This window comes from Dyella sp. OK584 (assembly GCF_057787755.1).
This window is the reverse complement of the sequence record NZ_CM173542.1, coordinates 3380052-3841424: the sequence shown is the minus strand read 5'-3', so window position 1 is coordinate 3841424 and position 461373 is coordinate 3380052. Positions and strand designations below refer to the sequence as shown.

395 protein-coding genes, 15 tRNA genes and 2 pseudogenes (2 of these 412 running past the window's edge) are annotated in these 461373 nt (G+C 62.1%); 236 read left to right on the top strand and 176 right to left on the bottom strand.

Translation table 11 applies throughout. The features are described 5' to 3' along the window. A protein-coding gene (locus AC3CBN_RS17310; protein ID WP_488636758.1) for a glycosyltransferase family 4 protein crosses the window boundary here: on the bottom strand, positions 1–516 show its start. Its footprint begins 645 nt before the window's first position; 516 of the gene's 1161 nt are visible here — the first part of the coding sequence; its start codon is at positions 514–516; the stop codon falls past the left edge of the window. A 168-nt stretch (positions 517–684) separates the two neighbouring features. On the opposite strand from AC3CBN_RS17310, the gene AC3CBN_RS17305 reads away from it, so the two are divergent. Then, positions 685–1119, top strand: coding sequence for a DUF4399 domain-containing protein (locus AC3CBN_RS17305; RefSeq protein WP_488634230.1), 435 nt, complete (start codon positions 685–687; stop codon positions 1117–1119). Between the two features lie 24 nt (positions 1120–1143). Here AC3CBN_RS17305 and AC3CBN_RS17300 read toward each other — a convergent pair whose 3' ends face one another. Further along, positions 1144–1932 carry a transporter gene (locus AC3CBN_RS17300; protein WP_488634229.1) on the bottom strand — a complete coding sequence of 263 codons (789 nt, stop codon included), beginning with the start codon at positions 1930–1932 and terminating at the stop codon, positions 1144–1146. 56 nt (positions 1933–1988) lie between these two features. Between AC3CBN_RS17300 and gltX the strand changes: the two genes are divergently transcribed. From gltX to AC3CBN_RS17270, 6 genes are all read left to right on the top strand, one after another. Continuing rightward, complete coding sequence (gene gltX / locus AC3CBN_RS17295; protein ID WP_488634228.1) at positions 1989–3389, top strand: glutamate--tRNA ligase; 1401 nt, start codon at positions 1989–1991, stop codon at positions 3387–3389. A 35-nt stretch (positions 3390–3424) separates the two neighbouring features. Then, complete coding sequence (locus AC3CBN_RS17290; protein ID WP_488634227.1) at positions 3425–3709, top strand: hypothetical protein; 285 nt, start codon at positions 3425–3427, stop codon at positions 3707–3709. A 22-nt stretch (positions 3710–3731) separates the two neighbouring features. Continuing rightward, positions 3732–4241, top strand: coding sequence for a transcriptional repressor (locus AC3CBN_RS17285; RefSeq protein WP_488634226.1), 510 nt, complete (start codon positions 3732–3734; stop codon positions 4239–4241). Positions 4242–4453: 212 nt separating this feature from the next. Next, positions 4454–4861 (top strand): MerC domain-containing protein, encoded by a 408-nt coding sequence (locus AC3CBN_RS17280; protein WP_488634225.1) that lies wholly within the window; start codon positions 4454–4456, stop codon positions 4859–4861. 54 nt (positions 4862–4915) lie between these two features. Further along, positions 4916–5896: a cation diffusion facilitator family transporter gene (locus AC3CBN_RS17275; protein WP_488634224.1), complete on the top strand. Its 981-nt coding sequence runs from the start codon at positions 4916–4918 to the stop codon at positions 5894–5896. Positions 5897–5964: 68 nt separating this feature from the next. Continuing rightward, positions 5965–6126, top strand: a complete 162-nt coding sequence (locus tag AC3CBN_RS17270; RefSeq protein ID WP_488634223.1) for a 30S ribosomal protein THX — start codon at positions 5965–5967, stop codon at positions 6124–6126. Between the two features lie 65 nt (positions 6127–6191). Here AC3CBN_RS17270 and hutI read toward each other — a convergent pair whose 3' ends face one another. From hutI to AC3CBN_RS17255, 3 genes are read right to left on the bottom strand one after another with little or no spacing between them, the layout of a single operon-like run. Next, the gene (gene hutI / locus AC3CBN_RS17265; protein WP_488634222.1) at positions 6192–7427 is read right to left on the bottom strand and encodes an imidazolonepropionase; all 1236 of its coding nucleotides are present in this window, start codon (positions 7425–7427) and stop codon (positions 6192–6194) included. Continuing rightward, positions 7424–8920, bottom strand: a complete 1497-nt coding sequence (locus tag AC3CBN_RS17260) for a chloride channel protein (protein ID WP_488634221.1) — start codon at positions 8918–8920, stop codon at positions 7424–7426. Before AC3CBN_RS17260 ends, hutI begins: the two co-directional genes overlap by 4 nt. Continuing rightward, positions 8917–10491: a GNAT family N-acetyltransferase gene (locus tag AC3CBN_RS17255; RefSeq protein ID WP_488634220.1), complete on the bottom strand. Its 1575-nt coding sequence runs from the start codon at positions 10489–10491 to the stop codon at positions 8917–8919. Before AC3CBN_RS17255 ends, AC3CBN_RS17260 begins: the two co-directional genes overlap by 4 nt. An 82-nt stretch (positions 10492–10573) precedes the next feature. On the opposite strand from AC3CBN_RS17255, the gene AC3CBN_RS17250 reads away from it, so the two are divergent. Next, entirely contained in the window at positions 10574–11941 is a 1368-nt protein-coding gene (locus AC3CBN_RS17250; RefSeq protein ID WP_488634219.1) for a formimidoylglutamate deiminase, read from the top strand. Positions 11942–12070: 129 nt separating this feature from the next. Then, complete coding sequence (locus AC3CBN_RS17245) at positions 12071–12241, top strand: hypothetical protein (protein ID WP_488634218.1); 171 nt, start codon at positions 12071–12073, stop codon at positions 12239–12241. A 51-nt stretch (positions 12242–12292) separates the two neighbouring features. Here the strand turns inward: AC3CBN_RS17245 and AC3CBN_RS17240 are convergent, their stop codons facing one another. Further along, complete coding sequence (locus tag AC3CBN_RS17240; protein ID WP_488634217.1) at positions 12293–13225, bottom strand: LysR family transcriptional regulator; 933 nt, start codon at positions 13223–13225, stop codon at positions 12293–12295. A gap of 101 nt (positions 13226–13326) precedes the next feature. Here AC3CBN_RS17240 and AC3CBN_RS17235 point away from each other — a divergent pair, with 101 nt between their 5' ends. Then, positions 13327–14442, top strand: coding sequence for an aldo/keto reductase (locus tag AC3CBN_RS17235; RefSeq protein ID WP_488634216.1), 1116 nt, complete (start codon positions 13327–13329; stop codon positions 14440–14442). Between the two features lie 93 nt (positions 14443–14535). Here AC3CBN_RS17235 and AC3CBN_RS17230 read toward each other — a convergent pair whose 3' ends face one another. Further along, entirely contained in the window at positions 14536–15042 is a 507-nt protein-coding gene (locus tag AC3CBN_RS17230; protein WP_488634215.1) for a Spy/CpxP family protein refolding chaperone, read from the bottom strand. Between the two features lie 157 nt (positions 15043–15199). On the opposite strand from AC3CBN_RS17230, the gene AC3CBN_RS17225 reads away from it, so the two are divergent. From AC3CBN_RS17225 to AC3CBN_RS17205, 5 genes are all read left to right on the top strand, one after another. Then, on the top strand, positions 15200–15886 hold the full coding sequence (locus AC3CBN_RS17225) for a response regulator (RefSeq protein ID WP_488634214.1): 687 nt from the start codon (positions 15200–15202) through the stop codon (positions 15884–15886). Continuing rightward, positions 15883–17250, top strand: coding sequence for a sensor histidine kinase (locus AC3CBN_RS17220; RefSeq protein ID WP_488634213.1), 1368 nt, complete (start codon positions 15883–15885; stop codon positions 17248–17250). The genes AC3CBN_RS17225 and AC3CBN_RS17220 overlap by 4 nt, the downstream gene beginning before the upstream one ends. A 161-nt stretch (positions 17251–17411) precedes the next feature. Continuing rightward, a complete protein-coding gene (locus tag AC3CBN_RS17215; RefSeq protein WP_488634212.1) occupies positions 17412–18398 on the top strand; it encodes a multidrug resistance efflux transporter family protein in 987 nt (328 codons plus the stop codon). 157 nt (positions 18399–18555) lie between these two features. Beyond that, a complete protein-coding gene (locus AC3CBN_RS17210) occupies positions 18556–21561 on the top strand; it encodes a glycoside hydrolase domain-containing protein (protein ID WP_488634211.1) in 3006 nt (1001 codons plus the stop codon). Positions 21562–21568: 7 nt separating this feature from the next. Further along, a complete protein-coding gene (locus tag AC3CBN_RS17205) occupies positions 21569–22597 on the top strand; it encodes an alpha/beta hydrolase (protein WP_488634210.1) in 1029 nt (342 codons plus the stop codon). Positions 22598–22825: 228 nt separating this feature from the next. Here the strand turns inward: AC3CBN_RS17205 and AC3CBN_RS17200 are convergent, their stop codons facing one another. Continuing rightward, positions 22826–23734 (bottom strand): hypothetical protein, encoded by a 909-nt coding sequence (locus tag AC3CBN_RS17200; RefSeq protein ID WP_488634209.1) that lies wholly within the window; start codon positions 23732–23734, stop codon positions 22826–22828. A gap of 13 nt (positions 23735–23747) precedes the next feature. Beyond that, a complete protein-coding gene (locus AC3CBN_RS17195; RefSeq protein ID WP_488634208.1) occupies positions 23748–25439 on the bottom strand; it encodes a sensor domain-containing diguanylate cyclase in 1692 nt (563 codons plus the stop codon). Positions 25440–25686: 247 nt separating this feature from the next. Here AC3CBN_RS17195 and AC3CBN_RS17190 point away from each other — a divergent pair, with 247 nt between their 5' ends. Next, entirely contained in the window at positions 25687–26985 is a 1299-nt protein-coding gene (locus AC3CBN_RS17190) for an MFS transporter (RefSeq protein WP_488634207.1), read from the top strand. Positions 26986–27106: 121 nt separating this feature from the next. Here the strand turns inward: AC3CBN_RS17190 and AC3CBN_RS17185 are convergent, their stop codons facing one another. Further along, positions 27107–28390, bottom strand: coding sequence for an alkaline phosphatase family protein (locus AC3CBN_RS17185; protein ID WP_488634206.1), 1284 nt, complete (start codon positions 28388–28390; stop codon positions 27107–27109). 48 nt (positions 28391–28438) lie between these two features. Between AC3CBN_RS17185 and AC3CBN_RS17180 the strand changes: the two genes are divergently transcribed. Next, positions 28439–28792, top strand: a complete 354-nt coding sequence (locus AC3CBN_RS17180) for a hypothetical protein (RefSeq protein WP_488634205.1) — start codon at positions 28439–28441, stop codon at positions 28790–28792. Positions 28793–28800: 8 nt separating this feature from the next. On the opposite strand, the gene AC3CBN_RS17175 is transcribed toward AC3CBN_RS17180, so the two are convergent. The 3 genes from AC3CBN_RS17175 to AC3CBN_RS17165 form a co-directional block, all read right to left on the bottom strand. Further along, positions 28801–29328 carry a methylated-DNA--[protein]-cysteine S-methyltransferase gene (locus tag AC3CBN_RS17175; protein WP_488634204.1) on the bottom strand — a complete coding sequence of 176 codons (528 nt, stop codon included), beginning with the start codon at positions 29326–29328 and terminating at the stop codon, positions 28801–28803. Then, complete coding sequence (locus AC3CBN_RS17170; protein ID WP_488634203.1) at positions 29328–30842, bottom strand: DNA-3-methyladenine glycosylase 2 family protein; 1515 nt, start codon at positions 30840–30842, stop codon at positions 29328–29330. The genes AC3CBN_RS17175 and AC3CBN_RS17170 overlap by 1 nt, the downstream gene beginning before the upstream one ends. A gap of 82 nt (positions 30843–30924) precedes the next feature. Continuing rightward, positions 30925–31563, bottom strand: coding sequence for a hypothetical protein (locus AC3CBN_RS17165; protein WP_488634202.1), 639 nt, complete (start codon positions 31561–31563; stop codon positions 30925–30927). Between the two features lie 237 nt (positions 31564–31800). On the opposite strand from AC3CBN_RS17165, the gene hutU reads away from it, so the two are divergent. From hutU to AC3CBN_RS17135, 6 genes are all read left to right on the top strand, one after another. Then, complete coding sequence (gene hutU / locus AC3CBN_RS17160; RefSeq protein WP_488634201.1) at positions 31801–33471, top strand: urocanate hydratase; 1671 nt, start codon at positions 31801–31803, stop codon at positions 33469–33471. A gap of 141 nt (positions 33472–33612) precedes the next feature. Continuing rightward, entirely contained in the window at positions 33613–34635 is a 1023-nt protein-coding gene (gene bla / locus AC3CBN_RS17155) for a class A beta-lactamase (protein WP_488634200.1), read from the top strand. 70 nt (positions 34636–34705) lie between these two features. Continuing rightward, positions 34706–35092 carry an MAPEG family protein gene (locus AC3CBN_RS17150; RefSeq protein WP_488634199.1) on the top strand — a complete coding sequence of 129 codons (387 nt, stop codon included), beginning with the start codon at positions 34706–34708 and terminating at the stop codon, positions 35090–35092. Positions 35093–35225: 133 nt separating this feature from the next. Then, complete coding sequence (locus AC3CBN_RS17145; RefSeq protein WP_488634198.1) at positions 35226–36557, top strand: aminotransferase class V-fold PLP-dependent enzyme; 1332 nt, start codon at positions 35226–35228, stop codon at positions 36555–36557. 375 nt (positions 36558–36932) lie between these two features. Beyond that, positions 36933–37706 (top strand): iron-containing redox enzyme family protein, encoded by a 774-nt coding sequence (locus AC3CBN_RS17140; protein ID WP_488634197.1) that lies wholly within the window; start codon positions 36933–36935, stop codon positions 37704–37706. Positions 37707–37777: 71 nt separating this feature from the next. After that, positions 37778–40525: a putative bifunctional diguanylate cyclase/phosphodiesterase gene (locus AC3CBN_RS17135; protein ID WP_488634196.1), complete on the top strand. Its 2748-nt coding sequence runs from the start codon at positions 37778–37780 to the stop codon at positions 40523–40525. A 58-nt stretch (positions 40526–40583) separates the two neighbouring features. Here AC3CBN_RS17135 and msrA read toward each other — a convergent pair whose 3' ends face one another. After that, positions 40584–41291 (bottom strand): peptide-methionine (S)-S-oxide reductase MsrA, encoded by a 708-nt coding sequence (gene msrA / locus AC3CBN_RS17130; RefSeq protein WP_488634195.1) that lies wholly within the window; start codon positions 41289–41291, stop codon positions 40584–40586. A 184-nt stretch (positions 41292–41475) separates the two neighbouring features. Here msrA and AC3CBN_RS17125 point away from each other — a divergent pair, with 184 nt between their 5' ends. Continuing rightward, on the top strand, positions 41476–42300 hold the full coding sequence (locus tag AC3CBN_RS17125) for an arylamine N-acetyltransferase family protein (RefSeq protein ID WP_488634194.1): 825 nt from the start codon (positions 41476–41478) through the stop codon (positions 42298–42300). A 3-nt stretch (positions 42301–42303) separates the two neighbouring features. Here the strand turns inward: AC3CBN_RS17125 and AC3CBN_RS17120 are convergent, their stop codons facing one another. From AC3CBN_RS17120 to AC3CBN_RS17095, 6 genes are all read right to left on the bottom strand, one after another. After that, on the bottom strand, positions 42304–42525 hold the full coding sequence (locus tag AC3CBN_RS17120; RefSeq protein WP_488634193.1) for an RNA-binding S4 domain-containing protein: 222 nt from the start codon (positions 42523–42525) through the stop codon (positions 42304–42306). A gap of 3 nt (positions 42526–42528) precedes the next feature. Next, positions 42529–42963: a barstar family protein gene (locus tag AC3CBN_RS17115; RefSeq protein ID WP_488634192.1), complete on the bottom strand. Its 435-nt coding sequence runs from the start codon at positions 42961–42963 to the stop codon at positions 42529–42531. Next, positions 42960–43415, bottom strand: coding sequence for a guanyl-specific ribonuclease (locus AC3CBN_RS17110; protein ID WP_488634191.1), 456 nt, complete (start codon positions 43413–43415; stop codon positions 42960–42962). Before AC3CBN_RS17110 ends, AC3CBN_RS17115 begins: the two co-directional genes overlap by 4 nt. A 63-nt stretch (positions 43416–43478) precedes the next feature. Continuing rightward, positions 43479–44336 (bottom strand): DUF72 domain-containing protein, encoded by an 858-nt coding sequence (locus AC3CBN_RS17105; RefSeq protein WP_488634190.1) that lies wholly within the window; start codon positions 44334–44336, stop codon positions 43479–43481. A 721-nt stretch (positions 44337–45057) separates the two neighbouring features. Beyond that, entirely contained in the window at positions 45058–45873 is an 816-nt protein-coding gene (locus tag AC3CBN_RS17100; protein ID WP_488634189.1) for a helix-turn-helix domain-containing protein, read from the bottom strand. 49 nt (positions 45874–45922) lie between these two features. After that, entirely contained in the window at positions 45923–48361 is a 2439-nt protein-coding gene (locus tag AC3CBN_RS17095; RefSeq protein ID WP_488634188.1) for a DUF3772 domain-containing protein, read from the bottom strand. Positions 48362–48447: 86 nt separating this feature from the next. On the opposite strand from AC3CBN_RS17095, the gene nfi reads away from it, so the two are divergent. Further along, the gene (gene nfi, locus AC3CBN_RS17090; protein ID WP_488634187.1) at positions 48448–49149 is read left to right on the top strand and encodes a deoxyribonuclease V; all 702 of its coding nucleotides are present in this window, start codon (positions 48448–48450) and stop codon (positions 49147–49149) included. Positions 49150–49219: 70 nt separating this feature from the next. Here the strand turns inward: nfi and AC3CBN_RS17085 are convergent, their stop codons facing one another. Together AC3CBN_RS17085 and AC3CBN_RS17080 are read right to left on the bottom strand one after the other, a co-directional pair. Next, positions 49220–49609 (bottom strand): Fur family transcriptional regulator, encoded by a 390-nt coding sequence (locus AC3CBN_RS17085; RefSeq protein WP_488634186.1) that lies wholly within the window; start codon positions 49607–49609, stop codon positions 49220–49222. Continuing rightward, positions 49602–50243, bottom strand: coding sequence for a PadR family transcriptional regulator (locus tag AC3CBN_RS17080; protein ID WP_488634185.1), 642 nt, complete (start codon positions 50241–50243; stop codon positions 49602–49604). The genes AC3CBN_RS17085 and AC3CBN_RS17080 overlap by 8 nt, the downstream gene beginning before the upstream one ends. Positions 50244–50525: 282 nt before the next feature. Here AC3CBN_RS17080 and AC3CBN_RS17075 point away from each other — a divergent pair, with 282 nt between their 5' ends. Together AC3CBN_RS17075 and AC3CBN_RS17070 are read left to right on the top strand one after the other, a co-directional pair. Then, entirely contained in the window at positions 50526–52382 is a 1857-nt protein-coding gene (locus AC3CBN_RS17075) for an ABC transporter ATP-binding protein (protein WP_488636757.1), read from the top strand. Between the two features lie 92 nt (positions 52383–52474). Continuing rightward, positions 52475–53014 (top strand): DUF6496 domain-containing protein, encoded by a 540-nt coding sequence (locus AC3CBN_RS17070; protein ID WP_488634184.1) that lies wholly within the window; start codon positions 52475–52477, stop codon positions 53012–53014. A gap of 11 nt (positions 53015–53025) precedes the next feature. On the opposite strand, the gene AC3CBN_RS17065 is transcribed toward AC3CBN_RS17070, so the two are convergent. The 5 genes from AC3CBN_RS17065 to AC3CBN_RS17045 form a co-directional block, all read right to left on the bottom strand. Next, positions 53026–54189 carry a thiolase family protein gene (locus AC3CBN_RS17065; protein WP_488634183.1) on the bottom strand — a complete coding sequence of 388 codons (1164 nt, stop codon included), beginning with the start codon at positions 54187–54189 and terminating at the stop codon, positions 53026–53028. 44 nt (positions 54190–54233) lie between these two features. Beyond that, complete coding sequence (locus AC3CBN_RS17060) at positions 54234–54683, bottom strand: PaaI family thioesterase (protein ID WP_488634182.1); 450 nt, start codon at positions 54681–54683, stop codon at positions 54234–54236. Next, positions 54680–55279: a TetR/AcrR family transcriptional regulator gene (locus tag AC3CBN_RS17055; protein ID WP_488634181.1), complete on the bottom strand. Its 600-nt coding sequence runs from the start codon at positions 55277–55279 to the stop codon at positions 54680–54682. The genes AC3CBN_RS17060 and AC3CBN_RS17055 overlap by 4 nt, the downstream gene beginning before the upstream one ends. A gap of 204 nt (positions 55280–55483) precedes the next feature. After that, positions 55484–55876: a hypothetical protein gene (locus tag AC3CBN_RS17050; RefSeq protein WP_488634180.1), complete on the bottom strand. Its 393-nt coding sequence runs from the start codon at positions 55874–55876 to the stop codon at positions 55484–55486. Between the two features lie 47 nt (positions 55877–55923). After that, complete coding sequence (locus AC3CBN_RS17045) at positions 55924–56532, bottom strand: TetR/AcrR family transcriptional regulator (RefSeq protein ID WP_488634179.1); 609 nt, start codon at positions 56530–56532, stop codon at positions 55924–55926. A 151-nt stretch (positions 56533–56683) separates the two neighbouring features. Here AC3CBN_RS17045 and AC3CBN_RS17040 point away from each other — a divergent pair, with 151 nt between their 5' ends. From AC3CBN_RS17040 to AC3CBN_RS17030, 3 genes are read left to right on the top strand one after another with little or no spacing between them, the layout of a single operon-like run. Continuing rightward, positions 56684–57820, top strand: a complete 1137-nt coding sequence (locus tag AC3CBN_RS17040) for an efflux RND transporter periplasmic adaptor subunit (protein ID WP_488634178.1) — start codon at positions 56684–56686, stop codon at positions 57818–57820. After that, a complete protein-coding gene (locus AC3CBN_RS17035; RefSeq protein ID WP_488634177.1) occupies positions 57817–60987 on the top strand; it encodes an efflux RND transporter permease subunit in 3171 nt (1056 codons plus the stop codon). Before AC3CBN_RS17040 ends, AC3CBN_RS17035 begins: the two co-directional genes overlap by 4 nt. After that, positions 60984–62456, top strand: a complete 1473-nt coding sequence (locus AC3CBN_RS17030; protein ID WP_488634176.1) for an efflux transporter outer membrane subunit — start codon at positions 60984–60986, stop codon at positions 62454–62456. The genes AC3CBN_RS17035 and AC3CBN_RS17030 overlap by 4 nt, the downstream gene beginning before the upstream one ends. A 114-nt stretch (positions 62457–62570) precedes the next feature. Here AC3CBN_RS17030 and AC3CBN_RS17025 read toward each other — a convergent pair whose 3' ends face one another. The 9 genes from AC3CBN_RS17025 to AC3CBN_RS16985 all read right to left on the bottom strand — a co-directional run bounded on the left by AC3CBN_RS17025 (position 62571) and on the right by AC3CBN_RS16985 (position 73573). Further along, positions 62571–63185, bottom strand: coding sequence for a cytochrome b (locus tag AC3CBN_RS17025; RefSeq protein ID WP_488634175.1), 615 nt, complete (start codon positions 63183–63185; stop codon positions 62571–62573). Next, complete coding sequence (locus tag AC3CBN_RS17020) at positions 63185–64273, bottom strand: catalase family peroxidase (protein ID WP_488634174.1); 1089 nt, start codon at positions 64271–64273, stop codon at positions 63185–63187. The genes AC3CBN_RS17025 and AC3CBN_RS17020 overlap by 1 nt, the downstream gene beginning before the upstream one ends. Before the next feature lie 252 nt (positions 64274–64525). Then, a complete protein-coding gene (locus AC3CBN_RS17015; protein ID WP_488634173.1) occupies positions 64526–66130 on the bottom strand; it encodes an ArnT family glycosyltransferase in 1605 nt (534 codons plus the stop codon). Between the two features lies 1 nt (position 66131). Beyond that, positions 66132–67703, bottom strand: a complete 1572-nt coding sequence (locus tag AC3CBN_RS17010) for an ArnT family glycosyltransferase (RefSeq protein WP_488636756.1) — start codon at positions 67701–67703, stop codon at positions 66132–66134. Positions 67704–67849: 146 nt separating this feature from the next. Further along, positions 67850–69694 (bottom strand): ArnT family glycosyltransferase, encoded by a 1845-nt coding sequence (locus AC3CBN_RS17005; RefSeq protein ID WP_488634172.1) that lies wholly within the window; start codon positions 69692–69694, stop codon positions 67850–67852. Next, a complete protein-coding gene (locus AC3CBN_RS17000; protein ID WP_488634171.1) occupies positions 69691–70692 on the bottom strand; it encodes a glycosyltransferase family 9 protein in 1002 nt (333 codons plus the stop codon). Before AC3CBN_RS17000 ends, AC3CBN_RS17005 begins: the two co-directional genes overlap by 4 nt. Positions 70693–70897: 205 nt before the next feature. Next, on the bottom strand, positions 70898–71701 hold the full coding sequence (locus AC3CBN_RS16995) for an SDR family oxidoreductase (protein ID WP_488634170.1): 804 nt from the start codon (positions 71699–71701) through the stop codon (positions 70898–70900). A gap of 263 nt (positions 71702–71964) precedes the next feature. Further along, entirely contained in the window at positions 71965–72465 is a 501-nt protein-coding gene (locus AC3CBN_RS16990) for a type 2 periplasmic-binding domain-containing protein (protein WP_488634169.1), read from the bottom strand. Position 72466: 1 nt separating this feature from the next. Beyond that, positions 72467–73573: a hypothetical protein gene (locus AC3CBN_RS16985; RefSeq protein WP_488634168.1), complete on the bottom strand. Its 1107-nt coding sequence runs from the start codon at positions 73571–73573 to the stop codon at positions 72467–72469. A gap of 213 nt (positions 73574–73786) precedes the next feature. Between AC3CBN_RS16985 and AC3CBN_RS16980 the strand changes: the two genes are divergently transcribed. From AC3CBN_RS16980 to AC3CBN_RS16885, 20 genes are all read left to right on the top strand, one after another. Next, positions 73787–75550, top strand: coding sequence for a sensor histidine kinase (locus AC3CBN_RS16980; protein ID WP_488634167.1), 1764 nt, complete (start codon positions 73787–73789; stop codon positions 75548–75550). Continuing rightward, a complete protein-coding gene (locus AC3CBN_RS16975) occupies positions 75550–76920 on the top strand; it encodes a sigma-54-dependent transcriptional regulator (protein ID WP_488634166.1) in 1371 nt (456 codons plus the stop codon). Before AC3CBN_RS16980 ends, AC3CBN_RS16975 begins: the two co-directional genes overlap by 1 nt. A 418-nt stretch (positions 76921–77338) precedes the next feature. Then, positions 77339–79678, top strand: a complete 2340-nt coding sequence (locus AC3CBN_RS16970) for a GH92 family glycosyl hydrolase (protein WP_488634165.1) — start codon at positions 77339–77341, stop codon at positions 79676–79678. 194 nt (positions 79679–79872) lie between these two features. Further along, positions 79873–83169 (top strand): GH92 family glycosyl hydrolase, encoded by a 3297-nt coding sequence (locus tag AC3CBN_RS16965; RefSeq protein ID WP_488634164.1) that lies wholly within the window; start codon positions 79873–79875, stop codon positions 83167–83169. A gap of 156 nt (positions 83170–83325) precedes the next feature. Continuing rightward, complete coding sequence (locus tag AC3CBN_RS16960) at positions 83326–86142, top strand: TonB-dependent receptor plug domain-containing protein (protein ID WP_488634163.1); 2817 nt, start codon at positions 83326–83328, stop codon at positions 86140–86142. A 116-nt stretch (positions 86143–86258) separates the two neighbouring features. Further along, on the top strand, positions 86259–86663 hold the full coding sequence (locus AC3CBN_RS16955; protein ID WP_488634162.1) for a MerR family transcriptional regulator: 405 nt from the start codon (positions 86259–86261) through the stop codon (positions 86661–86663). A 170-nt stretch (positions 86664–86833) separates the two neighbouring features. Then, on the top strand, positions 86834–89098 hold the full coding sequence (locus AC3CBN_RS16950; protein WP_488634161.1) for a heavy metal translocating P-type ATPase: 2265 nt from the start codon (positions 86834–86836) through the stop codon (positions 89096–89098). A gap of 97 nt (positions 89099–89195) precedes the next feature. Continuing rightward, complete coding sequence (locus AC3CBN_RS16945) at positions 89196–89354, top strand: hypothetical protein (RefSeq protein ID WP_488634160.1); 159 nt, start codon at positions 89196–89198, stop codon at positions 89352–89354. A 190-nt stretch (positions 89355–89544) separates the two neighbouring features. Further along, complete coding sequence (locus AC3CBN_RS16940) at positions 89545–89952, top strand: ketosteroid isomerase-related protein (protein WP_488634159.1); 408 nt, start codon at positions 89545–89547, stop codon at positions 89950–89952. Positions 89953–89955: 3 nt separating this feature from the next. Continuing rightward, positions 89956–90552 carry a GNAT family N-acetyltransferase gene (locus AC3CBN_RS16935; protein WP_488634158.1) on the top strand — a complete coding sequence of 199 codons (597 nt, stop codon included), beginning with the start codon at positions 89956–89958 and terminating at the stop codon, positions 90550–90552. Between the two features lie 20 nt (positions 90553–90572). Continuing rightward, entirely contained in the window at positions 90573–91868 is a 1296-nt protein-coding gene (folC, locus tag AC3CBN_RS16930) for a bifunctional tetrahydrofolate synthase/dihydrofolate synthase (protein ID WP_488634157.1), read from the top strand. Positions 91869–91928: 60 nt separating this feature from the next. Next, entirely contained in the window at positions 91929–93035 is a 1107-nt protein-coding gene (locus tag AC3CBN_RS16925; protein WP_488634156.1) for an SPOR domain-containing protein, read from the top strand. A gap of 28 nt (positions 93036–93063) precedes the next feature. Beyond that, entirely contained in the window at positions 93064–93669 is a 606-nt protein-coding gene (locus AC3CBN_RS16920; RefSeq protein WP_488634155.1) for a CvpA family protein, read from the top strand. A gap of 16 nt (positions 93670–93685) precedes the next feature. Beyond that, positions 93686–95161, top strand: coding sequence for an amidophosphoribosyltransferase (purF, locus tag AC3CBN_RS16915; protein WP_488634154.1), 1476 nt, complete (start codon positions 93686–93688; stop codon positions 95159–95161). A 67-nt stretch (positions 95162–95228) separates the two neighbouring features. Then, a complete protein-coding gene (locus AC3CBN_RS16910; RefSeq protein WP_488634153.1) occupies positions 95229–96041 on the top strand; it encodes a ferritin-like domain-containing protein in 813 nt (270 codons plus the stop codon). 92 nt (positions 96042–96133) lie between these two features. Continuing rightward, on the top strand, positions 96134–96883 hold the full coding sequence (locus tag AC3CBN_RS16905) for a VOC family protein (RefSeq protein WP_488634152.1): 750 nt from the start codon (positions 96134–96136) through the stop codon (positions 96881–96883). Positions 96884–97234: 351 nt separating this feature from the next. After that, the gene (locus tag AC3CBN_RS16900; RefSeq protein WP_488634151.1) at positions 97235–98071 is read left to right on the top strand and encodes a DUF2092 domain-containing protein; all 837 of its coding nucleotides are present in this window, start codon (positions 97235–97237) and stop codon (positions 98069–98071) included. Beyond that, positions 98061–98573, top strand: a complete 513-nt coding sequence (locus AC3CBN_RS16895) for a hypothetical protein (protein ID WP_488634150.1) — start codon at positions 98061–98063, stop codon at positions 98571–98573. The genes AC3CBN_RS16900 and AC3CBN_RS16895 overlap by 11 nt, the downstream gene beginning before the upstream one ends. A 185-nt stretch (positions 98574–98758) precedes the next feature. Further along, positions 98759–99460, top strand: coding sequence for an alpha/beta hydrolase (locus AC3CBN_RS16890; RefSeq protein ID WP_488634149.1), 702 nt, complete (start codon positions 98759–98761; stop codon positions 99458–99460). 77 nt (positions 99461–99537) lie between these two features. Then, positions 99538–101265 carry a SulP family inorganic anion transporter gene (locus AC3CBN_RS16885; RefSeq protein WP_488634148.1) on the top strand — a complete coding sequence of 576 codons (1728 nt, stop codon included), beginning with the start codon at positions 99538–99540 and terminating at the stop codon, positions 101263–101265. Positions 101266–101417: 152 nt separating this feature from the next. Here AC3CBN_RS16885 and AC3CBN_RS16880 read toward each other — a convergent pair whose 3' ends face one another. The 7 genes from AC3CBN_RS16880 to potE form a co-directional block, all read right to left on the bottom strand. Continuing rightward, a complete protein-coding gene (locus AC3CBN_RS16880; RefSeq protein ID WP_488634147.1) occupies positions 101418–102716 on the bottom strand; it encodes an amino acid permease in 1299 nt (432 codons plus the stop codon). A gap of 41 nt (positions 102717–102757) precedes the next feature. Continuing rightward, the gene (gene adiC, locus AC3CBN_RS16875; protein WP_488634146.1) at positions 102758–104104 is read right to left on the bottom strand and encodes an arginine/agmatine antiporter; all 1347 of its coding nucleotides are present in this window, start codon (positions 104102–104104) and stop codon (positions 102758–102760) included. 30 nt (positions 104105–104134) lie between these two features. Then, a complete protein-coding gene (locus AC3CBN_RS16870) occupies positions 104135–106468 on the bottom strand; it encodes an Orn/Lys/Arg family decarboxylase (RefSeq protein WP_488634145.1) in 2334 nt (777 codons plus the stop codon). A gap of 237 nt (positions 106469–106705) precedes the next feature. Beyond that, on the bottom strand, positions 106706–109021 hold the full coding sequence (locus tag AC3CBN_RS16865; RefSeq protein WP_488634144.1) for an Orn/Lys/Arg family decarboxylase: 2316 nt from the start codon (positions 109019–109021) through the stop codon (positions 106706–106708). Between the two features lie 200 nt (positions 109022–109221). After that, positions 109222–110721, bottom strand: coding sequence for a DcaP family trimeric outer membrane transporter (locus AC3CBN_RS16860; protein WP_488634143.1), 1500 nt, complete (start codon positions 110719–110721; stop codon positions 109222–109224). Positions 110722–110778: 57 nt separating this feature from the next. Beyond that, complete coding sequence (locus AC3CBN_RS16855; RefSeq protein WP_488634142.1) at positions 110779–111726, bottom strand: amino acid ABC transporter substrate-binding protein; 948 nt, start codon at positions 111724–111726, stop codon at positions 110779–110781. A 36-nt stretch (positions 111727–111762) separates the two neighbouring features. Continuing rightward, entirely contained in the window at positions 111763–113094 is a 1332-nt protein-coding gene (potE, locus tag AC3CBN_RS16850; protein WP_488634141.1) for a putrescine-ornithine antiporter, read from the bottom strand. Positions 113095–113719: 625 nt separating this feature from the next. Here potE and AC3CBN_RS16845 point away from each other — a divergent pair. Genes AC3CBN_RS16845 through AC3CBN_RS16835 form a run of 3 tightly spaced genes read left to right on the top strand, consistent with a single transcriptional unit; the run spans position 113720 to position 119890 of the window. After that, positions 113720–115252 (top strand): efflux RND transporter periplasmic adaptor subunit, encoded by a 1533-nt coding sequence (locus AC3CBN_RS16845; RefSeq protein ID WP_488634140.1) that lies wholly within the window; start codon positions 113720–113722, stop codon positions 115250–115252. After that, entirely contained in the window at positions 115249–118434 is a 3186-nt protein-coding gene (locus AC3CBN_RS16840; RefSeq protein WP_488634139.1) for an efflux RND transporter permease subunit, read from the top strand. Before AC3CBN_RS16845 ends, AC3CBN_RS16840 begins: the two co-directional genes overlap by 4 nt. A 1-nt stretch (position 118435) precedes the next feature. Beyond that, positions 118436–119890 (top strand): efflux transporter outer membrane subunit, encoded by a 1455-nt coding sequence (locus tag AC3CBN_RS16835; protein WP_488634138.1) that lies wholly within the window; start codon positions 118436–118438, stop codon positions 119888–119890. 45 nt (positions 119891–119935) lie between these two features. Here AC3CBN_RS16835 and AC3CBN_RS16830 read toward each other — a convergent pair whose 3' ends face one another. Continuing rightward, positions 119936–120694, bottom strand: a complete 759-nt coding sequence (locus AC3CBN_RS16830; RefSeq protein ID WP_488634137.1) for a hypothetical protein — start codon at positions 120692–120694, stop codon at positions 119936–119938. Between the two features lie 498 nt (positions 120695–121192). On the opposite strand from AC3CBN_RS16830, the gene AC3CBN_RS16825 reads away from it, so the two are divergent. Together AC3CBN_RS16825 and AC3CBN_RS16820 are read left to right on the top strand one after the other, a co-directional pair. Further along, positions 121193–121357, top strand: a complete 165-nt coding sequence (locus tag AC3CBN_RS16825) for a hypothetical protein (protein WP_488634136.1) — start codon at positions 121193–121195, stop codon at positions 121355–121357. Further along, positions 121354–121710, top strand: coding sequence for a hypothetical protein (locus AC3CBN_RS16820; RefSeq protein ID WP_488634135.1), 357 nt, complete (start codon positions 121354–121356; stop codon positions 121708–121710). Before AC3CBN_RS16825 ends, AC3CBN_RS16820 begins: the two co-directional genes overlap by 4 nt. Before the next feature lie 390 nt (positions 121711–122100). Here the strand turns inward: AC3CBN_RS16820 and AC3CBN_RS16815 are convergent. Continuing rightward, positions 122101–122177 (bottom strand) — tRNA-Pro (locus AC3CBN_RS16815). Positions 122178–122379: 202 nt separating this feature from the next. Between AC3CBN_RS16815 and hisS the strand changes: the two genes are divergently transcribed. Both hisS and AC3CBN_RS16805 read left to right on the top strand, forming a co-directional pair. Beyond that, positions 122380–123762, top strand: coding sequence for a histidine--tRNA ligase (hisS, locus tag AC3CBN_RS16810; protein WP_488634134.1), 1383 nt, complete (start codon positions 122380–122382; stop codon positions 123760–123762). Between the two features lie 92 nt (positions 123763–123854). After that, a complete protein-coding gene (locus AC3CBN_RS16805; protein WP_488634133.1) occupies positions 123855–125750 on the top strand; it encodes an HAL/PAL/TAL family ammonia-lyase in 1896 nt (631 codons plus the stop codon). Positions 125751–125870: 120 nt separating this feature from the next. Here the strand turns inward: AC3CBN_RS16805 and AC3CBN_RS16800 are convergent, their stop codons facing one another. After that, positions 125871–126494, bottom strand: coding sequence for a DUF998 domain-containing protein (locus AC3CBN_RS16800; RefSeq protein WP_488634132.1), 624 nt, complete (start codon positions 126492–126494; stop codon positions 125871–125873). Positions 126495–126725: 231 nt separating this feature from the next. On the opposite strand from AC3CBN_RS16800, the gene AC3CBN_RS16795 reads away from it, so the two are divergent. The 14 genes from AC3CBN_RS16795 (at position 126726) to AC3CBN_RS16730 (ending at position 139936) form a co-directional block, all read left to right on the top strand. Continuing rightward, positions 126726–127061 (top strand): YerC/YecD family TrpR-related protein, encoded by a 336-nt coding sequence (locus AC3CBN_RS16795; RefSeq protein WP_488634131.1) that lies wholly within the window; start codon positions 126726–126728, stop codon positions 127059–127061. Then, positions 127058–127951 carry an ATP phosphoribosyltransferase gene (gene hisG, locus AC3CBN_RS16790; RefSeq protein WP_488634130.1) on the top strand — a complete coding sequence of 298 codons (894 nt, stop codon included), beginning with the start codon at positions 127058–127060 and terminating at the stop codon, positions 127949–127951. The genes AC3CBN_RS16795 and hisG overlap by 4 nt, the downstream gene beginning before the upstream one ends. 28 nt (positions 127952–127979) lie before the next feature. Continuing rightward, the gene (gene hisD / locus AC3CBN_RS16785) at positions 127980–129287 is read left to right on the top strand and encodes a histidinol dehydrogenase (RefSeq protein ID WP_488634129.1); all 1308 of its coding nucleotides are present in this window, start codon (positions 127980–127982) and stop codon (positions 129285–129287) included. Next, on the top strand, positions 129284–130390 hold the full coding sequence (gene hisC, locus AC3CBN_RS16780) for a histidinol-phosphate transaminase (RefSeq protein WP_488634128.1): 1107 nt from the start codon (positions 129284–129286) through the stop codon (positions 130388–130390). The genes hisD and hisC overlap by 4 nt, the downstream gene beginning before the upstream one ends. Next, complete coding sequence (gene hisB / locus AC3CBN_RS16775) at positions 130387–131451, top strand: bifunctional histidinol-phosphatase/imidazoleglycerol-phosphate dehydratase HisB (protein WP_488634127.1); 1065 nt, start codon at positions 130387–130389, stop codon at positions 131449–131451. Before hisC ends, hisB begins: the two co-directional genes overlap by 4 nt. Further along, positions 131451–132041: an imidazole glycerol phosphate synthase subunit HisH gene (hisH, locus tag AC3CBN_RS16770; protein ID WP_488634126.1), complete on the top strand. Its 591-nt coding sequence runs from the start codon at positions 131451–131453 to the stop codon at positions 132039–132041. Before hisB ends, hisH begins: the two co-directional genes overlap by 1 nt. Further along, complete coding sequence (gene hisA, locus AC3CBN_RS16765) at positions 132038–132766, top strand: 1-(5-phosphoribosyl)-5-[(5-phosphoribosylamino)methylideneamino]imidazole-4-carboxamide isomerase (protein WP_488634125.1); 729 nt, start codon at positions 132038–132040, stop codon at positions 132764–132766. Before hisH ends, hisA begins: the two co-directional genes overlap by 4 nt. Then, positions 132760–133530: an imidazole glycerol phosphate synthase subunit HisF gene (gene hisF, locus AC3CBN_RS16760; RefSeq protein WP_488634124.1), complete on the top strand. Its 771-nt coding sequence runs from the start codon at positions 132760–132762 to the stop codon at positions 133528–133530. Before hisA ends, hisF begins: the two co-directional genes overlap by 7 nt. A gap of 74 nt (positions 133531–133604) precedes the next feature. Then, positions 133605–134237, top strand: a complete 633-nt coding sequence (gene hisIE, locus AC3CBN_RS16755) for a bifunctional phosphoribosyl-AMP cyclohydrolase/phosphoribosyl-ATP diphosphatase HisIE (protein ID WP_488634123.1) — start codon at positions 133605–133607, stop codon at positions 134235–134237. Positions 134238–134587: 350 nt separating this feature from the next. After that, a complete protein-coding gene (locus tag AC3CBN_RS16750; RefSeq protein ID WP_488634122.1) occupies positions 134588–135991 on the top strand; it encodes an FAD/NAD(P)-binding protein in 1404 nt (467 codons plus the stop codon). A 126-nt stretch (positions 135992–136117) separates the two neighbouring features. After that, positions 136118–137119, top strand: coding sequence for a sulfate ABC transporter substrate-binding protein (locus AC3CBN_RS16745; protein WP_488634121.1), 1002 nt, complete (start codon positions 136118–136120; stop codon positions 137117–137119). 4 nt (positions 137120–137123) lie between these two features. Beyond that, a complete protein-coding gene (gene cysT, locus AC3CBN_RS16740; protein WP_488634120.1) occupies positions 137124–137948 on the top strand; it encodes a sulfate ABC transporter permease subunit CysT in 825 nt (274 codons plus the stop codon). Beyond that, a complete protein-coding gene (gene cysW, locus AC3CBN_RS16735) occupies positions 137945–138808 on the top strand; it encodes a sulfate ABC transporter permease subunit CysW (protein ID WP_488634119.1) in 864 nt (287 codons plus the stop codon). Before cysT ends, cysW begins: the two co-directional genes overlap by 4 nt. A 9-nt stretch (positions 138809–138817) precedes the next feature. Next, a complete protein-coding gene (locus AC3CBN_RS16730) occupies positions 138818–139936 on the top strand; it encodes a sulfate/molybdate ABC transporter ATP-binding protein (protein ID WP_488634118.1) in 1119 nt (372 codons plus the stop codon). 10 nt (positions 139937–139946) lie between these two features. On the opposite strand, the gene AC3CBN_RS16725 is transcribed toward AC3CBN_RS16730, so the two are convergent. From AC3CBN_RS16725 to AC3CBN_RS16710, 4 genes are all read right to left on the bottom strand, one after another. Further along, complete coding sequence (locus AC3CBN_RS16725; RefSeq protein ID WP_488634117.1) at positions 139947–140978, bottom strand: C13 family peptidase; 1032 nt, start codon at positions 140976–140978, stop codon at positions 139947–139949. 18 nt (positions 140979–140996) lie between these two features. After that, on the bottom strand, positions 140997–141683 hold the full coding sequence (mtnC, locus tag AC3CBN_RS16720; RefSeq protein ID WP_488634116.1) for an acireductone synthase: 687 nt from the start codon (positions 141681–141683) through the stop codon (positions 140997–140999). Between the two features lie 251 nt (positions 141684–141934). Beyond that, the gene (locus AC3CBN_RS16715; protein WP_488634115.1) at positions 141935–142501 is read right to left on the bottom strand and encodes a 1,2-dihydroxy-3-keto-5-methylthiopentene dioxygenase; all 567 of its coding nucleotides are present in this window, start codon (positions 142499–142501) and stop codon (positions 141935–141937) included. After that, positions 142498–143145 (bottom strand): methylthioribulose 1-phosphate dehydratase, encoded by a 648-nt coding sequence (locus AC3CBN_RS16710; RefSeq protein WP_488634114.1) that lies wholly within the window; start codon positions 143143–143145, stop codon positions 142498–142500. The genes AC3CBN_RS16715 and AC3CBN_RS16710 overlap by 4 nt, the downstream gene beginning before the upstream one ends. A 166-nt stretch (positions 143146–143311) precedes the next feature. Between AC3CBN_RS16710 and AC3CBN_RS16705 the strand changes: the two genes are divergently transcribed. Next, a complete protein-coding gene (locus AC3CBN_RS16705) occupies positions 143312–143644 on the top strand; it encodes a high-potential iron-sulfur protein (RefSeq protein ID WP_488634113.1) in 333 nt (110 codons plus the stop codon). 470 nt (positions 143645–144114) lie between these two features. On the opposite strand, the gene AC3CBN_RS16700 is transcribed toward AC3CBN_RS16705, so the two are convergent. Both AC3CBN_RS16700 and AC3CBN_RS16695 read right to left on the bottom strand, forming a co-directional pair. Then, a complete protein-coding gene (locus AC3CBN_RS16700; protein WP_488634112.1) occupies positions 144115–145563 on the bottom strand; it encodes an amino acid permease in 1449 nt (482 codons plus the stop codon). An 85-nt stretch (positions 145564–145648) separates the two neighbouring features. Continuing rightward, positions 145649–147142 carry an amino acid permease gene (locus AC3CBN_RS16695; protein ID WP_488634111.1) on the bottom strand — a complete coding sequence of 498 codons (1494 nt, stop codon included), beginning with the start codon at positions 147140–147142 and terminating at the stop codon, positions 145649–145651. A gap of 253 nt (positions 147143–147395) precedes the next feature. Here AC3CBN_RS16695 and AC3CBN_RS16690 point away from each other — a divergent pair, with 253 nt between their 5' ends. Further along, the gene (locus AC3CBN_RS16690) at positions 147396–147929 is read left to right on the top strand and encodes an NUDIX hydrolase (RefSeq protein ID WP_488634110.1); all 534 of its coding nucleotides are present in this window, start codon (positions 147396–147398) and stop codon (positions 147927–147929) included. Positions 147930–148028: 99 nt separating this feature from the next. Here AC3CBN_RS16690 and AC3CBN_RS16685 read toward each other — a convergent pair whose 3' ends face one another. The 4 genes from AC3CBN_RS16685 to AC3CBN_RS16670 all read right to left on the bottom strand — a co-directional run bounded on the left by AC3CBN_RS16685 (position 148029) and on the right by AC3CBN_RS16670 (position 153758). After that, on the bottom strand, positions 148029–148550 hold the full coding sequence (locus AC3CBN_RS16685) for a 3-hydroxyanthranilate 3,4-dioxygenase (protein ID WP_488634109.1): 522 nt from the start codon (positions 148548–148550) through the stop codon (positions 148029–148031). Positions 148551–148613: 63 nt separating this feature from the next. Next, the gene (locus AC3CBN_RS16680; RefSeq protein ID WP_488634108.1) at positions 148614–149684 is read right to left on the bottom strand and encodes a PLP-dependent cysteine synthase family protein; all 1071 of its coding nucleotides are present in this window, start codon (positions 149682–149684) and stop codon (positions 148614–148616) included. A 218-nt stretch (positions 149685–149902) separates the two neighbouring features. Beyond that, on the bottom strand, positions 149903–151792 hold the full coding sequence (gene parE, locus AC3CBN_RS16675; protein ID WP_488634107.1) for a DNA topoisomerase IV subunit B: 1890 nt from the start codon (positions 151790–151792) through the stop codon (positions 149903–149905). A 166-nt stretch (positions 151793–151958) separates the two neighbouring features. Next, on the bottom strand, positions 151959–153758 hold the full coding sequence (locus AC3CBN_RS16670; RefSeq protein ID WP_488634106.1) for an aminopeptidase P family protein: 1800 nt from the start codon (positions 153756–153758) through the stop codon (positions 151959–151961). 226 nt (positions 153759–153984) lie between these two features. On the opposite strand from AC3CBN_RS16670, the gene cyoA reads away from it, so the two are divergent. From cyoA to truD, 12 genes are all read left to right on the top strand, one after another. Next, complete coding sequence (gene cyoA, locus AC3CBN_RS16665; protein WP_488634105.1) at positions 153985–154929, top strand: ubiquinol oxidase subunit II; 945 nt, start codon at positions 153985–153987, stop codon at positions 154927–154929. Positions 154930–154932: 3 nt separating this feature from the next. Next, positions 154933–156957 (top strand): cytochrome o ubiquinol oxidase subunit I, encoded by a 2025-nt coding sequence (cyoB, locus tag AC3CBN_RS16660; protein ID WP_488634104.1) that lies wholly within the window; start codon positions 154933–154935, stop codon positions 156955–156957. Positions 156958–156960: 3 nt separating this feature from the next. Beyond that, positions 156961–157599 (top strand): cytochrome o ubiquinol oxidase subunit III, encoded by a 639-nt coding sequence (gene cyoC / locus AC3CBN_RS16655; protein WP_488634103.1) that lies wholly within the window; start codon positions 156961–156963, stop codon positions 157597–157599. Further along, positions 157599–157976, top strand: coding sequence for a cytochrome o ubiquinol oxidase subunit IV (gene cyoD, locus AC3CBN_RS16650; protein ID WP_488634102.1), 378 nt, complete (start codon positions 157599–157601; stop codon positions 157974–157976). The genes cyoC and cyoD overlap by 1 nt, the downstream gene beginning before the upstream one ends. Positions 157977–158289: 313 nt before the next feature. Beyond that, positions 158290–159960 carry a CTP synthase gene (pyrG, locus tag AC3CBN_RS16645; protein ID WP_488634101.1) on the top strand — a complete coding sequence of 557 codons (1671 nt, stop codon included), beginning with the start codon at positions 158290–158292 and terminating at the stop codon, positions 159958–159960. Further along, positions 159957–160790: a 3-deoxy-8-phosphooctulonate synthase gene (gene kdsA, locus AC3CBN_RS16640; protein WP_488634100.1), complete on the top strand. Its 834-nt coding sequence runs from the start codon at positions 159957–159959 to the stop codon at positions 160788–160790. Before pyrG ends, kdsA begins: the two co-directional genes overlap by 4 nt. A gap of 93 nt (positions 160791–160883) precedes the next feature. Then, positions 160884–162197: a phosphopyruvate hydratase gene (gene eno / locus AC3CBN_RS16635; protein ID WP_488634099.1), complete on the top strand. Its 1314-nt coding sequence runs from the start codon at positions 160884–160886 to the stop codon at positions 162195–162197. A 19-nt stretch (positions 162198–162216) separates the two neighbouring features. Beyond that, positions 162217–162543 (top strand): cell division protein FtsB, encoded by a 327-nt coding sequence (ftsB, locus tag AC3CBN_RS16630; protein ID WP_488634098.1) that lies wholly within the window; start codon positions 162217–162219, stop codon positions 162541–162543. Continuing rightward, positions 162540–163232: a 2-C-methyl-D-erythritol 4-phosphate cytidylyltransferase gene (gene ispD, locus AC3CBN_RS16625; protein WP_488634097.1), complete on the top strand. Its 693-nt coding sequence runs from the start codon at positions 162540–162542 to the stop codon at positions 163230–163232. The genes ftsB and ispD overlap by 4 nt, the downstream gene beginning before the upstream one ends. Positions 163233–163247: 15 nt before the next feature. After that, entirely contained in the window at positions 163248–163721 is a 474-nt protein-coding gene (gene ispF / locus AC3CBN_RS16620; protein WP_488636755.1) for a 2-C-methyl-D-erythritol 2,4-cyclodiphosphate synthase, read from the top strand. After that, positions 163718–165136: a magnesium transporter gene (gene mgtE, locus AC3CBN_RS16615; RefSeq protein WP_488634096.1), complete on the top strand. Its 1419-nt coding sequence runs from the start codon at positions 163718–163720 to the stop codon at positions 165134–165136. Before ispF ends, mgtE begins: the two co-directional genes overlap by 4 nt. Before the next feature lie 56 nt (positions 165137–165192). Then, positions 165193–166209: a tRNA pseudouridine(13) synthase TruD gene (truD, locus tag AC3CBN_RS16610; protein ID WP_488634095.1), complete on the top strand. Its 1017-nt coding sequence runs from the start codon at positions 165193–165195 to the stop codon at positions 166207–166209. A 156-nt stretch (positions 166210–166365) separates the two neighbouring features. Here the strand turns inward: truD and AC3CBN_RS16605 are convergent, their stop codons facing one another. Continuing rightward, positions 166366–166911, bottom strand: coding sequence for a Smr/MutS family protein (locus AC3CBN_RS16605; protein ID WP_488634094.1), 546 nt, complete (start codon positions 166909–166911; stop codon positions 166366–166368). Between the two features lie 169 nt (positions 166912–167080). On the opposite strand from AC3CBN_RS16605, the gene surE reads away from it, so the two are divergent. From surE to AC3CBN_RS16585, 4 genes are all read left to right on the top strand, one after another. Then, entirely contained in the window at positions 167081–167872 is a 792-nt protein-coding gene (gene surE, locus AC3CBN_RS16600; protein ID WP_488634093.1) for a 5'/3'-nucleotidase SurE, read from the top strand. A gap of 4 nt (positions 167873–167876) precedes the next feature. Next, positions 167877–168557 (top strand): protein-L-isoaspartate(D-aspartate) O-methyltransferase, encoded by a 681-nt coding sequence (locus AC3CBN_RS16595; RefSeq protein WP_488634092.1) that lies wholly within the window; start codon positions 167877–167879, stop codon positions 168555–168557. 29 nt (positions 168558–168586) lie between these two features. Next, entirely contained in the window at positions 168587–169195 is a 609-nt protein-coding gene (locus AC3CBN_RS16590; RefSeq protein WP_488634091.1) for a YqaA family protein, read from the top strand. A gap of 65 nt (positions 169196–169260) precedes the next feature. After that, positions 169261–170235 carry a peptidoglycan DD-metalloendopeptidase family protein gene (locus AC3CBN_RS16585; protein ID WP_488636754.1) on the top strand — a complete coding sequence of 325 codons (975 nt, stop codon included), beginning with the start codon at positions 169261–169263 and terminating at the stop codon, positions 170233–170235. A gap of 174 nt (positions 170236–170409) precedes the next feature. Here AC3CBN_RS16585 and AC3CBN_RS16580 read toward each other — a convergent pair whose 3' ends face one another. Both AC3CBN_RS16580 and yhbY read right to left on the bottom strand, forming a co-directional pair. Continuing rightward, positions 170410–170787, bottom strand: coding sequence for an Mth938-like domain-containing protein (locus AC3CBN_RS16580; protein WP_488634090.1), 378 nt, complete (start codon positions 170785–170787; stop codon positions 170410–170412). Between the two features lie 11 nt (positions 170788–170798). Further along, positions 170799–171095 (bottom strand): ribosome assembly RNA-binding protein YhbY, encoded by a 297-nt coding sequence (yhbY, locus tag AC3CBN_RS16575; RefSeq protein WP_488634089.1) that lies wholly within the window; start codon positions 171093–171095, stop codon positions 170799–170801. Between the two features lie 85 nt (positions 171096–171180). On the opposite strand from yhbY, the gene rlmE reads away from it, so the two are divergent. After that, entirely contained in the window at positions 171181–171831 is a 651-nt protein-coding gene (rlmE, locus tag AC3CBN_RS16570; protein ID WP_488634088.1) for a 23S rRNA (uridine(2552)-2'-O)-methyltransferase RlmE, read from the top strand. Beyond that, positions 171828–173777 (top strand): ATP-dependent zinc metalloprotease FtsH, encoded by a 1950-nt coding sequence (gene ftsH / locus AC3CBN_RS16565; protein WP_488634087.1) that lies wholly within the window; start codon positions 171828–171830, stop codon positions 173775–173777. The genes rlmE and ftsH overlap by 4 nt, the downstream gene beginning before the upstream one ends. A 10-nt stretch (positions 173778–173787) precedes the next feature. Here the strand turns inward: ftsH and AC3CBN_RS16560 are convergent, their stop codons facing one another. After that, positions 173788–174081, bottom strand: a complete 294-nt coding sequence (locus AC3CBN_RS16560) for a hypothetical protein (protein ID WP_488634086.1) — start codon at positions 174079–174081, stop codon at positions 173788–173790. Between the two features lie 82 nt (positions 174082–174163). Between AC3CBN_RS16560 and AC3CBN_RS16555 the strand changes: the two genes are divergently transcribed. The 6 genes from AC3CBN_RS16555 (at position 174164) to AC3CBN_RS16530 (ending at position 176083) form a co-directional block, all read left to right on the top strand. Further along, a tRNA-Arg gene (locus tag AC3CBN_RS16555) sits at positions 174164–174240 on the top strand. A 172-nt stretch (positions 174241–174412) separates the two neighbouring features. Then, positions 174413–174489: transfer RNA gene (locus AC3CBN_RS16550), tRNA-Pro, on the top strand. Between the two features lie 27 nt (positions 174490–174516). Beyond that, positions 174517–174593 (top strand) — tRNA-Arg (locus AC3CBN_RS16545). Between the two features lie 14 nt (positions 174594–174607). After that, positions 174608–174684: transfer RNA gene (locus AC3CBN_RS16540), tRNA-His, on the top strand. Positions 174685–174714: 30 nt separating this feature from the next. Further along, a tRNA-Lys gene (locus AC3CBN_RS16535) sits at positions 174715–174790 on the top strand. 534 nt (positions 174791–175324) lie between these two features. Continuing rightward, positions 175325–176083, top strand: a complete 759-nt coding sequence (locus AC3CBN_RS16530) for a methyltransferase, TIGR04325 family (protein ID WP_488634085.1) — start codon at positions 175325–175327, stop codon at positions 176081–176083. Positions 176084–176175: 92 nt separating this feature from the next. On the opposite strand, the gene AC3CBN_RS16525 is transcribed toward AC3CBN_RS16530, so the two are convergent. Next, positions 176176–177186, bottom strand: a complete 1011-nt coding sequence (locus AC3CBN_RS16525) for a JmjC domain-containing protein (RefSeq protein WP_488634084.1) — start codon at positions 177184–177186, stop codon at positions 176176–176178. Between the two features lie 344 nt (positions 177187–177530). Between AC3CBN_RS16525 and AC3CBN_RS16520 the strand changes: the two genes are divergently transcribed. From AC3CBN_RS16520 to AC3CBN_RS16475, 10 genes are all read left to right on the top strand, one after another. Then, complete coding sequence (locus AC3CBN_RS16520) at positions 177531–178151, top strand: XrtA/PEP-CTERM system exopolysaccharide export protein (protein ID WP_488634083.1); 621 nt, start codon at positions 177531–177533, stop codon at positions 178149–178151. 42 nt (positions 178152–178193) lie between these two features. Next, the gene (locus AC3CBN_RS16515) at positions 178194–179738 is read left to right on the top strand and encodes an XrtA system polysaccharide chain length determinant (RefSeq protein ID WP_488634082.1); all 1545 of its coding nucleotides are present in this window, start codon (positions 178194–178196) and stop codon (positions 179736–179738) included. 2 nt (positions 179739–179740) lie between these two features. Beyond that, positions 179741–180520, top strand: a complete 780-nt coding sequence (locus tag AC3CBN_RS16510) for a P-loop NTPase family protein (protein WP_488634081.1) — start codon at positions 179741–179743, stop codon at positions 180518–180520. A 116-nt stretch (positions 180521–180636) separates the two neighbouring features. Next, on the top strand, positions 180637–181977 hold the full coding sequence (locus tag AC3CBN_RS16505) for an outer membrane beta-barrel protein (protein WP_488634080.1): 1341 nt from the start codon (positions 180637–180639) through the stop codon (positions 181975–181977). Continuing rightward, positions 181974–182759: an alpha/beta fold hydrolase gene (locus AC3CBN_RS16500; RefSeq protein WP_488634079.1), complete on the top strand. Its 786-nt coding sequence runs from the start codon at positions 181974–181976 to the stop codon at positions 182757–182759. The genes AC3CBN_RS16505 and AC3CBN_RS16500 overlap by 4 nt, the downstream gene beginning before the upstream one ends. After that, positions 182752–183579 (top strand): alpha/beta hydrolase family protein, encoded by an 828-nt coding sequence (locus AC3CBN_RS16495; protein WP_488634078.1) that lies wholly within the window; start codon positions 182752–182754, stop codon positions 183577–183579. Before AC3CBN_RS16500 ends, AC3CBN_RS16495 begins: the two co-directional genes overlap by 8 nt. Before the next feature lie 2 nt (positions 183580–183581). Then, positions 183582–184577, top strand: coding sequence for a UDP-glucose 4-epimerase GalE (galE, locus tag AC3CBN_RS16490; RefSeq protein ID WP_488634077.1), 996 nt, complete (start codon positions 183582–183584; stop codon positions 184575–184577). Beyond that, entirely contained in the window at positions 184567–186309 is a 1743-nt protein-coding gene (locus AC3CBN_RS16485; RefSeq protein WP_488634076.1) for a hypothetical protein, read from the top strand. Before galE ends, AC3CBN_RS16485 begins: the two co-directional genes overlap by 11 nt. Then, complete coding sequence (locus AC3CBN_RS16480; RefSeq protein WP_488634075.1) at positions 186306–187871, top strand: oligosaccharide flippase family protein; 1566 nt, start codon at positions 186306–186308, stop codon at positions 187869–187871. The genes AC3CBN_RS16485 and AC3CBN_RS16480 overlap by 4 nt, the downstream gene beginning before the upstream one ends. Continuing rightward, the gene (locus AC3CBN_RS16475) at positions 187868–189019 is read left to right on the top strand and encodes a GNAT family N-acetyltransferase (RefSeq protein WP_488634074.1); all 1152 of its coding nucleotides are present in this window, start codon (positions 187868–187870) and stop codon (positions 189017–189019) included. Before AC3CBN_RS16480 ends, AC3CBN_RS16475 begins: the two co-directional genes overlap by 4 nt. A gap of 75 nt (positions 189020–189094) precedes the next feature. Here AC3CBN_RS16475 and AC3CBN_RS16470 read toward each other — a convergent pair whose 3' ends face one another. Together AC3CBN_RS16470 and AC3CBN_RS16465 are read right to left on the bottom strand one after the other, a co-directional pair. Then, on the bottom strand, positions 189095–189304 hold the full coding sequence (locus AC3CBN_RS16470) for a dodecin (protein WP_488634073.1): 210 nt from the start codon (positions 189302–189304) through the stop codon (positions 189095–189097). 539 nt (positions 189305–189843) lie between these two features. Beyond that, positions 189844–190272 carry a hypothetical protein gene (locus AC3CBN_RS16465; protein ID WP_488634072.1) on the bottom strand — a complete coding sequence of 143 codons (429 nt, stop codon included), beginning with the start codon at positions 190270–190272 and terminating at the stop codon, positions 189844–189846. 529 nt (positions 190273–190801) lie between these two features. On the opposite strand from AC3CBN_RS16465, the gene AC3CBN_RS16460 reads away from it, so the two are divergent. Next, the gene (locus AC3CBN_RS16460; RefSeq protein ID WP_488634071.1) at positions 190802–191344 is read left to right on the top strand and encodes a cytochrome P460 family protein; all 543 of its coding nucleotides are present in this window, start codon (positions 190802–190804) and stop codon (positions 191342–191344) included. Positions 191345–191528: 184 nt separating this feature from the next. On the opposite strand, the gene AC3CBN_RS16455 is transcribed toward AC3CBN_RS16460, so the two are convergent. The 3 genes from AC3CBN_RS16455 to AC3CBN_RS16445 are packed head-to-tail and all read right to left on the bottom strand — an operon-like array spanning position 191529 to position 193982. Then, positions 191529–192446, bottom strand: a complete 918-nt coding sequence (locus tag AC3CBN_RS16455) for an NmrA family NAD(P)-binding protein (protein ID WP_488634070.1) — start codon at positions 192444–192446, stop codon at positions 191529–191531. A 30-nt stretch (positions 192447–192476) separates the two neighbouring features. Continuing rightward, on the bottom strand, positions 192477–193454 hold the full coding sequence (locus tag AC3CBN_RS16450; RefSeq protein WP_488634069.1) for a carbon-nitrogen hydrolase family protein: 978 nt from the start codon (positions 193452–193454) through the stop codon (positions 192477–192479). Between the two features lie 54 nt (positions 193455–193508). After that, positions 193509–193982 carry a MarR family winged helix-turn-helix transcriptional regulator gene (locus AC3CBN_RS16445; protein ID WP_488634068.1) on the bottom strand — a complete coding sequence of 158 codons (474 nt, stop codon included), beginning with the start codon at positions 193980–193982 and terminating at the stop codon, positions 193509–193511. Positions 193983–194140: 158 nt separating this feature from the next. On the opposite strand from AC3CBN_RS16445, the gene AC3CBN_RS16440 reads away from it, so the two are divergent. Then, the gene (locus tag AC3CBN_RS16440; RefSeq protein WP_488634067.1) at positions 194141–194614 is read left to right on the top strand and encodes a hypothetical protein; all 474 of its coding nucleotides are present in this window, start codon (positions 194141–194143) and stop codon (positions 194612–194614) included. 238 nt (positions 194615–194852) lie between these two features. On the opposite strand, the gene AC3CBN_RS16435 is transcribed toward AC3CBN_RS16440, so the two are convergent. Then, positions 194853–196178, bottom strand: coding sequence for a glycoside hydrolase family 2 (locus AC3CBN_RS16435; RefSeq protein WP_488634066.1), 1326 nt, complete (start codon positions 196176–196178; stop codon positions 194853–194855). A 353-nt stretch (positions 196179–196531) separates the two neighbouring features. Between AC3CBN_RS16435 and AC3CBN_RS16430 the strand changes: the two genes are divergently transcribed. From AC3CBN_RS16430 to AC3CBN_RS16400, 7 genes are all read left to right on the top strand, one after another. Continuing rightward, on the top strand, positions 196532–196888 hold the full coding sequence (locus AC3CBN_RS16430) for a DUF1428 domain-containing protein (RefSeq protein WP_488634065.1): 357 nt from the start codon (positions 196532–196534) through the stop codon (positions 196886–196888). Between the two features lie 341 nt (positions 196889–197229). Next, positions 197230–197541 carry a hypothetical protein gene (locus AC3CBN_RS16425; protein WP_488634064.1) on the top strand — a complete coding sequence of 104 codons (312 nt, stop codon included), beginning with the start codon at positions 197230–197232 and terminating at the stop codon, positions 197539–197541. Positions 197542–197753: 212 nt separating this feature from the next. Beyond that, a complete protein-coding gene (locus AC3CBN_RS16420; RefSeq protein WP_488634063.1) occupies positions 197754–198044 on the top strand; it encodes a hypothetical protein in 291 nt (96 codons plus the stop codon). A gap of 84 nt (positions 198045–198128) precedes the next feature. Further along, complete coding sequence (locus AC3CBN_RS16415; protein ID WP_488634062.1) at positions 198129–198494, top strand: hypothetical protein; 366 nt, start codon at positions 198129–198131, stop codon at positions 198492–198494. Positions 198495–198534: 40 nt separating this feature from the next. Further along, a complete protein-coding gene (locus AC3CBN_RS16410; protein ID WP_488634061.1) occupies positions 198535–200394 on the top strand; it encodes an aspartyl protease family protein in 1860 nt (619 codons plus the stop codon). 507 nt (positions 200395–200901) lie between these two features. Next, positions 200902–202056, top strand: coding sequence for a trypsin-like serine peptidase (locus tag AC3CBN_RS16405; protein WP_488634060.1), 1155 nt, complete (start codon positions 200902–200904; stop codon positions 202054–202056). 278 nt (positions 202057–202334) lie between these two features. Further along, on the top strand, positions 202335–202976 hold the full coding sequence (locus tag AC3CBN_RS16400) for an HD domain-containing protein (protein WP_488634059.1): 642 nt from the start codon (positions 202335–202337) through the stop codon (positions 202974–202976). 334 nt (positions 202977–203310) lie between these two features. On the opposite strand, the gene AC3CBN_RS16395 is transcribed toward AC3CBN_RS16400, so the two are convergent. The 5 genes from AC3CBN_RS16395 to AC3CBN_RS16375 all read right to left on the bottom strand — a co-directional run bounded on the left by AC3CBN_RS16395 (position 203311) and on the right by AC3CBN_RS16375 (position 206495). Continuing rightward, positions 203311–204012: an alpha/beta hydrolase gene (locus tag AC3CBN_RS16395; protein WP_488634058.1), complete on the bottom strand. Its 702-nt coding sequence runs from the start codon at positions 204010–204012 to the stop codon at positions 203311–203313. A gap of 190 nt (positions 204013–204202) precedes the next feature. Next, positions 204203–204601 (bottom strand): DoxX family protein, encoded by a 399-nt coding sequence (locus AC3CBN_RS16390; RefSeq protein WP_488634057.1) that lies wholly within the window; start codon positions 204599–204601, stop codon positions 204203–204205. Between the two features lie 10 nt (positions 204602–204611). After that, the gene (locus AC3CBN_RS16385) at positions 204612–205097 is read right to left on the bottom strand and encodes a YybH family protein (RefSeq protein ID WP_488634056.1); all 486 of its coding nucleotides are present in this window, start codon (positions 205095–205097) and stop codon (positions 204612–204614) included. A gap of 23 nt (positions 205098–205120) precedes the next feature. Continuing rightward, positions 205121–206107: a zinc-binding dehydrogenase gene (locus tag AC3CBN_RS16380; protein WP_488634055.1), complete on the bottom strand. Its 987-nt coding sequence runs from the start codon at positions 206105–206107 to the stop codon at positions 205121–205123. A 10-nt stretch (positions 206108–206117) separates the two neighbouring features. Next, positions 206118–206495: a YybH family protein gene (locus tag AC3CBN_RS16375; RefSeq protein ID WP_488634054.1), complete on the bottom strand. Its 378-nt coding sequence runs from the start codon at positions 206493–206495 to the stop codon at positions 206118–206120. A gap of 119 nt (positions 206496–206614) precedes the next feature. Between AC3CBN_RS16375 and AC3CBN_RS16370 the strand changes: the two genes are divergently transcribed. Continuing rightward, positions 206615–207508, top strand: a complete 894-nt coding sequence (locus AC3CBN_RS16370) for a LysR family transcriptional regulator (protein WP_488634053.1) — start codon at positions 206615–206617, stop codon at positions 207506–207508. Between the two features lie 200 nt (positions 207509–207708). Next, positions 207709–207954: a hypothetical protein gene (locus AC3CBN_RS16365; RefSeq protein WP_488634052.1), complete on the top strand. Its 246-nt coding sequence runs from the start codon at positions 207709–207711 to the stop codon at positions 207952–207954. Positions 207955–208038: 84 nt separating this feature from the next. Here the strand turns inward: AC3CBN_RS16365 and AC3CBN_RS16360 are convergent, their stop codons facing one another. Continuing rightward, the gene (locus AC3CBN_RS16360; RefSeq protein WP_488634051.1) at positions 208039–208887 is read right to left on the bottom strand and encodes a helix-turn-helix domain-containing protein; all 849 of its coding nucleotides are present in this window, start codon (positions 208885–208887) and stop codon (positions 208039–208041) included. 144 nt (positions 208888–209031) lie between these two features. Beyond that, complete coding sequence (locus AC3CBN_RS16355; RefSeq protein WP_488634050.1) at positions 209032–209583, bottom strand: carboxymuconolactone decarboxylase family protein; 552 nt, start codon at positions 209581–209583, stop codon at positions 209032–209034. Between the two features lie 327 nt (positions 209584–209910). Here AC3CBN_RS16355 and AC3CBN_RS16350 point away from each other — a divergent pair, with 327 nt between their 5' ends. After that, positions 209911–210384: a nuclear transport factor 2 family protein gene (locus AC3CBN_RS16350; protein ID WP_488634049.1), complete on the top strand. Its 474-nt coding sequence runs from the start codon at positions 209911–209913 to the stop codon at positions 210382–210384. A gap of 111 nt (positions 210385–210495) precedes the next feature. Here the strand turns inward: AC3CBN_RS16350 and AC3CBN_RS16345 are convergent, their stop codons facing one another. Next, positions 210496–211494, bottom strand: a complete 999-nt coding sequence (locus AC3CBN_RS16345; protein ID WP_488634048.1) for a VOC family protein — start codon at positions 211492–211494, stop codon at positions 210496–210498. Positions 211495–211757: 263 nt separating this feature from the next. After that, positions 211758–212705, bottom strand: coding sequence for a GlxA family transcriptional regulator (locus AC3CBN_RS16340; RefSeq protein WP_488634047.1), 948 nt, complete (start codon positions 212703–212705; stop codon positions 211758–211760). Between the two features lie 383 nt (positions 212706–213088). Here AC3CBN_RS16340 and AC3CBN_RS16335 point away from each other — a divergent pair, with 383 nt between their 5' ends. The 3 genes from AC3CBN_RS16335 (at position 213089) to AC3CBN_RS16325 (ending at position 216971) form a co-directional block, all read left to right on the top strand. Continuing rightward, positions 213089–213616 carry a hypothetical protein gene (locus AC3CBN_RS16335; RefSeq protein ID WP_488634046.1) on the top strand — a complete coding sequence of 176 codons (528 nt, stop codon included), beginning with the start codon at positions 213089–213091 and terminating at the stop codon, positions 213614–213616. Between the two features lie 211 nt (positions 213617–213827). Next, the gene (locus tag AC3CBN_RS16330) at positions 213828–216086 is read left to right on the top strand and encodes a winged helix-turn-helix domain-containing protein (protein ID WP_488634045.1); all 2259 of its coding nucleotides are present in this window, start codon (positions 213828–213830) and stop codon (positions 216084–216086) included. 261 nt (positions 216087–216347) lie between these two features. After that, positions 216348–216971: a dihydrofolate reductase family protein gene (locus tag AC3CBN_RS16325; protein ID WP_488634044.1), complete on the top strand. Its 624-nt coding sequence runs from the start codon at positions 216348–216350 to the stop codon at positions 216969–216971. A gap of 174 nt (positions 216972–217145) precedes the next feature. On the opposite strand, the gene AC3CBN_RS16320 is transcribed toward AC3CBN_RS16325, so the two are convergent. From AC3CBN_RS16320 to AC3CBN_RS16250, 15 genes are all read right to left on the bottom strand, one after another. Continuing rightward, a complete protein-coding gene (locus tag AC3CBN_RS16320) occupies positions 217146–217979 on the bottom strand; it encodes a polysaccharide deacetylase family protein (protein WP_488634043.1) in 834 nt (277 codons plus the stop codon). After that, the gene (locus AC3CBN_RS16315; RefSeq protein WP_488634042.1) at positions 217922–218710 is read right to left on the bottom strand and encodes a formyltransferase family protein; all 789 of its coding nucleotides are present in this window, start codon (positions 218708–218710) and stop codon (positions 217922–217924) included. Before AC3CBN_RS16315 ends, AC3CBN_RS16320 begins: the two co-directional genes overlap by 58 nt. Positions 218711–218713: 3 nt before the next feature. Next, the gene (locus AC3CBN_RS16310) at positions 218714–219877 is read right to left on the bottom strand and encodes a hypothetical protein (RefSeq protein WP_488634041.1); all 1164 of its coding nucleotides are present in this window, start codon (positions 219875–219877) and stop codon (positions 218714–218716) included. Beyond that, complete coding sequence (locus tag AC3CBN_RS16305; RefSeq protein ID WP_488634040.1) at positions 219862–221043, bottom strand: glycosyltransferase family 4 protein; 1182 nt, start codon at positions 221041–221043, stop codon at positions 219862–219864. Before AC3CBN_RS16305 ends, AC3CBN_RS16310 begins: the two co-directional genes overlap by 16 nt. Continuing rightward, on the bottom strand, positions 221040–221681 hold the full coding sequence (locus AC3CBN_RS16300) for a polysaccharide deacetylase family protein (RefSeq protein ID WP_488634039.1): 642 nt from the start codon (positions 221679–221681) through the stop codon (positions 221040–221042). The genes AC3CBN_RS16305 and AC3CBN_RS16300 overlap by 4 nt, the downstream gene beginning before the upstream one ends. Then, positions 221678–222856: a glycosyltransferase family 4 protein gene (locus AC3CBN_RS16295; protein WP_488634038.1), complete on the bottom strand. Its 1179-nt coding sequence runs from the start codon at positions 222854–222856 to the stop codon at positions 221678–221680. Before AC3CBN_RS16295 ends, AC3CBN_RS16300 begins: the two co-directional genes overlap by 4 nt. Further along, positions 222838–223971, bottom strand: a complete 1134-nt coding sequence (locus AC3CBN_RS16290) for a glycosyltransferase (RefSeq protein ID WP_488634037.1) — start codon at positions 223969–223971, stop codon at positions 222838–222840. The genes AC3CBN_RS16295 and AC3CBN_RS16290 overlap by 19 nt, the downstream gene beginning before the upstream one ends. Beyond that, positions 223968–225356: a phenylacetate--CoA ligase family protein gene (locus tag AC3CBN_RS16285; protein WP_488634036.1), complete on the bottom strand. Its 1389-nt coding sequence runs from the start codon at positions 225354–225356 to the stop codon at positions 223968–223970. Before AC3CBN_RS16285 ends, AC3CBN_RS16290 begins: the two co-directional genes overlap by 4 nt. Next, positions 225353–226615 (bottom strand): O-antigen ligase family protein, encoded by a 1263-nt coding sequence (locus tag AC3CBN_RS16280; protein WP_488634035.1) that lies wholly within the window; start codon positions 226613–226615, stop codon positions 225353–225355. Before AC3CBN_RS16280 ends, AC3CBN_RS16285 begins: the two co-directional genes overlap by 4 nt. Then, positions 226603–227703, bottom strand: a complete 1101-nt coding sequence (locus AC3CBN_RS16275) for a polysaccharide deacetylase family protein (protein WP_488634034.1) — start codon at positions 227701–227703, stop codon at positions 226603–226605. Before AC3CBN_RS16275 ends, AC3CBN_RS16280 begins: the two co-directional genes overlap by 13 nt. Continuing rightward, positions 227697–228827, bottom strand: a complete 1131-nt coding sequence (locus tag AC3CBN_RS16270) for a glycosyltransferase family 2 protein (RefSeq protein WP_488634033.1) — start codon at positions 228825–228827, stop codon at positions 227697–227699. Before AC3CBN_RS16270 ends, AC3CBN_RS16275 begins: the two co-directional genes overlap by 7 nt. A 30-nt stretch (positions 228828–228857) precedes the next feature. Next, complete coding sequence (locus tag AC3CBN_RS16265; RefSeq protein ID WP_488634032.1) at positions 228858–235280, bottom strand: amino acid adenylation domain-containing protein; 6423 nt, start codon at positions 235278–235280, stop codon at positions 228858–228860. Then, on the bottom strand, positions 235277–242548 hold the full coding sequence (locus tag AC3CBN_RS16260) for a hybrid non-ribosomal peptide synthetase/type I polyketide synthase (RefSeq protein WP_488634031.1): 7272 nt from the start codon (positions 242546–242548) through the stop codon (positions 235277–235279). Before AC3CBN_RS16260 ends, AC3CBN_RS16265 begins: the two co-directional genes overlap by 4 nt. Positions 242549–242592: 44 nt before the next feature. Next, positions 242593–243081, bottom strand: coding sequence for a hypothetical protein (locus AC3CBN_RS16255; RefSeq protein WP_488634030.1), 489 nt, complete (start codon positions 243079–243081; stop codon positions 242593–242595). Between the two features lie 246 nt (positions 243082–243327). Further along, positions 243328–244155, bottom strand: coding sequence for a hypothetical protein (locus AC3CBN_RS16250; protein ID WP_488634029.1), 828 nt, complete (start codon positions 244153–244155; stop codon positions 243328–243330). A gap of 89 nt (positions 244156–244244) precedes the next feature. Between AC3CBN_RS16250 and AC3CBN_RS16245 the strand changes: the two genes are divergently transcribed. Next, on the top strand, positions 244245–244901 hold the full coding sequence (locus AC3CBN_RS16245; RefSeq protein ID WP_488634028.1) for a hypothetical protein: 657 nt from the start codon (positions 244245–244247) through the stop codon (positions 244899–244901). On the opposite strand, the gene AC3CBN_RS16240 is transcribed toward AC3CBN_RS16245, so the two are convergent. From AC3CBN_RS16240 to tviB, 5 genes are all read right to left on the bottom strand, one after another. Beyond that, the gene (locus tag AC3CBN_RS16240; protein WP_488634027.1) at positions 244898–246298 is read right to left on the bottom strand and encodes a TIGR03013 family XrtA/PEP-CTERM system glycosyltransferase; all 1401 of its coding nucleotides are present in this window, start codon (positions 246296–246298) and stop codon (positions 244898–244900) included. The two genes, AC3CBN_RS16245 and AC3CBN_RS16240, sit on opposite strands and share 4 nt — an antisense overlap. A gap of 176 nt (positions 246299–246474) precedes the next feature. Next, the gene (locus AC3CBN_RS16235) at positions 246475–247248 is read right to left on the bottom strand and encodes a 4'-phosphopantetheinyl transferase family protein (RefSeq protein WP_488634026.1); all 774 of its coding nucleotides are present in this window, start codon (positions 247246–247248) and stop codon (positions 246475–246477) included. Between the two features lie 6 nt (positions 247249–247254). Next, positions 247255–248925, bottom strand: coding sequence for a GMC oxidoreductase (locus tag AC3CBN_RS16230; RefSeq protein WP_488634025.1), 1671 nt, complete (start codon positions 248923–248925; stop codon positions 247255–247257). A 104-nt stretch (positions 248926–249029) separates the two neighbouring features. Next, entirely contained in the window at positions 249030–250040 is a 1011-nt protein-coding gene (locus AC3CBN_RS16225; protein ID WP_488634024.1) for an NAD-dependent epimerase, read from the bottom strand. Between the two features lie 16 nt (positions 250041–250056). Next, the gene (gene tviB, locus AC3CBN_RS16220) at positions 250057–251334 is read right to left on the bottom strand and encodes a Vi polysaccharide biosynthesis UDP-N-acetylglucosamine C-6 dehydrogenase TviB (protein WP_488634023.1); all 1278 of its coding nucleotides are present in this window, start codon (positions 251332–251334) and stop codon (positions 250057–250059) included. Positions 251335–251910: 576 nt separating this feature from the next. Between tviB and AC3CBN_RS16215 the strand changes: the two genes are divergently transcribed. The 3 genes from AC3CBN_RS16215 to AC3CBN_RS16205 are packed head-to-tail and all read left to right on the top strand — an operon-like array spanning position 251911 to position 255677. Continuing rightward, on the top strand, positions 251911–254214 hold the full coding sequence (locus tag AC3CBN_RS16215) for a TonB-dependent receptor (RefSeq protein ID WP_488634022.1): 2304 nt from the start codon (positions 251911–251913) through the stop codon (positions 254212–254214). 57 nt (positions 254215–254271) lie between these two features. Then, entirely contained in the window at positions 254272–254958 is a 687-nt protein-coding gene (locus AC3CBN_RS16210; protein WP_488634021.1) for a Fe2+-dependent dioxygenase, read from the top strand. Continuing rightward, a complete protein-coding gene (locus tag AC3CBN_RS16205; RefSeq protein ID WP_488634020.1) occupies positions 254955–255677 on the top strand; it encodes a tetratricopeptide repeat protein in 723 nt (240 codons plus the stop codon). The genes AC3CBN_RS16210 and AC3CBN_RS16205 overlap by 4 nt, the downstream gene beginning before the upstream one ends. A gap of 67 nt (positions 255678–255744) precedes the next feature. On the opposite strand, the gene AC3CBN_RS16200 is transcribed toward AC3CBN_RS16205, so the two are convergent. The 8 genes from AC3CBN_RS16200 to rnd form a co-directional block, all read right to left on the bottom strand. Beyond that, positions 255745–256383, bottom strand: a complete 639-nt coding sequence (locus AC3CBN_RS16200; RefSeq protein WP_488634019.1) for a DUF2076 family protein — start codon at positions 256381–256383, stop codon at positions 255745–255747. A 251-nt stretch (positions 256384–256634) separates the two neighbouring features. Beyond that, on the bottom strand, positions 256635–257015 hold the full coding sequence (locus AC3CBN_RS16195; RefSeq protein WP_488634018.1) for a potassium channel family protein: 381 nt from the start codon (positions 257013–257015) through the stop codon (positions 256635–256637). 92 nt (positions 257016–257107) lie between these two features. Beyond that, positions 257108–258142, bottom strand: coding sequence for a DUF2955 domain-containing protein (locus AC3CBN_RS16190; RefSeq protein WP_488634017.1), 1035 nt, complete (start codon positions 258140–258142; stop codon positions 257108–257110). Further along, on the bottom strand, positions 258142–259182 hold the full coding sequence (locus AC3CBN_RS16185; RefSeq protein ID WP_488634016.1) for an HlyD family secretion protein: 1041 nt from the start codon (positions 259180–259182) through the stop codon (positions 258142–258144). The genes AC3CBN_RS16190 and AC3CBN_RS16185 overlap by 1 nt, the downstream gene beginning before the upstream one ends. 77 nt (positions 259183–259259) lie before the next feature. Continuing rightward, positions 259260–260807, bottom strand: a complete 1548-nt coding sequence (locus AC3CBN_RS16180; RefSeq protein WP_488634015.1) for a TolC family protein — start codon at positions 260805–260807, stop codon at positions 259260–259262. 18 nt (positions 260808–260825) lie between these two features. Then, entirely contained in the window at positions 260826–261929 is a 1104-nt protein-coding gene (locus AC3CBN_RS16175; RefSeq protein WP_488634014.1) for an AI-2E family transporter, read from the bottom strand. A 723-nt stretch (positions 261930–262652) separates the two neighbouring features. Further along, positions 262653–262728: transfer RNA gene (locus AC3CBN_RS16170), tRNA-Ala, on the bottom strand. 63 nt (positions 262729–262791) lie between these two features. Next, positions 262792–263910 carry a ribonuclease D gene (gene rnd / locus AC3CBN_RS16165; protein ID WP_488634013.1) on the bottom strand — a complete coding sequence of 373 codons (1119 nt, stop codon included), beginning with the start codon at positions 263908–263910 and terminating at the stop codon, positions 262792–262794. A 105-nt stretch (positions 263911–264015) separates the two neighbouring features. Here rnd and AC3CBN_RS16160 point away from each other — a divergent pair, with 105 nt between their 5' ends. The 10 genes from AC3CBN_RS16160 (at position 264016) to AC3CBN_RS16115 (ending at position 275181) form a co-directional block, all read left to right on the top strand. Beyond that, on the top strand, positions 264016–265959 hold the full coding sequence (locus tag AC3CBN_RS16160; RefSeq protein WP_488634012.1) for an SUMF1/EgtB/PvdO family nonheme iron enzyme: 1944 nt from the start codon (positions 264016–264018) through the stop codon (positions 265957–265959). 231 nt (positions 265960–266190) lie between these two features. Then, positions 266191–266275 (top strand) — tRNA-Leu (locus AC3CBN_RS16155). 82 nt (positions 266276–266357) lie between these two features. Then, a complete protein-coding gene (gene tig, locus AC3CBN_RS16150) occupies positions 266358–267650 on the top strand; it encodes a trigger factor (RefSeq protein ID WP_488634011.1) in 1293 nt (430 codons plus the stop codon). Positions 267651–267687: 37 nt separating this feature from the next. Continuing rightward, positions 267688–268317: an ATP-dependent Clp endopeptidase proteolytic subunit ClpP gene (gene clpP, locus AC3CBN_RS16145; RefSeq protein ID WP_488634010.1), complete on the top strand. Its 630-nt coding sequence runs from the start codon at positions 267688–267690 to the stop codon at positions 268315–268317. A gap of 106 nt (positions 268318–268423) precedes the next feature. Then, a complete protein-coding gene (gene clpX, locus AC3CBN_RS16140) occupies positions 268424–269719 on the top strand; it encodes an ATP-dependent Clp protease ATP-binding subunit ClpX (protein WP_488634009.1) in 1296 nt (431 codons plus the stop codon). A gap of 179 nt (positions 269720–269898) precedes the next feature. Further along, entirely contained in the window at positions 269899–272406 is a 2508-nt protein-coding gene (gene lon, locus AC3CBN_RS16135) for an endopeptidase La (RefSeq protein ID WP_488634008.1), read from the top strand. A gap of 327 nt (positions 272407–272733) precedes the next feature. Continuing rightward, the gene (locus AC3CBN_RS16130) at positions 272734–273006 is read left to right on the top strand and encodes an HU family DNA-binding protein (protein WP_019465590.1); all 273 of its coding nucleotides are present in this window, start codon (positions 272734–272736) and stop codon (positions 273004–273006) included. A gap of 20 nt (positions 273007–273026) precedes the next feature. Beyond that, a tRNA-Val gene (locus AC3CBN_RS16125) sits at positions 273027–273101 on the top strand. Between the two features lie 9 nt (positions 273102–273110). Further along, positions 273111–273187, top strand: a tRNA-Asp gene (locus tag AC3CBN_RS16120). Between the two features lie 89 nt (positions 273188–273276). Continuing rightward, positions 273277–275181: a SurA N-terminal domain-containing protein gene (locus AC3CBN_RS16115; protein WP_488634007.1), complete on the top strand. Its 1905-nt coding sequence runs from the start codon at positions 273277–273279 to the stop codon at positions 275179–275181. A gap of 68 nt (positions 275182–275249) precedes the next feature. Here AC3CBN_RS16115 and AC3CBN_RS16110 read toward each other — a convergent pair whose 3' ends face one another. The 4 genes from AC3CBN_RS16110 to gloB all read right to left on the bottom strand — a co-directional run bounded on the left by AC3CBN_RS16110 (position 275250) and on the right by gloB (position 277658). Beyond that, positions 275250–275405, bottom strand: coding sequence for an SDR family oxidoreductase (locus tag AC3CBN_RS16110; protein WP_488634006.1), 156 nt, complete (start codon positions 275403–275405; stop codon positions 275250–275252). After that, a complete protein-coding gene (locus tag AC3CBN_RS16105; RefSeq protein ID WP_488634005.1) occupies positions 275347–275523 on the bottom strand; it encodes an SDR family oxidoreductase in 177 nt (58 codons plus the stop codon). The genes AC3CBN_RS16110 and AC3CBN_RS16105 overlap by 59 nt, the downstream gene beginning before the upstream one ends. 126 nt (positions 275524–275649) lie before the next feature. Beyond that, entirely contained in the window at positions 275650–276897 is a 1248-nt protein-coding gene (locus AC3CBN_RS16100; protein ID WP_488634004.1) for a LysM peptidoglycan-binding domain-containing protein, read from the bottom strand. After that, positions 276894–277658: a hydroxyacylglutathione hydrolase gene (gene gloB, locus AC3CBN_RS16095; RefSeq protein ID WP_488634003.1), complete on the bottom strand. Its 765-nt coding sequence runs from the start codon at positions 277656–277658 to the stop codon at positions 276894–276896. The genes AC3CBN_RS16100 and gloB overlap by 4 nt, the downstream gene beginning before the upstream one ends. A 225-nt stretch (positions 277659–277883) precedes the next feature. On the opposite strand from gloB, the gene AC3CBN_RS16090 reads away from it, so the two are divergent. From AC3CBN_RS16090 to dnaQ, 3 genes are read left to right on the top strand one after another with little or no spacing between them, the layout of a single operon-like run. Further along, positions 277884–278567, top strand: coding sequence for a class I SAM-dependent methyltransferase (locus AC3CBN_RS16090; protein ID WP_488634002.1), 684 nt, complete (start codon positions 277884–277886; stop codon positions 278565–278567). 24 nt (positions 278568–278591) lie between these two features. Further along, on the top strand, positions 278592–279035 hold the full coding sequence (gene rnhA / locus AC3CBN_RS16085) for a ribonuclease HI (RefSeq protein WP_488634001.1): 444 nt from the start codon (positions 278592–278594) through the stop codon (positions 279033–279035). After that, positions 279032–279754, top strand: a complete 723-nt coding sequence (dnaQ, locus tag AC3CBN_RS16080; RefSeq protein WP_488634000.1) for a DNA polymerase III subunit epsilon — start codon at positions 279032–279034, stop codon at positions 279752–279754. The genes rnhA and dnaQ overlap by 4 nt, the downstream gene beginning before the upstream one ends. 12 nt (positions 279755–279766) lie before the next feature. Here dnaQ and AC3CBN_RS16075 read toward each other — a convergent pair whose 3' ends face one another. Beyond that, positions 279767–280468 carry a PP2C family protein-serine/threonine phosphatase gene (locus tag AC3CBN_RS16075; RefSeq protein ID WP_488633999.1) on the bottom strand — a complete coding sequence of 234 codons (702 nt, stop codon included), beginning with the start codon at positions 280466–280468 and terminating at the stop codon, positions 279767–279769. Positions 280469–281401: 933 nt separating this feature from the next. Next, positions 281402–283033 carry a phosphoethanolamine transferase gene (locus AC3CBN_RS16070; RefSeq protein ID WP_488633998.1) on the bottom strand — a complete coding sequence of 544 codons (1632 nt, stop codon included), beginning with the start codon at positions 283031–283033 and terminating at the stop codon, positions 281402–281404. Positions 283034–283231: 198 nt separating this feature from the next. Between AC3CBN_RS16070 and AC3CBN_RS16065 the strand changes: the two genes are divergently transcribed. After that, a protein-coding gene (locus AC3CBN_RS16065; RefSeq protein WP_488633476.1) for an IS3 family transposase occupies positions 283232–284340 on the top strand; the annotation gives its coding sequence in 2 pieces (ribosomal slippage) (positions 283232–283484 and positions 283484–284340; 1110 coding nt in all). Between the two features lie 985 nt (positions 284341–285325). Here the strand turns inward: AC3CBN_RS16065 and AC3CBN_RS16060 are convergent. After that, a complete protein-coding gene (locus tag AC3CBN_RS16060; RefSeq protein WP_488633997.1) occupies positions 285326–295171 on the bottom strand; it encodes a two-partner secretion domain-containing protein in 9846 nt (3281 codons plus the stop codon). Between the two features lie 60 nt (positions 295172–295231). Next, positions 295232–296878 (bottom strand): ShlB/FhaC/HecB family hemolysin secretion/activation protein, encoded by a 1647-nt coding sequence (locus AC3CBN_RS16055; RefSeq protein ID WP_488633996.1) that lies wholly within the window; start codon positions 296876–296878, stop codon positions 295232–295234. A 526-nt stretch (positions 296879–297404) separates the two neighbouring features. On the opposite strand from AC3CBN_RS16055, the gene AC3CBN_RS16050 reads away from it, so the two are divergent. Then, entirely contained in the window at positions 297405–297803 is a 399-nt protein-coding gene (locus AC3CBN_RS16050; RefSeq protein ID WP_488633995.1) for a hypothetical protein, read from the top strand. Positions 297804–297929: 126 nt separating this feature from the next. Here AC3CBN_RS16050 and AC3CBN_RS16045 read toward each other — a convergent pair. From AC3CBN_RS16045 to ppsA, 3 genes are all read right to left on the bottom strand, one after another. Then, positions 297930–298019 (bottom strand) — tRNA-Ser (locus AC3CBN_RS16045). Positions 298020–298090: 71 nt separating this feature from the next. After that, the gene (gene lepB / locus AC3CBN_RS16040; protein ID WP_488633994.1) at positions 298091–298765 is read right to left on the bottom strand and encodes a signal peptidase I; all 675 of its coding nucleotides are present in this window, start codon (positions 298763–298765) and stop codon (positions 298091–298093) included. Between the two features lie 145 nt (positions 298766–298910). Further along, entirely contained in the window at positions 298911–301283 is a 2373-nt protein-coding gene (gene ppsA, locus AC3CBN_RS16035) for a phosphoenolpyruvate synthase (protein ID WP_488633993.1), read from the bottom strand. A gap of 234 nt (positions 301284–301517) precedes the next feature. Here ppsA and ppsR point away from each other — a divergent pair, with 234 nt between their 5' ends. Both ppsR and AC3CBN_RS16025 read left to right on the top strand, forming a co-directional pair. After that, positions 301518–302333, top strand: a complete 816-nt coding sequence (ppsR, locus tag AC3CBN_RS16030) for a posphoenolpyruvate synthetase regulatory kinase/phosphorylase PpsR (protein ID WP_488633992.1) — start codon at positions 301518–301520, stop codon at positions 302331–302333. A 16-nt stretch (positions 302334–302349) separates the two neighbouring features. Further along, positions 302350–302826, top strand: coding sequence for a DUF1249 domain-containing protein (locus tag AC3CBN_RS16025; protein WP_488633991.1), 477 nt, complete (start codon positions 302350–302352; stop codon positions 302824–302826). A 152-nt stretch (positions 302827–302978) separates the two neighbouring features. On the opposite strand, the gene AC3CBN_RS16020 is transcribed toward AC3CBN_RS16025, so the two are convergent. The 3 genes from AC3CBN_RS16020 to AC3CBN_RS16010 all read right to left on the bottom strand — a co-directional run bounded on the left by AC3CBN_RS16020 (position 302979) and on the right by AC3CBN_RS16010 (position 303254). After that, positions 302979–303055 (bottom strand) — tRNA-Asp (locus tag AC3CBN_RS16020). Between the two features lie 36 nt (positions 303056–303091). After that, a tRNA-Glu gene (locus AC3CBN_RS16015) sits at positions 303092–303167 on the bottom strand. Positions 303168–303178: 11 nt separating this feature from the next. Next, positions 303179–303254, bottom strand: a tRNA-Ala gene (locus AC3CBN_RS16010). Positions 303255–303495: 241 nt separating this feature from the next. Here AC3CBN_RS16010 and AC3CBN_RS16005 point away from each other — a divergent pair. The 5 genes from AC3CBN_RS16005 (at position 303496) to AC3CBN_RS15985 (ending at position 308648) form a co-directional block, all read left to right on the top strand. Next, complete coding sequence (locus AC3CBN_RS16005) at positions 303496–305265, top strand: cation:proton antiporter (RefSeq protein WP_488633990.1); 1770 nt, start codon at positions 303496–303498, stop codon at positions 305263–305265. Between the two features lie 224 nt (positions 305266–305489). Next, the gene (locus tag AC3CBN_RS16000) at positions 305490–306260 is read left to right on the top strand and encodes an FKBP-type peptidyl-prolyl cis-trans isomerase (RefSeq protein WP_488633989.1); all 771 of its coding nucleotides are present in this window, start codon (positions 305490–305492) and stop codon (positions 306258–306260) included. Between the two features lie 182 nt (positions 306261–306442). Beyond that, positions 306443–307780 (top strand): UDP-glucose dehydrogenase family protein, encoded by a 1338-nt coding sequence (locus AC3CBN_RS15995; protein ID WP_488633988.1) that lies wholly within the window; start codon positions 306443–306445, stop codon positions 307778–307780. Positions 307781–307785: 5 nt separating this feature from the next. Next, a complete protein-coding gene (locus tag AC3CBN_RS15990; RefSeq protein ID WP_488633987.1) occupies positions 307786–308004 on the top strand; it encodes a SlyX family protein in 219 nt (72 codons plus the stop codon). Between the two features lie 44 nt (positions 308005–308048). Continuing rightward, on the top strand, positions 308049–308648 hold the full coding sequence (locus tag AC3CBN_RS15985) for a DUF2058 domain-containing protein (RefSeq protein WP_488633986.1): 600 nt from the start codon (positions 308049–308051) through the stop codon (positions 308646–308648). An 81-nt stretch (positions 308649–308729) separates the two neighbouring features. Here AC3CBN_RS15985 and AC3CBN_RS15980 read toward each other — a convergent pair whose 3' ends face one another. Further along, on the bottom strand, positions 308730–310829 hold the full coding sequence (locus AC3CBN_RS15980; protein ID WP_488636753.1) for a 3-hydroxyacyl-CoA dehydrogenase NAD-binding domain-containing protein: 2100 nt from the start codon (positions 310827–310829) through the stop codon (positions 308730–308732). 204 nt (positions 310830–311033) lie between these two features. Here AC3CBN_RS15980 and AC3CBN_RS15975 point away from each other — a divergent pair, with 204 nt between their 5' ends. The 11 genes from AC3CBN_RS15975 (at position 311034) to recO (ending at position 323236) form a co-directional block, all read left to right on the top strand. After that, positions 311034–311528, top strand: coding sequence for a hypothetical protein (locus tag AC3CBN_RS15975; RefSeq protein ID WP_488633985.1), 495 nt, complete (start codon positions 311034–311036; stop codon positions 311526–311528). Position 311529: 1 nt separating this feature from the next. Further along, positions 311530–314085: a putative bifunctional diguanylate cyclase/phosphodiesterase gene (locus AC3CBN_RS15970; RefSeq protein ID WP_488633984.1), complete on the top strand. Its 2556-nt coding sequence runs from the start codon at positions 311530–311532 to the stop codon at positions 314083–314085. 285 nt (positions 314086–314370) lie between these two features. After that, the gene (gene rpoE / locus AC3CBN_RS15965; protein WP_488633983.1) at positions 314371–314967 is read left to right on the top strand and encodes an RNA polymerase sigma factor RpoE; all 597 of its coding nucleotides are present in this window, start codon (positions 314371–314373) and stop codon (positions 314965–314967) included. Then, positions 314964–315614, top strand: coding sequence for a sigma-E factor negative regulatory protein (locus tag AC3CBN_RS15960; RefSeq protein ID WP_488633982.1), 651 nt, complete (start codon positions 314964–314966; stop codon positions 315612–315614). Before rpoE ends, AC3CBN_RS15960 begins: the two co-directional genes overlap by 4 nt. 113 nt (positions 315615–315727) lie before the next feature. Beyond that, entirely contained in the window at positions 315728–317212 is a 1485-nt protein-coding gene (locus AC3CBN_RS15955) for a DegQ family serine endoprotease (RefSeq protein WP_488633981.1), read from the top strand. 187 nt (positions 317213–317399) lie between these two features. Then, positions 317400–319190 carry a translation elongation factor 4 gene (lepA, locus tag AC3CBN_RS15950; protein ID WP_488633980.1) on the top strand — a complete coding sequence of 597 codons (1791 nt, stop codon included), beginning with the start codon at positions 317400–317402 and terminating at the stop codon, positions 319188–319190. A gap of 50 nt (positions 319191–319240) precedes the next feature. Beyond that, complete coding sequence (gene lepB, locus AC3CBN_RS15945; RefSeq protein WP_488633979.1) at positions 319241–320143, top strand: signal peptidase I; 903 nt, start codon at positions 319241–319243, stop codon at positions 320141–320143. A 146-nt stretch (positions 320144–320289) separates the two neighbouring features. Further along, entirely contained in the window at positions 320290–320670 is a 381-nt protein-coding gene (locus tag AC3CBN_RS15940; protein WP_488633978.1) for a DUF4845 domain-containing protein, read from the top strand. 15 nt (positions 320671–320685) lie between these two features. Beyond that, complete coding sequence (gene rnc / locus AC3CBN_RS15935) at positions 320686–321342, top strand: ribonuclease III (protein WP_488633977.1); 657 nt, start codon at positions 320686–320688, stop codon at positions 321340–321342. A gap of 168 nt (positions 321343–321510) precedes the next feature. Continuing rightward, positions 321511–322452 (top strand): GTPase Era, encoded by a 942-nt coding sequence (gene era / locus AC3CBN_RS15930; protein WP_488633976.1) that lies wholly within the window; start codon positions 321511–321513, stop codon positions 322450–322452. A 73-nt stretch (positions 322453–322525) separates the two neighbouring features. Continuing rightward, positions 322526–323236, top strand: a complete 711-nt coding sequence (gene recO, locus AC3CBN_RS15925; RefSeq protein WP_488633975.1) for a DNA repair protein RecO — start codon at positions 322526–322528, stop codon at positions 323234–323236. Between the two features lie 75 nt (positions 323237–323311). Here recO and AC3CBN_RS15920 read toward each other — a convergent pair whose 3' ends face one another. Continuing rightward, positions 323312–324064, bottom strand: a complete 753-nt coding sequence (locus tag AC3CBN_RS15920) for a response regulator (protein WP_488633974.1) — start codon at positions 324062–324064, stop codon at positions 323312–323314. A gap of 44 nt (positions 324065–324108) precedes the next feature. On the opposite strand from AC3CBN_RS15920, the gene AC3CBN_RS15915 reads away from it, so the two are divergent. From AC3CBN_RS15915 to AC3CBN_RS15865, 11 genes are all read left to right on the top strand, one after another. Further along, on the top strand, positions 324109–326130 hold the full coding sequence (locus AC3CBN_RS15915; RefSeq protein WP_488633973.1) for a hypothetical protein: 2022 nt from the start codon (positions 324109–324111) through the stop codon (positions 326128–326130). Positions 326131–326174: 44 nt separating this feature from the next. Next, positions 326175–326780 (top strand): YdbL family probable chaperone protein, encoded by a 606-nt coding sequence (locus AC3CBN_RS15910; RefSeq protein ID WP_488633972.1) that lies wholly within the window; start codon positions 326175–326177, stop codon positions 326778–326780. Between the two features lie 90 nt (positions 326781–326870). Beyond that, positions 326871–328184 carry a 23S rRNA (uracil(1939)-C(5))-methyltransferase RlmD gene (gene rlmD / locus AC3CBN_RS15905; protein WP_488633971.1) on the top strand — a complete coding sequence of 438 codons (1314 nt, stop codon included), beginning with the start codon at positions 326871–326873 and terminating at the stop codon, positions 328182–328184. An 80-nt stretch (positions 328185–328264) separates the two neighbouring features. Further along, positions 328265–328792: a CYTH domain-containing protein gene (locus tag AC3CBN_RS15900; RefSeq protein ID WP_488633970.1), complete on the top strand. Its 528-nt coding sequence runs from the start codon at positions 328265–328267 to the stop codon at positions 328790–328792. Further along, complete coding sequence (gene nagZ, locus AC3CBN_RS15895) at positions 328786–329808, top strand: beta-N-acetylhexosaminidase (RefSeq protein ID WP_488633969.1); 1023 nt, start codon at positions 328786–328788, stop codon at positions 329806–329808. Before AC3CBN_RS15900 ends, nagZ begins: the two co-directional genes overlap by 7 nt. Further along, positions 329805–330353 (top strand): hypoxanthine-guanine phosphoribosyltransferase, encoded by a 549-nt coding sequence (locus tag AC3CBN_RS15890; RefSeq protein ID WP_488633968.1) that lies wholly within the window; start codon positions 329805–329807, stop codon positions 330351–330353. The genes nagZ and AC3CBN_RS15890 overlap by 4 nt, the downstream gene beginning before the upstream one ends. A gap of 27 nt (positions 330354–330380) precedes the next feature. Further along, positions 330381–330941: an NADPH-dependent FMN reductase gene (locus AC3CBN_RS15885; RefSeq protein ID WP_488633967.1), complete on the top strand. Its 561-nt coding sequence runs from the start codon at positions 330381–330383 to the stop codon at positions 330939–330941. A 20-nt stretch (positions 330942–330961) separates the two neighbouring features. Then, positions 330962–331705 (top strand): S-methyl-5'-thioinosine phosphorylase, encoded by a 744-nt coding sequence (locus tag AC3CBN_RS15880; RefSeq protein ID WP_488633966.1) that lies wholly within the window; start codon positions 330962–330964, stop codon positions 331703–331705. 160 nt (positions 331706–331865) lie between these two features. After that, the gene (locus tag AC3CBN_RS15875; protein ID WP_026633225.1) at positions 331866–332072 is read left to right on the top strand and encodes a cold-shock protein; all 207 of its coding nucleotides are present in this window, start codon (positions 331866–331868) and stop codon (positions 332070–332072) included. A gap of 104 nt (positions 332073–332176) precedes the next feature. Then, positions 332177–333196, top strand: coding sequence for a glycosylasparaginase (locus AC3CBN_RS15870; RefSeq protein ID WP_488633965.1), 1020 nt, complete (start codon positions 332177–332179; stop codon positions 333194–333196). Position 333197: 1 nt separating this feature from the next. Further along, positions 333198–333929 carry a copper homeostasis protein CutC gene (locus AC3CBN_RS15865; RefSeq protein ID WP_488633964.1) on the top strand — a complete coding sequence of 244 codons (732 nt, stop codon included), beginning with the start codon at positions 333198–333200 and terminating at the stop codon, positions 333927–333929. Positions 333930–333974: 45 nt separating this feature from the next. Here the strand turns inward: AC3CBN_RS15865 and AC3CBN_RS15860 are convergent, their stop codons facing one another. The 5 genes from AC3CBN_RS15860 to AC3CBN_RS15840 form a co-directional block, all read right to left on the bottom strand. Then, positions 333975–335744, bottom strand: a complete 1770-nt coding sequence (locus tag AC3CBN_RS15860; RefSeq protein ID WP_488633963.1) for an ABC transporter transmembrane domain-containing protein — start codon at positions 335742–335744, stop codon at positions 333975–333977. 69 nt (positions 335745–335813) lie between these two features. After that, positions 335814–336410, bottom strand: a complete 597-nt coding sequence (locus tag AC3CBN_RS15855; protein ID WP_488633962.1) for an IMPACT family protein — start codon at positions 336408–336410, stop codon at positions 335814–335816. Beyond that, positions 336403–337233, bottom strand: a complete 831-nt coding sequence (locus tag AC3CBN_RS15850; RefSeq protein WP_488633961.1) for a hypothetical protein — start codon at positions 337231–337233, stop codon at positions 336403–336405. The genes AC3CBN_RS15855 and AC3CBN_RS15850 overlap by 8 nt, the downstream gene beginning before the upstream one ends. Further along, a complete protein-coding gene (locus AC3CBN_RS15845; protein WP_488636752.1) occupies positions 337230–337784 on the bottom strand; it encodes an RNA polymerase sigma factor in 555 nt (184 codons plus the stop codon). Before AC3CBN_RS15845 ends, AC3CBN_RS15850 begins: the two co-directional genes overlap by 4 nt. A 258-nt stretch (positions 337785–338042) precedes the next feature. Beyond that, positions 338043–339476, bottom strand: a complete 1434-nt coding sequence (locus tag AC3CBN_RS15840; RefSeq protein WP_488633960.1) for a lipase family protein — start codon at positions 339474–339476, stop codon at positions 338043–338045. Positions 339477–339620: 144 nt separating this feature from the next. Between AC3CBN_RS15840 and AC3CBN_RS15835 the strand changes: the two genes are divergently transcribed. Beyond that, the gene (locus AC3CBN_RS15835) at positions 339621–340376 is read left to right on the top strand and encodes a YdcF family protein (RefSeq protein ID WP_488633959.1); all 756 of its coding nucleotides are present in this window, start codon (positions 339621–339623) and stop codon (positions 340374–340376) included. 175 nt (positions 340377–340551) lie between these two features. Beyond that, positions 340552–342315 carry a chloride channel protein gene (locus AC3CBN_RS15830; protein ID WP_488636751.1) on the top strand — a complete coding sequence of 588 codons (1764 nt, stop codon included), beginning with the start codon at positions 340552–340554 and terminating at the stop codon, positions 342313–342315. A 23-nt stretch (positions 342316–342338) separates the two neighbouring features. Here the strand turns inward: AC3CBN_RS15830 and AC3CBN_RS15825 are convergent, their stop codons facing one another. After that, on the bottom strand, positions 342339–343400 hold the full coding sequence (locus AC3CBN_RS15825) for an NAD(P)-dependent alcohol dehydrogenase (protein WP_488633958.1): 1062 nt from the start codon (positions 343398–343400) through the stop codon (positions 342339–342341). Positions 343401–343576: 176 nt separating this feature from the next. Here AC3CBN_RS15825 and AC3CBN_RS15820 point away from each other — a divergent pair, with 176 nt between their 5' ends. From AC3CBN_RS15820 to AC3CBN_RS15810, 3 genes are all read left to right on the top strand, one after another. Then, a complete protein-coding gene (locus AC3CBN_RS15820; protein WP_488633957.1) occupies positions 343577–344515 on the top strand; it encodes an AraC family transcriptional regulator in 939 nt (312 codons plus the stop codon). A 169-nt stretch (positions 344516–344684) separates the two neighbouring features. Beyond that, a complete protein-coding gene (locus tag AC3CBN_RS15815) occupies positions 344685–345275 on the top strand; it encodes a hypothetical protein (RefSeq protein ID WP_488633956.1) in 591 nt (196 codons plus the stop codon). A 285-nt stretch (positions 345276–345560) separates the two neighbouring features. Continuing rightward, a complete protein-coding gene (locus AC3CBN_RS15810) occupies positions 345561–347123 on the top strand; it encodes a S10 family peptidase (protein WP_488633955.1) in 1563 nt (520 codons plus the stop codon). 77 nt (positions 347124–347200) lie between these two features. On the opposite strand, the gene AC3CBN_RS15805 is transcribed toward AC3CBN_RS15810, so the two are convergent. The 6 genes from AC3CBN_RS15805 to AC3CBN_RS15780 all read right to left on the bottom strand — a co-directional run bounded on the left by AC3CBN_RS15805 (position 347201) and on the right by AC3CBN_RS15780 (position 354289). Continuing rightward, on the bottom strand, positions 347201–348229 hold the full coding sequence (locus AC3CBN_RS15805; RefSeq protein WP_488633954.1) for a TraB/GumN family protein: 1029 nt from the start codon (positions 348227–348229) through the stop codon (positions 347201–347203). 178 nt (positions 348230–348407) lie between these two features. Beyond that, positions 348408–349049 (bottom strand): hypothetical protein, encoded by a 642-nt coding sequence (locus tag AC3CBN_RS15800; RefSeq protein ID WP_488633953.1) that lies wholly within the window; start codon positions 349047–349049, stop codon positions 348408–348410. Between the two features lie 239 nt (positions 349050–349288). Next, positions 349289–350719, bottom strand: a complete 1431-nt coding sequence (locus AC3CBN_RS15795) for an aldehyde dehydrogenase family protein (RefSeq protein WP_488633952.1) — start codon at positions 350717–350719, stop codon at positions 349289–349291. Between the two features lie 15 nt (positions 350720–350734). Further along, entirely contained in the window at positions 350735–351124 is a 390-nt protein-coding gene (locus AC3CBN_RS15790) for a thiamine pyrophosphate-binding protein (protein WP_488633951.1), read from the bottom strand. A 177-nt stretch (positions 351125–351301) separates the two neighbouring features. Next, positions 351302–352696, bottom strand: a complete 1395-nt coding sequence (gene xseA / locus AC3CBN_RS15785; RefSeq protein WP_488633950.1) for an exodeoxyribonuclease VII large subunit — start codon at positions 352694–352696, stop codon at positions 351302–351304. Positions 352697–352816: 120 nt separating this feature from the next. Beyond that, the gene (locus AC3CBN_RS15780) at positions 352817–354289 is read right to left on the bottom strand and encodes a phospholipase D-like domain-containing protein (protein ID WP_488633949.1); all 1473 of its coding nucleotides are present in this window, start codon (positions 354287–354289) and stop codon (positions 352817–352819) included. 103 nt (positions 354290–354392) lie between these two features. On the opposite strand from AC3CBN_RS15780, the gene AC3CBN_RS15775 reads away from it, so the two are divergent. After that, positions 354393–356375 carry an acetyl-CoA hydrolase/transferase C-terminal domain-containing protein gene (locus AC3CBN_RS15775; RefSeq protein ID WP_488633948.1) on the top strand — a complete coding sequence of 661 codons (1983 nt, stop codon included), beginning with the start codon at positions 354393–354395 and terminating at the stop codon, positions 356373–356375. A 16-nt stretch (positions 356376–356391) separates the two neighbouring features. Further along, entirely contained in the window at positions 356392–356742 is a 351-nt protein-coding gene (locus AC3CBN_RS15770) for a GFA family protein (RefSeq protein WP_488633947.1), read from the top strand. Positions 356743–356750: 8 nt separating this feature from the next. Here AC3CBN_RS15770 and AC3CBN_RS15765 read toward each other — a convergent pair whose 3' ends face one another. Further along, positions 356751–357491 (bottom strand): helix-turn-helix domain-containing protein, encoded by a 741-nt coding sequence (locus tag AC3CBN_RS15765; protein ID WP_488633946.1) that lies wholly within the window; start codon positions 357489–357491, stop codon positions 356751–356753. Positions 357492–357689: 198 nt separating this feature from the next. Between AC3CBN_RS15765 and ispG the strand changes: the two genes are divergently transcribed. The 5 genes from ispG (at position 357690) to AC3CBN_RS15740 (ending at position 361094) form a co-directional block, all read left to right on the top strand. Then, positions 357690–358946: a flavodoxin-dependent (E)-4-hydroxy-3-methylbut-2-enyl-diphosphate synthase gene (gene ispG / locus AC3CBN_RS15760; protein ID WP_488633945.1), complete on the top strand. Its 1257-nt coding sequence runs from the start codon at positions 357690–357692 to the stop codon at positions 358944–358946. A gap of 9 nt (positions 358947–358955) precedes the next feature. Further along, positions 358956–359630, top strand: coding sequence for a class I SAM-dependent methyltransferase (locus AC3CBN_RS15755; protein WP_488633944.1), 675 nt, complete (start codon positions 358956–358958; stop codon positions 359628–359630). A gap of 11 nt (positions 359631–359641) precedes the next feature. Further along, positions 359642–359935, top strand: coding sequence for a DUF1905 domain-containing protein (locus AC3CBN_RS15750; protein WP_488633943.1), 294 nt, complete (start codon positions 359642–359644; stop codon positions 359933–359935). Positions 359936–360045: 110 nt separating this feature from the next. Beyond that, entirely contained in the window at positions 360046–360864 is an 819-nt protein-coding gene (locus AC3CBN_RS15745; protein ID WP_488633942.1) for an HD-GYP domain-containing protein, read from the top strand. Next, a complete protein-coding gene (locus AC3CBN_RS15740; protein ID WP_488633941.1) occupies positions 360861–361094 on the top strand; it encodes a hypothetical protein in 234 nt (77 codons plus the stop codon). Before AC3CBN_RS15745 ends, AC3CBN_RS15740 begins: the two co-directional genes overlap by 4 nt. 2 nt (positions 361095–361096) lie before the next feature. Here the strand turns inward: AC3CBN_RS15740 and AC3CBN_RS15735 are convergent, their stop codons facing one another. Next, a complete protein-coding gene (locus AC3CBN_RS15735; protein ID WP_488633940.1) occupies positions 361097–362056 on the bottom strand; it encodes a GlxA family transcriptional regulator in 960 nt (319 codons plus the stop codon). 113 nt (positions 362057–362169) lie between these two features. Here AC3CBN_RS15735 and AC3CBN_RS15730 point away from each other — a divergent pair, with 113 nt between their 5' ends. Continuing rightward, positions 362170–362808: a cysteine hydrolase family protein gene (locus tag AC3CBN_RS15730; RefSeq protein WP_488633939.1), complete on the top strand. Its 639-nt coding sequence runs from the start codon at positions 362170–362172 to the stop codon at positions 362806–362808. On the opposite strand, the gene aat is transcribed toward AC3CBN_RS15730, so the two are convergent. The 3 genes from aat to trxB are packed head-to-tail and all read right to left on the bottom strand — an operon-like array spanning position 362794 to position 365692. Next, positions 362794–363525, bottom strand: a complete 732-nt coding sequence (gene aat / locus AC3CBN_RS15725; RefSeq protein ID WP_488633938.1) for a leucyl/phenylalanyl-tRNA--protein transferase — start codon at positions 363523–363525, stop codon at positions 362794–362796. The genes AC3CBN_RS15730 and aat overlap by 15 nt on opposite strands. 6 nt (positions 363526–363531) lie before the next feature. Beyond that, entirely contained in the window at positions 363532–364674 is a 1143-nt protein-coding gene (locus AC3CBN_RS15720) for a GNAT family N-acetyltransferase (RefSeq protein WP_488633937.1), read from the bottom strand. Between the two features lie 52 nt (positions 364675–364726). After that, positions 364727–365692, bottom strand: coding sequence for a thioredoxin-disulfide reductase (gene trxB, locus AC3CBN_RS15715; protein ID WP_488633936.1), 966 nt, complete (start codon positions 365690–365692; stop codon positions 364727–364729). Positions 365693–366153: 461 nt separating this feature from the next. Between trxB and ald the strand changes: the two genes are divergently transcribed. The 4 genes from ald to AC3CBN_RS15695 all read left to right on the top strand — a co-directional run bounded on the left by ald (position 366154) and on the right by AC3CBN_RS15695 (position 371172). Continuing rightward, positions 366154–367218 (top strand): alanine dehydrogenase, encoded by a 1065-nt coding sequence (gene ald, locus AC3CBN_RS15710; protein WP_488633935.1) that lies wholly within the window; start codon positions 366154–366156, stop codon positions 367216–367218. Positions 367219–367306: 88 nt separating this feature from the next. Next, a complete protein-coding gene (locus AC3CBN_RS15705) occupies positions 367307–369634 on the top strand; it encodes a DNA translocase FtsK (protein ID WP_488633934.1) in 2328 nt (775 codons plus the stop codon). Between the two features lie 198 nt (positions 369635–369832). Next, the gene (lolA, locus tag AC3CBN_RS15700; protein ID WP_488633933.1) at positions 369833–370495 is read left to right on the top strand and encodes an outer membrane lipoprotein periplasmic chaperone LolA; all 663 of its coding nucleotides are present in this window, start codon (positions 369833–369835) and stop codon (positions 370493–370495) included. A gap of 8 nt (positions 370496–370503) precedes the next feature. Beyond that, positions 370504–371172, top strand: a complete 669-nt coding sequence (locus AC3CBN_RS15695; protein ID WP_488633932.1) for a YoaK family protein — start codon at positions 370504–370506, stop codon at positions 371170–371172. Between the two features lie 12 nt (positions 371173–371184). Here AC3CBN_RS15695 and AC3CBN_RS15690 read toward each other — a convergent pair whose 3' ends face one another. Then, a complete protein-coding gene (locus AC3CBN_RS15690; RefSeq protein ID WP_488633931.1) occupies positions 371185–374178 on the bottom strand; it encodes a ligand-binding sensor domain-containing diguanylate cyclase in 2994 nt (997 codons plus the stop codon). 360 nt (positions 374179–374538) lie between these two features. Here AC3CBN_RS15690 and AC3CBN_RS15685 point away from each other — a divergent pair, with 360 nt between their 5' ends. The 7 genes from AC3CBN_RS15685 to AC3CBN_RS15655 all read left to right on the top strand — a co-directional run bounded on the left by AC3CBN_RS15685 (position 374539) and on the right by AC3CBN_RS15655 (position 380155). Further along, the gene (locus AC3CBN_RS15685; protein ID WP_488633930.1) at positions 374539–375876 is read left to right on the top strand and encodes a replication-associated recombination protein A; all 1338 of its coding nucleotides are present in this window, start codon (positions 374539–374541) and stop codon (positions 375874–375876) included. Between the two features lie 61 nt (positions 375877–375937). Beyond that, positions 375938–376567, top strand: coding sequence for a DsbA family protein (locus AC3CBN_RS15680; RefSeq protein ID WP_488633929.1), 630 nt, complete (start codon positions 375938–375940; stop codon positions 376565–376567). Between the two features lie 84 nt (positions 376568–376651). Continuing rightward, positions 376652–377230, top strand: a complete 579-nt coding sequence (locus tag AC3CBN_RS15675) for a hypothetical protein (protein ID WP_488633928.1) — start codon at positions 376652–376654, stop codon at positions 377228–377230. Between the two features lie 210 nt (positions 377231–377440). Continuing rightward, positions 377441–378721, top strand: a complete 1281-nt coding sequence (gene serS, locus AC3CBN_RS15670) for a serine--tRNA ligase (protein ID WP_488633927.1) — start codon at positions 377441–377443, stop codon at positions 378719–378721. A 13-nt stretch (positions 378722–378734) separates the two neighbouring features. Then, positions 378735–379094, top strand: coding sequence for an LrgA (locus AC3CBN_RS15665; protein ID WP_488633926.1), 360 nt, complete (start codon positions 378735–378737; stop codon positions 379092–379094). Positions 379095–379344: 250 nt separating this feature from the next. Further along, a tRNA-Ser gene (locus AC3CBN_RS15660) sits at positions 379345–379434 on the top strand. A 79-nt stretch (positions 379435–379513) separates the two neighbouring features. Beyond that, positions 379514–380155 carry a DUF6988 family protein gene (locus tag AC3CBN_RS15655; protein WP_488633925.1) on the top strand — a complete coding sequence of 214 codons (642 nt, stop codon included), beginning with the start codon at positions 379514–379516 and terminating at the stop codon, positions 380153–380155. A gap of 67 nt (positions 380156–380222) precedes the next feature. On the opposite strand, the gene AC3CBN_RS15650 is transcribed toward AC3CBN_RS15655, so the two are convergent. After that, complete coding sequence (locus AC3CBN_RS15650; RefSeq protein ID WP_488633924.1) at positions 380223–380870, bottom strand: hypothetical protein; 648 nt, start codon at positions 380868–380870, stop codon at positions 380223–380225. 354 nt (positions 380871–381224) lie between these two features. On the opposite strand from AC3CBN_RS15650, the gene AC3CBN_RS15645 reads away from it, so the two are divergent. The 3 genes from AC3CBN_RS15645 (at position 381225) to AC3CBN_RS15635 (ending at position 383922) form a co-directional block, all read left to right on the top strand. Continuing rightward, positions 381225–381515, top strand: a complete 291-nt coding sequence (locus tag AC3CBN_RS15645) for a hypothetical protein (RefSeq protein WP_488633923.1) — start codon at positions 381225–381227, stop codon at positions 381513–381515. A 443-nt stretch (positions 381516–381958) separates the two neighbouring features. Continuing rightward, the gene (locus AC3CBN_RS15640) at positions 381959–383425 is read left to right on the top strand and encodes a DUF2252 domain-containing protein (RefSeq protein WP_488633922.1); all 1467 of its coding nucleotides are present in this window, start codon (positions 381959–381961) and stop codon (positions 383423–383425) included. Positions 383426–383553: 128 nt separating this feature from the next. Further along, a complete protein-coding gene (locus AC3CBN_RS15635; RefSeq protein ID WP_488633921.1) occupies positions 383554–383922 on the top strand; it encodes a DUF2946 domain-containing protein in 369 nt (122 codons plus the stop codon). A 54-nt stretch (positions 383923–383976) separates the two neighbouring features. Here AC3CBN_RS15635 and AC3CBN_RS15630 read toward each other — a convergent pair whose 3' ends face one another. After that, positions 383977–384102, bottom strand: a complete 126-nt coding sequence (locus AC3CBN_RS15630) for a hypothetical protein (RefSeq protein ID WP_488633920.1) — start codon at positions 384100–384102, stop codon at positions 383977–383979. Between the two features lie 4 nt (positions 384103–384106). Here AC3CBN_RS15630 and AC3CBN_RS15625 point away from each other — a divergent pair, with 4 nt between their 5' ends. Beyond that, positions 384107–386404 (top strand): TonB-dependent receptor, encoded by a 2298-nt coding sequence (locus AC3CBN_RS15625; RefSeq protein ID WP_488633919.1) that lies wholly within the window; start codon positions 384107–384109, stop codon positions 386402–386404. A 102-nt stretch (positions 386405–386506) separates the two neighbouring features. Here the strand turns inward: AC3CBN_RS15625 and AC3CBN_RS15620 are convergent, their stop codons facing one another. From AC3CBN_RS15620 to AC3CBN_RS15610, 3 genes are all read right to left on the bottom strand, one after another. After that, positions 386507–387364, bottom strand: a complete 858-nt coding sequence (locus AC3CBN_RS15620) for a universal stress protein (RefSeq protein WP_488633918.1) — start codon at positions 387362–387364, stop codon at positions 386507–386509. Then, positions 387361–387957 (bottom strand): GNAT family N-acetyltransferase, encoded by a 597-nt coding sequence (locus tag AC3CBN_RS15615; protein ID WP_488633917.1) that lies wholly within the window; start codon positions 387955–387957, stop codon positions 387361–387363. Before AC3CBN_RS15615 ends, AC3CBN_RS15620 begins: the two co-directional genes overlap by 4 nt. 149 nt (positions 387958–388106) lie before the next feature. Further along, complete coding sequence (locus AC3CBN_RS15610) at positions 388107–388544, bottom strand: universal stress protein (protein WP_488633916.1); 438 nt, start codon at positions 388542–388544, stop codon at positions 388107–388109. Between the two features lie 232 nt (positions 388545–388776). Here AC3CBN_RS15610 and AC3CBN_RS15605 point away from each other — a divergent pair, with 232 nt between their 5' ends. Next, entirely contained in the window at positions 388777–389211 is a 435-nt protein-coding gene (locus AC3CBN_RS15605) for a universal stress protein (protein ID WP_488633915.1), read from the top strand. 20 nt (positions 389212–389231) lie between these two features. Here AC3CBN_RS15605 and AC3CBN_RS15600 read toward each other — a convergent pair whose 3' ends face one another. After that, complete coding sequence (locus AC3CBN_RS15600) at positions 389232–389459, bottom strand: hypothetical protein (protein WP_488633914.1); 228 nt, start codon at positions 389457–389459, stop codon at positions 389232–389234. A 124-nt stretch (positions 389460–389583) separates the two neighbouring features. Between AC3CBN_RS15600 and AC3CBN_RS15595 the strand changes: the two genes are divergently transcribed. Continuing rightward, a complete protein-coding gene (locus AC3CBN_RS15595; protein WP_488633913.1) occupies positions 389584–389814 on the top strand; it encodes a hypothetical protein in 231 nt (76 codons plus the stop codon). Here AC3CBN_RS15595 and AC3CBN_RS15590 read toward each other — a convergent pair. The 4 genes from AC3CBN_RS15590 to AC3CBN_RS15575 all read right to left on the bottom strand — a co-directional run bounded on the left by AC3CBN_RS15590 (position 389811) and on the right by AC3CBN_RS15575 (position 392623). Beyond that, positions 389811–390896, bottom strand: coding sequence for an NAD(P)H-quinone oxidoreductase (locus AC3CBN_RS15590; protein ID WP_488633912.1), 1086 nt, complete (start codon positions 390894–390896; stop codon positions 389811–389813). The two genes, AC3CBN_RS15595 and AC3CBN_RS15590, sit on opposite strands and share 4 nt — an antisense overlap. Positions 390897–391005: 109 nt before the next feature. Further along, the gene (locus tag AC3CBN_RS15585; RefSeq protein WP_488633911.1) at positions 391006–392112 is read right to left on the bottom strand and encodes a FecR family protein; all 1107 of its coding nucleotides are present in this window, start codon (positions 392110–392112) and stop codon (positions 391006–391008) included. Continuing rightward, positions 392105–392182 carry a hypothetical protein gene (locus tag AC3CBN_RS15580; protein WP_488636750.1) on the bottom strand — a complete coding sequence of 26 codons (78 nt, stop codon included), beginning with the start codon at positions 392180–392182 and terminating at the stop codon, positions 392105–392107. The genes AC3CBN_RS15585 and AC3CBN_RS15580 overlap by 8 nt, the downstream gene beginning before the upstream one ends. A gap of 42 nt (positions 392183–392224) precedes the next feature. After that, entirely contained in the window at positions 392225–392623 is a 399-nt protein-coding gene (locus AC3CBN_RS15575) for an RNA polymerase sigma factor (RefSeq protein ID WP_488633910.1), read from the bottom strand. 316 nt (positions 392624–392939) lie between these two features. On the opposite strand from AC3CBN_RS15575, the gene AC3CBN_RS15570 reads away from it, so the two are divergent. Further along, a complete protein-coding gene (locus AC3CBN_RS15570) occupies positions 392940–393407 on the top strand; it encodes a hypothetical protein (RefSeq protein WP_488633909.1) in 468 nt (155 codons plus the stop codon). 29 nt (positions 393408–393436) lie between these two features. Here the strand turns inward: AC3CBN_RS15570 and AC3CBN_RS15565 are convergent, their stop codons facing one another. Both AC3CBN_RS15565 and AC3CBN_RS15560 read right to left on the bottom strand, forming a co-directional pair. Next, positions 393437–395089: an MASE1 domain-containing protein gene (locus tag AC3CBN_RS15565; RefSeq protein ID WP_488633908.1), complete on the bottom strand. Its 1653-nt coding sequence runs from the start codon at positions 395087–395089 to the stop codon at positions 393437–393439. A 344-nt stretch (positions 395090–395433) separates the two neighbouring features. Then, positions 395434–395835 (bottom strand): OsmC family protein, encoded by a 402-nt coding sequence (locus tag AC3CBN_RS15560; RefSeq protein WP_488633907.1) that lies wholly within the window; start codon positions 395833–395835, stop codon positions 395434–395436. A 352-nt stretch (positions 395836–396187) separates the two neighbouring features. On the opposite strand from AC3CBN_RS15560, the gene AC3CBN_RS15555 reads away from it, so the two are divergent. The 3 genes from AC3CBN_RS15555 to pgm all read left to right on the top strand — a co-directional run bounded on the left by AC3CBN_RS15555 (position 396188) and on the right by pgm (position 399910). Beyond that, positions 396188–397681 (top strand): efflux transporter outer membrane subunit, encoded by a 1494-nt coding sequence (locus AC3CBN_RS15555; RefSeq protein WP_488633906.1) that lies wholly within the window; start codon positions 396188–396190, stop codon positions 397679–397681. Between the two features lie 173 nt (positions 397682–397854). Then, positions 397855–398121, top strand: coding sequence for a DksA/TraR family C4-type zinc finger protein (locus AC3CBN_RS15550; protein ID WP_488633905.1), 267 nt, complete (start codon positions 397855–397857; stop codon positions 398119–398121). Positions 398122–398257: 136 nt separating this feature from the next. After that, positions 398258–399910 (top strand): phosphoglucomutase (alpha-D-glucose-1,6-bisphosphate-dependent), encoded by a 1653-nt coding sequence (pgm, locus tag AC3CBN_RS15545; RefSeq protein ID WP_488633904.1) that lies wholly within the window; start codon positions 398258–398260, stop codon positions 399908–399910. A gap of 51 nt (positions 399911–399961) precedes the next feature. Here the strand turns inward: pgm and AC3CBN_RS15540 are convergent, their stop codons facing one another. From AC3CBN_RS15540 to AC3CBN_RS15500, 9 genes are all read right to left on the bottom strand, one after another. Next, positions 399962–400987 carry an aldo/keto reductase gene (locus AC3CBN_RS15540; protein WP_488633903.1) on the bottom strand — a complete coding sequence of 342 codons (1026 nt, stop codon included), beginning with the start codon at positions 400985–400987 and terminating at the stop codon, positions 399962–399964. Positions 400988–401163: 176 nt separating this feature from the next. Continuing rightward, the gene (gene folE2 / locus AC3CBN_RS15535; RefSeq protein WP_488636749.1) at positions 401164–402078 is read right to left on the bottom strand and encodes a GTP cyclohydrolase FolE2; all 915 of its coding nucleotides are present in this window, start codon (positions 402076–402078) and stop codon (positions 401164–401166) included. A gap of 83 nt (positions 402079–402161) precedes the next feature. Further along, complete coding sequence (locus tag AC3CBN_RS15530) at positions 402162–403463, bottom strand: S8 family serine peptidase (protein WP_488633902.1); 1302 nt, start codon at positions 403461–403463, stop codon at positions 402162–402164. Beyond that, entirely contained in the window at positions 403460–404095 is a 636-nt protein-coding gene (locus AC3CBN_RS15525) for a zf-HC2 domain-containing protein (protein WP_488633901.1), read from the bottom strand. The genes AC3CBN_RS15530 and AC3CBN_RS15525 overlap by 4 nt, the downstream gene beginning before the upstream one ends. Beyond that, positions 404092–404673, bottom strand: coding sequence for an RNA polymerase sigma factor (locus AC3CBN_RS15520; RefSeq protein ID WP_488633900.1), 582 nt, complete (start codon positions 404671–404673; stop codon positions 404092–404094). The genes AC3CBN_RS15525 and AC3CBN_RS15520 overlap by 4 nt, the downstream gene beginning before the upstream one ends. 76 nt (positions 404674–404749) lie before the next feature. After that, the gene (locus AC3CBN_RS15515) at positions 404750–405526 is read right to left on the bottom strand and encodes a TorF family putative porin (protein ID WP_488633899.1); all 777 of its coding nucleotides are present in this window, start codon (positions 405524–405526) and stop codon (positions 404750–404752) included. A 105-nt stretch (positions 405527–405631) separates the two neighbouring features. Beyond that, on the bottom strand, positions 405632–406030 hold the full coding sequence (locus AC3CBN_RS15510) for a c-type cytochrome (protein WP_488633898.1): 399 nt from the start codon (positions 406028–406030) through the stop codon (positions 405632–405634). Between the two features lie 23 nt (positions 406031–406053). Beyond that, complete coding sequence (locus AC3CBN_RS15505) at positions 406054–407439, bottom strand: cytochrome C (protein ID WP_488633897.1); 1386 nt, start codon at positions 407437–407439, stop codon at positions 406054–406056. Between the two features lie 51 nt (positions 407440–407490). After that, positions 407491–407991 (bottom strand): cytochrome b, encoded by a 501-nt coding sequence (locus AC3CBN_RS15500; RefSeq protein WP_488633896.1) that lies wholly within the window; start codon positions 407989–407991, stop codon positions 407491–407493. 417 nt (positions 407992–408408) lie between these two features. Here AC3CBN_RS15500 and AC3CBN_RS15495 point away from each other — a divergent pair, with 417 nt between their 5' ends. From AC3CBN_RS15495 to AC3CBN_RS15425, 15 genes are all read left to right on the top strand, one after another. Continuing rightward, positions 408409–408846, top strand: coding sequence for a sugar 3,4-ketoisomerase (locus tag AC3CBN_RS15495; RefSeq protein WP_488636748.1), 438 nt, complete (start codon positions 408409–408411; stop codon positions 408844–408846). Then, positions 408831–409496: an acetyltransferase gene (locus tag AC3CBN_RS15490; protein ID WP_488633895.1), complete on the top strand. Its 666-nt coding sequence runs from the start codon at positions 408831–408833 to the stop codon at positions 409494–409496. Before AC3CBN_RS15495 ends, AC3CBN_RS15490 begins: the two co-directional genes overlap by 16 nt. A 7-nt stretch (positions 409497–409503) precedes the next feature. Further along, positions 409504–410457, top strand: coding sequence for a glycoside hydrolase family protein (locus tag AC3CBN_RS15485; protein ID WP_488633894.1), 954 nt, complete (start codon positions 409504–409506; stop codon positions 410455–410457). Next, positions 410444–411376, top strand: coding sequence for a GNAT family N-acetyltransferase (locus AC3CBN_RS15480; protein WP_488633893.1), 933 nt, complete (start codon positions 410444–410446; stop codon positions 411374–411376). Before AC3CBN_RS15485 ends, AC3CBN_RS15480 begins: the two co-directional genes overlap by 14 nt. Then, entirely contained in the window at positions 411376–412488 is a 1113-nt protein-coding gene (locus AC3CBN_RS15475; RefSeq protein WP_488633892.1) for a DegT/DnrJ/EryC1/StrS family aminotransferase, read from the top strand. Before AC3CBN_RS15480 ends, AC3CBN_RS15475 begins: the two co-directional genes overlap by 1 nt. Then, positions 412485–413735: an O-antigen translocase gene (locus AC3CBN_RS15470; RefSeq protein ID WP_488633891.1), complete on the top strand. Its 1251-nt coding sequence runs from the start codon at positions 412485–412487 to the stop codon at positions 413733–413735. The genes AC3CBN_RS15475 and AC3CBN_RS15470 overlap by 4 nt, the downstream gene beginning before the upstream one ends. Positions 413736–413737: 2 nt before the next feature. Then, on the top strand, positions 413738–414685 hold the full coding sequence (locus AC3CBN_RS15465; RefSeq protein ID WP_488633890.1) for a glycosyltransferase family 2 protein: 948 nt from the start codon (positions 413738–413740) through the stop codon (positions 414683–414685). Then, positions 414682–415872, top strand: coding sequence for a hypothetical protein (locus tag AC3CBN_RS15460; RefSeq protein ID WP_488633889.1), 1191 nt, complete (start codon positions 414682–414684; stop codon positions 415870–415872). Before AC3CBN_RS15465 ends, AC3CBN_RS15460 begins: the two co-directional genes overlap by 4 nt. Continuing rightward, entirely contained in the window at positions 415796–416707 is a 912-nt protein-coding gene (locus AC3CBN_RS15455) for a Wzz/FepE/Etk N-terminal domain-containing protein (RefSeq protein ID WP_488633888.1), read from the top strand. The genes AC3CBN_RS15460 and AC3CBN_RS15455 overlap by 77 nt, the downstream gene beginning before the upstream one ends. A 260-nt stretch (positions 416708–416967) precedes the next feature. Then, the gene (locus tag AC3CBN_RS15450) at positions 416968–417771 is read left to right on the top strand and encodes a class I SAM-dependent methyltransferase (protein ID WP_488633887.1); all 804 of its coding nucleotides are present in this window, start codon (positions 416968–416970) and stop codon (positions 417769–417771) included. Between the two features lie 3 nt (positions 417772–417774). Next, the gene (locus AC3CBN_RS15445) at positions 417775–419004 is read left to right on the top strand and encodes an amidohydrolase family protein (protein WP_488633886.1); all 1230 of its coding nucleotides are present in this window, start codon (positions 417775–417777) and stop codon (positions 419002–419004) included. Beyond that, entirely contained in the window at positions 419004–419702 is a 699-nt protein-coding gene (locus tag AC3CBN_RS15440) for a class I SAM-dependent methyltransferase (protein WP_488633885.1), read from the top strand. The genes AC3CBN_RS15445 and AC3CBN_RS15440 overlap by 1 nt, the downstream gene beginning before the upstream one ends. 26 nt (positions 419703–419728) lie before the next feature. Next, positions 419729–421240, top strand: coding sequence for a B12-binding domain-containing radical SAM protein (locus AC3CBN_RS15435; protein WP_488633884.1), 1512 nt, complete (start codon positions 419729–419731; stop codon positions 421238–421240). 58 nt (positions 421241–421298) lie between these two features. Then, positions 421299–422381 (top strand): glycosyltransferase family 4 protein, encoded by a 1083-nt coding sequence (locus AC3CBN_RS15430; protein ID WP_488636747.1) that lies wholly within the window; start codon positions 421299–421301, stop codon positions 422379–422381. Beyond that, entirely contained in the window at positions 422378–423502 is a 1125-nt protein-coding gene (locus AC3CBN_RS15425) for a glycosyltransferase family 4 protein (protein ID WP_488633883.1), read from the top strand. The genes AC3CBN_RS15430 and AC3CBN_RS15425 overlap by 4 nt, the downstream gene beginning before the upstream one ends. Here AC3CBN_RS15425 and AC3CBN_RS15420 read toward each other — a convergent pair. Both AC3CBN_RS15420 and AC3CBN_RS15415 read right to left on the bottom strand, forming a co-directional pair. After that, entirely contained in the window at positions 423499–424722 is a 1224-nt protein-coding gene (locus AC3CBN_RS15420; protein ID WP_488633882.1) for a nucleotidyltransferase family protein, read from the bottom strand. The genes AC3CBN_RS15425 and AC3CBN_RS15420 overlap by 4 nt on opposite strands. 7 nt (positions 424723–424729) lie before the next feature. Continuing rightward, positions 424730–426220: a B12-binding domain-containing radical SAM protein gene (locus AC3CBN_RS15415; protein WP_488633881.1), complete on the bottom strand. Its 1491-nt coding sequence runs from the start codon at positions 426218–426220 to the stop codon at positions 424730–424732. 202 nt (positions 426221–426422) lie between these two features. On the opposite strand from AC3CBN_RS15415, the gene AC3CBN_RS15410 reads away from it, so the two are divergent. The 3 genes from AC3CBN_RS15410 to AC3CBN_RS15400 all read left to right on the top strand — a co-directional run bounded on the left by AC3CBN_RS15410 (position 426423) and on the right by AC3CBN_RS15400 (position 430837). Then, positions 426423–427445 (top strand): phosphoenolpyruvate carboxykinase (ATP), encoded by a 1023-nt coding sequence (locus AC3CBN_RS15410; protein ID WP_488633880.1) that lies wholly within the window; start codon positions 426423–426425, stop codon positions 427443–427445. Positions 427446–427613: 168 nt separating this feature from the next. Beyond that, positions 427614–429362: an ATP-binding cassette domain-containing protein gene (locus AC3CBN_RS15405; protein WP_488633879.1), complete on the top strand. Its 1749-nt coding sequence runs from the start codon at positions 427614–427616 to the stop codon at positions 429360–429362. Between the two features lie 95 nt (positions 429363–429457). Beyond that, on the top strand, positions 429458–430837 hold the full coding sequence (locus AC3CBN_RS15400; RefSeq protein WP_488633878.1) for an FAD-containing oxidoreductase: 1380 nt from the start codon (positions 429458–429460) through the stop codon (positions 430835–430837). A gap of 165 nt (positions 430838–431002) precedes the next feature. Here the strand turns inward: AC3CBN_RS15400 and AC3CBN_RS15395 are convergent, their stop codons facing one another. The 5 genes from AC3CBN_RS15395 to AC3CBN_RS15375 form a co-directional block, all read right to left on the bottom strand. Beyond that, positions 431003–431491, bottom strand: coding sequence for a CYTH domain-containing protein (locus AC3CBN_RS15395; RefSeq protein ID WP_488633877.1), 489 nt, complete (start codon positions 431489–431491; stop codon positions 431003–431005). A gap of 42 nt (positions 431492–431533) precedes the next feature. Continuing rightward, positions 431534–432274 (bottom strand): nuclear transport factor 2 family protein, encoded by a 741-nt coding sequence (locus AC3CBN_RS15390; RefSeq protein ID WP_488633876.1) that lies wholly within the window; start codon positions 432272–432274, stop codon positions 431534–431536. Then, positions 432271–433002 carry a helix-turn-helix domain-containing protein gene (locus tag AC3CBN_RS15385; RefSeq protein ID WP_488633875.1) on the bottom strand — a complete coding sequence of 244 codons (732 nt, stop codon included), beginning with the start codon at positions 433000–433002 and terminating at the stop codon, positions 432271–432273. The genes AC3CBN_RS15390 and AC3CBN_RS15385 overlap by 4 nt, the downstream gene beginning before the upstream one ends. A gap of 45 nt (positions 433003–433047) precedes the next feature. Then, positions 433048–435120, bottom strand: coding sequence for an alkaline phosphatase D family protein (locus AC3CBN_RS15380; RefSeq protein ID WP_488633874.1), 2073 nt, complete (start codon positions 435118–435120; stop codon positions 433048–433050). Between the two features lie 290 nt (positions 435121–435410). Further along, complete coding sequence (locus AC3CBN_RS15375; protein WP_488633873.1) at positions 435411–435929, bottom strand: tetratricopeptide repeat protein; 519 nt, start codon at positions 435927–435929, stop codon at positions 435411–435413. A 361-nt stretch (positions 435930–436290) separates the two neighbouring features. On the opposite strand from AC3CBN_RS15375, the gene AC3CBN_RS15370 reads away from it, so the two are divergent. Continuing rightward, positions 436291–436806: an SRPBCC family protein gene (locus AC3CBN_RS15370; protein ID WP_488633872.1), complete on the top strand. Its 516-nt coding sequence runs from the start codon at positions 436291–436293 to the stop codon at positions 436804–436806. A gap of 110 nt (positions 436807–436916) precedes the next feature. Next, complete coding sequence (locus tag AC3CBN_RS15365; protein WP_488633871.1) at positions 436917–437444, top strand: GrpB family protein; 528 nt, start codon at positions 436917–436919, stop codon at positions 437442–437444. A 164-nt stretch (positions 437445–437608) separates the two neighbouring features. Here the strand turns inward: AC3CBN_RS15365 and AC3CBN_RS15360 are convergent, their stop codons facing one another. Together AC3CBN_RS15360 and AC3CBN_RS15355 are read right to left on the bottom strand one after the other, a co-directional pair. Then, the gene (locus AC3CBN_RS15360) at positions 437609–438403 is read right to left on the bottom strand and encodes a LytR/AlgR family response regulator transcription factor (protein WP_488633870.1); all 795 of its coding nucleotides are present in this window, start codon (positions 438401–438403) and stop codon (positions 437609–437611) included. Then, on the bottom strand, positions 438400–439434 hold the full coding sequence (locus tag AC3CBN_RS15355; protein WP_488633869.1) for a sensor histidine kinase: 1035 nt from the start codon (positions 439432–439434) through the stop codon (positions 438400–438402). Before AC3CBN_RS15355 ends, AC3CBN_RS15360 begins: the two co-directional genes overlap by 4 nt. 282 nt (positions 439435–439716) lie before the next feature. On the opposite strand from AC3CBN_RS15355, the gene AC3CBN_RS15350 reads away from it, so the two are divergent. From AC3CBN_RS15350 to AC3CBN_RS15325, 6 genes are all read left to right on the top strand, one after another. Beyond that, complete coding sequence (locus tag AC3CBN_RS15350) at positions 439717–440160, top strand: hypothetical protein (RefSeq protein WP_488633868.1); 444 nt, start codon at positions 439717–439719, stop codon at positions 440158–440160. A 43-nt stretch (positions 440161–440203) separates the two neighbouring features. Beyond that, positions 440204–441193, top strand: coding sequence for an alpha/beta hydrolase family protein (locus AC3CBN_RS15345; protein WP_488633867.1), 990 nt, complete (start codon positions 440204–440206; stop codon positions 441191–441193). Between the two features lie 4 nt (positions 441194–441197). Then, complete coding sequence (locus AC3CBN_RS15340; protein ID WP_488633866.1) at positions 441198–442148, top strand: phosphotransferase; 951 nt, start codon at positions 441198–441200, stop codon at positions 442146–442148. Positions 442149–442649: 501 nt separating this feature from the next. After that, the gene (locus tag AC3CBN_RS15335) at positions 442650–443282 is read left to right on the top strand and encodes a DUF2268 domain-containing putative Zn-dependent protease (RefSeq protein WP_488633865.1); all 633 of its coding nucleotides are present in this window, start codon (positions 442650–442652) and stop codon (positions 443280–443282) included. Positions 443283–443447: 165 nt separating this feature from the next. Further along, complete coding sequence (locus AC3CBN_RS15330) at positions 443448–443864, top strand: helix-turn-helix domain-containing protein (RefSeq protein WP_488636746.1); 417 nt, start codon at positions 443448–443450, stop codon at positions 443862–443864. Between the two features lie 461 nt (positions 443865–444325). Next, positions 444326–445099: an alpha/beta hydrolase gene (locus tag AC3CBN_RS15325; RefSeq protein WP_488633864.1), complete on the top strand. Its 774-nt coding sequence runs from the start codon at positions 444326–444328 to the stop codon at positions 445097–445099. 352 nt (positions 445100–445451) lie between these two features. Here AC3CBN_RS15325 and AC3CBN_RS15320 read toward each other — a convergent pair whose 3' ends face one another. Further along, positions 445452–446852, bottom strand: a complete 1401-nt coding sequence (locus AC3CBN_RS15320) for a heavy metal sensor histidine kinase (RefSeq protein WP_488633863.1) — start codon at positions 446850–446852, stop codon at positions 445452–445454. Further along, positions 446852–447532, bottom strand: a complete 681-nt coding sequence (locus AC3CBN_RS15315; protein WP_488633862.1) for a heavy metal response regulator transcription factor — start codon at positions 447530–447532, stop codon at positions 446852–446854. The genes AC3CBN_RS15320 and AC3CBN_RS15315 overlap by 1 nt, the downstream gene beginning before the upstream one ends. Before the next feature lie 211 nt (positions 447533–447743). Here AC3CBN_RS15315 and AC3CBN_RS15310 point away from each other — a divergent pair, with 211 nt between their 5' ends. The 6 genes and pseudogenes from AC3CBN_RS15310 (at position 447744) to AC3CBN_RS15285 (ending at position 455975) form a co-directional block, all read left to right on the top strand. After that, positions 447744–450959: an efflux RND transporter permease subunit gene (locus AC3CBN_RS15310; protein WP_488633861.1), complete on the top strand. Its 3216-nt coding sequence runs from the start codon at positions 447744–447746 to the stop codon at positions 450957–450959. After that, positions 450886–452136 carry an efflux RND transporter periplasmic adaptor subunit gene (locus AC3CBN_RS15305; RefSeq protein WP_488633860.1) on the top strand — a complete coding sequence of 417 codons (1251 nt, stop codon included), beginning with the start codon at positions 450886–450888 and terminating at the stop codon, positions 452134–452136. The genes AC3CBN_RS15310 and AC3CBN_RS15305 overlap by 74 nt, the downstream gene beginning before the upstream one ends. Positions 452137–452155: 19 nt before the next feature. Then, on the top strand, positions 452156–453640 hold the full coding sequence (locus AC3CBN_RS15300) for an efflux transporter outer membrane subunit (protein WP_488633859.1): 1485 nt from the start codon (positions 452156–452158) through the stop codon (positions 453638–453640). A gap of 336 nt (positions 453641–453976) precedes the next feature. Then, positions 453977–454168: pseudogene (locus AC3CBN_RS15295) on the top strand (hypothetical protein); the annotation flags it as partial. Between the two features lie 544 nt (positions 454169–454712). Continuing rightward, positions 454713–455087 (top strand): annotated as a pseudogene (locus AC3CBN_RS15290) (PAS domain S-box protein); the annotation flags it as partial. A gap of 21 nt (positions 455088–455108) precedes the next feature. Then, positions 455109–455975 carry a sensor histidine kinase gene (locus AC3CBN_RS15285; RefSeq protein WP_488636745.1) on the top strand — a complete coding sequence of 289 codons (867 nt, stop codon included), beginning with the start codon at positions 455109–455111 and terminating at the stop codon, positions 455973–455975. Between the two features lie 369 nt (positions 455976–456344). Here AC3CBN_RS15285 and AC3CBN_RS15280 read toward each other — a convergent pair whose 3' ends face one another. The 6 genes from AC3CBN_RS15280 to AC3CBN_RS15255 form a co-directional block, all read right to left on the bottom strand. Further along, positions 456345–457262, bottom strand: coding sequence for an MBL fold metallo-hydrolase (locus AC3CBN_RS15280; RefSeq protein WP_488633858.1), 918 nt, complete (start codon positions 457260–457262; stop codon positions 456345–456347). Between the two features lie 777 nt (positions 457263–458039). Continuing rightward, positions 458040–459065, bottom strand: coding sequence for an alpha/beta hydrolase (locus AC3CBN_RS15275; RefSeq protein ID WP_488633857.1), 1026 nt, complete (start codon positions 459063–459065; stop codon positions 458040–458042). 829 nt (positions 459066–459894) lie between these two features. Then, positions 459895–460389 (bottom strand): Ohr family peroxiredoxin, encoded by a 495-nt coding sequence (locus tag AC3CBN_RS15270; protein ID WP_488633856.1) that lies wholly within the window; start codon positions 460387–460389, stop codon positions 459895–459897. A gap of 42 nt (positions 460390–460431) precedes the next feature. Further along, positions 460432–460575 carry a hypothetical protein gene (locus tag AC3CBN_RS15265; protein WP_488633855.1) on the bottom strand — a complete coding sequence of 48 codons (144 nt, stop codon included), beginning with the start codon at positions 460573–460575 and terminating at the stop codon, positions 460432–460434. Positions 460576–460684: 109 nt separating this feature from the next. Then, on the bottom strand, positions 460685–461302 hold the full coding sequence (locus tag AC3CBN_RS15260) for a glutathione S-transferase family protein (RefSeq protein WP_488633854.1): 618 nt from the start codon (positions 461300–461302) through the stop codon (positions 460685–460687). Then, positions 461299–461373 carry the 3' end of an SDR family oxidoreductase gene (locus tag AC3CBN_RS15255; RefSeq protein WP_488633853.1) on the bottom strand. 696 nt of this gene lie beyond the right edge of the window, so only the last 75 of its 771 coding nucleotides appear in the window; its start codon lies off the right edge, out of view — the gene reads right to left on this strand; its stop codon occupies positions 461299–461301. The genes AC3CBN_RS15260 and AC3CBN_RS15255 overlap by 4 nt, the downstream gene beginning before the upstream one ends.

Here is a 461373-nt window from a genome sequence, read left to right as displayed (position 1 = left end):
CAGGCGCGCGGTGTCGACGCCAAGCGCCGCCAGCTCATTGGCGAGCGCATCGGTGGGCACCAGCGTGGCCGCCGCACGACGATGGAAGCGGCGGAGATAGTTGCGCACGATCGGTGTGAGAAAGCCCACGCCGTAATGATCGGCATAGGTATCGAAACGCGTGTGGAAGCCAGTGGCGGTGGGAATGCCAAGCCGCTTGGCGGTGCGCACGGCAGACCAGCCCAGTGGGCCTTCGGTGGCGACGTAAATGGCGTCGGGGCGCAATCGCTTCCAGCGCTCACGCAGTGCGCCTCCGGCGGGAAGGCCGAAGCGCAGGCCGGGGTAACGTGGCAACGATGCACCGCGCACTTGGAGAGTGACGATGCCCGGTTCGTCTTCGAAAGGTTGCAGCTGACGTGGACGAATCAGGTCTACCGTGTGCCCCTGCGACGCCAGACCGGCGGCGAGGCTGTGCACGGTCAGTGCCACGCCGTTGATTTCGGGTGGATAGGTTTCGCTGACAATGCCGATGCGCACTTGAAGATACCGTTGGCTGGCCCGGAGCAGGTTCTGCTCTGGGCGTTGCGGAGGCATGGCGTGTGTGTGACGCCTGCATGACGATGGTCACGGGCTTTTCTAGCGATCGACGCCGTCTTCTCTTTTCGCAGGTACACTGATTGGACCTGTCACCGTGGAGACACGTCGATGAAACGCATGCTGCTTGCACTCGCGCTGGCCACTATCACCGGCAGCGCTTTTGCCGCCGATGCACCTACGCTGCCGGTGACGAAGGCGCCCGCTGGTGCCGAGGTCTACATCATTTCGCCGAGGGACGGCGCCACCGTGGGTCAGGAAGTCACCGTGGTGTTCGGCCTTAAGGGTATGGGTGTAGCGCCGGCCGGTACGAAGAAGGAAGGCACCGGACATCACCACCTTCTGGTGGATGTGAAGGAGCTGCCCGTAGCCGGCCAGCCGATTCCGAAGGACGAAACGCACCTGCATTTCGGCAACGGCCAGACCGAAACCACAATCAAGCTCGCGCCAGGGCCGCACACCCTGCAGCTGGAGCTGGGTGACGAGAACCACATTCCGTTCGAGCCGGCGGTGGTGTCGAAGAAGATCACTGTCAACGTGAAGTGACAGGCGGACGCCGGTCCCGCGGGATCAGTGGCCGAAGAAGACGGAGACGCCCAGGCTGGCCATCCACTGCTGGGCGTGTCCACTGATGCGGTGGCGCACGCCCCCATCGAGTTGCACGCGTGGGTTGAGCATCCATGCCAAACCGGCGCCCGCTACGGTGCCGTTGCCCGCATCGGATTCATGCACCAGCGCCGCTTCGATATAGCCCGTCAGCGTGCCGCTCATTGCGTGGTTTTCGTTGAACGCAACCGTGGTCTGGTCGTGACCGCCGGTGCGCACATCCTCCAGATAGGCGCCGACGACGTCGGCCTTGCTCACCTGCCAGTTCAGGTCTGCGCCAAGCAGGTACTGGCGTTGGTCGCTGCGGATATTCCGGGCGCCATCGGTGAATTCCACGCTGCCGAGCAGCCCCCAGGTGAATGTGGCATCGCGCGGGCTGGGCGCGTACTTGAGCCCCAGGATGGTGTCGCCGTGGCCGTGACTCCAGTCGTCCACGCCAGCGCCGCTCTCATGTAACGCGTTGTAGGGCGAGGTGCCTAGCTGCGCTTCGAACGGTCCGCCGATGCCGAGCCGGATGAGGCTGTCGGTGGTGTATTGCGATTGCGTGATGCCTGCTTGCCGATCGCGCGTCCAGGTCGGTAGCCCCTGTTCGACGGTGATGTCGCCTGCCGCCAGCACCTGGGGCGTGAAGCCTAGGCCGGGCCGGTCATAGCCCGGGTTGTCCGCATGCGCGGGCAGGGCGGCCGTGAAGCAGGCCAACGCCATGAAAACCCGGCCCATCCGGGACGTCATGTCGACAATGGATCGGCGCATGGCGCTGTATCGGCTAAAATCGCTCACTTTCCTCAAGCCCCTGTCGAAACCTTCCCATGACCGTTCGCACCCGTTTCGCCCCCAGCCCCACCGGTTTCCTGCATATCGGCGGTGCCCGTACGGCGCTGTATTGCTGGCTGGAAGCACGCCGTCGCGGCGGTCAATTTGCGCTGCGCATAGAGGATACCGATCGCGAGCGCTCCACGGACGAAGCGGTGCAAGCGATTCTCGACGGCATGCGGTGGCTGGGGCTCGTCCATGACGAAGGCCCGATCTACCAGACCACTCGCCTGGAGCGTTACAAGCAGGTCGCCGATGAACTGCTCAGGGCGGGCAAGGCCTACTACGCCTACGAGAGCAAGGACGAGATCGAGTCCATGCGCAACGAGGCAATGGCCAAGGGCGAGAAGCCTCGTTACAACGGCTATTACCGCGACCGCAACGAACCGTATCGCGACGACCCGAACCGCGTGATCCGCTTCAAGAATCCGAGCGAAGGTTCGGTCGTGTTCGACGACAAGGTGAAGGGCCGGGTGGAGTGGAGCAACGCCGAGCTTGACGATCTGGTGATCTTCCGCTCCGACGGCTGGCCCACCTACAACTTCGCCGTGGTGGTCGATGACATCGACATGGGCATTACCGAGGTCATTCGAGGCGACGACCACGTCAACAACACGCCGCGCCAGATCAACATCTATCACGCACTCGGCGCACCGGTGCCAGAGTTCGCGCACCTGCCGATGATCCTTGGTCCCGATGGCCAGAAGCTCAGCAAGCGACACGGCGCGGTGAGCGTCATGCAATACCGCGACGACGGTTTTCTGCCGCACGCATTGCTCAATTATCTGGTGCGCCTGGGTTGGTCACATGGCGATCAGGAAATCTTCTCCGAAGAGGAGATGATTCGTCTGTTCGACATTGGCGACGTCAACAAGGCGGCGTCGCGTTTCGATGTGACCAAGCTTTCGTGGCTCAATCAGCACTACCTCAAGACCGAAGAGCCCGCGGCCATCGCGCCGGAATTCGAGTGGCATCTCGCGCAGGCAGGCATCGATTTCAGCAAGGGCCCCAAGCCCGCCGACGTGATCGTCGCGTTGCGTGATCGCGTGCAGACGCTGAAGGAAATGGCTGAGCGCGCGAAGATCTGGTACGGCCCTATCCTGGAGTGGGACGACAAGGCTGTCGCCAAACATCTGAAGAACGATTCTGCCGTAGCGGTGCTGGAAGCAGCCAAGTCGCTATTGGCCGCTACCGAGTGGACGCCCGAGGCGATCCATCAGGTGATCGAACAGGTCGCGGCCAAGCTTGAGCTGGGCATGGGCAAGATCGCCCAGCCGCTGCGTGTGGCGATGACCGGCACCCAGGTGTCGCCGTCGATCGAGCACACGATATTCCTCGCGGGTCGCGAGGAAGCGCTCAAGCGTGTCGACGACGCCATCGCGAAAGCCCAGGGCTGATCGTGGTGACCACGCGCGGTTTCCACTGATCCGGCATGGACGAGCTGCTCGCCAAAGCCACACAGGGCGTCGACCCCGATGCACCGGATGCCTTCCTGCGCATTTTCCTGAACCTGATGGGGATAGTGCCGTGGGCCGCGCTGTTCTGGTGGAGCGTGGTCTTCATCGTGGTGGGCGCCCTGATTGGCTGGTGGCGCGGGCGCACCGTCGAGGGCATCGTGTGGGCGGCTGTGCTTGGGCCAATTGGCTGGTTCGTGGTGTTGATGCGGCCACGCCCCAAGCTCAAACCCATGCCGCCTCCGCTGCCGAGGCGGCGCTGAAGAGGCGCTTGGGCGGGGGTGTATGATGGATGTCGAGGTGAACCCGTTGGCCCAGACCGTTCCGAGCAAGCCGCATGCGCATCACCACCATCACGACGACGCCCAGAGCTTCGTGCGTGCGGTGGAGCATGCCAGTGAGGAACGCGGCTTGCGCCTCACGCCGTTGCGCAAGGAAGTGCTGGAACTCGTCGCAGCCGCCGGCAAGCCGGTGAAGGCCTATGACTTGCTCGACCAGCTGCGCGAGCGCCACGGTAATGCGGCGCCGCCTACCGTGTACCGCGCGCTCGATTTTCTGCTTGAGCACGGTTTCATCCACAAACTGGAATCCATCAACGCCTTTGTCTCCTGCCATCATCCGGCGGAGGCGCATCAGGTGCCGTTTCTCATCTGCGACAACTGCTCCAGCGCGCAGGAAGTGTGCGACGAGCGCGTGGCCGAGCTGATCGAAGCCCAGGCCAAAGCCTTCGGTTTCCGCCCGCAGGCGCAGACGCTGGAAGTTCACGGGCTCTGCAAGAACTGCCGCAAGGGTTGATTCGCCAATCGCTGTCATCGTGCCGGGGGCCTATCGCGCCCGGCGCAGCCGTGCCCGCGAGACGCCGCCAGGTTCCGTTGGCGAGGCCACTGTGCATGAGTCACTTGGCCCGATGCTGACGCTGGGCGAGGGGTGGCGTTACAAAGCGTTATAATGTAACGTATACGTACCCGGTAAGGCCCGGGACTCTCGCCAGGCGCTCGGTTGAATCGATGGATTCCACGCAAGTGAACAAATCCCGCAGGTGGTTCCTCGCCGACCGCATTGGCGCGATGGCTTCGTTCCTGTGCGCCATCCACTGCGCGGCGCTGCCGTTCGTGCTCGCGCTGTTGCCGATGATTGGACTGGAATTCCTGGCCGATCATCGCTTCGAGCGGGGTTTCGTGCTGTTTGCCAGTGCGCTGGCGCTGGTCACCCTGATCAGTGCCTACCGGCATCATCGCCAGCAGCTACCGCTGTTGCTCGCTCTGCCGGGGCTTGCTCTGCTGGTTACCGGCGTGACTTTTGCCGAGAACTACTCCATTGCACTGCACAGCATGCTGGTGACTTGCGGCGGTCTGCTGGTGGCGGCGGCGCATTTCATCAACCTGCGCAAGCATCGGGCTGCCCATGCGCATTGACGGCACCGTGTGCCGTGATTGTGTAACGGACCCCTCGATTCCTAGCATTTGCGCATGAATACGGCACGCGCGCATACCCACGACCATCACGATCATGACCAGGCACACGGTCATGCCCATGGTCACGACCACAGTCATAATCACGGCGGTATCAGCGGGCGTGAGCGCAAGTTGATCTTCGCGTTCGTACTCACCACGCTGATGATGCTGGTGGAGATGGTGGGCGGTTTCTGGTCGGGTTCGCTCGCACTGGTGGCTGACGCCGGCCACATGCTGATCGACGCACTGGCGCTGCTGCTGGCTGTCGTTGGTGCCTGGTTCGCCAGGCGGCCGGCGGATGCTAGGCGCAGCTACGGCTATGGGCGCCTGGAGGTGCTCGCAGGCTTCGTCAATGCGCTTACGCAGTTCGCGCTAGTGGCCTTCATTGCCTATGAGGCAGTGACGCGGCTGTTCAATCCCACGCACATCCTCTCGGGCATGATGCTGGTGGTGGCGGTGATCGGCCTGGTGGTGAACCTGCTGGTGCTGCGCACTTTGCACGGTCATGCGCATGACGACGTGAACCTCGCAGGCGCCACGTTGCACGTGTTGGGCGACCTGCTCGGTTCAGTGGCGGCGGTAGTCGCAGCGCTGCTGGTGCGCTGGCAGGGCTGGAACTGGGCTGACCCGGTGCTTTCGCTGCTGGTGTCGCTACTGATCCTCAACAGCGCATGGCGGCTGCTGCGTCGTTCCGCACATATCCTGCTGGAGGGTGTGCCCGAAGGGATGAACACCAGTGATGTCGCGGAGGCGCTGCGACTGGCGGATCCGTCCATTCGCGACATTCATCACCTGCACGTGTGGCAGCTCGCGTCTGGTTCGCGCATGGCGACGCTGCATGCCGAGCTGCACGATGACAACCACAGCACCGTAGCGATCAGTGCGATCAACCTCATGCTTGCCGAGCGCTTCGGTGTCCAGCATGTGACGGTGCAGATCGACACCGGGGACTGTCCCGATCACCAGCGTGACTGTGCCGGTCACGGTCACCGCTGACTATTGCGCTTTGCATGGCCGCTGTTACGATGATCGGCCGTACATCCTAACGAATCAAGGAGTTCCCCATGGGCAAGGGCGATCGCAAGACCCGTCGTGGCAAGACTTACCGTGGCAGCTATGGCAACACCCGCGCGCACTCGCTGCAGCCGGCTGTGGCCGGTGCCAAGGCGACCGTGACCAAGCCGGTTGCCGCCAAGAAGGCCGCTCCCAAGAAGAAGTCGGCCTGAGCCAGATTGGCTAGCAAAAACCCCCGCTCAGGCGGGGGTTTTTTTATGGGCGCTCGTCGTGCCGTTCACGGATCCGGCAACAGCAATTCGCCGCCCAGGAAGATGTCGCGCAGCACGTGACTGCCACCGATCCAGTAGCACAGCTCCGCCGGGTCGCGCACGTTCCACACGGCGAGGTCGGCGCGCTGGCCCACCGCAAGTGTGCCGCGGTCGGACAAGCCGAGCGCCTTGGCGGCATTCACCGTTACGCCACGCAGCGCTTCTTCGGGAGTGAGGCGGAATAGCGTGCACGCCATGCCCGCCGCGAGACGCAGCGAGAGCAGGGGCGAGGTGCCGGGATTGCAGTCGGTGGCCACTGCCATGGGCACATGGTGGTCGCGCAGCCCTGCGATGGGCGGCAGCTTCGTTTCGCGTAATGCGTAGAACGCACCCGGTAGCAGTACGGCCACTGTGCCCGCTTGCGCCATTGCGCGAATGCCGCTGTCGCTCAGATGTTCCAGGTGATCGGCGGAAAGTCCATGGAACGAGGCAACCAGGGCCGCGCCATCGAGATCGGACAGTTGCTCCGCGTGCAATTTCACCGGCAGCCCGAGCTGCGTTGCACGTTCGAATACACGGCGCGTTTCCGCCAGCGTGAAGCCAATGTTCTCGCAGAACGCATCGACGGCATCCACGAGCCCCTCGCCAGCCAGCGCCGGCAGCATGTCGTCACAGACCAGCGCCACATAGCTCTCGCGGGCTTCGCGGTATTCCGGCGGCAGCGCATGCAGGCCCAGGAAAGTGGTACGCACGGTGAGGCCAAGTGCTTTGCCGAGGCGGCGTGCAACGCGAAGCATGCGTCGCTCGGTATCGAGGTCGAGACCGTAGCCCGATTTGATCTCGAGAGTGGTGACGCCATCGGCCAGTAGTGCATGCGCACGCGGCAATGCCTGAGCGAACAGTGCGTCTTCGCTGGCCTCGCGAGTGGCCTTCACGGTGGAGACGATGCCGCCGCCTGCGCGAGCGATCTCCTCATAGCTTGCGCCGTTGAGACGCAGGTCGAACTCATGCGCGCGGTTGCCGCCGAATACCAGATGGGTGTGGCAATCGATCAGGCCGGGCGTGATCAGCGCGCCGTTGAGATAATCCACGCGTGCGGCCAGCTCCTCGGCATCGCTGGGCAATTCGCTTTGCAAACCGACCCAGCTGATGCGCCCTTGATGCAGCGCGATGGCGCCTTTCCTGATCAGACCGTACCGTGCATCGCCGGCAAACGTTGCCAGCGTGGCGTCAAGCAGCAAGTGGTCCCAACGGTGGGTCATGTCGGTTCGCGTTCGGATGAGGTGGGTGGCGTGTCGCTGGATTGCGCCTGCTCAGGCGGCAATGGCGTGGCCGGATCCTCGGCCATCGGCGCCAACGGTGATTCGCCCGCTTCGGCATCGTCCTGCGCTTCGGCGGCGCGCCTGGCAAGCTCGTGCTCGTAACCTTCGATCAGTTTGTCGGCGAGCGCCCGATACACCGGTTTGCGCGACAGGATGGATGAAGCCGCGCGCGCCAGCAGGCACGTAGCCATGATCGGCAGCACCATTTGCTGGTTGGCGGTCAGTTCCATCGAGATCACGGTGGCAGTAAGCGGTGCCTGCGTGACGCCGGAAAGATAGGCAGCCATGCCGAGCAGCGCCACGGCGGACGGATCGACACCGGGCAACACTGCGCTGAGATTGCTGCCCAGGCCCGCACCGACCGCCAGCGCCGGTGAAAAGATGCCGCCCGGAATGCCTGCCCAATACGAGGCGATGTTGCCGAAGAACTTGAGCGCGCCGAAGGTTGTCACCGTACCGGCATGACCTTCCAGGATCTCCTTGGCCTGGGCGTAGCCGGTGCCGTAGAGACCGGTATGGGTAAGCTGGCTTAGCAACACCAGCGCGAGGCCGCACGCTGCGGCGAAAATCACCGGCTGGCGTGCGCGAAGACGCCCAACGACGCCGCGCAACCCGTGATCACTGGGCTGGATCAGCCGCGCGAACCATCCGCCGGCGAGACCGCACACGATGCCCGTGGCGAGCACCGCCCACCAGGCCTTGCCCAGTGGCAGGCCGATATCGAATTGGCCGAAGTAAGCATAATTGCCAAGGATGCCCAGCGACACGACGCCAGAGACGATCACCGCGGTAAGCAGGGTGCCGCTCATGCGGTGTTCGAACGCGCCGCTCATTTCCTCGATGGCGAACACCACGCCGGCCAGCGGTGTGTTGAACGCAGCAGCAAGACCCGCAGCAGAACCGGCCAGAATGAAACGGCCGGCAGCAGCCGGCTCGGCGAAACCGAAGCGGCGGCCGAGCGAATAGAGCAAGCCCGCACCCACGTGCACGGTCGGGCCCTCGCGTCCCACCGATGCGCCGCCGAGCAATGCTGCCAGCGTCAACGCCATCTTGCCGATGGCGACGCGCAGCGACAGCAGGCTACGCCGGAAATCCTCGTCTTCCACCTTGAGTGCGGCGATGGCCTGCGGAATGCCGGAGCCACGTGTGGGCTTGAGCACACCCTGGGTGAGCCAGGCGAGCAGGGCGAAGGTGGTGGGCGTGATCAGGAAGGCCCAGAAACGGTTACGTGTCACCACGCCATGAAAGATGCCGAATGCATAGTCAGCTGCTTGAGCAAAGCCAACCGCTGCCAGGCCGACCAGTACGGCGCCGCTCCAGAACAGGATGCGGCGTCGCCATTCAACAGGCGAGAAAAGCTCGGAATCGGTCAGGCGCTGCAGTCGTCCCTGTGTCGTGGCGGCTTCCCCGCCGTTCTCATCACCCGCGCTCACGACTTAGCCTCGGATTTGCGGGTCCAGCGCGTCTCATACAGATCGAAGCGACGATCCTTGAGATTCTGCACCGCACCCGCGTTGCGCGCGCGGGCAAGGCTTTCCAGGTGGAGATCGGCAAACAGCACGGTTTCGATGTTCGGCGTGGAGTCCGCGGCGATGCCGTCGCGTGCGAAGGGAAAGTCGCTTGGCGTAAGAATGCAGCTCTGTCCGTACTGGATGTCGAAGTTGTTGACGCCCGGGAGATTGCCCACGTTGCCCGACAACACCACGTAGCACTGATTCTCAATGGCACGTGCCTGCGAGCAATAGCGCACGCGCAGGTAACCCTCGCGCACATCGGTGCAGAACGGCACAAACAGGATCAGCGCGCCCTGGTCGGTGAGATGGCGTGCGACTTCGGGGAATTCGGAGTCGTAGCAGATCATCACGCCGACGGGGCCACAGTCGGTCTGGATCGTCGCCGCGCTATCGCCGCCGGTGATGTTCCACACGGTGCGCTCGCTCGGTGTCGGATGGATCTTCTCCTGCTCGTGGATGGAGCCGTCACGCAGGCACACGTAGCAAACGTTGTGGATGTCACCGTTGGCCTGCTCGGTTGGATGCGAACCGGCGATGATGTTGATGTTGTAGTTCACTGCCAGACGGCTGAAGAGTTCCTTCACCTGCGGCGTGTACTGGCTGAGCTTGCGAATCGAGTCGACTGGCGACAGTTCCTCGTTCTCGATCGACAACAATTGCAGTGTGATCAGTTCGGGGAAGGTGACGAAATCCGCGCTGTAGTCGGCAGCGATATCGGTAAAGTATTGGACCTGGGTGGCGAATTCTTCGAACGAACGGATACGACGCTGCAGGTATTGCACCGAGGCGACGCGCACCATGTCGGGCAGGCGCTGGGTCGAGGGAATCGACGGGATATCCGGTTGGTTCAGCAGTTGCGGATTGCGCCACACCAAATGCGCCGCGTAGCCCAGCGACTCGTAGTCGGAAGGCACGTAGCCACGCAGCAGGCCGACGACCTCAAAGTCATTGCTCAGCTGGAAGCTCAGCGTGAGATCGCGCCGCTTGCCTTCCACCACGGCCTGCACGTAAGCATCGGCGCTGCCATAGCGGTGCAGGTTGCGCGCAAGGCCGGGAATGCGCCCACCGAACACGATGCCGCGCAGCTTGAGGTCGGTGCACAGGCGCTTGCGAGCCTGGTACAGACGCTGGCCGATGCGCATGTTGCGGTAGTCCGGATGCACCACCACTTCCATGCCGTACAGCCAATTGCCGTCGCGGCGGTGACGCGAGCCCATGCCGCCGCCAGTGATCTGCATCCAGGTATGCGGTGCTAGTGCGGTGGCTTCGTCCATGCGGAAGGTGGCGCAATAGCCCACGATCTTCCCTTCGTATTCGACCACGAACTGACCTTCGGGGAAGTGCGTCTGCTGCGAGCGCAGCATTTCCGCCGAATGACCCCACTCGGCGGTGTAGACACGAGCGGTGAGTTCAACCAGTGCCGGCACATCTGCAGGCTTGGCCTGGCGCACCAGCAGCTTCGGGGTGTGTTCCAGGGTCTTCTTGGCCATCGGTACATTATGCAGCAGCGAACTGAACGACGCGGCCCAGCAGGCCGGTTACACTCGCGGGGATCATTCACGGAGCAGGCTGATGGGCGCCACCATTCCGAGCAAATACCTTGCGGATCGTCTCTGGACGGCACAAGGATGGATTCAGGACGCCGGTTTGCTGATCGATGATCGAGGTCACGTCACAGGCGTTTCCACGGGTGAAGGCGAGCGGCTGGGGCGCTGGGTGCTGCCGGGTATGCCGAACCTGCATTCGCATGCATTCCAGCGTGCGATGGCGGGGCTGGCCGAACGCAAGGGCAAGAGCGACGACAGCTTCTGGACCTGGCGCGAAACCATGTATGCGTTTGCGGCCACGATCGGCCCAGAGGAGCTGCAGGCCATCGCCACGCAGCTCTACGTGGAGATGCTCAAGAGCGGCTACACGCAGGTCTGCGAATTCCACTATCTGCATCATCAGCCTGACGGGACACCGTATGCGCAGTCGGAGGCGATGTCGCTGGCGCTGATCGAGGCGGCGCGCGAGGCGGGCATCGCGCTTACGTTGCTGCCGGTGCTCTACATGAGCGGAGGTTTCGATGGCCGTCCGCTGACGCCACGCCAGCGCCGCTTCGGCCACGATGTGCCCTCGTATCTGCGCTTGCTGGAAGCGCTGCGCGCGCATGAGAACGACGGTCTGCGCGTAGGTATCGCATTGCATTCGCTGCGAGCGGTACCGGAAGACGCCATGCGCGAAGTGTTGGCGAGCGAGGCGGCAAAGAGTGGCCCCATTCACATCCATATCGCCGAGCAGATTGGCGAGGTGCAGGATTGTCTCGCCACTCGTGGCGCACGGCCCGTGGAATGGTTGTTCGACCACGCCGATGTCGATGCGCGATGGACTCTTGTGCACGCCACGCATCTGAACGCGCAGGAGATCTCGCAGCTCGCGCGCAGCGGCGCGGTGGCGGGCCTGTGTCCTACCACCGAGGCCAACCTCGGCGATGGCCTGTTCCCTTTGGCTGACTATCTCGATGCAGGCGGCACGCTTGGCGTGGGTTCCGATTCGCACATTTCGGTATCGCCGGTGGAAGAGTTGCGCTGGCTCGAATACGGTCAGCGACTGTCGACGCGCCATCGCAATATCGCTGCGCGCCATCAGGGCGACAGCGTGGGTGAGACGTTGTGGCCCGCCGCACTGCGTGGCGGTGCGCGCGCGTCGGCTCTGCCGATCGGAGAGCTTCGCAGCGGTGCACGCGCGGACCTGTTGGTGCTCGACGATCGCGCACCCTTGCTCGCCGCGCGCGATGAACACTCCGTGATCGACAGCTTCCTGTTCGCGGGCAATGCGCCGCTGGTGCGCGACGTGATGGTGGGCGGCGAATGGATGGTGCGCGGTTTTACACACCGCGACGAGGACCGCATCGCCGCGCGCTATCGCGCGACCATGGGGCGCCTTTCACAGCGCTGATACACCGTTAAGCGAGGCCTGAATGGCGACTGCGAATGGCTGAACCGCAGCCATCGCTTTCGCGTTGTCTCGTCATCTCGTTCGCGCGGCCGACGTTCTCCGGGTCAAACCCCAACCAAGGAGAGCGTCATGCGTCGACTCATGCTGATCAGTCTCGGCCTCGCCGTCATGTTCAGCGCGAGCCTGTCACTCACCGGCTGCGTGGTGGTGGCGCCGCGACCGCATTACGCGGCTCGCGTATGGGTGCCCGGTTACTGGGCGCCAGGTAGTGTCTACGTATCCGGCCATTGGCGCGGATGATGCGTTTCGCCAAGCCCATGTGGCGCGCGCGGACGGGTTGTTCGTGCGCGCCTACGTGGGGGCGTTCGGCTGCGTGCTCGCGATATGGCTGCGCAAATGTTCGATGAACACGCGCAGCTTGGGTGGCACCTGCAGCCGACTAGGGTAGTAAAGATAGAAACCGTCAAAGGGCGGCAGCCATTCATCGAGCACGGTTTCCAGCTGGCCTGAGGCGATAGCCGCGCGCACCGAGGGTTCCACCATGTGCGTAAGGCCAAGGCCGTCGATCGCGGCGCGGATGGCCATGGCCGGTTCGTTGGTGGTCAACGGACCATCCACGTCCAGCTCGAACCATTGGCCCTTGGAGGTGCCAGTGGAGTGAGCGAATTCCCAGCGATAGATCGCGCCGCTGTTGAAACGAAAGCGGATGCACTCATGCGAGGCCAGGTCGCGCGGATGCTTCGGCTTGCCGTGCGCGGTGAAGTACGCAGGCGATCCCACTACGACCGCTCGCTGCGGCCCGCCGAGCGGCACAGCCACCATGTCGCGGGCTAGCCGCTCGCCGAGTCGGATGCCGGCATCGAAACCCTCGGTGACGAGATCGGTCAGGCGATTTTCCACCTGGATATCCACCTTCAGTTCCGGCCACGCGCGCATGAACTCGGCCAGCGTAGGTGCGATCAGGTGGTCGAGCACCATCTGCGGCACTGCGATGCGCAGCGTGCCGGCGGGGCGGTCGCCGTGTTGACGCAGTGCCTCGATGGCGTCATCAATCGCGCCGAGCGCCGGAGTGATGCGCTCGAGAAACGCGCGGCCCGCCTCAGTGAGGCCAACGCGGCGCGTGGTCCGGTGCAGCAGCCGCACGCCGACATGGGTCTCGAGCTGGCGCAGCGTCTGGCTCAGCGCGGAAGCGGTGACCTCCAGCTCGGCGGCGGCGCGGGTGAAGCTCCCGTGGCGGGCGATGAGCTGGAAGGCGCGCAGCGCAGCGGTGTCGTCGGTTGCCATTGTTTAGATGTTCTTAATAAAGCATGTAAACGATGGCTATTTTTCCGCGTAATCGCAAGGCCCAGACTGGCGCCATTCCCTGATGAGCCAAGGAGATCGCCATGTCGCTCGACTCGTATTACACCCTCGGCCGTTCCGGCCTGCGCGTCAGCCGTCTCGCCCTGGGCACGATGACCTTTGGTGACAACTGGGGCTGGGGCGCGGCGGAAGAGACGGCGCGCGCCATGTTCGACCGTTATCTCGACGCCGGCGGCAATTTCATTGATACCGCCGACCTCTACACCGATGGCGCCAGCGAGGAACTGCTGGGCCAATTCGTGGCAGATGCGGGCGTGCGCGACCGCGTCGTGCTGTCCACCAAATTCAGCTACAACGCGCAGCCCGGCAACCCGAATGCGGGTGGTAATGGCCGCAAGAACATCCTGCGCGCGGTGGAAGGCTCGCTGCGCCGGCTGCGCACCGACTACATCGATCTGTACTTGCTGCACACCTGGGATCGCATTACGCCGGCCGAAGAAGTGGTGCGCACGCTCGACGACCTGGTGTGTGCCGGCAAGATCCGCTACGCGGGCCTTTCCGACGTGCCAGCCTGGTATGCATCGCGCGCGCAGACGTTTGCCCAGGCGCATGCGCTGTCGCCGCTGGTCAACCTGCAGCTGGAATACTCGCTGATCGAGCGCAACCTCGAACACGAGTTCGCGCCGATGGCGCTCGAGTTGGGCATGGGCATCACGGCGTGGAGTCCGCTGGGCATGGGCCTGTTGTCGGGCAAGTACAAGCTCAGCGCAACGGGCGGGGCGGGCGAGGGTCGTCTGGCCAAAGTGTCAGGCCTGCCAGGCTTTGATCGCTTCACCGAACGTAACTGGCGCATCGTCAGCACGCTGGAAGCGGTGGCCAAGGCGCTGGGCAAACCGATGGCGCAGGTGGCGCTCAACTGGGTAGCGACACAGCCGGCCGTGGCGTCGGTGATCGTGGGTGCGACCAAGCTGGCGCAACTGGACGACAACCTTGCGGCGTTGTCGTTCGAGATTCCCGCCGATCAGCGTGCGCGCCTGAACGAGGCGAGCGCACTGGAAACGCCGTTTCCGTACTGGTTCTTCGGTGATGCGCAACAGACGCGTCTGCATGGCGGCGTCAACGTAGGCAGCAAGCCAGCCGGTTATGCGCCGCCGATTTACGTGAAGGCGCAGGCAGCGGGCGACTTCAAGGCGGATTGAGGAAAAAGAAACGGCGCCAGCATGCAGGCTGGCGCCGATGTTGTTGGCGCGGCGGGGGCGCGCCGCTTCCTTGCTGTTATGACGTCGTCCGGATTACTGCGCTGAAGACGAGCCCGACACCGGGTGCTGCGCCTTGAACTGCTCCCACTGCTGCTGACGCGCCTGGCGCTCTGCCTTCATCGAGGCCAGCTGGGCCTGCTGGCTCGCGTTCAGCACGGCGTAGATCTGCGCCCGGATTGCAGCGCGCTGCTGCACGCGGGCCTGGGTCGCAGCGCCCTCAGCCTGGGCCAGGTTGGCCGCGGCGGTCTGGTAGCCGGACGCATTCGGTGCCATCTGTTCGAAAGCTTCGCGCTGCTGGTGCAGGGCTTCGCGCTGCGGCTTGTTCTGGGTGCGGGTGTTCTGCAGGATCTGCTTGATGCTGGCCTTCTGCGCATCGCTCAGGTTGAGCTTGGCATAGGCGGCCATCAGGTCATGGCCATGACCGCGACCATGCCAACCAGCCTGAGGGGCGCCGTCCTGACCGGCGGCGACAGCAATGGCGAATGGGGCGAGGGCCATAGCCGACGCGAGAGCCAGGGCGAGGGTGACGTTCTTGCGCATGGGTATTTCCTTTGCCGTTGGAATGGACAGTGGGGGTGATGTCCATTTGACGACGGCGCTACGTATATGTTCTTTGCCGGAAGGTAAAGAAGCGTAAAGCCTGTGGAGCTCAGGTTTTTACGCGGATTCAATGGGCGCGGAGACAACCGACAACGCCATGCCAAGAATTCTCATAGTCGACGACGATCGTGCCCTGTGCAGCCTGCTGGCGGATTACCTGCAGCGCGAGGGTTTCGTGGTGGATGTCGCCCATGACAGCGAAAGCGGCCTTGCCCAGCTGCACAACCAGGCGACGCGACCTGACCTGCTGATCCTTGATGTGATGATGCCCGGGCGCGATGGGCTGGATACCTTGCGCGAGCTGCGCCTGAAGCATCGGCTGCCGGTCATCATGCTTTCCGCCAGGGGCGAACCGGTCGACCGCGTGATCGGCCTGGAGCTGGGCGCGGACGATTACCTCACCAAGCCTTGCCTTCCCCGAGAACTGCTCGCCCGTGTGCGCGCGCAACTGCGACGCAACACGCCAGTGGCGGCGGGACCGATGCAGGTGGGTATGTTGCGATTGGAGCCCGGTGAGCGGCGCGCGTATGTCGACGAGCAGGAACTTTCGCTCACCGGTGCGGAATTCATGCTGCTATTGGCGCTGGCGCAGCGATCGGGCGAACTGGTGGACAAGGCGACGTTGACGCGCATGGCGCTCGGACGCGAGCTGGAACGTTTCGACCGAAGCATCGACGTACATGTGAGCCGACTGCGTCACAAGCTGGCCGAAGCGTCGGCGCAATCGCCGCGCATCGAGTCCGTGCGTGGCGCCGGTTACAGCCTCGTAGCGGGGGCAGCGTGAGTCCATTCAAGAGTTCGCTCTACTGGCGATTGCTGATCAGCTTCTGCGCGGCGAACCTGCTGGCGCTGATTGTCGGCGGCTTTCTCACGCAGCGCTTCATCGAGTACAGCACCGCGGTGGAGATCAACTGGGCGGCGCTCGCGCAAGGTGCGGACCAGGCCTATGAAAGCGGTGGCATTGCCGCGCTGGCCGAATGGTCGCAGAAACAGCGACGCGAAGGCATCGAAGCCACGCTGTTCGAGCAGGGCCAGCCGCTGATGCCAATTCGCCTGCCGAGCTCCGTGCGAGGGCAGCTGCAAACCTGGCTGGATGAAAAGCGCGACGTGGTGCTGCAGCCCTGGCCGAATCTTTACGTGGCCGTGCAGCTGGTGCGTGATGAAGACGGCCAGACGCGGCAATTGGTAGCGTTGAGCCGCACGCATTCACGACTGCGCCCGCAGACGCGCCAGACCATTTTTCTGGCGATCCAGGGCGTACTGTCGCTGCTGTTCATCGGCCTGGTGGGTTGGTGGGTGGCACGCAGCGTTGCGCGCCCGGTGGAGGCCATTAGTCAGGCCACGCGACGCATGGCGTCCGGTGAGCTGTCGTCGCGAGTTGGTGAGGAAGGACGTCGCGCGCACGGCGAACTCGCGCAGTTGGCGATTGATTTCGACGCCATGGCCGAACGAATCGAGGCGCTGGTGGCGCATGACCGCAGCGTGTTGCAGGACCTGTCACACGAACTGCGCTCACCGCTGGCGCGATTGCATCTGATCCTCGACCTGGCGCAACGCAGTACGGATACGAGAGAGGCAGCGCGCTATTTCCGGCAGGCTGAGCAGGAGATCACGCGGCTGGACCATATGACCGGGGAAATGCTGGCGTTGTCGCGCCTGGAGGGTGGCATTCCCGGTGTGAACCGTGAGCCGGTCGAGGTAGTGGACCTGCTGCGCGAGTGCGTGCGACGCGCCGAAGTGGAAGCAACGGCTCGCGGCATTGTCATGACGCTTTCCGTCGGCGCGCCGATCACGGTGTCCGGTAGCGAGCTGTTGCTGGAACGGGCCTTCGAAAACCTGATCGGCAATGCGATCAAGTTCAGCCCGAAGGGTGAGCGAGTGGAGCTTTCCGCAAAGGCCGACTCAGGAAAATTCGAGTTGTCCATACGCGATCATGGGCCGGGTGTTCCCGACGCTGAGCTGGATTCATTGTTCCGCCCGCTGTTCCGCGGCAGCAATGCCACTCGAGCGGACGGGCATGGCATTGGGCTGGCCATCGTGCAGCGCGTGGTGCGGGCGCATGGTGGCGACATACAAGCCAGTAACGCCGACGGTGGCGGACTGATGGTGCAGCTGAATCTGCCGCTGGCTTCGGCATCCGAGGCGTAGCAGCCACACGTCGCCATCCCAGCGAAAGCCGGGATCCATTGACTGTTCGGCGCACCGGCGGCACTGGATTCCAGCTTTTGCTGGAATGACGATGCAGGAGCCCGAGGCCTACGCAAACCCTGCTGCATTTGCCACACTCGGGTTTTGCCAATGGAACAGGAATGCGCTCCAACGCTTTCGCTGCGGTGGGTCTGGCGCTGTGTGCCGCGCTGTTCTTCACCATGACCTACGTGCTCAATCGCAGCCTGGTGGCGGGCGGTGGGCATTGGGCGTGGGCGGTGATCCTGCGCTACCTGATCACGCTGCCGTTGCTAGCTTTCGTGTTGCCCTGGCAGGGCGGGCTGGGTGAGCTGCCGAAGGAGTTGCGACAGTATCCACGCGCCTGGCTGCTGTGGAGCACGGTCGGCTTCGTGCTGTTTGGCCTGCCGCTCACGTGGGCGGCCAACAGCGGGCCTTCCTGGCTGGTGGCGGGCAGCTTCCAGACCACGGTGCTGGCTGGGCCGCTGTTGTCACCCTTCATCTATCGCGATGAGCGGCGGCAGCTGGTGTGGCGAAGTGTTGCCATCGGTGTGCTGATCCTTCTTGGCGTGTTCGCGCTGCAATGGGGCCACGCGCAGGGTCGCCTGAGTACCAGCGACTGGCTGGCGATGGCGGCAGTGGTGTTTTCCGCTTTCATGTATCCGCTGGGCAATCGCATGTTGTTGTTGCACCTGGAGCAAAGCGGCACGCGCATCGGCGCCACGCAGCGAGTGTTCGGCATGACGCTGTGCAGCTGGCCACTGTGGCTGGTGCTGGCGGCGATCGCATGGTTCACCATTGGGCCGCCCGGCTTGCGCGAAATGTGGCTGGCGGGCGGCGTGGCGCTTTCTTCTGGTGTCATCGCTACCGTGCTGTTTTTCCGCGCCACCGACATGGTGCGCAGCGAGCCTACGTCGCTTGCGGCGGTGGAGGCGATGCAGGCGGCGGAGCTGCTGTTTGCCACGGTGATCGGCGCGTGCTTTCTCGGCGAGGCGTGGCCGCACGGATTCTCCGCCGTCGGTGCGCTGATGATCGTGGCAGGCATCGCGCTGTTTGGATGGGTCAGCGGGCGCTCGGCTGCCGGGCACGACGAAGCCGTGCGCACGCTACGCAGCGATCGCGGAGCCTGAGCACGGCGGGGATGGGGATGAGTGATGGCGTGCGTGCATCCCACTTCCCGCGCCCGCCGTACCTTTGGAACTTGCCCCATTCCGCCTCGTCAAGGTAAACACCTCAGTTCCGGTCGCTGCGTCTGCTGCCGGCTTCCTTCTGCAATCTGGGGCGGCAATGACTCATCGGCGTAGTGCATGGATCATGGCGGGCGTGTTGCTGGGTACAGCGCCCTTGGCGAACGCGCAAACGCCGGTGACGCAACAGGCATTGCGCTGGGATGCGAACACGCTGGGCAATCATCGCTATCTGCTTCAGGTGGATGCGCCGGCCAACGCCGTGCACGTGGTGATTCCCTGGCGCCGCCGCGACGCACACCCCGAGCAGGTGGCGGTAATTGTCACCGGGCCAGACGGCAAGCCCGTAGCGAACGTCGTGCGTGGAGCTATCGGGCAGGCCGAGGGCGAGCTGGTGTTCCAGGCTGCGACGGCAGGGTCCTATGCCGTTTACTACCAGCCCTATCTCAGTACCGGGCGCAGCAACTATCCCACCGTGACCTACGCCGCACCGAAGGACACTGCCAATGCCGCGTGGTCGCGCAAGCTCGGCGCCGGTGCGCAGGCATGGCGCAAGCTGCCGCAGGCGAAAGTGCTGCGCTACGAGGCGGTGGACGACTTCGATGCGTACACGGAGATGGAACGCACCGCCACGCCGGATGAACTGAAATCGCTGCTGGCTGCCCATCCCACGGAATCCCTGCTGCTGTTTCCGGAGACGCGCGCTTATCCGGTGCGCATGTTCGACACCATTCCGGAACGCTGGGCACAGCGGGGCAGCGGCGGCTCGCTGAATGAAAACGTGGCGGGCGGCGAATACCTGAGCTTCCAGGTTGGCGCATGGGCGCCACGTGGCAAGGTGGAAAACGTGCGCGTCAGCTTCGGCAGCCTTCGCAACGCGAGTGGCGACAGCATTCCCGCCAGCGCGTTCTCCTGCTTCAACCTTGGCGGCGTGGACTACACGGGCAAGCCATTCACGTCACGCGTGGATGTGGAAGCAGGGCGCGTACAGCCGCTGTGGATGGGCCTGGACGTGCCGGCGTCTGCAAGGCCCGACACCTATCACGGCGAGTTGACGATCGAAGCCGGCGGCATGCCGGTGCAAAGAGTGCCGCTGACGATCACGGTGGGTGAGGCCCGGGCCGTGGCTCATGGCGACAATGATCCCGCCAGGCTCACTCGTCTGCGCTGGCTCGATTCCACCCTGGCGCAGGACGATTCGCTGGTGAAGCCATTCACGGCGATTACGGTGAAGGGTTCTGCACTGGGCATTCTCGGGCGCGAGGTGAAACTCGACACCAGCGGATTGCCCGCGCAGATTACCAGCCGTTTTGACGAGCGCATGACAGGTTTTGCACGCCAGCCCAAGGCGCTGCTGGTCGCACCCATGCGTTTGGTCGTCGAGGACGATGCAGGCGCACACGCGATGAACTCGTCTGCAAAACCTGACGTGCAGACCGACGGTCCCGCCAAGGTGCACTGGCAGGCGGCCGGCCATGCCGGGCCGCTGCAGAGCGAATTGAAGGCGAGCCTCGAAGCCGATGGCACGCTGGTCTACGCGGTGGCACTCACAGCGAAGCAAGCGCTAACGCTGCGTGATATCCGCCTGGAAATTCCGCTGGATCACGACGTGACGAAATATCAACTTGGCCTCGGCCGTCAGGGTGATCGCGCACCGGCGGACTTCCAATGGAAATGGAACGTGCAGAACAACCAGGATGGCGCGTGGATCGGCACAGTGAACGCCGGCCTGGAATTTCATCTTCGCGACGAGCATTACCTGCGTCCGCTCAATACCAACTTCTACCACCAGCAGCCGCTACGCATGCCGGTGTCATGGGACAACGGTGGGCAGGGCGGCATTCGCTTGCTCAGTGATGGCGAGTCGTACAAGGTCATGGCTTACAGCGGTCACCGCACCATGCAGGCCGGTGAAACGCTGCACTACGACATCGTCATGCGCGTGACGCCGTTCAAGACGATCAACCCGGCCGAACACTTCTCCGAGCGCTTCTTCCACAAGTACGGCGACCTCGATGCGATCAAGGCCGATGGCGCGAACGTGGTGAACATCCACCACGCCACGCCGATCAATCCGTGGATCAATTATCCGTTCCTCGAGCCGGAAGCGATGCGCGCCTATATCGAGTCGGCGCATCAGCGCGGTATGCGCGTGAAGATTTACGACACCGTGCGCGAGCTGTCCGATCGCGCGCCGGAGCTGCCGATGCTGGAAAGCCTCGGGCATGAGGTGATCAGCGCCGGCAAGGGCGGTGGTTTCTCCTGGCTGCAGGAGCATCTCGATGGCGACTACATCGCCGCCTGGCACGTGCCGGAGAACCGTGATGCCGCAGTGATCAATGCGGGACAAAGCCGCTGGCACAACTACTACATCGAAGGGCTGGACTGGCTCGCGCGCAACGTGGGCATCGACGGCCTGTACCTCGACGATGTCGCATACGACCGCACCACCATGAAGCGCGTGCGCAAGGTGTTGCAGGCGCATCGTACGCACCCGCTGATCGACCTGCATTCGGCCAGCCAGTACAACCCGCGCGACGGCTATATCAACAGCGCACTGCTCTACATGGAGCTTTTCCCGTATATCGACCGGCTGTGGTTCGGCGAGGAGTTCAATTACGAGAAGACCTCGCCCACGTACTGGCTCACCGAGATCTCGGGTATTCCCTATGGCCTGATGGGTGAGATGTTGCAGAACGACGGCAACCCTTGGCGCGGCATGTTGTTTGGCATGACCAACCGCCTTGGCTGGTCGCCGGGCAGTGATCCGCGGGGTCTTTGGAAGTTGTGGAATGCGTTCGGCATTGAACAAGCCGACATGGTCGGCTGGTGGGTGCACGACACTCCGGTGAAGACAGATCGCGACGACGTATTGGTCACCAGCTACGTACGCAAAGGCAACAAGACGTTGATCGCACTCGCGTCATGGGCGCCGGAGAAAACCGCGGTGAAACTTGCCATCGACTGGAGGGCGCTCGGGCTCTCTGCGGGCAAGGCCAAGCTCGTGGCTTCCGCCTTGGATGGCTTCCAGCCAGCGGCGACATTCAAACCGGGCGACGCGATTCCGGTGGAGCCCGGCAAGGGCTGGTTGATCGTGGTGGAGTGAAGTCGACATGCATACAGGGGACGACAAGCGCATGAAAACGTGGCGAGCGACTGTGCTGGCGGTGCTGCTGGTATTCGGTGCGTGCGGGCACGCGCTGGCTGATTCGAGCGTGGCAGCTAGTGATGCCGCGGACGGACAACAGGTCACCAAGCTTTCGCTGGACGCGAAAGCGTTTGCGCCCGAGCAGATCAAGCTCACGGTCTACTTGCCGCCCGGTTACGCGCAGGGGAGCGTCGCAGGTGTGCGTTATCCCGTGCTGTATGCCAATGACGGCCAGGACATGCCGGCAGTGGGCCTGCGCGAGACACTGGCGCGGCTTTACGCCGAGCATGCTATCGGTCCGGTCATCGTGGTGGCGATCGACATGCTGACGGATCGGGCATCCGGTTATGGTCTGTCGGACCGGGATCGCAAGCGCAGTGTGGTCGGCGGTTCACGCATTGGACCGATCGGCAGCCATGCCTACGAATATTCCGATTGGGTGGCCACACAACTGGTGCCATACATCGATGCGCATTACCGCACTCAGGCCAACGCCAGCGACCGCACGATGCTGGGTTGGTCGCTCGGTGGCCTCAATGCATTCAACCTGGGTTGGAACTATCCCGAGGTATTTGGCCGCGTCGGTGCCTTCTCACCATCGTTCTGGTTGGCCGCCGATCGAAGCAATGCGCAGGCGGTCGAGTCGTCGCGACTGGCACAAGCCATGGTGAACAGGGCCTCTGGGCGCAAACCGCTGCATTTTTGGTTCGCCGTCGGCGGACACGAGGAAACGAATGACCGCAATGGCAACGGCGTGATCGATGCTGTGGAAGACGCGCAGGATCTCGTCAACGGCTACCGCGCGCCCGATGGAACACACCTGCGCGGACTGCGAGACCTTGGCTACAGCGTGGACACTGACCATGCAGGCGATTCGTCGCGCGCGGCAGACGTCACGTTTTATCTGCTGCCCGATGGCGAGCACAACCAGGTGACGTGGAAGCGCATGTTGCCGGTATTTTTGACGTGGGCGTACGGAATGCCGGTACCGTAAGGAGCTGCCCAAAGCATATTGCGGCGCTAAATCGTGGAGCTCCTTCTCCTGTGAGAGAAGGTGCCGGTCCCGCGGAAACTCCCTTCAAGCTCAGGCGGATGAGGGTTCGGGCGGAGCGAAGCGTGAAAGGTGTCGCGAGCCTCGTACCCTAACCCTAACCCTAACCCTAACCCTAACCCTAACCCTAACCCTAACCCTAACCCTAACCTCTCTCCCGATGGGAGAGGGCTAAGCCATCAGCGCCAGTCGACCGATCTTTACCAGTCCCGGACTGAACTCAAGATCGGCGGGAAGCACGGTCTTCGGGTTGGGCGTGGGGTCGGGCAGCGCCAGCGAATTGGCCACGCGGAGAGGTGACGGCGGCGGCGTGGCCAGGCCTAGCCGGCTGCGCGCCTGCAACAGGCGCAACTCGACATCGTCGTCGTCGGACGAATCGTCGAGAGCGGCGGCGGCCAACTCATGCATGCCGTGCATGGGGCTGGCGAGCAGTGCGATCTCGCTGGCAATACTCGGCTTGCGGTCGGCGCGACGCAGATCGTCCAGGCACTCGTGCGCGAGCGCCAGCAGGTCGATATCCGGCAAGGGCGTGTGCTGCCGCGATCGCGTGATCACGGGCAGGCGCAACTCATGCGCAGGCGATGTCGTCGCTTCGGCGAAGCCGCGATAGACCAGCTCGCTGCATACCACCTGGCCCGGATCGTTCTCGATCACCAGGTCCAGTGCCATGCGCAACACGCGCCGCAAGTCGCGGCTGCCAGGAATCTTGTTGCGCACCGCGCAGACGATGCCGAGTACGAACAACGAGGTCATGGGGTAGGGCAGGCCTAGATAGGGTGCGAGCGCACCGCGCAGCATCTCAAGCATGGCCGCGCGATCGGGACGTTGCAGTCGCGCCGGACGAAATACGTCGATGTAGTGGAAGTTATCGACCATGGTCGTGCGCTGGACAAGCGAGGCGTACCGCACGCCGCTCGCCGCGGCCTCCATCAACTGCGTATCGTCGAACACGACCGCGGCATGGCTGTAGGCGCTGTCGCCCACCCAGGCGATCAAGCGGGAAAGCTCCCCTCGCCCCATATGCAGCAACACATCGCCAGCTTCCAGGTCGTTCGGTTGCAACACATGAGGTGTGTCCACGCTGTTCCTTCGGTCAGTTGCCGGTGGTGACGAGGGGAGTATGGGCGACGATGCGGTTGCGGCCGTCGGTCTTCGCGCGATAGAGCGCGGCATCGGCGCGGGCAATCAGTTCATCGGCGGTATCGACCGGACCATCCAGGGTAGCGACGCCCATGCTTACGGTGGTCTGCACGGTGTTGCCTCGCGAATGCACCGGCATGGTTTCAATACGATGGCGGATGCGCTCACCGATGGCCATGGCGTTCTCGCGCGAGGCACCTGGCAAGCACACCACGAATTCCTCGCCACCGTAGCGACCCAGGCAGTCGGCCGGGCGCAGCTCATCGGCAATCGCCTCGGCCACGGCGCGAAGACAGGCATCGCCAACCTGATGACCGTAACGGTCATTCACGGATTTGAAGTGGTCCATGTCCAGGAACAGCAGGGCCAGCGGTTCCCGCTGCAGCCGTGCTTCCGTGATGGCCGCATGCAATCGCCTGACCAGTGCACGACGATTGAGTACGCCGGTGAGCGCGTCGTGGTCGGCAAGATGATGTGCCATGTCGCGTTCGCGGCGCGCGCGCAGCGAGAGGTCGGCCAGGCCAATGGTGATCACGACGCAGGAGAACGCCATGGTGAACGGGTAGCCGTGTTCCAGCCAGCGCGGCTGGTCGAGCTTGAACAGGATCTGGGTGACGCGCAGCAAGGTAAACAACACCTGCGGCATCCATGCGATCAGGAAGAATCTGGCCTGGCGGCCTCGGCGCGACACGGCGAGTATCACCGAGCCAAGCGCCCACAGCGAACTCACCATCAGCCACAGGTTGAACGAGTTGACCAGTGCGTGCGTGCGCACCGCAAACGGCAGCCACAGTAGCAAGGCGGCGGGCAGGAACGGCCAGCGCATCCACCCGAGGATCCGGGCGGCACGCGGCGTGATCAGGCGGAGGTCGCAGAATTCGAGAATGAACGAGATCGACAGCGGTGCGCTCAATGCGGCGAACAGCCATGGCGCGCGCGTGCCCAATGGCACCATCAAACTGCCGCCCGGCAGCTCGTAGATTTCGCCGCTCATCAGCAGCTGGTATATGAGTTGGAAGCCGGCGTAACCGATGAAGTACACCAGCACGCGGTCGCGCAGCACCATCCACAGGCATAGCGCGGCGAGGATCATGGTGAACTGCACGCTGGCGAACAGCGTGGTCAGCCGCACATGATTGAGATCCTCTGCCTGGTAGCGCGCCATGTCGGTGAGCGCGGGCTTGATCTGCCGCGTGAAGCTATCCGCAGCGATCTGCACATAGACCGGTTGCCCGGCGCGCAGGTCGTGCGGCAGCTCAACGGCGAGATGGTGGCGCGAGAAGCGCCGCACGCCATCGGTCTGTGCGAACCAGAGTGCCTGCGGCCGGTAGTCCGGCGGTGCATAGACAGTGAGACGTATGTAGGTGGCGCCCGTGAAGCTCAACACGGGCGAGGCCGCGTCGGTCCAGTCGATGTCGGTGCTCAGCCGGTACCAGCGCTGTGTGTCGACGGCGTTGGGCGTGTAAGGGGCGCGGGAGGAAACGAATGAGGCATCCAGCCGGCCTTGCACCACCTGCTCGACCGAAGGCGCGGGTGTCGTGACGGGCAGCGCAGCGATCTGCAGCACCGGCTTGCGCGCGTCCGTGGGCGCGGCATGCGCTGCCAGCGCATAAAGCGCAGCGAACAGGCATACGACGAAAACCACGACGGGTTCGCGATACACATATCCCCCCATTTTTCTCCGGCCCCCCTGCCGGTTTTTGAGTTCGCCCGTTCCGTCGGACCAACCCTCATGGCGCACTATGTATCACGTTCTTCTGCAGGCATGGCGATTCCGGCCTGCTTCGCTGTTTGAGAAAACGTTTTCCGAACAGACGTTTGAGCCATTTCTCGATCCCTGCGGTGCCAAGTTCTATGCTTGCCGTTCACTGATGCAGGCAGGGCGACAGCAAATGGGCAGGCAGGACAAAGTGGACGAGACGTCTCGCCCGGGACATCGGCAGGACGCGCCGGAACTTGAACCGCCCACCTTCATCCGTCATGGCACACCGGTTTTCCGCCAGACCAATCTCGCTTTGTTTGCGGCCGGTGTAGCCACTTTTGGTTTGCTCTACTGCACCCAGCCGCTGATGCCCGAGTTCAGCAGGGACTATGGCGTGAGCGCCGCGACGGCCGCGCTATCGCTGTCGCTGACCACCGGTGTGCTGGCGTTCGCCATGCTGTTTGCCGGTGGCGTTTCGGATGCACTGGGACGCAAGTCGGTGATGACGGCATCGCTGCTGTCGTCGGCGGTGCTGGTGCTGCTGACGGCGCTGGTGCCGGACTGGCACATGCTGTTGATCCTGCGCGCGTTGCTCGGCTTGACTCTTAGCGGCCTGCCTGCCGTGGCGATGACCTATCTCAGCGAGGAAATGCATCCGGAGTCGATCGGACTGGGCATGGGCTTGTATATCAGTGGCAATGCCATCGGGGGCATGGGCGGGCGCCTGGTTGCCGGTGTGCTGGCCGAATTCGTGGGCTGGCGCGCCGGTATTGCCACCGTCGGCGTGATCGGTCTGATCGCTGGCCTGATCTTCTGGCGCAGCCTGCCGCCGTCCCGGCACCACGTGCGCCAACCGCTGGATTTGGGTTCGTTGCTGGGGCGCTTCGCGCAGGTGTTCCGTGACGCCGCCCTGCCGTGGCTGTTCGTCGAGGGTTTCCTGCTGTTGGGCGCGTTCGTCACCCTCTACAACTACATCGGCTATCGGTTGCTGGCACCGCCTTACGGGCTGGGGCAGGCTGCGGTCGGTGCGATCTTCAGCGTGTACCTGATCGGCACCTTCAGTTCGGCATGGATGGGACATCTGGCCGGAAGGCTGGGGCGACGCAAGGTCTTGTGGACGGCGTTCGGGCTGATGCTGGTGGGCGTCGGGCTCACCATGACACGTCCGCTGGTGTTGATCGTGCTGGGCATTGTGGCGGTGACGTTCGGTTTCTTCGGCGGCCACTCCATCGCCAGCAGCTGGGTGGGCCGTCGCGCCGGCAATGCCAAGGCGCAGGCGTCGTCGATGTATCTGTTTTCTTACTATCTGGGCTCCAGCATCGCCGGTGCCAGCGGCGGACTTTTCTACGCATCGCATGGCTGGAATGGGGTGGCGATCTTCGTCGCCTTGCTGGTGCTGGCCGGGCTGCTGATCGCCTGGCGCCTGTACTACCTACCACCGCTGCCGGGTCCGCCGTCACCCGGCACCGAGCCACCCATTCCGCAATGACGCATGACCGTCGCTTTCGGGCTTTTCTGTAGGAGCGCACCCTGTGCGCGACAATCCAGTGGAGTGATAAACCGTTGCTCCGCGGTCGCGCACTGGGTGCGCTCCTACAGGGAATGTGTTGCTACTGCGCCTCAGGCTTGAGCATGTCTTTCACCGCCTGGTAGTCGCCATCGTTCGCTGCGTTGGGCAAGTCGAGCAGGTGGGTCATCAGCGGATAGACGTCCACGTTCGGGAACGACGGCACCAGGGTGCCTTCACGGAACGCGGGTCCATGCGCGACGAACAACGCCTGCATCTGCGGCGCCTCGTTGTCGTAGCCATGCTCGCCCAGGCTGAGCTTGCCTTTCTTCTTCGTCACGGCGTCGGACGTAGTGATGCGCCAGCCAACATCGGCCAGGCACAGCAACTGCGGCACGCGCGGGTTGCTGCCGTAGGCCAGCCGCGCGGGCACGCGGGTCTTGTCCCAGCAGGTCATGTGCCTCTGCGGTTTTTCCAGTTGTGCTTCGATTTTCGAAAAGTCATGGCCCGGCGTGGGATTGAGGCCGGCCAGCACGCCCAGGCTGACCACGTCGACGCGGGTGAGTGGAATCACCTTGTCGAGCAGCACGCTGTTTTTCACAGGCGCCGAAGCCATGCCGTGATCGGCCAGCACGATCAGGTTGACGCGATCGAGCAGGTTGCGTTGCCTGAGGCCCTGCACGAGGCGCGCAAGCGCGGCGTCGGTGGTGCGTAGCGCCTCGTCAACCTGCGGCGTATCCGGGCCATAGGTATGGCCGGCATGGTCCACGTCATCGAAATACAGCGTGAGGAAACCGGGGCGCTCGCCCGCCGGCAGGTCCAGCCATGCCAGTACCTGGTCAACGCGTTGCCCGGGAGGGACGTTGCCGTCATACGGTTTCCAGAAATCCGGGTGCTTGTCGTGGATATTCGCCTCCGAACCAGGCCAGAACATCGTCGCGCTCCTGATGCCATGCTGGTGTGCCGTTTCCCACAGCGGCGTGCCTTGCCCCCACCAGCGGCCATCGCCTACCGCGTCGCGATTGCCGAGCGAGAACCGGCCGAGCGCGGGATCGAGCATGGTGTTGTTGACGATGCCGTGGTGATCCGGACGCAGGCCGGTCACGATCGTGTAGTGGTTGGGGAACGTCAGGGAAGGGAACGACGGCTGCATGCCGCCAGCGGCCTGTACGCCTGTCTTCGCGAGTTCAGCAAGCGCTGGACTGAGTTCGCGCTTGATGTAGTCGGCACGATAGCCGTCGATGGAGATCAGCAGCAGCGGTGCGGGCGCCGCCTTCGCCATGGTGGACTGGGTTGCGGAAGCGGTGGGAGTCGTCGTGGGCTGGTTGGCACAACCAGCGCTGATCGCTATCAACGAACACAGCATCAGGCGAAACGCTATTTTCATACGTGGTCCCGTACGATGGAAACAAAGCCCGTATCATTACCCAGTCGTATGACCATTACACGTCCTTTATCCAGCGCCGCGTTCCTCGCACTGCTCGGTGTGTGCGGTTGGATGAATGCAGCGTTCGCCCAGCAACAACCTGCGGTCGCGCAGTCCGCTGCATCCACCGCGAAAGCGTCGTCTCCCGCGCACAAGCCGGGCGCGTCCAAAGACGCCATCGGGCAGACGCAAAAGGCAAAGTCGCCCAAGCGCACGCCGGTGGCGATGACGCATGTGCCGTTACCCGCAGCGAAAGCCTCGGTCGACGCGGGCAAGGGCTACGATCGCTATCAGCCGCATCAGCGCAGCCTCATGGACCCCTATCGCAACGCAGTAACGCCGCAGGTGGAAACGGGACGCTGAGGGTTTATTCACCCGGCACGAATGTCCACGCCAAACAGGTCGCCGTCGGCGACGCGGCTTTCCAGTGACAGCAGATAGCGTTTGGTCGGCAGGCCGCCACCGAAGCCGGTAAGGCTGCCGTCGGCACCGATCACACGATGGCAAGGCAACACGATAGGCAGTGGATTGCGACCGTTCGCGGCGCCCACGGCACGCATGGCCAGCGGCTGTCCGATGCGTCGTGCCAATTCGCCGTAGCTGATGGTGGTGCCATAGGGAATGCGCGCCAGCTCCCACCATACGTCGCACTGAAACGACGTGCCGTGCGGATGCAGTGACAAGTCGAATTGCAGCCGCGTGCCAGCGAAATATTCCTCCAGTTGCTGCCTTGCCTGCGCGAGCGGCTCGGCCGCGCGTTGCCACGTCGGTTGCGGTGCCTTCTGATGGCGCCCGCGCTCGAACCAGACTTCGCGCAGACCCTGTTCATCCGCCACCAGCCGCAGCACACCGATGGGGCTGGGCATGTCGTCGTACCAGAGAGTCTTTACGGTAGACATCAGGCAACTCGCTTCGCTTTGCTCGGTTTTGCGGCGGCCTGGGCCGCATCGCTGGCGCTGCGCCACAGATGCATCACGGCGTACGCGCGCCACGGACGCCACGCTTCCGCCAGCGAAGTGAGCGCCTTCGTGCTCAGCTCCGGGGCATCACCGGCGGCAACTCGGCGCAGTATGAGGTCGGCGGCAGGGAAAGCATCCGGATGGCTCAGTGCACGCATCGCCATGTAATGTGCCGTCCACTCGCCGATGCCAGGCAGTGCCACCCAGCGCGCGACAAATTCATCGAGCGGCTGTTCGCTGCGAAAATCGATGCGCCCATCGAGCAGCGCCTGCGCTACGCCACGCACGGTGTTGGCGCGTGCCGTAGTCAGTCCGACTTCCCGAAGATCCACATCGGCCAGCGCTTCCGGGCCGGGGAACAGGCGCTCCAATCCCGGCAGCGATGAGCCTGTGATCGGTGTGCCGTATCGGTGCACGATGCGCGTGGCGAGCGTGCGCGCTGCCGCCACGCTCACCTGCTGGCCGAGTATGGCGCGCACCGCAATCTCGAAACCGTCCCAACCGCCCGGCAGGCGCAAGCCCGGGCGCTTGCGATGCAGCGGCTTCAGCACCGCGCTTTCCTTCAGCGCATCGCCGATCGATTGCGGGTCGGCATCCAGGTCGAACATGCGCCGCAGCTTCGATACCACGCCCAATATCTGCGCCGGTTGCGGGCAATGTAGCCGCAGGCGAAGGGCATGTTCGTCATTAGGCCAGGCGCTCAGCTGCAGCCAGCCGGGTGCGTCGGGCGGGCCGAACACGCGCGCATAACTGTGCTCGTCTACCAGTTCCACGCCCGGCAGCGCGCGGCCACGCAGGAACGCGAGGATCGCCTCGAAATCGTAGGGAGGCCGATAGCCGAGCCGCAGCGTGAGTGCATCGTCTGTTGCGACAGCCGGATGACGACGCAGCTCGCGCGGCGGTATGCGATTGGCCTGCAGAAACGCGGCGTTGAAACGGCGCAGGCTGCGAAAGCCCGATGCCAACGCCACCTCGGTGACAGGCAGCGCGGTTTCCGTCAACAGTTGCTTGGCGAACAACAGGCGGCGCGTGGTGTGCACGCTGATCGGCGGCGCACCCACTCGCTCGACAAACAGGCGCCGCAATTGTCGAGCACCGATGCCGACGCGTTCCGCCATCGCGTCCATCGACAGTTCGTCCAGCACGCCGCTTTCCATCAGCTTGAGCGTGCGCGCAATGACATGATCGCCGCGCTGCCAGGCATCGTTGCCGGGTGCGAGCTCCGGACGGCAGCGCAGGCAGGGGCGGAATCCGGACGCTTCCGCCGCTGCCGCGGTGGCGTAATAGCGCACGTTTTCCCGTTTGGGCGATGGGGCAGGGCAAACCGGGCGGCAATAGATGCGTGTGCTGGTGACGGCCGTAAAGAACAAGCCATCGAACCGCGCATCACGGCTCAGCCGGGCCTGTTCGCAGGTCCGTGCATCGGGGAGCGGATGGTCGTCAACGGTAGTCATGGACGCAGGCTAGCACTCCTGCATCTCATCGACTGGCCGTTTTCGGACATCAATGCTCCGGAACCTCAAGCCTCGTTCGGCACTATTTAATGGGCGCCATCAAATGCTGATACGGCGTGCCGGCCCACATCACATACGGCTGGCTCGTATCCGGATCGGCACCCTTGGGATAACTGTCGTAGAAGCTCGCATCCGCGCCGACCACCATCACGTGCGCGCCGGTTTTGATCCAGTGATTGCTGCTTGTCGGCTTTTCCCCGTAGGGGTCCGTGTTACTCGCATCGGTGCCGCCTTCCAGCATGTACATGAAGCCGACCTTGCCTGCCGGTGGCGGCTTGTGTGCCATCAAGGCTGCGACCCAATCCATCGCATTTTTATCCATGCACATCGGGTCCGGTCCCGGTGTACCGGGGTTGTCGGGCATGCAGGTGAAGCCATTGTTGCCCTTGCGCAGGACTTTCATGGCGCCCTTCGCGTCCATGTTCACAATCGTTGCGTCCTTGGCGACGCTCGGTGGCGCGGCGCGCATGGCGCTGGCGATCAGTTCGGCATCTGACGGCGCTTTCTTGTCTGCGGCCTGCACACCGGCGACGACGCCGAGCAGCGCGGCAGCGAGAGCGAGTTGCCGGATCGGGCTTTTCATGGACATGGCTGGGTTCTCCCGTGGCGATATGCAACGGTCGATCCCGATCCCCGCCGCAGTCTGGGTCGCGGAAAACAACCATTCAATCAGCCAAATGGTGGGTGCGGATGTACGGGCTGAATTTGAATGGCTCCGAGCGTTTCCGAGGGCTGAACTGTCCTTGCTTGTCATTCCAGCGGCTCTCAACAGCCGAACGACCGGTCAAGCTGGGATGACGGCCAAACTCGTGTTTTCGCAGCGTTTTGCCGCACTGCGGTTTGCGGGCGTCGTTCCGGCTCGCCACAATCGGGTTTTCTCCCGGCTGTGATGCTTTCCATGAACGCTCCGACCCGTATCGACACGACCCGCACGATCCGCGCCCCGCGCGGCAACGAGCTCAGCTGCAAGAGCTGGCTTACCGAGGCACCGTTCCGCATGCTGCAGAACAACCTCGACCCGGAAGTGGCCGAAAACCCGGCCGAGCTGGTGGTGTATGGCGGCATTGGGCGCGCCGCGCGCAACTGGGAATGCTTCGACGCGATCTTGCGTGCACTGCGCGAGCTCAACGACAACGAGACGCTGCTGATCCAGTCCGGAAAACCCGTCGGCGTGTTCCCGACTCACCCGGACGCGCCGCGCGTGCTGCTGGCCAATTCCAATCTGGTGCCGGCGTGGGCGAACTGGGAGCATTTCAACGAGCTCGATAAAAAGGGCTTGATGATGTACGGCCAGATGACGGCCGGTTCGTGGATCTATATCGGCTCGCAAGGCATCGTACAGGGCACCTACGAAACGTTCGTGGAGATGGGGCGCCAGCACTACAACGGCAGCCTCAAGGGCAAGTGGATTCTCACCGCCGGCCTCGGTGGCATGGGCGGCGCGCAGCCGCTTGCCGCTACGCTGGCGGGGGCGTGCTCGCTCAACATCGAATGCCAGCAGAAGAGCATCGACTTCCGTCTGAAGACACGTTACGTCGACGAACAGGCCACCGATCTCGACGACGCACTCGCGCGCATCGCGAAGTACACCGCCGCTGGCGAGGCAAAGTCGATCGCGCTGCTTGGCAATGCAGCCGACGTGCTGCCGGAGCTAGTGCGCCGTGGTGTGCGTCCGGATGCGGTCACCGACCAGACCAGCGCGCACGATCCGGTGAACGGTTACCTGCCGCAGGGTTGGACGGTGGAACAGTGGTTCGAGCGCCGCAAGAGTGATCCGACCGGCACGGCCAAGGCGGCGAAGCAGTCGATGCGCAAGCACGTGGAAGCGATGCTCGCCTTCCATGCGCAGGGCATTCCCACCTTTGATTACGGCAACAACATCCGCCAGATGGCGAAGGACGAAGGCCTGACGAATGCGTTTGCATTCCCGGGTTTCGTGCCAGCGTTTGTGCGCCCGCTGTTCTGCCGAGGCGTGGGTCCGTTCCGCTGGGTGGCGCTGTCAGGCGATCCGGAAGACATCTACAAGACCGACCAGAAAGTGAAGGAACTGATCCCGGACGATGCGCATCTGCATCGCTGGCTCGACATGGCGAAGGATCGCATCAGCTTCCAGGGCTTGCCGGCGCGCATCTGCTGGGTGGGTCTTGGTGTTCGCCACAAGCTCGGCCTCGCGTTCAACGAAATGGTTCGCAACGGCGAATTGAAAGCACCGGTCGTGATCGGTCGCGATCACCTCGACTCCGGTTCCGTCGCCAGCCCGAACCGCGAAACCGAAGCGATGCGCGATGGTTCCGATGCGGTGAGCGATTGGCCGCTGCTGAATGCGATGCTCAATGTCGCCGGTGGCGCGACTTGGGTATCGCTGCATCATGGCGGCGGCGTCGGCATGGGTTACTCGCAGCACTCGGGCGTGGTGGTTGTGTGCGACGGCACCGAGGCGGCGGACAAGCGCATCGCGCGCGTCTTGTGGAACGATCCGGGCACTGGTGTGATGCGTCATGCCGATGCCGGCTACGAGATCGCCATCGAGTGCGCGAAAGAGCAAGGGCTGAACCTGCCGATGATTTGATGCATATAACGCCCGGCGCTGCGAGGCGCCGGGCGTGTTTCGGCAACACATCCCGGCTTTGTCAGGCACGCGCCACGAGTCCGCCATCCCGGCGTGGAAGATAGCGCGTCTGTTGCCAGGCCCGGCAAAGGAGCCATCTTCGTGACTTCCCTGTCCCATCGTTCCCTTGTCACTGCGGCGATGTTGGCCCTTTCCCTTGCCAGCGTGGCATGGCCGACGCTGGCTGCCGACCGCATGACGGCGAATGCTTCCGATGCCCGGCTCCAGCAGGCGCTGGATGTGCTGGCGCAGCGCGCACGTCCCGGCCTGCTCGGTATCGCGGTGCTGGATCTGCAAACTGGCAAGTCGGCCAGCATCAACGGCAGTCGTGCGTTTCCGATGATGAGTGTGTTCAAGGCACCGGTAGCCGCCGCCGTGCTGTCGCGCATCGACGACGGGGCGCTGTCGTTGCAGCAGGAAGTAACGGTGACGCGCGATCAAGTGATGGATGGCTCGGCCGTGCCTTCCATCGGCGCGCAATTCCGTGGCGAGAAGATGACGTTCACGGTCGCGCAGCTGCTTTCGGCCTCTGTGAGCGAGAGCGACAACACCGCTGTCAATGCGCTCATCAGGGTCGTGGGCGGTCCGCAGGTGGTGACGTCTTTCATGAAGGCGCATGGCATCGAAGGCATGCGCGTGGATATGGACGAGGCCGACGTCGCGCAGGTGTCCAGAGGTCTGCAGCCGGGACAACACGCACCGGCGAACGAGAACGAGCAGGCTGCGCTGCAGCGGCTTCGTCGCGGTTATCAGGCGTTTCTTGCCGATCCGCGCAACCGCAGCACCCCGGAGGCCGCTGTTGGCTTTCTTCGTAAACTCCATGCCGGCGAACTACTGTCGCAGGCGTCGACGCAATATCTGCTGCGTCTGATGGAAGCGCAGACCATTCCCAACCGTTTGCGCGCGGGTGTGCCGCAAGGCGTTCGCCTCGCCGACAAGACAGGCACCTCCGGTTCGCTGGAAGGCAGGACCGCTGCCTATAACGACATCGGCATCCTCACCTGGCCAGATGGTCATGTCGTGATCGTGGCCGCCTTCCTCGCTGACTCTCCGGCGCCCAGCAAAGCGCGTGATGCGTTGTTTGCAGATATCGCGCGACAGATCACTACAGCTCTGCATCCCTGAGCGGCGGCAGGCTGGTGCCACGCCCGACCCGCATGCATGATGGCGCCACATCCAAACGGAGAGGTGCGATATGCCGGTCGAACTGAAGTGGTTGGCGTGGTCGATTGCGCTGGGGCTGGTGTACCTGTTGTTTGCGACCACGCTCTCGCTGCTGCAGCGCGGATTGACGTGGAACGCCAGCAATCGCGAAGAGCGGATTGCGCTGACGGGCCTGGCAGCACGCGCCGATCGTGCCAGCCGCAATTTCATGGAGACGTTCGTGTTCTTCGCGGCAGCGGTGCTCGCGGCGGTGTTGTCGCAACGCACCAGCGCAAATACCGTGTTGGGTGCACAGCTGTTTTTCTGGGCGCGCGTGGTCTACCTGCCGGTTTATGCGATCGGCATCCCTTACCTGCGCACGCTGGTTTGGGCGGCATCGGTGGTGGGCATCGTGATGGTACTTGGTGGCCTCTGCTGACAAAGCCCGCGTACACCGTAGCCAGGCGCCCCGGCCATACATGCCACCGGGTGCTTGGCTATTTCCTTCAGTGGATGCCTGGCCCTTGAACGCGGGCGTATCCTCGGCGGTGTTCTGCCGTGGAGCGCATGACATGGGGCTGACACGACGCGAGTTTCTGGTTGGCGGCGGTGCGGCGCTAGGGACGCTGCTTGCACCGGGAAGCCTGCTGGCCGCCGTAGAGGCAAACACTGCACCGCTGCCTTCGTTGTCGAACTGGGACGAGGTGCGGCGGCAGTTTTCGCTGTCACCGGATTACCTGCATTTTTCGGGATTTTTTCTGGTCTCGCATCCGCGACCAGTGCGCGATGCCATCGACGATTTTCGCCGTGCGATCGATGCTAATCCATACCTGGTGGTTGATCGCGGCATGTTCCTGGACGAGGCCGAAAACCTGCAGGACAGGGTTCGGCGGGACATGGCGCCGTATCTTGGTGCGCGGCCGGAAGACATCGCGCTGACTGGCAGCACCACCGAAAGTCTGTCGCTGGTGTATCACGGCCTTCCGTTGAAGCCGGGCGACGAAGTGTTGCTCACGACGCACGATCACATCGTGCACCACCAGGCGGCGCAATATGCGGCGGAGCGCAGCGGTGCCAGCCTGCGCAAGATCACCTTGTTTGACGAAGCATCCACGGCAACGGTGGACGGCATGCTGTCGCGTGCGCGCGAAGGTATCGGGCCATCCACGCGCGTGCTTGGGATCACCTGGGTGCACTCGGCCACCGGCATGCGCCTGCCGATACGTGAATTCGCCGCCGTGGTGAAGGAAGCCAACCGCCACCGTGACGAGAAAGACCACGTGCTGCTGGTCGTGGACGGAGTGCACGGCATTGGCGCGGTGGATGACACCATTGCCGAAATGGGGGCCGACTATGTTTGCGCGGGCACGCACAAGTGGATGTTCGCGCCGCGAGGCACCGGACTGATCTGGGCGCGTAGCGAGAACTGGGCGCGGCTGCGGCCGCTGATTCCCTCTTTCTCGGACCTGGAAGTGTTCGAGGCTTGGAAAGCGCAGCGTCCCCCGCGTGGGCCCACAACGGCGGCACGCATGATGCCCGGCGGCTTTCACGCCTACGAGCATCAATGGGCTACCGGCGCGGCGTTCCGCATGCACCGGCAGATGGGGCGCGAGCGTGTAGCGGCGCGCATTCGCGAACTCAACAGTCGCATCAAGGACGGCCTGGCTGCGATACCCAAGGTCAAGCTGCACACGCCACGCGACCCTGCGCTTTCGGCAGGCATCAACTGTTTCGAAGTGGCGGGTCTGAGCCCGGACGAAGTGGTGAAGCGGCTGCTGGAGCGCCGCATTGTCGCCAGCAGTAGTCCCTACGCGATGAGTTACGCACGGCTTTCCGCGGGGTTGATGAATACGCCGGAAGAAGTGGACCGCGCCGTAGCTGCGGTGCGTGCCATCGCGGGCTGAGGCGTTCGTCGCCGCACGTCTTCCATTGGGTTTCCCTCTGGCTGCATTCCTCCGCCGTCGCGCGCGCACTTCATCGTGAGCTGGCATGGCGCTCTGGATGCTTCTGAGGCGGGTTGCCTGGTGTCGAAAACTTGACGCTCGTCGTATTTCTGACGTCATTGGCTTGACATTTTGCTCTGTCAGTTAGGTCAGATGAAATCGTTTGCATTGTCATATTTATGATAAATATCAATATATTGTTGATATTTCTTCGAGTTGTTTGGCTGATTGGGTGTTCGCAAGACTCGCACGCATGACCACTATGCAGTTCCGGCGCGACGGCGCCGGGCCGCCGGCAGGGGCTGGCGGTTTCCTTAACGATGATGGGAGAACTGCATGAAAACTGATTTTGAACGCACCGGCCCGCTGACTGAACTGTCCAGCTACCCGCAATGGGCGCAGGACATGATCGCGGCCTGCGAGCCCGCCCGCCGGAGCGTGCGTGACCATGTGATGTGGGACCTGATGAGCGAAGGGCGCATCGACCAGACGACCATGAGCAACTTCATGGTTGGCACCTGGTCGCTGATCGAGCGCTTTCCTTCTTTCATGGCGCAGAACCTGCTGAAAACGCGCTATGGGCGCAGTGCGGGCGACAACCTCGCGCGCCGCTGGCTGGTGCGCAATATCCGGGTGGAGCAGAACCACGCCGAGTATTGGCTGGACTGGGCCGAAGGTTCGGGCGTGGCACGTGGGGATGTGATCGATGGTCGCCCACCCCGAGGCACCCAGGCGGCTGCCGACTGGTGCCATGAGGTGTGCGGCCGCGACACGCTGGCCGCAGGCATCGCCGCCACCAACTACGCCATCGAGGGTGTTACCGGCGAGTGGTCGCAGAAGGTCTACGATAGCGTGGCCTATGCCAACAGCCTGCCGACGACCGGGCGCAAAGGGACGCTGCGATGGCTTCAGTTGCACGCCGCTTATGACGATACCCACCCATGGGAGGCGCTTGAAATTGTCTGTACTCTGATGGGGAGCCAGCCGGCGCCCGAGGAAGTGGACCACCTTCGGGAATGCATCGAGCGCAGCTATATCAGCCTGCACTACGGGCTGGAGCGTTGTCTGGTATTGCAGCGCATCGAGGAAGTCGAAGAGCAGGCGGCATGAGGGGCATTTCATAGTCGATAGCGTGACCAGGCGAGATGTAGCTTTATGAGGTGGTCGTGTAAAAGGACGCCATGGATTCCATCCCTAGCACCTCGCAAAGACCGCTGCTAAGTCGCTTGAGGCCACTGGCCTATGGGCTGGTGGCCGTTATCGGCCTGATCCTCTTGCTTACCTGGGGCGCGCTCCAGGTCCAGGTCACTCTCGCCGGGTTTCTCAACGGCGAGAGTGTCTGGAGCAAGGCGCAGAAGCAGGCGGTGATCGATCTTTCCATCTACGCCGAAACGGGCAGCGCCGATCGGTTGGCTGCGTTCGAAGGCAACTATGAATTGCTGATGTCCGATGGCTGGGCGCGTGATGCGATCGCATCCGGCGTGTTCGATCGCGCCGCGGTGGACCAGGCATTCGAGCGCGGCAAGATCCTTCCTGAGGCGAAGTCCGGCATGATTTTCATGCTGCGTTGCTGCACGGACGTATCGCATATGCGCGAGGCGGTTGTCGCGTGGCGTGCGGCAGACCGGCCGCTGGTACAGCTTGGCGGCATCGCCAAAGAGCTGAAACAGGCCCGCGCGCAAGTCCAGCCTACCCAGTCCTGGACTACCCAACAGCTAGCACGCATCAATGCGCTCAACGACCAACTGGAGCCGTTGACCAAACAGTTCTCGCTGGAGGTGGCGCAGGGTGCCACCTGGCTGGGGCGCGTCCTGTACGCTGGTGTGTTTCTCGCGGCATGCCTGGCGTCGCTGTTATGGCTGCGTATGGCGCGACGCATCCTGTCTCGCATCCGTGGCACCGAAGAGCGTTTCAGCTTGCTTTACGACAGCGCCGCCGATGCCATCGTGATGGTCGACGACGCCACCGGCCATATCCTGGGCGCCAACCGCACTGCGCTCCAGTGGACGGGGCAGGGCATGGACGCGTTGATCGGCATGGATCTGTCGGATCTGTTCGTGCCGCTGCTGCATCGTGCGGACGGCGCGGTCACCGGCGAATTGCGCGGCCCCGATGGCCAGCTTCGCCCCGTGGAGATGCGCAGCAGCGTGGCCTACTGGGGCACACAGAGCGTCCGTCAGTCGATCATGCGCGACATCACCGAGCGCGTGAACCTGGAGCAGCAACGGCGCATCGCGTCCGAGGCGCTCGCGGGTATTGCCGAAGGCGTGATCATTGCCGACGCCGCTCGCCGCGTGACGCGCGTGAACGCGGCACACATTCGCATGACGGGATTCACGGCGCAGGCGCTGCAGGACATACGCTTCGACGACCTCCGCAGCTTGCCGGACGGCTCGCCGCTGCCCGATTCGGTGTGGGATGCCATCGATATCGATGGCAACTGGGTGGCCGAAGTACGTAGTCGGCGCATGGATGGCACCTCTTACGCCGAGTGGCTCAGCATCAGCGCCATTCGCAATCCGGAAGGCCAGGTGCAGCACTATGTGGCGGTTATCAACAACATCAGCACCGCCAAGGCGAACGAGCAACGCCTGCAATACATGGCAGCGCACGATCCGCTTACGGGGTTGGCCAACCGCGCCGAGTTCGAACGGCGCTGCGTGCAGGCCGTGGCTGCGGCCGAACGAGAGCGTGGCATGGCCGCCGTGTTGTTCATCGACCTCGATGCCTTCAAGGCCGTAAATGACAGCTACACGCATGCCATCGGCGATCACCTGCTGGTGAAGGTGGCCGAGCGCATCGTGTACGAACTGGGCGATCGTGGACTGGCCGGCCGCATTGGCGGCGACGAGTTCACCGTGCTGCTGAGCGACCTGTACACACGCGAACAGGCCAGCGCTATGGCCGGCAGACTCCTGACAACATTGGCGGCACCGGCGGTGGTTGGGGACTACGAACTCGCACTCAGTGCGAGCATCGGCATTGCCTGCTATCCACTGGATGGCACGGATGTGCCCACGCTCATCACCAATGCCGACGCCGCCATGTACGCGGCCAAGACCGAGGAGCGCAACGCGTTCCGGTTCTACTCGCCGCGCATGCAGGCCGACGCCCGCCGGCGCATCGCGCTCGCCTCCGAGCTGCGCAAGGCACTGGCGGATGATGAGTTCCATCTTGTGTTCCAGCCCACGGTGGAATTGCGCAGCGGCCGCATCATCGCGGTGGAAGCGTTGTTGCGCTGGCGCCATCCCAAGCGAGGCGAAATCCAGCCAGGTGAGTTCATCCCCATGGCCGAAAAGCTCGGTCTGATCCGACGCATCGACCAATGGGTGCTGCAGGCAGCCTGCACGCAGATGCATCTGTGGGACAAGTCCGGCCTGGCGCCGCTGCGCATGGCCGTGAACGTGTCGGCACACTGGTTCGGGCAGGCCAATTTCGTCGACGACATACGCGCGTTGTTGGAGTCACGCCGGTTGGCGCCGGAACGATTGATGCTGGAGATCACCGAGGGAGCGATCCTGCGCCTGGGCGAGGAAATGGAGCGCACGTTGCACGCGTTGCACGCCCTTGGCGTGGGCGTGGCCATCGATGATTTCGGCACGGGTTACTCCTCCATGAGCTACCTGAAGCTACGCGCCATTGCCTATCTCAAGATCGACCAGAGTTTCGTTTCCGGCCTGCCGGAGGATGGTAGTGACGGCGCCATCGTCGAGGCCATGCTCACGTTGTGCCGCAGACTCGGCATCAGCCCGATCGCTGAAGGCATCGAGACGGAGGATCAGCATCGTTTCCTGTTGCGGGCGGGCTGCACGGAGGGGCAGGGCTTCCTCTATTCACGACCCGTTGAGCCAGAGGAGATCGTGCAGCTGTTGAGTTCGGAGAAGCGACCGGGCAGCTCGCATTTGAGGCTGGTACCGCCGGAGGTTTGATTCACGTTTGCCCTGCAGGAGCGCACCCGGTGCACTCCTGCAGAAATGCGGCCTCATCTCAATGCAGCTGCACCGCCACCACCTCTCGCTCCGGCTGGTACAGCGCCGGAAACTGTTGCTTCAGGTGGACCACCTTCGGCGCGTCGTTGAACACGATGTACGGCTCATTCGGATGCCGTTGCGCATAGTCCTGGTGATAAGCCTCCGCTACATAGAAACCCTTGAGCGGTACCACCTGCGTCACGATCGGGTCGGCGAAGCTGTGTGCGGCGGTCAGTTGCGCGATGTAGGCGCTGGCGATGCGCTGCTGTTCGTCGTTGCCATAGAAAATGGCGGACCGATATTGCGTGCCGACATCCGGCCCCTGGCGATTGAGCTGGGTGGGGTCGGTGGCCACCGAGAAGTACACCTTCAGCAACTGGCCATAGCTGACCCTGGTGGGGTCGTAGAGGATCTTCACCGACTCGGCGTGGCCGGTGTCGCCATCGCTCACCCGGTCGTATTCGGCCGTGCTGGCGGCGCCGCCCGAATAGCCGGCCCAGACCTTTTTCACCCCCTTCACGTGTTCGAACACGGCCTGCAGGCCCCAGAAACAACCGCCAGCTAGCACGGCCACCTGGTCGCCCTGTGCCTGGCTGGCGTCCACGGAGGGATCGGGCAGGGTGGCGGCATCGCTGCCTGCAGCGGCCAGGCTGCACGCACCCAGCCCTGCCATGATCAGCAGGCCGGCAACGGTAAGGAACCAGGTTTGGCGTCGAATACGCATGGTGTAACGCTCCATCGGCTGATGACACGCGAGCCGCCGTGCAATGACACGTGGCCCTCACCCCGTTATTCGCTACCGGCGTTTCCCGGGTTACCTTCATGCTCCCACCCATCGTTCGACCGCGTGCTAAGCCGGCGCCAACACGGTGTTATGGTGCGCGTCCATCGTCCCGCGGGTTTTTTTCATGAGTCATGTGATCGACCTGAACGCCTATTTGCGCCGCATCGGCTACGACGGCCCGCTGGCCCCCGACCTCGCCACTCTGCGTGCGCTCACCACCGCGCATGTCGCGGCCATTCCGTTTGAGAATCTCGATCCGCTGTTGCGCGTGCCGGTGTCACTCGAGCCCGATGCCGTGGAACGCAAGCTGGTGCAGGACGGGCGCGGCGGTTATTGCTTCGAGCAGAACCGCCTGCTGCTGGAGGTGCTGCGTGCGCTCGGGTACGAGGTGTCGGGCCTGATCGCTCGCGTGCTGTGGATGAAGCCCGACGATGCCGAGGTGGCGCAGACGCATATGCTGCTGCGCGTGGAGCTGGACCATGAGAGCTGGCTGGTCGACGTGGGCTTCGGCAGCATGGCGCTGAGCGGCGCGTTGCGGCTCAAGCCGGAAATGGCGCAGGTCACCGGCAACGAACCGTTCCGCCTGCTTGAGCACGATGGCGACTGGCGCATGCAGGCGCAGGTTCGTGGCGAGTGGAAGACGCTGTACCGCTTCGACCTGCAGCTGCGCCAGGCCATCGACTACGTGGTGGCCAACCACTACACCTCGACGTACCCCGAGTCGCACTTCCTGCATGGATTGATCGTGGCGCGCACACTCGCCGACCGTCGTCTCGGCCTGCGCAATCGCGAATTCGTCATACACCCCACGGAGGGTGAATCCGTCCGACGCACGTTGAACGGTGTCGCCGAGATCAAGCAGGTGCTGCAGGAAGAGTTTGGTATCCGCCTGCCGTTGCACCCTGACCTGGATCGCACGCTGGACGCGCTGCCCGCGCCGACTCAATAAGCGTCAGTTGGCGGCGTGGACGTGGATGACGATGTCCTCGAGCTGCACCACCTGGCCCGCGTGGATCTTGCAGGTCTTGCGCAGCTCTTGCTCGCCATCCACCGATACGGCGCCGCTGGCCACGATCGCCTTGCCCGCGCCACCGCTGTCGCACAGGCCCACCAGCTTCAACAGCTGGTTGAGTTCGACGTAGTCGCGGTCCAATTCAAATTCGAGTTCGTGCATGGGTCAGGCTTCAGTCTCGTCAAAGGCGCTTTCGGGCAAAGCAAAAAATACGAAGAAGGGCGAGCCGGCCTCCTGCCAGTAGTCCACCGCTTCCTCAAGAATGTCCAGCAGCGTATCGAAATCGTCTTCGCTGGTGTCGCGCATGCTTTCGGCATGATCGAACAGGAGGATGAAGCCGGTCGCCTTCAGCCAGGAAAGGTCACGCACGCTGTCGGCCAGTGCGTCCCAGTTGCGCCCGAATTCGGTCGGCAACCGCAACGATGCAGTAAGGCGGTCGAACAGCGCCTCGCGGTCGGTGTAGTCGGCCAGGTTGATGCGGCAGACGCGAAGCCCCTGCATGCCGGCGGCTTCGGCCAGTGGCTCCAGGTCATCGGAAGTGACAAAGAAAATCCCGCCGTGCGACGAATCGCCGAAATCGAGATCAAACTGCGCATTCATCGGGATACCTCGAACTGGCGAAACGTGCGGTAGTGGTCATCGGTGTAGTAGTAAACCTGCGGCGGCGTGCCACCGGTAATGATGCGTCGCGCGCCACGATAATCCAGGCCCGGCGTATCCACCGTGTACTCGTGGTAGTAGCCCTCCGACATCGCCGGCAGGCGGCCTTCGCGGTTCTGGAACACCACCCCGTCCTGGCGATGTTCGAACGGCCCGCCGTGGGCAATGCGCGACAACGTATCGGCCGCCTCGGGCGGCAGGAACGACGGCAACGCAATGCCGGCGGTACGCGGCAACGCCAGGCCAGCAGCAGGCGATGGCGATGCGACGCCGGCGGTATGCGGTACCGCCAGGCCGGCACCGGGCGGTGACGGCTCCGGCGCATGCCGGCCCCACATCAGGGCGGCAATCGCCAGTACGACCAGAAGGAGCAAGGGTTTGAGGACGCGCATGGCCGTCATATCGTCAGAGTGGCGCGAGTGTAGAGCTTCCGTCGCGATGGGGCACTTACGGCCTCAGCCGGCAGCGTCGACCCGCTGTTGCAATGCGATGGCCGCGGCGGGATTGCGCTCCTTGGCGCTGCTGATGAAGTAGATGAAGACGTCGCGCGGTGCCTGTTGCGCGAGGGGCTGCATGACGTGTGGCAGTTCGGCAACGTCACCGCCTTCCGCCCAGGTGCGGGCGCGCAGCGACCAGGCATCGAGATCGGTGGCCGCGTAGCCGGTATCGATATGCGACTCGCTGCGCATCAGGCGCGCGTAGGCAAAGTCACCCGTGAGATCGGCCAGCGAAGGGTACTGCGGCGAATCAGTGAACACGGTCGGGATGCAATGGGCGCGGGCCAGCTCGACATAGCGTTCGTCGAGAAAACTGCGGTGGCGCACTTCAAGCACATGACGCATCGGGTGGCCGTTGAGTTCGCGTGGGAGCAGGTCGAGAAACGCGGCAAGATCATCCGCATCGAACGGCCGCGATGGTGGCAGTTGCCACAACACCGGCCCGAGTCGATCGCCAAATTCGGCGAGCCCGCCGAGCACGAAACCATCGATACCTCGAGCCGTATCGGCCAGGCGCTTGCCCTCGGTGATATAGCGAGGTGCCTTCAGCGAGAACACGAAACCATCCGGCGTTTCAGCGGCCCATTTGGCGTATGTCGCCGGTTTCTGCGCGCCATAAAAGGTGCCGTTGATCTCGATCGCGCGCAGCTGCCGGCTCGCAAACTCCAGTTCGCGTCGCTGCACGAGTCCCGCCGGATAGAAGTTGTTGCGCCACGGCGCGAAATTCCAGCCACCAATGCCGACGCGGATGCGGGAGGAGGGGCCACTGTTCGAGGGGCGGGAGAACAGGTCGGTGGCGGGGGCGGGTTGGGGCATGGGTTGGGCTCCCGGTGGGGTGGGCATGATGGCATGGGGGAGGGTGGGGGCTGCGTGTTCTGAGTCGTTGGTATGGGTGGGGGTATCGCCAGGGTGCCGCCTACGCGGCGGGCGTTTCGACTGCCTGCCGGCAGCCGAGTCACTTTTCTTTTGCTGGCCCAAAAGAAAAGTAACCCAAAGAAAATGGCCTGGAGAGCTGGCAGCACTGCGATGGATACAAGCCTGAAGGGTGCGGTATCGACGGCGTGGCGTTGCTACTTCAAACGGAGCGGCTACACCGCGGGGCGTCGGAGTACTGAGGACTTAAAGCCGCCGCTTGCTTCACGCTTCGCTCCCTCTCCCCTCCGGGGAGAGGGTTGGGGTGAGGGGGCAATCTTGCGGAAGCGCCTCGTTCAAGCCGCCCATGCACCACCCATAAAGAAAAGTGACCGGGCTGCCGGCAGGCGATCGAAACGCCCGTCGCGTCCCGCGGGGACTCACTTCGGTCGTAGGCGGCATGCTGGCGGCAACGCTGACCCGAAAGCGAAAGGCACTGGATCCCTGCTTTCGCAGGGATGACGACATAGGAAAGACTGGAGCGACACCGGTTGCGCGCAGGGTGCGCTCCTACAAGGGGGCGGCAATCAACTGTGCGAAAGGTTTGCCGCGTCCCACGGGGACTCCCTTCGGTAGTAGGCGGCACCCTAGCGACAGCGGCAAGCTGGCGACAGCACCACCCCCTTCAATCCAGTGGCAAATGATTCGGATACGGCCCACGCGCCGCCATGAACGCCGTCGGTGTCATCCCTGCAAAATCCCGAAACTCATGCACCAGATGCGCCTGGTCGCCATAGCCACCGTCGAGAGCCACGCCGCTCCAGTCCACCGATCCGCAGCGATACACCGCATCGACTACATGGCGGAAACGCATGAGTCGCGCATAACGTTTCGGCCCCATGCCGACCTGTCGGCGAAACAGACGGCCGAATCGGTATTCGGAAAGACCGGTTTCGCGTATCAGTGCGCCAATGCGCGTGACCTGCGGGCGCTGGTTGATCTGGTCGAGCGCGTAAAGCACTTCGGGCGCGAGTTGCGGCATCCGCATGTTTGCCAGTAGCCAACGTTCCAGTAGGCCGATGCGCTGTGCGGCATCGGGAGTATCCAGCAAGCGTTCGCGCAGGTAATGCGCGCTGCTGCCGAAGATGTCCTCCAGCCCGATATCGCGTTCCACCAGGGCAACGTGATCCTCTCCAGTGAATGCGTGCGCACCGCCCGGGCGAAACACCACGCCCATCACGTGCACCTGTTCGGCAGTGTCGATGATCTGGCTACGCAGGCAGGGGCCACCGATTACCGCAGCGGGCGCGCGAAGACAGCGCCGCTCGGCATCATCGCTATACACGCGCGTTTCGTTCTCGTGGAGGTTGATGATGAGTGCCGCGCCCGGCACCGGCAACACGCGTTCATAGTGGTGCGCGGCGGGCGGCATTTCCCAGTCCCACAGCCGGGCGACCAGGGCGTCGAGCGGCGGCGCGGGTACGACAACGTGGTGTCCCATCGGCTGGCTCCAGGCGACGCCGCCAGTCTAGGCCCATGCGTCGTGGCTGTCAGGTCTTGTTGCCCGGCACCACGGGTGAGAGTGGGCCGGACGTGCCGCCGTCGTCCGGGTGCATGGTGCGTACCACCATGTCCTGCGGCGTGGTGAGTGGCAGGCTGGCCTTGCGGAGACGATCGATGATCTCGAACAGCAGGTCGCTTTTCACGTTGCCGGCGTCGCGCGGATTGCTCACGTAGGCCGTGCAGACGAACATCAGCGAGCCGGAATCGATGCTGTCCAGCTGCACGCTGGGCGCGGGCGCGCTCAGCGTGGACGAGTAGTTGCGCAGGATGTCGAAGACGATCTGTCGCACCTTGCTGGCGTCGGTGCTCAAGGGCATGGGCAGACGAATTTGCACGCGGCCTTGTGCGTTGGCCAGCGTCACGTTGCGCACGTTCTGGGTGATCAACTGCGAGTTGGGCACGATCATGGTGGAGCGATCGCTCAACTGGATCTCGGTGGCGCGCACGTTGATGCGGCGGATGTCACCTTCCGCGCCGGGAATGCTGATCCAGTCGCCGACCTTCACGGGTCGCTCCGCCAGCAGGATCAGGCCGGAAATGAAGTTTTGCACGATGGCTTGGAGGCCGAAGCCGATACCTACCGACAAGGCGCTGGCTACCCAGGCGATGCTCTGCACATCGACCTTCAGGGCGCCAAGCACCAGCACAAACACCAGCACGCCACCCACGTAGCCGAGCAGCGTGACGATGGACGTCTGCATGCCCACGTCCAGCGAAGTCTTGGGCAGTAGTTGCTTGCTGAGCCAGCGCTTGATCAGGCGCAGCACGATGACGCCGAAGACCAACACCAGCATCGCGTTGAAGATGCTGGTGGGATTGATCGTCAACGTGCCCAGCTCGCGTCCGGCGAATATCCGGGCGCCGCGATCCATCAGGTCGCTGGGTCCTGTGCCGTAGGGCGCCAGTATCAGTGGCACTGCCAACAGCAGCAGGAACGCCCGGCTCACGCCCGACAGCACGGTGGCGGCCTGCTCGAGCCGCGCCGGGGCTATGCCGAAGGTTTGCTGCATGCGCACGCCGCTGCGTGTATCCGGCGACAGCAACGACTCGCACAAGTCGTTGATCAAATGCATCAGCAGGTAGAGCGCAGCGATGAGGAAACCCGCGCGCACCATCTGCCGCGCCAGGAAAAAGCCTAGTGCGATGTAACCGGTAAGCACGCTGAGCAGGATGATCACGGTGCTGACAAAGGCACCCGCCACCAGCAGGCCCACCCACAGTGGCCGCGCGGCGGGCGTGCCGCCGTCGGCGATCAGCGCGCGACGGGCACGTCCCATGCGTATCAGCGCGGCGCTCACCAGCGCGCCAATGAGGGTGGCAATGAGCGCGTTGACGGCCATCGCGACGGGGAGGCTCGCGCCGATATAGCTGGTCACGCGCTCGATCACGCCGAGCAGTAGCGCGCTGCAGGCCAGCAGGGCGGGTAACGGCCACAGCCGTCTGGCGAGGTCATCCGAGATGGGCGGCAACCGCCAGGACGGTCGCTTCGCGCTGAGCAGCGCGCGCCCCAGGCCAGCCATGGTGGCCACGAAGAACATCAGCCCCACCATCGGGCGGACCAGGTCATCCAGATCCGGGTCGAACACGCCGCTCCAGTTCACCGCGAGGTAGATCAGCCACGCGGCGACGCCGTAGGTGAGCGTGGTGCCCAACGTGATCAGCAGCGCCATGGCGCTGCGGCGCAGATGGCCCGATGGCAGGTATTTGCTGGCCAGGTCCAGCATCTTGTGCTCGAGCAGCCGGCGCCCCGCGGCAAACAGCGCCACGGCGCCGAGCAGGCATGCAATGAACGGGAAGCGATTGCCCGGTTGCCATGCCTGTACCAGCGCTCCCTGGATCGCGGTGCCCAGCAGGGCGAGGTTGGCGCGATCGTCAGGCAGGCTCTGCGCAAACCGCTTCCAGAACGCCACGCTGAGCGGCGTCGCGGTGCGCTGGCTGATCTGCGCCTGGAACAGGTCACGGCGCAACGCGGCGATCTGGGTGATCAGTTGCTGGCATTCCAGGCTCAGCGATTTGGCCTGGGTCAGCTGTCCATCCAGGTCGGTCTTGTTCTTGGTGAGCTGCTTACGCTGGGCCGCCACCTCCGGCGCTTCGGCCGGTGCGCCTTTCTGCGGTGCAACGCCGAGCACATCGAGTTTGGCCTTGAGCGCATCGGCTTGCGGGATGAGGCTGCCCGCAAGTTGGTCCGTCTTCTGCTGCACCGCCTGCGTCTTGATTCGTGCATCAGTCAGCAGGCTGTCAGTGAGCTTGCTCTTGTCGGTGAGTGTCTGTTTGATCTGGTCGAGCTGGGCGCTCAGCTGATCGGGACTGACCAGCGTGGCCTGTGGAATCTGCGCTGTGCTCTGGGTGCCGTTCTGCGCCCGGACAGGAGGGACGCCACCCATGGCGACGAGAAGGACCAGCAGCAAACGAAGCACGATACGCATGACGGCATGATCCGGGCAGCTCCTGAACCGGTCAATGAATAATTGTCTTGACGGTTCGTTCAGTGCGTTGCATTCACGCTGTCGTGATGAATTTCCTTTCCGCGACTTCCGTTGTTCCACCGTGGGACGGTGACGTTGCCAGGGCGCGAGCCCTGCAGGTTGAGCTGGCTGATCGGGTTCGGCTGGTGGACGATCACCCGACGCTTCGGCATATCGTTGGCGTCGATGTCGGCTTCGAGGAGGGCGGCGCGGTGACACGCGCTGCCGCGGTGTTGCTCGATGCGCAGACCCTCACACCGCTGACGGAGATCGTGGCGCGGCAACCCACGCGCATGCCCTATATCCCGGGCCTGCTGTCGTTCCGGGAGCTGCCTGCCGTGCTGCAGGCGCTGGAGCAGCTGCCGCAAGTGCCTGATCTGGTGTTCGTGGATGGCCAAGGCGTAGCGCACCCACGCGGGCTGGGCATCGCCGCGCACCTGGGTGTGGCAACGGGCTTGCCCACGATTGGTGTGGCCAAGTCGATCCTGGTGGGCACGTATGACGAGCTCGGCCCGTCGCGTGGCGATCGGACGCCGTTGCTCTACAAGGGGAACGTGATCGGTTGCGTCTTGCGCAGCAAGGACAAGGTGCGTCCGCTGATCGTTTCGCCGGGCCATCGCGTAAGCATGGATGCCGCGCCCGAGCTGGTGTTGGCCTATTGCACGAAATACCGGCTGCCGGAACCCACGCGGCTGGCGGATCGGCTGGCGTCGCGAAGGGATAGGGTCAAGGTGGGGCGAGCACAATAAGTAAACCTCACTCTACAGTTCTGCTTTTGCCCGTTTGTTGCCGGCATGACAATGTGATGAAGCACATCGTTCAGTACGCAGGCGTGCTGTTGCCCGCAGGCACCAGCCGATAACCAAAAGCCGCCGCCAATTGGGCCACGGCCGCTACGGCTGCGGGATCACGCGATGCGATGGCTGATTCCGGAACCGTGCCTGCGCGCCATCGCGCTCGCTGATGAGCCACCGGGCGCGATGCCGCCAGGCGATGCTGTTCCAGCTCACGCAGAAAGCGATACACCGTACCCAGACTGGTACGCGGTTCGATCGACTGTGCCCGGCGCAGCAACTCCACTGCGTCGGGCTCGTCGTTGGCGTCGTGCAATACCTGCCAGATGGCCAAGCGCGGCGGCGTGGCCCGAAGACCCGTCTGCGCCAGTACCTGATGGACATCGGCGGTGGTGACGGGAGAGCGCTCAGGCATCCTTGCTGTCCTTGGCGATCTCATCGGCCGCCTTTTGGATGATGTCGCGTATGCGCTTGACCTCGGCTGCATTCCAGGGGCCACCGTGCATGAACAGGGCGCGCTTGAGGTTGTGCATGGCCTCGCGCAGTGCCATCGGTGCCGCAGCGCGCGCAAACATTTTTGCGGTCTGCTCCATGCGTGACATCACCGCGTCCACTGCTTCCTTGTTCTCGGCGAGAAATGCCTTGCCTTCTTCGGTGATGGCATAGAGCTTTTTGCCGTCGCCGGCTTCCACGCTGGCATGGCCCAGTTCCTCCAGCAGGGTGAGCGTGGGGTAGACCGCGCCGGGGCTCGGGGCGTAGGCGCCATCGAACATCTCCTCGATGGTGCGGATCAGTTCGTAGCCGTGGCGCGGCTGCTCGGCAATCAGGCTGAGCAGCATCAGCTTGAGGTCGCCGGGGCCGAACATGCGTCCGCCGCGGAATCGCCCGCCCATGCCGTCCCAGCCGCCGTGACCTTCGTCGTCGCCGAAGCCGCGGCCGCGACCGAAACCGCGCCCCCGGCCTATGCCCATGGCTTCACGGATCCAGGTTTCACGGCCTTCGTGATCGTGGTGATGGTGGTGCCGGTCAAAACAATGATGAAAACCCATGACAGTCTCCGATATATCGTAAGTAACAGTCTTAAGATATATCGCAATACTGGCAAAATACAACAGGTGGACGATCGTCATCCCCGCGAATGCGGGGATCCAGTGTCTTGAAGAACGTCCAGGTAAGGCGCTGGATCCCCGCATTCGCGGGGATGACGGTGAGGGATGCTCCTGGCGGTAATGTTCCCCGGGGTCGCCTCAGCCCCGCTTGAAACACGTCTTGCGCGCCTTCACGAAGTACTTACCCCGCCCCCCTGTTTCTCCCCAAGGACGACCCCCATGGTGTTCCGCTGGTTCGAATCGCTGATCGACGCGTTCAAGGAACCCGTCGACGGCATGCCGCCGCAGTCGGTGTGGCGCTTCTACGTGTTCTATCTGCGCCAAGTGTGGCCGGTGTTCGCTGCTGCCATCGCGGTGGGCTTCGGCGTAGCCATCGTCGAGGTATCGCTGTTCGGCTTTATCGGCAGCATCGTGGACATGGCCAAGGGCGCGCCGGCGGCCGATTTCTTCAAGCTGCACGGCCGCGAGTTGCTGTGGATGGGATTCGTGGCGCTGATTGCGCGCCCGGTGCTGATCGGCCTGCACGACCTGCTGGTGAACCAGGCCATCGTGCCCAACCTCACCAACCGCATTCGCTGGCAGAACCATCGCTACGTGATCCGCCAGAGCCTGGGCTTTTTCCAGAACGACTACGCCGGCCGCATCGCCAACCGCATCATGCAGACGTCCGGCGCGCTGCGAGAGTCGGCGGTGCAGATCGTCGATGCCATCTGGTACGTGGCCATCTATACCGGCAGCGCCATCGTGATGTTCGCCAAGGCCGATTACTGGCTGGCTGCGCCACTGGTGGTGTGGCTAGTCGCGTACGTGCTGACGCTGGCGTATTTCGTGCCGCGCACCAAGGAGCGCTCGTGGCGCCAGTCCGAGGCGCGCTCGCGATTGATGGGCCGCATTGTCGACGGCTACAGCAACATCCTCACGCTCAAGCTGTTCGCGCATACCCAGCGCGAAGAGGCTTACGTCGCCGAAGCGATGGGCGAGCAGATCACGCGCATGCGCGCGATGACGCGTCTCACCACGGCGATGGACGCCGCCATTACGACGCTGAATGGTTTTCTCATCGTTGGTACTTCCGCGCTCGCTATCTGGTTGTGGAGCCAGGGCAAGGTGACCGTGGGCGCCATTGCGCTGTCCACGGGTTTGGTCATCCGCATCAACAACATGTCCGGATGGATCATGTGGGTGGTCAACGGCATCTTCGAGAACGTGGGCACCGTGCAGGACGGCATCGAAACGATCTCCCGCCCCCGCGCCGTGCAGGATCACGAAGGCGCGATGCCATTGGAGGTCACCACCGGCGCCGTGCATTTCGAGGACATCCATTTCCATTACGGCAAGGCGGGTGGCGTGATCTCAGGCCTCGACCTGTCCGTGCGCGGCGGCGAGAAGATCGGCGTCGTGGGGCCTTCGGGCGCGGGCAAGTCGACGCTGGTGAACGTGCTGCTGCGCCTGTACGACCTCGAAGGCGGGCGCATCCTGATCGATGGCCAGGACATCGCCCATGTCAGCCAGGAGAGCCTGCGTGCGCAGATCGGCGTGGTGACGCAGGACACGTCGCTGCTGCATCGCTCGATCCGCGACAACCTGCTCTACGGTCGCCCGGATGCCACCGAGGCGCAGGTGATCGAGGCGGTGCGCAAGGCGCGTGCCGACGAATTCATCCCGGAGCTGGTGGACGGCGAGGGGCGCAGCGGCTACGACGCCCTTGTGGGCGAGCGCGGCGTGAAGCTCAGCGGTGGTCAGCGTCAGCGCGTCGCCATTGCCCGGGTGCTGCTGAAGGACGCGCCTGTGCTGATCCTCGATGAAGCAACCTCCGCGCTCGATTCGGAAGCCGAAGCAGCGATCCAGGACAGCCTGGAGCTGTTGATGCGCGGCAAGACAGTGATTGCCATCGCGCACCGCCTTTCCACCATTGCGCGCATGGATCGCCTGGTAGTGATGGACAAGGGCCATATCGTGGAAAGCGGCACGCATGCGGAGTTGATAGCGCACGGCGGGCTGTATGCGCGTCTCTGGCAGCGCCAGACGGGCGGTTTTGTTGCGGCGGAGGATCCCGCCGAGGACAGCGCGATCGCCTGAGTGCATTGCGAGCTGTTGAGCTTTCCTTGCCCCGTGCTTCACACGCCGTCCTGCAGCATCGCATTCCATCCTTCCGTTACTGGAGCAGCGTGATGCCAAGCGAAAAAGCCCTGGCTCGTGCGCGCAAGGACAAGCGCGAGGGAAAATCGGCCAGCACGCAGGCCGGCGAGTTCGTTCGCGATGAGATTGATCACATCCGCGAGGGCAGGCATGGCGCGCGCTCAGCCGAGCAGGCTATCGCGATCGGCTTGTCCGAGGCACGAGGCGCTGGCATCAAGGTGCCTGCGAAAAAGGGCGCCGCTGCCAAGAAGGCCGCACGCAGGAAGCCCGTCGCCAAGAAGGCCGCCAAGACGACGGTGGCCAGGCGAAGCCGCGCCGCGACCGAGGCACTGAATCATGAGGGTACCGCCGCGATCTCCAGGGCGGCGTTGTCGCGGCACGCACGCAAAGCGGCCTCGGAGCACACGGCCACCGAAAGCCTAGCGTCCGCCGAGAAATCGGCGCGCACCAAGGGTTCGGCAGGTCGCAAGGCCGCTGCGAAGAAGGCAGCGCGTACCAAGGGCCCTGCCGGTCGTTCCGCCGGTGCCGCGCGGGCCGCCCGCACACGCGCCATGCGCGCTCGCGAGCGCTGAGAGTTGGGCTTTTACCCGATCGCCTCCAGGATGGTCGCAATACCCTGGCCGCCACCGATGCATTGGGTGGCCAGCGCGTAGCGACCGCCTTGCCGTTTCAGAATCTGCGCGGCCTTCGCGGTGATGCGTGCGCCCGTGGCACCCAGCGGGTGCCCCAGCGCGATGGCGCCGCCGTCGATGTTCGCCCGCGCGCGGTCAATGCCAAGTTCCCGCAGGCAGGCGACGGCCTGTGAACCGAATGCCTCGTTGATCTCCACTACGTCGATGTCGTCGATGCGAAGCCCCGCTCGTGCCAGCGCCTTGCGCGTCGCCGGCACTGGGCCCATGCCCATGAACTCAGGCGCCACGCCAGCGATGGCGGTGGACTTGATGCGAGCCAGCACCTTCAGGCCGTGACGCTGTGCGAAGTCAGCCGAGGTCACCAGGACAGCAACGGCGCCGTCGGTGAGAGGTGAGGCGGTGCCGGCAGTGACGGTGCCGTGTTCGCCGAATGCGGGCTTCAATGCGGCCAAACCTTCCAATGAGGTCTGCGGGCGCAGGCACAGGTCGTGATCCACCACGATGCCTTCGGGCGTGGTCACCGACACGATTTCCTCTTTCAGTCGCCCGGCAGCCTGCGCCGCCGCCGCCTTCTGTTGCGACTCGAACGCGAGTTGCTCCTGATCGGCGCGCGACACGCCGTACTTGAGTGCGACGTTCTCGGCCGTCTGGCCCATGGTGACGTAGGCTTCAATGGCGATTTCCGCATCCGGATGCTGCGGGCTGGCGAAACGCGGATTGGGCGAGGAATTGAGGCCGCCCTGAGGCACCATGGTCATGCTTTCCACGCCCGCGGCGATGAACGCCTCGCCGGCACCCATCGCAATCTGTCCCGCTGCCATGTGGATGGCATACATCGACGAACCACAGAAGCGGTTCACGGTGGCACCGCCCAGTTCGATCGGTAAGCCGGCCAGCAGGGAAGCGACGCGCGCAATGTTGTCGCCCTGAACACCTTCGGGATAGGCGCAACCCATCAGCACATCTTCGATCAGCTGCGGATCGATGTCGGCGCGCTGGATGAGTGCCTTCATGGCGATGGCCGCCAGATCATCCGGACGTACGGTGCTCAAAGGTCCCTTGCGCGCAAAGGCAAAAGGCGTGCGGACATAGCCCGCGATGACGGTATCGTTCATGGGAAACGTCCTGTGGGGAAGGGGAGGCGTTGGTCAATCGGCCTTCAACGCTCGAAGACCAGCAGGGTCGATGTGGCGGTGGCGTAGAGCTTGCCTTCTGCGTCGATCAGACTGGCTTCGGCAAAGGCCACGCGGCGGCCAATGGTGCGCACACGTCCTTCGGCGCGAACGCGGCCGGTTTCTCGTGTCATCGCTTTATGGAAAGAGACTTTCAATTCCAGCGAGGTGTAGCCCTGCTGCGCGGTAAGCCGCGAGTGCACGGCGCAACCGCAGGCCGAATCGAGCAGGGTGGCGAAATAGCCGCCGTGCACGACGCCCATCGGGTTATAGGCGTGTGGACCTGGCACACCTTCAAACGCAGCAAAGCCTTCCCTCACGTCGACCAGATCAAAGTCGAGCGAGTCGCCGATGCCCGGACGCGTTCCGGAGGCGATGAACGCGCTCAATTGCTCGAGCCCATTCAGGCCGTGGCCAATCTCGGTGATCATGCTCATGCGATGGCCTCCAGGCCGAGTCGACGCTTCAGCAGGCGTAGTGAGTCTGCGAGGATGGCATCAGAACGAGCTGTATCCGGCTCGGCGCGCGCCAGCGACAGCGCGCCCACCATCTCGGCCGCCACCGAACGCGCTTCGGCTTCAGTGTCCTCATGGCCAAGCGCTTTCAGCTTTTCGCTCATCGCCTGGGTAAGCCTTTGCGCGCCTTCGGCAAACAAGGCGCGAGTGGCGTCGGAAAGCCGTGGCAAGTCGGACGCCAGCGCCGCCATCGGGCAGCCATGCGAACGAGCATCGCGGTGCTTCGTCGACAGGTAGAAGTCGATATAGGCCGTGAGCCCGGTAGCTGGATCGCCACTGTCCATCTCATGTCGCATGCGAGCTTGGGATTCATCGAACATCTGCTCGATGGCGGCTGCGATCAGTTCGTCCTTGGAACGGAAGTGGGCATAGAAGCCGCCGTGGGTCAGGCCAGCCTCGGCCATGATGTCAGCCACGCCGACGCGGTCGGGTCCCTCGGCGCGAATGGCCTTGGCGGCTGCTTGCAGCACCTTGGTGCGAGTCTTCTGTTTGTGCTCGGCGTCATAGCGCATCGGCATGCCTCACCAGCTTTATATGACGTTTATAATATGACTATCGTTCGGCAATTCAAGGGGCATGGGCAAGCGATATTTTTCGGCCGCGCAGAGGACGGCGGCGTTCAAGTCGCGCGTGAAATTGTGAGCTTGGGCGGCTGCTACGCAGCCTGTTCCCAAAGCGGGCGCTGCACGATTGCCGGACGCCCGCAGAAGCCGCCTCACGCGTCAGCGATTGAGGTAGACCGGGTTGCCGTAGATCCAGGGCTCATCATGAGAGCCGCGTACGTCGACCCGTAACCAATGAGGTTTGCCGTCGGACGTCCAGTCGAAGGTGACGCGCGTGTCGTCGCCAGACAGCTTTCCGCCGTCAGCGATGGACAGGGGTTTGCCATCGAGCAGGGCGACTGTGCGGCCACCAGCCATGCGCGTCGCGTGAATGGCAAAGCGGACTTGGCGTCCTGCCTTTGCCGCAAGCGTGTCGCCCATGCCGGCCGTGGCAGCCGCGACGGTGTTCCAGTCGGGCACATCCTTGCTGCCGACACGGAAATCCAGTGGCTCGCTACTATCGCGTCCAGTGCGTAACCGTAGAGTCGCCGCGTCATCGCTTTGCGAGGTCACCCTGGATGGTGGGCTCGTGACGCACCGGGTGCGTTCCTGCAAAACGGTCAGGAAAAGAACGTTGCGTTGAAGATAGCGCTCAACATTTTTTGCGCGGCATCGTCGGACAGTTCGCTGGGCATCGAGTCATTGAAGAAGCGCACGCCGTCGATCAGCGCCATGGTGCCGAAGGCGAGATCGGCAGCGGGAGCCGGCAGGGTCTTGCCCATCAGCCCACAGAACTTCTCGATGAAGTAGGCGATGACGTCGCGCTTTTCCAGCAGCAACGCATTAAGGCGCGTGCGGAACCGCGCATCGCGCATCGACTGCAGGCGCGCCTCAGCCCACAGGACGAAGCTGGTGTCACCGCAATAGGCCTGCACATAGAACTGTGCGAGCTGCTTCTGCATGTCCTCGGTGGACAGCCCCGCGTCGAGAATTTCCTGCAGGCCTTGCTGGATATCCGCGTGGTCGCGCTTGAGCAGTTCGATGAACAGGTCGTTCTTGCTCTTGAAGTTCGAATAGAACGCGCCGCGGGTGTAGCCGGCGTGCGCGGCAATGTCTTCCACGCTGCTGGCCGCCAGACCCTTCTTGGCAATGGTGACGGCCGCCGCCTCCAGCAGTCGCTGGCGGGTCTGGTCGCGGCTTTCTTCCCGGGTCAATCGCTTGCGTGCCATGGGCCGATGGTAACACGCACGAAATTTGTGCATCGGAATGCTGATTTGAATTCAAATACAACTATGTATTAGTATCCATGACTGAATTTATTCCGACGGGCCGATGGTCCGTTTGGTACCCCGCAGGCATCCCCATGCTCAGGAGCGGCTCGTGACTCACCGTGATTTTCGACTGTCGGCCGACGTTCGGGCACGACATCTTTGGTTGCCCGGCGCCCTGGTGGCGCTGGCCCTGTTAACCGGCTGCGGCAAGGGCGCGCCGCAGCTTGAGGCGGCACGTCCCGTGATCGCCTTGCCGGTACAGCTTGCCGATGGTGTGTCGCATGAGCCGTTTCCTGGCGAAGTGCATGCGCGCTACGAAATGCCACTGTCGTTCCGCTTGGGCGGCCAGCTGGTTGCCCGCCAGGCACGCCTGGGTGACAGGGTGAAGAAGGGGCAGGTGCTGGCCCAACTGGATGACGCTGACGCCGCGCGCTCCCAGGCATCTGCACAGGCTTCGCTGGATGCGGCGGAGCATCGCCTCGTGTTCGCTACCCAGCAGCGCGATCGCGACGAGGCGCAGGCCAAGCAGAACCTCATCAGCCAATTGCAGCTCGAGCAGACGCACGACGCTTATGCCGCGGCACTGGCCGCGCGTAACCAGGCAGAGCAGCAGCTGGCATTGGCGCAAAACCAGTCGCGCTACACCACGCTGGTGGCTGATCGCGACGGCAGCATCACCAGCGAGCAGGCCGACGTGGGACAGGTAGTGGCAGCGGGCCAGCCGGTGTTCGGTTTCGCGTGGACTGGCGATTGCGATGTGTTCTTCGATGTGTCCGAAGACCGTCTTGCCGGCATCGCGGTCGGGCAGGGCGCGACGGTGACCTTGCTTGCCCTGCCGGGTAAGACGCTGAGCGGTCATGTGCGCGATATCGCGCCGGCGGCCGACCCGCAGTCGCGTACTTATCGCATCAAGCTCACGCTCGATCAGCCCGGCCCGGAGGTGCGGCTGGGCATGACGGCTCAGGTCAGTTTGTCGGCTTCCACTCGGGTTGCCGATGGCATTCGCATTCCCGCCACGGCGTTGTTCCATCAGGGTGAGCAGCCGGCCGTGTGGGTGGTGCGCGCCAAGGACTCCACGCTGGAACTGCGCCCGGTCACCGTGTTGCGCTTCAGTGAACGCGATGTGTTGATCGGATCGGGCCTGCACGCGGGCGAGCGCGTGGTGATGCAGGGTGTGCACACGGTATCCGCCGGCGAAAAGGTGGAGCCGATCGCTCCGCCGCATCCCGAGGATGCGCCGCTATGAACCAGGAAGGGCGCTTCAATCTTTCCGCGTGGACGCTGCGGCATCAGTCGCTGGTCTTCTTCCTGATGGTGATGGTGGCGGTGTTCGGCATGCTGTCGTACAGCCGCCTGTCGCAATCGGAAGATCCGCCGTTCACCTTCAAGGTGATGGTAGTGCAGACCTTCTGGCCCGGCGCCGATGCCAAGCAGGTGCAGGAGCAGGTTACCGACCGCATTTCGCGCAAGCTGCAGGAAACGCCGTCGATCGATTTCCTGCGCAGTTACTCGCGCCCGGGCGAGTCGCTGATCTTCTTCAACATCAAGGATTCCGCCCCCGCCTCCAGCGTGCCCGATACCTGGTATCAGGTGCGCAAGAAGGTGGGTGACATCGCAGCGCAGCTGCCGCCGGGTGTGCAGGGGCCGTTCTTCAATGACGAATTCGGCGATGTCTACACCAACATCTATGCGTTGGAAGGTGACGGCTTCACGCCAGCGCAGCTGCACGACTACGCTGACCAGTTGCGCGTGGAACTGCTGCGGGTGCCGGGCGTAGGCAAGGTCGATTTCTTTGGCGACCAGAACCAGCACATCTATATCGAAACGCTGAATGCGCGGCTGTCCAAGATGGGCATCAGCCCACAGCAGTTGGCGCAGGCGATCAACCAGCAGAACGCGGTAGCTTCAGCCGGCGTGCTGACCACAACGGACGATCGCGTGTTCGTGCGACCGACCGGGCAGTTTGGCGATGTCGACGCGCTCAAGAACATGCTGTTGCGCATCAACAACCAGACCTTCCGGCTCGGTGACATCGCAACCATCCACAAGGGCTACGACGACCCGCCGAGCCAGCAGGTGCGTTTCATGGCGAAGCCGGTGCTGGGTATCGGCGTCACCATGCAGCCGGGTAATGACGTTATCCATCTCGGCAAAGCGCTCGATACGGCGACGGCGTCGCTGCAGAAGCGCTTGCCTGCGGGCTTGAAGTTGTCCGAAGTCACCAGCATGCCGCACGCGGTGTCCCATTCGGTTGACGACTTTCTGGAGTCGGTGGCCGAGGCGGTGGGCATCGTCTTGTTGGTCAGCCTGCTGAGCCTGGGGTTCCGCACTGGCATGGTGGTGGTGATCTCCATTCCGTTCGTGCTGGCGGTGACTGCGCTGTTCATGGACATGCTCGGCATCGGTCTACACAAAGTGTCGTTGGGTACGCTGGTGCTCGCACTGGGATTGCTGGTGGATGACGCCATCATCGCGGTCGAAATGATGTCAGTGAAGCTGGAGCAGGGCTGGAGTCGCGTGCGCGCTGCAGCATTCGCCTATACGAGCACGGCGTTTCCGATGCTTACCGGCACGCTTATCACTGTCGCCGGGTTCCTGCCGATTGCGCTGGCCAAGTCGGGTACGGGCGAGTACACGCGCTCGATCTTCGAGGTGTCTGCCATCGCGCTGTTGGTGTCGTGGCTGGCGGCAGTGATCGTGATTCCGCTGCTGGGCTATCACCTGCTTCCCGAGCATCACCAGCGTGCCAAGCCGGGCAAGGAGTGGTGGGCGCGCTTGTTGCCGCATCGCTGGAACGAGGCGCGTAGCGCGAAAGCAGCGGCCTTGGTGCACAAGGAAGGTGAGATCGAAATCTACGACACCACGTTCTATCGCCGTTTCCGTGGTTGGCTGGACTTCTGCCTGAAGCATCGCTTCCTGGTGCTAGGCGCGACGGTTGCCTTGTTCATCGTGGCCTTGGCGGGCTTTGGTCTGGTGCCCAAGCAATTCTTCCCCAGTTCCGATCGGCCGGAATTGTTGGTCGATCTGCGCTTGCCTGAAGGCGCGTCGTTCGAAGCGACGCTCAATCAGGTGAAACGCTTCGAGGCCGCGATCAAGGATCGCAAGGAAGTCGGCAACTATGTCAGCTTCGTCGGCAGCGGCGCACCGCGCTTCTACCTGCCGCTGGACCAGCAGCTCGCCCAGCCGAACTTCGCGCAATTCGTGATCACTGCGAAGAGTGTCGAGCAGCGCGAGCAGCTGGCGCACTATCTCGATGGCATGTTGCAGCGCGACTTCTCCGCCGTGCGCAGCCGCGTAAGCCGGCTGGAGAATGGCCCGCCGGTCGGCTTCCCGGTGCAGTTCCGTGTGCAGGGCGACGACATTGCGAAGGTGCGCGGCATTGCGGAGCAGGTGGCAGGCGTGATGCGCGCCGATCCACAAACGCGCAACGTGCAGTTCGACTGGGACGAACCGGGCGAGCGTTCCGTGCGTTTCGAGATCGACCAGATCAAGGCACGCCAGCTCGGCATCACTTCGCAGGACGTGGCCGGCTTCCTCGCCATGACCTTGTCCGGCACCACGGTGACGCAGTATCGCGAGCGCGACAAGCTGATTGCGGTGGACCTGCGCGCGCCGAAGGCCGATCGCATCCATCCCGACCAGATCGAGCGACTGGCGATTCCCACGCCCAGCGGCACGGCCATTCCGCTGTCCCAACTGGGTCGCGTGAGCTACGGACTGGAATACGGAGTGATTTGGGAGCGTGACCGCCAGCCGACCATCACGGTGCAGGCCGATACGCGCAACGGCGCGCAGGGTCTCGATGTCACCAGCGCCATCGAAAAGAAGCTTGGCAACATCCGCAGCCATTTGCCGGTGGGTTATCGCGTTGAGGTTGGCGGTTCGGTGGAGCAGAACCAGAAGGCGCAAGGCTCGATCAATGTGCAGATGCCACTGATGATGATTGCGGTGCTGACACTGCTGATGATCCAGCTGCAGAGCATCGGCCGCACCTTTATGGTGGTGCTCACCGCGCCGCTGGGGTTGATCGGCGTGATCGGCTCGCTGCTGTTGTTCCACCAGCCGTTCGGGTTTGTCGCCATGCTGGGAACGATCGCGATGTTCGGCATCATCATGCGCAACTCGGTGATCCTGGTCGACCAGATCGAGCAGGACATCCAGGCCGGGCATCCGCGCTGGGAAGCGATTGTAGGCGCGACGGTGCGGCGATTCCGTCCGATCACGCTGACGGCCGCTGCTGCAGTGCTTGCGCTGATCCCGCTGTTGCGCAGCAACTTCTTCGGACCGATGGCGACCGCGCTGATGGGCGGCATCACTGTCGCGACCGTGCTCACCTTGTTCTATCTGCCGGCGTTGTATGCCGCCTGGTTCCGCGTGCGGGCCGACGAGCCGGCGCAGGAGGTTGCACCATGAAGCCAGTGAAGTCGTTTCAGTTGACGTTGTTGGCGAGTGCGCTGGTACTGGCCGGGTGTTCCTTCGCACCACCGGCGAAACCGCCGGCTTCGCCATCACCGGAAAGCTACACCGTCGCGCCGATGCCCGCAGCCAGCGCGGAGGCCGGTGGTGTCGCGCAGCATTTTGATGCGGGTGCTGCTGCCGTGCCGGACTGGTGGCGTCTATACGGCTCGGACACTCTCGATGCCTGGGTGGACGAGGGACTCCGCAACAATCCGTCACTGGATGCCACGCGCCACACCCTGGAGGCAGCGCATCAACAGTTTCGTGCGCAGGTCGGTTCCACGCAGTTGCCGTCGCTCGACGCGCAGGGGCAGGCCAGCCGGCAACGCGAGTTGGGGTTTCCGAACGTCGGGCCAACCACCAGCCTGTACAACGTCTATGCGGGGCAGTTGAGCCTGAGTTACACCTTCGACGTGTTCGGCGCGACGCGTTACGGCATCAAGCAGGCCGCGGCGCAGGTGGATCAGCAGGCCTTTCAGCTTGAAGGCGCGCGGCGTGCCTTGGCGGCGAATATCGTGATCACGGCCATCGACGCCTCGTCGCTGGCCGAACAGCTGACAGTCACTTCACGGCTGGCCATGCTGGCGCACGAACAGGCCGATCTGGCGCAGAAGGCGTACAGCCTGGGCGCGGCATCGCATGACGATGTGCTCAGCGCTCAGCAGAGTGCTGCGGCGCTGGACGCTTCGCTGCCGCCTTTGCGCTTCCAGGCGCAGCGTGCACGGCACACGCTTGCCGTGCTCATGGGGCGTACGCCGGATCAGGCACCCGAGGCGCTGTCGATGATGCAGTGGCGCTTGCCGACGGACGTTCCGGTGAGCGTGCCATCGGACCTGCTGCACCAGCGCCCTGACGTGCTGGCTGCGGAGGCCGTCGTGCAGGCGGCTTCGGCACAGGTCGGCGTGGCCACGGCGAATCTGTTTCCGCGTATCTCGCTGTCTGCTTCGCTGGGATCGGCGGCTTTCAAGGAGTCGCAATTGTTTAGCGGCGGAACAGGCATATGGGGCGTGGGTCTTTCGCTAGCGCAGCCGATCTTCCACGGCGGCGCCCTGATGGCGCAGCGCAAGGCGGCCATCGCAGAGTACGACGCCAGCCTGTCGCAATACCGGCAGACGGTGCTCAACGCCTTCCAGAACGTGGCCGACTCGCTCACGGCATTGCAGCAGGATGCATTGGCCCTGCAAGCGGCGCAGGCCGCGTCGAATGCAGCGGGGCAGTCGTACGCCGACCTCAAGGCGCGTTATCAGTTGGGGGCGGTTTCCTACCCCGCGACGCTCGTCAGTGAGCAACGCTGGCAGAACGCGCGGCTGTCCGATATCCAGACATCTGCCGCGCGACTGGTGGACACGGCAGCGTTGTATCAGGCGATGGGGACGACGCCGGAGGACAGTGGTGGGCTAGTCGGGCACAAGGCTCCCGAATAGCAAGAGCCTCGATCAAAGCCGTCATCCCAGCGAAAGCTGGGATCCAGCGTCTTCGGTACCTTGAAGAAAGGCACTGGATCCCAGCTTTCGCTGGGATGACGGTGCTGAGTCTTCTTAATCTTCTTGTGTCGGTGCTGGCGGCACGGCTTCCATATCGCCTTCCGGCGTTGGCAGCGTCACACGCGACTCTGCCGCGGACGACGGAAACGTCATGCTCGGCAAGACATCGTCGCGACGGATCAAACCGTGATAGAGCGCGGCCGCCATGTGTCCAAGGATGGTGAGAAACAGCAGATAGGCAAGGTAACCGTGAGCTTCACGCAGCCATGCGAACAACACAGCGTTCGCCGGGAGAATGGACGGGAGGTGCCAGGCGCTTCCGAGCATGATGGGATAGCCGCCAGCCGACAACATCGCCCAGCCGATCAGCGGCATCGTCAGCATCAGCGCATACAGCATCCAGTGCGAGGCGTGTGCCGCAAACTGCTGCCAGGCCGGCATGTCGGCAGGCAGGGCTGGCGGACGAAAGCGCAAGCGTACGCCCAGGCGCAGGATGGCCAGCACAAAGATGGTGATACCCAGCGGCTTGTGGATCGCGAGCAGCCATTGGTGTTTCGTCGAGACCGTCGTGACCATGCCCACGCCGATAAACAGCATCGCAAGGATCAACACGGCCATGGTCCAGTGCAGCAGTCGGGCGAGCGGGTGGAAGGCAGCCGGTGTGTTCATCACTTGCCCTCCGGCTTGCTGGTGCTGGCCCGTGCGGTGCCGGGAAAATGGGCTTCTTCGCTCGTACGGCGCAGATAAGAATCGGCATAGGCGGCGGAACGCGCTGCCAGCAGCGGGTCGTCGGAAACCTGGATGCCATCGGGAAGAATGGTCGGGTCGTAGTTGATGTCACGACATGGACCGCTTTCCTGCGGCTGCTCGCTTTCGATCACCAGTGTGCCTGCATCGATGGTGGTGCGATCCGCAGGCCAGGCCTTGGTTGCATCGTCGGTCGGATCACCAGGCGCCGCGAGTGTCACGCGAAGGTGCCAGCGCTGCGGTCCGTTGGCGAGGTGCTGTCGCAGATCCTGCGCAAGATAGTTGCCATCACCCGCCGCCGGGCCGCCGCCGATGTCGTCAGTGGCGGCTTCGGGCGTCACTTGCCAGCGCACGGCGTGGCGTTGGTCTTTCACATCGACGAAGTAGAACGCGTCCAGGCCGCTGTAGCTCTCGGTGACAAAGCTGGCCGACGGCTTCGCGGTCTTGGCCCAGGCGCGGAATGCGGCGGTTTCCGGATGCGCGGCAAAGAACGCAGCGAGCCGCGCGGGATCAGGTTTGCCGGTGGCGGGGTCGGGGCGGCTTGCCTGCACCTGATCGTAAAAGCCTTGCGGCGTGGATACGGCAAACACCGGCATGCTGTTCATGCCTGTGCGCCACTGCTGGCCATTGGCGAGAGTAAATCGCAGTGCAAGGCTGCGGATGGGCACGCTTCCATCCGGCGCATAGGGATTGCCGCCCGGAATGGCAAACCGACCCACCACCGGTGTCCGACCTACGGCAAACACGCCGGCCCTGGAATAAGCGGCTGCCGCGCCGTTGCTCTCGAAATAGCCGGCCACGCACACGCCCTTGGCATGGTTGCGCCGGTAGCCCGGGTGCACGCCGCTGTTGTGCTGTAACGCGTCGACGATGTGCTGGGGCGTAAGTCGCTGCGGTGTGAGCCAGCCACCAACGTAACCGAAGGCAGCGCCAAGCGAGGCAACGGCTGCCGCTATCGTTGCCCACCGCAAGAACGGATGTGCTGGCGGCGTATGGCTTGGATCGAGCATGTGGCGCTCCCGACAGAGAAGTCAAAAGGATGAATACCTGACTTCGTTAGCCTGCAACCAAAGGTTACGTAGGTGTGATGCACCTTCTGCCAACACCGTCGGCGTCGACCATCACCGATCAACTAGCTACAGATAGTGGAACAGGGCAAGCATAGACCTCAATGAGAACCGAGGCGAAGACTTCGCGCGCGCCATCATGGAGACCGACTCAGGCGCTATTGTCGCGAAGCAGGGCGAAGGCATGGAACCGTTTTACGGCTTGGATTCCTGGCTAACGGCTGGGTTATGGTCGTCAGCCGCTGCGCGATCTTCGACGACTGCGGCAGGCATCAGGCCCACCCAGCCGCTGGATAACGCTACGCCATCCTGCAATCCCCCCGGCATGTGCCCGTGGCCGGCATAGGTGAGCACGAAACCGTCGGGGTGCTGCTGCGCCCATTGCGCGGGGGCGTCGGTCTGGACAAGCGGCTCGGTCATGCGTGCAGCGAAGGTGAGCAGACCGGGTTCGCTGGCAATGCGCACGAGTGGCACGCCCTGCCGTTGCAGGCTCGCGACGCGTTGCGCCAGCGGACGGACGTCCATACTGCCGATCACCTGAGAGCGCAGCAACGGAAGAAGGGCTACGGCCAGCAGTAGCGTGGCGATGGCGGCAGCACGTGGTGGCGGCACCTCGCGCCGCGTCCACGACAGCCATGCTGCCAGAATGATGCAGGCAGCCGAGAGGAGATAGAGCGCAATCGGCGTTAGGTCGTGGCCCGGTTGCGAATGAGCCGGGCGCAGCAGGGCCCATATCAGTGCGCCTGCCACCGCGGCAACGAGAACCAGCATGCGGCGCAACGACAGCAAGGATTGACCGGTTTGCCACAAAGCGCTGAGCAGGAGCATCGCTCCCGGCAGCAGCGGCAGCAGGTAATGCACCTGCTTGCCGCTGACCAGGCTAAAACCGATGAACGCAGGCACCCAAGCGCACAGGCCAAAGCGTGCGGTCGTCGATCGCAAACAGCGTCGCGCAGCAGACCGGAGGTGCTTCCAGCGCAACAGCAGCGGCCAGGGAAGCATCAGCACAGGCAGTACAGGCAAGTACCACCAGAAGGGACGGTTATGCACAAAGCTGTCCACCACCCGTCCCGTGGTCTGTTTCATTATTAGTTGCCAGGCTTCGTGCGGACTGTAGCCACGCAGCGCGATCAGTGCCCACAGAAGCACCGGGATGACCGAGAGCAGAGCGACAGACAACAGCATGCCTATGCGCGGCCGACTGCCGGGAGCTGCCCACCAGCGTGCAAGCAGGATCGGGCCGGCCATATGCAGCAACATCACTGGCCCTTTGGTGAGCATGCCCAGACTGCAGGCCACGAACAGCATGACCAGTGCACGCAACCCATCGCCCTGCACGTGTCGTACGACGGCCAGGAACGCCATGAGCACGAAGAAGCAAAGCATGATGTCGAACATCACCACGCTGGCTAACAGGGCAAAGAACAGCGTGCCCAGCAGGAGCCAGGCTGCCTGGTTCGTTGCGCCGGGCGACAGGCGCTGCTCTAGACGACGGCACAGCTCGATGCTGCCTGCGCCGAATGCAAGCACCAGCAACCGGGCCGACCACAGCGATACGCCCATGGCGCTCCAGCTGAGATTGATCAGCCAGAACAGCAGCGGTGGCTTGTCAAAATACGGAAACCCGTTGAGATGTAGCGTCGCCCACGAGGCCGACTGGCGCATCTCCCAGGCGATGCCAAGGTATCTCGTTTCATCGATGGGAACCGGCGGTAGCACGCCGAGCATTGCGGCGAGCAGTAACAAGCACAGCGCAGGCCAAGCTGGCGCTGTGCGACGCAGCGTGGCGGACAGATCCATCTCAGAGAGCCTCCTGAGGTAGGGCCTCCACGAGTGCGGGCGCTGGCCAGACGGCGAGCCAGATGCCGCGGAACGGCTGCATGTACACCGCTTGCTCGCGGTCGGCGGCACTCAGCACTTTCGGATAGGTGACAACCAGACCGTTGGGGTGTGCCAGCGCCCATTGCCTTAGCGATTGATCGCCGTGCAGTTGGGTGATCGGCTGTGTCAGGCGACCGAGGAAGGTGTATTGCCCGTCGTTGGATTCGAGATTGGCAACGGGCTGACCGCCTGCCTCCGCCTTCGCCAGCAGCGACGCTACCGGTGTGAAGTCATAAGCCGGCCAAAGGGTCAGGCTGAACAGGCCGTTGGCCGCAACGGTGGCGATCAAGCCAGCGCCCGCCACTCGGTACAACTCGCCTCGGTGGATCACCGCGATCCCCAATGCGAGCAACAGGAACAGCACGCCGAACGGTGTGCTGTACATCGCCAATGCTGTGAACTGCGGATCGACAACTCGCCCGTTCGTCACCAGCGGCTCCAGCACGATCAACGCTATGCCGGCAACGCCTAGCACCAGCGCCATCGGCCACGGGGACAGCCAGCGTCCACTACCGGACTGGCGCTCGCGCAGATGTGGCAACGCCGCCGCCATCAACATGGCGAAACCGGCGTACTCCGGCAGCAGGTAATAGAGCTGCTTGCCGCTGACCAACGAAAAGCTCAGCAGCACGGGGCCGAGCCACACAAAGAGGAAACGCAACCCTGGCTCGAACGGGCGGCGCAGGCTGCCCAGGGCCAGCCACGCACGCGGCCATAGCGCGAAAGGAAACACCAGTACGGGCAGCAACGGCACATACCACCAGAACGGCTCGGCGTGCGCGAATGCATCGACCACGCGGCCCGCCGTCTGGTGCACCAGCAGCTTGTGCCGATACGCCTCGCCACCCGACCACGCAGCCAGCAACGCCCACGTCAGCAGCACGCAACAACCCGCCAGCAGAGCCAGGCCGCCGCGCACATACCAGCGTCCGCGTTCGCGCCTTGCCCAATCGTTCCACCACGGGCCGAGCAACCACGGGAACGCCACATGAAGCAGCATCACCGGCCCTTTGGCGAGCAGGCCCAGTCCCACCGCAACCGCGAACCAGGCGAAGCGTGGCGCCTCGCGTTGCGGTGTGGGTGCCAGGCAGAGCAGGGCGGCCAGCACGCAGTTGGCCAGGAGCACTTCGTACATCACCTGCAGGCCGAACAGGAATCCATAAGTGAAAGCGAGCAAGATCCATGGCGTGGCGTGCGCGATTGCCGGTCGCGCTGGAAACAGATGGCGTGCCAGTCGCGCGACCAGCAGCAGCCCGCTGGCACCGAGCATCACTTCGAGCAAGCGCGGCCACACATCGCCCACACCACCAATGGCCCATCCCAGATGGATCAGCCACAGCAGCAGCGGCGGCTTGTCGCTATAGGGTTGCCCGTTGAGGTACGGCACCAGAAAGCTGTGGCGTATCCACATTTCCCAGGCCACCGACAACGTGCGCGTCGAGTACATGGGCATCGGGCCGTGCTGGAAGATGGCCACCAGCGCCGCGACCATCCAGAACGGTAGCCATGACCATCGAAGACCCACCGCAAGCCACGGGCGTTGCTCGGATCGGGTCTCGACGGCGGGTGTGTCGAAGTAAGTCACGTGGCGAACTCAAAGCAGGTGGTGAATAGCGGCACAGCGTTGGTATGGATTCGTTAGCGATGGCTGTCGATGCCGCCCCAATCGTCGACAGCGCCGGCAGGCACATTTCCGTCGCGACAGGCCAGCGCTACCGCATCCAGGCGAAACAGCCGCCAGTTGCGACCACTGGTCACGCCCATGTCCTGGGTGGCGGCGGGGTTGATGCACGGCTCCATCACATCAGCAAGCACAAGTACCCAGCGCTGTTCGGGGGCCTGCGTCTGCCAACGGATGGCATCGGCCAGCTGGCTATGCCACGGCGTGACAAAACCGAAGTCGGTGAGCGTGTGCGTGAATGCGGGTGGAAGTTCTTCCTTCCACGCCACCAGCGCCAGTTCGGCCTGCGGGCCGATGGTCTGCTCGACGCGTGCAGCGAGCGCGGCTGGCGAACTCGCACGCGCCAGCAGCGGCGCAATGCCTAGCCCCCACAGGACCCACACACCGGTTAGGCCCACCAACAGAGCCTGGCCGGCGCGACGCAGCCGGAACCACAGCACGTAGAGCAGCAGCCATGCGCCCATGGCCACGAACATGCCCCACAGCAACGGCGCTTGTGTGCCGAGCTGCCGGGCCTCGATGAATCGAGCGGCTGCCGCAGGGTGAAACAGCAGCGCCGCGACGCCGATGCCCAAAGACGCCGCGCCAAGCAACGCGAGGAAGCTGATGGTCGCCCACTGCGCCCAGCGCCGCTGCATGATGTTTTCGAGAAACGGCGCAGCACACAGTGCCAGCAACGGCAGCGCGGGCATGATGTACACATCGCGCTTGGCCCGGGTCAGGCTGAAGAACACGATGACCATCACCACCCACGCCAACGGCAGCAACACGCGCGCGTCGCGGGAGCGCAGGCGTTCCCACCACGCTGGCAGCAGTCCAGGCAATGCCAGGGTCAGCGGCAGCCAGGAGGTGAAGATCACTTCCAGGTAGAACCACGGCGGCTGGATGCTGTTCCACGGATGGACGTAGCGATGCACCGTCTGGTTGTAGAAAATGTCGTTGAGATAAGCGCGGGCAGTCGCGCTGTCGTGAGCGTTCACGTACAGCAGCAGGGGCACCAGCCAAAGCCCGATGGCCACGGCAAATGCGACGAGGCCACCCAGCCACGGCAGCGGTCCGGAAGCGATGGACGGCAACCCGTTCCATTTGCCAAAGCGCGCAAACAGCCACGGCAGCAGCATCAGGAACGCGAGCACACCAATGCCCTTGGTGATCACGCCGAGTCCCGCCGCAAAACAGCCAAGCCAGAACGCGCGCCAATCCGGGCCCAGCAGGAAATGACGCAGCAAACCCACGTTGGCCAGAGTGAGGAAGAAGGTAACGGTGGGGTCGATCTGTCCCCGCTTCGCCTGGAACACGAACTGCACCGTGCACAGCAACGCAAGCCCTGCCCACATGCCTACGCGGTGGCTCCACAGCCGGCGCGCCAGGTCGTAGACCAGCCACAAGGTACCGATCGAGCTGAGCAGCGAGGGCAAGAGGAACGCAACCCACCAGTTGCCGGTCAGCACGTACGACAGCGCCTGCAACGCCATGAACGTCGGCGGTTTGTCCGAGTACCAGTCGGTGCCGCGATGCGGAATCAACCAGTTTCCCGACGCCACCATCTGGTGGGCTACCAGAGCAAAGCGCGGTTCGTCCGAAGGCGTGGGCCCGCGCAGGCCGATACCAGCGGCCAGTAGCAGGAGCGCGCCAAGTATCAGCAGCCAGCGCTCCAGTCGCTCCCGCGGCCACGTCGCCGCGGCAGGCGGATTCTCCGCTCCTTTGGGCTGGCTTGGGTCGCCGGAACGATAGTCGTCCAGCCGGACGACGTCGGTGTGCTTTGGCACCGCGCCGAGCGGCTTTCCGCTGCTTTCGCTCATCGTGCCCGCACCTGTTGTTCAAATGCGATGGAGCTGCGCGGCGGAACATGACCGCCGGCGATCTCGGCATGCGCTCCCTGCGCGAGCACATCAGGAAAGGAGTCAACGACTCGACGCGCGGCTTCCTGTGGCGACAGCCCCTGTGTCGACAGCGAGCAACTGCCCAGACCATAGGGCGCATAGACCGAAGCGTCGGTCACGCAGAACATGCCGACCGTGGGCACCCGCGAGGCCACGGCCAGATGCATCACGCCGCAGTCGGCGGTGATCATCAGGTTCGTGCCGGCCATCACCGCGCCCATGCGACGGATGTCGGACGAGTAGTAGCCCGGCCACTCTGCACCGAGCATCGAATGCCCATGCATCGGAATCAGCTCGATGATGCTCGAAGAAGGGCACATCGCCTTGAAGGCATCGATGAACTCGCGCCACCACTCCATCGGATACCGCTTGGCGCCGGTGGCATTGGCGAAGATGCCGACAATGGGTGGCGTCGTCGTTTGCTGAGAAGCGGAAAGCAGTTCGCGAATGGCATGTCGGCCATGTTTCAGCTCGACATCGGTGAGGCGGATGTCCAGCGGCGGGTAGTTGGCGTCGTCGGCCGTTTGCTGTGCGAGTGTCCAGCGCAGCAGGTTTACCGGGCGCTTGGCCATATGGCGCGGCGCAGTGGTAGCCGGCACCTGATGCGTGAGCCCCGAGTGCGTGGGCTTGTCGCCAAAGCCCAGCTTGTAGGTGCCGTGGAGGAATCGGGTCAACGCGCGGCTGAAGCCGGAGCCCAGGCAGGGATCGATGATGAGGTCGTAACGGGTCCTGCGCACCTGGTGCAGCAGGCCAAGAAATGACAACGGATGCTTGAACCCTCGTTTGGGCAGGCAATAGATGTTCTTCACGCTGAAGAAGGTGGCGAACACTTCTTCGGCAATATCGCCTTCCGAAATGATGTCGATCTCAGCGCCTTTGTACTGGCGCTCCAGCTCCGTGATCAGCGGTGTTAGCAAGATGGTGTTGCCAAGCCGATGATTTGGCCGGCATACGAGAATGCGGAAAATTCCTTTTCGCGGGATCGGCTCCTGCCTGGGATTCGCGATGGGTTGGTTCAAGCGACACCGGTGCTGGTAAGTGAGTGGACGACCTGGCGCGTGACCTAACGTGCCTGGCGACGCGGTTGTTGAAGCGGGTAAATCGGCTGGCAATTTCTTTGGTTCACGGCAGGCCCCGCACGCAAGGCGCCGCGGAGCGCGCCGCCTTGCGGAGCAGGCGATTCAATACACGGGGAAGAAGCGCGTTGACGCGCGCGAACAGGTTTTCGGGAAAACCGAGATAGGCCTCGCCCTTGTCCCGCTCGATCGCCCTCACGATGCGAGCGGCTATCCACGCCCTCTCCTCCATGTGTATCAGTTCCCCCGCCGTCATGTCGAGCGCGGCGTCAGGATTGACCGATGCGCGCACCCTGCGGGGTGCTACGTAGGTCACCATTACGCCACTGCCGGCCAGCTCGCGGTGAAGCGCCTGCGAGAAGCCGCGCAGTGCACACTTGCTCGCCGAGTAGGTGGCAAATCCTGGATAGCCGATGCTGCCGAGCATCGAGCCAATGTTGACGATATGGCCGCGGCCGCTCCCGATCATGGCGGGCAGTACCTCGCGCGACATCTGCATCGGCGCTTCCAGGTTCACCGAGAGCAGGCGCGGGATCATGTCCGCCTCTTGTTCGTTGAAGGGCCCGGCATCGAGCGTATTGGCCAGGTTGATCAAAATGTCGACACCGCCGTGCAGGTCCATGGCTCGCTGTACGGCATGACAGCGGGATGCCGGCTCCGTCAGGTCGGCCTGCAGGGCGATGGCGTCCATCGCCTGTTTCGCGATCAGATGCTCAAGGCTGGCGACCGACGCCTCAGTGCGCCCTATCAGTACGAGTCGTGCCCCTTTGGATGCCAGCGCCCGGCTGAGGTCGCAACCGAGGCTGCTGGCAGCGCCGGTCAGAAGAATGCGCTTGCCCTGGAGCTTCACGGGCGCCCAGCCCCGACTGCGAACGACCGAAGCGTCGCCAGCGAACCGGCGATCGGTGTGCGGGGAGTCAAATGAGCTGCATCGGTGAGTACAGGCATTGGGAATCGACGAAGAGGAGATCAATGCTTCCGAGGCGATTTCCGTGCCAACGATGCAACCGACTGTTTCTTCTTCCGAATAACGAGATTCTTACGCCGTTTCCCGGCCGGCGAAAGCTGCAGCCTGCAATCTTTGTCTGCAAGAAATGGCGTGGTGCGCCTTGCTCAGGGCGTGCCGCGGTCCAGGCAGGAGGAGACATCGTCCACCGACCTGGGCGGCAGAGTCACCACGTATACAACGTGCACGCTCGCATCGACGTGGCATGGCGCCACGTAGCCGATGGCACCAGGCGTCACCGCGACGAACCGCACGACGGCATCCTGCGAACCCAAAACGTAGGGCGGACTGGTGCCCTGGAAGTACTGGCGATCCCAGTACTCCTGCAGTTGCGCATCTGCCATATGCACGATCGCGCGGGAGAACGCGTCGCGCAGTGGCGATCCCGGGGGCAGGTTGACCGGTGTCACTCGCTGGCCGCCTTCGTCCACGAATACTCGCTTGAGATAGATGTTGCGCAACGTATCGCGGGTCAGCGAGAGGTGAGGGGCATCCGGCCCGGTGATCACTGCGATCTGTGGTTGTACCGCCCATGCGTTGCACGCCAGCATCAGCAGGACGCTGACGCCAAAGAGCGTGGCAAACCGCTGTTGGGCGGAATGCGACATGTCAGAACAGCACCGCCACCGAGGCCAGCCAGCCTGTCGGTGCGAGCAGCTGGTTATGCGTGCCGTCCCGGTATTCGAGTTTCAGCACCACGCCTTCGATGGGGCGATAGTTGATCGCCTCCGTGCGGATCGTGGTGGTTTGTGCGGGCGTCGACGAGCGATAGCGTTCGTAACGGCCGATCAGGTAAAAGCGCTGCATCAGCGGAACTTCGGCCTGGAGGAAGCCACCGCGTTCGTCGGGCCGGTTACTCGTACTGCTGCGATAGATGCCTTCGCCGCTGAAGCTCACGTAGCGGCTCGTCCAGCTGAAATCGATGCCGCTCAACAGATACTTCTGTCGCGGCATTTCCAGCTCGTAATTGACCACCGAAGCGCCGATGTTCAGCGTGTCGCCGAACAGGTGGTACAGCGCGCGTCCACCCACGGCCTGCCGGAAACTGTTCTGCAGGGTTTCGTCGGTGCCGAAGTTGGTGAAGGCGTTGTCCTGGTCCCGGCCGATGTTGAGGTCCTTGCTATCGTCGGCAAACACCCAGTAGTCGAAGTCGTTGCCGACCACGGGAAGGGTCCCGAACATCATCGCGCCGGTGGCGTGGCGCGCAAACGCGGCCGAGGTGGATAGCGGACGCGAGACGGTCCAGGTCAGCGGATCGGCGTGCACCAGATTCCACTCGCCGACGGGCGTGAGGAACTTGCCGAAACGGAACGTCATGGCCTGGTTGGCGTGATAGTCCGCGTACAGACGCTCGATATCGAGTTCTGCGTCGTCGTTATCGCTATGCCGTCCCGACGTGTTCACCGTATTGCTGGCTTCAATCTCCGTGAACAGTTGCCAGTTGGTGCCCAGGTCCTTGGTGACGAACAGACTGAGGTCGTGCACGTTGGATGTGGTTGGCGCGCTGGAGACGTTATAGAAATTGAAGTCGAGGTAACCGCCGATACGCAGCCCTTGCGAGGGGAAATAAAGGCCCTGACCGAGGGAGTAAGGCGCCGGGTGCCAGCCTGCGTCGTCCTCGGCGGCCATGGATTTCGCCGGCCACGCCAGGGACAGGGCCGTGGACAACATGGCGGCCACGCCATAGCGTATGAGGCGACGCGAAAGCCTGTTCATCGTGATGCCTTGAACCAGAGTTCGGTGGGCCGGTGCCGGCGAGCACGACCTTGAGGGGCGTGTGGCAAGCGAACGGGATGGGCTGACTGGCGGCCGAGTCTGGCAGCCTTGGTGCCGCGGCGGATTCTGCGACACTGGCGGGCATCACCGCAAAGCCTTGGCGCGCGGAACCCTCTGGAATCGCTCTTTTTATCCATTGGCGACGGACCCACCTTGACGACACGATCGGCCCTGTTTCGCCTGCTGTTCTGGACCCTGCTGGGCACGGTGACGGTGGTCGGCGCGCTGTCGTTCTATCAGTTCCGCAGTGCGCTGCAGTCCGAAATCGCGGGCAACCTGCGGTTCGGTGCCAGCACGGTGATGCAGCGCATCGATACGCTGCTGTTTGCGCATATCGAGAACATGCGCGTATGGAGCGGCCTGGAGGTGATGCAGGACATTCGCGTATCCGACGTGGACAAGCGCCTGTCGCACTTTCTTTCGGATCTGCATGCGGGGCAGGGCACCGCGTACGAGGCGCTGCTGTGCACCGACGTCAATGGGCGCGTGGTGGCATCCAGCAACCTGGCGCTGATCGACAAGCAGGTTCCCACGGCAGAAGCCTGGCAACCGGTGCCGGGTGCGCGACTCGGCAACGTGTTCATCGCGAAAGGCGACGTCGGTGGGATGGGTGAGGCAGCCTTGCGCACGCCGATTCCCAATGCGTTTGGGCAAGGCAGTATCGGTTACCTGTATGTGCTACTGGACTGGCGCGCGGTGCAGGCGCTGCTTGACGAGGCGGTCGAGCACGGCCCGCGCAGCCTGCTTCTGCTCGATCACGAAGGACATGCCATCGCGGCATCGGCCGGCCTTAGGGAGCACATCGACATCTCGCGGCTTCATCTCGACTGGCGCCTGCCCGAGCAGGGCGCAGTGTCGTATGTGCGTGATGGCAGCGCACTGGGCTACGACACGTTGCTGGTCGGTGTCGCCACGTCGGCGGGCTACCAGCAATTTGAGGGACTCGGCTGGCATATCGTGATGATGGAGCCGACCTCGGTATCGTTCAGCCCGATCTGGCGGCTGCTGTGGGCGATGCTCGCAGTGCTGCTGGTGACACTGATGGCGGGGTTGTGGATTTCCTCGCGACTGGCCAATCGCATTGCGCTGCCCATCGTCGCCCTCACCGATTTCACGCGCCGCTTTCGTCAGCGCGAGTCGGCACTGCCGCTGCTGCCAGCCACCCATATTTCCGAAGTGCGTGAACTGCACAGTGCCTACGTGGACATGATCGACGCGCTCGGCCGCTCGCGCGAGCAGGTCGTGCGGGCCGGCAAACTGGCCGTGGTGGGTGAAATGGCCGCCATCATGGCGCATGAGGTGCGAACGCCCATGGGTATCCTGCGCAGCTCGGCCCAGCTGTTGCAGCGCCAGCCGGATCTTGGCGACAAGGAGAAGGAGCTGATTGGCTTCATCTTCACTGAAACCGAGCGCCTCAACCGGCTGGTGACCTTGCTGCTGGAATGCGCGCGGCCGACACCGCCGGACTTCAGGCCGCACGACCTGCACGCCATCATCGACAGTGTGCTTGGTCTGTTGGCCTCGCGTGCCGAGCAGGCGGAGGTGAGTCTGACGAGGGACTTCGAGGAAGCAGACCTGATCTTCAGCTGCGACCGCGAGCAGATCATGCAGGTGCTCCTCAATCTTGTGCTGAACGCGCTCGCTTTCGTCGGCAACGGCGGACGGGTGCAGATCAGCACGCATCGCGACGCGACAGCGATCTGGATCAGCGTGGCCGACGATGGCCCTGGCGTGCCGCTGTCGTTGCGCCAGACTATTTTTGACCCTTTCTTCAGTCGCCGTGAAGGCGGCATCGGGCTGGGCCTGACCATCGTGCAGCAGATTGTGCAGGTGCATGGCGGAGAGATCATCGTGGGCGAAAGCACCTGGGGTGGTGCATCCTTCAACATTCGATTCGTCGTACGCGAGCAACAATGATGAGCGCCAGCCGGATACTTGTGGTCGACAACGAAGCGAAGATGCGCCGCATCCTCGAACTGTCGCTAAAAACCATGGGGCACGAAGTGCAGCAGGCGGCCGATGGGCTGGATGCGTTGGCGGCTATCGAAAAGGGCGCCTTCGATCTGGTGCTGACCGACTTGAGGATGCCGCATATGGACGGCATCGGGTTGCTCAGTGCGTTACGCGAACGGGGCGAAGATGTGCCGGTAATCGTGATGACCGCGTACGGCACCATTGAGACCGCGGTGGCCGCCATGAAGCTTGGGGCCGCCGATTACATCATTCGTCCCTTTGAGATGGAAACCATCGAGATGGCGGTAACGCGCGTGCTGGCCATGCAGGCCGTACAGCGCGAGAACCGTTTTCTCAAGGAGGAAATCTCAAGGGGCTGGGGCGACTTCATCGGTGTCAGCGAGCACATGCAGGCGCTCTATCGTCTGATCAGGCAGGTGGCGCCCACGCGCAGCAGTATTTTTGTCGTCGGTGACACCGGCACCGGCAAGGAGCTGGTGGCGCGCGCCATTCACGCTGCGTCCGGTCGTACGGGATTGTTCGTACCGATCAACTGCGCCGCCATTCCATCTGACTTGCTGGAAACCGAGCTGTTCGGGCACATCAAGGGCGCATTCACCGGTGCCTTGCGCGATCGCATTGGCAAGTGCGAGCTGGCCAGCGGCGGCACGATCTTCCTCGACGAAATCACCGAGATGCCCTCCAACCTGCAAGCCAAGCTGCTGCGGGTGTTGCAGGAAGGCACCATCGAAAGGCTCGGCGCCAACATCGCTACACCCATCGACCTGCGCGTGGTTGCCGCAACCAACCGCGATCTGCAGCAGGTGGTGGAAACCGGACAGTTGCGCAGGGATCTGTACTTTCGCCTCAATGTGGTACGCATCGACGTACCGCTGCTGCGCGACCGCCGTGGCGACATTCCGTTGCTTGCGAACCATTTCCTGCACAAGCATTCACTCGAGCAGGGTCGAACGCCACCGCACCTCAGCGACAAGGCGCTGGAGCGGCTGGAGGCCTATGCGTGGCCCGGCAATGTGCGTGAGTTGGAGAACCTGATGGAACGCGCTGCCGTGCTCTGCCGCGGAGACGAGGTGACCATGGAGCACCTGCCGGCTGAGCTTGCTGAAGACGGTTTGGATGTGACTCCTGCAACGCCAATGCGAGAGGCGCAACTTACCGGTGCGTTATCGATGAAGGATCACGTCGAGGCGCTGGAACGCCAGCTCATCGAATCCGCGCTCAAGCGCAGCGACAACAACAAGGCCGCTGCCGCTCGCCTGCTCGGTGTAAGCGAGCGCACACTTTGGTACAAGCTCAAGAGCTATCAGCTCTGATCCGAGGGCGATGCTGTTTCGAGTGGTGCCGAGTGTGGGGCAGTCGGTAGACGGAAGGATCGAACGTGCTCGGCATTTCTTTTTGCGACGAAGCCATTGCAAGCGGCGGCTCTTCGTATTTGTCGGGAGATGCAAGGGCTATCGTTTTCTGCAACGCAGCAAGCTTCGTCGCACAGAGTCGGGTTAGAGTTGTCGTTAGGCATCGGTCTTGAGGTTTCTTCCAGGGGTGGTTTGGAGGTAGCCAAAGTCGCATCGCTTTTTTTTAGGTCGTTGATTTAGATCGATCCAAAAACAGAAAAATGGCCATCTAACTGGCCTTTGGCAACGAGGGGAGTGCGGTATGAAGCAGGGCTCATCTGTTGTTCTACCTATATGCCGCGGGTTAGCCATCGCCCTGACGTGGGGTGCGACGTTGGCCATGGCCGGGCCGCTCATGGCGCAAGGCGCCGGCCGGCCAGCCGACGAGGTCAATCCGTTGATCGGCAGCCGACATGGCGGCAACACGTTTCCCGGTGTTTCCATGCCGTTCGGCATGCTGCAGTGGAGCCCGGAAAACACGCGCGGCAAGCACACGCACACGGCGTCGCCCAGCGGCTACCAGTACGACGCCACCCGCATGCGGGGCTTCAGTCTTACCCATCTATCCGGTGCTGGCTGTGCCGGTGCAAGCGGCGACATTCCGTTCATGCCGATCACTACAGCTGTCACCAGTTCGCCATCGGCCGATGCCGCGGACAGCCTCTATGCAAGTGATTTCCGCCACGCCGACGAACATGCCAAGCCGGGCGACTACCGGGTACGACTCGCTAACGGCGTAAGCGTGGAACTGGCTGCCGCGATGCGCAGCGGCCTGGCGAGCTTCTCGTTTCCTGCGGGCAAGCCAGCCAATGTGCTGATCCGCGCGTCTGATTCCGAGGTAGGCAGCAGCGATGCCAGCGTGACGGTTGATGCTGCCTCACGCACGGTTCGCGGCTCTGTCACCAGCGGCAATTTCTGTGGCTATCTGGCCAAGGCCGATCAGCGCAGTTACTACACGCTGTATTTCGTCGCGCAATTCGACCAGCCGTTCGCGAACACCGGTGCATGGCATGACGCGGTGGTGCAAGCCGGGCACAACGCAGCGCAGGGCGGCACAGGCTATGGCGACAAGGGTTTTCCCGAGCCCGGCAAGGGTTCGGGCGTGTGGTTGGGGTTCGCGCCGACGGGCGGCACCGTGCAGGCGCGTGTCGGCATTTCCTATGTGAGCCTGGCCAACGCGCAGGCCAACCTGGACGCGGAGATTGCCCGGGACACGACACTCGACCAACTGCGTGCCAGGAACAGCAACGCGTGGAACGATGCGCTGGGCAAGATCACCATCCAGGGTGGCACCGACGAGCAGCGCACCACGTTCTACACGGCGCTCTACCACTCGCTGATACATCCCAACGTATTCAGTGACGTCAACGGCGAATACCGCGGATTCGACCAGCAGGTGCATCGCGTCAGTGGAACCCAGCGCGCGCAGTACGCCAATTTCTCGGGTTGGGATGTCTACCGATCGCAGCTGCAATTGCTTACCTGGATCAACCCTGACGTCGGCAGCGACATGGCGCAGTCGCTTTACAACCAGGCACAGCAGAACAACGGCGAGTGGGATCGCTGGACGCACAACAGTGGTGGCACGCATGTCATGAGCGGTGATCCGGCGGTGCCGGCGCTTGCAGCCATCGACGCGTTTGGCGGGCACGATTTCGATCTGCGCGGTGCCTATGCTTCGTTGGCGAAGGCCGCCACCGAACCCACCGCGCATGATCTTTCCGATGACGGCTGCAACGTCGAATGCGTGGGCCAACGTCCGTCGCTCGACCAGTGGCTGACGTTGCACTACATCGCCACCACCTCGCATGCCTGGGGTGGTGCCGCGGAAACACTCGAGGACGTCACCGCCGATTTCGCGCTCGCCCAGCTGGCGGCACGGGTCGGCGACACCGATGGCGAACGTCGTTTCCTGACGCGTGCCGGCTATTGGCGCAACCTGTTCAATGCCAAGGCAACGCCGCAAGGTGGCTATATCCAGAATCGCAACGCGGATGGCAGCTGGCCGGCTTTCACGCCGGAAACAGATGAAGGTTTCGTGGAAGGCAGTGCGTCGGTCTACCTGTGGATGGTGCCGTTTGACGTACACGGCCTGTTCAATCAGCTGGGCGGTTATGACAAGGCGGTCGCGCGACTGGATCGTTTCTTCCATGACGACAAGGGCCAGTGGGCGTTGACGGGAAGCGGTCCGTTGCATGCGGAACTGGACAACGAGCCGTCGATTGGCACGCCATGGCTGTACGCTTTTGCGGGCCAGCCGTTCAAGACACAGGAAGCCGTGCGGATCGTGCTCAACACGTTGTGGAAGAACGCCCCCGATGGCATTCCCGGCAACGACGATCTGGGCGAGATGTCGTCCTGGTACGTGTGGTCGGCACTGGGGCTGTATCCCGCCATTCCGGGGCGCGCCGAGCTGTTGATCGGCAGCCCGCTGTTTCCGCGTGCGGTCGTTCATCGTGCGGGCGGCGACATCGTGATCGATGCGCCCGCCGCTGCGAGCGACACGCCATTCGTGCATGGTCTTACGGTGGACGGGAAGATTCATGACAGCCCCTGGCTTCCGGCCAGCTTTGCCACCAAGGGCGGGCATCTCAACTTTGCCCTCCACGCCAAGCCGGATACGAAATGGGGTAGCAACATTGCCAACGCGCCGCCGTCGTTCCCGCCGCCGCAATCCTGAGCAAGGCACGGGGAATCCGGTTCGTGGTTGATCACGCATGTGGGGAGGGCAGGGGAATGGTGAGCAAGACGATAAGGTCGCAGGGTTCGCGGGCGAATGCGAAGCCGCTTGGCCGAAGGAAACATCTCGCAGGCACGTTGGTGATGGCGTGCCTGTTGGCGGCTGCCGGAATCCAGGCGAGGGCCGCCCATGACATGGGCGAGCAAGCCGCCTTCTTCACTTCGTTCGAAGCGGGTGAGGCAACGCCAACACAAGCGAGCGTGAGCGGCTGGCATGCGAACGTGGTGCCCGGCCCCGGCAAGGAGGAATCCCTCACCTCCAAGCCGGGTGTCGGTTTTACCGGCGCGCATGCGCTGCGCTATGACGCCGACTCGGCGACATCGCCGGGCCAGCGCCGTTTGATGCTGTTCCCCTTGCGCCGCGCCGTGAGCCCGAATACGCATCTCAGCTATCGCGTGTTTCCAGGCGCCTCCGATGACGCGCGCGGTGCGGCCCAGTACGTGGCGTTGGATCTGGTGTTCGCAGACGGCACGCGATTGTCGTCGCTCAGCGCGCTGGACCAGCACCGTGTCCACGCCAGCGCCGTAGCGCAGGGCAGTGCACGCATGCTGCACGACAACCAGTGGAATGCCATCGACGTGGATGTCGGTGCCGTGGCGGCGGGGAAAATCGTGACGGCGGTTGAACTGGCCGAAGACGCACCGGCCGGAAGCCATGCGTTTCACGGCTATCTCGACGACGTGCGCTTGCATGAGCAGGCCACCGCCAACGCAAACGCCTCGCCCCATACGTATGTCGAGACGCGGCGCGGCACCAACGCCAACGGACATTTCTCCCGTGGCAACAACTTCCCCGCCGTAGCACTGCCACATGGCTTCAACTTCTGGACACCGACCACGAATGCCGGATCGGACTGGATCTACCAGTACCAGGAGCGCAACGGTGACGACAATCGTCCGCGCATCCAGGCCTTCTCGCTCAGTCACGAACCGAGCCCGTGGATGGGCGATCGCCAGACGTTCCAGGTGATGCCTGCCGCCGTCGCCAGTGGCGCGCCACCGCTGGATCGTGCGGCGCGCTCGTTGAGCTTTTCGCACGATCATGAAACCGCGCGCGCCGATCTCTACGAAGTGCGCTTCGACAATGGCATCACCGCTGCCATGACGCCCACCAGTCATGCGGCGATGATGCGTTTCACTTTTGCGGGCGAACGCTCGCAGCTTGTTTTCGACAACCGCGACGATCACGGCGGCGTGACACTCGATCCCTCCCACGCGAGTATCAGCGGCTATTCGGATGTCGCCAGCCGGCTCTCCACCGGCGCGCCGCGGTTGTTTTTTTATGCCACGTTCGATCGCCCGGTGACCGAGAGCGGTCAGCTATCCGGTCAGGGACGCAATCACGTCGCCGCCTGGTTCGGTTTTGACACGAGCGAGCACAAGACGGTAACGATGCGCATCGCCACCTCGCTGATCAGCCTGGAGCAGGCCAAGCGCAACCTCGCGCAGGAAATCGCCTCCAGCGATACGTTCGATACCGTGCAGGCCCGCGCAGCGGCACGCTGGAACGAGATGCTTGGTCGCATCGAACTGCCCGGTGCAAGCGCCGCCGACAAGATGCTGCTGTATTCCAATCTGTACCGCCTGTTCCTCTATCCGAACGAAGCCTACGAGAACGTGGGCACGGCGGCCAGGCCGGACTATCGCTACGCCAGTCCGTTCTCGCCACCGGGCGGCAGCAGCACGCCAACCCAGACCGGCGCGCGCGTGTTGGCCGGCAAGCCGTACGTCAACAACGGTCTGTGGGATACGTACCGCACGGCATGGCCGGCCTATGCACTGCTCACGCCGAGGCAGGCAGGCGAGATGATCGACGGTTTCGTACAGCAATATCGCGATGGTGGCTGGATCGCGCGCTGGTCCTCTCCGGGCTATGCCGATCTGATGGTAGGCACCAGCGCCGACATCGCCTTCGCGGACGCGTGGAACAAGGGAATACACAACTTCGATGTGCGCTCGTTCTACCAGGCCGCGCTGAAGGATGCGACGGTGGTCAGCGATATCCCCGGCGCCGGCCGCAAGGGCATCGCCCGATCCGTGTTCCACGGTTACGTGGACAACAGTACCGACGAGGCGTTGTCCTGGTCGATGGCCGGCTACCTCAACGATTTCGGCATTGGCGAACTCGCACACAACCTCGCATCCACGCATGATGCGAACGATCCTTACGCGAGCCACTACGCCGATGACGCGCGCTACTTCCATAGTCGCGCGCTAGGTTACACAAACCTATTCGATCCGGAAGTGGGCTTCTTCGTAGGGCGCAAGCCCGACGGCGGCTGGCGTACCGATGCCACCCATTTCGATCCGCTCGCCTGGGGCGGTGACTACACCGAGACCAATGCCTGGAACATGGCGTTCGAAGGCGTGCAGGACGGGCAGGGCCTTGCCAACCTCTACGGAGGCACCAACGGTCTGGCCAGGAAGCTTGACGCGTTCTTCGATGCCGGCACGACCTTCCACGTCGGCGAATATGGCGACGCGATTCACGAGATGCTCGAAGCGCGCGACGTGCGCATGGGGCAGTACGGACACAGCAACCAGCCGTCGCACCACATCCTCTACATGTACGACCTGGTCGGCCAGCCGTGGAAGACGCAGGACAAGGTGCGCGATGCGCTGTCGCGTCTCTACATCGGTAGCGAGATCGGCCAGGGTTACCCCGGCGACGAGGACAACGGCGAGATGTCCGGCTGGTGGTTTTTCAGCGCCGCCGGTTTCTATCCGTTGCGCATGGGTACGCCTACTTATGCGATTGGCGCACCGTATTTCCCGCATATGCGCATCCATCTCGAGAACGGGAAAACGCTGGACGTCCGCGCGCCGGAAGTGAGCGATCGCAATCGCTACATCCAGAGCGTCACGCTCAATGGCCAGCCTTACGACAAGAGTTGGCTCAACCATGCCGACCTCGCCAACGGCGCCGAGCTGGTATTCCACATGGGCCCGCAGCCATCGCGCTGGGGATCGGGCGACGAAGCGCGTCTGCCCTCACTGACCCAGGGCGACAAGAAGCCTACGCCCATGGTGGATCTGGTCGATGCGCTGCACGCGAAGGTGACTGCAGAGGGCGACGCCACCGCGGCCCAGGCAATCAGCGACAACACATCCGATTCGGAAGCGACCATCCATGGCAGTGCCGTCCATTTCGACAGTGCACAGCGCGTGCTGATGTACACGCTGACCTCCGGCTCCGGGCGCGGCGACGATCCGCGCGACTGGACCGTGGAAGGTTCCAACGACGGCACGCATTGGACCAGGCTGGATAGCCGCCAGGACGAGCGCTTCGCGTGGCGGCGTCAGACACGAGCATTCACCGTCGCCCAACCGGGTGACTACACGTATTACCGCTGGCAAGACGCTCGGGGGGCCGCAGGGCAGGGCGTGACTTTGTCGGAGATGGAATGGCTCGGGCTCAAGCCCGGGTCATGAGCTGACCAATGCGGGACGCACCAGTCGCAGGCGGCAACGCCTGCGGCACGGGAGAGGCTTGCCCTTTGCCGGGGAGGGGAGCGTCGCGCAAAAGCGTCAGTGCTGGCTGCCGCATGACGGCGATGGGTATGACAACTTGGGGAGAACCGTTGCTTTATGAAGACGAAATTATCTGGCGCATTGACGTTGACGTTATTGGCCTTCTCGATCACTCACGCCATCGCGGGCGGCGTGGACATTCCCGTCGCTCCGGTTACGGTTGATGCCGTGCCTGCGCAGGATGCGAGCGGCAATGCCGATGACACGAAGAACAGCAAGGCCAAGAAACTGGAGGCGGTGCAGGTCACCGGTTCGTTGATCCCTCGCGCGCAGATCGAAGGCCCATCACCGGTGACCACCATCACCGCCAAGGACATCGACCAGCAGGGCTTTGCCGACACATTCGAAGCATTGCGTGCGCTGCCGATAGCCAATGGCTCGGTGCAGGACCCACAGTTCACCGGTGGCTATACGCCGGGCGCCAAGACGATCAGCCTGTTCGGGTTGAGCCCGAGCTTCACGCTGACGTTGCTCAATGGTCGCCCCATGGCCAGTTATCCGCTGGCCTACAACGGCAACAACAACATCACCGACATCGCCAACATTCCGGTCGGCCTGATCGACCATATCGATGTGCTCACCGGCGGCCAGTCATCGATCTATGGATCTGCGGCCATCGCGGGCGTGGTCAATATCGTGCTGAAAGACCATATCGAAGGAACGCATCTCAGTTTTCGCTACGGCGACTACAGCGACGGCGGTGGCGCCAGCAAACGGCTGCAGTTGAGTTCCGGTCACCAGTGGGGCGATTTCGAGCTGAGCGGTGGCCTTCAGTTTTCCAAGGAAGATCCGATCTTCGCCTATCAGCGCAGCTATATCGATTCGTATGCGGATGATCCGACCGGAAAGGGCGGCGTCAATTCGCGCACCTTCCTGCGCATGGCGCAGGGCGATGGTGCCCACTACATCGACCCTGGCGCGGACACCTGTGCGCCGCTGAGTTATCTGTACCATGGCAGCACAACCTACAGCTATCGCGCTGGCTCCAGTCTCGGTTATTACTGCGGCAGCCCAAAGAACGTGAGTTTCGCCACGCTGGCCAACAAGAGCACCGATGCCAACGGTTCGTTGTTTGCGCGCTATCACGTCAATGACAACACCGAGCTGTACGCAGACATGCTGTACAGCTACAGCAACCCCACCTACGTGGGCGGCAGTCCGTTCTGGAACAGCACGTTCTACAACCAGTCCAGCGGCCAATACGAGTTGTGGCAGCGCATCTTCGCGCCGGAGGAAGTCGGCTCCGACGCGACCGATCAGCATGTCTTCACGCGCAGCTACAACGTGAGCCTCGGCGTGCGCGGCGGCATCGGCAACTCGAGCTGGAACTACGACGCCTACTACAACCGGTCGCAGTCCAACGTGGTGCGCAAGTCCACCGACTTTCTCGCCAACAATGGCATCGACGATTACTACCTTGGGCCCAAGCTCGGGACCGATCCCAATGGTTACGCTATTTACGCCCCGAATTTAGATCGATTGTATCAACCACTGACCCGCGCGATTTATGACCAGGTCACCGCCACCAATCGTGCCTCGTCGATGTCGTGGACGCAGAACGAGACGATCACGGCCAACACCACCAGCCTGTTTTCCATGCCGGCGGGCGACGTTGGTTTTGCCGCAATCGTGCAGAACAGCAATGAGCGATTCGACAACCGTTCGGCCAGCCCACTCGCCGACGAAGGGTATTTCCGTGGTGTGACTGGCAGCACCGCCGCTGCCGGCAAGCGCAGCCAGTACGCATTTGGCGGCGAGATGCGCGTGCCGTTGCTCGAACAGCTCACTGCCAATCTGTCCTCTCGCTATGACAAGTACAGCTACGGCGGCGCTGGCAACGGCAAGGCGACCTACAAGATCGGCCTCGAATACCGCCCAGTCGACACGTTGCTGCTCCGTGGCAGCTACGCCACGGCGTTCCGCGCGCCCGACATGTTCTATCTGTTCTCGTCGCACAGCAGCGGCTATTCGCAATCCACCGATTACTACAAGTGCCGTCTCGCCGGCTATAACTCGCAGAACTACAGCGACTGCCCGCAGTCCGGCACGTCGATGCTGGCGGTGTCCTCGGGCAACACCAACCTGAAGGACATCACGGCCAAGTCCTTCACCTACGGCTTCGTCTGGTCCACCGCGGACAACAACCTGAGCTGGTCTGTGGACTACAACGCCGTGCGCATCTCCAACGAAGTGGTGACGTTGGGCAACGATGAAATCCTGGCGCAGGAAGCCAACTGTCGTCTTGGTGTTTCCGAGAACGGCCAAACCACCTACGACATCAACTCGCCGACATGCCGCGAAGTGATCGGTGAGGTAAAGCGCCTGCCGGCGACCGACCCGGTGAACCCTGGCGGCGTGCAGGAGGTGGACACCTATCCGATCAACGTGGCCTCCGAATACCAGGCCGGCATCCAGTCCTCGCTCAACTATCACCTGACCACAGCAGGCTTCGGCAGCTTCCTGTTCGGCCTGGACTACTACGACGAGCTCAAGCACACCTATCAGGAGAAGGCCGGCGACCCGACCCTCAACTATCTGTGCTGCGCCAACTCCGATGAGTTCAAGAGTCGTGTGACCGGCACGGCCACATGGAATGTCGGCAAATGGAGCAGCACTTTGTTCGGCATCCGCAACGGCAGCACCTGGAACGCCATCGGTACGAAGAAGAACATTGGTCCGTGGATCACGTTCAATGGCAGTGTGAACTACAGGGTTACGCCCATGACCTCGCTGTCGCTGGTGGTCAACAACATCGCCAACAAGCGTCCGCCCAAGGACGATACGAACGGCAATTGGCCGTACTACGACGTCACCGACTACAACGCGCTGGGTCGGGCGATCTATCTGGAAGTTGGCTTCGACTTCGGTAAGTAGCGCGGGCATCGGCTGTGCGCACCGTGCAACAAGGTGCGCACAGCCGCTTTTCTTGACTTGACTCTAGACCTGGATCAATGGTCTAGACTTGCGTCATGGACACTCCTCACTCCCCCATGACTATCGGTGCCGTCGCCAAGCGCGTCGGTGTGGCTATCGACACCATTCGTTATTACGAGCGCGAAGGGCTGCTGCCCGAACCGTTGCGGCGTGCATCGGGTTATCGCAGTTACGACGAGGGCGCGGTGCGGCAATTGCGTTTCATCCGGCGTGCCAAGGATCTGGGCTTCACGTTGGAAGAAATTCGCGACCTGCTGACGCTGTCTGCGGATCGCCAGCGTGGTGTGAAAGCGGTGAAGAAGCGGGCGCAGGAACGTCTGTCGGCCATCGATGAGCGCATCGCGGAGCTCACTCGCGTTCGAGATGGATTGGAGCAGTTGATCGACGCTTGCCCGGGCCACGGCTCGCCCGACCAATGTCCGATCCTGCGCGCGCTGGCCGATCAGGAGGATGAGGCATGAGCACGGAGAAGCATGCCTGCTGCAGCGCCAGTGAGCAGCAACACGAGCCGGCGGTTAAGTCCTGCTGTGACGGGGCACCAGCGGCAGCACAGATGCAATCTCATGATCATCATGGGCACGGCGACCATCACGACCACGCGATGCACACCGCGACGGACCCCGTCTGTGGCATGAGTGTCGACCCCGCGACGGCGGTTCATCACGCCGACCACGACGGTCGCACTTTTTACTTCTGCGCACAGCGATGCAAGGAGAAGTTCGTCGCTGACCCGGAACGCTATCTGCACGCACAGGCCGAGCCGGCACCTGCGATAGCCGGTGCGATCTATACCTGTCCCATGCATCCCGAAGTGCAACAGGTTGGTCCTGGCCACTGCCCCAAGTGCGGCATGGCACTGGAACCGATGATGCCCAGCCTCGATGAGGACGATGGCCACGAGCTGCGCGCGATGTCGCGGCGTTTCTGGACGCTGGCCGCGCTCACGTTGCCTGTATTCCTGCTGGCGATGGGCCCGCACTTGTTGGGCTGGCACCTGCCCATGCCGTGGGACAGTGTCGCAGCGTGGACCGAGGTTGTGCTCTCCACCATCGTCGTGTTGTGGGGCGGTGCGCCGTTCTTCGCGCGCGGCTGGCATTCGCTCAAGCTGTGGTCGCCGAACATGTACACGCTGATTGCGCTGGGTACCGGCGTGGCATGGGCGTATAGCGCGGTGGCGTTCCTTGTTCCCTCGATGTTTCCCGAAGGTTTCCGCGACATGCATGGCCGCGTGGGCGTGTACTTTGAATCGGCGGCGGTGATCGTCACCCTGGTCACTCTGGGGGATTTTCTCGAGCTGCGTGCGCGTCGTCGTACCAGCGCTGCGCTGAAGGGGCTGCTGGGCCTTGCGCCGAAGACCGCGCGTCGCGTGGACGCCGACGGCAGTGAACACGACGTGCCGCTGGATGCGGTGCATGCCGGCGACACCTTGCGCGTGCGTCCTGGTGAGAAAGTGCCTGTGGATGGCGTAGTACTGGATGGCAGCAGCCACGTGGACGAATCCATGCTCACAGGCGAGCCGCTGCCGGTAAGCAAGGCCAAGGGCGAACGGGTCACCGGCGGTACCGTCAATCAGGACGGTGCTTTGCTGATGCGTGCGGAAAAGGTCGGCGCGGAAACCATGTTGGCGCAGATCGTGGCTCTGGTGGCACAGGCACAGCGCAGCAAGGCGCCGCTGCAACGCGTGGCCGACCGCGTGGCGGCGTGGTTCGTGCCGGCAGTGGTCGCAGTGGCGTTATTGGCGTTTGTGCTGTGGGCGTGGCTGGGGCCTGATCCCAGGCTGGCTTATGCGTTGATTGCCGCGGTGTCGGTGCTGATCATCGCCTGTCCGTGCGCGTTGGGTCTGGCGACGCCTATTTCCATCATGGTGGCCAGTGGTCGTGCGGCGCAGAACGGTGTGTTGTTCCGTGACGCGGCGGCGATCGAGTCGCTGCGTAGCATCGACACACTGGTAGTGGACAAGACCGGCACGCTTACCGAGGGCAAGCCCGCATTGAAAGATGTGATCAGCCTTGGCGCACTTCCGTTCGATCGTCTGCTGGCGTTTGCGGCGGCGCTGGAAAAGCCCAGCGAACACCCGTTGGCTCGCGCGATCATGGAAGGCGCACAACAGAGGGGCATTAAGGCGCCGTCGGTTGAAGATTTTCGCTCGGTGACCGGCGCCGGTGTCGAAGGATCGGTGCAAGGGCATGCAGTGGCGCTGGGCAACCGGCAGCTGCTTGCGAATATCGGCATCACGGCAGATCAGGCGGCTCTCGATCGCGCCGATATCTTGCGCGCCGATGGCGCGACCGTGATGTTCATGGTTGTGGACGGCGTGTTGGCCGGCCTGCTCGCAGTGGCCGACCGCATCAAGGCGAGCACGCCACAGGCGATACGCGACCTGCAAGCGGCGGGGTTGCGCATCGTCATGCTGACCGGTGACAACGCCACCACCGCAAAAGCAGTGGCCCAATCGCTGGGCATCGACGAAGTGCATGCCGACGTATCGCCGACGGACAAGGCGGCGGTGGTTCATTCGTTGCGCGCGGAAGGCCATCGCGTGGCGATGGCCGGAGATGGCATCAACGACGCTCCGGCGTTGGCCGTGGCTGATATCGGTATCGCGATGGGCAGCGGCACCGACATCGCGATGGAAAGTGCGCAGGTGACTCTGGTGAAGGGCGAGCTGACCGCCATCGTGCGCGCTCGTGCACTGTCGCAGGCCACCGTTCGCAATATTCGCCAGAACCTGTTCTTTGCGTTTGTCTACAACGCTGTGGGTGTGCCGCTGGCGGCAGGCCTGTTGTATCCGCTACTGGGCGTGATGCTGTCGCCGATGGTCGCGGCACTGGCGATGAGCCTGTCCTCGGTATCGGTGGTGGGCAATGCCTTGCGCCTGCGCCGTGTGTCGCTGTGATGGTTGTCACCCGCAATGGCTGACGCCGCGCCCTGCCTGGCGGGCAGGGCGCGGCGGATGATTTCTCCCGCACCGTTGGGGTGTGGGAGGACATCACATGAACGTCATCAATGACACGCGCAGCACGCTTGAAAAGCACATGCCACTGCTGCTTGGGGTGCTGGTCGCGCTGCTTGCCGGCCGGGCGTTGAAGAAAATGTTCTGGACGGCGTTCGGGATGTACTGGGTTCTTCGGGCCAGTGGCATACATTTTTGAAGCGAGTGCCTGGCGACCGCCATTCCGGCGAAAGCGGGAATCCTGCGTCTTTCATAGATGGCCAAGGGCCTGGATTGCAGCTTTCGCAGAAATGACGAAGCAAGGCGTATGCGCCGTGCTCTCTGTGGCCGCTTCCCTGCGCACGCTCATGCTTTAAGCTGTGCGCCCTCGTTCCCCATGGGAGGCCGCCATGTCCGCCAGCACAGCCCTGATCGCGCGTTACTACGACGCCTTCAACAGCGCGCACTGGGAGGTCATGCTCGACTGCCTGGCGGAGGACGTGGCGCACGACATCAACCAGGCGCATCGCGAAACCGGGCGTGAAACCTTCCGCGGTTTCCTTGAGCGCATGAACCGCTGCTACCGCGAGCAGCTACGCGACATCGTGATCATGGCCAGCACCGATGGCCATCGCGTCGCCGCCGAATACGTCGTGCATGGCGAATACCTGGCTGATGACGAGGGCCTCCCGCCGGCGCGCGGCCAACGCTATGTGCTGCCGGGCGGTGCATTCTTCGTTATTCGCGACGGCCGCATCGCCCGCGTCAGCAACTACTACAACCTGCAGGACTGGATCGCCCAGGTCACGGGTGCCTGAGCCATGAGCTTGCGCATCATCACGTGCGCCGGTGAAGCGGTGACTCCGTATCTGGACGACCTGGCACGCCTTCGCATCGCGGTGTTTCGCGACTATCCCTATTTGTACGAGGGGGACATGGCGTACGAGCGCGATTATCTATCGGTCTATGCACGGTCGCCTCGCAGCGTGTTCGTACTGGCACTGGATGGCGATGCGGTGGTTGGCGCTTCCAGCGGTCTTCCGTTGGTTGATGACAAATCACCATTCCACCAGCCGTTCATCGAATACGGTTTTGCGCTGGACGAAGTGTTCTATTTTGGCGAGTCCGTGTTGCTTCCTCCGTTTCGTGGACAAGGCATGGGCCATCGCTTTTTCGATGAGCGCGAGGCACATGTGCGCCGCCTGGGTGGCTTCCGCTGGACCGGCTTCTGCGCGGTGGAGCGCAATGCGGACGATCCACGTTGCCCGCAAGGCTATCGTTCCAACGATCTGTTCTGGCGCAAGCGTGGTTACCAGCGCCAGGAGCACATGCTTTGCACGCTGAATTGGACGGAAGTGGGCGATGATGCTCCGAGAGCACATCGCCTGCGTTTCTGGTTGCGTCCGGTGGACGCGTGATTTCTCGCGAAGAGACTTGCATGACCCGTACCCTCGACGAATGGCTGGCCTATCAGGAGCGCGTCAATGTGCGCAGCATCGAGCTTGGCCTCGATCGCGTGCGTGCCGTCTGGCAGCGCATGGGGGCGCCTGCGACGGCCCGTTGCGTGATCACGGTGGGCGGCACCAACGGCAAGGGCTCCACGGTGGCGATGCTGGAGGCGATGCTCGCTGCCGCCGGCCAGCGGGTGGGCTGCTATACCTCGCCGCACCTGCTGCATTACCGCGAACGCATCCGCCTCGACGGCGCGGATGCATCTGACGAAGCGCTCATCGCCAGCTTTGAGCGCATCGAGGCTGCACGTGGCGACATTCCGCTGACTTACTTCGAGTTCGGCACCCTGGCGGCGCTGGACCTCTTCGCTCGCGCGGATCTTGATGTGGCCGTACTGGAAGTGGGCCTGGGCGGCCGGCTTGATGCGGTAAACATCGTTGACGCCGACCTGGCCATCGTCACGACGGTCGATCTCGACCACATGGACTGGCTGGGCCCTGATCGCGACACCATTGGCGTCGAGAAGGCGGGTATCGCACGGGCCGGGCGTCCTGCGATTGTCGGAGAGAGTGATCCTCCTGACGGTCTGCTGGATGCGCTGCGCCGGATCGGTGCCAGGATCGAACGGGCAGGCGTGGACTTCAGTGTCCAACGGCAGGCCGAAGGTGGCTGGCGCTGGTGTCATCGCGATGGCACCGCGCTGGTGTTGCCTGATCCCACACTTGCCGCACCCGTGCAGTACGCCAACGCCGCGACGGCCATCGCGGCGCTGCATGCCTTGCAAGCCATGGATGACGTGGTCAGCGGCATCGACCTGGGCAAGGCCGCATCCGTGGGCTTGCGCACCGTATGTATATCCGCTCGCCTGCAATCGCTCGGGGGCGACCCGGCGTTGGTGGTGGATGTGGGACACAACCCTCAGGCGGCGCGGGCGCTGGCCGAGTGGCTGGACTCGCGCCCCGGTGGCCGCGTGCATGCCGTGTACGGGGCTCTGTCCGACAAGGATGTGGGTGGCGTGATCCGCGCGCTCGGCGCGCGCATCGACCATTGGCATCTGGCCGGCCTGGAACACGACACGCCGCGTGGTCTGCCCGCCAGTGTGCTCGCAGAGCAGTTGCAGCTTGTGTTGCCCGAAGCGCGCTATGACCTCCACAACAACGTGCGATCGGCCCTGGCTGCCGCACGAGAGACGGCTCAAGCCGGCGAATGCGTGCTCGCTTTCGGCTCGTTTTTCGTTGCGTCGGCGGTGCTTGCTGAATCGGCGGGACAGGATTCGGCCTGACCGGCGACGCGGGCAGGTATAATCGCGCCGTTCTCGCACCCCTGCCGTTTGGAGCCTGTCTTGAAAACACGTCTGCTGGGCGCTGCCGTTCTCATCGCACTGCTCGTCCTTCTTGTGCCGATGTTTTTTTCCAGCAGTCCCCCAAGCACGAGCGGCGACGAATCGGTGAGTCTGGCGATTCCGCCTGCACCCGATCGTGACTTGCAGACCAAGACCATGAGCCTGACGCCTGGCGCGGCACCGGCATCCACAGCTCCCGCCGCTCCCAAGCCTGCCGTGCCGGCGCCGGTCGCCTCGGCGATTCCGGCAGGCTCGCCGGACCAGCTGGCCACGGTGAACATCGGCTCCAGCCGCCCGAAGGATGTGGAAACCGATCCCACCGCCGGCCAGAAGCCTGAGCCAACGACGGTGACTAAACCCGGCTCCAGCACGACGCAGCCGGTGATTCCGGCCCAGGGCAAGGCTGCCGCCACGGCGGCCACCGCTACGACCAAGCAAGCGACCAGTGCCAGCTCGGCCATCCCGGCGCAGCCGCAACCGGCGTTGCCGCCCGCTACCGCGGCGCACGGCCAGTATTCGCTCAATCTCAGCGCCTATGCGTCGACCGCCAGCGCTCAGAACCTGATCCAGCGCGTGCACGGGTTGGGGTATCCGGCATCGGGCCGGACCATCGATCAGGGCGGCAAGTCGTTGACCATGGTCACGGCTGGTCCATTCGAGTCGCGCGCTGCCGCCGAGGCTGCGCGTCTCAAGATCACCCAGACCATTCCCGGTGTACCTGCTCGCCTCGAAGGCAGCGCCACCACGCCAGCTCAGGACGATGACGCGCCGGCCGCCAAGCCAGCCAGCGCCACGCCCAACACCAAGCCAGCCGGCGCCACGCCCACCACTCCGGCTGCTGCCGCTGCTGCTACAGCCGCCCCATCGCGCGCCGGTGGCTGGGCAGTACAGGTCGCAGCCATGGGTAGCCAGGCCGATGCCAATGTGTTGCGCGACAAGCTGCGCGCGAACGGTTTCGATGGCTACGTGGATACGGTGAACGCGAACGGCAAGCAGCTGTGGCGCGTGCGCGCGGGGCCGCAGACACAGCGTGCCGATGCGGTGCGCATCCGCGACCAGATCAAGACCAAGCTGGGCGTTGACGGCAACGTCGTTACCGCCCCCTGAACCTGAATCCGCCAAATATGGTGACCCGGTGAACTGGGCCGACTACATCATCCTCGCCGTATTGGGCGTCTCGGTCTTGATCGGGCTGTGGCGCGGCCTCATCTCCGAGGTGTTGGCGCTGGCGGTGTGGGCGGCGGCGTTCTGGGTGGCCTGGACCTTTGGTCCGAGCGTGGCGGGCTACTTCGAACACAGCATCCAGCTGCCATCGGCGCGGATACTGGTGGGTTACGGCATCTGTTTCCTTGCCGTGTTGATCGCCGGAGCGCTGTTGCGCTTCCTGGTGAGCAAGCTGGTCGAAGGTACCGGACTGTCCGGCACCGACCGCCTGCTTGGCATGGTGTTTGGTTTTGCCCGCGGCGTACTGTTGGTGACGCTGGGGGTTTTCCTGCTCGGGTTTACCGCGTTCACACGCGACCCGTGGTGGCACGACTCGGTATTACTGCCGCAGTTCAAGGGAATGGCTGCGTGGCTGGGTGAGCGGGTGCCGGACAATGTCCGCCATTACCTCAATCCCCCGGCGCTGCTGGACCATCTTCCCGCCTTGCCGGCGGTTGTGCCAGGCGCTTCGCCAGCGACTGAGCACAAAACCCATCCAGCCGCCGCTTCCACGGCTGCTCCGGCCACGACTTACTAAAGATAGGCTTTCAACCATGTGCGGAATCATCGGCATCGTCGGCACCAGTGAGGTCGCCGCGTCACTTTATGACGGTTTGACCGTATTGCAGCATCGCGGCCAGGACGCTGCCGGCATCGCCACGGTGGAAGGCGCACGCCTGCGCCTGCACAAGAGCAACGGTCTGGTGCGCGACGTGTTCAGCCAGACCGCGATGAGTGGCCTGCGCGGACGCATCGGCATCGGTCATTGCCGTTATCCCACGGCCGGTTCGGAGGGTTCCGCCGAGGCGCAGCCGTTCTACGTGAACTCGCCCTACGGCATCGCCTTCGCGCACAACGGCAACCTGGTGAACACCGAGACGCTGCGTCGCGAGATGTTTGAGGACGATCGTCGCCACATCAACACCGATTCGGACTCTGAGGTGCTGCTCAACGTGCTGGCGCACGAGCTGCAGATCCAGGACCGCATGGCGCTGACGCCCGACCACATCTTCAAGGCCGTCGCCGGCGTGCATGCGCGCGCGAGCGGCGGTTATGCCTGCCTGGCGCTGCTGCTGGGCTACGGGCTGCTGGCGTTCCGCGATCCGCATGGCATCCGTCCGCTGGTGCTGGGCGAACGCATTACCGCCGAAGGCCGCGAGTACGCAGTGGCTTCCGAATCGGTGGCGCTGGACATCCTCGGCTTCAAGCGCCTGCGCGACGTCGCGCCGGGCGAGGCGGTGTTCATCACCAATGACGGCCAGCTGCATACCCGCCACTGCGCCGAGAGCGCGACGCACGCGCCGTGCATCTTCGAGTATGTCTATCTTGCACGACCGGACTCGATGATCGAGAACGTGTCCGTGTACAAGGCGCGCCTGCGCATGGGACAGAAACTCGCCGAGAAGATCCTGCGCGAGCGTCCGGATCATGGCATCGATGCGGTGATCCCGATTCCGGATACCGCGCGTACCGCCGCCTCGGCGCTGGCCGAAGCGTTGGGCGTGCCGTTCCGCGAGGGCTTCGTCAAGAATCGTTATATCGGCCGCACCTTCATCATGCCGGGGCAGGGCGAGCGCGTGAAATCGGTGCGCCGCAAGCTCAATCCCGTGGAACTGGAGTTCCGCAAGAAGAACGTGCTGCTGGTGGACGATTCCATCGTGCGTGGCACCACGTCGCGCCAGATCATCCAGATGGCGCGCGAAGCCGGCGCACAGAACGTGTACTTCGCTTCCGCCGCGCCGCCGGTGCGCTATCCGAACGTGTACGGCATCGACATGCCGGCTGCATCGGAACTGGTCGCCGCCGGCCACACCGAAAAGGAAGTGGAGAAGGTGCTCGGTGCCGACTGGCTGATTTACCAGGATCTGCCGGACCTCGTGTGGGCCGTGCAGGATGGCAACGAAGAGCTGAAGCACTTCGACACGTCATGCTTCTCCGGCGAATACGTCACCGGGCTGGACCAGCAATACCTGCAGCAGATCGAAATGCTGCGCTCGGACGACGCCAAAGCGGCCCGTCGCAGCGCGTGATACGCCTGGCTCCCTCTCCCCTTCGGGGAGAGGGCTGGGGTGAGGGGCAGTGCTTGCGACTATCTCCATGACAACCGACCTCCACGCCGCCGCCAAGCGCTGCCTCGATGCCACCGATCCGGTGGAAAAGCTGCGCCTCACGCACGAAACCTGGCAGGCGTTCCTCGCCGGCGAGCTGCATCCTGATCCTTCTGCGCCTGCACCCGAACCCATCGGCATGCCGGGGCGACCAGCCAGGCCACAACTCGTACCGCAACGCCAGGTGCCGCATCGCGGCCTTGGCACGGCGGAAGGTCGCGTGGCACTGGTGCACGCCGTGGCGCACATTGAATTCAACGCCATCAATCTTGCGTGGGATGCGGTGTATCGCTTCCGCGGCAAGCCCCACAATTACTATCGCGACTGGGCCAGCTGCGCCCGTGACGAGGCGCGTCATTTCGCCTTGCTGTCCGAGCGTCTTGGGGAACTTGGTCATGCGTATGGCGACTTCGATGCGCACAACGGCCTGTGGGAAATGGCCGAGAAGACCGCACACCACGATACGGCGCGCATGGCGCTGGTGCCTCGCGTGCTCGAGGCGCGCGGGCTGGATGTCACGCCGGGGATGATCGAACGCCTGCAATCCGTGGGCGACACACGCACCGTGGCGATACTGGAAGTGATTCTGCGCGAGGAAGTGGCCCATGTGGCTGCCGGTACGCGCTGGTTCCGCTATTGCTGCGAACGCGATGGCGTCGACCCACTCGAAACTTTCCTCGATCTGCTGCACGGCTACATGGGCCGCAACCTGCGCGGCCCATTCAACCGTCCGGCGCGGCTGGATGCAGGCTTCGACCACGAAGAACTCGACCGTCTGACCGAGCTGGCGCTGCAGGCCTGAGCCGGGTTGCCGACCCGCCGCGGCGTCGCGACCTTGTCGTCATGTTCTCCCCGCTAGCCTAGGCCGCTTCCAGCTCGCGAGGAGGCCAAGCCATGAAGTCGTTGCCCGGGAAACTCGTGTGGGTCGAACACGCCAGCACCGATCCCGCCAAGGCCAGCCAGTTTTATGGCGCACTTTTCGGCTGGGCTGACTCGCCCATGGACATCAACGGCCAGCCTTACCAGGTCATCTTGAATGCGGGCGAAGGTATTGGCGGTTATCGCAAGGCGCAGGAAGGTGAGCCCAATAACTGGGGCATCTATCTGAGTGTTGCCGATGTCGACCAGAGCTATGCAATGGCATTGGTAGCAGGTGCATCGATCTGTATGCCTCCCACCGATTTCGCGCCGGTGGGGCGCGGAGCAACGATGCTCGATCCGGTCGGTGCGATGTTCTCGATCTGGCGTAGCGTCAATGACGACGCACCCGACGCCACCGTGCCGCCAGGTCATTGGTGCTGGCATGAACTTCACGCCACCGACGATGCAATAGCGCTGGCGTTCTACGAGCAACTGTTCGGGCTTAGCCATGACTCCATGCCGGCTGGCGAAGATACCTATTACATGCTCAAGAGCGGCGATGTCGGTCGTGGTGGATTGATGCGCAACGCCGGTGGTGCGGGTCCGTCGCTATGGCTGCCGTATGTTCTTGTCACCGATGTGGACGCAGCGGCGAAAAAGGCCGAATCCCTTCATGCCGAAGTCAGCTCGCCGCCCTCGGACATACCTGGCATCGGACGCTATGCGATCTTGCGTGATCCGCAGGACGCGCTGTTCGCGGTGTTTCTGCCACAACGCCAGTAATGACGTTGCGGGATATCGAAAGTCGAACGACAACCCGTTCGTCATCCCATCGAAAACTGGAATCCAGTGCCTGCCATGTGTTGCAAGGGTGCTGGATCCCAGCCGTCATGCGGATGATGGCTTTGCACCGGCTCTTTCATCCAACCGCGACGCGGCATTAACGATGCGCAACGTTGAATAAAGCAATTGCCCAGCCTCCGAAGTTCCGGGCGGGAGGAGGCTCGTGGCCACGCCTCGACTAACGCATCTGTTGCAAGGAAATGTCCCCCGACTCGCTTCATGCCAGCAAGGCAGAGGTGGATTGAGCTGGGGGCGCCGCTGATATCGAACAGCTCAACAAGGAGGCGCGTCATGGGTAGTCTGCAACGCTTTGGTCCTCGTGTCATGGCAGCGACAGTCATCTTCGTCGCTGCTTTGAGCGGCGTGTCTGCCGCGCAATCGCCACCGGCCACACCACCGGAAAAGACGTCCGCTGCCGCCGCGGAGCCGGCGATCGAGCCAGGTGTCATTGATGAACTCAACAGGATGGGTGCCTACCTGCGCACGCTCAATATGTTCACGTTGCGCGTGGATGGCACGATCGACGAGGTGCTGTTGAGCGGGCAAAAGATCCAGTTTGGCGGGGCACTCACTTACAAATTCCACAAGCCCAATGGGCTCTACCTCGATCAGAACACCGATCGACTGCAGCGACAATTTTTCTTCGACGGCAAAAACTTCACGCTGTATTCCCCGCGCATGCATTTCTACGCGTCGACACCCGCGCCAGCGACCGTGAAGGAGCTGATAAGCGATCTTCAGAACAAATACGGCATCGAGCTTCCGGTGGCCGACCTTTTCGTGTGGGGAACAGATGCGGCTGATGTGAGCGCGATCAAAAGCGCCATCGATATTGGTCCAGCACACGTCAACGGGGCGGCATGCGAGCAATTCGCCTTCAGGCAGGAAGGTGTCGATTGGCAGATATGGATCGAGCATGGTGACAAGCCGCTACCACGCAAATTGGTGATCACGACCATCGATGATGACGCCAAGCCCCAGTACAGCGCGATGCTCAATTGGGATACCGCGACCAAAGTGCCCGAATCGACCTTCACGTTCACGCCGCCCAAGGATGCGCGCCGGATCACGTTCGCCACGATGGATGGCGCAGCCACCGCGGCAAAGGAGCAGGGCCATGTCAAATAAGACGCGTGTTCACCGACCAGGTGTGCTTTTGTCCGTGCTGCTGATCGTCGTCATGGGCTTGGTTGCAGTAACGGCCAGCGATGCTCGCGAAGTACGTGGCGGCACTCGTACCAACATCAATGCCGGAGGCAATCGAGGCGGCAATGTGAACCACAATGCCAACGCCAATCGCAACACCAACACCAACGTAAACCGCAACACCAATGTCAACCGCAACACCAACGTCAACGTGAACCGCAACGTCGACGTCAACGTCGATAACGGCTGGAATCACGGCGTAGGCGGATGTTGTTATCACCCGATAGCCACTGCGGCGGCGGTGACGGCAACCGTGGCAATTACCGCGGCCGTTGTCGGTTCGGTGGTCAATACGGTACCTAGCACTGGCTGTCAGACCACGGTGATCAATGGCATGGGCTACACCCAGTGCGGTTCCACCTGGTACCAGCCTCAATACTCGGGCACACAGGTTACCTACGTGGTGGTCAATCCGCCTGGATGAAATTTCAAGCGCGGCCTTGCTGCCGGTGTTCTCGCCGACGCGATCCTGTGTTTGTGGAGTGGCGCTACTGGCGGACCGCTGTGGCTGCGGCGGCCCGCCGTTGATCGGGGTAAATCGTCTGCATGTATCGCCACAACGCACGTGCGTTGTAGAGAAATTCCACAACAAGCCAGCGGAGAAATGCCATGAGCGACAAGCCAACGATTGTTCTGGTGCATGGCTTCTGGGGAGGCGCAGCTCACTGGACCAAGGTCATCCTGGAACTCACGCGCAAAGGGTATGGATCTTTGCGAGCCGTGGAGCTTTCTTTGACCTCGTTGAAAGAAGACGCCGAGCGCACACGGAAGATGGTGGCGCAACAGGCCGGCCCCGTCATTCTTGTTGGACACTCCTACGGAGGTGCCGTGATCACCGAGGCGGGCGATATGCCAAACGTTATTGGGCTCGTCTACATCGCTGCATTTGCACCGGATGCTGGCGAGAGCCCGGGCGGCATCAGCCAGATGCATGCGCCTGCAGCCATCGCCAATCTGGCGCCCGATAGTGATGGCTATCTCTGGATCAAGTACGACAAGTTCCACGAGAGTTTCTGCCAGGACCTCCCTGCGGACGAGGGCCTGGTCATGGCCGTCACTCAGAAGGCGCCACTGGCTTCCACGTTTGGTGACACCGTCACCGCACCGGCGTGGAAGAAGAAGCCGTGCTGGTATCAGATATCCAGCGAGGATCGGATGATCCACCCGGAGAATGAGAAGTTCATGTCGGCACGAATGAACCCAAAGAAAATCATCACTCTGCCGGCGGGACACGCGTCATTGGCTTCCAGGCCGATCGAGATTGCCGCCTTGATTGATGAAGCGGCTACGGCAGCAATCCAAGGTAAGTAACACTGGGGTCGAGCGATCGCACCAGCGCGCGCAACGCTACCTTCCCGAAAGGTCGGTCTCCATCAGAGGGTCGCGACATGACTTCTAATGCCCCCATGGATCAGCGGGCGCACCCATCGACCTTTCTGCGCGGGTTATTGCCGCTGAACCGTGCAGCGTTGCCGCATGACATCGTCGCTGGTATCACCCTTGCCGCACTCGGCATTCCGGAAGTGATGGGCTACACCAAGATTTCAGGCACACCCACTGTCACGGGTCTTTACACGATGTTGCTTCCGCTCATCGTTTTTGCCTTGTTGGGTGCGTCGCGTCATCTTGTTGTTTCGGCGGACTCGGCAACCGCAGCCATTCTGGCCGGTACGCTGGCGACGGTAGCTGCCCTGGGAAGCCCTGAGTATGTCAACTTGACGAGCCTCGTAGCACTCACCGTGGCCGCAATGTTGGTGATCGCGCGCATCTTTCGGCTCGGCTTCCTGGCAGATTTTTTGTCGCGCAGTGCGTTGATCGGCTTCCTGACCGGCGTCGGTATACAGGTGGCGGCAAGCGAACTCGCGGGATTGTTTGGACTGCCGAAAGAAGGGCACGGTCCACTAGGACAGATAGTTTCCGTGTTTCGACGACTTGGCGAGACGCATGGCGCAACGTTGGTGCTCTCTGTCATCGTCCTTGTCGTGATCGCGGGGTTCAAGCGCGTTTCACCGCGTATTCCAGGTGCGCTCATCGCTGTGATCGGTGCCATTGCGGCCAGCTCTTTCTTCGACTTCGCGGGACGCAGCATTGAAGTGATCGGCAACGTTCCCAGTGGACTACCCTCATTGTCCCTTCCGGCGTTCAAGCTTGAGAACTTTGATCAGGTGCTGGCCACCTCGGGCTCATGCTTCATTGTCATTATCGCCCAGAGCATTGCTACAGCTCGCGCCTACGCCAACCGCTACAACGAGCGTGTCGATGCCAATCTCGATATCGTCGGGCTGGCAGGAGCCAACGTGGCCGCAGCAGTGACCGGAACGTTTGTGGTGAACGGTAGCCCGACCAAGACGGAGATGGTTGATGATTCGGGCGGTCGCAGCCAGATTGCGCATCTGACCACAGCGGCCATCGTGCTGCTCGTTCTTCTGTTCTTCACCAGGCCACTCAGTTTCATGCCGACAGCGGTGCTGTCGGCGATCGTCTTTCTCATCGGCGTGAAGCTGGTTGACCTGAAGGGGATGGGCGAGCTGTACCGTCTTCAACGGGATGAATTCTTCCTGGCCCTCGTTACTGCAGGGACGGTCGTGTTTGTGGACGTCAAGCACGGCATCATCGCCGCCGTCCTGCTTTCACTCATAGCTCATGCGCGGCACAGTTATCGCTTGCGCACGCGCGTGCTGACACGAGGTGAGACTGGGCAATGGCAGGAAGTTCCGGTGGCGCCTAACCTGTTGGCAGCCCCCGGAGTTATTGTCTATCGCTTCGAGGCTGACATTTTCTATGCCAACGCCAATCGCTTCATGGAGGAGATCTTTGCGATGGTTGAGGGTGCACAATCCCGGGTTGGCTGGGTTGTGGTTGATGCGGGTCAGGTCCATAACCTCGATTACACCGCGGTGAAGATGCTGGTGCAGCTACGCGATGAACTGCTCCGCAGGGGCATAGGCATCGCGTCTGTGGCATTGCCGGAGCGGGTGAGTGCAGAGATTGAACGCTATCGAGAAGGAGCCGCGCCGCCAACTCGTCAAACCAGCTTTGAAACCATCGATGCTGCCGTCGAAGCCTTGCGTGACGCAGCGGCTCCGGAAGCGACGCCAGGTCAGCAGTCGGCGTAACAACGCCATCGGTATCTATTGAGGGCGCCGCCCTGCCCGGGAAGACCGGCATGAGGCCTGGTGTGGTGCATTGTGGATGTCAGATTGCACAAAGCATGTGGCTGGGCAGCTTGCACGAGAAATTCATTTGCCGTGGTTAGCGCGCATCTTCGTTAGTGCGCGCGCTTCATCAACGCAAAAAGAGGCGTTGTCAGCAAGAGAAAGATCAGCGCCCTTCGGTCAAGCAGTGCCGTTTGTCCGACCACCACGCCGACGCAATAGAGGCATGCGAGGATGCCAACCACGACGAGTACCCGCCTTCTTGTCGTCGGAAGCTCGATAGTCTGGTTGAGTCGCCACATGGCGACGACCGAATAGATATAGGGCAGGGCCATCAGGACGACGGTCGCGTTGGTGATGATGGAGAACTGGGTGGCGATGGTTGGCGATGTGGTGAGAGCCAGCATCAGCGTCATCAGCACGCCGGTGATGACGAGATTGCGGGTCGGCATGCCTTGGTCGTTGGTTACGGCAAATTGTCGGATGAACATGCCGTCGGTGGCTGCTGCCTGCGCCGACTGGGCGACAATCAATATCCAGCCAACCAGCGCGCCGGCTGCCTTCATGATGGCAGCCAGCGAGATCACCACGGCTGCCCATGGGCCGAGCATGATGCCCGCAGCGTCGGCAAAGGGCGCGGCCGAGCCTTTCAGCTGATCGTTCGGAAGAATGCCCATGATGACGGTGCAGCACCCGACATAGATAGCCGTCGAAAGCACAAGACCGATGACTGTTGCCAACGGCACGTTGCGACTTGGGTTTTCGATGACGCCTGCAGAAACGGCTGCACTCTCGACACCCAGAAATGCCCATAGCGCGATCGATGCGCTCTGAACCACGGCAGACGACGTGGGCAGCGACTGCGGATTCCAGCCCGCCTGAAAGACGTCCGGCCGGAACCAGTGCCATCCGAGCAAACCAACGAAGGCGATTGGGAGAATGCCTGCGGCCGTGCTTATGGTCGTGAAGCGACCGATGGTCTTCGCCCCTCGAGTGTTGAGCCAGATGAAAAGCCAGATCACGAACGCCGTGCAGCCATTGGCCAGCCAAGGGTTGGTTAGTGCGGGAAAGAACTCCGCCAGATAGCCCGTTACTGAAATGGCAATGGCGACGTTGCCGATGACATTCGCACTCCAGTACAGAAAGTTGGTTTGGAACGCCGCAAATGGACCGAGGTGATCGCGCGCATAGGCGTAGGGTCCACCCGCCTGTGGTTCGACCATGCCCAAATGCGCAAAGACCAACCCCAGCGCACTGGCGCCCAGGGCGGACACGATCCATCCATAGACGGAAATACTGCCGATGTTGGCAAGGCTGGAGGGAAGCAGAAATACGCCCGTGCCCACCATGTTCGCCACCACCAGCGAAGAGGCTCCGACCAGACCCATTTTCTTTGTTTGCTGCGACGCCATGGAGATTTCCCGTCAGTTAAACACTCCATCCACCCGCTTAATCACTTTCCCCGCGCCACCGCCGTCGGCCCGTTGCCGCCGACCGTCTTTTCCGCAGTGGCCCGGCGTGCCAGGTTGCGGGCATAGAGCATGGTTGTCAGCAAGGTAATGACGAATGCCCACACCACCTGACGCGAGTCCGATCCGATCACGGCCCAGGTCGAATAGATGACGGTAATGACGCCGAAGGTGATGTAGATGCCGCCGTGCGAGCCCCACTTGCCGCGGGCGAGCACGAATAGCGAACCCGCGGTATACAGGTAAGCCACCAGCGTGAAGATCACCGATATGGAAGAGATCACGCCGAACTGCTTGCTTGCACTTGGCGATATGGTGAAAAGCATGATGACGGTCATGGCGATCGCCACGACGATCAGGCCCTTGGCGGGTGTGCCTGCTGCGTTGATCTCGGCGAACAGGGGAGGGAAGAGCCCGTCGTCCGCAGCGGCCTTTGCCGTCTGGCCAACCACCAGTGTCCAGCCGCCAAGTGAGCCCAGACACCCCGCTGCCGCGCACAGCGATACCAGCGCAGCACCCCAGTTGCCAAGCACCGGTTTGACGGCGTCGGCGAACGGGGAGTCGGACTTCACGAGATCGGCATTGGGGATGATCCCCATGATGGCCGTGCACGAGGCGACATAGAGCACGGCGGCGATCAGCACGCCACCCACCGTGGCTATCGGAATATTCTTCTTGGGGTTTTCAACGACAGCCGCCGCCACCGATGCGGTCTCCACGCCAATGAATGACCACAGCGTGACGTTCAGCGTGCCCTGGACGGCCCCGATCGAATCCTTCCCGCTGACGTTCCAGGCCTCCATGTACGTATGGCCGCTGAACTTGAGCCACCCGAACACGGCAACGCCAAGTATCGGCACCATCGCCATGATGATCGCGATCGACTGCACGCGCGTCGTCAGTGCCGGGCCAAGAATGTTGATGAACGTAAACAGCCACATCACCGCGATACCGGTGACTGCGGCGGCCAACGGGTTTTTGAGGAACGGAAAAAAGAAAGTGAGATAACCGACGCCGACCACCACCATGGCCACATTGCCGACCCATGAGCCCAGCCAGTACAGGACATTCACCTCGTAGCCCGAGAAGTCGCCGAAGCTGAGTCTGGCGAAGGCATACGAACCGCCCGCACTGTTGTCGACTACCCCGGTGAGCTTGGAGTAGGTCATGGCCAGCGCAACGGCGCCGATGATGGTGACCAACCATCCCCAGATCGCAATGCCACCGGTTGCAGCGAGGTTCGCCGGCAGCATGAACACGCCCGAACCCATGATGTTGCCGGCGACCATCAGCGTAGCGGTGACAACGCCTATCTTCTTGGGTCCCGTCATGGCGATGTCCCGTGCAGGTGTCGTACGTGATCAGGCCTTCTTGCCACCCTTGCCGTGTTTGGCTGGTGCGGTTTTCTCGACAATCACACGCACCCACATGTCACCGTTGGCATCGGCGTGTACGTTCTGAACTTCACGACCGAAGCCCGGGAATTGCTTGCCGTACGCCTCCACCGATTTGAGGAATTGCACGATCGATCCGCCCTTGGTGGCAACGCGCTCGCCCGGCATCAGCACGGGAATGCCCGGTGGATACGGCACGATCATCAGTGCGGCTACCCGGCCCGGCAAATCGCCAATTCGGATTTCCTCGGTCTCGTTGTGGATCAGCTTCTGATACGCCTCCGACGGAGACAGAACCTGTTCGGAAAGCTCTTCACCGGCTTTGTTGGCCATCGCCTGCAGATCAAGGTCGGTCATCACCTTGTGCATCTCGTCGCATAGCTCCGGAAGCGTCATGTCGCGATAGCGATCCGGGTAGCTACTGACAAGATCGGGCAGTGCTTCTTCAAGGCTGGCCTTGCGGTCGTACAGGCGCTTGAAGGCCAGGAGGGTTTCAAGCAGGGTGCCCCATTTCCCCTGCGTCGTACCCACCGAGAACAGAACAAGCACGGTGTAGTCGCCCGTGCGTGCAATCGCCTGCCTGCGCGCGTCGAGGAACTTGGTGAGTATGGCGCCCGGTACACCGCGCTTAGCCAACTTGCCATGCGCATCGGTTCCCGGACACACAATGGTGACCTTGGTGGGATCCAGCATGCAGAAATCATCTTCCACCACGTCATCCGGAAGCCCGTGCCAACTCTCGCCCACGCGCAGCGTCCAGCACTTCGGATCGTTTGCCAGCGCGTCCGCCGGGGCCTCGGACAGCTCTACGTTCTTGCCACCGACCTTGACCATGTCGGGCTGGAATAGTGTGAAGAACCACTCTCCCTCTTTGACAAGGCGCTTGGCTACCGATGCCACGGCCTGCCGAAATTCGACGGCATAGCGGACGGTCTCGCGCAAAAGGGCGCTACCCGTCGGCTCGTCCATCATCGCCGAGGCAACGTCGAGCGACGCAATCAGTGGATAGAAGGGGGACGTGGTCCCATGCATCATGAAGGCTTCCTTGAGCGGCGACCACGCCATCTCGCCACGCTTGCTGTTGCTTACGTGGATGTAGGACGCCATGGAAAAAGCCGGAAGCATCTTGTGTGTCGACTGCACCGCAAACACCGTAGGACGGTTCTTCATGTCGCGAGGCACGCCCATGGCGTAGCGATGCTTGTAGATCGGGTGAAACTTGCCGTATGCGTACCACGCCTCGTCGAAATGAACGCGCGGGACACTGGCCGAAAGAAGTTCGGTCACCTTGTCAACGTTGTAGAGCATGCCGTCATAGGTCGGGTTGGTGACCACGGCATAGACGGGCTCCTGGGATTTGGCACCGGCCGACAAGGGCGACTTCGCAATCAGGCTCTTGATATGTTCCTTGGTGAATCGCTTGGGTGGAATCAGGCCGATCATGCCCAGGCCATTACGGCTTGGCTGAAAGTACACGGGCCGGGCCTCGGTCAGTGTCATGGCGTGATTAAGCGACTTGTGACAATTGCGATCGGCGATGACCATCTCGTTCGCGCCGAGGGCAGCCTGCGCAACAATTCGATTGGACGCGGATGACCCTGCAAGCACATACAACGTCCAGTCGGCGCCGAAGATGCGCGCGGCCATCCGCTGCGAATCCGCCGGTGGTCCTTCGATATCCAGCCAGGAGCCGAGCTCGGCATTGGAGATGCCGATATCGGCACGCATGAGGTTCTCGCCGAAAAAGCGATGGAACTCAGCGCCTGCAGGATGTTTCAGGTACGCCGCGCCGCCCATGTGGCCTGGTGCGTCCCACTGATACGTGCCTTCCTCCGTCAGCTTCTTCAGGGCCTTGAAGTAGGGCGGAAGCAGGTCGCGGTGATAGTCGTCAATGGCAAACTGCAAACGGCGCGCAAAGAATTCCGGCGTTTCGCCCACCAGGTTGATGTACTCGCGAATCTCGCGGATAACACTGAGCGGAATATTTCGAACTCCCGTGCTGCGGCTGAGCAGGAAGATAGGAATTCGTAGCGATTTCTCTCTCACTGCGTGGATGATCGAGAGCACGACGCTTTCGCTCATGGCCGCCGTCTCGCCAAGATCCCAGTCGACCGCAACGCACGAGTAGGTTGCCGAGCCTCGCGCAATGGCAAGCCCGTCCTCGCAATTCAATGCCCGCACCACCTCAATGCCGCGAGCCTGGATGGCCTGACCGATGCGCTCTAGCACAAGTCGAAAGGCTGACCCTTCGTCCGGCGGGTCGCTCGTGATGTAAAGCACCCAGGGGTTGTTCATTGACATGGTGTCTACCCTCCAACCTCGAATGATCCGCCGTGACGCGTGGTTAGGTTGTGATGGCAAATCACGGACCAAGTTGTGCCGATCGCTTGCGTGGCTAGCAGCGTTGGCTTCGACACATGACGGCTCCGCTACAACGCGCGGAAACCGTCATGCTCAGGCTTTTCAAGTCAGGTGCCGAATGGTCAGGCTCATGTCCAAGCTTCATCCATTCAGCGAAGGTCATGATCCCAACTTGCATCAGGACAATTTCAAGCACTGCACGTAATACTCGCCACCTTCCGATTCGACACCGTGCGTGTCATGGGCGAAACCGGGGAAGCGCTTGTCCCACCCTTGCAGGGATTTCAGGTAACCGATGTGTTGCCCGTTTGCGGGCCCAGCCGATTCGCCGGGCATCATCATCGGGATGCCGGGTGGGTACGGCACAATGCTGGTGGCAAGTACGCGATTGGCGAGATCGGGCAGCGCGACGCGCTCCACTTGTCCGCGCACCAGCAACTGATATGCATCGGCGGGAGACATGCGGATTTCCGGAAGATTTGAGTAGGCTTTCTGCAGATGAACCGTCTGGCCGCTCTTTTTCAGCTCAGCGAACATCTCTTCGCCGAGGCCGCGCAGGCCGAGCTTGTCATAACGGCCTGGGTGACTGGCGATTAGCGAAGGCATGATCCGTGAGAGCGGAACATCAAGGTCGTAGTCGCGCTTGAAGTCAAGCAACGCGGTGATCAACGTGCTCCACTTTGCCTTGGTGATACCTATCGAGAACAGGAACAGCACGGCGAAGTCGGTGGTCTTTTCCACTTCGATTCCGCGTGCGTCGAGGTAAGCCGTGAGCAGCGAAGCGGGAAAGCCGATTTTCCCCAGCGAGCCATTGTCCTCGACACCAGGCGTCAGCACCGACACCTTGATCGGGTCGAGCATGCAATAGCCATCTTCGAGTTTGTCGAAGCCGTGCCATGTATCACCCGGGTGCAGTACCCAGCAGTCCGAGTTCGTGGCAAGGAGTTCCTGCGATGCGTCTTCGAAGGCTATGCGCTTGCCGCTCTTCGGATCCTTGACGCTTTCAGGATTCCAGGTGCGGAAGAACCATTCCTTCTTCTTGCCGAAGTCGCGGCGAAGCCGACCCACCAGCTGGCGAAAGCTCACCGCCTCATCGATGCTCTCGCGAGTCAATGCATTGCCGCTGATGCCGTCCATCATGGAGGCGGCGACTTCATTGGAGGCGATGATGGGATAAAACGGTGAAGTGGACCCGTGCATCATGAACGATTCGTTGAATCGCTCGTGTGGCACGGTGTTGCGGCCGTCACGCATATGAATGTATGACGCCTGCGAAAACGCGGCCAGCAGCTTGTGGGTCGAATGGGTGGTGAAAACGGTGGGACCCTTGGGGTCGTGGTCTGACGGATCTCCGTGCATGGCCAGGCGCCCCGCGTACAGCGGATTGAAGCGTCCGTACCCATACCAGGCCTCGTCGAAATGGACGCGATCCATCCAGCTGCCGACTTCTTCCAGCACGCGCTTCACGTTGTAGCAGAGGCCGTCATAGGTGGAGTTGGTCACCACCATGAAGACTGGCTTTTTGTCTTTCAGGCCCTTGGCCAGTGGGTTCGCAGCAATCTCCTTGCGTACCGTCGCCTGATCAAAGCGCTCGGGATAAATGGGTCCAATCAGACCGTAGCGGTTGCGTGACGGTACGAGGTACTGCGGTATGCCGCCCGTCATGGTGAGGCCGTGCTCGATCGACTTGTGGCAATTTCGGTCACACAGCACCACTTGGTCGCGTCCCACGCAGGCCATGAAGATGATGCGGTTCGACGTGGATGAGCCGTTGGTAACGGTATAGCTGCGATGTGAACCAAAAATGCGCGCGATGTATTTCTCGCTGTCGCCGATGGGTCCGTTATGGTCAAGCAGCGAACCAAGCTCGCCGACGCTGATGGAGAGGTCGGTGCGAAACACATGCTCGCCATAGAAATCGTAGAACGCGCGACCCGTCGGGTGCTTGAGGAAAGCCGTGCCGCCGGTGTGGCCCGGCGTGTGCCATGAATATTCGTGTACCTGGTTGAACGTATAGAGCGCGGTGGTCAGCGGGCCAAACAGATTCTTGAAATAGACTTGCATGGCCGCATGCACGCGCCCGGCGACAAAAGTGGCGCTGTCCTCCAGCAGCCAGACCAGCTCGTCGATAGCCTGAACAAGCTCTACATTGAGGGTCTTGGCCTTGTCACGCTCTGTCAGCAAAAAAATCGGCACGTCCGTATTGCGCGCACGAATGGTGTTTATCAAGCTGATAGCAGGAGCGTTGTCTTGAGACTTGCCGCTGTCGTCCGGCAGTGACCAGTCGATCATCATCGCGTGGATGGCCGCGTCCGAGACGATGGACGCGCGAGCGTCCTCAGGTGCCGAGGCAGTTACTGTTTCGATGTTTCGGTCGGCAAATTCCTCCACGAGGGTCCGGCATGCACGGCCGCCTGCGCTATCGGTGGTGCCTGCTTTCGAATGGACCAGGAGTACGCGAAATTTCTGGCGCTGGTTGCGACGTTCAAGCATGGCAGCAAACCTCAGGTTGGGATTTCACTGACAGCTGCGATGCCCGTCCAGGATGAAGACGATCCTTGTCGGTAACTGGCTCGTTACGTTCTTTGGATGACATTCCTTGAACGGCATGGTTGCTGTGTCGAAGTCTTTCGAAGCGGTAGGGTGGTGGATTGATCGCGATGAACACCGGTATCAGCGCGAGTCCTGCCATGTCATGGATTCAGGTCGTAGCGAAGCGTCGTCTGTATACGCTGGCCCTGGCCGCGCGCATCGGTAAGATCAATGTTCTGGCCCCATAGATATTCAACGCCGAGCATGGCCCGCTCGCTGAACTGCCACGCCAGATTGATCGACGCGAACTTGGTGCTCTTGGGCAATGTGTCATCGATCAGCAGATTGGAGCCTGGGCTGATGCGAAGGTAACCATAGGACATGCTCGAGCTGAGGTTGCCCGTCCAACCATGTGTGTAGCCGGCGCCCCAGCCTCGTGCCCGGATGGCCTTGAGTTCGCCCTGGGTATTTAGTGCGGCATCCAGTCCCAGGCCCGAAATATCCTGCAGGAAATTGGCATAACCGCGCCCGTTGCTCCACCAACCCTGCACACTGTCACGCTCGAACAGCTTGGTAGTGCCCGTGAGTTGCGTGGCATATCCGTTGGTGCCTCGGGTGCCTGCTGTTGCGTTCTCCACCCGGAGATCACGCCAGAGATTGGCCCACTGGATGTGCCAGCTGGGTGCTTCCCAGCGCAACCCGAAGACAAAGTCAGGCCGCCGCGAGTAGGTGTTGAAACCATTGAACACGGCTAATGGGGCTATATCTGCGTTGGGCTTTTCAATCGATAGCGGAAGTGTGAGCAAGGAATCGCCATGCTTGTAGAGAATTGGCGAGAAGCGGATTTGTGGGCCGTACTTGAACGTGAACGAATTGGGGCCCTCATAGTCCAGCGTGTTGGGGAACACGTCGATATCGGTAAAGGCGGAGATGTTGTAGCCAGCCAGAAGGGTGTAATGCTCGTTATCCAGCTCGCCATAGAAATACTGAAGGTTGTACGGCATATCGCCGCTGCTGCTGCCGAAGAAGTTGTTCTTGTAGACCACCTTCAACAGGCCGTAGTCGGTGTCGCGGCGGAAGTCCATGCGAAAAATGCTCTGCTTGGCACTCATGTTCGAGCGCCAGCCGGTATCGTAGAAAGGTGACCCTCGCACCGGAATGGACGACGGCACGAACAGATCCTTCGACCCCATGTAGGTGTTGTCGACCATGGCATCGACCTGCGCAACGAGGTCGATCTTCAAGAGGTTTCCCGTATTACCGAGACGGACATAACCTTCAGGCAGTGGTTCGGTGACACCGGCCGGTGCCGACGGGGGGCGATACTGCGCGGCCTTGGCTTCTTCAAGGGCCGAGGTCGGCGTCACTACCGCTGGCTTCGCCGGTTCGCTTGGCGCCGCAGCGGCAACTGGTGCCTTCGGGGATGATTCCTTCGCTTCGAGTTCATCCAGGCGTTTTTGCATTTTTTGCATGACCTGCTGCTGCGCCTGCATCTGTTGGCGCATTTGCGAGATCTCTGACTTGAGTTCGGAGGATGAATCTGTCGACTGGGCAAACGCCGTCGATGCGGGCACGCTTGCCAGAAGAACGAAGGCCATCGATGCGAAGGAAAGATGCGGGGCGGTGCTCGGCCTATCGAGGATGCGCATTCGCTTGTGCATTGCTAAATCCTCACGGAGGCGCACGGCTCAAGGGAGTGCGCCTGGATTTGGAATGAGTCATTCCGGGAGTGCAACCCTCCGGAACCAGTCACGCGTGGCCGCGTTTGGTGCGCCAAAGAATTGCCCATAAATGGTGTTGATCTTTCCGGACCGATACAGCTGACTGAGTGTCGTGTCGACGAGCAGGCGGAAGTCCTCGTCATTGCGGTTCAGTACAAAGGAAAGCGACTCCTGGTCGAAGATTCGATCAAGCACGACCACGTCGCTTCCTGCGGGAGCGCTCTGGACGAGGCCCAGCAGCACGGTCCGATCACTGAAGAATGCATCGGATTTGCCATCGACCACCTGGCGAAGCCCGGTTTCCAGATCGGGCACCGAGGACACGGCAGCCTTCACCTTCAGTTCGTCGCGGCGCTCGGTCACCAGGCGCTCGGCGGTGGAGCCGCCGATCACGGCAAAATTTCGCTGCTCCAGTATCTGCAGCCTCGGCGAGCCACGCCATATCGGGCGTTCAGCGGCGTCGCGGCCTTCGAGGAGATCGCGAAAAGCAGCGGGGGCATCCTTGCGAATCAAGACGGCTATACCGCTATTGACGACGGGAATGGAGAAGCTCACTTCCGCCCGGCGGGCCAGGGTGGGCTCGGACGGACCACAAACCAGGTCGATATGTCCTTCTTCCACCCCACTGAAGCGCTCATGGGCATCGACCGCAACAAATTCCGTAGCCAGGTTGGACAACCCTAGCTTTGACTGCACGGTTGTCGCGATTTCCCGGCATAGCGCAATCGCGTAGCCATCCACCTTGCCGGATTCGTCCTTGTAGCTGAGCGGCCGGGCGTTCGCGTAGTACCCCAACGTCATCTTTCCGGATGCGCGGATTCTGTCCAGTGTGCTCGACGCTGCTGGCGTCTGGGCGCAGAGAAGCGCCGGAGCCAAGGCCATGGTGGCCATGAGTAGCAACGTCACGCTGAATTTGTGGCCAGTCAAGAAACGTGCGATCTGCATGTGCTTCTCCTTAAGTCCCGCCCGCCGGTCAGTACGTCAGGAAGTCCGCGCCGGTCCAACCGCTACGGGGGACAGAAAGCGCGGCGCCAGGAAGCCATAGATCACAAACGTGAGCGCCATCGCGATGGTGCCGCCAAGAACCGCCTCCATGCCCGATGCGTAGATGGCATAGGTGCTGTAGAGCATCGCAACCACGGCAACGAAGGTGTTGATTCGGTAGGTGTGCTCATTGACGCCAGCCTTCTGCATCATGACCATCAACGCGGACAACGAAATGATGTACGGAACCACGTTGGTCACCACCGCGAGACTGACCAGCACGGAGAATTGCTTGCTAAGGCTGGGCGACGCGGTCGACAGTGCCATCGCGCTCTGCACGACGGCCATGATGATCATGCCGATCACCGGCGCGGTCAGGCGATTTGTCTTGGCGAAGAACTGCGGAAACAGCTTGTCTTCGGCGGCGGTCTTTGCCGTTTGGGCAATGGTGAACTGCCAGCCGAGCAGCGAGCCGAGACAGGCGAGAATGGCCAGTGCGCGGATGATTGCCCCGATGGTCGGGTTGAACATCTGGGAGTAGGCGAGGGCGAAGGGAGCGGTGGACTCGGCCAGCTCTTTGTTTGGCACGATGCCCTGGATGACGGTGGTCGACAAAACGTAGATCACTGCGGCGCCGAGCGTTCCAAGCATGCATGCAAGGGGCACGTCGCGCTTGGGATTTTCCACCGCATCCGAGTTCTGCGCTGCCGATTCCATTCCAAGGAAGGCCCATAACGTGAGAGCGATGCTCGAGCCCATGCCTTTGACGAGGCTAAGCCCCTGAGGATTCCACGCTTCCGAAAAAGTTGAGCTCTTGAACCAGAACCAGCCAACGATGGACAAACCGGCCACTGGAATGATCACGCCCCATACCGTGATCGCGCCGATGCGCCCGGTGATTCGTGGGCCGCCGAAATTGGCGATAGTAGTGAACCACAATAGCCCGATGACACTGAGGCAGGTGGCAATCGGCGTCGCCGACATGCCAGGGAAGAAGACAGCGAGGTAACCCACCGCGGAAATGGCGATGGCGACGTTGCCGATCGCCAGAGAGAGAAAGTACAGGAAGAATGTGAGGAAGTAGCCACCTTTTCCATAGGCGTCTTCAGCGTAGGCAGCCATGCCACCGGCACGTTGGTTGAACAAGCCTGCTTGCGCGAATCCGTATGCGATGGCCATGGAGCCAATTGCAGTGACGGCCCAGGAGAGCAAGGAGATGGCGCCGACCTGCGCCATGTTCGCGGGCAGCATGATGATGCCCGAACCCATCATGTTGACAGCGACCAGAACGGTCAGCTGCATCATGGTCATTTTCTTGGTGCCGGCCATCGCGCCCTCTCCTGCATCCATAGATACTCAGGAGTTACGTATTCGGCACAGCGGCAAGCCGCTAGCCGGTCCGTTCCCGTGCACGTGCAATAGCAATCGAATTTGTTCCCCAACTTTTCGGATTATCTGCACGCTCTTATCAAGAGCACGTGAATTCGTAAGTTTGATTGCGTATGGAAAAAAGGTTTCATGTGGGACGCGGGAATAACGGCTATTCAACTCATTCAATGAATGACGATCGTTCGCCAGGTACAGAAAAAATACTCTTCGGCGTCTAAGTAAATTTACTCGTTGTCGCCATCGAAAATTCGCCGTGATGCATTTAAGAATGAGGGAATGCAAAGGAGTGTTGGCAATGGAAGGCGGCTCCGGACGGCCAATTCGAACGGTGATCCATTGGGTTCAGAGACGAGAGCACCATGTTCGCGAATTACGAAAAAGTACTGCCCCAAGTCCTATTGCAGGGTCACTGAGCGAGGCGTAGCTTGATAGCTAAGTCGTGATAAACACGAGTCCTTAAGTCCGATCCCCAAGGGGAGCTAGCGCACGTGCGGGGTCACGTTCGCGGTTCCCGACAGCGGAGGTCCACGTGATACGTAGACTGCAGGTCTGCTTCGGCGTTGCTTTGATTGCATCGCTGTGCGGATGCTCGGGCGACAAGTCATCGCCAGCTTCCGCGGCGCCCGTTGAGGTGGGCGTCATCACGGTGTCGCTTCGCGACGTTCCAGCGATCTTCGATTTCGTAGGTCAGACAGAAAGTTCGCAGCAGGTCGAGATACGCGCTCGCGTCAACGGCTTTCTCGATCAGCGTGTCTATAAAGAGGGCACCATGGTCCATGCGGGCGACGTGATGTTCCGCATGGATCGTAAGCCGTTTGAAGCGGCACTGGAAGCGTCCCAGGCTGAGTTCAATCAACAGCGTGCAAGGCTCGATACCGCACAGGCAAACCTCAATCGGGTCCGCCCATTGACCGCAAAGAACGCGCTGAGTCAGAAGGACCTTGACGACGCGCAAGGTCAGCAACAGGCCGCTGCCGCCGGGGTGGAACAAGCGCGCGCCAATGTCATTAGCGCCCAGCTCAATTTGGGTTACACCACCATCGTTTCGCCGGTGACGGGACTGTCCAGCTTCGCCAAAAAGCAGGATGGTTCGTACATCGATCCCGCCAACAGCCTTCTCACCTACGTCGCCAAACTCGATCCGATGTGGGTCAATTTCACTCTTTCCGAAAATGAAGTTCTGCAGCTTCGCGCGCAGACGGCCTCCGGGGCACTGAAGATGCCGCCGCGCGGCATGCTCGACGTGCAGGTGGTGTTGGCCGATGGAAGCACGTACCCGATCCATGGGCGGATTGCCTTTGCGGACGCGTCGTTCAATACGGAGACGGGTACCTATCTGGTCAGGGCCGTCTTTGCCAACTCGGATGGAGTGCTTCGTCCCGGGCAATTCGTACGTGTCAAGTTGAGGGGCGCTTCGCGGACAAAGGCCATCGCGGTTCCCCAGCAAGCCGTGCAGCAGGGAGATCGCGGTGCGTTCGTATGGACGGTCGACAAGGACGGGAAAGCCCAGCAACGGGTGGTGGAAACCGGCGAGTGGAGTGACGCTGACTGGATCATTCGCTCGGGGCTTCATGCTGGTGAAAGCGTCGTGGTGGAAAACATCATCCGGGTAACTCCCGGTGCGACGCTGAAGACCCATCCAGTATCCCTGCCTTCGCCAGCCTCCTCGGCGTCGGCTACGAGCGCTGCTTCGACGACGTCCGCGCCGCAACCGTCTCAGCAGAAGGCCGCGAATGCGCCTGAGCCGACACACGTCGCAGGAAATGCGAGCGTGCTGTTTGATGTTGGCAGCGACCAGATTTCGCAAGAGGCCGCTGCAAAACTGGCGCCCGTGGTTGCGCAGTGGCACGGTGAGACCGACGCAAGCGCTGTCATCACAGGTTATGCCGATGCATCGGGATCGCACGATACCAACGTGAAGTTGGCAGAGGCCCGTGCCAAAGCCGTGCGCGCCACATTGATCGTGGCGGGTATGCCGGAAGACAAGATCAAGCTTCAACCGCCGAAGGACGTTGTTGCGGGGAAGGCCGATGATGCGCGCCGCGTGGACATCACCTTCGTGCCCGCAGGCCAAAATGCCTCGGGAGAGGCCAAATGAGCTTCTCCCATTTCTTCATTGACCGGCCGATCTTTTCATCGGTGCTCTCGATCATCATTGTCGTCGCCGGTGGAGTGGCGATGGTCAGCCTGCCCATCGCCCAGTTTCCGGATGTTGCGCCGCCTACCATTACGGTGACCACCTCTTACCCCGGCGCCAGCTCGGACGTCGTGGCCCAGAATGTTGCCGCGCCCCTGGAACAACAGGTCAATGGCGCGGACAACATGCTCTACATGGACTCGTCGAGCTCCTCGACGGGTAACCTGACCCTGACCACCTACTTCAACATCGGCACTGACCCTTCGCTGGCCCAGGTCGATGTTCAGAACCGCGTCAACCTGGCGTTGCCAACGCTGCCCAGCGCGGTCACGGCTCAGGGCGTGTCCGTCCAGAAGCGTTCGTCCGCCTTCATGATGGTGATCGCCGTCTATGCGCCCAACAATGATTTTGACCCCGCGTATGTCGCCAACTACGCCAACGTGTATGTACTCGATGCGATCAAGCGCATACCGGGTGCGAACCAGGCCTCGATCTTCGGATCGGCCGACTACGCGATGCGCATCTGGTTGAAGCCGGATCGCATGGCCAAGCTTGGCATCACGGTGGGTGATGTGCAGCAAGCCATCGCTCAACAGAACCAGCAATTTTCCGCTGGCCGAATCGGGCAGGCACCGACGAATGGGCCCGTCTTGCAGACATTTCCGATCGCCACCAAAGGGCGAATGACAGAAGCCCCTGACTTTGAAAACATCATCCTTCGTGGTGGTACCGGCGACGCGGCGGCCCTGGTTCGCCTGAAGGACGTCGCCAGTGCCGAGCTCGGCTCCAAGGAATACACCTTGCGAGGGCGCTACAACGGCAAGACGGCCACGCTACTGGCTGTGTATCAGCAATCAGGTGCCAATGCGCTCGATGTCTCCAAGCAAGTGCGTGCCACGCTTGCCGAGATGAAGAAGACTTTTCCACCGGGTCTCGACTATGACATCGCGCTCGACACCACGGAATTCGTGCACGAGTCGATCGTCGAAGTGGTCAGGACGCTGTTCGAGGCAGTGATCCTTGTCATTTTGATTGTCTATCTGTTCCTGCAGAGCTTTCCCGCTACGGTGGTGCCCATTCTCGCCGTGCCGGTATCCATCATCGGCACGTTCATCGGTATGACCGCGTTCGGATTTTCCATCAACATGCTGACGCTGTTTGGCATGGTGCTGGCGATCGGCATCGTGGTGGACGATGCGATCGTGGTTATCGAGAACGTCGAACGAAACATGGCGGAGTTCAAGCTGTCGCCCAAGGACGCGGCGAAAAAAGCGATGGACGAAGTCAGCGGCCCGGTGGTGGCCATCGTGCTCGTCCTGATGGCGGTGTTCATTCCGGTGGCGTTCCTGTCCGGTATCACGGGGCAGCTCTACAAGCAGTTTGCGGTGACTATCGCCGTATCGGTGGCACTGTCGGGTGTGGTCGCGTTGACGCTCTCTCCCGCGCTGGCCGCCATCATCCTCAAGCCAGGCGAGCACAAGAAGAACCGCTTCTTCCGCTGGTTCAATGAAAAGTTTGAACAATTGACAGTCGGCTATGGCCGCGCCGTGCAGATGGCGATCAAGCGGGTCGTACTTTCGCTGTTGCTGATCGGCGGAATGATCGTAATCACCGGTGGTTTGTTCAAATCGATTCCATCCGCGTTCCTGCCGGTGGAGGATCAGGGCTATCTCTTCGCTGCGGTGATCCTGCCGGACGCGGCGAGCCTTGATCGGACCGGAGACCTTTCCAAGCGTGCGGAAGAATGGTTTGCGAAGCAGCCCGCGGTGAAGGCGGTTGCAGCTCCCATCGGTTTCAGTCTGATCGACTCACAGTACAAGGCAAATGCCGGCACCATTTTTGTGTCTTTGAAGGGCTTCAAGGAACGTGGAGAAAATGGCACGGCGCCGGACCTCATTCGCGATGCCCGCAAAACGTTCGCTGGCTTCAATGAGGGGATCGTGGTGCCGGTCAATCCGCCGTCCATTCCGGGCCTGGGCACGACCGGCGGTTTCGAGTTTTGGCTGCAGAGCACAGGCAATGCGAACTACCAGGAGCTCGAGGCGAAGGTGCGCGCCTTCATTGCCAAGGCAAGGGAGCGACCCGAGTTGCGCGGTGTCAACTCCACCATCAACGCCCACTCTCGCCAGCTGTTGGTGGATGTGGATCGCGAGCGCACCGAATCACAAGGTGTCGCGGTGCAGGACGTGTATTCCGCCCTGCAAGCCATGTTCGGCTCGCTATACATAAGTCAGTTTCCCAAGAGCAGCCGCCTGTTCCAGGTGATCATGCAGGCGGAGCCGCAATATCGCATGCGGCCGGAGGATCTCCAGCAGCTCTACGTGAGAAACAAGAGTGGCGACATGGTGCCGATCAAGTCGATGACGACCAGTCGATACGTTCCTGGTGCCGATATCGTCACCCGCTTCAACAATTTCCCCGCCGCCAAGATCACAGGCGATGCCGCACCCGGCTATAGCTCCGGCCAGGCCATCACGGCCATGGAGGAAACCGCTCAGGAAGTACTTGGCAGCGGCTTCAACTATCAGTGGAGCGGCCAGGCTTATGAAGAGAAGAAAGCCGGGTCGACCGCGGCTGCGGTCTTTGGCTTCGCGCTGCTCATGGTGTTTCTCATCCTTGCTGCACAGTACGAGAAGTGGTCACTGCCACTTGGTGTGTTGCTGGCCGTTCCCTTTGCGCTGTTTGGCGCATTGATCGGCATTCTTCTGCGCGGCATGGAGAACGACGTTTACTTCCAGATCGGCCTCACCGTGCTGATTGGTCTGGCGGCCAAGAACGCCATCCTGATCTTCGAGTTCGCCGTCGAGGTGGGTGAGAAGCACGGCATGAATCCGTACGATGCGGCCTTGTACGCGGCCAAGCTGCGCCTGCGTCCGATCATCATGACCTCGTTGGCGTTCATTCTTGGTTGCGTCCCTTTGGCCATCGCAAGTGGCGCCTCCGCCGCGAGTCGACGTTCGCTCGGTACGGGCATCATCTTCGGCATGCTCGGTTGCACGGTCATCGCGCTGCTCTTCATCCCCATGTTCTTCTGGGGACTGGAGACGATGTCAACGCGGAAGAAGCGCGCCAAGGCCGCTTCGCCTGACGAAGTGCCGCCCAAGCCGGCGGGTGACCCACCGTCGATCAGTCAGGAGGGATGACATGCGACGCGCATGGGCGTGGGTGTCATGTGTGGCTTGCGGTGTAACCCTGGCTGGTTGCGCTGTGGGGCCCGATTATCACCGGCCTGAGATCGATGTACCTGCGTCCTATCGGTTTACCGATGCTCAGGCGCTTTCGGTGACAACAGGCGACTGGTGGTCGCAGTTCAATGATCCTGTGCTCGACTCGTTGATCCAGAGGGCGATTGCCCAGAACAAGGATCTGGCCAGCGCGGCGGCTCGCGTGGATGAGTTCTACGGCCGCCTCATGACGACCCGTTCTGCGTTGTATCCCCAGCTTGGTGCCGGCGTTTCCGGTGGCCGCCAACGTGTCCCGGCTACGCCGCTGACACCGTCGTACGAATCCAACCAGGTGCAGGCGAGCCTGATGGCTTCGTGGGAAATCGACCTGTTCGGGCGTTTGCGTCGGCTGCGTGAGTCGGCACGCGCAGATTTGCTCGGCACGCAATACGCCAGAGATGCGACGCTCATCTCGTTGGAATCCAGTGTCGCGTCGGCATATATCAGCTTGCGCGATCTCGATCAGCGTTTGCTGATTGCCCAGTCCACCGTCGATATCCGCGCCGCAGCGCTCAAGCTCTTCCAGGACCGGTTCCAGGGCGGGGTGGTGTCGCAAGTGCAAGTCAGTCAGGCGGAGTCGGAGTACGCCGTGGCATTGGCATCGGCATCAGCGTTCGAGCAGCAGATTGCGCAACAGGAAAATACCTTGTCACTGCTCTTGGGCGAGAACCCCGGCCCGATCCCGCGAGGCAAGCCGATCGACCAGATAGCTGTTCCCCAGATTCCCACGGGCTTGCCATCCACGCTGCTGGACCAGCGACCCGACATACGGGCGGCTGAGCAGGCGCTGGTTTCGGCCAATGCCCAGATCGGGGCGGCGCGCGCGCAGTATTTCCCTACCATCAGCCTGACAGGCTTGTTCGGTTCGGCCAGTACGGCGCTGTCTTCGCTTTGGTCGGGGCCCGCCAAGATGTGGTCGTACGCTGGCGCGGCAACCATGCCGATTTTTACCGCCGGTGCCATCGCGGGCACAGTCAAGGAAGCGGAGGCGCGTCAGCAGGAAGCGCTCTTTTCCTATCAGGCGACGATACAGAACGCATTTGCCGATGTGGATGACGCCCTCGTGGGCGAACAGCGTACGAAGGACCAACTGGTAGCCACGAATGACCAGGTGAACGCGCTGCATCAATATGCATCGTTGTCGCGTGATCTCTACGAAGGCGGCTATACCAGCTATCTGGAAGTGCTCGATGCCGAGCGCAGCCTGTTCAATGCGCAATTGACGCAATCGAGCCTTCAGGCACAACGTCTGATCCAGGTCGTGAATCTCTACAAGGCTCTTGGTTATGGCTGGCCGACAGAGAATTCGCCGGTGGCATCCACGGCCACGCCAGGCAACGGCCCGCAGCCCAATACGCACCCCTCGGCGCACTAGGCATAAGCGTCATTGCCTCGACAGGATAAGCCCGGTGTTGGCGCTTTAGAAACGCACCTTTGCCAGTAACTGGAAGCCCCGGAACTTGAAGTCGGCCTCGCCCTGAAAGTTTGACTTGCTGACGGTGGCGTTGATCTTGTTGAAGTCGTACTGAGCCACCACGCCGAAATTCTGCCAGGGAAAGAATTCGACGCCGAGGCGGGCGTTGTAGAGGGTTGCGTCGACATCTCCGATATTCGCCTTGAATGCGCCAGCGTCGGCGACAAAGCGCGCCCAGTCGGCCATCTGGTAACGGTAGGACACCCCTATCGATGGGTCAGGGAGCGCGCTGGAGGCACTGCGGCTCGTCGTGCCCGTCGCACTGGCTGTGCCGCCGGGGGTTGCCAGCGTTCCCGTGCCCGTGAGCTTCAGGTCGAAATGATAGAACTGCAGACCACCTGAGATGCCAAAAGCCGCTCTATCTCCGATCCAGGCCCAGTAGCGGTAATTGATGGCGGCTGCGTGGAGAGTGAATTCCGAGCGAAGGTGAAGGCCCGCTTCGAGCGTGCGATCGTTGAACTCAATGGTGCGGTTGAGCGTGCGCGAATTATCGTTGGAATCGTAGTAGTAGGTGAATTCGAATTCATGACGCTCCCAGGGGCGCCAGGTCAAATCGATGTACGGAAGGCTGCGCGTACCGCCCTGACCAAGGTCGCGCGAGAAGTCGAGGGCCGAGCCTGAATTTCGCACGTTGCCGTCGGCCCGTATCGTGGCCGTCGTGTTGTTGCTGAATAATCCGAGGCTGCCCGAAATATAGTCGAGCATGGGGTGATCGTCGGCGTACGATGGCGATGCGATAGCCATCCCCAAAGCGAAAACAAACAGCTCACTACGACCTGCGCATCGCATAAATCCTCCGATTAAATCGGGCGATCAACGCTCAAGGCGATTCCTATGGCTAGGAGTCGATCCGTAAAGACATCATCCGGGACGGCCTCGATCGAACAATCGACCGGGATCCGCGACTGATATCCGGTAGCTAGCTGTTTCCCCTGCAATGACGCAGCGCTCATGTTCATGCTAGCACTCGCTTTTGTCATGGCGAGGTGAATATCCCATGCCGTTAATCGGGCGTATTCCGCGGGCAACTAAATCGCCGCGATGTCGCCACGAATAACGCCGGCCAGCCATCGAGTCGCCAGTGAAATACACTTTGACCCGGCCATGAAATCGCTCTTTGGCGAGTAAGACTCAGCTGGATACGGGCTCTGGGACTGCCTTATGGTTGCACCGCGCCGGTACCCCTGAGTGGTGTCGACAAGCATGACCATCTACCTGATCCAGCTTTCAGGCGACAGCGAACTTCTGGAGTTGCTGATGAGCAAGCTTAATGTCACGCACATGACGCTAGGTCCCGCCAGGCCATTCGCCGCGAGCCATGGCCGCCAGGACGCTGCAGCTTTCACAGGCTGGGGGAGTTCACCATGAGAGAAACCCTGCAATCCCTCACGAGAGGACTCTTCGACGACGGCGGGCTGAGGGTCATCTTTGATCATGCCCGCAACGTCATCGTAGCTACGCTTTTCGTTGCGACGGGTCTGGAGGCGGTCAAGCGATCTGATTCGCTCACCATCCTTGGGACACTCGATGTTGCGCAGGCGGGTTATGTCGTAGCGGCGGTGGGAGGAGTGCTTGTTGCACTCAATTTCATCGATGGCTTGCGTCGGCTGTCGCAAAACAGGCGTCACAGGGCCTGGCAGATTGCGCTTGTGGTGCTTTATCTATTCTTTTCGATTCGAGCGGTGCAGTTAATTATCGTCATGAGAAGCCAGCAGTGCTGAGTCAGCCCATGCGTCCTGATAAAAGTTAAGGGCGATGCGCCTTAAATCGGTCGATAAAACGCTATTCAGGAGTCTCCCGATCGAACGGATGGAGTCTGTGGTTCGAATGGGGCCGGTTTAATGGCTGGGCCCTGGGGCGATGGAAGGATATGCACCCGCTACGCCGAGTTGCTGCAGGCAGGGGATGCGGTCCGAATCCGTCCTGACAAGGGCAACAACTATGCCCACCATCAAGGTCTCTGCCATCCAACGGGGCATCTGGTGGTCAGCACGAGGGCCAGAGCAGTCTTGGCTCACCGATGTACTGTTATCACGCTGTTATCAGATGCGACCCAATAAAAAAGCCACCTGGTCAGGTGGCTTTTTTCTGCCTATTACTAGGCCTTATTTTGGTCGGGGTGACAGGATTCGAACCTGCGACTTCTACGTCCCGAACGTAGCGCTCTACCAGGCTGAGCTACACCCCGTGGGAGCCGCGTATCTTAATGTCCCTTCGCGAACTTGGCAACAGGGTGCTCGCGAATTTTTAGCGAGGCCATTCGCCGAGGTGGTGCGTGGCCTTGCGGCACGGGGTTGGGGTGGCCTTCTGCTAACCTATACGGCTCCGTCCAGCGGCACCGCCGCGGGGTGGTGAATCGACGTTTTCACACCGCTAAAGCAGAGGATTTCATGGCGCTTACCCCGGCCCGCACCATGCCCGGCGTGCTCGAGCTGCTGCCGCTCGACCAAATCGCGTTCCAGCGCATGCTCGACGTGATCCGCCGCAACTATGAGCGCTTTGGCTTCCTGCCGATCGAAACGCCGGTCATCGAATTCTCCGACGTGCTGCTGACCAAGACCGGCGGCGAGACCGAGCGCCAGGTGTATTTCGTGCAGTCCACCGGCGCACTGAGTGCGGAGAAGGGCGACGGCGTGCCGGAGTTGGCGCTGCGCTTCGATCTCACCGTGCCGCTGGCCCGCTACGTGGCCGAGCACGAACACGATCTGTCGTTCCCGTTCCGCCGCTACCAGATGCAGCGCGTGTATCGCGGCGAGCGCGCCCAGCGCGGCCGATTCCGCGAGTTCTATCAGTGCGACATCGACGTGATCGGCAAGGACAGCCTGTCGGTGCGTTATGACGCCGAAGTGCCAGCGGTGATCTATAGCGTGTTCCGCGAGCTGAACATCGGTGCGTTCACCATCCAGCTCAACAATCGCAAGCTGATGCGCGGCTTCTTCGAGAGCCTGGGCATCACCGATAGCGAGCAGCAGACGCTGGTGCTGCGCGAAGTGGACAAGCTGGACAAGCGCGGCGCCGATTATGTGCGCGACATGCTCACCGGCGAGCAGTTCGGCTTGAGCGCGGAGACGGCACAGAAGATCCTCGACTTCGTGCAGGTGCGTTCTACCTCGCTGCAGGACGCGTTCGACAAGCTCGATGCGCTTGGCCCCGGCCCGGAGGCGATGGAGCAGGGTCGCGCGGAACTCAAGGAAGTGCTGGGCATGATTCGCGATTTCGGCGTGCCCGAATCGCACTATGCGTTGAACCTTTCCATTGCTCGCGGCCTGGATTACTACACGGGCACCGTCTACGAGACCGCGCTCAACGACCATCCGCAGATCGGTTCGATCTGTTCGGGCGGCCGCTACGAGAACCTGGCCAATCAGTACACCAAGTCCAGGCTGCCAGGCGTAGGCATTTCCATCGGCCTGACGCGTCTGTATTGGCAGCTGCGCGAGGCAGGGCTGGTTGGCGGCGGTCAGAGTACGGTGGATGTGCTGGTGACGCAGATGGATGAAGCGCAATTGCCGGCCTATCTCGCGCTGGCCGGCGAACTGCGCAGCGCCGGCATTGCCACCGAAGTGGTGTTGGAAGGCGGCAAGCTCGGCAAGCAATTCAAGTACGCCGATCGCGCGGGCATCCGCTTCGTGATCGTGCTGGGCGAGAACGAGCTGGCCAAAGGCGTGGTCACCGTGAAGGACCTGCGTCGCGAGGACCAGTTCGAAGTGTCGCGCTCGGAACTGATCAAGACGCTACGCGTCGAGCTGGCGCAGGCCGAAATTGGCACCTGAGCGCGGTATCTGACGAACCGTCGCCGCGCTTCCCCCGCGCAGCGGCAGCGACATAAAACTCAAACGAAAGCCCGTCCGGGCTCGGAGCAAGCATGACGGCAAAGACGATACTCCTGGACGGCAACAGCCTGACCCGCGAGCAACTGGTGGCTGTGGCCCGTCAAGGGCTGCGGGTGGAGCTGGACGAATCGCAACTCAAGCGCGTGCAGCGCGCGGCGGATTTCCTCGCCGACAAGGTGAGCTGCGGCGAGCCGACCTACGGTGTCACCACCGGCTTTGGCAGCAATGCCGACAAGCTGCTGGGCGCGCATCGACTGCGCGACGAGCTGCCCGGTGGCCATCCCGACAAGCCGGAAGGCACGCTGCTGGAAGAGCTGCAGCACAACCTCATTACCACCCATGCGGTATGCGTGGGCAAGCCGTTCGCGCCTGATGTCGTGCGCGCCATGCTGGTGATTCGCATCAACACGCTGATGCGCGGTCATTCGGGCATCCGCGTCGAGACGCTCAAGGCGCTTACGGCGATGCTCAATGCCGGCATTGTGCCCGTGGTGCCCGAGAAAGGTTCGGTGGGCGCCAGCGGCGACCTCGCGCCGCTGTCGCATCTGGCCATCGTGCTGCTGGGCGGTGGCGAAGCGTTTTATCAGGGCGAGCGCGTGGCCGGTGCCGAAGCGCTCAAGCGCGCTGGCCTTTCGTCCATCCGGCTGTCCTTCAAGGAAGGCCTGGCACTGAACAACGGCACGGCGCAGATGCTCGCCACGGCGGCGTTGGCGCTGGACGAGCTGGAACACCTGCTGGATCTGGCCGACCTCGCTGCCGCGATGACGCTTGACGCCTTCGCCGGTCGCAGTGGCGCGTTGCGCCCGGAAGTGCACGCCTTGCGTCCGCACCCCGGCCAGGTGGAAACCGCAGCGCACGTGCGCGAATTGCTGGCCGGCAGCACGCTGGTCGACATTCCCTATCACCTGGTGCCCCGTTTCAAGCAATGGACGGCCGAAGCGTGGTCCGATCCGTCCGATCAGGCGCTCACCTTCGATATCGGCTGGGACTGGGTGCCCGCCAACCAGCGCCACGGCCGCGAGGCGTTCTACGCGCGCTTCCTGCCGTTCAAGGGCGGCAAGAAGCACCAGCCGCAGGATGCCTACTGTCTGCGCTGCATGCCGCAGGTGCATGGCGCGGTGCGTGACGCGTGGGCGCAGGCCTGCCGCGTGATCGACATCGAACTGAATGCGGTCACCGACAATCCGCTGATTTTCCCGGATGCCGAGAACGCCGAATTCATCGAAGACCAGGTGATCTCCGCTGGCCACTTCCACGGCATGCCGTTAGCGCTGGCGATGAGTTACGTGAAGGCGGCGATTCCGGTGCTCGCTTCCATTGCGGAGCGTCGCCTCAACAAGCTGGTCGATCCAGCCACCAACGATGGCCTGCCGGCCTTCCTCACCGGCAACGAGGACGGTACCGATTCCGGCTTCATGATCGTCCAGTACACGGCTGCCGCGCTGGTGAACGACTTGGCGACGCGTGCCCATCCGGCGAGCGTGTATTCGGTGCCGACCAGTGCGAACGCGGAAGACCACGTATCGATGGGCGCCAACGAGGCGCGTCATGTACTCGAGATGATGGAAGATCTTGGCTACGTGATTGCGCTGGAGCTATACACCGCCGCGCAGGCGCTGGATTTCCGCCAGGCCATGCTCAACGCCGCCTGCCGCCTTGCCGCGCGCGGCGACTGGCAGACACTGGCCGGCAAGGTGTCCAACGCGCCGCGCGAAGGCCACCCGAACTACGCGCAGTTCGCCAACGAAGTGCAGCAGCTCACCACCGCACTTGCCAACGTGGGTGACTTCCACGCAGGCGCTGCCGTACGCAAGGCGCACGATGCGTTGCGTCAGCATATCGGTTTCATGGCACGCGATCGTGCGATGGACGGCGACGTGCGCAAGGTGTGCGAGTTGGTGCGCGATCGGGTTTTTGCGCAGGGGTAAGGTTCTGGGGCCTGCTGTGCATGAAGTGAAAAAGCCTGCCGAAAGGCGGGCTTTTCCTTTATGCGGTGCATGTGTGCGGGAGTGCGTCCAGTGCGCGACCGCGGTCTCCACAAGGGGTGGTTACTCCGGCTCCTGGGCGCGCTTGAGTTGCCAGGTGACCCAGCTCAGCCACGCTAGGATCAGCGCGATCAGCAGCTTCTGCATGATGCCGGGAGGCGCTTGCTTCCATAGCGCCAGCAACCACATCTGCACGAAGGCCAGCCATGCCAGCAACCAGCCGGCGAGGGCGCTGCGCCGCATGCGCGAATCATGTCGCCAGCACCACGACAACCGCAGCATGCCGATTAGCAGACACAGGAAGGTGGTTTGCGCAGCCATGCCATGCGCGAATTTCGCAAGCTCGGCAGACGGTCCAGACACATCGAGCACGGTCACGGCCACCACCGGTAGCGCCACCGCGGCGACCACAAACAGCGCGCTTGCCAATCCGCTGCGCAGGCGGACATTCGTGATGCGATAGCTCGACCAGGCCAGTCCAGCCAGTGCTGCGGCCATCAGATAGTACGCGCCGCGTAACCACGCACCACCGGGTCCCTGGAGATAGGCGCTGAGCGGCATGGCGATCGGATCCAAGTCCGTCCTGAGCCATTGCAGGAGGCCGCCAGTGAGCGCGAAGTCGGCAAAGGCAAGGGCCAGCAGGCCGATCGCCAGCGACATCGGCAAGTTGTGACGCGTGGCTGGCATGACAGGCTTTACTCAGTGGCCGTTGCGGGTGCGCGGTGATGATCGCGCAGGGGAAGTTCTGGCATCAGCAGCATGACCGGAAAGGCGCAGATACGCCAAAGGGTCGAGTGGCAACCCCGCGGTCTAGAGCCGATGGATTAACCGTTCCTTGGGAGGGGCGCTGCCCATGGCTTGCTGCGTCGCGTCACGTTGCGTATGATGCGATCCATTGTATTAATGCGTTAGTACATTATGAAGCGTAGATCGATCGATCCCGAGACCCCCGCCGAGTCCGCCGAGCTCAGTCTTTGCGAGGCTTTGCTGTCGCTGAAGAACGCCGAGGAAATGTCGGCCTTCCTGCATGACCTGTGCACGCCAGCCGAGCTGGAGGTGCTGGTGGACCGCTGGCGCGTGGTGCCTTTTCTGCTCGACGGCATCTCCTATCGCGAGATCCATGAGCGGACCGCAGTGAGCATCACCACCATCGGGCGTGTGGCGCGTTTTCTCAACCAGGGCAGCGGCGGGTACCTCGCTGCCGCCGCCCGTGCCGCTCGTCGCCGGGCGGCCAGCAAGAAGGCCAAGGCATGAAACCGCGCGACCGACTTCGTATCGCGATGCAAAAATCCGGCCGGCTCACCGAGCCCGCTCTTGAACTGCTCAACCGTTGCGGGCTCACCTTTCGCCAGAGCCGCGACAAACTGTTTTGCTTCGGTGAGGGCGAACCGGTCGACCTGCTACTGGTGCGCGACGACGACATTCCGGGGCTGATCTCGCAGGGCGTGTGTGACTTGGGCATCGTGGGTCGCAACGTGCTCAGCGAATACCAGCTCACTGCAGGCCGCGACGGCCCCGCGCTGGCCGAATGGCGATCGCTGGGTTTCGGGCGCTGCCGGCTGTCCATCGCGGTGCCGCAGGAGCTCGATTACCGAGACGCCTTGCAGCTGCAGGGCCAGCGCATCGCCACGTCGTATCCGGGCTTGCTCGGCGAATGGTTGCGCACGCACGGCGTGGAAGCGGGCGTGGTGACACTGGCCGGCTCGGTGGAGATCGCGCCGCGCCTGGGCACCGCCGATGCCATCTGCGATCTGGTGCAGAGCGGCGGCACGCTGGTGGCCAACCAGTTGCGAGAGGCTGAGGTTCTGTTGGAGAGCGAGGCCGTGCTTGCGGGGCCGCGGGCGCTGCCCACGGACGAGCGCGGCGACATGATCGACCTGCTGCTCAAGCGCCTCGATGGCGTGATCCAGGTGCGCGAGTCGCGCCTGCTGCTGCTGCAGACCTCGCGTAGTGCGCTGGATGCGGTCATCCGCTTGTTGCCAGGAGGCCCGCAGCCGACCCTGCTGCCCGTGGCTGGCCAGCCCGATCAGCTGATGTTGCAGGCGTTGTGCGCAGGCGAAGTGAGCTGGCGACAGCTGGAAGAGATCAAGAAGGCCGGAGCGCGCGAGATGTTTGTGCTGCCGGTCGAGAAGATGCTTGCGTGATGCAGGCAGGACGAAAAGGTAGAACCGCATGAACCGCCTCAACTGGAATGCACTGGATGGTGTCGGACAGCGCGAAGCACTGTCACGACCTGCGCAATCGCGTGCAGAGAGCTTGCGTAGTGGCGTGGAACAGATCGTCGCCCGCGTACGGGCAGATGGCGACGCGGCATTGCGTGAACTGAGCGCGCGCTTTGACCGCGCGACGTTGGACACTATCGAAGTGACGGAGCAGGAGTTTCGCGATGCGGAAGCCCGCCTGACTCCGGAACTGAAGGCCGCCATCGGAGAGGCCGCCTCGCGCATCGATGCATTCCATCGCGCCGCTGCACCGCAACCGGTAGCGCTGGATACCGCCAACGGCGTGCGGGTGGAACGCGTGCTGCGACCGATCAAGCGCGTAGGGCTCTACGTGCCGGCAGGCAGCGCGCCGTTGCCGTCTACCGCGCTGATGCTGGGCGTGCCGGCGCGCATTGCCGGATGCGCCGAGGCCGTACTGTGTTCACCCGCGCGCGTCGACGGCCGCTGTGACGAAGCGGTGCTCTACGCCGCGCGCCTTACCGGCGTGCACCGGGTATTCAAGCTTGGTGGTGCGCAAGCGATTGCCGCAATGGCTTACGGCACCGAATCCGTGCCCAAGTGCGACAAGCTGTTCGGTCCCGGCAATGCCTGGGTTACCGAAGCCAAATTGCAGGTATCTGCCGACCCGGATGGTGCCGCCATCGACATGCCGGCCGGCCCATCGGAAGTACTGGTGATTGCCGATGACGAGGCCAACGCTGTCTTCGTCGCCGCCGATCTCCTGTCTCAGGCGGAGCATGGCCCGGATTCGCAAGTGATCCTGCTGAGCCCTTCCGTGGCGCTGCTCGATGCTGTCGAAGGCGAGGTTGTACGACAGTGCGCTGCCTTGCCGCGTGCCGACATTGCGGAGAAGGCTTTGCTGCAGAGTCGCCTTATCGAGGTGTCTTCGCTGGAGCAAGCTGTCGAGGTTAGCAACCGTTACGCGCCCGAGCATCTGATTTTGCAGGTTCGCGAACCGCGCGACTTGCTGTATGGCATCGAAAGCGCTGGCTCGGTATTCCTCGGTGCATGGACACCCGAATCGGTAGGTGACTATTGCAGCGGCAGCAACCATGTCCTGCCAACCTATGGCTACGCGCGCAGCTACAGCGGCGTATCCGTGGCCAGCTTCCAGAAGCAGATCACCGTGCAGGAGTTGTCCGCCGATGGTTTGCGCGCCATCGGCCCTTGCACCGCGATACTGGCGGCAGCCGAGCAGCTCGAGGGGCATCGCCGCGCCGTTACGCTGCGCCTGGCAGCGCTGGAGGATGCAGCATGAGCGTGCTTGACCTCGCACGCCCCGAGATTCGCGCCATGCAGCCGTATTCCTCCGCACGCATGGAGGCCAGCGGCGGCAAGATCATGCTCAACGCCAATGAGTCTGCGTGGGCGCCGCCCGGTGATCACGAGCTGGGTTGCAACCGCTATCCCGACCCGCAACCACGCGAACTTATCGACGCGCTGGCTGCACTCTATGGCGTACGCCCGGCGCAGGTGCTGGTGGGACGCGGCAGCGACGAGGCCATTGATCTGCTGGTGCGTGCCTTTTGCCGCGCCGGCGAGGACGCCATCGCCATCCAGCCGCCCACCTTCGGCATGTACGCTGTCAGTGCCCGTATCCAGAACGCGGCGGTTGTCGAGGTGCCACTGGCGGAAAACTTTTCGCTTGACGTGGATACCGTGCTTGCGGCGCTGACCCCGGCAGTGAAACTGGTGTTCGTCTGCACACCCAACAATCCGACCGGACAGCTGGTGACCCAGGCTCAGGTCGAGCGCCTCGCGCAAGCACTGTACGGCCGTGCGCTGCTGGTGGTGGATGAGGCATATGTCGAGTTCGCCGATGCGGCGACCGTGGCGACGCTGATCGATCACCATGACAACCTCGCGGTACTTCGTACTCTGTCCAAGGCTTGGGCACTGGCCGGCGCACGCATCGGTACGCTGCTTGCCAACGAGGATGTGATCGCGCTGCTCCGCCGCATCATCGCGCCGTACCCGCTGCCGCGGCCCTGCGTGTCGCTGGCATTGGAAGCCTTGTCGCCGCAAGGCCAGCAAGAGGCACGCCAGCACATCGAGGTCGTCCGCACGCAACGCTCACGAATGGCCGTCGCCCTGACCGGGTTGCCGGGCGTGCGCGAAGTGTTGCCTTCCCAGGCCAATTTTCTTGCCGTGCGTTTCGACGATGCGGCAGCGGTGTATCAGCGTTTATTGGAGGCCGGCATCGTGGTGCGTGACGTCCGCCGCTACCCACGGCTTGCTGACGCGCTGCGGATCACCATGGGGACGCCGGTGGAGAACGATCGCGTTCTCGCCGTACTGAAGGATCTGGCCATGGACAACGTGACGTCAGCTGCTGGATCGGCATCAGGTAAAAGAGCATGAGCCGAAAGATACTTTTCATCGATCGCGACGGCTGCCTCATCGAGGAGCCTGAAGATTTCCAGATCGACAGCTACGAGAAGTTCGCCTTGTTGCCTGGCGTCATCGGGGCGCTGCAGCGTTGCGTGACTGCCGGTTACGAACTGGTGATGGTGACCAATCAGGACGGTCTGGGCACGGCCAGTTTTCCGGAGGCGGGTTTTGCGGGGCCGCACGAACTGCTGATGCGAATCCTCGCCTCGCAAGGCATCCGTGTGCACGAGGTGCTGATCGACCGAAGCTTCCTGCATGAGCGCAAGGATACCCGCAAGCCAGGCATCGGCATGCTGCGCCACTACCTGGCCGATGATGGTTGGAGCCGCGCGGCGTCCGCCATGGTCGGCGATCGCGAAACCGACCTGCAGTTCGCCGCCAACATGGGTGTTCGCGGCTTTCGCGTGGGCGCCCAAGGACTGAGCTGGGACGAGATCGCGCACCAGCTGCTTGACGCGCCGCGCATGGCCACGGTGGAGCGAAACACGCGCGAGACGCGCATTACCGTCAGCGTGAACCTGGACAAGACGGCTGATCCGCAGATCCACACGGGACTTAACTTCTTCGATCACATGCTGGAGCAGATCGGCAAGCATGGCGGTTTCGCGCTGGTGCTTCGCTGCGATGGCGACACGCATATCGACGAACACCACACCATGGAAGATTGCGCGCTCGCCCTCGGGCAAGCGCTGCGGCAGGCACTGGGCGACAAGCGTGGGATCGCGCGCTACGGATTCACCTTGCCGATGGACGAGTCGCATGCCAGCGCCGCACTCGATCTTTCCGGGCGGCCATACTTCGTGTTCGAAGGGCAGTTTCCGCGCGAGCGCGTGGGCGATGTGCCTACCGAACTGGTGCCGCACTTCTTCCGATCGCTGTGCGAGACGCTGGGCGCGAACCTGCACCTGAGCGTGCACGGCGACAATGCACACCACATGGTGGAAGCCTGCTTCAAGGTGGTGGCACGTACACTGCGGCAGGCGATCCATCGCGAAGGAAGCGAGCTGCCGAGCACCAAGGGAGCGCTGTAGTGAGCGTGGTACTGGTTGATGCCGGTGGCACGAATATCGGCTCGGTTCGCTATGCATTGCAGCGGCTTGGCGTCGATGCGGCGCTGACCTCCGACGCGGCGACCATTCGTGCTGCCGACAAGGTCATCCTGCCGGGCGTGGGTGCCGCTGGGCCGGGCATGGCGCGCCTGCGGGAGCTGGGGCTGGTGGACCTGATGCGCTCGCTCATCCAGCCCGTGTTGGGCGTTTGCCTTGGCATGCAGCTGTTGTGCGAGCGCTCCGAGGAGGGCGACACGGACTGTCTCGGGCTGGTACCTGCCACCGTGCACCGTTTTGTCGAACAGCCTGGGCTGCGTGTGCCGCACATGGGATGGAACCGTTTGCATCGCCAGCGCGAACATCCCTTGTTGCGCGGGTTGGGCGAACAGGACTGGGCGTATTTCGTACACAGCTACGCCGTGCCTATGGGTGCTTACGCGCTGGCCAGCTCCGACTACGCCGGCGAGTTCGCTTGCGTGATCGCGCGTGACAATTTCCATGGTATGCAATTTCATCCCGAGCGCTCCGCCAAGGTTGGCGCTCGCCTGCTGAAGAACTTCCTCGAACTATGAGCTTCACCGTCATTCCTGCGATCGACTTGCGCGGCGGCCGTGTGGTGCGCCTCAAGCAAGGCGATTACGCGCAGCAGACCACGTACGACTTTGACCCTCGCAACCTGGCGCGTGATTACGCCCAGGCCGGGGCCCACTGGCTGCATCTGGTGGACCTGGACGGCGCGCGCGCCGGCAGCCTCGATAATCTTGCGGTGATCGAGGCGATTGCCAGCGATGGCATGCGCATTCAGGCGGGCGGCGGCGTGCGATCCGAGGCAGACGTGCAGCGGCTGTTCGGCGCCGGCGTAACGCGTGTGGTCGTGGGTAGCCTGGCGATCCGCGAACCGGAGCTGGTTGCTGGCTGGCTCAAAACGTATGGTGCCGACCGATTTACTCCGGCACTGGATACCTTGCAACGCGATGGCGCGTGGACGCTGCCCAGCGCCGGATGGACCGAAACGGAATCGCGCACGCTGGACGACCTTGCTCCGTGGTATGCCGAGCATGGTGCGAAACATCTGCTGTGCACCGATATCCAGCGCGACGGCATGCTCGCGGGTTTCAACCTCGAACTGTATCGCTACCTCGCCACGGCTGTGCCGTCACTTGCGGTACAGGCCTCCGGCGGCGTGCGCTCGCTGGAGGATATCCGCGCGGCCCGCGAAGCTGGCGCCCTCGGCGTCATTCTCGGGCGCGCACTGCTGGAGAGGCGCTTCAGCCTTGAGGAAGCACTGGCATGCTGAGCCGCCGGATCATTCCCTGCCTGGACGTGCGAGAGGGCAAAGTCGTGAAAGGTGTGCGCTTTCGCGACCACGTCGTGATGGGCGAAATCGTGGAACTGGCTCTTCGCTATCGCGATGAAGGTGCGGACGAGCTGGTGTTCTACGACATCACCGCCAGCCCGGAGGGGCGTAGTGTGGACCGCAGCTGGGTCGAGCGCGTGGCGCGGGTGATCGATATCCCGTTCTGTGTCGCCGGCGGCATTCGCAGTGTGGACGAAGCGCGGGCCGTGCTGCATGCCGGCGCCGACAAGATCTCGGTGAACTCACCGGCGCTTGAGCGCCCCGAATTGATCGACGAATTGGCTGCCGCGTTCGGCGTGCAGTGCGTGGTGGCGGGCGTGGATAGCCTGCGCGATGCCGATGGTGAATGGCGTGTACGTCAATACACCGGCGATCCTTCCCGCACACAAGCCTTGCCGCGACGCACGCTGGACTGGGTGGTCGAAGCGCAGCAGCGCGGTGCCGGTGAGATCGTGCTCAATTGCATGGGCAGCGATGGTGTGCGCCAAGGCTATGACCTTGAACAACTTGCCGCCGTGCGCGCCATTTGCCGGGTACCGTTGATTGCATCCGGTGGGGCAGGTGTCATCGAGCACTTCCGCGATGCCTTCGCACAAGCCGATGTGGACGGTGCGCTGGCCGCCTCCGTATTCCACTCGGGCGCCATCGCAATCCCCGCGTTGAAACAGACGCTGGCGGCCTGGGGCATCGTAATCAGGCTTTGAAAACGAATGACGGGTAGCGGAAGACGAGAGAGTACGCTGTCTCTCGCATTCGTTTCCCTTCGCGAGGAAACCAGATGACCACGACTAATCTCGACCCTTCACAACTCGACTGGTCCAAGGGTGATGGCTTGCTTCCCGTGGTCGTGCAGCACTGGCTGACCGGTGAAGTGTTGATGCTGGGCTACATGAATGATGAAGCGCTGGCGAAGACACAAGCGTCCGGGCTGGTGACTTTCTTCAGTCGCAGCAAACAGCGCCTGTGGACCAAGGGCGAAACGTCCGGTCACGTGCTGGCGTTGAAGTCGCTCCGTGTGGATTGCGATGCGGACACCGTGCTCGCGCTCGCCGAACCTCACGGCCCCACTTGCCACAAGGGCACCAGCAGTTGCTTTGGCAATGATGTGCGCCCGTTGTCGGGTTTTCTTGCCGAACTGGATGCCCTGGTGGCGAAGCGGGAAGCCGAGCGTCCGCCGGGTAGCTACACAACCCAACTGTTCGAAGGCGGCATTCGCCGCATCGCGCAAAAGGTCGGTGAAGAAGGCGTGGAAACCGCGCTTGCCGCCGTATCGCAGGATGACGAAGCCTTGCTCGGCGAAGCTGCCGACCTCGTGTTTCACCTTCTGGTGACATTGCGTGCCCGTGGCTTGGGCCTCTCGGACGTTGCAACGGTGCTGGCTGAAAGGCACGCGGTGCGCACCGCGCGTTGAGGGAGCATTGACCGCGTTGTTGCGCTGCCCCTCATAACCTCCCGGGAATAAGGCCACCAGCAAGTCGACTGAAGGCTAGCGCCGCCTTAACGGCGACTGTGATTGATTCTGTATCGGGCACGCAGACATCTCGGGGTACCGCTATGCCAGTGGCGTCGATTTGCTCAACGCAGGTGTGCGAGACGGGCCCGCAAGTGCAGGGCCGTGCTTTTTGATGGTGTCGATTTCCCGGTAACGCCTTCCAGTGTGAGGGCTGCTTTCACCAACGTTTTCTGGCAAGAGGATGGATGCTGGGTGACCTGCCATTGGCAGATCGCACGGCGTCGTGTCCGCAGTCCGAGGAGCGAGTTATGGCTGATATCGCGGTGATCGGTGGTGGTGCGGCGGGGGCGGCCGCTTTTGGAGAGCTGCTGGCGCAATTCGATGCGGGCACGATCCACTGGATCGTCGGCCAGCATGCGCCAGGCCGTGGTGTGGCCTACGGTACACGCGACGACAGGCATCTGCTCAACGTGCGGGCGGCCAGCATGGGGGTGTTTCAGGAACACCGCGATGATTTCATTCAGCACGCTTCACGTCAGTTGGGGCAGGTGAGGGGCACCGACTTTCTGCCGCGCCGGCTGTTCGGCGATTTCATCCAGGCGCAGGTGGGCGCACGCATCGATGCGGCACGTCGTGCCGGACGCAGTTTTCGTATTCACCCCGAGAGCGCGCGTGAAATTGTTCCCCGTGGCGAGGACGGTTATGCCGTGCGTGTGGGGGCTGGCCGCTGGCTTGAGGTTGGCCATGTCGTGCTGGCGGTGGGCGCTCTGACGCAGCGTCCCTTGCGCACGGTGTCGACCACGGCGCTCGCGGGTGGGGCCTACGAACTTGACCCATGGCGATTGGACCGGCATCCCAAGCCGCCGCGCCGCGTGCTCGTCATCGGTACCGGGCTCACCGCCGTCGACACTGTAATTTCAGCGGCCGTGCAATGGCCGCACGCCGAACTCGTCGCCGTGTCCCGGCATGGCTTGTGGCCGTTCACGCATTCAGCGCTGCCGCTTGGTCAGTATCCACGGCAGGACGAGCTCAATCAGGCATTGCTCGCCTGCGACGGTGTGGTACCCATGTTGCGCCTGGTGCGGCGGGCCATCGACGCTTCGCCGGAAACGGACTGGCGCAGCATCATCGATGGCATGCGCCCGATCAATGCACTGGTGTGGCAGCGGCTGAGTCATCTGCAGCGTCGCCAGTTTCTGCAGCACACGCGCTGGATATGGGAAGCATCGCGTCATCGCATGGCGCCAACCACTGGCGAGGTGATCCACCAGTTGCAGGAGGAGGGACGTCTGCAGGTGCATGCCGCGCGTGTGCTGGATGTCGATGGCACGTCACCGCTGCAGGTGACGTTGCGCGAGCGGGCGACACAGCTCGTCAGCACGCTCGAGGCGGACTTGGTGATCCAGGCTACCGGATTGGATACGGCCGTAGCGTACGGTGCGCATGACCTGCTGTCGCAATTGCTGCGCGATGGATTGGCCGTGGCCGATCCCTTGCAGTTGGGCGTGCTGGCGCGGCCCGATGGTCAGCTGCTTGGCGCCGCTGGCGAACCGCAGCCCGGTCTGCATGCGATCGGGTCGTTGTTGCGTGGAAACCTGTGGGAATGCACCGCCATGCCCGAAATACGGACGGCGGCTCATCGCCTGGCGGTTCAGCTGGCGCGCAGCGGCACTTCCACCGCCTCGCGTGACAGTGTCGGTGGGGGACCATGAAGCGGATAGGTGTTGGCGGCGCGCTGATTTTGCGCATGGCCAGGCCATGAGGTTATGCCATATTGCGATTATGCCGCTGTGCAACCGGGCGATAGTCTCGTCGTCACATCATCCGCAGGAGGCGTCATGAAGAAGTTCATCCCTGTCCTGCTTGCCGCTGTTGGCATGCTGCTCACCGCGGCGGTGGCAGCCAAGGATGTCACGCTGCTCAACGTGTCCTACGATCCCACCAGGGAGCTTTATCGCCAGGTCAACAGCGCCTTCGTCGCGCAGTGGAAGGCGCAGCATGGCGACAATGTGACCGTGCAGATGTCGCACGGTGGATCGGGAAAGCAAGCGCGCTCCGTGGTTGATGGCCTGCCGGCGGACGTGGTGACGCTCGCGCTGGCCTATGACATCGATGCCATCGCCGATCATGGCCTGCTGTCGAAGGAATGGCAGCGCCGTCTGCCCAACAATGCTTCGCCGTATACGTCCACCATCGTGTTCCTGGTGCGCAAGGGCAACCCCAAGGGCATCAAGGACTGGGCGGACCTGGTGCGTCCGGGCGTGCAGGTCGTGACGCCCAATCCGAAATCTTCCGGTGGTGCGCGCTGGAATTTCCTGGCCGCCTGGGGCTACGCGTTGAAGCAGCCGGGCGGCAGCGATGTCACCGCCAAAACGTTCGTGAAGGAGTTGTACACGCACGTGCCGGTGCTCGACACGGGCGCGCGCGGTGCTACCAACACCTTCGTCCAGCGCGGTATCGGTGATGTGCTGATTGCCTGGGAGAACGAGGCGCTGCTGGCGCGGCAGGAGCTTGGCAAGGACAAGTTCGAGATTGTGGTGCCGTCCATCACCATCCTGGCCGAGCCGCCGGTGGCCGTGGTCGATGCGAATGCAGACAAGCACGGTACGCGTGCCGTCGCGGATGCGTATGTGCAGTTCCTTTATTCGCCGCAAGGGCAGGAGATTGCTGCGAAGAGCTACTACCGGCCTCGTTCGCCGAACGTCGCTGCACGTTATGCAAGCCAGTTTCCGGCTACCCATACCTTCACCATCAACGAGGTGTTTGGCAACTGGCGCCAGGCTCAGGCGAAGTTCTTCAACGAAGGCGCCATCTTCGACCAGTTAGGCGCGGGAAACTGAGCCGATGCGACGGCAGGTGCTTCCAGGTTTCGGCATCAGCCTCGGCTACGCGCTGATCTATCTGGGGCTGATCGTCCTGCTACCGCTGGCGGCGCTGGCCTGGAAGGCGTCTGGCATCGGTATCGATGGGTTGATCCGTTTGTTGTCCGGGCCAAGGACGTTGGCAGCGTTGCGACTGAGTCTGGGCGGCGCTGTGCTGGCCGCGCTCATCAATGCGGTGATCGGCCTGCTGGTCGGCTGGGTGTTGGTGCGCTATCGCTTTCCGGGACGTAGGTTGTTCGATGCATTGGTAGATCTGCCATTTGCGCTGCCCACGGCGGTCGCGGGCATCGCGCTTACGACGCTGTATGCGCCGAACGGCTGGCTTGGCAGGTGGCTGGAACCATTGGGCATCAAGGTCGCCTACACGCCAATCGGCGTGTTCGTGGCGATGGTGTTCGTGGGGTTTCCGTTCGTGGTGCGTACGCTGCAGCCGGTGCTGGCATCGCTGGAGCGCGATGTGGAGGAGGCTGCCGAGAGCTTGGGCGCCCGGCGCTGGCAGACCTTCTTCCGCGTGATACTGCCGATGCTGGCGCCCACGCTGCTTACCGGTTTCGCGTTGGCACTGGCACGCGCCGTAGGCGAATACGGCTCGGTGATCTTTATCGCGGGCAATATCCCGATGCATTCGGAGATTGCGCCGCTGCTGATCGTGCAGAAGCTGGAACAGTTCGACTATGCCGGTGCCGCGGCCCTCGGCGCGGTCATGCTGCTGCTTTCGTTCGCCTTGTTGGTGATCGTGGCGTTGCTGCAACGCTGGAGCAATCGCTGGGCGGAGCGTGCGTCATGAATGGGCGGATAACTTCGCGATCGGTTGGTTGGCCACGCCGTGCAGCGCATGTTGCGCTGATCCTGGCTGCGGTGGTTTTTCTCGTGCTGTTTCTGCTGTTGCCGCTGGCCACGGTCTTCGTGGAGGCGTTCCGTCAGGGCGTTATGCCTTATGTCGCGGCTATCCGGCAGCCGGAGGCGCTGGCAGCCATTCGCCTGACGCTCATCGTGGCGGTCATCGCCGTGCCGCTCAACGTGATATTCGGCGTCGCCGCCGCCTGGGCGATGACGCGTTTCGAATTTCGCGGCAAGGCGCTGCTTGGTGCGCTCATCGACTTGCCGTTTTCCGTGTCGCCGGTGATCTCGGGCCTGGTCTATGTGCTGTTGTTTGGCGCGCAGGGTTGGTTCGGTCCATGGCTGGAAGTGCACGGCGTGAAGATCATCTTCGCTGTCCCGGGCCTGGTGCTGGCGACGATCTTCATCACCTTGCCGTTCGTGGCGCGCGAGCTGATACCGCTGATGCAGTCACAAGGCAGCGAGGAAGAAGAAGCCGCACGCGTGCTCGGTGCGAGCGGTTGGCAGATGTTCTTCCGCGTCACCTTGCCCAATATCCGCTGGGCACTGCTGTATGGCGTGTTGCTGTGCAATGCCCGCGCCATGGGCGAGTTTGGTGCGGTGTCCGTTGTGTCAGGCCATATCCGGGGGCTTACCACCACCATGCCACTGGAAGTGGAGATGCGTTACAACGAATACGACTACGTGGGTGCCTTCGCGGTCGCTTCGCTGCTGGCCATGCTGGCGCTGGTCACTCTGGCGGTGAAAACCCTGCTGGAATGGCGCTATGGTGACGAGATCGCCGCACATGCGCCCGGCGGTCATTGAGGACGTGGCATGACGCTCGAACTGTCCCGTCTGAATCGTCGTTTCGCCGAATACCAGGCGCTAGACGACGTCAGCCTGACGATCGCTCCCGGAGAGTTCCTGGCGCTGCTTGGTCCTTCCGGATCGGGCAAGACCACCTTGCTGCGCATCCTTGCTGGCCTGGACTGCCCGGACAACGGCCGTGTGGACAAGGACGGACAGGATTTCCTGGCCACACCCGCGCGTGAACGCAAGATTGGCATGGTGTTTCAGCATTACGCGCTGTTCCGGCACCTCACCGTGATCGAGAACATCGCATTCGGCTTGCGTGTGCGTTCATGGCGGAAGCGTCCCTCCCGTGTGGAAATCCGCGAGCGGGTCGATCGCCTGCTGCGACGCGTGCAACTGGAAGGACTGGGCAGTCGCTATCCCTCGCAGCTGTCAGGAGGGCAGCGTCAGCGCGTGGCGTTGGCCCGCGCGCTGGCGGTGGAACCCGATCTGCTGTTGCTGGATGAGCCGTTCGGTGCACTGGACGCGCAGGTTCGCGTCACGCTGCGGCGCTGGTTGCGCGAGCTGCATGAGGAACTGGAACTCACTACGGTCTTCGTGACCCACGACCAGGAGGAAGCACTGGAGCTGGCCGACCGTGTCGCCGTGATGAACAACGGCCGCGTCGAACAGGTCGGCTCGCCCGAGGTCATCTACCAGCAGCCCGCGACACCCTTCGTGTGCGAGTTCATCGGCAAGGTCAACCGGGTTAGCGTGCGACGCAACGCCATGGGTTTTGCCGCTGGCGGATGGATGCCCGACGGCGACCCGTGGCAGGGCCAGTTTGCCGAAGCGTTAGCGTATGTGCGGCCGGAGCAGTTGCGACTGGCGGTTCCGCCATCCCAACCGGGATGGGAAGCACGGCTGCGGCACATCTATCTCGCAGGCAGTGTGGCGCATCTCGAACTTTATATTGGTTCGCTGGACCAGACATTGGAAGCGGATATTGCCAGCGAAGATTTGTCGAGGCTGGGCCTGCATGCCGGCATGGAGTTGCGCGTGGCGCCTCGCAGTGCCGTGCTGTTCCCGAAGGACGGGAAGGGCGCCACGCTCAACCAGGAGCGCTGGATCTGGCACGCGAGGAGCCCGGTTCCCGCCTGAAAGGGCGTGTCTAACGCGTATCCGCGGGATGGGCAGGCGCGGCGAGCGGCAGGGTCGGCTTGAATGCTGTCGCCGGTCCCGGTGTTACATGCCGGCGCCACAGAGCCAGCTGGTCGGCAATGCCAGCGCCCGCGCTCATCTGGGGCTCCGACGGGGTGAGCTTGTCCTTCGCTTCCCATTGCGCAATCTCGCCGGAGGCCTGGTGGAAAGCTTCCATGAAGTCAGGTGTACGGTTGAGCGCGTCGACGAGCCAGGCGTGACCGAAGTAGGTAATGTCCGAATCGGTGCCGCAGCCGAATGAGCTGCGATCCGCGCGCGCCGCGGTGATCACGAGGGTGCCCGCGCCCTGGAGAGACGGCACGAACCCGCCGGAGTAGCAGGCGTTCACCACCACTACTTTCCACTTGAACGGGCGCTTGTTGAGGATGTCAGCCAGATCTGGCGCACCGATCTGGTCCAGCGGCAGCGGATCCATGTCGACCAGCAAGTTATGGTCTTCGTCGCCATGGGTGGTGAGGTACAGCAGCAGAATGTCCTCGTCCGGTTTCATCACATCGGCGAAACCATCCAGCGCTGTTTCCAGGTTGCTCCAGCTCGCCAACGGACGCTGCTCCAGCGTGCCCGGATTGTTCTCCAGCACCAGAACATGCGTCCCTGCACCGAAGCGCTGGGGAAACAGCTTTGCGGTGTATTCGGCCTCGTTGCGAAACACGTCTTGGCCGCCGTCGGCGCCGAACGCAAGCACATAGAGGTTGGGACGCCCGGCCACGCGCGGGCCCAGTTCAGCCAGCGCCTTGCGGACCATGCCGCGTTGCGCGTACATCACCTGCTCGGGCGATGGCGCCTGCTGTGGCCAGTTGTCCGACGCCGCGCTTTGGTCATCACCGGGTTCGGCCTCGGCAGGAGCCGTCACCGTCGCCGGTACCGCAACAGGGGTGCTGGCGGCGGTGGGTTCGGCAGCAGGCGGGGTGTGGTGCGCGAGCCCCATCATGAGCAACACACCGGCTGCGAAGGCGAGCAAGGCGGTCAGAGCGGTACGCATGGCGAAATTCCGCACAGGTCAGAGAATGATGCCGTCGAAATCGCGGTAAGCCGGATGTCGTGGTGCGTCAGGTATCGTCAGCGGCGCGCGCAGCAGCCACCCGGTGCGCAGGCCCGCCGTCTCCGCGGCGTCCAGCTCCTCCACAATGTCAGAGAGGAAGAGGATGTGGCCGGGCTGCTCGCCGATGGCTTCTGCGATTTTCTCGTAGGAGGCACGCTCGCGCTTGGGGCCCGTCTCGGTGTCGAAATAGCCGGCGAACAGCGGTGTCAGATCACCGGCTTCGCTGTATCGGAAGAACAGTTTCTGGGACGGCACCGAACCCGATGAGTAGACATACAGGTGAAGACCATCGGCGCGCCATGCATGCAGCCTGGCAGAGACCTCCGGATAGACATGGGCCTGGAACTCACCGTTCTCATAGCCGTCTTTCCAGATCATGCCCTGCAGCGCCTTGAGCGCCGTGGACTTGCGATCTTCGTCGATCCAGCGCAGCAGCAGCTCGATCACGTCCTGCCGTGGCGCCTCGATAATGCCGACCTCCTTGGCCGCCTCGTGTAGCCAATGCTGTATTTCCGGCGTATCGCCATGAGTTTCCACGTAGGCGGGCAGACGCTTGCGCGCATACGGAAACAGCACGTCCTTGACGAAGCTGATCGAGCTGGTGGTGCCCTCGATGTCGGTGACGATGGCGCGGATGACGGTCATGCGGGAAAGCCGGGGTGCAGGGGACCACAAGCTTACCCGCGGCGGGGTTTAGAGGGGAGGGGAAAAGGCGTAAGGCTTTATGTGGCCGATACCCGAAACCAAGGGCAGAGCCAGGGAATCCAATGCCCCGCTCGATACCGAAGCGCCGTCATCCCAGCGAAAGCTGGAATCCAGTGGCTTTGCTGCACTGTGCAAGAGCGCTGTTTCCTGGCGTTTCTCGGGACGGCAGGCTATTTTCCGGCGCCGGGTATTTAAGCCGCCGCAGCCGACGTATGCGGCACCATGCGCGGGAAACGCTCGGCAATATCCTCACCGGTGAACTGCGCGACCCAGCCTTCCTTGTTGGTGAAAAAGCGGATCGCCACGAAGTAGGGTGACTCGCTCATGTCGAACCAGTGGCGGGTGTTGTCGGGTACGCCGATCAGGTCGCCCTGTTCGCACAATATGTCGTAGACCTTGCCACCCAGATGCAAGGTGAATTGGCCGGCACCGGCAACAAAAAAGCGCACCTCATCTTCACTGTGGGTGTGTTCGCTGAGGAACTTCTGGCGCAAGGTTGCACGATCCGGATGGTCTGGCGTAAGGCTGATCACATCGACCGCCTGATAACCCTCCTGCGACATCAGCCGGTCGATATCGCTGCGATAGGCAGCGATCACTTCGTCCTGGCTGGCGCCCGGCGCGATGGGCTGGCTAGCCTCCCATTGCTCGAAACGCACGCCGACCTTTCCCAGTTCGTTCGCTATGTCAGCGTGCTCGGTATGCACGGACAGCGGAGCCTGTGGCTGGGTGTCGTTGAAGATGCGCAGACGGCTCATGCAGACAACCTCCGAAGATCAAGTTCGCAGCCGAGCAGAAATTCCAGCGCCTCCAGATGGCGGCGCGTTTCGGCCATGTCACGGCCCCAGGTATAGATGCCGTGGCCATTGATGAGATAGGCATGCAGCGGACGACCCGTATCGAGCCACTCGTCCACCTGCGCTACCAGTTCAGGCATGTGCTGGGTGTTCGGAAATACCGGAATCGCCAGCTCACTGTCGTGGGTGGTCTGGCCGGCGATCGCCTTCTGCAGCTCCCAGCCTTCGAGCTTCACCACGCCGTCGCGCGCGAACAGGCGCGAAGCCACGCTTTGCGTGCGTGAATGCGTGTGCAGCACTACGCCAATCTCGGGAAAGCGGCGATAGATCTGCGTATGCAGGTCGGTTTCCGCGCTGGGTCGTGCCGGGGTGCCCACGGCCTTGCCCTGCATGTCGATCACCATGATGTCATCACGACCCAGCTTGCCCTTGTCACGCCCGGAGATGGTGATGGCTGCAAAGTCGTTGTCCAGACGCATGGAGAAATTGCTGCTCGTGGCCGGCGTCCACCCGGCCGCGGCGAGTTCTCGCGCGGCCTCGGCGATGGCATCAGCCCGCTGCGCGAACAGTTCGGGTGAAATGGTGGCAGGAAGAATCTGGCTCATAAGGTATGGACGTCCAAACGAGATGAAACTATATCACGCTGCCTCTACGTCCACGGCGAAAATGCGATTCGTTCTCACGACTTATTCGCGAGACGAGTAGCATCCGGCGTAGATTCGCCACGGGCGTGGCGGATGCAGATGTTTATACAGACGGAGCTTGGACCAAATGTCGCATGATAAAGATATCGAATCGCGTCGCCGCTTTCTCAAGGCCGCAGCCGGGACTGCTGCCGCCGCTGTCGTGATCGGTGGCCTGCCACGCTTCGCGCGCGCTGCGGATCTGCCGCACCTTGCTGAGTCGGATCCGACGGCCAAAGCGCTGGGCTATGTCGAAGATGCCAGCAAGACGGCTGATGCCAAGCGCAAAGCAGGCGATACCTGCGTCAACTGCCAGTTCTATCAGGGCGGGGCGAGCGGCTTCGGCCCATGCCAGCTGTTCCCGGGCAAGTCTGTCAATCCGAAGGGCTGGTGCGTCTCGCACGCTGTCAAGAAAGCCTGAGCATTCTCTACTTCGTGTTGCCGAAGGCCGGCCATGATGCCGGCCTTCGCATTTTTGATGAGTGTGATCGCGGGACGCGCATGGCGAAGCGCGAATGAATCGCGCATCGCACAAGCATCGAAAGACAAAACTCAAGCCGAAGAACTCGGCGAGTAGAAGATGCTGCCCAGACGCGTCAGGCCGAGGAGCTGACCCGCCTGACGCGCCGGGCGGCAATCCGGGGCCCACTGCCAAGTGATCAACCCACGGAGCACAGATGATACTCCTGGAGGGTGAGTTTGGGGCTGGGCGGCCTCAAATTATTATCGAAAAAGTCTCGTTAAAATCAACAAAAACAAGCAGTTGCAATATAATTCGAGACTATGGATCACGAATGACAGCCAGGTGCAGGCAATTCGTTATGCCGGATGCGGCATGCCTGATTTTGCAATTTCGCCGAAATTTGAGTCAATTCGGCGAATATCGCTGATTTATTGACCAATTCGGCGGTGAAGCCGACTGTGACGAAGGCCGTAGCCGAAATAGATCGCCAGTCCGATCACCGTCCAGATGATCATCAGCAGCCAGTTGAACCACGCCATGGCACCGAGCAAGGCCAGGCAGCTCAGCACACCCGCGGGGCAGATCAGCCATGCCCACGGCACGCGGAAACCTCGGTGCAGCTGTGGCGCCGTATAGCGCAGGATCAGCACGCCCGCACACACCGCCACGAACGCGATGAGCGTGCCCATGGAGGTGAGGTCGGCGAGGAGATCCAGCGGAAATATCGCAGCCAGTATGGCGATGCCGATGCCTGTGATCACCGTGTTGATATGCGGCGTGCGGTGCTTCGGATGGATGCGATTGAACACCGGCGGCAACAAGCCGTCGCGCGACATGATCATGAAGATGCGCGGCTGCGCGATGATCATCACCAGAATCACCGACGATAGACCGATCATCGCGCCGATCTCCACCACCAGGCGCAGCCAGCCAAGCTCCGGATGGTTCCTGATCGCAGTAACCACCGGTTCGCTGGTGCCCAGCTGGGTGTAAGAAATCAGGCCAGTCAGCACGGCTGCCATCGCGAGATACAGGACTGTGCAGATCACGAGGGATACCAGCGTGCCGAATGGCAGGTCGCGCTGCGGATTCTTGCATTCCTGCGCGGCTGTGGATGTCGCCTCAAAGCCGATATAGGCGAAGAACACCATCGCGGCGCCGCGCATGATGCCGGACCAGCCGTACTTGCCCTGGCCTTCGTTGGCGGGAATGAAGGGATGCCAGTTTGCCGGGTCGATATAGCGATAGCCGGCGACCACTACGATGATGATCAGGCCCACCTTGAGCGCCACCATCAGCACGTTGAGGCCTGCCGACTCGCGGATGCCGACATAGCACAGTGCGGTGAGTGCCATCACGATTGCCACGGCGGGCAGGTTCATCAAATGGCCGGTAGCGACCAGATGTCCGTCGGTGAACGCCAGCGGCGCAGCCGTCAACGCCTCCGGCAGATGAATGCCTATGTGATCGAGCAGGCTGGTGAAATAGCCGGTCCAGCTGGCTGCCACGGCGGACGCGGAGATGCCGTATTCCAGCACCATGTTCCAGCCGATGAACCACGCCACCAGTTCGCCGAGCGTGGCGTAGGCATACGAATAGGAACTGCCCGAGATCGGGATCAGCGTGGCGAATTCGGCGTAGCACAGCGCTGTGAAGCCGCTGCAGATCGCCGCGAGCATGAAGGAGATCAGCACCGCGGGGCCTGCGTGTTCCGCTGCTGCCTGGCCGGTCACCACGAAGATGCCGGTGCCGATGACGGCGCCGATACCGAGTGCGGTGATACCCCAGGGGCCGAGCGTGCGGCGCAGGGTAGGTCCGTGGGAGGCGTCGTCGGCGTCGGAGAAGTCGGTCTTGCGGGCGAATAGCTGTTTGAGCATGCGTCAACCTGGTGGAGCGGAAGGCGACGGTATCGCCCTCGGTCGAAACGAGAGGGCCGGCACTAGGCCGGCCCTGAATGTTGGATCAGGAGTTTTGCTTGCGCAGCTTGCTATGGGAATAGCCATAGAAGAAATAAATCAGCATGCCAATCGTGGTCCAGCCCAGCATCAGTGGCCAGTTGACGCGGAACGACTGCCAGAACAAATACAGACAAATCACGGAGCCCAGAATGCTGACCACCCAGATGCCGGGGACGCGGAACGAACGGGGCAGGTCCGGTCGGGTATAGCGCAAGATCAGCACGCCGATGCACACCGTGGTGAAGGCCAGCAGGGTGCCCATCGACACGAGTTCACCCAGGATGCTTACCGGGAACAGGCCGGCAATCACGGCGGCCGTGACGCCCGCGATGATGGTGGCCACGTGCGGCGTGAAGTGCGACGGATGCACGCCCGCCATGGCCTTGGGCAGCAGACCGTCCTTCGCCATGCTGAAGAAGATGCGCGAGGTGCCCAGCAGCATCACCAGGATCACCGAACTCAGGCCGGCCAGCGCGCCGAACGACACAATCGCTTTCAGCCAGGTCAGCTGCGGATAGATGCTCAACGCGGTAGCCACCGGTTCGGGCGTACCCAACATGCGGTAGGGCGCGATGCCCGTCAGGGTCAGCGCCATCGCGATGTAGAGCACAGTGCAGACGAACAGCGAGCCGAGAATGCCGATAGGCATGTCGCGCTGCGGGTTCTTCGCCTCACCGGCGGCGGTGGACACCGCGTCGAAGCCCACGTAGGAGAAGAACACCAGCACCGCCGCGCGGAAGATACCGCTGGTGCCGAAGCGGCCAGGGGCTTCCTCCTTCGGAATGAACGGGTGCCAGTTCTCCGGATTGATGTAGCGGAACGCAAACACCAGGAACAGCAGAATCACGGCCACCTTGATCGTCACGATCACCGAATTGACGAAGGTGGATTGGGTGATGCCGACGTAGCAGAGTAGGGTGAGCGCGCCCACGATGAAGATGGCCGGCAGGTTGACCAGCGCGCCAGTGGCCACGATCTGGTGGGTGTCGGTGAACTTGAACGGGGCAGAGGCCAGGTAGTCAGGTAGGGCCAGCGACATGCCGGTCCAGTGACCGAGAATGGACAGACACTCGTTGAAGTAGCCTGACCAGCCCGCCGCCACGGTGGCGACGGCGAACAAATATTCGAGGACGAGATTCCAGCCGATGAACCAGGCGACGATCTCACCGAGGGTGGCATAGGAGTAAGCGTAAGCGCTGCCGGAGACCGGAATCATCGCGGCGAACTCGGCGTAACAGAGTCCGGCGAAGGCGCAGGCGATGCCGGCGACGATGAAGCTGATCACCAGTGCCGGGCCGGCATGTTCGGCGGCAGCCTGGCCGGTGATAACGAAAATACCAGCGCCGATGACTGCGCCGATACCAAGCATGACCAGGTGGCGTGCGGTGAGTACGCGCTTGAGGCTGGCTTCACCTTGCAGGGTGTCGTGTGGCAGCTCGCCAGCGTCGACATGTGGCGACGCCTGGATTGGATGCGTCGCAAACAGGTTTTTCAGCATGTTTCTCCCCTACCGCCTGTCTTGGTTCTTTCGTTTTTAAAAGCATGAAACCGTGACTTTCGCCACGGTTAGCGCGTCGCTACCCCTGCAACGACAGAGCACCATAGCCCAGCGGGGTGCGACGGTACAAGTTGCATTGCGGCTAGAAAGGGAGCACCTGGGACGGCTGGTGCCTGTCGCAGCGGCGTCTGGAATAATGCTGCCCCGCTGCCTTGCCTGGAGGTGGCGTTTCCCTGATTGTCACGGATCATCCATGAGCGGATTGCTCGCACAGTTTCGGCAGTACCTCCAGAAATGGCCAGAAGAAGACGGCTCGCAACATTTCATCGAATGGATCGCCGAGGGCACGCGAGCCTTTCAGCGTGAAGCACACGAGGGGCACTTCACCGGGTCGGCATGGTTGGTGAGTGCCGACGGCGAACGCGTGCTGCTCACCCATCACCGCAAGCTCGGTCGCTGGCTGCAGCTAGGCGGGCATGCCGATGGCGATGCCGACCTGGCGCGCGTGGCCCTGCGCGAAGCAGAAGAGGAATCCGGACTGGACGGACTGAGCGTGGAATCGGAGCCGTTCGATCTGGACCGTCACCGCATCCCGTCACGCGGCGACGAGCCGGAACATTGGCATTACGACGTGCGCTATGTCGTGTGGGCAAGCACCCATGAGGCATTCCTGGTCAGCGGGGAATCGCACGCGCTGGCATGGCGCTCCATCCGGGAGATTGCAAATGACTCATCCGGCGACGTATCGCTGAGGCGGATGGCCCGAAAATGGCTGATGCGCAAATAGTTGCGACTCAGCACTGCAAGTTCCACGCGCCGGTTCATCATCCGGAAATTCACCGGGATCATGCGCATAGAGCGCATCGACTGATTATTGGGCTGCCGCTCAGGCGTACTTTGCGGGCGCCGGATTCAGGTGGCCGCAATCCACACACGTGCGTGCCTCGATGGAGCGATAGAAGCGCTCGAACACCGGCGGGAAATCGTTTTCGATGCTGTCGAGAGTGAAGTACTCCTCATACAGCTTGTGATTGCAGCGCTCGCAGAACCATAGCAGGCCATCTTTTTCGCCGGCGAGACGGCGGCGTTCGATGACCAGACCGATCGAGTCCGGCATGCGCTGCGGCGAATGAGGCACACAGGGCGGCAGGTAGAACATCTGCCCGGCGCCGATGGGAATATCGCGCGCGACGCCTTCGTCCTGCACCTTCAGCACCATCTCGCCCTCAAGCTGGTAGAAGAATTCCGGACCTTCGTCGTAGTGGTAGTCCGTGCGTGCATTGGGACCACCAACGATCATCACGATGAAATCGCCGTCCACGATGCACTTGTTGCCCACCGGCGGCTTGAGCAGGTGACGGTGTTCGTCGATCCAGCGCTTCAGGTCGATGGGTGGCAGCAGGGACATGATGTGTTCCAGCGAAAATGTGGCATCAAGATAACCTCGAGAGCCCGTCTGGGGAATGCCTGTTCAGTCGATCCACCGGCCATCGCGGACGATGGCCTCCAGGCGCGAGAGATGGAGGGGCACTTCCAGGCCTTCGGCAGCGATCCAGTGGTCGTTGTAGCAGGTGTCGCGATAACGTTCGCCGCCATCGCAGATCAGCGTCACCACCGGGCCGCGCTCACCGCTGGCGCTGAGTTCCGCCATCAGTTGTAGCGCGCCGACCAGATTGGTACCGGTGGAGCCGCCACAGCGTCGGCCAAGCAATTGCTCCAGCAGGTGCAGTGCCGCGATGGAGGCGGCGTCGGGTACGCGCAGCATGCGATCGATTACTTTGGGCAGGAACGAGGGTTCCACCCGCGGGCGGCCGATGCCTTCGATGCGCGAACCGCGCGTCAGCTGCAGGCTGGCATCGCCGCTGGCGTAGTAGTCGTAGAACACTGAGTTTTCCGGGTCAACCACGGCAAGCCGAGCCGGTACATGTCGTGCCGAGCGATAGCGGATGTAGCGACCGATGGTGGCCGAGGTGCCGCCGGTGCCTGCCGGTACGACGATCCAGCGCGGATCCGAATCGGATTCGTTCTGCATCTGGCGGAAGATCGATTCGGCAATATTGTTGTTGCCACGCCAGTCGGTGGCGCGCTCCGCATAGGTGAACTGGTCCATGTAGTGGCCGTCGAGTTCGGCAGCCAGCCGCTGCGCCGCACCGTACACATCGGTGTCGTCGATGAAATGGCAGTGGCCGCCGAAGAATTCGATCTGTGCCACCTTGTCGCGCGAGGTGCTGCGGGGCATCACCGCGAAGAACGGGAGGCCGAGCAGGCGAGCGAAATACGCCTCGGAGATCGCGGTGCTGCCGCTCGAAGCTTCCACCACCGGCTGGTCGGCATTGAGCCAGCCGTTGCAGATGGCATACAGGAACAACGAGCGGGCCAGTCGGTGTTTGAGGCTGCCCGTGGGGTGGACGGATTCGTCCTTGAGGTAGAGCGGGATGCCTGGGAAGGCGGCGAGATCCAGGCGGATCAGATGGGTGTCGGCCGAGCGATGGGCTTCGGCCTCTAGGACTTGGACGGCTTGACGGGTCCAGGCGGTGTGCATTCAAGCAGTTTAGCGCCCGGGCGTGAGTGGGGCGTTGACGTTGATCAGTGCGCTCTTACTTCCTCTCCCCCGCGGGGAGGGGATTGAGATGAGGGGCGGGTGCTTGCGAGAGGGTTGAACAGAAAAGGACTTTCAGAAGCCGCCATCTATTTGGCGTCATCACAAGATTGTCCCCTCACCCCAGCCCTCTCCCCTTTGGGGAGAGGGAGCTAGAAGCTTCAGACTTCCAGCGTCGCCAGATCACCCTTTTCTTCCAGCCAAGCCTTGCGATCGCTCGCACGCTTCTTGGCCAGCAACATGTCCATCAGCTTGGTGGTGCCATCGTCACCGTCGACGGTGAGCTGCACCAGGCGGCGGGTGTCCGGATGGATGGTCGATTCGCGCAGCTGCGAGGGATTCATCTCGCCCAGGCCCTTGAAGCGGGTGGTGCTGACTGCACCCTTCATCTTTTCGCGCTGCACGCGCTCGAGCATCGCGTTCTTTTCGTTTTCGTCCAGGCAATAGAACACCTGCTTGCCCACGTCCACGCGAAACAGCGGCGGCATAGCAACGAAAACATGGCCCTCGCGCACCAGCGACGGGAAGTGACGCAGGAACAGGGCGCTGAGCAAGGTGGCGATGTGCAGCCCATCCGAATCGGCGTCGGCCAGGATGACCACCTTGCCGTAACGCAGACCGGAGAGGTCGTCCTTGCCAGGATCGCAACCGATCGCCACGGCGAGGTTGTGCACTTCCTCCGAGGCCAGCACCGAGCCGGATTCGACTTCCCAGGTGTTGAGGATCTTGCCGCGCAGCGGAAGGATCGCCTGGAATTCCTTGTCACGCGCCTGTTTGGCGCTGCCGCCCGCCGAGTCACCTTCGACCAGGAACAGCTCGGTGCGGGTCAAGTCGGTGGCGGTGCAGTCAGCCAGCTTGCCGGGCAGCGCGGGGCCCTGCGTGATCTTCTTGCGTACGACCTGCTTGGCGGCCTTCATGCGCGCGCTGGCGCGCTCGATGGCAAGCTGCGCGATGCGTTCGCCCAGATCCACATGCTGGTTGAGCCACAGACTGAAGGCGTCGTGGATGACGTTTTCCACCATGCCGGCCGCGTTACGCGACGACAGGCGTTCCTTGGTTTGGCCAGCGAACTGCGGATCCTGCAGCTTGGTCGAGAGCACGAAGGCGAGGCGCTCCCACACGTCTTCGGGCGCGAGTTTCACGCCACGCGGCAGCAGATTGCGGATATCGCAGAACTCGCGGATGGCATTGGTGAGGCCCGAGCGCAGGCCGTTCACGTGCGTGCCGCCCTGTGCGGTGGGAATCAGGTTGACGTAGCTTTCCTGCACCAGCTCGCCTTCCGGCAGCCAGGCCAGGGCGACGTCGAGGCCATCCGCCTCGCGCTGTATGTGGTGTACGAACAGCTCAGCTGGAATCGATTCGGCGCCGTCGAGTTCGTCGCGCAGATAATCGCGCAGGCCGTCCTCGTAGTACCACTCGTTGACTTCGGCGGTGGCTTCGTCAGTGAGCTTCACGATCAGGCCCGCGCACAGCACGGCCTTGGCGCGCAACAGGTGGCGCAGCTTAGACAGCGAGATCTTCGGCGAGTCGAAGTATTTTGGATCGGACCAGAAGCGCACGGTGGTGCCGGTCTTCTTCTTCGGCACCGTGCCGATGATGTCGAGATCGCTGACCCGGTCGCCGTGCTCGAACGCCATGCGGTATTCGTTGCCATCGCGGCGGATGGTGACTTCCACCCGGCTGGACAGCGCATTCACCACCGATACGCCCACGCCGTGCAGGCCGCCGGAGAAGTTGTAGTTCTTGCCGTTGAACTTGCCGCCCGCATGCAGGCGCGTGAGGATCAGTTCGACACCCGGGATACCTTCCTCAGGGTGAATGTCTACCGGCATGCCGCGGCCGTCGTCGCTTACTTCGACGGAGCCGTCGGTGTGCACGATCACTTCCAGCGTCTTGGCGTAGCCAGAGATGGCCTCGTCCACCGAGTTGTCGATCACTTCCTGCGCCAGGTGGTTCGGGCGGGAGGTATCGGTATACATGCCTGGGCGGCGCTTGACTGGGTCAAGGCCGGAGAGGACTTCAATGTCGGCGGCGTTGTAGCGACTGCTCATGGGGAGGTTTCGACGTGGTCGGACGCGGGAGGATGGGTTGCGGGGGCGGGCAGGTCAAGGGTGGCCTGCTTTGTGTAGGAGCGCACCCTGTGCGCGAACAGCCTACATGGTCACGGCGCGACGCCAGGTAGGGTCGCGCACAGGGTGCGCTCCTACAATGAACGGGTTACAGCGGTACGCAATGCCGTTCCAGCCAAGCCAGGTCCGCGTCTTCCAGCAAGGGTGCCAGTGCGGCCCGTACGGTGGCGTGATAGTCGTCCAGCCAGGCGCGTTCCTCGGGATTGAGCAGGCTTGGCTCAAATGCGCGACGGTCGAACGGGCAAAAGGTTAGCGTCTCGAAGGCGTAGAACTCGCCAAACTCGGTGCGGTCGGCCTCGACCACCACGGCAAGGTTCTCGTGTCGGATGCCGTGGCGGCCAGGCTTGTAAAGGCCGGGCTCGATGGACGTGATCATGCCCGGCTCCAGCGCCACCAACGCGGCGCCCGATACCGGCGGGCGAATGCCCTGCGGACCTTCATGCACATTGAGGAAGTAACCCACGCCGTGACCGGTGCCGTGGCCATAGTCCATACCGCTGGCCCACAGGGGCGCGCGAGCCAACGCATCCAGCTGCGGGCCGCTGGCGCCCTTGGGGAAGCGGGCGCGGCTGAGCGCGATCATGCCTTTCATCACCAGCGTGGCGTCGCGGCGCTGCTCGGCGGTGGTTTCGCCCAGCGCCAGCACGCGCGTGATGTCCGTGGTGCCGCCCAGGTACTGGCCACCGGAATCAATCAGCAGCAGACCTTGCGCCTTGAGTACGCTGTGAGCTTCGGGTGTGGCGCGGTAATGCGGCAGCGCGCCGTTGGCCTGATAACCGGCAATGGTGGAAAAGCTTTCGCCGATAAAGTCGGGTTGCGCTGAACGCTCTTCGCGTAGCAGCGCATCGACATCGAGTTCAGTCTGGCGCATGCCGGCGGTGACACGTTCCTCCAGCCGACGGAAGGCCCGTGCCAGTGCGGCACCATCGCGGCGCATCGCTTCGCGGATGTGATCGAGCTCGGCTTCGGACTTGCGCGCCTTGAATAACGTGGTGGGGTTGGCGGTCTCAATAGTGCGCACGGCCGGGGCGATCGCAGATGCAACCGAGACCACGACGCGGCCGCTGTCCAGCAGCAGGCGATCAGGCTCGCCCAGCTCGGCTAGAGCGTCGGTAACCGTCGCGTAGTCGGCAATGTGCACGTCATCGGCCGCCAGAGCGCCTACCAAGGCATCGGTAAGCTTGCCGCGACCCACAAACAACGTGGCGCGTCCTTCGGCCTGTATCAGCAGGTGGGCGAGGAACACGGGATTGCATTCCACATCGCTGCCACGCAGGTTGGTCAGCCAGGCGATATCGTCCAGGCTCGACACGAAATGGTGAGTGGCACCCAGCTTGCGCATCGCGGTGCGCAGGCGGCCAAGCTTTTTGCTGCGGGGCTGAATTGCGTAGCGCAGCGGGTGTTCGACCACCGGGGCGCGGGGCAGGGTTGGGCGATCTGGCCAGATCTGCGCGGGCAGGTCGAGGTCGGTACGCAAACCGGCGCCAATGTTCTCGAGCCTTCGTTCCAGCTGGCGTGCAGTGGCCAGCGACAGGCTGTCGCCGGTCACCGCCAGCGTCTGGCCGGCGTGCAGGTGCTGCTGCAGCCATTCGATGTGTTCGGGCGCGTGCGCCACACGCTGCTTCATCAATTCGATGCCGCTGCCGGCCAGTTGCTGCGTGGCCTGGGCGAAGTAGCGTGAATCGGTCCACAGGCCCGCATGGTCCGCGGTGACTATCAGTATGCCTGCCGATCCGGTGAATCCGGACAGCCAGGCTCTGGCCTGCCAATGCGCAGGCAGGTACTCGGAAAGGTGCGGGTCGGCACTGGGAATCAGGCAGGCGGCAACGCCGTGCTGCTGCATCGCGTGTCGCAGGGTGGCCAGTTTCGCGGGTGTGGTTTGGTCCATCGGGGCATGGTAGCAGGGCCATGCGTATCGCCCATTTCCAGCGTTTCGGAGGCGATTTTTCGCTCGAGAAGCGGGTGCTGGCTATTGCATTTGCGAGTCAAGTTGCCACGGTGCAGTGCGCAAGAATCTACCAGTGCGGCATTGTGTCTCAAGGCCAATCAAACGAGCGTCCAACTCGCTAGGATGCCGCCCGTCCCCACGCAGTGCCCCCAGGTTGTTCGTGAAAATGCATGCCCTCATTTCGCGCTTGCGCTACGCAGGCGTTGGCGCCGCCGTGTTCCTCAGCGGCTGCAACATGGAAGTCCTCACCCCCAAGGGTGACATCGGCGTCCATGAGAAGTCCCTCATCCTGATTGCGCTCGGCCTGATGGCGATCGTGGCGATTCCGGTGATCGCGATGACGCTGTGGTTTCCATGGCGTTATCGCATCTCCAACAAGAAGGCCACCTATGCGCCGACCTGGGCGCACTCGACCAAGATCGAGGTGGTGGTGTGGACCATTCCCGCGATCATCGTGGCGATCCTGGCCGTGATCACCTGGCACACCTCGCACACGCTCGACCCGTACAAGCCGCTTGAGTCCGATGCCAAGCCGGTGACCATCCAGGTCGTTGCGATGGACTGGAAGTGGCTGTTCGTCTATCCGGACTACGGCATCGCCACGGTCAACGAGATGGCCATCCCGACCGACGTGCCGGTGAACTTCGAGATCACCTCCGACTCGGTGATGAATTCCTTCTTCATTCCGCAGCTGGGCAGTCAGGTCTACGCCATGGCCGGCATGGAAACCAAGCTGCACCTGATTGCGCGCGAGCTGGGCACGTATGCCGGCCTGTCTGCCAACTACAGCGGCGAAGGCTTCTCGGATATGCATTTCCAAGCCATCGCCACTACTGAGCAGGGCTTCAAGGACTGGGTCGCCAAGGCCAAGGCCACGCCGGTTGTGCTCAACGACGAGACCTACAAGGCGCTGGCCAGGCCGAGCCAGAAGACCCCGGTGAGCTACTACGGCAGCGTTACGCCGGGCATGTTCGGCCGCGTCGTCAACAAGTACATGGACGGCATGTCGCACGGCGAGGCCGCGCACGAAGGCATGTCGATGGACATGCATGACCACGGGGACGGGGACGCGATGTCCTCGCCCATCACCCCGGCCAAGGCAGAGAAGTAAGCCATGTTTGGAAAGCTCACCCTCGACGCGATCCCGTATCACGAGCCAATCGTCATGGTCACCCTCGCTGCCGTGTTGCTCGGCGGCCTGGCCATGCTGGTACTGATCACCCGCATGCGTAAGTGGGGCTATCTGTGGTCCGAATGGTTCACCTCAGTGGACCACAAGAAGATCGGCGTCATGTACATCATCGTGGCGCTGGTCATGTTGCTGCGCGGCTTTGCCGATGCCTTGATGATGCGCGGACAGCAGGCCGTGGCCACGGCCGATTCGGCCGGCTACCTGCCGCCGCATCACTACGATCAGGTGTTCACCGCGCACGGCGTCATCATGATCTTCTTCGTGGCAATGCCGCTGATCACCGGTCTGATGAACCTGGTGGTGCCGCTGCAGATCGGCGCGCGCGACGTGGCCTATCCGTTCCTCAACTCGCTGAGCTTCTGGCTGTTCGTGTCTGGCATTGCGCTGGTGATGGTCTCGCTGTTCGTGGGGGATTTCGCCGCGACCGGCTGGCTGGCCTATCCGCCGCTGTCGGGCCTCGAATACAGCCCAACGGTAGGTGTGGACTACTACATCTGGGCGCTGCAGTTATCAGGCCTGGGTACCACGCTGAGCGGTATCAACTTCATCGTCACCATCATGAAGATGCGTGCCCCTGGCATGACCATGATGAAGATGCCGGTGTTCACCTGGACCGCGCTGATCACCAACATCCTGATCGTGGCTGCGTTCCCAGTGCTAACGGTGACGCTGGCACTGCTGACGGCAGACCGTTACCTGGACATGCACTTCTTCACGAACACGTTGGGCGGCAACCCCATGATGTACGTGAACCTGATCTGGATCTGGGGCCATCCTGAGGTCTATATCCTGGTGCTGCCGTGCTTCGGTGCGTACTCGGAAATCGTCTCCACGTTCTCCAAGAAGCCGCTGTTCGGCTACACCTCGATGGTCTACGCCACCGCGGCGATCGGCGTGCTGTCGTTCCTGGTGTGGCTGCACCACTTCTTCACCATGGGCTCGGGTGCGAACGTCAATGCCTTCTTCGGCATCATGACGATGATCATCTCTGTGCCCACCGGCGTGAAGCTGTTCAACTGGTTGTTCACCATGTATCGCGGCCGGGTGGAAATGACCGTGCCGATGCTGTGGACGATCGGTTTCATGATCACCTTCGTGGTCGGTGGCGTCACCGGCGTGCTGATGGCGGTGCCAGCGGCGGACTTCGTGCTGCACAACAGCCTGTTCCTGATCGCGCATTTTCATAACGTGATCATCGGTGGCGTGGTGTTCGGCTGCATGGCCGCAATCAACTACTGGTTCCCGAAGGCATTCGGCTTCCGCTTGAACGAGCGCTGGGGCAAGGCGTCGTTCTGGTGCTGGCTGATTGGCTTCTACGTCGCCTTCGTGCCGCTATACATCCTCGGCCTCAAGGGCATGACGCGCCGCATGAACCACTACGCCAACCCCGAGTGGCAGCCGTACCTGGTCGTGGCACTCGTCGGCGCCGTGATCATCGGGATGGGCATCTTCTTCACCGTGCTGCAGTTCTACATCAGCGTGCGTGACCGCAAGAAACTCACCGATCCCAGCGGCGACCCGTGGGGTGGCCGCACCCTGGAATGGTCCATCAGCTCACCGGCACCGTTCTACAACTTTGCGCTGGTGCCTCGCGTCGCCGAGCTGGACCAGTTCTGGGAAGACAAACAAAACGGAGTCGCTTACGTGCAGCCTGCCAAGTACGAAGACATTCACATGCCCCGCAACACCGGCATCGGTGTGGTTATGGGCGCATTCGGTACGGTCCTGGGTTTCGCGCTCGTCTGGCACATCTGGTGGCTCTCGGCCATCGGCCTGCTGGGCATGATCGGTGCGTTCATCGCCCGCGCCTATGACCGCAACATCGATTACTGGGTGCCCGCGGCCGAGGTCGAGAGGATCGAGCGTTCGCGCCACGCCAAGCTGCAGCAGTTCCAGACCACGCAGGTGGCCCCAGTCGCGGCGCCCTCGCGTCAGAAGGTGGCGTAACCCATGAGCAGTGCCGCAGTTCGCGCCTCGCACGGCGCACTTGACGACGTCCTCCACGGCGGGGGCGTCGACGATCACCATCACGAAGATGGATCCAAGACCTTGCTGGGGTTCTGGATCTACCTGATGAGCGACTGCCTGATCTTCTCGGGCCTGTTCGCCACCTTCGCCGTGCTGGCCAACGCCACCGCAGGCGGCCCGACCGGCAAGGAGCTGTTCGAGCTGCCTTACGTGCTGGGCGAGACGATGCTGCTGCTGATCTCGTCGGTCACTTTCGGCATGGCCATGCTGAACATGCATGCCGGCCACAAGGGCAAGGTGATCGCCTGGCTGGCGGTGACGTTCCTGTTCGGTGCCGGCTTCATCGGCATGGAAGTCTACGAGTTCGCCAAGCTGATCCATGAAGGCGCGGGCCCGAGCCGCAGCGCCTTCCTGTCGTCCTACTTCACCTTGGTCGGCACCCACGGCATCCATGTCACCTCCGGCCTGATCTGGCTGGTGGTGATGATGGACCAGCTGCGCCGTTTCGGCCTCACCGACGCAACCCGTCGTCGCCTGTCGTGCCTGAGCCTGTTCTGGCACTTCCTGGATATCGTCTGGATTTGCGTGTTCACCTTTGTCTATCTGCGGGGAGCCATCTGATGTCCGGCAACCACCATTCCCATGATGACGCCCACCACGAGGCCGCTCACGCCGACCACGGCAGCGTGAAGTCCTATGTGGTCGGTTTCGCCCTGTCGTTGCTGCTGACCCTGGCCTCGTTCGGCGTGGTCATGAGCGGTGCGGTCCCGCACAACCTGATGATGCCGGGCATCGTGGTGTTCGGCGTGGCCCAGTTGCTGGTGCAGCTGGTGTGCTTCCTGCACATGGGCACCTCGCCGGCGCAGCGCGGCAACCTCGCCATCATGCTGTTCACCATGCTGATCCTGGCCATCGTGGTGGTCGGCTCGCTGTGGGTGCTGCACAACATGAACGAAAACATGATGCATCCGATGCCGAAGATGATGCCGATGGAGTGATTCTCCGGCGTGGCATGTTCAACGAAGGCGCCTCAGGGTGCCTTCGTCGTTTCTGACAGGACTGGATGCGTCCGGTTCCTTCACCGTCATTCCGGCGAAAGCCGAAATCCAGTGACTTTCCGTGAGCGTCATAGAGGCGCCTGGATTCCGGCTTTCGCCGGAATGACGGTGAGAGTTTGGGGCCGGTGCGGCATGACCGAGCGCCATGGGCGCGTGCCCCCAACTTGAACAAGCCAGTCATTTAAGTGCATCAAGCCCTCGCAGCCGGCCCGCTCTTCCTCTAAAATGCCGATTTCCAGCACGGCTGCATCCCATGACCCCCCTGATTTTCGTCACCGGCGGTGTGGTGTCCTCGCTTGGCAAGGGCATCGCCGCGGCGTCGCTGGCTTCCATCCTGGAAGCGCGTGGCCTCTCGGTCACCATGATGAAGCTCGATCCGTACATCAATGTGGATCCGGGCACCATGAGTCCCTTCCAGCACGGCGAGGTCTATGTGACCGACGATGGCGCCGAGACCGACCTTGACCTCGGTCACTACGAGCGCTTCGTCCACACCCGCCTGACCGGCAAGAACTCCATCACCACCGGCAAGATCTACGAATCGGTGATCCGCAAGGAGCGCCGCGGCGACTACCTGGGCGCCACCGTGCAGGTGATCCCCCATATCACCGACGAGATCAAGCACTGCATCCACGAGGCCACCCGCGGCTTCGATGTGGCGCTGGTGGAAATCGGCGGCACGGTGGGTGACATCGAATCGCTGCCGTTCCTCGAGGCCATCCGCCAGCTGCGCATCGAGCACGGGCCGGAAAAGGTGTTGTTCATCCACCTGACGCTGGTGCCGTACATCAAGGCCGCCGGCGAGATCAAAACCAAGCCGACCCAGCATTCGGTGAAGGAGCTGCGTTCCATCGGTATCCAGCCGGACGTCCTGCTGTGCCGTTGCGAGCAGCCGCTGCCCGAGGGCGAGCGCCGCAAGATCGCGCTGTTCACCAACGTGCCTGAGAACGCCGTGATCAGCGCGGCCGACGTGGACATCATTTACAAGCAGCCGCTGTGGCTGCACAAGCAGGGCCTCGACGAGATCGTGGTCCGCAAGTTGGGCCTGGAAGCGGGTCCGGCAGACCTGTCCGGCTGGCAGCGCACGGTGGATGCCGTCGAGCATCCGAAGGAAGAGGTCACCGTGGCCATCGTCGGCAAGTACGTCGAGCACAAGGACGCCTACAAGTCCCTGGGCGAGGCACTGCGCCACGGCGGCATCAAGCAGCTCACCCGCGTCAATCTCAACTGGGTTGATTCGGAGCAGGTCGAAGCCGAGGGCGCGGCCAAGGTGCTGGGCAGCGCGGACGCCATTCTGGTGCCGGGCGGTTTCGGCAAGCGCGGTTTCGAAGGCAAGGTGCTGGCGGCCAGGTACGCCCGTGAAAAGGGCGTGCCGTACTTCGGCATCTGCTACGGCATGCATGCCGCGGTGGTGGATTTCGCTCGCAGCGTGGCCGGTCTGACCGAGGCCGATTCCAGCGAGAACGACCGCAACACTCCGGACCCTGTGATCGGCCTGATTACCGAGTGGACCACCGCCAGCGGTGAAGTCGAGCAGCGCAACGAGCGCTCGGACCTGGGCGGCACCATGCGCCTGGGCGCGCAGGAATGCCGCCTCAAGACCGGCACGCTGGCCCGTCAGCTGTACGGCCAGGACGTGGTGCGCGAGCGCCATCGTCATCGCTACGAATTCAACAACCGCTACCGCCAGCCGTTCGAAGATCTTGGCCTGGTGATCTCCGGCAAGTCGATGGACGACCTGCTGGTGGAAATCGTCGAGCTGCCGGCGCAGAAGCACCCGTGGTTCCTGGGCTGCCAGGCGCATCCGGAGTTCACCTCCACGCCGCGTGACGGCCACCCGCTGTTTATCGGTTTCGTGCAGGCCGCCCGTGAGTTCAAGACGGTGCGCGAGGGTGAGCGTCTCGCCAAGGAGTCCATCGCATGAAGTTGTGTGGATTCGAGGTTGGCCTGGACCAGCCGCTGTTCCTGATTGCCGGCCCTTGCGTGGTCGAGTCCGAGCAGTTGCAGATCGACACCGCCGGCAAGCTGAAGGAAATCACCGGCAAGCTCGGCATCAACTTCATTTTCAAGTCGAGCTTCGACAAGGCCAACCGCTCGTCGATGAACAGCTTCCGAGGCCCAGGCATGGAAGCGGGCCTGAAGATCCTGGCTGAAGTGAAGCGACAACTTGGCGTGCCCCTGCTCACCGACGTGCATGAATACACGCCGATGCACGAAGTGGCCGCCGTGGTCGATGTGCTGCAGACGCCGGCGTTCCTGTGTCGCCAGACCGATTTCATCCAGCATGTGGCTCGCGCTGGCAAGCCAGTCAACATCAAGAAGGGCCAGTTCCTCGCGCCGTGGGACATGAAGAACGTTGTCGACAAGGCGAAGGCCGTCGGCAACGACGACATCATGGTCTGCGAGCGCGGCGCGAGCTTTGGCTACAACAATCTCGTTTCGGACATGCGCTCGCTCAGCGTGATGCGCGACACCGGTTGTCCGGTGGTGTTCGACGCTACTCACTCGGTGCAGTTGCCTGGCGGGCAGGGCACCAGCTCGGGCGGCCAGCGCGAGTTCGTGCCGGTGCTGGCGCGCGCGGCCGTGGCCGTGGGCGTGTCGGGCCTGTTTGCCGAAACGCATCCGAACCCGGAAAAGGCGCTGAGCGACGGTCCCAACGCCTGGCCGCTCGGCAAGATGGAAGCGCTGCTGGAAACCCTGCTCGAACTCGATCAGGTCACCAAGCGCCACACGTTCCTGGAACATACGTTCTGATCCGCCGCGGGGGAGGCGAATGAAGCGAATCCCCCGCGCATCAGGCAGGATGTTTCCCCACTGCTTCAATCACCTCATCAAGCTACGGATCCCATGAGCACCGAAATCACCCGCATCCACGCCCGTGAAATTCTCGATTCCCGCGGTAATCCCACGCTCGAAGCAGAAGTGACCCTGGCCGGTGGCGGCTTCGGTCGCGCGGCCGTGCCGAGCGGCGCCTCCACCGGTTCGCGCGAAGCGGTCGAGCTGCGCGATGGTGACAAGTCGCGTTACCTGGGCAAGGGCGTAAAGAACGCGGTCGGCAACGTCAACGGTGCCATCGCCTCGGCGCTCAAGGGTTTCGATGCGGCCAACCAGGGTGGCCTGGATGCCAAGCTGATCAACCTCGACGGCACCCCGAACAAGGGCAAGCTTGGCGCCAACGCCATCCTCGGAGTGTCGATGGCGGCCGCGCATGCGGTGGCCTCGCAGAACCGTCAGCCGCTGTGGCAGTACCTGGCCAGCATCAACGGCACCACCGGCAAGCCGGGCGCGCTGCCGGTGCCGATGATGAACATCATCAACGGCGGTGCTCACGCTGACAATAACGTCGACGTGCAGGAGTTCATGGTGCTGCCAGTCGGCGCGCCCAGCTTCGCCGAAGCGTTGCGCTACGGCACCGAGATCTTCCACGCGCTCAAGAGCGTGCTCAAGGGCAGGGGCCTCAGCACCTCCGTGGGCGACGAAGGTGGCTTCGCGCCGAATCTGCGCTCCAACATCGAAGCGCTGGACACCATCCTGGAAGCCGTCAACAAGACCGGTTACAAGATCGGCAGCGACATCCTGCTGGGCCTGGACGTGGCCAGCTCCGAGTTCTTCAAGGACGGCAAGTACGACCTGGAAGGCGAGGGCAAGATCTACACGCCGGCGCAGTTCGTCGACCTGCTGGCCAGCTGGTCCAAGCAGTACCCGATCGTCACCATCGAAGACGGCATGGCCGAAGGCGACTGGGACGGCTGGAAGCTGCTCACCGACACCATCGGCAAGAACATCCAGTTGGTGGGCGACGATCTGTTCGTCACTAACCCGACGATCTTCAGGGAAGGCATCGACAAGAAGATCGCCAACGCGATCCTGATCAAGGTGAACCAGATCGGCACGCTGTCAGAGACGCTGGAAGCCATCGCCATGGCCGACGCCGCCAAGTACGCCGCGATCGTGTCGCACCGCTCGGGCGAGACGGAAGACACCACGATTTCCGACATCGCCGTGGCCACCACTGCCACGCAGATCAAGACTGGCTCGCTGTGCCGCACCGACCGCGTGGCCAAGTACAACCAGCTGTTGCGCATCGAGGAAGCCCTGGGCTCGGCCGCGCGCTACGCAGGCCGTGACGCGTTTCCGAACCTGAGCAGCCTGCCGGGCTAAGAAGGAGTACGGATCGTCCATGCTGCGCTGGGTCGCCCTGATTCTCCTGCTGGTGCTGATCGGTCTGCAGATGAAACTGTGGACCGGTAACGGCGGCGTGCACGAGGTGGAATCGCTGCGCGCCGCGGTGAAAAAGCAGGGCGAGGATAACGACAAGCTGCAGCAGCGCAATCAGGCACTGGGTGCCGACGTGAATGACCTCAAGCACGGCGAGCAGGCCGCCGAGGCACGTGCGCGTGCGGAGCTCGGCCTGATCAAGCCAGGCGAGACGTTCTACCAGGTGGTCGAGAAGCCGGGCGCTAACCAGGCACCCGCTTCTGCCTCGTCAAGCAGCGGCAGCCAATGATCGGGCCCCTCTGGTGCGTCGTGCCGGCGGCGGGGCGCGGCACGCGGGTTGGCGGCGATATCCCCAAGCAATACCTGCCGCTAGGCGGGCGGCCGCTGATCTTGCATACGCTGGAGCGGCTGGCGGCGCATCCTCTGATCGCCGGTCTGATGGTCGTATTGAGCAGCAAAGACGAACTCTGGCCGGGTCTTGATCGGTTGGGCGGTAAACCCGTGCTCACGGTCATTGGAGGCGCTGAACGCTGCGATTCCGTGCTGGCCGGACTGCGGGCGCTGCCCGCGGGCGTGACGGACGATGCCTTCGTGCTCGTCCACGACGCGGCGCGCCCTTGTGTCCGAGAGGCGGATATTGCCCGCTTGATCGAGCAGGCCATACTGGCCGGTGGCGGGCTGCTCGGGGCGCCGCTGCGCGATACGCTCAAGCGAGCTGGCGAAGATGGTCGCAGTAAGGTCACTGAGCCGCGCGATCATCGCTGGCGTGCCTTCACGCCACAGATGTTCCGACGTGGTGAACTATCGGCGGCGTTATTGGCGGCCTCGGTGGCCGGCGTGACGGTGAGCGACGAGGCCATGGCGATGGAACGCGCCGGTTTCGCACCGCTGCTGGTCGAGGGCGCCGAGGACAATATCAAGGTAACGACGGCCGCGGATTTCGCCTTGGCCGAGTTCCTGTTGCCGCGAACGAAGTAAGGAGCCACACACATGATGCGGATCGGCCAGGGTTTCGACGTCCATACCTTCGGCGAAGGCGACCATGTGATGCTCGGCGGCGTACGCGTGCCGCACAACCGCGGGGTCGTGGCGCATTCCGACGGCGACGTGGTGATCCATGCGCTTTGCGATGCCATCTTCGGCGCATTGGCGCTGGGTGACATCGGCAGGCATTTCCCGCCGAGCCAGGAGCAGTGGCGCAACGCCAATAGTCGCGTCTTCCTTCGTCATGCGGCAAAGCTCATGCGCGAGCAGGGTTATACGCTGGGCAACGCCGACGTGACAGTGATTTGCGAGGCTCCGAAAGTCGGTCCTCATGCCCAGGCCATGCGAGAAGCGGTGGCCGAGGAACTCGGTAGCGATATCGGTTGTATCAGCATCAAGGCCACCACCACCGAAAAGCTCGGCTTCACCGGACGCGGCGAAGGCATCGCTGCCCAGGCTTGCGTTCTGCTGGTTCTGACATGAGCGAGGCAAGGGCCCGCAGTTCGGCTTCGCGCCTGCACGAGCTGCTCGACTCCATCAACGAGCTGCTGCGGCGGTTGCGCGGGCTAGGCAACCTTCCCGAGCCCGATACTGATCCGGGCTTCCGCGAAATCCAGACCGAACTGCGGGAGCTGCTCGACGGACTGCATCCGGCCGATATCGCCTATGTGCTCGAAGCGCTTCCGCTGTCGGACCGCCTTGCCATATGGCAGCGCGTGAAAGCCGATAGCGACGGCGAGATCCTGCTCGAAGTTTCAGATGCGGTGCGCGAATCGCTCATTGCGGACATGGACGACCACGAGATCCTGGCCGCCGTCGAGCCGCTGGACGCGGACGAACTGGCGGACCTGGTCGAAGATCTGCCGACCGAGATGCTGCCCGAGCTGATGGCCAGCCTCGACGCGCAGCAGCGCGAGCGCGTGCAGGCAGCCTTGTCCTATCCAGAGGATCAGGTTGGCGCGCTGATGGATTTCGAGATGGTGACCATTCGCGAAGACATCAGCCTGGAAACCGTGCTGCGCTACTTGCGGCGGTTCGAGGAACTGCCGGAGCAGACCGACAAGCTGTTTGTGATCAATCACGAGAACCTGCTCACCGGAGTGCTGCCGGTGCATTGGCTCTTGGTCAATTCGCCCGAGAAGATGGTGGGTGAGGTGATGGCGCCAGACGTCAACACCTTTCATCCCGATGACGATGCCTATGAGGTCGCGCAGGCATTCGAGCGCTATGACCTGGTGACCGCGCCGGTGGTTGACGGCACGGGACACCTGATCGGGCGCATCACCATCGACGCGATGGTCGATGTGTTGCGCGAAGAGAGTGAAAGCGAAGCGCTGAGTCGTGCCGGTTTGCGCGAAGAGGAAGACGTCTTCGCCTCCGTGTGGAAATCGTTGCGCAACCGCTGGGCTTGGTTGGCGATCAACCTGGTGACGGCCTTCATCGCCTCGCGCGTCATCGGACTGTTCGAGGGTTCCATCCAGAATCTGGTGGCGCTGGCTGCTCTGATGCCGATTGTCGCGGGTATCGGCGGCAACTCCGGCAACCAGACCATCACCATGATCGTACGCGCGTTGGCGCTCGATCAGATCACACCCGCCAGTGCACGGCGGCTGTGGCACAAGGAAATAGGTGTTGCCTTGCTCAACGGACTGGTCTGGGGCAGCGTGATTGGCGTGGTGGCCTGGCTGCTGTACGACAACTTGCCACTCGGCCTGGTAATGACGACGGCGATGACGCTCAACCTGGTGCTGGCGGCATTTTGCGGCGTGGCCATTCCCATGCTGATGACACGCCTGGGGCGCGATCCCGCCCTGGGTTCCAGCGTGATGATTACCGCCGTAACCGACTCGGGCGGTTTCTTCATCTTTCTCGGCCTCGCCACGCTGTTCCTGATGTAATGCGCCGCTGACGCTGCTGTTTCCATCTTTGATACCGGTTTCACCGGTGGAGTCCCATGTCCGATCTCGAACTGCCCTATGCCTACGGCAACCCATCGCTCACCGCGGTACTGCGCAGCAGCCCGGAAGATTTCCAGGTAGAGGAAATTCTCGGTTACGACGCGGATGGCGAAGGCGAGCATGCCTTGCTGTGGGTGGAGAAGCGCGGCGCGAACACCGACTGGGTGGCGCGCGAACTGGCGCGTTTCGCCGAAGTGCCGCCACTCAATGTGGGTTATGCGGGGCTCAAGGATCGCCATGCGGTCACGCGCCAGACTTTCTCCGTGCAACTTGCAGGCAAGCCCGATCCGGACTGGTCCACGTTTCCCCATGCGGAAGTGAAGGTGCTGGCCGCCACGCGCCACAAGCGCAAGCTCAAGCGAGGCGCGCTACGCGGCAATCGCTTTGTGCTGGTGCTGCGGCAGGTGGATGGTGATCGTGCGGTTACCGAGCAAGTGCTCCAGCAGATCGCGCAGCGCGGTGTACCCAACTATTTCGGCGAGCAGCGTTTCGGCCGTGAAGGCGGTAACGTGGCGCAGGCGCGATCGATGTTTGCGGGCAGGCGCGTGGATCGCGACAAGCGCCATTTCCTGTTGTCTGCCGCGCGTTCGCACATTTTCAACGCTGTGCTGGCAGCAAGAGTGGAGCAGGGCGCCTGGGATTCCCCGATGGAAGGCGAGATCTGGTCGTTGGCCGGTTCGCGCTCGTGGTTCGGGCCTGAGCCGTTCGACGCCACGCTTTCCGAGCGGCTTGCGCGTGGCGACATCCATCCATCGGGGCCGCTTTGGGGAGGTGGCGAGACACCGGCGAAGGCGGATGTCGCTGCACTGGAGAGCGCGATCGCGGCAGCCAACGCCGATCTTGCCGATGGGCTGGTGGCGGCGAAGATGGATCAGGAGCGTCGCGCCTTGCGCATGATTCCGCAGAACCTGTCCTGGCGCTGGCTGGACGGCGAGGCGCTGGAGCTGAGTTTCGAGCTGCCGGCGGGGGCATATGCGACGACGGTGGTGCGGGAGCTGGCGCGGACAACGTAGTTCCTGTCTTCCTCTCCCTGATGGGGAGAGGAGCGAGGTGAGGGGCGGGTGCTCGCGGGATCGCTTCAACGAAGCCCGCTCCGACTTAACTTTGCCGCCAGATTGCCCCTCACCCCAACCCTCTCCCCGAAGTGGAGAGGGAGTAATAGAGACGCGCTATCCCTTCAGAAGCACCACTACCGCCCCCGTTCCACCCTGCATCGGCCTTGCCGACGCAAACGCCACGACGTCATCACGCCGTCGCAACATGCGATCAGTGAGCGCCTTCAACACCGGGCCAGAAGCCCGCGAACGCAACCCCTTGCCGTGCACGATGAGGACGCAGCGGAACCCTCGACGCTTGGCCTCGGCCAGAAAATCCACGATGGTCGCCTGCGCGGCCGCAGCATTCATCTGGTGCAGATCGATATCGTCCTGGATGCTGAACTGGCCGCGCTTGAGCTGTCGAAGCAGCTTCGGCGGGTAGCCGTCGCGCAGGTAGCTCAACTCCTCGCCCACCTCGATCAGCCCTGGATCGAACACCATATCGAGCAGCTCGCCAGGCACGGCGGCCTCATCGGCTTCGAACATATGCGGATGTGGCTTGGGTTTTGGCGCGGCCGGCGCAGGTTCCACGGGATCGATCGGTCGCACGTCACCAATGGCTTCGCGGAACAGGCGGGCGTCGTCGTCGGTGACCTGAGGGGGCTGACGGTGTTTCATCACCGCATCGTAATGCAGCCATCAGCGCATGGTGTCGCGGGCTTCATGAGTCGTTGCACTACAGGCGACGACGAATGTGAAACCACTGCCCCGGTCCGGTAGACTTCGTGCTTAACCCGGCGCGCATCCATAGGGCGATGCGGCTGCGATTGGCTCTGAACGGATCATCATGCGAGTTCTGGTAAGCAACGACGATGGCGTGGATGCACCGGGCATCCGCGTGCTCGCCGAGCGCCTTGGCGCGGTCGGCCAGGTCACGGTGGTGGCACCGGACCGCGACCGCTCCGGCGCCAGCAATTCCCTCACGCTGGACGCGCCGATTCGCGCGCTGCGCATGGACAACGGTTACTACCGCGTGGCCGGCACGCCGACCGACTGCGTGCATCTGGCCTTGGCTGGCATGCTCGACTACGAGCCCGATATCGTAGTCTCCGGCATCAACAACTCCGCCAACCTTGGCGACGATGTGATCTATTCGGGCACCGTGTCGGCGGCGATGGAAGGACGTTTCCTTGGCCTTCCCGCCATCGCTGTCTCGCTGGTCAGCAAGGACCACAACGGCATCCATTACGACTCCGCGGCTAACGCCGTTGTGCTCCTGATGCAGCGCCTGCTGGTCGATCCCCTGCCGGCCGACACCATCCTCAACGTCAATGTGCCTGACCTTCCGTGGGAGCAAATCCGCGGCTTCGAGGTCACCCGACTGGGCAAGCGCCATCGTTCGGCGCCCTGCATCAAGCAGACCGATCCACGTGGCAAGACCATCTGGTGGATCGGTCCGGCTGGCGACGTGGACGACGCAGGCCCTGGCACCGACTTCAATGCAGTGCATCGCGGCTACGTATCTGTCACACCGATCCATGTGGACTTGACCCGTTTCCAGGCGCTGGAAAAAGTCAGTAGCTGGGTCGGCGCGCTGAACGAAGGTGTCGGCGGCAAGAGCGCCGAAGAGGCGGCATGAGGTGATGAACGTGCATCCATTGCCACCATCCGCACTGAAAGGCGAGGGTATGACCTCGCAGCGTGCGCGCGACCGTCTTGCAACCAAGCTCAAGGAAGAGGGCATCCGCGACCAGCGTGTGATCGATGTGATCCGCAATACGCCACGCCATCATTTCATCGACCAGGCGCTGCATTCGCGCGCCTACGAGAACACCGCGCTGCCGATCGGCCATGGCCAGACCATTTCCCAACCGTGGGTGGTGGCGCGCATGACCGAGGCGCTGCTGGAATTCGGCGTACCGCAGAAGGTATTGGAGATCGGTACCGGCTCGGGTTACCAGGCCGTGGTGCTCGCGCAGGTCGTGCCACAGGTCTTCACCGTGGAGCGCATCGAAGAATTGCTGCGCCAGGCGCGCCGCCGCTTCCGTCAGCTGGGCCTGAGCAACATCCGCTCGCGGCACGATGACGGCAAGCTCGGCTGGCCCGATGAGGCGCCGTTCGACGCCATCATTCTTACCGCGGCGGGCGATGCTATTCCGCACGCCGTGCTCGACCAGCTCAGCCCCACCGGCGTGCTGGTGGCGCCAGTGGGCTCGCCCAGCAACCAGATGCTGATTCGCATGCGCGGAGACGGGCAGGGCGATTTCATCCAGGAGGAGCTGGCTGCGGTCAGTTTCGTGCCTTTGCTCGGCGGCATCGGCTGATGCGCCCGTCTCGCCAGGGAAGCTGCTGAATGCGTCTTTTTGGAACCTTGTATGCGCGCGCACTGACGTGGGCGCGCCACCCGAAGGCTGTTTACTACCTTTGCGGCCTGAGCTTCGTCGAGGCTTTCATCTTTCCCATCATGCCGGAAGTGATGCTGGCGCCGATGATGCTCGGCAAGCGTCACAAGGCGTTCTTCTACGCCAACATCAGCCTCCTGTTCTCGTTGCTGGGTTCACTGGTGGGTTATGCGCTGGGCCATTGGGCTTTCCACGCGCTCTCGCCGCTGCTCGACAGCCTGCACCTGCTCTCGCCGATCGAGAAGGGCGTGGACAACCTGCGAATGCAGATGAACCAGCATTGGCTTGGCCTGTTGTTGGTGCTCGCATTGGCGGCGCTGCAGCCAGTGGTGCCGATGAAGTTCGTCACCTGGGCGTCGGGCATTGTCGGCGTGCCGGTAATTCCGTTCCTGGTTTGCATGGCGGTGGGGCGAGGCAAGCGCGTGTGGTTGCTGGCGCTGTTGATCCGCCTGTTCGGCGAGCGCGCGGAGCGCCTCCTGCACAAGCACATCGAACGAATCGGTTGGGCAGCACTGATTTTGCTGGCGGCGTTGCTGGCGTGGTGGCTCTGGTTGCGCTGAACGGTGGTCGGCAGGTTTGTATGCCTGTCGTCGCTACCCGTATGAAAAAGCCGTTAGGCCTCGCTATGCTGGCGCCCATGAATGGATATCTCCGGTCATTCGTCCTGACCTCCGTCACCCTGCTGCTGGTCGCCTGCGGAACCCAGCGTTCCGTTGTGGTCCAGCCTGCCGCGGGAGGGGGAAGTCCCCACGTTGTTGCGCCTGCTGCGCGTCCCGCGCCGGGCGGCACCTATAAGGTCAGCAAGGGCGACACGCTCTATTCGATCGCGTTTCGCAACAGCGTGGATTTCCGTGACCTCGCCAGCTGGAACAATATCGCTTCGCCATACACCATCTGGCCGGGCCAGGAATTGAAGCTGGCTCCCAATGGCAAAGCCCCGGCCGCTGCGCCGGCGCATACGGCTTCAGCCGTGGTGGCGACAACTCCCAAGCCAGCAGCGCTGGCACCTGCGCACCCCGCGACGGTGAATCAGGCGCAGCCGAGCCCCCAGTCCGCGTCATCTCCAGGTGCGCCGACGATCACCTCCGCTGCGCCCGCACCTACGCCGGCGCCTGCTGCCAGCACCACGCCGGTAGTGCCTGTGGCGGGCGCGCCTGCCGCTACGGCCAGCAACACGCCGCCGCCGGCACCGGCCATTGCCGCGGCCCCTGGCGCCACCCGCAACAATGGCGGCGTCGCCTGGCGCTGGCCTGCGGATGGCACTCTGATCAAACGCTTCCAGGCTGGCGATGCCATTCCTGGCATCGAGATCGGCGGCAAGACGGGCGATCCGGTGCGCGCAGCCGCAGACGGCGTGGTGGTGTACAGCGGTAACGGCCTGGTGGGCTATGGCGAGCTGGTCATCGTCAAGCACAACGACAGTTTCCTTTCCGCCTACGGCCACAACAGCAAGCGTTTGGTGAAGGAAGGTCAACGTGTGAGCGCTGGCCAGCAGGTGGCGGAGATGGGCTCCACCGGTGCCTCGCGCGACGAATTGCAGTTCCAGATCCGCAAGGATGGCAACCCGGTCGATCCGATGGGCTATCTGCCGTCGCGTTGATCTTTGTGGCCGTCATCCCGGTCAAAGCTTGGATTTGGACTCATTCAAGCGTGCCAGCAGGGCTTTCGGATCCCCGATGGACCAGCACATCAAACGCTCTTGTCGTTTGTTTTCGGGTAATCGGGCGGCGCGCTCGTCGTGCAAAAATCAGCCTGTTAAAGAGATCTTCGGATCTCAGCCCGCTGGCAGGATAAACGCCACTACGACCCGCCGGCTCTCAGCTGCCAGCAGGTCATAAGTGCGCGCCGCTGCGGCGTTGTCCATCACTTCAACGCCGATGCCTTTGCGCAGCAAACTGGCCATGAAGGCCGCCGCGGGAAACACCTGGCGCTCACCGGTGCCCAGCAACACCAGCTCGGGTTTCAGGTCGAGGATAGCCTCGGCGTGACTGGCATCCAGCTCGGCGGGTGTGGCAACAGGCCAGTGTTCTACCGCGCGGTCCGGGGCCAGTAGAAAGCTGGCGGTGAACTCGCGATCAACCACGGTAACGCTGCGCGCGCCGACACGGCGCACGAACAGGTAATTGCCAGGGCGATCGAGCGAAAGATCCATGGAAGAGGCTTTTAGCGCGGAAGGGCGAGCTTGGGCTCGTCTTCGTTGCGGCGGAATAGCACCACGACATGCCCGATCTGCTGCACGCTCTCGGACTTCGTACCGTCGGTAAGGTAGTCAATCTGTTCCTGGCGTTCGTCCTTGTCACCGCCTGAGAGCTTCACCTTGACCAGCTCATGGTGTGACAGGGCCAGGTCCAGCTCCTTGAGCACAGCCTCGGTCGCACCTTTGGCGCCGAGCATGATGACGGGATGGAGATCGTGGGCGAGGCTGCGCAGGTAACGGCGCTGAGAGGGGGAGAGTGCCATGCGTTCAGTCTCGGATTCGCTGCGATGGGACCGCTAAGGGTATCATGCGGGCCATCTCCCCCGTATCTGTGGCAGTTGCCGACCCATGTCTCGCAGCAAAAGTAGTTCCCGCTGGCTGCGGGAGCACTTCAATGATGTTTATGTGAAGAAGGCCCAAGCCGAGGGCCTCCGCTCGCGCGCCGTATTCAAGCTGGAAGAGCTGATCGATCGCGATCGCCTGCTCAAGCCCGGCATGCGGGTGGTGGACCTGGGGGCTGCCCCGGGCGGGTGGTCTCAGCTGGTGCGCCAGCGTCTGGGTGACACCGGTGCTGTCGTCGCTATGGATATTCTGCCCATGCAGGGTATCGGGGGGGTCGACTTCCTGCAGGGCGATTTTCGCGAGGAAAACGTGTTGCGAGAGTTGGAAAGCCGCCTGCAGGGCCAGCAGGTTGATCTTGTGCTCTCTGATATGGCCCCCAATATGAGTGGCGTGGCCTTGTCCGATCAGATCCGGGCGATGGACCTGGCCGAGCTGGCGCTGGATTTCAGCCGCCAATGGCTCAAACCGGGCGGGTCGTTCCTGATCAAGTTGTTTCAGGGGACCGGCTTTGACGATTACATACGCAGCTTGCGCGCGGACTTCACCCGCGTGACCATGCGTAAACCTAAGGCCTCCCGCGCACGTTCGCGGGAGGTGTATGCATTGGCCGTGGGTCGCAAGATCTCCGGTGGGCAATCGGGCGAGAACCGTGCATGAATGAAATGGCGAAAAACCTGCTCCTCTGGCTGATCATCGCGGTGGTTCTGCTCACCGTGTTCCAGAGCTTCAATCCGCATGGCGCATCCGCTTCGGATCTGCCCTACAGCAGCTTTGTCCAGAGCGTGGACAACGGCAATGTCTCCTCGGCCAATATCAGCGCCGACCAGCCGGCCACCATCAGCGGCAAGCTGAAGGACGGCAGCTCGTTCCGCACGGTAGCGCCGGTGCTCGGCTGGTCCACCAACTCGGTGGTCAAGCAGATGCAGGACAAGGGCGTGGAAGTGCGCCAGGAGCCGTCCAACAACGGTTTCTCGCTGCTGGGCCTGTTGCTCAACTGGCTGCCCATCATCCTGATAGTCGGCGTGTTCATTTGGTTCATGCGTCAGATGCAGGCCGGCGCGGGTGGCCGTGGTGCCATGAGTTTCGGCCGTTCGCGCGCCAAGTTGCAGGGCGAGGATCAGATCAAGGTCAACTTCAGCGACGTCGCCGGATGCGACGAAGCCAAAGAAGAAGTCGGCGAGCTGGTCGAGTTCCTGCGCGACCCGGGCAAGTTCCAAAAGCTGGGCGGCAAGATCCCGCGCGGCGTGCTGATGGTGGGTCCACCGGGCACCGGCAAGACTCTGTTGGCCAGGGCCATCGCGGGCGAGGCCAAGGTGCCGTTCTTCTCCATCTCCGGTTCCGACTTCGTCGAAATGTTTGTCGGCGTCGGTGCCAGTCGCGTGCGCGACATGTTCGAGCAGGCCAAGAAACACGCGCCGTGCATCATCTTCATCGATGAAATCGACGCAGTCGGTCGCCATCGCGGCGCCGGCCTGGGCGGTGGTCACGACGAGCGCGAGCAAACGCTGAATCAGCTGCTGGTCGAGATGGATGGTTTCGAGGGCACCGAAGGCGTCATCGTCATCGCCGCCACCAACCGTCCGGACGTACTCGATCCGGCGCTGCTGCGTCCCGGCCGTTTTGACCGCCAGGTCGTGGTCGGCCTGCCGGACGTGCGCGGCCGCGAGCAGATCCTCAAGGTGCACATGCGTCGCGTGCCGACTGCAGCGGACGTCGATGCGATGACCATTGCGCGCGGTACGCCAGGCTTCTCCGGTGCTGACCTCGCCAACCTGGTCAACGAGGCGGCGCTGTTCGCTGCACGCGAAAACGCGCGCGATGTGCGCATGATCCATCTCGACAAGGCGCGCGACAAGATCCTGATGGGCACCGAACGCCGTTCGATGGCGATGAGCGAGGACGAGAAGAAGTTGACCGCCTATCACGAGGCCGGTCACGCCATCGTCGGTCGACTGGTGCCGGAGCACGACCCGGTCTACAAGGTCACGATCATCCCGCGCGGTCGAGCGCTGGGCGTAACGATGTACCTGCCGGAAGGCGACAAATACAGCATGAACCGCGTGGCGATCGAGTCACAGCTGTGCTCGCTGTACGGTGGTCGTGTGGCTGAAGCGTTGATTTTCGGCGAGGACAAGGTCACCACAGGGGCCTCCAACGACATCGAGCGCGCAACCAAGATGGCTCGCAACATGGCGACCAAGTGGGGTCTGTCCGACAAGCTCGGCCCGGTGACCTATGGCGAGGAAGAGGACGAGGTATTCCTGGGCCGCGCAGTGACGCAGCACAAGAACGTCTCCAACGAAACCGCGCGCAAGATCGATGAGGAAGTGCGCGACATCCTTGATCGCGCGTACGCACGCACCAAGCAATTGCTGACGGAAAATATCGATAAGTTGCACGTGATGGCCGATGCGCTGCTGCAGTACGAGACCATCGACGCGCACCAGATCGACGACATCATGAATGATCGCGAACCGGGCCCGCCGGCTGATTGGTCGAAGAACTCCAGCACTGGCTCCACGCCGCCGCCGCCGCCGCCGCGTGGCGATGCGGGTGCGAAGGTGGGTGATCCTGCCACGCAGAGTCGTATCGCCGATCGCTGATCGAGGTTCTTCAAGCGACACGGACAAGGCAGCCCATGGCTGCCTTTTCTTTTGCTTGAGCCTTTCCTGTGGTGGTGCACGCTGCGCGCGATGAGCGTGCAACACCGTGGCTGTGAAGCTCTGCGGTCGCGCACAGGGCGCGCTCCTGCAGGAGGCGAAATAAACGCGATGTTTTTCGCGCAGAGGTATAGCCGAATGTGAAGGAGATGGCTAAAATTACTGGCTTGAACGAGGTGCTCTTGTCGTCGAAAGTGAAGATTCTCAGACGACGATGAAAAAAATCTGAAAAAAAGAGTTGACGCACCCGCCTCGAATCTGAATAATTCCGCTTCTCGCTTCGGCGCTTTCCACTAAGATGGTTAAGCGACAAAGCAAAGGTTAAAAACGCGCCCGTAGCTCAGTTGGATAGAGTACCAGGCTACGAACTTGGTGGTCGGGAGTTCGAATCTCTCCGGGCGCGCCATTTAAAGCAGGGTGTGATGTTCGCATCATGGCTTGTGCCGCAAGGCAGTGAATCGCCAGGCGGACCGAACGATAAAGTTTGAAGTTCGGTGTGCTTTGATACGGATTGACTAGGTTAGGCGTCACCCGTAGGATTTCAAGGCTTCAGCCCGAGAAGGTTGAGGGTTCGAAATCGGGGTATAGCTCAGCCTGGTAGAGCGCCAGCTTTGGGAGCTGGATGTCGTGGGTTCGAATCCCTCTGCCCCGACCAGCAGACGTTCATGCACAATGTGCACAGGCGCCTGTAGCTCAACCGGATAGAGCATCGGCCTTCTAAGCCGACGGTTGCAGGTTCGATTCCTGTCGGGCGCGCCACTTCCAGGTTTATGGTGGATGTAGCTCAGCTGGTTAGAGCATCGGATTGTGATTCCGAGGGTCGTGGGTTCGAGTCCCATCTTCCACCCCAATTTGTAGTTTTGTTTGACAAAAAGTTTTAGGGCCGTTAGCTCAGTTGGTAGAGCAGTTGACTCTTAATCAATTGGTCGAAAGTTCGAATCTTTCACGGCCCACCAATTCGAAAAGGCACTTAGGGAAACCTAAGTGCCTTTTTCGTTGGCACGACTGATCGGGGCGCACAGACCGCGCCGTTAGGCACCGCAATGGTGGCGTGGTCGTCTGTCTGTTGTTCTTGCCGACCGTGGTGCCATGGTCACCCATCGTAGATGTTTGAGCCGGCGCCCGGTACGGTTTGGTCGACGCCCGGCAGATTCCTCAGACGTCGCCGGTGTCAGGTGTGCAATGACTGTCCGTCGGCATTGAACAAGGGCTGCCTGGACTCCGGAAAAGCTCTCCTGGGAAGGGCTGCTAGTGTCGCCCAAGAGGCGCCTGGGTGCCTGCATAGGCTAATGGCCATAGTGCCTTCGTGAATTTGCGCGTTTGTCTGTGGCGGGGCGATAGTGCCCCAGGGCGACGCCGTGGCGGGTGCTACGGGAGGCTGGCTGTCGCTGAAGATCGCACTTCAACGAAGGAGCATCGCACGCGTGGACATGCACCCTTCCATCCAAGCTATGACCACCCGGGCATCAGGTTGGCCTGGTATCAACAACATGCTTCGCGCGCGTTATGAGCGGCGCTTCTTCGCGCACGACTCGACGATGCAGAATCTGTATCGCGGTGTTTATGCCAGTTTCGATGAGGCGCGATCGAGCATTCCCGCGGCTCGCCTGCAGGGTTACGACAATGCGGCGTCGGCGGCGTTCTATCGCGAGCGGACGCGCCGTGTCTTCCTCAACGACTATCCAATGATGTGGTGGATGTCGAAGTTGTTTGAGGCGGGAAACGGTTCCGTCTTTGATCTGGGTGGACATATTGGCATTGCCTACTACGCCTATCAGCGCTACATGCGCTATCCGGACAATGTTCGCTGGCGGGTGCTTGACGTTCCGGCGGTGATGGAGGCTGGCGCGGCCTGGGCTGCGAAAAGTGACAACCTCCGACGTCTGAGCTTCACGGCACGACATGAGGATGCCGATGGCACAGACATCCTGTTTGCGGCGGGCTCCCTGCAATATCTGGATTACACGCTTGTCGACATATTGGCGGCACTGCAGAAGCCACCGGCGCATTTGCTGCTCAATTCGGTGCCTATCCATATACGCTCGACGTACTTCACGGTACAGAATACCGGTGTGTCGTGCTGCCCGTACCGAGTCACTGCGGAGCGCGAATTTCTCGATGGCTTGAGCGCGCTCGGCTATACGATGCACGATCGCTGGGAAAACACTGATCGCCGTTGCGATATCCCGTTCTATCCGGAGCATTCGCTCGATCGCTACTTCGGCTTCTATTTCAGTCGAGGTGGTTGAGCCATTGTGGCGCGGCGTCATTCTAGCGAGGCGCTTTTGACCGGCCTTTCGGCTGTTGAACAGCGCTTCGCCGGGATGCCGATCGGACCGGCTCAATACGACCCGGGTGGCGCTTTGTCGCCAAACCAGCCATCGGCGGGGCGTGCTCCGCTGCGAATGGCGCGCAAGGCGCGCAGGCCATTGATCAGGAAATGCCGCGTGGGTCCGAGCAGGTAACCCAGCGGAGCTTTCATCGCATCGACCAGGGCCGACGTACCGGGGTAGGCGGGCTCCATGTGCAGCTTTCTGCGCAGAAGCCGGTTGACCTGGTGGATGCGTGCCGCGCGTCGAGTCTCGTCGGTGTAGAACGTGATGCCGATGGATGCCGATACGCCATTGCCGGGGCTGACCCAGGCGGTACTGGTATCTGCCATGTGCGGCGAGGTACTGGGGAAATACACGCCGTCGCCGGGGCCGCTATCGAAGTCGTAGCCGCGTGAGCGGCACTCTTCCTTCAGCCTCACTTTTCGCAGCGTCTTGTCGACGATGAAGTCTTCCACCGCATCGGCGGATACCGTCTCGCGGTCGCGAGGGTCCCACACGCTAAGCGTCTTTCGGCCGTGCAGTTGCAGCCAGAAATTGTTTTCGCGGTCGATGTGGAAGGGCGTCACCGATGGCGGCGCCGAGATGAAGATGAAGCCCATGATGTCGAAGATGCCTGACTGCTCGCGCTCTATTGTTGGCTGCACCGTTGCAAGAATCTGTTCGAGCAAGGCGCGATACCGTGGAATATGGTGCACGTGATACAGCGCGATCCACGAGCCCGGCTCCTCGATGCGACTGAAAAACTCATTAATGCTGCGCCCATCGGGATGATGGTCTTCGTGTGCAAAAGGAGAATCCTGTTGCATGCCGGCCTGCACGAAACGGCAATGACCGAGTGGCATGAGCTCCCTGGCCAGTTGTGCGAGCTCGGGTAGCTGGAACAGCGGATGCGTATGAAAGTTGTGTTTCAGCTTGCCGATCCGGAAGGTGGAGAAGTTTGCGGGGTCTGCCGGCTCGACGCGATAGCCTTCGGCTGCCTTCGGCAGGCAGGCATGCTCGTCAGCGCTCATGGTTGTCATGCTTTTCTCCCCCGCGAATACCAACCTCTGTCGGGCGGATCGTCGATGACCGCCGGATGCACCGCCATCGGCCAAACGTTCTAAACCAGGAGCTGTGGTGTCGAGCGAGGGTGGATACCAGCGCAGAAAGTGCAGGCAGGTGGGGTCATTCAGTCCGCCGAGCCGGCCCGTGTCTTGAAGCAATCGCAGAACGACGCGGCCGATCGGGCGATGGTGGCATGGCCTTTGGGGAGAGATTCCATGCACTGCAAGACATAGAACTTCTGGTTTTGTCAAGTTTGTTTTGGGCGTGGATATACTCAGTCGTGACTTAAATCACGCTTTATCCACGCCAGGGGGCCGCCATGAATAGTCTTCGTCTGCTTCTCGTATTGGGCGTTGCTGTGTTGCTGACGGCATGCGCCACCCACGGGTCGACGGAGGCGCCAAAGGTCGACCCCACCGCACAAGCGATCAGCACGTATCGCATCGGTGTCGACGATCAGTTGCAGATCACCGTTTGGCACAACCCGGACCTCAGCGTGAGCGTGCCGGTGCGGCCGGACGGCAAGATCACGGTGCCGCTGATTGGTGATGTGGTGGCAGGCGGTAAGACGCCTGAAGAAGTGTCGGCGGTGATCAAGGACAAGCTGCAGGCCTATGTGCGTGATCCGCAGGTGGCGGTGATCCTCACTGAGTTGCGCAGCCATGAGTATCTGTCGCGTGTGCGCGTTACCGGAGCCGTGCGCTCACCGGTTTCCATTCCCTACCGGCAAGGCATGACGGTACTTGATGCCGTGCTTGCGGCTGGGGGAACCACCGAATTTGCCGCGCCTGATCGCACCGAACTGTATCGCAAGAGTGGCGATGGCGTGACCACGCCGTACTCGGTGCGGTTGGACAAGGTGCTAAAGCAGGGCGATTTGGCGACCAACTATCCGGTTCAGCCGGGTGATGTGGTCACCGTGCCGTTGCGCGCTTTCTGAATTTGAACGTGGTCCAGGGATAGCGGACTAAGGGGGAAAACCATGAGTGGGGAACTTGCACCCTTAACCAGCATGGTGCCTGCGCTGTTGAGTGAGGCGCGTCGTCGTCGCCTGATCATGGGCATCGTGTTTGCTCTCATCGCGCTGGCTGCGCTGGTGACAGGCATGTTGTGGCCCAAGAAGTATGAGGCTTCCACCACCATTCTCGCGCAGGAAAGCAGCATCATCTCGCCGTTGATGGAAGGTGCCGCGTCAGCAACGGGCAACAAGAATCGCGCCAGCATCGCGCGTGACGTGATCTTCAGCCGAAAGGTGATGAGTGAGATTCTGGCTTCGGGTGGCTGGATGGCCAAGCATCCGTCGCCGCTCGAACAGGACCGCATGATTGAGGGCCTCAAGTCGCGCACCAGGGTGCAGACCGATCGCGACAACCTCATCACGATCAGCTATTTCGACTCCGACCCCAGGCGCACCTATGAGGTGACGCGTCAGTTCGCACAGTTGTTCATTAGCGAAAGCCTGGCTTCCAAGCAACGCGAGAGCCGCGATGCCTATGAGTTCATCAACAGCCAGGTTGAGGCGTATCGCAAGAAGCTCACCGACGCCGAGGACAAGCTGAAGGTCTATCGCGCCGCTAACGATGACGCGCGCCCTGGCAGCGAAACGGATACGAATGCGCGCATCAGCCAGTTGCGTAGCCAGATCGAGTCGGCGCGCATGGATTTGATGGAGCGACGTTCGCAGGAAGGGTCGCTGGCTGCACAACTCACCGGTGAGTCGGAAGTGAGTACGGTGCAGACGATCAATGGCGTTTATCAGATGCAGATGGCCGATCTTCAAGCGCAGCTGGACAAGCTGCTGCTGACGTATACCGAGGAATATCCGGACGTCATCCGCATCCGCCACCAGATGCAGGACTTGCGTCAGCAGATGGCTCAGGAAGAGCAGCGCAAGACCGCCTCAGCGCTGTCAGGCACTCCCACCACACTCGACAATCATGTGCAGTTCAATCCGGCCTATCAGCAGATCAGAACCCAGCTGACCAGCACACGTGCGTCGTCCGCGGCCGCTACGGCCAGGCTCGGCGCCAGCGAATCCATGCTGCAGACGGAATTGCAGCGGAGTGCCCGCATTGCCAACTCCGAGAATGTCACGGCCGAACTAACGCGCGACTACAACGTCAACCGCGACGTTTACCAGGATCTGCTCAAGCGTCGCGAGAACGCTCGCGTCTCGATGAACCTGGATGCCGAGCAGCGTGGCCTGACCTTCCTGGTGCAGAACCCTGCGGTGATGCCACTGACGCCGTCGGGGTTGCGGTTTATGCATTTCAGTCTGGCTGGCATCGCGCTTGCGCTGGCGGTTCCCATCGCGTTGTTGCTTGGTTTAGTGAAGCTCGATCCGCGGGTGCGCTCGGTCGCGCGGTTGGAGCAGGTCACCGGTCTGGCCGTGATGGCATCCATACCGTTCTATCCGACGCCGCGCGATCGTCGCCGCGATCGCCTGCACAACCTTGCGCTGCTCATCATGGTGGTGGGCATTGCCGCGGTGTATCTGGCCATGTTCTGGCTGAGGTTGAAGCGATGAACATGAAAGACAAAAACGACAAGGATCTGCCCGACGGTTTCGAGAACGTGCTGGAGGAGGCGGCAAGGAGCCTGCAGCGGCGAACCGCCCCCGGTCGCTCGATTGCGCGCATGAACGATGGCGCCAGCGAGCTGGTACCGGTGCAGCTGGAGGAGCGTCGGCTGATCCATCGCGAGGAATCGGTACGCCGTCAGTCCGATGCCTTTCGCGAGATCCGCACGCGGCTGCTCGGTATCGCCGGGCAACAGAATTTCGTGACCCTGGTGGTGTCAGTCAGCCCGCGATCCGGTGGCAGCTTCGTCACGCGCAATCTGGCTGCGGCCTTTGCGTTCGATGAGGCGAAGACAGGGCTGATCATCGACTGCAACTTGCGCTACCCAAGCCAGCACAAAGCGCTTGGCATCGAGCCGCTGGCGGGCGGGCTGATCGATTTTCTCGAGCAGCCGTCGCTGGGCATCGAGCCGGTGCTTTACCGCACAGGCATTCCACGGCTGCGATTGATTCCGGCGGGCAAGGCGCGTGAAAACAGTGGCGAGTATTTCTCTTCGTTCCGCATGAGCACCATGCTCGACTCGCTGCGCAGTCGCTATCCAGATCGCTACCTGTTCCTGGACGGCCCGGCGATCAAGGGCTCGCCGGACGCGCGCATTCTCTCGGACCTCGCCGATTTCGTGGTGGTCGTGGCGGGATATGGGCGCGATACACCCGCCGCCATTAGTCAGGCGGTGACCAATTTTGACCCTGAGAAGATGGCCGGAGTCGTCTTCAACCACGTGCCCTGAGAGCGCATTTGCGTGATCGGCGTGGGCGAAGGGGATGACAGCAAGCAGGCTTTGAAGGGCCATGTCGCATGTGACGAGAGCGATTTCTGCTGTACCCACTTCATTGGGGAAGGAAGATGGCAGTACGTACAACACTCGCTCGTTCCGTTGCATTAGCCCTTGTGGCCTGCTCGGGCAGCGCATGGGCGGACCAGTTCGACTGGTCGGTGTATCTCACTGGCGAGCACAGCGACAACGCAGCGTTGACCACCACCGACCCGATCAGCACCAACGTGCTGGCGCCGGGGGCGACGTTCAACTACGTGCGACAGGGTTCCACGTTTCAGGTCAATGCCGCCGGCAACCTGGAATATCGCGATTACTCCAGCAGCGTGTTCGGCAGCCAGACAGTGACGCAAGTCAGCGCACAGGCGAACTGGTCGGCGATCCCGCAGCGGCTGGATGTCACGATGCAGGATGCCGCGGGCGTGCAGCCCGTGAATTCGCTGGCTGCCAATTCACCTGACAACCAGCAGCAGACCAACGTGCTCGCCATCGGCCCGACGCTGCATTTTCGCGTAGGTGAGGGCATGACCGGTGATGCGGAGCTGAAGTACATCAACAGCTATGCCTCGCGGGTGGATCAGTTCAATTCCTCGCGCGGTGCCGGGGCGTTCCGATTGTTTCGCGACCTCAGCCCCACCGACCAGCTGTCCGGCAACATCGAGGCTCAGCACGTCGACTTCAGCAGCAGTACGGCCGGCTCCAACTACACGCAGTATTCGGTGTACGGCCGCTATACCAGTCGGCTCGCCAACCTCGACATCGATGCGGCGCTGGGTTGGTCAAAGATCGACTTCGCCCAGGGCGATTCGCAAGACGGGCCATTGGTGCGATTGACCCTGGGCTGGCGACTGTCGCCGCGCAGCACCATCACGTTGAATGGTGTCGACCAGTACTCCGACGCGGCGCAGGACATGCTGCAACCAACCAATCTAAGCCTGGGTGGCGAGCTGGTGCCGCTGGAGCCAGTGACCAATGCGGTGGATGCCGCGCGGGGTGGTATCGGCGTGGGTAGCGTGGTGATCAACTCGGACGTCTTCAAGGAGCGGCAGCTGGCGGCGAGCTACAGTTTTCGCGATGAGCGCTTCACCTTCACGGTGTCGCCTTCCTACAGCAAGCTGGACTACGTCAACACGACCACGCTCAACCAGGTCTCCAAGGGTCTGGGTTTCACCACCGACTACAAGCTGACGCCCAACCTGTCGATATCGGCCTTCGCCGCGGGTGGCCGCACGACCTACGACACGATCACTCGCCGCGACAAAACCTATCGCTATGGCGCTGCATTCAATCATCAGCTCACCCAACACTGGAGCTGGGGCGGGACCTTTACGCGGCTGATTCAGAGCAGCGATACGGCTGGGCAGTCGTATCACGAGAACGAATACTTCCTGACGTTGGTGTACAGGCGATGACGCGCAGCGATAGCGAATTGCCGTTCTTCTTTGGAGAGAACAGCGAGCTGTTCGGCATGTTCCATGCGGCCGCCACCCCAGGTGGCAGGGCCGTGCTGCTGTGCGTACCACTGGGGCAGGACTATATCCGCTGCCATCGCCTTTATCGGCAACTGGCTGCTGCATTGGCGGCCGATGGCCTGCCAGTGCTTCGGTTCGACTACTACGGCTGCGGCGATTCGGCTGGCGCCAGTGAGGAAGTGGATTGGCAGCGTTGCATCACGGACACGGTCGCCGCAGCCACCGAGTTGCGCGCTCGCAGCGGCGCGCATCAGGTGCTGGCCTTCGGCGCACGACTGGGTGGAAGCATTGCCCTGGCAGCGGCATCCACCGCACATTTCGATGACGTGGTGGTGTGGGATCCGATCGTTGATGGCGGTTCGTATGTTGCCACGCAGGATGCGTTGCAGGACGCGATGCGCCGGGACGTGCAGCGTTTCATCCGTCCACGGAAACCAGGTGAAGCGCAAGGGCAGTGGCTGGGCTTCAAAGTGAACCCGCTGCTCCGCGAGCAGATCGGCGCGCTAGGCGCGTGCGGGAACACCATGCCGTCGCTGGTGCTGGACTCACTGGCACCGGCGTCGCCGCATGACTGGCGGTCTCTGACTGCCGGAGGCACCAAGATCGTGCCGCTGGAACCGTTCACACCGTGGGACGACCTTGCGCGCCTGGAAGCGGCCATCCTTTCGCATCCGCTGGTGCAAGCCGTCAGCGGTCATTGGAAGGAGCGTGCCTATGCATGAGCAGGCATTTCGCTTTGGGCGTGCTCGCCACCTGGTTGGCATCGCTGGGCTGCCGCGATCGGCGCCGGATGCCGTGGGTGTGATCGTGTTGAATGCGGGCATGGTCCATCGCGTGGGGCCATTTCGCCTGCACGTGGATATCACACGACGACTCAACGCACTCGGTTATCCCACGCTTCGCTTTGATCTATCCACCATCGGCGACAGCGGTGCCAGCGGCGAATCGCAGAGTCGCAATCAGCAGGTCTGCGCCGACGTGGACGATGCGATGGCGCTGTTGCACCAGCACGCCGGTTGTGAGCGATTCGTGTTGGTTGGGTTATGTTCCGGCGCGGAAAAGGCACACACCGTCGCACGCGACAAGAACAGCCACGAGCGTCTTGTCGGCGCCATTTTCATGGACAACTACGCCTATCGCACACTCGGTTTCAAGCTGCGTCACTATGTGCCGCGCGCGTTCGACGCGAGGCGCTGGCTGCGCTGGCTTTCGCGCAAATCGAAGGTGCGCGCGGAAGGAGATGTCCCCGTTTTCGGCGTGGCTCCATTGCCACAGGAAGTGGTGCGCGCCGACCTTCGAAGCATGGTCGATCGTGGCCTGAAGCTGTGCCTTATTTACAGCGGCGGTATCAACATGTACTTCAACCATCACCGCCAGTTCTACGAGTGCTTCGGAAGCGTCATGAGCGATGCTGCGGTGAGTGCGCGCTACATCAAGGAGACCGACCACACCTATGTGCTCGTTGACGACCGTCGACGTCTGATCGACCACATCGGGGAGTGGCTCAGCCGGAATTTTCCTATTTCCCAAGCAGGTGCTTAGTCATGAATGGAGTCCTCGTTACCGGCGGAGCCGGATACATCGGTAGTCACGTCGTGCAGCAGCTGGTCGCCCGCGGCGAACGCGTGGTGGTCATCGACAACCTCTCATCCGGGTTCCCGGAATCGGTGCACGATGCCGAGCTCGTGCTCGGCAATGTGGGCGATCGCGAGCTGGTGGCGCGTGTGCTGGCCGAGTACCACGTGGACACGGTGCTGCACTTCGCTGCGCACACCGTCGTCCCCGAGTCGGTGAGTGACCCTGTCAAGTATTACGGCAACAACACGTGCAACACCTGCAACCTGCTGGCCTGCTGCGCTGAGGCCGGCGTGCGGCATTTCATCTTCTCGTCCACCGCTGCGGTGTACGGGATGACGGATGGCGGCATCGCGGACGAGGACACGCCGACACAGCCAATCAATCCCTACGGCATGTCCAAGCTCATGTCGGAAAACATGCTGCGCGATGTGAGTGCCGCGAGCTCCATGCGCCATGTGATCCTCCGTTACTTCAATGTGGCCGGCTGCGACCCCCAGGGGCGCATTGGTCACTCTGCGCCGCATGCCACGCTGCTGATCAAGGTGGCTTGCGAGCACGCAGTGGGCAAGTGCGAAAGCCTTTCGATCTACGGCACCGACTACAACACGCCAGACGGCACGGGCATCCGCGACTATATCCACGTAGAGGATCTTGCGGCGGCACACCTTCGCGCGCTGGACCACCTGCGTGCCGGCGGCGAATCGTTGACGCTCAACTGTGGCTATGGCCATGGCTACAGCGTGCGCGAGGTCATCGATGCAGTTACACGGATCAGCGGCCGTCCGTTGAACGTGATCGAGCGACCGCGCCGCGAAGGCGACCTGGCCATGCTCATTGCGCGCAGCGCACGGTTGCAGCGCACGCTCGATTGGCATCCGCGCTATGACGACCTCGATTTCATCGTGCGCACCGCGTTCCTGTGGGAACAGAAGATGGTGCAGCGAGCCGCTCATGTTAGCTAGATCACGCCCGTTGCGCGGCAGGCGGCTGTTGGCCGCGGCCGCCTTGTTGCTGCTCGCCATGGCTGGCGTGTGCGTTGCAGCGGCAAGCAAACCTGATGGCAAGGCCGCGCCGACAAATGCGGCCAGCGCCCCATCGCATCAGGGTGGCGGTAGACAGGCCGCATCGGACATCGTGTCCGATCAACGCATTGTGCTCCACCGCAATGCAGGCAAGAGTTCGCCGGTGCTGGCCTCGGTGGGCATCCCGCTGCCACCGGGAGAACTCACCGATCCGCAGCAGTTGCGCATCCTAGATGAGAAAGGTGTCGAGGTGCCGTCCGTCGTGAAAGTGTTGCTGCGCTGGCACTTCAAGGACAACAGTATCCGGGCCGTGCGTGTGCAGTTCCGCGCGACGATGGCCGGTGACGAAGAGACGTTCTATTTTGCTATCGGCAAGCCCCGCAAGGAGGAGATTGCCGGTTGGCCATACGAAACAGGTTTGGTGGATGGCCCGCAGGGCCTGCGCGTGCCGATGGTGCTTGGCACGCTTACGCCAGCCTGGTTGTGTGCTTCGCTGATCGCCGGGCCGCAGGAGCCTGCGTTGCCCAACGAGGCCTACGCAAAATACGTGTCGCGCCAGTTTGAATGGGCGCGCACGCTGCCGGTGGAAGATTTCTCGGCGTGGTTGTTCGATCGTCCGTCCACGCTCTACAAGGCGTACGTGCGCACCGGTCGCTTCGATTACCTGCAGGCGGCCGATCTCAGCTACCGCTTCTACATGAAGTACATCAAGCGCGATGGCATAGCGGAGAGCCCCTCGTGCGCCGGTGGCTGGACCTTTAGCGGCAAAGTGTGCGACGTGAAGTACGTCTACATCGAGCCGATCCTGCTTTCGGTGGCGTTGACTGGCAACGATGGCGATCACGACGCTGCCACCGTCGACAAGATGGTGTCCCTGTGGGCTGACGGAGGCTGGAACAACCGACCTGGTCCGTACACGAAGCCGTCGGAATACTTCACCGAGCGTCTTGCCGGTCTTGGCCTGATCGAAACCGTGGCTGCCTACGAGGTAACTGGCAGCCAGCGCGACCTGGCGATGATCAACGAACGTATCGGCTGGCTCTACGAGCATCAACGCAGCAATCCGGACAGGCTCGGCGATGACGGCTCATGGCGCAGCAGCTGGAATATTCATGAGGGCGACGACTGGAAGCCGGAAAGCGACGTGCGCGGTAGCTCGCCATGGATGAGCGAGAACATCATCGATGGTCTCTGGCATGCGTGGCTGGTCACTGGTGACAAGCGCATTCCGGAGATGATCACCGGGTTCGGCCGGTACCTGGAGCGTTATGGCTGGATCAGCTCCGATCTGCTCGTGAATCCGCATGACTGGCGCAACGGTTGTTCCGGGTCCGATGGATTGATCGCCTGGTACTGGTCGTCAGGTCATGCGCCGCTCAAGGCCGTCGAGACCATTCAAGAATCCGACGGTTGGTACAGCGACGGGCATAACGTGGAACTGGGGCTGCCGGTCGCTGCGGCGTATTACTTCGAAACCGATCCCGTGCAGAGCGCGACGCTCAAACGCAGGTTAGAGAAGTTGGCATCGTCGTACAGCACGTCCTGCGCGGCGATTGACGACACCAAGCGGCGCTTCAACTGGAACAACCGTGGCAGTGGTGTCGTGCAGTGGCTGATGCGTCAGTCGCCCGGCAGCGGTGTCGCGCCACTGGTGCAGCGGGGAGCGCCATGACGACCGCGCCTTCTGCGAGCCGACGTCTGGATGTCCTGCGCAGTATCACCATCGTGTCGGTATCCAGTTATATCGAGTTCGCGCTTGGCCTGTTTGTCAGCGTGTGGATTGCGCGCGCACTGGGTCCGGCCGATTTTGGCCGCTACGCGTTCACGGTATGGCTTTGCGGCTGGCTGATCGTTTGCAGCAACCACGCACTGACAACGTCGTCCACCAAGTTCATCGCCGAGGCAGATGGCGCGGGTGCCACAGACGTTGCATCGCACATCGCCTACCAGCTCAACCGCGTGCAGCACCTCAGCACCGGCGTGGTCATGTTGTTGTTCCTGACAGTGCTTCTGATCTTGCGACCGGCCGAATGGCAGGGCGCGCTTCTCCCGGCGACGGCACTGGTGGTGGTCGCTACCGTGAGCAAGGCGAACTACGCCATGTGGGTGGCCATTGCCAAGGGGCAGGAGCGCTTTGAAACTGAGGCAATCGCCGCGGTGGTGACGGGTGTGATCGGTGTGGCGCTGGTCATCACAGCCACCGTCGCAAAGGCTGGACTGCTTGCCTTCATCGGCATATTCGCGATCTCCTGTCTGCTACTCAACCTGATCAATCGTTGGGCCTATCGACGCTATTGCCAGCCATTCAAGTCGGGTCCAGTACCCGCAGACGTGCAGGCACGCTTGAACCGCCACTTGCGTTTGACCGCGGCGCTCATACTGATCATGTCGTTCAAGTCGGGCACGATCGAGGTGTTCCTTCTCAACGCTTTCGCCGCATCGACTGCGGTGGGCTTCTTCGCCATCGCCGGCACCTTGACGCGAGGTGCCGTGCAGCTGTTCTCCGTTGGGCTCACGACCACGCTGCTGCCTTACATGGCCAAATCATTCGGCGAGCGCGGCCATGAACATGCCGTGCATTTCCTGGGCGAGGCAACGCGCTTCTATTGGGCCGCTGGCCTTGTCATCGCCGGGCTGGGGCTGGTCACGACACCCGACATCGTCACGCTGATGTATGGCCACCGCTATGCGGACGCGATTCCGGCGATCGAGGCCATGCTGGTACTGGCGGGACTACTGTTGATCGGCAACGGTATCGCCGCTTACCAGACCGTGGTGGATCGCCAGGATGACCGCATTCGCATCACGGTGATTGCGTTGTGCATCAATGTGGTGGTTGGCATCTTGCTGGTGCCTGCCTTAGGGCTATTGGGCGCGGTGCTGACTTATGCCACCACGCGGCTCTCGGAGCTGGCGCTATCCATCTTCTATCTGCGCAAGGCGACTACCGGTGGGCTGCCGCTGGCCGCCATGATTCGGCTGTTCGGTGTCGGGGCGGTAGCTACAGCCGTGGCGTGGACGGTGACCTCAAGCGTGCCGAGCCTTTGGGGTTTCATCGCGGGCGGTGTGGTGTTTGTCGGCATCTTCGTGCCAGCAAGCGTGCTCGTGCGCTATTGGGGCGAAGAGGACTATCGCCTGCTGGCCACCGTCGCGAACCGCTTCGGGCCGCCGGGACGCATGCTGGTGCGTGGCCTCAACAGCTTGCATGGGCAACGGGCAAACACGCTGTCATGATGCCGCCGCCCAATCAACCGTCATGCAGCACGATCCACAGCGACGCCGACGTGCGCAAGCTTCGCGACGAGCTGTCGCGCGTTGCCAGCCTGCCGGGTGCGGCATCGGGCATTGTGCAGCATCCCGACTGGCTGCTGTTCGAGGTGGAATGGCGAGGCGACATCATGTCGCCGTATGTCATCATGGTGCGAGACGGGCAGGGGAGAGTGATCGGCTATGCGCCGATGCTTTCCTACGTGCATCACGCGCGAATCGCACTGGGTGGGCGTCATCTGCAGATCTATCGCGGCCGCGTGCTGCGCTTGCTGGGCGAAGGGGTGGTTGCCGCGCCCGCGCATCGCAGCGTGGTCGAAAGATACGTGGCCGATGCATTGCTTCAGGATCGCCTGGCGCGCGTCATCCGTATCCAGGAAACGGCGCTGCCCAATGCGCTGGCCTCGGTGATGTCGATGGGCGCGCGCCGTTTCAGCCTGGTGCAGTCGAACCTTCTCGATCAGGTGAACTGGAGCATCGGATCGCAGGCGTCGCTGGCCGACTACCTGGTCACGCTGGGTTCGAAGAAGCGCAACGATCTGTCCCGTCGCCTGCGCAACGTCTACAAGAAGCTTGGTGAACCGGCTCATTTGAAAATCTTCGATTCACCCGAAAGCATGGATGAATACGGCGCGTTGATGAACCAGATCTACGCACGAAGCTGGCACGCGGCGGAAATGCCCGTCGACTGGGAATCTCCGGCGCGCCTTGCGCTGTTCCGGAAACTTGCGCGGGACGGTTGCCTGATCGGACACATGTTGATGCTTGGCGAGCAACCGATCGCTTACGTTCATGGCTATCGGCTTGCCGGACGTTATCTTCTCGACGACACCGGTTATGACGAAGCATTCGCCTCGCTTGGCGTGGGATCGTCGCTGGTGTTTCAGGCTGTGCAGGACGTGCTCGAGCGTTTCCCCGGCGAGAGCATCGATTTCGGCTATGGCGACAACCAGTACAAGCGCGTGCTGGCCAATAAGCAGACGCCATGTGGTTCGCTTTATCTGGTGCGCGGAAGCGTGCCGCGGGCCCGCTTCGGCGTCATCGCTCCGCTGCGCGGACTCTATCGCGGCCTGCATCGCATGGGGCGCCGAGAGCAGGCGCCGGGCACGGCGTAACGCCTGTTCACGATCCCGGCACGGGAATCGAGCCAAGCCATGGGACTTGGGAGCCGAACATGGCTCCCTTGCTGCTTACCCTTCCAGCGTGAAGCCGATCTTCAGGGTGACCTGCCAGTAGGCTACTTTTCCATTCTCCACATGGCCGCGTATCTCGGCGACATGGAACCAGCGAATGTCCCGAATAGTCTTCGATGCTCTCTCTATGGCGAGCTTGATCGCATCGTCACTGCTTTTCTTCGAAGAGCCCGTTAGTTCCACGGACTTGTATACGTGGTCGGTCATGGTCGTGACTCCAGCGGTTGTTGTGGCGTATGGGTGGAGGCTGTTGCGGAAATCCTCGCCCTTAGGTGCGCAGTGCTGGCACCCGCGTGCGCTGACGGTATGGAACTCCATACCTGCGCTCGCCAACAAAACGTGAAGACGGCGGACTGCGGGAACGTTTTTGTTGCGGATCAGTGAGGTGAGGTCCGACCTCGACAATGTGTCCTGGCGCGCGCGAACTCTTTGGAAGTGCGGCTGGAAGTTCGCAAGGTGGACGAGCCGGTCGATAAGCCGTCTCGGGACCATCGCAGATGATGGCTGGCACGCTCGATTGGCATGCTTGACGTGTCCGACTTCGACTCGAAGCGAACCGTCTAGGACATGCAGTAAGCGGCTGGGCTAATGCAAGGTTTCAGATTGCTGCTGTGCGGATGACAGCCTATCGCAGACTTTGAGGCAGGAAATGTGGGGCAGGGTGGCGTAAGCATCCACCTTCGATGGCTACAACTACAACGGCGACCTTTGTTCTGCTGGCATCGTTGATCGCCCATCACCCTTGATCAACCGGGAAGTGTGCTGAGCTGCCGCAATGCGATTCCCAACGCAATTCGGTAACTCGTCGACAGGTCTCCGTTGATGATGATGGTGGCCAGAGGAGCGCCGCGCTGACATGGCCCGGGATCCAGTGTGGTGTCGCTGTCATCGTGGACTTCAATGTAGGGAGCTGTCAGCTCGTCGAGTGCGTCGTGCAGCCCGGCTTCGGGATGCGCGTGAGCTTCTTGCGAGATTTCACCAGGATCGAGCAGCACAAACTCCGGGATTTTGGATCGCGCCACTCGCAGGCCAGCGATGAACTCGCGCAGCCCCGCGCAAGTGCGAACCTCCACCATGCGGCCTGCTTCATGGGCTAGTTGTTGGAGGTTGTGCAGGAGCTCGCCATTGAAAGAGTTACCGGAAGGATGAGGGCCCCGGAGAATCATGATGGTCATGACTGTACGTTTGTAGCGGCAAGCGCCGCGGATGACTCATGCTGCTACCCAGGAGCGTAAAGGCACCATGCCAAAGGCTGACCGATCGCGTAAATTTTCCGCATGCCTTCAAGCGCGATAGCTTTCGATATTCAATCGGATTGATACCGCGCCGTGCGCCTGAGACATGGCGTTTTGACATGTCGGCGCCTATCAAATGTCACCGTTAAGACGCGCATCGCGCTTGAACAACGGTCTATTCCTTAAGTGTGATCCCGCAAGGCTTAAGCCGGGTATACCTTTATTCGCTCATCGTTTCATCATCCCAATGGTCTGATGAATTCGAGTGCCGGCGTGCATGCGATCGCGCCGAGGGCTGCCACCGCAAGCTCAGAGAAGCGCTGCGCCCTACGCTAACTTGCCTCGCGGCGAGCAACGGTGCTGATCGAGGCGGTATACCCCGAAGGCCGCGTCCTTGCCGCGCAGACGGTGACGCTCGGATCGTCGGGCAAACATAAGCTCATCCACGATAGCTAAGCGAGGATCAGCCATGAAGCGCCAAACCAAGCTAACGATTTCGATAGCCACGGTGCTGCTTGCCGTCCTGGGCGGCACAGCCCTTTACGCGCAGGGCAAGGACAAGTACTCACTGGTATCGCCGAGTGGAATCGCATTCGCCGATTTCAGGGGATACGAGGATTGGTCGGTGGTCTCTTCTGCCCGGACCGACGAAGTACTCAAGGTGATCGTTGCCAATCCGACCATGATCAAAGCGTACAAGGAAGGCATTCCGGGCAACGGCCAGCCTTTCCCGGAAGGTTCCAAGATCGTGAAGCTTCAGTGGAAGCCGAAAAAGAGCACGGAAGCCCCGTTTGTAGTGGATGTGCCGGACGTCTTCACACAGGCTTTCGTCATTGAAAAGGACAGCAAGAGATTTCCAAAGAGCGGCGGATGGGGCTACGCGTTGTTCAACTACGCAGCCGCATCCGACACGTTCACGGCTGATCCCGCTGCCCTCTCAGACTGCGGACATACCTGCCATGTGAAAGTGAAGGCGAAGGACCATATCTTCCACCCGTACCAGAAGCGTTGAACCGCGTGTTCACCGATATGGCGCACGCCGCGGAGCTTTAGCGGACTTCATGGTGGCCTCACCATTGCCGGCGTGAAGTCCGCCAGGCTGAATCTCTTATCCCGGATAGCGCAGATCGTTACCGGTCAGTTCCTTGCGGCGAATCCACAGTCAGCTGTCATGCCTGCGCTGCTGGAAATCCCGATTAGCCCCGTGTGAATTCAGCAGCGTGCAGCTTTACGAAATCGCTCATGCTCGTCGGCTTTTGGCCTGTGAGCTTGAAGACGTCATCGGTCATGCGGTCATAGCGACCCTGCATGTGCAGCTCTGCCATCACAGCAAGGTGGCTGACGATGTGCGCGGGAACGCCAAGCTCGAGGAGCTTTTCGGCCCATGCCGATACGGGTACGTTGCGATAGCGGATCGGGCGGCCGAGCGCTTCGGAAAACGCACGCGCGTAGTGCTCGAGGTCGGTGGATTCGGCGCCCGTCAGGTTGTAGATCTGGCCGATATGCGGCGCAGGATCGTCAAGGATCGCCGCCACCACGCGCGCCACGTCCACGGACGAGATGGGCGAGGTCTTGGCGTCGCCAAGCGGCAGCATCAGCTCGTCGTTGTCACGCACGGCGCCAGCAGCCAGGCGCAAGAAGAACCCTTCGAGGAACACGGTAGGGCGAACCGTGACGACTGGCAGACCCGACCAGCTCAGTGCCTGTTCCGCGAGCCAGTGAAGCTTGTGCTGCGGGCTGTCGGTGGTCTTCGTGATTCCCATCTGCGAAACGGTCATCTGCGACATGTTCACGATGGCCTCGACGCCGTGATGACGCGCTACCGCGGCGAAGTTTACGGTGGCTTCCAGGTAGGCCGCCGAGATCGACATGCCAAAGTAGATTCGCTTGCAACCTTCGATCACGCGGTGCACCGAGGCGAGGTCAGTGAGGTCACCGATAACGACCTCGGCACCGAGCTGGCGCAGGCTTTGTGCGCGTTCGTCTTCGCGGCGGACCAGGGCGCGCACCTTGTGGCCCTTGGCCAAAAGCATGGCAGTGACATTGCGGCCGATGGCGCCGATGTCGCCGGCCGCGCCAGTGACGAGGATGGGGTTGTCTTTTGACGTATTCATGGGTATCTCGCTTAAGTAGGCCGTGCGCAGTTACAGCATTTCGGTGCCGCGAACGGCATCCAGGGCCGGATGCGCTGCGCGCTCACGGATATTCGCCGTCGGCGTGCGGTCGATAAGGAGGCTGAGCAGTTCCGGGCGGTTGTAATGACCACGCGAATCCATCTGCTGCTTGCGGCGGTAGATCAGCGAAAAATCGAGGTCGGCGATAACCTCGCCCTCACCCGAACGGAGCGGTTCGCCCAAAATGGTGCCATCGGGTGCAATGATCGCGGTGAAGCAACCGCCCGAGATGGGGCCGATCTGGCACCCGGTGTCCTTCATGATCTGCGCCTGCTGGTCGGCGTCCAGCCAGGCCGTCGCGTTCACAACGAAGGCGGCCGACTCCAGGGCGTGCTGACGAATATTGATTTCCATGCGCATGGCAAAGCCGTCACCGAAGGCGGAGCCCGGATACATGGCCGAATGGATCTGCTCGCCATCAGCCATCAGCGCGTAGCGCGCCAGCGGGTTGTTGTGCTCGAAACATGCCAGCTGGCCAATGCGACCGACCTTGCTGTCGACGGCGCGCAGGCCTGAGCCGTCACCCTGGCCCCAGATCATGCGTTCGAAATGGGTGGGCGTAATCTTGCGGCGGCGCTGGATCAAGGTGCCATCGGCGTCGAAAAGCAACTGCGTGTTGTAGATGGTGCCGCCGTCACGCTCGTTGACGCCGATGGATACCACCATGCCGGCTTTGCGGGCAGCCTCACTGATCGCGTCGGTGGTCGGGGAGGGCACCGTCACGGACTGATCGAGCAGCCTCAGATACTCATCGCCGGACAGTTGCATCATGGGCGTCTGGACGGCAGCAAAGTACGGGTAGTACGGCACTACGGTTTCGGGGAAGGTGGCGAACTGCACGCCCTTCTGGCCGAGCGCGTGGATCTTCTGGACGACCTTTTCGACGGTGGCCTCACGGCTGTAGAGCACGGGGCTGATCTGCACGGCGGCGGCTTTGATGACGGTCATGATGCGGCTCTCAAATTATGTGATGTATATGCAACATAATGTATAAAAAAAGGATTACCCGGCCAATTCCTCAACAGGAAGGGCGGCCGACAGTTGGACAATGGCAGAAGCGCCGTCACCGCCGAGTAGTTGCCTGGCTTTGGTCTGGGCGGCGCGCCACGCCGGCATCGCCTCGGCCAGCAGGTCGCGGCCTGCCTTGGAGATCAAGATCGGGCGGCTGCGTCCTTTCTCGGGAATGATTTCCTCGGCCCAGCCCTGGTCTAAAACCAATTGGAGATTCCGGGTCGAGGTGGAGCGTTCCTGGTGGTTGGCACGGCCTATCTCGGCGCGGCTTGCGCCATCCATGCGAGCAATCACTACGAGCAGGGAAAACTGGGTGGAGCTCACGCCAAACGGGCGAAGTTCCTGATCAAAGAGGTTGGTTACGACACGAGAAATGCGGCGCGCCCGGGTCATCAGGCAATGCTGCGTAACCTCATTGACCAGGCTGGCGACGGCTTCAGACTTTTTGGGCGTGCTGGGCTTCATGTTCTAAACTATAGTGCATCTACATCATTGTATCAAGACCCGCAGGACGGAAGCGGGGTTGCCGGTCTGACGAGGCGAGGCTTGCTTGGTCAAGCCCAATAAGATGGTCGCTTCGCGGCCCCGACTTTCAGGCAAACCAGGTCGTTATGGTGATTGCCATGAATGTTCACTTTCGACCCGAGGCGTACGTTACTGGACACATTGACGAGGAGGCCAAGTGGTTTGAACATCGCCTTCACCGCCCGGTATCGGGGGCTAAAGAGAGGCAGGCCACCATGGTCTTGAGCAGTAGAGTCGTGCTCCTAACCTTGGTGCTTCTATCCGTAATGGTCGGATGCTATGAGGCCGGCCTCTTTTATCTCGGGCGTTCTACCGGTGCGCCGTTTCAAATCATCTGGACCCTGGTTTTCCTCTTGCTTCTCATTGTCTGGGTGGAGCTGGATTGCAAGGGGCGCAAGAACATCTATCGTCCGTTCGAGTTCGGTTTCTTGCTCTTCCTGTTCTGGCTGCCCTACCTTCCGTATTACTTGCTACGCACTCGCCGCGCTCTTGGCCTACTGTGGCTCGTTGGCTTCATTTTGCTGTTTTATCTTGGTTACGCATTTAAGTGGCTCATATACCTGGCGCGTTAGCCGCTGTCGTCTTGCCGAAGCGCAGAGGTATGGCGGGCTCGTGTCGTACAATTTTTGAGTGTCCGCCTTCGACTGCGATTTCAACCGGTCGATGCAACACTCCTGCTGCTTGCGCAGTCGCTAGTGTGTTGCATCGACCGGTTGAGGCCGCCACCCGAAGCGGACGCTCACGTCGATAACGAAAGGCAATGCCCGTACTCGGCATAGCCAATTTGCAAATCAGCAAAAACACCCTCGGTTACCTTCGTCGAACCATACCGACCGGGCGGATCAGTAGCAGCAAGAAGAAGAGTGCGATGAAGGCTGCGTACGCATACTGGCCTCTCGCCACTCCCGTTCCATAGGGAAACCAGATTCCTGGAACTCCCAGCGAGCTGAGTTCCGCAGCGAATAGACCGATGCCAATCAGAATCGCGCAAAGTGCTGCCAGGTAAGCGGACGGCTTCGTTGATCGGACCACCCCCAGCCCAATGACCCATAGATAGATCGCAGCAAAGGCCACACGAACGGCTTTGATTACGATATCGGCGACCACCTTGAGACCGTGTGTTGTTTCAGGCGCAAACCACGGGTGGCCTACGAATGCGAAGATCATATAGACCGCTGCAAGCATGCTGATCGCGTAGCGAAGCCACGGCGATTTGGCAAGGCGGAACCAGTCTCGCCATGCCAGCGTCCAGGCTGCCAAGTTGAGCGGCTTGAGTATCACGGCGGTCGCGATGCCGTAGCTGCGCAGGCTTAGAGTGCCGGTCCAGAAAAAAAGCACCTGGTTGACACGCAGAAGTGCAAGGAGAAGCAGCGCGGCGACTAGCCAACGGTAGGAGTCATTGGTTTGGCTCGCGCTCAATGCGACGACCATGAGCGCAAGCATGACGAACGCCATCGGCTCGATTGCATCGACCACATAGCCCTTGAAGGTCTTCAGCCATTGCACTTGATGCAACTGATAGATGCCATCTGCGTCGCCGATGGTCGGCGCGACATGCAGGCCGCCGCTGTCCCCGCCCACATCGAGCGGGTCCATCCACACGCGAAACGCAATAACGTAGGTCCGCGTACCTGTGGATGACGCTGGTAGCGGAAACACACTCGGCCGCACGCCGAACACCGTCGGCGTTGCACCCGAGAACTCACCCGTGCCGCCGAGCAGCTTTCCGTCTACGTAGAGCTGGTACGTTGAATCGACCAATGTCGGCCCCGCCAGTGCAAGCCGGTTGTTGTCGTCGCCATCGAGAGCAACCTTGATCCGATACCACGCATAGCCGTGATATCCCTCATGGCCGCGCCGGTTCCATCCGGACACGTAACCTGGCAGTCCGACATCGCCATCATGCGCACCGGGTGCTGGAGTAAGGTCGACCGTTTCCCACGAGTTGTCATCGAAGTCCGGAGAAGACCACTGGGGATCATCGCCGACGTGAAAGCGCCACGGTCCGTTGAGGGGAATGGTTGAATGACCAAGGCTGACCCGTGCGATCTGGGCGGGCTCTGCCGACGCCCGAGGGCATTCGATCATCGCAGCTGTAAGCGTGCAGAGGAAAATCAGAAGCACCGAGCGTCGCATCACACCACTCCTTGATGGATCTTCATGGGAGTGTAAGCGACAGACTGAGCACTGGAATGTTCAGCGGCGGAGGTGGCGAGTACTTAAAGCGGTCGCCCGACTTTCGAGTTAATTTCGCGGATAGCCTCCTCGTTAAGGATATGTTTCTTACAAGCGACCGCGAAATCAGGTTGTCTGAGGGCGTGCTGCCTTGCGCAAGGCCGCCGAGATTCCGATGCCGTAACTGTCCGCTTGAGTCCGCAACCCAAAGCGGACAGTTTCCCCTAGAGGCCCCGTGTCGATCCCGCAGGCACTCGTTCGTCGGATACATGAAGGTGACCACGCCGGCCGCCCTTTCCGCCAAGGAGACAGTCATGTCCTACATCGATGGTTTCGTGATCGCCGTACCCAACGCCAATCGCGAGCAGTTCATCGGGCACGCCCGTACCTTCGACGCCATTTTCCTGGAGTTCGGCGCCACCCGCGTGGTGGAGTGCTGGGGCGACGACGTGCCCGACGGCAAGCTCACCGATTTCCGCCGCGCCGTGCAGGCGGAGCAGGATGAATCCGTGGTGTTCTCCTGGGTGGAATGGCCCGACAAGGCCACTCGCGATGCCGGCATGGAGAAATTGATGAAAGACCCGCGCATGCCGGCCGCCAGCGAGATGCCCTTCGATGGCAAGCGCATGATCTTTGGCGGCTTCGCGCCGGTGGTCAGCCTGCCTGACTAGGGAGGCCCTGACCTGCGCGCTTTCAAAGTAAGGTCAGCTTCCGACCCGGAGCGGACGTTGTTCGATAGCTCCGGAGGAGGGTCACGGGCAAGGGCGACTTCATGCGTTAGCTAAGGAAGACGAAGTAATTGGCCCTGGCATCTATGGCGGCATGGTCTTCATTTGCGCGCTCTGCGGCTTCCGCTTGGTGGTCCTAGCTCCGCATATCAGCCTTCCTCCGTTGCAGCTTGTCGGAGCATTGCTGGTGACCCGCGGCATCGCGGGCGCCTGGGTTGCACTTATCTGGGGAGGGGTTCGGGTATTTCGGCGGAAGCGGGGATCGTTGGGCATACAATCGCCCGATGAATTATCAGCTTGTCATCAAGTTCTGGCGGAAGTCTCTGGCCGACGAAGCCTTTCTCGCCGTGATTGAGGGAAAGTTGAAGGAGGCATTGGGCGATGCAGTCGAACTGGAGGGCTACGATGTCAGCCCAAAAGAGATCAATCTTTTCATGCTCGCGTCTGACCCGCGACATTCCTTTCGGCGCGCGAAGGACGTCCTGGAAGGATTGGGCATTCTGAACGGCATTTCAGCCGCCTCTCGCGTAGCAGGCGGTGCCCACTTCACGTCGATCTGGCCGCCTCGCGCCACTCGCAAATTCAGGCTGCCGTAGTGCCAGTGAAAGCCCGCCAATTCGTCAGAACCCATGCCCCCGAGCAAGGTCGCGTAGCAGATTAGGAAGCAGTTGCTTTAGCGGCTCAGAGGGTCGCTCAAAGTTCTTCTTAATGTCCGCACATCGGCGATGCTTGAGACGTCGTTAACGTCCGCTTCCGACCCAAGGCGGGCATCGCCGGATTGGGTGAGTGTGGTCGGCCAGGGGGAGAGATGAGCTCGAGTCGGATAGCTAATTTAGCTTTGGTGTTGGCCGTCGCAGGCTGGCTTCTGGTGTTCTACGGCGTCATGTCTCAGCTTGGCGATCCGGCACCGACGGCTCCTCGTTCGGTTATCGAGAGCCAGAGGCACATTTCCATCATCATTTTGCTGGCCGGGGTCATATGCCTCCTAGGGTCGCTTTGGCTTTCCGGCCGTTCATTTGTGGAAGCCAGAAAGCGTTCCCTGTCGGCAGCGGCGCTGATTGTCGTTCCAGCCATTGCAATCGTCGTCAACTTGTACTGACTGCGTAACGCGTTTTTTTGTCCGCTTTCGTCCCGAAACGGACATGGTTAGCCTAGTGCCGCACTGAATCGTTAGGGGGCGACTATGTCGGAGATCCTGCAGATACTCCTCGTTCTCGTGATGATCATCGCGCCTTGCGTCGCGGTGGTCGCCCTTGGGCTATGTTTTAAGCGTCGCGCGTCAAGAGTGTGGCCTGAATCCACATTCGTGCGGAAACTAACGCCTACCGGGGGTGCTCTAAACACCGGATTCGCACTAGTTCTTCTTGAAGGCTGGGTCGTCAGGCAATCGGCGCCCCAGAGCAAGATCGGCGCGCTGCGTGCCGCGCCGGCGCACATGTTTCTGGCGCTTTTGACGCTTTCGATGCTCTTTACGGCGGGCTCTTTCGTCGCATCGAAGCTTGGTCATCCGATATCGCAAAAACATGCGCGGGACGAGTCTGAATCTTGACGTCCGCTTTCGACACGAATCGGGCATTGGGCAAACAGCAATGAGCAGCCTATTTGTCGGTGGGAACTGTGATCGCTGCGCTACTCATTGTCGCAAAACCATTCATGCGGCCATGACAAACAGGGGGAAGGTGATGGGGATGTTGCGTTCTTGCTGCCTTGGTATAGGCGTTTTGCTTGCAGGCCAAGCATGGGCTGACGACTGCCATTTGAAGGATTACGGCACTATGCCGGTGGAAATGGTTGGTGCTCAGGCCACGACCATGGTGAAGATCAACGGGAATAATGCGCGCTTCATTCTCGATACGGGGGCCTTCTTTAACACCATGTCGAGTGCCAACGCGTCGTCGCTCGGACTCAAGCTGCAACCTGCGCCATTTGGTTTTCGCATCAGCGGTGTTGGCGGTGCTGCGAACGTCCAGCAAGCGCACGTGAAGGAATTTGGCATCCTCGATACGACGCTCAACAATGTTGATTTTATTGTCGGCGGTACCGACGTCGGCAATGGATTGCTTGGCGCCAACCTGCTCGATTTTGCCGATCTGGAAATCGATCTTGCACACGGCAAGTTGACACTGTTCAAGGCGGAGCACTGCGATAAAGCGTCGCTGGCGTATTGGGTAAAGGATGGCAAGTACAACGTCGCCGATATCGAACCGGCCGACAATGAATTCGACCGACGCACTTTTTTCAGTGTGACGATCAATGGCAAGAAGGTGCGAGCGGTGCTCGATTCGGGGGCGTCTGCCACCGTGCTAAGTCGTGATGCCGCCGAGCGAGCCGGCATCGACTTTCATGCGCTAGATGTCAAGGCTGGCAGTAGCAGCATCGGTATTGGCGCTAAACCGGTTAAGACATGGACTGTGAACATTGATTCGTTCTCGGTCGGGACGGAAACGATCCAGCACAGTCAGATGCAGGTCATTGACGCAAGAATTGGCGACAGAACCGACATGCTGCTCGGCGTGGATTTTCTCCTCGCCCATCATATGTTCATTGCCAACGGCAAGAAGAAAGCTTATTTCACCTATAACGGTGGGCGCGTGTTTACCTTCGCTACGGCACCGAGCGACAGCGACAAATCCAATGCCGGCGCTGCTGCGGACGACAACGGCGCAGCACCCAAGACCGCGGGCGACTACGCTTTACTAGGCCAGGCGCATCTGTCTCGCGGTGAACCGAGCGCTGCCGTAGCCGCTCTGGACGAGGCGATTCGTATGGCGCCCGATCAGGCCGCTTACTATGTCGCCCGTGCGAGGGCACATGCGGCGGACAAACAGCCTGATGCTGCGCTCACCGATCTGGACAAGTCCTTGAGCCTGGATCCGAAGAACGTCGATGCGTTGCTGATGCGTGCCGAACTTCGCTTCGCGCACAAGGACCGCACGGGTGCCGCATCCGATGTGGCGGCGGCGAGTACTGTGACACCTGCGGGATCAACACGGGCACGTTCCATTGCCGCCCTTTACATCCAGCTTGATCAACCCGCTGCGGCGCTGCCGATGCTGGACGATTGGATTCGCCTGCATAGTAATGATGCCTTGCTAGGCTCTGTGCTCAACGAGCGCTGTTGGGCGCGAGGTCTGAGCAATCAGATGCTTGATGATGCCCTGAAGGATTGCCGTAAGGCGATCAAGCGCGATGGCGAAAACCCGGCCTATCTCGACAGTCTCGGCTTGGTGGAGTTGCGACTGGGACATTATCCCGAGTCGATCAAGGTCTACGAACAGGCTGTCGCGAGAAATCCGCGTTCCGCGTGGTCGCGCTACGGCCTGGGTTTGGCGAAAATCCGCGGTGGCCAGCTGGACGCGGGTAACGCCGATTTGGTCGCCGCGCGCACGCTTGATCCGCAAATCGAAACACGCGCCACCAAGTATGGCTTGACCACGGCAGGGCCATAGGGCGAACTTCACTCGCGCTGGAAAGCTCAATCAGTTGAGTTGGCTTTTTCAGCAAGGAGGAGCGTTCTGCCTGGGGAAGGCGAATGTGCGCTTTTGACCGGAAGCGGGCATTGTCGGCTAAGCGGCGCGCAGTAAACGTTATACGTAGGACTACTTAATCGTTACCGCGTAATCCAGCGGTAGCGAAACCTTGCGATGTCGAGCGATATTACGCTTTGGCATTTGCAAGATGTCGTTCCGCGGATTGCGCGAGGCGTTCGCTAGAGCTCGGTCATCCAGGGTGCAAGGCGGGATGGATCTGGAGATGCTCGTTCCACTGGTGAAGATCACCAGTGGCGCTGATGTAGTTGGCCACGATTCACGCGCAACGCGGCGCGGGCACTTCCGCACCGCTCAAGGCAACACTGATTGTCGGACTCATCGTCTGGCGAATACGCCGCTTGACCTCACATTCGCACTGATAAGGAGGTTGTCATGTCTGTAGCGACACATGCTCCGCAGTCCGTGTTGGAACTTCTCGAAGTAGACGACAAGCCGGTTGATCGCGACACCCGCCCCTGGGGCGTAGCGACACCATCATCGATGGCCTTGTGGACCGAGCGAAGCGCCGACATAGAGTTGGAGCGCTCCCACCTGATGCCCAACACTTATGTATTGAAGGCTTCGAGCGCGATTCACTTGGGCCTCCCCGTGCTGGAAAGTCGCAAGAGCAACGTGCATACACGGACCATGGCTGAGCGGTTGGTGCTTGCCGATCGCCGAGGCATCGATAGGGTCGAGCGTGCCAGTCGCCGATTCGAGTTGCTTCACCCGCATTGCCCAGAGGGAATGCCGAAAGGTATTCATCCGAAGTTGGTGACCGCGCTTGTCACTCAACGTTTCGGCATCAACTCCCGAGGTGCCAGGACGCGGCTTTCGGAGGACCCGCACTCCACTATCATCAATGGCGAATCGCGCGTCTTCGCCTATCCAGACCGCTATCCGCTCACAGCCATATGCAAGCTCTACATCAGCTATCAGCCGTCTCCCGGAGCGGCCTGGAAGCAAACCAGCGAAGCCACTGGCTACCTAATCGGAAACAGCACCATGATCACGAGCGGCCACGTGCAGGCGCCCGCCGGCAGCGGATGGATGATCAAGGTGGTTCCCGCGTGCTGGGCGGGCCAATCCATTTTCGGGATCAATTTTCTGACGTATGTGAGGGAGACGGTATGGTGGAATTCAGACGCTGGTAGCGATATCCAGATCTGCCATCTCTACGATCCGATCGGTGAACAGACCGGGTATTTTGGTTGCCGCGTCTACGACTCGGATTGGGAAGACGGCGCCTATTGGCACATGGCGGGATTTCCGTACGACCGCAGCCTTACCTCCTTGTCATACCAGAGCGGGATCGCGGTGCGCGACGACGATGACGGTGATGACATCGACGTCAACGGCGACAGCTACGACACCACGCAAGTCGAGAGCGATGCCGACGAGGCCTCTGGTGCATCGGGCTCGCCCTTGTGGGGCTACTGGTCCGACATGCCTTATGCCATCGGCGTACATCATGGCGTGGAGCGCGACGGAACCGTCTCGGGCACCGAGATCCTGTCCTGTGCATCCGGCGGCGATGGATTCCTCGCAGCAGCACGCTGGGGCCGCGAGATGTGGGGCTGACGCGGACAGAAAGGTGAGGCCGGGCCCGGCGCGGCCTTTCATTGAACGCAGCAGGAGCACCTATGTACCGACGGATATGGCTTTCGTACGCACTGGCCGTTGCCTCCTCAGGCGTACTCGCAGAAGGCTGCGTGTCCGGTATTGCAGCCGTCGGTACGAGGCATGCGGACGATTTAGCGGTCGGCTTGATGAATGTCTACAGCCGACTCGCTATCGGTTTTCGCAACCCGCCTGAAGCGGCACGTGTGGCTGAATGCTGATCGAGAAGGAGAAGAACCATGCCATCCAACATCCTCGGAGTACGTATCCCCGATAGCACGATCGCTCGCGAGGCTACACAACTGCTTCGCGATACGGGAAGCGACCTCCTGTTCCAACACTCGATGCGGGTCTATCTCTGGGCCGCTCTGACGGCAAATCGCAAAGGCCTCACCTTCGACCCAGAGCTGCTGTACGCCGGAGCGATGTTTCATGACCTCGGTCTTACGGAAGGCTTCCATGGAAGTTCGCTACGTTTCGAAGTCGATGGAGCGAATGCTGCGCGCGACTTCCTGCGAAGCCATGGCATCCCCGACGCGGACGTCCAAAAGGTGTGGACCGCCATCGCATTCCACACGACCCCTGGGATTCCCGAATTCCTCCATCCGGAGGCAGCGCTACTTCACGTAGGGGCTGGCATGGACGTAGCGGGCCGCTCATACGACCAGTTCACGGACGAAGAGCGTGAGGTAGTTATTGCGGCCTATCCCCGCGACGACAACTTCAAGCAGCGCATTATCGATACCTTTTATGAGGGCTTGAAGCGGCGCCCTGCGACTACTTTTGGCACGTTCAACGACGACTTCATTGCCTTCAAGAGCCCTGGATTTCAGCGAGTGGACATCTGCAGCGTCATTCTGAATTCGCCTTGGGCGCATTGAAGTGCCGGGCTGGCTGCCGAAAAGTGGGGGAGAAGTGCGGCGCGGATGGTCATCGAGTTCAGGCCAGTAACGGGTCGAGCGCGCATTCGTAGGACACATGGCATGTCCGCTTTCGTGCCGAAGCAGGCGTTGCGGTGAGGCCACAAGCGGGGTATCCGCATCTTCGAACGCAATCTTGATGGCACTCTCTACTCGTAGAGGAAGCGACAACGAACCAGAATGAGGAAGAAAGGGACTTGCCATGGAGCATGGCTGCAGCGTTCTTTCCCAAAGAGCGCCGCAGCCACACTTTGCAAATGCATCGCTACACTTGAGCATTGGCGCGACAAGGCTGTTACCGATTCTTCATTGCTTCGAATGCCGCCTCATGAATTAGCGCAGAGACCTCGAGCGGCTTCGACGCCAGCGACGCATGGCTCGCTTCCAGGGTAATGACCTTCCTTGCACCAAGCCGCGCCGACATGCGCTCCTCATTTGCAGGGGCAATCATTCGGTCTTCGCTGGAAATCTGATACCAGCTGGGCTTCTTCTTCCACGCTGGAGCAGTGACTGGGTTGCCAAAGGTGCTGGCCAGTGGCGCCTTCTGGGTCACAGCCATAACCACGCCCTCATCCGACGGTAAGTCCTGGCAAAAGCTCTCGTGAAACTTTTCGGGTTTAATCCAAAGATAGCCATCACTGTCAGGCGCGAGATTGGCAGCAGCGACAGGGAGATGTTCCTGGGTGATGCCGCCCGGGCTTTCACCTGCGTCCGGTGCGAACGCCGCGATGTAGACAAGACCGACTACATTGGGCTGATCACCGCATTCGGTGATAACTGCTCCACCGTAGGAATGTCCCACGAGCAGGACCGGGCCACTCACCTGTGCAACCATCTTGCGGGTACGCTCCGCATCGTCGGCCAGTGACGTCAGCGGAAGTTCGACAGCACGAATGGATGCATAGCCCTGACGCGTTAGTTCAACAATGACCTTGCCCCAGTGGGCGGCTCCGCCCCAGAAACCATGTACCAGGATAATTGTGGGTTGGTTATTCATCGTCCGACTCCGTATGCAGAAGGTCGCTGACTATTTGCATGCTTCATAGCCGGTCAGCGTATCGGCTATGCAGATACGTCTAGTTCTGACGGCGGCGTCCAAATACTTCTCGCAACGGTGCTAGAGCCTTTCCCGTTTCGGGATCGGATCCGAAGTGCTCGCTGCGAGCTAACCGTTATCCACCGAGGTATCACGTGCCAGCAACGTGCTTCCTTGTATCCAGGCTGAGCTTGCCAGGGCCGACGCTGGCCAGTAGCCCAAGTCCACCGGCCATCGCGACATTCTTGAGGAACATGATCATCTGGATCTGATCGGCGAACTGGCTGTGGAAAACCGCTGCGGTTAGTAGACAGAAGCCGGCCAGCAGCGTGGCGGCGATGCGAGTCCTATATCCCACAACGATCAACAGCCCGGCGCCAATCTCGAACAGGATCGTCGGCCACAGCAATGCGCCAGGTACGTGCATCGCTTCCATATAGCCACGCATAGCGTCGGCGGCGCCCATCTTGGACAGCCCGGAGAGGATGAAGATGAGGGCCATCAACATACGGGCGGCGGCCATCACATAGGGTTGTGTTTTAGTGTTCATGTCAGGTTGCTCACGGTTGCTTCGGTGGATTGGTGGTCGAAAAGATGTAACGGGCGAAACGCCACTGGCCATCGGTTTCGCGATGTAGAAGGAAAAGCTCCTGGTTGGCCTCCGGGGCGGCCGCCTGCCCGCCGCCAATCAATAGAACCGTGCCGTTCGAGCGCGTGCGGGCAAAGGCCCAATCGCGCGACAACGGGCGAATCTCGTCGATCTGGAAGCGGATATCGAGCTTGATCGTGTCAAAGACGTGGCGATAGGCGGTGCGGACGGCCTCGCGGCCCACCGCCGGCAGGCTGTGCTGTGGCATGAACACCGCGTCGTCGGTGTAGAGCGTCATGACGCGTTCGACATCGGCACTGTTGAGCGCCTGTTCGTAGCGATGGAGTTGCTGGGAAATGGCGGCCGTAATCGCGTCACTGGAGGCGGGTTTGGCGGCCAATGCGCTCAATGGAAGCAGCAAAGTACCGAGTGCGAGTACGCTCAATGGAATGCGCATGTTGGTGTCCTCATGCAGTGTGATCAAAGCCGGACGACGAGCTTGCCCAGCGCGCGGTTGCTTTCCATCAAGCTGTGCGCGCGACGTAGGTCGTCGAAGTCGAAAGTTTCGGTGCGGAGCGAAGGAATACGCTGGGCCGCGATCTCCTGTGCAATCCATGGCAGCGGCGCGTCGCGCAACGACAGGGCCGATGTGCCCAGCAGACCACTGGGGAAGAAGCTCAGCCGCGTCGCGCCGGGCAGGTCTTGCATCAGGTGGAACTGCTCCAGTACGGGCGGCCCGCCGAGCAGTCCGATGACATTCACCGCACCAAACGGACGCAATGCCTTGATCGTGTCGCGCAGCGTCGAAGCCCCCACCACTTCGAGCGCGACGTCGACGCCTGCCGGCACGAGTTCGCGGATTTTTCCGGCAATCTCGCCGCCGTCAACGACAACGTCATCGGCACCGACCTCTCGCAAGCGTGAAGTGTTCGCCAGCGAGCGAGTCGTGGCGATCACTTTTAGGCCCCTGGCCTTGGCGTAAGTGACAGCAGCCAGGCCAACGGAAGATGTGGCACCGCGCACCAGCAGGGTCTGGCCGGGCTGGATCTGCAGGCTCTTGTCCAGCGCGCCCCAAATGGTGAGATAGGCTTCCGGCAGCGCGGCAAGCTCTTCCCATGACAACGAAGTATCGTCCAATGCAATGACGTTATTGCGCAGGACGGTCACCTGCTCGGCATAGCTGCCGTTACGACCAAACTGCATACCGCCCATGGCGGTGGCCACTCGTTGGCCAGTGCGAAACACACCAGCCGGGTCATGGATGACCTCGCCAACTGCTTCGATGCCCGGCACACGCGGTGTGGTGATAGGACCCATCTTGCCGGCGCGCAAATAGGTCTCGGCTCGATTGAGGCCGAACGCACGCACGCGGATCTGCACTTCATCCACCGCCGGTTCGGGCGAGGGAATATCCCGCAGTTGCAGCACTTCGGGGCCACCTGGCTGGTCGATCACATAGGCTTTCATGGTGGTCTCCTCAGGCGCGCGGCTGGTTGGTCGAGAACAGGTAGCGATGGATCTTCCACACATCGTTTTCGCGCCGGAACACGAACAGTTCGTTATTGCCTTCGTTCACTTCGACGCCTGCGCTGAGGATTCGGGTACGTCCCGCCGAACTGGTGCGGGCCCAGGCCCAGTCGCCGGCTTCCTCAACCTCGTGAACGTCGAAGTGAATCGCAAGCTTGAGGGTGGCGAACACCTGCTCGTAACCGGCACGGACGGCGTCGCGGCCAATCAGGGCCGGGGCGTGCTGTGGCATAAACACCGGCTCGCTGCCGTACAGGCTGAGGATGGTGTTGATGTCGTTGTTGTTGAGGGCAGTTTCGTAGGTCTGGAGGGTGGACAGGATAGTCATGGCGGTGCTCCGGGTTTGGTAAGGCGCTGGTGGCTGTGCGATGCACTTTGTCCCCTTCAACATTGGAAGAAAATACACATTAGTGATAGTTTTTCTACCAAAAATGAGAGGACTAAGCCGTGGATCTCAACGCCGCCCGGATGTTCGTCAACGTGGTGCAGGCCGGTAGCCTGTCTGCAGCAGCCGATCGCATGGGAATTCCACTGCCCACACTCAGCCGGCGCATTCGTGAACTTGAGCGGCAGTTGAAGGTGCAGCTGCTGGAGCGTTCGGTGCGCGGCACCAAACTCACCGACGCCGGAACGCGGCTATACGAACACACCAGCCACAGCATCGACGCATTGGTCGAAGCCGAGCAGGCGGTGGTTGGCGATCAGGCGCGGCTCAAAGGGCGATTGCGACTATCGCTACCGCCCGCATTCGAGCCATGGTGGGATCTGCTGTCGAACTTCCAGCAACGCTATCCGGATATCCAGCTGCACGTCTACACGACCGAGCGACGTGTCGATCTGATCGAGGACGGCATCGACGTGGCGCTACGTGTGGGATCGATCACCCACGAATCCATGGTGGCGCGACGCATGCTGTCTTATCGCCATGTGCTCGTGGCCAGTCCGCAACTCATTGAGCGACTAGGCCAACCGGGCACGCCCGATGAGTTGCATCGATTTCCTTGCGGGGTTTGGAGTCTAGGTGCCAATACAAACGGCGTGTGGCGTCTGGGTGATCAAGTCATCGAACCCAAGGCCGTACTCTCCACAAACGACTACGCACACCTGCGCAGTCGGGCGCTATCCGGCGAAATGGTCACCGAACTTCCACCGTTTCTTGCGGCCCACGCGCTGCAGAAACGGCAGCTGATCACATTGCTGCCTAAACATCCCATGCCAGAGCAGCAGATCAACCTGCTCTATCCCTCGCATCGCCATCCCTCCGCGATTGTGCGGACCTACCTCGATTTTTGTCAGCAACATGTCATGGAGAGTGTTGAGTCATCCTTTGCGAGCCTCTGACGAACGTCTGCCATTAGCCGATGGCAGGCGTGCGGCCAGGGCCCCGGGCGGCTTGCTGAGAACGTCCGTTTTCGACTGCGTTCACCACCAGAAATCGCAACTCAAAGCGGACATTGCAAATCTGCTTGCTTCAGAGAAATAAGGGGGTGGCAACTATGATTTATAGAGGTATGGAGTTCGATCGCACAGAAGTGCTTCGCATGATGCTGATTGGCATCCCGACATTCGTCACCGTATTGGTGGCAGCGCAAAGGCTAGGGTCGTTGGCGTACGTGGCGTTTTGCTTCATCGCGATGGTTCCGTACATCTATCTCTACAGCATGGCTTTCCGTGCCCTTGCAATCAAAGAGAGGGCAGGCCGCAAACCCAAATTCTACTTGGGGGTCATTGCAATGCAGTTGAGCGCCATCGCTGGAGCACTTGGCCTGCATTCCTTCATGGCATGAATGTCTGATATCGACCCAAGGCGGACACTGCCAATGACAGACGCTTGTGTCCCGTGCTCGCTAGAGCCATGAAGGTGCGTTTCCTCAGGGAGTGCCTTTATCCAGACGATCCACCAGTTGACGGTGGGCAGTCTCAGTGGCTTCGTCCGCAGGAAACATGCACTCAATGCGTAGTTCTTGCGTGGTGATGGTCTGCGGCGTGCCAACCGTAGTGATCATGGAGAAATATCGCAGCACCTGACCATCTTTTTGGAAGTTGAGGGGGACCATGGGCAGTGTGGGTTCAGTCCCCGAGGCGCCGATGGAGCGGAGTGCCGGGTCAACATCGTCATAGGCGAGAAGCGACGTTAATAGCTCGCGCGTGCGGTCGTCCAACGTATGGCCGACCGATTCGCGATGGATACGCTGGATCAGTGCCTTGGAGGCCTCTTCCCAGTTGACGATAAAGGGACGCATGGCTGTTGGGTCGAACATGAGGTGGAGCAGATTGCGTGGTTCAGGGCGTGCCTCAAGATCGATGAATGCGCCGAAGAAGCGAAGTGCTGATGCGTTCCTCATAAACACGTTCCAGTGGCGATCCATCACGATCGCTGGAAACGGTTCGTGATGGAGAAGGATGCGGTCAAGCGCGCGCATCACGCTGCTCATCTCTTCAGTGTTCCAGGTATCTTCCTTATAGATCGGCGCAAAGCCCGCGGCGACCCATAGCTCATTGCGGTCGCGCAATGGCACATCGAGCGCTTGAGCAATGTTGACGAGGGTCTGCCGGCTCGGCGCACTGCGCCCACTTTCAATGAAACTGAGGTGCCGCTGCGATACGCCGGTATCAAGCGAAAGATCGATCTGGCTTTTTCCACGGATGTCTCGCCAATGGCGTAGCAGTCGACCCAGTTCACCTCTGGACGAGTCTTGGGAGTTCTTATGCGTGGTCATGAGAATTCCAACGTGCGTTGCCAGCGATCAGCTCTGGTGATTCGTCTCGTGCAGAGTCGATCAAGACTGGTGCAAAGGCGTAAGTCCGCAAGAGCTGCACCCTCTACGACGTGAAGGGGTGCAGTGGACCGGTGGTACAGGCCGTTAATTACGCGACCAACTGTATTGCTTGAAGGCCTCTTCGATGGGCGGGTTCGTGATGGTGGCAGTGTAGTTGGTGATTGTGGATGCCGCGACGATCGCAATCACTTCAAGCAAGCGTGCTTTGTCGAAACCCGCATCAAGGAATTGATCCATGTCCTGCTGGGTGAGATGACCGCGTTTCTCGATCATCGTGCGCGCCAGGAACGACAGCGCCGCGAGCTTTGGATTGTTCGGAAGATGTCCGGCTCGAATGGCGTCGATATCCGCAACGGCAATGCCTTCCTGCAAAGCAAGTGCGCTGTGGAATGCGACCGCCCACCGGCTCGAATTAGCGACTGCATCAGTGAGCAGAACGATCTGAATCTGGTCCTCGGCAAAACTTCCGCCGTGCACTTTTCCAAATAGGCCAACCAGGGACTCGATCAGCACTGGCGAAGTCGCCATGGCGCCCGCGATGTTCGGAATCAGGCCGAAGGCACCCTGTAGTGCTTCCAGGGAAGCGCGGGAATTTTCAGGCGCGGACTCGATAGTGTGAACGGGAAACGACTTCATGGTGATGACCTCACAAGTTCGGAGTGGGAACATGTGCCGGCAAGGGCTGACGGCTGGGAGGCATCATTGGCCGTTGTGGAACTAGCGGCAATTACGCGCGAGGTAATAAAGGCGCCTGCCCGTTGCAGCCTTATGAAGCGACGACATGGGGTCACGAGACCGCTATTTAGGCAGGTCGCCGGACGATGTTTGGCTGCGGGTAACGACTGTATGCTCCCCCTGGAGCCGGGGTGGATATGCTGAATAGCGCCATATGGGTCATGTCCGCTCTCGACCCAAGGCGGACGTGGGTGTCTATGGAATCAAAGAGATGCCGGGGGGAGCGTAATGACCAGTCACACAATCCGCATTTCCGTAGTCGTACTTGCCGCGATATGTGCTGAGGCCGCCTTTGCGGACGACATTCCGGCCAAAGATGGGGCCACGGCACAGTGGATGATCGTAAAGGAAAGAGCCTGGGCCAGCATGGCTTGCGGAGGCGAGTGGGTCGCGTCGGAAATTCTCGCAGATGACTTCCAGGGGACGGCGCCCAAAGGTGTGCGCTACGGAAAGCCGGCGAGCGCGCCTGCTTACGATCCCAAAACTCAGTGGTCCAGCGACTGTCGCCTGGATAGTGCTGAGGTACGATTCTTCTCCGCAGACGTCGCGGTTGTGTATGGATCAGAGTCAAAAACGGTAGTGCTACCGGATTCAAAGCACGAACGCCGCTGCCTAGTGTGGAGCGACATGTGGTTACGGCGTAACGGGAAATGGCAGATCATCGCGGTTCAAGATAATCGCGTCGAATGTCCCACGAAGTGAGTGGATTGTGCGTTACCGATTTTTCAGGCGCCTGATGTCCGCTTGCGACCCGACGCAAACCTTCCAAGCGACCGGCGGTGACCCACACTCGGTGATCTGGTCATGCGTGCTCTACAGACTTGCAGTTGAACAAGGGAGACTGCCTCGTTGCATCGCGTGGAATTCGATGGACAGGCCGAGGTCGTCCTGCGTGGGGGCGAGGAACGATTCGCCAGACAGGCCGCGGTAGGTCGCCAGCTTGCGCTCGTAGCCGCGCTCGGCCCAACGCTGCGCACGCCCGAGGTCGGCCACGCCGAAGCTCACGCCCAAAATGCGTGGGCCGCCGCTCGCCATGGTCTGCTCAGCCAGGCCCGCGCCGTCGGGCTGAAGCGCGAACAGCGCCGTCTGACCGACCGGTACGCAGAATCCCTTCGCGCCGACTGCGGGCAGCTTCACCGGCACCGCGTGGCCGAAGCCCATCTTCTCGAGCTGCCGGCGATCGGCGTCGGCATCGCCCGATACCAGCCATATCGACGAGAGCTCGCGCGCCCCGTTGGGGTGCTCGCGCGTCACGCGGTAGTCGTCGGTATTGGTGGGGTCGATCTGGTCGGGTGCGTAGTCGGCGGCGTAGTCAATGAAGAAGGTGTTACTCGACAACGGCGCATGGTCGAACGCGAACAGGCGCCAGCCCGGCTTCGCGCTGTCGGGGCCGGAGAAGAAGGGCGTGACTGCGTAGTGCAGCGCCTGCAGCGAGCGATGGATCGTATCGAGCGACGAGGAGCGGAAACCAAAGCTGCGCGAGCCCGGGCCGCCCTTCAGCGCCTGCTGATCTTCCTTCATACCCGGATCGAACGTGGGGTCGGGCCGGGTGATGCCAAGCAGCTCGATGAAGCTGCTGTCTGAGAACCGGATATAGCGGTTGGCCACCCCACTGGAGTCGTGCCCAGGCCGGACCTGGAAGCCCAGCTTGACCGCCATGATCGACGTGACCTGGTCGATCCCGCGTCCCCAGAGCAGGATGTGGTCGAGTCGTGTGGCAGAGGTCACCGGTGCAGGTGCAGGTGCCGATGTCGAGGCCTGCGCGGCACCCAGACACAGAAGCCATGCTGAAACAAGCAGGATCAGGCGCATGCGAATCCTTACATGAAAGGTTGCGATTGTTCTCTTGGGCAAGCCGCGAATGTCATGAGGCTCACGGCTACGGGTTCGTCGATGCCGGGGCAACAGGCCGGTCAGCGGACATGCCACTCGGCCAAGGTGCCCCAAGGCGCTCTTTTATGGGTGGTCCGGCCGGCGCCCGCAAGGACAAGTTCCGGGCAAAAACGGCCAACGCGAGAGGGGCTCCGCGCACGCGCGATGCTTTGCGCAACACGCCCCTGCGGCGCCCGCTGCAATCAGGCGCTCGCGCCTCGACGAAGAGACTGCGGCGACATGCCGAAGGCGCGGACAAAGGCGCGGCGCATGCGGCTCGAATCGCCGAAGCCCGTCGATGCGGCAATGTGGTCCAGGTTGAGATGGCTGGTCTCGACCGCGATGCGGGCGGCCTCCAGCCGCAGGCCTTCCACGACCTTCGCCGGCGTCGCACCGATCTCCGCCACGAAGGCGCGGGCAAAGTTCCGAGGACTCATCGCGGCGCGCTCGGCCAGCCGCTCGATTGTCATCGGTTCGGCAATACGCGCGCGCATCCAGCTGATCAGGTCGCCGAACCGCCCGGTCCTGCCTCCCTGTTCCACCAGGGCGGAGTACTGCGACTGTCCACCGTGCTTCCGTTGGTGCACGACAAGTTGCTGAGCCGTGCGTCGCGCGATGCCGGGGCCGAGGTCGTCTTCGACGAGCGCCAGCGCAAGGTCGATCCCTGCGGAAATGCCTGCCGAGGTCCACACGTTGCCATCCCTGACGAACATCCGGTCGGCATCGAGCCGCACTCTCGGATAGAGCAGCCGGAAGCGCTCGGCCACGGCCCAGTGCGTGGTAGCGCGCCGGCCATCGAGCAGCCCGGCTTCCGCGAGGAAGAACGCTCCGGAGCAGACGCCCGCCGCCCGGCGCCACGCATCGTCGCCGAGCCATGTCACGATGTCGACCTGGCTTTCCTCGATCTGCGCCAGATTGCCGCCCGATACGATCACCGTGTCGAATCGCCCCTGTTCAATCGGCGCGGCCGCCAGGCACACGCCCGACGAACTGCGCACGGCACCGCCTCCCGGGGCCAGCACGTTGATCGCGTAGCTGTCCGGCCGGAAACGATCCGCCATTTCGAATACGGCAACCGGGCCGGCAGCATCCAGCAGTTGAAATCCCGGAAAAACGACGATGGCAATCTCGCGCCGCATAGTGGCAGTCACATGACTTGGTCCAGTTCCGAGAAAGTGGCGTAACTACAAGGCGGGCGTCAAGTTGGTCGATCGAGGTCAAGCCTGCTTGACCCTACCGTCCTCGAACGTGTGAAGGTGCGTGTCGACCGCGGTTGATCACGCAGAAAAGTGTCAGGGAGACAATTAGCCATCCCAAAAATTTCCACCCTCAGGCACTCTCACCCCCACACTTGCATCCCAACATTGAGCGTTCGTAGGAGTCGAGCGAACGCTGTTTCTGGTCAGCGGGCTTGCTTCCGTACAGGAGGAGAGGAGGGCGTTGAATTTCCAGTTACTTACAAACCTTGTCGCCAATGTGTTGCGTTCATCGGTTGAAATCGCAATCCAAAGCGGACACTCAAAGGAGGGAATCCATGAGCAACCGTTTTCTTTTTGCGTTGCTGGCATGCGCAGCTGGCATCGCGATGGCGGACTCTCCTTTGCCCACGCCGACTCGTTCATTTACGTGCTCACGGTCAGGCGAATTCTGCGCTATGAGTGACCCAGCGGCGCGAACGACGACAATTTCGCGTCGCGGCGAGTTGCAATCGCTGTGGACGATTCCAGGTTGGCAGCGATGGATTCTGATTACCAATGATGGGCAGCGAGTCATTGTTGGCTATGGCGGCCTGAATTTGGTGCCGAAAGATGCGCCGTTGGACACGCCTGTTCTGGTCATCTATGGACCTTCTGGTCCGGCACAATCCATCAAGCTAAGCGACCTGTATCAGGACCAGAATCAGATGGTAGAGACGGTGTCCCACTATGGATGGGAAACGGCTGTCTACCTGGATGCGGCGGACCACCTTGTTGTTGAGCGTGTCGATGGCTCTAAGGTGAGCTTTGATCCCGCCACAGGCCAGCGCATTGGCGCCACGAACGAGGCAAACGGAAGACCGTAATCTGAATTGTCGAATGTCCGATTTCGACCCGTAGCGGACATTACCGATGCTTCCAGAGCCAGCGTAAAGGCGGGCAACACCAGCGCCTGGGCCAGATGGCACTGGGATGCTGTTCAGTCGGCAACGAAATCCACACTTGGGCCATACCGAGGCTTGCCACAGACTTGGTGTAACCTCAACGGGTACAGGCGCGGCGACGGAGGTCGAATAAATGGCTGCAGAGACTGCCTCTGCTGCGTGGATCGCGTTCGGTGCGATCGAGATCGACACCCTGGGCCATCGCCTCTTTGTCGATGGCGAAGAGGTCGGGCTCGAGCCCAAGGCATTCGCCGTACTCGTCCTGTTGGCGCGCGAACCCGGTCGGGTGTTAAGCCGTGACGAGATTCTCGACGCGGTGTGGGGGCATAGCCACGTCACGCCCGCCGTACTCAGTCGCATCATCGCATTGTTGCGTCATGCGCTCGGCGAGAGCGGTGAAGAGAGCCGCTACCTGCATACCGTGCATGGCGTCGGCTTTCGCCTCGATGCCCAGGTGCGATTAGCCGCATCTCGTAAAGAGCTGATGGCAGACAGGGCATTGCCAGCCATGGGGCCTGCGTTCGTACCAACCCTCACTGGCGATGTCACCGCGCCACCGGTCGTAACGGCAGCGAGTCCGGCAACGCCCTTGCGGCCCGGCAAGACACGCCAGCTCAAATGGGGGTTCGTTGCCGTGATCACGGGTCTGCTCGTGGTGGCGGCCGTACTGCTCGGCGGGCGCCAGTTCGCACGTCACCCGGCAGATGCCGCGCCGGTGACCGATCTCAAGTCCATTGCGGTGCTGCCGTTCGAGAATCTCAGTACAGACCAGAACAACGCGTATTTCGCCAACGGCATGCAAGACATGATCCTGACCCAGTTGGTGGGTATCGGCGGACTCAAGGTGATCTCCCGCACCTCGACAGAGAACTACCCGAGCCATCCGGAAGACGTGAAAACCATAGCGCGACAATTGGATGTGGCGACGCTGCTCGAGGGAACGGTGCAGAAGGCCGGCAATCAGGTGCTGATCAATGTGCAGTTAATCGATGCGAGCACCGGCAACCATCTCTGGGCGAAAGCCTACACGCGCACGCTGGACAACGTTTTCAATGTGGAAGGCGAGGTCGCGCAGAACGTGGCGGAAGCGCTGAAGGTGCGGCTGACGTCCGCCGAGGCTGCACGCATCGATACAGTGCCGACCTCGAACGCCGAAGCGTACGATTTGTACCTGCAGGCCGACGCGCATGCCAACCGCGCCTACGATGATCCGACGCTGTCATCGTCCGAGGTGCCTTCGGCTATCTCGCTGTATCAACAGGCACTAACCAGGGATCCGCGTTTCGCGCTGGCCGCGGCTGCACTGGCACGCTCCCACATGCAAATGTATTTTTTCGGGCCCGATCGCACGAACGAGCGACTGGCTGAGGCGAAGACAGCCGCCGATCGCGCCCTGGCGCTGCAGCCGAATCTGGGCCAGGGGCATTACGCGCTGGGGTTGTATGAGTACTGGGGGCATCGGGACTACGCCGGTGCCACCACCCAGTTGGAGCTGGCACGGCAGGCGCTGCCCAACAGTGCCATGGTCGAACTCCTCATCGCTGCGATCGCAAGGCGTCAGGGGCGCTGGGATGAGGCGGTGGCGCTGTTTCACAGGGCCACCGTACTTGATCCACATAGTGAATTTGCGTTCAACCAACTCGGGGTGACCTATCAGAGCATGCGTCGCTATGCCGACGCCGACCAAGCTTATGCTGCTGCCCTCGCAGTGAGTCGGAACCCCGCCGGCGAACGCATGGCACAAGCCTTCAATGAGCTGATGTGGAAGGGCGACCCGACACGGTTTCGCACCGAGCTTGCGGCGCTGGCGCCGGGCAGCGATGCCTACGCCAGCAACATCATGGCCATGTATTTCGAGCGCGGGTTGGCGCGCGATTATGCCGGGATGATCAAGATAGTCGAGGCGGACAAGGCGGAGAACTGGGACGACACGAACAACATTGTGTTGCCCCGACGCCTGCATCTGGCGTGGGCCTTGCAGGCAGCGGGAGACATGGCCAAGGCCACAGCGGCGTATACCGAGGTTGCGGCGCGTGCGCGCGCTGCCCTCGTCGAGCGGCCGGACGACGCTGACCTCCATCTCGCCCTGGGATTTGCCTATGCCGGACTCGGGCAAAAAGCTGAGGCCGTCGCTGAAGGCGAGCGTGCCGTCGCCCTGATGCCGATCTCCGAGGACGTCCTTACCGGAGCGGACATGCTCGCGTGCCAGGCACAGCTATATATGCGGGTCGGTCAGCCCGACCAGGCTATCGCCCTGATCGAACGCGTGCTGTCGATGCCTGCTGGCACCGTCCTGTCGAGCGCGTTGCTCCGGCTCGACCCGGTATGGGATCCGCTGCGCGACAATCCACGCTTCAAGGCGCTGCTGCTGAAGTATCCCAACGGTAGCTAGTCCGCCGTTTGCACCGCTCGGTTAGGCCAACCGATGGGCAAGCTGGAAGTGTGTACTTCCGACCCAGAGCGGACACAAAGACATACGAGTTCTTCCGTGCATCATGTCGATGGATGGGTGGATGAGATTTGCGAAATTACTGTCGGTACGGTTGGCACGGTCAGCATCAATATGCGCAGGTCGTTCGTCTGATTGTCGATCCACACGCGAGTGGTTCGTCGTATCCATAGACCAATCGGGTCCGTCGGCCTGGAAAACAGTATGCGCAAGCTCATTGTTGCCGCTTTCATCAGTCTAGATGGCGTTATTCAAGCCCCCGGAGGGCCTGAAGAGGACCTCAGCGATGAATTTCACTTCGGTGGTTGGTTTGTGCCCTACGACTGCGAAACCACTGACCAGGCCTTGATGGACCTGTTCTCGCAGCCGTTCGAGTTGCTGCTGGGGCGCCGCACCTATGAAATATTCGCGGCGTATTGGCCGCGCGTACCGGCCGATTCCGGCAACCGCGTCGCTGACCAGTTCAACAGCGTGCCTAAGCACGTGGCCACGCATCGATCCGGCACGCTTGACTGGCAGAACAGCCATGCGCTGGAGGGCGATTTTGCCGACGCGATACGCGCGCTCAAACGACAGGATGGCGCCGACCTGTTGACGCAGGGCAGCAGCGACATCGTGCGCCAACTGCTCGCAGCCGGGTTGGTGGACGAGCTTCGGCTTATGATTTTTCCCATCGTCCTTGGGCGCGGCAAGCGATTGTTCGGCGACAACGCACAAGCGTCTGCCTTCACCCTGACGCACTCGACCAGCTCGCCTGGAGGTGTGCTTATTACCCGCTACGTGCGCCACGGCGAGGTGCGTACAGGAACGTTCGGAGCAGTCGATTGACGACCCGTGCAGTAAGGGCATGCATTCTGGTGCGCTCTTCCGCGGCACCAATGGCTGCCTGACCATTCATTCAAGCCAAAGCCGCTTCGCGAATCGGCTTAATTCAGGCGTTGAATGTCCGGTTCTGGCCGAGGGTAGACATTCCCGTCGGAGCCAAGTCGCGATGCGTCGACCTCAAACCTCGCCCAGCCAATGGCGCCGTACCATGTGGTAAACGGGACGCGCGCAGCGCTTGAGCGGTTTTTTGGCATTCCAGGTTAGCCATTGGCGTTGGCGCAACGTGCCTGTCCCCAGTGCCAGGGCATGGGCATCGGAAGGCGTCATGCCGCGCCAGAGCGTGTAACGACCCAGCACGCTGCAGCCCTCGACAAAGTGTTCGCGCAAGGTCGGCTCGGAGGTAAACAAATAGCGGATGCCGGCGGCCGCAGCCGACTGCGCCACGGCGCGGGAATAGAAGCCGCCGGGTATTGATGCCACCGTCACGCGCCGTCCCAACACTTGCTGCAGGCGATCGATACTCACGCGCCATTCGGTATCGAGGGCCGACGCAGGCAAGCGCGAGATTTCCGGCGGGTGTGTATGGGAGTGGCTGCCGACGACATGACCGGCAGCGTCAAGCAGCCGGATGATGTCGGCATTCACAAAGCCCGGCGTACCGATACGTCCCGTGGTGATCAGAAAATGGCCCACCATGTGGCGCTCGGCGAGGGCAGCGGCGATATGCAGGGCGCTTGCCCCGCCATCGTCGAAGGTCAGCAGGCACTGTGCGCTGCCCGGCATGACGGGAGCTGTGACGGCGGGAAAGCGCAGACCGCTGCGTGCGAGTGCAGTCAGATGGTCGTCGAAGGTTGTGCGTTCGAGCTTGTAGTGCGCCGCAGCGACACCGGGAAAGCCGCTCGCATCATCGTGACCGGGCATGACCACGTCGTGGTACATCAGGGAGAGATGGCTCATGGCGTAGCCGTCCTTGCCACGGCGCGTCGCCAGCTGAAGTAGCGCGTCAGCCACGGCTGTCCCCAACTGGCGCTGGCGCGATCGTGTGTGTCCAGTGGACCCGCGGTGCCGGCGGCAATTTCGGCCAGTCGAACTGCGAGCGCATCGAGGTTTTCCAGCACCACGCGATACTGGATCACCACGTGTGATTCGTGCCGCTCGTCGAACGGATAGCTGTAGTAGCCGTAGACCGGACCAGTATCCACGCCGGCGTCAATCTTCAGCAGGGTCATGCCGACGCGGCCGAGGTCGCGCCGAGTCAGCGCCCAGAAGCAGCCATGGGCGTTGCGGTACTCGGGGCAGATGCCCGGATGAAACACCAGGCAGCCATGACGTGGAATGCCGATCAGCTTCTTCTTCAGCAGTTGCTTGCAGCGTGCCAGCATGAAATCAGGCGCAGCTTCGCGCAGGAAAGCGACCACCGCTTCGTCATTGACGCTGGCGGCGACTATCTGCGGCACTGATGGCGGTGCGCCGTAGCGGTTGCGCATCGTCGCCAGCGCTTGCGTCATCCATTCACGGTCACGCGCGGCCAGTGCCAGGCGCTGGTAGAAGCGCATGGCGACCACGTCCATGAATCGAAACCAGCCCACACGCTGAATTTCGCGGCGAACGCGCGCACGCTTCTGTGGCGACGTTTCGTCGAGCACGACGATTCCGGCCAGCTCGGAGAAAGAAGCAAGCCACGCCGCCAGTCCTTCGCGGTCGAAAGCGTCGCTGGCGTGACAGATAAGCACGGTTCGCATGGTCTATGGCGCTCCATACGATGGCGGCGGCAACTCGAAGTCACGCCACTGATGGGGGTTGCCGCTCTTGCCGGCTTCAGCCGCCTTGATGATGTTGTACATCTCGCGCGTGGTGACATAGTGCAGCACGTAGCGATGGCCGTCGTTATAGGTGTGCTCCAGGTGCTCGTGCATGACATGCGCTGGTGCGCCGAGCAACGTGTCCATGTCGCGCTCCTGTGTGCCGTGCGTATGCACCTTGATGAATACCCATTCCGGACGCCCCTCGACATGGATGCCGGTACGCACCCAGCCGTCCACGCGTGACGGCGTGGGCGGGCAGGCACGACGCACATCGGCGTTCTCGATGCGAGGTATCAGTCCATAGCGCCGGTCGCGCCAGTTCAAGCCGAGTGGACCTTGCACGATCATCAGGTCGCCGCTTGGCTGTCCACCCACGCGCACCGGCACGCCGGTGTTGTGCGACTTGGGCCGCTGTGGATCATCCGTGGCGTAGTAGATCGCGTTGACCGTACGGGTTTGTGTGTCACTGGGTGCGGAGGGCAGGGTGAAGTCGGCATAGCAGCCCAACTCGCGCAGCAGCACCAGCTCATTGTTGATGCCGCACCAGCGGCCGTCGGCGCGGGAGTTGTCCAGGCACCAGTTGCCATGGATGAAACCGAAGCGAATCCCGCCGCTTTGGGGGTCGCGAGGAAGGGCACCATGCCGTGCATGCAGCACATCGTTGAAGCGGCGGATGGTGGCACGGAAGTTGTCTTCGGTGTCGTTGTCGTGATGCAGGTGAACTTCGATCTCGCCGTAACCTTCGGCGCAGAGCGCGGCAACCTTGTCGAGGTGTTCCTCGAGATATTCCTCTTCGGGATAGAAGAACGTGTGTTGTGGCGGGCGTCCGTCGGCATCCCGATGGCTGGAAGCCAGCGCGCGATAATCCAGGCACCAGCGATCGACTCGCTTGCGCTGCGTCTCCAGGTCGGCTCCGCCCCACGCCGGTTCGAAATGGTCGACGAAGCAGAACATCACGTGGACCTGCCCCTGTGGCGACGGCACACGGCGACGCAAATAGCTGCCCAGCCAGATCTGCATATTGCGCGCGCGAATGGCCATGGTCAGCACGCCCAGTACGCAGGTGAGCACGAGCGCTGCGACGAGTGTCAGCACGCCAGGCATGGTGCTTCCTCCGGCGTGGGCAATAGTGTCAGCAGTTGTTCGGCGTTGTTGCGCCACTGCCGTTCGCGCGTCACGTAGACGCGAGCGGCGTGGCCGATACGTTCGCGTGCTTGCGCCTGCTCGGTGAGGTCTAGTACGCGCTGCACGCAGTCGTCGGTATTTCCTCGCGGAAACAGCCAGCCGGTGTGGCCGTCGCTGATGACTTCGGCAACCGGCGCGTAATCCGGTGCAATCACGGCCACGCCCATCGCCATCAGCTCGAACAGCTTCATGGGCGAGCCGTACTGGTTGGAATCGGGCAGCACCGCGTAATCCATGCAGGCGATCCATGCGGGAATGTCTTCATGCGGCACGCGGCCGGGCAGCAGCACGCGATCGCTCAGGCCGCGCTCTGCCACCAGGGCTCGGACGGCCGGTAGCGTGCGGCCGTCGCCCACCAGCACCAGTGCCAGGTTCGGCTGCTCGTGCAGGCGCGCGGCAATGGCTTCCACGAAACCATCCACGCCGTGCCAATGCGCAAACACGCCGATGTGCCCGCACACCGCGCGCCCGTTCAGGCCGCGCTCGTTGCGCAGCCGGGCGCGGTCGAAGCGAGTGGGATCGAAGCGCGCGAGGTCGGCCGCGTTGGGCGAAATCACGGAGGGTGCGATATGGCCGTAGTTGGCTTCGGCCTGCGCGCGGAAATAGCTGGAAATAAATACCAGCCCTGTGCTCTGGCGCAGGCACCATTCTTCGATGCGCCGGGCCAGCGCCTTGAGGTGCAAGGGGCGCACGCGGCGAACGAGAGCCGAGTCGTTGATTTCCAGTACCAAGGGAATCCCGTGCCGACGCGCCAGCCACACGGTGGCGAACAGGAACAGCGAATAGCGCTCGTAGATGAGCTGTGGGCGCAGGCGGCGAATCGCCAGGCTCAGGCGCACCAGGGTAACGAGGTTGTAGCCAAGCTCCAGCAGCTCAAACAGCACGCCAGGCATGCGCGAGATGAGGCCATGCAGGCGACCACGACCGTCAGTGGCGGGCGACGGCTGCTCATGCTCCGGATCAGCGCCGGGGAAGGAAATGATGCTCACTTCGTGGCCCAGGTCGCGTAGTGCGTGCACGATCCCACGGATATGCACGCCTTCGACGTGCCGCCCCTGTGTGCGATGGTGGTAGACGATTTTCATGCGCCGTCCGCTGGCAGTGGGTGGAAGCTGTGTCCGCTGGCCAGCCATTCCGGCAGCAGCGAGCCCAGTGCTTCGGTGGATTTGTCGCTGTCGTCGTGCATCAGCACGATGTCGCCGGACTTCGGCGGTTGATTTCGCAGGCGCGCGACCAGCACGTCGCTGGAAGCGGGCTGGTAGTCCAGGCTGTCGTACGACCAGTAGACAATGCTGCGCCGGTGGCTGGCGCAATACAGCAGCAGCGAAGGCGCCAGATAGCCTTGCGGTGGACGCACGCGATGATGGCGGCGTTTGTCGAAGGCGTGCAGCACCTCATCGGCACGGTCAAATTCATTCACCTGCTGCTGCAGTGACATGGGCCGGAACGACCAATGGCTGTAGGAGTGGTTACCGATCATGTGGCCCTCGGCCACGATGCGTTCCACCAGCTCAGGGTGGCGCTCGGCATGCTGGCCGACCAGGAAGAAACTTGCGCGCACGCCGTGCTTTCCCAGCAGGTCCAGCAGGCGTGGTGTGTGAAGCGGATGCGGGCCGTCGTCAAAGGTCAGATAGAGCGCGTTGTCTGCGCGCGAGCCGCGCGTCTGCACCAGGCCGGCGGGCAGCAGGTTGAGCAGTTGCTGCTTTTTCGGCCGGAGCTTCATGCGGTTGCTCCCATCGAGGCGGGCGACCGCGCGACGCTATCGCGCATGATGCCGTCGAGGAGGGCAACGTTGTCTTCCCAACGGAAGCTACCGGCATGCGCCGCGATGCGCGCGTTGTCCCATTGGCGTCCGCTGGCCTCAATCAGCGCTGCGGAAAGCCTGGCGACGTCATGCGGAGGCACCAACATGCCGGCATGCTCGGGCACCACTTCGGGAATGCCTCCGATGCGGCTGGCCACCACAGGCGTGCCGCAGGCCATCGCCTCCAGCACCACATTCGGCACGCCTTCGTTGTGGCTGGGCAGGCACAGCAGGTCGGCTGCGCGGAACCAGTCGCCCAGTTTGTCGTGCGCCACGGCACCGACCCAGCTGACGCGCTTGATGCAGCCCAGTGCAGCGGCACGTTCGCGCAATGCCATGCCACTGGCACCGTCGCCTATGTAGACCAGCCGTGCACGCGGATGAGCCGCGAGCAGAGCGGGAAACGCTTCGAGCAGGTCGAAGCAGCCCTTGCTCGCCTTGAGATTGCCGACGTAGAGAATCAGCGGCGCGTCAGCCGTCAGTTGTAGCCTGATGCGCGCTTGTTCTCGCGAGCCCGGGGCAAACAGTGCCTGATCCACGCCGTTGTAGAGCACGTGCACATGCGACGGTTCAGCGCCAAGACCAATGGCTTTGTCGGCCAGTGCGCGACTCACCGCGACCACGGCACCGGCACCGCGCAGCGCTGAACGGATCTGCGGTCGCTGCAGTACACGCTCGGCCTGCACGTTCAAGTCACTGCCATGCACCTTGACCACATAGGGAATATGCAGCCGGCGCGCCAGCCACCCGGCGGCCACCGCATCGGGATAACCCCAGCTGGCCAGTACGCAATCGTAGTTGCCCGCGCGCAATTGCCTGCCGCGCTGCCACAACACGGAAATCAGCCAGCACAGCGCGTGCAGCGGGCGGCCGATGCGCGGCAGGTAATAGAACACGAAGTAATCGGTGTTGAGTCCTTTCACCACTACCTTGGTCTTGGTGTTGCCTTTGCGCTCGGCAAAGCTCACCGCGGTCAGTACGTCCACATCGTGGTGTTGGGCCAAACGCTCGAACTGCTGGCGGTTGAAGGCACCGCGCAGCGGGTCCCAGGGCGTAGGAAACAGGTTGGTGAGGATCAGTATGCGTAGTCGCATGGTGCCCGGTCCGTAACGCCGTGGTAGAGCAGGGCGTAGCGCCCCGCCATGGTTTCCAGAGAGCCGTATTGCTCCACCCAGGCCCGTGCCGCGCGACCGCAGGCGGTAGCGTGCTGGGGTTCGCGCAACAACGAGAGAATGGCTTCCGCGAGTGACTGCGGATCACCCGGCGGCACCAGGCATCCGGTGTGACCGTCATGCACGATTTCGGCATTGCCACCCACATCAGTGGCGACGATCGGCAAGGCCACCGCGCAGGCTTCCAGCAGTGCGATGGAATAGCCTTCACTCAGCGAGGAAAGCACGAACAGGTCCAGTCCCTGCAACAGTTCATGTACGTCTGTACGGTCGCCCAGGAAATAGACGCTGTCACCCACGCCTTCTTCTTCCGCCTCGCGCTGCAGCTTGGCGCGCAGCTCGCCGTCGCCGATCAATACCAGCGCGGTGTCGGCGCGCTGCGCGTGCAGGTGGCGGAACGCGTGGATCAAGCCTACCTGGTCCTTGGCCCAGTTCAGCCGACCCACGTTGCCTATCAGCGTGCGCGCCATATCGAGCCCGAGGATGTGATGCAGGCGTTCGCGCATCGCCTCCGATGCAGGCGCGAAACCGTCCAGCGCAATGCCATTGGGCACCACGTGCGTCTTGGGCCAGGGCAGGATGCCCAGCTTGATGGCGTCGCGCCGGGCGGCCTCGCATACGGTCACCACGGTGTCAGTGCGCGTCAGTGCACGGCGATACAGCCATTCGCGCCGAGCCGCGTGCTGGTTGAGGCCCATGCCGTGGCGCGTATTGATCACGCAACTCACACCCAGGCGCATGCTGGCCAGCACGGCCAGATAGTGCGCAACTGCATTATGCGTGTGCAGCACTTCGGTGTCGTGCCGCCGGATCAGCCGGCGCGCTGTCGCCAGTGCGCGCAGGTCCAGACCGCGACGCTTATGGCAACCGGTCACCGGTATGCCTAGAGCGTCCAGTTCGTGCGCTTGCGAACCGGGTTCGAACAGGCACACAACCTGACAGCGATGTCCCTGCCGCTGCTGGATCTTCACCAGGTTCAGCACCATACGTTCCAGGCCACCGCGGTTCAGGTTCTCGACGACGTGAGTGATGTTCATCGCGGCAGTTCCGACACGGTGACACGGGTCTTGCCGCTGTGCGTCAAGGGGATCTCATCGACGAAGTGGCAATGCAGTTCCACGCTGTCACCTAGCACCTTGGCCGTCTCGCGGCGGATGTAGTCCAACGAGTCGTGATGGAAACCGTTGCCGCGCACGATGGATAGATCGAGTCTGTCCAGCTGGCGCTGCACTAGCTGGAACGCGTGCAGGCCGTTGACGTCCCTGAGCATATGGGGAAAGAATTCGCCAGGCAGCAGGTGGCCGTCAGGCGTGCGGATGGCATCCAGTACGCGTCCATTTACGCGCGCTAACAAGGGCAGGCCGCGGCCGCAGGGACAGGGGTCTGTTGAAGCAGTAGCCATGTCGCCATTGACGTAGCGCAGGAATGGCATGCCGTAGTTGGACAAGTCGGTAATGGCTATCTCGCCAGCGCGCGCGTCGGTTGCGACGGCAGCGTCGGGCAACAGCTCGACCAGCAGGTGGTCCGCGTTCACATGCAGGCCGTGGCGATGCTCGCATTCAGACGCCACCAGCATGAATTCGCGACAACCGTAGGTGTTGTAAACCGGACAACCGAAGGCCAACTCGATGACCTGACGCTGGAATTCGTGCAGCGCTTCGGCCGCACCGATCACCGCACGTGGTCGGTGCGGCCGGCGGCCAGTGGCGAGCATCCATTGCGCCAGGTGCACCAGCGGCCCCACGTATCCCACGATCACTCTGGGCTGATAGGCATCGATGGCGTCGGCGTACTCGGCCATGTTCGCCTCGGTCATGCGGAAGCTATTGAGCATCTTTCGCGCCATCGCGGCGTTGTACAGCCGTTCCTTGAGGCGGTGCGAGCGCGTGGACTTGCCCACTGCGCCACCCCACAGAAACAGCGTGCGCATGCCCATGCGCGAGCCGGCCCAGCCGTAGCCACGCCACATGACCGCTGTGCGACGATCATTGCTTTCGCGCGTGTAGCCGAAGCGCAGCGGCTCACCAGTAGAGCCTCCGGTGGTCTTGTAGAGCAGGCTGTTGCGCAGCGAGGTGGCTTTCAGGTCATCGAAGTTTTCGCGGATGTCGGCCTTGGTCAGCACGGGCAGCCTGGCGTAGTCGTCCATACAGCGGATGTCGTCTGGCGTGATGCCACGCTCACGCCACTGGCGCTGGTAATAGGGCACTTCGCGGTAGCAGTGCTCAAGCAGTTGCTTGAGGCGCGACCATTGCAGTTGGGCCAGTTCGTTGGGCGACAGCCACTGGTCGCGCTCGTAGCGGTCCAGCCACGACAGCGTGCTGCGTTTCCTCAGCCCGGATTCGTAGGTGGGGAAGAGCGCGCGCCTGAATACTGTCTCGTACCAACCGCTCATGTTGGATATCTCCGGCAACGTATGCGTCATCCCGCCGTCCTCAGCAGCACGGCCACCAGCACGTACAGCCCAGCGATGCTGCCCATGGCAGCCGGCAGCCAGCGCCATCCGCCATCGGAAAGCCGGAACGTGCGCAGGTCCGGCAGCCGTATCCGCGCACCCACGTAGTAGCCGGTGACCATGGCGAGGATCAGGTACAGCACGATCATGTAGCTGCGGCTGAGGAAGAACGCCGCGGTGAACATGCCGCACAGCGCGAGCAGCAGCGTGAGTGCCAATGGGCGTTCCTCACCCCAGGCTGCCTGCAGCTCTGCATTGTCAGGGTCTGGTCGATAGCGCAGCACCGAGGCCACCATCCAGAAGCTGTAGCCCACGAAGGCGAGCCACAGCACGTAGCCCACGAAACCCGACTCGGCCAGCACCAGTACGAACGAGTTGTGCGCGGTCAGATCGTTGTACTCGGTGAAGTTGCCCGCACCCACGCCGAACAACGGATGCGACATGAACATGTGCAGGCCCGAGTACCAGGCATCGACGCGGCCGTTGGCCGATTCCTCGCCTGCATCGAGTTCCTGCATGCGCGAGGACAGCAGCTTCATGCAGGTGAGGCCCACCGCGCCAAGCACGCAGGCCGTGAACATGCCGCGGCGATACCAGACGTAGGCACCCGCCACCACCAGCACGGCGAGCAAGGCGCCGCGCGAATTGGTCAGATAGATGCCGTAGAGCAGGAGCGCAGCGCCCGTCGTCCAGAATAGCCGTCCCAACATACCGGCGTGCCGCGCGAGGTACACCGCTATGGGCAACGTCGCCACAAACAGCAGACCAAGATCGTTGGGATCGTTGAAGATGCCGACGTACTGGATGCGTCCGTCTTCGGCGATCAGCACGCCGGTCCAGCCGATCCCGCTTCGCGCCTGGCCCACCCCGTGCAGCGCAAGTACGAACGAGCACAGCACGATCACCTTCATGCTGGTGATGACGTGCGTGCGCGTGGTGCAGGCCGCGGCGAAGATGAAGAAGGCGATGACGGCGGGCCCGAACTTGCCCAGTTGGTCGATCATGCCGCCGACCCAGCCGTTGGTGGCCTGGGAAATCATCAGCACCAGCAGGAATGCCGGCAGTATCACGAACTGCGGTGCCGCGAAGGTACGCGCTTTGGAGCCCAGCCAGCTGAGAAACGCCAGCACCAGCACCACTGGTAGCACGGGCACGCCGGTGAGCGCCTCCACGAAGTCCTGCGGGCGGACGATGGTCAACACCACATAGATCAGGATCAGTGGGAACATACCGGCCGTCCCTGTTCGCTGACACGGCTGACGGCCGGATAGCTCATCAACCGGGGCATGGCAAGCATCGCGGCGAACCAGCCGACGCCCATGTTGCGTTCCACCGCCAGGCGATAGAGCGCGTAGCGATTCAACGACGGCTGTGCGTTGGTGCCCGGCAAGTAATTGCAGGCAAGCTCGTAGCCGGCTGCGCGCGTCGTTTCCATCACGCGCTCGTCATAGGCGCGCGCGCCGCCCACTGGATAGGACATGTGCCATGGCGCATCGCCGAGTTCCCGCTGCAGCGTGTCCTTCGAATGGCGAACCTCGAACTCCATCTCAGCCTGTGGCAGCTTGGAAAGCATGCGGTGATGCACCCCGTGCGAGCCGAACTCGAAGCCGGCCACGTGCATCTCTCGAATCTGGTTCCAGGTCATGGGCAGGCACTCGGGCGGTGCCACGTCGCCGGGCATGTTCCAGGCCATTTCCAGGCGACGGGTCATGGCTGACTGGATCCGTGCGTCTACTTCCTTCATCTGGTCCAGCACGTAGCCCGCAAGCGCGCGGCGCTCGGCACGGCGCGTTGGCATGGGCATGTCGATGCCCAGCTCTGGCAGTTGCAGCCGCGCGGCAGGGCTGAGCAGGATCATGTGCACCAGCCAGTCATAGGCGTATGGCCGTCCGGTATCGATGTGACCGGTGGAGACGAAAAACGTTGCCGGTACGCCCAGCTCGCGCAGAATCGGAAACGCGATGTGATAGTTGTCGCTGTAGCCGTCGTCGAAGGTCACTACGACCGCATCGGCAGGAAGTTCTTTGCCAGCGTTCAGCGCGGCGGCCACATCGCCCAGGCGCATCGGGTGATAGCGTTCCTTCAGCAGCTGCATCTGTTCGCGGAAGCCCTCAGGCGTTGCGCTGATCAGCTCCAGATCAAAGTCGTAGGTGGCCGGATCGGGCAGCGGCGTCACGCGGTGATAGGCCAGGACGCGCAGGTCCTTGCGCCACCACGAGCGCATGCGCTGAAGCGATTGCAACAAGCCGCTGCTGTAGCACAGCTCACCCAGCTGTCCACGCAGGCCGACCTTGGTGCCGCTGTCTGTCATCACCATAGATGAAGTCCCCGGTTGCGGGCGAAAGCGACCACGGCCTGGGCCGCAAAGAGATTGAGATAGAAGAACGCCACGGCGAGGCGCACCGGCAACCAGGTTGCCACTGCCGGTGCCGCACGACCTGCAAGCACCAGCACGCCGCCAAGCAGCAGCATCACGAAGGTCACGGTGCAAACGAGGTGCTCGGTCGCGAGGTAGGTTGACGTCATGACGAGGGCCAGCAGCAGCCACGGCGCGACCAGGCGCAGCAACTTGTGACTGACGAAGCGAAACCATGCCGGGTTGCTGCCCGGCGAGAGCAACCACGGTGCCAGCTGGATCAGTTGGCAATTGCCCGCCAGCGTGCGGATCTTGCGCACGCGTTCTTCGGCCGGCTGCTGGGTCACGCGGTCCCATGCCAGTGCGCGAGGTTCGAACACTACGCGCTTACCTGCGGCCACGACGCGCATCGGCACCAGTACGTCGTCGAGCACGGTGCCTTCAGGAAGGGGCCGATACAGATCGCGACGCATCGCGTAGATGGCGCCGCTGACGCCGATGGTCGAGCCGGACTGGCTCTCGGAGTAGCGAATAAGTTTTTCGTAGCGCCAATAGGCATCCACGCTGTGTGCAAAGCCGGTTTCCGCGTCCGCAAGCAGCAGTTCGCCGCCAGCAGCGCCCACCGTGGGATCGGCCAGGTTGGCCACCAGTTCGCGTAGCGCAACGGGTGCCAGCTTCTGCCGTACATCGGTGAGCAAGAGCATCTCGCCCCTTGCTGAGGCGATGGCCTCGTTGAGACATGCGGCCTTGCCACGGCGCTCCTTGAATTCGAGCACGCGCACGCGCGGATCGCCGTAGTGACGGGCAAGGCTGGCCGTCGCATCGCTGCAGCCGTCGCAGGCAATGATGATCTCGATGAGCTCGCGCGGATAGCTGAGTGTGCCCAGGTTGGATAGCTTGGTCTGGATGTGCCGCGCGCCATCGCGCACCGCGATGATTACCGAGACGGTGGGTGTGATCGCCCGCTTGTTCACGGGCAGTGGATGCAGACGGGCCTGCAGCCAGACCAACGCCGGATAGCCGGCAAACACATAGGCCAGCATCACCCAGCAGGTGATGAACACGGCGTAGGCCAATCCGATCATATCGATCCCCCCGGCATCGACGAGTTCATGTCACCGCCTGCCAAACAGCTTGCGCAGGCGTTGCCCCAGCGGTGCGCTCTTCTCATCGGATGCCGGCTGCGCCTCTGCCAGTTCAGCGGCCAGCGTGGCCAGTGTGCCGTTGGCAATATCCAGAAGATTCAGTCGTACGCCGGTTTCACGTTGCACTCTTGCAGCCATCTCCACCGCGAGCAGCGAATGCCCGCCGATATCAAAGAAGTTGTCGCTGGTGCGTACCTGGGTGATGCGCAGCAGCTCACGCCAGACTCCCGCAAGCAGTTGCTCACCCGGTGTCTTGGGTTGCACGGCCAGCTCGGAGAGGTCATCCATGTGCGCGCCCGGCAATGGCAGTGCCGTTGCATCCACATTGCCGTCGGCCAGCAACGGCAGCATGTCGAGGAGCACCATGTGCCGCGGCATTTCATGAGTGGCCAGGGTTTGTCCCAAGGCTGTGTGCAACTTCTCGCGATCGATCAGGCTGCCTGCCGTCGCGACGACATAGGCGTCGATCTGTGTGTTGCCGTCCGCGTCCGTGCGCGTCACGGTGATGGCCTGTGAAACGCCGGGCTGTGCCCGCAACAGTGTTTCCACCGCCGCAGGGTTGATGTCATGGCCTTGCACGCGAAGCCGGCGATCGAAACGACCCAGCTCCTGCAGTTCGCCAGTGGCGAGCCGGCGACCGCGGAAACCGGTGGGCACTAGCGCAGGTGCGTCAGGCAGCGTCACGCCATGCGCATCTTCGGACGTTGCACGCCGCCCAAACGGGACGCTGAGTGTCTCGCCGCCGAGATGGATCTCGCCGATGGCACCGACGGGGCAGGGACGCTGCTGTGCATCAAGCACCCAGACCTCGGTGCCTGCCAATGGGACGCCGCTGTGCACGGCCTCGGCCGGTCGATCGACCCTGCCGATGGTGGCAACTACGGCGCTGTCGTCAGCACCACACAAACTCCAGGTGCCGGCACTGTGCGCGGCGAGACCTTCCGCCAATGCCGGTGTGGGCGTCGTCGTGCAGACGGCCTTCAGTTGTGGTTGCCCGCCCCATCCGGAAACCAGCAGTGTTTGCCACTCCGCCGGCGTGGCAAACAGCACATGCGCATCGCTGGCTTCGATCAGGCCGGCCAGCGACTCGCCGTTTGCCGCGTTGTTGGCGAGGACGAACTTCGCGCCAGTGCTCAGAGGCAACAAAGACTCGACGATCGACAGGCCGGAAGCCACCGGCGCCGTGCCAAGCACTGGGTCACTGTCGGTCAACTGCAATGAGTCGCGCAAGCCCTGCAGCATTCGCGCAAGCGCACGATGCGAAACGGCGACACCGCGCGGACGACCATCCGTTCCCGGTACGTAGGCGGCGAAAGCCGCGCTGTCCGGCAGCGGGCGCTGCGTGATCGTGCGTTCGCTGGTAGCAGCGGTGATTTCGGCGGTATCCGTATCAAGCCACAGTGCGCGGGCACGCGGCCAGCTCAGTGCGGTTTCCAGCTCTGCGTTGCCTACCAGGACGGAAACGCCGGCGTCATCGAGCATGTCGCGCAGTCGCGACGGCGGGTCGTCCGGATCAAGCAGTACCGCCGTGCCGCCTGCCTTGAGCATGCCCAGCAACGCAGTGAGCCGACCGATGCCGGGTGTGACGCACAGGCCCACCGTGCTCCCTGCAGTAACGCCACGCGAGCGGAGACAGGTTGCCACGCGATTGCTGCGCGTTTCGAGTTCGGCGTACGAAGTGTTCCAGTTGCCGACGGCAAGGGCGGGGCGCTGCGGATCGCGATCGACCTGCGCCTCGAACTGAGCCACCGCATCGTCAGGCGCGGTGATTGCCGTACGGGTGGAAGTATTCCATTCGCGGCATTGCGCCAGCTCCTCGGCATTCGCCGAAATGAGCGCATCGATGGTCTGAGAGGGATCGGCACTGACGCGCGCCATCAGCGTGAGATAGCGGTCCCGCTGCAAGCGCGCGGTCTCGGCCTGCAGAATGTCGGCGTTGTAGGTGACACCACCCAGCAATCCCTTGTTGTTCTCCAGGAACCACAGGCCAAGATCCTCGGTGGCGCCGCTCTGGAACAACAAGATCTGCTCGTGGCCGAGTCCGCCCCAGTCGACCACGCGCTGACGCGCGTCCTGGAACGAGAACAATGCCTGGTAGAGCACCGCGCCGTTGCCGTGGCCGCTGCGCAGTTCACGTTGCAGGTATTCGAGCGGAACGTCTGGATGGCCGAAGCTGTCGATGGCGGCGTCTTTCACCTGGTGCACGAAATCAATGAAGCGCTGTGACGGATCGACCGTGATATGCAGCGGCAACAGGTTATTGAAGTAACCCATCACCGATTCGACTTCGGTCTGGTTGCGCGCACGCACCGGCGTACCCACCACCAGATGGCGCTGGCCGGTCATGCCGCTCAGCAACACGTAGTACAGCGCGAGCAACGCCATGTTGAGCGTGGCATCCGCCTTCTTTGCCACCTCGTGCATGGCGTCGGTAGCGTCCTTTGGCACGCGGATCCATTCGGTGCGCCCGATGCCAGACATGCCAGGCCGGCGCGGATGATCCGTGGGCAGCGCATGCGTCTCCTGGGCATGGGCCAGACGATTCTGCCAATAGCCAAGCTGGGCCTTGAACGGTTCGCTCTCCAGCCACTGCGCATGCCACGTGGCAAAGTCGCCATAGCTCACCGGCAACGGCGACAGTGGCGAAGGGCGGCCTTCCGCAAATGCCTTGTAGAGCTGCGAAAGCTCCGCGTAGAGAATGTCGAACGACCAGCCGTCCCAGATGATGTGGTGCGGCATGAAAAAGAACACATGCTCGTCGTCGGCAAGCCGGAACATGCGAGCACTGAAGAGCGGCGCGCGAGTGAGATCGAACGGCGTGTCGGTCAGCACCTGCAATCGCCGCATCAGTTCTTCTTCGCGTTCGCCAGCCGGCAGTGCGGAGAGATCTTCTGCGGGGAAGAGTGTGATCCCGATGTCTTCCACCACCTGTTCGACGTCATCGCCGCTGCGGCGGAAGGCAGTGCGCAGGATCGGCTGCCGACGCATCAGCTCGTGCATGGCCTGTTCGAATGCGGCCTCGTTCAGCTTGCCGCGCAGGCGATGCGCCGAAGGCGCGTTGTAGGTGACGCGGCCGGGTTGAAGTTCTTCCAGTGCCCAGAGGCGTTGCTGCATAAGCGACAGCGGTGCGCGCTGCTGATCGGTCCGGCGCTGGATGGCGGGTGCAGCGGTCGCCGTACCGCTGGCCTTGAGCTGATCGATGGTGGCCGCGAGGCTGGCGATGGTGGGTGCATCAAACAGCGTGCGGAAGGAAAGCGTGATATCGAACTCGCGGTTGAGGCGCGCGGTGAGTTGCGCTGCCAGCAGCGAATGACCACCCAGGGCGAAGAAGTTGTCGCGCGCATCAAGACCGGGCAGCGCGAGCACCGACTCCATGGCCGCGGCGACGCGCTGTTCGGTGTCGCTCTGCGGTGCCTGCCGTTCGCGATGGGCCGCCACGGTTTGCACAGGCGGCAGTGGCAACGACTTGCGGTCGATCTTGCCGTTGGGCAGCAGCGGAATGGCCTCCAGCGCCATCATGTGCTGCGGCACCATGTAGTCCGGCAGGCGCTGGCGCAGCCGCGGGCACAGGTCCGTTTCCTCGATGGCAGCACCTTCCGTGGGCACTACGTACGCCACCAGGCGCACGTCGCCGGGTCGGTCCTCGCGTGCCACGACCACGGCGCGCGCTACTTCGGGCAGATCGGCGAGCGCTGTCTCGATTTCGCCAAGCTCGATGCGATAACCGCGGATCTTCACCTGGAAGTCCAGACGTCCGCGATGTTCCAGTTGTCCGTTGGTCAGCCAGCGGCCGCGATCGCCCGTGCGGTACATGCGTGCCTGTGCATCACTGGCGAAGGGATCGGGCAGGAAGCGCTCGGCGTTGAGTTCTGGGCGATTCAGATAGCCCAGGGTGACGCCGTCGCCGCCGATGTAGATCTCGCCGGGCATGCCCAGCGGGCAGGGGCCGCCGTGCTCGTCGAGGATGTACACGGTGGTATTGGCGATCGGCTGGCCGATGAAGATACCGGCGCGCGGATCGTGCACTTGCCACAGCGTGGACCAAACCGTTGTCTCGGTGGGGCCGTAGGCATTCCACAGTTCGCCGCAGCGTTCCAGCAAAATTTCGGCCAGATCCAGCGGCAGCGGTTCGCCACCGGCGATCGCCTTGAAACCTGTGCGTCCTGGCCAGCCCGATTCCAGCAGGATGCGCCAGCCAGCAGGCGTGGCCTGCATGAGAGTAGCGTCGCTCTGTTCCACCAGGCGACGCAGCGCGGCACCGTCGCGCACATCGTCGTAAGTGGCCAGCACGATGGACGCGCCGACGCTGAGCGGCAACATCAGCTCGAGGAACGCAATATCGAACGACAGCGTCGTCACCGCCACAAGACGGTCGTTCTCGGTGATACCCGGCGCCTGCTGCATGCTGCTGATGAAGTTGGACGTGGCGCGATGTGGCACGCGCACACCCTTCGGCTTGCCAGTGGAACCTGAGGTATAGATGAGGTAGGCCACCGAGTCTGGCGTCGCGGTACGGTCGTCGCGCGGAAGACGTGCGGGGCTGGCAGCGTCGATGGAGGCGGCGTCACGCTTGAGTGAGAGCAGTTGCGACGAAGGGAACGCCAATGCGGTAGAGGCTTCGTCATCGACGATCAACGCGGCGAGCGAGGCATCCTCTGCCATGAACGTCAGGCGCTCCGGCGGAAAGCTGGGGTCGAGCGGCACATAGCCCGCGCCGGATTTGAGCACGGCCAGCAGTGCCGCGACCATGTCCGCGCCACGTGCCAGTGAAAGCCCCACCAGGCTGCCATGGCTGACGCCGCGTTCGCGCAGTACATGGGCAATGCGGTTGGCGCGCGCTTCGAGTTGCGCGTAGGTGAGTGGGTTGGTGCCAGCGGCAATGGCGACGCGCGATGGGTCGCGATCCACCTGGACTTCGAAATACTCGTGCGCCAACTGCTGTGAAGCATAGGGCGTGCGCATCGGCTGCAATGTGTGCAACGCCAGTTTGGCGGGTTCGGAAACCAGTCCCAGCGCGCTGCCTGAAGCTTCCGGCGTGGCGGCTGCGTGACGCAACAAGGTCGCATAGGCATCGAGCCATGCGTGGATCGTTTCGCCGTCGAACAGGTCGGCGTTGTACTGGCATTCCAGTCGCACGCCGCCCTGTACTTGCACCGCGTTGACGAACAGCTCGAAGTTCTCGAACGCACGCGGATTGCCGGCGAATTCGAACGACAGGCCGGGAAAGTTCACGGTGCGTTCGTCCAGTGCCTGGTCGAGATTGAACAGCACGCTCGTCAGCGGTAACCGGCCCGGATCGCGCGGCAACGCAAGGCGAGCCAGCAGGCTGCCCAGCGTGTATTGCTGGTGATCGAACGCGTCGAGAAGATCGCCGCGTACCTGCGCGAGGCTATCAGCGAACGGTGCACTCGTATCGATGGTCACTCGCAGCGGAAGCACGTTGACGCAGTGGCCCACCAGTGCATGGTGGCCACCCGCAGCCTGACCAGCCGACGGGATACCAATCACGACATCGTCCTGTCCGCTCAGCCGTTGCAGCAGCAGGCCGAAAGCGGTGAGTAGCGTGGCATACAGGCTGGCGCCGCGCGGGGCGCCCATGCGTTTGACCTCAGCGATCAGCGTGGCGTCCAGCATCAGGTCTTCACGCCGCGAGCGGAAACTGCGATGGCGCGGACGTGGATGATCGGTGGGCAGATCGAGCGAAGGCGCAGCGCCGGCAAAGCGCTTCAGCCAATAGGCCTCCGACTCGGCACCTTCCGCGCTTTGAATATGCGCGGCTTCGGCTAGCGCGTAATCGGCGAACGGATCGGCAGGCGCTAGTTCACTACCGGCGTCCACCTGTTGCGCGTACAACGCGGCCAGGTCGCGTACGACCACGCCGAACGACCAGCCGTCGCAAACAATGTGATGCGCAGTGAACACAAGCACGTGTTCATCGTGGCCGAATCGAATGAGTTCCGCGCGCACCAGTGGCCCGTTCTCGAGATCGAATGGCGTATTGACGACACGCTCCAGCGTGAGGGCGATGTCCGCCTCCTCTTCGTCAGGACCCATCCACGACAGGTCGCGTACCGGGCAAGCCAGTTCCTGCTGCGCGGCGATGCACAGCTCGCTGCCATCGCTGCCGAGCGTCGCGCGCAGTGCCTCATGACGATCCATCAGCTGCTGAAGCGCGGCCTGCAAAGCGGAGACATCCAGTTCGCCGTGCAGCGTCAGCGAGACCGACTCGTTGTAGGCCAGCGATGCGGCCGGCTCCAGCGAGGATGCCAGCCAGACTTCGCGTTGCGGCGCGGTGGCGGGCACCACGCGCGCCAGCGCTGAACCGGCGAAAGGGTCATAGTCCACGGCAACCGTGGCAGCGGCCGACATCGGCGCGGTGTCGTTCGGGCTCATGCGTTGACCCTCATGAATTTGCCGGGCACATCCGGGTTCGGCACGAACCACGCCGGGTTGCCGTCCTGATCCTTGCCCAGGCGGGCGCCGATAACGGGCGGGCGGCTGGCATCGATGACCAGCGCTTCCACATTCTTGTGGCGCGGCAGGAATTCGGCCTCTTGCATCTCCAGCACCGATTCCTTGAACGCCTTGGCGATCGCCACGAAATCCTGCTCGCTGTGCGCAGTGGTGAAGAAGCAGGGAAAGTTGTCCAGCACATGGATGCCGCGGCTGCGCATCATGGCGAACAGCAGGTCCTGCAGCGGGTGGTCCTCGGTGAAGTTGGTTTTCCACACGGAGGCGAAATGCACCAGCTGCATCGGCGCGCCCACGCCGGCGCAGAACGCGTTGAGTTCGTCCATCAACATGCTGGTTCGTGCGTTGAGCCGTTCCTGAAGCGCCGAACCGTTCTCCTTGAGGTGGTTCAGCACCGCGTGTGCCGCCGCCAAGGCCAGCGGGTGGCGCACGAACGTGCCGGCGAAATACGTCACGCCCACGGTAGGTATCGATGCGTCGCCGTACTGCCAGCCACCACCGTCCAATGCATCCATGTAGCGACGCTTGCCGGCGATTACACCGATGGGGAAGCCGCCACCAACCACTTTGCCGTAGGAGGCAAGGTCCGCATCGATGCCAAGCACAGCTTGGGCTCCGCGCGGGTGCGAGCGGAAACCGGTGACCACTTCGTCGAAGATCAGCAAAGCGCCAGCATCGGCCGTGATGGCGCGCAGCTCCTTGAGAAAATCGCGTGGCTGAAAATCGGGACGGCGGCTCTGTACCGGTTCGACCAGCACTGCGGCGATGCTGGAAGCTCGCTCGCGAATGATCTGCAGCGCTTCCGGCGTGCCGTAATCGAGCACCAGCACATTCTCCGACGTGTTGCGAAGAATGCCCGGCGCTGCCGGCACCGAACGCAGCTTCTTGCTGCCGCGCACGATCACTTCGTCAAAGATGCCGTGATACGAGCCGGTGAAGATCACCAGCGTGTCGCGGCCAGTTACCGTGCGCGCGATGCGCACCGTGCCCATCACCGCCTCGGAGCCCGTATTGCATAGCGCGGCGCGATCAAATCCGGTGATCTCGCAGATCTGCTCAGCCACTTCGCCGGCTAGCGGATGCTGCGGGCCGATCTCGTAGCCGGCGTCCAGCTGGCGACGCACCGCATCAAGCACGAAGTCCGGCTGCCAGCCGAACAGGTTCATGCCGAAGCCGTTAAGCGCATCGACGTATTCGTTGCCGTCCAGATCCCACACCTTGGAACCCTTGGAGCGGTTCACCACGATCTGGTAGATCATTTCCTTCAGCAGGGGACGGAAGCCGTTGACCACGCGCGGATCGGCCAGGTGGTCGCGGTGGCGCTGCGTGTATTCCTTGGAAGCGCGCGTGCGGTCGATATAGCGGCGCATGAAGGCATCAAGACGCGCACGCTGACGCTCGGTCAGCTCCGTCTGCGTGGAGTGGATGCGCGCGATGGCACCGAATGCTTTCTTGACGTCGTAGGTGGTGTGCGCCAGTGCGGCCTCGTCGTCCTGTGCCGGTGTTTCGGCAGCCGATGGGCGGGAAGTGGCGGTAGCTGACGCCACGGGAGCAACCGGTTGCAGCGCCACCGGCGCGGTGATGGGAACCACGTTGCTTCCCGCTGCGGCGAGCAGCGCAAGCTGCTGCTGCATGATCTGCATTTGCTGCTGGATGACGTCCTGCACGACGTTGCCGCTGGCGGCGAACTGCGTCGCTGGCATGGCCTGCGCCAGGATGCCAGGCGTGGAACCGGCGACAGCCGCGGGCGCTGGTATGGCCTGAGCGGCCGCATCAGGAGGCAGCAATTGATCGATGTGCATGGCAAGGCGCTCGAACGTGGAGAACGACTCCATCAGCTCGCGGAAAGTGATCTTGAGCGCGAAGGTCTTCTGCAGTTGCAGCGCGACCTGGGTGAGAGCCAGCGAGTCGAGACCGAGCTCGACAAAACCGGCCGTCGGATCCACGCCTTGCAGTTCGGTGCCGGCCACATCTTCAAACAGCTCGGTGAGCTGGGCCAACAGGCGACTGGAACGCGCTGAACCGGCCTTCGCGTCAGGGAGAAGGGCTTCCATGGGACTCTCCGCAAGTGGTGCATACGATGGGTTGAACAAGGGAATGACGTTGGTGACCGCCGTTGCGACGGTTGCCGCGGTGGCGACGGGTGCCACAGCAGCCAGGGATTGCGGCGCGGCTTCGATCCAGTAGCGCTTGCGCTCGAACGGGTACGTAGGCAGGCGCACGCGATGGCGGCGCTGACGACGATCGAGTGCGGCCAGGTCCAGCGATGCACCCGCGCACCACAAGCTGCCTACGGCATCCAGCCACGCCGAGCGTTCGTTGTCCGGCGTATCGGCAAGCGAGGGCACGATGACGCGGCCACGACTCTGCGGATGCTGGCGTGCGAGCGTGGTGAGTGCCGTGCGCGGGCCCACTTCAAGGAAAGCAGCCTGTGTCTGCTCAAGCTGCTGCATGAGCGCGGCAGAGAAGCGCACGGTGCCGCGCAGGTGGCGCGTCCAGTAGTCCGCCGAACGGGCTTCGTCGTCGCTCAATGGCTGACCGGTGAGTGTCGAGACGATGGGAATCGCCGGTGCAGCCAGTGCGATGCGCTCGACTTCTTGCCGGAAGGGTTCAAGCGCCGGATCCATCATGGCCGAGTGGAACGCGTGCGAAGTCTGCAGCAGTCGGCAGGCGACACCGTCCTTTTCCAGTGCAATGCGGAATGCCTCGACGTCGTTGGTCTCGCCACTCACGACACTGGCGCCAGGCGAATTCTCGGCAGCCAGTTGCAGCGTTGCCGGCAACCGGGCCGCGAGCTGTGTGGCATCCATGCGCACCGACAGCATCGATCCGGCAGGCAGCGCCTGCATCAAGCGACCACGCCGCGCGACCAGGCACGCACCGTCGGCAACACTTATCACGCCGGCGAGTACCGCGGCGACAAACTCGCCCACGCTGTGGCCGATCATTGCCACCGGCTTGATGCCCAGCGACATCCACAGTTCTGCCAGCGCATATTCGATGGCGAACGTCGCGGGCTGGGTCAGCGAGGTTTCGCGCAACGCATCCGCGTCGTCGGCAAACAGGCGTTCGCGCAGATCGAAACCCAGTTCGTCGGTCAGTGCCTGCGCGCACTCGTCAATGGCGGCGCGGAAAGCAGGTTCTACGGCGTACAGCTCGCGACCCATGCCGGCGTACTGCGAGCCTTGTCCCGGAAAGAGAAACACGATGCCAGGTGCGGGATTGACTGCTGTGCGGGCGTTGGTTGCAGCAAGGCTTCCAAGGCGCGTCACGGCTTCTTCGGCGTTGCGGGCAACCACGTGCAGGCGTTGGGCAAATGCCTTGCGACCACGGGCCAGCGTGTAGGCGACGTCGGCGAGGTTATCGTCAGGCTGTGCGGTCAGATGCGCGCCCAGTCGCGAGGCGGCTTGCGCTACGGCATCGGCCGAGCGGGCGGAAAGAAGTAGCAGCTGTGGGCCTTCGCTAGACTCGGAAATCTCATGCGGCGGCGCTTCTTCCAGAATGACATGGGCATTGGTGCCACCCACGCCGAACGAGCTCACGCCGGCGCGCAGGGGGCCGCCCGATGCCTGCCATTCCCGCAGCGTATCGTTGACGACGAAGGGTGAGCCGGCGAAGTCGATCTTGGGATTGTTCGACTGGAAATGGATCGAAGGCGGCAGCCGCCGTTCGCAAAGCGACAAAGCGGTCTTGATGATGCTTGTGGCGCCAGCGGCCATCACCAGATGGCCGACGTTGCTCTTGACGGAACCAATGGCGCAGAAGGCGCGCTCGTCGGTGTGCTCACGGAACGCGGCCGTAAGGCCTTCGATCTCGATGGGGTCGCCCAGTGGGGTGGCGGTGCCATGCGCCTCCACATAGGAAATCGAGCGCGCATCCACTCCCGCATCATGCAGTGCCATGCGGATAACGGCCGCCTGTCCCGCGCTGCTTGGCGCCGTAAAGCTGGCCTTGATGCCGCCGTCGTTGTTGATCGCGATACCGCGGATCACGGCATACACCTGGTCGCCGTCACGCTGTGCATCGGATAACCGCTTGAGCACCACCACGGCCGCGCCATCGCTGAACGTCGTGCCCTGTGCCTGCACATCGAACGTGCGGGTGTGGCCATCGGGCGATAGCATCGAGCCTTCCTGCGCGAGATAGCCGCTGCGTGGCGGGCAGGTAATCGACGATCCGCCCGCCAGCGCCATGTCGCACTGGCCCGAACGCAAGGCAGCGACGGCCTGGCAGATCGCGACCAGCGAGGTCGAGCAGGCGGTATTCATGCTGATTGCCGGCCCGGTGAGGTTTAGCTTGTGCGCCACGCGTGTGGCGAGGTAATCCTTCTCGTTGGCCAGCATCACCTGGAATGCGCCGAACTTTTCGATCAGGTCGGGGCGGGTACTGATATGGCGCTGGAAATAAGTGGCGTTGTGCATGCCGCCGAACACGCCCACCGGAGCATGGTGTGCATCCGGCACGTAGCCGGCGCGCTCCAGGCTTTCCCAGCACAGTTCAAGGAATACGCGCTGCTGCGGGTCGGTAAGTTCCGCCTCGCGCGGTGACATGCCGAAGAACGCAGCGTCGAAATCCTCGACGCCGTCGATCACGCCGCGGGCCGCGACGTAAGCGGGGTCGTTGCGGTCCGTGGCGGATACGGCGGGGTCGAGTTCGTCTGCGCGGAAATAGGTGATGGATTCCTTGCCCTCGCACAGGTGCGTCCAGAACGATTCGACGTCGTTGGCACCCGGGAAGCGTCCGGCCATGCCGATGATCGCGATGGCTTCGCCTGCATCGCCCTGCCTGCCGCGTGCGATACGCGGTGCGAGCGACGAGTGCGCGTCATGACCTTCGATCAGGGCCGCCAGCGCCGCAGGCGTGGGACCACCGAAGAAAGCGGGGATGGTGGGTGTGCTCGACAGCTCCGCATGAATCCGTGCCAGCGTGCGCACGGCCAACAACGAATGGCCGCCCAGTTCAAAGAAGTTGTCGTGGCGACCCACCTGGTCCAGCCCGAGTGCTTCGGCGAACAACGCACACAGCTTCTGTTCCAGCGGACCGGCTGCGGGCACATAGGGGTCGGCCAATTCCGGACGCCGACCGTCCGGAGCGGGCAGGGCGCGGCGATCGAGCTTGCCGTTCGGCGTAACCGGCAGGCTGTCCAGACGCAGATAGATGGCCGGCACCATGAACTCGGGTAGGGCCCGCGCAAGCTGCTCGCGGAGTTGGCGAGCGGTAACGGTGGTGTCGTCCGCCACATAATAGGCAACCAGGCGCTTGTGGCCCGGGTGATCCTCGCGCGCCAGTACGGCGCCTGCGCGCACACCCGCTATTCGCTGCAACGCTGCTTCGATCTCGCCGAGCTCGATGCGAAAGCCGCGAATCTTCACTTGATGATCGGTGCGACCGATGAACTCGATGAAGCCTTCGTCCAACCAGCGCACCAGGTCGCCGGTGCGATAGAGGCGGTCGCCGGGTGCGCCGAACGGATCGGGCACAAAACGTTCCGCGGTCAATGCGGGTTGGCCGAGGTAGCCGCGCGCCAGCCCTGTGCCGCCGATGTATAGCTCCCCGGCCACACCCACGGGGACATGTTCGCCGCGCGCATTGAGCACATGCAGCGTGGTGTTGGGAATGGGGCGGCCGATCGGAACGGTATGTGCCAGTGCGTCCAGTGCACGCGGGATCGAATAGGTCGCTGAAAAAGTGGTGCATTCGGTCGGGCCGTAGCCGTTGATGATGGTGACTTCGGGTAGCGCGGCGTAGGCCTTGCACACATGCGCCACCGACAGGGCTTCGCCGCCGATGAGCAATTGACGCAGCCCTTCCAACCGGCTGGCATCGTCGTCAACGATGGCGTTGAACAATGCAGCAGTGAGCCAGGCGATGCGTGCATCGTGACGCTGGATGGTGCGCGCAAGGCCGCAGCCGGTAGGAATGCGCTCGCCATGAATGATGCAGGTGCCGCCATTGAGCAGCGCACCCCAGATCTCCAGCGTGGATGCATCGAAGCCCAGCGGCGCGGCGTGCAGCATGCGAGGTGCGTCGCCGAATTCCACGTAGTCGGCGTCGCGCACCAGCCGGATGATGGCGCGATGCATGATCTGCGCGCCTTTGGGTGTGCCGGTGGAGCCGGAGGTGTACATCACATAGGCGAGCGACTCACCATCCAGCGAAGGCAGCGACGACGGAGGTTCGGTGGCTTCCAGTTGCCCAAGCGTCAGCACAGGTGCGGACGTGCCGGGCAACACGGTAGTGTCCGATGCAGCGATCACCAGCACCGTGTGTGCATCATTGAGGGTAAAGGCGAGGCGTTCCGCGGGGTGGCTCGCATCGAGCGGCAGATAAGCGGCACCGGCCTTGAGAATGCCAAGCATCGCAACGATGGCCTCTGCCGAGCGTTCCAGCAGCAGTCCAACGGTGTCGCCCGCCTTGACGCCTGCCGCTGCAAGACCGGCGGCAACGCGATCGGCGCGAGCGTCGAGTTCGTCGTAGCGCAGCGAACCTTCGCCCGAAGCCACGGCAATGCGCTCGGGATGATGTCGTGCTGTCGCGGCGAAAAGGCTATGCACGGTGTCGTCGCTGTGACGCGGCACGTTGGTGTCGTTCCAGTCGTGCAGCATCTGCCGGCGCTGGTCCGGATCGATCAGGTCGGTCTCTGCCAGCATTCCGTCTTCAGTCGATACCAACGCGGCCAGCACGCGCTGCACAACATCTGCCAGCAACGCCACGCTTGTGTGATCGAACGGGGCCCGATACGACACCAGCAAACGAGACGTGGCCGTGTCCCACTGCCAGAGGCTGTGCGCGGTGGCTTCCGCTGTGGGAAACGTGCCGGTATCGACAGCGCACCATGCGCTTTGCAATGTCGGTTCCGTTGCTTTCGCCAACGCTTGTGCCACATCTGCAAGCCAGGCATGGCGGTGCTGTGAACGCGCTACGTCGAGGTTGGCTTGGTGCAAGTTGCCATCAATCATCGCTGTCGCGATGACGCTGTCCATGCCGGTCAACCCCGATTCGGCAAGGGCAAGTGCGGCACAAAGCGTCGCCACTGACGGATGGGGCAGGGCATTGTTCGCTACACCTTCAGTTGCGAACACCGCCTGATGCCAGCCTTCCCCGGCCACACCGGATTGCCGCGGCAACACGTCGAGCAGCCCTGTCTCTGTCGATTCGGCATATCCGGTGTGGGGGCGGTTCGCATTCATTGCATTCACGCTTTCGATGACGTGTGAAGGACGGGAACGGACGTTCAGTCCGCCATTGCGTACGCAGTGTGATGTGCCAGCGAAGGGCGGGCAGGTGGATGGCTTCCCGTACCGTGCATGGCGATCCATGCCGAGGCACCGACATCGTTGAGTTGATCGTGCAGCGGGTGCTTGCCGATCGCGAACGGATGGAGACCCTTGCGTCGCATCAGATCGTGCACGACGTGCTCCATCGCATGACGGCGCGTGGCGTTGGTGCTGTAGGTGAGGTTGATGGTGATGGACGGCCCGTCACCGGTTTCCACCATGTGCGGGCAGGTGATGGGCATGTACGCGTCGAAGTTCGCGTCTGCGCCTGCATTGTTGTTGAAGGCGAAGAGATGGCGGCTGCCCTGAAAGCGCTTGCCCAGTGCAACCAATGGATCAGGTTGCAGCAACGGGTGATCGGCCATCTGATGGCGCACGGCCTGGATGCGCCATGGGTCGAAGGCGTCCCGATGCATCTCGATCAGAGCGGCCGTGCCAGCACGCATGGCTTACACCCTCCCCCGCGTGGTGCGGTACTACTTGTCGAAAGACAACCCCTTTAGTCCCCGAACTCGCTGCATGCGACCCTGCGATGCCGGGCGAAAGCCCGCGGGTCCGTGCCGCCTGGATTGCGTTTGATTGTCGACTGATCAGGTCCTTTTTTCCCTAGACCATCCCGGCTATTCCTGCTCCTATCCCTTACTGCCTATACCCATCGCGGCAGGAAGATCGCGCTTGAAATACGCGCATTGCTACTTCGCCTGAAACGCAAACAGCCACAGGATGGCGCCCTGGGTCGGCGACCCTACCCAGCTGACGCGATAGGTGCCCGCCGCATCCACCTGGCGGTAGGCAACAGCGCATTGCACGCCGCTGTTGTCGGGCAGTTGCAGGTAACTGTCGATGACGGTGAAGCCGTTGTCGGGCCGCACGGTCATGCGCTTGATGCCGGCGTCGCCCCACCAGACAGCCACCAGCGTGGCCGGGCCTGTCGTGGTGACGGTGCCACTGCTTATCACCAGCGCAGGCTCCGGGTAGTTCTGTGCCACGTCCTTGAGCACGCCGGCATGTTTGACCTCGATAAAAGGCATCGAGATCTCGCCGGCCGGATAACCGGTTTTGTCGATGCGCACCGTATGCGCCGCACCGCCCTTGCCGGCAAGGGCGACGTAAGCCGTCACATCGAAGGCGCCGCCGTAGCCGTTGTAGACCACGTTGCCTTTCACGCGCTTCCAGCGGTTGGCGTAGCTATCGACTGGCGAAACAGCGTTCTTCGCGTAGCCGCCATTGAGCACGATGAATGAGCTGCCCGAGGGCTGTGTGTCGATCGGCGTTGTCATGGCAGGCGACACGCCCATGCCTTCGGAATGAGTCAGCAAGGTATGCGCACCGAGCGAGGGAGCGGGAGCAGCCCCGATGTCACCCACCGGCGTGGTGTTCTGTGCGGACGCGCTCGCGGCACCGGCCAGTACCAGCGTCGCCAGCGCGGCGCGCCTCCCTTGTGCAATGACCCATACCAGGCTGCGGTGCGCTGCCCATGCCCACCTCTGGCGGATGGCCGATATTGCGAAGCGCATCATGGTGTGCCAACAATCTGTTGCGCTGTACGTGCGCGCGTAAAGCGTCGCGCCATCGACAGCGATGGATCGCCACCCGGAGGGGGACCGGCATGGCCAACGAGAATGATTTTCTCGACATGTATAGAACGCTGGGTCTTCGGCCCGGCTGCGCGCTTCCTTTGTTCAAGCAAGCCTATCGCCGCCAGGTGTCTCGGCTGCATCCCGACCGCAACGACGGCGCCATGAACGATCCGGCCGCTGCGGCGCGCCTGCAGCGACTGATTGCGCAGTACGACGCGGCCATGGCGTTTCAACGCGAGCACGGTCGTCTTCCCGGCGCGATGCCTCGTGTGCGTTTTGTGGTGCCCGAAGCCAGCGTCCAGGCGACCGTGCGTCCAGCGGCAACACGGCGCCCCTTCTGGCGTCGTCCTGCGCTGGTGTTGCTGGTGCTCGTGGCCATCGCCGCATTGGTCTGGGTGTACACGGACCAGCCGATGGCGCCGGAGCCTCAGTCGGAATCGAGCGCCAACGATGCGCAACCGCTCGGGGAGACCACGGCCACGCCCACGCTCGTGCTCGGCATGTCGCGCGATGATGTGCGGGCCATCGAAGGCGATCCGATGAGCATCGACGGTAGTCGCTGGGAGTACGGCCCATCGTGGGTTAGCTTCGAGGATGACCGCGTGGTTGATTGGTATAGTTCGCCGCTTCATTCGCTGGGATCCGCCGCTCGTACTCCTGCTTCCAGTCCGACTTCCAATAACTAACGCGCACCGCGCCCGAACAGCACCACTTCCACGGTCTGGATCAGGATCAGCAGGTCGAGCAACAGGTTGTGGTTCTTCACGTAGAACAGGTCGTACTTGAGCTTCTCGGCGGCCTCCTCGACGGTGGCGCCATAGGGATAGCTCAGCTGTGCCCAGCCAGCGAGGCCGGGTTTCAGGCAGTGACGCAGGCTGTAGTAACGAATCTGCGTGGCGAGATCGGCAACGAACTGCGGGCGCTCCGGTCGCGGCCCGACGATGCTCATGTCGCCTTTCAGCACGTTCCACAGTTGCGGCAGCTCATCGATGCGCAGCTTGCGGCTGATGCGTCCCACGCGCGTCACACGGTCATCGTTCTTGCTGGCCCAGCGCGCGATGCCGTCGCGTTCGGCGTCGGTGCGCATGCTGCGGAATTTCATCAGCATGAAAGTGCAGCCGTGCGCGCCTACCCGTTCCTGGCGATAAAGGATGGGCTGGCCGGGTCCGGATTCCAGGCGAATTGCCAGCACTTCCAGCAACATCAGCGGCCAGCACAGAAGCATCAACAGCGTCGCAGCGGCCAGGTCGAAGCAGCGCTTGCTCAACTGGCGCAACGGCGTGCCGTTGAAGCCGCCGCAGAACACCAACCAGGACGGATCGAGCACGGTCAGCTGCAAGCGTCCCGATTCGCGTTCGAAGAAGGAGGTGAGGTCGGTGATGGTGATGCCCATCTGCCGACATTCGAGCAGGTCGTCCATCGGCAGGTGGCCACGGCGGTCGTCGACGCCCACCACAACCTCGTCAATCTGTTCGAGTTGCACCAGCGCATGCAGGGGCAGGGTGCTGCGGATCAACCGTTCATCAGGTACTGCGACGGTTTCGCTCTTGTGCGGGATGTAGCCAACGACGCAAAAACCGCGACGGTCGGTGCGGCGGCGCATCTGGTTGTGTATTTGCGCGGCGCGCGCGCCGGCACCGAGAATCAACACGCGCCGCTTCAGCGCCTCCACTTCGACCAGCTGGAGAAACGCCAGGCGCAGGCCCAGCACCAACAGGAAGCCGAGCATCAGTGCGATGGCCAGCACGCCGCGGCCCACATAGGCCTGCGGTATCACGTAATAGCCCACTACCAGCAGTATGCCGCCCAGCACGAACGCCACGGCCTGCCGTGCCAGCAGGCCAAAGCGGGTCGTGCGCATGTGCGTCTGGTATTGGCCCATCGCCACCATGCCCATCACGATGATGGTGGCGAAGACCAGTGCGCGCTCAGGCAGGTGCACGGTGAACTCGGCGAGTTCATCCGCGTTATGCGCGTAGCGAATATAGGTCGCCAGGCACAGCGAGATGGCCAGAAGCATGAGCTCGCACAGGCCCAGCAGTACGAGCCAGCGCACCGATTGCCGACGCAGGAAACGAAGCATTCGATCCCCCTTACCCCTAATTGCAGCCACGTCCGTTTAGCGAGGCATGAGGCTATCCCTTCGTCTTCGCACGTGTCGATGCAACTTACGGTGGACATACGGGGCCACCGTTCGGCTGTCTCAGGCGTGTAACACCGTCACCGCTTTCGTCAGGTTTTGAAGTGACTGCCGTTGCGCTATGGCATCGCCACGTGCAGGGAGAAGCGGGTGATGGAGATCGGCAAGGCCAGCGCACCGACCACTCCCACCGGCAACTCAAGCTGATGTACCTGGCATGCTGTTGCACCCGAAGCAGCGGGTGGCGGCTCAATGATTTGCGCCGGACCCGCGTCAATCGCCGAGGGTGGTGTGCGCAGGCCTACGCCGAAGGCCTTGAGCAGCGCTTCCTTGCGTGTCCACAGCGCCAGCAATGCCTGCGTGCGCACGTCGGCGGGCAATGCTTCCAGCGCGCGCGCTTCCGATGGAGTACACACCAGCCCGACAAGTTCATGCAGCGTGGCACGTGGCGGTGAGCGCTCGATGTCCACGCCTACCGTCGATGCTTGTGCGATGGCGATGGCTACATGCGAGCCGCTGTGGCTAAGACTGGTGGCGAGCGTGGTACCGGGCAGCTGCGGTTGTCCGCTGGCCGCACTGCAGAGCTCGACGTCGAACGCATCCCGATTGAGCGCCACACCCAGCGCTACGCGCCAACAGGCATGTGCCATCACATAAGTGTCGTGGTCGTGCGCGTGCCGGAAGCGCCGCGCTCGTGTCAGTTCGTGCGCCGAGAGCAGGGCTTCGGCATCGGCCTTCCGCGTCCACCATGGTGCGCTGTCGAACAACAGCACGCGCGCTTCGCCGGCATCAGGTGGCGTAAAGCCCGCGCGTCGCAGCGCATCGATGGCCTCGTCGGTGAAGGGCGTTTGCACGGCGTCGTGATGCATGGCATGGCGGGCGTGTCGCCGCACGCGATTCTAGGGGAGTCCGCTGGATGCGTATGAGGTGAGCAAGCCGCGCAGTTGATCGGCAAGCCGCAGGCTCAACGCCACGATGGTAAAGGTGGGGAAGGCCCAGCCACCGGTGGGAAACACCGAGCTGCCGGCGATGTGCAGATTGTCCATGCCATGCACCTTGCATTGGCTATCGACCACTCCCGCATGTGGATCGTCGGACATCCGCGTGGTGCCCATGTGATGCGCCGTACCATGCACCTGCGGGGCGGCGCCGTCCTCGGCCAGCCAGGGTTCCAGCTTGAAATGGCCGTTGCTGGCCTGGGCGATCTCGGTGCCAAAGAGGTTGGCTGCCGCGCGGTAAGTGTGGTGGTCGAGTGCGGTGAGTTGCCAATCCACGCAGACCTTGCGCTGGCCTAGTGCGTCAGTGTCGTGCCCCAGCGTGATGCGACTGTACGGATTGGGCGCCTGTTCGAAATATCCGACCAGGTCGATATGACTGCTGGCCACGGTGGGCTGGTCGGTGAGCTTGTGCACAAAGGCTTTGGCGATATCGCCGATACCCAGACCCAGCCTCAACGCCGTCATGCCCAGGCTTTGCGGCACGCTGATCGCCTGCGCTTCGGGAGCATTGCGCAACGCGTCGGAGAGCCGCGTCTCAAGCATGGTGTTTTCATCCTGCACGGTTCGTCGCAGCGCAGTGCGCAACTCGCGCAGTGCGCGAATGCCGCGCGGCAGCGGGCCCTCCACGCCAAAAGGGTGCATGCGCCCGTTGAGCACTCGATGTCGACGCTGGAAATGCGGTGAAAGCGCGATCTCGGGGAACGATGACGGTGCGCCTTTGCCGTGACGCCGTTCGTAAGGACGCGTGACGCGATGCGGTGCGTCCGCCACCAGCGTGCCCAGTGAGCCGCTGGGGTGATCCATGAAGTAGCGACCCACCACATCGTGCTGGTTGCCGAGACCCGTTTGGATGGCCGAATCGGACAGCAGCAACAGGCGTGCGTTCTCGATGCCGCCGCAGGCCAGCACGTAATGCTGAGCGCGCACGACGCCGCGATGTCCGCCGAGCGAGCCGATGCGTGCCTCATGCACGTGCGCGCCATCGGGAGACGCCGTCAGTTCCAGCAGGTTGGCATGCAACAGCACCTTGATATTCGGCGCCTGCTCCAACTCGTCACGATAGGCGTCGCCGAACATGATGGGGCTGCGGGCGAAGAGTGGGTTGACCAGCTTTTCGCTGTCGAAGGAGATAGGCGCGCGTGGCGTTGGCGCGGAGAACGTGCCGTCAACGAAGTCGAGCGTACCAAGCTGGCAAAAGGACCGTGCCCGCGCGTAATACGGTTCCAGGTCGGCGTAGCTGATGGGCCAGCCGCTGTGTGGCACCCAGTCGCGCGGGCCCATGTCGCCCTGACTCAACGGGATGCAGCCACCGCCCCACAGGTTGCAGCTACCGCCGAACACACGCATGCGCGAAGTGCCGGGATCGAAATCAATGTCGCCTGCCGAGCTGCCTTCGCACAGATCCTGGCTGAGCTGCTCACCTGCCAGGCCTCCGCTTTCGAGCAGGCATATGCTGACTTGCGTTCCGGCGAAAGCGCGCGCGATGGCGATGCCGGCCGCACCGGCGCCAACAATGCACAAGTCCACTTCCACATCCGCAGGATGTGACCCAACCAAGTAGTCGATGAACACACCAACCCCCTAAAGAACCCCGTGGGTCAACGTCCTGTCGTGTCGTGGATTGGCGCGGTTGTTTTATCGGTCAGTGGTTCAAGACTGATCGAGGCCTTTGCCAATCACACGCGATAGTACTCACGGTACCAGCGTACAAAGTTGGCGACGCCAGTTTCTACAGAAACCTGCGGCCTATAGCCAACGGCCTGTATCAGGTCCGTTACATCAGCTTCGGTATCGGGCACGTCGCCAGCCTGCAGCGGCAGCAGCTCCATCGTGGCCTTGCGGCCCAGGCAGTGTTCGAGCACTTCGATGTAATGCAACAACTCCACCGGACGTTCGTTGCCGATGTTGAACAAGCGATATGGCGCTACGCCGCTGCTGGCCGGATCGGGCATGTTGCTGTCCCAGCGCGCGTCGATAGGCGGCACCTTGTCCAGCGTACGGATCACGCCTTCGACGATATCGTCCACATAGGTGAAGCTGCGCTTGTGCCTGCCGTGGTTGAACACGCGAATGGGCTCGCCCGCGAGGATGGCGCGCGTGAACAGGAACAGCGCCATGTCTGGCCGTCCCCACGGCCCATAGACGGTGAAGAAACGCAGGCCCGTGCTTGGAATGCCATACAGATGCGCGTAGCTGTGCGCCATCTGCTCGTTGGCTTTCTTGGTGGCTGCGTACAGCGTGAGCGGATGCTCGGCAGATTTGTGTTCGGAGAATGGCATGGCAGTGTTCGCGCCATACACCGAACTGGTCGAGGCGAACACCAAGTGCTCCACGCCATGCTGGCGGCAGCCTTCAAGCACGTGCAGAAAGCCGGTCACGTTGCTGCTGGTGTAGACGTACGGGTTCTCCGCCGCGTAGCGCACGCCGGCCTGGGCGGCCAGGTGCACCACACGCTGCGGACAGTGTTCCGCAAACGTGCGCTCCATCGCGCCACGATCGGCGAGATCCGCATGGATATGCGTATAGCCCGGTCGATCGGCAAAACGGGCCAGGCGTGCCTTCTTCAAGGTGACGTCGTAGTAGTCGTTGAGGTTGTCCAGGCCAACCACCTCGTCGCCGCGCGCGAGCAAGCGCTCTGCGACATGGGAACCGATGAATCCGGCGGTGCCGGTAACCAACACTTTCATGATGCGTTCCTGAAAATCAGAGGCGACCGTCTACCGCTTCGCGCGGCAGCACGTACTTCACGTCATACACCACAGAGGAGGATTTGCCGAATGCACGAATGCCTTCGGCGCCAAGTGCGACGAACTGGCGATGTCCGACGGCGACGATTACCGCGTCATAGTCGCCTTCCGATGGTTTGGCAACGGGTGTCAGCGAATATTCGTGTTCGGCCTCGGCGGGGTTGATCCACGGATCATGCACATCTACCTCGGCGTTGTAGCCGCGCAGCGCATGAACGATGTCCACTACGCGCGTGTTGCGCAGGTCGGGGCAGTTTTCCTTGAAGGCCAGACCCAGCACCAGTATGCGAGCGCGTACCGGATTGATGCCTTTGCGCACCATCAGGCGGATGACTTCGTTGGCGACGTAGCCACCCATGTTGTCGTTGGTGCGCCGTCCGGCGAGGATCACGTCTGGGTGATGGCCCACTTCCTGCGCCTTGTGGGTGAGGTAGTAGGGATCCACACCGATGCAGTGACCGCCCACCAGGCCGGGTCGGAACGGCAGGAAATTCCACTTGGTGCCTGCAGCTTGCAGCACTTCCAGCGTATCGATGCCCAGCTTGTTGAACAGGATGGAAAGGTCGTTGACCAGCGCGATGTTGAGATCGCGCTGCGTGTTTTCGATGACCTTGGCGGCCTCGGCCACCTTCAGCGAGCTGGCCTTGTGCGTGCCGGCGGTGATGATGGAGCCGTACAGACTGTCCACGAAATCCGCGGCTTCGGGAGTGGAGCCCGACGTCACCTTGAGAATGCTGGTGACGCGATGCTGCTTGTCGCCCGGATTGATGCGCTCGGGACTGTACCCGGCGAAGAAATCGCGGTTGAACACCAACCCCGAACCCTTCTCGAGAATCGGTACGCACACTTCCTCGGTGCAGCCCGGATACACCGTGGATTCGTACACCACCACGTCGCCGCGCTTGAGCACCTTGGCCAGCGCTTCGCTGGCGCGGATAAGCGGCGTGAGATCAGGGCGCTTGGCCGAGTCGATCGGCGTGGGCACGGTGACGATATAGACGTTGCGGTCGGCAAGCTCGGCCAGGTCGCTGCTGAAGCGCAGGTGCTGGGTTTCGCGCAATTCCTCTGGGCTGATTTCGAGCGTGCTGTCGCGGCCCGCGCGCAGCTCGTCGATGCGGCCCTGATTGATGTCGAAGCCGATGGTGTCGTAGCGCTTGCCAAACTCCACCGCCAACGGCAGGCCCACGTAGCCCAGACCGATGATCGCGAGTTTGGTGTCTTCCAGATTTTGCATGCCGGGATCCCGCTGTCTGGTGTGGTGGAGCACGGAGCCAGCCAGCAGGTTATCCGATGGATCACCCATTTGGATTACGAGAGCTCCCTGCCTGAGAACCGGCTCACCGTCTGCACGTAGTCCGTGCCGGGATGGGGAACAGGCTCATGCGCTTCACGGCAGCTGTGTCTGGCGAAGATGCCAGCACGATGACGGCGCGCCGGCGCAAGGCTAACAGGGTCAACCACGATTTCCGCTAGGCCAGAGGTTGCTTGCCGGATGGCGGATGTTGTCGGCGCGACAGGTGCTCGTTTGATGGGATCCGGGCGCACCGCATTCGCTCCAGCGACTGGTGATTCGGTGGCTTCAAGGTGCCTCGGCGCAGGGGGCGGGCGGCGTTGGCTGTCGCGGGTACGATCTTGCGTCGCCGGCAAGATATTGCGAATAATTCTCAATCACGTTATCTTTCCATGACGCAGCCGGGCTTGAGGTAGTCACCTCGCCGCGGCCAACGCAACTCTTTTCCCAAAAAAACAGCAGGCGAAAGGCTCCCAGTCCCCTGGAGAGGCCGGCGTTCGCTTGCGCGAAGGATCGAGCATGACTTCGAAAGCGTTTGTGTCTTCCGCGGCCAATCCGCCCATCCGGCTCGCCGTCAGCGCGCTGGGCCTCGCCCTGGCGTCCACCTCGGCGGTTGCTGCAGGCGACACCGCTGGCGATGTCCGTGATACGGCGGCCGACCCGCAGGAAGCTCAGAACCTCGACGGCGTGAAAGTGCGCTCCACCGTGGTCAACACCACCTCGCCCAAGTTCACCGCGCCGTTGCTCGATACACCGCGCTCGGTGACGGTGATCCCGCAGGAGATCATCCGGCAGACCGCGGCCACCTCGCTGCTCGACGTGCTGCGCCAGGTGCCGGGCATCACGTTCGGCGCGGGCGAGGGCGGCAACCCCAACGGCGATCGCCCGATCATTCGTGGCTTCAATTCGGAAAGCTCGGTGTTCGTCGACGGCATCCGCAGTTCCGGTTCGCAGTCCCGCGAGATCTTCGACATCGATCAGGTCGAGGTCATGAAGGGGCCAAGCTCTGCCTATACCGGCCGAGGCGGGGTGGGTGGCAGCATCAATCTGGTGACCAAGTCGCCCAAGGCCGAGAACTTCGTGCGAGGTACCGCCGGCGTGGGTACCGACAATTACTATCGCGGCACGGTCGACTGGAGCCAGCTGGTCGGCGCCGATTCGGCAGTGCGCCTCAACGTGATGGGTCACAGCAACGACGTGCCGGGGCGCAATGGGCCGGACATGTCGCGCTGGGGTATCGCGCCATCCGTGACTTTCGGCTTGCATGCGGCCACCAGCGTGACGCTGAGCTACTACCACCTGCAGAGCGACGACACGCCCGATAGCGGCATCCCGTACAACAACCCGTTCGCGGCCTCGAGCCCGTACTTCAACCTCAACGGTGACGGCCGCCCGTACTCGGTGCCACGAGGCACCTATTACGGCTGGCTGGATCGCGACTTCCAGAAGCAGAGCAATGACGTCGGCTCGGTCCTGGTGAAGCACGATTTCGGCGACGGCTGGCTGCTGCGCAACACGACGGTGTACGGGCGCTCCACCAACGACTACATCTGGACCCAGCCGGATGACAGTCAGGGCAATTTCCTGGTGAACGGCGGCATCTGGCGCCGCAACAACAACCGCGACAGCAGCACCACCAATCTCACCAACCAGACCGATCTCACGGGTGAATTCGAAACCGGCGCGCTCAAGCACAGCTTCGCCGCGGGCCTGGAGATCAGCAGCGAGAAGACCCAGCGCACCAGCTACCTGGTGGACCCGGCGAAGAGCGCCGCCGACACCCACAACACCGGCTCCATCGTCAACGGCGCATGCAGCAGCAAGTACGGCATGGGTGCGCCGTCCAACTACTGGTGCACCGATGCACAGCATCCGACGCCGAACGATCCGTTCAACAGCGCCATTATCGGCGGCCAGAACCCCACCCGCATCGTCACGGACACGCGCTCGGCGTGGGCGTTCGACACGGTGAACTTCAATCCGCAGTGGTCGGTGAACGGCGGTGTGCGCTTCGACAGCTTCGACACGAAGTCCACCGCGACCACGACGACCACGGGTGCAGTCGCCCGACTCGGCAACGATTCCAATTTCTGGAACTACCAGCTTGGCGTGGTCTACAAGCCGGCGCAGAACGGCAGCATTTATCTGTCGTGGGGCACCTCGTCCAATCCGCCGGGTGTGGATGCGGGCGATGGCGCCGATGGCATTGCCGTCACCAACGAAGACCTGAAACCGGAAAGCAGCCGTAACCTGGAACTGGGCACCAAGTGGGATGTGCTGAACCAGCGCCTGTCGCTCACCGCCGCTGTGTTCCGCAGTGAAAAGACCAACGCCCGCGTGGCCACCGGCGGTCGCGGCAGTCCGCAGATCAATGCCGGTGAGCAGCGCGTGGATGGCGTGGAGCTGGGCTTCAGTGGACAGCTCACCGAGCGCTGGAGCGTGTTCGGCGGTTACACCTATCTGGACAGCGAGCTGGTGAAGACTGGTCCGGGTGATGCGGCGAGCCAGGGCAACCAGTTTCCCAATACGCCGAAGAACAGTTTCACGCTGTGGACCAATGTCGCGATTACCTCGAAGTGGGCTGTCGGTGGTGGCGCCTATTACCAGGACAAGGTGTACGGCAACACCGCCAACACCAAGTGGGTGCCGTCGTACACACGCTTCGATGCGATGGCGTCATACCAGGTCAACAAGCACCTGACGCTGCAGCTCAACGTGCAGAACCTCACCAACAAGTATTACTTCGACAAGGCGTACGCCTCGCATTACGCCTCGGTAGCGCCGGGCCGGGCCGGCATCCTGACTGCAAACTTCAGTTTCTGATACGTTCGACGACTGGCCGCACGGCGAGCGGCCAGCCTGCACAGCAAAGGAAACACCATGTTGCTTCACGTGCCTGAAGTCCTTACGGCCGATGAGTTGATGCAGTGCCAGCAGCGCCTCCAGGAGGCGCCCTGGGCGGATGGGCGAATCACGGCTGGCCATCAATCGGCCATGGCCAAAGACAACCTGCAGCTTCCAGAGGATTCGCTGGAAGCACGAGAACTGGCGGCGCTGGTGCTGGACGCACTGGCTCGCAACACCACGTTCTTTTCCGGGGCCCTGCCGCGCCATATCTTTCCACCGCTGTTCAACTGCTATCGAGGCGGCCAGTCGTTCGGTTTCCACGTGGACAATGCCATCCGCTACGACCACCGTAACGGGGCCGGCACGCCGATCCGCACCGACCTGTCGGCCACTCTGTTTCTCAATAACCCAGACGATTACGACGGCGGTGGCCTGGTCATCGAGGACACGTTCGGTACGCATACGGTCAAGCTCGCTGCGGGCGACATGATCCTGTATCCCGCCAGCAGTCTGCATCGCGTCGAGCCCGTTACGCGCGGCCAGCGGCTGGCATCGTTCTTCTGGATCCAGAGCCTGGTGCGCGACGAACAACAGCGTCGGCTGTTGCTGGAGCTGGATGTGTCCATCCAGAGTCTGACTCAGGCCAACGCACATCATCCTGACGTGCTTCGACTGACGGGCATCTATCACAACCTGTTGCGCACCTGGTCCGTGACATGAGCCATAGTCAGGCCGCGCGCACGGATGAACTCGCTCATCTGCTGAGAACGGCGCCGGCCAGGGCGCACGCGTCCTTGCTTGCGCAGGCGCTGGTCGGCGACTGCGCATCGCAACTGGCGGTGGGGCAGACCTTCCTGGAAGGCATCGGTTGTGAACGCGATGCGGCGGAAGCGTTGTATTGGTTCCAGCATGCCGCGCACCAGGGCGAGTCGATGGCGATGAACATGTTGGGTCGCATCCACGAGAACGGCTGGGGCGTGCCGGTCAACTACGAGCTGGCCGCGGTTTGGTATCGGGAAGCGGCGGAGCACGGTTCGGATTGGGGCATGTACAACTTTGCCCACGTACTGGCCAATGGACGCGGACTGGCAGCGAACCGTGCCGAAGCATTCCATTGGTTCGGCCGCGCTGCTGAGGCGGGACATGCCCGCGCCATGCATTTCCTCGGGCAGTACTACGAGCACGGGTGGGAAACCGCGCCGGACGTAGCCACGGCACACGAGCTGTATCGTCGCTCGGCTGAGAAGGGTGATTATCGCGGCCAGTGCAGTTGGGCCTCGGTGCTCACCGAGCAGGGCCGCATCGAGGAAGCCTGTGCGCTGCTGCGTTCCGCCATTGATTCGGCGCCTGCCTATTTCGCGGCAGCACTGCGCAACGACTTGCGTCAGTCATGTCATGCCGAACTGCGAGCTGTTGCAGTCGAGGCCGCTGATCCATAGTCAGCAAAGGCGTGCGCTATAGGCGCATCGCCCGCACACGCGCATGACGCATGTGCGGGCCGTTTCGTCAGGACCAGCTGCTGTCGTCGAAGCCGCTGTCGTTGTTGTCGTCGAAATCGTTTGAAGCGAAATCCTGGTCGTTGCCGCGTGAACTGTTGTCGTGGTCGTAGTAGTTATTTTCGGTAACGTTCTCGATCACCGAGGGTTGGCCGCCACCGCCGCCGAGGAAGCCACCACCATGATGGCCGCCGAGCATGTTCTCGATGCCCTCGAACAGAAACATGCCACCGGCCACGCCCGCTGCCGTCGTCGCCGCTTGCGACAGGAAGCTGGGTGCTGCCGGTGGTTGAGCCGGCGCGCCGCCAAACAAGCGCTCACGCCAGCCCGGTGCCGCGGTCGGCTGTGCTTGCGGTTGCGGAGGGTAGGGCGGCGGTGCGGCACCCCACGCGGGCTGCTGCCCGCCCAGGAAACTGCCGCCACCTTGTTGCGAAGCGAGCTGTGCCTGCAACTGCGCGATCTGCGCCTTGGCGCCGTCGAGTGCCTGCTGTTGCAACAGGCTGCGCTGTACCAGCAGGTAAAGCGCGTCGGGTTGTCCGGCCAGACGCTGGCGCATCAAGACGTCCGCTTGCGGATCCTTCGTCACGCTACCTGCGGCGACCAGGCGCTGGAGAAAATCTTCGAGTAGCTGTTGTTCCTGCGGTGTCATGACGTGCGCATCTCCGTGGTACTGCGAATGACGCCCAATGTGGCGGCCGCTTTTCAAGGCGTGCAGTGCCAGAAGTGTGCCCTATGCGTGTGACATCAAGGGTGAAGCGATACCCGTTTTCCTCGCAGTCAGCCAGTTCGCAGAATCCTTCGAAAATTCGATGGGTGGTGGACACGTCGATGCCTCAAGCAAGATATGTAGAGACAGCGTGTGGTACCGGCACGCTGAAGTGGTCGACGTCGTTCGGCGGGCTAGTCCGAAATCCTGGCCCTGCGCGTAGCTTCCTGCACCCCCCGCACTGCGGCAGCGATGATCAGTCCCGTCATCAGTAGACCAAGCAGGCCGAGCAGCAGCGCATCGATCCGGCCAAAGGGCGTGGTGGGCACGACGTCGCCATAACCAATGGTGAGCGCTGTGATGGCGCAGTAGTAGATAGTTTCACCCAGCGGCGAAGCGGATCGATCCGACGTTTCGACCGGGCCGCCGAAGTAGTACATCGCGGCAGTCAGAAGAGCGAATAACAGGAGCTGGCCGAACATGATCGCACGCAGGTACCACAGTGTTTCGGTGAACTCCGAGAGCACGTCGCTGGCCTTCAGGTGGTGTCTTGTGGCTCTGTCGATCATTCCCATGGTGAAAGCCTCTCGATAGTGAATTGCCTGCCTGGCGAACGTGGTAACGCTCTGAACAAAGTGGGGGCGGCCATGCGCAATGTCGCCGGCTTCTAGGTTGTTCCAAACCGCAAGCGAGGCCGTGCATCGAGCAGTTGGATCATCAGGCAGGCATACAAGGTGACGGCAAGGAAGAGCCCCATGCGTACGGCGAATGCGGTGTAGACATCCTTTCCTGCCGCGCTGTCCTGGACAGACTGGCCCAGCAAAATGATGAGAGTGACAAGGCTGTTGAGCCAGAAGCTGGGTGTGTATCGGGTTGGGTTGAGGGCATAAAGCTTGCGCGCCACCAACAACCCGAACAGCAGCATCCACAGGAAGAACATCCATAGATGCACAAACCATTTGAGTGCGAACCAGAACAGGATCGCGAGCAGGCCGCCGAGCAGCGTGGAGCCCAGCAACTCGCGTGCGGCGCCGCGCGCGGACGTCGTGCAGCTTTGCCTGCCGAGACTCACCGACTTCATGATGATCGGCATGTAGCTCGCAGGGTCGGCCAGCGCGAGCAGAAAAGCCGGCAATACGACGAGGGTGGCGCGCAGTGCCAGACGCACAGCTTCTTCGTTTGACAGTGCCCGGGCAGCGGGTGCTTTGGGAGCACTGGCTGGCTCGGGAATCAACCAGTGACCGAAGGCCAATACACCGACAGCCAGCAGGAGTCCCTTGATCAACGCGCCCACCACCGTCATGGCCAATTGAAGATCGGCCGTACCGGCAGCGGCAATCATGGTGAGGCCAACCACCAGGAAGGTCGACACCAGATTGTTGCCTCCGCGCAGGCCGTAGCGAAAAGCCAGGTACAGGCACAGACCGACCAGCAGTACGCCAGTCATCGGGTAATAGCGAAGCGGAAGCACAAGCAGCAGTCCGCTGATCGTCGTCGATGCCACCACCAGAGCTAACCCGAGTGCGGCCTTGAGCGTCAGCGGCCGAGGCATCGACGCAAGAAGAAACACGGCAAACACGGGCGCCACGATGGGAATGGGCAGGTCCATCGCGAAACTGAGTGCAAGAGCACTTGCCGTGCCGAAGGCAAGGCGCAGCGCGCGCCGACCAAGAAGTTGACGTTGGCTGGATGCTGTCGTCATCAATAGAGATACGAAAGCCAGCTCATCACACGCAGAAACACCCGACCCAGCGGGTTGAGCGGGTTGCCCTGACTCGGAAATGCCATCACCTCGGCTTGCCCGCCGACACGGACGTCGCGAGTCGGCACGGATTCTCCCGGCGCAAATTCCACGATCACGGGGAAACGTTGGGCCGGGCGCAGCCAGTCGCGGCTGTTCTGCACGGTGGGCAAGCTGCCAGGCGGTGTGCTCTGGCCGGCGCTGACGCCGTATCCGATGCTGCGCACCCGGCCTTTGAAAAGTTCGCCGGGCCGCGAGTCCAGCGCAATGGAGACCGGTGTGCCGGGCTGGAGATGGCCAAGGTTGTTTTCGGTCATGTCTGCACTCACCCATACATCCTGGTTCGAGATGAGCGTCATGACCGGATTGCCAGCGGCGGCGTATTGACCAACTTCGGTGCGCAGATCGGTGATCAACCCGGCCGAGCGTGCACGCACCTTCGTATTGGCAACGTCCAATTGTGCTTTCTCGACCGCCGCGGCGGCACTGCGCAACTGCGCGTTCTCCGTTTCGCCGCCTCCTTGCTGTTCCTTCGCGCGCTCGACCTCGGCGCGCGCGGCGCTCACCTGGCTGATCGCCTGTTCGTGTGTTGCGCGTGCGACTTCCAGGCGGCGCAACGAGACGGTGCCCTGATCCTCACGGTAAAGCCTTTCAAGACGATCGCTATCCTGGCGTGCCTTGACCTCGTTTGCGTTGGCGGCGCGCAGTGACCCTTGGGCTGAATCGATGCCGGCCGTGCTGGCGCCGATCTGGCGGCGCGTCGATTCGAAGTCGGCGCGTGCACGGACAAGAGCGATCCGGTATTGCTCCGTGTCCACCTCGAAGAGGACATCTCCGGCCTTGACCTCCTGGTTGTTGTGCACGAGGACGCGAGTCACCCTGCCGGCAACTTCCCCTGCCACCGGTATGACGAAGGCCTGCACCCGCGCCTGCTGCGTGTAGGGCGTGAAGCGGTCGGCCAGCAAGTACCAGACAAGGCTCACGCCAATCAGGATGAGCACCCATCTCACGCCCTTGCCAGACGGTTCGGCTTCAGGCGGTGGCGATGGCGTGGCGGGGGAGGGCGATGGCGTATCGCTCATCGGGACGGGCCTTCAGGTGGCAAGGTCGCGGCTGACGGGGTGTTCGGTTCGTCGAACAGGTCGCCCCAGTCGGTGCGTTGCTGCATCTGCTGACGTGTGGCCGGATCGATGGGCGGCTGTTCCGTGTACCAGCCACCGCCGAGTGCCTTGTACAGCGCCACCAGGCTGCCGACGGCATTGCTGCGGTTGACGATGTAGGCGTCCTGCTCGGAGGAAAGCGCACGCTGTGCATCGAGCACGCGTTGGAAGTCCGAATAACCTTCGCGGTAGACCGTGTTGGCGAGCGTCAGCGAGCGGCGAGCGGCCAATTCCGCATCACGCAGGATGCCGTCGCGCTGCAATGCCGAGATCAGTCCGGTGGCGGCATCGTCGGCCTCGCGTGCCGCTTCGCGCACGGTGCCTTGGTAGGTGACGACCAGTTGTTGCAGGCGGGCGTCCTGTACTCGCACGTTGTTGATGATCCTGCCGTGGTCGAACACGTTCCACGTGACACTGGGGCCGGCGGCGAGGGCGAGCGTGCTGGGCGATCCCACGAGCGAGCTGGCGCTCCATGCAAGCGTGCCCAGCAAGGTCACGGACGGATACAGATCGGCCTTGGCGACGCCGATGAGTGCCGATTGGGATGCCATCTGCAGCTCGGCGGCGCGCACGTCGGGGCGACGAAGCAGCAGGTTGGCCGGTACATCCTGCAGCGCCGCGCGATTGACCAGCGGAATGAATCCTTCCTTGCCTGGCTGTTCGTCCAGCTCCGGCAGCGGTCCGGGCGGGCGACCGATGAGCACAGACAACGCATGGCGCGCCAGCACGATCTGGCTTTCGAAATCGGGGATGCTGCTCAGCGTGCTCAGGTATTGCGTCTTGGCTTGCTGGAAATCCAGTTCGTCGGTTTCCCCGCCTTTGAACAAGTGCTCCGTGATCTCGAAGCTGCGTTTTTGAAGTTCGGCGTTCTCGCGCGCAATGCCCAGGCGTGCCTCGGCCGTGCGCATCGTGAAGTAGGTGTCGGCGACCTGTGCATGCAGCAGGATCAGGACGGCATCATGGTTGGCCTGCGAGGCGAAATACGCGGCATCCGCCGACTCGATCGCGCGCCTGAAGCGACCCCAGAAGTCCAGTTCCCAACCGATGTTGAATCCCGCGCCGTACTTCCAGGAGCCGGGAATACTGGGCGTTGGTTCGCGGTGGTTCTTCGTTTTCGTGTACGCGGCATCGGCGCCAACCTGCTGCACTTGCGGGTAGCGACCGCTCAACGCGATGCCCAGTTGAGCGCGCGCCTCAAGCACACGCAGGCCGGCGACCTTCAGATCGGTGTTGTGGGCATCGGCTTCGCTGATCAGGCGCTCGAGGTTCTGATCAGCGAAAACCTTCCACCACTGGCTTGCATCGGGTTGCGATTGCTGCGAAGTGGCCTGCTCGATCGCCGCACTGCTCCAGTGGTCGGCCCAATCCTCATGCTGCGGATGGAAGTCCGGGCCCACGCTCGCGCAACCACCGAGGCAGACCAAGCCGGTCAGCAGCAGTCGGTTCGAACCAGGGAAGCGCGACATGGCGGGCGTCCGGCAGCATCAGGGCTGCTTCGGCTCGACCGGCGGTTCGGCTTGCGGCTGGTCCTCGACCCAACGCCAGAACAGTTGATAACCGACGGCGAGCACGACCGGGCCAATGAAAAGTCCAATCACGCCTCCGGTCACCATGCCGCCCAATGCGCCGATCAGCACCACCGGCATCGGTACGTCGACTCCACGCCCCAGCAGTAGCGGCTTGAGCACGTTGTCGGCCAACCCCGCAATAAACACATAGATGGCGAACACGATGGCGGCGCCGGTGAAGCCTTCGGTAGCGAATACGAAGATGATCACCGGGATGGTGATCAGTGTGGCTGGCAATTGCATGATGCCGAGCAGCAACACAGCGAGGGCCAGCAGACCCGCGCCTGGGACGCCTTTGAGCACGAAGGCGACGCCAACGAGCAGCATCTGGATGAACGCAATGCCGACCACGCCCTGGGCGACCGCGCGGATGGTGGCGGCGCACAACTCGGTGACCTTCGGGCCGCTTTCTGGACCAAAGATTCGCAAGGCAATGAGCAAGGCGCTGCGTTTCGCTTCCTCACCGTAAGCCATGAAGATGCCCGAGATGATCAGCGCAAAAATGAATATCAGGAGCCCTGTGCCGACGCTGGTAGCGGCTCCAAGCAAGGCAGCACCGATGCCCTTGAGTTGTGGTGCGAACTTCTGGAGCAAACCGGTCAGGTCGGTGGATGCCTGAAGCCAGAACGCGTATACCCGTCCACCCACCAGCGGCCAGCCCGCTACCGATTCGGCTGGCGGCGGAATGCGGATGTTGCCACTCTTGGCGACCTCCATCGCGTGTTCTATCGAATCAGCCAGCGCGACGCCCAACAGATACGTGGGCACCGTGATGATGATGAGCGCGATAAGAACAATCAGTGTGGCGGTAAGACCGTTCTTGTTGCCCAGTCTTTTTCGGAGCCTTAAGTGCAGCGGATAAAGTGTGATCGCCAGAATCAGGGACCACACGAGCAGGCTGCCGAACGGGTAAAAGATTCGGAAGCAGAACAGGGTCAGAACGGCGATCAGTCCCGCTCGAATCAGAACATCGAGCATGCCTCGGGAAAGCGCCTTTTCGGACAGCGGCGTAGATAGCATCGATGATCTCCTTGCACGTTGCTGCAGAGATATCCGAGCAATAAGCCAAGCATTTCAGCTGACTGGCTCCGGACGGCACCGGGAACACGCTGCCATGATGGTCCGTCAATCAGTGTGTTTGCCGTGAAAGCCTGAGTTGCAGTGGATCATTCGCCAAGATTGAAATAGGTACTCGGAGCGAGCGTCGTTTTCAGGCCAAGGCAATGGCGATGGAATACCTGCATCGATTGTATGGCTGCTGCACTGGGCTTTTCCCCTGCAGTGCATGCGCTTTCCCCAGGACAATGATCGTCTAACGCAGACCAAGAGTCGCCAACCTGTGAGTCGTAAGTAGATTTACCTAGCGACGTTCCGTTGCACTGCACTCGCGGCACCAGGAACTACAAATGGGTTGGGCGGCTCGGCCATCCTTGTCGTAGACAACTCGGAGTCATGGTTTCCGGCAATCGAGGATGTCTGCACGAGTGACGAGGACTCTGTCACGTTACCGAGTCGGTCGCGCAAGCTGAGCTAAGAGCGAAAATGCCAACGCACCGCGCAACGGATGATCGCGGCGGGAAAACAGTAACCGAGATAGCGCGATTTCGCCTTCTTCATCGCGACATCTTGCGCGACCATCTTGGCAACGTGACGGGCTCGCGGGAAACCCCAAGGGCAGCGCAAAAAAAACCGCGCCGTAGCGCGGTCTTTCAGGATGTATCGGAATACACCGGGATATTGAAGTGGTGGAGCGGAGGAGGATCGAACTCCCGACCTTCGCATTGCGAACGCGACGCTCTCCCAGCTGAGCTACCGCCCCACACGAGCCAAGAATGTTACCAGCGTGGTTCTGTTTTCGCCAAGCCCCCGGCCAGGTGTTCGCTCAGGGCAATAACCGGCTCAGGTCGTCGTGCAGCACCTGACGGCGCCAGCCCTCCAGAAACTCGGGCCATTGCGCTGTCACCACATATTCTTCCAGCGCCTTGCGCGGACACAGGAGCCCGGGGGGCAGGTCGAGTTCCGTGGCGCGCGCGTCAACGCGAACCTTCATCGCAGTCAGGGCCTTCTTGGCTTCGCCTTGCGGGGATTCGAGAATGGACGCGGTGTCCGCCACTTCCGTGGCATCCACAGGCCGGCCAAGCATCGCCAGCAGTTCGCCGCGCTCTGGCGAACGGAGCGCGCGCTGGCCGCGTGTGCGCTGCTCCAGTTCACTGGCGGAGGCAGGTGGCTTCTGCGCCAGGCTCATCACTAGCGCGTCCTCGAGCAGCCAGGGGCGAGGGCGGTCAAGCGTACGTGCGGTGTGATCACGCCAGAGCAGGATGCGGCGAAGCAGGGCGCGTTGTTCCGGCTGCCACTCAGACGCGCTGCGGAACGTGCGCTGGGGCTGAGGGTCGCCTTCGCGATAACAGGCGCGTTGCTTGAGTCGTTCGCAGTCTTCGGTGTGCCAGGCTGTGCGGTCTTTTTGCGCGAGGCGTTCGGCGAGCTGTTCGTGGACGGACTTGAGATAAACGACGTCCAGGGTTGCATAGCTGCGCTGCGATTCGGTCAGGGGACGCTGCAACCAATCGGAACGTGTCTCGCCCTTGTCCAGGTCGGCGCCCGCCAGCTCTGCCACCAGCGCCCGGTAGCTGATGCCCAATCCCATGCCGACGAAGGCGGCGGCAATCTGTGTGTCAAACAGGTGGTGCGGGCCGTGCGGCAGAAAGGCCGACAGTGCTTCGAGATCCTCGCTCGCGCTGTGCATCACGGTCACCGCGTCGCCATCGCCAATCAGCGGGCGCAGCGCATCGTCGATCTCGAAGGCCAGCGGGTCAACCAGCGCGTAGCGTTCGTTCCATCCCAACTGGATCAGTGCCAGCTGTGGATAAAACGTATTGCGCCGCATGAATTCGGTATCGAAGCCCAGCGCGGCGTCGCCAGGTAAGGCGGCCAGCCACTCTTGCAAGGTGTCACGGTGATCGATCCATATGGCGTCGGGCGCCAGGGATGAGTGTGGATGCATGTGTCTTCCTGGCGATGCGGAACGCGCAGTCGCGCATTGTCCTGACATCGGTTTGTGCCTAAGGTTAAGTCGTGCACCATAGCAGGCCGCCCAAGGACGCCCAACATGCCCAGCAAGGAAACCGTACGTCGACAACGCACCTTCGGTGGGTCCGTTGGCGTGTTCGTGCTTGCGCTGGCGCTGGTCTATCACTTCTTTCCGCGGGTGTTCCACGTCGAGCCATCTACCTTGGCATCGCGCCGGGCGATGAACCTCGGCCCCGTTTCGTCAGCGGCGCCTGCTTCGGTGGCGGCGGCGCCGGGGCCGTCCGAAATAGATGCCGGGCCGCCGCTCACTTTGGCGCCTACCGAGGTCATCGTGGCCAGGCTTGGTGACAAGAACGCCAACTTGCCCCAACAGCTGAGCGCCGACACGCCTGAGGTCGAAGCGTTGCTCACCCGCGCCGGCAAGGCGCTGCGTGCAGGCCAGTTGGCGGGCGACGAGAACAGTGCCGCTTCACTCTACGAGCAGGCGCTCAAGGCAAAGCCGGACAGCCGTCGTGCTGCCCAGGGTCTCTATGAAGTGCGGGCACGCATGGTGGCCGAGATCAACCAGAATCTGGCAGTTGGCGACGCCGATTCGGCCAGCGACCTGCTCGGTACGCTCAAGACCATCCCCGACTCGGGTGATGACGTGGCGCAGTTGCAGGTCAAGCTGAAGACACTGGCACAGGCACGTCCTCTGCTGGCCAAGGCGGCAACTTTGCTGCAACAAGGCAACGTGGATCAGCCCGCGGGGAACAATGCCCTCGAGCTTTATCGTCAGGTCCAGCAGCTGGACCCCGGCAACGCGGTAGCGGAGCAGGGTGTCTCCCAAGTGCAGCGCGCCGTGCTCGACCGCGCGCTCGCCGCGGTGGCGCAGAACGATTTCAAGAATGCGGACGAGGCCCTGACCGAGGCCACCCAGATCTCTCCCGACTCGCTGGCGCTGCGCGATGTGCGGACACGTGTCGACAGCATGCGACAGACGCGAGCCACCGGCTTGCTGGGGCAGGCCCGTTCAGCGCTCGACGCCGGCAACCTGACGCTGGCCCAGCAGCTCGCCGATCAAGCCAAGGCCATCAGCTCCGATCTTGCCGGCCTGGCGGATTTTGGCGAGCGTCTGACCAATGCGAGGCTGTACGCCAGCTACAAGCCGGGGCAGGTCTTTACCGACCGCTTCGTGGACATGCCGGGACAGACGCCTTCCATGGTGGTTGTGCCCACAGGTAGCTTCCAGATGGGCGCGCCCGATAGTGAAGAAGGCCACGCGGATGCCGAGACACCACAGCACGACGTGACCCTGACCAAGGGCTTCGCGCTGGCTCGCACGTCCATCACGGTAGGACAGTTTCGCGAGTTCGTGCGGGCCAGTGGCTATCAGCCGGACTCGGTGAAGCTCGGCGGCGCCAGCATCTATGACGAAGGTACCGGCACCATGCGGGACGATGTCAATGCGAGTTGGCAAGACGATTATGTCGGCCACTCAGCGGATAGCCGGCTCCCGGTGGTCAACATTTCCTGGAATGACGCCAAGGCCTATGCAGACTGGCTCAGCCAACGCACCGGCAAGACCTATCGATTGGCCAGCGAAGCGGAGTTCGAATACGCCTTGCGTGGCGGCACCTCGACCCGCCACTGGTGGGGTAACGGCGCGCCATCCTCCAAGGTGGAAAACCTCACCGGCGGCAGCGACCGTTCTCCGAGCGGCCGGCGCTGGAGCAATGCCTTCACCGGCTATCGCGATGGTTATTGGGGGCCTGCACCGGTCATGAGTTTTTCGCCCAATCCATTCGGCCTGTACGACATCGACGGCAATGTCTCTGAGTGGGTGCAGGACTGCTGGCACGACAGCTACCTGCGCGCGCCTCGAGACGGTAGCGCCTGGGTCAATCCAGGCTGCGGCCTGCGCGTGGTGCGCGGCGGGTCATGGGGTAGTTCGCCGGACCAGGTGCGCTCGGCCTACCGCCAGGGGGCCGATGCCAGCGTGCGCAGTGGTCGTGTCGGATTCCGGGTACTGCGCGAGCTCTAAATGGCGGGGTTCGGCCGGGTCACAGCGGACCCAGGATGCGAGGGCGCAAGGCGCGTTCCCGCTTGTGTTGTTGCCGGTGCGAACCGTAAAATGACCCGCTTTCGTGTAAGGGAATCATCGACTTAGGGCGGAGAGTCCGGAGGGTGGCGGGGCGAGGTGCAAGAACGGGTTTGCCCGTTTGTTTCCTTGTAAATCCGATACTTACGGATATTTCCTCATAGTTGTTCTGATGCGAGAGTGGCGGAATTGGTAGACGCACCAGATTTAGGTTCTGGCGGTTAATCCCGTGAGGGTTCGAGTCCCTCCTTTCGCACCATCCCTTAGTGTTCTTTTGCTGGCGGCCGGGGGCCGCCAAGCGCCTTTGACGGGCGCTCTATATCGGTATTCCAGGAGACGTCATGCAGGTTTCGGTTGAAAACGTCGGCAAGCTCGAGCGCAAGCTCACGGTGAAGTTTCCCGCGGAGCGCTTCGAGTCGCAGGTGAGCGCACGCATTGCCGAGATGGGGCGCACGGTGCGTCTCAAGGGCTTCCGTCCGGGCAAGGTGCCGACTGCGGTGATCCAGCAGCGCTTTGGCGACCAGGTTCGTGGCGAAGTGCTCTCCGACCTCATCGGCAGCACGCTGCGCGAGGCCGTAGCCCAGGAAAACCTGCGCCCGATAGCCAACCCGTCGATCAATACCACCGGTCGCCCGGAAGACGGCGAAATTGCCTATACCGCCACCTTCGAGATCATGCCGGAGTTCCCGGAAGTCGACGTCGCCAAGCTGGAAGTCGCCCGCCCGGTGGCCGAAGTCTCCGACGCCGACATCGAGAAGATGATCGAGACCCTGCGTGCCCAGCGCCGCAGCTTCGACCCGGTCGAGCGCGCCTCGGCTGAGGGCGACTTTGTGATGTTCGAGTATTCGGCGCAGGTCGGTGACTACCGCTTCCCGGCCGAAGGCCTGGAGCGCGCCGGTAGCGTGCTGGGCTCGGGCAACCTGTTCAAGGCCCTGGACGAAGTGCTCACCGGTCGCAAGGCTGACGATGAATTCGATGCCGACGTCGAGTTCCCGGCCGATTTCCGTAACGAAAGCCTGGCCGGCAAGACCGCCAAGTGCCAGTTCAAGATCATCAAGGTGCAGGAGCCCAAGCTCCCGGAAGTGGACGCGGAGTTCGCCAAGTTGTTCGGCATCGTCGATGGCGACCTGGAAAATTTCCGCAAGGAAGTGCGCGCCAACCTCGAGCGCGAGCTGAAGGCCACCCTGATGGCCCGCCTGAAGTCCGAAGTGGCCGAGAAGCTGGCCAATGCCTACCCGGATCTGGACGTGCCGAACGTGATGGTTCAGTCCGAGGCCCAGGGCCTGGCCCAGGGCAGCGTGCCCCGCGGCCAGCAAGTGCCGCCGCAGCTGATCGAGGCTGCCTCGCCGATCGCGCGCAAGCGCGTCATCGCGGGCCTGCTGATGGGCGAGATCGCCCGTAAGCAGGCGCTCGTGATCGATCGCACGCGCGTTGCCGAGCAGTTGGCCGCCATTGCCTCGACCTACGAGGAGCCGGAGAAGGTCATTGAACTCTACAACCGCGATCCCCAGTTGATGTCTGGGCTGCAGAACCGCGTGATGGAAGATCAGGTCGCAGAGTGGGTGGCAGATCACGCCAGCACCACCGTGCAGAACCTGGGCTTCGACGAGGTGATGCGCCCGGTCAGCGCCTGAGGCATCCTTCAGGTCAATTAACCGGAGAGCGATAAGCATGGCTATGGACCAGATCCAGAACCTCAACCTGGTACCGATCGTCGTCGAGCAGACCGCCCGCGGCGAACGCTCGTACGACATTTACTCGCGCCTCCTGAAGGAGCGCGTGATTTTCCTCGTGGGCGAGGTGAACGATCAGGTCGCCAACCTGCTGGTCGCGCAGATGCTGTTCCTTGAGTCCGAGAATCCGGACAAGGACATCCATCTGTACATCAACAGCCCGGGTGGTGCCGTCACCGCCGGGCTGGCGATCTACGACACCATGCAGTTCGTCAAGCCCGACGTCAGCACCATGTGCATCGGCCAGGCCTGCAGCGCAGCCTCGCTGCTGTTGATGGCTGGCGCCAAGGGCAAGCGGTACTCGCTGCCCAACTCGCGCGTGATGATCCACCAGCCGTCGGGCGGCGCCCGCGGCCAGGCTACCGACATCGAGATCCAGGCCCAGGAAATCCTGTACCTGCGTCGCCGCCTGAACGATATTTACGTTGAGCACACCGGCCAGCCGCTGGATAAGATCGAGCGGGATATGGAGCGCGACCGCTTCATGAGCGCCGAGGCCGCTAAGGAATACGGTCTGATCGACCAGGTCCTCGACCGTCGCGCGGTCGAAACGGTGAAATCAGCCTGATTTCAGGCACCTGGTACCAGGTTTGCAAGGGGTTCCGCGTCTCGCTGCAGACGCGGAACCCTGTGCTATTCTCAAACCGCAATCGATTTATCAGCAGGATCCAGGCATGAGCGACGACCGGCAGGGCCGTTCCAACGACAGCGGCAAGATTCTCTACTGCTCCTTCTGCGGCAAGAGCCAGCATGAAGTGCGCAAGCTGATCGCGGGTCCTTCCGTGTTCATCTGCGACGAATGCGTAGAGCTGTGCAATGACATCATCCGCGAGGAGCTGGAAGAGAAGGCCGCCTCCGGGCGCAGCCAGCTGCCCAAGCCCCGCGAGATCATGGAAACGCTCGACCAGTACGTGGTCGGCCAGACCCGCGCCAAGAAGGCGCTGGCAGTGGCTGTGTACAACCACTACAAGCGCATGGAATCGCGTCAGAAGAGCGATGAAATCGAGCTGGGCAAGTCCAACATCCTCCTGATCGGTCCCACCGGTTCGGGCAAGACGCTGCTTGCCGAGACGCTGGCGCGCCTGCTCAACGTGCCGTTCACCATCGCCGATGCCACCACGCTCACCGAAGCGGGTTACGTGGGCGAGGATGTGGAAAACATCATTCAGAAGCTGCTGCAGAAGTGCGACTACGACGTCGACAAAGCGCAGTCCGGCATCGTCTATATCGACGAAATCGACAAAATCTCGCGCAAGAGCGAGAACCCGTCGATCACTCGCGACGTGTCGGGCGAAGGCGTGCAGCAGGCATTGCTTAAACTGATCGAAGGCACGTTGGCTTCGGTGCCGCCGCAGGGCGGACGCAAGCATCCGCAGCAGGAATTCCTGCAGGTGGACACCAAGAACATCCTGTTTATCTGCGGCGGTGCGTTCGCGGGTCTGGAGAAGGTGATCCAGCAACGTTCCGAGACCGTGGGCATTGGCTTCTCGGCCGAGGTGCGCAGCAAGGAGCGCAGGGAGAACCTGGGCAAGTTGCTGGCTGATGTGGAACCCTCGGATCTGGTGCGCTATGGCCTCATTCCGGAGTTTGTCGGTCGCCTGCCGGTGGTTGCCACGCTCGACGAATTGGATGAGCCGGCGCTGGTGAAGATCCTTACCGAGCCGCGGAACGCCGTCACCAAGCAGTTCAAGAAGTTGTTCGAGATGGAAGGCGTGGAGCTGGAATTCCGCCCGGAAGCCCTTCAGGCGATCGCTCGCAGGGCACTCAAGCGAAAGACTGGCGCCCGTGGCCTGCGCACCATCCTCGAGCAGGTGTTGTTGGACACTATGTACGAGCTGCCGTCCCTGGAGCATGTCAGCAAGGTGGTGGTGGACGACGCAGTGATCGACGGTCAGGCTGAGCCCTACCTGATTTATCGTGGCAATCTCAAGCAGCCGCGCGCGGCTGGTGAGGGCGGCGACGCAGCCTGATCGCATTTTTCGCGCGACACAGATCACGTGATGGCCTCGGCAAGTCTGCCGGGGCCATTTCGTTTGCGTCGTTTGACATGCACTTGTGTGCATGACCGTTTGCCACCACTTGACGTACAGATGGCCCCGGCGCAGTGTCGGGGCAAAAGACGATATTCATCCACGAGAGATTCTCTTCGATGGCAAAGAACGCCCCTATTCCCCAGGTCACTGGAGTCGCACTGGACGCTCTGCCGGTGCTGCCGTTGCGTGACGTGGTGGTCTACCCTCACATGGTCATTCCGCTGTTCGTCGGACGTGACAAATCCATGCGTGCGCTGGAGCGCGCGATGGAGGGCGAGCGCCAGATCCTGCTGGTGGCCCAGAAGAGCCCGGACATCGACGATCCCGCGATCGCTGACCTGCACGAAATCGGCACGGTGGCCGGCGTGTTGCAGCTGCTCAAGCTTCCCGATGGCACTGTAAAGGTGCTGGTCGAGGGGCAGTCGCGTGTCTCCATCGAGAAATACAACGAGGACGGCGGCATGCTTACCGCCACCTCGCGCATCATCGAGCCGGTGTACAGCAACAAGGAACGTGAGCTCGACGTGGTGTCGCGCACTCTGGTTTCGCTGTTCGAGCAATTGGTCAAGCAGAGTCGCAAGCTGCCGCCCGAAGTGCTTGCCACGCTGTCTGGTATCGATGATCCCTCGCGCGTTGCGGACTCTATTGCCGCACACCTGTCAGTGCGCATGGCAGAAAAGCAGAAGGTGCTGGAAACCGCCGATGTCGGTCAGCGCCTTGAGCTGCTGATCGGCCTGGTCGATGGCGAGATGGATTTGCAGCAGGTGGAGAAGCGCATCCGTGGCCGCGTGAAGTCGCAGATGGAAAAGAGCCAGCGCGAGTACTACCTCAACGAACAGATGAAGGCCATCCAGAAGGAACTCGGCGAAAGCGAGGAAGGCCCCAACGAAATCGAAGAGCTGCAGAAGAAGATCGAGGCCGCCGGCATGCCCAAGCCGGTGCTGGCCAAGGCGCGCCAGGAGTTCGGCAAGCTGCGCCAAATGTCGCCGATGTCGGCCGAAGCCACGGTAGTGCGCAACTACCTCGACTGGCTGGTCGGTGTGCCGTGGAAGAAGCGCAGCAAGGTCCGCAAGGATCTCCAACTGGCGCAGGAAGTGCTCGACGCCGACCACTTCGGACTGGAGAAGGTCAAGGAGCGCATCCTTGAGTACCTTGCCGTGCAGCAGCGCGTGAACACCATGCGTGGCCCGATCCTGTGCCTGGTCGGTCCGCCGGGTGTGGGCAAGACCTCGCTGGGTCAGTCCATCGCCAAGGCCACCAACCGTAAATTTGTCCGCATGAGCCTGGGTGGCGTGCGTGATGAGGCCGAGATTCGCGGACATCGACGCACCTATATCGGCTCGATGCCGGGTCGGATCGTGCAAAACCTCAACAAGGTTGGCACCAAGAATCCGCTATTCGTGCTGGACGAGATCGACAAGATGTCGATGGACTTCCGCGGCGACCCCTCGTCGGCGCTGCTGGAAGTGCTCGATCCGGAGCAGAACCACGCGTTCAACGACCACTACCTCGAAGTCGATTTCGACCTCTCGGAGGTGATGTGGGTTGCTACCGCCAACTCGCTCAATATCCCCGGCCCGCTGCTGGACCGTATGGAAGTGATCCGTATCCCGGGCTACACCGAAGACGAGAAGCTGGGTATCGCGCTGAAGTACCTGCTGCCCAAGCAATTGAAGGCCAACGGTCTCAAGCCGGAGGAGCTGAGCGTCGATGGGGAAGCCATCCGTGACATCGTGCGCTACTACTCCCGCGAGTCGGGTGTGCGTAACCTCGAGCGTGAGATCTCCAAGATCTGCCGCAAGGTGGTGAAGGAGTTGACGCTGGCCCAGGTGAGCAAGAAGAAGACCGATGCCAAGAAGGCATCTGTGGCCGTAAAGACGGCCAAAGCTAAGAAGGCGATCAAGGTCGACTCTGCGAATTTGGAACATTATCTGGGTGTTCGCCGCTTCGATTTTGGCCGCAAAGAGCTCCAGAATGAGGTCGGTCTTGTCACTGGCCTGGCCTGGACCCAGGTGGGCGGCGAGCTGCTCAGCATCGAAGCCTCGGTGGTCCCCGGCAAGGGGCGTCTGGTGAACACCGGGCAGCTCGGCGACGTGATGAAGGAGTCCATCCAGGCGGCGCTTTCGGTCGTGCGTGCGCGTGCCGATCGCCTGGGTATCGATCCGGAGTTCCACCAGAAGTTCGACATCCATATCCACGTGCCGGAAGGCGCCACGCCCAAGGACGGTCCCAGTGCGGGTATTGCCATGGCCACGGCGCTGGTGTCGGCCTTGACCAAGGTGCCGGTGCGCTCCGAGGTGGCGATGACCGGTGAGATCACCTTGCGTGGGCGGGTGCTGCCGATCGGCGGTCTCAAGGAGAAGCTGCTTGCGGCGCATCGCGGTGGCCTCACCACGATCATCATTCCCGAAGACAACAAGAAGGATCTTGCGGATATTCCGGACAACATCACCAGCTCTCTCGACATCCATCCGGTGCGCTGGATCGACGAAGTGCTCGATATCGCCCTGGAGCGTCCGCTGCAGCCGCTGCAGGCGAGCGATGGCGAAAGCAAGCCGAAGGTCGAGGCACCGCTGGACGATGCGCAGGACGATTCCCAGGAGTCGTACACGCGACCTCACTGATCCGTGATGGCTATCACCGAAAAACGGGCGGGCAATCGCCCGTTTTTCATATCCGGGTCACATCGTGATCGTGGCATCCGCTTAGCGTTTCAGTGCGCACTTTGCAAGCGTTCTGGAACCATGCTGAACCTTGCGAAGCCTTGGTATTGCTTGTCATTGCGGACCCTGGGGGCCACTGGTATAAAGGCGACACCGCAGCCTGACGCCGAGCACGATGCGCAGTGATGCGGGGTTGCTTGGCGGCGCCGGGATGCTCAGTCATCCAATGGCGTCGTCCAGTCCCAGACTGACTACGCGGGCTGCATAACCGTTTAAGGGAGTGTCTCAATGAATAAAACCGATCTGATCAACGCCATTGCCGAAAAGGCCGAACTCACCAAGGCTGACGCCGGCCGTGCTCTCGAAGCTTTCTTCGAGACCGTGCAGAAGGCGCTGAAGAAGGGTGACGATGTGTCGGTGGTGGGCTTTGGCACCTTCACCGTGCGCAAGCGCGCTGCTCGTACCGGCCGCAACCCGCGCACCAATGAGACGATCAAGATCAAGGCCTCGAAGGTTCCGGCGTTCAAGGCTGGCAAGACCCTCAAGGATGCCCTAAACTAAGCGGCTACTTGCTTAGTTTCGGGTGCTTAGCTCAGCGGTAGAGCGTCGCCCTTACAAGGCGAGGGTCGTAGGTTCGATCCCTACAGCACCCACCAGAAACATGCGGAGCGGTAGTTCAGTCGGTTAGAATGCTGGCCTGTCACGCCGGAGGTCGCGGGTTCGAGTCCCGTCCGCTCCGCCACAGTTCGCAAGGGCGCCCGAGTGGCGCCTTTGCTATTTAAGCGCCGCGCACAATGGTGCGCCGAACAACGAAATAGCCGGGAACAATCCATGCTGCAGGCAATGCGTAACAAGCTTCACGGATGGCCTTCGATCGTCATTCTGGGCATTTGCGTTTTCGCTATCTCGTTCTTCGGTATCGAGTCGTATTTCAGCTCGCGGACCGACACCTACGTGGCGATGGTCGGCAAGCACGAGATATCCCAACGGGATTTCCAGGACCGCATGAACGATGCGCGTCGAGACGCCATGGCTCGCATGGGCGACCGCTTCGATGCGGCGCTTTTCGAACAACCAGAGACGAAGCGCCAGATTCTCGATCAGCTGATCAACGAGCAACTGCTCCGACAGGCGAACGACGCGCTGGGTATGAAGGTGTCCGATCTCGCGTTGCGTGACCGCATCGCCGGCGCGCCGCAATTCCAGGTGAATGGTCAGTTTGATTCGACCACCTACCGCGCGATCCTCGCTGCGCAGAACATGACGCCAGGCATGTTCGAGAGCGGCCAGCGGGCATCGCTTGAGCCGGGTCTGCTGCCGCGGGCGATCATTGCTAGTACGATCGTTACCGAGGCAGACATGGACCGCTACCTGGGGCTGCTCTACCAGCGCCGCGATCTGCGCTGGTTTGCCATTCCCCGTCCGGCGGTCACCGACACCACTGTTTCCGATGCTCAGCTGGAGGCCTACTACAAGGACCACCAGGCCGACTTCATGAGTCCGGAGCAGGTCTCGCTCAAGTACATCGACGTCAACGGGGCAAACCTCAAGATCGATGCCCAACCGAGTGAGGATGAGCTGAAGAAGCGTTACGAAGACCAGAAGCAGCGCTTCGTGCAGCCGGAGCAGCGCCTGGTATCGCACATTCTGGTCAACGTGCCGAAGAACGCCACGCCGGACCAGCAGAAGGCAGCGCTCGCCAAGGCCGAGAAGATTGCCGGTGAAGCTACGCCGGACAATTTCGCCAAGCTCGCAGGGCAGGATTCGGACGACCTGGGTTCCAAGCGCGCTGGCGGTGACCTGGGCTGGCTGGAAAAGGGTGTTACCAACCCAGCGTTCGACTCGGCGCTTTTTGCCCTGCAAAAGGGGCAGGTTTCCAAGCCGGTGCTGTCGGACGAGGGCTACCACGTGCTGTGGTTGCGCGATGTGCGCAGTGGTGAGGCCAAGCCGTTCGCCGAAGTGCATGATCAGATCGCCAAGGATTATCTGACCACCGAGCGTGACCGTCAGTACAGCGAACTTGCCGGCAAGCTCACCGACCAGACTTACCAGAATCCCTCGTCGCTGGAGCCCGCGGCGCAGACGCTGGGCTTGGCGATTCAAACCTCAGGGCTGTTCTCGCGCAAGGGCGGCGAAGGTCTTGCCGCCAATGCCAAGCTGGTCCAGGCCGCGTTTTCTGATGACGTGCTCATGCAGGGCAATAACTCCGGCTTGATAGATCTGGGTTCTGATCACGCCGTTGTCGTTCGTGTGGACAAGCATTTGCCCGCGGCAGCGCGCCCGCTCGCTGAGGTGCGCGATCAGGTACGTCAGAAGGTTCTTGACGAGCGCATTGCTGCCGAATCGCAGAAGAGCGCGGACGCCTTGCTTGCCCGCTTGCAGAAGGGAGAGGACATGCAGGCCGTGGCCGCCTCGGCAGGCGCTGCCGTGCAGACGCTGCCCGATGCGATTCGCATGCTGCAGGGCGTATTGCCGGAAGTGTTGCAGCAGGCGTTCCTGCTTCCGCATCCGGCGACCGGCAAGCCGCAGTTCGCCCGCGTCGCCACGCACGATGGCAACTATGCACTGGTAGCGGTGGACAAGGTGCAGGACGGGGATCTGTCCAAGGTCACATTCGAGCAGCGCGATGCATTGCGCGGCGAGATGTCCCAGGCCTACGGCATCCTTGCCACGCAGGAGTTCCTCGACGCGCTGAAGGCGAAGACCGAGATCAAGATCGCAATGGATCGCATGTAAATCTGCGCGACAAGCGAAATACCTGGAAGGGACGGCTTTTGAAGCCGTCCCTTTTTCTTTGGCTAGCATCAGATCGGCTGGATGCAGGCCCCCGAGTGCACCTGGATGTCGAAATCGTCCCAATGCGCAGCCAGGGCCGAGAACAATTGATCGAATTGTGCATCGTCAGCCACGTCGCAGGGCAGGACGGATGATGTCGGAGCCGAAGGTATTGGCAGCCTCATCGACGCGGTCTCCGAGGCGTTCGTTCTGACAGGTGAAGGCGAGCTGCGCGCCCTCGCGATGCATCGCATTGGCGATTCCCCAGACAATCGAACGCTGGCTGGCAATACCGACGATCAAGACAGGTTTGCCGTGCAGAATCCCAAGCGTCCGCCGGGAACGTACAGGTGCGCGCCTTTCTGGCGAGATAGATTCCGTTCAACCGTCGAAGGCGCACGCCTGACGCCGCGGCACCAGGCGTACGGACTAGCCCGGTGCGCTGATCTTCAGCACCTGGCCGGGCTTTACGCCGGCGCCTTGCAGATGGTTCCACAGCTGTAGCTGTTTGATGTCGAGCGAGTATTGACGGGCAATGCTCCACAAGCTTTCGCCGGATTTGACCGTATGGGTTTTGCCGGCGGACGCACGCTGCTTCACTGATGAGGCTGTCGCATCGGAATCATCCGTTGTCGCCCCGCCGAGCGCTGCACCCAGTGGTGGGAGTAAGGCGGTGCCAGACACATACTGTGCGGTATCGTTATTGTCGGCCAGCAGTGAGCTGCGGAACTGCTGCACCCGGTTGCTCGGCAACAGTAGGTAGGGAGAGGCATGAGAGTCGATCATGCCATTGCGGAAAGCTGCATTGAGGTCCTTGAGCTCATCCGACGACATGCCCGCGTGATTGGCGGCATGTGCAATCGGCATGGAGTTGTCGATGCTCACGGCGACCAGCCGCTGCTCGGAAGGCAGCGTGGGCAAGCTCACATTGAAGCGTCCGGGATCCCGAATGACACAGGCAATGGCCAATAGCTTCACCAGATGCTCGCGCGTCACCGCCTTGACGGGCATCTTGGGAATCACCGGAGATTCGGGTGGCGTGCCATGCTGGCTCACTATCCGCTTTATACCGAATTCGCCGGCGTTGAAGGCATAGTCGACCATTCGCCAGTCGCCAAGATCATCGTGATAGCGGCTTAGTAGCGCCATGATGGCGTCGGTTGCCGCAGGGACGTCCAGACGTCCATCGAAGTTCTTGTCGACGCGGATGCCCAACGAATTGGCGGTGGTAGGCATGATCTGCCACATGCCGGCAGGCATGTTCTTGCCGCCGGGGATCGGCCGATACTGGCTTTCTACCCATGGCAACAGTGCGAACTCACCGGCTACATGGTGTCGGGCGGCGATCTGTTGCACATAGGCTATGCGCGGTGCCGCCGCTGCGATCTGGCTTTCGAAGCGTTCAGGGTTTTGTGTGAAGCGGCGAGCCCAGCCGGTGATCCCGGGATCTGCATCGCAGTCGGCCATCTGGAAGCTGCCACGCAGCTGCTCCCACATGCCATTGCTGTTATCGCTCGGCATGGCAGGGCCGCTGATCGAGCGCGTGATATCACGAACAGGCTCAGGCTTCGGCGCCTGCACCGTGGGAGGCTGCGGCTTCTGGCCGGGTGCGGTGACGCAAGCGGCCAACAATATCGACATGGCCAGTGGCAGAGGGCGTAAGTGACGAGTACTCATCCGCGGAAAACATCCTTGTTGGCGCGCAAAGCAGCGAATCGCGCGACCCGGTCGCCGTCAATGCCGTGGCGCTGGCTCCATTCCATGACGCCTTCGCTGTCTGTGCGAAGGAAGGGATTGGTCGCCCGTTCCGTGGCCAGCGTGACGGGCAGACTGGGCATGTCATGTGCGCGCAGCGTAGCCACTTCCTGCTGGCGGGCGGTCAGCGCTGGATTGCCCGGTTCGATCGTCTGCGCAAAGCGGCCGTTGGCGGCCGTGTACTCATGTCCGCAGCAGACCAGCATATTGCCGGGCAGAGACGCCAGACGGTCGAGCGATGCCAGCATCTGCGCCGGCGTGCCTTCGAACAATCGGCCGCAACCCATGCTGAAAAGCGTGTCGCCGCATAACAACACGCCTTCGCCCTCATAGGCGATATGCGTCGTGGTGTGTCCTGGAACCGCAACGACTTCGAATCGGGCGCGCGGCTGATCCAGCTGCACCATGTCCCCATCGCTTACACGATGCGTCGCTTGCTCAATCCGCACATCGTGCGGGGCATAGACCGGCACCGCATGGCGGGCCAGCAACGCATCGGTGCCGCCGATATGATCGTGATGATGATGGGTCAGCAAAATGGCGCGAAGCTGCAGCGCGCGCTCCTTCAACGCAGCCTCGACCGGAGCAGCATCACCCGGATCGACCACGATCGCCTGGCCAGCTTCATCGTGCAGCAGCCAGATATAGTTGTCGGCAAGCGCCGGTAACGGTACGACGTGCAAGGAGATCTCCTCCGCGGTATTCGTATCGACTGACGCAGGCATCCTTGGCTTGCGCGAGGTGGCCGACTATAAAGCGGCGGGCCGGCGCACTCGTTAGTGAGACGTTAATCGCCAGTTAGCCTGTTCAGCCTTGTGGGCCCGTTCGTGGTCCGCCTGCAAACCAGGACACGTTACGTACGGGCAGCCGGTACACTGTCGGTATCGATAGGACGGGGCCGCCCACGCATGTCTCAGCGTGACCAAGACATCTATTCAAGCGCCCCCTTGCGCAGCTTGCTGGCCGAGGAGACGGTGGCGCTGGTGCCGGGGTTGCAGCGTTGCAGTGGCACGCACGCGCTGCTGGTCAGTGCGACGCGGGGAGACACGCCGCCGGTATTGCCCCTGCTAGGTAATTGGACCCGGCTGAACATGGAGGGTGGGCGTTATGCCGGTGATCTGCATGCACGCAGCGACGAGCCACTGCCTTTCCTGGATGACACCTTCGATCTGGTCTTGCTGCGCCATGCATTGGAAGTGGTGACCACGCCGCGGGACCTGCTCGAGGAAGCGTCACGCGTGTTGGCGCCAGGCGGCGTGTTGGCACTGACAGGTCTGCATCCGTTTAGCGCCTGGTTGCCATGGATGATGTGGCGCACCGGTGGGCGCGCCCCTGCGATGCATTCGCCGATCCAGCTGGAGCGGTGGGTGCGGCGTATCGAGCTGGATATCGAACGCGTGGAGCGGGTGGGGCGCCTTTGGCCCAGCAGCAGTGTCGGTCTCGATTCGGCGCATGTCTTTGGCGGTGGCTACCTGATGATTGCCCGCAAGCGCCGCCGCATGGCCACGCCTATTCGCCTGAAGCCCAAGGCTGTGCCCGCCACGGTCAACGTGGGGCTGGCTCCGGGAGCTCGACGCAACATTGCGTCCTGATTTTCTGATTTTCGACAGGTGACAATGACTGAAGTGCAAGCATTTACCGATGGCGCGTGCCTGGGCAATCCCGGGCCGGGCGGCTGGGCCGCACTGCTTCGCGCCAAGGGAACCGAGCGCATGCTCGCGGGTGGCGAAGCGGCCACGACCAATAACCGAATGGAGCTGATGGCGGCGATTGCTGCACTAGAGGCGCTGACGCGTCCATGCAAGGTCGCGCTTACTACCGACTCGCGATATGTCATGCAAGGCATCGAGGAATGGGTGCCCAAATGGCGTGCCAATGGTTGGCGCACCGCCGACAAGAAACCGGTGAAGAACCAGGACCTGTGGCAGCGTCTGTCCGCCGCGGTAGAGCCGCATCAGGTACGTTGGCATTGGGTACGCGGGCACAATGGCCACGTCGAGAATGAGCGCGTCGATGTGGCCGCGCGCGAGCAAGCCGAGCAGTTCAGGAGCAACGCATGAGGCAGATTGTGCTGGATACCGAGACCACGGGTCTCGAAGTTCGCCAGGGACATCGGCTGATTGAAATTGCCTGCGTGGAGATGGTCGAGCGACGCCCGACAGGGCGCCATTACCAAACCTATCTCAACCCTGATCGTGCGATCGACGAGGGCGCACGCCAGGTCACCGGTATCGAAGACGAGTTCCTGCTCGACAAGCCACATTTTGCCGATGTGGTGGAAGAGTTTCTCGCCTTCATCGATGGCGCCGAGCTGATCATCCACAACGCCACCTTCGACGTCGGCTTCCTCGATGCGGAGCTGGCACGTTTGGGTGAGTCGTACGGGCGTATCGGCGATCGCTGCAGCGTGCTCGATACGCTGATGATGGCGCGCGAGCGCTATCCGGGCCAGCGCAACAGCCTCGATGCCCTGTGCAAGCGCCTTGGCGTGGACAACTCCGCACGCGATCTCCATGGTGGCCTGATCGACGCGCAGCTGCTGGCTGAGGTCTATCTGACGATGACCTCGGGCCAGGTCGTGCTGGATCTCGGCTTCGAAGGTGCGCAGGAGCAAGGCGCGACGATAGCGTTGGCGCCACTGGTGCTCGATCGTCGTCCGCGTGTATTGCGCGCGAACGATGAAGAAAGTTCAGTACACGAGCGCCGCCTCGATGCGCTGGACAAGAGCGCGGGCGGGCCGAGTGTCTGGCGTCGCGATCAGACGCCGACACTCAACTGAGGCCTCAGCGGCTCAGTTGATGCGGGCGAGGATGGTCGTAATGTTGTCGCTGCCGCCGCCGTCCAGTGCGGCGAGCAGCAGATGCTCGACACACTCCTGTGCCGAGAGGTCTTGACGGGACACGATGCTCGCGATGGCGGCATCGCCGACCTCTTCGGTGAGCCCGTCGCTGCACAGCAGGAAGCACATCCCCGGTTCGAGCCGGTCTCGCGCCATACCGATATGCAGTTGCTCGGCTGCGGTAATGCCCAATGCCTGTGTGATCACATTGCGCTGTGGATGGCGTGCCGCTTGCGCGGGATCGAGGGTGCCCGCTGCTACCAACTCTTGCACGAGCGAATGATCGTGACTGACCTGGCGAAGGGATTTCTGCCAGAGGTAGACGCGACTGTCGCCAACCCACACCACTTCGTAGCCGTCCGGATGCAGACGCAGCGCGGCGATGGTGGTACCCATCGGGCGCGGATCGTTGAAGCCGCGACTGTGTTGGATAAGCCGCTCGTCGGCAGCGCGCACCGCTTCCACCAAGCTGTGGCCGCGAGCGACCAGGTCGGCAACCGCATCGCGTACTAGAGCGGCAGCTACCTCACCGTGCTGGTGGCCGCCCATGCCATCGGCCACAAGAAACAGGCCAAGCGATGCGTCAGCGTAGTAGGTGTCTTCGTTGCGCGTGCGGCGCAAACCGACGTGCGTTCCGTGTCCAAACTCGATCATGGGATGCCTGGTGTGGCGGGTCGGGAGGAGCATGACGGATGTGGTCGGGATGCGCAAAGAATCGCAGAGCAAACGATGTGGTTGAAGAGGCCGTCCAGCGCTCGGGCGGTGGGATTGTTCGGTCCATCCATGGACCGAAACCCTCCGCGCTTGCGCTTTGCGGGGCCAGCCTTCGGCTGTCCAAATTTGTTCCAGATAAATATGTCGAACCCACGGTACGCTTACACGTACGCCCGATTTCGAGTAGAAAATCCAGTGTTTCGGGCGAAATCGGGTGCCCCGTTTGCTACGGTAAACCCCTGTGTGACAAAGGCTTGCGTTGCGAATGAGCCCTGTTGGTCAGGGATGCCCGAGCTTGCGGGCGACTCCGGGGTGCCCCCCGGCGGCATGGGTCCGTCCACGTATCCTTGCATATCCACGATATCTATTTCCAAGAAACGCATCGATTTCCGACGTGCCACGCTGGACGCGTTGTCTTTGCCGCCGCAGGGCAGCGTAATGAATATCAGGACGTCCAAGCCCCCGGAGCTGCGGCTACGAGTTACAGCGACCGGACAAAAACGTTTTGCCTGCGCCGCAAGATCAACGGCCGTGCCACTCGGGTGACGCTCGGCATTTAAGATGCCGAGCAGCGATCAGCAGCTCATGATAATGGTGGAGCAAGCTCGTAAGGGTGCCATCAAAGCCATGGCCACGGCCGTGAAGGGCATCAATTCTAACGAGGCGAAACGCGCGCGCCGCATGAAAAACCAGACGCTTAGGCGCTCCGCTGCTGTCTCACTAGATGGAAGAGTGCGAGACGCGTACACCATGAAAGAGGCCCATATCACAATGGCTGCGGTGACAAAGCAATGCCTAACCTTTTTCCAAAGATCGATATTTCCGCTGTTCATTTCGATGTCCCCGAGAAATCGATGGGTACGCTTCCTCAGATCACATTGCTTGAGTTGAAGTCATAACCAAATGACAGCGCTTGTCGTTATCGCTTCGATCAAAATCGACCGTGCCAGCAAAGGTATGCACCCAGCGCGTGGATGCATCAGGGTGCTCAGCAAACAGTGATTGGTCTATCTGGTATTGCGGATAGCGCAGATCGGCCATATCCACAAGCGTGTCAAAGGCACTCATTGTTGTCATCGGCGCCGCGCGATTCGCCAGAGCGTGGTTCCACTGCTCGGGATGGGCATTACGCCATGACTCGGAAGCCCACACATACAAGGGAACCTCATAAGCTTCCCGGATGTCGTAATGTTCGCTTCTTCCGTCACATTCGCCTAGCTTTACGCCGTGGTCGGCGACATAGAGCAACGCATTCTGGCCAGGTAAAGCCTGAAGTTCAGAGAGAACCTGCCCTAACAACGCATCCGTGTGTCGAATACTGTTGTCGTACGCATCCGGGAACACGTTGAAAGACGCCGGATATCGCTTCTCGAATTCCTCATGGCTCCCAAACAAGTGCAAGACGATGAATCTATCACTGCCGTTGTCAGAGAGCAGAGCGCGAAATTTGGGGATGAGCTCTTCATCGTACGGAATGATGCCAAAGCGACTTAGGGTGCGAGAGAACCATCGTTCATTGGCGTACCTTGCATAAATGGAAACCGGGCTATCGTCGGTGCCAATGGCGGCCTGGTTGCTCAACCAGAAGGTTCGATAACCTGCCGCCCCAAAGAGGCTCACGAGGTTTGGCGAGGTCCGAGTGTTCGGAACGAGCCTGTCTCGCTTAGCAATGATGACTGGCACGGCATCCACGGTCTGCGGATAGAGCGTGACCACATTCGAGAAAGCTGCCAATCCTGCCACCTGTTCTACGACAGGCGTGGTTGGACGTGCATACCCGAATATTCCGTGTCGATCCCGGCGTGCACTTTCTCCGATGACCAAGACAATCGTGCGTGGACTGCCCGCACCAGCAAGCTTTTGCACCGTCACCCTGCTGGAGTCAGCGGCGTTTCGCTCAACATCTGCGAAAGTTTTCAATTCGCTCTGCGCCTGCACACGACCCGCGATAGCGCTCCATGGAAACGAATCACGAAAATATTGGTTCGCCGCAGTCGCCGTAGACTGCTTCTTGAGGCTTGGTCCCGCCACCGCAATCAATGGAATAGCCAGCGCGCAGATGCACGCGATTCGAGGGCCATTCTTCTCGAATATAGGGCCACGCATCCGGTACACGATCATAAAGAGGCCGGCGGTAACGATCACGATCCAACTGATCAAGGGCAGAGCGAAAGCTGAGAGATACTCCTTCGCCTCAAACCAGCTGCTGTCGAGAAGGATCAGCCAGAGACTTGCTCCTGGCGCCATGCGGTAAATGTGTTGGTAGTAAAGGACCGCAGGCAAACACAAAAGTAAGGGATATAGCAGAACTGCGACGACTCTACGTCGATTGATCAGCGCCAGTACGCACAGCCAAAGCGGTAGACCGTGGAGAAGGCCTAAAGAGGTTCTGGTAAGCGAAGGGAGAACAGCCAGACTTAAAATGACGGCAAAGGCGATTCCTCCGGAGTAGGTTTCCTTGGGGCATACATCGCCCGCAGTGACGCTTGAACGCCTCTGCTCCATAAAACTTCTTCAGTATGACTAGCGTCGATGACCCAAACTGTATGCATGGCTTGGGTCGTCGAATATCGGACAAATCCGAAAAGCAGGACATTTAAAGCAGGTCGAACAAGTGGGTGTGACCCACCCCCGGAAAACTGGGCCATCGTAAAGTAGAGACTTCGCCACCATGGGCCCCCGTAGCCAACGAGGAGTCAGGCAGTGAAGAAGTCACGGTTTACCGAAGAGCAGATCGCCTACGCGCTCAAGCAGGCCGAGCTGGGGATGACGGTTGGCGAGATCTGCCGGAAGATGGGCGTGGCCGAGGCCACGTTCTATGTCTGGCGCAAGAAGTACGGCGGATTGGGGCCGTCAGAGCTGAAACGGCTACGCTTGCTGGAAGAGGAAAATCGCAAGCTCAAGCAGCTGGTCGCCGACCTGAGTCTGGACAAGGCAATGTTGCAGGAGGTGGTGACAAAAAAGCTCTGAGGCCTGCCCAGAAGCGCACCTGGATAGGCCGGTTGTGTGAGCGCTTCGGCGTCAGCGAACGATGCGCATTGCGGCTCATGTCGATGTCGCGTTCGAGCTTTTCCTACAAGGCCAAAGCGCGTGACTGCAGCGTCATCCGCATGCGAATGCGCGAGATCGCGTTGAACCGTGTCCACTACGGCTGTGAGCGGGTGTTTGTCATGCTGCGGCGTGAGGGATGGCGCGACAACCACAAACGGGTTCATCGCATTTACAAGGAAGAAGGCCTTTCCCTGCGGCATTGCCGGCCTCGTCGCAGCCGTAGTGCCCGTCGTCGGCAACCGATCAAGGTAGCTACAGCACCCAACGCGCTGTGGGGAATGGACTTCGTCAGTGATGCCCTGTTCGATGGGCGTCGTTTTCGATCGCTGACGGTGGTGGATCACTTCACCCACGAGTGCCTGGACATCGTGGTGGATCAGTCACTGCGTGGCGAGCACGTGGCGCAGGCGATGGTCAGGCTGGTGGCACAACGTGGCAAGCCTGCGGCGATTAAGGTGGACAACGGAAGCGAGTTCGCCGGGAAGGTGATGGATCGCTGGGCCTACGAGAATGGCGTGGAGCTGGACTTCTCCCGACGCGGTACGCCGACCGACAACGCGTTGGTAGAAAGCTTCAATGGACGGCTTCGGCAGGAGTGCTTGAACGAGCACTGGTTCTTGTCGCTGGAGGATGCACGGAGCAAAATCGCAGCATGGCGGCGCTTCTATAACGAGGATCGTCCCCACTCTGCACTGGCATGGAAAACACCTGCCGAATTCGCCCGAGAACACGGGTCCCAAGCGAATTCACAGGAGCCGTAACAGGTCGGATTCTCTACCGACTGTTGGCCTAGAAAACGGGGGTGGGTCAACAGGTCGGATTCTCTACCGACTGTTGGCCTAGAAAACGGGGGTGGGTCAAGGTGACCCTGGGCTCTAATTCGCTCCGCTACTGAAAGCGGGGGTACGTCGGCCGTCCACTAAATCCTGGCAACTCCATTCTTGACTTCGCACCAAAAAGTAACGTTCTTCATTCGTGACACGAATGCAGGCTTTTTCCGCTCAAGGGTCGCCCCGTTTTGATATCCGTGATGAGAATCGTGGCACCAGAATGTATCGCGAACATAGCATTTCTGGCCGAATAGATGTTCGGCCCTTCTGCTGTCATAGATACGTTCGGAGCCAAGTTTCTACCACTGGCATCCATTACTTATAACTTGTAAGTGCCGTGTAGGGTGACACACCCGCTCAGTAGAAACGCGACAAACAACGCGATAACTATCTTCATTGACATCGTTCTCGAGCAGCAGAACAAAACACGACAAAAGTGAATCTCACAGAACGCAAACTTCTGCTCTCGAGTACATTTGACAAAACATGCTGCTGAGCCGTTTGTTCACATCCCGCTTTGGTGCAACAGTGCCAGGAAGGCATGCTGGTGGCTTAGGGGCATGTTGACGCTTACAAATTCCGGCTGCCGAATCGTCAAAATCAGACGTAAATCCGTCTGCCTCCATGCAAAGACTTGAGAGCACATTATCGTTCGTGGTCATGCTTGGCGCCTCTCGGAACGGGGCGCGAGGAGACGCGTCTCCACATTCCAGTAGCACCTTTGTGATTTCCGTCTTTGTGGCACCTACTTTACGCCAACGATCCTCGTCATTTGGCGGCGGCTGAAATGGCTCACGTCCGGAGACGCTACTCAGCGTTACACCGGCAGCCAATAGCGACCATCCGGCAGTTTGGCGTATTGGATCGGAACACCCGCACAATGCGATACCTATGATAAGGATCATAAGTGCTCTCCTCATTTAGCAGAGCCCCGCCGGGTTTGATTGACTGGGTCTGCAACAGCCTTTCTTTCCTCCGAGTCACTCCAAAGATCGCCACATCCGCTTTTCCCTGAAGGGCTTCCATAACAGTTATGCGATGTATCTTTCTGGCCAGTAATCGCCCGCCACATTTCACTCAAGTAGCTTGAGCCGTCTGGAATTGATCCCCCCGTTGATGGGTTACCTCCAATAATACGACCCACAGGATCAGTGACATGGTTCTGCAAAGAGAGCACCATGTTTTGTTGCTGTGTTGGATCGGTAACCGCGCCGCGGTTTTGTAGATAGCTAAGTAGTGAATCTGCCTTTGTCGCGTTATAAGCAGGTCCAAAGAAACTCACCGTCGTTCCGCTGAGAATGCCTTGATCGCCATCTCTCGCCAAGGACTCCATGGCGTTTCCAATTGTCATCGACCCGCGGCTATGACCATCCAGCTCTAGGCCATGCTGGCCGTACTGAATCATGTCCAGCTTGGTTTCTTGAGTAGCGTTGGTGAGCCCCCAGAAGTCGTTCTCCAGATTTTTTTGGTAGCCAGCTACCAGTAACTCTGAAAACCCGTTGTCCGCCTCGGGGAAAGCAGCATAATACTGCGGACCATCCGCACTACTGTGTTGGTTAGCATACTTTTCGGCAGCTGCTGCATCATTGAAGATGCCGTTATCCGCAATATGTACCTTGCCGTCCGCGCCAGGCTGAAGATTCATCTTCTCTTCTTCCGTGAGTTTGCGCCCCGGCAGGAGATTTCCTTCGTCGTCCTTGACGACTTCATAGACATCCACCTGCTTGATGAACATGGTCTTGTACGCCTCATCGGTGTAATGACCACCGACTTGATATCCTGCCGACTGGGCCGCCTGGCTGAACTCGACGTTCTCTTGCAACGTTTGTATGTCAACGGGTTTGAGCGCCTGATTGGCAACGCTTGGATTGCGATTCAAATCATCCAGCGGGGTATCACCATTCCGGGTGATGATCGTGCCTTGGGCGATGCCTGCCTGCGTTGTGCTTGACCGTCGATCGCTATCACTGCTGTTTCCCAGCAAGTTCCCTGCGATCCCTTTGGCGGCCGCATATTTGCTGCCGCTGACCATGCTACTGTCGCCGCCCAAGTTCATCGCGCTCGCCTTGGCACTTGCCTTGTTGTCAATATTGCTAAAGGTGAGCGTGCCGGTATCCAGTGTGTTCTTGCTTGCCTCCGCAGCGCTGACAATCACACCGCCTTTGAGGTCGGTGTTGCCATTGACGTGGATGTTGAAGCCACCGTCGCCTGCACTGATGCCGCTTACATCGGTGACGCTGGCATAGTGACTATTAGCCTTGCTTTGGTTGTAGCTGGCGCTGCCGCTGACACCTGCGCCGACAACGACCTTGCCGCCGGCTTGCATTTGCTTGCCGGCGTAGTCGTCTGTGTCTTGTTCGCTGATGATGTTGAGGTTGCCGCCGATGTTGGCGAGCACGGTGTTGCCCTTCGCTTGCGCACCCTGGATGGTGGTGTCGCCACCGCTCACCAGTGTCAGCGTGTTCTTGGCATCGATGCTACTGTCGGTGTGGGTGGTGCCGTTGCCGTGGGCGTCGCCTTTACCGACGGATGCCTGCGCATAGAAGCCGATGCCATCGGTGCCGATCTGCACACCGACACCGCCACTGGCGTTGTGGTTTTCGCTGGTGAGGGTATGGTTCTCAGCTTGGCTCAGCAGGTTGATGTTGTTGGCGGCGGCCAGCGCCACGTTATCGCCGCCGATCTGACTGCCAATAACATTGAGGTCACCGCCGGTGGCGGCAATCACCACATTGCCGTTGCTGCGGATGGTGCTGCCGTAGGCGGTGTCATCGTGCGTGCTGGTGGTGGCCTTGGCACTGCTGCCGCCGATGCCCAGTTGCAGGTTGACGCCACCATCCGTGCCGTTCCGGCTGAGGTTGCCGGCCCCGTTTTGCAGCGCATTCACACCATCGCTTACGGCGTAGGCGGTTTGTGCAGCATAGAGCGCTTTGAGGCGGTCGTCTTTCACCTCGCTGCCGCGATGCGCGGAAGCGTAGGCGCCTTGGGCCGCATTGACGGCTGCGCCGCCCAAACTCAGGGTGAGGCCGCTGCTGCTTTGCTTCTGCGTCTGCGTGGTATCGGTCGTGCCCAGCGCGGCATCGATGGTGACATTCTTGCCCACGATGGCGGTGCCCGTGTCACTGAGCACGGTAGCGTTGGTGAGGTGGACGGTGTTGCCGGCGGTCATGGTCACGCTGCCGCCCAGGCTGCCGACCATGGTGCCATCTGGGGTGGTCTGGGTGAGGGTGGTGTCTTGGCTTTGCTTGGCTTGGCCTACCATCACACCCACACCTGCGCCCATCAGGCCATTTTTGGTCTTGGTGGTGCTGTGGTCTTCGGTATGGACGTCGTTGGCGGTGTTAAGCGTGAGGTTGTTGCCCGCGGCCATGACGATGTCGTGGTCAGCCACGATCTGCGCAGCGGTGGCGGTGAGGTCGTGACCGGCGGCCATGGTCACGCTGTCACCACTCACCGTGGTGCCGATGGCGAGGCTATCGCTCTCGCTGTCGTGGGTACGCGTGCTGCTGTTGGAGATCACGTTGCCGCTGTTTTTTTTGGTATCCGTAACGCTGCTGTGGTTTTCCTGCGCTGTGTTCAGCGTGAGATCGTTGCCCGCCAGCATGCCGATGGCGCCATGGGCTGAGCCAATGGTCGCGCTGGTGGCGGTGAGGTCGTGGTTGGCGGTCAGGCTGACGCCGTTGGCACCACTGAGCGTGCTGCCGCGTACCGTCTCGTCAGTGGTCGACGTGGTGGTGACGGTATGGCCCTGGGCAGTCTTGCCCGTGACGCTTTGGCTGTCGGTCACCGCGTTGAGTGTCATGTCATGACCCGCCGCCAGGCCCAACTGATTGCCGGCGGTGAGCTGAGCGCCGTGACTGGTCAGGTCGTTGCCGGCGACGAGCGCAAGGTTGCCACCGGCACTGACGCTGGTGACGCTATGCGCTAGGTTTTCCTGCACGGTCTGGCCGCTTTGCGTCCGCGTCGTGCGGCCCGTGGCATCGAGAGTGAGGTTGTTACCGGCGATCAGTTGCGCATCGCCCCCGGCACGTATGGTGCTGGCGGTGGCGGTGAGGTCGTGACCCGCGACCATGCTCAGATTGCCAGCGGCTTGCACCGGCGCCACGCCGATGGTGAGATCACGATTGGCCACCAAGGCCATGTCACCGGCACTGGTGACGCTGCCGGTGCTGACCAGGTCGCGTCCGGCGATCACCGCCACGGCGCCGCCGCTGAGCGTACCCGCATTGATCGTGTCGTTGCGCGTGGCAATGGCGAGTGCGCCTGCACTCTTGATGGCGCCTTGGTTGGTCAACGTATCGGCACTGATGGCGGTGCCTTGCGTGCCGGTGATGGTGCCATCGTTGCGCACGGTGCCCGAGGACTGGATGTTCACGGTGTTACCGGCCATCAACGCGCCGTCGCTGTGCAGGGCGTCGCTGGTGGCTTTGGAGAGATAAACGACCGGCACCAGTACGTGTTGGCCGTCGACCACTTGGTCGACCAGCCACACGATGTCCGACGACAGGGCGGCGACCTGATCGGTGGTGAGTGGCGCGCCCAGTTGCAGGCCCAGACGCGAGGCTTCGTTCGCCGCGTCGTCCATGAGCGCGGTGTATTGCGACAGCCCATCGCCGCCATTCAAGGTGCGGCGGCCGGTCAGTTGCAAGATTTGATCAAGGACCAGGTTCTGCTCGTAGTAGCCATCACCCAGGCGCTTGTGGATGGCGCTGGAGTCATCGCCCAGGGCGCGTAGCAGATAGTCGGAGCTGGTGACCGGTCCTTGCGCAAAGCGCGGCGCGGTGTTGACCAGGAACGGCGCGCTGGGATTGCCGTTCTGGCTGTAGATACCGTTGGACGGCGGTACCAGATTGGGGAGCGCCTGCGTCGCGTTGCCGACGGTTTGTGCAGAGGCGCTGTGCGTATCGCGGGCACCGTGGATCGTGTCGCCGGACGCCCCTGCCATACCTGACACCGCACCGGCCTGTGCGCTATGGGCATCATGCAGCAAGGTGCTCCCTGGACCGGACACGTCCGCTACCGTGATGGCGCTGCCATCACCGCTGCGACCCACCGCCGTGTTGGTGATGTCGCCGCCGTTGATGGTGAGGCTGCCGCCTGCCGTGATAGATGCTTTGAGTTCCTCGCCTGGGGAGTAGGTGATCCAGCTCGTCATGCTGCCGGGTTGCAGAAGTACGCTCTGAGAACTGCTGGTGCTGTCGTAGGTCCACCAATCGCCCAATAGCCAAGTGCGCGAGGGGCTGGTGACCAAGTATTGCCACTGCACCTGCTGGTCTGTTGTGGCTTGGATCAGACCGGTGGGCATCCAGGCGATGTTCTGCGCGGTGTCGGTGCTGACGTTTCCCTCTTGTCCATTGATGGTGAGGTTGCGTCCGGCGGCGATGGTGGAGGCGTTATTGACGATCGCGCCGTCCAGGGTCATGTCGCCGCCGGACAGCAGGCGGCTTTCTGCGCTGGCCGCGGTGATGGTGGTCACCGAGAGCAGGGTATCCGTGGTGGTTCGCTGGTAATTGGACGGCAGGCCCGTGTTGTCGCCCGTACGGAAATGTACGCAACTGGCGCTGGTGCCCCGGTCATGGGCTTCGCAGTACGCATTGGCTTTGGCAATCGCGGCAGCATCCAGTACTTGGCTGGGGTCGATATTGGGCGTCTGATGTTCCGGCAACGGGTCGTTATGGGTGTACGTCGGGTCGGTTGTCGTCAGTGAGTTGGCTGCCTGGTCGGCCGGCGAGAGCATGACGGTGCCCGTCTCGATCACACGGCGTGCGTTGGAGAGCTGCTGTGTACTCAACGCCAGGTTGCCGCCGGCTTCGATATCACCGGACAGATTGGTCACGGACTGCGTTCGCGCGCCGCTGTCATTACCCGCGATGATCACGTCGCCTTGTGAGTACAGCGTGGCATCGCGGTTGAGCAGGCTGCCGCTGATGTACAACGCTAGGCTGTCTGTCGCCGCGATCAGGCCGCTTTGATAGGCGGCATTGTCGGTGGCTTGGCCAAGGTCCGTGCCATTGGTGAGCGTGGTCGCGTCCACGCGAATGGTGTTGCCGGTGATGTTGCCGGTGTTGGTGATGTCGTGTGCGTTGAGGGTGAGCGTGTCGCCTTCCATCGATGCGCCGGTCTGGTTGTCGATGGTGCCGCTGGCCACGATACGGGCCACACCGGTGCCGGCATCGTTGCTGGCGTTGATCACGCCGCCTGAGAGGTTGATGAGGTTGCCGGCGCTCAGGTCCAGCTCACCGGCCGTCTGCAAGGTGCCCTGGTTGGTCAGTGTGCCATCCACTGCGAGGCTGAGCACGCCGTCACTTTCTAGGCGCTGGCCGGCCAGGTGAGTGTAATCGCCGGTGAAGTGGGCATCCAGAAGGTCGCTGCCATAGAGGCGGCCCAGGCCATTCAAGCTGGCCAGCGTGGCATGCACGGACGTGCCGTCCACTTCGCCGCCCTCATTGGTGAGCGTGGGCGTGGTCAGCCATACGGTGTCGGCCTGGATGTGGCCGCTGGTGTTGGTGATCGAGGCGAGGTTCAGCCACGTGGTGTCACCGGCCCCGAGCGTACCGCTGGTGTTGTCGAGCGTGGCACTACCGTTCTGGAAGCTGAGGTTGTGCGTGGCGTAGGCGGTGCCGTTGGTGTTGTTCAGTACGCCGATGGCATCTAGATTCAGATCGCGCTGAGCGACCAGCGTGCCGCTGTTGCTGTTGTCGATGCTTGCACCGGTCAAGATGAGATCGCCGCCGCGATTGCCGATGGTGCCGCCACGATTGTCGAGGGTGCTGGCGGAGGTCACGTTCAATGCGGCGTCGGGATTGTCGCTGCTGCCGGCGAGGATTTGGCCGCCCACGTTCGTGATGACGTTGGCTTTCAGTGCGGCAGCATCCGTGGCGTCGATGGTGCCGCCGCTGTTGTCCAGCGTGCCCTGAGCATTCAACGAGAGTGCGCCGTTCGTTTGGAGCGCACCGCCGGCACGGTTGAGAAGATCGCTATCGGTGCTGACGCTAAGGGCGTGCCGCGCGAAGGCCGTGCCGCCACTGTTGTCGAGGCTGCCCGCGTGAATGTCGGCGGTGCCTTCGGCGCCGATCAGACCGCCGCTGGTGTTGGTTAGCGCTTGGCTAACGTTGAGGGTGAGTGCGCCGCTATCGCCTCGCTGGATCACCTGGCCGGCGGTGTTGTCGAGCGTTGATCCGGTGAGGGTGACGGCGCCGGTGCCGTCCAGCACGCCGCCCGCATTGGTGAGAGTGGTGCCGGTGATCGTGAGTGCGTCGCGGGCTTGCACCTGTCCTTGGCTGTTATCGACGGTGGTCGCATAGAGATCGACGCGTTGACCATAGAGACCCGTGGCTGGCACGGAGGTGTCCGTGTTTAGTGTGTCGCGATTGAGTAGCGTTTGTGCGTGCACGTGGAGATTGCCGCCAGCGATGACCGTGCCGGCGGTGTTATCCAGGGTGCCTGCGATGTTGGCCGTGATGTCCTGCTGGGATTGCATTGTGCCGGCGTGGTTGCTCAGTACACCGGCGGCGAGGGTCAGGTCGCCATTGCTTTGCAGGGCACCGCGATCGTTGGTGAGCTGACCATCAACTGTGACGTTGAGTACGTCGCCACTGGCGGCCTGGATGGTTCCTCCGGTGTTGTCGAGCGCCCCGACATGGAGCGTAGTCGCGCCCGCTGTGCCCAGCGTGCCGCCGGTGTTGTCCAATAGCCCGGCGACGCGCAGGTTGGAGGCGCTCGTGCCCGCGGCGATGAGCTGGCCGCCCTGGTTGAGCAGTGATCCCGCCGCCAGCGCAAAGACGCCATTGCCGACGACGGTGCCGCCGGTGTTGTCCAAAGCGTTTTGGACATTCAGCACCAATGGATCGCCGCCCAAGGCTTGCAGCGTGCCACCGGCGGTGGTGAGCGTGCCGGTCTGGATGGCGATGGACTGTGCGCTAGTGGTGCCGTCGCGTAGGCTGGTCGACTGACCCGAAAGCGTCAGCGCGCCATTGCTGACCAGCGTGCCACCTTGACCATCGAGCGTAGCGGCGTTGATGGTCAAGGCGCCGTCGCCTGCGTGAGCGATGGTGCCTTGCGTGTTGTCGAGCGTGGTCGCCGTGACGGTCAAATCGCCGTCACTGGTTAGGACGCCGTGCTGGCTGTTGTCCAGCACATCATCGGCCGTGATAGTGGGCGGTGCACCGGCGGCCTGGACGGTGCCACCCTGATTGAGCAGCGCGCCGGCATGCACCGTGGTGGCGCCCATGGTGGCGAGTGTGCCGCCCGTGTTGGTGAGCGTGCCTGCCACACGGAGTTGGGTGGCACCGATGCCTGCCGCGTTGAGCGTGCCATGGGTGTTGTCGAGTGCACCGGCCTGGATGGCGAGCGCGCCATTGGTAGCGACGGTGCCGCCGGTGTTATCCCAGAGGCCGTTGGCGCGCACGGACAGTGCGCTATTGCCCACCGCTTGGAGCGATCCGCCGGCCGTGGTGAGCGTGCCGGTATCGAGCGCGATGGCGTTCGCGACGGTCGTGCCGTTGCGCAGATCGATGGTGGTGCCGGTCAGGGTGAGCGTGCCGTTGGTGGCCAGCATGCCGCCGTTGCCGTTCAGTGTGGCCGCGTCGATGCTGAGTGTGCCGGTCCCGGCGTTCTGCACGGTGCCTGCCGCGTTGCCGAACGTGGTGGCCTTGATGACCAGATCGCCATTAGCTTCAATCGCGCCGCCATTGCTGTTGTCGAGCGTGTCGCTGACGATGAGCGTATTGGCATCGCTACCTGATGTGGCAATCACGCCGCCGCGACTGTCGAGGTTGGCAGCGTGCAGCGTGAGCTGTGTGGCGCTCAGGGTGGCGCCCTGGTGATCGATGGTGCCCGCCGTGAGGGTGGCTGTACTGGCCGTCACCACGGTGCCGTTGGCACCGCGCCAATCGCCCGTATGCAGCGTAAAGCCGTCGGCACCGGCATGGTTGATGGTGCCGTGCTCGTTGATCAGCGAGCCGCTGGTCAACGTGAACTGCGAGGCATTGCTGGCGAGCGTGCCGCCGGTATTGTCCAGCAGGCCCGACACACTGAGCGTCATGGGCGCCGTATCGGCCAGCGAGAACGTGCCGTTGCGATTGGACAGACTTTGCGCATCAATGGTTGCGGCTTGGGCAAAGGTCAACTGGCCCGCATTGTTGTTGATCTCACTGGCATGAATGGTCGAGGCGCCATCGATCAAGAGGGTGCCTCCCTGGTTGCTCAGGTTGCCGCCGGTCAGCGTGAGCTGGCGCAGTTCCAGTTGACCGCCATCGTTGGCAACGCCGGTACTACTGGCAAGATCGAAGCCCGCGGCCGCATTGATGCGACCGCCATCGTTGTCGAGTAATCCAGTGATATGCAACACACCGTCCGCGAGCGGAGCGATGGGCGTGATGGGCGCATCACCGCCACCGGCGGTCGAGCCGCTGCCGGTGTTGCCACCGCCGCCGGCAGCTGCGCCGGTTCCGCCGGAAGCACCGTCCGAGGGCGTGCCGGTCGACCCACCCGTACTGCTATCGGGCTCCGTCGTACCGATGCGACCGCCGTTACGGTTGGAGAGGGCGCCGGCATCGAGCGTGATGCCTTGCGAGCCGGTTTGCGCGATGGTGCCGCCCGCGTTGCGCAGCGATGCGGCATCGACGGCGATGCGTGCGGCGTTCAAGGTGCCGTTACTGTTATCGACGTCGGCCGGCGTGGTGAGGGTGAGTTCGCGCGTGGCGCTGAGAGTGCCGGCATTCGTCACACCACCGCTGGCGCTGATCTGCGTATTGGTCTGCGATTGCAGGCTGCCAGTGTTTTCCAGCCGGCCATCCGTGGTGACGACCAGGTCATCGGCGGACGCGCCGATCGTGCCGGCGTTACGCACGCCGACGCCGTTTTCGGTACCCAATAGCACGATCTTGTTGGCGTACATGCCACCCAGCGCGCTGACGTCGAGCGCCACCGTGGGTTTCTCGCTGCTCGCTGCGATGGCAGTGATTTGGGATTGATCGGCACTCACCTGATTGGTGCCGGTGGTCACCTGCAACTGCGGCGACCAGATGCCGCCATTGACCTGCACCGCGCGCGCGATGATGTCCGTGTAGTCGGCGCGCGTCGCATCCAGTCCTTTGTCACCAATTTGAATGGCGCCGCCCGTAACGCGATAGCTATCCAGCGCACCACCGCTTAGCATCGGTGTCCCGGTGGTCAGTGTGAAGCGATTGGCGTTGATCACGCCGCAACCGTCGCAACTAATGCCGGCCGGATTGGCAATGATGACCTGCGCGCGATCACCGGCGACTTCGATGTAACCGTTCAATGCGCTCGGGTTAGAGCCGGTGACCTCGTTGAGAATGACCTTGGCCGTGCCCGTGGCGAGCCACGGATTGCCGGCCACGGTGCCCGCCAGTTGCGTGGTGGTGTTGGTGCGCGAGTTGTTGAGCACCACACCGGTGCTGTCCACGTTGAAGTCGTTGTACGTGTTACGGCTCACGCCCGCCTTGCTGGGCGTGGTGATGTTGATCAGCGGGGCCGCGCCGGGCGAGCCCAACACCGTCGGGCGTTGGTTACCTGGTGCGTTGGGGTCCGTCACGATCTGGCCTGCCGTTGCGACCGACGCCAAACCGATCCAGCCAAAGGCCACCCACAGGCTCAGACTGACCGGTCGCACCGTCGCGGTGGTTGCAACGCCATCGCTTTGCGAGGCACCCCGTCCCGTTCGACGTACCAGCTCCGACACCACCTGGAACAGGCCCAGAGCATGGTTGAAGACGATGCGGTAGAGGTGCTTGTTCATGCGACGACATCCTTGGCAACACGACACAGCGGCGCGCTGGCGCGCGCCGAGAGGGGAGAGTTAGAGCGACCAGCTCAGGCTGAAACCCGTGGTGGGGTTCGCCGTGGGATAGCCATGCGGCTTGCTGATCGGGGCGCCGACGAAGAGGTCCCACGACCAGCCATGCCAACCACCACGCAAGCCGAGTGCGGCGCCAGCCAGGGTTTGGCCCAGCTCCCACGCGGTCGGCGGCCCACCGACGTGGCCGACGTCAGCACCGAGATACAGCTCCTGAGCGCTACCGACCATCCAGCCCAGGTCGTTGCGGATCAGCCAGCCGTGATCGCCGGTCAGTTGCAGTTCGCCATCAAAGCCGCGCACCGTGTAGCGCCCGCCGATCGCGAAGCGGTCCTGCGGCACCAGCGGCGTGGCGTTCCACTGCGCGCGCCAGCTACCGATGTAGCGAAAGCGCTGCTCGCCAAGTTGGAACGGCGCGGTGAGCGTGGCGTCGGCGGTGATGATTTGCGAACGTGAGGTACCTTCGCCATACGCCTCTTCCGGTGCGTGCAAGGCGTTGAACGCACCCGTGCCACGACGATAGGCGGCATCGGCATCGAGCGTGGCGGTGCCGATGAACTGCTTGTAGGTAACGCCGGCTTCCCAGCCACCCTGGCGGCGACGCTGCACCAGCACTTCGGTATCGTCGATGAAGTTGTTGGAGTCGCGTTCCCAGGCACGCGCATAGGTGCTCAGCTTGATCGTGGCATTGCGGTACAGCAGCCGACTGAGGCGCACATCGGCGTTGTGGCTGGTGCCGCTGTAAACGTAATTCTGCTCGTAACCCGCCACCGTCTGGTGATAGGTATAGCTGCTGGCGGTGGCGCCCAGTAACCAGTAGCCGTAGGGAACGTCATAGTGCAGCGTGTAGCTGCGCGTGCCTTTGCGATCACCATCGAGCACGTCCTGGCCAAGATTGGCGTAGAACAGATCGTTCCCGGTCAGCAGATTGTCCAGCGACAACGTAGTGCCGCCTTGCACCTTGCCGGTGCCCTGGCTGCCCGAGTCGTCCAGCGTGAAAGCCAAGCGCATCGGCGAGGATTGCTTCCACACGATCACCAGATCGCTTTCGCCCGGTGCGGCGTCCCCATCGGCGGGGACGATCTTGATGTCGGCGTCGGCCGTGGGAACGCGCTTGAAATTTTCCAGCGCCTGTTCGATGTCGCGCAGATTGAGCAGATCGCCCGGACGCGCGGGCAGGGCATCGCGCCAGGACGTGGCGCGCGCATCCACGCCTGGTGCAAAGCGAATCGCGCGAATGCGACCGGGAATAACGGTGAGCGTGAGCGTGCCGCTGTTGAGGTCTTGCGGTTTGGCCACCACGCGCGTGGTGACGTAACCACGCGCGATGAGCGCGTTCTGGATGCGCTTCATCACCACATTGATGCCATGCGTGCCCAAGCAACGCCCGATCGCCGTATCGTGCGGCGCGTTGGCGGCTTGGACGGCCCAACTAAAAGCGGGGGCATCGTCACCATCCAATCGGATGGAGTGAATGGGGAAGCACGGCGTTTCGTCGCTGGGCAGGCGATCCCCCTGCGCTTCGGCGGGTGATGGCAAGCGCACATCCGGTGTGTTCTGTTGCTGCTCGCGCAGCGCGCGTTCGCGCTCCTGCTGGCGCAGAATTTGCTGCGTCGCTGAATCGGTGGACTGCGCCATGGCCGCGGCCATGGGCAGACACACACTAGCTAGCACGAGCCATGACCCGACGATCTTCGTTCCCTGAACCACCTGCACACCTTCCCATGCGAACACCCCTGTGCCGCGACGGTGGTCGCAGCCCAGGGGCTATGAATTCAATGCGCTGGAAGAGCGTTTGCTAGGCAATGGGTACAGCGCGCATCCCCGCGGACAGCACTATCCCTCGCATCGGTCCTGCCAAATCGGGGGGTGAGAAACCGATGCGTGGGATGGCAATGGAGAGGCTATGTGATGGAACCTACGATCAATATCAGACAAGTCTTGAATGACATGCACTTTTTGGCGCATGGCGCTGTCCGCCGTCGCCTCTGGGAGTGGTGGTGAGCCACGAATGGGGCGTATATAAAGCACCGGGGACGATGGCTCTGGATATCGCGCCCCAGGTTTTTTTAACACCCCCACCTTTCCGGCGTTTCATGGCGTGAGTGCCGGTACGCACGCCATCGTCACGGGTGATCGTTGCGCCAGGGAATGGCCTCAGACAGGAGGCAAACCCATGCCACGTCGTCGCACGGATACCAACGTGCTTCGCTTGCGCGGATCACTGCGGAAAAATCCAGCGCGTTACGCGGCTCGCCAACAGGAGCCCATCCCCAAGCGACCCCTTGGTAATCCTTTGGATGGGATGACGGATGCGGAGGTCACCGCCTGGAACGATGTAGTCGATGCGTGCGAACCCGGCGTGCTTTGGCGGCGTGATCGGCTGGCGGTTGAAACGGCGGCACGCATCCTCGCCATGGTGCGCGTTGAGGGTATCAAGAACGTCTCGCCCGCCTTGGTGTCGCGATTGAAAGCGCTGCTGTCGAAGATGGGCCTAACACCGAGCGATGCGAGTCGGGTGCGCGCAGAGCTGCCATCGGAGCCAAACGAATTCGACGAGTTCAGTCGGGCGTAGTAGGGCGCGTTTCGCAGGCATTGCGAGCGGCTGTCTAAGGAATTGCCCGTGACCCCGAGGTGACCCAAGCTATCAGAAACAAAAATCCCAGCGCAAGGCTGGGTTTCTGTAAGACGCTGATTTTACTGGCGGAGAGGGTGGGATTCGAACCCACGGTACGCTTACACGTACGCCTGATTTCGAGTCAGGTACATTCGACCACTCTGCCACCTCTCCAAAGCGGTGCGTGTGGTCCACGCGAGCCGGGAATTGTACGCATAGTGCAGGGCGGTCGCAACGGGGGAGTGTTATTGCAGAGTCACGCCCCAGCGGTCGTCGCGCGGCAGGTAGTGATTGCCTGGGTCCAGTGAGACGGCGATGCGTGTGGCTCGGCCAGTGATTTCGTGGCGGGGGAAAAAGCCGAAGTAGCGTGAATCGGCACTGTTGTCTCGATTGTCTCCCAGCAGCAGATACTCGCCGGGAGGCACGACGACGGGGCCAAAGTCGTTGGCATGGCCTTGCCGGGCGATCGACCAGCGCACCGCGTGATGCATCGTGCCGATACGCTCGATGGCGTAGCGCGCCGGATCCTCGCGGTCATCACGAATGCCTGCCACGGCAGTTGGCAAATAGCTGGCCGCCATCCCGTTCACATAGAGTCGGTTCTGACGAAGCTCGATCTCGTCCCCTGGAACGCCGATTACCCGTTTTACCAATCGTTCGTTGGCAGCGCTGGAATCCAGCACCACGATATCGCCGCGTACGGGATCGGCCCGATGTAGCAGTGAAATATGGGTGAGCGGGATGCGCAGGTCATAAGCGGCCTTGTCGACCACGATGCGATCGCCGATCTGGATGGTCGGCTGCATCGAGCCAGTGGGAACGACGTTCCAGTCGGCGATGGCGCTGCGGAACATCACCATGCACAGCATGAAAGCGATGAAGCCCTTGTTGCGGGAAATCAGGCCGAAGATGGCGCGCACGGTGTTCCCCTTGGTTGTGCCGGAGCAATAGCGACGGCTTCGTCAATCAGGGACTTCGGGGTGGGGCGAAAGTTTCCGGTTAGTGGGGAGCAAAAAGAAAGGGCGGTGTTCCCACCGCCCTTCGGCTAACGCTTTCGGTTCAGGCTCAGCCCGCCTTGCGCTTGGCCAGACGCAGCCAGGTATCGACCACGGTGTCAGGGTTCAGCGATACCGACTCGATACCCTGATCCATCAGCCATTCGGCAAGATCCGGATGGTCGGAAGGACCCTGGCCGCAAATGCCCACGTATTTGCCTTTCTCGCGAGCCGTCTTGATGGCCAGCGCTAGCAGCTTCTTTACGGCCGGGTCGCGCTCGTCGAACAGATTGGCCACGATGCTCGAATCGCGATCCAGACCAAGCGTGAGCTGGGTCAGGTCGTTGGAGCCGATGGAGAACCCGTCGAAGATGTCGAGGAACTCATCAGCGAGCAGCGCGTTGGACGGTACCTCGCACATCATGATGACCTTGAGATCGTGCTCGCCCTGCTTGAGGCCGTTCTTGCTCAGCACCTCGATAACCTTGCGGCCTTCGCCCAGCGTGCGCACGAACGGGATCATCACCCAGATGTTGTCCAGACCCATCACTTCGCGCACGCGCTTGACCGCCTTGCACTCCAGGCCAAACGAATCGGCGAAGCCCGGATCGACGTAACGGCTGGCGCCGCGATAACCGATCATCGGATTCTCTTCATGCGGCTCATAGCGCGAGCCGCCGATCAGGCCGGCGTATTCGTTCGACTTGAAGTCGGACAGGCGCACGATCACCGGCTTCGGATACACCGAGGCGGCGATGGTGGCGATGCCTTCGGCCAGGCGGTCGACATAGAACGACACCGGGTCGGCATAGCCGGCCATGCGCTCGTCGATCTTCTTCTTGGTCTCTGCATCCTGCTTGGCGTATTCCAGCAGTGCCTTCGGATGCACGCCGATGTGGCTGGCGATGATCATTTCCAAACGAGCGAGGCCAATGCCGGCGTTCGGCAGCATGGCGAAGTCGAAGGCACGTTCCGGGTTGGCCACGTTCATCATGATCTTCAGCGGCGCCTCGGGCATGTCGCCGAGGTCAGCAGTGACGCGATCGAACTTCAGCAAGCCCTGGTAGATCATGCCGGTGTCGCCTTCGGCGCACGACACGGTGACTTCCGCACCGTCAGGAATGACATCCAGGCCATTGCCGGTGCCGACCACGGCCGGCACGCCCAGCTCACGCGCGATGATCGCTGCGTGGCAGGTGCGGCCACCGCGGTTGGTGACGATGGCGGCAGCGCGCTTCATTACCGGCTCCCAATCGGGATCGGTCATGTCGGCGATCAGTACGTCGCCCGGCTGCACCTTGCTCATGTCAGCCAGCGAGCGGATCACGCGGGCCTTGCCGGAGCCGATCTTCTGACCGATGGCGCGGCCCTCGGCCAGCACCTTGCCCTTCTCGTTGAGATGGAAGCGCTCGAGCTGGGTGGCATGCGCGCGCGACTTCACCGTCTCCGGGCGAGCCTGCACGATGTAGAGCTTGCCGGTGTTGCCGTCCTTCGCCCATTCGATGTCCATCGGGCGGCCGTAATGCTGCTCAATCACCAGCGCCTGCTTGGAAAGTTCCTGCACATCTTCGTCGTTGATGCAGAACTTGTTGCGCAGTTCGGCCGGGGTTTCTTCGATGCGCACGCGCTCGCCGGGCTTGTCCGAATACACCATGCGCTGCTGCTTGGCGCCGAGGCTGCGACGCAGCACCGCCGGCTTACCAGCCTTCAGCGTGGGCTTGAACACGTAGAACTCGTCCGGATTGACCGCGCCTTGCACGACCATTTCGCCTAGGCCATACGAACCGGTGACGAACACTACGTCACGGAAGCCGGACTCGGTGTCCAGCGTGAACAGCACGCCGGAGGAGCCAACATCCGAGCGCACCATCAGCTGCACGCCGGCAGAGAGGAATACGTCTTCGTGCTTGAAACCCTGGTGCACGCGATAGGCGATGGCGCGGTCGTTGTACAGCGAGGCAAAGACTTCCTTCACCTTGTGCAGCACGTCTTCGATGCCGACCACGTTGAGGAAGGTTTCCTGCTGACCGGCGAACGAGGCGTCCGGGAGATCCTCGGCGGTGGCGGAAGAGCGCACGGCCACGGCGATGTTCTCTGCGCCGGCGTCCTTGCAGAGCTTGATGTAGGCGTCGCGGATGGCCTGGTCCAGATCGGCCGGCAGTGGGGTCTCGATGACCCATTCGCGGATTTCCTTGCCGGCGGCGGTGAGCGCTTCGACGTCATCGACGTCAAGCGTCGCCAGGCGCGCCTGGATGCGCTTGGCGACGCCGCTCTTGTCGAGGTACTGCTGGAACGCATCGGCGGTGGTGGCGAAGCCACCGGGCACGGACACGCCGAGTTTGGCGAGATTACCGATCATCTCGCCGAGCGACGCATTCTTGCCGCCGACCTTGCCCAGGTCGGTCATGCGCAGCGTGTCGAGCCAAAGCACCAGGTCGTTCAAGGGAGTCTCCTCAAGAGCTCTTAGGTTTGAAAATGGTTTTGCCCGAGCAAACAGGGAAAATCCGGGCCGCAAAGAACTGGTATTGTCCGCTGTGAATGGTGCGGAGCACAAGAAGACCATTCCGGGCAAAACCCGCGCCAGCTGCATACCAGTCAGGTGGGAGTCAAGCAAAGACAGGTTTTCCACGTTGCGCTAAGGTGGTGACCAGGAACAGTCAGGGGCTTCGGTTTACCCATGCAGCGAACCGTTTTTTTTATCTCAGATTCCACTGGTATTACCGCCGAGACTATCGGCAACAGCATCCTGGCCCAATTTGAAGGGGTCCAGTTCGACAAGCATCGCCTGCCGTTCGTCGATGACGCGCATAAAGCCGAGGCGGCCGCGCTGCGCATAAAGACACGTTATGCCCAGACCGGCGATCGGCCGATTGTGGTCAATACCATGGCGTCGCGCGATCTCTGCGAGATCGTGGCCGCGAGCGGGGCGCTGATGATCGACGTATTCGCGCCGTTCATCGGATCTTTGGAAGAAGAGCTGGGTGCCAAGCGCTCCGGTGCGGTGAATCGCTCGCACGGCCTGGTTGACTTCGACAAATACGAAGCGCGCATCAATGCCACCAACTACGCGTTGTCACATGACGACGGTATTGATGTGGACTATGCCCAGGCCGACCTGATCCTGGTCGGCGTGTCTCGATCGGGCAAGACGCCCACCTGCCTGTACATGGCCTTGCATTACGGGGTCAGCGCCGCCAATTATCCGTTGACCGACGACGACCTGGACAAGCTCGAACTACCGGCGCGTCTGCGCCCCTATAAGGATCGCCTGTTCGGTCTCACCATCGATCCTCAGCGGTTGGCGCAGATTCGCGAGCAGCGGCGCGCTAACAGTCGTTATGCGACATTGGAGCAGTGTCGCTGGGAGCTTTCGCAGGCGGACAAACTGATGCGCCGCGAAAGCATTCCCAGCCTCAACACAACGCACGTCTCCATCGAGGAGATCGCCAGCAAGATCTTCGACCGCTTCGGTATTGAACGGACCATGTTCTGAGGAGTCATTACCGCCCATGAGCGCCGTACTGGACAGCCGCAATGCCTTGTTGCCGGGACGCTTCGGCTTCCTGATGGGGCTTTACGCGGAGAACTATCATCGGCTGGCCAAGCTCTTTGCGCCGCAGGAGCTGCCGCCGGGGTTCTACGTATCCAGCGTGGACGATGGGCTGGATGTGCGGCTGCAGGTGCAGGAGCGGCACCCGTACACGCTGGAGCTGGAGCTCACCTACAACTTCGTCGACGCTAACACCGGGCAGCCATCGCCGTCCGCGCAATTGCGCATGTACACCGATGCGCACGTGGCCGAGGCGCTGCATTGCCACCCTGGGCGGCACCTGTGGCAGGTGCTTGGGCCGTTTCCACCCGCGCATACTGTGTTGCAGCATCGGTTGCGTATGAACGGATTCCTCTCGCGCTGGCTGGAATACCTGGCGGAGCAGGGGCATTCGAAGGGGACGCTTGAGCGGCAGGAAGATCATCCCGTCGGATAGACGTGCGCCGTTTGGCGACTGCTATGTCACGCGGTCCTCGTTCCACAGACTTTCGCCGATGGGGTGCATCTGGCAGCCGAGGCTGTGGGAAAGGGCCCGTTGGGCTTTTTGTAGGCAACAAAAAACCCGCCAACGGCGGGTTCTTCGTAAAGTGGCGGAGCGGACGGGACTCGAACCCGCGACCTCCGGCGTGACAGGCCAGCATTCTAACCGACTGAACTACCGCTCCACATTTTTTTCCAGCTTCACAACCAAGTACCAAACTTGGCGTCCCCACGGGGATTCGAACCCCGGTCGCCACCGTGAAAGGGTGATGTCCTAGGCCTCTAGACGATGGGGACGTGTCTAAGTTTGGTGGAGCCAGGCGGGATCGAACCGCCGACCTCCTGCATGCCATGCAGGCGCTCTCCCAGCTGAGCTATGGCCCCGTGTGCCTCTGGAAGCCCGAAAGAATAGGTTGGGATTGCGTTTTCGTCAAGCATTCGCGACGAAAATTTATCAAATAATTTTCACGAATGAATAGCAACAGGCATTTACGTCTATCCGGCAAAGCCGTGCCTGATCGATTGATGTGTCCCTCATCGATATAAGCGACCAACTTCGTTGCGCGGGGCTGTGCATCTCGTGCTCGATTGTTAGTCTTGCCCGACGTCCCCACGGATTTTGTCGATGCACGATCTGCACTTCATCCAGGACCTCGCGACCGTCATGTTGATCGCGGGCCTGACGACGGTGATCTTCCAGCGGCTGCGTCAGCCGGTCGTGCTCGGATACATCATCGCTGGTGTGCTGGTTGGGCCTCATACGTTTCCCGTGGTCTTCATCCATGACGAGCAGACCATCCGGACGCTGTCAGATCTGGGCATGGTCCTGCTGCTGTTCGCACTGGGCCTTGAGTTCAGTCTGAAGAAGCTGCGCGAGGTCGGCGGCGCAGCGCTGGTGGCGGCGGTCTGCGAAATCGTGCTGATGCTTTGGCTGGGCTATGAGATCGGTCGGTTCTTCGGCTGGACTTCGATGGACGCACTGTTCCTCGGTGCCATGCTATCGATGTCCTCGACCACGATCATCATGAAGGCGCTCGACGACCTGAACCTCAAGCGTGAGCGTTTCGCCCAGCTGATGTTCGGCATTCTTATCGTCGAGGATGTGCTGGCCATCGTATTGATGGCCCTGCTTACCGGTATCGCCAGTACCGGCGGACTGGAGGCCGGCGAGGCCATGAACGCGGTCGGGCGCCTCACGCTGTTCATGGCGGTGTCGCTGGTGGTCGGCCTGCTGCTGGTGCCGCGCGTGGTCGACTACATTGCCCGCATCAGTCGCGACGACGTGCTCCTGGTGGCCGTATTGGGCCTCTGCTTCGGTTTCTGCCTGCTGGTAACCGAGATGGGTTACAGCATTGCGCTCGGTGCTTTCATGATCGGCGCGATCGTGGGTGAGTCGGAAAACGTGGAGCGCATCGAGCGCATCATCGGCCCGGTGCGCGACATGTTCAGTGCGGTCTTTTTCGTGGCGATCGGCATGTTGATCGACCCGGCGATGCTCACGCAGTACTGGGGTCCGATCCTGGTCGTGACGGCTGTGGTTGTGCTGGGCAAGGTGGTGACCTGCAGTTTCGGCACGTTCGTCGCCGGCAACGATGGACGCACGTCGTTGCGTGTTGGCATGGGCCTGGCACAGATCGGCGAGTTTTCTTTCGTGATCGCGTCGCTGGGCCTGAGTCTCAAAGTCACAAGTGGTTTTCTGTATCCGGTGGCCGTGGCTGTCTCTGCTATCACCACCTTCCTGACGCCTTACCTGATTCGCGCGTCCGACCCATTGGCCAGCGCGCTTGGTCGTGGTCTGCCTCAGGGACTGTCCAGCCTCCTGCGCGCTTACACCGACTGGATGGGTAACCTCAGTCTGAGCGGGCAGGGTGCGATCGTGGCGAAAATGATCCGGCGCTTGGTGTGGCACGTGATCATCAACATGATGCTGGTCGTGGCCGCTTTCCTGATCATGTCCTATCTCTATCGACGCGGCTTCTTCCACTGGGATTTCCTCGCCGGCCGGCCTCAGGTCAAGCGCAGCCTGGCGTGGTCGATCGCGGCTTTGGTATCGCTGCCGATGATCGTGGCGGCCTATCGAAAGGCCTCAGCGCTGGGCATGCTGCTTGCAGAACTGAGCATCCCCGAGCGCATCGGCGGTGCCTACAACATGCGTATCCGCGCCGTACTGGCTCGATTCATTCCGCTGGCGACCATGTGGGTGCTGGGCTTGTTGGTCGCAGCGCTGGCTTCAACCATCCTGCCGCCGCGCGAGGTTGCGTTGGTGCTGGTGTTGGTGCTCTTGCTGCTGGCCTGGTTGCTCTGGCGCGGTCTGGTGCAGGTACATGCCCGCCTGCAGGCAGCATTGCGCGACACGCTGGATAAGCCTGGACGCTCGGATGATGGGCATGTGTGAAGAGTTTTGGTCAGGCCGGCGGTAGCGACGTGCATGAGACAGTGTGCACAAATCGTAAAAAAACACGCCGCAGAACCGTATTTGTGAACTTTTAATCAGGCCTGACGGTCCTAGCCTGCACATCGTTGCCAAGACTCGACAAGCGCCGCACAATGCGGGGCCTGCCTCCATCGGGGGGGCTTAAGTCCGGTAGCGCCGGCAAATCCAATACGAGGGAGTTCCACATGAAGCATTTTCTGCGCCCCACGCTGACGGCGGCCGCGCTCGCTGTTGCACTGGGCATGACCGCTGGCGTGCACGCACAGGCCGCGAAGTCCGCTGCCCCCGCGGCCGCTCCGGCCGCAGTCGACAAGACCAAGGCCAGCTATGTGGTTGGCTGGGATCTGGCTAGCTCGCTGCCGCCGCTGGTCCGCGAGGAAGTGGATCCGGCCACCGTGGCCCGCGCACTGCAGTCCGCCCTGTCGGGCCAGAAGCCGACCATGAGTGAGGCTGAAGCCAAGCAGGTTCGTGACGCCTTCGTGGCAAACCTGCAGGCCAAGGCCAAGGCCGAGTACACCCAGGTCGCTGCCAAGAACAAGACGGAGGGCGATGCCTTCCTCGCCAAGAACAAGGCCGCTGCTGGCGTGAAGAGCACCGCCTCGGGTCTGCAGTACCAGGTGATCAGCCAGGGTACGGGTGCTCGTCCGGGTCCGAACGACACCGTGCAGGTCAACTATGTCGGCAGCTTCGTCAGTGGCGAAGTGTTCGACGACTCGGCCAAGCATGAGGGTGGTGGCGCAGCCTCTATTCCGCTGGCTGGCGTGATCCCGGGCTTCCGCGAAGGCATTCAGTTGATGCAGGTTGGCGGCCACTACAAGCTCTTCATCCCGTCGACCATCGCCTATGGCGCACAGCCGCAGAACGGCTTCCCGCCGAACTCGACGATCATCTTCGACGTGACCCTGGTCAAGACCGGTCCGTCGCCGGCCGGTGAGCAGGCTGGCGGCGCGAAGTAATCGTCGACTGGTCGTTTCATAGCTGTATCCACGGGGCGCGAAGCAATTCGCGCCCCGTTTTTTTGCTGACTGGCTGTGCGGTGTGATGCCCCCGACATGGCTGGCGCCGACCTCCGTAAGGGACTGTCCCAGCGCGCAGCCTGCTAGAATCCCGCATCTTGCCTCTGGGAGTTCTTGCGACAATGAAGGTCACCATTTTTGGCACCGGTTATGTGGGTTTGGTCACCGGCGCCTGCCTGGCAGAAATGGGCAACCATGTGATCTGCGTCGATATCGATGCAGGCAAGGTAGCTCGCCTCACACAGGGCGAGATTCCCATCTATGAGCCGGGCCTGGAGCCCATCGTCAAGCGCAATCACGCCAGCGGGCAGCTGAATTTCACCACCGACCCGGCACCCGGCATCGAGCACGGTCAGGTTGTCTTTATCGCGGTGGGTACGCCACCTGACGAGGACGGCAGCGCGGATCTCAAGTACGTGCTGAGCGTGGCCCGTACCATCGGCCAACACATCGACCGCTATACGGTGGTGGTCAACAAGTCGACGGTGCCGGTGGGCACGGCCGATCGTGTGCGCGAGGCGATTGCAGGCGAGCTGGCCAAGCGCGGCGCGACGGTGGAATTCGATGTCGTTTCCAATCCGGAATTCCTGAAGGAAGGCGACGCAGTGGAAGACTGCCTGCGTCCCGATCGCATCATCATCGGCAGCTCCAGCGAGCGTGCGGTGAATGTGCTGCGCAAGCTGTACGCGCCGTTCAACCGCAATCACGAGCGCACCGTGGTGATGGACGAGCGCTCGGCCGAGCTGACCAAGTACGCGGCCAACGCCATGCTGGCCACCAAGATCAGTTTCATGAACGAGATCGCCAACATCGCGGAACGCGTGGGCGCGGACGTGGAGCTGGTGCGCCAGGGCATCGGTTCGGATCCGCGCATCGGCTACCACTTCATCTACCCGGGCGCCGGTTACGGCGGCTCGTGTTTCCCCAAGGACGTGCAGGCGCTGGAGCGCACGGCGCGCGGCGTCGGCTACGACGCGCGGTTGCTGGGCGCGGTCGAGGCGGTTAATCACGACCAGAAGACAAAGCTGTTCGAGCTGATCGCACGCCACTTTGAAGGCGAGTTGAGGGGCAAGACGATTGCGCTGTGGGGCCTGGCGTTCAAGCCGAACACCGACGACATGCGCGAGGCATCCAGCCGCAACCTGATGGAAGCGCTATGGCAGGCGGGCGCCAAGGTGCGAGCGTTCGATCCTGAGGCGCGCGTCGAGACGCATCGCATCTACGGTGATCGCAACGATCTCGTGCTGTGCGACGGTGCATACCAGGCACTCGACGGTGCCGACGTGCTGGCCATCGTCACCGAGTGGAAGGCGTTCCGCAGCCCCGATTTCGTGCGCATTCGCTCGATGTTGAGCAGCCCCGCCATCTTCGACGGCCGCAACCTGTACGACCCCGCCGCGGTGGAGGAAGCCGGCCTGGCCTATTACGGCATCGGCCGTGGTCGTAGCCTGAGGCGTTGAAGAAAATGTCCGATGCTTCGCTCCTGCAACGATTGACCGAACTCGAAGTGCGGCTCACCTTCATCGACGACACGGTGAATGCCCTGGCGGCTGCGGACGCGGAGCAGGCGATGCGTTTGGTGGCTCTTGAACGGATCATTCGCGATCTTCGTAGCGAGCTGTCCACGATGCGGCTCTCTCAGGGGCACGACCCGCACAGCGAACCGCCGCCGCCGCACTATTGATCGCAACATCACCCATACCCGTACTACGCAAGCGAGTTCCGAACATGGCCGAATCCCTGCGCGATCAACTGCTCAAGACAGGCATCGTCAAACAGGTCCGCGAAGAGAAGCGTCAAACTGCGCCTCAAGGCGGCCCTTCGCCTAAAGGTGGCAAGCCGCCGTTCCAGAAGCACGCTGGAAAGCCTCCGCATCACAAACAGCAGTCGCCGCACAAGGCAACGCAGGGCAAGACCCAGGGCGAGATCGACCTGGCCAAGGCCTACGCGATCCGAGCCCAGACGGAAGCGAACGAGCGCAAGCGGGCTGAGCAGGCGGCGGCCGAAGAAGCGCGTCTGCGCCGCGAGCGCAAGTTGAAGATCCAGCAGTTGCTGGAAGGCAAGACGCTCAACAAGGTGGACGTCGACCATGTGCGGCATTTCGAATACGGCGGAAAGATCCGGCGTGTGCATGTCGATGCCGAGCAACTTGCGGCACTCAATGCCGGCGAGCTGTGTGTGGTGCAGCAGCAAGGTCGTTACCTACTGGTGACGCGCGAGCTCGCCGAGCAGGTGCGTGACATCGATGCGCATCAGTTGGCGTTGCTGGTTGAGCCGGGCAGCACCGGCGTCGGCGAGGATGGTGTACCGGATGACTTGATGTGGTGATCCACACTGCTGGCATCGGGTTACACATAAAAAAACGCCCGGCGAAAGCCGGGCGTTTTCGTTTGGCGTTGCAGCTGACGATCAGGCTTCGGTGTCTTCCGTCTGCGTGGCGCTGACGGGCAGTTCGAAACCCGTCTGGGTGAGCGTGGCGAGATCCCAGCCATTCTTGGGAGAGAACCGTTCGCCATAGCGTTGTGCCAGGCGTTCCAACTTGCCCTTGACGACAGTAGCGCCTTCGGCACGCACGTACTGGATCGGGCCGCCACGGAAAGGCGCGAAGCCGGTACCAAAGATCACGCCAGCGTCGAGCAGGTCGGCATCGTCGACCACGCCGTCGGCGAGGCAGGCCACGGCTTCGTTGACCATGGGCAGGATCATCCGATCCTGCAGGTCGGCCGGGACGACATAGTCCGGATCCACTTCCGGCTTCTGTGGTTTACCGTCCTGCCAGACATAGATGCCCTGGCCGTCCTTCTTACCGCGTTTGCCGGCCGTCAACTTGTCATCCAGCCCGGGCGGCAGCTCCAGTCCGAGGAAGGGCGCCAGCTCCTTGCCCACTGATGCGCAGACATCCAGACCCACCGTGTCGGCCAGTTCTATGGGGCCCATCGGCATACCGAACTTCTTGGCTTCCTTATCCAGCACCGGACCTGGCACACCTTCGCTGTACAGGCGCATCGCTTCGAGCAGATAGGGCATCAGGATGCGGTTGACCAAAAAGCCCGGCGTGCCCTTCACCGCCACCGGGAGTTTGCCGATGGCATTACAGAAGGCGAGGGCGCGCTTCTCCACGTCGGCGTCGAGCTGATCGTGGCGCACCACTTCCACCAGCGGCATCTGTGCCACGGGGTTGAAGAAATGCAGGCCAAGGAATCGCTGTGGCGCCTTCAAACCCACGCGCAGTTCGTCAAGCGGAATGCTGGAGGTATTGGTGGCCAGCAGTTCGTTGGACTGGAACTGCGGTTCGATGCTGGCGTACAGCGCCTTCTTCGCCTCGGTGTTTTCGTAGATCGCCTCAATGGCGAGGTCGGCGGTAGCTACGCCCTTGCCTTCGACATCGGCACGCAGCCGGCGCGTGGTGGCCTCCACCTTGTCGGCTGTCTTCAGCTTCTTCTCGTAGAGTTGGCGCGCGCGATCCAGTGCGGGCTGGATGTACTTCATCTCGCGGTCCTGCAGGGTCACTTCGAAACCCTTGAAGGCCGCCCACGCCGCGATGTCGCCGCCCATCACACCGGCGCCCACCACGTGCACGTGCTTGATGCCGTGCTCGATGCCGCTGCCTTGGCCCTTCAGGCGTTCCTGCAGGAAGAAGATGCGGATCAGGTTCTGGGCGGTGGAAGTCTCCGCCAGCTTCGCTACCGAGCGCGCCTCCAGCTTCAGTCGCTGCTGGATGCTGGAGCCGCCGCGCTTCCACACGTCGATCAGGGCGAAAGGCGCGGGGTAGTGTTCCTTGCGCACCTTGGCGGCGGTCTGCTTGATCACCATCGGGGCCAGGATCTGCCGGGCCAGCCAGGTGTTGGTGGCCCAGGCACTGGCGCGCAACGCGAATGGTCGCGCATGTGGGCGACGCAGCAGTGCGCGCGCTTCCGCCAGTAATTCGGCCGGCGGCGCCAGGCGGTCGACGACGCCCAGGGCCAGCGCCCGCTTGGCCGACAATGCCTTGCCGGTAAGCATGACTGGCAGCGCCTCGGTGGCGCCGATCAGGCGCGGCAGACGGGCGGAGCCACCCCAGCCAGGATGGATACCAAGCATCACCTCGGGGAGCCCGATGCGAGTCTTATCGTCATCGGCGGCAATGCGTTGACGACAGGCCAGGACCAGTTCGGTGCCACCACCCATGCAGGCGCCGTGGACGGCGGCCACCGTGGGGCATGGCAAGCGGGCCAGCGATTCGAACACGCGCTGGCCGTTCTCGATGTTCTCCAGCACGGTGCCGTGCTGGGCGTAAGTCACGAATTCCTTGATATCCGCGCCCACCGCAAAGCCAAAGGGCTTGGCAGAGTGGATCAGCACGCCTGCGGGCTTCTCAATGGCCAAACGCTCGACGATCTGACCCAGCTCGTCCAGAACCTCGCGCGAAATGGCGTTGACATTGCTGCCGGCGCGGTCGAGGGAGAGGGTGACGATGCCGCTGTCATCCAGGCTCGTCTTCCAGTGATTGAAGCGCAATCCTTCGAACATAAGGGTGACAGGGGTGACCGGGAAGCTTCGCACCATACCTTCCCGTAGCGAGGATTGCGAGACAGCTTGGGGCCCTTGGGGGGCAATCATGAAGATCCCGTAAAACCGTGTCCTGTGCGCTATTGCATGAAATACGTCACGGAATCGGGCAAGGCTCGCATCTGACCTATGCGAACGCACCGAGACCACGTAATTTAAGTCGGAATGAGCACCGCTATCGCCCCCCCGGCCGGCCAAGCTGGCGCCGAGATCCTTGAGCGCATCCTGGCTGCGCGCGGCAACTTGGTCGCGCTCGAGGGCGGCGAAGAAGTCGGCTTCATCGGGCAGCTGCGCCCGTTGGTACGGCGAAGCGGGCAGGCGGTCTACCTGTGGAACCCGGAAATCGGGCTGGGCAATCTGCGTGAGGAGCACGTTGGGCTGCCTGGCTCGCAACGGCTCAGTATCGCGTTGCGCTATATGCAGCAGAGCAATCACTTTGGCGTGTACCTGCTGCAGCGTCTGCCGCTGCCCCTGGCGATGGGTGATGCCACTCTGTTGCGACAACTCGCCCGCGCCACGACAGGTCATGTGCGGCGCATCGTTTTGCTCGATCCCCCCGATACGTTGGTTGCGAGCTTTAACGACGTGCTGGTCCGGCTGAGCTGCCAGCCCGAGCCGGCGCAGCGTCCGCGCCTGCGCGACGGCCAGTGGCTGCTCTGACGTGACGGTCTCTGCGGGCATTCTGGTAATAGCCGCGCAGCGGGAGCTGCGCCGGGCGCTGTTCGACACGTTCGATCGCGACGGGCATTTCGTGGTCCATTCGGCTCGCGATGCCACTCATGCGGGCATTCTGCTGGAAGGGCGGGCGGCGCTGGCGTTGATCGTGATGGTGTTCGATGGCGATGGGCGCGAAGCCGTGGCTGGCATCGAAGTGCTTCGTAGCCTGCCCGCCTGTGCCCAGGCACCGCTGATCGCTGTGCTGGATGATGGCGCCGTGCTCAAGCCTACGGTGCTGCCTGCAGGCATGGCCGACTGGCTCTTCGCCTCTCAGATCGAGCATGAACTATTGGCGCGCTGGCAGCGGCTCCAAAGAGCGGTCCCTGCCGTTGCGCAGGGTAATCGGCCAGCGATGAGCGACGGCGACTACCGTTTTGCCTTTGACGAAGTCGACGACGAATGGCTGATCGTTGACCCCGCTCGAAGCCGGATTCTCGAATACAGTCCCGCCGTGGCCAGAAACAGCGGGCTTGGCGATCACGAGTTGCGTGGCCGGCCGCTGCAAGACGTGCTCGCCTTTGCGGAAGTCCAAGCCGAGCAGGTGTTCGCCGAAGGTTCGCGGCGCTGGCATGCCGGCCGTCGACGTTCGGCGCGTGGCGTGGAGAGCGGTCAGGCAAGCGCGCGCGCGATCAGGCACGCGGGCCGCGATGCCGTGGCCCTGGTATTTCGTAGCGATCGTGCGGGTGCACGGGCCGACGTGGCCTTGGCTCTGCTGTCGCGCATGTTCAGCGCTGGCAGCGGCGATGAAGGTATTGCCGAGGCGGCGCGACTGCTCTACGAAGAAATGGGGTTGGATTACGTCGCCGTGTGGTCGGCCCGACCCGATGAGGGTGCGGCTCCGTTGCAGTTGGTGCAGTACTGGCGCGGCGAGGAGCAGCTCTGGCCCGGCCCGCATCTGCAGAGCTCGTTGCGCCTGGTGCTGTCGGGGCAGGCTATGTTGCATCAGGCCGATGCAGCGCGACTCGCCCCGATGGATCCACTGCTCGAACAACTCGGATTGGCAGGGTTTGCCGGATGGCCGCTGCAGGACGAGCGCCGCACGGTACTTGGCGCATTGCTGGTCGGCACTCGTCAACCGTTGCCGGCGCTCGCCATCGTCCAGCCTTTGCTGCGTTGCGCATCGTCCCGTTTCGCGCACGCTCTGGAATTGCGCCACACCCGAGAGCAGGGGCGTGCGGAAGGCCTGCTGGATGCGCTCACTGGGTTGCCTAATCGCCTGCTGTTCAACGACCGTCTGGACACGGTCATCCGCGAGGCCAACCGTACGGGTGAATCGTTCGCTCTGTTGTTCGTGGACCTTGATCGCTTCAAGACCATCAACGACACGCTAGGTCATGCAGTGGGTGACCAGGTACTGCTTACCACTACGCAGCGCCTGCGCGGCACGGTGCGCGCGTCCGATACGGTGGCGCGTTATGCCGGCGATGAGTTTGTGGTGATCTTGCGCCACATCGTCAAGAACGAAGACGTGCTGCGCATCGCCGAGAAAATCGTGCAAGTGATGGGCGCGCCGTTGCGCATCGACGACGGTACCGAGCTGCAGGTCACCGCATCCATCGGCGTGAGCTTCTTCCCTGACGATGCTCCTGATGCGGAAACCCTGCTCAAGCATGCTGACGAAGCCATGTACGCGGCCAAGAGCCTCGGTCGCAACAACTATCAGATCTTCGAGGGCAGCGCCGAGCAATCGCAGCAGCAGAATCTCGCATTGAAGTCAGGTCTTCGCCACGCTGAACACAAGGGCGAGCTGCGCGTGTTCTATCAGCCGCAGGTGGATGCAGAGAGCGAAGACATCGTGGGCATGGAGGCTCTGGTGCGCTGGGAGCACCCGGAGCTTGGTTTCATTGGTCCAGGCTTCTTCATTCCGTTGGCAGAGGAAACCGGCCTTATCGTTTCGATCGGCGAGTGGGTGCTGCGAACCGCATGCCGCCACGCCCAGGAATGGGAGCGTCGTTTCGGCCTGGGTTTGCGCCTGGGCGTGAACCTCTCGGCAGTGCAGCTGATGCAGCCCAACCTGCTTGAGATCGTGGCCTCGGCACTAGATGAAAGCGGGCTGGATGCGAATCTGCTGGAAATGGAAGTGACCGAGAGCATCAGCATCAAGGCCGCGCCCAATCTGGTGGAGAACCTGCAGGGCCTGCACCGCCTGGGTTGCCGTATCGCCATTGACGACTTCGGTACGGGTGCCGCCTCGCTGGATTACCTGCGCAAGCTACCCGCGGACCGCATCAAGATCGACCAGAGCTTCGTGCGTAATATCGGTGTCGATCCGGATGACGAGGCCATCGTCCGCGCCACCATCGAAATGGCACACCGCCTCAAGCGCGGCGTGGTCGCGGAAGGCGTGGAAACCGAACAGCACATGCAGTTCCTGCGCGCCAATCATTGCGATGAGCTGCAGGGCTTCCTGTTTTGTCGCCCCTTGCCTCAGCCAGCCTTTGAGAAACTCTTGCTGGAGCGCCAGCGCCTGCTGGCTGGCGTCAGCGGCACTGCCGCCTGACTTGCGCGGCTCGTCCCAAACCCCATATCGGAAATGAGGTCGGGTGCCTGATGTGCCCGATGGACGCGGCTGCGGGGGGAGTTATTCGCGAATGATGCCGGTGCGCTTCTTGTGCATCTGTGCGTTCCCATCAGGGCGACCCCAATTTGGCGTCGCCCCCATTGGGGCTTGGTAAACGTACGCCGGCATGCTGAACTAGGACGCGTTGTGCTTGTCTGAGCAACTCGCTCCCATTCCTTAGGCATCCCGAGGCGCGTGGCAATATCGACGAAGGAGATGGCCCGGATGGGCGAAAATGAACTGGACAGCGCGCTAGTCGAGCGCGTCCAACAAGGGGACAAGCGGGCTTTTGACCTGTTGGTGCGCAAGTACCAGCACAAGGTCATCGGGCTGGTTTCGCGCTATGTGAAGAACTACAGCGAAAGCGAGGACATCGCTCAGGAGGCATTCATCCGCGCCTGGCGTGCCATCGGTTCGTTTCGTGGCGAGAGTGCTTTCTATACTTGGCTGTACAAGATTGCCGTCAACACGGCCAAGAACCATCTGGTCGCCATGGGGCGCCGCCCACCAACAGACGACATCGCCATCGACGATGCCGCTTTTGTGCCCGGTGCAGACCGCATGCAGGAGACCGCCACACCTGAGCGCGAGCTGATGCGGCAAGAAATTGAACAAACCGTATTTTCCACTGTCCAATCGCTGCCCGAGGAATTGCGGACTGCGATTACCCTGCGTGAGGTGGATGGCTTGAGTTACGAGGAAATCGCCGAAGCGATGGGTTGTCCGATCGGTACGGTACGTTCACGTATCTTTCGGGCACGCGAAGCTATCGATGAAAAACTGCGGCCACTGCTGTCCGACCGCGAGGACAAAACCCCATGACTGAAAACCAACGCGAAAACCTTTCTGCCGGCATGGATGGTCAGCTGTCGAAGGAGGAGCTGCGCTTCCTCCTGCGGCGAATCGACCACGATGCCACGCTGCAGCAGGCGTGGTCGCGCTACCACGTGGCGCGTGATGGCTTGCTCCGCCAGCTTCCCCCGCTGGCTTCGCAGGGCTTCGCGGCCCGCGTCATGGAGGCGATCGAGCAGGAAAGCGTTGTGGTGCACGGCAAGCGTCGGCATTGGTTGCACTGGTCCGCCGGTGGCGCCATTGCCGCCAGTGTGGCGGTGGCTGCCCTGATGGTCGCGCAGCCGGCTGGCCAGGCAGATCACCTCTCGCCGCAGGTGGCTTCCGCTCCATCGAAAGCGACAGGTATAGACAGTGGCGCGCAGGTGGCGCGTTCAGAGGCACCGGTTGTGGCGCCGCCGTGGGTCAATGCTTATGCCGATTCGCCTTATAAGTTGAGCCAACAGGCTTCGGCAACGCTTGAAGGCGACAACAGCACGCTGCTTTATTCGCGCAATAGTCTGTCGCCGTATCGCGTGGGGCGTTATCCCGGCAGCAATGGTGATGGCCGCTATTTGTTGCTGATTCATCCCGATCAGGCGCAGCAGCCTTCGGCGCAGGCGCCTACTAGCGCCCAATGATGCATGGCCGTGTGTTCGTTGCCGCGGCCTCGCCCTTTCCAGACACCGCATGTCCATGCCAACCCGTCCACCGGGTCGGTAGGGCGTGCGCGTGAAACACCACGGAGGAATCGATGAAACGATTTGCCCTGCGCACGCTGTCGTACGGAGTCCTGCTGAGTCTGGCCCTGGCTGGTGCCGTGCAGGCTCAGAGCGCCACGCCTGCCGTATCGAGCCTGCCCGACTTCACGGGCATCGTGCAGAAGAATGCACCGGCAGTCGTGCATGTTGAAGCCAAGTACGGCGGGAAGAAGATGGCCAAGGGCCGCGCCGGCGCACGCGGCGTGCCGGACATGCCCGATGACGATGATCCGCAAATGGAGATGTTTCGGCGCTTCTTCGGCATGCCGACGGTGCCTTCGCCCGAGGAACAGCAGCGCACTTCACTGGGTTCGGGTTTCGTCATCTCTGGCGACGGCTACATTCTCACCAACAGTCACGTCGTGGAGGGTGCAGACACGGTGACCGTACGCCTGCAGGATCACCGTACCCTCACCGCCAAGGTGGTGGGCAGTGATCCGCAATACGACATTGCCCTGCTCAAGGTCGATGCCAAGGGCAATCTGCCCGCGGTGAGCATTGGCGATTCGCGCGCGCTCAAGGCGGGTCAGTGGGTGCTGGCCATTGGTTCGCCGTTCGGTTTCGACTACACGGTGACGCAGGGCATCGTTAGCGCTGTCGGCCGCAACCTGGGCAGTCAGGATCAGCCTTATACCTCTTTCATCCAGACTGACGTGCCGATCAATCGCGGCAATTCCGGCGGTCCGCTATTCGACCTGCAGGGCCGCGTGGTCGGCGTGAATTCGCAGATCTATTCCAATACCGGCGGCTACCAGGGCGTCGCGTTTTCCATTCCGATCGATGTGGCCATGAATGTGGTCAAACAGATCAAGGAGAAGGGTTACGTCTCCCGTGGCCAGCTCGGCGTCATCGTTCAGCCGATCAGCGACGACATGGTCAAGGCGTTCAAGCTGGACAACGCCTCGGGCGCGGCGGTGACCCAGGTGACGCCGGGCAGTGCTGCCGAAAAGGCTGGCTTGCGTCCGGGCGACGTGATCCTTGCCTACAACGGTCAGAGCATCAACCAGAGTGCTGATTTGCCACCGCTGGTAGGACAAACCACGCCTGGCAGCAAGGCCGCTGTGCAGATCTTGCGCGATGGCAAGAAGCAGGACGTCAACGTCACCGTCGGTGAAATGCCTCGCGACAAGAACGCGGTGCTAGCCTCCGCCAACATGGACAAGCCCGCTGCCCACGTCGGCGCCAGCGCACTTGGACTCTCCGTGCAGGACTTGGATAGCGATTCCCGTCAGCAGATGGGACTCAAGACCGGCGAGGGCGTCGGCGTCAGCAATGTCACCGGTCCGGTGGCTGCTCGCGCTGGCCTGCAGCCGGGGGATGTGATCCTGATGGTCAATCAGAAAAAGGTTGGCAGCGCCGCCGCATTCCGTGAAGCAACCAAGGAAGCCAAGCCGGGTGACACGGTGCTGCTGCTGGTCCGTCATGGTGACCAGAGCGGCTTCATTGGGTTGACGGTGCCAGGTAGCAAGGACGAATAAGGGCCGCGACGGCGACTGAAGGGTGATGGGCCCCGGCAAAAGCCGGGGTTTGCCGGCCAGGGTGGTTTGGTGCCGGCGCATCCCCGGCCGGCACCGGTTCCATGCGATAATGCTGGGTTCGTATCACCAGCCCGGTGATACGCTGCCTGCGCGCCGCGCAAGGTAGTGAACGCAACCAGCGTGCTCCATGGAACTGATCCGAAACTTCTCCATCATCGCCCACATCGATCACGGCAAATCGACACTTGCCGACCGCATCATCCAGATCTGCGGTGGTCTGACCGAGCGCGAGATGGAGGCGCAGGTGCTCGACAACAATCCGATCGAGCGCGAGCGCGGCATCACCATCAAGGCGCAGTCGGTGTCGCTGCCGTACACGGCGCGCAACGGCAAAACCTACCAGCTCAACTTCATCGACACCCCAGGTCACGTCGACTTCTCCTATGAGGTCAGTCGTTCGCTGGCCGCGTGCGAGGGTGCGCTGCTGGTGGTGGATGCCGCTCAGGGCGTGGAGGCGCAATCCGTCGCCAACTGCTACACGGCGGTGGAGATGGGCCTGGAAGTCGTGCCGGTGCTCAACAAGATCGACCTGCCCACCGCCGATCCGGAAAAGGTGAAGGGCGAGATCGAGGCCGTCATTGGTATCGATGCAGACGACGCGGTAGCCGTCAGCGCCAAGACCGGCCAGAACGTGGTCGAAGTGCTGGAAGCGATCGTGGCGCGCATCCCGCCGCCGCAGCCGGGCGACACTGATCGACTGCAGGCGCTGATCATTGACTCGTGGTTCGACAACTATCTGGGCGTGGTATCGCTGGTACGCGTGATGCAGGGCGACATCCGTCCGGGCGACAAACTGCTGGTGATGTCCACCGGTCGCGCTCACGAAGTGGGCGAGGTCGGCGTATTCACGCCCAAGCGCAAGAAGCTGGAAAAACTCTCATCGGGCGAGGTGGGCTGGCTCACTGCGTCGATCAAGGATGTGCATGGCGCCCCGGTCGGCGACACCCTGACTCAGGCAGGCAAGCCTGCTGACAAGCCGTTGCCAGGTTTCCAGACCATGCAGCCGCGCGTGTTCGCCGGCTTGTTCCCGGTTTCGGCGGACGACTATCCGGCTCTGCGCGAAGCTCTCGACAAGCTGCGCCTCAACGATGCGGCGATGTTCTTCGAGCCGGAAAGCTCCGAGGCGATGGGCTTTGGTTTCCGTTGCGGCTTCCTGGGCTTGCTGCACATGGAAATCGTGCAGGAACGCCTGGAGCGCGAATACGACTTGGATCTGGTCACCACGGCACCGACGGTGGTGTACGAAATCCTCAAGAGCGACGGCTCGGTGATGTTGCTGGACAACCCGGCCAAGCTGCCGGCGGCGCATCTGATCGAAGAGATCCGGGAGCCGATCATCGTCGCCAATATCCTTACGCCGCCAGATTACATCGGCAACGTCATCACGTTATGCGAAGAGAAGCGCGGCGTGCAGCGTTCCATCCAGTATCTGGCTACCCAGGTGCAGATCAGCTACGAGATCCCACTGGCCGAAGTGGTGCTGGATTTCTTCGACCGTTTGAAGTCGGTCTCGCGTGGCTACGCTTCGATGGACTACCACTTCGAGCGCTTCGAAGCCGGTCCGTTCGTGCGCGTGGACGTGCTGATCAACGGTGACCGTGTGGATGCATTGAGCCTCATCCTGCATCGCGTTCATGCCGAGCGTCGTGGCCGTGATCTGGTCGAGCGCATGAAGGAGCTGATTCCGCGGCAGCAATTCGATGTGGCCATCCAGGCGGCGATCGGCGCGCAAGTCGTCGCGCGCTCCACGGTGAAAGCCCTGCGCAAGAACGTTTTGGCCAAGTGTTATGGCGGCGACGTCAGCCGTAAGAAGAAGCTGCTGGAGAAGCAGAAGGAAGGCAAGAAGCGCATGAAGATGGTCGGCCGTGTGGAAATCCCACAGGAAGCCTTCCTTGCCGTATTGAAGGTGGACAAATAATAAACCTGCGGATTCGGCGTTCCCCACGCCGAGCAACCTTGGAGTAGGGCATGGATTTCGATTTCTCGGCGATTCTGCTTGGCCTCACCGTCGCGTTCGGCGTGGTGTGGGGTCTGGACCGCCTGTTCTTCTACAAGCAGCGCAAGGCCAAGGCCGAAGCGGCTGGCGCCGAGATACGCGAGCCGGTGCTGGTGGACTGGTCGCGCTCGCTGTTTCCGGTGGTATTGGTCGTGCTGCTGCTGCGTTCGTTCGTGGCCGAGCCGTTCCGCATTCCTTCCGGCTCGATGATGCCGACGCTGGACGTCGGTGATTTCATCCTGGTAAACAAATTCTCTTATGGCCTGCGCATGCCGGCCTTCAACAACAAATTTCTGAGCCTCGGTGAACCCAAGCGAGGCGACGTAGTGGTGTTCCGCTTCCCGGGTTACCTGTGCGAGGACGGCGGCAAGCTGGTGCGCAGTGGCGATCAAAGCTGTTCCGATCCGCATGCGCCGGTGCCAAGTCAGAACTGGATCAAGCGCATCATCGGCATGCCGGGCGATCGCGTGGAGATGCGCGGCGACCAGTTGCTGGTCAATGGCGAGCCGGTGTCGGCTGATCTGGTTGGCCCCTACGAGGGCGACCCCAAGCGCCCGGAGTCGCGCTTGATGCTGGAAATGGGTGCAACTTTGTGGAACGAGCACTTGCCGAATGGCCAGGGCGGCGTGGTCAATCATCTGACTGCCCGCATGCCCAACTACGCCATCCCGCCGCCGCTACCCAACGCACGAGTGCCCTTGGTGGTGCCTCAGGGCTGCTACCTGGCCATGGGCGATAACCGGTACAACAGCACCGACAGCCGCTGGTGGGGCTGCTTGCCGGAGCAGAACCTGGCCGGCAAGGCGTTTCTGATCTGGCTGAGCTGGACCGGCTCGGGCGTGGCCTTCCATCGCATGGGCACGGTCATACATTGAAAAAGCGTGACCGTCGTTGACCGAATATCGGTGACGGCCACGGTCAGTTGCGGCAACAATGAGCGCGCGGCCCTGACCGCCGGAACACGCCGGCGGCTGGTGCCCATAGGCTGGATATCGCCGCACGGCGGCATAGCGAGGGGACTATGAAATCGAAGCAGTCGGGCATCACTCTTATCGGGTTCTTGTTCGTGTTGGTCATTGCGGCTTTCTTCGGCTATATGGCCATGAAATTGGTACCGGCCTATGCCGAGTTCATGGGCGTCAACAAGGCCATGAACCAGGTGGCCAGCAGCGGCGTGGAAGGCAAGACGCTGGATGACCTCCGCCGCGACCTCATGTTCAAGATGAACTTTCAGTACGTGGATGACGCCACCATCAAGCCCAAGGACATCACGATCAAGCGCTCTGCCAACGCTGCGCAGCTGAATATCAGCTACGACAAGCGCGTCCCGTTTTTGTACAACATCGACTTCCTGCTGCATTTCGAGAAGAGTGTCGCGCTGCAGGGCAATATCGGTGGATAAGCACAGGCTTACGATTTGACCAAGCTGGCATACCGCTTCCGTGACTCGGCACTCGCGCAGCTCGCGCTGACTCATCGCAGCGCGGGCAAGCCAAACAACGAGCGGCTGGAGTTCCTCGGCGACGCACTCCTGGGTGTACTAGTCGCCGAGCTGCTTTACGAAGCTCACCCGAACGCAAGCGAAGGTGAGCTTTCACGTCTGCGTGCCCAGCTGGTCAATGGCCAGGCGCTGGCGGTCATTGCCCGAGAGTTGGAGCTGGGTGACGAGCTGAAGCTGGGCTCCGGTGAGCTCAAGAGCGGTGGCTTCCGCCGGGACTCCATCCTGGCTGATGCTTTTGAGGCACTGGTTGCGGCGGTTTACCTCGACGCCGGGTTTGGCGAATGCCGCAGCGTCGTGCGTGCGCTGTTCGAGCCGCTGGTCGCAGCCATCCCGCGGTCGTCCAAGGATGCCAAGACGCGCCTTCAGGAGCTTGTACAGGCGCGAGGCTGGCCTTTGCCGCAGTACGACCTGATCGACAGCCACGGCGAAGATCACGCCAAGACGTTTGACGTTGCTTGCCAGATCACCGAGCCCGCCCCAATCCGGGCCGAGGGGCGCGGTAATAGCCGTCGGGCGGCCGAACAGGACGCCGCGGAGACGGTGCTAAGCCAATTGCAGGAACTGCAGGGCTGATGGTATCGCCGGCCTGGCCGGCCTCGTTGACCGCTTGATCCGGATGACCGGGTCATCACGATGGCGTTATCACTGAGCGCCATCAAAGACATACACTTCCCCTTGTTCCCCGCTCGAGCTGCCCGCGGATGCCGGCCTGCCATGGGGAAAACCGAACAGGCTTTGACCATGAACGACAATGACGATCTCGACCTCGGCGCCCCTGCCGAGCTTCCTCACGACGATTTCCGCTGCGGCACCGTGGCGCTGGCAGGTCGGCCCAACGTGGGCAAGTCGACCTTGCTGAACGCGCTGATCGGCTTTCGCCTGTCGATCGTCAGTCCGCGACCGCAGACCACGCGCCACCGCATCCTGGGTATTGCCACCAGCGAAGCCGGCCAGATCATGTATGTCGATACGCCGGGCCTGCATCGGGGGGCCAAGCGTGCGATGAACCGCAGCCTCAATCGCGCCGCGCGCTCAGCGATCAGCGAGGTCGATGTGGTTGTGCAAGTGATCGAGGCCGGCCGTTGGACGGATGAGGACGAGGCGCTCTATGAGGCCCTGGTCGAGCAGAAAGTGCCGCGCCTGCTGGTCATCAACAAGGTGGATCTCGCCAAGGAGAAGGCGACCATGCTGCCGTTCGTGGCGGATCTGATGACGCGCCACCATTTCGACGACGTGTACTACGTCAGCGCGCTCAAGCAAAATGGCCTGAAGGAGCTGGAGCTGGGCATCCTCAAGCGCCTTCCGGTGCAGCCGCCGGTATACGGTGAGGACGAGGTCACCGATCGCAGCGAGCGCTTCCTTGCCGCCGAGATGGTGCGCGAACAGCTGATGCTGCGCCTGGACCAGGAACTGCCGTACGCCACCACGGTGGAGATCGAACAGTTCCAGGATCGCCCCGACGGCGTGGCCGAGATTCATGCCGTGATTTGGGTCGAACGCGATGGTCAGAAGGCCATCGTGATCGGCAATGGCGGTGCTCAGCTAAAGGTCATCGGCAGCGCCGCGCGACGTCATATGGAGCGTACCTTCGAGCGCAAAGTGTTCCTGCGCCTGTGGGTGAAGGTGCGTGAGGGTTGGGTCGATGACGAGACCATGCTGAAGAAATTCGGTTATACGGATTAAGCATCGGCAACAAGGAGGCGTGGCCGTTGCCGGCGCAACTTGAACCGACTTCGTTCTCCGACCAAAGTCTCTCATGCGCATTGAGCAGCAACCGGCCTATGTCCTCCATTCGCGGCCCTACCGCGAGACGTCGATGTTGCTCGAATGCCTGACCCGCGATCATGGCCGCATTGGCGTGGTTGCGCGCGGCGTACGGCGTGAGCGTGCCCGCCTGCAGCGAGCTCAGCTGGAACCTTTCCAGTCACTGGCACTGGATCTGCTGTTTCGCGGCGAACTTGCCACCCTGCTGGGCGCGGAGGGCATGGGGACGCCGCAGCGCCTCGTGGGCGACGCCGGGTTGGCGGGCCTTTACCTCAATGAACTGGTGGTCCGCCTGACCGGTCGCCAGGATCCGCAGCCTGAGCTGTTCGAGGCCTATGCGCGGACGTTGCCGAGATTGGCGGGGCCGGAATCCATGGCCTGGAGCCTGCGGCGCTTTGAGCGCGACCTGCTCGAGGCCATTGGCTATGCACTACAGCTGCAGTTTGAGGCTGAGTCCGGCGAGCCAGTAGATGCGGGTCAGCTCTATCGCTACCAGGTCGAACTAGGTCCATCGCCGTGCCGGCCGGGTACGGCGCACGCGCTTCGCGGTAGTGATCTGCTTGCGCTTGCGCAGGACCGCATGCCTGACGTCGCCGGCTTGTCGGCATTGCGGACCATGATGCGCGAAGTAATCCGCTTCCATCTCGGTGGTGGAGAACTGCATGCATGGCATGTGCTGGGCGCGGCGATGTCGCGGCGCTGAGTGGCCCCTGCGTTTGAACGGCGCGACGAATTTAATCACTCCGCTCCAGCAGCGTGCCTGACAGGCGCAGACGCTTCAGGTCGAATGCATTTCCAGCGCCTCGATGGTGGCCAGCAGCGCTCTGCTAAAACGCTTTAGCGGTGCCAGTGAGCCTGAGTGACCCAGCTTGAGGTGACGCTGCAGCGAGGTAGCCTGCGCGGCCAACGCTGTCGCACCGCAAAAGCCGCAGGACGAGCGCAGGCGGTGCAGCCTTCCAGCAAAGGCTTCAGGGTCATCGCGCAGCACATCCAGGTCCTGGTAGAGGCCAGCCAGTTCGGCCCGCAGCAGCGTGCGCATGGCTTTCACCACATCGGCGTCGCCCATGGTCGCAACGGCCTGGGCGTCGTCGAGCAGCGGCATGGCCGAGGCGCCGGCCTGTACGAGCGCAAGAATGCGCCGCAGGTCTGCCAGGTTGCAGGGCTTCTGCAGCACCTCGCTGAATTCGGCCGACAGCAGGCGCTGTCGTTCCGTCGCGTCCATCTCGGCGCTGGTGGCTACGGCGGTGCAGTCGCTGGAGCGGGCTGCCGGATCATGGCGCAGGGTGGCCAGCACTTCTTCCGCGCCGGCGCCTGGCATGCGGCAATCCAGCAGCAACAGGTCGAAGGCCTCTTCGTGAGCCAGGGCGATGGCAGCAGGGCCGTCATCGCAGGCCTGTGCCTCCAGGCCAAGGCTGCGCAAGGCTTCGACCAGGAAAAGGCGGCTGGTGGGGTCGTCGTCGGCCACCAGGGCGCGGACGGTTTCGGGGGCGCCGGAGGCGCGCGAAGGGTCGCTGGAAGGCGTGTTGAACATGACTAGTCCGTGTCGTTCAGCTGATTTTGGCAGAATGGCGCGTCATGCGCCCCACATCAAGCCACCTATTGCTCAGTCTCGGCATCCTGTTTTGGGTGGGATGGATGCCGCCTGCGCGAGCGGACGTGGCGATTGGCGCCAAGATCGTGAGCCTGCCCGGCCTGAAGATGCAGGACGCCCAGGCGCGTATCGGAGAGGACGGGCAGGGCGGATTGAAGCTGAGCCTGCGTGCGGTCAAGGCCGAAGTGCCTGCGATGGGCTGGAAGCGGGTGAATGTCGACCTGCAGGGCACCCTGCAGCGCGATACCCACATGCGCTGGCTGTTCGACGGCGCGATGCAGCTGTCAGGTGCGCCAGGCAATGCGCTGGGCAATGCCACCGTGGGGATGGTCGTGGACGAGGCGGCCAACACACTGGAGATCAACATTGCCCAGGGGCAGGCACAAGCCAGCACCGCTTTGCCGCTGGACCAGCCCACCCATGCCCAGATCAGTCTCAAGGGCGTACCTACGGTTTGGCTGCAGGGGCTGTTGAGCACGATATGGGCAGGCCGTGCCACCGCCGGCAAGCTGGACGCCGATATCGCGCTGGATCTGGCAGACAAAGGGATCCAGGCCTCGGGGCAATTCGCGCTCAGCGCGGCCGGGTTCGATACTCCCAGTGGCACGCTGGCTGGCCAAGCCGTCAATGGCAACGGCCGCTTGAACTTCGACAGTACGACCAGTCCTTCGCGCATCGACCTGGATGCAAGCCTGCGGGGTGGCGAGCTGCTGCTAGGCCCCATTTTTGCCCGATTGCCCGATCACCCCGTGCAGCTGAGCCTGTCGGCGGCAACCCAAAACGGCGCGATTGACCTGCCGCGCCTGCGCGTGGCCGATGCCGACGCGCTGCAGTTCGATGGCTCCATGGCCTTCAACGCCAAGGGTGAGTTGCAGAAGCTCAAGCTTGAGCGGTTGCAATCGCGATTCCCGGCGGCCTACCAACGCTACGGCCAGGCTTGGCTGGCCACGCTGGGCATGCGCGATATGCGTATCGACGGTCAGCTCAGCGGCAATCTCGATATTGGAGCGAACGGGTTACGCAGCTTTGCCTTCGACACGGATGGGTTGGATCTGGCCGACGCCGAAGGCCGGCTCGCCGTAAAGGGTCTGCGCGGTGGTCTGGACTGGGCTGTGGATGGCGAACGTCCGGCCACATCGCTGGGCTGGCAGAGCCTGCAGGTGTATCGGATGGCCAACGGTGCCGCGCAGTCGCGCTGGCAGAGCCGCGGCGGTGCGCTGAGCATGCAGCATGCGCTCGAAGTGCCGTTGCTCAACGGTCGCGCGCGCATCGGTGATTTCGAATGGCGACCGGCCGCGGCGAAGGGACGTCGGCTGTCAACGTCGATGACCTTCACCGGCATCGACATGGCCGCGTTTTCGCGTGCCATGGGGTGGCCCGAGTTCCGGGGTACGCTCGGCGGAGCGATTCCCGCGTTGCGTTGGGTCGATGACCGCTTCGAACTGGATGGCGGTCTTTCGGTGAACGTCTTCGATGGCTTCATCGACATCACACAGTTGAGCCTGCAAGGCCCCTTTGGCGCCAGTCCGGTGCTGGCCGCTGACGTGCAGGTGCGGCAGCTTGATCTGGCTGCCATGACCGGCGTGTTCGATTTCGGCAATATCACCGGGCGCATGGACGGCTCGATCGACGACCTGCGCCTGGTCAACTGGAATCCGGTGGCGTTCAAGGCCAACATGCTGGCGGGTAGTGGCGGTCGCATCAGCCAGCGAGCGGTGAACAACCTCACGGCAGTCGGTGGCGGCGGCATGGCGGCAGGACTGCAGGGCGCTGTGCTGAAGCTGTTCAAGACCTTTGGTTACAAGCGCATCGGATTGAACTGCACATTGCAGGCATCCGTCTGCCACATGGGTGGTCTGGACGACAGCGCGGATGGCTACACTATCGTGGAAGGCAGCGGCCTGCCGCATTTGCAGGTCATCGGTCACCAGACGCAGGTGGACTGGCCCACACTGGTGCGACGTCTCAAGACCGCTATCGAAGGCAACGGACCGGAAGTCCACTGAGCACACTCACCTTGCGTGAGCATCCACACCCGAAGGAGTCGAACATGCGCAAGCTCGTCTATGGATTGCTGACCACGTTGCTGGTCGCGCTGGTGGGGTGCGTCACCATCAATGTGTATTTCCCCGAGGCCGCCGCACAGAAGGCTGCCGACCAATTCATTGGCACCGTGTTGGACAGCTCCGCACCCGCGCCGGAACCCAAGAGCGATCAGCCGCCGGCGCCACCCAAGAAGGGCGACCAGCCGGCGGCCATGCTGCTTGATCTGCTGATTCCCGCCGCCTACGCGGCCGATGCACCCAATATCCGCATTCAGACGCCCACCACTGAAGCGATTCATGGACGCATGCAGGAACGTTTCCGCAGCACGCTGGCACCGCTGTTCAGCAGTGGCGCGATTGGTTTCACCCAGGACGGACTGGTCGCGGTGCGTGATGCGGCCAAGGTGCCACTGGACCAGCGCGCTGGCGTGAATGCCGCCGTGGCTGATGAGAATCGTGACCGCAATGCGCTGTATCGCGAGGTGGCCAATGCCAACAATCATCCCGAGTGGGAGGCGCAGATTCGTGGCACCTTCGCCAAGGGCTGGATCGAGAGGGCGCGCGCGGGCTGGTATTATCAAGACCCTTCGGGCGTCTGGAAGCAGAAGTAAGCCGTTCGCCCCATTCAACCTTTTACCTGATGACCGCGCCCGGGTCCTCACGATCCGGGCGCGTGCGTTTGCGGACCACGTTACCTATCCATGAAAGAATTTGAAGCCACCATCACTGACCTAAGCCATGATGGCAAAGGCGTCACACGCATCGACGGCAAGGCCGTGTTCGTCAGCGGCGCGCTGCTCGGCGAGCAGCTGAAACTGCGCATCCGCAAGCGCCACCGTCATTACGACGAAGCCGAGGTAGTGGAGCTGATAACGCGCTCGCCGCATCGCGTGGAGCCACGTTGCCGTCATTTCGGCCAGTGCGGCGGCTGCTCGCTACAGCATCTGGACGCCGAATCGCAGATCGAGGTGAAGCAGCGCGTGCTGAAGGACAACTTCGAACGCATCGGCAAGGTGGCTCCCGAGCTGTGGCTGCCGCCGCTTACCGACCAGCCCTGGTCCTATCGCCGCAAGGGACGCCTGTCCGTGCGCGCGGTGGCCAAGAAAGGGCGCGTGCTGGTGGGGTTTCGCGAAGAGAGCAACCCTCGCTTCGTGGCCGACATCAGCCAGTGCGAAGTGGTGCATCCGGCGCTGGGTCCAAAAATTGGCCTGCTTGCGGAGCTGGTAAGCAGCATGGATGCCGCCAATGAGATTCCGCAGATCGAATTCGCCGCCGGTGATGACACCGTAGCGCTGGTCTTCCGCCACATGTCGCCGCTGAGCGAGCGCGACCAGGCCGCGCTGGTGGAATTCGGCAAGCAGCACGGCTTTGCCATCTATCTGCAGCCAGGTGGTGTGAGCAGCGTGCACCCGCTGTGGCCGGAACATCCGCGACTGGCTTTCCGTATTCCCAGTGGCGATGCGGGGATCGACGACGTGGAACTGGAATTTCGTCCGCTCGATTTCGTGCAGATCAATGCAGGCATGAACCGCCGCATGATGGCGCGGACGATGGAGTTGCTCGATCCGCAGCCGGGCGACCGCGTACTCGATCTGTTCTGCGGCCTGGGCAATTTCACTCTGCCGATTGCCCGTCGCGTGGCTGAAGTGGTTGGCGTGGAGGGCGAGCACGGGTTGGTCGAGCGCGCTGCCGAAAACGCCGCGCGCAATGGCATCACGCATGCCCGCTTCGAAGTGGCCAACCTGTTCGAGGATCAAAGCCACGCGCACTGGGCAAAGCAACCGTGGGACAAACTGTTGCTCGATCCGCCGCGTGCTGGCGCCGACAAAGTGCTGGAGTATCTGCCGCACAAGGAGACCCAGCGTATTGTTTACGTATCGTGTCACCCCGGTTCGCTGGCTCGCGATGCAGGCATCCTGGTGCAGAAGCATGGCTTCCGCTTGAGCGCGGCTGGCGTGATGGATATGTTCCCTCACACCGCCCACGTGGAGTCGATCGCGTTGTTCGAACGCTAGGCCGACGTCGAAGAGAAGTAACGCCCATCTGTTGCGATTCTTCTCCGCGTCTTCCCTCAACCTCATCCAACGGTTGCATCATGGGCATCGAGATCGAACGCAAATTCCTCCTCAGCGACGATAGCTGGCGCGACGCCGCCACGCATAGCGAACGCATCGCGCAAGGCTATCTATTGGGTGCGAAGGCATTGCACGATGGCGCGGCGCGCGCTTCGGTGCGCGTGCGTCGCTCGGGCGAAACTGCCTGGCTCAACATCAAGTCCGCGCAACTGGGCATCGAACGCGCTGAATTCGAATACCCGATGCCGCTGGCCGATGCCGAGCAGATGCTCGCCACACTATGCGATGGCGTGCTGGAGAAGATCCGCCATCACGTTATCGTGGAGGGCGTGCTGTTCGAGATCGACGAGTTCTTCGGCGACAACGCCGGCCTGGTCGTGGCCGAGGTCGAGCTGCCGTCGGCGGACGCGTCGTTCCCGCGCCCGTCCTGGCTGGGGCGCGAGGTTAGCCACCTGGTGCGCTACTACAACGTCAACTTGATTGCCCATCCCTATTCACAATGGACGCAGGACGAGCGACAGGCCGCAGGAGAGCAGATGCCATGCTGATGATCGGCCTGGCTGGCACCACGCTGGCAAGTTCGGAGCACGCCTGGCTCACCGCAAAGGGCGTGTCCGGCGTCGTACTGTTCTCGCGCAACTTCGAATCGTTGGACCAGTTGATGGCGCTGGTGGACGCGATCCGTGAAGTTGGTGGTGAGGACATGCTCATTGCCGTCGATCAGGAAGGCGGGCCGGTGCAGCGTTTTCGCGAAGGCTTCACCCGCTTGCCGCCGCTGTCGGCCATCGGTGCGGTGTACAACCGGGACCCGGAAAACGCCGTGCGGCTCGCCGAGGAGCACGCGTGGGTGATGTCCAGCGAGCTACGCGCCAGCGGTGTGGATTTCAGTTTTGCGCCGGTGGCGGATCTGGCGCGCGGCAATGCCGCCATCGGTACGCGCGCCTTTCATGCGGATCCCTCCGTGGCTGCGGAGCTGGCGCAGGCTTATGTGCGCGGCATGCACCTTGGCGGCATGGCCGCGGTGCTCAAGCATTTCCCGGGGCATGGTTCGGTGGCGGCGGATACCCACAAGGCGACGGCTATCGATCCACGTCCGCTCGATGACATCCGCCGCGACGATCTGGTGCCGTTCGCGGAAAGCCTCGCCGCGCACGCCGAGGCGGTGATGATGGCGCACGTCGTCTATCCCGCCGTTGATGCACGGCCGGCCGGTTTCTCGCGGCGCTGGGTCGGCGAGATCCTTCGCGGTGAACTGGGCTTCACTGGCGCAGTGATCAGCGACGACATCAGCATGGCAGCCGCCGGTGAGGCGGGCGGTGTCGCAGCTCGCGTCAGTGCCCATCTGGATGCCGGGTGCGATCTCGTGCTGGCCTGCTTCCCGGATGTCGTGGAGGAAGCCATAGGCGCCGTGCAGGGCAGGGCAGCGGCCGCACCCGAGCGGCTGGCCGCATTACGCGGTGCATTGGCCTCCACCTGGGAAGGGCTTACCGATAACCCGCAGCGCGATCGCTTCGTCGCGCGCATCACGGCGCTCAACGCCGCCGAAGGACAAACCCCAGCATGACCACCAACACCCCTTCGCTGGCGGCGGCGCTGGCCGACGCCGACTTGCTGTTCGATCGTGCTGCCCTGGAAAGCGTCATTGCCGACTTGGGGCGCCAAGTCGATGCAGCGCTTGATGGCGAGCGGGCGGTGTTCCTCACCGTAATGAATGGCGCGCTGATCTTTGCCGGTCATCTGGCCCTGGCGATCCGCACCGATATGGAATTCGACTATGTGCACGCCACGCGTTATCGCGGCGCCACTTCCGGCAGCGAACTGCATTGGCTGCGCGAGCCGGCGGCAGACCTGAAGGGGCGCACGGTGCTGCTGGTGGACGACATCCTCGATGAGGGTCATACGCTGAAGGCCGTGCGCGACGACTGCCTGCGGCGCGGCGCCCGCCGCGTGCTGATCGCCAGCCTGTGCACCAAGCAGCATGACCGCCTGGTGGAAGGCATTGCTTCCGATTTCAATGGTGTCGAGTTGCCGGATCGCTATGTGTTCGGCTTTGGCATGGACTATCACGAGCAGGGACGTAACCTGCCGGGCATCTACGCATTGAAGTAAGCCGATCATCCACCGCGGAGCGCGAGCATGAACATACTGGGTATCTCTGGCAGCCTGCGGCAGGCCTCATTCAACACCGCGCTGCTGAGTGCCGCACAGGAACTGGCACCGGCGGGGATGAACATCGTCATTCATCGCCTGCACGGCCTGCCGCTGTTCGATCAGGACGTGGAAGAGCAGGGCGATCCCGCGCCGGTGACGGCGCTGAAGGAAGCGATCGATCGGGCGGACGGCCTGCTGTTCGCCTGTCCGGAATACAACGGCGGCATCACTGGCGTGCTGAAGAACGCCATCGACTGGGCCTCCCGCGTCGGTAAGTCGCGCCAGGCGGCCGCGCTGACCGGCAAGACGGTGTGCATCGTCGGCGCCAGTCCCGGCATCACCGGCACCGTGCGCGCCCAGGACCAATTGCGCCAGATATTGCGCCGCGCTGGCGCCCGCAGCGAGCCGCAGGGCGACGTGCTGGTGTTCCAGGCGCACACCAAGATCATCGAAGGGCGGCTCGCCGACGAGCGCGCGCGTGATGCGTTGGGTCGCCATCTGCAGGGATTCGCCGACTGTCTGACCATGACGGCGAAGCACTTTTAATTCGAAAGCAGGAACCAACCGTGACTATCGATCTCGCCGTCATTGGCGGCAGCGGCTTGTACAACTTCCCCGGCCTGGAAAACACCGAGCGCCACAGTGTGGATACGCCGTTCGGGACGGCGTCGGGTGACGTGGTGATCGGTGATTTCGCCGGTCGCCGGGTGGCCTTCCTGGCTCGTCACGGCGAAAGCCACACCGTGCCTCCGCACCGCGTGAACTATCGCGCCAACCTGTGGGCGCTGCATTCGCTGGGAGCCCGCCGCGTCATTGGCGTGAACGCGGTCGGCGGTATCCGTGCCGACATGGGGCCACGGGTGATCGTGGTGCCTGATCAGATCATCGACTACACCCACGGGCGCTACACCAGCTTTTGCGATGTTGAGGGTGCCGAGGTCCGGCATATCGACTTCAGCGAGCCCTACACTGAATCGCTGCGTCGGGCGCTGATCGCAGCCGCCCATGCGACGGGCATTACGGTGATCGACGGTGGCTGCTATGGCGCCACCCAGGGGCCGCGCCTGGAGACCCGGGCGGAAATCGCCCGCATGAAGCGCGATGGCTGCGACCTGGTCGGCATGACCGGCATGCCCGAGGCGGTGCTCGCCCGAGAGCTCGAACTGGAGTACGCCTGCCTGGCCCTGGTCGCCAATTTTGCTGCCGGCTGCGGTGACGAGGCCGAGATCAGCATCGAGGAAATCTTCGCCCATCTGGCCGCCGCGACCGCCGAAGTGCCCCCCATCCTTGGCCATTTGCTCAAAAGCTGAGCAATACGTTCGGTTTTGATCGTGGAAAAAGGGCGACCATATTGCGCTTTGCCATAAAACATGTTGATACTTCCGTTGTGCCAGGGGCGGCGGACCAAGGGGTCAAGGTGGTTCAGTGCTTTCCGTGGTGCATCCAGTCCATGATTCAGAGGTTCACGCAATGCGTTTCGGTACGGTCAAGTGGTTCAACGACGCCAAGGGTTTCGGCTTCATCGCGCCTGAGGACGGTGGGGAGGACGTGTTCGTCCACTTTTCGGCGATCAACTCCAAGGGCTTCCGTAGCCTGCAGGAAGGTCAGCGCGTGAAGTTCGAAGTCACCACGGGCCCGAAGGGCGCCCAGGCTTCGGGCGTCGAGATCGCTGGTTGATTTCGGCGTTCCGGCGCGCGCGCCGGTCATCGATGTAAGAAAGAAGCCCCGCGTCGCAAGACGCGGGGCTTCTGTTTTTTAAAACGGCGTAACTGGAGTAGGTGATGGCAGACCGTAGAGATTTCCTGAAAGCCTCCATGCTGGGCGCGTCGGCTTTCGCGCTGGCCGGCAAGGCAGGTGCAACAGGGGCGGTGACGGGTAAGGGCGCCACGGGCGCACGCGTCATTTCTACCTGGGACTTCGGCGTGGCCGCCAATCAGGCGGCCTGGGCGGTGCTAGCCAAGGGTGGCAACGCGCTGGACGCCGTGGAAACCGGCGTGATGGTGCCGGAGGCGGACCTGAAGAACCACAGCGTGGGTCGCGCCGGTTATCCCGATCGCGACGGCCATGTGTCGCTCGACGCCAGCATCATGGACGCCGAGGGCAACTGCGGCGCGGTGGCCGCGCTGGAACATATCGCGCATCCGATTCAGGTGGCGCGCCGGGTGATGGAACGCACGCCGCACGTGCTGCTGGTGGGCGATGGCGCATTGCAGTTCGCGATAGAGCAGGGCTTCAGGAAAGAGGAGCTGCTCACGCCCGAGTCCGAGCAGGCGTGGAAAGAGTGGCTGAAGACGGCGCATTACCAGCCCTCGGTCAACAGCGAGGTTCGCGACTACGGCAAGACGGGCATGCCAGGCGGCAAGGACAATCACGACACCATCGGCATGCTGGCCATCGATGCACACGGTCGCCTCGCTGGCGCCTGTACGACCAGTGGCATGGCCTGGAAGTTGCGCGGTCGTGTGGGCGACAGTCCGATTATCGGCGCGGGCCTCTATGTCGATGGCGACGTGGGTGCCGCTACCTCCACTGGCGTGGGTGAGGAAGTCATCCGTAATGTCGGCAGCTTTCTGGTGGTGGAACTGATGCGCCAGGGGCGCTCACCGCAGGAAGCCTGTCGTGAGGCTGTCATGCGCATCGTCAAGCGTAAGCCGAAGGCCTCGAAGGACCTGCAGGTGGGTTTCCTTGCCATGAATCGCGAGGGCGATGTGGGGGCGTTCGCGATCCAGCCGGGATTCTCCTACGCGGTATGCGATGCGAAACGCCAGGACGGATTGCTGCCCTCCAAGAGCGTGTTCTGAGATGGCAATGCGTTTGCTCGAAGTGGCGGCCAACTCGCTGGCGTCGGCAATGGCCGCGCAAGCGGGAGGGGCTGGTCGCATCGAACTGTGCACGGGGCTGGAGCTGGGAGGGCTGACACCCTCTTACGCACAGATCGCGCTTGTGCGCGAGCGAGTGCATCTGCCGTTGTACGTGTTGATCCGTCCTCGTGCCGGCGATTTTCTCTACAGCGATTCCGAGATCGAGACGATGCAGCAGGACGTCGAGGCCTGCGCATCGCTTGGTTGCGATGGCGTGGTGTTCGGCGTGCTCGATGCCGATGGCGAGGTGGATATGGTCCGCTGCGGCGCCCTGGTCAGTGCTGCTGGACGCATGGGCGTGACATTCCACCGTGCGTTCGATCTGGTGCGGGACCAGGCACGCGCACTGGAGGATGTCATTGCGTTGGGGGCAGAGCGGGTACTGACTTCAGGTGGGTGGCGTTCGGCCGTACAGGGCGCGGCGGCTATCCGCGCACGGGTCGAGCAGGCGGGAAGCCGAGTGGTGGTGATGCCTGGCGCCGGCATTCAGCCCGGTAATATCGCCGCCCTGGCCGCAGACACGGGCGCGCACGAATTTCACGCGTCGGCCAAGCGCAGCTTGGTGTCAGGCATGCGTCATCGCCATGGCAACAGGTTGGACATGGATGCCGGTGAAATTCGCACCGATGCGGACGAGGTGCGCGCGCTGGTCGATGCGCTCAAATCCATCTGAGTATTGGCGCACCGTGCCAGCCGTGCATGGGCACGTACCAGCACTTCAGGCCGTGAACTGCAGCCGTGCCAGTTCCGCGTAGAGTCCGCCCTCGGCCAGCAAACTCTGATGCGTGCCCTGGGCCACGATGCGGCCACCGTCCAACACGACGATGCGATCGGCGCGCTGCACGGTGGCGAGGCGATGGGCAATCACCAGCGTAGTGCGGCCCTTCTCCAGTCGCTCCAGCGCCTGCTGGATGGCAGCCTCGGACTGGGCATCCAGCGCCGAGGTGGCTTCGTCGAGCAGCAGTAGCGGTGCGTCACGCAAAATCGCGCGGGCGATCGCGATGCGCTGCCGCTGCCCACCGGAGAGACGCACGCCGCGCTCGCCCAGTTCCTCGTCGTAAGCCTTGCCCATGGCGCTGATGAAATCGTGCGCTTCGGCAGCGCGGGCTGCCTCCCGCACTTCTTCGTCGTCCGCATCCTGCCGGCCGAACCGGATGTTGTCCGCGGCACTGCCGCCGAAGATCACGGTTTCCTGCGGCACCAGTGCAATGGCGCCGCGCAGTTCGGGCAGGGCCAGTGCGCGCAGGTCGACGCCATCGAGAGTGATGCGTCCGGTCTGTGGATCGTAGAACCGCAGCAACAGCGCGAAGACCGTGCTCTTGCCTGCGCCGGATGGACCGACCAGTGCGACGGTTTCGCCAGGCCGGATCGCGAGATCGAAGTCGTACAACGCTGGCGCATCCGGGCGCGTTGGATAATGGAACTTCACGTTCTCGAAGTGCAGCGCACCTTGCATTGGTTTGGGCAGTGGCGAAGGTTGTGCCGGGCTGGTGATCTCGGCGCGCTCCTCGAACAATTCGCCGATACGCTCCATCGCACCCGCCGCGCGCAGCACGTCGCCCCACACCTCGGAAAGGCCCGCCAGCGAACCTGCGGCGAAGATCGCGTACAGCACGAACTGGCCCAGCACGCCCGCACCCAAGGTTCCAGCCAGCACGTCGCGGGCGCCGGCCCACAGCACCAGCGTGATCGCGCCGAAGAACAGCACGATCACCGTGGCGGTAAGCATGGAACGCATGCCGATGCGCTTGCGCGCTGTGGCCAGTGCGCGGGTAATGGCGCTGCCATAGCGGGTGCTCTCGATATCCTCGCGGGCATAGGCCTTTACGGCAGGGGCCGCATTGAGTGTTTCGTTGGCAATGGCGGCGGTGTCGGCAAGGCGATCCTGGCTGGCGCGCGAAAGTTTCTGCACGCGACGGCCAAACACCAGGATGGGCAGCATCACTGCCGGAATCACCAGCGCGGTGAGGCCAGCGAGGCGCGGGCTGGTCCATGCCATCATGGCGGTGGCGCCCAGCAACATCACGGCGCTGCGTAACGCCACCGAGATGCCCGAACCAATTAGCGCCTGGATCACTTCGGTGTCGGTGCCCAGGCGTGAGATCAGCTCACCCACGCGGCTGCGTTCGAAGAAGCCCACATCGAGCCGGATCACGTGTGCATACAGTTTCGCGCGGAGCGATGCCAATGCGCGCTCGCCCAGCAGCGTGATGCAGTAGTAGCGGGCGGCGGTGGCGAAAGCCAATACCAAGGCCACGCCGAACAAGCCGAGGAAGGTGGCATTGATGGCGGCGGCGTTCGAATGTCCAAAGCCCTGGTCGATCATGTGCCGCACCGCCATCGGCAGCACCAGCGTCGCGGTGGAGGAAATTCCCAGAAACACCAGCCAACCGAAAGCCAGCTTGCGATGCGGCTTGAGGAAGGGCCACAACTGCATCAGCGGGCCTAGGCGGCGTGCGGGGCGCTGGGTGTCGGCGGTTTCGCTCATGAGATCCTGTCGTCGGCATCCGCGCCGGATCGGCGCATGTCCTTCAAGGTGGGGCGGCCTGACCCCGATTCAATCCAGTCGCCGCGCCTCGTAGCGGCCGCGGCTGATATCGGTGACGCGCGCCTGCGCTTCGTCAACGCGGTTGGCAGGAAGTTGTATCTCTAGCTCGACGCCATCGGCGCCGAAGTTCTCCTGCATCACTTCCGCGTCCAGTTCGCGCAGCCGGGCCTTGAGCAAGGCCAGATCGGCGAAATCGCAATGGAGGCCAAGTCGCGCCATGGCCACGATCGGCACACGCTCGGCGCGGCGCAGGCACTCCGCAGCCGTGCCGCCGTAGGCCCGCACCAGCCCGCCTGCACCGAGCTTGATGCCGCCGTACCAGCGCGTCACCACGACCACGGCGCGGTCGATGCCTTGGCCCTCGATGGCCTGCAGGATGGGCCGGCCGGCCGTGCCACCGGGTTCGCCGTCGTCGTTGAAACGGTAGTCCTGGCCGATGCGGTACGCCCAGCAGTTATGCGTGGCGGCCAGGTCGCCCACCAGCCGCACGAAGGCAAGCGCCTGCTCGGGTGTCTGCACCGGTGCGGCCTGGGCGAGAAAGCGGCTTTTCTTGATGTCCTCGCTGTGCTGGAAGGCGGTGGCGAGGGTGTACAGCGTGTCACTCATGATCAGGAAGCTGGTTTCGCAAGTCGTCGGGCAAAGACACGTCCGGATGCGCCCGCTGGAAGGCGGTGAGTCGTTGCAAGGCTTCATCACGACGCTGCTGAGCGAAAAGCTGGCGGATCTTGTCGAGTTCCTGGGTAGGCGTATCGGCGGCGTTGACTGCCGTGGAATCGCGCACTGGCGACTCGGCGCGCATGGGCGCAGCCATGGCCTTCGCCGCGATGGCATCGCGGTTGCCGTAGCCCGCTTGCGGTTCGGGCGCTGGCACTGGTTGTAGCGATGGTGCGGGTGCGGCTTCCTGTGCAGCCATGACCATCGGTGCCGATGCGGCGGCTGGTGCCGCGGCCTGCTGTGCTATCGAGGCGGGGGCGATCACTCGCGGCTTGAGCGCGGAGCGGATGGACTCCCTTGCTTGCTGTGGGTTGTTCTTGGCGCGTGATTCAGGCGCCGCCGCGGGGGCCGCGGTTTGTTCTGCAAGTGTGCCTGCCGCTTGATTGGCGCTGTTTGCCGTTGGCGCGGAAAGGGCCGCAGCAGGCGGAGATGTGAGGATCGCCGCTGCGCCTGGAGCAGGCGCAGGCGGCAGGCTCGACGGTTGCTCGTGCAGGCGCCAACTCACTCCGGCCGCGAGCACCAGCACGGCGGCGCTCGCGGCGGCCACCGGCCAGCGCGGCATGCGCCTGCCTGGGCGCACCGCATCGGCGGCCGCGCGTCGCACGGCCTGGTCAAGTGCCGGCGCGGGCTCCTTGCGAGGCAGGCTGCGGTACAGCGCCTTGAGCTCGTTCTCGCCGGGCAGCGGTTCGTTATCGTGGTGATCGTGCGTGTTCATTCGGCCAACTGTTCGCGCAATCGGTTCATGGCATAGCGCAGACGCGACTTCGCAGTCTCGCGCCCCACGCCGGTGACTTCGGCAATTTCCTCCACACTCAAGTCGTTTTCCAGCCGCAACAACACGGCAGTGCGCTGCTCGTCGGGCAACGCCTCGATCGCGCGTTGCAGCCTGCGGCGACGTTCGAATTCCGACAATACGTGCTCAGGCTGCTCATCGCCGGGCCCGGCCAGGTTGTCGAGCGCGTACTCCGCTTCCTCGCCCGTGGCGACGGGGCGTTTACGTCGATAGCTGTCTATCAGCAGGTTATGCGCAATCTGCAGCAGCCACGTACTGAACTTCGCCTGGGGCGTGTAGCGCGTGCGTGCTGCAACAACGCGACTCCAGGTTTCCTGAAACAACTCCTCGGCCAGCCCCGGGTCACGCGCGCTGCGCAGCAAGAAGCGGTAGAGCGTGCCGCGATGGCGCGCGTACAGCGCATCGAACGCGGACAGCTCACCCTGCGCATAGGCGAGCATCAGCGTTGCATCGTCGTCCACCGTGGCATCCATGAGCGGCGAGGTTAAGCCAAATCGCCAGATCGGGTAAGCACCGAACACGGCGATCGAGTGATTGGGCATGGCTGGCTGGCCTGGGGTGATATCAGTGAAACGCAGCGCATCGCGACATGGGGTTGATTTGGAGGATGGACCTATGGGCCGTCATTTCGGTGAAAGCTGGAATCCAGTGTCTCTTCAAGGTATTGAAGTCGCTGGATCCCAGCTTTCGCTGGGACGAGGAGCAAAAACGCGCAGCTCTTCGTGGTCCCTTCAGGTGATGATCGCGCCTGCCAGCGGCTGGCTGAAATCCTCGGGTTCGAGCTTCTGAGTCAGGCGGAACACGCCCTCGTGCACCTTGCGCGGCAGCACCACGTCCAGCACGGTGGTCTGGTGCGGGCCGAGGGCATCGAAGAGGTCTGCGTCGGCGGCCATGCTGGCGGCAGCGTGGTGCACCAGCCCGGAAAGATCGACCGGCTCCACGCTGGCGCTGTAGGGGCGATGTCCCGCTACAGCGGCGCGCAGCGTCTTGCGACTGTTGTCAGGGTCGGCCACGCGATCCGTGCCTTCAAGCAAGGCGTGATTGAGGAACAGCGAAATCACATTGGCGTGGAGACTATTGGCCTGGCGATCGAGCATGAAGCCCTGGGGCATCCAGTCGGGATTGGGCGGCGTGCCGGCGTTGAGCAGCAGGCGGCTGCCGATCAAAACCTCGCCACTTTCGTCGGTGAGTCGCAGGATCAGCATGCTGCGTGGGTCGTGGATATGTACACGTGGCGAAAACGGTCCGACGGGTTCCAGTTCCACGTCGTGGGCATCGCGTTCGGCGTTGTCCGCGTCGAACGCATCGCACAGCTGCCGGTAGTCGTCGAGATTCTTCACCTGCAGACAGCGCAGCAAGGCATCCAGGGTGGCCTGCGGAGCGGCGGCCATGATGCCCTGATTGGTGCCCGAGTGGGATGCGCCAGGTATGAGCTTGAAGGCCGTGCGCGGGGCTTTGGTGAGATGCAGTGCCAGTACGTCGCTGGCCGCAGAACCTTCGTGTGCTAGCACCGCATGGCACGCATTGAGATTGGCGGCAGCAATGCGCACGACGCCATCGGAACCATCTTCGCCCGTATAGCTATTGATGTGGTCGTACAGCGCGCGATCGGGACGATCACCCGCCAACACGAACAGATATTGCCCTCTCTGGGCGGGGTCATCGCTGTGAATGTGGTCGAGGTTGAGCGAAAGCGATTCGGCGCTGCCAAGCTCCAGCCAGTCGAGAATGCGTTGCCCCGGTTCGATGCCACCTGCCGATGCGCGCAGCCGGCCGAGCGCACTCTTGCCGAGTTGCGCCAGCGCCGAACCGAAATTGGCAGGTGCCAGCATCATCAGGTGACTTAACCGCATGGTGCTGAAGGCACCGGGGCGCTCGCGTTGTGCCCGCAACCATTCACGCACGACCGGGCCGCCAGTGGAGTGGGTGACGCAGGCGAAGCTCGCGTCCAGCAGATGCAGGTCGCGCAAGGCGTGATCGAACGCGCGCACCACGTCTTGCATGGTCACCGCATCATCAAAGCTCACGTATTCGGAAAGCCAGATATCGGCGGTATCGAGCATGACGCCCTGCGCGGCGGCCTCTTGCTGCAATCGCTGTGGCAGGGCGCCATAGGTCGAGGTGTTGGTGACGCTCCAGCCGTGCACGAAGACGAGGGTTGTCATGACCGGGTTCCATGCTGTGCGTGGGGTGTCGCGAGCCCGATGGCGGGCGAGTCCATCGGCAATGCTGACCTGCCGTAGGTACTATCGCCCTGCGTTGTGGTCAGGCCCTAAGATGCCACGACTTTCCACGGACCAGGGAACCCCATGCTCTCCGTCCTGTTTGCGATGCTGCTGGCGGCAGCGTTGTTGTATCGATGGCGTTGGCGCCGGACCGGCCATGCGCTGGTCGCGTTGACGGTGGTGCTGTTCTTCGGCATTGGTTGCGGTGCTGTGCCGCGCCTGCTGGTGCGTAGCCTTCAAAGTCCGTATGACGTCGAGCCGAAGATCGACTGGGCCGCGCGCAATGTCATTGTGCTGCTGGGCGGCGGCACCGTGGTGGCGGGTGACGAGCCGCTGCAGCCGTCGTACTTCGCCGATGGGCGTGTGCTGCGCGCGGCGCAGCTCTATAACGAATGCAAATCGACGGGCAAGGAATGCCACGTGCTGGTGACCGGGGGCGATTCGCAGAGTCATGGCGAGGCGGAGTCGGTCGTGTACGGCCGCGCCTTGCACAAGCTGGGCATTCCGGAGGCAGACCTGTCCTACGAGACGCGCAGCATGACGACCTGGCAGAACGCGCAGTTCAGTCGTCCCATGCTGGTCGAGCAGGCTCCAAATCACCTAGTGCTGGTGACCTCGGGCATTCATCTGCACCGGGCACTGCTGTACTTCGCGCATTTCGGCATCACGCCGCAACCGGTCGCTGGCGACTGGGTCAACACGCGGCGGGAATTCCTGCCCGATTCGTGGAACTACCTGCTGACGGATGCCGCGATGCACGAGTACATCGGCATCCTGCGTTATCGCGTCTACAACATGATGGGTTGGAATGCGCCCAAAGCGGCACCGCTGACGCCGTGATGCGGCGCGATCAGGCGTTCATTTTCCAGCCAGCTACGGAGCGCAGTTCCGCGTAACCTTGCGCAGCCTCTGTTTCCGACGGCTTCTGATGGACCCCAATATGACGAACTCACCGCACTCTCGTGCGGCGCTTCCGCTCGCCCCTTCGCTGGACCCGGCACTGGCTGCCGCGCATATGCCGCGGCAGTTTCGTCCGCTGGGATGGCGCGTGGTCTGGATTACGGCGCTGGCCATGGCGCTTGGCGGCCTGGTCGCCCTGGTGGCGCGTGCGCTCACCGCCTTGATCGGGCTGGTGACCAATCTTGCCTTCTATGGACGCTGGAGCACCGACTTCAGCAGCCCCGCAGGTAATCACCTCGGCCTTTGGGTCATCGCCGTGCCGGTGCTGGGCGGACTGGTTGTAGGCGCCATGGCGCGTTGGGGATCGAGGGCGATCCGCGGCCACGGTATTCCCGAAGCAATGGAACAGGTGCTGCTCAACGAGAGCCGCATTCCGCCGCGCATGACCTGGCTGAAGCCCGTGTCGTCGGCCATCGCTATCGGCACGGGCGGGCCATTTGGCGCGGAAGGTCCGATCATCGCCACCGGCGGCGCCTTGGGTTCGTTGTTAGGCCAATGCCTTCATGTGACTGCTGACGAGCGCAAGACCTTGCTTGCGGCAGGTGCAGCCGCGGGCATGGCTGCAGTGTTCTCCGCGCCGATCTCGGCAGTGCTGTTGGCCCTTGAGCTTCTGCTTTTCGAGCGTCGTGCACGTTCGTTGATCCCGGTGGCACTGGCGGCGGTGATCGGCACCGGCGTGCGTTACGTGCTTGAAGGCAATGCGCCGATGTTTCCCATGCCGGCTATGGCCGCGCCGACGTTGGCGGCTTTGGCCGCCTATATGGCCATGGGTCTGTTGACGGGCGTGGTCAGCGTGGGCGTCACGCGGCTCACCTATGCCATCGAGGATGGTTTCGAGAAGCTCCCCATTCACTGGATGTGGTGGCCGGCCATCGGTGGCGTGATGGTGGGAGGGGTTGGCTACGTCATGCCCGCCACGCTGGGCGTGGGCTACACCAATATCGCCGCGGTGCTCGGTGGTCAGATAGGGCTGGGCGCCATGCTCGCGCTGTGCCTGCTCAAGCTGTTGTCATGGTCGGTGGCGCTGGGCAGCGGTACGTCGGGTGGCACGCTGGCTCCGCTGTTCACCATCGGCGGCGCCATGGGCGGCGTGCTTGGTTTGGTCTGCGCGACATGGACGCCATGGCTCAACGTGGACCCGCATGTGGCGGCGTTGGTGTGCATGGCGGCGATCTTCGCCGGCGCGTCGCGTGCTTTCCTCACCTCGGTGGTGTTCGCCTTCGAGACCACGCAGCAGCCACAGGGTCTGCTGCCGTTATTGGCAGCATGCGCAGCGGCGTACCTGGTATCGGGACTGATGATGCGACACACAATCATGACCGAGAAGATCGCCCGCCGCGGCGTGCATGTGCCGACCGAATACGCAGCAGATCATCTGGAGCGTATCAGCGTGGGTGAAGCGTGCAGCCGAAACGTGGTCAGCCTGCGGGCGTCGCAGCGACTGCGCGAAGTGCGCACCTGGTTGGCCACCGAAAGTACGACGACGCGCCACCAGGGTTTTCCCGTGCTTGGCGAGGAAGGCCAGTTGCTTGGTGTGCTCACGCGTCGCGACCTTTTGGGCGCGGCAGTGGACGAAGACGCGGCCATAGGCACCCTGCTGAAACGTCCGCCACTGGTGGTTCGCGAAGATCACACTCTGCGTGAGGCTGCCGATCACATGGTCGAGGCGGATGTCGGCCGATTGGTCGTGGTCAGCGGGGAAGGGATGCAGCCGATGGTTGGCATCATCACCCGCGGTGACCTGCTAGCCGCACATGCACGCCGCCTGCGCGAGGCGCGCGAGGTCAGTCGGCATCTCGGCCGCAAGGGCGCGGTCTAGGGCCGCGCCCTTGCCATGCCTGCTCAGGCCGTCTGCTTGAGCGAAGCGATGTCGATCACGAAACGGTACTTCACGTCGCTTTTCAACATGCGCTCGTAGGCGTGGTTGATGTCCTTGATATCGATGACCTCGATATCACTGACGATGCCGTGCTCGGCGCAGAAGTCGAGCATTTCCTGCGTCTCGGCGATGCCGCCGATGGCGGAGCCGGAAATCGAGCGACGGCCCAAAACCACCATGCCAGCCTGCACCGGTGGTTCGATCGGCGTAAGCAGGCCGACGAGGCACAACACGCCATTTAGCGCGAGTGTGGTGAGGTACGGATTGAGGTCGTGCTCTGTCGGAACCGTGTCGAGGATGAAATCGAATTGACGCGTGACGGCGGCCATCTGCTTCGGGTCGGTCGACAGCACAACATTGTTCGCGCCAAGGCGACGCGCTTCGGCTTCCTTGCCCGGCGTACGGGTGAACAGCGTCACGTCCGCACCCATCGCCTTGGCGAATTTCAGGCCCATGTGGCCCAGGCCGCCCAGGCCGATCACGGCGACCTTGCTGCCCTTGCCGATATTCCAGTGGCGCAGCGGCGACCAGGTGGTGATGCCGGCGCACAGCAGTGGCGCAGCGGCCTTCGGGTCGAGCTTGTCGGAGATGCGCACGACGAACTTGTCCGACACCACGATGTGCTCGGAATAGCCGCCGAAGGTCGGCAGGCTGTCGCGACGGTCGGTATCGTTGTAGGTCCAGGTGGCGCCTTCCTCGCAATACTGCTCAAGGCCTGCGTTGCACGAGGCGCAGTGCTGGCACGAATCGACCATGCAGCCAACGCCAACCATGTCGCCGACCTTGAAGCCGGCCACCTTGTCGCCTACCGAACTGACACGACCGATGATTTCGTGGCCCGGCACCATCGGGTAAATGCTGTTGTGCCATTCGTTGCGGGCCTGATGAATGTCCGAGTGGCAGACGCCGCAGTAGAGAATGTCGATCACCACGTCATCCGGCCGCGGATCGCGGCGCTGAAACTGGTGGGCGGCGAGCGGCGTGGTGGCGGATTGTGCGGCGTAACCGCGAATGGAGAGAGCCATGCGTAACTCCTGGTGAGGCGGGGACAGCGAAGAAGGCCAGTATGGGCGCCCCCTTGCGGCCGCCGGTAGCCGAATCCTGCGAAATGCTTGCCCGATCCTGCAAGGATGGGTGTCGATCACTCGCCATGGCGTGGAGGAACAGGCAATCTAGAGCAGTTCGTTTCCTGGCAAAATCCATGAGCAGCAAGTCATACAGCCATTTCCCGATGTCGCGCCTGGAGCAGGATCGGGAGGAATTGACAGCCATCGTTGAACGATTGACTCCGTCCGAGGGCGTGCACGACACGCCCTGGCCCGCGCTCAACCTGTTTCGCGCCAATTCGCCGAGCGTGCCAACCTGCGCCATGTACGAGCCGGGTCTGGGCCTCGCGTTGCAGGGGGCTAAGCAGATCCTGCTGGGGCAGCAATCTTTTGTGCACCAACCGGGGGCGTATCTCGTCACTTCGGTGGATGTGCCAGTGTCGGCGCAAGTGGTGCGTGCTTCCGCAGCCGAGCCCTGCCTCTGCCTCACCTTCCAGCTGGACGTGCAGCGCATCCGCGAAATGCTGCCGGAGGTGACGTCCGCACGCGCGACGACGACCTCCATGCAGGGGCTGTCGCTGAGTCCGCTGGATGGCGGTTTGCTCGATACTCTGCTGCGCTTGGTGCGTTTGCTGGATGCACCACACGATCTGGCCGTGCTCGGGCCGTTGATCGAGCATGAGCTGCTCTATCGGTTGTTGACCGGCGAGCAGGGCACGCGGCTCGCACAGATCGCTACCTCGGGTAGTCAGAGTCACCAGGTGTCGCGCGCCATCGACTGGCTGCGCAGGCACTACGACGAGACATTGCGTATCGAGGAGCTGGCGGGCCGCGTCAACATGAGTGCGTCGTCGCTGCATCACCATTTCCGTGCGATCACGGCGATGAGTCCACTGCAATATCAGAAGCAATTGCGCCTGCACGAGGCGCGACGTTTGCTGCTGGCCGAGCAGTGCGATGTCGCCACCGCAGCACATCGCGTGGGCTACGAAAGCCCTTCGCAGTTCAGCCGCGAATACAGCCGGCATTTCGGCGCACCGCCGCTGCGCGATGTCTCAAGGCTGCGCCTGGTCGATACGGACTCCGCGGCGTAAATATTCGATAGCTCGCCCATCGGCGTTGCTTCCCCTGGGCGGGAAGTTACCCGATCGACATTGTTGGGCTTGCCGCTGGCTGCCGATTCGCCCTGCGAACGGAAAACCCGTGGCGGATGTGCGCCGGCAGAGCGATGATGCGCGGACATCATCGCCGAAGGACCGTCCTATGAAGGGTTTCCGCGTTGTGTTCATGGCCAGCCTGGCCTCGCTCTTGTTCTTCTCCGGGGTAGCTGTGCGAGCCTCCCAGGACACTCCCAAGGCACAGCAAGGCGCCACTAATCTCTCGGGCCTGCACGACTTCGATTTCCTCGTGGGCGACTGGCGTGGTCACCACCGCAAGCTCAGGGAAAAGCTGGCCAACAGTCACGACTGGGAAGAGTTCGCCGGCACCCTCAGCATGCACAAGCTGATGGACGGCTATGCCAACGTCGACGACAACCTGTTCAGCACGCCCGAAGGTGCTTACCGCGGCGTGGGTCTGCGATCCTACGATCCGAAGACCGGGCAATGGGCCATCTGGTGGCTCGATGGAAGAAACCCGTTTGGTGAGCTCGATCCCCCTGTGAAGGGGCATTTCGAGCATGGCGTCGGCACGTTCTACGCCAACGACACGCTCAGGGGAAAGCCAGTGCTTGTGCGGTTCGTCTGGTCGAAGATCACACCGACATCGGCACACTGGGAGCAGGCGTATTCCCCCGATGGCGGGAAGACCTGGGAAACCAACTGGATCATGGATTTCCAGCGAGTGGCGCCGTAGTTCGGTTTGGCGTTCCGCTGTTACGCGCAGCCAGCGGTCCTCTCGTTCCAATGCAGTGTCGCGCGCACGGGAGCCTGCGTGCGCGTGATTTTCCATCGCAATTCCCGATGCTGACTTCGCAAGGGCTTGCCCGTGCCGAACGGCACTGGTGGCGCCGGTCGGCTTGCCGCTTTTATGTGGATTGCATCTGGCAGGTGTCCAGGCTGCGCTCCTGTGGCGCGGTGGGGGATGTGCTTGCCGGTGGCGTTTTGCTTCCGTTCGTTTGACCTTTGCGTGAGATATCCGATGATCCGTGATCTGCCTGTTCGAGGTCGTGTAGTCCGCTTGGGACACCGTGCCGCCTGGTGTGCCGCTTTGTTTGCCGCCGGCGTGGCGCTTTCGCCGTGGTCGCCCGCCGTGGCGGCCGATGCCAAGGACGCCAAACCGGCTGCCGAAGCTGGTGCCGAGAAGAAATCCGATATCGACCTGCCGCCACTGCCGGCGGACAAGACCATCAAGCAAAGCGTGCGCGTGGGTAGCCGTACGGTGTCCTACGAAGCAACCGTGGGCACGATCCCGGTGCGCGATGCCAAGGGCAAGAAGATCGCCGAGGTGGTGTACACGGCCTATACCGTGCCGGGCAACGATCCGCATCGTCCGGTGACGTTTGCGTTCAATGGCGGCCCGGGTGCGTCCTCGGTGTATCTCAACATGGGCGCCATCGGCCCCAAGCGCATCCAGTTCGGCGTGGATGGCGACGCGCCTTCCGATGCGGCGATCACCAAGGACAATCCCAACACCTGGCTCGACATGAGCGACCTGGTGTTCATCGACCCGGTCGGCACCGGCTTCTCGCGTTCGCTGGAAGACGATGACAAGACCAAGAAAGATTTCTACTCCACCGAAGCTGACATCAAGTACCTCTCTCGCGTGGTGTACGACTGGCTGGTCAAGCACGGTCGCCTGCGCGCGCCCAAGTACGTGATGGGCGAAAGCTACGGCGGTTATCGTGCGCCGCGCATCGCCTATGAGCTGCAGAGCCGCATGGGCGTGGGCGTGAACGGCCTGGTGATGGTGTCGCCGTATCTCGATCCGGCCGCCATCGGTGATGGCGATGCGCTGTCACCGCTGCCGTGGATGATCAACCTGCCGTCGATGACGGCGGCACACCTCGAAGCGCAGGGCAAGCTGACGCCTGGCGCGATGTCGGATGTCGAGAGCTACGTTCGCACGCAGTTCGTCACCGACTTCCTGGCCGGACGCTCTGATCCGAGCGCCATCGGGCGCATGGTGCAGAAGGTGTCGACTTATACGGGCCTCGATCCGGCGGTCGTTTCCAAGCTCGACGGCCGTGTCGATATCGGCACCTATCTGCGTGAAGTGCACCGTGCCGACAAGAAGATCGGCAGCGTGTACGACTCCAACGTCACTGCGTTCGATCCGTTCCCCGGTTCGGCCGAACGCAAGTCAGGCGATCCGATTCTCGAGGCGCTTCTCGCACCGACCACCAGCGCGATGGTGGACTTCATCACTCGCGAAGTGGGCTGGAAGACGGACGCACACTACGAGGCGTTGTCGTACGCCGTGAACAAGGCGTGGGATCGTGGCGATGCCGACGACAAGCCGGTGGCCGACCTGCGCAAGGCGATCGGCAACGACTCGAACATGAAAGTGCTGATCGTTCACGGCTATAACGACCTGTCGTGCCCGTTCTTCACTTCGCGTCTGATCATTGACCAGATGCCGAGCTTCGGTCAGCAGCAGCGCGTGAAGCTCTCTGTGTATCCGGGTGGCCACATGTTTTATAGCCGTTCCGGCAGCGCGGAGGCTTTCAAGGCGGATGCGGCAGCGCTCTACGGAGTCAAGTAAGTCGCGCAGACAGCTGAGTCCGAGCTGCGTCTCCTACCGGAGACGCAGCTCGGATGTGTCATGCGTTGATGATCATTTCATGGGCTGAGATCAGCCGGCGGCCGCACGACATAACCCAGGGACTTGAGCTTGGCGAGATAACCGTCGGGCGCCATCACCTGTTCGATCGACAGTATGGCGACAGTGCGCCTGTTGCGTGTTAGGGCGTCTTGCGCAGCCGAGAGCCAGGTGGTTTCGATGCGCTGGGGCAGGTCCGGGATATTGAGCTGATGCTCGAAGTCGCCATTGATGGCGGCAACCACGCACGGTTCGTAATGGGTTTGCTCCACCAGGCTCTGCAGCGTCTTCGTATCTCCCGTGGCCCAGGCGTTGGCGCGCATGGTGAGCTTGGGCAGGTCGTTCTCGAGCAAGCGCATGGTCTCGTCCAGACAGGCGATACCTTGCTGCTGGTCCTTGTCCGCGCCGCTGGTGGCAGCAGGCGCATGCGAGATGATCAGCTCGTATCTCACCCCGATGACCCGGGTGCCATGCTTGTGCGCCAGCTTCTCCACCATGCCCGCGATGTCGGTGTCGTTGGTCAGGCCGCTTGCATTGAGGGCTTTGTCATACAGTTGCTCGGCCACGATGATGGGGCGCATATACTCATAGGCATCGTCATCACCCAGATACTCGTGCTTGAGCACTTTCCATCGCTCATACACGTCCGGGGCCAGCAGTTTTTGCAAGGTGGCGCCGCCCGGGTTGAGGCGTGCAGCAGGCTGCAGGGCGAGGCGGGAAAACAGGCTGGACGGCATCTTCAGGTGGGCCGACGGTGCCTCCAGCAGTTCCGATGAACGGCCGAGCGCCTGTTCAAGCTGGGTCCATTGCCACTCGGCGTGCCTGGGCAGCGGCGACAGTGTTCCGATCACCCATAGCACATGGTCGCCCTTGCGTACCTCCCAAAGCGCGGGCCCCGGCTGCTCGCCGCGCACGGTAATCGCCTGGAGTTCAACGGCCTTCTCGGGTGTTGCGGCGGTGGTGGCTATGGCCGGCGCTTGAGTCGACTGTGCCCAGGCAGGTGTCGTGGCGAGCAGGGCGGTGAGGCAGACGGCGGCTTTGACGAGCATCGGAACTCTCCTTGGCAAACCGATCGGGCACGCGTCTATACGGGTAACGCCTATGACCAGATTGTACGGTCACCTTTCGGCTAAACGACATGTGTCCTCGTACAACGGCCAAAACCCGCGCAGGTGCACGGGTTTCCCGTCTTGGCGTCCTGTCAATCGTGCGCGAAGACCCGTCAAGCTACGGCTGGATGCGTATCCGGGAAACGGCACGCTTTACCAGCGCCTGTTCCAGTGCTTGCCATTGGTCGCGATGGACGCCGTGCTTGTCCAGTTCCTTGGCGGTGAGCCCGGTCGGCGCCAGGTCCTCGCCATAGATGATCATCACCTCGTGGCGCTTGGCGGCATCCGGCAGATGCACCAGCCGGACATACATGCCATCAGTCGGCAGTTTGTATCCCTTGCGCTCGACAAGGGCATGGGCGTGGGCGGTGTCCGAATCCGGGGTCACCGGCTCGTTCGCGCTCTCCACCCACGTATCCAGATAGAAGTCGGTGCCGGCGATGGTGATATGGCGCGATGCGTCGTAGTTATGGTGCAGCTCTGGTCGCTCGGGGACATAGGCCTCGAACTGGATCCAGTAGAACTGCGTTATGCGGCGCTGCGCGTCGGCTTCGGCGAACAGGTGCATTTCGCAATCGTCATAGCCACCCAGAATCCAGCGGTCGGCGCCAAGATAAGTGGCGGCCGCAGGCATGCCGATCTGGATTTTTGGCTCGCTTGTGGAGATCACCGTGTTGCCGGCGACCTTGCGCACCGGTTCCATGGCATGGGCTGGCAGCAGGAGGCTCGCAAGCAATAAGGCCAGGACGTATTTCCACATGACGTTGTCTCGCTGTCGTTGAGGGCTCGCGGTGAGTCGTCCATCGGGGACTGTCACCAACAGACTGAACCAGAGCAACGAGCGTGCCATCGCAAAATGCCGGCTGCGACGCGGCGCTGGCGCGAAGTGAGGCGTCCGCGGTCACAGGTGCGGACGTCCGCGCGGTCACATCCGATGGTGGCAACGGACAACGCACCCCGCTGCACGGTCAGGCGCGCTGCATTCCCTGTCCGCGATGATCAGGATTCTCGCACCACCATGAGGCGCACTTCGGTCATGTCTTCGATAGCGCTGCGCACGCCTTCGCGACCGATGCCGGAAAGTTTCGATCCACCGTAAGGCATGTTGTCCACGCGGAAGCTGGGCACGTCGTTGACGATTACGCCGCCTTGTTCCAATTCGTTCCATGCACGCATGGCGTGGGCGAGGCTGTCGGTGAAGATGCCGGCCTGAAGGCCATAGTCCGAATCGTTGACCATCGCCACCACCTCGTCGAAGGTGCGGAACGGGGTGAGCAACGCAAACGGGCCGAACGCCTCCTGCCGATGCGCCTTGGCGCTGGTGGGCACGTTCTCCATCAGTGTGGCCTCCAGCATGGCGCCGTCGCGTTTGCCGCCGCACAGGATCTTGCCGCCACCCTTGCGTGCCTCCTCGATCCAGCCTTGCAGGCGTTCGGCGGCGGCTTCATCGATCATGGGGCCTAGGAAGGTGTCCTTCTTCTTCGGATCGCCCGCCTTGAGCTTCTTCACGGCTGCGACCAGGCGCTTCTTGAGTTCGTCGTAGAGCGATTCGTGCACGTAGATGCGCTGCACGCTGATGCAGCTCTGGCCCGACTGGTAGAACGCGCCGAACACCAGGCGATCGATCACGTGATCCATGCGCGGGCCCTGGTCGGCGTCAATAATGCACGCGGCATTGCCGCCAAGCTCCAGCGTCACCTTCTTGTGGCCAGCGCGGGCTTTCAGATCCCAGCCGATCTGGCTGCCGGTAAATGAAAGCAGCTTGAATCGCGGGTCTTCCACCAGCGGGTTGGCGTGCTTGCCATCGAGCGTGAGCACGGAGAATGCGCCCTTGGGCAGGTCGGTTTCGGCCAGCACCTCGCCAATGATCAGGGCGCCGATGGGTGTGCGTTCGGCGGGCTTGAGCACGAATGGGCAACCAGCGGCGATGGCCGGCGCCACCTTGTGCGCTACAAGGTTGAGCGGAAAATTGAATGGCGTGATGAACGACAGCGGACCCAGCGGTACGCGCTTGGTATAGCCGTGATAGCCGTCCAGGCGCTTGGCGAGTTCCATGTTGAAGGTTTCGCCGTTGACGCGCACCGCTTCCTCGGCCGCGATGTTGAAGGTTTCGATCAGGCGCGTGACTTCGCCATCGGAATCCTTGATCGGCTTGCCTGCTTCCACGCATAGCGCATAGGCCAGCTCTTCACGTCGCTCGGTAAAGCGCTGGGCGCAATGCCGCAATACCTGTTGGCGCGCCCAGGGCTTGAAGTCGCGCATCGGTGTGGTCGCTTTCACCGCGGCGGCGATGGCTTTCTCAGTGGCTTTCGCATCCGGCACGGCCACGCGCGTGGCCACCTTGCCGCTGTACTTGTCCAGCACATCCATCGTTTCCTTCGACGTCTGCGGCTGGTTGGCGAGATAGTAGGGGTAGCTTTTTGCGAGCATGGGAGACTCCAACGATCAGACGGCTGCGCTGAGCCGGCGGATCTCTACGTTGAGGATGTGGTGATTGTCCGAATAGTCGATGGCCAGGTCGATCAGATGCACGCCGCCAGCGTCGAACGCACGCTTGAGCGTCGGCGGGAATTCAGCGGCGCTGGCGGGCCGATGGCCGTGCGCGCCGTGTGCTTCGGCGAAATTCGCGAAATCGGGATTGCTGACCTCGCCGATAAGGAGCCCCCAGGTAGCCGCCATGAATTCGGCAGCTTGTTCGTGGCGCGTCACGATGAGTCGTATCGAGGAATTACGCAGCGCTTCGACCAGGTCCAGATTCTCCTCGCCGTGCACACCAAAAATGCTGTGCACGCCTTCGGCTTCCAGTGCCTTCACGAACAGTGCTGCTGCTTTCATGCCGCGCTCCTGAGATCGAGGCGCGCAGGATGCGACACGGGTCGTTCACATCGCGTGAGCCGAAACGGGATCAATGCTTTTTCGTAAGCTTGTATTGACGTGTGGGCTAAACGCGACGGTATCGCAACGGCTCCTCCGTAGGAGCGCACCCTGGATGTGATCGTAGAGCTTAGGTCGTCACTGCTCCGTAGGCTCGTCGCGCACAGGGTGCGCTCCTACAGAAAGCGGAAGTTCGCCATCGGCGAGGCGCGCGCGCAGCGGCGTGCCCTCGGTGACATTTTGCGCCGAGCGCAACACCTTGCCCTCGGCATCGAACAGGATGGCGTAGCCGCGTTCGAGCGTGGCGAGCGGGCTGACAGCATGCAATGCGCGACCGGCCTGGCGCACGGTGAGGCGTTCGCGTTCCAGTCGCCGTTCCATGGTTTGCCGCAGGCGCTGTGACAGTTCCGCCAGACGACGCCGCAACAGCATCAGTCGAAGCTTGGGATGTTGGGTCAGCAGGCGGTTGTACGCACGCTCCAATGGCACACGCCGCTGCTGCGCCTGCTCACGTTGCACGCCAAGAAGGCGACGATGCAGATACGCCAGTCGTTCGCGATCGCGGGTGAGGCGTGCCTGTGGTCGTTGCGCCTGCAGTCGTGCGAACAGGTGATCGACGCGCTGGATGCGCGATTGCAGTCGGCGTTGTTCCAGCGTCACCAGGCGCTGTTGCAACTGGTGCAAGTGGCGACGCAAGGCGAATGCGTCGGGTACCAGCAGTTCGGCGGCAGCCGATGGTGTGGGCGCGCGCAGGTCGGACACGAAGTCGGCGATGCTGAAGTCGATCTCGTGGCCCACGGCGGAAACCACCGGCACCGCGCTGGCATGGATGGCGCGAGCGACCTGTTCGTCATTGAACGCCCACAGGTCTTCCAGCGAACCGCCGCCGCGGGTGAGTAGCAGCACGTCATAGCGTCCGCTGGCCGAGGCCTTGCGCAGCATGTTGACGATGGCCGGTGGCGCCTCGCGACCCTGCACGGGTACCGGAAGAATCTCCACTTCTGCCAGCGGCCAGCGCCGAGCCATGACACTCAGCACGTCGCGGATCGCAGCACCCGTTGCCGACGTGACCACGCCGATGCGGCGGGCATAGCGGGGCAGGGGGCGCTTGCGAGCGGGATCGAACAGGCCCTCGGCATCAAGTCTCGCCTTGAGTTGCTCGAACTCGCGTTGCAAGGCGCCTTCGCCCGCCGGCTCCATGTGCTCGGCTACCAGCTGGAACTCGCCGCGCGGCTCGTACAGGCCCACCTTGGCGCGCACCAGCACGTGCATGCCATCCGTGGGTCGGAATTTCAGCCAGCCGCTCTTGGGGCGGAACATGGCGCAGCGCACCTGGGCGCTGGCGTCCTTCAAGGTGAAGTACAGATGCCCCGAGGCAGGGCGCGCGACGTTCGACAGCTCACCCTCGATCCAGATCAGCGGCAGCGCGTCCTCCAGCAGGTCGCGCACCAGCCGGTTGAGCGAGCTGGGTGTCAGGATGTGCCGTGGCGGAGAGCCGCCTTGGTCGGTGCTTTGGTCGTCGGGCGAGCGCATGGAGCGGCGAGCCTAGCACGACAGGATCATCATGATTGCTTGCATTACATCCGCTTGCCCGATCATGCGTAGTCAGGTCATGAGGCAGTGGCTATATCTTATTGAATGGCAACAGATTGGCTAGGCTGGATCATCCATATCCGCTGTACTTTGCCGAAAACGCCTGCGCAGGCGCCATGCACGGGCGCCGAAGTTCAGGGCAAACCAGGTCGCCAGAACTCCCAACGGCCAGGCGATGACAGCCGGCCAGAGGGCGGCCACTACAGCGAGTGCGGTCAGTACGAAGGTGCCGATCAACAGCGGGCCGGAGGCGGTGTCGCCCAACACCCGCCGGTCGGTCAGCGCGGCGCCCACCGTGTTGGCAATGCGCAGGGCGCCGGCCGCGGCTCGTCCAGAACTGCCGCCCATGCGGAGCGATCGTTGTTGACGTCTTGCCGTGCTCCGCACCCGTTCGGCATGAGGCCGCCAGCGTTTCGGTGCCAGCACGATCTCGGTCGCCTGCGTGAGGTCGCGTTCGTACTGCTCGGCCAGTTGTCGCGCGAAGCCGACGTCTTCCACCGCCACGTCGATCTCGCGATTGCTCAGCCAGCTGGCGATGTTGAGGTTGGAGGAACCCACGCGAGCCCATTGGCCATCGGCCACCGCCGTCTTGGCGTGCAGCATCGAACCGTTCCACTCGAACACACGGATGCCGGCCTTGAGCAGCGGTCGGTAGCCGGAGCGCGACATGCTGGCCACGACTGGGACATCGCTGCTGCCAGGCACCAGCAGGCGCACGTCCACGCCGTCGCGTGCGGCCGCGGCCAGCGCCTGCACGTAGGGCGCCACGCCGATGAAATAGGCATCGGTGAGCCAGAGCGTCTTGCGTGCCATGGCCGCGATCAATTGATCGAGGCGATACATGCCGGCCGTGGACGGCTGCGTCGCGATGACACGCAACGCCACCGTACCTGCTGGTGCTGTCGGCATGCTGGGAAACGGCGGCAACGGTGTGCCGATGCTGGCCCAGCTTTCGACAAAGGCGTGTTCCAGTTCCGCTACGGCTGGCCCGTGCAAGGCCACGCCGGTATCGCGCCAGGGCGCTATGCCGCGCGACGGCGTGCCCAGCCACTTCTCGCTGATGCAAACACCCGAGAGGAACCCATGCACGCCATCGACCACCAGCAGCTTGCGGTGGTCGCGGCTGATCCATCCGAACGGTTGGCCGAACTGGGGCGGGTTGAATGCACGCACCTGGCCACCGGCCGCACGCAGGGGCGACCAGAAGCTGGCGCGCGATTGTCCCTTGCAGCCCAGCCAGTCATACACCACGGCCACCTGTACACCCCGTTGGGCGCATTCGACCAACGCATCACGAAAGGCCTGGCCCACGGCGTCATCGCGGATGATGTAATTCTCAAGCAGCACGCGTAGCTGTGCGCCGCGGATAGCGGCGAGCCAAGTCTCGTAGTGGGCAGCGGCGTCGATCAGCAATTGGACCGAATTGCCGGTGAGCAATGGCGCGCCAGCGGCGCGGCTCAGTGCCTGTTCGGCGAGTAGACGGGCAGGCGCGGTTGCAAGCGGCGACGGATTCATGAGGTGAGTGTAGGGCATGCCTTCGGGTCGCCTTCAAGCCGTGTTCACTCGGGACATGTCACCAATACGCGCCGTCTCTCAGGTCGTGCCGTTCCCATGAACCTTCTGTCATGCTTGTTCCATGTCGCCTGAGCAATGTCACACCGACACTGAGGCCTGCGCGCAGCACATTGCCGAGCGACTCGGCCCCGATCTGCGCGTGGCCGCCCCGCTTGGGTTGGGCAAGCCGCATGGTTTGCTCAATGCGCTCTATCGCCTGACCAAGGCTGATACCTCCCGCTCGATGACGCTCTACACCGCGCTTTCCCTGACCCGGCCGCGTCCCGCGCCAGGGTTGGAGGGGCGCTTCGTTGGTCCTTTCGTGGAACGACACTTCGGTGCCGACGCAGTTGATCCGGAATACGCCGTCGATCAGGCACGCAACGCCTTGCCATCGAACGTGGTGGTGCACGAGTTCTACATGCAATCGGGTGCGCTGTTACGTTCGGGCAGCGCGCAGCGCAACTACATCAGTCAGAACTACACCCACGTTGCGCGCGACCTCGCCGTGCAGGACATCAATTTGCTGGTGCAATTGGTAGCCCGGCGCGAGACAGCCGAAGGTGTGCGCTATAGCCTTTCATGCAACCCGGACCTGACGCTCGATTTCATCGAGCAGATGGTGCAGGCCGGCAAGCCTCGTCCACTGTGTGTGGCGGTGGTTCATCCGGATCTGCCCTATGTGAGCGGGCATGCTGAGGTGACGCGAGACTATTTCGATATCGAGTTGCACGCCGACACATCGCCACCCCTGTTTGCCTTGCCGCGCCAACCGGTGGATATCGCCGAGTACGCGCTGGGCATGCATGCCAGTGCGCTGATCTGCGACGGCGGCTGCCTGCAGATCGGCATTGGCGCGCTTTCCGACGCGCTGGTCCATGCGTTGCGCTGGCGTCAGCAGGACAACACACAATGGCGCCGCGCCCTGGTTGCACTCGACCCTCGCGGTGGCACGCATGCATTGGCCGCGCGCATGGGCGGGCTCTCGCCGTTCCGTACCGGCCTGTACGGTGCCAGTGAAATGGTGTTGGACGGCTTCATGCATCTGCAGCGCGCGGGCGTCCTCAAGCGCCGCGCCTGGGACAGCATTGACCTTGAGCGCGCTGCTGCCAGTGGTCGGCTTCCACCGGAGACACCGGGCGGGCACTACCTGCGTGGCGCGTTTTTCCTCGGCTCGCGTGAGCTGTACGAATGGATCGCTGCGCTGGAGGCCGAGGATCCTGATGCGCTGGACATGTGCCGCGTATCCAACGTCAATCAGCTCTATGGCGACCATCAGGCGCTCGCATCGCTGCAGCGACGTGGCGCCCGTTTCTTCAATACCTGCATGATGGCCACCTTGCTTGGTTCCGCGGTATCGGACGGGCTGGAGAATGGCGAGGTTGTGAGCGGCGTAGGCGGCCAGTACAACTTTGTGGCCATGGCGCAAGAACTGTCCGGCGGACGATCGGTGCTGTTGCTGCGCTCGACGCGGCAGGGACAAAGCGGGGTCGAAACCAATATCCGCTGGAATTACGGCCACACCACCATTCCGCGCCATCTGCGCGATTTGTTTGTGACCGAATATGGCGTGGCCGACCTGCGCGGCAAGACCGACAGCGAGTGCATCGAGGCCATGTTGGCGATTACCGACGCGCGCTTTATCGACGCGCTTTGCGCCGAAGCCAAATCACACGGCAAGCTCGCGGCGGATTTCCAGGTTCCCGAGCGCTGGCGCAATAACCGTCCCGAATGCCTGCGTGAGGCGTTGCTGCCCTGGCAAACCAAGGGCGCGTTGCCGGCGTTTCCATTTGGCAGTGACTTCACTGAAGTGGAGCAACGGCTGTTGCCGGCACTCAGTTGGCTCAAACTGCGCAGCGGTACATGGCGTGGCAAGATCGATATGCTGCGCGCCACGCTGAGGTCAGGCCCGCCTGTCGACGGCGAAGCAGAGGCGATCACGCGCATGGGGCTGGATAAGCCAGGACGCATGAGTGATCGCACATTGCGCTGGGTTTTGAAGACGGCGCTGCGCAAGACAGGCAAACCGGCGGATCGAGTCGACGTCACTTCTACTCAAGCGTAACTAGGAGTGGATGACCGTGCATCAGGGAAGCTGCCATTGCGGCCGTATCACCTTCGAGGTCGAGGGGGAGCCGTCAAGCGTCGTCGAATGCAACTGCACGCATTGCAGTCGAAAGGGGTTGTTGCTGTGGTTCGTACCGCGAGCGCAGTTTCATCTGCGCTCGCCAGAGGAAGAAACGTCCACGTACCGCTTCAACCGTCACATGATCGATCATCGTTTTTGTGAGCAATGCGGTTGCGAGCCGTTTGCCTACGGAACGGATCCCAAGAGCGGCGAGCCCATTGCCGCGGTGAACGTGCGCTGCCTCGATGAGGTGGACCTGACGTCGTTGGAGCGCCTTCCATTCGACGGGCGCCACCTGCTCTAGGCGCTAGCTCAGTGCAATAGCAGCGACTGCCCGAGTTCCCGCAGCCCGGGCAGGTCCATCACATGCAACCCGTGACGGTCCAGAGTTACCAGCTCGCGCTGACGGAACCGGCCGAACAGGCGGCTCACCGTCTCCGTGGTCAAGCGAAGGTGATTGCCGATGTCTGCGCGTGACATTGGCAACGGCAAGTAGTCGGCCGAAAGCCCCAACATCGCGCGGCGATCGCGCATGTCGACCAGGAACGCGGCGAAACGCTCTTCTGCCAGGTAGTTGCCGCCGCTCAGCTGCAGTCGTGAGATGCGTTGACTGGCGGCACTCATGAGATGCCAGGGCACCTGCGGTTGCTCGGCGGCCATTTGCCGGATAGCCGAGAATGGGAAGCGGCAGAACTGGGTCTTGCCCAGGGCGATCACGGCGTTGTCGTGCAGCTCGCGATCGATCGCATCCAGCCCGATCATCTCGCCGGGCAAGTGGAACCCCATCACCTGCTCGCGGCCGGCGACGTCCACGGCCACCGTCTTGGCCATGCCCGATTGCACGGCATAGAGGGCGCGAAAGGGCGACAGTGGGCGGTATAGATATTCGCCGGTGCGCAGCGGGCCGATGCGTTCGGTGATGTGTCGTAGCCCGGATAGCTCGGCGCGGTCATAGCCGCTGGCCTGGCAGACCGAGGCATGGCCGCATCCTGCGCAGGAAGGTGAGGGGGACATGCGGATGGCGCCATCCTGGCGATAGTGTGTCTGGAGCATGGTGCGTGAGGCCTCCTGGTCCTTGCTTGTTTCCAGAGCGTCATGATCCTCGTTCGCTGGGCTGGAATGGCTACGCTGCGCGGTTTTGCCGCATCGCGGAACCGTGTTGCCGGCTTGCTAGGGTGTGCAGGTCCGTTCGGTTATCCTTTTGCGGTTGCCGCCACCGTCCGCGGCCCCGATGTGCGACCCACTTAATCCATGAGCGACCAGTCCTCCTCCCCTCGTCCAGCCCAGCCCGCCGCGCGCCGCCCCAGTGTGAGCGTGCAGATCGGAAAGATCGTGGTAGGCGGCGGTGCACCCGTCGTGGTGCAGTCGATGACCAACACCGACACCGAGGACCCGTCCAGCACCGCCAGGCAGATCGCCGAGCTCGCGCGTGCCGGCTCGGAACTGGTGCGCATTACGGTCAATACGCCTGCCGCCGCCGCCGCCGTTCCGCGCATCCGCGAGAAGCTGGAAATGATGGGCGTGGATGTCCCGATCATCGGCGACTTCCACTACAACGGCCATCAGCTGCTGGAGGCCGAGCCCGCCTGCGCCGAGGCGCTTGCCAAGTACCGCATCAATCCCGGCAACGTCGGCTTCGGCAAGAAGAAGGACAGCCAGTTCGCCTCGATCATCGAGATGGCATTGCGCTACGGCAAGCCGGTGCGCATCGGCGCCAACTGGGGTTCGCTGGACCAAAGCATGGTCGCCACGTTGATGGACGAGAACCACAAGCGCGCCGAGCCGTGGGACGCATCGCATGTGGCGCGCGAAGCGTTGATCCGCTCGGCACTGGATTCAGCGCAGCGCGCCGAGGAAATCGGCCTGTCGCGCGATCGCATCATTCTTTCGTGCAAGGTGTCGGGCGTACAGGAGCTTATCGCGGTGTATCGCGATATTGCGGCTCGCTGCGACTACGCGCTGCACCTGGGCCTCACCGAGGCCGGCATGGGCTCCAAGGGCATCACGGCTTCTGCCGCCGCGCTGGCCGTGCTGCTGCAGGAAGGCATCGGCGACACCATCCGCATTTCGCTTACGCCGGAACCCGGTGCCTCGCGTACCGGCGAGGTGATCGTGGCGCAGGAACTGCTGCAGACCATGGGTTTGCGCGCGTTCACTCCACTGGTCACGGCTTGCCCGGGTTGCGGCCGCACCACCAGCGAGTTTTTCCAGGAGCTGGCCCGCGCGGTGCAGTCGCACGTGCGCGAGCAGATGCCGCTGTGGCGCGTGAAGTACGACGGCGTGGAGAACCTCACGCTGGCCGTGATGGGATGCGTGGTGAACGGTCCGGGCGAATCCAAACACGCCAACATCGGCATCTCGTTGCCTGGCAATGGTGAAGCTCCATCGGCGCCAGTGTTCATCGACGGCGAGAAGGCCATGACGTTGCGCGGCGAAAACATCGCCAACGAGTTCATCGGCATCCTCGACAACTACGTCGCCACCAAATACGCCAGTCGCGCGGGTTAAGACATTCCCATGGCGGCGGGCTCGAGTGAATCGCTGATCCTCGACGCCTGGCACGCCAACGCCGATGCGTGGGAGCGGGCCGTTCGCGACGGCAGCATCGAGAGTCGCCGGCTGGTCACCGACCAAGCCATTGTCGAGGCGGTGCTGTCGCGCTCGCCGCGCACAGTGATCGACCTGGGCTGTGGCGAGGGCTGGCTGGCACGCACGCTCGCGGAAAACGGCATTGCTGTCGTTGGTGTGGATGCGGTGCCGTCGCTGGTGGACGCCGCCCGGGCGCATGGCAGCGGTGCCTTCCAGGTCATGTCCTATGCGGAGGTGGCCGCGGGCGCACTGAATGAACGCGCCGACGTGGTGGTCTGCAATTTCTCCCTGCTCGGTGAGGCATCGGTCGACGGCCTGCTTGGCGCCGTGCCTGGGCTGCTCGAGCCTCATGGCGTCCTGCTGGTGCAGACCATTCATCCCCTGGCAGCCGGGGTCGAGCCGTATTGCGACGGCTGGCGCGAAGGGTCCTGGGCCGGCTGTGGTGAGGGTTTCGGCGAGCCGGCGCCCTGGTACTTCCGCACGCTGGCAAGCTGGGTAGGAACCCTCGCAGCCGCCGGACTTCGGCTCCTGGAGCTGCGGGAGCCACCGCATCCTCACACTGGACGCCCCGCGTCCGCTATCTTCATGGCAGGGGTGAGCTAGGGGAGCGGGGAATGAACAGGCATCGCGCCGTAGCGTTTCGTGCTGCCGTACAGGGCGGTCAGAAGCAGTGGCTGTTGCCGCTGCCATTCGACCCGGTCACTCAATGGTCCACACCGGCGCGGCCGCTGTGGAGATGCGGTCATGGCCACCGCGTATGCGGCAGCCTCAATGGACAGAGCTTCCGCGGCGCCGTGGTGGAGCGCGCCGGCGCGTTCTGGCTGCTGCTGGAAGAATCGCTGGCCGCCGCGGCTGGGCTGGATGCCGGACAATGGGTGGATGTGCTGGTGGAGCCCGAAGACGTCTGACCTTTAGCGATGTGCGTGAGTCGCCGTCCGTCGCTCCCGTCCTGCGGGTATGCTCGGGCCGCTATGCCGGCAGCGGGCAGATTGCCGAGTACGCGGCGCACGGAGATGCGGTGACGATCAAGCCACAAATTCGCATTGTTGCCATCTACGTCATTCTTGCGTGGCTGTGGGTGTTCTTTTCCGATCGCCTGCTGCTGTCGCTTGGGTACGACGAGCGCACGCTGAGCATGTTGCAGAGCGTGAAAGGTGGGCTGTATGTGCTTTGCACCAGCGTCCTGCTGTATTGGTTGATTGACCGCGACATGCGGCGACTGGATGGCCTCAATCACATGTTGCTCAGCGGCAACGAGCAATCGCTGCGCGCGCTGGTGTCGGCGATGGATGTGCGCCACAAGGAAACCCGCGATCACTCCGAACGTGTGATGCGCATGACCGTAGCCTTGGCGCGTCGCGCCGGCCTGGATGGCGATGTGCTGCGGCATGTGAGGTTTGGGGCGCTGCTGCATGACATTGGCAAGCTGGCATTGCCGGATGCCATCCTGATCAAGCCAGGTCCACTCGATGCCGAGGAAATGGCGCTGATGCGCACGCATCCGACACTGGGGCGCGATCTGCTGATGCGCACGGCCTTTCTCAGGACCGCCATCGATATTCCCTACGCTCACCACGAGCGCTGGGACGGCACAGGCTACCCGCGCGGCCTGCGCGGCGAGGATATACCGCTGGCGGCGCGCATCTTCAGCGTCGTCGATGTGTGGGATGCGTTGAGTTTTCCGCGCGTCTACAAGCCTGCTTGGCGTGAAGACGATGTGATCGCATACCTCCGTAACGCCGCAGGCAGTCAGCTCGATCCGGACATCGTGGCCCTGTTCCTGGAGCACTACGAAAACTTGAAGGCGATTGGTGAGGGGCAGCTCGCGCCGGATTGAATGCTCTCGACACCGCAGTGGTGCATGGGAAGTTAGGCTTTGCACCTTCACCGCTGCTTACCTCGATGTTTCGGCGCGACGGCGTCGAGCTGCGTTTCTTCTCGACCTTTACCACGTTCGGCACGCCACGAGACGTCACTGTGGAAGAGCTGCGCATCGAAAGCTGCTTTCCGGACGATGAAGCGACGGCGGTGTTTTGCCGGAAACTGGCGCAGGAAGCGAACCGGTAACCTCAGGTTCGCGCAGCGCTGAAGGTGCGCCGGTAGTTTGCGGGCGAGGTGCGGTAGGCGCGCTGGAAATGCTGGCGCAGCGTTACCGGCGAACCGAGTCCGATGGCCGCGGCAATGCGCTCCAGCGGTAGTTGAGTGGTTTCCAGTAATCGCTGTGCCTCGCTCAGGCGCTGCGCGAGCAACCAGTCGCCAAAACTGCTGCCGGTGAGTTGGCGGAAATGACGGGTGAAAGTGCGCCGGCTCATGGCCACCTTTTCGGCGATCGTATCCAGGCTGTGTTCCTCATGGAGACGGCGCTGAACCTGCTCGAGCAGGCGTGCCATGCGACGGTCGGCCGGGACGTCGGGTACGGGCTGCTCGATGAATTGTGCCTGCCCGCCGCGACGGAACGGTGGCACCACCATGCGCCGCGCAATGCGATTGGCGACTTCCGCGCCGAGCATTTGCCGCACCAGGTGCAGGCAGCAGTCGATGCCGGCAGCGGCGCCTGCCGAGGTCATCACGTTATCTTCATCGATGTAGAGCACATCGGCGTCAACTCGGACTTGCGGAAACTGCCGCGCCAGTTGATCTGCCCAGCCCCAGTGTGTGGTGGCACGGCGACCGTTGAGCAGGCCTGCGTGGGCCAGCACGTAGGCGCCAAGGCACAGCCCCACGACACGCTTGCCGCGCGCCGCGGCTTTGCGCAGTTGATCCAGAAGGGCGGCCGGAGGCGTCTCTTCGGGGTCGCGCCACGAGGGCACCACGATGATGTCCGCACGCGTCAGTTCTTCCAGGCCGTACGCCGTGCCGATGGTGAAGCCGGCGGCGCTGTGGATCTGTTCTCCCTCCGCAGAACACACGCGCAGCCGAAACGGCGAGTGACCCTCCGGCAACGGCGATTGAAAAACCGCGCATGGCACGGACAAATGAAAAGGCAGGATGCCCTCGAACGCCACGACGACGACCCGGATGCTGCGCATGGTCGGTTTCTCCGCTTGGCCCGATACCATCGATGATTGTCCTTCGGGCCACTCCTTCGCAAGTGCCCCGCGGGGCAAGATGGCGTCGTCCAACCATACAAAGGAGCTGTGCCATGTCCGCCTCACCCCGTCGCGCACTTATCGTGGTCGATGTGCAGAACGAGTACTTCACCGGCAACCTGCAAATCGAGTACCCGCCGTCCTCGGGCTCGCTGGCCAACATCACCCGGGCCATGGATGCAGCTACTGCCGCCGGCGTGCCGGTGATCGTGATCCAGCAGGATTCTCCTGCCGATGCGCAGGCGTTCGCCCTGGGCAGCGATGGCTGGAAGCTGCATGCGTCAGTGGGCCAGCGCCATCGCGATGCACTGTTCCACAAGCCTTTGCCCAGCGCTTTCAGCGAAACCGGTCTGGCTGATTGGCTTGAGGCGAACGACATCGATACGGTGACCGTCGTGGGCTACATGACGCACAACTGCAACGACACCACGATCAAGCACGCCTTCGATCGCGGGTTGGCCGTGGAATTCGTGCACGATGCGTCAGGTGCGGTGTCCTATGCCAACCGCACGGGCTATGCGAGTGCAGAAGAGATCCATCGCGTCTTCAGCGTGGTGGAACAGTCACGCTTCGCGGCCGTACTGAGTACGGACGAGTGGCTGCATGCGTTGGCCACCGGCGAAGCGCCGGTGCGCGAGAACATCCTCGACTCTTATCGCGCCGCGCAGGCGTGCCGGTCAGCTGCGGCCTGAAAAAGGCGGCTGGGCCAGCGCGGTGAATTCGGCCCACTTGCCAGGCTGCCCGGGCAGGTGGGCCAGCTGCGATACGGTGCGCAGAAATTGCGCCCGCGGATATTCCATCGCGCCGAGCTGCAGCAAATGGGCATTGGTGACCTGGGCGTCGATCAACGGGAAGTCCCAATGGCGCAGCAGCTGGGCCAGCGCCATCAGTGCGACGCGTGATCCGCCGCTTTCGCGGCTGAACATCGATTCGCCGCAAAACAAACGGCCCACGGCAATGCCGTAGATGCCACCGACCAGGTTTTCACCGTGCCAGACCTCGACGCTGTGCGCGTGGCCCAGCGAGTGCAGGCGCGTATAGGCTTCGACCATTGCCGGAACGATCCAGGTGCCGGCCTGTCCGGGCCGCGGCTCGGCACAGGCTTCCACCACCTCGGGGAACGCGTGGTCCACGGTGATCCGCCAGGACACCTCGGTCAGTCGTCGGCGCAGGCTGCGGTTTGGCTTGAGGGTGGCTGTGTGGAATATGCAGCGGGGGTCGGGTGACCACCACAGCAGCGGCTCGTCCTCGTTGAACCAGGGAAAGATGCCCTGTGCGTAGGCGGCCAGCAGCCGACGGGGCGACAGATCGCCACCGAAGGCCAGCAGGCCGTTCGGCTCATTCAACGCCTTGCGCGGATCGGGGAAATGCTCCGGCCTGGCCGCGTCGAGCAGGGGCAATCGGATCATCGTGTGTCAGGTGCCGGGTGCGTGGGCGTAGGGGCTGTGATGAAGCAGGTCCTCGGCATAAGCGTCGACGGCTTCGGCTTCATGCGCAAGCGCCGTGCGTACCGCCGCGCGGAAATCCGTGTTCACCAGAAAATGACGCGAATGAGTGCGCACCGGCAGAAAGCCGCGCGCCAGCTTGTGTTCGCCCTGTGCGCCTGGTTCAAAGCGTTGCAGCCCGTGGCGAATCGCATGCTCGATGCCCTGGTAGTAACACAGTTCAAAATGCAGCCCGGGCACATCCACATCGGCGCCCCAGTAGCGGCCGTACAGCGTGTCCTGGCTTTGCAGGAACAGCGCCATCGCGACGATGTCATCGTCCTGCAGTGCCAGTGCAACCTGCACGGTCTTGCCCAAGGTCTGGCCAAGCGCGGCGAAGAAGGAGCGGGTGAGGGCGGCGTGGTTACCCTTGGCATCGAAGGCGGCTTCGTACAACGCATGGATTCGGCGCCATTCGCTCGCCGTCAGCTCATGGCCGCCGCGCATCTCGATGGCTAACCCACTGCGTGCAACATGCGCGCGTTCTTGCCGGATGTTTTTCCGCTTCTTGTGGTTGAGCGCGCCAAGAAAATCGCCGAAATCCTGATGGCCGCGGTTGTGCCAGTGGAACTGCACGTCGGAACGCACCAGCCAGTCGCCATCAAAGGCCGCCAGTTCGTCTTCGCGAAGAAAGTTGGCATGGATGGACGAGAGATTCATGCGCTCGGCGAACGTGCGCATGGTGGTGGTCAGTGCCTGTCGGCGAGTCGGCGCTTGAGGCCCGGCGCCGGCAAGCAAGCGCGGGCCGGGTATCGGTGAGTACGGCACGGCATTGAGCAGCTTCGGATAGTAGTCGCCGCCAGCGCGTTCCCAGGCACTGGCCCAACTCCAGTCGAACACGAATTCGCCGTGCGAGTTGCCCTTGAGGTAGAGCGGTGCGGCGGCGATGAGTTGCCCGTTCTCGTAGAGCCCGAGATGGTGCGGTCGCCAACCCCAGTCCGCGCGGACGCAACCGGTACGCTCCAGCAAGGCAAGAAACGCATGCGTCACGAAAGGATTGTCGTCCGTCCGCAGCGCATCCCACGCTTCGGCGGGGATGCTTTCGATGCTTTCGTGGAAACGCGCTTCGATCACGAATCTGCCAATGTGTCGTCGTTTCGGCCGGAGCCGGAACGACGAACGGGCGTCAGCTGGCCGGACCCTGCTGGTCCAGCCAGCGCTCGGCGTCCAACGCGGCCATGCAGCCGAAGCCGGCAGAGGTTACCGCCTGGCGATACACATGGTCAGCCACGTCGCCAGCCGCGAACACACCCGGCACGGAAGACATGGTTGCCATGCCATTGAGGCCGGTGCGGATCTTGATGTAGCCGTCGTGCATATCGAGCTGGCCGTCGAAGATGCCGGTGTTCGGCGTATGGCCGATGGCGACGAAGAAGCCGGTGGCCGCGATGTCGCGGGTCTCACCGCTGTTGAGGTCCTTCACGCGCACGCCGGTCACGCCGGAGTTGTCGCCCAGCACTTCGTCCACGGTGTGGTTCCACACCAGCTCGATCTTGCCGGCATTGGCCTTCTCGAACAGCTTGTCCTGCATGATTTTCTCGGCGCGAAGCTTGTCGCGGCGGTGCACGAGATAAACCTTGCTGGCGATGTTGGAGAGGTACAGGGCTTCCTCGACAGCGGTGTTGCCGCCGCCGATCACCACCACTTCCTGCTCGCGGAAGAAGAAGCCGTCGCAGGTGGCGCAGGCGGATACGCCGCGGCCCTTGAAGTGCTCCTCGCTGGCAATCCCCAGGTACTTGGCAGTGGCGCCGGTGGCGATGATCAGCGCGTCGCAGGTGTATTCGCCCGAATCACCCTTGAGGCGGTACGGGCGCTGCTTGAGGTCCACCGTGTGGATGTGGTCGAACACCATCTCGGTATGGAAGCGCTCGGCATGCTCGGCCATGCGCTGCATCAGCGCCGGACCCTGCAGGCCTTCCACGTCGCCCGGCCAGTTGTCCACGTCCGTGGTCGTCATGAGCTGGCCACCCTGCTGCAAGCCGGTGATCATCGTCGGCTTGAGATTGGCGCGGGCTGCATAGACGGCGGCCGTGTAGCCGGCGGGGCCGCTGCCCAGGATCAGCAGGCGGCTGTGCTTGGTGGATGTGTTCATGCGTTCCTTCTATCCGCTTAGGTTGCGGTGGTGTTCGGTGGTCTGGTGAATGGGGTCCGGCAGGTTTGCGGTGAAAGCCAAACCATGCTCAGGCGAATGGATGGATCGGTGCCGCTTTAATGGGGTCGGGTTGGCTGGTTTTCAGGGCTGCCCGACGTATCCCTTTGACTTTCCTGATCATGCGCAAAGTGGTCTGCTTTTGCGATGTGGTCGGAATGTGAAAACGGCCTTCGGGTCATGGTTATAATCGTCGGGGTTTGCTGGCGACTTGAACAGTCATTCGTTCCAACCTGTGCGGCGGTTTCTTCAGACCGTACAACAGGGCCGGGGCGAGGCGTCCGAATCCGCAAGGATGGGGAAGACGCGAGGCCGATTCAAGGCTGCTGGACCTTGAGGTTTTGCCGAGCCGTGTCCCGGTTCGGCGTATTTGCCACCTAGCTTCCCCACAGGATCCACTCCCCATGCGTATCGGTATTCCTTCCGAAACCAAGACCCTTGAAGGTCGTGTCGCCCTCATTCCCGCCGCTGCCGCCGATCTGGTGCGCCGTGGCCACGAGGTGTTCATCCAGGCCGGTGCCGGCGAGAAAAGCGGCTTCTCCGACGAGGCCTACTCCAAGGTTGGCGTGAAGCTCGTGCCTGACGCCGCAGCCCTGTACGAGGCCGGCGAGCTGATCGTCAAGGTGAAGGAGCCGATTGCCGGCGACCTCGCCCTGCTCAAGAAGCATCACCTGCTGTTCTGCTACCTGCACCTGGCTGCCGAGCCGGCGCTGACCAAGAGCCTGCTGGACATCGGCCTGACCGGTATAGCGTTCGAATCGGTTGAAGAGAACGGCGGCTTGCCGCTGCTGCTGCCGATGTCGGTGATTGCCGGCCGCATTGCCACCCAGATCGGTACCACGCTGCTGCATCGTCCGCAGGGCGGCAAGGGCAAGCTGCTGGGCGGCATGGCTTCCACCCCGCGTGGCAAGGTCGTGGTGCTGGGCGCCGGCGCCGCCGGTGGCAACGCTGCTGCGCTGGCTGCCGCTGCCGGTGCCAACGTGGTGGTGTTCGACAAGCGTCATGACCGCCTGGCGGAAATGATGGCGATGGGCCCGAACGTGACCGCGCTTTACGCCTATGAGTCGTCGGTGGCCGAGGAAGTCGCCACGGCCGACATCGTGGTCGGCGCCGTGCTGATCCCCAGCGCCAAGGCGCCGCGCGTGGTTACCGAAGACATGGTCAAGACCATGGAGAAGGGTAGCGTGCTGGTGGACATCTCCATCGACCAGGGCGGCTGCTTCGAGACCTCGCGTCCGACCACCTGGAAGGAACCGACCTACGACGTGCACGGCGTAACGCACTTCTGCGTCACGAATATGCCGGGTGCCGTGCCGCAGACCTCGTCGGTGGCGATTTCTGCCGCTATCCTGCCGTACGTGCAGCGTCTGGCCACCGGTAACGAGTGGCGCCAGTTCGAACCGCTGCGTGGGGGCATCAATGTCGACGGCGGCGAGCTGGTTCATCCGGCGCTCAAGGGCATGATCTAAGGTCAGCCTGCCGCTTCGGCGGATGTAATAAGGGTCGGCCGCCATCACGGCGGCCGACCTTATGCAAAACAACGGGAAAAGGACCACGGTGGCGCGTAGCGCGAACGTCAAGAAGGAAAAGGTGCGCGAGGGCCTCAGCGAGGAGCTGAAGCGCCGTCTGCGCGAGGCCGGGGCCCTGTTGTTGTTGCCATTGGCCTTGTACCTGTTGGTCTGCCTGTTCAGCTACAACGACCAGGACCCGAGCTGGGGCCACGTAGGCACCGCGGAACACGCCAGGAATTTTGGCGGTTCAGTGGGCGCGAACACCGCCAACGTGCTGCGCTACATCTTCGGGCTGGTGTCCTACTGCTTCCCTCTGCTGTTGCTTGCGCTTGGCGTGCAGGTGCTGCGCCATCGCGGCGAGCGCGTCGTGCAGCCCTGGGAACCGTCCCTGCGCCTGATCGGCTCGGTGTTCTTCTTCATCACCGCGCCGGCGCTGCTTTATCTCAATTTCAACGACGAGCCGGTGTTGCCCCAGGGTGTGGGCGGCATCATCGGCATGTGGGTGGGCCGTGGCCTGCTGAGCGCCCTGGGTGACAAGGGTGCGCCGCTGCTGTTGCTGGCGATGTTCCTGGTGGCGGTGACACTGGCCACCGGGTTGTCGTGGTTCAAGGTGATGGATCTGACCGGGCAGGGCGTGCTCAAGTTCGCCGGCTGGTTCAGCGGCAAGCTGCGCGAGGCGCCGGAAGCACTCGCTGCTCGTCAGGCTCGCGCCGAGCGCGACGTGGTCAAGAAGACCGAGGCCATCAAGCAGGCCAAGCGTGAACCCGTGCGCATCGAAACGCAGCCCGCGCCAGTGGTGAAGAGCGAGCGCGCCAAGCTGGAAACGCAGATTCCGCTGTTCACCGGCGCCGCCGCACCGGGCGAGCTACCACCGCTGTCGCTGCTCGACGAGGCACCGGAGCAGGGGCCCGGCTATTCCGAAGAGACTCTTGAGGTGCTGTCGCGCCAGGTCGAGCTCAAGCTCAAGGATTTCCGCATCGAAGCCAAGGTGGTCGGCGTCTATCCCGGCCCGGTCATCACCCGCTTCGAGCTGGAGCCAGCTGCCGGCGTGCGCGGCTCGCAGGTGTCGAGTCTGGACAAGGACATTGCGCGCGGCCTCTCGGTGGTCAGCGTGCGTGTGGTCGACGTGATTCCGGGCAAGAACGTGATCGGCCTGGAAATTCCCAATACACGCAAGCAGATCGTCTATCTCTCCGAGATCTTGCGTTCGGACAAATACGATGCGATGAAGTCGCCGGTGGCACTGGCCCTGGGCAAGGACATCGCCGGTCGCCCGGTGGTGGCCGACCTGGCCAAGATGCCGCATCTGCTCGTGGCCGGTACTACAGGCTCGGGCAAGTCGGTGGCGGTCAACGCGATGGTGCTGAGCCTGTTGTACAAGGCCAGCGCCAAAGACGTGCGCATGATCATGATCGACCCGAAGATGCTGGAGCTTTCGGTCTACGAAGGCATCCCGCATCTGCTCGCACCGGTCGTCACCGACATGAAGGAAGCGGCCAATGCACTGCGATGGTGCGTGGCCGAAATGGAGCGCCGCTACAAGCTGATGGCCGCTGTCGGCGTGCGCAATCTGGCCGGCTTCAACAAGAAGGTGAAGGACGCCGAGAACTCGGGACAGCCGCTGCTCGATCCGTTGTTCCGTCCAAATCCGGAGATGCCGAACCTGGCGGCCGAGCCGTTGGAACCGCTGCCGTACATCGTGATCATCATCGACGAGTTCGCCGACATGATGATGATCGTCGGCAAGAAGGTGGAAGAACTCATTGCGCGCCTGGCGCAGAAGGCCCGTGCGGCCGGCGTGCACCTGGTGCTCGCCACGCAGCGTCCGTCGGTGGATGTGATCACCGGCCTTATCAAGGCGAACATCCCGACGCGCATTGCATTCCAGGTATCGAGCAAGATCGACTCACGCACCATTCTCGACCAGTCCGGCGCCGAAGCACTGCTGGGCCACGGCGACATGTTGTATCTGCCGCCGGGTACGGCCACGCCTGAACGCGTGCATGGCGCCTTCGTGGACGACCACGAGGTGCACAACGTGGTGAAGTGGTTGAGGGCGCAGGGCTCGCCGCAGTACATCGAAGGTGTGCTGGAAGAAGTGCAGGCGACGAGTGACGGCAAGTTCATCAACGACTCCGGCTTGCCGCAGGACGGCGAGGAAGGCGGCGATGTCGAGGCGCAGCTCTACGACAAGGCAGTGCGTATCGTCACCGAGACGCGGCGCGCCTCGATCTCGGGCGTGCAGCGACATTTGCGTATCGGCTATAACCGCGCCGCTCGTCTGATCGAGCAGATGGAGCAGGATGGCGTGGTGAGCGCGCCGCAGCACAATGGCAACCGCGAAGTGCTGGCGCCGCCGCCACCCAAGAACTGAAGTCGCCCCGACAGCTCGTCATCCCAGCGAAGGCTGGGATCCAGTGCCTTGGTACGTGAAGGTAAATGGCGGGTCAAAGTCGCAGGGCCGCAGCGCACGCCGGGGTGCCGGCTAAAGGGGTCGTCACCGCGAATGACCCGGTCCCCATTAAGCTATCAGCACTCAAACTTCGCCCATCGCTTTGCTTACAGGGTCCCCATGAAACGCTCGCTTCTTCTTGCCTCAGCTGCGCTCTTGCTGTCGCTGACGGGTTTGGCCCAGGCAGCCGCGGCCCCCGCACGCGCGAAACTCGACGCCTTCGCCACCGGCATGCACTCGCTTACCGGCAAGTTCACCCAGTCACTGACCGACGCCAATGGTCATCCCGGCAAGGGCAGCTCAGGCACGCTGGCTTTGGAAGCGCCGCGCCAGTTCCGCTGGGAAACCCTGACTCCGTACAAGCAGACGATCGTTGCCGACGGCAGTCGCGTCTGGCTGTATGACCCGGACCTTGAACAGGTCACCGTGCGCGTGCAAAGCACTGAGGAATCACATAGCCCGCTGACCGTGCTTACCGACCTGAAGCAGATGGACAAGGACTTCAACGTGGTAGAGCAGGGCGAGCACGACGGGCTGAACTGGCTGCGCCTTACCTCCAGGGCCAAGGATCCGCAGTTCGATTACGCCGACCTCGGCTTCGACGCCAATGGCCTGTCGCGCATGATGTTCCGCGACCAGCTGGGTGCGACTACTGATATCCGTTTCTCCGGCTGGCAGCGCAACGTTGAGATTCCGCCGGCCACGTTCAACTTCACTCCGCCGCCGGGTGCGGACGTGATCGGCGATGTGCCGGTAATCACCACGCAGCCGATCAAGAACTAAGCGCAGCCATGCTGCGAAAGCTGCCGCGCTGGGCCTGGATCGGTGGCGGCCTGCTTGCCTTCATCGCCGGCAGCATCAACGCGGTGGGCTATCTGTGTTTTCGGCATCAGCCGATCACTCACCTGACCGGCACCAGCACCGAATTTGGCATTGCGCTTGCACGGCTCGATACGGGCGAGATCCTGCACTGGGCGTTTGCCATACTGTCGTTTCTCGCCGGTGCGGTGCTCAGCGGTTTCATTGTGCAACAGCGCACGCTACAGCTTGGACGCCGCTACGGCGTCGTGCTGATGCTTGAATCCATGCTGCTGTTTGCCGCCACGCCCTTGATCCATGACGGGCGCGATCTGGGACTCTACCTTGCCTCCGCGGCGTGCGGACTGCAGAACGCCATGGTCAGCACTTATAGCGGCGCTACGTTTCGTACCACGCATCTCTCCGGCATCTTCACCGACCTGGGGATTTACCTTGGGCAGCGCCTGCGTGGTTTGGAAGTGGACATGCTACGCATCCATGTTTGCCTGCTCGTGGCGAGCAATTTCATCATTGGGGCCACGGCGGGTGCGCTGGGCTTCATGGCTGTGCAGGAGCGTGTGCTGCTGGTGCCCGCCACGCTCACTGGGCTGGTGGGGCTGGGCTATGCCATCTATCGCCATCGCATGATGAGTGCCCAGTGATTCGATGCGATCTCACTTAGCCGCAACGCTACGATTTCGGCCCGCACGCTTGGCCTCGTAGAGCGCGCAGTCTGCGCGCGACAGCCATTGCGACAGGGTTTCATCCGCGTGCCAGACAGCCACGCCAATGCTGGCCGTCACGGCGATAAGCTGCCCTTCGTAGGTCAGCTGATTGTCGGCTACTGCATGTCGAATGCTTTCGGCCGCCGCCATGCCCTGTTCCAGGCTGAGGTTCGGCAGGCAGATCACCAGCTCTTCGCCACCGTAGCGGCCGACCAGGTCGTCGCCCCGGCACTGGAGCAGAATGATTTCGCTCACCTTGCGGATCACTGCATCGCCAGCCAGATGCCCATAAGTGTCGTTGATCTGCTTGAACCCATCCAGATCGAGTAGCGCCATGCAGGCGTTTCCGCCCTGCGCCTGTGTGCGCACCTGTTCCGCCAGTTCAAGGAAGCGTCGGCGATTGTAGGCGCCCGTCAGTGCGTCGGTGCTGGCAAGTTCATCGAGCCGTTGGTTGGCAGCAAGCAGGTCGCGTGTGCGCAGGTCGATCTGTTGCTGCAGCTGCCGGGCTTGTCGTCGCAGGTAGAGCGTGCGCAACTGGATGACACCGATGATCAGCGCGAGCAGCAGCAGTCCTGCGCCAATCATGGCCGCGACGGTTTCATACCAGCGTGGTTCGGCTGCCACGGCGAAGGTGGTTTCAATCACACGCGGTTGCATACCGTGCGTTTGCGCGCGCAGATGCAGGGTGTATTCCCCGTGGGGCAGGTTGGTATAGATGGCCGTGGGCAGACTGCCGTGCGGAATCTCGATCCAGCCGTCGTCGAAGCCTTCCATGTGATAGCTGTAGCTGGTTTCCGCCGGGGCCTGATAGTCGAGCAGGGCAAAGTCCACGCGAAGGCTTCGGTTATGTGGCCCCAGCCGGAGGGATTCGCCGCTGCGTGGAAGTCTGCCGAATGGCAACGGAGTCCCATTGATGACGGCGAAAGTGGCTGCCAGTGGCGCGTCCGGCTGGCCCATCGGTTGCCAGCCTGGCCGCACTACAGTCAGTCCACCAAGGCCGCCGAACAACAGTTCGCCGTCGGGCGCACGTGCCGCGGCCGCATAGATATAGCTGGAGATGCGCAGGCCGTCGCGAGCACCGAGGTTGCGCACGATGCGAGTGGTACCGTCGATCATCGACAAGCCATTGGGCAGGCTTACCCATGGATTGCCCTGATCGTCCGCTTGCACGGCATTGATGTTCTCGCTGGTGAGCCCCTGCGGACCGCCGATGGTGCTGAAGCGATATGGCTCTCCGGCGCTGTGCGGCTCAAGCATCGCGAGTCCGCCATAAGTACCGACCCAAAGATCACCCTGCGGGTCGGTGGTGATCGAGCTGGCCAGGTTGTTCGGCAGGCTGGACGAATCGCCGGGCTGGTTCAGCAGGTTGTCGAACCCGCCACTCTGCATCGTATTCGCCGCGATGCTGATGCCATGACCGGTGACGTACCAGATCTGCGTGCCGATGCGCGCAATGCCCCGGACAGTGTCGCTGGCCAGACTGGTCCGGTCGTTCGGATCGTTGCCGAAATGGGAAAGCGCTTTGGTGCGAGTGTCGTAGCGATAGACGCCGTCATAGGTGGCAATCAACAGTCGCTGGCCGTCGGCGAGCAGATGCAGCACGGGCTTGGTGTCGAGCACAGGAATCACGGAATCCTGTATCGCCAGCGAATCGGGATTCACTTTGGCCAAACCCTGCGCGCCGACCCAGATCGTGCCATCCGGCATTTCGGCAAAGGCCTGAATATCGCGCTTGGTTTGGTTGCCGCCGAGCTGAAGATGCCGGATGCGTCCACGATCGAGATCGATGACATCGATGTTGCCCGCACTCATGCCCAGCCAGATGCGGCGGCGCGAGTCGACATAGATGCCGCGCACGTTCGTGTTGGATAGCGCGCGCTCTTCGTGGGCGGAAGGCAGCAAAGCAAAAGCCTTGCGCGCGCGAGGGTTGTTGCGCGCCACGCCGAGATCGGTCGCTACCCAGATGTTGCCTGAGCGGTCCCGCATGAGCGCGCGTACGGCATCCCCAGGCAGCGATGAAGGCATCGCTGTATCGTGGGCAATCTGAGATGGCTCGCCTGCACCAGGCGAGTAAGACAGCACGCCGCCACCGTCGGTGCCTATCCATACGGTACCGGGCGCAACTTCCACAAAGTCACGCACGGTGGAACGACGTTCGTGATCGCGCAGATACCCACTGAATCCGGTGACGGTCCGCCAATGTCCATCCGCGTCACGGTAAATCGCGCCAGCCTGGGTGCTACCCACCCACAAGCGGCCTTCGCGATCCTCGTGCAGCGCCCAGATGCCGTCGTTGAGCACGGTATCGATGTTGCTGTTATCAGGTGATCGTGTCGGACGCGCGAAGGCATGTGTGCCAGCGTGACGAACAAACAATCCGCTGTTGTTGCCCAGCCAGAGATTGCCCTCGCGATCCTGCAGCACGCTGAAATTGCGGGGCGCCATGGCGATCCCGGTCGGCACCGGCAAAATCTTGTTGGTACCAAGGTCAAGATGATCCAGGCCACGATCGGTGGCGATCCACACGCCCTTGCTGCCGTCGTAGGCGAGCGCATAAATTTTGCGATCGCTGGTGCCGCCCTTGCCGACCGGATAGGTAAGGAACGTGTTGTTGATGGGGTTGAAACGGCTCAGTCCGCCGGCGTTGGTGCCCACCAACATGCCCCCATCGGGGAGAGCGAGGAGGCTGCGTACGTAGGCGTCAGGCAGGTCCGTCTTTGGGCCGCCGCTGGCGGTGAACACCTGCATGCGGTGACCGTCGTAACGCACCAGGCCACCCAGCGTGCCGACCCAGACCAGGCCACGCTGGTCTTCGGCAAGGGAGGTAGTGATGGAGTGGGGTAGGCCCTCGTTGATGCCCAGTCGCTCGAACCACGGCGTGTCGAATGGCGCCCACGGATCGTCCGTGGCTATGGCGCCAAGCGGAAGCAGCAGAAGCAGCAAGAGCGCAAGCCATCTGCCGTGGTGCAACCGATAAATCAGTGGGTCCACCAAGAAGGCAGGGAGAAGGCACCTGGCGATCCTTCGCTGGACCAGGGCGTACGTTCCCGAACGGGACTCCGTTTGTTTCGCCATGGCACTCGCCCAACCGGCAGCCTTCAAGCTGCATGCGTGAGCACATCATAGCGGCAGGGAGGTGCCTGGAGCGGTCTGTTGCCGCTCGGGGCGCTGCGACTCAACGGTTGCCGATGGCGAGCGAAGCTTGTCCATGCATCGCTGCCTTCCTCAACCAGAGGCCAATGCAAACCGACCGTTCGCGCGCTTTTGCGGCCTGATACACCCCGATGCCCTATTATTTGCCGTATGTCACGCAGCGATATGTACGACGCGCCGAGCCTGTTTGCCGAGCCGGACGACCTCAAACCCCTGGCCGAACGCATGCGGCCGCGCACTCTCGACGAAATCGTCGGTCAGCAGCGCGTGCTGGCACCGGGCAAGGCGCTGCGCCGTGCTCTGGAGGCGGGGCGCGTGCATTCGATGGTGCTGTGGGGGCCGCCCGGTTGCGGCAAAACCACGCTGGCCCTGCTGGTGGCGCGCTATGCCGATGCCGATTTCCGCGCGATCTCCGCCGTGCTCTCCGGCTTGCCGGAGGTGCGCAAGGCGCTGGCCGAGGCCGAGGCCAATTTCGCGCAAGGCCGCCGCACCGTGTTGTTCGTGGATGAGGTGCACCGTTTCAACAAGGCACAGCAGGACGCGTTCCTCCCGCACATCGAGCGCGGCATCATCATCTTCGTGGGCGCCACCACGGAAAACCCCTCGTTCGAACTCAACTCCGCCTTGCTCTCGCGCTGCCGCGTGCACGTGCTGGACACCGTCACCGTCGACGACATTGTGGTGGCGCTGAAGCGTGCGCTGGACGATGGCGAGCGCGGCCTTGGCAGCCTGCAACTGCAGGTTGCCGATGAGTCGTTGCGGCTGATCGCGCAGGCGGCAGATGGCGATGTGCGCCGTGGTCTGACTCTGCTGGAAATTGCCTCCGAGCTGGCGCAAGACCACCACATCGACGACACCACGCTCACCCAGGTGCTGGCTGATCGCACGCGCCGTTTCGACAAGGGCGGCGAGCAGTTCTACGACCAGATCTCTGCGCTGCACAAATCAGTACGCTCCTCCGACCCCGACGCTGCCGTGTACTGGCTGTGCCGCATGCTCGATGGTGGCGTCGACCCGCTCTATCTCGCCCGCCGCATGACCCGCATGGCCGTGGAAGATGTGGGCCTGGCCGAGCCGCGTGCCTGGCGCATGGCGCTGGACGCGTGGGACACCTACGAACGCCTGGGCAGCCCCGAGGGCGAACTGGGTCTGGCGCAGCTCGCTATCTGGCTGGCCATCGCGCCCAAAAGCAACGCGGCGTACAAGGCGTATAACCAGGCACGCGACGTGGTGCGCTCAACGGGCACGCTGGAGGTGCCCATGCATCTGCGTAACGCGCCCACCAAGCTGATGAAGGGTCTTGGCTACGGCCAGGGCTACAAGTACGACCACGATGCCGAAGGCGGTGTGGCGCTGGATCAGCAGTGCCTTCCTGATGCGCTCGACGGCACCGTGTTCTACGAACCGGTGGAACGCGGCCTTGAGCTGAAGCTGCGCGAAAAGCTGCTGAGTCTGCGCGAAGCACGGCGTCAGGCACGCGAAAAATAATCCGGCCTTGGCCGGTGTCGTCGCCCACGGGCGAACCCGGCTGTCCTATCGAGGATTCGTCATGTCCATCGTCTGGTATTTCGACTTCATTTCGCCATTTGCCTGGCTGCACTGGCCGAAGGTGAAGAAGCTGGCGGCGGAGCATCCGGTGACGCTGCGGCCGATCCTTTTTGCCGGCGTGCTGGAGCATTGCGGGCAGAAAGGCCCCGCTGAAATTCCGTCCAAGCGCGAATTCACCTATCGGCATGCGCTGTGGCGTGCCCGGCAGGCACAGCAGCCGCTGCGGTTTCCGCCTGCACATCCGTTCAATCCGCTGGCCGCCTTGCGGCTATGCATTGCCGCTGGCAGCACGGTGGCGGCGACCGATGCGATCTTCGACTGGATCTGGGGGCAAGGCCATGCCGGCGACAGCATCGACGCCCTGGCGCCGGTGGCGGCTCGCCTTGGTATCGAAGATCCCGCCGCGGCCATCGCCGCTGCCGAGGTCAAGGCGCAGCTCCGGGCCAACTTCGACGCGGCCGTGTCCGAAGGCGTGTTTGGCGTGCCAACGCTCTCGCTGGATGGTCGCCTGTTCTGGGGCGAGGACGCCCACGAGTTCGCCATGGCGTGCCTGCACGATCCCTCGCTCTGGGACGAACCCGAGATGCATCGCGTGGCCACGCTGCCGATAGCGCAGGCGCGTCGCGTGTGAGCGGGCTGCTGCAGCCGACCTTGCGGCGCTTCTCCCCTCAAGCATAAATTCCGCCCACCGACGACCACGCGGGGAGCGTGAGCCATGCGAGTACTCGTAGCAGCACTGATGGGCGGTATCGTGATGTTTCTGTGGGGCGCGATTGCCCACATGGCGTTGGGGCTGGGGAACCCCGGCATTCGGCAGCCAGTGAACGAGGATATGGTGCTCAGCACCCTGCATGAGGGCCTGGGCAGCACCGCGGGCGTGTACATCCTGCCTACGGTCGACCCGGCCAAAATGGGCGACAAGGCCACCATGGCTGCGTACTCCGCCAAAACCAAGACGTCGCCATACGCCTGGGTGGTTTACATGCCACAAGGCGACGACCTCTCCGACATGAGCCATCAGCTGCCGCGCCAATGGGCGTCCGATACGCTGGCCTCGCTCGCGCTGGCCTTCGTGATGGGGCTGGCGGCTTTCAGTTTCGCCAAGCGCCTGGGTATTGCCGTGGCAGCCGCCTTGTTCGCCTGGCTGAGCACGCTGGTGCCGTACTGGAACTGGTATCGCTTTCCCACCGAGCTGACCCTGGCTGCCCTGATCGAGCAGGTGGTCGGCTGGCTGCTGGCTGGTGCGGTCATGGCCTGGTGGCTGGGGCGCGGCCGTAGGCGCAACACACTCTAGAACCCACGCGTTACTGATCGTCATCCCGGCGCAGGCCGGGATCCAGCGCCTTCAGCGGACTGCGGAAGGGCGCCGGGCCCCGGCCTACGCCGGGGCGACGACCATGGGGCATGAGCCCAGAGGATCGGCCGAGCCTCGTCGCCGCAACATTGCGGCCATCACAGCCCCGCAGCGATAATCCCCGGTTCTGAGTCATTGTCTGGACCGATCATGCTGGATCCCGCACTGCTGCGTTCGCGCCTGGCCGAAACCGCCGCGCGCCTCAAGGAGACCCGTGGCTACACGCTCGACGTGGCCGCCATCGAGGCGCTGGAGAGCCAGCGCAAGCAGCTGTCTACCGAGACGCAGGAGCTTCAGAACCTGCGCAACACGCGGTCCAAGGCCATCGGCCAAGCCAAGGCCAAGGGCGATGACGTCGCGCCACTGATGGCCGAAGTCGCCGGCATCGGCGACAAGCTCAAGGCCAACGAACACGCCCTTGCCGAGGTGCAGGCAAAGCTCGCCGACATCGCGCTGGGCCTGCCGAACATTCCGCATGAGTCCGTGCCGCTGGGCAACGACGAAACCCAGAACGTCGAACAGTCGCGCTGGGGCACGCCGCGCACGTTCGATTTCGCAGTAAAGGATCACGTCGATCTTGGCACTCGCCACGGTTGGCTCGACGGCGAAGCCGGCGCCAAGCTTTCGGGTTCACGCTTCACCGTCATGCGCGGTCAACTCGCGCAACTGCATCGCGCGATTGCGCAGTTCATGCTCGATCTGCAGACCGGCGAGCACGGCTATCTGGAATGCAACGTACCGGTGATCGTCAACGCGGACAGCATGCTCGGCACCGGCCAGCTGCCCAAGTTCGAGGAAGACCTTTTCGCGACCCAGGTCGGCGACACCAGGCGTTATCTCATCCCGACCGCCGAAGTGCCGCTGACCAACCTGGTGCGCGACACCATCCAGGAGGCCGATGCACTGCCGTTGCGCATGACCGCGCACACGCTGTGCTTCCGCGCCGAGGCGGGCAGCTATGGCCGTGACGTGCGCGGCATGATTCGCCAGCATCAGTTCGAGAAGATCGAAATGGTGCAGATTGCGCGGGCCGGCGAGTCCTATGCGCAGCTTGAGGAAATGGTTGGCCACGCCGAGAAGGTGCTGCAGTTGCTCGGTCTGCCTTATCGCAAGGTGCTGCTGTGCACCGGCGACATGGGTTTTGGTTCGGCCAAGACCTACGATCTGGAAGTGTGGTTGCCCAGCCAGAGCACCTATCGCGAAATTTCCAGCTGCTCCAACTTCGAAGACTTCCAGGCTCGTCGCCTGCAGGCACGCGTGCGCAACCCGGAAACCGGCAAGCCCGAACTGGTGCACACGCTCAACGGCTCCGGCCTCGCCGTGGGCCGCACGCTGGTCGCGGTGATGGAGAACTACCAGAACGCCGGCGGCTCGATCACCGTGCCCGACGTGTTGCGCCCGTACATGCGCAACCTCCAACAGATCGCCTGAGGTTGCTGCCCGCATGAGCCAGCGTTGGGACAAGGTCGAACTCACCGCCAGCTACACGTTGCTGACGATCCTGGCCACGGAACTGCTGACCCGGCTCGGCCTGATCGGCATGTTTCCATTGCCGATGGCGGACCTGGTGCTAAGCAGCGTCGCCACCGTGCTTGTGCTCGGCGCATTCTGGTTCGCCCGCCGCAGACGCAAGCTTCGGTTCTGGGTGATCGGCTTCGCCGCTGCCACTCAGTTGGCGCCGATGGTGATCCGCCAACCGGTATTGCTGCTTCCATTGATCGGTGCGGCGATTCCGGTCGGCATCATGCTGTGGGCCATGATCGCCCTGGCGAAGAAAGGGCAGGGAACCGCACCCCATTCCTGATAGGATGACGGCCCTGCAAGCTCAAGCTCGTCATTCCAGCGAAAGCTGGAATCCAGCGCCTTACAAGGTGTCAGAGCAGCAACAATTCGGCGAGACGGCCGAGTGGTTTAAGGCAGCAGTCTTGACGCGGAGGCAGGAAGCCGAAGCGAACACCGACCAAGTCGGTGGCCCCGAAGAGGCGGAGGGCAGGATGCCCGGAGTCAAACTGCCGTAGCGGCGTCTGCAAGACGCCTGTTCACGGAGACAATTCGGAGAGATGGCCGAGTGGTTTAAGGCAGCAGTCTTGAAAACTGCCGTAGGTGTGAGCCTACCGTGGGTTCGAATCCCACTCTCTCCGCCAGATATCGGAAGGGGTCAGAGGCATATATGTCTCTGACCCCTTTTTGTTTGCTCAGATCCAACGAGTAGAGAGGGCATTCATGAACGCATTCAATCAGGCTTATCGCCAAGCCAAAGATACGGCCGACTGGGCCATGGAGCGCGTGCAGGGCCGGGAAGTGACAGGCACGACAAGAAATCGTCTCGCGAGTGCTGCATACCAATTGGCGTTGGAGCACCAACGAGGCATGACGGTGCTGGTTGAGGCCAAGGCTTACGGCTCTGCCCTGGCCCTACTGCGGCCGGCCGTCGAAGGATTTGCGTTGGGCTATTGGCTGCTCTACCAAGCCGATGAGGCCCAGCTGTATGCGTTCATGGAAGGAAGGTCAACGTCCACGCTCGATGTGTTGTTGCGGCGTATTGCCGATGAGCATTCTTCCGGCCCCCAAAAAGGACAGCTACAAAATTTGGTGAAACGCCTCAACGCATTCACGCATGGCGGTATTGAGCATCTTGTGATGCGACAAGGGCCCGACGTCGTCGGTCCCCGATACACCGTCGAAGACATGGCGAATGCCTTAGACATCGGCACCTGGGTCGCCAGGATGGCTGCACTGGACATCGTTGGCGGTGTGGCTGGTGAAGCAGAACTCGCCAATGAAATGCTCAACGGGATGGATGATGCTCAGTCATCCCATGAGTCTGACCAGAAATTGCCAATCCACGAGGGCTCTGATAGCTGAAAGACAAAAATCTCTTGCAGCGTTAGTTCATCATGCGCGGCATCCACGTTTCGGCGGCACGCCCCCACTACTTCCGCTTTCGTTTCCCTAATTTGACGTTGAGCGCGCCGTAAAGAGTGCCGCTCCCTCCAATAACGCCGCGGCATGTGGTTTCGATTGAGCTGATGACCTGTTCGACCCTTGGGGTGATGGGGTCTTCTACGCCCCATCCAAAGACATTCTCCAATTCCTCAACGCGGTTGTGGTGGGCCGAAAGATCGTCATCTGTTCTGAAATGCTGACGAGGCCAAATCCGTGCAAGAGCGGAGGCGGCACCTTCCACATCAAGCACAATGCGTCGGATGTCCTCGAATGGCTTGCCTTCATCTTTTCCGATTTGCGCCATGAACCGATAGCGCATGGCGTGGAGCTTATTGAAAAGCTCGCTGTATCCGGCTGTTCGAACGAAAACGATTGAGGCGTTTTTGCGGGCGGAGAATGCCTCATCAGTTTCATCTTCTTGCCGGGTGATCTCTTTTGTTTCGTATCCGAAACTTGCCGGATGCCGGATGTGTTTCAGCGCATCGGCTGCCTCATAGAACAAAGCCAGTGCGTCCTCTGCCAGTTCAATTTGGCGTCGCCCGGAATGCTCGCGCCGCCACGAGTCCAGCCCATAAACCGCGACGCAGATGGTGATTAAGGTCGCAAAAAGCCCAAGGCTTTCTCCCAACGTCATAAAGAGGTGCTCCTTGAGCGCATGACGCAATCCAATGTGAGGTTGCTAGCAACCGGGTGGAACATGTCAGAGGTGGACTCAGCTGTGGCCTGACTGCCGAGTGGAGAGGTAATACCCCTCTGCGCAGGCTACCCGATCTTACCCTTGAGCCAACTTTGGCCGCAGCCCCTCGCGACTGACCACAGCTTTGCCCTCTGGCCCAAGACGTTCCGCATGTTGGCGCGTGCGGCAGCTCGCTAAACAGGGTCAGGTTCATTTACCTCAGTTCACCAACCGGAACAACCTTGCAGCCCCGTACCCGATGCTCGATGATCGATCGAGGCTGTACTACAAACACAAGCTGGCGGCTTCGTTATGGAACCGACCTATCTACCAACCGCCGTAGGCAAGCGGCGTTATCCCGATTCAAATGGCTACTTCATCGTCGGCTCAAAAAGGCCCGATGACGCCATTCCGTGTACTTGCACGCCAGATTGCCTGCGCGGCTGCGACGGTCGCTGTGGCTGCAAGGCATGTGAGCTTTGTTTCATGATGTATGTGACGGAGCAGGGCTGGGTGTCGCCGGACGGGCTCATCATCGATCGAGAAGACGCACTTGTGATCTACGGCGAGTGTTGGCCGCCGCTTGATGAAACACTGGACTGATCACTGCTTCGCGGTGCCTTTGTAGCCTTAGTGTTGTGTGTCGTTCTACACGCCGAAGAGTACGCATCGCATATGGCGGACCGACTCGCTCGGTCAGGCTGACGTGCTCGCTCTTCGTCACGCTCGCCAATCCGCTGACACGCTCGGAAGTTGTCGCTACGCCGCATAGTCATGATGGCAACGCGCGTCTGCAGTTCGGCCAGCGTACTTTGGGGCAGCGCTTCACTAAGTATTTCTACGCTTGCGCGAAGGTCAATGGCGATTGACCGGGGCGTTTATTTCTACAGGCTAACTTGAGTGAGGCCCCGGCATTTTCCGGCGTCATGCCCGCCGCGCCCTTGATCCCGACTTAATCCTTCCCGGCGCAATGTATTGCGGCATAGGTCTGGTCTGCCGAAAGGGGAGGCCGGATACCCGCGATCCTGCCCACGGAGGTTATGCCCATGAACGTACCCCAGGCCGAAGCCAGCTACTACAGCATTCTCTCCGCGCAGGCGAAGTTGACCATGCTGGATAGTTTTACCAGCGAGCGCCCGACCCGCGAAGAGCGGCTTTACATGGGCAAACAACTCCGCCAGAAGGTGTCGCGGAAAGAGCACGCCATCTACACCCCGGCGCGCAACCGGCGTGACCCGATGGATATCCTGAACGAGCAGAACCGTTCTCGCGTGCAGAAGCTTGTGCCGGTGCGAAATGCCCGGATGCGGGCATCGGTGTTCGGGTTCTATCGGGGATCGGCGGCGGTCATGGCATCCGACCTCGCGGGAACGCCGGTCACCGAGTTGCAGGTGGCTGCTTGTGGCGACATGCATGTAGCGAACTTCGGCCTCTTCGCTTCGGCAGAGCGCAACCTCATTTTCGCCATCAATGATTTCGACGAAGTGCATCCGGGTCCTTGGGAGTGGGATCTCAAGCGGCTGGTGGCCAGTGCCGTGCTCGCCGCGCGCTTCATGGGTGGCGACGATGTGGTGGGTGAGGAGGCGGCACGACAAGTGGTCGCGTCGTATCGCAAGCGGATCGGGCGCTATGCGGAGATGGGTTATCTCGACGTCTGGTACGACCAGATCAACGAGCAAAAGATTCTCGATGGCGCACCTGATCGTTTCCGAGAGGGAGCGGAACGGATGATGCAGCGCGCACGCACCAAAGGCCACCTGCGTACGCTAGACAAGCTCACTGAGATGGTGGACGGCGAGTCCCGCATCGTGGAGAACGTTCCCCTGATCGTGCGTGAGCCGACGCTGGAAGATGGCACGCCGATCAAGGTGGCGCTCGATGAGATGCTGCAGGCTTATTTCGGCTCGTTGGCGGAAGATCGCAAGCGCCTGTTGTCGCGTTATCGCCTCGTCGATTCCGCGCGCAAAGTGGTGGGCGTGGGGAGCGTCGGCACAGGCTGTTGGGTGTTGATGTTGCGGGGTTCCGATGAGGACGATCCGCTGTTTCTGCAGGTGAAGCAGGCCTTGCCGTCGGCGCTCGCCCCTTATGTGAAGACCCCGCTGGCCATGCATGATCAGGGCAAGCGAATCGTGATGGGGCAGCGCCTGATTCAAGGCTCGCCGGACATTTTCCTTGGCTGGGGTAAGGCACATGATTCTTCCTTCTATGTACGGCAGCTCGCCGACATGAAGGGTGGTATCGAGTTCGAGGAAGGCAATCGCAAAGCGCTCGACAGTTTTGCCCCGTATTGCCGCTTGTGCGGCTGGGCACTGGCACTGGCGCACGCCAAGTCCGGTGACGCCGCGATGATTGCCGGCTATTGCGGAAAGAGCGAAGCCTTGGATGAGGCCATGGGCAAGTTCGCCTTGAGCTACGCCGACCAGGCAACACGCGACCATGCACGCATGGTCGCGGCAGCGAGCCCGTCAAAACGGAATTCGCGCGCGGCTGCCGCGGCAACTGAGAGCGCTTGAAGACGGGCACCCAACGCGCCCCTCGCGGCGCGTGACGCCGTGCCGCAGGGGAATAACCCTGCCCATAGGGGGCGGGGCGTGCGATCATGTCTGGAGCCTACTCTAGGCTTTGGCGGTTGGGGTTTCAGTTGATCGGGAGCAGGGCACCACGGCGTTTCGTTGCATGGCTGGCTATCGCCGCCGTGTGGCTGCTCGTGGCCGCGCCGACTATCTCCCGTGTACTGCCGTCGGCGTGGTCGACGCCAGATCTGGGTGCCTGGTGTACCGGGCATGGCCTCGACGACCAGCATCCCTCCGGCCCGGGCGATCCGGCCCAGCACAGCGACAAGTGCGGCTACTGCGTGCTGCTGGGGCACAGCCCCTTGCTGGCGGGTGGCGTGCCCGTCATGTCGGTGGCGGCATGGCTGCCGGTGTTGGCGCCGCTCATCCAGGCCGGCTGGCGTTGGCATGCATTGCCGCTGCTCAGTGCGCGTCCGCGCGGACCGCCGTTGTTCTGACGGAATGACGTTTGCACGGGTCGATAGCGCGCCATTTGCGCGTGCGGCCCGACATCACAGCAACTCATGCATGCCTGGCAAGGCGCCGTGCGCGGAATCACGCCGGTAGTCGTTGCGCGTGCATGGTTGTCTGGAGCGTTCATGGCGTCGCGTAGCGGCGCCGGCGATCAATGGATTCATTGCCATGTGTTCTTTTTTTCTGCGCGGGGCGGCTCTCGGCTTGCCACTGACGCTGCTTGCTTCTTCCATCGCGCTGGCCCAGGGCGGGACGGATGCCGATTCGCAAAACCCGTCCGCGGCTGACAAAAATGTGACCAGCCTGAGCGCGGTGAAGGTGGTTGCGGCCACGCCGACGATTGCGGCCCCCGGCTTTCCCGCCACCCTGGTCAGCATTCCTGCCGAGCGTATCGAGGCTACCGTCAATGCGGTGGACGTGGAGGATGCGGCCAAGTATTTGCCCAGCGTGTTCATACGCAAGCGCAACTACGGCGATACACAGCCCGTGCTGGCAACGCGCACCTGGGGCGTCAATTCGAGTGCCCGCACGCTGGTCTATATCGACGACATCCCGATCTCGGCGCTGATCGCCAACAACAACACGATTGGCGCGCCGCGCTGGGGCATCACCTCGCCAGAGGCGGTTGATCACATCGACATGTTGTATGGGCCATTCTCGGCAGCCTATGCGGGAAACTCGATGGGCGGCGTCATGCGCATCACCACGCGCATGCCTGAAAAAACCGAAGTCACCATCAAGCAAACCCAGGCCGTGCAATCGTTTGACCTGTACGGCACGCACGGCAACTACAGCACCAGCCAGACCAGCCTCACTGCTGGCGGGCGCAGCGGAAACCTCGGCTGGTTCTTCGGCGCCAACGCGGCCAACAGCTTCAGTCAGCCACTTTCCATCATCACCGGCGGCACCACGCCCGCGGGCACGGGCGGCACGATTCCCGCGTTGAACAAGCTGGGGCAGGTGGCCAACGTGTATGGCGCGGGTGGATTGCTGCATACACGCATGCTGGATCTCAATGGCAAGCTGACTTATGACATCACGCCGCAGTGGCGAGCCACTTATCTGGTTGGCTATTGGAGCAACCATGGGCAATCGCGTACGGACACTTACCTCACCGACGCAGCGGGCGACCCCACCTATGGCAAGGTGGCGGGTTTCGCCAGCAACACTTACCAGCTAAGCGCGCACCATCTGATGCAGGCGCTATCGATCAAGTCGGACACCAAGGGTGACTACGACGCCTCCTTCGTGGTCACGCACTACGATTTTCTCAAGGACAACCAGTGGTCGCCAGCGGGCGTCACCAATGGAACCGGATTGACAACCAACGGACGCCTGGCGACCTATGGCGGCACGCAATGGACAACCGTCGACGCTACCGGCTTCTGGCGACCACAGGGCTATGACGGTGCACACGAAATATCGTTGGGCGCGCACGCCGATCAATACGAGTTGGATAACCCAACGCGCAATCTCGCCAACTGGGAAGATCCTTCCAGCGTCACCACGCTGTATTCGGCAGGCAGTGGCAAGACGCGAACGCAGGCGTTGTGGCTGCAGGATGCGTGGCGATTGGCTCCGGGCTGGCTGCTGACGCTTGGCGGCCGTTATGAGTGGTGGAAGGCCAGCGACGGTTTCAACTTCAGCGGCAAGACGGCGGTACGGCAGCCGGTGGAGAAAGCCGATGCGTTTTCGCCCAAGGCTACGCTGCAATGGAGCGTGGCAACCGATTGGCGGGTGACGGGCTCATTGGCCAGGGCCGTGCGTTTTCCCACGGTAGGTGAGTTGTATCAGCTGGTGTCCACCGGCTCGACCAATAGCGTGCCCAATCCCGACCTCAAGCCGGAAACCGTACGCAGCGGTGAATTGGCGATCGAGCACGCGATCGATCAGGGCATGCTGCGGCTTTCGCTGTTTCAGGAGAACACCCGGCAGGCGCTGGTTTCGCAGACTTCGACGCTGCCCAATGTGGCTGTGCCGGTCACCTATGTGATGAACGTGGGCGAGTTGCGCAACCGCGGTGCGGAACTGGTGGCGCAGAAGGACAACGTGTGGATACAGGGTCTGGAGCTATCCGGCAGCGTGACCTTCGTTGACTCCACCATTCTTTCCAACGACAGCTTCGTCAGCGCCGCGGGTACGACATCCGAGGGCAAGCATGCACCCTACGTGCCGCGCTGGCGTGCTACGGCGGTGGCAACCTATCGGCCTAACGCCGCCTGGGCGTTCACCCTCGCTGGTCGATACAGCGGGCGGCAGTACTCGACGCTGGACAACACCGACAACACGCCCCATGTGTTTGGTGCTTTCGATAGTTTCCGCGTGTTCGACGTGCGTGCGCACTATCAGATCAACGATCACCTGGCAGCGTCGTTTGGCGTGGACAACTTCACCAACGAGAAGTACTACCTTTTCCATCCGTTCCCGCAACGGACATATGTGGCGGATCTCAAGCTGAGCTTGTGAGAAGGTCTTTTGTAGGAGCGCACCCAGTGCGCGACAGCGGCATTGCGGCTCCGCTGGCTTGTCGCGCACAGGGTGCGCTCCTACCGAGGTCGCTGATGCTTCTCAGTGCTGCATCAACACCGGCACGTCGGCGTGCTGCAGGATGTGGCGGGTGGCGCCGCCAAGAATGCGCTCGCGTACGCGTGAATGGCCATAAGCGCCCATGACCAGCAAATCGGCCTTTGCGGATGTAACTTCTCGCAGCAAGGCCGCACCAGCGTCTTGCTGCGTGGCATGAAGGCGGCGCGTGCTTACCTTGGCATCATGATTGAGAAGATAAGCGTGTGGATCGAATGGGGTGGCACGATCCTGGTCTTCCTCGTAGGTGGACGATTCACCGTCGATGAGAAGGGTTTCATCGGCCAACCACACGAACGGCAAGGCGGCGTGAATGGCCCGAACCGATTCGATGGAGCCATTCCAGGCAAGCGCAACGCGAGAGAAGGTCATTGCACCCTGCCACGCCGGTGGAAGGAGCAGGCAGGGCGTGCGGCACGTCAGTAGTGCCTCGCCTAGTACATCGAAGGCGCTGCCTTCATCCACGATGTCGCGTTCTATCACGATAAGGTCGTGCCAGGCGCCCAGTTGCCGCATCGTGCGCGCGATTCCCGCGCGCGTGGCCAGCCAGGACGCGCGATGCACGCCAGCCTGGCGCGCCAACGCGAGGAACTCGTCGCGATCTCCACGATTTTCATGTGGTGCATCCAGCAGCAAAGCCAGCACGGAAGGATCTGCCTCGCCGCCATGCAGCATGCGCAAGGATGAATCGATGTAACAGCCAGTGAGCCTTGCTTCGAACATCGCGGCCAAGTTCGCCGCCGCGACGGCGGCAGGACTCCATGGGGAAGTGGATGTCACCAATGCCAGCACATCGGTCGGCGCGCCGGTGGGATGTCGGGTGATGTTGGCTGATGAAATCATGGCTGTCTGGCCTGGATGTTGAGCGTGTGTATCGCCTGTGACGGATCATCGGGATCAAGCCTGCGTTCGAAACCCAGCCGCCGTGCCAGGCCGCACATGGCCTGATTGCTGGCGGCGTCTACCGAAATCATCCGGTTGAAGCCGTGCGTGCGCGCCTCGTCGATCAGGTGACGCATCAGCAGCGCACCGAGACCGCGACGCTGCCAGTCATCTGTCACGGTAATGGCGCACTCGCAACAATCAGCATCAGTGGTGGCGCAATATCGGCTCACGCCGATTTCTCGAAGCTCGCCATCGACCTCGATCAGGGCCATCAAGGCGGTGCGTTTGTCGTAGTCGATATCCATCATCTGGTCGATGAGCGCTTCGCTGGGTTGCCTGAAGTTGCAAAGAAAGCGCAGGCGTCGCGAACGGGCTGACAGGCCGTGGATAAATGCGGTTTCCAGTTCGCGATCTTCAGCCAGCAAGGGGCGGATCAGTACCGGAGTGCCGTCCTTCAGGCAGGCATTGCGGTGAATGTGCGGTTGCTCTTCGCAAGCCTGCGAAAGAGCCGTTTCGTGTTCGGACTGGCTGGGTTGTGTGACGATGGACATGCATCCTCCTGACGGTTCATGGCGCGCCAGAATTGATTCCATTCCCTGGTCGCGGGCGATAGCGTGCTATCGCCGAAACTTGTACGCCCGCCCAAACGTCGCAAAGCTGACGTGCATCAATGGGGCTGGAGCGCCGCCCCATTGAGACGTTATTGACAGACCAGTACGGGAACCTCACTGCGTAACAGTACCTTTTGCGTTTCGCTTCCCAGTAACAGGCGCGTCATGCCACGCCACCCATGCGAACCCATCACGATCAGGTCGCACTGCTTGGCTTTCGCTGCTTGCACGATGATTTCGTAGGGCTCCTCGCCGAAGGTTGCTTCAGCCTCGAAACTTACGCCCGCCGCTTCGGCTTTGGCGCGTACATCGGCCAGATAGCGCTCGCCGTTGGACTTGGCATCTTCGTTATAGGCGAACTCGGTGGCTGCCAGGATGGTGCCCATGTAAGCGATGGTTCGAAACGGCGGGATCACATGAATGACTGACACCTTGCCCTGGCACAACTTGGCCAGTTCGATGCCCGTTTGGGCGGCGCGCATGGAAAGTTCGGAGCCGTCGATGGGAATGAGAAGGTGCTTGAACATGGGTGCCTCACTGAGTGCAGGGGCGGCGGGTGGGATGGGACCGGTGCCTAGCGTCACGCAGGGCTTGTGCATTGCCTGTCACGAAACCTGGACTACAGCCTAGGCCCGTGGCCTGCAGGGTGGGTGGGCAGGCGTCAATCCGCCGCGCGGTGCAATGTCTCGGCGGCGCCATGCACGTCGCGCAAACACTCGCTGATTAAACTGGAAGAGGGATGCCATGGGAGGCTGCACCATGTTCCAGAATATTCTTTTGCCGGTTGATGGTTCCGAGCACGCCTTCCGGGCCGTGGATACGGGTATTGAACTGGCCCGCCGGCTGCAGGCCAAGGTGTATGGGTTTCATGTGCTCGCGCCGCTGCCAGCTGTTTCGTATGTGGCGGAGTTGATCCAGTCAAGCGACTCCCATACCGATATTGCGAGACTGCGTGCACTGGCCTATCTCGATGGAATCACCAGTCGTGCGAATGCCGCCGGCGTCGCCTGCGAGACGGAATTCGTGTTCGACCTTCGCCCCTATGTGGCGATCGTCGCGGCCGCGGCAAAGCATCGTTGCGACCTGATCGTGATGGCCTCGCGTGGACACCAGGGTCTCGAGCGTGTGCTTCTGGGCAGCGTCACGCACAAGGTCATGCTGAGTTGCGACGTGCCGGTGCTGGTCTGTCACTGAAGCAGCGCGACACAGATCGTTCAGATCTGGTCGGCTGGGGGCACCAGGTGATGCTTTACCTGGATGGCGTCCAGACGGTCGCACACCCAGCCACTGTCATGAGGGTCGGCGTTTTCCTGTACGGCATTGGCAAGCTTGTTGAATTCGGTCCAGAAGTCGCCTGCATTGGGTTTGCTGCTTGCCAGGCCCGGGATGAAATCGTCCAGGGCATCAAGCATCAGATCGAGGTCGGCACGTGACTTGGCCATGTTGCGGAGCCTACACCTGGCTGGCATCAACGCGATGCGAAAGACTTATCCAAAGGGTCACACTGGCTTAACGGCACTGGATGCAGCTTGGATATCCCCACTTGGTGACGGGGTGGAGCGCATCATGGAATGGGACCGCGACAACGACCTGCTTTCTCGCGCATGCGATGAGCTGATCGAGCAGAATGCGCTACTGCAGCAGGAGGTCGAGCTGCTTCGTGCTCAGCTGCGTCGGCATCCGTCCGGCGAATTGCAGATACGGGAAGCACGTCGGCAGATGGAAGAGCTGGTGGAAACGTCGCGTGGTCACACGTCGTTCCCCTCGACGAGCAACCTGGAGGAAAGGGTCTACTAGCCCTGGTGGACTTCGAGCACGATCTTGCCGATGTGCTGGCTGGATTCCATCTCGCGATGCGCGTCAGGCGCTCGCTCGAGCGGGTAGACCGCATGAATGATCGGTACGCAGCGGCCCTCGGCGAGCACGGGCCAGACGTGCGTGCGCAATGATTCGGCGATCACCGCCTTCTCGCGCGCGGTGCGGGTTCGCATGGTCGAACCAGTCACCACCGCGCGCTTGACTGCGATGGCGCGCAGGTCGACCCGCTCGGCCACAGGGCTACCCAGGAAGCCAATGAGCAGCAGCCGGCCGTCGCGGGCGAGGGTGGTCAGGTTGTCGTCGAAATAGTTGCCGCCCATGATGTCGAGGATCACGTCTGCACCGTGCCGGTCAGTCCGGGCCAGCACGACTTCTGCAAACGCTTCCTGGCGATAGTTGATGGCCTCGCCGCCCAGGTCGCGGATCGCCGCGCATTTCTCTTCACCGCCTGCCGTGGCAAAGGTGCGGATGCCAAACTCGCGACAAAGCATCAGCGCCGTGGTGCCGATGCCGCTGGTGCCGCCATGGATCAGCACAACGTCGCCCTTGCGTGCGTGGCCCATGTCGAACAGGTTGACCCACACCGTGAAAAACGTTTCCGGAATCGCCGCAGCCTGCACGGCGGATAGCCCGGCTGGTATCGGCAATACCTGTCCCGCAGGAACGACGCAAAATTGGGCGTAGCCGCCACCGTTGGTCAATCCGCACACCGCATCGCCTATGGCAAAGCCCGTCACGTCTTCGCCCAGCGCAACCACCTTGCCGGCGACTTCCAACCCCAGCGTGGGGTTGGCGCCGGGCGGTGGCGGGTAATGGCCGGCGCGCTGCAGCACGTCAGGCCGGTTCACTCCGGCAGCTTCCACCTGTACCAACAGCTCGCCCGGGGCAGGTGTTGGTACTGCAATGACATGCGGTTGCAGGGCCTCCGGACCACCGTGTGCGGTGATCCGGATTTCGGTCATGGTGGTCGGGAGCGTTGGTTGGCTCATCGTGGTCGGGCGGCGTGGATGGCGGTGGATACGGCCGTACTGGCTTTGGGTATGTGCCAGGGAGGTATCCATGATGACTCAGCCGTCCGTCGTCTCCACGTGATTCACTGCCGTGTGGCGGGCCAGACGGCAAGCTTGGGCATGACCGTCGTCAGGCACCGTATTCCCCATGAATTGTTTCTTACAACTTGCTTGCGACGTGCGACACGCCGATGACATGGATGTCGTTCTCGCCGCGGACGACCCTCACGCCGGGAAGCGTATGCAGGTAGGCAATGAAGGCCTCCATGTCGCGCGCATGGAACCGGCCGGAGATGCGCGTGGCGGCGATGGCTGCATCGTCGATCAACAGTGGACGTTTGCTGTAGGCATTGAAGCGACGCGCCACGTCCGCCACGCTGGCGTGCTCGAAATGGATGTCCGAAGGTAGCCAGGCAGTGCTGCGATCAAGATCGGCGTGATGATCGATGAGGTCGAGCGAGCCGTCACGATGCATGCTGGCGAGCTGACCGGCGCCGAGGTCTGCAATGGCGCGGTCATCCGACGCCGTGCCGAAAAACACCAAGACATCGTGCTCGCGCTGCCACACCTGAACTCTGCCGCTGATCACGGTAACGCTGCCGCCGTCCGGGGAATGGTGTGCGTCGAACACTGTGCCGATGTCCTGCAGGATGTTGGCTCCCAGCCGTACCTGTAGTGGGCGCGCGGCATCGTGGCCAACATCGAATAGCGCGCCGCCACGCAGTACGTCGATCTGGCGCTGATGCGCGTCGAACCGAACAGTCAGTACGCTGTCGCGATCGAGCTGCAGCTGGGTGCCGTCGGGCAGGGCAATGCTGCGTAGCTCAGCCGGCCCCGAGCTATAGGCGAGCCACGTCTGAGGAGACTGTGCCAGCCATGCGGCTGCGCCAATCGCCATGACTACGGCCGCTGCGACGGCACGGGTGATCCAGGTCTGCCATCGATGACGCCGCGCAGGCGCAACCAGGGCTGGTCGTGCCTGCGCACTCAGCCGCAACGGAACCACGGCGTGCTCGCTGGCTGCCAGTTCGCCCAGTTGAGGCACGGTCAATGGATCGCATGCCGCGGCGGCCGCCAGGTCCCCGTGCAGACGCGCCATGGCGAGGTATTCCTCCATGTGCAGCGGCGACTGGCGCAGCCACGCCATGAACTGTGCTTGCTGGATTTCGTCCAGTCCTTCGCGTTGGTCCAGGTACCAGCTCGCGGCCTGTTCGGCGGCGCGGCGCAGGCGATCGGTGGCCTGGCGGTTGCGGGTGAGATCATTCATAGCGCGCCATTCCCACGCTGCACGCGGCCAGCGCCTTGACGATGTACTTCTTCACCATGTTCGAGGAAATGTTCAGATGCTCACCGATTTCGCGATAGCCGAGTTCGTCGCGTTAGTGCATCACCAGTACCGCGCGGCATTTGGGAGAGAGTCGGCCGATGATGTCGGTGAGACGCTGGCGACGCAGTGCGCGATCGACACCGGCAGCCGCATCGCACGGCGTGGCAAGACGCTCGATGACTTCTTCCAGTTCATCGCCTCCCAGCGGGCTGCGATGGCGTCGCAAGGCGTGTTCCTTGATCAGTTTGGCGGCGATGGTGAACAGGTAGGCTTCGGGATTCTGGATGTCGCTTGCACCTGAGCAATCGGTGCGCAACAGACGCAGATACAGCTCTTGCACGAAATCCTGCGCATCCCCCGCATGCGCAGTGCGCTTGAGGAAATGGCGGTTGAGCATGGCCTGCCGTTCCTCAAACAGCCGCGCCAGCCCGGACGTTGCGTCGGCGGTCACATGCACTCTCAGCGCCGTCGCCGGCAGGTGGTTCGTTTGAAGCCAAGCTAGTGCGCGTTTGTGACGGTTCCGTGAAACGGCTGCATCAGAGTGCGTGGATTCGTGAAGGTTGCGTGATGCCCTGTGTGCATCTATCGACGAATCTGAATATCGAGCCTTGCACGGACACGACGGGCACTTTCAGGGGCATCTTCAGGTAGGGCACATTCGGCCCGCCGTCAGACCTTGGCACGCCAGGGCTGACGGCTTTTGTGTGAACTCGCAACGATGCTCCAACGCATCTCGGAATAGGGGATTGGCTATGGAGGGAAAACACATGCAGCATGCATCGAATCGCTGGTTGGGTCGTCTTGTGGCAACGGGCCTGTTGACCATGACCTTGGCAACGACGAGCGCCATGGCAGGCGATGGACTGCCATCCACGGGTCTTGGTCAGGCTTGGCCTAACACCACCGACGTGAGTGCCAACCCGCATTGGCACGTGTACGTGTTCGAACGCAATGGCATCCGTTTCGTCCAGATCAATGATCTGAGCGGCAAGGTGCGCGCGGCATTTGCCGCGTCGGGAAGGAATTTCCTTGCATTGCCCGTGGGTGTGGATGCGACGCGGCTGGCCACGCCGCAAGAGCCTTTGCCGGCACCCGCCGGAACGACGGGAGAGACGGTCTATCAGGACGGGTCGGTCAAGGTGCTGATGGCGCCACAACCTGATGGCACGTCACGAGTCTTTGTCGCCAACGGTGACTGCACAGACCCTATCGAGTGCAGCTCACGCATCAACTGATCGTTGCAAGACTTGAGAGCCGGGCGCTTCTATACGGAAGCGCCCTGGTTCAGCGGCACGGTGCGCAGTGAGTCGTGCAGTAGCAGCGTCACGCTGAAGCCATCGGGAAGATCGCGCTGGTGCACGTTTCCACCGTAGATATGGGCCCGGTCACGAATGCTTGGCATGCCAAGCCCGCTCGCACCCAACAGGGTCATGGCTTGCTTCCACGATTCGTGCGCTTGCGGTAGCTGACGCACGTCATCGCGTTCGCTGCCGGCGATGGAGGTTGGCTCGCCAATCAGGCGCATGACGACCCAGCGCCGACCGCCGGTGAAGCCTCCGCGCAGCCGCAAATGGATGTTCTGCGTCGGCCCGCGCGCCAATAGGTACACCAGCACCTCGCAAGCCAGCCGGTACAGCGCCAGATGGACGTCCGGCGCCAACTGGCTGAGGCCGCGCCCCGATAGATCGCACTGGTAGGTGGCGCCAGCCATGTGAATCGCCTGGGCAAACGGCCCTTCACGCAAGGTGGCAGGCACGCCGCGTTCCTTCCAGCCTCGTGGATAGAGCGCGTTGGCCAGCCGATGCATTTCATGTTGAGCGAGCGCGACCTGCCTTGAGTAGGTGTGCTCCTCGTTCGCCGGCAGCACGTGCCGCAGGCGTTCAAGCAATCGGCTGTGGTTTTCGCGAATGCTTTGCCCGATATGTTCAAGGGCATCGGCGGCCTGGCGCATGCGCAGTTCTTCCAGGTACAGGCCCTGCTGGGCCAGCTGGAATCCCCGCAGGGTGTCGAGATGCCCGGAATGCGCGGAATGTGCCTGGCGAGCGATACGCGAACCGAGCATGAGCAAGGTAGTCACGGCAAAGCCCATGAGTGCCTGGGCCTGGATGACGGCCGGATCGCGGACGATGGAAGAAGTCATTGTCACGGCAATGCTGGCCAGCGTTCCGCCCAAGGCGGCTCCCTGCCAGCCGTGACGTGCGGTCAGCCACGCGACGGGCAGGAACATGGCAATGCGGAACACCTGCATGGTGTCCCCCTGGCTGCTGAATACCAGTCCCATGAGCACGAACAACGAAATGAGCACGCCCGTGACGCAGTCGCGCACCAGGGGGCTATGCCATAGAGACGCCTCCGGAGCCGTGCCGGTGTTTCCGGCCTGCCAGAGATAAATGGCTATGGCGGTTGGTGCGATGGCCAATGCACCCAGGTAGTTGCCCAGGAAATAGCCGAAGATGATCTGGGCGGTGACGAGGGGTGGCATCTCGCCGGACGGCAGCTGCACCGAAGCGAGCACGATCACGTTGCTGACCGCCGTGAGTACGGCCCCCGCCAGGGTGACGCCCAACAGCATGGCCATGTTGATCTGGTGTGCGCCCAACAGCAGTCGTGCATGTCGCCGACACCACGCCACCACCACCGCCAACGGCAGGATCGGCGGCACCGCCGCCAGCAACGCCCAGCGCCAGCCGAAATCGTCGCGACAATGCCAGGCGTGATAGCCGACAGAGAGAGTCTCGCCGACAATCAGTGCGGGCCAGTAGCGATAGGGGAACAGCAGCAGGCAAGCCACCCGCAGCCCCGCCGGCAAGTTCCAATGCGAAACCGAAACGTCCCGAAGCAACACGTAGCTGAGTGCATAAGCAACTGTGACCGCCAGTTGGCGACCCCAGGTACGCAGCACGTTTCGTTCCCCCATGACTTCCTCCCCCCGTGGTTATCAATGCTCCGCAGGTTCTTTTTGATCTTGGCTATGCAGGCGACTGGACGAGTCGCCTTGGCCTCTTTGCCCTGAGTATTTCTCGGCGTGCCATGGAGCGACACCCCGTCGCCCATCTTTGCCAAGTGCGGGTAAATACCACAGGTGGGGCCTGTATATCTGGTGCAGGTTGGCCTTATCAACAGTCACTCTGGCATGACAAAGAGTGATGTAACGGTGAAGAATCCACACATTGTCAGCGAACGCGAATACTTGCGACGGCTTCCTCACTTTCGCGGAACGTGCGTTCACCCTGGCGCCGCCGTCATGTCGCCCGGAAATGCTCAACCACCGCGTTCACTGGTGATCTCGACACCTTCGCGCATGGCCTTCGTTACCGGTGTATTGGCCACGATCTCCAGCAGCCGCTGCCATTGCTCGTCGCTCAGTGGCTGGTTGGAGTGCAGAGTGCGCTGCACGTGCAGCTTGCCGTCATCGTCGCGCTCCAGCTTCAGCTCGGCGCGGAACTCTCCCAGATCCCAGCCCTTGCGCTGCGCATACATGCGCAACGTGATGGCGGTGCACGCCGCGAGTGACGCCAGGTAGTAGTCGAACGGTGCGGGCCCGGCACCGTGGCCGCCGAGCTTTTCCGGCTCGTCGGTGTCCATCGCGAAATGCCCGGCATTGATGTGATGGAGAAAGTTGCTATCGGTGGACACGATGGTGGCGAATGAAACACGTGACATGGTGCAAGGCTCCTGTGTGATTTCACGCGGCTGTTAGAGCTGCGTATGGAAGATCGTGGCGACCGTCATCATCGGCATGGCGAGCGTAGGTGGTGTGGATGGCCGCGCCAAGTGCTCCTTCACGCACTCAATTCAGGCGTGCAATTGGACCTTGGTCGTGCTCGATACGTCGCTGTGAAAGGCGCGATGGCGATGCGATGTCGAGATGGCGGCGATATAATCGGCGCACGTGTGCATCCTCTTTTCACACATGCACGTGTCGCGCACCGGAGCCTACCGGCAAGCGAATGGATATCGAGTCCACGCCGGCACGCATCGACCGTATGCTTCTCCCTTCTGGATGATCCTCGCCATGCGTTCCTCCGCACTCGCTGTCGCCATTGCGCTCTGTCTCGTCCTGGCCGGTTGCGTCACCAGCAAGGGATTGCACACGACGGGAGCCATGACCCATGCGGACAGCCTCAAGTCCGAGCGCAGCCTGTCTGAAGTGCAGCTCAGCTCCACGGCGTGGCCGACGCAGGACTGGTGGGTTGCTTATGGCGATCCGCAGCTCAGCGCACTCATCGACGAAGCACTGAAGACCAACCCCAGCCTGGACCAGGCCCAGGCGCGTGCGCGCCAGGCGCAGGCCGTGGCTGCGAGTTTCAATGCGGGTCGTCTGCCGCAGGCGCAGCTTGATGCCTCCATCACGGGGGCACGGTTGTCCAGCAAGGATTTCGTTTACCCGATTTACACCCTGGGTACGTTTGCCTGGAGCAAGTCGATCACCGCCGGCTTTTCCTGGGACCTGGATCTGTGGGGTGGCAAGCGTGCCGCGTGGGAGGCAGCGCTTGGTCGCAGCCGTGCCGCGCAGATCGACGCTTATGCCGCGCGCATCGAGTTATCAGTGAATGTGGCGCGCGCTTATGTCCGATTGAGCTACGCCTTTGCGCAGAAGGATGTGGCCGAGGCCGAACTGCAGCGCGCCTCCCAGTCGCTCGATGTCACCCGCAAGCTGGTGGCGGGCGGTCTCGACACGCCACAGCAGGAGCATCTGGCCGACTCGCAGCTGGCCGGCGCCGAGCAGCAGAAGGTGGCAGCCGATCGCGCCATCGACGCAGCGCGCAGCAGTCTTTCCATCCTGCTGGGACAGGGGCCCGATCGCGGCCTCGCTATCGAGCGGCCGCACATGGTCGATCGTGGCCCAGCCGTGCTGCCTGACAAGTTGCCGGTGGACCTGGTGGGCCGTCGTGCGGACCTGGTGGCCGCGCGCTGGGAAATCGAAGCCGCCAACAAGGACATCAAAGCGGCCAAAACCGAATTCCTGCCCAACATAAGCCTTAGTGCGATGGCTGGTTTTGTTGCCGTGGGCGGTGGCGTCAATGTGCTGCAGCTGCCAGCGCGCACTTATGCGGTTGCCCCCGCGCTCAGCCTGCCCATTTTCGACGGTGGTCGCCGTCGCGCACATCTGTCCATCGCCGATGCGGATTACGACGCTCTGGTGGCTCGCTACAACGGCCTGCTGGTCACCGCGTTGAATGACGTCTCCGATCAGGTATCCGCGCTGTCGTCGGTGCGCGAGCAGATCGTGTTGGAAAAGCGCTCCGTGGACGATGCACAGAAGAGCTGGGACGACGCCATGAAGGCGTACAAGGGCGGCCTGAAAGGTCCGTTGACACCACTTACCAGCCGACAGCAACTTCTGACTGCCCAGCAGCGGCTCGCACTGCTGGAAAGCGAGCAGGCCGATATTTCGGTCCGGTTGATCGAGGCGCTGGGTGGTGGTTTCGACGGTGCCGCCGAGGTGGCCGACATTCCGTCAGGGCAGCCGCAACAGGCTTCAGCCGCCAAGGATGTTCCGCGTTGAGTGACGCTACGTTTTGATCTGGTGCCTCTGGCTGAACACCTTCCCAGGCAGGGCGTGAAAACCGCTTGTGGCAACCCTATATTGGGCAGAAGCCACGGAAGAAATACACCGCGGGCAACTCACCCATCGCGCCAGCAATGGCGCATCGCCACTGCATTCGGGAGGCGAGCATCATGGCTACAGGCTGGGCCGGCGACGGCGCCGTACAGGATCAGATCGATGCGACCGTGGAAGATGCGGTCAAGCGTGCACGCAGCCGGCTGCAGAAGGGCCCAGGCCTGACGCACTGCGAGGAATGCGATGCAGCCATCCCCGCAGCACGCCGTGAGGCTGTGCCAGGCGTACGCCTGTGCGTTGCCTGCCAGGAAGCGCATGACCGTGAACAGGCCGCCCAGAGCGGCTACAACCGACGTGGCAGCAAGGATAGTCAGCTGCGCTGAACGTGGGGTGCCTTGACACTTGTGCACCATGCGGTGGTCAATATGGTGTTCCCCGCAGTTAAAGAGCGCCTGATCGTATGACGATGTCCTTCTGCATCCGCCACCGCCAGATCCCCGCTGCCGGCGAGGCGACCCCATGAGCGACCGTATCAGTCCATTGGCCGGCAAACCTGCGCCCGAAACGCTACTGGTAGATGTCGCCAAATTACGCGATGCCTATGAGGACCTTCGCCCGGACCCGGCTGTGCCAGCTCAGCGCGTAGCGTTCGGCACGTCCGGGCACCGAGGCAGCTCCTTCGAGCGCAGCTTCAACGAATGGCACGTGCTGGCGGTGACTCAGGCGATCTGCGAATACCGCAAGAGCAAGGGCATCGACGGCCCGCTCTACATCGGCATCGACACCCATGCGCTGTCGCAACCGGCGTTCGAAAGCGCGCTGGAAGTGCTGGCTGCCAACCAGGTGCAAACCATGATCGCCATGGGCGGTGAATACACGCCCACGCCGGCCATCTCGCACGCCATCCTTACCCACAATCGCGGCCGCAGCGCTGGCCTTGCCGATGGCATCGTGGTGACGCCGTCGCACAATCCGCCCGATGGCGGCGGCTTCAAGTACAACCCGCCCAACGGCGGCCCGGCGGACACCGATGTCACCGGCTGGGTCCAGCAGCGCGCCAATGCCCTGATCGAAGGCGGGCTGCGCGAAGTGCACCGCGTCCCGTTCGCGCAGGCACTGCGCGCCTCGACCACGCACCAGCATGACTTTATCGCCGCCTATGTGGGCGACCTGTCACAAGTGATCGATTTCGATGCGATCCGCGGTAGCAGCGTGCATCTTGGCGTGGACCCGCTCGGTGGTTCCGGCGTGCACTACTGGGCGCCAATCGCCGAGCGCTATGGCATCGACCTTACTGTGGTCAGCAATGAGGTCGACCCCACGTTTCGTTTCATGAGCGTGGACTGGGACGGCAAGATACGCATGGACCCTTCGTCGTCCTACGCCATGCAGCGCCTGATCGATCTGAAGGACCGGTACGACGTCGCGTTCGCCTGTGACACCGACCACGATCGCCACGGCATCGTCACTCGCAGCAGCGGCCTGCTGCTGCCCAATCATTATCTGTCGGTGATGATTGACTACCTGTTCCGTCACCGGCCGCAATGGCGCAGCGATGCAGCGGTGGGCAAGACGTTGGTGAGTTCGGCGCTGATCGATCGCGTGGCAAAGCGCCTGGGGCGCAAGCTCCACGAGGTGCCGGTGGGCTTCAAATGGTTCGTCGACGGTCTGTTCGATGGCTCGCTAGGTTTCGGTGGCGAGGAAAGTGCGGGCGCATCGTTCCTGCGTCGTGACGGCTCGGTATGGAGTACCGACAAGGACGGCATTGCCGCCGCGCTGATGTCTGCCGAGATCGCCGCGCGCACCGATCGTGATCCGGGCGAACTGTATCGGCAGATGACTGGCGAACTGGGTCGCCCGGTGTCCGAGCGCGTGGACGCACCAGCCAACGTCGAGCAGAAAGCGCGCTTGTCGAAACTTTCGCCGCAACAGGTGAAGAGCACCGAGCTGGCCGGCGAAAAGATCGAGAGCGTTCTGGATCGCGCGCCGGGCAACGGTGCCCCCATCGGTGGCATCAAGGTGGCTTCCGCCAATGGCTGGTTCGCCGCCCGGCCATCGGGCACCGAGGACATCTACAAGATCTACGCGGAAAGCTTCAAGGACGAAGCGCACCTGCAGCATCTGCTGCAGGAGGCACAGCTCATGGTCGATCAGGCTTTGAACGCCGCGTAGCAGGGCAGGCCGCATGGAGCGATCCGGGCGGATCGCTCCATCGTTTCCTGCTTAAACCGGTGGCGGGTTCCGCTCCGCGAAACCACGCTGGTGCCAGTACGGATAAACCGGAGTTACCTGGCTGGCCGCATCCAGTTTGGCCATCTGATCCGAAGTGAGGTTCCAACCGATGGAGCCGAGATTCTGCCGCAGCTGTTCCTCGTTGCGCGCACCAATCACCACGGTCGAAACGGTGGGACGCTGCAGCAACCAGTTCAACGCGACCTGCGGCACGCTCTTGCCGGTTTCCGCAGCAACCTCGTCCAGTGCATCGACCACGCGATAGAGATATTCGTCGTTTACCTGCGGACCTATGTCCGCTGTCTTGTGCAGGCGACTCTGTGCGGGCAGGGCAGCGCCACGACGCAGCTTGCCGGTAAGGCGGCCCCAGCCCAGCGGGCTCCACACGACCGCACCCACGCCCTGGTCCAGGCCAAGCGGCATCAGCTCCCACTCGTAGTCGCGACCGATCAGCGAGTAATAAGTCTGGTTGGCGATATAGCGTGGATAACCATAGCGATCTGCCACGTCCAGGGATTTCATCAAGTGCCAGCCTGAGAAGTTGGACACACCCACGTAGCGGATCTTGCCGGCGCGAACCAGATCGTCCAGCGTGGAAAGCGTTTCCTCAACCGGTGTCATGGCGTCAAAGCCGTGCAGCTGAAACAGGTCGATGTAGTCGGTGCCAAGGCGCTTGAGCGAGGCATCGCAGGCCTTGAGTAAGTGGAAGCGTGACGAGCCGACGTCGTTGGCGTCCTGGCCAGAGCGGAAGGTGGCCTTGGTGGAGATGAGCACGCGATCACGGCGGCCCTTGATCGCCTCGCCAAGCACCGATTCGGCCACACCGTCCGAGTAAATGTCCGCGCTGTCGAACATGTTGAGGCCTGCATCGAGACAGATATCGATCAGTCGTTTCGCTTCTGCGACATCGGTGTTGCCCCAGGCACTGAAGAGCTCGCCCTTGCCGCCGAACGTGCCCGTGCCAAAACTCAGCACCGGGACACGAAAGCCCGATGCACCAAGTTGCCGGTATTCCATGAGAGAACCCCTTAGCGTGGTGGAGACTTTCTTGATGGGGACAGACGAAGCCAATCCAAGGCTTGTCTCGGCCAGAAGGCCATATCCCTTGATCGAAGCGCTCGGTGGCGCACGGAATATCCACCATCAGCCGCTGGCTTCCAGCAACTGATGGGCACCCGTTGATGGATCGACGGCTAGTCCCGGCCGTCCCGCGCGCGGATGCCCTTGCTCGCGTACGCGACAGCATCATGCGGGTGCAGGCTTTCCTGATGTTCCAGCCGGAGGTCATAGTCCGTGATGGCGTCATACGCGTCGAGAGCGCGTTGGATGCGGCGTGCGGCGTCCTCGCAGAACATCAGGTTGCCGCCATTGGCAAGTGCGAATGCCTGTTCGTCTTCGCGCTTGACTGCCGTTTGCACTGGCGTGCCCAGTGATTGCTCAACGCGGTCGAGCAAGGCCATCAGGTCAAGCGGTGCACCTTCGGCAAAACAGACGTGCAATCGCGCAACGCTCCGTTGTGCATGCGGCGTGGCGACGATGCCTCGATCACTGCCAAGCCAGGCCAGCACGGCGGCATGATCCACCGGCGTTGCCGCATCGAAATCCTTGGTGAACTGCTGCTGGATGAGCTGGCGCGCCAGCGCCGCCGATGCAGGACAGGTCGAGGAGTACACCACTTCTGTACCCAACTGCAGACGAAATCCGCTGGCGTCCAGCGTGGCGTCGATAAATACCGGATAGGCGCGCCAGCCACTGTTGCTGCTGCTGAGTGCGGGGCGGCGCACAAGCTGATCAAAGCGAATGCTGATGCGTGCACAGTCGGACAGGTCGCTCTGTGAATCCAGAAAGGCACGCAACAAGGATCGAAGCATCGGCTCATCGACCGTCTTCGAACTGAGGTACTCATCCACCAGGAGATACAGGCGAGACATGTGGATGCCACGCTGGGAAGGGCGGATGAGATTGACGAAAGCACCGACCCTGGCGACAGAGCGTTGAACATCACCGTCGCCGGCGTCGAAGCGCACCGGCGCCTGGATATCGTTCATGCCCACCCAGTCCAGTGTATCGGCCGGCTCCGGGTGCATCTGGGCGGCCACATCGGGCATCAGGCAAATAGCGTCGTGGTTGATTTTCACAATGGGATTTTCAATGTCTGGCGGAACACAACCGATGGGCGCCATCAATCAAGTCAATGGGCATCTTTCTGCTTGCCTCGCAGTGCCGTCACCGCCGACTCTGCATTCACTTCAAGTGTTCCGTTGGAGACTTTGCTGTTTTTTAGCAAGAGATCGTGAATGGTGCTGGCATCCGATCGTGGTGCGAGCGACAACAGCAAGGCGGCGATGCCGCTTACGTGTGCAGCGGCCATCGACGAGCCGGAAGTGAAGTCATACCCGCCGCTCGGCTGGGTCGTCAGTATGTCGTTTCCGGGAGCGCTCAAAATGCCCGATGACGCCGTCGATGCGCTGCTCGTTCGAACGACGATGACCCCCGCCGCACCGTCGGGAAATCCCTTCACGTTTCCATCCGGTGGCAGGGCGGCAATCACGATGCGGCCTTGGTTGAGCAACTGGACCAGCAGCTTGCTGAGCAGCGGATCGGCGGGGCCGCCCAGGCTGAGGTTCACGATTCGGGCGTCCGTATCGATGATCGCTGCAAGGGCTTTGGCAAGCGTGAAGGAGTTGCAGCGAGCGCCGGTTTTTGAATCCGGCGGATACCAACATGCCTTGTAAACGCTGAGGATGGCCTTGGGCGCTATTCCGACGATACCTTGATGATTGTCACCAACGGCGCTGATGACGCCGGCGACTTCGGTGCCATGGCGGTCATGGTTGAACGCGGTTACGTCGTCATCCACCAGGTTGCGTACGTCGTGGATGTTTCCCTGAAGATCAGGGTGCAACGTATCGACGCCCGTATCGACGATTGCGACATGAACCCCGCTGCCTTGACTCAGGTTATGCGCGAGGGCGGCATCCGTATCGACAAAGCCTTGTTGAAGATCAGCATAAGGGTCGTTGTACTTGTGCGGCTCCTGAGGTTTTTCCGCATAGACGGAGTAATCCTGCAGCGGCTGCGCAAGTTGTACCCGATCATCCTTGGCGAGCGCGGCGAGCAATGCATCGCGAGCCATGCCGGGCGGCGGCTCAAGCACGACGCAGTACAAGCCAAGGGCCTTGATGGGCCAGCCCGCGACTTCATGCATCCCGTAGCTTTGCTTCAGCTCTGTCAGGGTGGCAGTGGCGCGCTGACCGGCGCCGTAGATTCCTGATGACGCATAACCCAGCAGGCTGGAGCCGGCGTGGGTAGAGAGCGGTTCAAGCGGGTTGGCGACAGCCAGCACGATGTCGCGCTGGCTGTCCATGGAATACACGCTGCTGACGGGTGTGCTTGGCGCGGCGTCATTACCCATGGCCGCCGTCGGACGCGAGGGCGCACAGCCACTCAGGACCGTTACTGCTGCGACGAGGGCAAGAACACCGCGTTTCATGGCGCGGTGGCGACAGGCTCCGCCAGGCGGATACCCTGCGTGGCACGTAGTTGCTGCAGCACGGGTTGCGTCGCGGAAGTGGAGCCCATGGTGATGACGGTATAGGCGCCCACATCGTTGGGGCCGCCAATGATTTGCAGGTGAAGGGTGTGAAGCACCGCATCCCAGTCGCCCAGCTTCATGGTCGGCTCGGGCACAACGTGAATTGCACCTGCGGGCACGGGCAAGGAGTCCTGGCTCAGGGTGCGGTACGGCGGAGTTTCACCTTGTGACGACAGCTTTGTCCCCAATACGCCGATACCGATAGCCTGGATCAACACTGCGGCGACCAGCGCGCGGGTAAACCAGCTGCTCGACCGCTGACGGAGCGGTGCTTCCTGCGGTTCGGGCATATCAAGGCGGGCCAGCAAGCGCTTCAAGCCGACGTTCGCGTCAAGGCGAATATCCGAGGGCAGCGACATGGCCAACTTCAGACGGCTTTGCTGGGCATACTCGGCACGGCACGATTCGCACTCAGCCAGGTGCTCCATCAACCAGTCGCCTTGCTCTTGCGAAGCGCTGCCCTGCAGTACCCAGGGCATGGCCTCCCATGCACGCGCGCAGTCCCTTCCAGTATCGATCGGGGACTTCATGAGGAACTCTCCTTGTGTTCGGGCGTGTCTCCCGCCAGGGAGGGGAGCACGTTGCGCAACTTGACTCGCGCATGAAATAGCCGCGCCTTAATCGTGCCTACGGGGCACTGCATGATCACGGCGACGTCGTCCAGGGTGTGACCCACGCCGTAGACCAACTCGATCACGACCCGTTGATCGGCGGACAGGCGATTCAGCCCTTTGCCCAACCAGTCGCGCAACTCCCGGTCCTCATCCGGATCATGGGACGGCACGCGATCATCCCGCGCGTCGTCCTCGACCGGTTCGTCACCGTGTTGTCTCAGCGCCTTGAGTCCGCAGCGATACGCAATGCCCATGATCCACGTCGAAACACGTGAATCACCATGAAAGCTGCCCGCCTTCTGCCAGACGATCCAGAAGCAGTCGTTGATGACTTCTTCGATGACATCGGGGCGTCGGGTCAGTCGGGTGAGGAAGCGGCTCAACCTGCCGTGATAACTGCGATACAGCATGGACAATGCGGCGCGGTCTCCCGCCGCCATGCGCTGGATAAGCATGCGATCGTTCGCGTTAGCATCGATATCGGCATCGTTCATAGGCTGAAGGGGCAGTCGGATGGCCGTTACTGGCTCATTGTGGGTGCCGTCCCTGCGCGAAATGGTTGCCCCTGAATCAAAAGGATCGCGAAATGGTGGCGACCCAGGGTGAGGCGTTCAGGCCGTTCGATGGTTGGCGAGATCCCAGATCGTTCACGACACGATCGACTTCTACTCGCCAGGGCCCGTAGCTCCACGTCAATCCCGCGTGACCGTAGCTGTAGGAACTTACGCGGTTGTAGCTGTAGCGGAAGGCGCGACCATTGGCCAGATGGCGGTAACCATATGACTCAACTAGGGTTTCGGCGACGCCGGCTCCCGTGGAAAGAGAAAAATGCTGCCCCAATGGCCAATGGAAGTTGAGATCGGCCGCACCATGCGGCCCGTTGTCCCGCGCACCGATGAACCAGAGGGCCGACACGCCAAACGTCAGAATGTCCCGGTAAGTCCAGCTCAGGCCCGCTTCCGTTCGGTCATAAACGCCCGAATGGGTATCGCCGCCATAGTCGTAGTACAGCAAGCTGGCTTGCGTTTGCCAGTTGCTGGAAAGCGACCAGTAACGCGATACCTGCGCCATGGATTCGGCAATATGCCCAGGTGAGCGCACCTCGACACCTCCTGACAGGCCCAGCGACCAGCCTGCGGGGTTCCAGGATATAGCGCCCTGCAAAATGGGAGTGGAAGGCGTCATGGCCAGGCCGCGGTCAACCAGCTGCGAGCTGAGTGCCACTGCACCAGTCACGTTGGCGGACTGAGCGAGAAGCGGTACGGAAAAGCATGCAGCCATGGCTGCTGAAACGACACCGATGCCGGCGCGGACCAGGGGACTGTTCTGCAGCCTCACATCAGCCATGCCCTTCATCGTTGGAACGCCCCGAGGCTGCCATCGTGCATGGCAATACCGCCCGCTACAGGTACGAGGGGCTTATAGTCCATATACGGGGAAAAGGGAACGTGATCAGTGATTGCTGCCCAGGAATGAAAGGAGATCCTCCAGCTGCTTGGGGTCATCAAGGCCGGGGTACTTCATCTTGGTGCCGGGATTGGCCTGCTTGGCCGGCTGCGACAGGTAGCCGTGCAGCTTGTCTTCCGTCCATTCCCAGTGGGCTTGTTTCAAGGCATCCGAATACTTGTAATCCGGCAGCGAGCCTGCCGGACGACCCACGATGCCGAACAGGCTGGGGCCTTTTTTGTTGCGCCCCTGTTTGACGCTGTGACATTCAGAGCATTCCGTCTTGAACACATCGGCGCCAGCGGTGGCGTCACCGGCCCGCACCGATCGCGGTGTCAGCGCCACGAAAAGAAGCGCTGTGGCAACAGCAAAACCCACAGGCTTCCCTAAAGACCATTTATTCACGTTCTGACTCCTGTACTCGTTTCTTAGAACGCCACGCTCGCGGAAAGCGAGAATGCATCGAGATCACGCGCGTTGGTCACCAGGGCGCCCGAAGCCGGGTCGATGCCAAAGATGTTCGAGCCTCGTCCATTGAACTTGGTGAAGCGGAACCAGGTGGCAGCGATCTTCAAGTTGGCAATCGAGGTAAAGGAGTCCTCTTTGCCGAACGGTGCCCAAAAGAGAGTGATGAGATTGCTCGTAGTGTCCGGGTCGCCATACGGCGGATAACGGACGTCGTCGTGGCTGCCCGTGCTCTTGAGGTGGGCAAGAGTGATCCCGTAGCTCTGCTTGAACGTATAGGTGAGGGTCGCCGTCTGGTCGCGCGCGGATGCGTGCGGCTGGGTAAACAACCCTGGAACAAACGGGCTGGCAAACGTGCTGCCATAGTCGCGCTGCTCGAGGATGTTCACATAGCTCACCTGCACGATGTGCTTCCGGTTGCCAATGAACTGGTAAGTCAGGTCGTAACCGAGGTCGGTGATGTCATCCTCGGCGGTGTTGCGGGGCAGCTTGCGCTTGGTTGTCAGCGCAACCAGGCCTGCGGAAAAGAACTGGTGCTTGAGATCTTTCATGTATGCCAGGCGCAAATAGCCGGTATCGCTGAGTTTGCCCGGGTCGCTCGAAGGGGAATAACCGAAGTCCGACTGGGTGGATTGCGGCAGTGAGCCGTAGGTACCCAGTTCGCCAAGCCAGCTGCCGTCGACGAGTCCATAGGCAACGGCGCCGAAGACGCGAGTGGCCAGCGCATTGGGGCTTGAGGGATTGAGCAAGGTGCCGGAGATGGCGGGCGGACTGAAGCTCGCGGCGTTCGGCAACGCGCCGATCGGGTCTTCGAATCCCGGGCTGTTGTTGACACTCACGCCGAGCACCATGTCGCGATTGCCGAATTTCAGTTCCTTGGCGACAAAGCGCAGGTCGACGTTGCTGAGCTTGGTGTGGAAGTTGCTGTTGCTATTGCGAGTGCCAGTATTGTCCGTTTCTACCTTGATGTAGCCACCGAAGTTGTCAGTGACGCGGCCGGCCAAATAAAGATCGGCCTCGGTGAGCTGCGTATTGTTGTCGCCACGGGCCGGCACGGTGTGCGTCCCGATGAGCTGGACGGCTGCGGGAATAGTCGAGCCCTTGCCACCGGTGTCGGTGTATCCGTTGAGCTTGAAACGCATGCCGAAAGGCGTCAGCGCCGGTCCGTAAGCGCCGGCATGACAGTCCGCGCAAGCAGACCCGGTTTGCCTGGCATACGCAGGGGTGGCGTGAGCGCTGTTGGTGGCGAGCAGCAGCATGGCTGCAAAGCCGAGCCACAGGTGCAGGCGCCCCGTGTAGTGCATCGTCTTATACCAACGCGACGCGTGTCGGGTCAGAGAGGTCGACATGAAGTTTCCTTGTCGCGATGGGATGGCAGTAAACGAATGACCATGCGCACGTCAGTCTCGGCGTTGCCATAACATCCTCCGAAGCACTCTGTCTTTGACGACATAGTGATGCCAGAGGCTGGCGACCACATGAAGCGTGATCAGACCAAGCAATAGCCAGGCGGCTGCCTGGTGCCAGGTAGTCAGCGTGTCGGCGAGATCCTCATCGGACGCGACGAGCGCAGGCAGGGTGATTCCGAAGAAGTGGACCGGCTTGTCCTCGGCATTACTTAGCGCCCAGCCGAGCAACGGCTGGACCAGTATCAATACGTACATACCGATATGGGTCGCAGCAGCCGCGGCGCGCAGATGCCATGGCGTGCCCCCCTCGGATGGCAACTTGCCCAGCCGTATGCGCAGAACGACACGGACGAAAAAGAGGATCAGCACAAGCAGGCCGAAATGGCGGTGACCCTCGAGCAGCCATATGCGCAGGGCTCGCCCGTCGACTTCATCCCGGATCAGGATCAGCGTCACACCCAAAAGCAGGAAAAGCGCGGTGAGCCAATGCATGACCACCAACTTCCTGGGGCGCATGGATATGACTTCTTCAGCTGGCACGCCAGATGCGCCAGCCAGGTCTACGTCAGCGCCATTCTTTGGTGGAGTCCTGTGTCCCAAACCCATACCCGAGATGCCTTTGCTTGATGCCGTTCTCCGGCCAACCCATGTGCATGACTCGCCGCCGGCCCCATGCCCTGAACGAGGCGCAGGCGCGGACCGAATGCTTTGGCAGGTATGTGCCACCTGATCGTTGAAAGGTTGCATCTGGCTGACGCGGTGTCGTCAGCGTCGGCAGGCGTACCTCGGATCGTGGTGAAAGCGAAGCTGGTGTTCCAGCCATCTCCCGATGGCGACGCAACCTTTCGCGAACTGGGTGGCACTCAGTCAAGAGGGTCGTCTTCGAGCACTCCAACCCCGGCCGAGAGCATGGAAATCGAAAGAGTTCAGCTGCAAACTCATGGTGATAACGGGGGCATGCTTATTGCCCTTGAGGAGGAAAGAAACGTTCCTTTCCCGATCAGGCGCGTCTATTACATATTCGCCACGAAGAGCGGCGTGCACCGGGGGAGACACGCCCATCGCAATCTCAACCAGTTGGCGGTGGCCGTGCGTGGCTCGGTGACCTTTCTGCTGGATGACGGCACCGGGCCGGCTGAAGTCGTGCTCGACGATCCATCGTACGGCCTGTTTCTTGGCAGCATGGTCTGGCGCGAACTGCACGACTTCTCCGAGGACTGCGTACTGATGGTGCTGGCCGACCAACTTTACGATCCGGCCGATTACATCACCGACTACGCCCAATTCCTCCGTGAAGTCCAAGGCTCCATGTACCCGCAGGACATGGCCGCATGCCAAGGCCTCTAGTACTCGTTGGCGCGGGCGAATTCGCGCAGATTGCCTGCGAATACTTCGAACACGACAGCGACTATGACGTGGTCGCCTTCAGCGTCGAACGCGATTACCTCGCGGAGTCGACGCTCGCTGACCGCCCCGTGGTGGCATACGAGACGTTGGCGCTTCAGTACCCACCGTCAGAGGTCGAACTTTTTGTCGCCATTCCGGCCAGTCAGCTCAATCGCCTGCGCACGCGCTTTTACCAGGATGCGAAGCGCAAGGGCTATCGGTTTGCGAGATATATCAGCACGCGAGCCTTCGTGTGGCGCAATGCCGAAGTAGGCGAAAACAGCTTCATCTTCGAAAACAATGTGATCCAGCCCTTCGTTCGCATCGGAAACAATTGCATCCTCTGGAGTGGCAATCACGTAGGGCATCGCACGGTCATCCACGACAACGTATTTGTCGCCTCGCACGCCGTTATCTCGGGCTATTGCGAGATCGGCGAGAACAGCTTTATCGGAGTGAACGCCACCTTCAACGATCAGGTGAAAGTCGCGCGTGACAATGTCATTGGCGCGGGTGCGCTGGTCACACGCGATACGGAGCCCGGTCGGGTCTACGTCGGGTCGCCTGCCCATGCAGTGCCTGGCAGGTCCAGCCTCGAAGTGAGGCTTTGAGAATCGCATGTTGGAATGGACCAAGAAAGGCCTGGTGTTCGAGACCGCGCGACATGGCGCGGGTAGCTGGATGCGCCATTCGGCCCTCACGCCGACTCCATATCGAATCGATGACGACCTCATTCGTGTCTACGCAGGGTTTCGGGATGCTGATGGCGTCAGCCGCATTGGCTACGTCGATGTGCGAGCAGATGATCCTGCCGACATCGTGCGCGTCAGTACCGAACCGGCGCTGGATATAGGCAGGGACGGATGCTTCGACGACAACGGCGTGATCCTTGGTGATATCGTCGATGCGCCGGGCGGCCTGCATATGTTCTATGTCGGCTTTCAGCGGGTGGCCAAAGCGAAGTTCCTGGCGTTTACCGGGCTGGCCGTTTCCAGCGACGGAGGCCACCATTTCGTACGCACGCAGGACACACCCATTCTGGACCGCGCGCCGGGCCGCAGCACCATCGGCGCGGTGCATTCGGTCATTTATGAAGGCGGTCGCTGGCGCATGTGGTATGCGGTGGGCGACGACTGGGAAACCATCCGTGGCCAACCCTATCCGCGATATCACATCCGTTATGCCGAGACGAGCGATCCCAGCGTCATGCCGCGCGAGGACCACATATGCCTGCGGCCACGCGGCAGTGAATATCGAATCGGCCGGCCGCGTGTGTATCGGCTTGGCGACCGATATGTCATGTACTTCACGCGAGGCAATGTCACCGGCGAATATTTTCCCGGCGTTGCGTATAGCGATGATGGCGTGCAATGGGAGCGCCACGACGAAGCGCTTGGCATGACGCTTTCCGACACGGGCTGGGATTCGCAAGTCATCTGTTATCCCGCCCTGATCCGCCAGCGCGACAAGCTGCTGATGTTCTACAACGGCAACGACATGGGCGTGGACGGTTTTGGTGTCGCCGAGACCTCGCGTGCGAGTTTCGAGGGTGGCCACGATGCTCGCGGTTAGGCCTTATACGCAGGCCGATGCCGGCACCTGGGACGCCGTGGTCGAGCGTTCCAGAAACGGCAATCTGTTGCACCGACGCGGCTACATGGACTATCACGCCGATCGGTTCGTCGACTGCTCGCTGATCCTGGAGTGGAGCGGCGAGGCGATAGCGGTTTTTCCGGCAAGTAGCCAAGGCAACCTGGTGGCGAGCCATGCCGGCCTTACTTACGCCGGCCTCATATCGACGCATGCCTTGCGTGCTGAATCGGCGCTCGCCGCCTTCGAGCTGATGGGAAACCACTATCGAGCGTTGGGTGTGGATCGCGTCCTCTACAAGGCGGTGCCGCATGTGTTTCATGCATACCCCGCCGAAGAAGACCTGTATGCCTTGCATCGACTTGGCGCGCGCCTGAAACGTCGCGATATTTCCTCGGTCATTTCATTGAAGGACGCCTTTCACTTTACGGAAGGGCGGCGGCGTTCCGTCAAGAAGGCGAGAGGGAAGGGCATCGCCCTGCAGACGAATGCCGATCCTGCGGATTTTTATGCCTTGCTCTCAGAGGCGTTGCGCAAACACGGCGTCTCGCCAACGCACAGCCTGTCGGAGCTACGCCTGTTGCGCGAGCGCTTTCCGCAGCAGATCATTCTCCATGAGGCGCGCAGCGAAGGCGCACTGCTGGCGGGTGTCGTGATCTATGACTTCGGCAAGGCTGTCCATGTTCAATACATGGCTGTGTCGGAGGAGGGGCGGCAGGTGGACGCGCTCAGCCTGCTGCTGGCGGAGCTTATCGAAAACATCTACGCGGCAAGGCTCTATTTCTCCTTCGGCATTTCGACCGAACAGGAAGGCAAGATTCTCAACGGCGGCCTGATCACCCAGAAGGAATACTTCGGTGCCCGCGCTGTGGTGCACGATTTCTACGAATGGATGCTTTGATGGACGTCCCATTCCTCAACGCCAAGGAAGTCAACGCGCGATACGCCGATGAGCTGAAAGCGGCGGCCGCGCGCGTGATCGATTCGGGCTGGTATGTGCTCGGCGACGAGCTCGCGTCCTTCGAACAGGAATTTGCCGCCTATTGCGGCGTGCGCCATGCGGTAGGTGTTGGCAACGGGCTGGATGCGCTGTCACTGATCCTTCGCGCTTACAAGGAACTGGGTGTTCTCGTCGAGGGCGACGAAGTCATCGTGCCTGGCAATACGTTCATCGCAAGCTTTCTCGCCATTTCCGAGAACCAGCTTGTGCCGGTGCCAGTGGAACCCGACCCGACCAGCTTCAACATGGATCCCGCTTGCGTGGAGGCGGCCATTGGGCCGCGCACGCGGGCGATCATGGCGGTGCACCTGTATGGCCAGCTCGCGGACATGCCGGCATTGGCCGAGCTAGCGCACAGGCACAAGCTTCTTTTGATCGAAGATGCGGCGCAAGCCCATGGGGCTGCCGATGGTGGGCATAAGGCCGGCGCCCTGGGTGATGCCGCGGGCTTCAGCTTTTTTCCGGCCAAGAACCTTGGCGCCCTGGGTGACGGTGGCGCCGTGGTGACCAACAACACCGTGTTGGCGGAGCGAGTCGCCGCGCTACGCAACTACGGTTCCGATGTGAAGTATCACCATCTTTTTCAGGGCGTCAACTCGCGCTTGGACGAGATTCAGGCCGCGATGCTTCGCGTGAAACTGAAGCACCTCGACGAGGACGTCGCATGGCGTCGTCAAGTGGCGCGTCGTTATCGAGTGGGTATAAGCAACCCTCACATCCTGTTGCCGGCCGTGGCGCAGGAAGACCAGCATGCATGGCATCTCTTCGTCGTGCGATGTCGTTGGCGCGATGCCCTGCAACAGCACTTGAAGGCCCACGGCATTCATAGCCAGATCCACTACCCGGTGCCCCCGCACCGGCAGCCGGCCTATGTCGCCTTGCGAGACGCCCGCCTGCCGCTCACCGAGCAATTGCACGATGAGGTGTTGAGCCTTCCGATGGGGCCGACGTTGAACGAGGCGGCGGTCGATCGCGTCATCGAAGCCTGCCAGGCGTTCGAGCGCCCCGTATGAACGTCGCCCGCGCCAGCGTCTACACCGGCGTTGCTACGGCTGCGAAGCTGCTCGCGGGGCTGGTTGTCATCAAGCTGGTCGCGTGGTTTGCCGGACCCGATGGGGTAGGGAAGCTCGGGCAGTTCATGAGTTTGATGTCGCTGTTGGCCGTGCTGGCCGGCGGCGGCATCAGTGCCGGAATCGTCAAGTACGTCGCCGAGTATCGCGATGATGCCCAGCGCTTGTCGCGCCTCCTCGGTTCGGCGCTTTGGTATGCATTCTGCGCATCCTGCCTGATGGGTTGCATTGCATTGCTGCTCAGTCGGCCCATTGCCATCTGGCTTTTGGGCGACGCTCAATATGAAGGGCTCATCCGCACCCTTGCCGTCGCCCAGCTTGGCATCGCGTTGATCAACTACATCCTTGCCGTGATCAATGGCTTCATGGATGTACGCCGTCTTGCCTTTATCCAGGTGGCGGGATCGTTCCTGAGCATCGTGCTGGTGATAGGGATGTCGCGATGGCTGCATCTCCAGGGTGCGCTGCTTGGGCTGGTCATCGGCCAGACCCTCTGGCTTGTCGTCGGACTGCCGGCGTGGTGGCGTAGCCCGTACTTCCAGCGCAGCATGCTGCGGATGCATTTCGACCGCGAAATGACCACGAGGCTTGCGGCGTTTTCGGTGATGACGGTGACCTCCGCCTTGCTTCCGCCGCTGGTCAATATTGCAGTTCGCGACCACCTAGCCGCGCAGTTCGGTTGGGAGCAGGTCGGTTACTGGCAAGCAGTGAGCAAGGTGTCTGATGCCTACCTGTTGTTTCTCACTACGGCCATCAACATCTACTACTTGCCCAAGCTGGCATCGACCCATGAGCGCGAACTGCTCGTGCAAGAGCTGCGCAATGCCTTTCGCTACATCTTGCCCGTTGTCGTCTTGCTGGCGGTGGCCGTCTACGCCCTGAGAGGTTGGGTGACGCCCTTGCTGTTCAGCGCGGACTTCTCGCACGCCAATCCTCTGTACGGTCCGCAACTGCTGGGCGACGTCATCAAGATCGCCTCCTTCATTCTCTCCTACGTCATGCTCGCCAAGGCCATGACGCGGTTGTTCGTCATATCCGAATGCATTTTCGCTGCCAGCTATATCGTGCTGGTTTACGTGTTCACCGCGAATTTCGGTCTCATTGGTGCGATGTACGCATTTGCGGCCAACTACGTTCTCTATCTTGCCTTCAACGTACTGGTCGTGCGCCGCTACCTGGTGGAGATTTGACGATGGCTGAAGAAGTATCCAAAACCACCGCGACGCTGCCACTCGTTTCCGTGCTCATACCAGCCTATAACCATGAGCGCTTCGTGAAGCGCTGCCTGGACAGCGTGCTGGAGGACCGCTATCCGTCCAAGGAGCTTGTCATTATCGATGACGGTTCCACCGATGGAACGGGCGAACTCATCGGCGACTGGGTCGCAAAGCACAAGGGCGAGATCCCGGTCGAGTACGTGCGGCGTGCTAACAAGGGTGTCGCTGCCACCTTGAACGAGTTGGCGGCGCGAGCGCGCGGTGAGTTCCTTCGCCTTGGTGCCAGCGATGATTATCTGTTGCCTGGCGGACTTGATGCCCAGGTCGGCTACCTGCTCGCGCATCCGCGCAAATGGGCAGTCATCGGCGACTCGGTTGTTGTCGACCAGGACGGCCACAAGTTGCATGACAGCGGCATGCGTGACCTTCATGGCGCGCATAAGGATCTCTATCGGTCCGACGATGGCATACGGCAGGCGGTCATCAGCGAGTGGGCCATAGGCGGCCCGGTGGCGTTGATACGAAGAAGGGCGCTCGAAACCGTCGCCGGATGGAGCGAAAGCCTGAGCATCGATGACTGGGATTTTTTCCTTCGTCTGGCTGCCCACGACGCCATCGGTTTCATCGACGTCAGTGTCTGCGCATACCGCCTTCATGACACCAATTTCAGCAGAACCCGTCTTACGACGGCTCGCGTTCGCAATCTGGTTGAGGCGCAGGATATCGCAGTGCGACGGGCATGCATGTTTGGCGAGCCGTACAAGACATTGCTCATGGCGCAGTCTCATTTCCTTGGCGCCAAGATTTCGTACTTGCAGGGGCAGCTATGGCCGCTGGTGGTGCACATGACGGCGTATCTGTCGCTGGCCATGGTGTCGAAAGCCAAGCTCCGGTCCACTCATCGGGTCGCGGAGGAGGCATGAAGACCCTTCTTCGCCTTCCATCGACGTATCTCGGTTTGCCGATCCTGCTCGCGTGCGGACTAACGCTGCTTACGTACGATCTGCCCGCTGATTACCTGGAAGGCATGCTTTTGCTTGCCGTGACAGCATTGGCCATCATGGCTTTCGATGCAGTGGCGGGAGTTCGTCTTCCGCAGATCGCACGGTTCCGCTCCCGTCACTATGCAGGCACCCGCGAGTCGTTCGTCGCGCTGGCTTTCGCCGGCCTGATCATTTTCTTCTGCTTCCTCGATCTCACGCTATTTCCCATTCCGCTGATCGATGCGCCGTCGTCCTACGCCAAGATGGAGGGCGGTCGCGAACACGTGCGGCACATTTCCGATATGTGCTGGGTGCTTCCTCCCATCGGACTTCTGTGCACCAGAAGCAAGTTGCTTCGGAACGCGCTCATTTTCATTGGCATCGTGTTTCCGATACTTGTGATCGACCGAAACAGGATCTTCGCCGCACTGTTTTCGTCCGGGCTCGTCATTGCGCTGCGTAGGGATGAGGCAAAGCCACTGCCTTGGAAAACCATCGGGTTCCTGGCGCTTGCTGGCTGTGGCATCTTCTCCGTGCTTGGCATCCTGCGGTCAGGGACGCTGGATTATGTGACGCTGCCTTTCAGTGACACCTACCGATCAGCGCCGCAGGGCATCAAATGGCTGCTTCTTTATGCCAGCGCGGGGCCCTATAACTTCGGTGCGTTGCTGGCCAAGCATTACACCAACGCAACGTTCCTCATCAACCAATTAGTCCCCATGAGCGGGCCTGTTGCTACGGCCGGAACGGGCATTCCGCTCGATGCACCGAATATCAACGTGGGTACCGAATTTCTTCCGTTCCTTCTCGCGTTGGGACCCATTGGCGCGGTGGTCTCGATGATTGCGCTGTATGCGTTGCTGGCATGGAGCGTGCGACGCCTTCGCCCGACGGTTCCTTTGTTTCCCTTGCTCATCTTTCTTCGCATTTCTTACGTGTGCGTCATGGCGCCCTTCGCACCGCAGGCGTTTACGTGGACCAACGCCGGCTTCATCGGTCTGTGCCTGGTGATGCAGGTCTTCGCATCCTGGCTACCCAACGGGCAGGGCCGTGAACCGCTTCATGCCGGGCAGGGCGCTGCAGCACCAGCTTTGGCATCGCCCATGCCTTCTCAACCTTTCCAGTGAGCCGAAAACTATGGAACGAGATGAAATCTATCTGATCGACACCTGGCGGGTGATCGTGCGCGAGTGGAAATGGTTCGTGACCATGCTGATAGCGGTCCTTGCCCTGACCTTTGCGTTAACGCACCTGGCAAGACGTCAGTGGGAAGCGACAGCCTGGATGCAAATTGGGCAGGTTGGCGCGGTGCCGCAGGGGCAGGATCCGAAAGTGGAGCCGCTTCAGCGCGTGCTCGAGCGCCTGCAACTGGTGCCATTCGAGAATGAGGTAGTGAAAAGCCTGGGTGTTTCACCGGACGCGCCGGAGGCTCGGCTTTATCGCAAGAGCCTGAAGCTGGAGCCCATGCCTTACGCCGGCCCCCTGATCAAGTTGAGCGTGCGTGCGCACTCGCCAGAGCAAGCCCACCAGTTCGCCGAAGCGACGGTCAATCGCCTGCGGGACATCCATCGGGGCATCGAGGCGAGGCCGCTGGCTTTGGCGCAGGCTCGCCTTGATCAGGTGCAGGCCGATCTGCGAAGCGCGTCGGCGGAGCGGGATCAACTGATGCAGGGAAGCAGGGACGACGCGGGGAGCAAGAGTTCCTCCAACCCACTGCTCGCCAGTGTGATGCTGGCCACCAGAAACGAAGACATCCGCGACCTGCAGCAGACCAAAAGCGACCTGCTCATTCGTCTCAGTCCCAACTTCACTTATGAAACGTCGCTGATGTGGCCCATTTATGTTCCCGTCGGCCCCACATTTCCCAACCTGCCATTGTCGTGGGGCATGGGCCTCGTTGCCGGAATCCTGCTGGGAGTGTTCGCGGCCATCGCGAGGAATGCGGTGCGTCGCACGTCGTAATGAGAAGGCGTGCACGGCCATGCGCCTGCACAGCGGTTTCATTCAACCAAAGTGGTCCTTGTCGGCACTCACTGACTAGAACCTTGAGAAACGCCGGAAGTGGCGCGGCCAAACCGGTGACGGTTTGCGCGATTGTCTTGGTGCATCGAGCGCTGCATTCCGGTGGAACGGAGATCGACATGAGTGGGCAACACCAGTTTGAAGCCGGGCTCCCGGATGAGCCAGACCAGAACGTTCATCGACGCCGAGGACAAGCACCCTTGAATGATGCGCAGCTGCTCGATACCCAGCGCGCCTTTGACAGCGTGGCTGCCGACTACGACGGCCCGCGTGGCAACAACGAGCTGATTCAGCGCATGCGGCTTACCATGTGGGACACGGTGCACGCCGGTCTCCCGCCAGGTTCCCGCCTGCTCGACCTGGGCTGTGGCACGGGTATCGATGCGCTCGAATTCGCGCGACGTGGTTTTCAGGTGACGGCCACCGACTGGTCGCCGCAGATGGTGGGGCGCACGCGCGCTCGTGCTGCCGATGCGGGCCTGGAATCCCACGTAACGGTTGCACACCTTGGGGTCCAGCAGCTCGATCAGCTTCAGGGAGAATTCGACGGTATTTACTCGAACTTCGGTCCGCTGAACTGCGCACCGGACCTGCGCGCCGTTGCCACCGAATGCGCGCGCCTGCTTCGGCCAGGCGGCAAGCTGGTGTTCTCCGTGATGGGTCGCGTCTGTCCGTGGGAGCTTGTGCATTACGGGTTGCGTGGCCGTTTCAAGCGCGCTGGCGTACGTGCCACACGGGGCGCGACTGCGGTGGGTATGAACCACCACACGATCTGGACCTACTACTACATGCCGCGAGAGTTCTACGGCGCGTTCGCCGAGCACTTTTCGCTGGAAAGCTATCGCGCGCTGAGTTTGTTCCTGCCGCCGCCTTACCTGGTGGACTATTACCGCCGCCATCGACGCTGGAGCGAACGCCTGGGTTGGCTCGACGACCATTTGGGCGCACTGCCGCTGCTGCGTGGCATGGGCGACCACTTCCTGATCGTGATGGAACGGCGATAAGTCGTGAACGCTTTGCATGCCAGCGCAAACGCCAACTTGTGTCGCGCGGTGTCGATCACGCCGGAAGGCGCCTTGCATGGCCCGTTGATGATCCGGGCAGGGCGCATTGACACAACGCTGCCTGCTCATGCCTATCGGGTGGATCTTCGCGATCACCTGATCTTTCCCGGCCTGATCAACGCGCACGACCACCTGCACGTCAACGCCGTTTCGCCACTGAGAAAAGGTGCGCCCTTTCCGAACAGCTACGCCTGGATTGCCGCTTTTCAGGCGCATTTCGAGGAGCCTGTCGTCGCTGCCGCGCTTCAGGTGCCAAAGACATTACGGCTACGGCATGGCGCGCTGAAGAATCTCCTCGCCGGCACCACCTGCGTCGCGCATCACGATCCCTGGCATGAAGCGTTGGACGACGCGGATTTCCCGGTCGCGCTGTTGCGCGATTTCGGCTGGAGTTATGCACTGGGCTGGCCCGGTTATGGTCCGCCGGTTCGGCAGAGCTTCGCTGCCACGCCGACCGATCGGCCCTGGCTGATTCATCTGGCCGAAGGCACCGATGCCACCGCGCAAGCGGAATTGGCCCAGCTGGATGAACTGGGATGCCTGGCGCCAAACAGCGTATTGATCCACGGCGTAGGCCTGCGCGAGCAGGATGTCGATCGCCTGATCGCCAGCGGTGCTGCGTTGGTGTGGTGTCCGAGCAGTAATCGCAACCTGCTTGGGAAAACGCTTGATCCACGACGTCTGTGTGCGGCCGGTCGGCTCGCGCTGGGTAGCGATTCCCGGCTCAGTGGTGCGCGCGACCTGCTTGAGGAAATGCGTGACGTCTCCGTTCGTTGCGAGCTTGATCCCCGGCAACTTCTGGGGCTGGTGACGACGCAAGCGGCCCGCATCCTGCGTCTGCCTTTGCGCGGCACGCTCGCGCTTGGGGCGCAAGCGGATTTGGTGATTGTCGGAGATCGTGGCGGCAGTGAAGAAAGCAACCTGGTCGGCATCGAGCGCAGCCAGATTCGCGTCGTGGTGCGCGATGGCATGCCTCAAATAGCCGACCCCGATTTTGCCGAATGGTTTGCCGCTGTTGGCGTGGAGGCCGTACCGGTGATGCTGGACGGCAAGCCGAAGCTGTTGGCCGAGCCACTGGCTGATCCGGCATTGATCGATCTCGAACCAGGGCTCGAGCTGGCCGTCAGCCGAAGTGAAAACAAGCGTGCTCTCACCGTGGAGGCTCGCTACTGATGTCGCGCGTACCCATGCTCGAACCCGCTGAAGCTTACTCACTGTGGGCACCCAGTTACCCGGCGCACGCCCACAATCCGGTCATGCGGGCTGAGCAGCGCGCGATGCTTTCGCTGATGCCTACGCAACTGCAAGGGCAGGCTGTGCTCGACGTTGGCTGTGGCAGCGGACGCTACATGTTGCATGCATTGCAGCGCGGTGCGACGCGCGTGGTTGGTGTGGATCCTTCGCCAGAGATGCTCGATCGCGCCGGCGAGGAGCTGGGTGCGCACCCGCACAACGCGGAGATCGAACTGGTGCAAGGCCGCCTGCCGGTGTTGCCAGTGCCGGGCGCCGGGGCGGATCTGACCATCTGCGGCCTGGTGATCGGCCATCTCCAGGGCCTGGAGTCGGCGCTGGCCGAGCTGCGGCGAGCGACTCGACCGGGCGGCACACTGCTGTGCAGTGACGTGCACCCGATTGGGCATGCGCTCGGCTGGCTGCGCGATTTCAAATCCGGTGGCCAGCGCTACGCCGTACAGCATACGCAGCATCTCTACAGTCATTGGCATGCAGCATGTGCCGCACTCGGGTTGCAGATCGAGCAGGTGCTCGAACCCATGCTCGATCCCGCCGACATCCCCGCAGACGCCCACTTCGACCACGCGGCGCTTGAAGTTCCAGTAGCGCTTGTGTTCCAGCTAAGGCGCCTGTCTTGAACCCTCTCCACTGCTGACCTATTCCCATGACCCGTTCGCCTCAAACGCTGCTGATCAACCCGACCATCACATCGCGTTCAAGCGCGAGGTTTCCGCTGGCGCTGTTGCACCTGTCGGCATCACTGGACAGGGTTGGGGGCAGCCAGATCATCGACGGCAACGTTGACCGCGACTTCATCACCGACACCATGCGCACGATGGAGCAGGGAAATTTCGACGCGGTCGGGGTCAGCGTCATGGGTGGCCCGCAGGTCGCGCCAGCCATCGCGGTCTCTCGGGCGATCCGCGAACGTTTCCCTTCGGTGCCCATCATCTGGGGCAGCTATTTCCCCACGCTTTATCCAGAGACGGCGCTGGCTGCACCTTACGTCGACTATGCGATTCGCGGGCAGGCTGAGGAAACCTTGCCGGAACTCATCGCCGCGTTGAGCGGCCAGACGAAGCCTGCGCTGGAAAAAATTGGCGGACTCTCGTGGAAGAGCGACGACACGGTGGTGCACAACCCGAATCGCCATTTCTCGCTCGTCGACACCGGACGGGTCCTTCCCTACGACAGGCTCGGTGATCCGCGGCGATATCTGGCGCGCACCTATCTGGGGCGGCGCACCGTGGCGCACCAGGCAGCCATTGGCTGCCGCTTCCGCTGTACGTTCTGCGGTGTGGCCGCGATGTTTGGTGGCATGACAGCATTGCCGGCTGCCGCGCAGCTTGAGCGCGACCTACACTATCTCAAGCATGAGATTGGCGCCGATTCGGTCCAGTATTTCGACCACAATTTCTTCGACCGCGAGGAAGCCATGGTTCCTCTGCTCGAGGTCATGTCCAGGTTTGAGCTGCCGTGGTGGTGCTTCGCGCGCTCGGACGCACTGCTGAACCTTTCGGAGAGTTCCTGGAAGCTGGTACGCAAGAGTCGGTTGCGCATGGCCTACATCGGCGCAGAGTCATCCAGTCCGCAGATGCTCAAGGAAATCCGCAAGGGCACGCGACCGAATCAGACGCTGGAAGTCGCCGAGCTCTGCAGGCGACACGGCGTGATACCCGAGATGTCCTTCATGGTGGCGCCGCCGGAGAACACGGAGGAAGAGACCGAGCACACGTTCGAGTTCATCCGCGAACTGAAGCGCATCAACCCCCAGTCCGAGGTCGTCATCTACGTCTACACGCCGCTGCCAGATACCAGTCGCCATGAGAAGGATCGGAAGCGTCCCATGGCGCCACTGCACGACATTCATGGTGAGCCGCTTATTTTTCCCAGCACGCCCGAGGAGTGGACGCAGAAGCATTGGGTCGATTACGCGTGCCATACCGACGCACCTTGGCTTAGCGACAAGTTGCGCCAAAGGATCAACGACTTCGTGACCGTGTTGCGCTGTCGTTATCCCACGGCACAGGATCTGCGATCGCCACCCTGGGCCAAGCGCAGCTTGAGCGCCATGGCTGGTTGGCGCTATCGCTTGCGCAGATACGATCAGCCATGGGAACTGAACCTGGCCAACCGGCTGGTACGCCTGCGCATGCCGCAGGTCTCGGGCCTCTAGAGCGGTGTCGGCCTTGCACGTCGCGCAGATCAATTTTCTCAAGGCGCCGGATGGCCGGATGCCCGCCGAGGTGCTTGAACAATGGCCGTCCCTCGTCGATGTCGCCGAAGCGGTGGCTAGCTCCGGAACGCGCGTTTCGGTGATCCAGGCAGCGGCGTGCACCGAGCGCGTGACACGCAACGGCATCGACTATCACTTCACGGATGTTCGTAAAGCAGAGGCGGCGGCGGGCCGCAGCCGTCACTTCGCCAGCCTGCTTGGCGACATCAAGGCGGACGTTTTGCACGTGCACAGCCTGGGGTTCGCCGAGGATGCTTTTGCTCTGTCGCAATACCTGCCGATGACTCCCATCGTTCTTCAGGACCACGCCGACCGGCCGCCACGCTGGTGGCGGCGGCCGCAATGGAGGCGATGGTATACGGCCGCCTCAGGCGTTGCATTCACCGCGTCGGAACTCGCGCAGCCATTCATCAAGGCTCGCCTGTTGGATCCGCAGGCGCGAGTGTTTTCCATACCGGAGTCCAGTAGCCGTTTTACCCCAGGCAGTCGTGCCCACGCCCGCGGCGAAACCGGCCTCCACGGCGATCCGTGCGTAGTGTGGGTAGGCCATCTGAGCGCCGGCAAAGACCCGTTGACCGTGCTGGACGGCGTCGCACAGGCCGCGTCGCAGCTACCCGATCTGCAGCTGTGGTGTGCTTTTGGCAGTGCACCATTGCTCCCGGAAGTTAAACGGCGTATCGAAAGCGATCCACGACTCACGGGGCGCGTGCATTTGCTGGGCAAAGTTGCGCACGAACGCATTGAATTATTGATGCAGGCCGCGGATATCTTTGTCTCCGGCAGCCTCGCCGAGAGCTGCGGTTATGCCTTGCTGGAAGCGCTGGCTTGTGGCGTGGCACCCGTCGTCACGGATATTCCATCATTCCAGGCGCTAACCGGCGGGGGCTGCATCGGTAGTCTGTGGCCGCGTGGTGACTCGGTGCGACTGGCCAAGGCGCTGGTTGCCACAGCAACCAACCGCCCGACGCCTGCGCAAGTGCGCGCACATTTCGACGCCACGCTTTCCTTTCTGGCGGTGGGTCGTCAGTGGACCGACGCCTATACGCAGGTGCTCAACGGCGAGCGACGGAGGGCGCCTTGAAACTCGCGCTGGTGGTTCCAGGCGGCGTGGATCGCAGCGGTGAGTTCCGCGTGATCCCGGCGTTGCTCTCGCTTATCGAGCGGCTGGCACTGACTCACGAAGTTCATGTGTTCGCCCTGCAGCAAGAGCCAACAGCAGGCCGCTGGCAACTTGCCGGCGCCACCATTCACAACATTGGCAACCGATGGACGCGCCTGCGTGCGATCGGGGCCGTTCGCGCCGAGCATCGCCGCGCGCCGTTTGATCTTATTCATGCCATTTTCTCGGGTTCATGCAGCTTCGTGGCGGTTGCTTCGGCGAAACTGTTGGGCGTGCCGAGCCTGGTGCATATCGCAGGCGGAGAACTCGTCGCACTGCATGCGATTGGCTACGGCGGACGGCAGCGTTGGAAAGGTCGGCTGCGCGAAGCGCTTGTATTGCGTGTTGCCGATGCCGTCACGGCGGCCAGTGCGCCGATCATCGACTCGCTGGAGGCGCTCGGTATCAAGGCCCGTCGCGTACCACTCGGCGTTGACCTGGGCGCATGGCCGCCGCTCGCACCGCGCCTGCGCAGCACAGGGCCGGCGCGGCTGCTTCACGTCGCCAGCCTCAATCGCGTAAAGGATCAGCCAACGCTGCTGCGCGCGCTGGCTGTCCTTGCTGGAGAAGGCTTGGACTTTCAGATGGATATCGTCGGCGTGGACACGCTGCAAGGTGAAGTGCATAAGCTGACTTCCCAGCTTGGGCTGGAACGACACGTCAGGCTGCTTGGCTTCAAGACGCAGCGCGAACTGCGGCCGATCATGGAGTCGGCCGACCTGCTGGTGATGTCGTCGTTGCACGAGGCGGGGCCGCTGGTGTTGCTTGAAGCTGCGGTGGCGGGCGTGCCTGCGGTGGGTACTGCCGTCGGACATATGGCGGAGTGGACGCCCTCGGCCGCGCTGACCGTGCCTGTTGGTGACTGGGCCGGGCTCGCGCGCACTATCCGCCAGGTGCTTGACGACGAGCCATTGCGGCTCCGTCTGGCCGGGGCTGCACAACGCAGGGCGATTCGCGAGGATGCGGATTACACCGCCAGCTCTTTCGAAACCATTTATCGGCAATTGCGCATGTTCGACGTCGGCAGCTTGGACGCGCTTTAGCGCACGGAAGCTGGGGACTCCAGTGCTGCGCGCACCGCGTGCATGATGTCCATACGAGGCACCGATCGGGTGAGCCAGGTCAGGATGCGACGCCGTTGGCGCGTGGTCACCCAGCTTTGTCCCTGCAGCCAGAGCTGCGTCCGAACCATGTCGTCGCGCTCCTTGATGGCCTCATCGGAAGGCCTGACACGATTCCTGACGTACTGTCTGACTTCACGAAGGGAGCGTGACCATTCGATGCCTGGCAACGCGTGGAGCCATAGCTCCGAGCACGAAACCTGCGTCAGCGTCTGGTGGCGAGAGATCGTTCGCAACAAGGGAGGGCAGTCGCGTTCCAGTCGCGCAAGCACAGACTGTGGCACGGCGTTGCTGTAATAGCGCGCCACCAGATGCAGTGGCGGTAATGCCCACCAGGGTGCTTCAACGGCGCGTTCATCCCACAATTCGTTCCAGTCACTTGCGACCATGCGTGTCGCCAACAGCGAAATGTCGTTCAGGTGCAGCAGTCGCAAGCTTCGGTTGCAGATGTTGCCCGCCGTGTGCAGCAGAAGATGGCTCATCAACGCGCCGATCGACGGATAGGGATTGAGGCCAGGGCGCGGATTTCTCGGATAGATCCGCTCGGTGATATCAACGATGGATACCGGCAGCCGCTCCTGGATGCGAGTGTGCAGCTCGATGGTGACTGGCGTGTCGCGGTGATCGCCCAGCTCGGTCGAGGGTTCACCCATCGCCGGCTTGAAAACCCGGTGCTTCCACTGGGCAAACGACTCCACATAGCCGAGCTCAAGCAGCAGCCTGATCGTCTGAACCACATCGTCGTCGTGTGCCAGCAGGTCAATATCCGCCATTGGCCTTTCGCCCGGCGCGTAAAGCCCCAGCGCGTGCAGTGCGGAACCTTTCAGGGGGACCAGGGCCAATCCGGCGACGCGAGCGCCTGTGTCGATGCGTTCCAGTAGCGATTCGATGCGGCGATGACGAAGCTCGACGTGCTCGCGCTGTTTATCAAGAAACAATCGCCAGCCTGGGTTCTGCCACGTGGAAACTCTACTGAGTAACGGCGACACGCCGTGTACCGCGGCAGCGGCGCAAGCCAGTCGCCACTCAAGATCGCTCCATTCGGGAGTGGCGTTTCCTGGCCGGGCCTGCGCCAATTCCACAGCGAGCGCCTCGGTGGTTAGGCGCAAGCCATCCTTGACGATTTTTAGCGGCGGCAGCATGGCGGACCTAGAGCAGGGCTTGGGCTTTGTTTTGCGTGGCCACGAGTAGAGGCATCGTTTCGTCCTGGTTACGATGCGCTTGCTCGCTGGCGATGAGTGCATCCCACTGCATATTGAGTGCGTTGCGCGCGTCGTCATGACGCTCCGGTTGCCCGGTCGACATCAACTGCTGCACGATCACCTGCTCATGCAGCAGGTCGCGCACGCTGCGATAGAAGTCCGAGTCGTAGGCGCCACGAAACATCATCGCCAGGTCATTGCTCTCCCGCCAATGCGTCTTTTCACCAAGCTGGGCCTTCACCAGGTCGTAGAACTTTGTCCCGGGCAGCGGGTAAGAAACACTGACGCCAATGTCATCAGGAGCGGCCTGTGAGATCAGCTCACGCGTCGCCAGCAAATCTTCGAGTTGCTCGCCAAGATAGCCAAGCTGGATAAAGAAGCCGACGCGTATGCCGTGCTCGCCCAGTCGTTTCCGGGCCGCGATGAGGTCGGCAACCGTCGTGCCCTTGTTCATCCTGTCCAGCACATGTTGACTGCCGCTCTCCGCACCGATCCAGGCCTCTGCGCAGCCAGCGTTCTTCAGCGCGGCTGCCATGCGTTCACTGATCAGGTCGGCACGCGTCTGGATGGTGAAAGGAATTGATCCGTCGGTGGCGCGCAGACGCGCACCGAACTCTTCCACCCAGTCGACATGGAAACCGAAGATATCGTCTGCCAGCCAGATGTGATCGGCTCCGAACGATTTCTTCAGAGAACTCATCTCCCCGGCGACATCCTCGGCGGTGCGTCTGTTGTAGTGGTTGCCCCAGATGGGTTTGGCGCACCAGTTGCAGCGGAACGGACAGCCTCGGGATGCTGCCATGTTGAGGCTGAAGTAGCCGTGTCGTTCGCTCCACAACTGCCGGTAGCGTTCGATGTCTACCAGATCCCAGGCCGGGCGGCCGACGATTCGCGGATCGGGCGGTACCGCACCGATGCGGGTCAGGCTTGTCTGTCCGCTTACCAGCGACGCCACGCCTGTGATGCCGGAAACCCAATGCTGGGTATCGATGTCCGGATCCTGTTGCAGTCGCCCGATCAGTTCGACCAGCGGCGCGATGCCCTCACCGATGAGCACGACATCTGCACCTGCCGCGAGAAAGGCATCGGGCTGATCGGACGCATCGGAGCCTGCAACAATCACCCGCGCTCCGCGGCTGTGCGCCTGCGCGATCATCTGACATGCTGCCTCGCGCATGCGGCCGAGGCACATCTTGGTCAGGTAATTGAAGTTGTCCTCATAGAGGACAACCACATCCGGCTGTGTGCGTTCCAGGTCTTCGCCATAGTCCTCCACGCCATCAGCAAGCATTGCGTCGAACAACGCGATGTCATGCCCCATCTGGCGTAGGAGTGCGGCGACCTGGATCGTCGCTAGCGGGGGATACGGCTTGCCGCGCTCCCATTGTTTCCGATCGAACCTCAGGAAATAGGAGTGGCCAACCAGAATCTTTAGCATCTCGGAGGAGCCTCAATCGTCGCTGCGGGGATCAGCTGCAATGCTTCAGAGTGGGGGCCGGCATGCCGGCTCCTCGTTCAATGCCGCTTGGACGTGAGTGCCGCCGCCCAGGTGTTCGGTTGCCTGGTCAGGCAAATATATTTCGATGTCATGCGCCGCCGGGCTGTGCTATCAAATCGGCTGAAACTTTCGATTGATGGCCATGTCCCTGACTCCCCGCAACGACAACAACTCCGGCATTGACGACCCTTTTGGCGAGCGTCACGCCTACCGTTTTTCCGTGCAGAAGAAGATCCTGGGTGGGCGCTTCCGGTTCGAAAGCGATAGCCAGGCGCTGCTGCACCTGGTCGAGGTCGCCTATGGCGGGCTGCCGCAGTACGAGCTGTCGACGGCGGCGCCGGAGCTTCGCATTGAATTGCGATTAACGCACCGTGACGGGCCGCCGGGGATTGGCGAGCCGCCCCTCGCGCAGATGCAATCGGGTGCGGGTGTGCTCTGTAGCGTGATGGATGCGTCAAATTACGTGGTGCTGGTGCCGGAGCTGCATCGGGCCCTGGTGGTGGCCTCCGAAGACATGTTGAGCCACCCGTACCACCTGCGCTACGAGCTCATCGAATTTGCCGTCTTTACCCTGGCAACACGCGGGCTGGGCCTGGTGCCACTGCATGGCGCCTGTATTGGACGGCAGGGGCGCGGCATGCTGTTGCTGGGGCGCAGCGGTTCAGGCAAATCGACACTGGCGCTGCACGGTCTGCTGCAGGGGATGGACTTTCTCGCTGAAGATGCCGTTTTCGTTCAGCCGGAGAGTCTGCGCGCCACTGGCGTTGCCAACTACGTGCACGTGCAGGCCGATGCCCTGCGTTTCATTGACGATGAAGAAAGCCGGCGCTGGATCGACCAGGCGCCGGTCATCCGCCGTCGCAGTGGCGTGGAGAAGTTCGAGGCCGATGTGAGGCACAGTCACGGCCAAATCGCAGCGGCCCCGCTGGAACTGGCCGGTGCAGTGTTCGTTTCCAGCCAATTGGCGGGCGATTCCTGTGAATTGCTGAGCCCGATTCCCAAGGCCGATATCGCCGCCCGATTGTCTGCCAATCAGCCGTATGCGTCCGGACAGCCCGGCTGGCATCGCTTCGAGCAGCGACTGATGGAGCAGGGCGCTTACGAACTGCGACGCGGACGCCATCCTCGGGCGGCTGTGGATGCCATTTTGCAGTTGCTGGGCTGACCCTTCGGACCGCTTGCGGCGTGGCGCATGTGCAACCATTTTTGCCTGTGATCGCACTCACCGACATTGACATTGCCTGCCCGGAAGAGGTGTCGTCCTGAATCGCCATTGGAAAGCGTCATCAAGGCACGGTGCGTTGCTGCCAACAAGTGTTGCGAGCCTGTGAAAATGTCGGGCGAGCAACCGACGGCACGTGATGGCGCCCGTGATCTGCTGCGCTCGCTTGCACACACGCTCACGGCCACCGACATGGCGGAAATGGCTGTGTACGTTGTGCTGTCGTTGGCGAGCGCGCTCGCCGGCAGCGTGGCTGCGGTTCTTCTGGTACCGCTGGTCCAGCCGGGACACCCGCCACCGTTTGCCAGCCTCTTGCTCAACGTAGGCAGTAGCGTTGAGCTGCAGGCCGCATGTTTTGCCGCCGCCACTGCCGCTTTTGCCGTGCTTCGCTGGCTGACTGCGCGGATGGGTGCCCGCCTGACCAGCCACTACGGCATGACGCGACGACGCCTCGTTCACGCACGCCTGGTCGATGCACCTCTGGTTTCGCTGGCAGACTCCACGTCTGCGGAAATCGCCAATGTACTCACGCACAATGTCGAGATCATCAATGTGGGATTCAGCGCGCTGCTGCAATTGCTGGTCGCCGCGGTAACCACGATCGTCACCCTGGTGATTGCCTTCTGCGTGTCACCGCCGCTGGTGCTCGCGGCTCCGCTGGTTGCCGGCATCGGTCTGGTCGCATCACGCGCTTTCGGTCGCGAGCAGTCGCAAGTCAGCCATCAATACATTGCCGACATGACACGGCTGTTCTGGTTGAGCGAGGAATTTCCGCGACGTCTTCGCCACATTCGTTCGTTCGGGCGGGAGGACGCGGAGAAGACGAGTTACGGCGACATTTCCGCTCGACTTGGTCACGGCTATCAGCGTCAACTGGAACTCGTGGCCTCCGGGCGGCTGTTGCTGGAGTTAGTGGCAGCGGCAGGAATCGCCGCGGTCTTCGTGCTTGCCTATCATTGGCACGGGATCGATCAGGCGTCGCTGATCGCGGTGTGTCTACTGCTCGGACGCCTGCTGCCATATCTGGTGTCGACCCGTCAGAGTTTTCAGCAGCTGCGTTCGGCTGCCCCGGCTTTCAAGCTCTGGGACCGGTACATGAGTCTGGATTCAGTCAGGCCACCTTCTGCCTCATCGCGAACGGCGACGTTTGATGGTGTGCTGCACATTGATGGGATGCGACTGCGGCCACCATCTGCTGGGCTGGATGTTGCCGACCTGATTCTGGCGCCTGGCGAGCTGACACTGATCTTTGGTGATTCTGGTATCGGCAAAAGCAGCCTGGTCGACGTATTGGCAGGCATGATCAAGCCGGAATCTTTCTTGGCGCGCGTCGGCGAGCGGCCCATCGAGTTTGATGAGTACCGCGAACTCGTACGCAACGGCGCCTACGTCAGCCAGAGTGTTCGGCCCTGGCAGCATTCCGTTCGCGAGTGCCTGCTCTGGGCCGCGCCCAAAGCCACGGACGAGATGTTACTGAGCGCGTTGGCCGACGTCGGCCTGGACAAGCGGCTGGCTACCTCAAGCCACGGACTGGATACAGCGTTGCAGAGCTCTTCCAGTCGGCTCTCCGGAGGTGAGCTACAGCGACTGCTGCTGGCTCAGGTCATTCTGCGCAAACCGTTCCTTGCCCTGCTGGACGAGGCTACGAGCGCGCTCGATGCCGCCTCCGAGACCGCAGTCCTCTCAGCCATGAAGCGCCGGCTTCCCGGCACGATTCTGATCGTCGTGTCGCATCGACCCGGCGTGGCAGCAGTGGCGGATCAGTGCCTGAGCATCGGCAATGACTCCGTGACAGCCATCCGCCAAAGGGCAGAAAAGACCAGCAGAAATACCGGCGATCCTTGCGCCACGCCGCTTTAGCCTGCGCGGTGCTACGGATTGAGTCTGGGCGCCATTGACGATTCCTTGCGCGCTTTAGTGTCACGCTTGCTCATTCGACTCTGGGAGCGAACGTGATGACGCAGCGATTCGATGCAGTAGTGGTGGGGGCGGGGCAGGCGGGGCCATCGCTGGCTGAGCGCCTGGGCAAGACGGGCCGCAAGGTCGCGGTGATCGAGCGCAAGCTGGTGGGCGGCACCTGCGTCAACACCGGCTGTATTCCGACCAAGGCGATGGTGGCAAGTGCCTATGTTGCCCACATGGGGCGCCGTGCGGCGGATTACGGCGTGCGTAACGGCGGCGACGTGATGGTGGATATGGAGCAAGTCTGGGAACGCACCCGAGGCATCTCCGGGCGTTCGCGCAGCAATGTGGAAAAGTGGCTGGCCGGCATGTCCAACGTCACGCTGCTGCGCGGGCACGCAACGTTCGAATCACCGCGAAGCATGCGTGTGGATGATGCATTGATCGAAGCGGACGAGATATTTCTCAATGTCGGCGGTCGCGCCGCGATACCGGACTTTCCCGGTGTCGATACCGTGCCCTTTCTCACCAACGTGAGCGTCATGGACTTGCGCGAACTCCCGCGACATCTGGTGATCGTCGGTGGCAGCTATATCGGGCTGGAGTTCGGGCAGATGTTTCGTCGTTTCGGCGCCGAGGTGAGTATTGTCGAGCGCAGTGAAAGCCTGCTGCCTCGTGAGGATCCCGAGGTGTCAGCCGCCGTGGTCGACCTTCTGCAGCAGGAAGGCATCGCGTTTCACCTCGCCGCGGAGTGCATCGAACTACACGGCACGGCCGGAGATATCAGCATTGTGGCCAAGTGCGCGCAGCCGCGTATGGAAGTTTCCGGCACACACCTGCTGCTGGCTGTTGGCCGTCGTCCCAACACGGACATGCTTGGCCTGGACAAGGCTGGCGTAGCTATGGATGAACGTGGCTACATCATCGTGGATGACCAGTGTCGAACCAATGTTGCAGGCATCTGGGCCATGGGCGATTGCAATGGCAAGGGTGCCTTCACCCACACCTCGTACAACGACTACGAGATCGTCGCCGCCAACGTGCTGGACAAGGAGCAGCGACGCATCTCCGATCGCATCCCTGCCTATGCATTGTTCATCGACCCGCCGTTGGCGCGCATCGGACTCACCGAGCAGGAGGCCTTGCGAAAAGGCCATGACGTGCGTGTCGGCGTGCGACCCATGGCTCGGGTGGGCCGCGCCATTGAGCGAGGTGAAACGCTCGGCTTCATGAAGGTAGTTGTGGATGGGAAAAGCGAGCAGTTGCTTGGCGCCACCATCCTGGGCGCCAGCGGCGATGAAGCCATCCACTGTCTGCTCGACACCATGTATGCGAAGGCGCCTTATCGCACCGTGACGCACGCCGTCCACATCCATCCCACCATCGCCGAGTTGCTGCCGACCACGCTGCAAGACCTGAAACCATCAGCGTGATGGTGACATTCCTGTTGCAGCGGTGCGTTTGATTGGCGCAAAACGGACATCGGTAAGAGCAGGCATGAACTGCGCTAGCAACGCGGTGTTACGGACTTCATCCGGATCGAGTCAATCTCGCGGGCGTGAACAGGCGGCACGCTAGAATTTTGATCGTCGCCAGCGTCACGCCAATCGCGCAGCAAGAGCTGCACCCGAATACTCTGCGTCGTCGGTGACTTCTCTATCGACAAAGTGAGGCGGGGCGTAACCTTCTGCTTCCTGTTCGGATTCGAATTCAACCTCGAAGATGGCAAGAGGATGCAGGCCCGGGTAGACATCGATGGCCCCTCCTGCGATGGCGTAGCGACGCTTGCGGATGCGCGCGCCATTTAGCATCGAAAGCACTTGATATTCTGCGGGCGATAGGTAGATGTTCGTGATCGGATTGGACAGGGATGCGCCCCGGCCATACTTCTTGCAGAACTTGTAGACCACATTACCAAGCGAGTCGCTTACCTTGCGCAGGCGCAGCTGCGTCTGTTCGACGTAGAGATCCTCCACGATTCGATACGGCTGGCCTTCAAGTGTGGTCAGGAGGCCCCGTAACACAATCCATCGGCGCTCCACTTCCGCCAGCGAATATTTCGGCTGTGCATCTGCCGGATCATTCATACGGGAAAGAAGATATATCGAAGGACAGGTTCATGCAGCCTTTCATGGTTGTTTCGCGGCCGGGTGATCCGCGCCTGGTGCTTTGATCGCGACCCAATGCAGATCCTCGCCTTCACGTCGGTTGATGAACTCGATCACATGTCCATGGGCATCGCGCTGAAAAATCTTGCGAATCCTGGGTTGGCCCGGCATGAAAAGCACGTTGGCTGTCTCCACCATCAGCGGCCGCTGAGTGCCGCCTTCCACGCCACCCAACAAATGATCGCCATCGCGACGGATGACGTAAACCAGATCCGGCGCCGCACGATAGCGACCGACATAGGAGTCCAGTTCGGCCGGTGTCGCCGCCACGGCCGGTGGATCCTCCGCAACGACATAAGCATGGACCAAAGAGAGCTTCCATTGTCCCGCACGACGAAGCCACGTCTCCGTCATCAGGTAGCGCGCGCGAAGGTCGTGCCCGTGAAAGGTTTCATACTCGTCGTCCGCGTGAACGACCATCGCGATGTCGCCGTTCTCAACCAGCTTGTAGTCGGTGATATCGATATGGCCCGACAACCCAGCGGGCAACGGCTCGAGTTGGGCGAGAAACTTGGCGCGATCCATGATCGTTCCATTTTCGTCCACGTAAACGGCGTCCGGAGCGAGCGCGGCTTCCCACACCGATCGATCTCCCGGTGCGATGGCATTGAGCAGCGCTTGATCCTTGGCTCGCAGCGTCGATTGGAGGTCGCCTGCCGGAGCGGCGGTGGCAAGAGCGAAGGCAGCGAGAAGAGCGATCATGCCGTGACCATATTCGGTGTCGCGCTTTCTGCATTGAACGAATGTGACGTTCGCCAGGCAACGGGGGGCATTCCGGTCAGGTTGCGAACGGCTCGCGTCATGTGGGGCTGGTCGGCGAAGCCCACTTCGAATGCAATCCTGGAGAGCGAGTCGGGCGCGACGAGGATGCGGCGCCAGGCCTCCCGGGCGCGGATCTCACTGCGGAATCCGGCGGGTGATACACCATGGGAGCGTCGAAAGTTGCGCGAGATCGTTTCGCGCGAAATACCGAACTCTTCGGCGAAGTCCTGAATTTTCGTCTCGGCAGCATGGCATAGACGTTCCGCCAGAACGTCTTCCCAATCTGCCTTCGCAAAGACGTGGGGACGCCGCGTTGCGAAAACTCGCATCAAAAGCCGTTTGGTTTCAAACTCATCTTGTTCCGCCGCGCGCCTGATCTCGTCAACGGGCCCACTGCGGAATACGCCACCGAACGAGAAATCTCGGGTCCACGGAATGCGCAGAATATCGACGCCGTGGCTGATCATTCGGTCAGCGTGGCAATCCAGCGTGGGCTGCAGAAGAATATCGCCGGCTTCAACGATTTGACGGCCGGCGTAGCTGACTTGCTCATAGGAACCGGCGAGGATGATCGTGACGTAGGCGTGCAGATGTTGATGCCGTGGCATCCCAAGCCCGGGCGGGAGTCGATCAATACCGCTACTGATCGTGCGTCTTGGCAACTTCATGAGTTATCGGCTCTCAAAGATTCAAGCACCCCATCTGCTTCTTGCTCAGACCGAAAATGGTGCATCGCCCTCAAGCATCCGCTGCTCCATGCGCGGCCGTTCACCGACTGCCCATGGCGTTGTCCGATGCAATACGCGATAAACCAATGGACCACCATCCTCGCGGTCGCTGCGCTCGATGGGGCGTGGAATGCAGACAAATTCGGTTTCCAGTGCGTCGCTCGATGCACGCACGACCGCATAGCCGTGGCCGCCCATGTCGACGAAGGCCGCATGCGGCGCGTTATCCGGATTCGACGCCGCACGTGCTTTCGCCAGATCGCCACTTCTGGCGTATTCCAGACAGGCGCGAACACCATGGCGCAGCAGCATGTTGATGGCGGGCTCGGGCTTGTCCGTGCCGGGCCTGTCGGCGAGGAATAGTGGGCGCAGAGGGTGTTTCTTCGGAAAGCCATGCTCGATCGCCTCCACCGTGCCCGGCGCGGAGATCGACCCAACGACGAAGGCAATGCCGACCGGTTCGAAAGCCTTCGGTGGCAGTGCCTTCGCCGCCAGTCCGGCCCAGAAGCTGTGCCGATCGCCGGCGACGGTGGCAAAGCCGGTAATGCCTTCGCGTGCGACGAAATCATAGATCTCGGCACGCTCGACATAGGCGCTGCTGTGGTCGCCACCGCCAAAACCGGCATAGCCAGCACCGGGCCATGGCTTGGTCAATCCGGCCGGCAAGTTCTGCGGGTCGGCGCGCATGTCCAGAGTGGCCGTGGTGTTGCCCCAGATTTTCCAGGTCGCCTTTGACGCCTTCAGTTGCTGCAGGAACCACGCCTTCTGCGTGGCACCCAGGATGGTTTGGGGCGGCTTGTCGTGCTGGAAATTCTCCACATCCTGGTCGCCGTAGCGGATGGCCGCAGGCGGCTGGCCGTGGTTGTAGGTGCGCCCGGCGTCGAGGATTTCCTGCGCTTCCTGTGGAATGAACTGGGGGAAGTCCTTGCTTGAAAAAGCCTTTGCCTCGGAGCGGCCCATAGGGTCCTCCGAGCGGTAGCTACGCTGGTCGGTGATGATCAGATCGACGTGCTTGCCCCAGCGCAACGCGCGGTAACCGGTGAGGCTCGCGAGCGCGGCGAGGTTGTTCGGTTCCAGGCCGAGTCCCGCATCGTCGAAATGCTCGATCGGTGCATCCACCACGCTCGGTGGACCGAACCATTCGAGCGATGCACTCGGCGTTTTCACGCGCGCAGGATGGACTTCGAACCATGCCTGGTTGGCCGCGACCTTGCGTGTTTGTGCAGGGCGCGTTTTGCCGTCGAATTTCTGCAAGCTTTGCCAGCCGAGCCAGCTGAATTCGTGGTTGTCCCAGATCGACACAAAGGGAAAGCGCGCTCGCGCATCCTGCACATCCGGGTCGTGCAGGTAGGCGTGGTAAATCGCCCGGTAGTCGTCGACCGTGGTCGGGACATGGAGGTCGTCGATTTTCTCGCCGTGTGCGTAACGCACGATGTCGCGAATGTGGCGGTCGTACATGCCTTGCGGTCGATCTTCCGGGTACCAGACGATTTCGTAGATGAAGTCGCCCAGGTGCAGCACAAAGCCCAGACGGTCCTCGGGCGCGGTGCGTTCGTCCTCGTAGATCATCCGCCGATACGCATTCTGTGCGCCCAAGTTGGCGTTCTGGCACGAGACGAATGCAAAGCGCACCGGACGCGTGTCCCCATCTTCGGGTGCGGTCAGCGTGCGGCCGATGCGGCTGCCATTGCCGTCTTTATCGGTGAAGCGATACCAGTATTCACGCGCAGGCTTGAGCCCGCCGATCAGGACACGGCAGGTCCAGTCCGAAGTGATGGAGACGCGCGCGTTGCCGCTGGCGACCACGCGCTCGAACGCCGCGTCTTCAGCTACTTCAACCTGAAGCGTCCAGAGCTTGCGGGCATCGGTCGATGGATAGCGTGTCCAGAGCAGCACGCTATCGGGCGTTGGATCACCCGAAGCGACGCCTTCGGGATACCGCTCCCGACTTTCGCGCCACGCAATGCGTGACTTCGAGAAGATGGGGTTGCTCCAGATGGCGGCGGCGCCGAACGCAGTGGCCGCGGCAAGAAACTGGCGCCGGGTGAGTTGCATCATGAAGTGTGTCCCGATGGTTGTCGCAATGGTCGATGAGCCAAGCAAGAAGGCCGATGATCTTCGGCTGGACGCCATACAGGCGCCCGGCAATCTGACCTGCCGGCCCTACAGCTGGATGATCAGATCAACCCGGCGGCAAAGTACTCTCACCGCGCGCTTCGCAACACCCAACCAATGGGACATAAGCCGCCCATCCATCTTCCGTACCATGCAGGCACGAGTGGCTCAGCCCCTGATGCACATAGCGTTGACCCATCGCGTTGACGGGATTGCGTGAGGACTCCGCGGACTTACCAAGCCCAATCGACCCAGCTCGCGGCCTGGGTGGCGAGCGAGCGGTGGTACCGGGACAAACGTGGGCCCAGAGTGCTCAGCAGGAGTCCGGCCGCCTCACTTGCACGCCCCTGGGCGAGGTAGGTCAGCGAGAGAATCGCGCGAGCTTCATCGTGCAGGGTGGCAGGATTTCCGGGCTGCATGTGGCGATCGAGCTCCGCCTTGAGTGTTTGTTCGCTTTCTTCCAATTTGCCGAGTGCGCGCAATGTGCTGCCAAGCTGAATGTTCGCGCGCGCCCGGCGATACTCGTCCAATGCGTGAGTAGCCAATGCGGCGCGATACAACGGTTCAGCCTGTTCCTCAAGTCCCGCAGTGTCACGAGCACAGGCGCGCTCGAAAAGCCCGGTTGCGTCGTTCTCGGGACGTTCCAGCACCAGCGCGTCGATCGAGCGCACGAGTTCGTCGGGAGCCATCGTGGTCGCGCGTTTCCACACCTCATCAATGCGTGAATCCCAGGACGTGGCGGATGTATTCATGCAATGTCTCCGTCGGCCCGCGGGCCTGGTGTCGGCGCTGTTACCAGAAGACCCTGCCGATTGGCATAGAGGCCTTCATTGTTTGTTCTGCGACGCTAATGCTAGATCGCAGTGAGATCGACCATCTTGAAATTTCGCCGCAAGGACCGTTTGTGCCAGTCAAGCGGTACGGGTCGATGGCTGTCTTTCGATCGTTCACCAGAGAGAATAGCTGGATAGGCGTGGTGCTCCTCAGCCCATCTGGCGATGCTTCCCAATCATTCCAGGTCTGGACCCACTCCGGCTGTGCGTGGACTGCAGAACGCGCCCGCATCGTGATATTCGCCCCCTCGCGGGGTGAGCCTGCAACAGGAATCAAGGCATGACCCAACCACAATTTACCCGAGTCGACACGACGACAACGATGACGTGTTGCGTACGGTTGAACATACGAGCAAATGCCGATGTCGTTTGGGCGTTGCTCACCGACGCCGAGGGTTTTCCGCGTTGGAACTCCACCATTACCCTCATCGAGGGGCGGATCGAGGAAGGTGAGCGTCTTCGGCTGCATGTCCCGGGTACGAGACGCACTTTTTCTCCCCGGGTCTCCGGCGTCGTTCCTGCCCGGTGCATGGTTTGGAGCGACGGCGTCATTCCGCTTTTCAAGGGCATCCGTACTTTTTCTCTCGAACCGCAAAGGGATGGCTCGACCGACTTCGTCATGGGGGAGCGCTTTTCGGGCGTGATCTTTGCGTTGGTCAAAAAGAAGATGCCGGACTTTCGCCCGATTTTTGAGGCCTTCGCGGAGGGCTTGGGCTGCGAGGCAGAGCGAATCGCGCATGAGGGAAAGGCGCACAAATCGATAGACGCGTGGCGTACCGATTGCCATCAGAACTAACCGCGTCTCAGCCAAAGTCCGCATCCAGAAACTACCTTGCCAAGAGTCCCATGCCCTCCGGTTCGAGAACGCTTGAGATGCCAAGGTCACGCCAGCGGAACATTCTTGTCGTGGCCTACGACCCATCGTGGCCGCTGATTTTCGAACGGCTACGGGCGTCTATCTGGAAGGCTGTCCGGGGTATCGCCGATGCCGTCGAACACGTCGGCAGTACATCGGTTCCGGGGCTCGCTGCAAAGCCCATCATCGATATCGACGTCATCGTTCCCGCGCGCTCCGATATGCCTGTGGTGATTGAGCGCCTTAGTCATATCGGGTACTTCCATGGTGGTAATCTTGGCATCGAGGATCGCGAGGCTTTCGAGAATCCAGCCGTTCTGCCGCCACATCATCTGTACGCTTGTGTTCGAGGCAGTGTGGCGCTGGAAAACCACCTGGCCGTGCGCGACTACCTTCGGAAATTCCATCCTGCGGCCGATGCCTACGGTGAGCTCAAGAAGCAACTTGCCGAGCGATTCCCCAATGATTCCCGGCGTTACGGGATGGGCAAAACCGATTTCCTTTTGGAAGTACTAGGCAGCGCAGGTTATTCAGACGCGTTTCTGGGCACGATCCGCGACATGAATCTCAAGGGATAAGGTTTCAAAGTGAGTGGCATTCACTTGAGCTCATCGCTGAATCTTCGAGGTGTGGGTTGTGCGTCGACGCGTCGGGCGTGTCAGGCGTGTTGAGCTTCAGATCACCGGCAGCGCGTAAAACGTATTCGATAGCCATGATCCGGCGCCGGCAGGGCAGGTAAGCGTCAGGACGAACGAGCCGGGGCTGGCCTAAGTGTTCGAATTCCATCCAGGCTGAGTCGGTGTCGAAAGCGCCGGCTGATCCGCAACTCCGTCCCGTCCTTGAGCGTTAGCAAGGCATCACGCGAGGGAAGCAGGGTAAATCCTTGCACCCGCGCCAACGCAACGATCGTCGATCGGTGTATGCGCGCAAAGCCTGATGGATCGAGGCGCTGCTCAATGCCATCCATGCTTGCATGAATCATGTGGACGCGCTGGCCGACATGCAGAATGACGTAGTCCCCGCTGGCCTCGATCCAGTCGATGTCATCCGTGGATACCCAGGTCGTTCTGCCTCCATGCTTGACCTCAAAGCGGGTTTGCCACGCATCCTCGGAAGCAGAAGCGGGGGTATGCAGCAGATTCTTAACCCCGTCGATTTTCTCGCCAGCGCGCTTATCCAGAAGACGTCGACGCGCAACCTGAAGTGCCTCGTCGAAGCGCTCGTCGTCGATAGGCTTCATGACGTAGTCGAGTGCATGGACACCAAAAGCTTTCAAGGCGTAGGAATCATAAGCGGTAAGGAAAATGATGAGCGGCATGTCTCCAGGTTCGATCCTGGAGAGCATCTCGAAGCCGTCCATATCGGGCATCTGCACATCGAGAAAGACAAGTTCGGGGTGAAGCTCCCTGATTTTCTCCAGCGCCTTTGGACCTGAGTCGGCCTCGCCGACAATGAGTACATCGTTGGCCCTGCGAAGACACACGCGAACGCCGCGGCGGGCCAGCGGTTCGTCGTCAACGATGAGTACCCGAATCATGGCGCTGGATCCGAAACGACATGGCGAGGAATTTCTATCACCGTCTCCCACCCGTGGCGCGCGTCACCGGAAGCAGAGAAGCGATAGTTTTCGCGGTAACGGGCCGCGAGTCGCGCAGCTGTATTGGCGAGGCCAAGGCCACCGGTTTTCGCTTTGCCCTTCTGCGGGTCGCCTGCGCTGTTGTGAATCGCTATCCGCACGGCATCGCCGTTGCCGGTTACCGCCAAAGATAGTGAGCCGCCTTCGGTGCGGGGAGCGATGCCGTGACGAATCGCATTTTCGACCAACGGCTGGAGAAGAAGGTGGGGGACCAGGGTGTCGAGCACGTCTGGGTCGCATTGGATGGTGGCGACCAGGCGGTGCCCAAGGCGGATCTGTTCGATCTCGATGTATTGCTGGACCTGGGTGAGCTCCTTCGCCATGGTCACGTCGCCTTGCTGCGCGGGCTCAAGGGTGGAACGCAGGAAATCGGCCAGGAGCGCGATCATACGGCGAGCGGCCTGTGTCTCGCCCTCGCCAACGAGCGTGGAAATGCCGTTGAGCGTGTTGAACAAAAAGTGTGGCGTAATCTGATAACGAAGGGCCTTGAGCTCGGCCTCACGAGCCAAGGACTCGGCTAGCAGCAGTTGTCGCTCGTGTTGCCGTACCTCGCGCCAATGCCAGGCCCCGCGATAGAGTGCGCTCCAGGCCACCAGCATGATCGTTGGACTGAGCGCATTGGCAAAGCCAACGAACACGACGGAGCGCCAGCGCGCCGCTTCCGCTGGCATATGGCCGAACGCCGCCTCGATCGCAGCTCCTGCTATCGAGCAGGCAATTCCCAATCCATACGAGCACACGATGATGATGGCGAATGTCCTTGGCCAGGACACCCTGGCCGCGGCCAGTCGGCGACTGAGCGCCAGCATGATCAGACTCGCGATAAAAGCAGTTGCCGTCGTACCGAAAAAATAGAGAAGTACCGGGTAGGCGTTGCGGTACGGGAGTGCACCAAGTGCACTGATGAGGCCGTAGCCAAGCCATCCGGCCATCTGTACGAGCCAGAACTGAGATCGTTTTCCAGGGTCGACAGATTGCGCCATAGTCGGCGCAGTTTGCTCCAGGATCGTCATGCGTGGAAGTCGCTTATGTACCGACTGGCAGTCGCAAGCGGTCCACTCGGCGAAAACAAGTTCCGGCCAACAATGCCGCTGTTAACCTCGGCGTCGATCATCCCTGGGGTAACGCGCCGCAGAGGATGAAACTTCGTATTGCATGGGTTACGGGAGAACGCAATGACTGGTGGTGCCTACAAGAGTCGGATGAGATTGATCGTGCAAGCCACACTGATCGCCGGTGTGCTCGACATGGTCTCTGCTTTAGCCTACGCCATACTCGATGGGCACAGCCCCTTCGTCGTCTTGGTCGGCATTGCCACCAGCATATGGCCGGATGCGCGCCATGCGGGCATCGCTGGCGTTCTCGCCGGACTGCTTATACATTTCGCCATCATGTTTGTCATGGTCTCGGTTTTCATGATGGCGGCACGCCGCGTCCATTGGATAGGCGAGCGACCCATTCTTTCAGGTGTCCTCTATGGCCTGATCTTGTGGGCGGTGATGAATCTGGTTGTATTGCCATTGCGCTGGCCAACATTGTTTCCACATTTCTCGGTCGCAGGCGTGACGGAACAACTTTTCAGCCACATCGTGCTGGTGGGTATTCCCATTGCATGGATTGCGAAGCCAAAGCGACTGCATTCTTTGCAGGAAGCGTAACGAAGGCTGTCTCAAACGGTTCACCTCAACCTAAGGAAAAATCATGCGGAACGGGTTGGCACTCAAGTCGGCGTGTCGCTTGCGTCGTCTTTCAATGACGGCACTCGCGTTCATTGCTGCTTCTTACTCCTGCTTCGCATCAGCGCAACAGGAAGCGGCCGCCGTTCGGGATATGGTCAAATGGGATGAGACGGTTACCTGTGCCAACGGTCAGGGAACCGGAGCTGACGTAACCACCGTGCAAACGACACTTGCCGGAGTTCCAGCGATTCTGCGCATACCCCGGACGGCGATGAGGCCGCCGATTGTCCTTTGGCATGGGTACGGGCCGCCGGCAAGTGAACGCGCGATGATGGAGGCGCTTCCGCTCGACGACGTTCCTGCAGTGAAGGTCTACCTGGGGCTGCCTCTCTTTGGTGAGCGCGCCCTACCAGGGGGCATTAAGGAACTTTCTAGTCGCCAGAAGCAAGACTTCGGACTTCTGGTCTTCAAGCCCACGGTGGTTGGGGCAGGAGATGAGCTGCCACTCGTGGTGGATGCATTGAAGCGACGCGGCTGCATGGAGTCGGTGGCGAAGATCGGGCTGGTCGGCTTTTCTGCAGGTGGTGCTGCGGCCCTCTACGCCATGTCTCAACAAAAGGTCGCAATCGGCACAGCGGTGCTGATCAACGCCTCGACAGGCCTGAGTGCGTCGATAGATGCCATGGAACACGTCACCGGCAAGCCCTATGCGTGGTCTTCGGAATCTCGAAGCCTGGCCGAGAAAACGGATGCCACTCGGCACGCTGCTGACATAGTGCAGGGAAAGGTGCCACCCGCCATACTCCTGCTACAAGGAGGCGAAGACTCCGTCATTGCGTCGAAGGAAGCATCGGCGTTGTATGACAGCTTGCTGCCGTATTACCGGAAGACGCGATCTGAGCAAAGAATCAAATTCATGCAGCTAGCCGGCATGCCTCATAACTGGGCCGCCGACAAGCAAGCTTTGGAGAACGTCCGCAGGTCCCTTTCGGACTGGTTCCTTCACTCATAGGTAAATGGCATCCGGCATCGTCAAGGCGACCACAGGCAGCATGCCGTGGTCGAACGTCAATCGAGAGGCCATGTTGGGAACTCCGCCTGCCGAACTTGAGATCGATGCTGCATTGCTGCGCTCGCTATTGCTTGAGCAGCACCCTGATCTCGCTCTTCAGTCCATCGAGGCGTTCGACGCGGGATGGGATAACGCGATGTTCCGCCTCGGCTCGCAGCTACTCGTGCGCCTGCCACGCCGGCAACTAGCGGCCTCACTCATCGAAAATGAGCAACGCTGGCTTTGTCGGCTCCCGTTACTCCCTTTGCCAATTCCATTGCCCATTCGCATTGGGTTGCCGGCGGCCAGCTTTCCCTGGCGCTGGAGTGTCGTTCCATGGATTGCCGGTGAGGCAGCAGATGTTGTCCCACCTGATACGTCCGAGGCAAAGACGCTCGCTTTCTTTCTGAAGGCTTTGCATCAGACCGCGCCGGCCAACGCGCCAACCAACCTCTATCGTGGTTGTCGTTTGATCGATAGAGAGAATGCTGTCGGGGCCAGGCTGGAGCGGCTAAGCATCACGACGACGGCGATAACGTGCGCAGTCGAAGCGGCCTGGTACGAGGGACTTGCCGCCAAGCCTTCGAACACGCGGCTTTGGATTCACGGTGACATGCATGCACGCAACATGCTTGTACATGAGGGAAGGCTAGTTTCTGTCATCGATTGGGGTGACGTGTGTGCGGGTGATGCTGCTACCGACCTGGCCTCGATCTGGGCAGCTTTTGAGTCCCCTGAAGCGAGGCAGGAAGCTCTCGCGTTCTATGGTGCGTCATCCGACCTCATTGCGAGGGCGCGCGGCTGGGTAGTGGTTTTTGGAGCGATCCTGCTCGATAGCGGGCGTATCGACAATGATCGTCATGAAAAGATGGGCGCGGACATGCTGCGGCGCCTTGCCGATGACCATCTGGATTGAGTGGCACCGCTGACGATAGCGAAGCAGTTAAAGAATAGGGCGCGACCGAACAGCACCGGAAGCGAGTGATCGCCAGTGGCCAGCGCCGCGCTTGATCGCAACGCAGCGCGCCCATGAGCAATAAGTTGAGAGCCAGTCACGGCGATGCCATTTTTGGCGATGACTTCTGAAATTGTGAGGTGAGAGATGAGGTGGATGTGTGTTTCTCTTGTCGTCGGCGCGCTGGCATGTACGGCCACGTCGCAAGCATCACAGGATGTTCCGTCGACACCCGTCAGCGCCAAACAGGGGCCAGACATCCACATCGAGGATGTTTTTTTGTTCTTTAAGGTCTATGAGGACGCAGGCGGACAGCCAACGGCCGACCAGCTTCAACACGATTACCTCGATCCAGGTTCGGAGGGGCTTCATCGTTTCGCAGGACTGCGAAACATTACAGGGGCCTCGATCGCCAAAGCCATGGCGGCGCACCCGACGGTCTATTCGGATGCCAAGCGATGCATGGCAGTTCTACCGTCAGTGCGCCTGCGATTGGGTGCCGCACTGCACAAGCTTGGACAACTTTACCCGCCGGCGAAATTCGCACCGGTGACCATCGCCGTTGGTCGAGGAAAGCCGGTGGGCGTCACCGATGCATCCGGCGTCATGATTGGCCTCGAGGCCCTTTGCGCGATCAACTACCTTGATGGCAATGTGGATGACCGCTTCGTGCATGTGCTTGCGCACGAATACGCCCACGTCCAGCAGGCGCTGCAAGCACCGGTCATGTACGACGACCCCAAACCCACGATGCTCGAGGAGTCGCTAATCGAAGGCGCAGCCGAGTTCACCGCTGAGCAGATATCCGGCAGCGTCGCCTACATCAATCTCGGGGCGATGACGAAGGGGCACGAGAAAGAGATCGAAACGGCCTTCGTCGCCGACGAAGACAAGACCGATCTTTCCCATTGGCTTTACAACGGTACGCTAAGCAAACCGGGCGACCTGGGCTATTGGGTCGGCTACCGAATCGCCAAATCCTATTACCAGCGTGCCGAGGACAAGCAACAGGCCCTGAAGGACATCCTGGAAATAACCGACCCCAAGGCGTTTCTGATCAAGAGTGGTTGGTATCCGGGCATTCCGCTTCACTAGCGCTTGGGATCATGGTCAATGGACGAGGTGACCGAGCTGCTTCGATAGCTGCGGAAAAGTATTTGATTCCTCCGTCGACTCAACGCGATCGTGGGTCGTCTCATTTCGGGCTTTTGCCGTGAGGAAGGAGACGCTACGCAGCATCGCTTTTCATTGGTTGTCGGGATGAAGAGCGAACGACAAGTAGCGAGAGAGCAGTATCAAGACCGAGGGGTGCGCCGAAAGCCACGCCTGGATCGCGTGCTTTCTTTCATCGAAGAGCACCTCGAGGACAGGCTGTCCGTAGAGATACTGGCCAGTATCGCTTGCCTGAGCAGGTTTCACTTTGCCCGCGCGTTTCGTGCTTCGACCGGTAAATCGCCCTATCACTATGTAAGCGAACGGCGCGCTGAGTACGCCAAAATGCTTCTACGGGAAACGACCCGTTCCATCCTCGACGTGGCCATGATTTGCAACTTTTCGTCTCATGCGAATTTTTGCCGGGCCTTCAGGCGTGCCACTGGCATGGCTCCTAGTGAGTATCGATTCCATGCCTCCTCGCCGGAGACGCAGAGGAGTCGGGCTGTCACGGCCTACCTCTGAGCCAAATCCGCGACAAGCGAAGGAAGCGAGCCGACGCGACCAAGTCATCAGCGTCGTCGGAAGAACGCTCGCAAATCTCTCGCGCATGCTCAAAGAGGACACCAGAATGTCCATAAAGACGCTGGCATACAACGGCACCGCGCCGTGTTTCTCATGCTGACCAAGACGCTTTCACCGAAAGTTGATATCAGCGTTTGGCGTTGGATATGGCAGCCACGGAGCCCGGCTCCTGATTTCACCGCAACCCCGGGCGCCGGGTGAGCATGATTTCGGTAAGGCCTGTTCGCCTCAAATGCTGCATGGAAGTCGCCTGGCGCAAAGTACCGAATAATTCCTTACAACATTGTCATTTTCGGGCCAGCCTTCGGTAAGGCCACTTTTTCCAGACTAGCAATACGGTCCGAGCGCGCTGGTTTGAACGATCAGTTCACCGGGCAAATCAACCTCCTGAGGAAATGACGATGATTGGCAAAACGACAAAGGGCTTTCTTCTTTCTACGGCCATCCTGTTTGGCGCGGCCGCGGCATGCAGCCCGGCGTTCGCAGCGACGCGCGTACACAACATCGTGCTCGTGCATGGTGCGTGGGTGAACGGCAGCGGATGGAAACCGGTCTATGACATCCTGGTAAAGGACGGGTACAACGTTTCCGTCGCCGAACACCCGCTGACCTCCTTCAGCGACGACGTGACGGCCGTGAAGCGGATCGTCGACATGCAGGATGGCCCCACCATTCTTGTGGGCCATAGTTACGGCGGCGCGATCATCACGGATGTCGGCAACGAACCCAACGTTGCAGGGCTCGTCTACATTGCCGCGCACGCGCTGGATCAAAACGAAACGGAAGTCGGCAACGGCAAGCTCTATCCGAATGCGACGAAGGCCGTCAAGAAGACTGCCGATGGCTTTACGTACCTCGATCCCGCACATTATCCGGCTGACTTCGCTGCCGATCTGCCGAAGCAACAGGCTGAGTTCGAGGCACAGGCGCAAGAGCTCACCGCGGCCTCTGTGTTTACGGTACCGGCCGGTCAGCCGGCCTGGAGGAGCAAGCCAAGTTGGTACGCGGTGGCGACTGCCGATCGCATCATCAATCCGGACCTTGAGCGGATGTACGCCAAGCGCGCGCACAGCCATACGATCGAAGTGCAGGGCGCAAGCCACTCCGTGTACGAGTCCCATCCGAAGGAAGTGGCTGCGTTGATCGAAGACGCGGCCAACCACGCCATTCCGTAGTGCTACTGGAACGGAGGCCCGGTCGGTGCGGGTTCGCACGTGCCACCTAGGCCTCCGTCGAAGGTCTGGTTCAAAGGTCGGTCGCCCGCATGAGGCGGCCGATCAATCTGGGTCGGAGAAACTCAGATGACGGATTGGAATAGCGCAGAGCTCGCGCGTGACTCGCGCTGGACGGCAAGTGCCCGGCGCGGCGCCGAGCCTGTCAATCATGGCCTTGGTTTCGATGCTGTAGCGATTGAGCTTCTGCTACTGACTTTGGCGGGCGGCGAAGGCTCAAGTACAGAGCGGCCCGTCACGGGGCGCTCAATCCACATGCCATGCGCGCCCGCGCCTATTAGAGAGAGGGAAACGACTAGGGAATCGTCACGCGTGGAAAACGCAGGGTGAATCGGGTGACAGCATTGAGTTCACTCTCAACGATAACGTCGCCGCCATGCAGCTCCATGATGCTTTTGACAATCGACAAGCCAAGGCCCGTAGATGTCGCTGAATCACTGCGTGAGCGGTCCACCTGATAAAAGCGATCAAAGACCTTCTCCAAGTGCGCAGGCCCGATGCCTGGACCAGGATTCTCGACCGTCAAACTCATGCCAGTTTCGGTTTTCGTTGCGACGATGCTGATGGTGGCGTTGGCTGGCGTGTATCGAAGGGCGTTGGAAAGGAGGTTGCTTACGGCACGCCGGAAGAGGTCGCGATCAACGTAGAGATTCGCTTGCGCGTCAATATGGATCGCCACGCCGGCTTCCGACGCAATGCCTTCGTAGTAGTCGGCGAGCAGGTGCAGTTCCTCGTTGACATCGATAACGACGCACTGCAATGCAAATTGTGGACTTTCAGCACGCGCAAGAAACAGCACGCTTTCAATTCTCCGGCTGACGCGATCGCACTCCTCGATATTCGAGCTGAGCAGCGCCTCGTATTCGCCTATGGTTCGAACTCTATACAGGGCCACTTCATTGGCACCGCGCAGATTGCCGACCGGTGTGCGCAGATCGTGAGCCAGGTCCACAGTGAACTGCCACACGCGATCAAAGCCTTCCTCCAGCCGCGTCAGCATGTCGTTCAACGCCTTGGCCAGGACGTGCAGCTCCGTCGGTGCGTTCTCCAGGGGCATGCGGGTACTGAGGCGGTGAGCCGTGACGGACGATGCGCTTTCCGCCATCGCCCTTAGCGGCTGCAGGGCTCGGTGCACAAGCAGATAGCTCAGGATCACCGCGGACAACATGCCCAACAGCAAGGCCAGCGCCGTGTCGCGCCGGTAACGGGAGAGCAGGGCAGCCCGGTCTGCGAGCGAGCGGGCCACCGTAACGGTTACGGTGCTGCCATTTCTTAGCTCAGCGACGGCAGAGACGCCGCGAATCTCGTGGTCGCGCGCATCATTCCACGACCGGATATTGGTTTGAGTGATGCGCTGGCCTGCGGGGACAGCGTCTGGCGATTCGATCGGAAAAGCCGATGGATTGTGGTCGACCAAGGGACGACCTTCGTTATCGGTGATGCGCAACGCATTGGCTGTGTCCCCGAGGACACCGGCCACAAGCCGCTCCTGGTGCACTACCAGGTCTTGAGGAGAATCCAGTTCGGCGACAAACCTTCGAAGGTGTCGGACCGACAGCACGAGGTTGGTCTCATCCTGCGCGTAGATGCGCATGGACACTGCCTCAAACAACAGGAAGCCGACCACGCTGAAGCACACCACCGTTATGACAACGAATGTTCCGGTCAGGCGGGCTTTGAGTGAAAGTCGAAGCATCAGGTGCCCTCCAGCTCCTCGTCGAGCACATAACCCATCCCCCTGACTGTGTGAATCAGTTTGACGTTATGCCCATCGTCGATTTTTGCGCGAAGGCGACGAATGGCCACCTCGACGACGTTGGTATCGCTGTCGAAGTTCATGTCCCACACGTAGGACGCGATTTGCGTTCGACTCAGCACTTCGCCGCGCCGGCGCGCTAGTAGTTGCAGGAGGGAAAACTCGCGTGGCGTCAGATCGACCCGTTGGCCGCCACGGCGAACGCGACGTCGTACGGCGTCAATCTCCAGGTCGCCGATGTGCATGTGCTCGATGTCACGCGGAGGTCCGCGGCGTAGCAGTGTCCGTATCCGGGCCAGCAGTTCGACGAATGCGAAGGGCTTGACCAGGTAGTCATCCCCGCCCAGCTCAAGGCCCTTGACCCGCTCCTCCAGCTCATCAATGGCCGTCAGCAACAGTACGGGCGTGTCTTTCTTGGCCCTGAGATTTTTGAGCACGGCCCAGCCGTCCATGCCCGGCAGCATGACGTCGAGCACGACCAGCGAGTAATCCTCTTCAAGGGCCAGGTGCAGGCCGTCGATGCCATTGCACGCAACATCTACTGTAAAGCCTGACTCTTCGAGACCTTTCTTGAGGTACTCGCCGGCCTTTCTTTCATCTTCGATCACGAGCAGACGCATGGCAGTTCTCGCGTTGGCTTGGCTAAATCATACGCAGAACGGCTCAGACCCACGATTACAAAATCGTCAGGTGACCGTCGGTGGCCGGCAAGCATCGCAGGACTAGCCTCGGACCATTCCTGGCGGGCTGTCGAGCATGTCCCTTTGCAGTTGATGGTCCCGGGCCAGGCAAACAGAGTATCGGCCCACTTGGCCGACCATGGGGTTCGAGATGTGGATCGTCCAACTAGCGCTACGGCGGCCGTATACCTTCATCGTTCTGGCGTTGCTGATTGCCATCACCGGTCCGCTGATGATTATGCGGACTCCAACGGACATCTTCCCCAACATCAATATCCCGGTCTTGAGCATCGTCTGGTCGTTCAACGGTTTTTCCGCGGACGATATGGCCAATCGGATCACGACTCCGTACGAGCGCGCCCTGACTTCCGACGTCGACAATATCGAGCATGTCGAGTCGCAGACGGTGAATGGCGTCGCTGTCATCAAGGTCTATTTTCATGCAGGCGCGGATATCAATCGGGCCATTGCCGAAGCGGCTGCCAACGCGCAGTCGATCCTGAGAGTGCTTCCACCCGGAACACTGCCCCCGCTGGTCATTTCCTACAACGCCTCCACGGTGCCAATTCTGCAGTTGGCCTTGTCTAGCCAAACCTTGCCGGAACAGCAGCTTTACGATCTGGGCAACAACTTCATTCGTACCCAGCTGGCCACGGTGCAAGGTGCGGCCATCCCATTGCCGTTCGGCGGCAAGGTCCGCCAGATCATGGTCGACATCGACCAGCAGAAGTTGCAGGCCCGCGGCCTTTCCCCACTGGATGTGGTGAACGCGGTCAACGCGCAAAACCTGATCCTGCCTGGTGGCACCGCCAAGATCGGTGCACTGGAATACAACGTCAATCTCAACGGCAGCGCATCCTCGGTGGCCGAGTTGAACCTGATGCCGGTGAAGGCTACGCCGGGTGGGGTGATCTACCTGCGGGACGTGGCCACCGTCCGCGACGGCTTTGCTCCCCAGACCAATATCGTGCGCGTGGATGGCACGCGGTCCGCGCTGCTCCAGGTCGAGAAGAGTGGCGACGCCTCTACGTTGAACATCATCAGCGCAGTGAAGGGACTGCTGCCACGGATCCAGGCCGGGCTACCCAAGGCGCTGGATGTCAAGGCGGTTTCTGATCAATCGGTCTTCGTCAGCTCCGCCGTGCAAGGTGTCATTCGCGAGGGCGTTGTCGCGGCCGGGCTGACGGCGTTGATGATTCTTCTGTTCCTGGGCAGCTGGCGTTCGACCCTGATCATCGCAATTACCATCCCATTGTCCGTTGTCACCTCCTTGATCGCACTCTCGTTGCTCGGGCAGACGATCAACATCATGACGTTGGGCGGCTTGGCCCTGGCAGTCGGTATCCTGGTCGATGACGCAACGGTAGAGATTGAGGCGATCAGTCACCACCGCGAAATGGGCAAGCCGCTCAAGGAGGCGATCATCGATGCCTCGGCCCAGATCGCCCTACCCACGCTGGTGTCGACACTATCGATTTGCATCGTCTTCCTGCCGATGTTTCTGCTATCCGGTGTCGCCCGTTATCTCTTCGTGCCATTGGCCGAAGCCGTTGTGTTCGCCATGCTTGCGTCGTACTTCTTCTCACGGGCGCTTATTCCGACGCTGGCGATGTACATGTTGAAGAACGAATCGGTGCACCCCGTCGAAGGGCAGGGGCGCCCGAACGTACTCCGACGCTTTCAGCAACGGTTTGAACAGGGTTTTGAAGGGCTCCATGGCCGCTACCAGGGTGTCTTGAAGAATGCGATAGCGCGCCCGGGCCGCATTGCGATGATTTTTGCGGTCGTATGCGGTGGGTCGATGCTGTTGATCCCACTGCTTGGAACCGATTTCTTCCCGACCTCCGACACCGGCGAAATCCGGCTCCACATGCGTGGGCGGACGGGCACGCGCATTGAGGAGACTGCGCGCGAGGTTGATCTGGTCGAGCAGCGTATCCGTGCCGTGATTCCAGCGGCCACGCTGGGTAGCGTGCTGGACAACATCGGCCTTCCGGTCAGCGGCATCAACATGACGTACGACTCCTCGTTGCCTGTGGGGTCGGCCGATGCCGATATCCTGATCACGTTGAAGGCCGGCCATCGCCCCACCAACGATTATGTGGTGATGTTGCGTGAAAAGTTGAATAGCGATTTCCCTGGCGTGACGTTCTCGTTTTTGCCGGCGGACATCATTAGCCAGACGCTCGACTTCGGCCTGCCATCTCCCATCGACGTGCAGATCGTCGGCAATGCAAAGGAGGCCAACCGCAAGGTCGCGGAGAGCCTGCTCCGCTCATTCCGTCTCGTGCCCGGCCTGGTGGACCCGCGGATACAGCAACCCGACGACGCCCCCACTATCAACGTTGACGTGGATCGCACCAAAGCCATCGAGACCGGCTTCGAGCAGCGGACTATTGCGCAGAATCTTCTGATCGCACTCTCGGGCAGTTCACAGACTTCACCCAACTTCTGGCTGAACCCCAAGAATGGCGTGAGCTACCCACTCATCACCGAAGCACCGCAATACACCATCGATTCATTGCAGGCGCTCGGCAATATTCCGCTGACAAATGGCGGGGCGCCCGTGGACTCCCAAAAGAATGGCGTCCTGCCGATCCTGACCTCGCTAAGCACGCTTTCCCGCACGACGCAGGATGCCGTGGTTTCTCACTACAACGTGCAACCCGTCATCGATGTCTTTGCGGGAGTGCAGGGGCGTGATCTGGGCGCCGTGGCGACGGATATCCATCGACTGGTGGAGCAGGCCAAGGCGCAATTGCCCGCCGGTTCGAGCATCGCCATTCGTGGCGAAGTTCAAACCATGCAGTCGTCCTTTCAAGGGTTGCTGCTTGGCCTGATGTTCGCGGTGCTGCTGGTCTACGCGCTGATGGTAGTGAACTTTCAGTCGTGGATTGATCCGTTGGTCATCATCAGTGGATTGCCCGGCGCACTGGCTGGTATCGCCTGGATACTCTTTGTTTCGCGAACGACGGTCAGCGTCCCTGCATTGACCGGCGCCATCATGTGCATTGGCATCGCCACCGCCAACAGCATCCTGGTGGTGAGCTTCGCCCGCGACCGTCTCAATGAAGGGGTTTCACCCATCGAGGCCGCGTTCGATGCGGGAAGCAGCCGTTTTCGCCCGGTATTGATGACGGCTCTGGCCATGCTCATCGGCATGCTTCCCATGGCGATTGGCTTGGGCGATGGCGGCGAACAGAACGCACCCTTGGGTCGCGCTGTCATCGGTGGCCTTCTGTTCGGAACGGTCGCGACACTGGTCTTTGTTCCAGCCGTTTTTGCGGCGGCCCATGCGTGGCTCCGCCGCCGTCAGGGCGCGGCTGCGATTGCGAATCCCATTACCAATACCGATCCGATGTCTTGATTGGAGAGATCCCATGTCTACGCTTACTTCATCGACGCAGGTTTCACCATCAAAGAAGCTCTACATCGTGGCGGCCATTGCCGCTGGTGTAGCGCTTGCCGCAGGCGGATTGCCTCGGCTAGAGGCCCGCGCCACTGTCGCCAGGCAAAGCGCTGCGCTGAGTGAACCGACAGTTGCGGTCGTATCGCCAACTCGCGCGCCAACTCAGCAGGCTTTGGTGCTTCCCGGCGACGTTGAGGCCTATCAAGAAGCCGGCATTTATGCACGCACGAACGGATACTTGAGTCACTGGTATACCGACATCGGCACGCACGTGGAAAGCGGTCAACTGCTTGCCGAGATCGAGTCCCCCGAGGTTGATGCCGAACTCGCTCAGGCTCGCTCGGATGCCGCGACGGCCTCGGCCAACTACGAGATGGCCAAGGTAACCGCGGCGCGCTGGGAGGAAATGCTCAAGAGCAATGCCGTGTCGCTTCAAGCCAGCCAGGAAAACGTGAGCATCATGAAGGCAAAGCAAGCCACGTTGGCTGCGGCGCTTGCAAACGTGAGCCGCCTCCAGCAGCTGCAATCGTTCGAGAAGGTCTCCGCTCCATTCGCGGGCGTCATTACGGTGCGCAATGTAGACACTGGCGCGTTGATCGACGCCGGCAACGGCGGCAAGCCCGCGGCACTGTTCCAGTTGGCCGAGATCGATCGCCTTCGCGTGTTCGTCAATGTACCGCAGGACCAGGCCGCCGATGTCTCCGCTGGAACAAAGGCGGAACTGACGTTACCCCAGTTCCCGGGGCGTTCTTTTCCGGGAACCGTAGCGCGGACTTCCGGCGCCATCGATCCATCCAGTCGAACCATACGCGTCGAAGTCGACATGGAAAATTCGGATGGAACTGTATTACCAGGCGATTTCGCACAGGTGCAACTCACACTCACGTCGCTACATCCTGCACTTTCCCTGCCCACCAATGCGCTTTTGTATCGGCCCACTGGCGTGCAAGTCGCCACCGTTGACGCCAAGGGCGCCGTCCAGCTTCGCGCGGTTTCCATCGGTCGCGATTTTGGCACGAGGGTGGAGATTCAAAACGGCTTGAGCGGCAACGAGCAGGTAATCGTCAATCCTGGCGATGCCATCAGCGCCGGACAAGTCGTCCGGATCAATCGTCACCCGGCCAACCCGGTCTAAGGCGCGTGTGGAGAAGGCTATGAAGACGCACAAACAATGGTCACGCATGACGCGCGCCGTGGCTGCTTGCCTGGGTTTCGGTCTGCTGGTGGGGTGCACGCCGGGGCCCGCCTATGTACGTCCCGTGGTCGCCGTCCCCGCGCAATTCAAAGAGGTGCGTGGTGATCTGACTGACCCAAATCGTGCCGCTCCTGGCTGGCTTCCTGCCCGACCCGGCGACGATGCGAGCCGGGGAGAGTGGTGGAAGCTGCTTGGTGATTCCACGCTGGACAGTCTCGAGGCGCGAGTCAGCGTCGGCAATCAAACCATCATGAAAAGCATTGCCAACCTGGAGCAGGCCAAGGCGACGATTGGAACCGCACGCTCTGCATACCTTCCGACGATCACCGGTGGCATTGCCGCCGACCGCGACCACACATCGCAGAACGTAGTGGGGCGCTCTCTCGCCGGCAAAACGGTCTCTGATTATGACGCTGGGCTCACAGTGTCATGGGAGCCGGACCTGTTTGATCGCATCGGGCATCAGGTCGACGCGGCCCAGGCGCGTTATCAGGCCAGCGAAGCTGATCTTGCATCGGTGCGCCTTGCCATGCATGCCGAGTTGGCGATCGACTATATCGATCTGCGCGAGCTCGATGCCGAGGCTGCGCTACTGAAGCAAACCGTCGAAGACTACGCGCAAGCGAAAAGCCTGGTGCAAACCCGCTTCAACGGAGGTATAGCGTCGCAATCCGATCTGGAGCAAGCGGAGACACAGTGGCAAGTTGCCCAGGCACAACTGATCGATCTTGGTGAGAGTCGTGCCCAACACGAGCATGCCATTGCCACCTTGATTGGCGTGCCGCCGTCCGAGCTCACCCTGCCTGCAAAGGTCGAACCGCTTTCCGTCCCGGTGATACCTGCGGGCTTGCCATCCACCTTGCTTGAGCGCCGGCCGGATATTGCTGCTGCGGAACGCCGGGTGGCCGCTGCCAATGCGGACGTTGGCGAAGCGACGTCAGCTTTCTTTCCAGACCTGATTCTCTCCGCAACCGGCGGTTTCGAATCATCGAGCCTGGCCAAGTGGGCCACGCTTCCAAGCCGCTTCTGGGCTATCGGGCCGGCGCTCGTGGGTACGCTGTTCGATGGCGGCAAGCGCAAATCGGAGCTTTCTGCCGCAAAGGCGCGCCAAGACGCGGCAAGCGCGGATTACCGGCAAACCGTGCTGGATGCCTTCCGGGACGTGGAAGACAACCTGGCGTCACTTCATGTTCTTGCCGACGAATCGAGCTCGCAGCAGGGCGCCGTGGATTCATCGACTCGTGCAGCGCAGCTGGCAATGAATCGCTATCAGGCCGGCGCCACCGATTATCTGGAGGTTGTGGCGACACAGAGCGTCAACCTGACACAGTCCCGGAACCTTGTTGAGCTGTCCCGGCGCAGGTTGGAGGCCGACGTTCGACTGATCAAGGCGTTAGGTGGTACGTGGAACAACAACGAACAACCATTGGCGGTCGCACCATGAAAGCCAGTACTGCGGCCTCGCCAGCAATAGCCCAGTCCAAGGTCTATTCCCCGCATGTCGGTGGCCTGTCAGTCTTGTCGATCCGCCTTCTGTCGAATTTGGCGGCACCGTCACGTTGGCAATCTTCCGCCGCGCCGACGACGCCGGCATAAAATTTTGCGACTTGGGCTGATGTGAAAGAGACCTCATTGCGCTCGCTAATATTTTTGGCGGGACGATAACAATCGCAATCACGATGAGTTTTCCGTGGACGCGAAGGGCTGTTCTGTTTTGATTGAAAATTTCTTTCAGCGGCTGCCAAGGACTGCCGTACATGAATCTTTTGGCCGAGCCTAGTTCTACACCTCGGGAAGAGCGTCCAACGAGGCAGCGTTTCTCTATCAGATATTTTCCCGGGAATACTGCACCAACAACTTTCCGGACTGCTCGAACATGTATCACGGAGCCACCAGCGTAGGCCTCTCGCAATCGATCGGCATCGGCAAAGGCACGTTCTCGCTCGATGACTTCGACCTTTGGGCCGCCGTAACTCGTGACTTCGGGATGCGCTGATCGCCCGTGCCACGTCGATTTCGGATCTGCGGCCATGCTCCGGCCACATACGCAAATCCTTCTTGGGAAGATCTTGATCAAGAAATTCAATCGTCACTGCTCCTGACATGCTCAGGAGGTGACGAATATCGTCGACCATCGCGTCTGTTTCATTTTGTGCGGCGACCATCATGTGCGAATGGTGCAGGATCGGACTGCTGATGCTCATCATGGCAGTACCAAGCCAGCCTCAAGCCAGCCTCAAGCAGGGGCAGACTGGCGACGCCGTACATGCGCTTCCGTTTGAATATGCACAACCCTTAGCTCTTTGGCTGCCGGCCCCATGCCCCAAACTTGAGCGCATAAGAGGTCAGTCACACCGTGCTCTCTTCGTTTGCTCTCAGGCCCACAGAACAACATGCCATTGTTGCTGGGCAATCAACGTGGTGGTTCGTCAGGGATATCTACTACATCAACCCTGGTTGAATAACATCGCCACCATCATGTTTGGCGTTGTCTTTGCGACTCGCTGCGCTTTGCCATGCATGCTGGCAGTTCATCCAGGGGCACTATGAAGAGAGAGTTGTTAGAGCTGCGCATGACGCGGAGAGAAGCGAGCGACCACGCGGTCCTGTGGGGGCCTGCGGCAGCCTCTACGCATGCGGTTGCGATCATCATTACGAGCCAAAATGGCTTGATAGCTGCCTGGAACCAAGGCGCTCAGTGCATCTTCGGGTACCGTGAGTGTGAGGTGATAGGGCAGCCGGTCTCTATCCTCACGGAACACGGCACCGACCACAAACTGGTCGGCAATTGTCCCATAGGGCCCTTCTCCGGCGCCGAATATTCTGGGTGGCACCGTCGAAAATGCGGACGCCCTATTTTTTGTAGCGGGACGACGACTAACCTTGGCCAGTGTGCCGACGGCGTCGCGGGAATGGTCTGGTTCATCTCGGACGTCACCGAAGTGCACGAGCGATTTCTAACCCTGCAGCGAAGGTTACTTGAGCAACAGGAACGCTGCGATGAGGCACTTCATGCTGATGCATGGAAGGATCGTTGCCTTGCCCTGATCTCCCATGAGCTCAAGCAGCCGCTGGCCTTGATTTTGCTCAGTGTCGAGCATCTACTCGAGCTGACGGCCAGTGTGGAAATCCATAGAGTTAGGGATGACCTGCACCTCATTCGCGGAGCGACCAGACGACAGGCCAGAATCGTGGACGATCTGCTTGAACTTTCGCGCGTGAGGACTGGCCAGATTCGTCTTGACCTAATGCGCGTCGACGTTGGGGACTTGGTCCGGCACCTATCAACAGCAATAGCCAATGCCACGCCGGATAGAGACGTGCGTCTGGACATAGATCACTCCATTCATTGGTGGTGTTTGGCTGACCCGGTGAGGCTGGAGCAGATCTTGTCGAATTTGCTCAACAACGCAATCAAGTTCAGTGACAGCGGTGGACGCATCGACATACGGGTCGAGGGCGCTGATGGTTTTGCGAAAATCACGGTCGCCGATGACGGCTTGGGTATCTCAGTGGAATTTCTCCCGCACGTATTCAATATGTTCGGCCAGGAGCGGCGAACGCCCCAGTCCGCGACGCAGGGATTGGGTATCGGTTTGGCCCTGACTCAAGAGCTTGCAACGGCTCATGGTGGTCACGTCACAGCACGTTCGGCGGGAGCGGGATTGGGCGCACAGTTCACCGTGTGGCTACCGCTTGAGAGCGACGCGCACACCGTGCAGTTGGCGAACGGACCGAAGCCGTGGCCTCCACGTGGCGCGGGGTCGCAACAACGATGATGACGAAGCGAGCCTTCACAGTCGCCACCGAGCGAGTGGGCGCCTTCTAGCGGTTCTAGCCGGGTATCCACCCGCTGGTTGAGCGATGTCTGTAATGTCCGTTTTCGGCCGATCGCGGTCATCGCAGGCGGCCCAGCTCGGAACCTTTCTGGCAACGAAATGCCGGACCCCTTGATTATTCTCGGGTGTCCGGCAGTTCTCGTACGTCCTTGGACGTCCAATGGGTGGAGGTGGCTCTAAATCATCGTGCTGCTCTCGTTGGGGGATGGGTCATCAGCGCATCGCAAGCCCGTCGCGATAAACCGCGCGGCGAATAGATCAGCATCTACTTAAAGCGTGCCCCTTTCGGCCCATCTCCCTGGCAAGCGGTCAGTAGTCCCAGATGACCGGTACGCAACGAAACACTTCGCCGGCGACCGCCACGCGGCCGACGGACGGGAACGGCAGGTGCGTGGCCACCAGCGGCTCGCCGGTCGCCGCCAACTCCCGCAAGAGACCGATCCGGACGCGGACCGCCTCCTCGGGGTCATGGTCGAAAGCGTTGTACCAGTCGGGGCGGTCGAAATGGTCCGGGAACACGGCATCGCCGAGGATCGCCAGCCGCTCGCCGCAGGACGCCAGGCGAACCACGCTGTGCCCGGGGGTGTGGCCGCCAGTGCGATGGACGACCACCCCCGGTGCCACCTCGTACTCCGCCTCGAACAGCCGCAGCCGGCTGCGGTACTTGTCTACGAACCGTTCGGCGGCCGACCGAAGCACGTCCGGCATCCCCGGCGGAAAATCGTTGCGGGAGAAGTCAGGCGACGTCCAGAACTCGACCTCGGCGGCCGCCAGGTGGATCGGCACGTCCGGACGCAGTCGGCCCCCCAGTCCGTCGGCTAGCAGACCGCCAACATGGTCCACGTGCATGTGGGTAAGCACCACGTCGGTCACGGATGCGGGATCGATGCCGGCGGCGTCCAGTCGCATGGCCAACCGCCCAACTTGCGGGACGTCCGGGAACTCTGCCCCTACCCCAGCGTCGATGAGTACGGTCCGGTCGCCGCTACGCACCACGACCACGTTCAGCGGCCACTTGTACACGTCCGGCGATTGGAACCTGTCTTGCAGCCAGGCCGCCAGATCGGCCGGGTCGGCATTGGTGGCCAACGTCGTGGCTGGCAGCGGAAACACCCCATCGCTGATCACCAGCACTTCAATCTTGCCGACCTGCAGTGCGTAACGGGACGGAACCAGCTCGTCGGGCCTCTGGCTATCAGGGCGCAAGGTGTTATCTACGGAAAGCATAATGAAATCTCCAGAAAGACGGCCCGGTTGCCCGGGCCAAACCAGTCGGACGACTGGCAACAAGTCGCCGTTCAACACCCAGGGTTTGTCGGGCACGGATCGCGGCAGAAGGCGTTATTCCAGCGTAGATAGGAAGGGCACGAGGCGGTAGGCCTGCAAACGGGCTCACCGTAGACAGCTTTTCGTTACATGCCGTCGCAAATACCTCGGCGTCAGTCGCGGCATCAGTAAATTCGGGCGATCGAATCAATGACAAAATTCACTTTGTTCTTATGGCACCAGGCTTTGAGCTCGTCTCTAAGTACTGGCCACTTGTCCTTCGCCCAATTGGGTGCATCGCACCTCCACGACTCTTCCGTGGGCAGATATGCCGTCAGGATGACCACCGGGAGTTCAAGTACTAAAGAGCCTTCTTGACCTGTGCAGTAGAGCCCGCCATTCCACTTCGGATAGAACTTGAAAGTGCTCATAAATCGATTTGAAAGACCAATGTCGTGGGGTCCAAGGCAATGTCCGTCCTGGGCTGCCGATTGCAGGCACTCCTTGGATTAGGTATCGATGCGCACCACTCCAAAGTTGGGGTGGCGCGCGTCGACTGCTTACTTGCCTTAACGCACAGGCACGAAAACGCCGTGTGCTGGTTCTGTACTGACGCAGTGCCTTCATGTGTTCTCTCTACGCGTGAGCCAGCAGAGACAGCAAGCGATTCGCCGACCGTCCAGCCGCCGATCGCCCATCGTCCATGCAAGGGAAAACATCAGGCTGGTCAACCTCGCACTACTTGCGCAGGTTGTCCTTGAGGAAATCCGCGCCTTGCTGGATCGCGGCCTTTGCGGCGGATGTTTTCGCAAGCGGGTTGAGGAGCATGAAATCGTGAATGGTGCCGTTGTAGCGAACGGTGGTCACGCGTACGCCGGCCTCGGACAGGTTGCGCGCATAGGCCTCGCCCTCATCACGAAGCACATCGTTTTCGTCGGTCATGAGTAGTGCGGTCGGCAATCCGCTCAGCTGCGCCTTGGTGGCATTGATGGGCGAAACGTGAATGTCCTTCCTTAGCGCGACGTCCGGCAGATACGCATCCCAGAACCACTCCATGGCCTTGGCGGTGAGCCACGGACCGTCAGCGAACTTGCTGTACGACGCGGTCGTCATGCTCGCATCGGTCACCGGATAGAACATGGCCTGCGCACGCAGAGCGGGACCCTTGCGTTCCTTGGCGAGGAGCGCCACGACTGCGACGGAGTTGCCACCGACACTTTCGCCCGCAATGGCAAGGCGTGACGGATCGATATCGAACTCGCCCGCATGTTCGGCGACGTACTTGAGGGCGGCATAGTCCTCTTCTATCGCGATGGGATAGTGCGCCTCCGGTGAGCGGTCGTACTCCACAAATACGAAGGTTGCGCCGGTGCCGACGGCCAGCTCGCGAACCAGACGCTCATGCGTATTGAAGTCACCAAGGATCCAACCACCACCATGGAAGTACAGAACGCCAGGTAGTACGCCCTTTGCGCCATGCGGGCGAACTACCACGATGTTGGTGTGACCATTAGGGCCTACGGCAATGGTGCGATGGACCACATCGGCGGCAGGCATGCTGATGGGGCCGGACGACTGCACGCTCAGAAGGACGTTGCGCGCTGCTTCTGGAGTGAGCGTATACAGCGGCGGACCACCCGCGGCGCTTAGACCGTCAATGAACTTCTGCGTGGTTGGATCAAGAACGGCGTCCGATGCCACGGCAGACCCGATGGTCACGCCCATAAGCGCCGCGCTTAGAATAGTTTTGCTGATCTTGTTCATGATTTACTCTGGGATAAATGTTGATGGTTCGACGTACTGGTTGAGGTTCTCTTGCCTTGCCTGGTTTTCGTTGCGCATGCTCATGGAGTTATCTGCTCCTGGGGAAGGCGACCGCGGCGCGCTCTGCAGCGCGGCATGTCGATCGGAGCCCATAACGCGACGCCCAACGCGCGAGGCAATACGCTCTTTGGCGCTGCGACCGGTCGACCGGTGAGCCAAAGAGCGACATTCTTCATTTGTTGCCTGATGGGACATTGCGCCGCAGGCGAGTGTGCTATCCCACTCTCGGCGCCTCACTGACGAGAGGGCAAGCCTCTGACGAAAGAGTTGATTGCAACTGAAATATCGATGGACATCTTGAACCTGGATGTCGATCAGCTGAAGGCACTCGCGAGGCCTTACTGTGTTTCCATCCAGGAACCAGTGTGGACAACCGGAGGACACTACGCAGTGCGTGTCCGCGCGAACGTCCATGCACTTTTGGCATGTATGCGCGGACATTAGCGCAAGCATCGACATCCATTCGAAAGCACAGAAGCTCGTCGTAAGACAACGATGAGCCATCAAGCCCATTCAATCCCGCCGCATTGTTGTTGGCGGATACATGGGGCTCCAACCAGATGGCCAAGTCTGGAAAAACCAGAATACGTCGGGTGAATGAATGCGCTGGGTGAATGTCGGCTTTTGATCCGAAGCGATCATCGCGGGAGCGATGACATGCCGATGGCGAATGAGTCGAGAACACGGATGTTGTCTATCGCCACACTTTTGGTAGTTGGCATCGGACTTCACCCGATATCAAACTGACAGCGCGCTATGAAATTGGGCTTCAGGGAGCCAGCGAGACCACGCATTCGATGCCTTGCCTCGCCAACTTTGCGTAAGGGCAGATGCGTTCGGTATTGCGCACCAACTCCTCTGCAATTGCCTTGTCCACGCCGGGCAGGCTTGCGCGGATATTCGCGCTCAGCGTGAACATACCGTCGACTGGATCCTTGCCGAAGGTGACCGAAGCGGTGACCTCGGCATCCGGAATGGCTACGTTTGCACGCGCAGCCAATAAGCTCAACGCGCCGTGGAAACAGGCAGCGTAGCTTGCTGCAAAGAGTTGCTCCGGATTTGTCCCTTCGCCTTGCCCACCGAGCTCAGTGGGCAATCGCAGCCGCACGTTGAGCTTTCCGTCGTCGGAGCGAGCGACACCGGAAGCGCGGCCGTGCCGTGACTCCCCTCCGCTAACGCGCACCGTTGCCGTATAGAGCGGGTGGAATTCCGCTCCGTGGTACTTATCGAGCAGGGAGGTTGGTGGAGGCCGTAATTTAGGCATGGCTGGACTCGAAGCGTTTCGGGAACCTGCTGGTCAGAGTCATCACGATTGGCGGGGCACGCGCTCGAGAAGCGGCTTGATTTTCTCGATGCCGAAATACGTATGGATCCAGAGGGACACGAAGAAGCCGAGGTAGCCCATCGCCATCAGTCGACCAATGACGCTTTCGCAAGCGGCGACGCCCACTTCAGAGAACTACATCCGAATCACTCCGGTCGTTGCTCCAGCGCTAATCGCTTCCAGGCGAGGAAGCTCAAGGCGAACGTTTGTAAGCGCAATCATGCGCAGATCCCTCTCAGGTAAGTACGCCTTCTTCTTCGAAAATTGCCGCGCGCACACCGTCATCGGCCTCCATGTGAAGAGCAAATCGCGCCAGGTGCTGCAGGCCCTGCAGGCCAATGTCGAGGTCGGCAGTCCAGCGAAGGATGACAAACAGGTACGGATCGGCAATGGAGCGGGTTCCGACAAGCCAATCCCGACCATTCAATTGCGCATCCAGTCGCTCAAGGTAGGCACGAACGTGCTTGCGAGCGCTATTCGCGAGAGCGCAAGCCAACTTCTCTCCATCAAGTATGTGCGATGCCTTGAAAATCGCCCGGAACGCCGTGTGTACTTCCGCGCTGAGGAAAGCCAGCCAACGCATCACCTCGGCGCGGCCGCGCGGCGTGCCATCACCGATCAGCCTGGCTTCGGGATGGACGTCCGCGAGGTAGCAGAGGATGGCCACGCTTTCCGTGAGCGAGAAGTCGGCATCCTGCAGCATGGGTACCAAGCTGCCCGCATTGACCGCGCGGCAGGCTTGAGAGTCAATGCTTTCATGGCTGAGCTTGATCGTATCGTACGGTGCGCCAATCCATTCCAGCACGATGTGCCCGGCCAGCGGACAGGCGCCCGGAATATAGGAAAGCTTCACGGTTTGGTTCCCGTGCTCTCTATCCCTGATCGATCGACCCAGGATTGGAAGTTCAGCGCGCCAAGCCTCGC

Excerpts from the sequence above, each read along its gene's own strand:
- AC3CBN_RS15840 (WP_488633960.1), bottom strand. The coding sequence starts at position 339,476 with ATGACAACCCTCGTCTTCGTGCACGGCTGGAGCGTCACCAACACCTCG.
- AC3CBN_RS17135 (WP_488634196.1), top strand. The coding sequence starts at position 37,778 with ATGGATTCCATCCCTAGCACCTCGCAAAGACCGCTGCTAAGTCGCTTG.
- AC3CBN_RS15550 (WP_488633905.1), top strand. The coding sequence starts at position 397,855 with ATGGCTACAGGCTGGGCCGGCGACGGCGCCGTACAGGATCAGATCGAT.
- lepA (WP_488633980.1), top strand. The coding sequence starts at position 317,400 with ATGGAACTGATCCGAAACTTCTCCATCATCGCCCACATCGATCACGGC.
- AC3CBN_RS16750 (WP_488634122.1), top strand. The coding sequence starts at position 134,588 with ATGGCTGATATCGCGGTGATCGGTGGTGGTGCGGCGGGGGCGGCCGCT.
- AC3CBN_RS16450 (WP_488634069.1), bottom strand. The coding sequence starts at position 193,454 with ATGACCGTCATCAAAGCCGCCGCCGTGCAGATCAGCCCCGTGCTCTAC.
- AC3CBN_RS16390 (WP_488634057.1), bottom strand. The coding sequence starts at position 204,601 with ATGAACACTAAAACACAACCCTATGTGATGGCCGCCGCCCGTATGTTG.
- hisS (WP_488634134.1), top strand. The coding sequence starts at position 122,380 with ATGGCGCTTACCCCGGCCCGCACCATGCCCGGCGTGCTCGAGCTGCTG.
- AC3CBN_RS15520 (WP_488633900.1), bottom strand. The coding sequence starts at position 404,673 with ATGAACGATGCCGATATCGATGCTAACGCGAACGATCGCATGCTTATC.
- eno (WP_488634099.1), top strand. The coding sequence starts at position 160,884 with ATGAGCACCGAAATCACCCGCATCCACGCCCGTGAAATTCTCGATTCC.
- AC3CBN_RS15285 (WP_488636745.1), top strand. The coding sequence starts at position 455,109 with ATGGTCTGGTTCATCTCGGACGTCACCGAAGTGCACGAGCGATTTCTA.
- AC3CBN_RS15625 (WP_488633919.1), top strand. The coding sequence starts at position 384,107 with ATGTGTTCTTTTTTTCTGCGCGGGGCGGCTCTCGGCTTGCCACTGACG.
- AC3CBN_RS15835 (WP_488633959.1), top strand. The coding sequence starts at position 339,621 with ATGCTCTCCGTCCTGTTTGCGATGCTGCTGGCGGCAGCGTTGTTGTAT.
- AC3CBN_RS16705 (WP_488634113.1), top strand. The coding sequence starts at position 143,312 with ATGTCGCATGATAAAGATATCGAATCGCGTCGCCGCTTTCTCAAGGCC.
- AC3CBN_RS16160 (WP_488634012.1), top strand. The coding sequence starts at position 264,016 with ATGCCCAGCAAGGAAACCGTACGTCGACAACGCACCTTCGGTGGGTCC.
- AC3CBN_RS16395 (WP_488634058.1), bottom strand. The coding sequence starts at position 204,012 with ATGAATAACCAACCCACAATTATCCTGGTACATGGTTTCTGGGGCGGA.
- lepB (WP_488633979.1), top strand. The coding sequence starts at position 319,241 with ATGGATTTCGATTTCTCGGCGATTCTGCTTGGCCTCACCGTCGCGTTC.
- AC3CBN_RS16825 (WP_488634136.1), top strand. The coding sequence starts at position 121,193 with ATGACCATCTACCTGATCCAGCTTTCAGGCGACAGCGAACTTCTGGAG.
- AC3CBN_RS16795 (WP_488634131.1), top strand. The coding sequence starts at position 126,726 with ATGAAGCGTAGATCGATCGATCCCGAGACCCCCGCCGAGTCCGCCGAG.
- ftsH (WP_488634087.1), top strand. The coding sequence starts at position 171,828 with ATGAATGAAATGGCGAAAAACCTGCTCCTCTGGCTGATCATCGCGGTG.
- hisA (WP_488634125.1), top strand. The coding sequence starts at position 132,038 with ATGAGCTTCACCGTCATTCCTGCGATCGACTTGCGCGGCGGCCGTGTG.
- AC3CBN_RS15955 (WP_488633981.1), top strand. The coding sequence starts at position 315,728 with ATGAAACGATTTGCCCTGCGCACGCTGTCGTACGGAGTCCTGCTGAGT.
- AC3CBN_RS16025 (WP_488633991.1), top strand. The coding sequence starts at position 302,350 with ATGAGCGCCGTACTGGACAGCCGCAATGCCTTGTTGCCGGGACGCTTC.
- AC3CBN_RS15850 (WP_488633961.1), bottom strand. The coding sequence starts at position 337,233 with ATGAACACGCACGATCACCACGATAACGAACCGCTGCCCGGCGAGAAC.
- AC3CBN_RS15900 (WP_488633970.1), top strand. The coding sequence starts at position 328,265 with ATGGGCATCGAGATCGAACGCAAATTCCTCCTCAGCGACGATAGCTGG.
- AC3CBN_RS15800 (WP_488633953.1), bottom strand. The coding sequence starts at position 349,049 with ATGTGGAAATACGTCCTGGCCTTATTGCTTGCGAGCCTCCTGCTGCCA.
- AC3CBN_RS16440 (WP_488634067.1), top strand. The coding sequence starts at position 194,141 with ATGAATGTTCACTTTCGACCCGAGGCGTACGTTACTGGACACATTGAC.
- AC3CBN_RS17105 (WP_488634190.1), bottom strand. The coding sequence starts at position 44,336 with ATGCCCCAACCCGCCCCCGCCACCGACCTGTTCTCCCGCCCCTCGAAC.
- AC3CBN_RS16335 (WP_488634046.1), top strand. The coding sequence starts at position 213,089 with ATGAGCAACCGTTTTCTTTTTGCGTTGCTGGCATGCGCAGCTGGCATC.
- AC3CBN_RS16430 (WP_488634065.1), top strand. The coding sequence starts at position 196,532 with ATGTCCTACATCGATGGTTTCGTGATCGCCGTACCCAACGCCAATCGC.
- AC3CBN_RS15615 (WP_488633917.1), bottom strand. The coding sequence starts at position 387,957 with ATGTCCATCGTCACACAACCCAGCCAGTCCGAACACGAAACGGCTCTT.
- hutI (WP_488634222.1), bottom strand. The coding sequence starts at position 7,427 with ATGACCCACCGTTGGGACCACTTGCTGCTTGACGCCACGCTGGCAACG.
- AC3CBN_RS16725 (WP_488634117.1), bottom strand. The coding sequence starts at position 140,978 with ATGCGTACCGCTCTGACCGCCTTGCTCGCCTTCGCAGCCGGTGTGTTG.
- AC3CBN_RS16955 (WP_488634162.1), top strand. The coding sequence starts at position 86,259 with ATGACTATCGGTGCCGTCGCCAAGCGCGTCGGTGTGGCTATCGACACC.
- cyoA (WP_488634105.1), top strand. The coding sequence starts at position 153,985 with ATGCATGCCCTCATTTCGCGCTTGCGCTACGCAGGCGTTGGCGCCGCC.
- AC3CBN_RS17100 (WP_488634189.1), bottom strand. The coding sequence starts at position 45,873 with ATGGGACACCACGTTGTCGTACCCGCGCCGCCGCTCGACGCCCTGGTC.
- AC3CBN_RS16965 (WP_488634164.1), top strand. The coding sequence starts at position 79,873 with ATGGGCGAGCAAGCCGCCTTCTTCACTTCGTTCGAAGCGGGTGAGGCA.
- AC3CBN_RS15500 (WP_488633896.1), bottom strand. The coding sequence starts at position 407,991 with ATGCATTGGCTCACCGCGCTTTTCCTGCTTTTGGGTGTGACGCTGATC.
- AC3CBN_RS17025 (WP_488634175.1), bottom strand. The coding sequence starts at position 63,185 with ATGAACACACCGGCTGCCTTCCACCCGCTCGCCCGACTGCTGCACTGG.
- AC3CBN_RS17065 (WP_488634183.1), bottom strand. The coding sequence starts at position 54,189 with ATGAACGATACCGTCATCGCGGGCTATGTCCGCACGCCTTTTGCCTTT.
- AC3CBN_RS15980 (WP_488636753.1), bottom strand. The coding sequence starts at position 310,829 with ATGTTCGAAGGATTGCGCTTCAATCACTGGAAGACGAGCCTGGATGAC.
- AC3CBN_RS15620 (WP_488633918.1), bottom strand. The coding sequence starts at position 387,364 with ATGATTTCATCAGCCAACATCACCCGACATCCCACCGGCGCGCCGACC.
- AC3CBN_RS16295 (WP_488634038.1), bottom strand. The coding sequence starts at position 222,856 with ATGCGACTACGCATACTGATCCTCACCAACCTGTTTCCTACGCCCTGG.
- AC3CBN_RS16870 (WP_488634145.1), bottom strand. The coding sequence starts at position 106,468 with ATGTCAATGAACAACCCCTGGGTGCTTTACATCACGAGCGACCCGCCG.
- xseA (WP_488633950.1), bottom strand. The coding sequence starts at position 352,696 with ATGCGCTCGCCCGACGACCAAAGCACCGACCAAGGCGGCTCTCCGCCA.
- hisC (WP_488634128.1), top strand. The coding sequence starts at position 129,284 with ATGAGCGTGCTTGACCTCGCACGCCCCGAGATTCGCGCCATGCAGCCG.
- AC3CBN_RS15480 (WP_488633893.1), top strand. The coding sequence starts at position 410,444 with ATGCTCGCGGTTAGGCCTTATACGCAGGCCGATGCCGGCACCTGGGAC.
- AC3CBN_RS16840 (WP_488634139.1), top strand. The coding sequence starts at position 115,249 with ATGAGCTTCTCCCATTTCTTCATTGACCGGCCGATCTTTTCATCGGTG.
- msrA (WP_488634195.1), bottom strand. The coding sequence starts at position 41,291 with ATGCGTATTCGACGCCAAACCTGGTTCCTTACCGTTGCCGGCCTGCTG.
- adiC (WP_488634146.1), bottom strand. The coding sequence starts at position 104,104 with ATGACGGGACCCAAGAAGATAGGCGTTGTCACCGCTACGCTGATGGTC.
- AC3CBN_RS16000 (WP_488633989.1), top strand. The coding sequence starts at position 305,490 with ATGAAGCATTTTCTGCGCCCCACGCTGACGGCGGCCGCGCTCGCTGTT.
- ppsR (WP_488633992.1), top strand. The coding sequence starts at position 301,518 with ATGCAGCGAACCGTTTTTTTTATCTCAGATTCCACTGGTATTACCGCC.
- AC3CBN_RS17005 (WP_488634172.1), bottom strand. The coding sequence starts at position 69,694 with ATGAGCGAAAGCAGCGGAAAGCCGCTCGGCGCGGTGCCAAAGCACACC.
- AC3CBN_RS15380 (WP_488633874.1), bottom strand. The coding sequence starts at position 435,120 with ATGATGCAACTCACCCGGCGCCAGTTTCTTGCCGCGGCCACTGCGTTC.
- AC3CBN_RS15590 (WP_488633912.1), bottom strand. The coding sequence starts at position 390,896 with ATGGATACCTCCCTGGCACATACCCAAAGCCAGTACGGCCGTATCCAC.
- AC3CBN_RS16445 (WP_488634068.1), bottom strand. The coding sequence starts at position 193,982 with ATGAAGCCCAGCACGCCCAAAAAGTCTGAAGCCGTCGCCAGCCTGGTC.
- AC3CBN_RS16460 (WP_488634071.1), top strand. The coding sequence starts at position 190,802 with ATGAAGCGCCAAACCAAGCTAACGATTTCGATAGCCACGGTGCTGCTT.
- AC3CBN_RS15540 (WP_488633903.1), bottom strand. The coding sequence starts at position 400,987 with ATGGAATACCGGCAACTTGGTGCATCGGGCTTTCGTGTCCCGGTGCTG.
- truD (WP_488634095.1), top strand. The coding sequence starts at position 165,193 with ATGTCCGATCTCGAACTGCCCTATGCCTACGGCAACCCATCGCTCACC.
- AC3CBN_RS16205 (WP_488634020.1), top strand. The coding sequence starts at position 254,955 with ATGAGCCATAGTCAGGCCGCGCGCACGGATGAACTCGCTCATCTGCTG.
- AC3CBN_RS17045 (WP_488634179.1), bottom strand. The coding sequence starts at position 56,532 with ATGGCACGCAAGCGATTGACCCGGGAAGAAAGCCGCGACCAGACCCGC.
- trxB (WP_488633936.1), bottom strand. The coding sequence starts at position 365,692 with ATGAACACATCCACCAAGCACAGCCGCCTGCTGATCCTGGGCAGCGGC.
- AC3CBN_RS17225 (WP_488634214.1), top strand. The coding sequence starts at position 15,200 with ATGCCAAGAATTCTCATAGTCGACGACGATCGTGCCCTGTGCAGCCTG.
- AC3CBN_RS16260 (WP_488634031.1), bottom strand. The coding sequence starts at position 242,548 with ATGAATGCGAACCGCCCCCACACCGGATATGCCGAATCGACAGAGACA.
- AC3CBN_RS17270 (WP_488634223.1), top strand. The coding sequence starts at position 5,965 with ATGGGCAAGGGCGATCGCAAGACCCGTCGTGGCAAGACTTACCGTGGC.
- AC3CBN_RS15505 (WP_488633897.1), bottom strand. The coding sequence starts at position 407,439 with ATGTCGACCTCTCTGACCCGACACGCGTCGCGTTGGTATAAGACGATG.
- AC3CBN_RS16585 (WP_488636754.1), top strand. The coding sequence starts at position 169,261 with ATGCTGGCGCCCATGAATGGATATCTCCGGTCATTCGTCCTGACCTCC.
- AC3CBN_RS16385 (WP_488634056.1), bottom strand. The coding sequence starts at position 205,097 with ATGCGCATTCCATTGAGCGTACTCGCACTCGGTACTTTGCTGCTTCCA.
- AC3CBN_RS15605 (WP_488633915.1), top strand. The coding sequence starts at position 388,777 with ATGTTCCAGAATATTCTTTTGCCGGTTGATGGTTCCGAGCACGCCTTC.
- AC3CBN_RS16835 (WP_488634138.1), top strand. The coding sequence starts at position 118,436 with ATGCGACGCGCATGGGCGTGGGTGTCATGTGTGGCTTGCGGTGTAACC.
- AC3CBN_RS15600 (WP_488633914.1), bottom strand. The coding sequence starts at position 389,459 with ATGGCCAAGTCACGTGCCGACCTCGATCTGATGCTTGATGCCCTGGAC.
- AC3CBN_RS15460 (WP_488633889.1), top strand. The coding sequence starts at position 414,682 with ATGAAGACCCTTCTTCGCCTTCCATCGACGTATCTCGGTTTGCCGATC.
- AC3CBN_RS17010 (WP_488636756.1), bottom strand. The coding sequence starts at position 67,703 with ATGGTCGCGGCGCTGGTGGCCATCTTCCAGCACGGCCCGATGCCCATG.
- AC3CBN_RS16175 (WP_488634014.1), bottom strand. The coding sequence starts at position 261,929 with ATGCTATCTACGCCGCTGTCCGAAAAGGCGCTTTCCCGAGGCATGCTC.
- AC3CBN_RS15355 (WP_488633869.1), bottom strand. The coding sequence starts at position 439,434 with ATGGCCGGATGGCTTGGCTACGGCCTCATCAGTGCACTTGGTGCACTC.
- AC3CBN_RS16455 (WP_488634070.1), bottom strand. The coding sequence starts at position 192,446 with ATGAATACGTCAAAAGACAACCCCATCCTCGTCACTGGCGCGGCCGGC.
- AC3CBN_RS15910 (WP_488633972.1), top strand. The coding sequence starts at position 326,175 with ATGCGCAAGCTCGTCTATGGATTGCTGACCACGTTGCTGGTCGCGCTG.
- AC3CBN_RS17140 (WP_488634197.1), top strand. The coding sequence starts at position 36,933 with ATGAAAACTGATTTTGAACGCACCGGCCCGCTGACTGAACTGTCCAGC.
- AC3CBN_RS15370 (WP_488633872.1), top strand. The coding sequence starts at position 436,291 with ATGACCCAACCACAATTTACCCGAGTCGACACGACGACAACGATGACG.
- AC3CBN_RS17145 (WP_488634198.1), top strand. The coding sequence starts at position 35,226 with ATGGGGCTGACACGACGCGAGTTTCTGGTTGGCGGCGGTGCGGCGCTA.
- AC3CBN_RS17115 (WP_488634192.1), bottom strand. The coding sequence starts at position 42,963 with ATGAATGCGCAGTTTGATCTCGATTTCGGCGATTCGTCGCACGGCGGG.
- rnd (WP_488634013.1), bottom strand. The coding sequence starts at position 263,910 with ATGCATCCACACTCATCCCTGGCGCCCGACGCCATATGGATCGATCAC.
- potE (WP_488634141.1), bottom strand. The coding sequence starts at position 113,094 with ATGGCCGGCACCAAGAAAATGACCATGATGCAGCTGACCGTTCTGGTC.
- AC3CBN_RS16985 (WP_488634168.1), bottom strand. The coding sequence starts at position 73,573 with ATGAACAGGCTTTCGCGTCGCCTCATACGCTATGGCGTGGCCGCCATG.
- AC3CBN_RS17290 (WP_488634227.1), top strand. The coding sequence starts at position 3,425 with ATGGACGAGCTGCTCGCCAAAGCCACACAGGGCGTCGACCCCGATGCA.
- AC3CBN_RS16300 (WP_488634039.1), bottom strand. The coding sequence starts at position 221,681 with ATGAAGCTCCGGCCGAAAAAGCAGCAACTGCTCAACCTGCTGCCCGCC.
- AC3CBN_RS16360 (WP_488634051.1), bottom strand. The coding sequence starts at position 208,887 with ATGACCACGCATAAGAACTCCCAAGACTCGTCCAGAGGTGAACTGGGT.
- AC3CBN_RS16280 (WP_488634035.1), bottom strand. The coding sequence starts at position 226,615 with ATGTTCCCACTGATCCTGATCTATGTGGTGTTGACCATCGTCCGCCCG.
- AC3CBN_RS15360 (WP_488633870.1), bottom strand. The coding sequence starts at position 438,403 with ATGATTCGGGTACTCATCGTTGACGACGAACCGCTGGCCCGCCGCGGC.
- AC3CBN_RS16950 (WP_488634161.1), top strand. The coding sequence starts at position 86,834 with ATGAGTGTCGACCCCGCGACGGCGGTTCATCACGCCGACCACGACGGT.
- AC3CBN_RS17255 (WP_488634220.1), bottom strand. The coding sequence starts at position 10,491 with ATGGCCAAGAAGACCCTGGAACACACCCCGAAGCTGCTGGTGCGCCAG.
- hisB (WP_488634127.1), top strand. The coding sequence starts at position 130,387 with ATGAGCCGAAAGATACTTTTCATCGATCGCGACGGCTGCCTCATCGAG.
- AC3CBN_RS15990 (WP_488633987.1), top strand. The coding sequence starts at position 307,786 with ATGTCCGATGCTTCGCTCCTGCAACGATTGACCGAACTCGAAGTGCGG.
- AC3CBN_RS16500 (WP_488634079.1), top strand. The coding sequence starts at position 181,974 with ATGACGCGCAGCGATAGCGAATTGCCGTTCTTCTTTGGAGAGAACAGC.
- dnaQ (WP_488634000.1), top strand. The coding sequence starts at position 279,032 with ATGAGGCAGATTGTGCTGGATACCGAGACCACGGGTCTCGAAGTTCGC.
- AC3CBN_RS15595 (WP_488633913.1), top strand. The coding sequence starts at position 389,584 with ATGGAATGGGACCGCGACAACGACCTGCTTTCTCGCGCATGCGATGAG.
- AC3CBN_RS15940 (WP_488633978.1), top strand. The coding sequence starts at position 320,290 with ATGAAATCGAAGCAGTCGGGCATCACTCTTATCGGGTTCTTGTTCGTG.
- AC3CBN_RS16250 (WP_488634029.1), bottom strand. The coding sequence starts at position 244,155 with ATGATGCGCTTCGCAATATCGGCCATCCGCCAGAGGTGGGCATGGGCA.
- AC3CBN_RS16710 (WP_488634114.1), bottom strand. The coding sequence starts at position 143,145 with ATGAGCCAGATTCTTCCTGCCACCATTTCACCCGAACTGTTCGCGCAG.
- AC3CBN_RS16190 (WP_488634017.1), bottom strand. The coding sequence starts at position 258,142 with ATGACGACAGCATCCAGCCAACGTCAACTTCTTGGTCGGCGCGCGCTG.
- AC3CBN_RS15300 (WP_488633859.1), top strand. The coding sequence starts at position 452,156 with ATGAAGACGCACAAACAATGGTCACGCATGACGCGCGCCGTGGCTGCT.
- AC3CBN_RS16685 (WP_488634109.1), bottom strand. The coding sequence starts at position 148,550 with ATGTCCCTGCTGCCACCCATCGACCTGAAGCGCTGGATCGACGAACAC.
- kdsA (WP_488634100.1), top strand. The coding sequence starts at position 159,957 with ATGAAGTTGTGTGGATTCGAGGTTGGCCTGGACCAGCCGCTGTTCCTG.
- pyrG (WP_488634101.1), top strand. The coding sequence starts at position 158,290 with ATGACCCCCCTGATTTTCGTCACCGGCGGTGTGGTGTCCTCGCTTGGC.
- AC3CBN_RS16805 (WP_488634133.1), top strand. The coding sequence starts at position 123,855 with ATGACGGCAAAGACGATACTCCTGGACGGCAACAGCCTGACCCGCGAG.
- hisG (WP_488634130.1), top strand. The coding sequence starts at position 127,058 with ATGAAACCGCGCGACCGACTTCGTATCGCGATGCAAAAATCCGGCCGG.
- rlmE (WP_488634088.1), top strand. The coding sequence starts at position 171,181 with ATGTCTCGCAGCAAAAGTAGTTCCCGCTGGCTGCGGGAGCACTTCAAT.
- AC3CBN_RS15755 (WP_488633944.1), top strand. The coding sequence starts at position 358,956 with ATGGCGGCGGGCTCGAGTGAATCGCTGATCCTCGACGCCTGGCACGCC.
- AC3CBN_RS15390 (WP_488633876.1), bottom strand. The coding sequence starts at position 432,274 with ATGATCGCTCTTCTCGCTGCCTTCGCTCTTGCCACCGCCGCTCCGGCA.
- AC3CBN_RS16475 (WP_488634074.1), top strand. The coding sequence starts at position 187,868 with ATGATGCCGCCGCCCAATCAACCGTCATGCAGCACGATCCACAGCGAC.
- lolA (WP_488633933.1), top strand. The coding sequence starts at position 369,833 with ATGAAACGCTCGCTTCTTCTTGCCTCAGCTGCGCTCTTGCTGTCGCTG.
- AC3CBN_RS15280 (WP_488633858.1), bottom strand. The coding sequence starts at position 457,262 with ATGCTTTCCGTAGATAACACCTTGCGCCCTGATAGCCAGAGGCCCGAC.
- AC3CBN_RS15815 (WP_488633956.1), top strand. The coding sequence starts at position 344,685 with ATGAAGGGTTTCCGCGTTGTGTTCATGGCCAGCCTGGCCTCGCTCTTG.
- AC3CBN_RS17020 (WP_488634174.1), bottom strand. The coding sequence starts at position 64,273 with ATGCTCGATCCAAGCCATACGCCGCCAGCACATCCGTTCTTGCGGTGG.
- AC3CBN_RS17235 (WP_488634216.1), top strand. The coding sequence starts at position 13,327 with ATGTCGCTCGACTCGTATTACACCCTCGGCCGTTCCGGCCTGCGCGTC.
- AC3CBN_RS16940 (WP_488634159.1), top strand. The coding sequence starts at position 89,545 with ATGTCCGCCAGCACAGCCCTGATCGCGCGTTACTACGACGCCTTCAAC.
- cysW (WP_488634119.1), top strand. The coding sequence starts at position 137,945 with ATGAATGGGCGGATAACTTCGCGATCGGTTGGTTGGCCACGCCGTGCA.
- AC3CBN_RS15525 (WP_488633901.1), bottom strand. The coding sequence starts at position 404,095 with ATGAAGTCCCCGATCGATACTGGAAGGGACTGCGCGCGTGCATGGGAG.
- AC3CBN_RS17120 (WP_488634193.1), bottom strand. The coding sequence starts at position 42,525 with ATGCACGAACTCGAATTTGAATTGGACCGCGACTACGTCGAACTCAAC.
- AC3CBN_RS15790 (WP_488633951.1), bottom strand. The coding sequence starts at position 351,124 with ATGAAAGCAGCAGCACTGTTCGTGAAGGCACTGGAAGCCGAAGGCGTG.
- AC3CBN_RS15750 (WP_488633943.1), top strand. The coding sequence starts at position 359,642 with ATGAACAGGCATCGCGCCGTAGCGTTTCGTGCTGCCGTACAGGGCGGT.
- AC3CBN_RS16715 (WP_488634115.1), bottom strand. The coding sequence starts at position 142,501 with ATGAGCCGTCTGCGCATCTTCAACGACACCCAGCCACAGGCTCCGCTG.
- AC3CBN_RS16415 (WP_488634062.1), top strand. The coding sequence starts at position 198,129 with ATGTCGGAGATCCTGCAGATACTCCTCGTTCTCGTGATGATCATCGCG.
- AC3CBN_RS16695 (WP_488634111.1), bottom strand. The coding sequence starts at position 147,142 with ATGCTGAAAAACCTGTTTGCGACGCATCCAATCCAGGCGTCGCCACAT.
- AC3CBN_RS15810 (WP_488633955.1), top strand. The coding sequence starts at position 345,561 with ATGATCCGTGATCTGCCTGTTCGAGGTCGTGTAGTCCGCTTGGGACAC.
- AC3CBN_RS15560 (WP_488633907.1), bottom strand. The coding sequence starts at position 395,835 with ATGTCACGTGTTTCATTCGCCACCATCGTGTCCACCGATAGCAACTTT.
- AC3CBN_RS16215 (WP_488634022.1), top strand. The coding sequence starts at position 251,911 with ATGACTTCGAAAGCGTTTGTGTCTTCCGCGGCCAATCCGCCCATCCGG.
- rnhA (WP_488634001.1), top strand. The coding sequence starts at position 278,592 with ATGACTGAAGTGCAAGCATTTACCGATGGCGCGTGCCTGGGCAATCCC.
- AC3CBN_RS16495 (WP_488634078.1), top strand. The coding sequence starts at position 182,752 with ATGCATGAGCAGGCATTTCGCTTTGGGCGTGCTCGCCACCTGGTTGGC.
- AC3CBN_RS16470 (WP_488634073.1), bottom strand. The coding sequence starts at position 189,304 with ATGACCGACCACGTATACAAGTCCGTGGAACTAACGGGCTCTTCGAAG.
- nfi (WP_488634187.1), top strand. The coding sequence starts at position 48,448 with ATGAATTTCCTTTCCGCGACTTCCGTTGTTCCACCGTGGGACGGTGAC.
- AC3CBN_RS17180 (WP_488634205.1), top strand. The coding sequence starts at position 28,439 with ATGACCATTACACGTCCTTTATCCAGCGCCGCGTTCCTCGCACTGCTC.
- AC3CBN_RS16730 (WP_488634118.1), top strand. The coding sequence starts at position 138,818 with ATGACGCTCGAACTGTCCCGTCTGAATCGTCGTTTCGCCGAATACCAG.
- AC3CBN_RS16970 (WP_488634165.1), top strand. The coding sequence starts at position 77,339 with ATGGCCGGGCCGCTCATGGCGCAAGGCGCCGGCCGGCCAGCCGACGAG.
- AC3CBN_RS17015 (WP_488634173.1), bottom strand. The coding sequence starts at position 66,130 with ATGGATCTGTCCGCCACGCTGCGTCGCACAGCGCCAGCTTGGCCTGCG.
- AC3CBN_RS16055 (WP_488633996.1), bottom strand. The coding sequence starts at position 296,878 with ATGGCCGCGGCCATGGCGCAGTCCACCGATTCAGCGACGCAGCAAATT.
- AC3CBN_RS17055 (WP_488634181.1), bottom strand. The coding sequence starts at position 55,279 with ATGCCGATGCGCTATGACGCCGAGCACAAACAGAAGACTCGCACCAAG.
- AC3CBN_RS17275 (WP_488634224.1), top strand. The coding sequence starts at position 4,916 with ATGAATACGGCACGCGCGCATACCCACGACCATCACGATCATGACCAG.
- serS (WP_488633927.1), top strand. The coding sequence starts at position 377,441 with ATGCTGGATCCCGCACTGCTGCGTTCGCGCCTGGCCGAAACCGCCGCG.
- AC3CBN_RS16210 (WP_488634021.1), top strand. The coding sequence starts at position 254,272 with ATGTTGCTTCACGTGCCTGAAGTCCTTACGGCCGATGAGTTGATGCAG.
- AC3CBN_RS16605 (WP_488634094.1), bottom strand. The coding sequence starts at position 166,911 with ATGAAACACCGTCAGCCCCCTCAGGTCACCGACGACGACGCCCGCCTG.
- surE (WP_488634093.1), top strand. The coding sequence starts at position 167,081 with ATGCGAGTTCTGGTAAGCAACGACGATGGCGTGGATGCACCGGGCATC.
- AC3CBN_RS16515 (WP_488634082.1), top strand. The coding sequence starts at position 178,194 with ATGAGTGGGGAACTTGCACCCTTAACCAGCATGGTGCCTGCGCTGTTG.
- recO (WP_488633975.1), top strand. The coding sequence starts at position 322,526 with ATGCGCATTGAGCAGCAACCGGCCTATGTCCTCCATTCGCGGCCCTAC.
- hisD (WP_488634129.1), top strand. The coding sequence starts at position 127,980 with ATGAACCGCCTCAACTGGAATGCACTGGATGGTGTCGGACAGCGCGAA.
- cyoD (WP_488634102.1), top strand. The coding sequence starts at position 157,599 with ATGTCCGGCAACCACCATTCCCATGATGACGCCCACCACGAGGCCGCT.
- AC3CBN_RS16435 (WP_488634066.1), bottom strand. The coding sequence starts at position 196,178 with ATGCGACGCTCGGTGCTTCTGATTTTCCTCTGCACGCTTACAGCTGCG.
- AC3CBN_RS15475 (WP_488633892.1), top strand. The coding sequence starts at position 411,376 with ATGGACGTCCCATTCCTCAACGCCAAGGAAGTCAACGCGCGATACGCC.
- AC3CBN_RS16355 (WP_488634050.1), bottom strand. The coding sequence starts at position 209,583 with ATGAAGTCGTTTCCCGTTCACACTATCGAGTCCGCGCCTGAAAATTCC.
- AC3CBN_RS16485 (WP_488634076.1), top strand. The coding sequence starts at position 184,567 with ATGTTAGCTAGATCACGCCCGTTGCGCGGCAGGCGGCTGTTGGCCGCG.
- AC3CBN_RS15305 (WP_488633860.1), top strand. The coding sequence starts at position 450,886 with ATGCGTGGCTCCGCCGCCGTCAGGGCGCGGCTGCGATTGCGAATCCCA.
- AC3CBN_RS17240 (WP_488634217.1), bottom strand. The coding sequence starts at position 13,225 with ATGGCAACCGACGACACCGCTGCGCTGCGCGCCTTCCAGCTCATCGCC.
- AC3CBN_RS15985 (WP_488633986.1), top strand. The coding sequence starts at position 308,049 with ATGGCCGAATCCCTGCGCGATCAACTGCTCAAGACAGGCATCGTCAAA.
- AC3CBN_RS16380 (WP_488634055.1), bottom strand. The coding sequence starts at position 206,107 with ATGAAAGCCTATGTGATCGACCAGCCAGGTGGCCCCGAAGTGCTGCAA.
- AC3CBN_RS15960 (WP_488633982.1), top strand. The coding sequence starts at position 314,964 with ATGACTGAAAACCAACGCGAAAACCTTTCTGCCGGCATGGATGGTCAG.
- aat (WP_488633938.1), bottom strand. The coding sequence starts at position 363,525 with ATGATCCGATTGCCCCTGCTCGACGCGGCCAGGCCGGAGCATTTCCCC.
- AC3CBN_RS15915 (WP_488633973.1), top strand. The coding sequence starts at position 324,109 with ATGCGCCCCACATCAAGCCACCTATTGCTCAGTCTCGGCATCCTGTTT.
- AC3CBN_RS16400 (WP_488634059.1), top strand. The coding sequence starts at position 202,335 with ATGCCATCCAACATCCTCGGAGTACGTATCCCCGATAGCACGATCGCT.
- AC3CBN_RS16310 (WP_488634041.1), bottom strand. The coding sequence starts at position 219,877 with ATGCCTGGCGTGCTGACACTCGTCGCAGCGCTCGTGCTCACCTGCGTA.
- AC3CBN_RS16505 (WP_488634080.1), top strand. The coding sequence starts at position 180,637 with ATGGCAGTACGTACAACACTCGCTCGTTCCGTTGCATTAGCCCTTGTG.
- AC3CBN_RS16880 (WP_488634147.1), bottom strand. The coding sequence starts at position 102,716 with ATGGCGTCGCAGCAAACAAAGAAAATGGGTCTGGTCGGAGCCTCTTCG.
- rpoE (WP_488633983.1), top strand. The coding sequence starts at position 314,371 with ATGGGCGAAAATGAACTGGACAGCGCGCTAGTCGAGCGCGTCCAACAA.
- AC3CBN_RS16520 (WP_488634083.1), top strand. The coding sequence starts at position 177,531 with ATGAATAGTCTTCGTCTGCTTCTCGTATTGGGCGTTGCTGTGTTGCTG.
- AC3CBN_RS16670 (WP_488634106.1), bottom strand. The coding sequence starts at position 153,758 with ATGGACCAAACCACACCCGCGAAACTGGCCACCCTGCGACACGCGATG.
- AC3CBN_RS15485 (WP_488633894.1), top strand. The coding sequence starts at position 409,504 with ATGTTGGAATGGACCAAGAAAGGCCTGGTGTTCGAGACCGCGCGACAT.
- galE (WP_488634077.1), top strand. The coding sequence starts at position 183,582 with ATGAATGGAGTCCTCGTTACCGGCGGAGCCGGATACATCGGTAGTCAC.
- AC3CBN_RS16865 (WP_488634144.1), bottom strand. The coding sequence starts at position 109,021 with ATGCTTGAACGTCGCAACCAGCGCCAGAAATTTCGCGTACTCCTGGTC.
- AC3CBN_RS15385 (WP_488633875.1), bottom strand. The coding sequence starts at position 433,002 with ATGAAGTTGCCAAGACGCACGATCAGTAGCGGTATTGATCGACTCCCG.
- AC3CBN_RS15845 (WP_488636752.1), bottom strand. The coding sequence starts at position 337,784 with ATGGATGCCACGGTGGACGACGATGCAACGCTGATGCTCGCCTATGCG.
- AC3CBN_RS17185 (WP_488634206.1), bottom strand. The coding sequence starts at position 28,390 with ATGAAAATAGCGTTTCGCCTGATGCTGTGTTCGTTGATAGCGATCAGC.
- rlmD (WP_488633971.1), top strand. The coding sequence starts at position 326,871 with ATGAAAGAATTTGAAGCCACCATCACTGACCTAAGCCATGATGGCAAA.
- AC3CBN_RS16270 (WP_488634033.1), bottom strand. The coding sequence starts at position 228,827 with ATGATCGGATTGGCCTACGCCGTGTTCATCACCTGCTGGGTGATGCTG.
- AC3CBN_RS17285 (WP_488634226.1), top strand. The coding sequence starts at position 3,732 with ATGATGGATGTCGAGGTGAACCCGTTGGCCCAGACCGTTCCGAGCAAG.
- AC3CBN_RS16530 (WP_488634085.1), top strand. The coding sequence starts at position 175,325 with ATGCTTCGCGCGCGTTATGAGCGGCGCTTCTTCGCGCACGACTCGACG.
- AC3CBN_RS15795 (WP_488633952.1), bottom strand. The coding sequence starts at position 350,719 with ATGCTCGCAAAAAGCTACCCCTACTATCTCGCCAACCAGCCGCAGACG.
- AC3CBN_RS16465 (WP_488634072.1), bottom strand. The coding sequence starts at position 190,272 with ATGACCATCATGATTCTCCGGGGCCCTCATCCTTCCGGTAACTCTTTC.
- AC3CBN_RS16935 (WP_488634158.1), top strand. The coding sequence starts at position 89,956 with ATGAGCTTGCGCATCATCACGTGCGCCGGTGAAGCGGTGACTCCGTAT.
- AC3CBN_RS17035 (WP_488634177.1), top strand. The coding sequence starts at position 57,817 with ATGAACCAGGAAGGGCGCTTCAATCTTTCCGCGTGGACGCTGCGGCAT.
- AC3CBN_RS15630 (WP_488633920.1), bottom strand. The coding sequence starts at position 384,102 with ATGAATCCATTGATCGCCGGCGCCGCTACGCGACGCCATGAACGCTCC.
- cysT (WP_488634120.1), top strand. The coding sequence starts at position 137,124 with ATGCGACGGCAGGTGCTTCCAGGTTTCGGCATCAGCCTCGGCTACGCG.
- clpX (WP_488634009.1), top strand. The coding sequence starts at position 268,424 with ATGAGCGACGACCGGCAGGGCCGTTCCAACGACAGCGGCAAGATTCTC.
- AC3CBN_RS16110 (WP_488634006.1), bottom strand. The coding sequence starts at position 275,405 with ATGAGGCTGCCAATACCTTCGGCTCCGACATCATCCGTCCTGCCCTGC.
- hisIE (WP_488634123.1), top strand. The coding sequence starts at position 133,605 with ATGACCACGACTAATCTCGACCCTTCACAACTCGACTGGTCCAAGGGT.
- AC3CBN_RS16075 (WP_488633999.1), bottom strand. The coding sequence starts at position 280,468 with ATGATCGAGTTTGGACACGGAACGCACGTCGGTTTGCGCCGCACGCGC.
- AC3CBN_RS16700 (WP_488634112.1), bottom strand. The coding sequence starts at position 145,563 with ATGCTCAAACAGCTATTCGCCCGCAAGACCGACTTCTCCGACGCCGAC.
- AC3CBN_RS15310 (WP_488633861.1), top strand. The coding sequence starts at position 447,744 with ATGTGGATCGTCCAACTAGCGCTACGGCGGCCGTATACCTTCATCGTT.
- AC3CBN_RS16900 (WP_488634151.1), top strand. The coding sequence starts at position 97,235 with ATGGGTAGTCTGCAACGCTTTGGTCCTCGTGTCATGGCAGCGACAGTC.
- AC3CBN_RS15335 (WP_488633865.1), top strand. The coding sequence starts at position 442,650 with ATGGCAGTTCTACCGTCAGTGCGCCTGCGATTGGGTGCCGCACTGCAC.
- AC3CBN_RS15870 (WP_488633965.1), top strand. The coding sequence starts at position 332,177 with ATGGCAGACCGTAGAGATTTCCTGAAAGCCTCCATGCTGGGCGCGTCG.
- AC3CBN_RS17215 (WP_488634212.1), top strand. The coding sequence starts at position 17,412 with ATGCGCTCCAACGCTTTCGCTGCGGTGGGTCTGGCGCTGTGTGCCGCG.
- AC3CBN_RS17230 (WP_488634215.1), bottom strand. The coding sequence starts at position 15,042 with ATGCGCAAGAACGTCACCCTCGCCCTGGCTCTCGCGTCGGCTATGGCC.
- AC3CBN_RS15655 (WP_488633925.1), top strand. The coding sequence starts at position 379,514 with ATGAACGCATTCAATCAGGCTTATCGCCAAGCCAAAGATACGGCCGAC.
- AC3CBN_RS16050 (WP_488633995.1), top strand. The coding sequence starts at position 297,405 with ATGCCACGTCGTCGCACGGATACCAACGTGCTTCGCTTGCGCGGATCA.
- AC3CBN_RS16255 (WP_488634030.1), bottom strand. The coding sequence starts at position 243,081 with ATGCGTGCTGGCACGGCCGCTCTGATCGAGATGCATCGGGACGCCTTC.
- AC3CBN_RS16315 (WP_488634042.1), bottom strand. The coding sequence starts at position 218,710 with ATGCGAACCGTGCTTATCTGTCACGCCAGCGACGCTTTCGACCGCGAA.
- ispG (WP_488633945.1), top strand. The coding sequence starts at position 357,690 with ATGAGCGACCAGTCCTCCTCCCCTCGTCCAGCCCAGCCCGCCGCGCGC.
- AC3CBN_RS15610 (WP_488633916.1), bottom strand. The coding sequence starts at position 388,544 with ATGTTCAAGCACCTTCTCATTCCCATCGACGGCTCCGAACTTTCCATG.
- AC3CBN_RS16885 (WP_488634148.1), top strand. The coding sequence starts at position 99,538 with ATGACTTCTAATGCCCCCATGGATCAGCGGGCGCACCCATCGACCTTT.
- ald (WP_488633935.1), top strand. The coding sequence starts at position 366,154 with ATGCGTATCGGTATTCCTTCCGAAACCAAGACCCTTGAAGGTCGTGTC.
- AC3CBN_RS15855 (WP_488633962.1), bottom strand. The coding sequence starts at position 336,410 with ATGAGTGACACGCTGTACACCCTCGCCACCGCCTTCCAGCACAGCGAG.
- AC3CBN_RS16275 (WP_488634034.1), bottom strand. The coding sequence starts at position 227,703 with ATGGTGATGACAGACAGCGGCACCAAGGTCGGCCTGCGTGGACAGCTG.
- AC3CBN_RS16860 (WP_488634143.1), bottom strand. The coding sequence starts at position 110,721 with ATGCACAAGCGAATGCGCATCCTCGATAGGCCGAGCACCGCCCCGCAT.
- AC3CBN_RS15465 (WP_488633890.1), top strand. The coding sequence starts at position 413,738 with ATGGCTGAAGAAGTATCCAAAACCACCGCGACGCTGCCACTCGTTTCC.
- AC3CBN_RS15820 (WP_488633957.1), top strand. The coding sequence starts at position 343,577 with ATGAGCAGCAAGTCATACAGCCATTTCCCGATGTCGCGCCTGGAGCAG.
- AC3CBN_RS15825 (WP_488633958.1), bottom strand. The coding sequence starts at position 343,400 with ATGGCTCTCTCCATTCGCGGTTACGCCGCACAATCCGCCACCACGCCG.
- AC3CBN_RS15885 (WP_488633967.1), top strand. The coding sequence starts at position 330,381 with ATGAACATACTGGGTATCTCTGGCAGCCTGCGGCAGGCCTCATTCAAC.
- AC3CBN_RS17305 (WP_488634230.1), top strand. The coding sequence starts at position 685 with ATGAAACGCATGCTGCTTGCACTCGCGCTGGCCACTATCACCGGCAGC.
- AC3CBN_RS15555 (WP_488633906.1), top strand. The coding sequence starts at position 396,188 with ATGCGTTCCTCCGCACTCGCTGTCGCCATTGCGCTCTGTCTCGTCCTG.
- AC3CBN_RS16200 (WP_488634019.1), bottom strand. The coding sequence starts at position 256,383 with ATGACACCGCAGGAACAACAGCTACTCGAAGATTTTCTCCAGCGCCTG.
- AC3CBN_RS15730 (WP_488633939.1), top strand. The coding sequence starts at position 362,170 with ATGTCCGCCTCACCCCGTCGCGCACTTATCGTGGTCGATGTGCAGAAC.
- AC3CBN_RS15470 (WP_488633891.1), top strand. The coding sequence starts at position 412,485 with ATGAACGTCGCCCGCGCCAGCGTCTACACCGGCGTTGCTACGGCTGCG.
- AC3CBN_RS15315 (WP_488633862.1), bottom strand. The coding sequence starts at position 447,532 with ATGCGTCTGCTCGTGATCGAAGATGAAAGAAAGGCCGGCGAGTACCTC.
- AC3CBN_RS15920 (WP_488633974.1), bottom strand. The coding sequence starts at position 324,064 with ATGTTCAACACGCCTTCCAGCGACCCTTCGCGCGCCTCCGGCGCCCCC.
- purF (WP_488634154.1), top strand. The coding sequence starts at position 93,686 with ATGTGCGGAATCATCGGCATCGTCGGCACCAGTGAGGTCGCCGCGTCA.
- AC3CBN_RS16420 (WP_488634063.1), top strand. The coding sequence starts at position 197,754 with ATGAGCTCGAGTCGGATAGCTAATTTAGCTTTGGTGTTGGCCGTCGCA.
- AC3CBN_RS15585 (WP_488633911.1), bottom strand. The coding sequence starts at position 392,112 with ATGAATGATCTCACCCGCAACCGCCAGGCCACCGATCGCCTGCGCCGC.
- gltX (WP_488634228.1), top strand. The coding sequence starts at position 1,989 with ATGACCGTTCGCACCCGTTTCGCCCCCAGCCCCACCGGTTTCCTGCAT.
- AC3CBN_RS17070 (WP_488634184.1), top strand. The coding sequence starts at position 52,475 with ATGCCAAGCGAAAAAGCCCTGGCTCGTGCGCGCAAGGACAAGCGCGAG.
- AC3CBN_RS16910 (WP_488634153.1), top strand. The coding sequence starts at position 95,229 with ATGACAACCGACCTCCACGCCGCCGCCAAGCGCTGCCTCGATGCCACC.
- AC3CBN_RS15405 (WP_488633879.1), top strand. The coding sequence starts at position 427,614 with ATGTCGGGCGAGCAACCGACGGCACGTGATGGCGCCCGTGATCTGCTG.
- AC3CBN_RS17060 (WP_488634182.1), bottom strand. The coding sequence starts at position 54,683 with ATGAGCATGATCACCGAGATTGGCCACGGCCTGAATGGGCTCGAGCAA.
- AC3CBN_RS15695 (WP_488633932.1), top strand. The coding sequence starts at position 370,504 with ATGCTGCGAAAGCTGCCGCGCTGGGCCTGGATCGGTGGCGGCCTGCTT.
- era (WP_488633976.1), top strand. The coding sequence starts at position 321,511 with ATGAACGACAATGACGATCTCGACCTCGGCGCCCCTGCCGAGCTTCCT.
- ispD (WP_488634097.1), top strand. The coding sequence starts at position 162,540 with ATGATCGGGCCCCTCTGGTGCGTCGTGCCGGCGGCGGGGCGCGGCACG.
- AC3CBN_RS17030 (WP_488634176.1), top strand. The coding sequence starts at position 60,984 with ATGAAGCCAGTGAAGTCGTTTCAGTTGACGTTGTTGGCGAGTGCGCTG.
- AC3CBN_RS16820 (WP_488634135.1), top strand. The coding sequence starts at position 121,354 with ATGAGAGAAACCCTGCAATCCCTCACGAGAGGACTCTTCGACGACGGC.
- AC3CBN_RS16350 (WP_488634049.1), top strand. The coding sequence starts at position 209,911 with ATGACCAGTCACACAATCCGCATTTCCGTAGTCGTACTTGCCGCGATA.
- AC3CBN_RS16580 (WP_488634090.1), bottom strand. The coding sequence starts at position 170,787 with ATGGATCTTTCGCTCGATCGCCCTGGCAATTACCTGTTCGTGCGCCGT.
- yhbY (WP_488634089.1), bottom strand. The coding sequence starts at position 171,095 with ATGGCACTCTCCCCCTCTCAGCGCCGTTACCTGCGCAGCCTCGCCCAC.
- AC3CBN_RS15735 (WP_488633940.1), bottom strand. The coding sequence starts at position 362,056 with ATGCGCAGCATCCGGGTCGTCGTCGTGGCGTTCGAGGGCATCCTGCCT.
- AC3CBN_RS16975 (WP_488634166.1), top strand. The coding sequence starts at position 75,550 with ATGAGCGCCAGCCGGATACTTGTGGTCGACAACGAAGCGAAGATGCGC.
- AC3CBN_RS16905 (WP_488634152.1), top strand. The coding sequence starts at position 96,134 with ATGAAGTCGTTGCCCGGGAAACTCGTGTGGGTCGAACACGCCAGCACC.
- AC3CBN_RS15640 (WP_488633922.1), top strand. The coding sequence starts at position 381,959 with ATGAACGTACCCCAGGCCGAAGCCAGCTACTACAGCATTCTCTCCGCG.
- AC3CBN_RS15680 (WP_488633929.1), top strand. The coding sequence starts at position 375,938 with ATGTCCATCGTCTGGTATTTCGACTTCATTTCGCCATTTGCCTGGCTG.
- tviB (WP_488634023.1), bottom strand. The coding sequence starts at position 251,334 with ATGCAAAATCTGGAAGACACCAAACTCGCGATCATCGGTCTGGGCTAC.
- AC3CBN_RS16945 (WP_488634160.1), top strand. The coding sequence starts at position 89,196 with ATGAACGTCATCAATGACACGCGCAGCACGCTTGAAAAGCACATGCCA.
- AC3CBN_RS17110 (WP_488634191.1), bottom strand. The coding sequence starts at position 43,415 with ATGCGCGTCCTCAAACCCTTGCTCCTTCTGGTCGTACTGGCGATTGCC.
- AC3CBN_RS17205 (WP_488634210.1), top strand. The coding sequence starts at position 21,569 with ATGCATACAGGGGACGACAAGCGCATGAAAACGTGGCGAGCGACTGTG.
- AC3CBN_RS15665 (WP_488633926.1), top strand. The coding sequence starts at position 378,735 with ATGAGCCAGCGTTGGGACAAGGTCGAACTCACCGCCAGCTACACGTTG.
- ispF (WP_488636755.1), top strand. The coding sequence starts at position 163,248 with ATGCGGATCGGCCAGGGTTTCGACGTCCATACCTTCGGCGAAGGCGAC.
- AC3CBN_RS16285 (WP_488634036.1), bottom strand. The coding sequence starts at position 225,356 with ATGACGCATACGTTGCCGGAGATATCCAACATGAGCGGTTGGTACGAG.
- folC (WP_488634157.1), top strand. The coding sequence starts at position 90,573 with ATGACCCGTACCCTCGACGAATGGCTGGCCTATCAGGAGCGCGTCAAT.
- hutU (WP_488634201.1), top strand. The coding sequence starts at position 31,801 with ATGAACGCTCCGACCCGTATCGACACGACCCGCACGATCCGCGCCCCG.
- AC3CBN_RS15270 (WP_488633856.1), bottom strand. The coding sequence starts at position 460,389 with ATGCCTAAATTACGGCCTCCACCAACCTCCCTGCTCGATAAGTACCAC.
- AC3CBN_RS16990 (WP_488634169.1), bottom strand. The coding sequence starts at position 72,465 with ATGTCGCATTCCGCCCAACAGCGGTTTGCCACGCTCTTTGGCGTCAGC.
- AC3CBN_RS15330 (WP_488636746.1), top strand. The coding sequence starts at position 443,448 with ATGAAGAGCGAACGACAAGTAGCGAGAGAGCAGTATCAAGACCGAGGG.
- AC3CBN_RS15805 (WP_488633954.1), bottom strand. The coding sequence starts at position 348,229 with ATGCTCGTCAAAGCCGCCGTCTGCCTCACCGCCCTGCTCGCCACGACA.
- AC3CBN_RS16070 (WP_488633998.1), bottom strand. The coding sequence starts at position 283,033 with ATGGAGCAGAGGCGTTCAAGCGTCACTGCGGGCGATGTATGCCCCAAG.
- AC3CBN_RS16855 (WP_488634142.1), bottom strand. The coding sequence starts at position 111,726 with ATGCAGATCGCACGTTTCTTGACTGGCCACAAATTCAGCGTGACGTTG.
- AC3CBN_RS15645 (WP_488633923.1), top strand. The coding sequence starts at position 381,225 with ATGGAACCGACCTATCTACCAACCGCCGTAGGCAAGCGGCGTTATCCC.
- AC3CBN_RS16375 (WP_488634054.1), bottom strand. The coding sequence starts at position 206,495 with ATGACTATCCTGTCCACCCTCCAGACCTACGAAACTGCCCTCAACAAC.
- AC3CBN_RS16225 (WP_488634024.1), bottom strand. The coding sequence starts at position 250,040 with ATGAAAGTGTTGGTTACCGGCACCGCCGGATTCATCGGTTCCCATGTC.
- AC3CBN_RS16595 (WP_488634092.1), top strand. The coding sequence starts at position 167,877 with ATGAACGTGCATCCATTGCCACCATCCGCACTGAAAGGCGAGGGTATG.
- AC3CBN_RS15345 (WP_488633867.1), top strand. The coding sequence starts at position 440,204 with ATGCGGAACGGGTTGGCACTCAAGTCGGCGTGTCGCTTGCGTCGTCTT.
- AC3CBN_RS16680 (WP_488634108.1), bottom strand. The coding sequence starts at position 149,684 with ATGCACACCGCCTGGACCCGTCAAGCCGTCCAAGTCCTAGAGGCCGAA.
- AC3CBN_RS15395 (WP_488633877.1), bottom strand. The coding sequence starts at position 431,491 with ATGAATGATCCGGCAGATGCACAGCCGAAATATTCGCTGGCGGAAGTG.
- AC3CBN_RS16690 (WP_488634110.1), top strand. The coding sequence starts at position 147,396 with ATGAGCGGATTGCTCGCACAGTTTCGGCAGTACCTCCAGAAATGGCCA.
- cyoC (WP_488634103.1), top strand. The coding sequence starts at position 156,961 with ATGAGCAGTGCCGCAGTTCGCGCCTCGCACGGCGCACTTGACGACGTC.
- AC3CBN_RS16590 (WP_488634091.1), top strand. The coding sequence starts at position 168,587 with ATGCGTCTTTTTGGAACCTTGTATGCGCGCGCACTGACGTGGGCGCGC.
- AC3CBN_RS16060 (WP_488633997.1), bottom strand. The coding sequence starts at position 295,171 with ATGAACAAGCACCTCTACCGCATCGTCTTCAACCATGCTCTGGGCCTG.
- AC3CBN_RS15515 (WP_488633899.1), bottom strand. The coding sequence starts at position 405,526 with ATGGCTGATGTGAGGCTGCAGAACAGTCCCCTGGTCCGCGCCGGCATC.
- AC3CBN_RS15420 (WP_488633882.1), bottom strand. The coding sequence starts at position 424,722 with ATGCTGCCGCCGCTAAAAATCGTCAAGGATGGCTTGCGCCTAACCACC.
- AC3CBN_RS16890 (WP_488634149.1), top strand. The coding sequence starts at position 98,759 with ATGAGCGACAAGCCAACGATTGTTCTGGTGCATGGCTTCTGGGGAGGC.
- AC3CBN_RS16330 (WP_488634045.1), top strand. The coding sequence starts at position 213,828 with ATGGCTGCAGAGACTGCCTCTGCTGCGTGGATCGCGTTCGGTGCGATC.
- AC3CBN_RS15400 (WP_488633878.1), top strand. The coding sequence starts at position 429,458 with ATGACGCAGCGATTCGATGCAGTAGTGGTGGGGGCGGGGCAGGCGGGG.
- AC3CBN_RS16195 (WP_488634018.1), bottom strand. The coding sequence starts at position 257,015 with ATGGGAATGATCGACAGAGCCACAAGACACCACCTGAAGGCCAGCGAC.
- pgm (WP_488633904.1), top strand. The coding sequence starts at position 398,258 with ATGAGCGACCGTATCAGTCCATTGGCCGGCAAACCTGCGCCCGAAACG.
- tig (WP_488634011.1), top strand. The coding sequence starts at position 266,358 with ATGCAGGTTTCGGTTGAAAACGTCGGCAAGCTCGAGCGCAAGCTCACG.
- AC3CBN_RS16180 (WP_488634015.1), bottom strand. The coding sequence starts at position 260,807 with ATGTCGCGCTTCCCTGGTTCGAACCGACTGCTGCTGACCGGCTTGGTC.
- AC3CBN_RS16100 (WP_488634004.1), bottom strand. The coding sequence starts at position 276,897 with ATGAGTACTCGTCACTTACGCCCTCTGCCACTGGCCATGTCGATATTG.
- AC3CBN_RS17250 (WP_488634219.1), top strand. The coding sequence starts at position 10,574 with ATGGGCGCCACCATTCCGAGCAAATACCTTGCGGATCGTCTCTGGACG.
- nagZ (WP_488633969.1), top strand. The coding sequence starts at position 328,786 with ATGCTGATGATCGGCCTGGCTGGCACCACGCTGGCAAGTTCGGAGCAC.
- AC3CBN_RS15765 (WP_488633946.1), bottom strand. The coding sequence starts at position 357,491 with ATGCTCCAGACACACTATCGCCAGGATGGCGCCATCCGCATGTCCCCC.
- AC3CBN_RS16245 (WP_488634028.1), top strand. The coding sequence starts at position 244,245 with ATGGCCAACGAGAATGATTTTCTCGACATGTATAGAACGCTGGGTCTT.
- AC3CBN_RS16090 (WP_488634002.1), top strand. The coding sequence starts at position 277,884 with ATGTCTCAGCGTGACCAAGACATCTATTCAAGCGCCCCCTTGCGCAGC.
- AC3CBN_RS15685 (WP_488633930.1), top strand. The coding sequence starts at position 374,539 with ATGTCACGCAGCGATATGTACGACGCGCCGAGCCTGTTTGCCGAGCCG.
- AC3CBN_RS16345 (WP_488634048.1), bottom strand. The coding sequence starts at position 211,494 with ATGCGCCTGATCCTGCTTGTTTCAGCATGGCTTCTGTGTCTGGGTGCC.
- AC3CBN_RS17150 (WP_488634199.1), top strand. The coding sequence starts at position 34,706 with ATGCCGGTCGAACTGAAGTGGTTGGCGTGGTCGATTGCGCTGGGGCTG.
- AC3CBN_RS15325 (WP_488633864.1), top strand. The coding sequence starts at position 444,326 with ATGATTGGCAAAACGACAAAGGGCTTTCTTCTTTCTACGGCCATCCTG.
- AC3CBN_RS16290 (WP_488634037.1), bottom strand. The coding sequence starts at position 223,971 with ATGAACATCACTCACGTCGTCGAGAACCTGAACCGCGGTGGCCTGGAA.
- AC3CBN_RS16365 (WP_488634052.1), top strand. The coding sequence starts at position 207,709 with ATGATGCTGATTGGCATCCCGACATTCGTCACCGTATTGGTGGCAGCG.
- AC3CBN_RS15490 (WP_488633895.1), top strand. The coding sequence starts at position 408,831 with ATGCCAAGGCCTCTAGTACTCGTTGGCGCGGGCGAATTCGCGCAGATT.
- cyoB (WP_488634104.1), top strand. The coding sequence starts at position 154,933 with ATGTTTGGAAAGCTCACCCTCGACGCGATCCCGTATCACGAGCCAATC.
- AC3CBN_RS17170 (WP_488634203.1), bottom strand. The coding sequence starts at position 30,842 with ATGACTACCGTTGACGACCATCCGCTCCCCGATGCACGGACCTGCGAA.
- AC3CBN_RS15495 (WP_488636748.1), top strand. The coding sequence starts at position 408,409 with ATGGAAATCGAAAGAGTTCAGCTGCAAACTCATGGTGATAACGGGGGC.
- AC3CBN_RS15435 (WP_488633884.1), top strand. The coding sequence starts at position 419,729 with ATGACCCGTTCGCCTCAAACGCTGCTGATCAACCCGACCATCACATCG.
- AC3CBN_RS15675 (WP_488633928.1), top strand. The coding sequence starts at position 376,652 with ATGCGAGTACTCGTAGCAGCACTGATGGGCGGTATCGTGATGTTTCTG.
- AC3CBN_RS15530 (WP_488633902.1), bottom strand. The coding sequence starts at position 403,463 with ATGAAACGCGGTGTTCTTGCCCTCGTCGCAGCAGTAACGGTCCTGAGT.
- AC3CBN_RS16410 (WP_488634061.1), top strand. The coding sequence starts at position 198,535 with ATGAGCAGCCTATTTGTCGGTGGGAACTGTGATCGCTGCGCTACTCAT.
- AC3CBN_RS16830 (WP_488634137.1), bottom strand. The coding sequence starts at position 120,694 with ATGCTCGACTATATTTCGGGCAGCCTCGGATTATTCAGCAACAACACG.
- hisF (WP_488634124.1), top strand. The coding sequence starts at position 132,760 with ATGCTGAGCCGCCGGATCATTCCCTGCCTGGACGTGCGAGAGGGCAAA.
- AC3CBN_RS15775 (WP_488633948.1), top strand. The coding sequence starts at position 354,393 with ATGTCGCCTGAGCAATGTCACACCGACACTGAGGCCTGCGCGCAGCAC.
- mgtE (WP_488634096.1), top strand. The coding sequence starts at position 163,718 with ATGAGCGAGGCAAGGGCCCGCAGTTCGGCTTCGCGCCTGCACGAGCTG.
- AC3CBN_RS16130 (WP_019465590.1), top strand. The coding sequence starts at position 272,734 with ATGAATAAAACCGATCTGATCAACGCCATTGCCGAAAAGGCCGAACTC.
- AC3CBN_RS17300 (WP_488634229.1), bottom strand. The coding sequence starts at position 1,932 with ATGCGCCGATCCATTGTCGACATGACGTCCCGGATGGGCCGGGTTTTC.
- clpP (WP_488634010.1), top strand. The coding sequence starts at position 267,688 with ATGGCTATGGACCAGATCCAGAACCTCAACCTGGTACCGATCGTCGTC.
- AC3CBN_RS15440 (WP_488633885.1), top strand. The coding sequence starts at position 419,004 with ATGTCGCGCGTACCCATGCTCGAACCCGCTGAAGCTTACTCACTGTGG.
- AC3CBN_RS15780 (WP_488633949.1), bottom strand. The coding sequence starts at position 354,289 with ATGCCCTACACTCACCTCATGAATCCGTCGCCGCTTGCAACCGCGCCT.
- AC3CBN_RS16800 (WP_488634132.1), bottom strand. The coding sequence starts at position 126,494 with ATGCCAGCCACGCGTCACAACTTGCCGATGTCGCTGGCGATCGGCCTG.
- AC3CBN_RS15975 (WP_488633985.1), top strand. The coding sequence starts at position 311,034 with ATGAGCACCGCTATCGCCCCCCCGGCCGGCCAAGCTGGCGCCGAGATC.
- mtnC (WP_488634116.1), bottom strand. The coding sequence starts at position 141,683 with ATGACCGTCATCCGCGCCATCGTCACCGACATCGAGGGCACCACCAGC.
- AC3CBN_RS15650 (WP_488633924.1), bottom strand. The coding sequence starts at position 380,870 with ATGACGTTGGGAGAAAGCCTTGGGCTTTTTGCGACCTTAATCACCATC.
- AC3CBN_RS17280 (WP_488634225.1), top strand. The coding sequence starts at position 4,454 with ATGGATTCCACGCAAGTGAACAAATCCCGCAGGTGGTTCCTCGCCGAC.
- AC3CBN_RS15275 (WP_488633857.1), bottom strand. The coding sequence starts at position 459,065 with ATGAACAAGATCAGCAAAACTATTCTAAGCGCGGCGCTTATGGGCGTG.
- AC3CBN_RS16525 (WP_488634084.1), bottom strand. The coding sequence starts at position 177,186 with ATGACAACCATGAGCGCTGACGAGCATGCCTGCCTGCCGAAGGCAGCC.
- AC3CBN_RS16115 (WP_488634007.1), top strand. The coding sequence starts at position 273,277 with ATGCTGCAGGCAATGCGTAACAAGCTTCACGGATGGCCTTCGATCGTC.
- AC3CBN_RS16425 (WP_488634064.1), top strand. The coding sequence starts at position 197,230 with ATGAATTATCAGCTTGTCATCAAGTTCTGGCGGAAGTCTCTGGCCGAC.
- AC3CBN_RS15890 (WP_488633968.1), top strand. The coding sequence starts at position 329,805 with ATGACCACCAACACCCCTTCGCTGGCGGCGGCGCTGGCCGACGCCGAC.
- AC3CBN_RS15375 (WP_488633873.1), bottom strand. The coding sequence starts at position 435,929 with ATGAATACATCCGCCACGTCCTGGGATTCACGCATTGATGAGGTGTGG.
- parE (WP_488634107.1), bottom strand. The coding sequence starts at position 151,792 with ATGAGCAGTCGCTACAACGCCGCCGACATTGAAGTCCTCTCCGGCCTT.
- AC3CBN_RS16305 (WP_488634040.1), bottom strand. The coding sequence starts at position 221,043 with ATGAAAATCGTCTACCACCATCGCACACAGGGGCGGCACGTCGAAGGC.
- AC3CBN_RS15340 (WP_488633866.1), top strand. The coding sequence starts at position 441,198 with ATGGCATCCGGCATCGTCAAGGCGACCACAGGCAGCATGCCGTGGTCG.
- AC3CBN_RS16745 (WP_488634121.1), top strand. The coding sequence starts at position 136,118 with ATGAAGAAGTTCATCCCTGTCCTGCTTGCCGCTGTTGGCATGCTGCTC.
- AC3CBN_RS17080 (WP_488634185.1), bottom strand. The coding sequence starts at position 50,243 with ATGGGTTTTCATCATTGTTTTGACCGGCACCACCATCACCACGATCAC.
- AC3CBN_RS17245 (WP_488634218.1), top strand. The coding sequence starts at position 12,071 with ATGCGTCGACTCATGCTGATCAGTCTCGGCCTCGCCGTCATGTTCAGC.
- AC3CBN_RS15995 (WP_488633988.1), top strand. The coding sequence starts at position 306,443 with ATGAAGGTCACCATTTTTGGCACCGGTTATGTGGGTTTGGTCACCGGC.
- AC3CBN_RS17190 (WP_488634207.1), top strand. The coding sequence starts at position 25,687 with ATGGGCAGGCAGGACAAAGTGGACGAGACGTCTCGCCCGGGACATCGG.
- AC3CBN_RS15415 (WP_488633881.1), bottom strand. The coding sequence starts at position 426,220 with ATGCTAAAGATTCTGGTTGGCCACTCCTATTTCCTGAGGTTCGATCGG.
- AC3CBN_RS15320 (WP_488633863.1), bottom strand. The coding sequence starts at position 446,852 with ATGCTTCGACTTTCACTCAAAGCCCGCCTGACCGGAACATTCGTTGTC.
- AC3CBN_RS16895 (WP_488634150.1), top strand. The coding sequence starts at position 98,061 with ATGTCAAATAAGACGCGTGTTCACCGACCAGGTGTGCTTTTGTCCGTG.
- AC3CBN_RS15410 (WP_488633880.1), top strand. The coding sequence starts at position 426,423 with ATGTCCCTGACTCCCCGCAACGACAACAACTCCGGCATTGACGACCCT.
- AC3CBN_RS16265 (WP_488634032.1), bottom strand. The coding sequence starts at position 235,280 with ATGAGCCCGAACGACACCGCGCCGATGTCGGCCGCTGCCACGGTTGCC.
- AC3CBN_RS15565 (WP_488633908.1), bottom strand. The coding sequence starts at position 395,089 with ATGGGGGAACGAAACGTGCTGCGTACCTGGGGTCGCCAACTGGCGGTC.
- AC3CBN_RS15570 (WP_488633909.1), top strand. The coding sequence starts at position 392,940 with ATGCAGCATGCATCGAATCGCTGGTTGGGTCGTCTTGTGGCAACGGGC.
- AC3CBN_RS15875 (WP_026633225.1), top strand. The coding sequence starts at position 331,866 with ATGCGTTTCGGTACGGTCAAGTGGTTCAACGACGCCAAGGGTTTCGGC.
- folE2 (WP_488636749.1), bottom strand. The coding sequence starts at position 402,078 with ATGCCCGATGTGGCCGCCCAGATGCACCCGGAGCCGGCCGATACACTG.
- AC3CBN_RS15860 (WP_488633963.1), bottom strand. The coding sequence starts at position 335,744 with ATGAGCGAAACCGCCGACACCCAGCGCCCCGCACGCCGCCTAGGCCCG.
- AC3CBN_RS17095 (WP_488634188.1), bottom strand. The coding sequence starts at position 48,361 with ATGCGTATCGTGCTTCGTTTGCTGCTGGTCCTTCTCGTCGCCATGGGT.
- AC3CBN_RS16510 (WP_488634081.1), top strand. The coding sequence starts at position 179,741 with ATGAAAGACAAAAACGACAAGGATCTGCCCGACGGTTTCGAGAACGTG.
- AC3CBN_RS17085 (WP_488634186.1), bottom strand. The coding sequence starts at position 49,609 with ATGCCTGAGCGCTCTCCCGTCACCACCGCCGATGTCCATCAGGTACTG.
- AC3CBN_RS15830 (WP_488636751.1), top strand. The coding sequence starts at position 340,552 with ATGCCGCGGCAGTTTCGTCCGCTGGGATGGCGCGTGGTCTGGATTACG.
- lon (WP_488634008.1), top strand. The coding sequence starts at position 269,899 with ATGGCAAAGAACGCCCCTATTCCCCAGGTCACTGGAGTCGCACTGGAC.
- AC3CBN_RS16005 (WP_488633990.1), top strand. The coding sequence starts at position 303,496 with ATGCACGATCTGCACTTCATCCAGGACCTCGCGACCGTCATGTTGATC.
- AC3CBN_RS16325 (WP_488634044.1), top strand. The coding sequence starts at position 216,348 with ATGCGCAAGCTCATTGTTGCCGCTTTCATCAGTCTAGATGGCGTTATT.
- AC3CBN_RS17125 (WP_488634194.1), top strand. The coding sequence starts at position 41,476 with ATGAGTCATGTGATCGACCTGAACGCCTATTTGCGCCGCATCGGCTAC.
- ftsB (WP_488634098.1), top strand. The coding sequence starts at position 162,217 with ATGCTGCGCTGGGTCGCCCTGATTCTCCTGCTGGTGCTGATCGGTCTG.
- AC3CBN_RS15865 (WP_488633964.1), top strand. The coding sequence starts at position 333,198 with ATGGCAATGCGTTTGCTCGAAGTGGCGGCCAACTCGCTGGCGTCGGCA.
- AC3CBN_RS15430 (WP_488636747.1), top strand. The coding sequence starts at position 421,299 with ATGCCCGCCGAGGTGCTTGAACAATGGCCGTCCCTCGTCGATGTCGCC.
- AC3CBN_RS16480 (WP_488634075.1), top strand. The coding sequence starts at position 186,306 with ATGACGACCGCGCCTTCTGCGAGCCGACGTCTGGATGTCCTGCGCAGT.
- AC3CBN_RS16240 (WP_488634027.1), bottom strand. The coding sequence starts at position 246,298 with ATGCTTCGTTTCCTGCGTCGGCAATCGGTGCGCTGGCTCGTACTGCTG.
- AC3CBN_RS16960 (WP_488634163.1), top strand. The coding sequence starts at position 83,326 with ATGAAGACGAAATTATCTGGCGCATTGACGTTGACGTTATTGGCCTTC.
- AC3CBN_RS17210 (WP_488634211.1), top strand. The coding sequence starts at position 18,556 with ATGACTCATCGGCGTAGTGCATGGATCATGGCGGGCGTGTTGCTGGGT.
- AC3CBN_RS17175 (WP_488634204.1), bottom strand. The coding sequence starts at position 29,328 with ATGTCTACCGTAAAGACTCTCTGGTACGACGACATGCCCAGCCCCATC.